The following is a 461,373-nucleotide window of genomic DNA, read 5'->3' as shown; positions in this document are numbered from 1 at the left end:
AATAGGAAATTTATAATGGAAACATTAGTTATGCCAATGAATTATGTAGAGTTGTAAGAAGATGAAATGATGTATTTAGATGGTGGAGTATATGTTTCATAAGGCACTGTACAAGGTATTTTAGTGGTGTCTATGGCTGAATTACTAGAATTGTATTAAGGTTTGTTGGAACACAAGTGTATCAATTAGCAAAAGGACTAGCGTATACAGCGTTATATGGAAGTAGGGATATATATGGGAGTTGGGATCCATGGAGATTCGAAATTCAATGGTAAAAAAATAATATTAAGTAATTTTATAGAAACAGTGTTAATTTTCTTTGTATCATGTATATATAATAGTAGAATTAATATTCATGGAATTCAATCGGTTAGTGTAATAATAGTCATATATGGTATATATTTCTGGTTATTATTATATGAAATGAAACAGTATTCTATATATTTAAAAGGAATGCATATTATTAATGCGTTTAATGCTTTTTCTATTTTAAGTGGACTTTGTTACTTATTGGGTGGAATATCATTGTTATCTCAAGGTAAATTATTTTGGGTAGGGACTATATGTATTTTAGTTATTAATTCACTGCGTTTATTTTCTATTTTATTTTTTCAACAAGTGTCAGAACAATAGCGTTTTAATAAAAATAATAGTAAGATAGTTATTCTTAATAAGATGATGGTGCCTGTATTATTTTTAGAATTTATTCTAATGATAATGACTACAGGAAATTTATTAATTATTGGAATGTTGGGTGTTTTTGGAATAGTTTCAGTTTTAAAAGTAGATGTGAATAAAAAAAGTATGTACTTACACATAGTGATTATTGTATTACTATGTATTTTGAGTATATATGAAGTTAGTGGTGTATTAAAACTTCTTATATTTTCTCCTAGTACGATAAATACTTGTAAATATTCTAGAAAAAAATAAATATAGGTAAGGATATGGATAGATATACAGTTTCTTTAATTATACATGGAATAGCAAGTGTACCATTGGTAGCAATATTTTTTCTAATCTTTTTATTGATAGTTCCTTTAGTATCAATAAGTGTAGGAATATTGAATGTATCATTGTTTTTATTAATAATACTTATATTATATACATTTGTAGTTAGTATATTTATTATTTTAAGGTTCTTGCGATTAAAAAATATGTTAGTGCCGTTAGAAGATTAGATTAGTAATATATAAACGATTCTATTAGTGTGCTTTTTACAGAACCAAAATCAGCATATGTTAACCCTCGGGGAGTGTTGCTATATTAGGTTGTTGTGCCGTAGTAGTCGTTTCGGTTTATGGAGTAGGAAAGGCAAATGTTTTTTGGTAAAAATTGAATGACAGTATTTTTTTTAGTAACATTAATTATTCTTATATTTAGAGCGGTGTATATTTTAAATAGGGTTCAAAAATTAAAAATAGAATCTAAAAAAATAAATTTTAGTGTACAGGAAATATTGAATAAGTTTGTAGAGAATAGTAAATTAACTAGTCTATATCCTAAAATCAGAAATGCTAAACGGAATGGGTATAATGCTTTTACAAATACAATATATATCGAGATAGAAGAAAATGTTACAGAAACGACTGCTTTTATCTTTTTGCATGAATTAGGACATTTTCAAGATAGAATACGATGTAAAAAATATCAACGCCGAGTTGTAAAATAAAGTGCAAAAGCAAAATAGTGTTATAAAAACAAAAAAAGACAGATAATTAACTGACTAAAATCCACTACAAAATTAGAAAGGTAATTATCATGTCTAAAACAAATTATAACACAAAAAAACAATATAAACAGCTATCTTTGATTGAACGCACAAAAATTGAAACGTTATTAAACGAAAAGAAACCAATACGATATATTGCTGAACAACTCGGACGAAATATATCTACAATTTATAGAGAAATTAAACGTGGAAGTGTTAATCAAATCGTTAATCGAAATGGTATCCAACGTGACGAATTAAAATATTACGCTGAAACAAGCCATTACATCTATAAAGCTAAGCAACAAAATAAATATCATAATAATTTAACTGAAAAATTTAGTCAGCAATTTTTCAAAGACTTACAACAGGTAGTTACTGAAAAATATAGAACCCATAGTATTGATACCTTTGTACATTGGTATCGGCAAAATCACCCTAATGAGAAGGTCCCTTGTACGAAAACGGTTTATACGTTTGTCCATCAAGGTATTATCCCTATCAAACCAATTGATTTACCCAAAATGGTAAGCATTAGAAAACGACCAAAAAAAGATAACACCAAAACATACAAGAAAAATATGGGAACATCTATCGAAAATCGACCAGACGTAGCGAATAATCGTACAGAATTTGGACATTGGGAAATTGATTTAGTCTTATTTAAGAAGACGAAAAATGAAGCACTATTATTAACGTTAGTAGAACGACAAACACGTTATACAATTATACGTAAAATAAATGATAAAACAGCACTATGTGTCTTACGGACATTAAAGAATATTTTTAAACAATATAGGAAATCAACCTTCAAGAGTATTACATCTGATAATGGTTCAGAATTCGCCTCGTTATCTGAATTAGAATCGAAATATTTAAACATTTACTATGCACACCCTTATTCATCTTATGAGCGTGGTACTAACGAAAACCATAACGGACAGATACGGGAGTTTTTACCTAAGGGTAAATCTATCAACACCGTTAAAAAGTCAACTATTCGTAAAATAGAATCCTGCTTAAATCAGAAAATACGACGTAAATTAGGTTATCGTACACCTGCGGAGTTATTTTTATTGCGGGTAGATTAATAGTTTAATAAAAACTGGTTTCCCGTCAAGGCACACTTCGTTTTTCGCCTTGACTAGAAAACCTTTGTTTTTATTGTTTGGTTATCAACCCCGCAAAAGAGAAAGTCATTATCTGTTTTTTTTGCACTTTACTTTACAATTGCCAAAAAAATATCAACCGTATATCTTTTTATCTTATCTTATTTCAACAATAATGGTTATATTTTTTGTTTATGATGTAATCCATTATGGAGGAATGAACAACCCTAAATGGATGATGTGTATTGTGTTAGGGATTCAAATTGTGGCGATGTTTCTATCTTTAAGTCTTGAAAAATATGCCAATTATATAGCTTTAAAGCATTCTCGATTATTTAAATTAAGCACGAGTACATTATTTAGTAAATATCAAATACAATATTATCAATTAACATTATTGATACCTATAAATAGCACATTGCTTATCATTTTTTTGTAAAAAAGTATACAAAAGCGTCGCAAATTACAGTAGTAAGTTAGCCACTTCCGGCAAATCATAAGGACGCGTATAATTAAATAATTTACGTGGATAACGATTTATCCATTGTTCAACAACCGTTACTAAAAAGTGAGTGTTATAGAACAGAGGCCTATCTGAGCAGAAATGCTCGGATAGGTCTTTTTTGGGGGTTCTATATCAAATAGGGATTGGAATGGCAACACTTTTTCGTACAAAAATTATAAGGGGGAGCTACCGCGCTGCGCCTGGTTGATGCAGAGAAACCAAAAGATTGCTAAAAATCTTTTGGTTCAGACTGTTAACAATATCGATAAAAAATCCAACATATTTTTTAAAAAATGAAAAATATGTTGGATTTTGAATTTCAAAATACTAAATGAAGAATAATATCTCAAAAAATGGTATCTCCAGTGAGTAGAATTGCCATTTTTTTCATATTTTGGGCAGCACAAGATAACCAAGTATACTGTTGCATCTTGGTTACTCCTCTATATTGCGCAAATCGATACCCATGATTTTGCTTAGAGTCTGCAAAACTACGCTCAATCATTTCTTTCCGTCGTTTATATAATGCTTTCCCAAACGTAGATAATCGACGCTCACGACATCTATCGTATACATCAGCATCTATCGATCGACGTAGTATCCGTTTATTACTATTATCGCTTATACGATACTGTTTATATCCTTGTCTATCAATATTTCTGTAGGTATAAATTTCTCCCGTACGTGTATCCGTAAAACAATCTATAGATGAATGATATCGAAAAAATTTATGGTCAGGATTGCGATGAAAACGTCGATACCCAATCACAGAAAATATCTTTTTCTCTTCTAAAAATTTTAAAATGTCTTTTTTTATAATATACGCTATCTAACGCGACACAATTCACATTAAAATGAAATGTTTCGATTATATGTGTTAATCGCGACACATACGGTACACTATCATGCACGTTCCCTGGTGTAATAAAACAGTCCACAATAAAATTATGTTTACCATCTACACTACGATGGTCTAAGTACATAACCCCTTTTCTTTATCCACCACTTATTAGATATAGTGTATCACACCACTTAATTTTTTTGTTCTAATTAAGTGTAACCTATCCAAAATATATCTTTTAGCTTTTGAGCAATTTTAATAATAAGAACCCATTAATAAAATAACTTATTGTTGCTTTTTAAAAATATTTCTATATATTTCTTTTTTTCCTGCGATAAATTGACATTGGTAATTAAATATAAATTTCTCTCTGGTGCATCATCAATAACGTAGTATTCAAGATTGGGGTTTGTATTACAAAACTCTGAGGAAACACTTTCCGGGACAATAGCCCAATTGTCATCATTTACTAAAAAGTACTCAAGCATGGCTGAAGTACCTATAACGATTTTTTTTTGAGAAAAAGAAAAAAAGTTATTATGCCACTGTTGAAAATCATTTGACCATTTGATGAATATTTCTTTATCGTGGTTTAAATTTTCAAAGCACTTTTCTTCTTTAAAAATACTATTTTTAAAATATAATATAGTCATTTTTTCTGAAAAAATTTTCTGAGCCTTGATACTTGGGTAATTATAGAGGTTAAAAACAAATCCTATATCAAATCTCATCTGATTTATTAATTCATGAATTGCAGTTGAGTGATAAGTTTGGATATTTATTGAAATATTTGGATAGGATTGAATGAAAGATGTAAAATTATTTTTGAGAATAAAATGATTAATTATATCTAATGATGCTATATTTAATTGAATATTTCTAGTTTGATTTTTAAGTTGGAATGCGGCTTCACTAACTTCCATATATTGGTGAGCAATCTCTAAAAATTCTTTACCTGACTCTGTTAAAGATAAAGTTTTTAATCCAGGATGGCGATCAAATAATTTGATTCCTAAGGATTCCTCTAATCTTTTAATCCGACTACTTGCAGTACCCTGACCTATATAAAGCTTTTTTGCACCGCTCACAATACTTCCATGTTCTACCACACTTAAAAAAGTTTCTACTTCTTCATAATTCATAATACGCTCCTAAATATTCGTTTTGTAAATATTATATACTATTTTTTTGAGATTTACAAAATATTTGAATTCGCTTACTATTTAATTGAGCTCAATTAATTTAAGGAGAAAAAGTATGAATTCCAATACTATAGCAAAAGAAATTATTAATTTAGTTGGTGGTGAAGCAAATGTTGAATCATTAACGCATTGTATGACACGGCTTCGATTTGTATTAAAAGATGAAAGAGTTGTTGATAAAGAAAAATTAGAAGCTATTCCAGAAGTTTTAGGTGTGGCAAAAGGTGCTGGTCAAATTCAAATTATAATGGGGAAAAATCTACTACCAGTATACAATACAATTATTGAACATTATCATTTTGAAAATAATTTTGATGTAGAGGTACAAAAAAAAAGCAAAAAACCAAAAAGTATTGTAGATGTTTTACAAGATATCGTTAATTATATGGGCGGTGCTGTAAGTTCCATGATTGTTGGATTAATTGCAGGAGGGATGCTTAAAATCCTATTATTATTAATTTCTCTAACATTACCTTCCGTTGTAGTGACAAATACTTTTAAATTAATAACATTTCTATCTGATGTACCATTTTACTTTATGCCTGTTTTAGTAGCTTACGGTGCTGCGAAAAAATTGGGAGCAAACCAAATTTACTCAATGATGGTTGCGCTGACATTACTTTATCCAGGTTTTACAGATATGGTAGCTAAAGGAGGAACAACTACACTATTTGGTATGCCAGTGTTACTTATAAAGTATTCTGGTTCATTCTTACCTGTTTTGCTATCTACAGTTGCAGTATATCACTTGGAAAAATTCTTTGAAAAGATTATACCTGGAATACTGAAGCCGATTTTAATTGGTATGTGTACAATTTTAGTAGCGTCTACATTAACATGGGTTGTGTTTGGGCCTTTAGCAATTTATATTGGTAATTACTTTATCTCTTTTTTGGTCTGGATGCAATCTGTAATCGGTCCTCTTGCTTTAGCAGTCTTATCAAGTATTATACCATTTTTGGTTATGACAGGAATGCATACTTTGTTCGCACCTTTTATGGCTCAAAGTTTAAGCCAAGTTGGATTTGATGGCTTCTTCCGTCCAGCTCTTATGATTCATAACATGTCGGAAGGTGCAGCATGTTTAGGAATAGCTTTCAAAACAAAAAATAAAGAACTTCGTGCAGAGGCTTTAAGTTTAAGTTTCGGTTGTATTGTTGCAGGTGTGTCAGAACCAGCTTTGTATGGATTAATGCTCCGATTCAAAAAGCCTTTATATGGTGTAATGGCAGGTGGAGCTGCCGGAGGGTTAGTCGCTGGGCTTCTAGGTGCAAAAGCATTTATTATGGGTCGTTCGACTATATTAGCTATTCCTATTTTTCAAGAGACAATTATTTCTATGCTGATTGGTATAGCAGTAGCAATGCTCACTTCTTTTGTTGTAACATATTTGGTAGGATTTGAAGATGAGGCATCAACAGATGCTAGCAATAAAAGAACTGAGGTAGGAGATGAAGTTGAGAGTGCATTGCAAGCTATTGCTGAGGGGACTAGCTTCCCTTTAGAACAAGTCAAAGATGATGTATTCTCTAAAAAAATTATGGGAGATGGTATCGCATTTAACATAATTGGCTCATCAATCACAGCGCCTTGTTCAGGTAAAGTTACCGCAATTTTTCCAGGAGGTCATGCAGTTGGACTGACAAGAAATGACGGAGTTGAAATGTTAATTCATATTGGTTTGGATACTGTCAGTCTAAATGGATACGGCTTTAAACCTTTAGTTGAAGTGAATGAAGTGGTTAAAGCTGGTCAAAAATTAGTAAATGTGGATATTGATGGAATAAAGCAAAAGGGCGTTGATTTATCGACTATGCTCATTATTACAGATACTAAGGGAAAAGAAATTAAATTTTTTGATTATGGTCAAGTTAGCAATGGTCAGCTAATTACCCAAATTTATGAATAAAAGAAGGATTGAACTAATATGATGGACAAGTATCTTAGTGAATTTCCACAAGATTTTTTGTGGGGTGGTGCAATTGCTGCAAATCAAGCTGAAGGAGCTTGGGATGAGGGCGACAAAGGAGTTGATCTCGCAAGTTGTTTTCCGAATGGAATTCACCATGGATTTGTAAAAAAGCCTGAGCGAGGAGAGTATCATCCTTCTAGAGAAGCCATTGACTTTTTCCACAACTATAAAGATGATATTGCATTATTTAAAGAAATGGGTTTTAAAATTTTTCGGACATCTATTAACTGGACAAGAATTTACCCAAATGGCTATGAATCGTCTCCAAATGAAGCGGGTTTAAGATATTATGATGATTTATTTGATGCTTTACTTGAAGCTGGCATTGAGCCACTAGTTACGATTTCACACTATGAAACACCCATGGGTCTAGTAGAAAAATATGGAAGTTGGAGAAACAGAAAAATGATTGACTTTTTCCTCAACTATTGTGAAACCATTTTTAATAGATATAAAAACAAAGTGAAATATTGGCTCACTTTTAATGAAATTAATAATATGCGTAGAAATCCTGATTATGTTGGTGGAATACTGTTTTTAGATGATGAAACTAACAGGATGCAAACGGTATTTCAAGCCAACCATCATATGTTTGTTGCTAATGCATTGGCAGTTAAATTATGCCATGAAATAAGTCCAGAGGCTAAAATTGGTGCAATGCTCTCATTGAGTAATGTTTATCCACATGATTGTGATCCAGTAACTGTTCTAGAAACACAAGATTTAAGAAGACGTTCATTGTTTTATTCAGATGTTATGATTCGTGGAGAATATCCATCGTATGTTTTTCGTTTGTGGAAAGAAAATAATGTCTCAATTAATTATGAAAATGATGATTTGGAATTAATTAGAGAGTATACAAACGATTTTTTAGCTTTTAGCTATTATCGAACAACTACTCATGCTAAAGGTCAACCTTTCTTTGGTGATACTGGAGGTGATGTTGGAACTCCAAATCCATTCATTGAAACAAGTCAATTTGGATGGCAAATTGATCCTGTGGGGCTAAGATTCACATTAAATGAGTTATGGGATAGATATAGAGTTCCTCTTTTTCCTGTTGAAAATGGCTTGGGAGCAAAAGATGAGGTTGTTGATGGAGAAATCCATGATGATTACCGAATTAAATATTTAAGAGAACACCTTATAGCTGTAAAAGAATCTATAAGAGATGGGGTCAGCGTAATGGGGTATACATACTGGGGACCTATTGATATTGTTTCGGCAGGATCTGCTGATATGGAAAAAAGATATGGCTTCATTTATGTTGACAAGGACAACTATGGAAATGGGACTTTAAAAAGAATTAAAAAAGATTCATTTTATTATTACAAAGAAATTATTGAATCTAATGGAAAAAAATTAAATTTTTAGCTTTAATATTTTACACATTTGGTTTTAGAAAATTCTATTTATAATTCAGAGAATAATAAACGTTATTCTTTATGCTATTTCGAGCCAGGAATACCTATGTCCTGGCTCTTTTTTTGCGTTTTTGTGGTAAAATTAGAGTGTACTACTTAGATAAAAAGGTATATGATATAACACAAATTACATTAGTGAGTTAGTCACTTCAAGCAAGTCAGAAGGACATTTATCACAAATTTAATAGCAAAGTCAATTTGTGCATTTTATTTTGTTGCAACAGTAATATATTTGATTGATGAGTGGGGTGTATTCTAATGAAAATAATACTTCTATATTCGTTAATATGGGGGAGTTTAGAAGTCATTCTGCTATTTTTGAAACAAAAAATTAACCATTCAGTACATTTGTTAAATATGCAGGTTCTTTTAGATGAAATTAAAATAGGTTTAAAAAACGTTGTTTCTAAACAAGGCAGGTATTTTAGTTATAATTATGCAACGGATACGGTTTATTTAAAATCAATAAAGTCAACAACTGATTGTTTACAAGCCGCACATGAGTATGCTCATGCATTACATAATAAACAAACAACATATAAATGGGTACGTTTTTATGGTGTTTTGATGACAATACTAATTTTGTTAATGTTATTATTGAGTTTAACAATTTCATTTAGTCAATTCATTTCCAATGTTTTGCTAATTGCTTTAATTTGTATGTATTGTGTATTACTGATTTTTATTGTTTATATTGAAATTTCTGCTAATAAAATTCTTCTAAATATAGAGTCTTTACCAAATTATAAAATAATTTATATATATGTTATTTTTAATATGATAAATGAACTAATGTTTAGATTGTTTATTTTATTTGTATTTATAGAGTTCTATAAATTGATATTAATTTAAAAATATAGGTGATTCTTATGATATTTTTGCTTTCTGTTTTATCAGCTGGGTTATATATAGTTATAGACAAAATAATATTTCAAAAATCAAAATACAATAAAATGATTTATATTCCATTAATTTTTATTGGTTGTTTTTTAAATGTTGCGTATTTATCGAATAGTAAAGTACACGCTATAACAATACCTTTTATGGTACTTGCAACAATAAGTGCATTAAAAAAAGATAGAAATAGTGATTAAAAATAAAAATTCAGAAAAGGGGCATTCATCATGGAAACGTTAGGTGTGTCAATGGATACGGCAAATACATATGACTTAATTTTAAAACAATCTAAAGATGTCAATGCACGTCTATATAGTGTGTATGAAAACGATAAATTACTTTTAAAATCCGTTCATTTAGAAGATGTTAATCAGCTAAAAATCAATAAAGAATCGAAATTAAAAGTCGTTGTTGAACCCGAAATAACAGGTATAAAATTGGTTTTTCTATTATTTTTACAGTATGTCAGTGCTACAGGTGATATACACTCTTTTGATTCATTCTTTTATGACAGTATTGAGATTAAAAATTATCCATTTAGTCAACTGAATTTAACGTATGACTATTCTTTCCATGAAAGTTTTAGCCTTGATGAAGACTTTGTTAATGTACAACAAAAAATAATATCATTTAAAAATTTTTATATTTTACTGTTGTTTTTGATACCAGTAATACTAATATTGCTATATTGCATCAGTGTGGCTTTGTTAGGAGTAGGGTATTTTATTGTCCGAATAGTAATTGCGCTAGTTTTATGTGCGCTACTCATTTATTTAAGTTATCAATTATATAGATTATACAAATTTAAACAATAGTGCTAAAAATGAATCGTTTAAGGTTAAATCAAATCAAATGATGTATTAAACGAATGGTGTAATAGCTGTTGAAATTAATCGTGTCGTTATTTTGACCGATATAATAGCGCATGTGATTTTACAATTCTAAAAAAGTAATTGGAATTGATTGTTTTAGGTGACTCTCTAATAGAAAAAACTTTAACAACTGGTGTTGTTTGCATAATTTAGAATCAAGGTACACAGTCGTATCTTGATTTTTTTGTTTTGCACAATTTAATGGTTCTATAATACTGGGTATTGTTGACTTCTGAAAAAACGATCAACATCTTTTAAATATAATGCATGACAATCCAAAGTTGTCATCAAACAGGGGGGATTTTTATGTATGTTGGTTGTCAATCCCTTTAACATAGCGTCTTAAATGGTGCTTTTCGGTGGGAGTTAATCTTGTATCATCAATAGTCTACAAAAAACACTAAAAGTATAAAAAACAGACGAATTTTTACAGTTTTTTCGCGACAAAACCTTGACAATACGCTAATCATAGGGCGTATAATATGATTAAGGAAAATGCAAAGCTTATTAAAAAAGGGAAATTAAAGGGGTATCAACCATATGAATACAAAGAGATTAAGATGGTCAGCTATATTTGTGATTTTTATCACTTGTTTGTTTTGTATGAAGGTGCCGTCGGTCTACGCTGCCACGGTCACTGTTAGTACACAAGATGAGCTGATTCAAGCTTTAGAATTAAACAGTGATGATATTTTAATTCGTTCTTCTTTCAGTATATCTCAATCAATTGATTTATCGGGTAAGACAGTTAAAATATCGGCATCTGATGGTGTTGAGTTAACAACAAACGGTTTGATAGAGAATATGTTTACGGTTTCTGGTGGACAAGTAACTTTTGAAAATATTCATCTTAACGGGAATAATCAATCGCGTTTGTTTCTTGTTACGAATGGGGCAACGTTAACTTTAAAAAATACGGTTGTCCAAAAAGGGACGACACAATTATTTGATAAAAAAATAATTGATACTGTAAATACACAACGGTATAGCGGTGGTGCTATTTTTGCAGAACATGCAACGTTAAATTTAGAAAATACCGAATTTATAGAAAATACAACTAAAAAAGACACACCTGTCGTTGAAAAAGCGGGAGATCCGATTTTATCGCCTCACGGTGGAGCCATGTATTCTGGAACAAGTACAATTAATATTGTAGGTGGACGCTTTAGTCATAACCGTTCAGGTTCTTCACCAAGAGGCTCAAACGGGGAAGGTGGCGCAATCAAGTTAGAAGGTGGCTCTAAACTTTACATTAATAAAGATGCCGCTTCAACGGATAAAACTACTACAGTTTTTGAAGAAAATAGCAACGATGACTGGCAAACAAAAGGTGGGTATCAAGGTGGATCTATTGAAGCAACAGATAGTGAAGTTGTCATTTATGGCACAACATTCAAGGTTGCTGGTCCGTTTAATACGGGTGGAGCCATTAAATTTGAAAATGTACCGCATGCTGAAATTCACCATTCTAATTTTGTTTTGTTAGGAAACAAAGGAGACATTGGTGTTGCAGGTGGTGCAATCACTTCTGAACAATCACATTTAACCATTTCAAATACAACAATGTCTGTAGAAGATGGGACACGCGTTAGAGAAGCCGGAGGTTTGATTCAAGTTGTCGGAAGTGGAACCTTTAACTTGTTAGATTCTAGTTTACAAGGTCGTGGAGCTTTTTGGAACGCAGGTAAATATACTGCCAAATACGGTGGAGCCATTTCGTTTTATACGGGTAGTACGGTTACTGCTAAAATAGAAAATACGACAATTCGTAATTTTATGGCCGATGTATCGGGGGCAGCAATCGCGGTTTCAAATCAACGAGATGAAGCGTCTGGTGTTGATTTAACTTTGAAAAATACACGATTAATGAATAACGCGGCATATACATATGGGAATTTGTCGTATGGTGGTGGAATGTTCATTGGACCGGGTAATGCAGTGCTCATGGAATCAGGCTCTATAACTGGTGGTACGGCTTCTAATAATGCGGGTGCTATTTATAATCAAGGTAGTCTAACATTAACAGGCGGTGTCAATATATCGAATAATACAGGCTACCAAATGGTTGGTGGTATTTATAATGCTGGGTATTTAAAAGTAGACAATGCGACTATACAAAACAATACAAAAGGGGATTGGTCTGTCGGCAATTCACATCAATTAAAACAAGGAGAGCTAAGTGGTGAAAATATCTACGCTGCAAAAGATGTGATTATCACACCAAATGCTACCATTCAAGGTGGAGATGTTCGTGTGTTAGAGGGACAATCTTCCATTATTTTAACGGGTGCATTAACGAAACCAATTAATGTTTCTATTAGTGAAGGGCCTAAATTAGCAAGTGCTGGTATCAATACGGGATATGTTGAATATGCCAATCGTCATGTTGGGTACGTTGTTGCTAGAGGGGCAAATGATAATGAATTTACAAATGAAAAATTAAGCACTACTGCTTATGTAGCGACTAGTGAAGATGCTAAGTTATTGCATTATGTAAGTAAAGATACTACGCAACCAATTGCACCACTTTCAGATCATACCAGTGTTGGAATGTGGGATTTTGTATTAAACCCAACGACCAAGCAAGTTGTATTAGGACAGCGTGCTAAGATGATTTACCATGCAAATGGCGGAACGTTTGATTCGGGAACAGAAAAAGAATTTTTATATACCATATATAGTTCGACTGATCCATGGACAGATATTCCACAGTTAAAATTATTAGAAGATGATTCTCAACCAACACGTTCAACGTATACACTAGCTGGTTGGTATAATCATAATGCAGATGGAACACAAGATAATCAACCAATAACAGATGCAGAAGTAGCCCGAAATAGAGAAGCCAATCCGTTTAATTTTTCATTACGATTTGCATCTGGAACAACACCGATTACCAATATTGTTACGCCAAATGTATTGCATGCGTATGCGGGTTGGGAACTGGATACGGTAAATGTTCACGTTACGAAACAATGGGCTAGTCGTGTAAAAGAAGAAAGTGTTACCGTTCAATTGTATAAAAACGGTAATCCAGAGGGCAATTCTGTTCAATTAACAGAAAATGGCAATTGGACATACACGTTTATGAAATTGCCAAAATATGCATCGGAAAATGTAGAAAATGTGTATACCGTGAAAGAAGTGGGAGAAGCCGACAATCAATTAAAGGTAGGCAATCATACGTATATTGTAACGGTTGCCGGGACACAAGAAAGCGGATATACAATTACCAATACGTACGTACCAGCGAAAACAGAATACACGGTCAATAAAGTGTGGGTTGGTGGACCAACAGAAAAACCAACGATTTCTGTACAGTTATATCAAAATGGTGTAGCGTATGGATCTGCAGTAGAACTTGTTTCAGGGACAACAAGCTACACATGGCGAGAATTGCCAGCAACAGATAATAATGGCGTAGCTTACACGTATACAGTTGATGAAGTGAATGTGCCAGTAGGATATGAAAAAGCAGTTGCGAATAATACAATTACCAATACGTACGTACCAGCGAAAACAGAATACACGATCAATAAAGTGTGGGTTGGTGGACCAACAGAAAAACCAACGATTTCTGTACAACTATATCAAAATGGTGTAGCGTATGGATCTGCAGTAGAACTTGTTTCAGGGACAACAAGCTATACATGGCGAGAATTGCCAGCAACAGATAATAATGGCGTAGCTTACACGTATACGGTTGATGAAGTGAATGTGCCTGCAAGATATGAAAAAGCCGTTGCAAATCATACGATTACCAATACCTATGTACCAGCAAAAACAGAATACACGGTCAATAAAGTGTGGGTTGGTGGACCAGCAGAAAAACCAACGATTTCTGTGCAACTATATCAAAATGGTGTAGCGTATGGATCTGCGGTAGAACTTGTTTCAGGGACAACAAGCTATACATGGCGCGAATTGCCAGCAACAGATAATAATGGCGTAACTTACACGTATACGGTTGATGAAGTGAATGTGCCTGCAAGATATGAAAAAGCCGTTGCAAATCATACGATTACCAATACGTACGTACCTGAGACAACAAGCGTGAACGTGACAAAAGTCTGGGTTGGAACAGTTAGTGAAAATAGTGTTCAAGTACAGTTATACAAAAATGGACAAGCGTTAGGTAATCCTGTGACATTGAACGCAACGAATCAATGGAAACATGAGTTTACTGATTTACTGGTTGTAGATACGGTAGATCAAACAACGCCAAACGTATACACTGTTAAAGAAGTTGGCGAAGCGAATAATCGCGTAACGGCAGGCGATAACACATATACGGTAACGGTAGAAGGAACACAAGCAACGGGATACACCGTAACAAATACGTATGTAGAACCGATAGTACCAACACCATTACAACCGTCCACAACAAGCGTGAACGTGACAAAAGTATGGGTTGGAACAGTTAGTGAAAATAGTGTTCAAGTACAGCTATACAAAAATGGACAAGCATTAGGTAATCCTGTGACATTGAACGCATCTAATCAATGGCAACATGAGTTTACTGATTTATTAGTTGTAGATACGGTAGATCAAACAACGCCAAACGTATACACTGTCAAAGAAGTTGGTGAAGCGAATAATCGCGTAACGGTAGGCGATAACACATATACGGTAACGGTAGAAGGAACGCAAGCAACAGGATACACCGTAACGAATACGTATGTAGAACCGATAGTACCAACGCCATTGCAACCGTCCACAACAAGTGTGAACGTGACAAAAGTATGGGTTGGAACAGTTAGTGAAAATAGTGTTCAAGTACAGCTATACAAAAATGGACAAGCATTAGGTAATCCTGTGACATTGAACGCATCTAATCAATGGAAACATGAGTTTACTGATTTATTAGTTGTAGATACGGTAGATCAAACAACGCCAAACGTATACACCGTCAAAGAAGTTGGCGAAGCGAATAATCGAGTAACGGTAGGCGATAACACATACACGGTAACGGTAGATGGAACGCAAGCAACTGGATATACCGTAACGAATACGTATGTAGAACCGATAGTACCAACACCATTGCAACCGTCCACAACAAGTGTGAACGTGACAAAAGTATGGGTTGGAACAGTTAGTGAAAATAGTGTTCAAGTACAGTTGTATAAAAATGGACAAGCATTAGGTGATCCTGTGACATTGAACGCAACGAATCAATGGCAACATGAGTTTACCGATTTACTAGTTGTAGATACGGTAGATCAAGTGACACCAAATGTATATACTGTCAAAGAAGTTGGCGAAGCGAATAATCGAGTAACGGTAGGCGATAACGTTTATACGGTAACGGTGGAAGGAACACAAGAAACAGGGTACACCGTAACGAATATGTATGTAGAACCAATAGTACCAACTGAACCTTCTGATTCAACAACAGTACCGAGCGCGCCTTCTGATTCAACAACAGTACCGAGTGAGCCTTCTGATTCAATGACAGTACCGAGTGAGCCTTCTGATTCAATGACAGTACCGAGTGAGCCTTCTGATTCAATGACAGTGCCAAGCGAACCTTCTGGTTCAACGACAATGCCGACAAAAGAACAACCTAATTCTAATTTACCAAACACTGGAAATACAGATTATTCTGTTTACGCATTTGTGTTATTTATCATGGCTGGAGTAGTGTATTCGTTTAGATACAAAAAAGAACGAATTGCATAAGCTGTTGACATGGTTCATAACAGGTAAAAATATATCAATTTTTAGACAATTTAATATACAATAATTAAATTAACTGATTTATCGGCGTAGCCTTTTGGCTGCGCCGATTTTTTGTTAAATATAGTGATAAATCACGAATAGAATGCGTCTTTTACGGTTTGATGATACGGTTAGAAATTAAAAAATGTACGATGATTTTTCTGTTTGCAGAAAAATTTTCAATTTTTGAAAATCGATTGAAAGCGCAATTATTTTTGGATATTGTATGGTTAAACCTAGGGAAATAAAAGTAGGAGGTGCTCAATATGAGCAGCAATAAAGAAACAGCTAAACAAATCATTCAAATTATTGGAGAAGACAATATTACTTTTATGACGCACTGTGCTACGCGATTGCGATTGAACGTTGCTGATGAAAATAAAATTGATTTAAATGCACTTGATCAAGTACCCGGTGTCATTAAGGCACAAATTAAAAGTGGGCAACTTCAAGTTATCATTGGTGCAAAAGTAGCACAAGTATTTGAAGAGGCAACAAAATTAGTTTCACTATCTGATAATCAAGTGCAAAGTACAGAAATTAAGAAGAATATTATTGCACGAGTTGTAGAAGCGATTTCGGGGTGTTTTGGCCCGGTTATTCCAGTTTTGATTGGATGCGGTATGGTGAAGTCTGTTTTAGCAATTTTGACAACACTTAAATTGGTCAGTTCAACTAGTGGAACGTATCAAATGATCAGTTTAATTGGTGATTTATTATTCTATTTCTTCCCATTCTTTTTAGCCGTCAGTGCAGCGAAAAAATTTAAAACACATGAATTTCTTGCCATTGCATTAGCTGGTGCACTGATGTATCCAACGATTCAAAATGGTGCTCTACAAGCCGCTAAAACAGGGGTAAGTAGTTTATCATTTCTTGGATTGCCAGTATTATTTGTAAATTATAAATCTACGATTATTCCAATTATTTTAAGTGTCTGGATAATGTCTTATGTTTATAAATGGGTCAATAAAGTGATTCCAGATACTTTTAAAGTGTTATTTGTACCAATGTTGGTGTTGTTTATTATGGTGCCATTGGAACTTATTGTCATTGGGCCATTCGGTACATATGTCGGTCAAGGTGTTGCTAAAGTAGTGACTTTCCTTTATACAACGAATGGTGTTATTGGGGCATTTTTATTCGGTACCTTTAGACCGTTGTTGATTATTTTTGGTATGCATTATGCCATTACCCCTATTAACGCGCAGTTAATTGCAGAGTACGGACATTCTGTTATTTCACCAGCCAATTTGACAGGAAACTTAGCTCAGGCGGGTGCGACGCTTGCTGTTTTTCTTCTTTTGAAGAAAAAAGCTGAAAAAGCGGAGGCACTTTCAGCTGGTGTTACAGCTTTATTTGGTGTAACAGAGCCCGCAATGTTTGGTTTCAATTTGAAATATAAAAAACCTATGATTTGTGCCATGATTGCAGGTGGTATTGGTGCTGCTTACATCAATTTCTTTGGCGGTGGTGCTACAGCCGTAATTCTTCCGGGAATTCTTGCTTTACCGACTTATATTGCCGATAGTTATATTCACATTATTATTGGTGTTTCTATCAGTATTATTTTAGCAATAGCAGGGACGTTGTTGCTTGGAATTCATAAAAAAGAAAGTCAATTAACTGATGAAACAAATGCTATTTCAGCAACAAAATTAGAAGTTAAACCTTTTGCTAAAGGGGAAATTGTTGAACTCAACAAAGTAAATGATGCGGTTTTTTCAACTGGTATCATGGGACAAGGTTTTGCCATTATCGCAACTGAAGGAAAAGTTTTTGCACCATTTTCAAGTAAAGTGTCGATGGTTTTTGAAACAAAACACGCAATTGGTTTGCGTAGTGATAATGGTGTTGAGGTGCTGATTCATATCGGTTTAGATACGGTAAATTTAAAAGGTGAACATTTTAAAGTGCATATTAAAGAAGGTGACATTGTTGAAACCGGGCAACTACTCGTTGAATTTGATCTCAAAAAATTAAGAGAACTTGGATACGACACGATTATTCCGTTTATTGTAACGAACGGCGTTGAATTTGAACGAGTAACACCAACGATTACTTCAGATAAAATTGAAATTTCATTAGTTTAGTATTTAGCAATGGATACAATAAAAGCGTTAAAGCAGGTAGTAAAAAAATGACGATTTTATAACAAATCGTTATCTATAAGTTGTAGATGTAGATTGCTTGTTAAAAAAATCAGCCAGATAAGACTATATTATTTATTGCAATTTTAAATGATACTGATTAACGATTTAGATTGGTTAACGAAAAATAAATCATGATGCTTAAAAATATAATACGGCTTTTTATTAAATGAAGATGTATTTCTAATGATAAAAAATAGTAGATGATAGTTCACAAGGCACAATAATTTTTCCAGATTTTGAAAAAATGTGTTGTCTTTATAACACAAATGATACACTAAAGAAAAAGTAAAGTAGGGTAGGTAAATTATGGTGAAAGTAGCAGTATTTGTAGCCCCGGGATTTGAAGAAGGGGAAACATTAACAATCGCAGACATTATTCGTCGTGCCAATATTGAATGTAAATTAGTTGGAACAGATGAAATCGTCACTGGCGCACACGACATAACCGTAAAATGTGATGCCGTTTTACATTCAGATATTTCAAAAGAGTATGATATGGTCGTTTTACCAGGGGGACGTCCGGGAGCGGATAACCTTCGAGATAACGATTTGGTCATCAAAGCCATCAAAGAAATGGATGCATCTGGTAAATGGGTGGCTGCCATGTGTGCGGCACCGATTGCATTGGAACGTGCAGGTATTCTTGAAAATAGAGAGTTTACGGCTTATGTTGGATACCAAGATGTGATAAAAGCGGGTCAGTTCAAAGAAGATATTGTCGTTGTAGATAAAAATTTAGTTACTAGTCGTGGTCCGGCTACGGCGTATGCCTTTGCATATGCATTGGTTGATGTGTTAGGTGGCGATTCTATCGCTGTAAAAAAACGTATGGTTTATACAAATGCGTTTGATGTCGAGGAGGGAAAAATTTATGGCTAAAGTTGCAGTATTAATGGCAGAAGGGTACGAAGAAGGCGAAACGCTAACCATTGTCGATATCCTTCGACGTACTGAAATCGAAACAACAACATTTTATTTTGGCGATGATGCATTTGTTAAAGGGATGCATAATATGTATATTAAAGCGGATAAAAAATTTGGTCTTGAAGTCTATGATTATGACGTTGTTGTTTTACCAGGAGGGCGTCCAGGTGGTGCCAATCTTTTAGCCAATCCAGAAGTCATTAAACTTGTTCAAGATTTCAATGTTACTCAAGGAAAATTTATCGCAGCAATGTGTTCAGGAACGGTTGTTTTATCCGAAGCGCACGTTATTGACGGTAAAAATGTTACAGGGTATACTGGCTATGCAGAAAAATTAATTGGCGGAAACTTCAAAGAAGATGTTGTCGTTTTTGACCAAAATATAATTACAAGTCAAGGGCCAGCAACGCCTTATCCGTTTGCGTATAAAATCGCAGAAATATTGGGAAAAGATACTTCTTTATTGAGAGAAAGAATGTTGTATAACTTTGCTGGTGGACGCTAGAAAAGAGTCAATATGATTTATGGAAAATTACCAGTTGTTTTTTTGGGACTGTTAGCAAGCGAAAAAAGTGGATCGACCAATAGCATTATTGCGAAATTTATTTTAGAAAATCTTGAAGATATGAAAGATATTGGTATTCAACAATTTGCCACTGAGTGTAATGTGTCTACTTCCTCCATTTCTCGATTTTGTCGGGAGATAGGTCTTGAAGGCTTTTCAGAATTGAAAATGATTTTGAATCAAGCCAATCTACAAAAAGGGCCTGAAGCGAGTCAAGGTTGTTTTCAAGAACGAAAGAAGGCATATACTCAACAGACGGTTGGTGGTATACAGCGAGTATCCGATTCATTAAATGAATCGGATTTAATGGAATTAGTTCAGGACATTAAAAAGTATGACAATGTTGCGGCGTTTGGTTTAATGAAAGCAGAGACTGCAGCGTTAATTTTACAGAGCGATTTATTAATGTATGGCAAACAAATTTTTACAAATTTATCTTTTAAAGAACAAACGGACTACATTTTAGATGCAGATGATAATCAGTTGATTATTCTGTTTTCCTTTACCAGTTCATATTTTGATTACGCACCGCTCAAACCGTTTTTACGAAAGAAAAGACAGCCTAAAATTTGGATGGTGACGGGAGGAAATACGAATACCCCTTCATTTGTGCATAAGTGCTTAAAATTTAAATCCAGTCAAAATCATTTTGAACATCCAAGTCAACTAGATTTTGTGGCAACAATATTGGCACAAGAATACAATTATTTTAATCAAAAACTGACAGAAAAATAAAGGTTTTAAAAAACGAATTAGATGAAACGTGTAGATAGGAAAGGGCTATCTACATGTTTTTTTGGTTTGACATAAGAAAATCATTTGTTTTTCAGATATTTTATAAAAAAATGTAAAAAGTTTCTGATAAAGCTTTGAGTTAATGCGAGCAATTACGATTTGTTGTGCTATAATGAAAACAAAAACGAATATCAATTTTGGGGGGATGTCAAATGTACGGAAAAAGGAATATGATGGGGGAAAAAGTACGTAAGTATGCTATAAAAAAATATTCTATTGGTGTGGTTTCAGCATGTGTTGCTTTTGGTATGTTATTTGTTGGTAATAATGAAACCGTTTACGCTGTTGAGTCAAATCGAGTGGACACTATTGAAAATAGTACCGCTATAGATAAATCAAATGTAGAAGAAACCACTGATGCGCTCAGTTTGGAAAATGAAACGGTAAAAGAAGAAACGGTAACTAACAAACAGCCACTAAAAGAAACCGTGACCAATGAGCAATCGTTAAAAGAACAAGGCAATAAAGAAAAATCATCTAAAGAAAAAACCGATAAACAAGTGCCTAATCAAAATGATAAAGTCGCTATACCAACTAATGATACACCTGCTAAAGTTGATAAACAAAAAGTCAGCGTGATAGAAAACGTTGTAACTAACCGTAGTGCTTTTAGAATGGCTAATCCTGATGTGAGTGATGTAAAAGCCATTGTTCCACTAAATGATGATGGGAATATTAAAGACACTGTCAGTCATGGTGCAGCGAATACGGTTTTAGTCGTTAAAAATGATGGCACAATTTCAAAAGAGCAAGCAAATGGTGCTTATGCATATGCACCAAAGCAAGTTGTCAATGATGATCAAATACGCCCAGCGATTAATGCGCTTAAATCTGTTGAGTATGACGATTTATTTGACATTTTACAACCAAGAGTTCGTTTTTTAGAAAAATTACAAATTCAAAATGATTTAAAAAAAGAAATTGGTCGCGAACCAAGTGAAGCCGAAATTAATGCGCGCGTGAAGAAAGTGTACATGGATAAATTGGATATGCGCAATCAATTTAAACAGGTCAAAGATACAGTTGAAGATACAATTAAAGGGCTTCTTGAACGGTCTACTTATACCGATACGAATAAAATCATTGCGAATAAATCTCAAATTTTATTAGGTTTATCCTATTTAGAAAGACAATATCCTTTTGCGTTTGACGGTATTAAAGCAAAAGATTTAATTTTGTATCACCCCGAAATATATGGTACAAAAACAGATCCGCTGGATAGACTCATTAATATTGGGCGCTTAACCTATGCGGATGTTGAATTATCGAATACCGATAAAACATACGAGAAAAAAATAAAGCCCATCACCCAACAAAATACGATTTATGACTTTATTGTCAATCATGTCAAAATGTTTGAACCAAGCGTAAATCCTAGTGACTGGTTTAAACAACATACCAACGTCATCATTGTAGAAACGGATAGTCCCTATGCTGACTCCAATTTATTTATGAAAATGTCGCATGATACACGTTTGCGTTCACATTTAATTCCACTATTGACGGTCAACGAGAATAGTTTATATGCAATTAGTACGATGAGTACCGTTACGTATGGTTTGTTAGATTCGTATTTAAAAGATAAAACGGATATGGCAGCTATCGAAACCTTTAAAGAACAAATACGAGAAGCTTCGGTAAAACAAGAAGCGTTTGTCGATTTTTGGTATCGCATTAGTGAAAAAAGGGATAGATTATTTGAAGGAAATGATATTTTAGTCATCGATACGATGAGAAAATATAGTGATGATCCAACTGAATCAGGAAGAGAATCGTGGTTGGCGGCGTATGGTGAAAATAGTGTGAACGGAATCCGTCAGTTTATGGCGCCGTTTAGATACCATTTAGACTTTTTACATGCAGATGGACAAGCGACTGGTGACATTGTAAACCACTTTTTAGCGAAGACATTGACGGATAGAGGTCAATCGGTGTACACGCATGAAATTACGCATATGCTCGATCAAAAAGTTTGGTTTAATGGCTATGCTAGACGGGCAGGGCAAGGTGTTGAAGTCTATGCTCGTGGTTTGTTCGAATCGCTCAACAATACAAATGGCGCTTCGGGTTATGAATCTATTTTTAATTTAAACACAACGTATGAGTTGCGTGGAGCGGGTCGGACACAAAATGAATCCCCTAATCGTTTCCAAAAAGAATCCGATTTAAAAGAATATATGCAAGGGATAATGGATGTTTTATATACACTAGACTATGCAGAATCAGAATCTATTCTTAAACAGTCCAATGATAATCGGTCTGTTTTATTAAATAAAGTGTCACTAATACCCGATCCAAAACGAGCAAATGAAGTAAAAGATAGTTTTTCAAATATTGATGAAACTACGGCAGCGAGTTTAACGTCTATCAACGACTTTATTGATAAAGGTATCGTATCTGGTCGACTAGCCTTTAAAGGTCGTCAAACAGTTGGAGAAGCAACGCCGAATGGGTATCATGTTGTTCCACTTTTTGAACCGATATATGCAGGGGTGCAAAATGACGTTGGTTCAGTAGGTGATGTGACGTTTAGACGTTATGCCTATGAATTGTTAGCTGAATATGGTTATAAAAATGGGATGGTTTCGTACTTATCTAATCAATACGCTAACGATCAAGAAGCGCTAACTGCCATTTTAGATGATGCGTATCAAGGGAATTTAGCAACGTTTAAAAAAGATATGTTCAAACGTCGTATTGATAAAGTCGATAAATTAAAAGAAACACCATATTTTAAAACGTATAGTGAATTACAGACGCTAATGGATGAAGCAATTGCTAAAGATTTAGCGCAGATGAAGCGAAATAAACAATATGGTCAAAATATTTTAACAGCGGTTACGGCTGTTCATGACTTAAAACGAAAAATATTTGAGTTTTATTTAAATGATACGAGTGATTTTAGAAGTTCTATTTACAATGACGTTGTTTCCGGTAAAGATGTTGAAGAAACACGTGAAGCGATTCCAATTACGACGACGTATCGTGAAGATGAAACCCTTTGGGCTGATGAAACACGAACAGAGAATGGTGAAGCGGGTGTAACTTTAATTACAAAAATTTGGACGACTGAAAATGGTGTGCGCATAGGGGAGCCAGTTGTTGTTTCTAAAGTTGAAAAAGCAATGACCCCAACGGTTGTGTATCGTGGGACAAAACCAATTGATAGTGAGAGCGTAACAGAAACGGATGTGGAAATTCCTGTAACAACGCAAGATTCCACAGACGATACCTTGTACACTGATGAAACACGCACACAAGAAGGTCAAGCGGGCTTGAAACGTGTTCGAACAGTACAACAGTATAAAAAAGGTGTAGCCTTTGGTGAACCCGTTGTTACAGAAGAAATTGTTACGGCAATGGCCCCAACGGTTGTATACCGTGGAACAAAACCAATCGATACGGAGACCGTAACAGAAACGGATGTTGAAATCCCTGTAACAACACAAGAAACCATAGATGATACATTGTATACTGACGAAACACGTACCGAACAAGGACAAGCGGGCTTGAAACGTGTACGCACAGTACAACGGTATAAAAAAGGTGTGCCATTTGGTAATCCTGTTGTTACAGAAGAGATTGTAACGGCAATGACCCCAACGGTTGTGTACCGTGGAACAAAACCAATCGATAGTGAGACTGTGACGGAAACAAATGTTGAAATTCCTGTAACAACGCAAGACTCCACAGACGATACATTGTATACTGACGAAACACGTACACAAGAAGGAGAAGCAGGATTGAAACGTGTACGCACAGTACAACAGTATAAAAAAGGAGTACCATTTGGTAACCCTGTTGTCACAGAAGAAATCATCACACCAATGACGCCAACGATTGTGTATCGTGGGACAAAACCAATCGAGAGTGAGATCGTAACGGAAACAAACGTTGAAATTCCACTAACAACGCAAGAAACCACAGATGATACCTTGTATACTGACGAAACGCGTACACAAGAAGGTCAAGCGGGCTTGAAACGCGTACGAACAGTACAACAGTATAAAAAAGGTGTAGCCTTTGGTGATCCAGTTGTCACAGAAGAAATCATCACGCCAATGACGCCAACGATTGTGTATCGTGGAACAAAACCAATCGATAGTGAGACTGTAACAGAAACAAATGTGGAAATTCAAGTAACAACGCAAGAATCTACAAATGACACGTTATATACCGATGAAACGCGTACACAAGAAGGACAAGCAGGCTTGAAACGCGTACGCACAGTACAACAGTATAAAAAAGGGGTGCCATTTGGTGAACCTGTTGTTACAGAAGAAATCATCACGCCAATGACGCCAACGGTTGTGTATCGTGGAACAAAACCAATTGATAGTGAAACCGTAACAGAAACAAATGTTGAAATCCCAGTAACAACACAAGAATCAACTGATGACACATTGTATACTGACGAAACACGCACCGAACAAGGACAAGCAGGATTGAAACGTGTTCGAACAGTACAACAGTATAAAAAAGGAGTGCCATTTGGTGAACCTGTTGTTACAGAAGAAATCATCACGCCAATGACGCCAACGGTTGTGTATCGTGGAACAAAACCAATTGATAGTGAAACCGTAACAGAAACAAATGTTGAAATTCCAGTAACAACACAAGAAGCCACAGATGATACATTGTATACTGACGAAACACGTACACAAGAAGGCCAAGCGGGATTGAAACGCGTTCGAACAGTACAACAGTATAAAAAAGGAGTAGCGTTTGGTGACCCTGTTGTTACAGAAGAAATCATCACGCCAATGACGCCAACGGTTGTGTATCGTGGAACAAAACCAATTGATAGTGAAACCGTAACAGAAACAGACGTTGTAATTCCAGTAACAATTCAAGAATCAACAGATGACACATTGTATACCGATGAAACGCGTACACAAGAAGGCCAAGCGGGATTGAAACGCGTACGCACAGTACAGCAGTATAAAAAAGGTGTAGCGTTTGGTGAACCAGTTGTCACAGAAGAAATCATCACGGCAATGACCCCAACTATCGTGTACACAGGAACAAAACTGAAAGACCAAGTAGAAAAAATGGAAGATATACCATTTATGGTAGAAATTATTGAAGACGATACGTTAGCTTCTGGAACAAAAATTGTCGAACAAGTGGGCAAAGTTGGTCAAAAACGGATTTATGCTGTAAATGGTGTGGAAAAAGAGGAGATTATCAATCAACCAATCATTGAAAAAGTAAGAATTGGTAAAAAACAAACCACTCTTACACAAAGTGATGATCCGACGATTATTCCGGATAATAAACGCAGTTCTTTAGAGAAAAAAACAATTCCAAATGGTTATCAAAAAGTACCTAAAGACAAAACGTTGCCACAAACAAACACAAAAAATAACCCAACAGAAATCGGCTGGTTAGCTTTATTTGCAAGTTGGCTATTGTTCACATTCCGATTAAAAAAAGAAAATGAGTTAAATGATTAATAAAATAGTACCAAATGGGTAACCATTTGGTACTACAGACTGTTGACAAATAAACTGTCAACAGTCTTTTTTCGTACCAGACGTTAAGTTGTACGGCTTACCGCGATGTACACGATACATCGCGCGTTCCCTACTACGTGCGAGAACGAAGCCATTCGTACAACAACGTCTGATACGATAATAACACTTAAAAGTGGTATAATAGAGATAAGAAAAAGGAGGGAACAATTTATGTTTTATAAAGAAAATCATCCAAATGACGAAATCATATTAAACACATTATCCGAATTAGTACCAAAAGATCATTTACTACGTAAAATTGATAAATCAATTGATTTCAATTTTATTTATGATATTACTTCTCCTTACTATAGTCATACCAACGGTCGTAATAGTTTAGATCCAGTTGTTTTATTTAAATTAGTCTTTTTAAAAGATATTTACGGTATTAAATCAATGCGAGAAACCATTAAACGTGTCGAAACTGATGTGGCGTTTAGATGGTTTTTAAACCTTCCTTTCTCTAAACCAACTCCTCATTATTCCACTTTTTCTCAAAATTATATTCGCCGTTTTCAAGGTACTTCTGTGTTTGAAGATATATTTAACACTATTGTACACCAAGCTATCTCACATCATTTAATTAGTGGGACAGCATTATTTACAGATTCCACACATATTAAAGCAAATGCCAATAAAAATAAATTTAAAAACGCTATTATTGAAACCGTTCAAGAACGTAAACGAGATTTAGAAAACGAAATTAACGCTGAACGAGAAGCTATTGGAAAAAAGCCTTTTAATTACACTGATAAAATCATCTCTAAATCCATTAAAGAAAGTACGACTGATCCAGAAAGTGGATATTACCATAGAGATAATAAAGAAAAGGGATTTATGTACTTAGACCATCGTAGTGTAGATGGTAAACATAATTTTATTGTGGATTGCTTTATTACACCAGGCAACGTGCATGATAGTGTACCGTATGTGTCGCGATTAACACATATAATCGAAACATTTAATTTTAATGTGAATTGTGTCGCGTTAGATAGCGGATATTATAAAAAAGACATTTTAAAATTTTTAGAAGAGAAAAAGATATTTTCTGTGATTGGGTATCGACGTTTTCATCGCAATCCTGACCATAAATTTTTTCGATATAATTCATCTATAGATTGTTTTACGGATACACGTACGGGAGAAATTTATACCTACAGAAATATTGATAGACAAGGATATAAACAGTATCGTATAAGCGATAATAGTAATAAACGGATACTACGTCGAGCGATAGATGCTGATGTATACGATAGATGTCGTGAACGTCGATTATCTACGTTTGGGAAAGCATTATATAAACGACGGAAAGAAACGATTGAGCGTAGTTTTGCAGACTCTAAGCAAAATCATGGGTATCGATTTGCGCAATATAGAGGAGTAACCAAGATGCAACAGTATACTTGGTTATCTTGTGCTGCCCAAAACATGAAAAAAATGGCAATTCTACTCACTGGAGATAGCCATTTTTTGAGATATTATTCTTCATTTCGTATTTTAAAATTCAAAATCCAACATATTTTTCATTTTTTAAAAAATATGTTGGATTTTTTATTGGTATTGTCAACAGTCTGTAGTACCAAATGGGTAACCATTTGGTACTAGCTTTAAGCGGTTTGTTCAGTATAATACGAAAATGAAGGCACGTGATTAGTGTCGTCTACCTGATATGCTGCACAAAGTACAATATTGTGAAGGAGAAAAAGCAATGTTCATTAAAAAAGCTATTATTCGAGGCGGGATTCCTTTTGTCATCATGACCGGTATATCGCTCATCATGATTGCTCAAAACATGGATGCATATGATATAAAAAGTACATTTATATCTGGTCTAGCAGCGACAGCAATAGGTGCTTTTTCGGTTATTTATGAAATTGAAAAATGGTCCTTATTCAAGCAATCTGCAATTCATTTTATAGCGATGTTATGTACAGTCTATCCATGCTTGCTGACGAGCAGTTGGTTTGTGATAAACAGCCCAATGGATTATTTGGTCGTATTTGGCATATTTTTGGCTGTCGGCGTAGTGATGTGGACAATAAGTTACTTTATTTTTGGGAAGTTGTTGAACAGCGATAGTACAAAAAAGCCATCGTCCAAAAAGTAACAACGCATTGAATTTGTAGCGTTTACGTTTACATGATTAGAATCAAAAAATGTAATGTGTAGTTTGGAGTATAGATAATGTTAAAAGGAATAGGCTATGTATTGTTTGGAATAGGGTTATTATTTATGAGTCCAAAATTTTTAAAACAATATAAAAGAGAAAAAAATATAGAAAATATACTACAACTATGTGGAATCTTATTGATAGGTATATCCAGTTTACTTTTAGGTGTTTTAGAATTTATAATATACAATAGTTGTTCGTGACAAGGTATCTATCTCTACATTGATTGAAGAATTAGAGCATGCTGAGCAGTATCTGCGTGGAGAAAATGACGGTAGCGAACTATCAGTTATATTAAATGAAATAGCAGCTAAAGAAAAATCTATTACTGAATACGAGTGGTACAAATTACCTAAAATTGAGGTTGAATCTGTAAAAAAAGAAATTAAAAGATATCAAAAAAATTGAGGAGGTTACAAAATGATAATAAAAAAAGTTTTTAAATTAGGAAATAGAGCTATTTTGAGTTTAGACGCTTCTTTACCTGTAAATTTTAAAAATCATATTGACGTTTTGATTGAGGGTGTTGTTTATCATGATGCAATTCTTCCGATGACAAACGGCGATGCTAAAAGAGCAGATGTTTCTATTATGTTTAATGGGAATGATGACATAGTTGGTAAAGAGTTGAAATTTTTATTTTAATTATAAAAAGAACGTAAGTTATATTAATACTTTTTCAAGAAAAGAATACCAATTTAAACCACCTAGAATACTCTAGGTGGTTTTTAGGAGAATGAATATGGCTAGAGATGATTATCCAGTTATTGTATATCAGATTTTGTCTTATCTGTATAAAAAATTAAAAACTGATAGACCAATTGATATTAACAAATTAAAACATGATGGAAATTTATTCCAAATCAATAAAAACTATTATATTTTATAGTAATCTTAAATAAAAAGTAAACCTTTGAAAACATTTAGTTATCAACGTTTTCAAAGGTCTTTTTTGTTTGGGGACTTAATTTGGACTAAAAAAATACATTTATTTATAAAAATTTGTGTAATATATATCATTAAAAATCACTATACACATATGATATAATGTTTTATATGTATATAAATGAATAGTGATATATGTATAATTTGAACAACCATGTAAACATGATAAAACATAAGATAATTTGTGTGTCAAATTAAGAAAGGGGACAAATATGTTTTACGATAAACAACCAGTTGAGCATCAAGAGAATTATAAAAATATGTTGAAAATATTGGGTAGTTTATCAAGACTGTTTTCAGAAGCTGATGAACCATATTTATATTACAGAGCACATGAAAATGTGTTTGCTAAATATTTCAAAGTTGATAATAACGCACGACATGATGATTCAGCAGATGCTTACGATAGTCGTTCAGGAATTGGAATAGGATTGAAGACATGGGTTGGTGGAGATAATCAAAAAGTAGCTGAATTTGGGCGGTTAAGACCTAAATATGAGCATTTAAATGGTATGGAACTTATCCAAGCAATAGCTGGGTATAGAAATGCAAGAATTCGAACTACTATGAATGCTCATGACTTGAATGAAATGTTGTATCATATTGTTAAGCGTATTCCGGGAGCAATGCGTATCTATGAGTCTACTTTTGATGAAATTGATATAAAAAATATTATTTTAGATGAAAAAAGAGGTAATGCAAACAGTACGTATTTTACAGATGGAAATCATACCTATAAGTTCAGTCGTTCAAAAAATACGTTGTACATGATTTTTGATGATATGGAACTTTTAGATGAATTTGAAGTTGAAATTTATGAAGACCCATATGATGTGTTGTCGGAATTGGTTGCACAAGGAGTGGTTTCGTCTATTCATGAATCAAAATTTAGCAAAAATCAATTGTGTTTACGTTTATATTCTACAAAACCTGACGGTACAAAATTTGTGGCATCAAAAAGTGGTTTGAATCAGTGGAATGGCTTTAGAACGTCATATCGAATTAATGAAAATGGTGAAAGAGAAATTACTAGAGTTACACCTAGAGATTCTAATGAGGTCTATATTCCTTATCCAGCAGAGGATAGACGTAGAAAAGAGTTTTTTCCACCAAAAGATGAAGCCTTTAGCATTAAGTTGCCTAATGGAAAATGGATAAGTGCTAAAGTTTGTCAACAGGGTGGCAAAGCAATTATGAGTAATCCAAATAATTTGCTTGGGCAGTGGCTTTTGAGAGATGTATTTGAATTGGAAGAAGGTACTCAAGTGACTTATGATATGCTACGAATATTCAATGTAGATAGTATAATGTTTACTAAAATTGAAGACCATAAATACACAGTTGATTTTTGTGAGTTAGGCACGTATGAACGCTTTTATGGACTTGAAGATAGTGAATCAGAAAATGAAGAAAACGACCTTACTTAATTACAAGGTCGTTTTTCTTGTCTAATCAATTGCTTTTACAATATTTTCAGCTATTCTATGAATGACTTCAACGCATACAGAATTTCCAGCTTGTTTATAAAGCCTAGATTCAGCTTGGTCTGGGAGTTTAAAATCTTGAGGGAATCCTTGTGCATTAAAACATTCATGAGGCGTCAATTTACGAATACCATGTTTTGTTAATACAAGAGGGACGTTGTGTCCACCGCCACCCATATTTGCTGTGAGGGTAGGGACTACATTTTTTTTGTTTTCACGTACATATTGTCTACGCCATTGATATGTTGTTGTAGAATCTGTCATTGCTTTTACAAGTTCGTTATAAATATTACCTTTATATTTGCCTTCTGTGTAATAATATTTATCATCAACTTTATTTTCAAAATCAATGATGTCAGATAAACGTCTTGTTAGAGGGATAGGGTCTGGAAAAGCAAATTTTTTATAATCTTCTTCATTTTTGAAGCCTACAATATAGATACGTTCACGGTTTTGCGGTGTGTTTCCTGAAGACATGGCATTCATGACTTGATAGCGATAATGGTATCCTTCTTGCTTAAGTGCGTCAAGTATTACTCGGAATGTGTTTCCGTCATCATGCCCTACAAGATTTTTTACATTTTCAAAAAATACCACTCTAGGTTTTTTATCAGCGATGATTCGCATCAGCTCAAAAAATAACATACCTCTTCCTTTTGGGTCTTTAAATCCTTTACGGTAACCTGCAATAGAGAATGCTTGACAAGGGAATCCACCTACACAAATATCGATATTTGGAACTTCCTCTGGTTTAACTGTTTGAATATCTCTGCAATCAACTTTGATAGGAAAATTTAATTCAAAAGTGCGAGCCGGATAATTGTCAATCTCATTAGCGTAGACTGTCTTTACACGACCAGTTTCTTCAAATCCGAGGTCTATACCTCCAACACCAGCAAAAAAGGAAGCCATTTTGTATTGTTTCTTCATAGATTAAAGTTCCTTTCATGTATGAATACGGATATTATAATATAATTTGCAACGCGCCGCAAATTATATGAACAGTCTAGATGATGTCTACCATCATACACCACACATTTCTTTTTTATGAAAACAGTTGTCCGTTGTGTGTAGTTATTGATATAATGGTAAAATAATGCGATATACTATCGTTTAAAAATTTTTTAAAATACGGGGTGGTGTTATCAAGTGCCCTCAATGAAAAGAAAGAGGTTAAATAGTTTTAATGTTACAAAAATATTTTTACTTATTTTTAGTGTCAATGGTACCAATTGTTGAATTGCGTGGTGCAATGATTATGTCGGCAGGTTGGCAAATGCCGTTATGGACATCATTGTTCATTAGTGTTATTGGAAATATGTTGCCAGTGCCTGTCATTTACTTTTTCGCAAGAAGAGTATTGGAGTGGGGAAGTGATAAACGCTATATTGGAAAAACGTTTACCTTTTTCTTGGAAAAAGGACATGCAGCAGGAAAGAAATTAGAAGATAAATCGGCATCGGGTGTATTTTTAGCGTTGATGCTATTCGTAGCCATTCCTGCACCTGGAACGGGAGCTTGGACGGGTACTTTAGCAGCTAGTGTGTTGGATTTTGATTTTAAACGAAGCGTTTTAGCTGTTTTACTAGGTGTTATTATTGCGGGTATCATTATTGGTGTATTAAGCAATTTAGGACTAGCGTTTATTTTTGGACTGTAAAAAGTCAATAAATCAGGTATAATAAAGAAAAAGTAGGGGGTATTTTTATGAAAGAACATCATATTCATGATAATCATGATCACGTACATGGCGAAAAGTGTGGCCATACGGCAATACAACATGGCGATCATATTGACTACATTCATGACGGTCATTTACATCATCCACACGATAACCATGTGGACGAATGTGTGATTGAAGTGAGTGAAACGAATCCAGATACGTGTGCACCTGTTGAGACAGATCACGTACATGGTGATAACTGTGGACATGAAAAAGTGCCACATGGCGATCATGTCGATTATTTAGTGGATGGTCGTTTACAGCATGTACACGGCAACCATGTTGATGACCATGGACCAATTGAAGTCATTTCAAAATAATATCATTTAGCTATTGACGAATAGGTCGATAGCTTTTTATGTTGGAAAGGCACACGATAAATGTTTTTTTAGGTTTTTAAGAGCTTAAAACAACAAAAAATAGAACAATTATCTCAAAATCAATAAATGGCACAGTTATATTTTATTTGACGATTATTTCTAAATTTAATATAGTATAAAAAAGCACTTACAAATTAAGGGGGTAAAATATGACAGTAGAAAAAATTGCCATACAGCAAACGTATGGAGATAGATTTCAACATTGTTGGGGATGTGGTCCTAAAAATGATGCAGGTATGCACTTACATTCTTATCCAAGTGAAGATGGAGAAACGTGTGTATGCCAAGTGATACCAGACAAGCAATATACAGGGGGCGTACCATTCAATCTATTTGGTGGGATGATTGCCGTTATATTTGATTGCCATGGAACAGCATCTGCTGCATGGTTTGCACATAAAGAAAAAGGGTTGACATTACAAGAAGATACCGTCATTGGACGATTTATTACGGCACGTTTAGAAGTGGATTATATAAAACCAACACCAATGAATGAACCCATTACTGTCATCTCTCGTCTTGAAGAGTTAACGCCTAAAAAAGCCATTATCACTATGGAAATGGTAGTGGCTGATGAAGTTCGCGCTATGGCACGAATGGTAGCGGTAGCAGTAAAAGATACAATGTAGTGTTTTGTGAATAGTGTTAGAAAGAAAAAAGGAGAAAAAGATGAAAGAAAAAGCTTTAGCCGGTATCGGTTTGACATTGATGGTGTCAGGTATCGTATTACACCGTACGTTATCAGAATTTCCAATTTGGGCAATGGCTGCAATGCATGCCACTGGCGTAACATGTATTGGAACGGCTACCTATCGTCATTTGAAAAATAAAAAGAAATAGCACAAAAACACCAGACACGCCTGTTGTGTCTGGTGTTTTTAGGGGTTAAAGTTGAAAGCATTCGCATCAATCTTATTTCAGTCTGTTATATCAAAACGTCATATTTGTAGAATGCATGCAATTAAAGTTTTTATTCAACCGTTACAGATTTCGCCAAGTTACGTGGTTTATCCACATCTAAATCTTTACCAAGTGCGGTGTAGTAGGCGATTAGTTGTGTTACAACGACCATGGCAAGTGGCGTTAATGAAGCATGAACGGCAGGGATAATATAATCGTCATTTTCACGATGACAACCTTCCATAGCAAGACGCATAACACGCGCGCCTCTTGCTTTGACTTCTTCGATATTACCGCGCGTATGACTGGCTAAATGAGAATCGCTTAATAGTGCAATAACGGGTGTATCTTCTTCGATTAGGGCAATTGTTCCGTGTTTTAATTCCCCTGCAGCAAAGCTTTCGGTTTGTACGTATGAAATTTCTTTAAGTTTTAAAGCGGCTTCCATTGCAACGTAGTAATCCAAGTGTCGACCAATATAAAATGCATTTCGTGTGCTTAATAAGTGATCGTGCACTAAGTTTTGAATGGTTGCTTTATCGGCTAAAATACCTTCAATAACACTTGCCACACGACTTAATTCAAAGGACATGTTCATTGTTTCGTTAAGACCTAGTGACTCGCGTAAAGTTTCAGCCAAAATCGCTAAAACGGCAATTTGTGCGGTATAGGCTTTGGTCGAAGCAACGGCAATCTCTGGACCGGCATGTAATAACAACGTGTAATTTGCTTCACGTGACAGTGTGGAGCCTTTAACGTTTGTAATGGTTAAAGAGGGGTGGTTTAAAGCATTCACACGAACGAGTGCTTGGCGAGAATCTGCGGTTTCACCACTTTGTGTAATAAAAATAAAAAATGGTTTTTTAGAAAGCAATGGCTGATTGTATGCAAATTCACTGGCGATGAGCACTTCAACAGGAATATTTGCCATTGATTCAATTAGCGATTTACCAATCCATCCAGCGTGATAACTGGTTCCACATGCAATGATGTAAATGCGATCACTGTCTTTTAAGTGATTTAATAAGGCGTCATCAACGTGTAATTTACCGTTTTCAGCGGTGTATTCTTGCAATAATCGACGTAAAACGGCAGGTTGTTCGTCCATTTCTTTTAACATGTAATGTGGGTAAGTCCCTTTTTCGATATCACTTGAATCAATTTCAGCTTTAAAAGCTTCACGTTCGATACGTTCACCATTAAAATTAAAAATGTCAACAGTGTTTTCACGTAACACGACGATTTCTTTATCTTGAATGGCGATGTAAGTATCCGTTTCTTGAATTGTCGCCATCGCATCAGAACAGATGACGTTGAACTGTTTACCTAATCCAATTAGCAATGGACTTTTATTTTTAGCGGCATACAATACTTCTGGATCGTTGACGTCTAACAGTCCAAATGCGTACGAACCTTGAATGTGTTTTAACGCTTCTAATAAAGCGTCTTGTGTTGATAAGCCTTTTTCTTCTGCAAAATAGGCAATTAAATTAACGGCTACTTCCGTATCTGTTTGAGAATAAAATGTAACGTGAGATAAAAAAGTTTCTTTTAATTCGGCATAATTTTCAATGACACCGTTATGAACTAATGTAAAGCGACCGCTTTGTGATTGATGGGGGTGCGCATTTTCTTGTGTTGCAGGGCCGTGTGTTGCCCAACGTGTATGTCCGATACCGGAAAAAGCGTCTTGTTTTTCATCAACAGCAGCGCGTAACGTTGCGATACGTCCTACTTTTTTCGTTAAATGATTTGCATTTTGCAATGATTGTGTAAAGACTCCAGCAGAGTCGTATCCACGATATTCTAATTTTTCTAGGCCATTTAAAATGACCGTTTGAATGTGATTTTGGCCGATACAGCCGACGATTCCACACATATAGTTACTCCTTTAAAAACGGTACACAAAATTTTGTGTCCATTATGTTTTGTATATGATAGGTTTCTGGTGCGTACATATGGTTTTGTCAAAAGTTTTGTCATATGCTTTAGAGTGCACACCCTTGAGCCATCCGCCGAATCTTTCGATAAGCTCAATCCTCGTCACCTGTCTTCAGGCCTGGCGCTATCCGATTTACTGTCCTCATCAGTCTATTTTTTCAGAAACCATGAAAATTTTAAAATATTTTTCATGAAAAGTCAAAAGATAAAATTTTGTCTAATGTGTTATAATAGACCTATCAAACTAAGGAGAGAAATATGACGAATCAGTTTCCAGAACGTTTATCACGCTTGCGTTTATTATTAAAAGATGAAGGACTAATCAATTTAAACAACGCCACCGTCATGGTACTCGGATTGGGCGGAGTGGGATCGAGTTGTGTGACCGCTTTAGCTCGTGGGGGTGTTGGAAATTTAATTATATTAGATAGAGATACCGTAGAAGAGAGCAACATCAATCGTCAAATGGTCGCATTTTACTCTACCATTGGTCGTGTAAAAGTCGATGTAATGACCGAGTTAATTAAAGACATTAATCCAAATTGTAATGTGATTGGTAGACAAGAATTTTTAACGAAAGAAACGATTGGACAGGCGTTATCACAATATCCAAGACCGGATTATATTATCGACTGTATTGATACGGTGTCACAAAAATTAGCGCTTGCGCAATGGTGTATGGAAGAAAATATTCCGTTACTATCATCAATGGGAGCGGCAAATAAATTAGATCCAACACATTTCAAATTTGACTATATTGAAAAAACAAAATATTGCCCACTATCAAAAGTCATTCGTACAGAATGTCGTCGTCGTGGCATTAAAAATTTAGAAGTGCTCTATTCTGATGAAATGCCACCACAACTGCAAACACAAAGTGGCGGAAGTAAAGCACAAACACTTGGCTCAATGAGTTATATGCCACCAATTGCTGGGCAAATGTTAGCTGGTAAAATTATTTTACGTTTATCCGGATTAGAAAAATTTAAAGTAACGCCAGTTGCAACAAAGCCTAAATTAAAACAACACAAGTAAGATAGTAAACGAGTGATAGTATAGGAGAATCTATGCGTATTATTGACAGCCATTATCATTTAGATTTTATAAAAAGTGATGCTCTAAAAAAAGCGTTACTACAACAATTATCAGCAAACAATATTGATATTGTTGCACAAACCGTTACACCTGATGGTTTTGAACAGTTGCATCAACGATTCGACTACCCCGATAACACCATCAAACGTGTGTCGCTAGGTATTCATCCGTGGTATATCGATAATGCCCAAACGCAATTGAAGCAATTTGCGCAGTATGTTAAAAAGACGTCGTATATTGGTGAAATTGGGTTAGATTTTACACCGAAGCGTTTAGAAAGTGTTTCGAAAGAAATACAAGAATTTGTGTTTAGAGAAGTGCTAAAGTGTGTGGTTGAACAAGATGCGCATTACATTCTATCGATTCATGCCGTAAAATCAGAAATGAATGTTATTGATATTTTAGAAGAAGAGATTGATGACTTTGAAAAGGTTGTGCCAATTATTCATCGTTTTAACGGGACGCATGAAGCGTTACATCGTTTTTTAAAATTGGGTGGGTATATTTCGGTACATCCCAGTCTGTTGAACACTAAAAAAGGTAGAGCGTATATTCGCTATATTCCAAATCATCGCTTACTTTTCGAAACGGATTTACCCGGTGAACACGCCGCATCCCCCGTAGATGAAGTCATGACTGCGTTGCATCATCTATCAACGAATTTAGTAGACATCAAGGGTGAACAGATTTTATCTGACATTGAAAAGACACAACTGAAATTGTATGTTTAAAATGTGTTTTATGAAAAGTGGATATAAAAGTGAATATAACATCGTGGAAAGCATCTGTTAGCAGGTGCTTTTTTGTGTACAACAGTTGTGTTTATCAGTGTATTAGATGAACTTATAATCCCATTAATTTTTCTTAAGTAGAAAATAAAACGTTTTCATTATATGATGACAGTGTCAACAAAGTAATAGTTTTACTTCACTGTATGGCTATTAACAAATTAAATCAATTATTGATAAAGGAGATACAATAATATGGCAACAAGAGAAGAAATTTTAAAAGAGTTATATCCAGAGGATTTATTTGGCTATGCAAATGAGTTAACAGATGGTGAAATTAACGTCTTGAAAAAATTACGTCATGAATTAGAAACACGTGTTCGTCCAGTTTTAATCGATTCTTATGAAAATGCTTTATTACCACGTGAAGAAATTTTAGGAGCATTTGCTGCAGCGCGTATTATGGATGACCCAGCATTGTTTGAAGGTCGTGAAGAAAAATGGAAAGTAAGAGAAATTTATAACGTGTTCTTATACTTAGAATTGACACGTTTCGATCCTTCTGTTGCAACGTTCTACACTGTTCACGGTGGTTTAGGATACAACACTGTTTTAATCGGTGGTAGCCCAGAACAAATTGAAAAATATGCAACACAAATTCGTACAATGACAGCACAAACATGTTTTGCGTTAACTGAACCAACTCACGGTTCTGATATTGCTGGTGGTTTAGCAACAACAGCTGAACGTCGTGGCGATAAATGGATTTTAAATGGTGAAAAACGTTGGATTGGTGGCGCTAAAACAGCTGACTTCATTCCAGTATTTGCACGTGACGTAGCAGATAAAAAAATTAAATGCTTCATGGTTAAAGGTGGTTCAGAAGGTTTATCCGTTGAAAATGTACCACACAAAATTTCATTACGTATTGTAAACAATGGACACATTACATTAAAAGATGTGGAAGTAGCTGAAGAAGACCGTTTAGTAAATATCAATGGATATGGCGATGTTGCGAAAATCTTTGTGCGTACACGTACAGATGTGGCACATATTGCCATGGGTACAGCAGCTGGTGCGTTTAACGCAGCGCTACGTTTAACAACAACACGTGAACAATTCGGACGCAAACTTGCTGGATTCCAATTAGTTCAAGAAAAATTATCTCGTATGCAAGCCAATGTAGTTGCTGCATTAGCATACTCTGTTCGTGTAGCTCAATTACAAGAAGAAGGCAAAGAAATTATGTTGAATTCTTCATTATCTAAATTGCACAATGCATTACGCATGCGTGAAACAGTTTCGTTAGCGCGTGAAGTATGTGGTGGTAACGGTATTACATTAGAAACAGAAGTGGCTCGCTTCTTTACTGATGCTGAAGCGATTTACACTTACGAAGGAACACACGAAATTAACGCATTAATAGTTGGTCGTGAAATTACTGGTATCGGTGCATTTTTATAATGCGTAGTAAAGAACGATTGGCACTTTAGTCAATCGTTCTTGTTCTTTAAAATTGAGGAGATGAATAAAATGGAAATTAAAAATGTAATGATTATTGGTTCTGGTCAAATGGGTAGCGGTATTGCGCAAGTGTTTGCACAATCAGGGTATACCGTTTATTTAAATGATATTAAAGCAGAATTTGTTGAACGTGGTATCAACGGCATCAAAAAACAATTGGAACGTGCTGTTGACAAAGGACGCTTAACAACTGAAGTGTTAGAAGAAACGCTAAATCGTTTAATCCCATCTACGACATATGAAGATGCCAAAAATGTACAATTAGTCATTGAAGCAGCAACTGAAAATCGTGACATTAAATTAAGTATTTTCAAACAATTAGATGAAATCACTGCACCTACAACAATTTTAGCATCAAATACGTCATCGTTATCAATTACAGATATCGCTGCCGCAACAACACATCAAGAACGTGTTATTGGTATGCATTTCTTCAATCCAGCGCCAGTAATGAAATTGGTTGAAGTCATTAGTGCGTTACAAACATCTAGTGATGTGGTCGAAAAAGTGCGTGAAATTTCTGAAAAAATTGGTAAAACACCGGTTGGTGTAAAAGATGCGTACGGTTTCGTTGTGAATCGTGTATTAATTCCAATGATTAATGAAGCCATTTTCATTTTAAGTGAAGGTGTTGCCAGTGCGTCTGAAATTGATGCGGCAATGAAACTAGGGGCAAACCATCCAATTGGACCTTTAGCTTTAGCGGATTTAATTGGATTAGACGTTTGCTTAGCCATTATGAACGTATTAAATACAGGGTTTGGTGATACAAAATATCGCCCAGCACCATTGTTGAAAAAAATGGTAGAAGCTGGTAAATTAGGACGTAAAACAAACGAAGGTTTTTTCAAATATTAAAAACCAAATCGTAAAAAGAAATGAGGATGTTTAGAATGAAAGAAGTAGTTATAGTATCTGCAGTACGTACACCGATTGGATCTTATGGTGGTTCATTAAAAGATGTCAGTGCTGTGGAATTAGGAACATTAGTCATCAAGTCAGCGTTAGAACGTGCTAATTTAAAACCAGAACAAGTAGATGAAGTCATTATGGGAAATGTTTTATCTGCTGGTTTAGGACAAAACGTGGCAAGACAAATGAGTATTCATGCAGGGCTTCCACAAACAGTACCTGCTTTTACAATTAATAAAGTGTGTGGTTCAGGGTTAAAAACAGTTCAATTAGCAGCACAAGCCGTTATGTGTGGCGATGCAGATATTGTCGTTGCAGGTGGTGCAGAAAACATGTCACAAGCAGCGTATGTGTTGAATAATCAACGTTGGGGTGCACGTATGGGCAACACAACTGTCGTTGATACAATGATTAACGATGGTTTATCAGATGCATTTAACAACATTCATATGGGAATTACAGCGGAAAATGTATCAGAGCAATATGGCATTACACGTGAAATGCAAGATGCTTTTGCGGTATCTTCTCAAAATAAAGCAGAAGCTGCTATTAAAGCAAATCGCTTTAAAGAAGAAATCGTCCCTGTTGTGATTCCACAACGTAAAGGGGATCCAATCGTCTTTGATACAGATGAATATGTTCGCTTTGGTGCTACAGTTGAAGGCTTGGGCAAATTACGTCCAGCGTTCAAAAAAGATGGAACCGTAACAGCAGGAAATTCATCTGGTATTAACGATGGTGCAGCAGCAGTAGTTGTGATGAGTGCAGACAAAGCAAAAGAATTAGGTTTACCAATTATCGCTAAAATTACGTCTTACGCTAGTGCTGGATTAGATCCAAAAATTATGGGGTGTGGTCCAATTTATGCCACACAAAAAGCGTTGGCAAAAGGTGGTTTAACCGTTGCTGATTTAGATTTAATCGAATCTAATGAAGCGTTTGCGTCACAATCTTGTGCCGTAGCCAAAGAATTACAATTAGATGCAGACAAAATCAATGTGAATGGTGGCGCAATTGCTTTAGGCCATCCAATTGGTGCGTCAGGTTGCCGTATTTTAGTAACTTTATTACATGAAATGGAAAAACGTGATGCTAAACGTGGTTTAGCAACATTGTGTATCGGTGGGGGTATGGGTACAGCGTTAATCGTTGAGCGTCCATAAAATTCACCACATACTGAAAGGAGTATATGATGAAAAAAACACCAAATCGCTGGCTGATTTTAGTTGCAGCCATTGTAACGAACTTAACTTTAGGTATTGGATATGCTTGGTCTGTATTCCAAGCGGCATTATTGAAAGCAAATGAAGCGCAAGGATGGAAATTATCACAAACTTCATTAGCATTTAGTATCTCATTTGCAATGGTTCCGGTTGGAATGATTATCTTTGGTCCAAAAGTAGATAAACAAGGTCCGAAAAAATTCGTTTTATTGGGCGGAATTTTATTTGGATTAGGTATGATTTTAACAGGATTTGCAGCAACCTCTATCCCTGTATTATATGCAACCTATGGGGTTCTATTAGGTTTAGGTATTGGTTCTGCATATGGAGCAGCAACATCAGTTGCTGTAAAATGGTTCCCAGATAAAAAAGGTTTAGCTGGTGGTTTAACCGCAGCAGGTTTTGGTTCTGGACCAATCATTTTCTCTCCAATCATTCAAGGAATGATTGGTAGCGTTGGCGTCTACGATACATTTAAAATTTTAGGTGTGGTCTGTTTAGTGATTTTAGCAGGTGCATCAACCGTTATGGTAAAAGCTCCAGATACAACATCAGCTAATGCTAGTGCACCAGCTCCAACTGGAAAAACGTATAAAGAAATGGTACGTGAGAAAAACTTCTGGTTATTGTGGGCTGTGTACACAATCGGTGCTACTGGTGGTATGATGATTATCGGTACAGCGAGTGATATTGCAAAAACATATAATTTAATTGATCCAGTTCAAATGGTCATGGTTGTTGGTTTAGCGAACACATTTGGACGTATTTTCTGGGGAAGTATCTCTGATAAAATCGGTCGTTATTTAACGGTTGTTGCAATGTTTATTACCGTTGGAGTGGGTATGTTCTTGCTAGCAAGCAATCAAACGTTAGGTGCCATTTTCGGTGTAGTTGGTACACTTTGTGTGGCATTAAGTTTCGGTGGATTTTTAGGGGCGTTCCCTGGTATCACTGCAGAAAACTGGGGTGTTAAAAATGCAGGTTCAAACTACGGTTGGATGTTCACCGCTTACGGTGTTGCGGCAATCTTTGGTCCTTCATTAGGAACATCTATTAAAACGGCTAATAATGGTGATTATACGGTTGCGTTCTACATTGTTATGGCAATGGCTGTAATCGGTATGGCATTGCAATTGCTATACATTAAACAAAAAAATAAAGCAAATTAATGATTGTTTAAAAACCTTGCCTTCGGGCAAGGTTTTTAAGGCTGTTGAATTTGTCAACAGCCTTTTTTCGTACAGACGTTAAGTTGTACGGCTTATCGCGATGTATCAGCGTATGACTAGTTATCATGTTAAGATAATCGGTGTTTAAATGTATACAGTTGTTATCTATAAAATCGGCTTAAATAAAGTGAAAAAGAATAATCTATTCGTAAAAATTATTCGATTTTTAAACTATAAGTTGAACTTATAATCCTATTAATGTTTATTAATTAGACAAACTTATAGGTCAGCGTTAAACTATTCATGTAAGCACTTACAGTGTTAAAGATGCTAAACTTTGTTGACGCTTATGTTTATGACATCAATTTTATAGGAGGGCTAATATGAGCCAAACAGTATTGTTAGAAATTAAAGAAGGCATTGGTTACATTACAATTAATCGTCCAGAAGCATTAAATGCTTTAAGCTCACAAGTGTTAGATGATTTAAATGGCGTATTGGAAACAATTGAAAAGAGTGATGATGTACGCGTTGTTGTTTTAACAGGTGCAGGTGAAAAAGCTTTTGTCGCTGGAGCAGATATTAAAGAAATGGATCAAATGACACCTATTCAAGCGTTTGAATATATGACCTATGCCAATGATACGTTCACGCGTTTATCCGATTTAAAACAACCGACAATCGCTGTATTAAATGGATATGCATTGGGTGGCGGATTAGAATTGGCACTATCAACAGATATTCGTATTGGTCATGAAAGAACAGTTGTTGGCTTCCCTGAAGTTGGATTGGGAATTATTCCTGGTTTTGCAGGTACACAAAGAATGTCTCGCTTAATTGGAACAAGTCGTACAAAAGAGTTGATTTTTACGGCACGTACCATTAAAGGACAAGAAGCCTATGACTTAGGCATACTTAACCATTTAGTTTCAACAGAAGCGTTATTAACAACTGCGCAAGAATTAGCAACGCAAATTATGAAAAATGCACCTTTGGCAGTTGAAAAAGCAAAACATGTCATTCAAGTTGGTGCAGAGTTACCATTGAAAAATGCCATTCGTTTAGAAACCGAAGCAGAAGCGTTATTATTTGCAACAGAAGATAAAGTGGAAGGCATGCGTGCCTTTGTTGAAAAACGTAAAGCAACATTTAATCGTAAATAAACATATAGGAGATTGAATTATGAAAATTGTATCTTTACAAGAAGCTATTTCTCTAATGAAGCCAAAACAAACCGTAGGTATTTCGGGATTTCTAGGTGTGGGTGAGCCATTTGAATTAATTGAAGAAGTGATTCGTCAAAATCACAACGATTTAACAATCGTTTCCGTAGTTACAGCACATCCGGGTAAAGAAATTGGTGTGGGTCGCTTGTGTGAAGCACAGCTTGTTAAAAAATATGTAGCCGCTCACGTTGGGACATCACCTGCTGCTCAAAAAGAATTTTTTAGCGGTAACATGGAAGTAGAATTTACGCCAATGGGAACAGTTGTTGAACGTTTACACGCTGCAGGTGCTGGTTTAGGCGCGGTATTAACACCAACAGGTGTAGGAACAATTTTAGAAGAAAAACAAGAAAAAGTTGTCCGCAATGGAAAAGAATATTTAATTTACGATCCATTGAAATTGGATGTTGCTTTAATTAAAGCGACAAAAGCGGATAAATATGGAAACTTATACTGTGACGGTACAACAAAAAATATTTCGTTACAACTGGCATTAGCTGCAGATACAGTTATTGTAGAAGTAAATGATATTGTTGAGGTTGGTGAAATTGACCCTAATGACGTTTACATTCCAGGTATTTTAGTCGATTACGTTGTTCAAGGATTAACACCACAAGAACACCATAAAATGATGGGTGATTTGTGGACTGAAACTAAAAAATTAGCAGGGGTATAAAAATATGAAACCAAAAGAAATTATTGCACGTCGAGTGGCTTTAGAATTTAAAGATGGAGATGTTGTCAACTTAGGATTTGGTATTCCAAATGCCTCTGCAGACTACATTCCTGATGGCGTTAATGTTGTATTACAAGCAGAAAATGGCGCTTTACGTTTTGGAGCAACGCCGGATAAAGATCATTATCATCCTAATTTAGCTAACTCTGGTGGCGCACCAATTACATTATTACCAGGTGCATCGCTATTTGATATTCAAACGTCGTTTGCGATTATTCGTGGTGGACACGTTGATGCAACAGTTTTAGGTGCATTAGAAGTGTCACAAGATGGTAGCATTGCAAACTGGTATATTCCGGGTAAATTTGCACCGGGTATGGGTGGTGCGATGGACCTTTTAGTAGGTGCAAAACGTGTTATTGCTGCTATTCAACACGCTACAAGTGATGGTGAGTCTAAAGTATTAAAACAATGTTCTTTACCGCTATCAGCAAAAGGTGTTGTTGATTTAGTCATTACAGACTTAGCCGTTTTAGGATTCCAAGACGGTAAATATTTATTGAAAGAATTAGCACCTGGTGTCACTTTAGAAGAAGTTTTAGCTAAAACAGAGGGTGAAGTGATTGTATCAGATGATTTGAAAACGATGCCAATTTAATGGTGTTAAATAAATTGAAATCAATACCAATTTAATGGTATGACACTGAAAGCTATGGCAAACATTCCTTAGAATAATGGACTTGCCATAGCTTTTGATTAGTATCTTTTACAGGGTTTAGGTATAATAGTAGTAGGAGAATGTGTTATGGATATTATGCAGTTAAATTATTTTATCAATATTGTAGAATGTGGCTGCAATTTATCTATTGCAGCAAAAAAAATTCATATTAGTCAGTCTGCGTTAAGTCAATTTATTACGCATTTTGAGTCTGCGGAAGGTGTGCAATTATTCAATCGGAAAAATGGCCGTTTGGAAAGTTTGACTGAAGCGGGTTCAAAAATTTATCGTTTTGCAAAGGAAATTGTCAACAAGCATGAAGAAATGCAGACGATGATTCAAATTGAATCGCAAAAGCAAAAAGGAACCATTCATCTCGGTGTGCCTTCGTTAATATTGCGCGTATACTTTTCAAATATTTTGCCGAGATTTCTTAAAAATAACCCGCACATCAATATTCAAGTAACTGAAGGTGGGGGAAAAGAACTCCGTCAAAAATTTTTAACGGGTGATATGAACTTTGCACTTTTAGTTGAACCGACTAGTTTAGACTTGAAAAAGTACGAACAACACATCATTCAAGCCGATGAGTATGTCGCCTATATGGATAAAAATCATCCGTTGGCAAATAAAGAGTTGTTAGAATGGGAAGATGTTGTGAAGTATGATTTAGCAACGTTTAACAAGACGTTTACAACGTTTGATATTATTACGGAAAAATTTAACGCTAAAAAGTTAAAAGCAAATTTTGTTTATTTGTCATCTACGTGGGATTTCTTAATCGAGTCTACCTACGATAATGAGATGATTGCGATTTTACCGAGACCGGTTGAATATTACATTGATAAGAATCGCTTTAAAGTTGTTAAATTTAGAGATTTTGTACCGTTTAATATATGGTTCTGTCGGCCGTACAAAAATAAATATAGTGAAGTTGAAGCTTTTGTGTATGAAGAGTTATTAAAAACCTACTACGAACCAATGATGAACGGATAAGGAGAAAAATATGCGTATTCATAGTGAGCAGTACTACCAATTAGAACAGTACGTGAAGTCAACGTTACGACAAGTCGCACAGCAGTATGACGAAAATGGGCAATTTCCGTTTGCTTTATGGCAGCATTTGTGTCATGAACATCATATTTTTGATTCGATTGTCGAGTTGACTGGAGCAACTTTTGATACCGTATTTTTAGAAATGATTCGCTTAATCGCAACAGAGTATCCAGCGCTTGCAGCAATCGCCTTGACGCAAGGGTATTATGGTGTGGCGTCCATCCATTATTTTGGTTCTAGTCAACAAAAAGAAAAATATTTATCCCGCTTAATTTCGGGCGATTTAATATCCGCACTAGGTTATTCTGAGTATGGTAAAAAAGATATTTATCGTATGGAGACCGTCGCCACCCAAACGAAAAACGGGTGGATCATTAGCGGAGAAAAACCCCGTGTATCCAATGCCAAAGAAGCTGGTGTGTTTTTAGTCTTAGCAAAAGCAAAATTGTTAAATGGACAAGAAGATTTTGGCTTGTTCATTGTTGATCGTGAATTAGACGGTGTAACGGTTGGAAAATCATTTGATAAAGATGGATTGCAGAGCATGTCCGTTGCGTCTGTTCTATTGGATAACGTGGTGTTGTCAACAGATGATTTATTAGGCGGTGTACTTAATGGAAAAATACAGTGGGAATTTTTAATAAATCACATGCATTTAGGGTTAAGTTCTATTTCCATTGGTATTGCTGTAGGTGCGTTTAAAAAAGGCTTGCGTTTTGTAAGCGTGAAACGTGGCTTTGGTAAACGTTTGATTGATGTGGATTATCATAAATATTTGTTTGCGAATATGTACAATAAAGTCTGTTCAGCTGAAACGTATTTCGATTCCTTAAATTGTACCGAATCATTTGGACACTTATTAATTTCATGCATTAAATTATATACGACAGAAGTTGCGATTGAAGTCAGTGAAGAAGTGCAACGTTTAATCGGGCCGATTGATAAAGAAGAGGCAATTCGTATGATACGTTTAATCAATGATGCCCAGTTAATCGAACATTATGGAGAAACTGGCAATTCTATCCGGAAAAATATAGTACAATCGTGGCTCAAGGAGGAGTAATGGAGGAATTAAATTTACAATCCATGCAATTTGGCGATATGACAATTACTTGGTTGCGTGGTGTCGATAAATTTACAGATGCGGGCACGTTATTTGGCCCTGTACCCAAAGTGGTTTGGTCTAAAGTTATGCCAACGAATGAAAATAATATGCTGGTGGATTATACCGATCCGCTATTAATTCAATACCATGGCGAAAATTATTTAGTCGAAGCAAGTTTTGATACGCATAAATTAGATGAAAAGCAACGTCGAAATTTAGGGATTATTAGTGAAAGTCGTATCGAAGAAAGTTTAGCGTTATTAGGGTTAACTACAGATGATATTACATATGTGTTGATGACACATATGCACCACGATCATTCTGGTGGTTTGACAAAACAATTAGATGATGGGCAAATCGTTTCTAAATTTAAAAATGCGACGATATACGTTCAAAAAACAGAGTGGGAAGAAATGCAGTCGCCGAACAAGCGCACACGTGGCACGTATTTACAAGAAAATTGGCAACCGATTGTTGATCAAGTGCAAACGTTTGACAAGGAATTTGAAGTTGTACCGGGTATACGTTTAGTGCATACAGGTGGGCATAGTAATGGTCATTGCATTATGCTCTTACAACAAAAAGACGAAACGCTTATTTATATGTCGGATTTACTCGTTTCACATGCGCACTTTAATCCACTTTGGGTGCCCGGACTAGACGATTATCCAATGCAGTCTATTGCTGCAAAAGAAAAATGGATAAACGAAGCGTATGAAAAAGGGTATAAATTTATTTTTTATCATGATCAATATTATGCAATGCTCCAATTTGATCAAACAGGTAAAAATGTAATTGATTATTTAGAGCGTAATCGAAAACCGATTATACCATTCACAACCGAGCAAACAAGACGATTAAATGTGAATGATTGATGTAAAAATTTGGTTCTATAATATGTGGTGTTGGTGGCTTGTAACCCTTGCTATCAACACCTTTTCAATTTAAGTTTGCAAGGGGATATGTCTTAAAAAACGTTAATTTAAGGGAAATGGCATTTTTTTGCATTTCGGTGTAGAATAGAAATTGTTTTAAAATGATGTTTTGATAAGATTTCAAAATAAGTAAGGATGTTTTATGGGAACGATTTTAGATATTTTAGCGTATATTGGCGTCTACTATTTTGTCTGTTTACCACGCTGGAGAAAACGTGGAGAAAGTGTGCTCATTGTACGTACGTTATTTTCTTTTTATTTATTAGTCGTATTGATGCTGACGGTATCTCCAGTTGTAACGTCTTTACCGTTTATCTTTAATGCTCAATTTCCACGAATGGTAAATATGATGCCGTTTGTTGATATTTTGGATCATCGAGATTTCGCCATTTCGCAAGTTGTGTTAAATATTTTATTGACGATTCCATTTGGCTTTTTTCTGCCGGGTGTTTACAAAATGAAAAAGCAAGCATTGATGAAAACTGTTTTTGCGACTTTTTTATTTAGTCTGACGATTGAATTGACTCAATTCATTTTAGCCAACGGGCGAATTACGGATATTACAGATATTTTGACGAATACGTTTGGTGGTGTTGTTGGATTTGCATTATATAGAGCCATTAAACTGTTCGTTCATCGACATTATAATCCAAGGTAATGCTGTATTGACTAAATGCAGTGTAGACGTGATGTTCAATAACTGTATTTTGCAATGAGTAAAATGAATCGACACGAGCAATGTATCGTGTAACTTAACTTAAAACACAGTATAAAAAGGTTTTGCGTTAAATGAGATTGATGCCTAATAGCATAAACAACAAAATCAATCTTAAAAACGGTATACAAAAAAGATTAAAAATTTTCAATAATCAGCAATTTAGGACGAATCGTTAGATTGGTCTTTTTGTTTGTGTTGATAGGGTTATCACGATATAATATAAGGTATAAACATTAAGGAGGATTCTATGGAAGTTTATCAATTAGTTAATGGTGTATCTATTCCAAAAATTGGATTTGGTACATGGCAAATCCCTGATGGGCAACAAGCGTATGAAAGTGTATTGTTTGCGCTAAAAAACGGGTATACACATGTTGATACTGCACAGATTTATGGCAATGAACGTAGTGTCGGTAAAGCGATAAAAGATAGTCAATTAAAACGTGAAGACATCTTTTTAACGACAAAAGTTTGGAATGATAAACACGATTACGAATTGGCAAAAGCATCTATTGAAGAATCCATGGAAAAATTAGGTGTTGAGTATTTAGATTTATTGTTAATCCATTGGCCAAACCCAAAAGCGTTGCGTGAAAATGATGCGTGGATTCAAGGAAACGCTAGTGCGTGGAAAGCGATGGAAGAATATTATTTAGCAGGTAAAATTCGTGCAATTGGCGTATCTAACTTTATGCAACATCACTTAGAAGAATTATTTAAAACAGCGACCATTAAGCCAATGGTCAATCAAGTGATGTTAGCACCGGGTACAACACAAGACGAGTTAGTTGATTTTTGTAAACACCATCATATTGTATTAGAGGCGTATTCTCCATTAGGTACTGGATCAATCTTTGAGAGTGAAAGTGCAAAAGAAGTAGCCGAAAAAAATGGTAAATCCGTTGCGCAAGTAGCGTTACGTTGGTCGTTACAAAATGGATTTTTACCGTTACCAAAATCGGTGACGCCAAAAAATATTTTAGCCAATTTAGATGTATTTGATTTTACGTTATCAGCAGAAGATATGGAAAAATTAAATCGTGTAGAAGGCGTTAAATCTCAATCCAATCCTGATGAAGTCAACTTTTAAGAAGGTGATAAACTATGAAAATTAAAACTATTCTACCCGGAGTCTGTTTAGCATTAATTTTAGCTGCAGTAGCAAAAATGATTGCCGCTGTTTTGCCCATTCATTTAATTGGTGCGCCCGTCATTGCGTTGTTTTTAGGAATGGCAATCAATCATTTTTATAAACCAAGCGCGTCCGTACAAACAGGATTAACGTTTATGTCAAAACGCGTTTTAAAATTTGCCATTATTTTATTAGGTGCCTCGCTTCATTTAGGACACGTCTTTCGTGTTGGAGCGATGTCGCTAGTCGTTATGATTTTTACATTAATCACTTGTTTTTTAGGCGGGTATTATATCGGTAAAGCGTTAGGATTGAATTGGAAATTATCTAATTTAATTTCTGCAGGTACAGGGATATGTGGTGGTTCAGCTATTGCCGCTATTGCGCCTGTCATTGAAGCAGATGACAGTGATATTGCTTATGCCATGTCTGCAACATTTTTATTTGATATTGCGATGATTATGCTTTTTCCAATATTGGGGCATATGCTTGGATTAAGTGATATTGCCTATGGTCTTTGGACAGGAACAGCGGTAAATGATACATCTAGTGTAGTGGCAGCAGGTTATGCCTATTCTCAACATGCCGGTGATTTTGCCGTTATGGTGAAATTAACACGGACGCTATCGATTATCCCAACAGTCATTATTTTTTCATTGATTCAATCCAATTTAAAACGTAAAGAAAATGCGGGATTACAGACAAAAAAAGTAAACCTATTACAATTATTTCCATGGTTTATTTTAGGTTTTCTTGCCTTAACGGGAATTAATAGTTTAGGATTGATATCCGATGCAACGGGTCACTTTTTAAAAGATACAAGTAAATTTTTAATGATTTCAGCACTTGCTGCCATTGGTTTAAAAACAGATTTTTCTAAAATGAGAAAATCAGGGTTACAACCGATGGTACACGGATTTATTATTTCTGCATTAGTCGTTATTGTAGCGATTATTGTAGAGTATGGTATGGGTATTATTTAGTTTTGATAAACTGGGAATTGGCTTGTCAATTTCCAGTTTTTTTGTGGCTCCATGTCAAATAGGGTTGATGGCTCATAAAGATAGTGATTTAACAAATGTGACGTCACTATCTTTAATAGTTTGTGTTGGTATCTTTACACAGGAAACTGCCGACACTTTTTAAATGTATTTGATAGAGCAAACGGTGATGAAAATGTAGTTGCAAATTCAATTGAATAGGCGTATACTTTGAAAAGTAATGAAAAAATTCAGAAAAACTTGAAAACAAGTTTTTTTTAAAAAGTTTATCATGTGATTTTTTTAACATTTAAGAATAAAGGAGTTTTGTTATGTCACAATCAAAAGAAATATCGACAAAAACAGGTATTTTAATGTTTTTTATATTATTCATGTCGTATATTTTATTTGCAGCAAATTGGGTAGGGGGGTCAACGTTAGGCCCAGAAATTATTAAAACGTATTTTCCAGGTGAAACGGTTTCTCCCGTTATTTCACAAGTGGTCAATTATACCATCACCACTGCACGTGTATTCGCCAATTTTCTAGCAGCCTTTTTCTTAATGAAATTAGGTATTCGTAAAGCGGGTATTTTAGCGTTTGTCTTTTTAAGTTTTGCGCTAGTAGCCATCTGGATGCCAAATTATTGGCTATATATCGGTGCACGTATGATTATGGCTCTTGGAGGGTCAATGTTAATGGTGTTTATGAACCCCATGGTCGTTCGTTTCGTTGCGCAAAAACACAAAATGATTTATTCCGCATTGATTACCGCGTCATATAATATCGGTGCGTTCATTATTGCGTTAGCCTTTATCGTTGCAGGCAATACATTACGTATGGATTGGCGCATCACGATGAGCGTTATTGCATCATGTGTTTTAATTTTATTTGCTACTTGGTTGTGGAAATCAGAACACTTTGAAACAACACCGTCGACAAATGACAATTATTCTTATGCCGTTGCTATAAAAGATGCGTTTATTTGGAAATATTCTTTAAGCTTTAGTGCGTTCATTTTCTTATATGTGATGATGCTAACGAGTTTACCGGCAACCATGGCAAAATACGTTCAAGAGTTGAATTCTGGAATGATGATTTTGATGGTTTCTGGAGGTGGTATCGTCGGAACGCTAATGATGATGCGCTTAAAAATTGAAAGTAAACGTAAACCGTTTTTACTAAAAGTCGGTAGTTTAACCATTGCCTTATTGGTTGCATCGCTATATGTTGCACCGCATTTCATTATTGGCGCATACGTATTAATGTTTTTAGGCGGGTTTGTTTTATTCATTCAATATCCTGTCTACTTAAATATTCCACATGAATTGCCTAATATGAACCCACAACGCTCTACATTAATGTTTGGTGTGATATGGGCATTAACGTATGGTTTATATACACTATTTAATTTCTTCTGGAGTTTAATTTTAGACAATTTTGGTTTACAAGCTGCACATATTTTCTTTGTCGGTATTGTATCTGTTCATCTACTAATGATTTTTACATTACCTGAAACGTACGTGAAAAAAGAAAAATAACAATGTAGCGAAACATCGGTCTGTAGGCCGATGTTTTTTGATATTACCTGTTTATAATAAATGTATATAACGGTTTGTGAGGTGAATACAATGGAAGAAGTCATTATTTTTTTATTGCAAGAAATGCTCTCAAGTAAAAAGAAAATGATACGCTACATTGCATTTGTACTGGCGGTAATTGTGTTTGGTTCGCTTGTTTGGTTCAATGTTGTACTCATTATGGAACAAAATGATAGGATTGCTAAAGTAGTGTTGTGTGTCATTTTGTGTTTAACACTAACTGGAATAGGTGCCTTTATCCATACGGTAAAACAGTTAATCAAAACGGGTAAATTCGATACAGTGAGTGAATCATAAAAAGTATTGACTTTTACGTTGTAACTGATATAATTACAACGTAACATAAATAAAAAGGAGTTTTATTATGAAAAAAGTATTATTTGTTGTTGGTTCTTTACGTCAAGGGTCATTTAACCATCAATTTGCACAAATTGCAGAAGAAAAATTAAACGGAAAAGCAGAAGTTGCTTATTTAGATTATTCAAAAGTACCTGTGTTTTCACAAGATTTAGAAACACCTGTATTGCCTGAAGTTCAAGCCATTCGCGATGCTGTTGCAAAAGCAGACGTGATTTGGTTCGTTTCACCAGCGTATAATTACGGTATTCCAGGTCCTGTTAAAAATTTAGTAGACTGGTTAAGTCGTGCATTAGATTTAAGTGATCCAAAAGGACCTTCTATTTTACAAGATAAAAAAACAACGGTTTCAATTGTTGCTAATGGAGGACACGATCGTGTTGCGGATGATTACCGCTTCCTATTACCATTTGTTCGTACAAGTGTTGTTGAACCGTTCACAACATCAACGATTAACGGTTCAGCATGGGCTGACGGTAAATTAGTTTTAGAAGAAAGTGTATTAGCTGACTTAGACAAACAAGTAGAAGCTGTGTTAAACGCATAATCAAACTTTTTTATTGGCGTCGAAATTGTAGGGGGAACAATGATTGAAACATATTTAAAAACATCAAAAACTATTGCGGTAGTTGGATTATCCAATCGAAGTGAAGCAACATCATATCGGGTCTCTGAATATATGCAGCAAAATGGATATACCATTATTCCAGTTAATCCAACGTGTGCAGGAGAAACGATTCTTGGTGAAAAAGTATACGCAAGTTTGTTGGATATTCCATTTCCCGTTGACATCGTCAATGTCTTTAGACGGAGTGAATTTTTAAATGACGTGGCTAAAGAGTTTGTTCAAATAGATGCTAAAATTTTTTGGGCGCAATTAGGATTGTTTAGTCAAGAAGCGTACGATACGCTAACTAAAAATGGCGTACAACATATTGTTATGGACAAGTGCGTTAAAATTGAGCATCGTCAAATGCTTGCCAATGAAAATCAGTAATTTCATCATATTGGGCGTTGATAGCTTTCAAAAGGAAGTTATCAACGCCTTTAATCATATAAAAAACGTGTAGGCGGTTTGCTTACACGTTTTTTGATTAATGGTTCTATAATATTTGGTGTTGGTGGCTTCCGCAAGGAAGCTATCAACACCTTTTAAATTATGTATACAAAAAGGTCAGATATTCCCTTATAATTAAAGCGCTAAATCTAATAAAAGGAGAATTATCATGACCTATGCATCTAGTATACACCAATTATTATCAATTGAGGATAAAAATATAACATTTAACGATACATTAGTATTACCCACTGTCACTATAAAAGATAAAACCTATCGACAGTTATCTGGAACTTTATCGTATACACCGTCTTGTTGCGAAAAATGTGGCGTTCAAAACAACCATCACACCGTTATAAAATACGGTTTTAAAACCATTCGTTTATTACTAGGAGATATTAACTTTTCTCCGCTGTTATTGCAGTTGAAAAAGCAACGTTTTCTATGCAAAGCCTGTGGAGAAACCTTTATCGCTACAACAACATTAGCGGATAAAAATAGCCATATCTCTCATATTGTCAAACGTAAAATAATCGACTTATTAACAGAAGAAATGGCGATGTCCACTATTGCCAAACATACTTTTGTATCACCTCATACGGTCATTAGAGTCTTACGTCGTACCACAAACACATTTATGACGCATTGCCATTTACCTGAAACCATTTGTATAGATGAATTTAAATCGGTTCAAAATTGTGTTGGGAAAATGAGTTTTATTTTCTGTGACGCACAGACACACGATATTATAGACGTTCTGGAAAGTCGTAAACAGCAGGATTTAATCGATTATTTTTTAAGGTTTGATGCATCAGAAAGATTACGTGTTAAATTTGTGGTAATGGATATGTATAAACCGTATATAAAAGTGATACAGACGTGTTTCCCTAACGCTAACATCATCATTGATAAATTCCATGTTGTACAACATTTAAATCGCGCATTAAATCGTTTAAGAGTAGAAATTATGAATACCTACCGTTATAGTAGACCGACAGATTATCGTAAATTGAAACAATTATGGCAATTAGTGTTAAAAAATAGAGAAAATTTAGATGTTGAACGCTTTGAAACGCATCGTTTGTTCGATGGACTGATGACAGAAAAAATGATTGTTGATTATTTAGTGGATTTGTCCCCGCAATTATCCAGAGTGCACCATATCATCAATAATTTAAAATTTGATATTGCCTCGAATGATTCTCAACAGTTTATAGATGATTTAAACGCATCTAAGTCATATCAACTACGTCAATATGTACGAACAAGTTTAAACTCACTGATGTATTATATAGATGAAATTCGCTTATCTCTAGAGTATCGCTATACAAACGGACCGATTGAAGGGCTTAATAATCGCATTAAGAATATTAAGCGTTCTGGATATGGGTATCGTAACTTTTACAATTTAAGAGCTCGAATACTTATTGTCAATCGATTGTTTAAAAATAAGAAAACCGATAACGAAGAACATTCCTCGTTATCGGCTAATAAAGTCGCTTAATTTTTGGTCACCAACACCATTTGACATAGAACCTGATTAATCTACAGATTTCAAAGCTTCGAGCATATCCACTCGTTTTAATTGTTTATTCACCATAACACCTAGTAGTACAACAATTGTGATAATCACGATTGTTGGTACAATGTATACCCACCATTCAACTTGCGGGTTAAACATCATAAACGGTGTGGCTACCGTTTGAATAATGGCATAGTGCAGTATGCGACCAAATACCAATCCAAGTACAATCCCAATGAGTGATAATAAAATGGTTTCTCGGTAAATATAGAGTGTGACTTCTCTATTGAAAAAGCCTAACACTTTAATGGTTGATAGTTCACGAATCCGTTCAGCAACATTGATGGTTGTTAAATTATATAAAATCACTATCGCCAATAAAATAGATGCAATCGTTAAAATCACCATAATTTGAGTAAGTGAACGAACAAGTGTATTCACGTTTTGTTGAATCGATAAATTTTGAACGACCGCTTTCACACCGTCAATTGCCATAAATTCAGCCGTAATACTTTCAACATAGCTGGCTTCACTTGAGTTGAGTTTCATCAAATGTGTGTTTTCATGCCAACTTGTATGGAAAAATCGTTCATATGCTTTGTCGTTCATAAAAATAAAGTGACCAGCATACATTTCTGCAATTCCTGAAATGTGTAGCGGGAACGTGTTGCCGTGTGCATCGGTTAAAGCTAATGTGTCGCCAACTGATACATTTAATTGTGCCGCTATTTTTTCAGTAAGAATAACACCCGAATCACTTAGCGTAAGCGGTTTTTTTGTTTGTGCATCATATAAATTGATATAACCATCAAAAGATTGGTTTGTCGCCAATAAGGTAATGGTTTGTGGGTTAATCACCCCTTCAATTTTTTGAACATAGTTTTTTGAATAGAGTGATAAGTGATGATCCACGTTTAATTGTGACAATTTTTCTTGAATGGTGTGTGCTTTTTTTTCATCAACGTTATCGTGTTGTATGACCAATGCGTCATATTGAATAATGTGATGATATTGACGCGATACAACACCGTTTAATGAGGATAAAATGCCTAACCCAGAAAAGAGTAGCGCCAATGATCCAGCAACACCAAATATGGTCATGAACATGCGTTGTTTGTATCTGAAAATATTGCGTGCAGTGACTTTTTGCGTGAAGTTTAAACGGCGCCATACCCATGGAATCCGTTCTAATAAAATAGACGACGCTTTTGCTGGCGGTTTAGGCAGTAATAGTGATGCTGCACTATCTTTTAATTCACGTTTTGCAATGAGCAATGCTGGAACAACACTACAAAAAATACTAATTAAAATAGAGACGATAGCAATTGGCCAATGGAACGTTAGCGGTAAATCAGGCAGAATGGTTGTCGACAGTAACGTTTTACCAATCATTAATGGTAGCAAGTACATGCCTGCGAAAATACCAATCATCGTTCCCGTTAGACCAGCAATTAGTCCATAATGAGTGAATTTTTTATAGACATCTGCGTTAGTGTAACCTAGCGCTTTAAGAACACCGGCATTGGTGCGTTCTTCGTTGACAAAACGCGTCATTGTCGTCAACGTAACCAGAGCCGCAACGGCATATAAAACAACAGGAAACATATTGCCCACAGATGAAATACCATCACTTGTTGCCTTAATCGTTGTATAGCCTTCGCCACCCAACATACTAGAGCGTGTGTAAACGCGGTATTCGGGTTCAACCAATTCTTGCAGTTGCGCCTTTGCATCAGCAATATCGGCTTGTGCTTTTTCAATGTCCACTTTAGCACGTGCTTCTTCTTCGTTAAAAGTTTCTTTTTTCTCGTCTAACACGTTTTGAGCCGTCACCAATTCCGTTTTCCCGCTTAACAAGCGTTCTTTTGTCGCTTGAATTTGTTTGAAACCAGATTGATACTCAGCAAACCCACGTTCGTATTTTTCCATTCCCTGATGATACTGTTCTAAACCAGTTGAGTAGGCGAGTTGTTTGTTTTGAAGGGTGGTGTAACCGTCTTGATAAGCAAGTAACCCTTCTTCATAGTCAGCACGTTTTGCTTGGAATTGTGCATTTTGTTCATCAAACAAAGCTTTTGAACTGTCGTATTGTTCAACGCCGGCAGTATATTGTGAACGTGCCATTGTATATTCATTTTCTTTTGTTGCTAAAAGAGTGGATTGAGTCGTGTACTGATGGTTAAGTGTCTCAATAACTTCTGATGTAATGCCTTTTTCGTTTGCTTGCGTAGGGTTGCTTTGCAAAAGTGCTTCATAGTCGTCAATTTGTTTGCGTAATGCACTTAATTGTTCTTTGCCGAATACAATTTCTGAATTGGCACGATCTAATTGTGCTTTTGTGTGGTCTAGTAATTGTTTGGATTGTTGTAGTTGCAATTGTGCATCGTCAATTTGTTTTTGCCCTTGTACGATGGCTTCTTTTGCGTTGTCGAGTTTAATTTTCGTTTCTTGTAATTGTGAAAATCCGTCATCTAATTGCTTTTTACCACTATCTAAATCTTCTTTTGTTTGAGTGAGTACTTTTTTAGCGTTATCAAGTTCAACTTTAGATTGTTGCAATTTCTTTTCGTTTTGCGCTAATGTGTTTAATCCACTTTCAACACTGTGTTGATTCGTGTTGATGTCTTGTTGTGCATCGTCAATTTGTTGGCGTGCATCGGCTAATTTTTTCAATGCCTCATCAATTTTTCTTTCTCCATCTGCAATTGATGTGCTGGCATCTGATTGAATAGCATTGATTCTTTGTGAACCGTTATTCAATAAAAGAGATTCAATATTTTTTTGCAGTTCATTGATTTTATCTTCATACGATTTAGAATACGTATTGAGAGTTGCTAACTCTGGGAACGCGATTCGTGCAATTGTAAAGACGCTACTATCAAACGTATCTGGTGTAACTACGGCAAATCCACGCAATGTTCCGCTACCTGAAGTGGAGGCTCCAAGTGTTTTGGTTGAAATAAATTCATTGGAGTGAACAAATCCAACCACTTTAAAAGTGTGTGTTTTGAGCAGTTTTTTACTTTTGGTTTCATTCAGTTCGATGGAATCGCCAATTGTATAACGATCTTGTAAAGTCGCCGTCAATGCAACTTCATTTTGATTTTCGGGTAGTCTACCGGATTGTACGGCATAGGTAGAAATGTTTTGTGTATTTGAAAAAACACGAATTGATTGAGCAGAGTGATCAATAATGGTATCCGAAAAGTAACCAAATTCAATTTGGCTATTCGGAATCATCGATAATTCTTCTTGATCGAATGAGCTTAGTCCATAATCTGCTAAAACGGTAAAATCGGCAGCGTGATGATGTTGCATCATTTCTTGAACCGTTGTATTGATATTTGGTCCTGTCACTTTTAACCCAACCAGTCCAAATGCACCGAGCGCCATTAAAGACATAATCGAAATAAAGCGTCCTAAAGATTGTGTGATTGCTTTTTTTATCGTTAAATGTAATGTTCTTTTTTTCATAAATACTCCTAGTATTCTAATGTTTGAATATCTTGAGGATTTTCATTGAACGTAATCGATTTTACTTTGGCATCGTGCATATGAATGACACGATTGGCTATTGGTGCTAAAGCACTGTTATGTGTGACGATGACAACGGTAGTGCCTAATTCCTGACTCATTTTTTGTAAAATATGCAGCACTTGTTTGCCTGTTTGATAATCCAGAGCGCCTGTTGGTTCGTCACACAGTAATAATTTTGGATTTTTGGCAATGGCACGTGCAATGGATACACGTTGTTGCTCACCACCTGAAAGTTGTGCCGGAAAGTTATTCATACGATGACCAAGTCCAACAGATTCTAGTGCATCAATAGGATTTTGAGCATCTTTAACAATTTCGCATGCCAATTCCACATTTTCTTTAGCCGTTAAATTAGGCACTAAATTGTAAAATTGAAAAACAAAGCCAACGTCGTTACGGCGATATTGTGTCAATTGCATATCGTTAAACTGCGCAATGTCTTCACCGTCAATAAACACATGACCTTCATCGTTCGTATCCATACCACCTAAAATGTTTAAAATGGTCGATTTACCAGCGCCCGATGCACCTAAAATAATGACCAACTCACCTTTTTCGATAGTAAATGACACGTTGTTATTTGCCATAATGACATTGTCACCAATTTTATATTTTTTATAACTATTTTTCATTTCAATGTAAGACATAACGTCCCCCTTATATAGACAACTTGTTGATTTAATTGTATCCTATTTTTATAGGCGAAAGCAATAAACAGACTATCGTGAATTGTTGATTTAAGTAAAGGAGATAAAAAAGATGCAACGTCAAACACAAACAAAAGAAGCCATAAAAAGCGCTTTTATACAGTTGTTACAGGAAAAAGGGTTTGATGCTGTAACCGTTAGTGATTTATCACGATATGCAAAAGTGAATCGTGGGACATTTTATTTACATTACGTGGATAAATTTGATTTGGTCGATCAGTTGGTTCAAGAAGTTTTTGAAGCGATTTGGGTGCATCTAGAATTAATTGATACCAACTTTCCAATGGAAACAATGATTTTGATTTTTGATAATTTAAAGGATAATTTTCAATTCATTCAAGTGCTGAGTCAGCGACGATTTGATTATGTGAATGCCTTGTTGCGACAATTTTTAACAGCGCTAATTGAAAAGTTAGCGCCCATTCAACACCGTTTAGACCATCATCCGACTTTACCACCGGATTACGCCAAAGAAGTATTTTTATCGAGTAATGCGGGCATTATTTTCCATTGGCTTTCAAAAGGTGGTGTTGAAAGTTCAAAAGAGATTGCCCAAATTTTTATGGCGAATAACATGTAAATGAGTTGCACCGTTTGAGTAGTACGGTATAATGAAAATATTAAAAAAGAATGAGAAGGTAAAAAGTATGATAGATAGAAGTCAAGTCGAAATCGATCAAACATGGGACTTAACACTGTTATTTAAAGATGAAGCTGAATATGAGCAAGCGTTGGAAACGCTGGTTCATGAGGCTGCTCAGTTGAAAAATCAATTTGAAGGCAAAATACAAACACCACAAGACGTTTCTGGTGTGTTGTCAGCGTATCGTCAATTGTCTCAACTCATGTCAAAAATTGGCAATTATGTCATGTTACATGTTAGTGCCAATATGCTCGATACAACAGCACAAGAACGTAACAGTAAGGCACAAAATTTATTGGCTAGCACACGTTCACAATTGAGTTTTGTTGTGAGTGAATTGTCACAATTGAATGAGTCGGTATTAAAACAAGCCGCTGAAAATAAGGAAGATGCACTCTTTATTGAAAAATTGTTGCGTGATCAATCCCAACTGCTTTCTAAAGAGACAGAATCGGTATTGGCAGCACTGTCTAACACATTATCATTCCCGTATCAAAATTATAACGATATTAAGTTTCGTGACGTTCGTTTCCCTAAATTTGAAGTGGATGGGAAAGTGCATGAAATGACGTATAATTCATTTGAAGGGAGTATGGAGTCAGAAGTCGACACGCCACTTCGTCGTAAAGCGTTTGACGTTTTCTCGAATACACTAAGCCAGTATCAACATAGTACGGCTTCGGCATATAATGCGCATGTTCAAATGGAAAAAACGATGGCGACATTGCGTGGTTTTGATTCAGTATTTGATTATTTACTCGATACACAACAAGTATCAAGTGAATTGTATCATCGTCAAATTGACATGATTATGGAGCATTTAGCACCACACATGCGTCGCTATGCTAAATTACTTGGAAAATTATACCATTTAGATAAAGTACGTTATGAAGATTTGAAATTAAATGTTGACCCAGATTTTTCACCCGAAGTGACATATGAACAAGCGAAAGCGTACGTCTTAAAAGGTGTCGCACCACTTGGTAAAGACTACTTGGAAATTATGGAACAAGCGTTTGATGAACGATGGATTGACTACGCGCAAACGACAGGAAAACGTACAGGAGCGTTTTGTTCATCACCGTATGGTGAGCGTTCATTTATCTTAATGTTCTTTAGTGAAAGCATGGACGATGTGATGACATTAGCGCATGAGTTAGGTCATGCCGGGCATTTCCAAATGGCACATCGTTATCAAAATATATTTGACGCACGTGCCTCATTGTATTTTATTGAAGCACCATCTACAACGAACGAATTACTCGTTGAGCAATATTTACTCGATGAAGCGAATGGTGATCATCGTATGACACGATGGATTAAAGCAACCATGATTGGAAAAACGTATTATCACAACTTCGTGACACACTTTATGGAAGCGTACTTCCAACGTGAAGTATACCGTTTAGTTGATAAAGGATTCAGTGTAGATGCGCCTACATTAAATCGTCTATTTAAAGAAACGTTAGAAAAATTCTGGGGCGATGCAGTGGAATTGACACCAGGTGCAGAATTAACGTGGATGCGCCAACCACATTATTACATGGGACTATATCCATACACTTATTCAGCTGGTTTAACAATCGGTACACAAGTGGCTAAAAACATTCGTGAACGTGGTGAAAGCTATGCGCAACAATGGGTAAACGTTTTACAAATGGGTGGTTCTCAAAAAGCAGAAGATTTGGCAAAAGCAGCAGATGTTGATTTGACAACTTCACAACCACTCGAAAACACAATTGCTTTCATCGGAGAATTGATTGACGATGTGATTGCCTTGAGTGATAAAATCTAAAAATATGGCTACCGGTTATATATCGGTAGTTTTTATTTTAATGGTATAAAGAATCATCAGGCAAAAAGATTAAAATAAAAATAAAAGTATGCTATAATCATTAGTTACGATAGAGCTTACAAGAGAGGTTTAAAAATGGATAAAAAATTAACTGGTTTGACGAATCGTGACGTGCAAGAACGCATTAAAAATGGACAAACCAATGATTTTAAAGCAAAAGTAAATACAAGTAATTGGCAAATCTTTAAAAGAAATGTTTTTACGCCATTTAACGCTTTAAATTTCGCCATTTTTTTAGCATTATTAGCGGTTGAAGCGTGGACACACATGTTCTTTTTCAGCGTTATTGTGATCAATGCGATGTCAGGTGTCATTATTGAAATACGCGCTAGACGCATGCTCGAAAATTTAAATTTAATCAATAAAGAAAAAGTGCAAGTCATTCGAGAGGGTGAAGTGCACTCCATGACCCCCGAAGAAATTGTAATGGACGATTTGATTGTGTTATCAGCTGGTGATCAAGTACCCAGTGATGCAAAAGTAGTCGATGGATTTGCCGAAGTGAATGAATCTCTGTTGACAGGGGAAAGTGACTTAATCGTAAAAAAAGAAGATTCGCCATTACTTTCAGGTAGTTTTTTAGTGAGTGGAAAAGTGTATGCAAAAGTAGTGCATGTCGGTAAAGATAATTATGCAAATAAATTAGCGCTTGAAGCTAAAACGCATAAACGAATTGTCTCACGCATTTTATACAACATGGATAAAATTGCCAAATTTACAGGAAAAATTATCATTCCATTTGGTGTTGCCCTATTCTTAGAAGCCTATCTCATTAAAATGTTACCTATCAAGGACTCTGTTGTGACAACATCAACGGCGTTATTAGGTATGTTGCCTAAAGGTATTGCCTTATTAACAATTACTGCCTTATTAACAGCCGTTATTAAATTAGGGATGCAAAAAGTATTGGTTCAAGAAATGTATTCTGTTGAAACTTTGGCACGTGTGGACGTGTTGTGTTTAGATAAAACTGGAACCATTACACAAGGTAAAATGACGGTTGAGCGTTTTGATACGTTAACCGATGCGTATTCACAAGAACGCATTGAACAAATTTTATCTGCCTATATGCAAAAAAGTTCAGACACTAATGCAACCGCTTTAGCGATTCGTTCAAAATTTGGGAACGTCTCACATGATTTACAAGCAGGAGAAGTTATTCCGTTTTCAAGTGATCGAAAATGGGGAGCTATGGCATTTCATGGTTTAGGCAATGTTTATTTAGGTGCACCGGAAATGTTGTTAAAAAATAATCCAGACACCGTAACAACGGCGCAACAAAATGGATCACGTGTGCTAGTGTTGGCAGTGAGTCAACAACCATTAAATCAAACAGAACGTACGTTGCCAGATGATTTACAAGCGATTGCCATTTTAGAAATTGCTGATCCAATTCGACAAGATGCCGCAAAAACATTGGCATATTTACGTTCTCAAAAAGTCATCTTAAAAATTATTTCTGGGGATAATCCGGTAACCGTATCACACATTGCCCACCAAGCTGGCTTTGAAGATTACGCTAATTACATCGATTGCTCTAAAGTCAGTGACGATGAATTAGTTGATTTGGCGGAGGAAACGGCTATTTTCGGTCGTGTATCGCCACAACAAAAAAAATTACTGATACAAACATTGAAAGCCAACGGTCATACAACTGCAATGACGGGAGATGGTGTCAATGACATTTTGGCGTTACGTGAAGCGGATTGCTCTATTGTAATGGCAGAAGGAGATGCAGCGACACGACAAATTGCTAATTTAGTGTTAATGGAATCAGAATTTAAAGATATTCCTGAAATTTTATTTGAAGGTAGACGTGTTGTGAACAACATCTCACATGTAGCGCCTATTTTCCTCATTCAAACGATTTATTCTTTTTTATTACCAATCGTGTGTATGGCAAGTATGTTATGGGGTAAAGCAGAATTTTTATTTGTTTACCCATTTATGCAAATTCAAATGACATTAGTTGGTCAGTTCATTGAAGGATTGCCACCATTTGTCCTATCGTTCGAACGTAATATTCGACCGGTAGAAAAACATTTTTTAAGACGATCATTGCAATTGGCTTTACCAAACGCATTGATTGTTGTATTAAGTGCCCTAGTATTTCATGTATTGCAAGTCAATGGCGTATTAACCCATCAAGACGTTATGACATTGTCTTACTATATGTTAGGGTCAGCAGGTGTTCTTGCCGTTATTCGTGCTTGTTTGCCGTTAACAAAATTACGGATAGCCTTAATAGCCTATTCCGTATTTGGATTTTTCATTACGGCATACCTTTTACGTGAGTTGATTGAAATTGATACACTCAACGCACAAACATTACCTATTTATATCATCTGTTTAATTATTGTGATTCCGTTATTCTTTTGGATTAGCCATCGACAAAAGGCGTTCGAATAATTTCGCATCATAAGATTAATAACAGAATATTATGTATAAACAGGTAAAGAAGGTTTTGATAGTCGATAAAACGTCTCGAAAACGTAGCAATACCTGAATAAATAATATTTAAAATTAATTTTATGATGATGAAAGGAAAGCGATGGTACAAAGTATAGTTTATAGTGTTGTGGTGTTATGTGCTACAATTGTTGGAGCAGCTACAGGAGTTGGTGGAGGAGCCATTATCAAACCTGTTTTTGATTTACTTGGAATGGATAATGCGGTCATAATTGGTGTTTATGCCACCGTTGCGGTATTTTCGATGTGTTTAACATCCGTTTATCGACAAATGAAAAAAGGTGTAAAATTTAATAAAAGAGTGGCGATAAGTTTATCGATTGGTTCAGTTATTGGTGGGTATGTTGGTGAATTTGTTTTTAAAACATTAACTAATAAACTACCCGATAACACGATTAAGTTTTATCAGTCATTTTTACTCGGGATTATATTAGTCTTGGTAATGATATATACATTAAATAGTGCCCGTATTCGTCAACATCACTTACAAAATAAACTTGTGATTATGTTACTATCGTTTTTTGTTGGTGTTATATCTACATTTCTAGGTATTGGTGGCGGACAATTAAATTTAGCGTTGCTAATGTTTTGTTTTGGTCTATCAACTAAACATGCTGCAATTTATTCATTAACCATGATTTTCTTTTCGCAATTATCAAAAGTGATTTTATTACTTACTGATATTCATGACTATAACATTGACTGGGTCATTTGCGGTGCAATCATTGTCTTTTCATTTTTAGGTGGTGTCATTGGGACAAAAATCAATCACCAATTTAAACCAAAAACAATTGAAAAAATATATTTAGGTTTAATGGTTGTGTTATTATGTGTTTGTGTCATGAACATGATGTCAAATATTGGATAACCAATAACATAAAAAGGATGACTTGATATGATTAAAGTAGCATTGAGAGTATACGGTCGTGTGCAAGGTGTCGGATTTCGATGGGGAACGCAACGTGTTGCCCATGAAATTGGTGGACTGACAGGTCGTGTATGGAATAATGACGACGGGAGTGTTGGCATTCACGTGCAAGGCAAAGACGCCATGGCAATCAAGCAGTTTATTTCAGAAATCAAACGAGGACCCATGCCAATGGCAATTGTTGAACAAGTGGATATTGCAGTAGGTACTTTTCCAGACTATAAAAGATTTACTGCAGAGCAAGGTTAATGGCATCATAACCGTTGTCTAAAGCGTAAGAGATATGATTGAAAATTTAATTGACCTTTGATTGAAAGAGCGTATTTGGACGCTCTTTTTTGTTGTTATGATGTATAAGTGTTTATTCAGTTGTCCATTAATTAAATTTAGATTAAAAAATAGCGGGGGGGGGGACACTTTTTGCATATATTCTTTATAAATACTGTGTTTAGTAGTATCATAAATATAATTAAATAAAATGGGAGGTATTTTCTATTGAAATATATAGTCAATAAACTAAGTAGAATAATATTAGTTTTTGTTTTGCTATTGTCGAATATTGTCAATCTTGTGGGAATACCACAAGTGTTTGCAGAAGAGGATAACACATCTGCTGTGTCGACATCTGTTACGTATGCTGATCCGGCTGTAACGCATACGAAATCAGGAGAATATACGACGTACTATTTAAACGTATCCGTATCTGGAGCGAATACGAATTATCAAGAACCGTATGTAGACGTTGAATTGAGTAAATTTGATTTTGAAAAACCGAATAATCCGTCTACTGCAGCCAGCTTGAAAAACTATGAATTAATTGAAATGAAAGATAAATATATTATGCGTTTTACGTATACACGTTTAGCTGGTGGAACTAATGTTTCGATTCCTTTTCAATTAAATTTAAGACATTATCGATATAGCGATAAAGAAGCTTATCCAATTAAACATACGTTTTATACCGATTCAGGGACACAAATTTATACGAATACAAATAGATTTAATGTCACAACATCTGAACCAAGTTTTGCGAATACTTTAAATCACACGTATACGGTTGTTAGATCTGAGCCTACTTTACCAACAGTACCAAATGATTATACGTTTAATGTTCCACTTAATACAACATCAAGACCTTATGTGTATTATCCTGAATTTGGTAGAGATAGTAGACCACTCGTATTAAGTGTTGCTACACCAGATAACTTTGTATTTGATCAAGCATTGAATCGTGATTGGACGTATGACGATTCAACGAAAACATTAAAACGTGAAATTGTTCCAGATCCAAGCGTACCTACTCGAAGCTATTTGTTTAATTTCGTTGGAAAATTAAAAGACCAGCCATTCGATACACAGGTGCTATTCACTTACTCAATCGCTTATAAAAATAGTGATGGAACAACACAACCAATCGAACGTAAACAAGTACAAAATGTTACATTTAAATATTTTCCATTACAAGTAGGATTAGGTGGAATTTCTAAAACCGTTACACCGGGTACACGATTTTATTCTGAAACCAATTTTAATTCAGAATTATTATGGACATTACGTGTTTCTTTAGGTGAAGATACACAATATATTCCAGTTGGGGAAAAAATAGGATTCGATAAAATTATTGATAGACCACATACTGATTCCGGATTGGAATATCGTGCGATTGCCCTTTATACACCGGCTAATCTTAAAGATGGTGTTTATGATGCAGAAAATTTAGCTAAATTATCTCATAACCGTGTAGTTGGGACTTTACCAGATAATTCGACAGAAGAAATTGCAAAAAATGTGCCGTTATCAACAGTTGATAATAAACAATTTGTCAATTTAAACGGTAAAGTATATAAAAAGGTTGAGTTGATTTTTGATGATGCCATTTTAGCGACTAAAATTGATAGTCAGAAACATGATATTATTGCATTGGACTATCGTACGACGATAGATGCAGCAACTATTGCTAAAATTGATACATGGGCAAAAGATTTAAATAACGCTAGAAACTACTATTATGTATATAATTTTGCATCTATTGCCTACAAAACAGAAGTTTCAGAAGAATATCGTCAATCAGTATTCATACGCCCATCACTAGCGTATGTTTATGATTCATACACTGAATTAAAAACACCAAACTCTGGAACGTTAGTATACCCTGATCAAAAAATTGATTATAAAGGCCGTATTAATATTGAACAACGTTCTGAAGATATTAAAGAATTAAAAGACGGAAAAGTGGTTATTTTAGCACCACCGGGATTAATTTTTAATGGATTAGATTTGGTCGGCGATACGAACGCATCACGCGGAACATTTAAATTAAGTGACACTTATCAAACAGTTTATAATTATAAAAATACTGGTAAAACAGCGTATATTTATGATGTTGTAGATAGTAAAGTTTATGCGATTAAAGAAGAAGGCGCATTATTAGATGATTATAAAACTCTATTGGGATCATTTACGGCAACGCGTGATTTAACTGAAAATGAAAATTTAACGGTGGAAACGTTCTTCTCATATAGTAACAATAAAGTGTTTAATTCGGATTTAATCATCGGTAAAAATGAAGATGTATTAGATATTGATGAAGATGGCGACACTTCAGAAAAAATTGCTAAATCGTTTGCATCATTTATTTACACACCACCAAAAGAGTTGATTGTAAGTAAAAAATCAAAAAATGAAGGTGAACCCGACGAAAAATACTTCAGTAGTACGGCAACAGATGGGTTAGATATTTTAAACTATCGTATTGATGTGTTTAATAACACTGATTTACCAGTAAAAAACGTTACTGTTATTGATGTATTGCCTCATTTAAATGATTCTGTTATCGTGCCAAATAAAGAAGGTGTTTATGCCGCTCGTGGTACAGAATACAGTTCTACTTTAGTAGGGCCAGTTAAAGCACCAGAAAAATACACGGTATACTATACAACAGATGCTCCAAAACAAACGTTGGAAGAAAATGTAGCATTGAATTGGGTATTAGCCAATGCCGTTACAGATTTTTCAAAAGTAACAGCTATCAAAATTACATTGAATGCAAATGCTGTAATTGATGCGAAAACGACTGATCGCATGTATTTCAATGTTAAAAATCCTTCAACAACAACTGTTGACGGTAATCGTGTTTCAAATAATACGGTAGCATCCTATTACGGAGATAACATTGAAGGTGCGGTAGAATCCTTTAAAAATACAGCCATTTTAACTGACTATGTTGTTAAGGGTAAAGCATACTATGACCGCAACGATGACAGTACATTTAATGATGGTGATGTTGTAATTGCTAATCGTGAAGTGGTATTGTACAAAGTTGAAAATGGTGTTGAGCGCGAAGTGTCTAAAACGACAACCAATGCAGATGGAGATTATGCATTTGCTAACATCATTGAAAAACGCGGTGATTATCGCGTTAAAATTACAAAAAATCCAAATGATTTATTAACAACTCCTTTAGCATCTACAGCTACAGATATTAATAATGACTTAACGGCTGATGGCTATGCTGCGGTAACGTTAGATGCACAAAAACAACAGGGGATTTTAAACTTAGCGTTAAAAAATATTTTCGGTACAGTAAATACTTACCATCAAAGTGAAACGGGAGAAACGTTATCACCAAGTACAACACAAGTAGGAATTGTAAACACTACTTATAATACACAACAAGCAACTATCGAAAACTACACATTTAAAGAAGTATCAACAACTTTAGGTTCAGCAGCTACTGGGAACTTTATTGATGGTACGGTTAATGTGTACTATATTTACCAACGTAGCAATGCTGGTAAAGTTACTGTAACGCATAAAGACGAAAAAGGTGCAACAGTATCTCCACAAGTTGAATTACTGGGTACGAATAAATTAGGATTACCTTATACAACAAATCCAGCGACTATCGCAAATTATACGTTGCTTGAAACACCAGACAACGCGACAGGTACGTTTACAACAGGCGAACAAACGGTTAACTATGTATACCGTCGCAATAATGCCGGTAAAGTTGTTGTGACACATAAAGATGAAACAGGTGCCGTATTGGCACAACAAGTTGAATTAGATGGTACACAAAAATTAGGGTTACCATATATGACAAGTGCAGTAACTATTGAAAACTATGAATTAGTGACAACACCAACAAACGCGACAGGTACGTTTGCAACAGGCGAACAAACGGTTGAATACGTATACCGTCGTAAAAATGCAGGTAACGTCGTTGTGACACATAAAGATGAAGCAGGTGCAGTATTAGCACCACAAATCGATTTAGATGGTACACAAAAACTAGGTTTACCATATACAACGAATTTCGTTACCGTTGAAAATTATACGTTGATTGCAACACCAGACAATGCGACAGGCACATTTACAACAAGCGAACAAACAGTTGAATATGTATACCGTCGTAATGATGCTGGTAAAGTTGTTGTAACTTATAAAAATGAAAATGGCGAAGTGTTAGCTGAACAAGTTGAGTTAGATGGTACACAAAAACTAGGTTTACCATATGAAACCACATCAGTAACTGTTGAAAATCATACGTTGATTGCAACACCAGACAATGCGACAGGCACATTTACAACCGAAGAACAAACAGTTGAATATGTATACCGTCGAAATGATGCTGGCAAAATTGTCGTAACATATAAAGACGAAAACGGTGAAGTGTTAGCTGAACAAGTTGAATTAGATGGAACGCAAAAATTAGATTTACCATACGAAACAGTATCAGCAACAGTTGAAAACTATGAATTAGTTGCAACACCAGAAAACGCAACGGGAACATTTACAAACGAAGAACAAACGGTTGAATATATCTATCGTCGTAAAGACGCTGGTAAAGTTACTGTAACTTATACAGACGAAAAAGGTAATGTATTGGCTCCATCAGTTGAATTGGATGGCACAAACCAATTAGGTTTACCATATGAAACAATGGGAGTAACTGTTGAAAACTATGAATTAGTTGCATTACCAACAAACGCGACAGGAACATTTACAAACGAAGAACAAACCGTTGAATATGTCTACCGTCGTAAAAATGCTGAAAAAGTTGTCGTAACATTTAAAGACGAAAACGGTAATGTATTAGCACCATCAGTTGAATTAGATGGTACAAACCAATTAGGTTTACCATACGAAACCACATCAGCAATTGTTGAAAACTATGAATTAGTTGCATTACCAACAAACGCAACGGGAACATTTACAACAGAAAAACAAACCGTTGAATATGTATACCGTCGTAAAGATGCTGGTAAAGTTATCGTGACTTACACAGACGAAAACGGTAAAGTGCTAGCGCCACAAGTTGAATTAGACGGTAAAAATAAACAAGGCTTACCATATGACACTGAAAATAAAGTCATTGAAGGTTATGTATTGATTGCCGTACCAGCGAATAAATCAGGTATCTTCGGTACAGACGTTCAAGAAGTACGCTATGTTTATCGTGCTATACCAAAACCACAATTACCAAAAACAGGACAACAATCTGACTTTGTTGGATTAGGTGGTATGTTATTGGCAGTCGCTTACATGTTAAAACGTCAAAGAAAACAAAAGTAAGTTTTAAAAATTAACGGCTCTATGTCAAATAGGGTGGATGACTCATAAAGGTAGTGATTTAACAGATGTTAAGTCACTATCTTTTTTGTGTTGGTGGTTTTTGAAAAGACGGTGCCAACACTTTTTACGAAATCTCGTCTTTGCCATATGCGTGTGTGGACGTATTATTTGTGGCGTAAAAATAATGATCATTAATGTCATTTGCACCTTACACAATTTTCTATAAAGTGTATGTTATTTTTCAAAGGTTTAAATCCGACGAAATGAGAAAAATATGATACAATTAAACACAACTAGTAACAAGGAGGGAGTATGGGAGAACATTATTATTCAAATACACCATTGACACAATCGCATGAGCAATTGCATGACGTACATGTGGCGAATATGACGTTAAAATTATGGACAGATCATGGTGTGTTTTCTAAAACGGGATTAGATTTTGGTTCACGTACATTAATTGAAACGGTGATTGATGAAATTACCGTTAGTGGCGATATTTTAGATGTCGGTTGTGGTTATGGACCAATGGGAATTAGTTTAGCAAAAGCATTTAAACAACGTGTGACAATGGTTGATATTAATGAACGTGCTGTGGATTTAGCGAATAAAAATGCACAAGTCAACTTAGCAAACGCACATGCACTGGTATCGAATCAGTATGACAATGTCAGCCAATCTGATTTTGCACTTGTTGTTTCAAATCCACCGATTCGTGCTGGAAAAGATGTGGTGCATGGTATTATTTCAAATAGCATCAATCATTTAGAAGAAAACGGGCAACTCGTTATCGTCATTCAAAAGAAGCAAGGTGCTCCAAGTGCACAAAAGAAAATGGAAGAAATTTTTGGAAATGTAACGTTACTCAATCGTGAAAAAGGTTACTGGATTCTTTCAAGTACAAAAATGGTGAGCGATGGCAAAATTTAGATTTAGTGTGTCGATGATGATTTTCGGCACAATTGGGTTATTTGTTCGCTACATTCCGTTACCAAGCGGGGTTATTGCACTTGTTCGTGGACTCATTGGTGCGATATTTCTGTTGGCATTTTCGCGTGGGAAACTCGATAACGGGGCGATTCGTCAACATTTACGTGTGCTCGTTATTTCTGGTGTTAGTATTGGAGTGGAGTGGGTGTTGTTGTTCGAAGCGCTACGACAGACCAGTGTATCCGTAGCGACGCTTTGCTATTATATGGCGCCTGTTTTTTTTATTGTATTGTCTAGGCTATTATTTAAAGTGCAACTTACAAAAAAGCAGTTAATATTGTTGGCTGTAGAATTAGTAGGCATGTTTTTAGTAACGGGTGTACTCGATAGTCAAGTCAGCACGTCACATTTGTTCGGCATGCTATTGGCTTTATTGGCTGCGGTGTTTTATGCCATCATTGTACTGTGCAATCAGGCATTAGTGTCTATTGCTCCCGTAGAAAAAACGGCTGTTCAATTAAGTGTGGCAACAGTTGTTTTATTGCCATATGTCTGGTTACAGGAATTACACCACATTCAAGACGTATCACTACAAGCACTCGTGTTATTGCTTGTTGTCGGTGTGGTGCATACGGGATTTGCTTATAAAGAATATTTCGGAAGTATTGCGCAATTGCCAAGTGGAGTGGTAGCGGTATTAAGTTATATTGACCCGATTGTTGCGGTGATTTTATCGGCAGTGGTATTACAGGAAGAAATGACGCCGTTGATGTGGGTTGGTACAGTCCTCATTTTATCCGTAACGTTAGGGGATGAGATGATGCAATTGATAAGGAGAAGAAAATATGAAAAAAATTGAAGATCGTTCATTGTTTGAATTGAAAAGTGTGGCACAAGCGGTTGTGTCACATGATGATGTGTTTTTTGTTGAAACACAAATGCGTGAAAAAGAAAATGATTATGTGACAGCCATTAAAAGTGTGAATCGTCATAGTAAAGTGGTTAAAAACTGGGGAGACAACGGGACGGTGAATACGGCTTTACAAATGTCGCCACAAAAAGCGTACATTAGTTTTTTAACGAATGACAATGCGGATAAAAAAATGCAATTGGCAATAATGGCGCTAGATGGTGGATCAGCCGTTCAATTAACGAGCGAAAAAGATGGTGTTGGTCAATACGTGTGGAGTATTGATGGCAAATACATTTATTTTGTTGTGAGTCAATCTCCTGAAAAGGATGAAAAAGAAAATGATTTTCCAAAAGAAGTGGTCATTGAAAAAATCACTTATCAGTTGGACGGTAGAGGTGTTATTCCAACAGAAAACACTTATGCATTGAAAAAAGTGAATATTGAAACAAAAGAAGTGAGTGATATTCACACATTTGATTACCCATTCGGTTTATCTTATGTATCAAAAGAGCATGATTTTATTGTGTTCAATCAAAGTGATAGTGTGGAAGATGAATTTGCTTTTTCAAAAAGTACACCGTATGTATTTGATGTAGAAACAAAACAGGTCAAAAAGTTAATCGATAAAAAAGAGGGGACGTATGCTTTTGTTGCAAGTAGTCCTGATGAAAAAACATTTGTTTTAGCCGGACATGATTTTTCTTATGGTTTTGTGACGCAAACAAATTTCTACGCATTAGATGTTGCGACATCAACATTGACTAACTTAACAAAAGGTATTGATTTAGAACCGGGTGATTTATTAGTTGCCGATACACAACAAAATGTAACGGGTGTTGACGTATCTTTTGTTAGTGACGACACATTTGTATTTAGCGCAACAGAACACGGAAAAGTTCAATTGTATACAATGCGTTTAGATGGTACGTTAACAAACGTTATTGATGAACGATTACACATCACTAGTGCGGTATACAATGCTTTTGATACAGATGTCGCATTGACCTATTCAACATTAACGCAGCCAAGTGTTGTGGGTTTGTGGCAAACAGAAACGAATACGCTAGACGTATTGTATAATCCAAACGAAGCATTTGAAAACGAAACGACAATTGTCACACCAGAAATGTATTACTTTAAAGGATATGACAATTGGGATATTCAAGCATGGTATTTAAAACCGACAGATGTGAGCGAAAACTACCCATTAGTGTTGTATGTTCACGGTGGACCACAAGTGGCTTATGGTGAATCGTTCTTCCATGAAATGCAAAGTTTAGCGGCAAAAGGCTATGCGGTGTTAATGGTTAATCCGCGTGGTGGTAATGGTTACGGTCAAAAATTTGTCGCAAGCATTTTAGGCGATTACGGTAATCATGATTACGATGATTTAATGTTGGCGGTTGATGACATTTTAGAAAAAGACAAAAATATTGATACGAAAAATGTGTTTGTAACGGGTGGTAGTTACGGTGGTTTTATGACCAATTGGATTGTAACGCAAACGAATCGTTTTACCGCTGCGGTAACACAGCGTAGTATTTCTAACTGGATTAGTTTCTATGGTGTGAGTGATATTGGTTTTGCTTTCGTTGAAAATCAATTACAAAATGATTTATCCAATGTTAAACGTTTATGGGAGATGTCACCGTTAGCGCATGCGCATCAGGTTGAAACACCACTATTAGTGTTGCACGGACAAAGTGATTTGCGTTGCCCATTAGAACAAGGTCAACAAATGTATAACGCTTTAAAACGCAATGGTGTCGCTACAAAATTGATAACGTTCCCACAATCTTCTCACGGCTTATCTCGTGAAGGGTTACCTAACTTGCGTTTAGCCAGATTAGCCGCTATTACAGACTGGTTTACACAACACAAGATATAGAAAAACATAATCGACTGTGTTGTATATATTGTGGTGTGTGGTTGATTTTTTCGTGAAAATGTAGTAATGTAGTAGACGATGATTTTATAAAATAAGGTGAAAAAAATGAGTGAAAAGAAATATTTTAATCAGATTTTAAGTGCAAAAAATTACCCACATGTCGTTGAGTATTATAAAGCGATTGACTGGAACCAAGTTGAAGATATGATTGATAAATTAACTTGGGAAAAATTGACCGAGCAATTTTGGTTAGATACCCGTATTCCTGTGTCAAATGATTTGGACGACTGGCGTACACTTTCTGAACAAGAAAGAGATGTTGTTGGAAAAGTTTTTGGTGGGTTAACGTTATTGGACACGTTACAATCTGAAGAAGGTGCGACGTTGATGAAAGACTACGTGCGTACACAACACGAAGAAGCGGTATGGAACAACATTCAATTTATGGAATCTGTACACGCCAAAAGTTATTCGACAATTTTTACGACATTGAACACCAAAGCAGAAATTGAAGATATTTTTGAATGGACAAACACAAACGAGTATTTACAATACAAAGCAAGACGTATCAATGAAATTTATCAAAGTAAAGATGAATTAAAAATGAAAGTTGCTTCCGTAATGTTAGAAACGTTCCTGTTTTATAGTGGATTCTTTACACCGTTGTATTACTTAGGGAACAATAAATTAGCTAACGTTGCAGAAATCATTAAATTGATTATTCGTGACGAGTCAGTCCATGGAACGTATACAGGCTATAAATTCCAATTAGGTTATGAAGAATTAAGCGAAAAAGAGCAAGAAGAATTAAAAATGTGGGTATTCAACTTATGTTTGGAGTTATACCAAAACGAAGTGAAATATACACAATCGATTTACGATCAAATTGGCTGGACGGAAAAAGTAAAAGTTTTTATTCGTTACAATGCAAATAAAGCTTTACAAAACCTAGGTTTTGATCCACTGTTCCCAGATACAGCAGAAGATGTTGACCCAATTGTAATGAACGGTATTTCAACGGGAACATCAAACCACGATTTCTTCTCACAAGTCGGAAACGGTTATTTATTAGGTGCCGTTGAAGCGATGGAAGATGACGATTATTCAAAATGGTAAAATGAACATGTGCCGATAATGCAGTTAGTGGTACATTTAGACTGTTGACAACAAGAAAGTGTCAACAGTCTTTTTTCGTTAATTTGATGTTGGGCGATGAATACCTTTTGACTGTATTTGTTTATGTTTTAAAAAGATTTGACGAAGCGCTAATTACATTGTCTAATCAAATGCTGAAATTAGGTAAAAATGAAAGACAGTTAGGCGAATCATAAATTATAGATAACGTGTTAAATCCGATTTTGACAGTAAGTTAAAATAATGTGCGATACAATGGTTAAATGATTGGAGATATCATCTATTCAGCGTACATTTCCCTTGATTTTCCTTATATTTTTGGTATGATAAAGGCAGTTAAATAAGTAAGCAGTGAAAGTGCTTCTTTGTCCTTTGTTATGAGGGGGCGAAGTATGCACTTTTTTGCTACAGCCGTAGCATTTTTAATGCGTACGGATGTAGTATGGGACGCAGAACGTGAAACGTTTGAGTACCAGTCCTTGCAACGAACGTAAGTGAGTTGTTCTATCGTTCGACGAGAAGCGAGTTACGGATGTAGTATGGGACGCAGAACGTGGAACGTTCGAGTACCAGCCCTTACAGCGAACGCAAGTGAGATGAGACTGACACAGGGTGTCAAAAAGCCGTAGCATTTTTAATGCGTACGGATGTAGTATGGGACGCAGAACGTGAAGCGTTCGAGTACCAGTCCTTGCAACGAACGCAAGTGAGTTGTTCTATCGTTCGACGCAAAGCGAGTTACGGGTGGTGAGTTGCTCTATCGTTCGATTCAAAGCAAGTTATGCTGATAGTGTTGTTTTAACAACTTAAAGAAGCAGTAGGAAAAGTTAGTTAACCGAAATTAGAAATGAAGGCTCAATGATAAATCACAAAATTTTAAAGGAGTAAATAGATGTTTGAGTTTGATACAATTGCAGCCATTTCAACCGCACTTGGTGAAGGTGCCATTGGGATTGTTCGTTTAAGTGGGACAAAAGCCGTTGAAATCGCTAATACTTTGTTTAAAAATAAAGATTTGACACGTGTTGAGACACATACCATTCATTACGGGCATATTATTAACCCAAAAAATAATGGGAAAGTAATTGATGAGGTGATGGTTTCAGTTTTGAGAGCACCGAAAACATTTACGCGCGAAGACGTGGTAGAAATCAATTGTCACGGCGGTATGGTGGTCGTCAACCAAGTGTTGCAAACCGTTTTACAACACGGTGCCAGATTAGCGCAACCCGGAGAATTCACAAAGCGTGCTTTTTTAAATGGGCGAATTGACTTATCGCAAGCTGAAGCGGTGATGGATTTGATTCGTGCTAAAACAGACACGTCAATGACGTTAGCACTAAAACAAGTCGATGGACAGTTGTCAAAAATGATTAAATCCGTTCGTCAAGATATTTTAAACACATTGGCACAAGTAGAAGTGAACATTGACTATCCGGAATATGATGCGGTTGAAGAAATGACGTTGTCGTTAATGAAGGAACGTGCTGTGGTAGTTAAGCGTGACTTAGAAAAATTGCTACAAAATGCACAGCAAGGAAAAATATTGCGTGACGGGTTACAAACGGCAATAGTTGGTCGTCCAAACGTTGGGAAATCTAGTTTGTTAAATCGCCTGTTAAAAGAAGATAAAGCAATTGTTACCGATATTGCGGGAACGACCCGTGACACCATTGAAGAGTATGTGAACGTGCGTGGCGTGCCGTTAAAATTAGTGGATACGGCGGGGATTCGTCAAACGGATGACGTTGTTGAACAAATCGGTGTAGAACGTAGTAAATTAGCGGTAGAGCAAGCTGACTTTGTAATGGTTGTGTTAAATCAATCTGAACCATTATCCCAAGAAGATATTGCACTATTAGAAATGACCGCACATAAAAAACGACTCGTTTTATTGAACAAAATGGACTTAGTTGGACAATTAAATCGTGACGAGTTACTAAAATATGTTGATGCATCAACGGTTATCGAATTGTCTGTATTAAATCATTTTGGTATCGATACATTAGAAGAAAAGATTGCAGAATGGTTTTTTGCAGGAAATGTGAATGACAAAGATGCTTCGTTCGTGTCGAACGTGCGTCATATCGCCTTGATTCAAGAAGCGATTGAACGACTGGATGACGTTTTAGAAGCGGTTGAGATGGACGTACCAGTTGACTTAATTCAAATTGATATGACACGAGCATGGGAATTGTTAGGTGAAATTACGGGTGAGACGGTACAAGATGAATTATTAACAGAGTTATTTAGTCAATTCTGTCTTGGAAAATAGAGAATGTCTTTTGTGAAAGTGTAGTGTTGTACACAGTCTGTTCATAAAAGAAGCCAAAGAGAAGGAGTAAAAGATGAATACATATGAAGCAGGACACTATGGTGTCATTGTCGTTGGAGCGGGACATGCTGGTAGTGAAGCCGCATTGGCTAGTGCGCGAATGGGTGTATCGACGTTATTGTTAACCATCAATTTAGATATGGTAGCATTTATGCCATGTAATCCGTCTATTGGTGGGCCAGCAAAAGGTGTTGTTGTTCGTGAAATTGATGCCCTTGGTGGACAAATGGGTAGAAATATTGATAAGACCTACATTCAAATGCGTATGTTAAATACGGGTAAAGGTCCAGCGGTTCAAGCGTTACGTGCTCAAGCGGATAAACACTTGTATGCTCAAGAAATGAAACATACCATTGAACAACAAGAAAATTTAGTGCTAAAACAAGCCGTCGTTGAACGGTTAATCGTAGAAGATGGTAAAGTGTGTGGCGTAGTGACGCATACGGGTGCCATTTACCGTAGTGAAGCGGTCGTCTTAACGGCTGGAACAAGTTCTCGCGGTAAAATCATTATTGGTGAAGTGATGTATTCATCTGGACCAAACAATTCACAACCAAGTATTAAATTATCTGAAAACTTATTAGAACTTGGATTTGAATTGGCACGGTTTAAAACGGGGACACCTTCTCGTGTGTTAGCCTCATCGATTGATTACAGTAAAACAGAAATTCAACCCGGAGATGACAAACCAAATCACTTTAGTTTTAGTAGTGATGATGAAACGTATCGATACGATCAAATTCCGTGTTGGTTAACGTATACGAGTGAAGCAACACATACGCTCATACGTGAAAATTTACACCGTGCACCAATGTTTACGGGAATTGTTGAAGGTGTAGGTGCTCGATATTGTCCATCAATTGAAGATAAAATTGTGCGTTTTGCAGATAAACCACGTCATCAATTGTTTTTAGAGCCAGAAGGTGAAAATACACAAGAGGTATACGTTCAAGGTTTATCGTCTTCATTACCCGAAGAAGTACAACAACAGATGTTACGCACAATTGATGGTTTGGAAAATGCGGTCATGATGCGTTCGGGATATGCCATTGAATATGATGTGGTAATGCCGCATCAACTACGTCCATCACTAGAAACCAAGCGCATTAAAGGGTTATTTACAGCCGGTCAAATGAACGGAACATCTGGGTATGAAGAAGCTGCCGGACAAGGTTTAATTGCCGGTATCAATGCTGCTCGTTTAGTACAAGGTGAGCAACCGCTTGTTTTAAAACGTAGTGACGCTTATATTGGTGTCATGATTGATGATTTAGTGACAAAAGGGACAATTGAACCGTACCGTTTATTAACATCACGTGCCGAATATCGCTTATTATTGCGTCACGACAATGCCGATTTACGTTTAACAGAAATTGGTCGTCACATCGGTTTAGTCAAAGATGAACAATATGAACGTTTTATGGCACAAAAAGAGGCTGTTGAAACTGAAGTAACCCGTTTACAAACAACACGCTTGAAACCAACAGAACAGCTTCAACAATTTTTAAAAGAAAAACAATCGGCACCGTTAAAAGATGGTGTTTTAGCAAGTGATTTATTAAAACGTCCAGAAGTGACCTATGAAGATGTTTTACAATTTGCACCGCTTGATACCACACTCCCACGTCTAGTGAGTGAACAAGTACAAATTCAAATTAAGTATGAAGGGTATATCGCTAAGGCGGTGGATAAAGTGGAGCGTTTGAAAAAAATGGAAGAAAAACGTATTCCAGCATTCGTCAATTACGATGAGATTAATGGATTAGCCACAGAAGCACGTCAGCGCTTAAAATTAATTCAGCCAGAAACACTTGGGCAAGCGAGCCGTATTAGTGGCGTAAATCCGGCGGATATTTCAATTTTACAAATTTATATGACACAAGGTAGAGGGGAATAAAATGAAAGTAATTAAATTTGGTGGAAGTTCCTTAGCAAATGCAACACAGTTAGAAAAAGTGTTGAACATTGTTAAATCGGACGCAGATCGTCGTGTGGTCGTTGTGTCTGCTCCCGGAAAAAGACATAAAGAAGATGATAAAGTGACCGATCTTTTAATTGAGTTGGCGCAGTTATCATTGGATGGCCAAAACTACGACCACGTCTACAACAAAATTGTGGCGCGTTTTAGTGATATGGTAGATGAACTGTCATTAAATAAAAGCGTATTAGACATTATCGTAAAAAATATTGATGAATTGTTGCAAGGCGATAAATCACAACCAAGTTATTATATGGATGCCTTAAAAGCGAGTGGTGAAGATAACAATGCGAAATTAGTTGCAGCGTATTTTAACCAATCGGGACTACCTTCTGTGTATGTCAGCCCAAAAGAAGCAGGTTTATTTGTTAGTGATGTGCCGGGGAATGCGGATGTGTTGCCTGAATCATATGACAACTTAAAGTCGTTGACGAATCGTGATGAAATAGTTGTCTTTCCGGGATTTTTCGGTTACACGCTAGACGGAAAAGTGGTAACTTTTTCGCGCGGTGGATCAGACATTACAGGTGCAATTGTTGCTAAAGGGGTGTTGGCCCATTTATATGAAAACTTTACAGATGTGGACGGTATTTGTGTGGCAAATCCGGCTATTGTTGAAGACCCAATTCGTTTAGAAGAATTGACATATCGTGAAATGCGTGAGTTGTCGTATGCTGGATTTAGTGTGTTTCATGATGAAGCGTTACGCCCTGCTTTTGAAGAAGGGATTCCTGTTCGTGTGAAAAATACGAATAATCCATCAGCACCGGGAACATTGATTTCAACGAGTGTACCGCACAATAAATATTTAGTGACGGGAATTGCGAGCATGACTGGTTTTACAAGCATTCATGTTGAAAAATATTTGATGAACCGTGAAGTTGGTTTTGGTCGCAAATTATTATCGATTTTAGAAGACTTAAATGTAAGTTATGAGCATATGCCATCAGGAATTGATGATATTACGATTTTATTACGCGATAATCAATTGACTCCCGAAAAAAATCAAATTTTGTTACAACGCATTAAATATGAATTGAATGTTGATGATGTGTACTTTAACGACCCATTATGTTTAGTGATGATTGTTGGTGAAGGAATGGTTGAAGAAGTCGGAACACTATCACGTGCAGCACGTGCGTTTGCGAAAGCTGGCGTAAATATTCAAATGGTCAACCAAGGTTCAAGTGAAATTAGTGTCGTGTTTGGTATTGCCTTACATGATGAGAAAACAGCCGTTCAAGCACTTTATGAAGAATTCTTTTTAGATGTGGAATAGATAACGAAAGGAGATAAACTGTGGTATTTTTTGTTACCTTATTGATTATTCTATTTTTTACAGCACTTAGTTATATCACCATTCATTTGGCGCATACGTTCTATAAGCGTTTGAATCAACGATTAGCCACTCAGCAAAAAGGCGTAGATCGTAAACTGATTTTATACGGTGTTGCCTTATTGCTTTTTGGATTTCTATTTTTTCAAAATTTATTTGTTGCGATGGAATGGTTTACAAAAAATGATGGCTTGAGTAGTTTTGGCACACAACACTATACGTTAATTGGGTATTTATGTGGTGGTGTTGCCTACTTTGCAATGAAAAAGCTTAAAAAATAAGAAAATCTTTTCATTATCATGTACTTTTCTATTCAAAATAAACAGATTACGATATAATAAAATCACAATTTTTTGTAATGTGATGTCAAATGATGCACATTACAACACAACAAGGAGTTAAATATGTCAAAACAACAAATTGGCGTGGTCGGCATGGCCGTCATGGGAAAAAATTTAGCATTAAATATTGAAAGTAGAGGGTATTCGGTGTCCATTTTTAACCGTACTGGTTCAAAAACGGATGCGGTCATTGCAGAACATCCTGATAAAAAACTAGTGCCAACGTACACGATTGAAGAGTTTGTGGCGTCGTTAGAAACACCACGTCGTATTTTATTAATGGTACAAGCGGGAAAACCAACAGACGCAACCATTCAAGCGCTATTACCACATTTAGATAAAGGCGATATTTTAATTGATGGTGGAAACACATTCTTTAAAGACACCATTCGTCGTAATGCGGAGTTAGCCGATTCAGGCATTAACTTTATTGGTACAGGTGTTTCTGGTGGTGAAGAAGGTGCGTTAAAAGGCCCTGCAATCATGCCGGGTGGACAAAAAGAAGCGTATGAATTAGTGGCGCCAATTTTAGAAGAAATTGCTGCAAAAGCAAACGATGGACAACCATGTGTTACTTATATTGGTGAAAATGGTGCGGGACATTACGTGAAGATGGTACATAACGGTATTGAGTATGGCGACATGCAGTTGATTGCTGAATCATATGATTTGTTACGTAACGCATTAGGTTTACCAATGGAAGAAGTTGCTCGTATTTTCAAAGAGTGGAATGCTGGTGAATTAGACAGTTACTTAATGGAAATTACAGCAGATATTTTAACAAAATATGACAAAGATACTGCTAAACCAATGGTTGATGTGATTTTAGATAGTGCTGGAAATAAAGGGACTGGAAAATGGACATCACAAAACGCCTTAGACTTAGGTGTGCCGTTATCCTTAATTACAGAATCTGTATTTGCGCGATTCATTTCAACGTTTAAACAAGAACGCGTTAAAGCATCAACGATTTTACCAAGTGTTGCAGTAGCGTCAGTAGAAGATAAAGCGGCATTTATTGAAAATGTTCGTAAAGCGTTATACTTTAGTAAAATTATGAGTTACGCACAAGGATTTGCCCAAATGCGCGTAGCAAGTGCAGAGTATAACTGGGGATTAAATTACGGAGAAATTGCTAAAATTTTCCGTGCAGGTTGCATCATTCGTGCGCAATTTTTACAAAAAATTACAGATGCCTACACTAAAAATCCTGAGTTGGAAAACTTATTGTTGGATGACTATTTCTTAAACATTACAAAAGAATATCATCAAGCAGTGCGTGATATTGTTGCCTTTGCCGTTCAAAACGGTATCCCTGTACCAACATTCAGTGCAGCCATTACTTATTTTGACGCTTACCGTAGCGCAACATTACCAGCCAACTTAATTCAAGCACAACGTGATTACTTCGGTGCACATACTTATAAACGCGTGGATAAAGAAGGTACATTCCATTACGAATGGTTAAAAGGATTTGAAACAGAAGTTTAATCGGAATTGAAAAGATAGCTAAGCAATGCTTGGCTATCTTTTGTTTTACCTGTGATATAACAAGTCAGTTCGACACAAAAAACGTCTCCAAGACGATATGTTCGTTATCAAATAGACTTTTTGTGGAGGATATCTTGTGGTATACTGCATCTGTAGAAAGGTGAAGACGGTGGCTACTCAGACCGAAAGAGAGGTGATGCTTATGCGAGTATCATTCAAATCTGACGGAAAGGAGGAGCTGGCATTTTGACAGCTTTTGAAGTTGTGGAAGTTCTATTGATGTTTGGTAGTTTTATTATCAGCTTGATAGGCTTGTGCTATAAAATCTTCAAAGAGAAGGATAAAAAATAACCCGTCCCACTTTTGACCAAGTTGTTAGACGAGTTATAGTTTAATAATATTGGGTCACCGTCTTTTTAACGGTTCTACGGGGAGTTAATGTATCGGTTAGCTCCCTTTTCTATTACGAGTATAACATATTGCATGAATAATTCAAGTAAAATCCTTTAAACATTGGGTGATTACTGTAATGTGATAATAGATATGAGAAATACTTTCTTGTTGAATTGTTATGATTTAACGATGTCAGTATTTCTCTTTTTGTCTAATTTAAATTGTGTTGATTAATTAATCGACCTACGCAATTCATGATAGTGTCTTCGTTACTGGTTAATGTTTTATTAAAAACGTCATTCACTACATAGGGTGTAACCTTTTTATGCTATAATAAATAAGAAAAGGAGAGTATGATGACACAATCTTTTTATGGACCATATGAAATATATTTGCAAAATATTTTAGACAATTTACAACACACATTAGAAACGTTTAAACAAAGACATTACGATGCAACGGGACAAAAATTATTTGAGCATGTTTACACGCGTTTAAAAACACCAAAAAGTATGATAGAAAAATTAACGCGTAAACAATTGCCACTGACACTTGAAGCGGCACTAACCGATATTAAAGATGCTATTGGTGTTCGCATTATTTGTAGCTTTATCGATGATATTTTCACACTTGTGGAACTGTTTCGACAATCGAATGACATCACTATTGTAGAAGAAAAGGACTTTATTACAAAAGCTAAGCCAAATGGGTATCGTTCCTACCATCTCATTGTGAAGATTTCGACACCACATCCCGATATTTACGGGAATATACCCGGAGATTATTTTGCCGAAGTGCAGTTGCGGACAATTGCGATGGATACGTGGGCGAGTTTGGAGCATCAGTTAAAATACAAACGGGATATTCAAAATACGCAACGTATTGAAAAGGAATTGAAGCGTTGTGCAGATGAATTGGCTTCGTGTGATTTGAGTTTACAAACGATTCGTCAGTTGATTTTGGAAGGTGGACAGTAGCATGGGATTAAATATTTTAATTGCAGAAGATGAAGTGCAATTATCCAAAGTGTACACTATGGCGTTACGTCGTGAAGGGCATACCGTTGACCAAGCGTTTAATGGTGAAAAAGCGGTACAAATGGTGCGTGATAAAGCGTATGACGTTTTATTGTGCGATGTGATGATGCCTAAAAAAAATGGATTAGAAGCTGTGCGTGAAATTCGTGAATCGGGTGAAAAAATTCATATTGTGATGTTGACCGCCTTGTCAGAAGTGGACGATAAAATTATTGGATTAGAAAATGGTGCGGACGATTATTTAACTAAACCCATTTCGCTAAAAGAATTGATTGCACGTCTATCGTCTATTGAACGCCGTGTCAGCCAATTAGACCGACTCACGTTATCGCTTGGCAATACGACATTAAAACATGAAGAATTAGAACTTAGTGCCTCAAATGCCATTCGTTTATCGAGCAAAGAAAGTCAAATGTTGTTTTATTTCATGTCAAATCCAAACAAATCATTTACCACACAGCAATTGTTTGCATATGTTTGGGGAGAAGATAACGACGATGAAGTCGATGAGGGCTATGTGTATATTTACGTTTCTTATTTAAGACGAAAATTACACTCCATCGGCTCGACGCTAGTGATTGACGCAACGGATAATACGTATCAACTAACCGTTCAATAGGAGGACAATATGTTTAGACGATTACGCGTACAATTTATTACGATTGCCATGATTGCCGTCGTGTTTGTTGTGGTGTCGTTTGCTACCCTCATTAATGCGGTAAGTTTCATTCAAACGAATAGCCAAATGGAAACGGTATTGAATGCCTTATCTCAAAATGATGGTGTGCTTCCAGAATATCGCAATTTACCACAAATTCCGCAAGTAGATATGGATGACATGATTTACTTTAGTCGTGTCATTTCCTCAACTGGTGAATTGATGAAACACAACACGCAACAAGTCGCGCTAACGGTATCTGAGCAAGAAATATTAGTTAAAAAGATTGATGTGAATACGGCTAAAATTGGGTATTTATTCCACGAAAATAAAACGTATGGGTATCAAGTAAGCGACCGTCAACCACATAAATTATTAGTAGTTGTTGACGTGACGCGTTACATTCAACAGAGAGAAACGTTAATGAATGTGACGTTACAAATTACTTTTGTGAGCATTATGGTATTTTTTGTAATGGTGTATGTCTTTTCTAAAAAGGCAATTCAGCCGTTTGTTGAAAACTACGACAAACAAAAACGGTTTATTGCCAATGTCGGACATGAATTGAAAACACCGTTATCTATTATTTTAGCTAATACCGAAATGCAAGAAATGTTAAGTGGTGAAAGTGAATGGTTACAAAGTACGAAAGATCAATCGCAACGCTTAACCACTTTAATTAACAATATGGTATCGTTAGCCAGTCTTGAAGAACAACCGGATATTGTTTTATCCGATGTTGATTTATCGGCCGTTGTACAAGATGCTGCTGAAGATTTTAAAGGACCGATTATTCGTCAAGGAAAAACGTTTGAATTATCAATTGTGCCTAATTTAATTGTTAAAGCCGAAGAAAAATCGTTGTTTGAATTGGTGACGATTTTAGTGGACAATGCCAATAAATATTGCGATGAACAAGGACACGTTCGAGTGAGCGTTCGTCCGTTAAAAAACTTGCGTCATAAAGTGCGATTAGATGTGACCAATACGTATGCCGAAGGGGAAACGGTGGATTACACACGATTTTTTGATCGCTTTTACCGCGAAGATGAATCACGCAATAGTAAAGGATTTGGTATTGGATTATCCATGGCACAAAGTTTTGTGAAAATTTTTAAAGGTAAAATTTTTGTGACGTATAAGGAGGGCGCAATTACGTTTACAGTATTGTTGTAAAATAATGTGGTGTGTAACACAATATGTCATTTAGCATTCAACATATTTTTAGAATTTGAAAATATGTTGAATGTTTTTTGATGTTCAATAGGGGAATTGCTTTATAGTAGCCCCCCTTGAAAATCGATGGGATGAGCAGTGTAAAACGAGACAAAATGTCGTTTTTTGTGAGGTAATCAATCGAAAATATTCCATTTGACGATTAAGGTGTAATCTCTTATAATAAAACGGATTGATTACGAAAAGGAGAAAATATGAAAAAAATTACTCGTTTATTAGCAAGTCTATTTGCTGTTATTGTATTAGCATCTTGTGGGAGTGGTGCTAATCAAGTTAGCGATAAAACGAAATTAACGTTTGCCAGCACGAAAGATATTCGTGACATCAATCCACATTTATATGCTGGAGAAATGGCAGCACAAAATATGATTTTTGAAGGATTAGTCATTAACACAAAAGATGGCGTTAAACCGCATTTAGCAACGAAATGGGATATTTCAGAAGATGGATTAACGTATACGTTTGATTTGCGTGAAGACGTTTCATTTAGTGATGGTGAAAAATTTAATGCACATGCTGCAAAAGCAAACTTTGATGCACTATTAAATAACCGTAAACGTCACGCGTGGATTGAAACCGCAAATAATATTGATACGGTTACCGTCAAAGATGACTACACATTGGTGTTGACCATTAAAACACCGTACTATCCAACGTTAGAAGAGTTAGGTATGACACGCCCGTTCCGTTTTATTTCTCCAAAAAGTATGAAAGACGGCAACACAAAAGATGGTGTATCTAGTTTTGTTGGGACAGGTCCATATGTGTTAAGCGAGCATGTTGCCAACCAATATAGCACGTTTACCGCTAATGAAAACTATTGGGGAGATAAACCAAAGTTAAAAACAATTACGTGGAAAGTTTTACCAGACGAACAAGCCATGTTATTGGCGCTTCAAAATGGTGAAGTTGATTTATTATTCGGTGCTGATGGCGACGCTATCGACATTAACGCGTATAAACAACTAGAAGCAAAAGGGGAGTATATGACGACCATTAGTGACCCTATTGCCTCTCGCGCGTTAATTTTAAATACACAAAATGAGCATTTAAGTAACGCTACAATTCGTTTAGCGCTACAACACGCCGTGGATAAAAAATCCATTGCAGACGGTGTGCTAAACGGTACAGAAAATCCGGCTAACGCCTTATTTGCCAATACCATTCCGTATGCAAACGTATCTTTAGAAGGGCATGTGTTTGATTTGAGTAAAGCACAAAGCTTAATTGAATCACAAGGTTATAGCAAAAATGCTGAAGGCTACATGCAAAAAGATGGAAAAGTGTTACAGTTGACGTTATCTTACAATAACCAAAACGCACAAGAAAAAACAATTGGTGAGTACATTCAAGCCGATTTCAAAAAAATTGGTGTGAAATTAAACTTATTGGGTGAAGAAAAACAAGCCTTTTTTGACCGCCAAAAAACAGGTGAATTTGACATGCAATATTTATTGTCATGGGGTGTTCCTTATGATCCGCAAACCTCTATTTCATCATGGCGCGTACCCGCTCATGCGGATTATCAAGCGCAATTAGGTTTGGATAAAAAAGCATGGTTAGATGAGACGATTTCTCGCGTAATGGCTGAGCAAGATGATGCCAAACGACAAGCGTTGTATAAAGATATTTTAACGTATATCCACGAACAAAATGTGTATGTTCCAATGACGTATTCACGTACCAAAGCTGTTTATAAACCCATTTTAAAAGGTGTTGGATTTAACTTATCACAATACGAAATACCATTTGAAAAAATGTATTTTGAGTAATACAATAGCATTATGAAGCGCGATAAATGCGATGCATCGCATTTATCGCCATTTTTTATCAGGAGCTCATTGATGAAACGTTATCTTTTAAAAAAATTATTATGGTTAATTCCACAAATGATACTCGTATCATTTATTTGTTTTGTCATCATTAAATTAATGCCAACCGACCCAGCAGAAGCGTCTTTACGTGTGAATAATGTGCCATTAATCACACCCGAACTACTTGCGCAACGCCGTATGGAATTAGGATTGGATCAGCCGTTCTTTACGCAATACATCAATTGGTTAATGGGCGTATTTCGTTTAGACTTTGGCAGAAGTTATATTTTAAATCAATCGGTTATTGAGATGATTACACCTGCCATTTTACCAACAGTAGCATTGGCAAGTGTCTCATTAGTTATCATTGTCGTATTGAGTTTAACGCTTGGTGTTTCTACCGCGCTGTATCACGGTACCTACTTTGATAAAATTGTACGCTGGGTATTGTTTTTACTCACATCAGCACCAAGTTTTTGGATTGGTTTAACGCTCGTTTGGGTGTTTGGTGTCATTTTAAAATGGCTACCAACTAGTAGCATGACGCATCCTTTAGCAATTGTTTTACCATCGTTGACGTTAGCATTAACGTACTTATCGACGTATATTCGCTTAATTCGCGGTAAAATGATTGAGCAAGAAACTGAAAATTACGTACTATATGCTAAAGTTAGAGGGTTATCCTCTAAAACCATTTTACGTTACGTGATTAAAAATTCTTTACAGTCATCGATTGCGTCAATGAGCATGTCTATTCCTAAGTTGTTAGCTGGAACAGTTGTTATTGAAAATATTTTTGCTTGGCCGGGATTAGGGCGCATTATTATTGAAGCCATTTTTAACAAAGATTATCCTGTCATGCAAGCGTATATTTTTATGATGGCAATTTTATTCATTCTATTTGGAACCGTTATGGACATTGTGATGTACCGTATGGATCCGCGCTTAAGAACGGAGGTGGGCGCATGATGAAACGATTGTTATCCGATCGAATGGCGTTTTTAGCCGTTTGCTTTTTAGTTTTACTCATCGTATTCGGCATTTTTGCCCCCGTTATCGCACCATTTGATCCCGATGCGGTTAACATTACCAATAAACTTGCTTTTCCGTCGAGTGTTCACTGGTTTGGAACGGACTATCTCGGTCGCGACGTGCTCTCCCGCCTCATTTATGGCGTTCGCACAACACTTGGATTAGCGTTATTAACCATGCTTTTAACGGTGATTATTGGGACGTTTCTTGGTGTGGTGGCAGGGTATTTTCAAGGAAAAGTGGATCAAATCATTATGTTCATTATCCAAAGTATGCAAGCTTTTCCGAATGAATTGATGATTATCATTGTTATCGGGTTACTTGGTCCAAGCATGACCAATTTAATTATTGGGAGTGTTTTAGTGCATTGGGCGTGGTATACCCGCATGATTCGTACCATTGTCATGCAATTTAGATTTCAACCGTATATTCAGTTTGCGCGTATTAGTGGACAAAGTTTTTGGCAAATTTTTAAACGCCATATTTGGCCCAACATGTTGCCCGAATTATTGGTGCTAACGACATTGGATACCGGATGGAGCATTTTAAATATTTCAACAATGTCATTTTTAGGGTTAGGTGTACAAGCGCCACAATCCGAATGGGGTGTCATGTTAGCGCAAGCAAAAAATGTGATGACAACTCAACCGTCACAAATGTTTGCGCCAGGACTTGCCATTTTATTAACCGTTGCCAGTCTAAATTATTTAGGTGACTTTTTTAGAGATAGTTTACACCCTAAATATGTGGACAAACTAGATAAGTCATAGGAGGATATATGTTAGTAGTTGAAAATTTAACCATTTTTCATCGTTCGCAAGACAAACCACTTGTTTCTAATGTCTCCTTTACACTAAATAAAAACGAAAGTTTGGGCATTATTGGTGAAAGTGGATCGGGTAAATCTTTAATTTGCAAAGCCATTTTAGGTGTGTTGCCAAAAGATTTTACAATACAAGGAACGATACGGTATAACGAACATGATTTATTAACGTTATCCAATGCCCAATGGCAAAACATTCGTGGAACCGGCATGACAATGATTATGCAAGATGCCATTAACGCGTTTAACCCGCTATTGTCAATGGGAAAACAGTTTGAGCATACCTTTACTGAAAACCTTGGTTTAACACCACAACAAAGTCAAGAAAAAGCAAAAGAAGTCTTGTCGTTAGTTAAAATTAAATCCCCTGAAGATGTGTTGCGTCAATTTCCGCATCAATTATCCGGTGGAATGTTACAGCGATGCATGATTGCATTATCCATTGCGTTGAAGCCAGAGTTGATTTTTGCCGATGAGCCGACAACCGCACTAGATGCGATTAGTCAACAACGCGTTATTGAACAGTTGCAACAGTTAAGAGATTTAGTCCATACGTCATTAATTTTCGTGTCGCATGATTTAACGACGGTGCAACAGTTGACCGATAAAGTAGTCGTCTTGCAAAAAGGAATTTGGGTGGAACAAGGCGATTTACATCAAATTTTCAATCACCCACAACACGCGTATACAAAATATTTAGTGGCGACGAATTTAGAAGTATCGCAACAATGGAAATTATTACAACAGGAGGCAAATAGCAATGATTGAGTTGAAAAACATTACAAAGACGTATAAAAAACATCAAGCTTTTTGTCAACATGATCATCCTGTTTTAAAAGATGTGTCATTAACGTTATCTTTTGGTGAGTGTGTAGGGTTAATTGGAGAAAGCGGTTCTGGAAAAAGTACATTAAGCCGTATTTTACTCGGTGTTGAGCCGTATCAGTCTGGCGAAATCACTATTGAAGGCATGCCGTTGAAAAAATGGCAAAAACAACATCCGGGTAAAATGTCCGTTGTATTTCAAGATTATAATGCGTCGATGAATCCAAAATTAACGATTGAGCAAATTATTCAAGAAGGATTAGCGGTAAGTGGGTCATCACAAAGTGTTAGTGAATTGTTAGCGCAAGTTGAATTGGACGATAGCTTTTTGAACCGATATCCACATCAATTGTCTGGTGGGCAGTTACAACGTGTTGCCATTGCAAGAGTGTTGGCGTTACAACCGAAAATAATTGTACTAGATGAAGCGGTTAGCTCATTAGATGTATCGGTACAAGTGACGATTTTACGTTTGTTAAAACGGCTGCAAAATGAGTTGCAACTGACGTATTTATTCATCTCACATGATTTACAAGCCGTTGCGTATTTATGTGATAGAATCGCCTTTTTACACCATGGTACAATTGTTGAACAGGTAAAAATGAGTGAATTGTTACACTCCAAACAGCCGTACGTTCGCGAATTTTTAAGTGCTGTAAAAGTATTGGAAGTGGAAGATTGCACAATCCCAATGCATAACGAATACTATCAAACAAATTAAAGGAAAGCACCTAACGTGTTGCCGTAGATGATAGAACCATCTGTTTTGGTAAACGAAGGTGCTTTATTTAGTGAGGAAGTGATGCAACAAATTTTCGTGACGATTCATAATCCATTTAAAATACTGTAACGCACGATATCATTTGTGGTAAAATAAGACTACATTAATTGAAAGGATACATCATGAATCACGAACACTTATCAAAACGATTACAGACGGTTGCGCAATTTGTTCCACAAAACGCGCGATTAGCCGATATTGGTTCTGACCATGCCTACTTGCCGTGTCATTTAGCTTTGCAAGGCCGTATTTCATATGCTTTAGCAGGTGAAGTGGTTAAAGGGCCGTTTGAGTTGGCACAAAAACACGTCGCACAATTAAATTTAGGTCATCTCATTACTGCACGAATGGCTGATGGTTTAATGGCAGTGGAAAAAGAAGATGCCATTGATACGGTAACGATTTGTGGTATGGGTGGCGATTTAATTGCTTCCATTTTAGAAAAAGGTAAACAAAACGGAAAGCTAGATGGTGTAACAACGCTCATTACACAGCCGAACGTTGATGAACAGCACGTGCGTCTATGGTTAATGGAAAATCATTATCGTATTACCGATGAAATCATATTAGAAGAAAACGGTAAAATTTATGAAATTATTGTCGCTGTATTCACAACAGAAAAAATGGTGTATACACAAGACGAATTAACGTTTGGTGTGTTTTTACCTGCTCAAAAATCAGACGTATTTGTTCAAAAGTGGACTAGAGAAATTGAAAAGTACGATAAAATTATATTGAGTTTACAAAAGGCCAATAGCGACACACGCGATAAAATAGACGCGTTTAAGGCTGAACAACAACGGATTAAGGAGATTATCAAATGAAAGTAAAAGAAGTTGTTGCGCATTTAGAAACGTTAGCCCCTCGTCATCTTGCAGAAAGTTGGGATAATGTTGGTTTACTTGTTGGAGATGAAAATGCAACTGTAACGGGTGTATTATTTACGTTAGATGTGACAAATGAAGTGTTAGATGAAGCCATCGAAAAAGGTACGAATTTAATTATTTCACATCACCCACCACTATTTCGTGGCATTCAAACCATTATTGCAACACACCCGCAACAAGCGTTGTTTATGAAAGCCATTCAAAACGGTATTCACCTATACGCAGCACATACGAATATCGATGTTGCTGATGGTGGAATGAACGACTGGTTAGCCGATGCGTTAGCGTTACAAGATGTTACGATTTTACACGTAGATGGTACACTAGATAATGGGCAATCGTATGGCATTGGGCGTGTTGGACGCTTACCAGAAGCCATGACATTAAAAGAATTGGTGACATTGCTTCCAGAACGATTTTACACACATGGTGTTCGATATGTGGGACAGGACGATAAACGCATTGAAACAGTTGCGATTTTAGGCGGTGCAGGGCAAAGTTATTACACGGATGCCGTCAAAAAAGGTGCCGATGTTTTTATTACGGGTGATACATCGTATCACGTGGCACAAGAAATGGCAGATGCTCATTTGTCATTAATTGACCCTGGACATTTTATTGAGTTCATTTTTATTGAAAAAATGAGGGCATTTTATTCAGCATTTGCTGAAACTAACGGATTACGATTGCACGCATCAACACACAATAGTGATCCGTATCAATTTAGAAAGTAGGAAAAAACATGGAAAATAATAAATTAGTTGAACGTTTTGTAAAATTTATTCAATTTGATACACAATCAGATTTTGCTTCAAAAACAGTACCCTCAACCGCTTCACAAGTGGAGTTTGCTAAAACAATCATTATGCCAGAATTAGAAGCAATTGGTTTGGAACAAGTTAAATATAATGAAAGCAATGGATTTGTGACGGCGCTTTTACCGGGGAATTCCAAACAAGATTTGGCAACAATTGGATTTATTGCCCATATGGACACGGCAGATTTTAATGGAAAAGACATTAAACCACAGTTCCACCCAAATTACGACGGTAAGAATGTGATGTTAAATGCTGAACAAAATATCGTGTTGTCTGTAGCAGATTTCCCTAATTTAAAAGATTATGTTAATCAGACGTTAATTACAACAGACGGAACAACATTACTTGGTGCGGACGATAAAGCAGGGGTTGCTGAAATTATTACGGCAATGGATTATTTAATCCAACATCCAGAAATCGAACATGGGCCAATTAAAGTGGCTTTCGGACCAGATGAAGAAATTGGTCGTGGTGCAGATTTATTTGATGTTAAAGATTTCGGCGCCAAATTTGCGTATACAATGGATGGTTCGCGTGTTGGTGAATTAGAGTGGGAAAGTTTCAATGCGGCACGTGCCGTTGTGACGATTCAAGGTAAAAATGTACATCCGGGAACGGCAAAAGACGTTATGGTGAACTCAATGACGATTGCAGCCGAATACATGCGTCAATTACCAAGTGAACAAGTACCTGAAAAAACGAGTGGACGCGAAGGGTTTATCCATTTAGTGTACATTAAAGGGGACGTTGATTGTACAGAATTAACTTATATTATTCGTGATCACGATAAAGTATTGTTTGAAGCAAAAAAAGCGTTGATGGAAGAAGTGGCACAACAATTAAATGGGACTTTGGATGAGGCGCGTATTTCAGTGTCATTACACGATGAATATTACAACATGGGTGACGTTTTAAAAGATGATATGACACCTGTTGACATCGCTAAAAAAGCAATGGAAAACTTAGAAATTCCAGTTGTCATGAATGCGATTCGTGGTGGAACAGACGGTTCTAAATTATCATTTATGGGATTACCAACACCAAATATTTTTGCAGGTGGCGAAAACTTCCATGGACGCTACGAATTTGTGACAGTGGAAGCAATGCAAAAAGCGGTTGATGTTATTGTTGAAATTGCACGTTTAGTACCACAATGGGAAAAATAAGTGGTGACAGATATGGACGCTAAACAACGTGTGGAACAAATGGAGTTGTCTATGGATAATGTTTCCGATTACGTTACACAATTAGAAACATTATTGAAACAATTTGATACGATGCATCAAACGTATTTAACATTTCGTCATTATTATGGCTCAAGTGAATGGTATGAGGATAGAGAATTGCCATTAAATATTAAAAGTGGTGTACTATCAGAAGATTTACCGTATGAAGTCATTGGTCAATATCGAGATGTTGCTTTAAATATGCTTGAAACAGCGACAAAGATTTTGAAAGACTATTAATCAAACATCATCATAAAAAGATAAAAGGGGAAATAAAATGATTATTACTGTGACATTAAATCCAGCCATTGATATGGCGTACGAGCTAGATACATTACAACTTGATTCAACTAACCGTATTAAAAAAGTTGAAAAAACAGCAGGGGGAAAAGGGTTAAACGTTTCGCGCGTTTTGCACCAAATTGGTGATGACATGATGGCGTTAGGTTTTGCTGGCGGGCATACGGGAAAAGCTATCGTAGAACAACTGACTGATTTAGGTATTCAAAATGATTTTACAACGATTGATGGTGAGACACGAAATTGCATATCCGTTATGCATGATGGACAGCAAACCGAGTTGTTAGAAAAAGGGCCAACCATTTCGCAATCGGAACAAAATGAGTTTATCAATACGTTTATAAAACATGCTCAACATGCAGATGTGATTGTATTATCGGGTAGTTTAAGCGATGGATTACCAACGAATTTTTATGCGCAATTGCTTGAACGGGTGTCACAACATAAAGTTGTTGTCGATACGTCTAATCAAGCTTTGTTAGAGTGTTTAAAAGGAGCAGTTAAACCGTTTGCGATTAAACCTAATTTAGACGAATTGTCACACTTATTTAATCGTAAAGTAGAAATAACAGAATTACCAACACTTTTAGTGGAAAATGAATGGTTAAAAGAAATACCGTTAGTTTGTGTTTCGCTTGGTGGTGATGGCGCAATGGTCAAATATAATCATAACGTTTATCGTGTGCGCATTCCAAAAATTACGGTTGTGTCACCAACTGGATCAGGCGATAGTGTTGTCGCTGGTTTAGCAAGTGGTCTGCAACGCGGTTACGCCATTGAAGAATGGTTACAACACGCTATGGTACTGGGAATGTTGAATGCACAACAATCTAAAACTGGTTATGTCAATTTAGACAATTACAACGATTTAAAAGAAAAAATTACGGTTGAAAAAATAGGCTAGTCAAAAAGTGAATCGTACGAAAAGACGGTTCACTTTTTTGTGCTATCAGCTATTATGGCGGGTAATTAAATCGTTGATATGACTAGTTATCAAATGTGATGGGATACGAAAAAAGATTTGAGAGTTGCAGAGTAAACGTGAGTACGACTGTTTAACTGGCTAATGTATAAAATTATAGCATCATCTAAATATCCACGTATTTTGTAACCGATTTAACTGACATGTTAAGGAAGATAAGTCTTGCATTTCATTTTTAAGCAGACTAAAATAAGACTATATTTTTGAATGGAGTGAAAAAATGACAATTAAAATTGGAATTATAGGATATGGTAATTTAGGGCGTGGGACAGAATATGCCATTGCGCAACAAAATGATATGGAATTGGTCGCTATTTTTACACGTCGTGGACCAAATAGTGTGACACCTGTTCATTCAAGTGTACCCGTTTATCACGTAGACGATGTAGAAAAATTTGTTGGAAAGATTGATGTAATGATTTTATGTGGCGGATCAGCAACAGATTTGCCAGAACAAACACCACATTTTACAAAATTATTTAACACGATCGACAGTTTTGATACGCACGCTAAAATACCTGAACATTTTGAAGCGGTTGATAAAGTAGCTCAAGCAAATGATAAAGTGAGTATTATTTCAGTTGGTTGGGACCCCGGTTTATTTTCAATTAACCGCGTGTTAGCAGAAGCGATTTTACCACAAGGTGAAACGTATACGTTCTGGGGCAAAGGGGTTTCACAAGGCCATTCAGATGCGATTCGTCGTATTGAAGGTGTTGTTGATGCTAAACAATACACAATACCAGTTGACCAAGCGATTGAAGCGGTTAGAAATGGAGAGCAACCCGTCTTAACGACGCGTCAAAAACATTTACGTGAATGTTTTGTTGTGGTGAGTGACAATGCAGACAAAGCACGCATTGAAAATGAAATTGTGACAATGCCAAATTATTTTGATGAGTACGATACAACTGTACATTTTATTACACAAGATGAATTAAATGCACATCATTCAGCGTTACCACACGGTGGATTTGTGATTCGCAGTGGTAAAACAGGTGAAAACAGTACAGAAATTATGGAATTTAGTTTGAAATTAGATTCTAACCCTGAATTTACAGCGAGTGTTTTAGTCGCTTATGCACGCGCAGCAGTGAAATTAGCGCAAACAAAACAGTTCGGTGCAAAAACCGTATTCGATATTCCGTTAGGTTATTTATTACCACAATCGATGCAAGAATTGCGTAAACATTATTTATAATCAAAAGTCGTCTTAATGACGGCTTTTTTAATGACGATCAAAAAGTTTTGATGAATTGCAAATGGTATACCATTCATATATTATAAGTAGTGTTAAGGTGATAAGGTGTAATGTGCTGAAAGGGAGGTAAATGTATGCCGATTAAAGATGTCATACAACCGAATATTATTCAAATTGATGATGGATTACGATTGAGAAAATTGGATGAGAATATTGATATTGCGCTTGAATGGTATCAAGACGCAGAAACGGTGTGGTATGTAGATGGTGATAAAGCGTTATACTCTAAAGAGTTGCTTGAAAAAATGTATATGTACTGGGATAGTGTTAGCGAAGTTTATTTTATTGAAGTGTATACGAATGGAACGTATCAGCCGATTGGTGATGTATCTTTTTATCAAGAAGACATGCCTATTGTGATAGGCGATAAATCTTATCGTGGAAAAGGTATTGGAAAGAAAGTTATTCAAACGCTTATTGAACGAGGAAAGAGTTTAGGCTATGACAGATTGTATATCGAAGAAATCTACGATTTTAATGTCATTTCTCAAAAACTTTATATGAGTTTAGGCTTTAAAAAGAAATCGTTCGTAAAAAAAGGGTGGAGTTACGAACTTGTTTTATCATCGTAAAAAGAAAAGCATATGAGTGATTTAATAAAATGTAGCATTATCGTTAGAGCACTTTAATCGAACTTGCTTATAAAAGTATTCAAAATATGTTGTATTTTCTCATTTAAATCATTTTCCACTTCACTGATGTGGTTTGATTCAGCGCCTGATAGATTTACTTTTAGGTCAATAAAGTAAAAAGTTATTATAAATCAGTGTTATCACTACTTTTATTGTGAAAACTGTGATATACTGAATTGGTATTATCAGTGAGAGTTTTACACGAAATGCTAGGCTCGGTATGTCCGGGCTATTTTTATGTTTAATTTTTGTACAAAGAAAGAGGAAAAACAAAACGAATGAAATTTTCAGAATTAGGATTGAGTGAGTCATTACTAAAATCAATCAAAACAATGGGCTTTGAAGAAACAACACCCATTCAAGCACAGACAATTCCTTTAGCACTTGAAGGAAAAGATGTGATTGGTCAAGCCCAAACCGGTACCGGAAAAACGGCTGCATTTGGATTACCCATGCTTGAAAAAATCGATACGCAAAATCGCGTGATTCAAGGGTTAGTCATTGCCCCAACACGTGAGTTAGCCATTCAAACACAAGAAGAACTATTTAAATTAAGTCGTGACAAACGCGTACGTGTTAGTGTGGTGTATGGTGGAAGCAATATTTCACGTCAAATCAAACAACTAAAAGACATGCCGAATATTTTAGTAGGAACACCCGGTCGATTGTTAGACCTATTAAAACGTAAAGCGTATACATTGGACAATATCGAAACATTGGTGTTAGACGAAGCAGACGAAATGTTGAACATGGGCTTTTTAGAAGACATTGAAACGATAATTGCGCAAACTCCGACAACACGACAAACATTACTGTTTTCAGCGACAATGCCACCAGCCATCAAAAAAATTGGTATGACATTTATGAAAGAGCCTGAACACGTTAAAATTAAAACGAAAGAAATGACGGCTAATTTGATCGATCAGTTTTTTGTGAAATGTCAAGAAAGCGAAAAATTTGATATGATGACACGTTTATTCGATGTGCAATCACCCGAATTAACGATTATTTTTGGTCGTACAAAACGCCGTGTCGATGAATTATCTGCCGGCTTGGAAGCGCGTGGATATAAAGCTGAAGGGATTCATGGCGATTTAACACAACAAAAACGTTTGAGTGTGCTAAATGCGTTTAAAAAAGGAAAAATTGATATTTTAGTGGCAACCGATGTTGCAGCACGTGGTTTAGATATTTCAGGTGTCACACACGTTTATAACTTTGATGTACCACAAGACCCAGAAAGTTACGTACACCGTATCGGTCGTACGGGACGCGCGGGTAAAGAAGGCATGTCGATTACGTTTGTTACACCACAAGAAATGGATTACTTACGTACCATTGAAGAATTGACGAAAAAGCGTATGACACCATTAAAACCACCAACAAAACAACAAGCGCTTGATTCACAATTGGATAACGCTGTTGAAAAAGTATCGCAAATGGTTGAAACGTTAGATAAAACTTTATTTACGTTTGCCGTTAAAGAATTAGTGGAACAATACGATGCTGAAACGTTAGCGAGTGTGCTATTAAAAACGTTAGCTGGCGATAAAGAAGAAGTAGAAGTGAACATCACACCAGAAAAACCGTTACCACGCCGTAAACAACGTAATCATCGTTACGATGATCGTGGTGGCAATAATCGTCGTTTCCGTGACGGTAAAGGACGTGGCGAACGTTCATCTCGTTCAAGTGATAAAACAGATAACCGCCGCAAACGTGATAACAAACGTTACGATGTTGGTTTTGACGGAAACAAAAAAGAAAATCGCCGTGATAAAAAAGGCGGATACAAAAAATCAAACGATAATTTTTCGAAAGATAAAGGCTTTGTCATTCGTAAAAAAGATAGATAATTGAGCATAATGAACAAAAGGGTTGATTCAGCCCTTTTTCATTTGTAATAAGTATCCATATGGCATTTTATTCATTTTCTAATAGGGCCATATGAAATTGTTTGACAGACTACTTTGTCTAAGCTATACTGAAAGCAATAATCGATGAAAGAACCAAGTAATTGCGATATAGAGAGGTTTTGGGTGGTGAAAAAAACCAATGCAATGAAGACAGTCTGGAGATGAATCACTAAAAAGATTCCGGTTGCACCGTTATCGCAATTTTGAGGTATGGTTTTTCATACGAATAAAGGTGGTACCACGTTCATAACGTCCTTATGCACACTAAGTTTGTGCATAGGGATTTTTTTGTATAGAATGTGTCAAACATTTTATGGTACGTGTTAGGAGGGGGATAATGATTGAACAGCATATCATTAAGGGGATTAACCGAGATGATGGTATTCGTATTATAAAAATAGAGCACGTGAGTGTATCAATTTAATTGTATAAACAACATATAAAGGCATCTAGAATATATATTTTCAGCAAGGTGCCATTGTGTAGAGCGTTAGCGTATCACAATATAAAATAAACAGAAAAAGGAAGGATAAAATGATGATTCAAAAACCAAAAGGAACAGCAGATTTACTACCACAAAATAATCCGGTATGGCACTATTTAGAAGAAACGGCACGTATTTTAATGGCAGATTACCAATTTAGTGAAATTCGTACACCAATTTTTGAAAATTACGAAGTTTTTTCACGTAGTTCGGGTGAAACAAGCGATATTGTGTCAAAAGAAATGTATACATTTACCGACAAAGGTAATCGTTTAATGGCACTCCGTCCAGAAGGAACAGCAGGTGTTGTACGTGCGTATGTCGAAAACAAATTATTCGGTAATGAACATGCTAAACCATTAAAAGTATTTTACATGGCGCCAATGTTCCGTTATGAACGACCACAAGGCGGACGTATGCGCCAATTCCACCAACTTGGTGTAGAAGTATTCGGTAGCCTTAATCCAGCAGTAGACGTTGAAACAATCGCATTAGCGTGGGATTTGTTCCAAGAATTAGGCTTATCAAATATTAAATTGGTCATTAATAGTCTTGGTAAAACGGCTGATAGACAAGCGTACCGTCAACGTTTATTAGATTATTTAACGCCGTTTAAAGAGCAATTGAGTGCCGATTCAAAAGTTCGTTTAGAAAAAAATCCATTACGTATTTTAGATAGTAAAGATGAAAAAGATAAAGCGATTGTTGCCAATGCACCAAGCATTTTAGATTGTTTGTCACAAGAGTCACAAAATCATTTTGAAATGGTACAAAAGATGTTGAATACATTAAATATTCCGTTTGAAATTGATAGCAACATGGTGCGCGGTTTAGATTACTACCAAGATACCATTTTTGAAATTATGGTAGACTCACCAGTATTTGGTACACAGACAACAATTTGTGGTGGTGGTCGATACGACGGGTTAGTTGAATTACTTGGCGGACCACAAACATCAAGTTTTGGATTTGGTATTGGTATGGAACGTTTAGTGCTATTAATGGAACACCAACAAGTCGACATTCCAAGCTTACGTGAATTAGATGTTTATGTCGTAGCTTCTGGAGAAGGTACCAATATTGAGTGCTTGAAATTAACACAAACGATTCGTCAAGCGGGCTATTCATGCGATCGTGATTATTTAGACCGCTCATTTAAAGCACAGTTTAAATCAGCTGATAAACTAGGTGCTAAAGTGGTGATTACACTTGGAGAAAATGAATTAAAAGACGGTGTTGTCAAAGTGAAATCGTTTAAAACGGGTAAAGAAGGCGATGTATCACTTGAAACGATTTATGACAACTTTGAGAGTGTATTTCGTGAGTATACAGCCGACATGACGGCATTCAATGAATTTTTTGCATAGGAGGAAAACGAATGAGAACAGATTATTGTGGATTGATTACCGAAAGGTACGTCAATCAAACGGTTATGTTAAATGGATGGGTATCAAAACGTCGTGACTTTGGATCATTAATTTTTGTGACATTGAGAGACCGTGAAGGGATTGTTCAAGTCGTGTTCGATGAACAAAAAAATAAAGCGTTATTCGATACAGCGCAAAAGTTACGTAGCGAGTATGTGGTAGAAATTACGGGTCAAGTTGTATTACGCGACGCTTCACAAATCAATGATAAAATGAAAACAGGTCGCGTGGAAGTCATTGCAGAGACATTGACCATTTTAGCAACGGCTAAAACACCAGCGATTCCCGTAGAAGATGGCGAGCAAGTGGCGAATGACGAATTGCGCATGCAATACCGTTATTTAGATTTACGTCGTCAAAGCATGATGAATAATTTGCGTTTACGTCATCAAGTGACACGTTCATTGCGTCAGTCGTTAGATGAACAAGGGTTTATCGATGTAGAAACGCCGTATTTAACAAAATCAACACCAGAAGGAGCGCGTGACTATTTAGTGCCATCACGTGTGAACGAAGGTCGATTTTTTGCCCTACCACAATCACCACAATTGTTTAAACAGTTGTTAATGGGAGCGGGGTTAGATAAATATTATCAAATTGCAAGATGTTTCCGTGACGAAGACTTACGTGGTGATCGACAACCTGAATTTACACAGGTGGATATTGAAACAAGTTTCTTGAGTGCCGTAGACATTCAAACGTTAGTGGAAAATGCGTTACAAAAAGTAATGAAAGACACATTGAATATTGATGTTGTTACACCGTTTCCACGTTTATCCTACCAAGAAGCAATGAACCGTTATGGAAATGATAAACCAGATACACGTTTTGAAATGGAATTAGTCGATGTAGCTGATGTTGTAAAAGATTTAGAGTTCGCCGTATTCAAAAATACTTTGGCTGCTAATGGACAAGTTAAAGCCATTGTTTTAAAAGGTGAAGCGGCTAACTATTCACGTAAAGATGTCGACAAATTAACAGAATTTGTTGCTAAATTTGGTGCTAAAGGTTTGGCATGGACGAAAGTAGAAGAAACAGGTTATAACGGTGGTATCGCTAAATTTATTTCTGAAATTGCTGAACCATTGAACGCTCGTTTACAAGCAACTGCAGGCGATATTGTGTTCTTCGTAGCCGATAAACCAAGTGTAGTTGCTCAAAGTTTGAGTGAGCTTCGCTTAAAATTGGCACGTCAACACAACCTCATTGATAACGAAAAATTCAACTTCCTATGGGTTGTGGATTGGCCGTTATTTGAAGAAGATGAAGAAACAGGGCGACTAATGGCGATGCATCATCCGTTTACTCGTCCGGTGAATTTGGATCTTGATCAATTAGTAAGTGCACCAAAAGAGGCGATGGCTCAGGCATATGACATTGTATTGAATGGGTATGAAATTGGTGGTGGTTCATTGCGTATTTATACACGTGAAATGCAAGAAAAAATGTTTGATGTGCTTGGATTTACGCAAGAAGAAGCACAAAGTCAATTTGGGTTCTTATTAGACGCTTTAGAATCAGGATTCCCTCCACATGGTGGGTTAGCGCTTGGATTAGACAGATTAGTTATGTTATTAGCTAAAGAAAATAATATTCGTGAAGTCATTGCGTTTCCGAAAAATTCAAAAGCATTTGACCCAATGACACAAGCACCAAGTGTCGTGGACAACGCACAATTAGAAGAATTAAATATTCAATTACTTGTTAAGCAAAATAATACAAATGCTTAAAACGCTGTGATAAACTTAACGTATCAAGCGAAAGGAGAAGGGGTATGGTTTTACAATTAACCGATTCACAATTTAAAGAAGCAACAGCACAAGGTGTTGTTTTAGTCGATTTCTGGGCACCATGGTGTGGACCATGTCGCATGCAATCGCCAATTATTGACGAATTACATGAAGAAATGGGAGACAAAGTGACTTTTGCTAAAGTCAATGTTGATGAATCAACAGAAACAGCACGCGAGTTTCGTGTCATGAGTATTCCAACAATGATTGTTTTTAAAGACGGTCAACCTGTTGAAACATTAGTTGGTTTACGTCAAAAAGAACAATTAGAAGACGTATTAGCAAAATACATGTAATTGTTCGAAGCGGTCGCCATTATTGTGGGGCCGTTTTTTGTTGGATTTTAGGGGGATACCTAATAAAATTAGGGTTGACGGTTTATTTTATCAATTCTAAAAATGGATAAAATACATTTGATAAAATAACTGATTTTGCATCGCATAAAGGGGAATGTTTTAAAGGAGAAAATATAAAATGAACGCTACCATTAACTTACTGAAAAATCATGTCACCGTTAGACAATTTGATACAAATACGACATTAACCCAACAAGAAATTGATGCCATTATTGCATCTAGTAAGCAAGCGGCATCTTGGATGAACGGGCAAGCGTACAGTATCATTGTGTTTAAAGACGAAGATAAACAACAGTTGGTTGATTTATTATCTAAAACGGAACGCAACCAAACTAACGCTAAAATTATTGAATCGGCATCACTATTTTTATTGTATTGTTTAGATTTTAATCATTACTTTATGGATAATGCTGATGTATTTAGTGATATTGAACCTGTGATGATTGCCACTACCGATGCGTCATTGGCGCTTCAAAATGCAGTAGTTGCTGCAGAAAGTTTAGGGCTACATACGTGTATCATTGGTGGTATTCGCAATGATATGGACAAGTTAATTGCTGCCCTTAATTTGCCACAACATGTTTTTCCTTTTGTTGGTGTAGCGATTGGAAAAGCGTTACAAGTATCTCCACCTAAACCACGTTTAAGTCATGATGTGAATGTTCATTACGGCTTTAATTACAATACACCACACCGACAAGATGTAGATATGTATACTGAACAGTTAAGTGAGTACAGCAAACAGCAAAATTATACGTCAGACGATTGGGTAGAGCGTTTTCAAAAGTTCTATGAAAACAAACGCTATCCAAGTCAAACAGAAAGCTTGTTAAAACAACAAGATTTATTATAAATAATGTGTTGATAACATTTAAAAGAAAGCTATCAATTTATGATGGCTATGTCGCTAACTTTAAAAATAATACAACTAAAATAAAAAGCAGGACACTTGCAACGATTGCAAGTGTCCTGCTTTGATGTGTTGAATTTAATCGACATATTTTTCGCTATCTTTATTTAAAAATGTATAGCCAACACCGATTATGCTACCACCGATACAGTTACCAGTGAAGGCGAGTAGCCATTGAATAGCAATGGCGCCAATTTGAAATGCAGCAATTTGTTGTGCAATTGAATGGAATGCAACAAGACCAAATGAAGCGAAGTTGGCGATAACGTGTTCTTGACCAAGATAGACAAAAATAAATACGGCGGATAGTGCGATAATGATTTTTGCTGTTTCATCTTTAACAAGTAGGTAAGATACAATCGCAACGTTAACGAATATGTTGGCTAAAATTCCTTCAATAACAATTAAATGTGTCGGTTTTGTAATTTTTGATATCACTGTTTGTGCAAGGTAACCGTGAGCATCAATCGCTTGAAATGTGCTCGATGCACTAAATAAACTAGCGATTAGAAATGCACCAATTAAATTAAATAGGGTACAAAAGAGTAATATTTTTATAGCTTTACTAAAGTTTATTTTTTTATGAAATACACCAGCAGATAAATACATCATATTTGATGTTGCCAATTCACCGTTTAAAAATAAAATATAAACTAATCCAAAAGCAAAAATAAACGCAAAGAAAAATTTACTTAAATCAGGGTGAACATGTCCGATTTTATCGGCTGCAATTGCTCCACCAGCAGTGCTCATTGTTAAAAATGCACCTGCAAATAGACAGCGTATAGCGTATTTTAATGGATGTGTGTCAAAAAGATATTGTTTCTTTTGACAAGCTTTTTCAATTTTTTCTAAAAATTGTGAATTCATCGTGCCTCCTAAAGAAAACGGTGATTAAACCGATTAAGTCTAATCACCGTTTGACTATGTACAATTCATTAGTTAAATAATGATGTTACTGCAGATTTTACTAAATCTTCATCTGCTAAGTAAGGAATAGTGATATGATCTGTACCTTCATTATTTTTGTTATATTCAATAGATGTTTCGATCGCGTGTTCGTTACGTGCCCAGTTACGACGAGCAACACCACCCATTGTATCCCAAGAGATAGCAGATTTGATGATTTCATCACATAATTCGCTACCGTCTAATACTAAACCGAAACCACCGTTAATTGATTTACCGATACCAACACCACCACCGTTGTGTAGGGCGATTAAACTCATACCACGTGCAGCATTTCCGGCATAACATTGTGTTGCCATATCTGCTGTAACGTTACTACCATCTTTGATGTTTGATGTTTCACGGAATGGTGAGTCTGTACCAGATACGTCATGGTGGTCACGACCTAACATAACTGGACCAATTTTTCCTTCACGAATTAATTGGTTGAATTTCAACGCAATATTAACACGACCCATAGCATCTTGATATAAGATACGAGCTTGTGTACCAACAACTAATTGGTTTTTCTCAGCGTCACGAATCCAGTTGTAGTTGTCACGGTCTTGGTAACGTCTGTTTGGATCGATAGCTTCCATAGCCGCTTTATCTGTTGCGATTAAGTCTTCGTGTTTACCACTTAAACATACCCAACGGAATGGTCCATAACCGTAGTCGAATAACATAGGTCCCATGATGTCTTCAACATATGATGGCCAAATGAATCCGTCTTTGTCGTCAACACCATTTTTTGAAATTTCTTTAATGCCTGAATCGTAAACAGATTTCATAAACGCATTACCGTAGTCGAAGAAGTAAGTACCTTTATTTGTTAATGATTTGATAACGTTGTAGTGACGTGCTAATGATTCATTAACTAGTTTTTCAAATGTTGCACTATCTTCAGCTAGTAAGCGTGTACGTTCTTCGAACGTAATACCCACTGGACAGTAACCACCAGTATAAACGTTGTGACATGATGTTTGGTCAGATAATAAGTCAACATGAATATTGTTTTTGTCGATATATTCTAATAAGTCAACAATGTTACCGTGGTAAGCAATAGAAGTAGATGTTTTAGCTTCTAAATGTTTTTGCGCCAATGCCATTGTTTCTTCTGGAGTTTCGCAAACATTGCTAATCCAACCTTGTGAGTGACGTGTTTCAATACGAGATTCGTCAACTTCAGCAACGATAGCAACAGCTTTAGCGATTTCACCAGCTTTACCTTGAGCACCACTCATACCACCTAAACCTGATGAAATGAATAGTTTACCAGTTAAGTCACCGTCATCTGGAATATTTAATTTTAAGCGACCAGCATTTAATAATGTGTTAAATGTTCCGTGAACAATACCTTGTGGTCCGATATACATCCAACCACCAGCTGTCATTTGACCGTAGTTTGTAACACCCATTTGTTCAGCGATTTCCCAGTCTTTCATGTTATCGTATTCACCAACTAAAAGACCGTTTGTGATGATAACACGTGGTGCATCTTTTTTAGATTTGAATAAACCTAATGGATGTCCAGATTCAACAACTAATGTTTGTTCATCTGTCATTTCTTCTAAGTAGCGTTTAATTAAATGATATTGCATCCAGTTTGAACATACTTGACCAGTTTCACCGTAAGTAACTAATTCATATGGATATAAAGCTACATCGAAGTCTAAGTTGTTATCAATCATAACTTGCATTGCTTTAGCAGCAGTACATTTTCCTTTATATTCATCGATTGGTTTACCATGAATTCTTTCTTTTGGATACCAACGGTAACCGTAAATACGTCCACGTGTTTTTAATTCTTCTAAAAACTCTGGAATAATTTCTTCGTGGTATTTCGATGGAATATAACGTAGAGCATTTTTCAATGCCACTTCAGTTTGTGCAGGTGTTAGTCGGAACCCTCTGTCAGGTGCACGACGAATACCTGGTTCAAAAACCGTTTTTTCTGGCAAGACATCGTCAAGTTTAATTGTCATTGCCGCTTGAATATCTTTGTAGTCAATCATAATGATCCCTCCATTAATTTAAATGTTCTTTTGACACTGCTAATTTACCGCATCATCATATTTTTTTTGTCTATTTGAATAAAAAAATCAAAAAAAATCAAAAAAAAATCAAAAAAATTAAATTTGACTTATTTTTGACGTTTTGTTTTTACAATAGCTTCAATAAAATACACGAGGTGAATAATATGAAAGCAGATAAAATTTTTATGAATATCGGCCAACTGTTTTGTCCGAATGATTTGTCACGCGCTTTAAAAGGAAGCGAAATGAATGAAGCCGTGATATTAAAAGATGCCTTTTTAGCGGTGAAAGATGGTTTAATTTTAGCTAAAGGCGAAGGCGATTATAGTGAGTATGTGTCAGAATCAACAGAATTGATTGATTGTGAACAAAAATTAGTGACACCGGGTTTAATTGATTCACATACGCATTTAGTTTATGGTGGTAGTCGCGAACATGAATTTTCACAAAAATTAAATGGTGTTAGTTATTTAGATATTTTAAAAGCGGGTGGCGGTATTTTAAGTTCAGTACGTGCCACAAGAGAATCTAGTTTTGAAACATTATATGACAAATCAGAACGTTTATTAGATTACATGCTTTCTCACGGTGTAACAGCAGTTGAAGCGAAAAGTGGATATGGTTTAAATTGGGAAACTGAGAAAAAACAATTAGAAGTGGTTAAAGCGTTAAACGAAAATCATCCTATTGAATTAGTGTCTACTTTTATGGCGGCACACGCTGTCCCTCAAGAGTATAAAGAAAATCCAAAAGTCTTTTTAGATCAAATTATTAATGACATGTTGCCATTAGTAAAACAAGATAATTTGGCAGAATTTTGTGATATTTTCTGTGAACAAAACGTCTTTACAGCTGAAGAGTCTGAATATTTATTAAGTCATGCTAAAGACATGGGATTCAAGTTACGTATTCATGCTGATGAAATTAAAACAATCGGTGGGGTAGATGTTGCTGCAAAATTACAGACAACAAGTGCAGAACATTTAATGAAAATTACAGATGACGGTATTGCACAATTGGCTAAATCAGGTGTTATTGGTAACTTATTACCAGCAACAACATTTAGTTTAATGGAAGATACTTACGCACCAGCACGTAAAATGTTGAATCATGATATGGCGATTACGTTATCAACAGACAGTAACCCGGGAAGTTGTCCAACAGCCAATATTCAATTTATTATGCAATTAGGTTGCTTCCAAATGAAATTAACACCAATTGAAGTGTTTAATGCGGTAACCATTAACGCTGCTTACGCGATTGACCGTGCAGATAAAATTGGTAGTTTTGATGTTGGTAAACAAGCGGATGTTGTTGTGTTTGATGCACCAAATATTGATTATCCAATTTATTTCTTTGCAACAAACTTAGTACAAACTGTTTACAAAAACGGGGAAAAAGTGTTTCAAAAATAAATAAAAGTAAGCCTATTTTAAAAATTTATTGTCAAAAAATAATGAGCTGCAGTATTCAATGTTGAGTATTGTAGCTTATTTTATAATGATAAAAATTATAAATGCTATTTTTTGTAACGGTTTCCATGTATAATGAAAATACATCATAACACGTTAGGAGTGAATCTATGTCAAGTTTACCACGATTGGTTTGTTATCTATTCGGTCATCCAGTAATAAAATTAAATGACGAAGTGGTAACATTTTCATTTTCGAAGGTTAACGCCTTGCTGTACTATTTGTTAGTGAATAGAGTATCTACACGTGATGAAGTGGCAGGTTTGTTGTGGCCGGATAAGTCAGAAATGAGTGCCAAGAAAAATTTACGTAACACGATTTATCAAGCCAATAAAGTATTAGGTGATGATTTCATTTTTTCAACCAATCATAAAACAATAGAAATTAATCCGAATTATCCTGTTTTTTGTGACGTTGATGCGTTTCAAAGTGATGACAAAGATGCGTTGTCTTATTATCAAGATGTGTTTTTAAAAGGTTTTTTTGTTAAAGATTCAGAAGATTACGATCTTTGGATTGTCAAAATGCGTACGCACTTTGAACAAATGTTTATTAAGCGTAGTTACGATAAAATAGTAGACGATATTCAAAATCATCGGTATGACGGAGTGGAATTAGACATTCATCGCCTAATTGCCATTGATGAGTTTGACGAAAGACATTATCAATTGTTGATGAATTTTTATTTTGATACAAATCGTCACTCAAAAGTTATTGAAACGTACTATCAATTAGTGGATTTATTAGATCGTGAATTGAACGTTTTACCGAACAGGGATACGCGACTCATCTATGAAAAAACGTTGCAAGTTCAAAATAAATTGAATCAAACAACCAAGCCACTTAACCGTCACGTGTTCTATGGCCGTTATGACGAGTTGCAACAGCTAGAAGAAAATAGTATGCGGTTGTTTAATAATACACATCAACACATTGTTTTAGAAGGTGTGTCGGGTGTTGGAAAGTCAGCTTTAGTGAATACCGTTTTACAACGGTTGACGCAACCATGCTATCAAAAAGTAGTGATTTGTCATCGCAGTGAACAGCAAAGTCCATTGAGGGTTATTAAACGATTGATGGACGAATTACAAGAAATCTGTGTTTCATTAAATATGACGACAACATCAGGTTGGAATAGTTTGATTAAACCGTTGTTCCCTAAAAATACTTTAGAGCGTCAAGCGATTGATGATATTGAATTGATGCTTTACGATGTGTTGCATCGCATTCAATTGGAACAGCCATTGATTTTAATTTTAGATGATATCCATTTTTTAGATTATGAAAGCGCAATGGTATTGAATCGTTTAATGTTAAATTTAAAACATCAAAAAGTGTTGTTTATTTTAACCGTACAGCCAACAAAAAATACGACTGTTGAAAATGTTTTAAACAATTTGTTTATGAATGAACAACTCATTAGTATTCCAATGAGTACCTTTACAAAAGAAGAGGTGAGCGAATACGTTAAAAAACGTGTCGATGAAAGTTATTTAAGTGAAGGTGTTATTGATACCGTTTATCAAGAAAGTGAAGGGTTACCATTTTTTGTCAACGAGTACATTACACTATTGAAGAAAAATATATCCATTGATCGTGTAACGTTGAAAATGCAAGAATTTATTAAAGAGCAATTTAACTATTTTAATGACTTGCAATTAGATGTATTAACGGTTCTATCGTATTTCAATCATTTTGGGACAATCGAAATGATTAAAGAAGTTTTAGACTACGAGCTAGAGTTGGTAGAAGAAACGATTGACTTGGCATTGCATTCTGGTGTGCTTGTTGAACAAGATAAAGGACATTCGTTGGCGTTTACGCATAAAAAATTTAAAGAGTATTTTTATAGTAAACAAACGTATACGAAAAAACGAATGATTCATAAAAAAATCGCAGTGATTTTAGAAAAACAAATTCATGCTGTGTACAGTGCGGATTTATTATCCGAAGTCGTTAGACATTATCAAGAGGCGAACTTGCCAATGGAATCGATGCGTTATTGGTTGAAAAAAATTGATTTATCACTTGCAACGCAACACGATGTATTTCCTATTTATAAAATGTATCAACGCCATTTTGAAGGGTTGAATGCAGAAGAATTAAAAACGGAATTAGCATTGATTGATGCCGAGATGGATAAATTAAAAAAACAATATGCGCAAAATATGGATTATCAACAATTATCGATTCAGCGTTTATTGTTAAAAGGAAAATATTATATTCGATTTGCTCAATATGAATTGGGATTAGAATTAATTGAGCAAGTGATTATACAAGCAAAAGCGCATCAGCAAATTCCAGAGTTATTTGAAGCTTACCGTCAAATGATTTATTACTACTTACAGGTGGATAATCCAGAACAGTTAATTATTTTCGTTAGAAAAGCAATGCAACTAGCTGTAGATGCGAATAACTATGAACAAATGGGAATGTTGCTTCGTATTGAAGGTGTCTACTACATGATGACGGGAGAATTTGAAAAAGCGGAAAAACAATTGCATGAGTCTATTCATATTTATAGTATTACAAGTGCGTTGTTTGAAAAGTATAAGTCTAATATTGCTGCGGCTTATGATTATTTAGCTGAAACAGCACGTATTCAAAATGACTTACATCGTGCAGTTACATTACATACGAGTTCGCTAGATTTAATGGAGTCTGAGCAATTTAAAGCAAGTACCATTGTATTTTTATTAAATCGTGGTATCACTTACTTACAGCAAGGACGTTATGACAAAGCACTTAATGATTTAATGCAGGCAAAAACACAAAATAAAACGGTACATTCTTTATGGAAAGCCATCCAGTTAGATGGCTATTACGCACTATGCCAATACCATTTAGGACAAGTAGAGGATTTAAAAAACTTTATTACGCGTTATAATGAAAATGATGCATATTCTAATCCGAGAGATAAAGGATTAGTTCTCTATTTAAAAGCAATTGCACAACAAAATGGCATAATGGATACAAATGTGTCAAATAGTGAAACAAACTATTTGGAACAAGCGAAAAAATATTTAAGTGTTTATCGAGACGCGCATTTGTGTGCGACAATCTTATAAATTTTATTGATTTATAAAAATTAAAAAATCGTGAGAAAATAAAAAAATTTTTTTACGATTTTTTTGTTGGAAAAATACTATAAAACGTCAAAAAGCAATTTATTTTAATCAAAAAGGGTATTTGTCCTTCAAAAAAAGTTTGTAAATAAAATCACAAGCGACCGATAGAAATAAGGTTTAATAAGGGCTATCGTCAAAAAAAAGTCAAAAAAATAAATGTTTATAAAGCGCCTGAAAAAGCCAGAAATTAGGAGTGAAAAAACATTGAAATTAATGGCTATATTTGTGAAAAAACCTTAATTTTAAAGGGTTGACAGCGCTTTATTTAGTTGATAAAGTTAGGCTAACAATAATGATTGAAAGGAGAATGTATATGGCAAAAATCGTTGAATGCATTCCAAATTTTAGTGAAGGGAGAAACCAAGAGGTTATTGATGGCTTAGTCCAAGTAGCAAAAAGTGTACCAGGTGTTACGTTATTAGACTATTCATCTGATGCAAGTCATAACCGTAGTGTATTTACGTTGGTTGGGGATGAAAACAACATCCAAGAAGCGGCATTCCAATTAGTTAAATACGCTAGCGAAAATATTGATATGACAAAACATTCTGGAGAACATCCACGTATGGGGGCGACTGATGTTTTACCGTTTGTACCAATTAAAGACATCACTGCAAAAGAATGTGTTGAAATTTCTAAAGTAGTTGCAAAACGTATTAATGATGAATTATCTATTCCTGTATTTTTATATGAAGATTCAGCTACTTCTCCAGACCGTGTAAACCTTGCAAAAATCCGCAAAGGTCAATTTGAAGGTATGCCAGAAAAATTATTACAAGAAGAATGGGCGCCAGATTTTGGTGAACGTCGCATTCACCCAACAGCAGGGGTTATGGCAGTTGGTGCACGTATGCCTTTAGTAGCTTTCAACGTGAACTTAGACACTAGCAATATTGAAATTGCAAATAAAATTGCTAAAATCGTTCGTGGTTCAAGTGGTGGTTTCAAATATTGTAAAGGTATCGGTGTTATGTTAGAAGATCGTAACATTGCTCAAGTTTCTATGAATATGGTTAACTATGAAGGAACACCGCTATATCGTGCATTAGAAACAATTCGCTTCGAAGCACAACGTTATGGTGTGAATGTTATCGGTACTGAATTGATTGGTTTAGCACCTGCAAAAGCGTTAATCGACTGCGCAGAGTACTACTTACAAATCGAAGACTTCGATTACAGCAAACAAGTTTTAGAAAATCACTTATTAAATTAGGAGGCGCGTATGTCATTAGTTGAATTAACAATTACACAGTTTATGAAAACGTTAGGATCAGACGCACCTGCTCCAGGTGGTGGATCTGCTAGTGCTTTATCAGGTGTAACTGGTGTTTCACTATTAAAAATGGTATGTGAATTGACTGTTGGTAGAAAAAAATATGCAGAGTATGAAGAAGAAATACAAGCAGTCAAAGAAAAAGCAGCAGTATTACAAGATAAATTATTATTAGCAATTGATGAAGATACAGAATCATTTAATGAAGTTTCTGCAGTATTCTCAATGCCAAAAGAAACAGACGAAGATAAAAAAGCACGTGCGCAAGCAATGCAAGCAGCGTTAAAAAGTGCTACAAAAACACCTTATAAAGTTATGGAATTATTACTTGATGTATTGACACTAACAAATAGTGCAGTTGGAAAATCAAATACAAACGCAAGTAGTGACTTAGGTGTTGCAGCTTTACAAGCAAAAGCAGCTTTACAAGGTGCTTGGTTAAATGTTTTAACTAACTTAAGTGGTATTAAAGATGAAACTTTTGTAAATGAATATAAAACAAAAGGATTAGATTTATACAATAAAGGTTGTCTTTTAGCCGACGATATTTTTGAAACAATTCAAAAAACGTTTTAGGGAGGATAAGAATGAGTTATTTATCAGATATTGAAATTGCCAATCAGGTTGTTATGGATCCAATTGAAAAGGTAGCAGAATCTATAGGTATTGATTCAGAGCACTTATCATTATATGGAAAATATAAAGCAAAATTAGATGCTAACCAATTGGAAGCATTAGCAGATAAACCAGATGGTAAATTAATTCTTGTTACAGCGATAACACCAACACCTGCTGGGGAAGGAAAAACAACAACTTCTGTTGGTTTGGCAGACGGATTATCACACATTGGTAAAAAAGCAATGATCGCTTTACGCGAACCATCTCTTGGACCTGTATTTGGTGTTAAAGGTGGTGCTGCTGGTGGTGGATACGCCCAAGTTGTTCCAATGGAAGACATTAACTTACACTTTACTGGAGACTTCCATGCGATTGGTGCAGCAAACAATTTATTAGCAGCGTTAATTGATAACCATATTCACCATGGTAATGAATTAGGTATTGATACACGTCGTATTACTTGGAAACGTGTTGTTGACATGAATGACCGTCAATTAAGACATATCGTTAATGGATTGCAAGGTAAAGTGAATGGTGTTCCACGTGAAGATGGATACGACATTACTGTTGCATCAGAAATTATGGCGGTATTATGTTTATCTAATAGTATTGTAGATTTAAAAAATAAATTACGTAAAATTATTGTTGGTTATTCATATGACGGAACACCAGTTACAGCTGGAGATTTAAAAGCAGAAGGTGCTTTAACAGCCCTATTAAAAGATGCTATTCATCCAAATATTGTACAAACATTAGAACACACACCAGCATTAATTCATGGTGGACCATTTGCCAATATTGCACATGGATGTAACAGTGTTCTAGCAACAAAATTAGCGTTGAAATATGCAGACTATGTTGTTACAGAAGGTGGTTTCGGTGCTGACTTAGGTGCTGAAAAATTCATCGACATTAAATGCCGTTTAGGTAATTTAAAACCAAGTGCAGTAGTTCTTGTTGCGACTGTACGTGCATTAAAAATGCATGGTGGTGTAGCGAAAAAAGATTTAGGTGCTGAAAATGTTGAAGCCGTTATTAAAGGTTTACCTAACTTAGAACGTCACTTATCAAATATTCAAGATGTTTATGGTTTACCAGTTGTTGTTGCTATCAACAAATTCCCAACAGACACACAAGCAGAATTAGATGCAGTATATGCAAGTTGTAAAGAACGTAACGTTGAAGTTGTTCTATCAGATGTTTGGGGTGCAGGTGGAAAAGGTGGTGCTGATTTAGCAAGAAAAGTTGTAGAGTTAGCAGAAAAAGACAACAATTTCCAATTTGTTTACGATGAATCTGATAGCATTGTAGAAAAAATTACAAAAGTTGTTCAAAAAGTTTATCGCGGTGAAGGTGTTGTTTTATCACCAAAAGCGAAACGTGAAATTGAACAATTAGAAAAACTAGGATTCGGTACATATCCAATTTGTATGGCAAAAACACAATATTCATTCTCAGATGATGCTACAAAAATTGGAGCGCCAACTGGCTTTAAAATTACAATTAAAGATGTAAAAGTTTCTGCTGGTGCTGGATTTATTGTTGTATTAACAGGTGATATTATGACAATGCCAGGTTTACCAAAATCACCTGCGTCAGAAAGAATTGACGTTGATGAACATGGTAACATTTCAGGATTGTTCTAATGACAATTCATGTTTTAAATAAAGATGAGTTCATTACATCTACATGGTCAGGTGGAAAGACAACGCAAATGTTTCTTTCCCCTGCAAATGTAGGGTATGAAATTGGAAAATTTGACATTCGTATTTCATCAGCAACGATTGAAATAGAAGAATCCAATTTTTCTAAACTACCAGGATATGATCGAATTATTTGTACATTAAATAATGATATATTGATTCAACATAACGATGAAAAGAAAACTTTGTTAAAGCCGTTACAACTACATGCTTTTTCAGGGGACGACATCACAAAAAGTTTTGGACAATGTACTGATTTTAATGTGATTTATAAACGCAATTTTTCAGTGAATTGTAACGTTATCACTACCCAACAAACATTGGATGCACATAAAACCTATTTTTTATATGTGTCTGATGACTGTAAAGTCACTATAAATGATAGCGATTACAACTTTGCGAAAGGCACATGTGTATACATTACACATGAAACAACAAACGGCTATATTAATTTATGGCAACCACATCCGATAATAGTGGTTGAATTTTAAAAGAAAGAAGGGTATTTTTATGAGTCATGAAGTGGATCATGATAAAAACAAGTTCGGCTTTGGTGCCGCGGTCTTGTACGGTATTAATGCGGTTATTGGTTCAGGTATCTTTTTATTACCACAAAAGATTTACGCTGGATTAGGACCATCATCACTTGCTGTTATGTTTGGTACGGCAGTTTTAACAATTATGTTGGCTCTATGTTTTGCCGAAATGGCTGGTTATGTCAACAAAAACGGTGGGGCATATCAATATACTAAACGTGCTTTCGGTGATTTTTATGGATTTAATGTTGGATTTTTAGGATGGCTTGTAACTGTAATTGCATGGTCAGCAATGGCAGCAGGTTTTGCAAAAATCTTCATTGTAACGTTCCCACAATTCCAAGGATGGAATGTACCACTTAGCATTGGTTTAATTGTATTATTATCTTTAATGAACGTTGCAGGTATCAAAACATCAAAAACATTAACAATTACAGCGACTATTGCGAAATTAATTCCAATTATTGGTTTCTCAGTATGTACAGTATTCTTTGTAGGTCAAGGTCTACAAAACTTCACACCATTTGTTCAATTAACACCTGGTAAAGATTTCATGGGTGCTGTGGCAAGTACAGCAATCTACATTTTCTACGGATTTATCGGTTTTGAAACATTACCAATCGTTGCTGGGGAAATGAAAAACGCTGAGAAAAACGTTCCTAGAGCGATCTTAGCATCAATTTCAGTTGTATCTATCTTATACATGTTAATTATTGCCGGAACAATTGCTATGCTTGGTTCTGACATCATGTCATCAAACGGACCTGTTCAAGATGCGTTTGTAAAAATGATTGGACCTGCTGGTGCATGGATTGTATCAATCGGGGCTTTAATTTCAATCACTGGTTTAAGTATGGGTGAATCAATCATGGTACCTCGTTTTGCAGCTGCAATCGCTGAAGATGAGTTGTTACCAAAACAAATGGCAAAACAAAACGATAAAGGTGCGCCAGTAGTTGCCATTGCAATTTCAGGTATTATTGCCGTTGCATTATTATTAACTGGATCTTTTGAATCATTAGCAACATTAAGTGTTGTGTTCCGTTTCTTCCAATACATTCCAACAGCATTGGCTGTATTGAAATTAAGAAAATCTGAACCAGAAACAAAAGTAGCGTTCCGCGTTCCATTTGGTCCAATCATTCCAGTATTAGCAATCATCATCAGTTTATACATGTTAGTTGCTGATAACACAATGAACGTTGTATACGGTATCGTAGGGGCTGCAGTGGCTACAACAGTTTACTTCTTATTACACGGTCGAAAAAAATAAAAAGATTTAGATAATCAATAGAATATAGAGGAGAGTTATTATGAGTACAGTTATTTTAGATGGTAAATCCTTAACTTTAGAGGATGTTGTGCGTGTATCACGTGAATATGCACATTGTGAAATTAGTCCAGATGCAATTGCGGATGTTGAAGCATCTCGTAAAATTGTAGATGACATCGTACGTGACAAGCGCGTTGTATATGGTGTTAACACAGGATTTGGTTCACTATGTAACGTAAGTATTTCTCAAGAAGATACAGTACAATTACAAGAAAACTTAATTCGTACACACTCTACAGGATATGGTGATCCATTCCCTGAAGATGTTGTTCGTGCAATTATGTTAATTCGTATTAACTCCTTACTAAAAGGATATTCAGGAATTCGTTTATTAACTATTCAAACTTTATTAGATATGTTAAATAACCGTGTGACACCACACATTCCTGAAAAAGGATCTCTTGGAGCATCTGGTGACTTAGCACCATTAGCACACATGGTATTACCAATGTTAGGTTTAGGTAAAGCTTACTACAATGGTGAATTATTACCTGGTAAAGAAGCAATGGAAAAAGCTGGTGTACCAGTTATCCAATTAGATGCAAAAGAAGGTTTAGCTTTAATTAACGGTACAACTGTATTAACAGGTGTGGGTGCTTTAGCAACACATGATGCAATTGAGTTATTAAAATTATCTGATATTGCAGGTGCGTTATCATTAGAAGTACATCGTGGAATTTCATCTCCATTTGAAGAAGAATTACACACAATTCGTCCACAAAGTGGTCAATTAGCAACAGCACGTAACATTCGTCGTTTAATTGAAGACAGTCAATTAACTACTGTTGCAACTGCACAACGTGTTCAAGATCCATATACTTTACGTTGTATTCCACAAATTCATGGTGCAAGTAAAGATAGTATCGCATATGTAAAAGAAAAAGTTGAAATTGAAATCAACTCTGTAACAGATAACCCAATCGTAACACCACAAGGACATGTTATTTCTGGTGGTAACTTCCACGGTGAACCAATGGCACAACCATTCGACTTCTTAGGTATTGCTACTTCTGAAATCGGTAATGTGTCTGAACGCCGTGTAGAAAGATTAGTAAACAAACAATTAAGTGGTTTACCATCATTCTTAGTAAAACATCCTGGTTTAAACTCTGGATTTATGATTACACAATATGCATGTGCATCACTTGCATCTGAAAACAAAATTTTATCACATCCTGCAAGTGTGGATTCAATTCCTTCATGTGAAAACCAAGAAGACTTTGTCAGCATGGGTACTACTGCAGCACGTAAAGCTGGAGAAATTGTGAAAAATTCACGTCGTATTGTAGCGACTGAAATTTTAGCAGCATGCCAAGCATTAGACTTGAAAGGTGAAACAACAGGTTTAGGTAAAGGAACACAAGCTGCTTATGATTTAGTAAGAAAATCAATTCAATTTATTGAATTAGATGCAGATGTTGAAATGTATGACGTTTTAAATGACGCAACTAAATTATTAGAAGATGGTTCTTTATTAAAAGCTGTTGAAGCAGTGGTAGATTTAGATATTCAATTTTAATACCAAACTGTCATAGGACAAGTGAATACAATACTTACCAACTTGTTGTATTCTGCAAGAAAAGATAGTGATTTTTCACTATCTTTTTTTGATTGTTCTAAACGTAGATGCTATCACTTTTTGTACAAAAAGGGTGCGACAGAGTAGTTGTAAAAAAAGTAATCATTAATTGAGTTTTGGTCATGCAAATAGGTTTTATTAAGGCATGTTTTCATAGCGAATTTTGTTTAAAAATGGGGTAATATCAATTTGACGAAGTGCTTTGTTTTGTGGTATATTTTAGTGAATAGTAAATAAAGTGAGTGGAGTTTATCAAATGACTAAAAGAGGATTGTTAATCGTCCTATCTGGCCCGTCTGGTGTTGGAAAAGGTACTGTACGGAGTGCGATTTTTCAACAAGAAGATGTTGATTTTGTCTATTCGATTTCTGCAACAACACGCGGTAAACGTCAAGGTGAGCGTGAAGGAATTGATTATTTTTTTAAAACACGTGAGCAATTTGAAGAAATGATTGAAAGTGGTCGTTTATTAGAGTATGCTGAGTATGTAAATAATTATTATGGGACACCGTTAGATTATGTAGAAGATATGTTATCACGCGGGAAAGATGTCTTTTTAGAAATTGAAGTAAAAGGTGCTATTCAAGTACGTGAAAAAATGCCTGAAGGTGTATTTATCTTTTTAACTCCACCTGATTTACAAGAATTAGAAAGTCGATTAGTTGGTCGTGGAACGGATGCGTTAGATGTTATTCAAAAACGTATTGCAACCGCTAAAGAAGAATTAACATTAATGGACTATTATGATTATGCCGTTGTTAATGACAACGTTGAAAGTGCCGTTCAAAAAATTAAAGCTATTATTCAAACAGAACATTTACGTATAAATCGTCAAAGAACTAAGGAGAACAAATTATGATGTTATACCCCTCAATCGATACGTTGTTACAAAAAATCGATTCAAAATATTCACTAGTGATATTATCAAGTAAGCGTGCACATGATTTGCACCATCAAGCAGAGCCAGCCATTGAAACGTTTGAATCGTTCAAAAACGTTGGTAAAGCTTTGGAAGAAATTGCAGCTGGTGAAGTCGTTTTAGACCCATTAACAAGCCCAGAAGAAGTTTAATATGAGTAATGGAGATAACACGCATATATTTTAATAATGCTGTTGTCTTTTTTTGTGGAAAGGAGAAGTATGTCTACGTTTTTAGATATTGCCAAGGTGAAATTAATTGCCGGCAAAGGTGGCGATGGAATGGTTGCATTTCGTCGAGAAAAATATGTGCCAGATGGTGGTCCAGCTGGTGGAGATGGTGGAAACGGCGGAAGTATTATTTTCAAAGTTGATCCAGGTTTACGAACATTGATGGATTTTCGCTATAAAAAGATTTTTAAAGGAAATAACGGTGAAAATGGCATGAGTAAAAGTATGTATGGTAAAGGGGCTAAAGATACGTATGTATCGGTTCCACCAGGAACGATTGTTCGTAATGCCGTAACGAATGAATTGATTGTTGATATGACAGAGTTCCATCAAGAAGCGGTCATCGCAAAAGGTGGTCGTGGTGGTCGTGGTAATAAAAAATTTGCTACACATAAAAACCCTGCACCAGAAGTCGCTGAAAATGGAGAGCCGGGAGAAGAAATAGACGTACAGTTAGAATTGAAAGTGCTTGCGGATGTCGGATTAGTTGGGTTTCCATCTGTAGGGAAATCAACATTATTGTCTGTCGTAAGTAGTGCAAAACCTAAAATTGCAGCGTATCACTTTACAACAATTGTCCCTAATTTAGGGATGGTACAAATACCTCATCAAAGTGAACAATTTGTCATGGCTGATTTACCGGGGATTATTGAAGGGGCATCGAGTGGTGTTGGTCTAGGTCTGCAATTTTTAAAACATATCGAACGTACACGTGTTATTTTACACGTTGTTGATATGGCGGCTACGGATGGACGTGATCCGTTTGATGATTATGAAAAAATCAATCATGAACTTGGTGAGTATGAACTACGCTTATTGGAACGTCCTATGATTATTGTTGCCAATAAAATGGACATGCCTGAAAGTGTAGATAATTTAAAAACGTTTAAAGAAAAGCTATATGCTAAATACGGTGAACAAGCACCACAAATTTTTGAAATTTCTGCTTATCAAAACAATGGTTTAGAAGCATTATTGATTCAAACCGCAGAATTACTTGAAAATACACCAGCGTTCCCATTATTTATTGATGAAACACCACGTGAAACAAATGTAACGTATCGATTAGAAACGACACAAGAATTTGAAATTTCACGTGATGACGATTCAACGTGGGTACTATCAGGTGAAAAATTAGAAAAATTATTTAGTATGACAAACTTTGCACACGATGAAAGTATTATGCGATTTGCCCGTCAATTGCGCTCAATGGGTGTCGATGAAGCGCTTCGTAAGCGGGGAGCTCAAAATGGAGATTTAGTACGTATTCAATCATTTGAATTTGAATTTGTTGATTAGTGGGGGATTTCAATGAAAAAAAGGAGATATATTTTAGGTTTAGATGGCTTACGGGCATTAGCGATATTAGGTGTTGTGTTTTATCATCTTACACCGTCTAATGTGCCGGGTGGTTTTTTAGGTGTTAATTTATTTTTTCTGATTTCCGGATTTTTACTCACGCAAAAAATGAGTGAATTAATGGATACCCCTATTCAATTTCCGCGTTTTTTTGTAAAAACAGTTGTTAAAAGAATTGTGACACTATTCAAACCGTTGTTATATACAATGGTCATTACGCTGTGCGTTGTCTTTTTTGTGCAACCTAAATTATTGCAAAATATCGCGGTGATGTTTAGTGCAACGTTAGCTTTTGTTAACAATATTGTTCAAATCGGATTAGGACTATCTTATTTTGAAAGACATTTTGGGCAGTCGATTTTTACGCATTTTTGGTATGTATCGGCGTTAGTGCAGATGGTCATTATTTGGTCGATTGTTTACTTTATTTTGCGTAAAGTATTTCGTTCAAATATTGTCGTACTTATTGGCTTAACAGTCGGGATAGCGGCGTCGTTTGCACTGTCAGTTTTGCTGTTTAGTATGGATAACATTACGCGTGTGTATTATGGAATGGATACACGTATTTTTGACTTTTTAATCGGGGGATGGGTCGCACTTCTTTATGACGATTTGAAACAATTAATCGCAAAATCGAAAAAGGCTAATTTTCAAAGAGTATTTGGTGGGTTAGTTGCGTTAATTATAATGTTACTACTAGCGTTTTTTGCTAAAGATGACCACCCAATGACGTACTATTTCTTTTTCGTTTTATTTGATGTTGTTGCTGGATATTTATTGGTTGTTGGATTGAATGCACCATCAGTTATTTTACCTGTACTAGAAAGCGCGCCGTTTCGATATGTTGGCAAACGGTCATTTGAGTGGTATTTATGGTATTTTCCTGTTTTGACCATCATGCAATCTTTTTTAGATTTATCGAATGGGTTAAATGTTGCGCTAATTTTTATGACTTTAATTGTGGTGTCAGAGCTGTTTTATCAGTTGTTCCAAAAACGCGAAATTTATAAAGCTGGCAAAATTATCCCGTTTTATCGTTCCGTAATGGCGTCTATTCAGCAAAAGAAAGTGCTGTTTTCAATTGTTGCGTTAATCAAATATGGTCTGTTTCCATTGTTTACGCTCTTCGTTTTAGCGACTGCACCTGTAGGACAAAATGCATCTGTTACAAAACTACAAGAACAATTAGAAGCGAACGAAAAATTACAGGCACAACAAGGTAATCAGACCAATCAGGCACCAACTCAAAGCACTCAATCAAATGGGGCAGGATCTTCTGAAAAGCCAACGACAACACCGACAAAATTTGATGAAAACGCAAAAGTAACACGTCAAATCACGTTTATCGGAGATTCGGTGACATTGTCAACTTATCCAGTGTTAAAAGAGCATTTTCCAAATTCTCAAATTGACGGAAAAGTATCTCGTCAATTTTATCACGGACTAGATGTTGCAAAATCGTTAGAAAACAGTGGCTTGTTATACGATGAAGTGGTTATCTTTTTAGGTGCCAATTCGCCGTTTACCAAATCTAGTGCGATAGCGTTTCTAGATCATTTAAAAAATAAAAAAGCCGTTTATTTCGTAACGATTCACGGTAACAAATCGTGGCAAAATGAAATGAACGAAATGATGAGTGAACTTACAAAAACATATAGTAATTTAAAAATTATTGATTGGGCAAAACATTCCAACGCCCATTCAGAATGGTTTTTAGAAGATGATGTGCATCCGAATACAGAAGGTATGGATGCGCTGGTAGAATTTTTCTATCAACAATTAAAATAATATGGAGGCGAGAGATGTTTTTACAATTTTTAGGTACGGGGGCTGGTATACCATCGAAAAACCGAAACGTAGCGTCAATCGCCTTAAAGTTATTGGATGAACGTAACGAAGTTTGGTTGTTTGATTGTGGCGAAGCGACACAGCACCAAATTTTAGAAACGACCATTCGACCACGCAAAATTACGAAAATTTTTATTACGCATATGCACGGTGATCATATTTTTGGATTGCCCGGTTTATTGAGTTCGCGTGCATTTCAAAATGGAGAAGAAGAACTCACGATATACGGACCTAAAGGTATTAAAGAATATGTCATGAGTGCGTTACGTCTGTCGCATAGTCATGTGAAATATCCGCTCTCATTTATAGAGTTGAATGATAGTGGTGTGGCGTTTGAAGATAAGACGTTTAAAGTGATTTATCGCACGTTAAAGCATGGAGTGCCATCGTATGCCTATCGTGTCATTGAAAAAGATTTACCGGGAGAATTGCAAGTTGACCGGTTAAAAGAATACGGGATACCTAGTGGACCAATTTATGGGCAAATCAAACGTGGAGAAACGGTCACGTTATCCGACGGTCGTGTTCTTGATGGCAAAGCATTTATTGGACCAAATAAAAAAGGACGTCAAATTACAATTTTTGGAGATACGCGCTATCGTGAGGAACATGTCGAATTTGCAAAAGATAGTGATGTTATTGTTCATGAGGCAACTTATGGAAAAGGCGAAGAGAAAATGGCGAATAGTTATTTTCATGCAACGTGTACACAGGCCGCGCAATTAGCACACTTAGCCAATGCTAAACAATTGTATTTAACGCACATTAGTTCGCGTTACATGACAGATGCTATAAAGCAACTTCAAAAAGATGCTAAAAGCGTATTTCGACAAACGAAAGTCGTTTATGATTTATTTGAAGTGGAGGTACCATACGATGAGTAGAGTATTAATCACAGGAGCTAGTGGTGGATTAGGTGAAGCGCTAGTTAAAACGTTTGCCACAAAAGAAAATGAGTTATTATTAGTCGCTCGAAATGAACAAAAGTTAGAAAAATTAGTGAAAATGTATCAGCATACATGTCAAAAAATAGCGTACTGTGTGGCTGATTTATCCGATGAAGCAAGCTATGAAAAAGTAGTCGCATTTGTCGAAAATGATGTTGACATTATGATTCACAATGCCGGATATGGTAACTTTAAGTACGCTGAAGAATTTAGTGCAGAAGATATTGAACACATTTTTAAAGTGAATGTGAATGCGCCGTTACAATTGACGACAAAGTTATTACCGCAGTTTTATAAACGTAAAAGTGGGCATATTATTTTTGTTGCTTCTCAAGCAAGTAAATTAGTGACGCCTAAATCGAGTTTGTATTCGTCGACAAAATTTGCTTTAAGAGGCTATGCAAACGGATTACGAATTGAAGCTAAAAAACAGGGGGTACACGTGATGTGTGTCAATCCCGGACCAATCGATACAGGCTTTTTTGATATTGCTGATCAAACAGGTGAGTATGGTGAAAGCGTAGCGAAAATGATGTTGACTGCTGACGATGTTGCACATGCTATTTTAAAAGGTGTGCAAAGAAAAAAACGTGAAATAAATTTACCGACTTGGATGGAAATTGGAGCACGATTTGCAGCGTTATGCCCGACGTTAGCTGACGTTATGATTGCTAAGTTTGGCGATAAAAAATAAGTGGTACAAGTGTAGGGGTGATGGCATAAGTTATCACCTCTAATTTTAGTTTGTTACACATTAAAAGGTATGCGAAAAAAGACACCATCATCATAAATGTGGTGTCTTTTTGACGATATAGCGTTGTTATTTTTGTTTTTTAGGTTGCGGTACCCAAGTGAAATTTGGATCGATTTCTTTGTCTAATTGATCAAATGCTTTTTTTATAGTTTCAGCAAATAACGCTTGATCCTCTTTAGATGTAATATAGATTGGATCGCCAAAGCGAACAATTGTTTTTTGACGTTTCAATAAATTTTTAAATGAAAAAGGACCGTGATAAACGGCTGGAACGATAGGTACTTTTGCCATTCGAGCAATCATTGCCGCACCGTTTTTAGATTCGTCACTATGACGTGAACCACTTGGGAACATGATTAAACTTAAATCATCATTTTTTAAATGGTTGACAGGAATTTTGATCACACTTGGACCCGGGTTTTCTCTATCGACTGGAAAGGCGTTCATCTTTGTAATGAGCCAGCGCAAAAGTGGATTTTTAAATAGTTCTTTTTTCGCCATAAAGCAAAACTTTTTAGGAAATGCACCAAGTGCTAAAAAAACAGGGTCTAACCATGTACGGTGTGGAGAGATTAGTATATAGTTTTGATTTGTTGGTAATTTTTCTTTTTGCTGTATATCGGTTTTACCATTTAAAAGCAATAGTAAACCTTTTACGAGATAACACATAAAATTGTAAAACATAGTAACTCCTTTTACGTTTAATATGTAAAGCACTACAAAGTATGACAAATTTATAGTAATAAATCAAGTGATTTTTATAGTAGCGTTAAAATTTGCTGTTTTCATATAAATGAGTCAATTTTTTTGAAAAAGTTTGGCAATTGTAAAGTAAAGTGCAAAAAAAACAGATAATGACTTTCTCTTTTGCGGGGTTGATAACCAAACAATAAAAACAAAGGTTTTCTAGTCAAGGCGAAAAACGAAGTGTGCCTTGACGGGAAACCAGTTTTTATTAAACTATTAATCTACCCGCAATAAAAATAACTCCGCAGGTGTACGATAACCTAATTTACGTCGTATTTTCTGATTTAAGCAGGATTCTATTTTACGAATAGTTGACTTTTTAACGGTGTTGATAGATTTACCCTTAGGTAAAAACTCCCGTATCTGTCCGTTATGGTTTTCGTTAGTACCACGCTCATAAGATGAATAAGGGTGTGCATAGTAAATGTTTAAATATTTCGATTCTAATTCAGATAACGAGGCGAATTCTGAACCATTATCAGATGTAATACTCTTGAAGGTTGATTTCCTATATTGTTTAAAAATATTCTTTAATGTCCGTAAGACACATAGTGCTGTTTTATCATTTATTTTACGTATAATTGTATAACGTGTTTGTCGTTCTACTAACGTTAATAATAGTGCTTCATTTTTCGTCTTCTTAAATAAGACTAAATCAATTTCCCAATGTCCAAATTCTGTACGATTATTCGCTACGTCTGGTCGATTTTCGATAGATGTTCCCATATTTTTCTTGTATGTTTTGGTGTTATCTTTTTTTGGTCGTTTTCTAATGCTTACCATTTTGGGTAAATCAATTGGTTTGATAGGGATAATACCTTGATGGACAAACGTATAAACCGTTTTCGTACAAGGGACCTTCTCATTAGGGTGATTTTGCCGATACCAATGTACAAAGGTATCAATACTATGGGTTCTATATTTTTCAGTAACTACCTGTTGTAAGTCTTTGAAAAATTGCTGACTAAATTTTTCAGTTAAATTATTATGATATTTATTTTGTTGCTTAGCTTTATAGATGTAATGGCTTGTTTCAGCGTAATATTTTAATTCGTCACGTTGGATACCATTTCGATTAACGATTTGATTAACACTTCCACGTTTAATTTCTCTATAAATTGTAGATATATTTCGTCCGAGTTGTTCAGCAATATATCGTATTGGTTTCTTTTCGTTTAATAAAGTTTCAATTTTTGTGCGTTCAATCAAAGATAGCTGTTTATATTGTTTTTTTGTGTTATAATTTGTTTTAGACATGATAATTACCTTTCTAATTTTGTAGTGGATTTTAGTCAGTTAATTATCTGTCTTTTTTTGTTTTTATAACACTATTTTGCTTTTGCACTTTATTTTACAACTCGGCTTTTGAAAAAGTTAAGTAAAAAACAGATAAAAGACTTGATATATAAATGTTTTTTTAGTATTATTATCAAGTACGTTTATGTACAAAGCGTGGGAGGGGAAATCTCAACTCCATTAAACCACATCACGAAGAAATAAGGAGGAATATCTCGTGGCTAAAAAAATCGTAAAAGTAATTAAATTACAAATTCCTGCCGGTAAAGCAACACCAGCTCCACCAGTAGGTTCAACTTTAGGTCAAGCGCAAGTTAACATCATGGGATTCTGTAAAGAGTTCAACGCGCGTACAGCAGACCAAGCAGGTTTAATTATTCCTGTTGTAATTAGTGTTTATGAAGACCGTTCATTCGACTTCGTTACAAAAACACCACCAGCTGCAGTATTATTGAAAAAAGCAGCTAAAGTTGAAAAAGGTTCAGGAGAACCTAACAAGAAAAAAGTTGCAACAGTAACTCGTCAACAAGTACAAGAAATTGCTGAATTAAAAGCACCAGATTTAAATGCAGCTAGCGTAGAAGCTGCGATGCGTATGGTTGAAGGTACTGCTCGTTCAATGGGCTTTAACATCCAAGACTAATACAATGACACAGCTTCTCATTTTGGATTAACAACGTTAATCTGTGGGAGGTAAAACCGCTAAAACCACATAGGAGGAATTTAAAATGGCAAAGAAAAGTAAAAAATTCTTAGCAGCTGCAGCGAAAATTGACAAAACAAAAGCTTATTCAGCTTCTGAAGCAGTTGCATTAGTAAAAGAAACAGACTTCGCGAAATTTGACGCGACAGTTGAAGTAGCATATAACTTAGGTATCGACACAAGAAAAGCAGACCAACAATTACGTGGAGCAATTGTATTGCCACACGGAACTGGTAAAGTATCACGTGTTTTAGTTTTCGCGCGTGGCGAGAAAGCTAAAGAAGCAGAAGCAGCAGGTGCTGATTTTGTTGGTGATGTTGATTTAATCGACAAAGTTGCTGGCGGTTGGTTTGATTTTGACGTTATCGTTGCAACACCAGATATGATGGGTCAAGTTGGACGTTTAGGTCGTGTATTAGGACCTAAAGGTTTAATGCCAAACCCTAAAACAGGTACAGTTACAATGGATGTGACTAAAGCTGTTGAAGAAATCAAAGCTGGTAAAGTAACTTACCGTGCTGACAAAGCAGGTAACTTACACGTTACAGTAGGTAAAGTATCATTCGATGCTGATAAATTATTAGAAAACTTAAAAGCAATTCACGAAACAGTTGTTCGTATCAAACCAGCAACTGCAAAAGGTACTTACATTAAAAACGTATCTTTAACATCAACATTAGCACCAGGTGTTCGTGTTGATAGCAACTCTTTATAAGATGCTTAAACTTATAATATGTTTAAAACTCTAGATGAATGTCTAGAGTTTTTTATCTTTATGAAACTGTTCAAGTCTATCTCAAATGTTGTTGATGTGGCGTATGTGTTATGAAAAGTTTCCTTTATGCATTGGTATTTAATCAGACTGATTTTAAAAGGGTGTTTCTCTTTTTGTATTTTTTATCACATCTATTGTGATGCTACATTTTGTTGGCAATTGTAAAGTAAAGTGCAAAAAAAACAGATAATGACTTTCTCTTTTGCGGGGTTGATAACCAAACAATAAAAACAAAGGTTTTCTAGTCAAGGCGAAAAACGAAGTGTGCCTTGACGGGAAACCAGTTTTTATTAAACTATTAATCTACCCGCAATAAAAATAACTCCGCAGGTGTACGATAACCTAATTTACGTCGTATTTTCTGATTTAAGCAGGATTCTATTTTACGAATAGTTGACTTTTTAACGGTGTTGATAGATTTACCCTTAGGTAAAAACTCCCGTATCTGTCCGTTATGGTTTTCGTTAGTACCACGCTCATAAGATGAATAAGGGTGTGCATAGTAAATGTTTAAATATTTCGATTCTAATTCAGATAACGAGGCGAATTCTGAACCATTATCAGATGTAATACTCTTGAAGGTTGATTTCCTATATTGTTTAAAAATATTCTTTAATGTCCGTAAGACACATAGTGCTGTTTTATCATTTATTTTACGTATAATTGTATAACGTGTTTGTCGTTCTACTAACGTTAATAATAGTGCTTCATTTTTCGTCTTCTTAAATAAGACTAAATCAATTTCCCAATGTCCAAATTCTGTACGATTATTCGCTACGTCTGGTCGATTTTCGATAGATGTTCCCATATTTTTCTTGTATGTTTTGGTGTTATCTTTTTTTGGTCGTTTTCTAATGCTTACCATTTTGGGTAAATCAATTGGTTTGATAGGGATAATACCTTGATGGACAAACGTATAAACCGTTTTCGTACAAGGGACCTTCTCATTAGGGTGATTTTGCCGATACCAATGTACAAAGGTATCAATACTATGGGTTCTATATTTTTCAGTAACTACCTGTTGTAAGTCTTTGAAAAATTGCTGACTAAATTTTTCAGTTAAATTATTATGATATTTATTTTGTTGCTTAGCTTTATAGATGTAATGGCTTGTTTCAGCGTAATATTTTAATTCGTCACGTTGGATACCATTTCGATTAACGATTTGATTAACACTTCCACGTTTAATTTCTCTATAAATTGTAGATATATTTCGTCCGAGTTGTTCAGCAATATATCGTATTGGTTTCTTTTCGTTTAATAAAGTTTCAATTTTTGTGCGTTCAATCAAAGATAGCTGTTTATATTGTTTTTTTGTGTTATAATTTGTTTTAGACATGATAATTACCTTTCTAATTTTGTAGTGGATTTTAGTCAGTTAATTATCTGTCTTTTTTTGTTTTTATAACACTATTTTGCTTTTGCACTTTATTTTACAACTCGGCTGCTACATTTTGTAGAGTAGATTTGTGTAGTTTTAATTGACTTTTATCGCTAACATGGTATGATAAATGAGATGTTAGGGAAAGGTATGATTGCAAAATGGCACAACGTAAAACAGGTCTTGCTTGCACAACATGTGGGCAACGTAACTATACGGTTACTCCGACTGAAAAAGGAAGAACAGAGCGATTAGAAATTAAAAAGTTTTGCCGTTATTGTGCAAAACATACAGTACATAAAGAAACAAAATAGTGAGGGGTAATTCGATGAAATTTATCAAAAATGTGATTGCAGAAATGAAAGCAGTGACGTGGCCTAAATTTTCTGGGTTAGTACGTACGACAGGACTAGTTGTGTTAAGTATTGCATTACTTGCCATTTTCTTTGGAACAATCGATACGGGTATAGGTGCACTGATTCGTTCGCTTTTATCACTATAATATAGGCAATTTAGTCCAGTAATGTCATACATTGCTGGATTTTTTAACATTTATGTGAAGGAGAGTTTATGTTACAGGTAAAAGAATTAACGGGTGGGTATACACGTATACCTGCTATTTCGAATATTTCATTTTCAATGTTACCCGGTCAATTTTATGCCGTTGTCGGTTTAAATGGAGCGGGAAAAAGTACGTTACTGCATCATTTGACAGCTACCATGTCAGCATTTAGCGGTGAGGTGGAACTTGATGGTGTGACGCCAACAACACCACAGGCATATAAACAAAAAATAGCGTATGTGCCGGAAACGCCAATTTTATATGATGAATTAACGTTAAAAGAACATGTTGAATTGGTAGCTCGTGTGTATCAAGTGCCTTTTGATGAAACGTTGGAAAAAGCAATGCACTACGCGCGATTATTTCGATTGGATAATCGATTAGAATGGTTTCCAAGTGCCTTTTCTAAAGGTATGAAACAGAAAGTCATGCTGATTTTAGCGTTAATGCTTGACGTTCCTTTATACATTATTGATGAACCGTTTATGGGGTTAGATCCAATAGCGATTAAAGATTTGTTGAACATTTTTCAAGACAAATTAAACGATAATGCAATGATTATCGTGTCCACACACATTTTGTCGCAAATTCACCGTGATATTGATAAAGTTTTATTTATGCATAAAGGTCAGCTTATCGAAGAAAAGACGGTATCAACGTTGTTGGAGGACTATCAATGTACGACGGTTGATGATCTATTCATTGCCATGGTTTCTAAACAGCAAGGAGCAGAAAATGGATAAATTATATAAACAACGCCTACAAGCTGCCTTACTGCAAAAATACCGTTATTTACGCTATATTCTTAATGATCACGTCCTTGTTATCGTCTTTTTTTTATTTGTTACATTGGCGTACGCCTATCACGATTTTTTACAGCAATCGTTTATGTTGCCACAGTGGGTTTTAACTGTGTTCGTGAGCGGGTTCATCACGTTACTCATTTATCCAATACGTGTAGCAACACTATTAAAAAAACAAGATTTACATTATTTGAATCATTCCGCATTGTTGACGAAACGTTATTTTTATTCAGCGCAATTATATAGTGTGCTATTTGTGTTATTTGCATTTGTATCGGGTACCATCATTTTGCTACCGTTGTTGCATAAAGTGAAGATGGCCGTAACACTTGAGTGGTGGTTGAATGGAGTGCTATATAGTTTTATTCATGTCATGTCTCAATTGACACCACTAAAAAAACAACTGTCCGTTGTACTGTTTATCGTTATGGTGTCTTATTTTTATATCGGTGTTTTTAGTTGTGTCATACTGTGTAGTTTATTTGTTTTTGTCTATACAAAACAATCTCCACTACAATCTATTGCGCAGTTAATCGAAGCTGAAAGTTATCGTCTCATGCGTCAAAACATGTGGTTGCATTTCTTTGGAGATGCACCAATACACCACAACACGAAAAAACAGTCGTATTTTGATAACGTGGTATCACGTGTCAATGTGTCGGTATTGCTAAAATACGCGCTCAGACAAAAGGAAATTCGAGAAAATGTTGTTGGGCAAATGATTGTGGCATCACTCGTTATTTTTGCCTCTAAAAATGTATGGGTCATTAGTGTTGTTGTCGGTTTATTGTTATTTTTAAGCGGTGTACAGTTGTATCACACGTTAATTTATCAGTGTTCACGTTTTTATAAATGGATGCCACACAATGTGAGTGATTGGAAAAAGGAAATGAAACAAGTTGTTTTTTTCATCTTTTTACTGCAAAGTGGTATGATTGTCGTGTTAAGTAGTATTAGTATTGGCGTAATATCGGTAATGCGTGTTGTATTGAGTATTTTTATCGTACGATTTCTGGTGTTACCGTTGTATATTTTTAGTAAAATTGATAAAATGATGTAGATTATAAATGTTAGGAATAGAACAATGAGTTATTCGTTTGATTTAGAATGGGAAATGGCACCACTTGGTGGTGGAACAGGACAGTCATATAAAGGCGTTAAAGGTGAGCAAACTATATTTTTAAAACGGAATACGACACCATTTTTGGCGGCGGTTTCCGTAGAAGGTATTGCGCCAAAATTGTTGTGGACAAGACGTACCGCTAACGGCGAAGGGATTACAGCGCAAGAATGGATTGAAGGCGATACGTTGCAACCCGTTCAGATGGTGGAACATGACGTACTTGCGATGGTGAAAGCGATACACGAGTCAGCAACGTTAAAAGGTATGCTTGAGAAAATTCAAGGGAGTTCGGCGACACCAACACAATTATTGGCTGAATATCAAGAGTCATTACAAGTTGATCTAAGACAAAATTCATTTTTGAATCGTGTTGTAGATTATTTATACCATACAGCAAATCAGCTTGAAAAAGTGGACAGCGTGGTTTGTCATGGCGATTTAAGTCATGCTAACTTTTTACTTGAAAAAACAGGTCGTTTATATTTGGTGGACTGGGAAAATGTAAAATTGTGTGATCCATTGTTAGATGTTGCGAGTATTTTATGCCGTTATATCAATTATTCGGATTGGGAAAAATGGCTTGAAGTTTATGGCGTTACGCTAACACCGTCAGTTCAATTACGCTTGCAGTGGTTTTGTATATTGACGTATTTAATGGATATTAAAAAAAGCCATTTTTATGGTAGAAATCATCAAGTCAATTATGCCATTATGATGATCAAAAAAATAATGCAATAATCAAAACTCATTGATTGATAAGTGATCAATGAGTTTCATTTTTAGGAGAGTATATGAGATTAAGAAATAAACCGTGGGCAAATGATAAAATAAAGGCGTACCCGCAATATATCGTACAAAACGCACAAGAATGGCGTGGAAAGTGGCACCAACGATTTGGTAATGATCATCCCATTCATGTCGAAATCGGTACGGGTAAAGGTCAATTCGTTACTGAAATGGCAAAAGCAAACCCAAACATCAATTATATTGGTGTTGAAATTCAAACAAGCGTTGTCGTGGTAGCGTTAGATAAATTGATTGAGAACGATTTACCAAATTTACAATTATTACATGTTGATGGTGGGGATATCGCCGATTTATTTGAAAAAGGTGAAGTTGATCGTGTGTATTTGAATTTTTCAGATCCGTGGCCAAAGAAAAAACACGAAAAACGTCGTTTAACATACGCATCATTTTTAAAAAGTTATGAAACCATTTTAGTGCCGAATGGTGAAATTCATTTTAAAACAGATAACCAAGGATTGTTTGAATATTCGTTATGTAGTTTTTCACAATATGGCATGATTTTAAAACAAGTATGGTTGGATTTGCATCATAGTACATTCGAGGGGAATATTATGACAGAATATGAAGCAAAATTTTCATCAAGGGGGCAACGGATTTATCGCGTGGAGGTACAATTTGTTGCTAAAGAAAATTAATGTATTTCATTTATTTATCGCAATGGTATCGTTTGTTGGTGTGAGTATGCAGTTGTATCAGTATGGGGTGAACATGTTGCTATACTTTACAACGTTATCCAATATTGCGGTTAGTGTGTACTACCTATTTCAAGTGATGAATGTCAAAAAGGTGCAATTGTATTATGGCAATGTCGTCATGGCAATTTTATTAACGGGTGTTGTGTATCATTTTATGCTTTCGCCGTTAATATCTGCTGAACGTTTCCATCGTGTTGAAAATTATATCGTGCATTATATTGTGCCGATTAGCGTAGCGTTAGACTTTTTTATGAATCATCAACAAATAAATCATTGGAAAAAACCGTTTGAATGGACTGTTTTTCCGCTAATTTATTTTGTTTTTGCGATAGTTAATGGGTTAATTTTAAAATGGGAAATCCCGAATAACCCGGATAGTCCGTTTCCTTATTTCTTTTTAAATGTGACAAAATTAGGCGTTCATGGTGTCGTGCAGTATGCATTGATTATCTTGATTGTGTATATTTTGTTTGGTTACTTATTGATGGGGGTTAAAAAATTAGTCAGTCAATAATTAATCTGCTATAATAGGTTTATAAAAAATAAGAGGTGATAGTATGAGTCAAAATACAATTTATTCAGCAGAACAACAAAACTTAAATCGATTCATTTCTAAAACATTTATGTGGATGATTGCTGGGCTATTGATTAGTGCAGTATCAGCGTTTTTCGTCATCAATAATCCAGTCATTTTACGATTCGTGTATGGTAGTCGATTTGGTGTATTTGCTTTAATGATTGTTCAAATGATTTTAGCGTATACGTTACGTCCAAATCCAGAAAAAATGGAAAATAGTAGTGCTTATATCGCTAAATTTACAGCATATTCATTTTTAACTGGAATTACATTTGCTGTAATTGCATTGGTTTATACAACAACATCAATCGTTCAAGCGTTTGTAACAACGGCGGCATTGTTTGCAATATTGGCAATTTATGGCTATACAACAAAACGTGATTTAACAAAATTAGGCAATATTTTACTGCCTGCCTTACTTGGTTTAATTGTTTTATCCGTTATTAACATGTTCATTGGTTCAACTGGTATGTCATTTGTTTTAACCGTTGTAACCGTAGTAATTTTTGTTGGCTTAACGATGTACGATATGCAAAAAATTAAAGTTTATTATTTATACTTTGAACATGCAACACATTTACACGCTAGTTTAGCCATTTCATGTGCATTAGAATTATATTTAGATTTCATTAACTTATTCTTGTCAGTTTTACGTTTGTTTGGTACACGTCGCGACTAAGAGGTGACCTATGAAAAAAACGACAAAAGTAATCTTATCGTTGAGTGCAATAGCTCTTGCTACAATGGGTTATGCCAAACGTGTGCATGATCATAAACACGAAATGATTGAAAAAGCATTACGCAATGCAAAATTACAATTAGATGCTGATGAGGCAATAACAGGGTCATTTATTGATACAACGCATCAAATTGATTCATTGACGAATGAAAAAGTGTTTGTTGGCGCAATTATGACAGCAAAAAAACAATTCGATTTTATTGCCAGCGCAACAACTGGAGAAATTTTATACTTTGAAGAAGCAAAAGCAGATGTTTAATAGCGTCTGCTTTTGCTATTTGTGTTGTGATATACAAAGGCATTAGGTTATATGGTATAATAGCAAGGAAAAAAGAAGATGGGGGTTATATCATGACAAAAGAAGAATTAATGTCATATGCGATAAAAGCGTTAGACCATTCTTATGCACCGTATTCACAATTTCCCGTAGGGGCAGCGATTTTATTGACAAATGGAGAAGTTATCACTGGTGTTAATGTGGAAAATGTATCGTTTGGTGTTACAAACTGTGCGGAACGTACAGCGATTTTTACAGCCATTACAAATGGGTATAAAAAAGGTGATATTCAGGCAATTGCGGTTGCGGGTAAAACAGAAGATTTTTTACCGCCATGTAACGTTTGCCGTCAAGTGCTTGTTGAATTTTGTTCACCAGAAATGCCGGTTTATTTATTAAATGGTGCAGGCGATATTTTGAGTTTAACGTTAGCCGATTTAGTGCCGTATTCATTTACAAGTTTATCAATGTAAGAGGAAAGTATGGAAGTTATTAAAATTGAAACGGGTATGCATCCTGAAAATGCTTATTTAGTCATTAAAGAAAATAAGGAAACGCTAGTTGTTGACCCAGGTGCAGACTTTAATAAAATCGAAAAAGTCATTGTTGAAAATGAATTAAAACCGGTTGCTGTTGTTTTAACACATGCGCATTATGATCATATTGGAGCAGTGGACAAAGTGCGTCATACGTATCATATCCCTGTTTTTATGCATCAGCTAGAAGCGGATTTTTTAACCGATGCGTCTAAAAATTTATCGATTTATCATATGCCATTTACAGTTGAAAAGGCGGATGTTTTATTGTCAAAAATGGGCAAAATAACGATTGAAGGCTTTAATTGTCGTATTGAACATGTACCTGGTCATTCACCCGGTAGTATCGTCTATCTTTTTGAAGACGAGGGTTTTGCCGTTATCGGTGATACCTTGTTTAAAGGTGGTTGTGGTCGAACAGATTTGCCGTATAGTTCCAATCATACTGAATTGATGAATGGTATTAATGCACATTTAATGACGTTACCTGATGATACAGTGCTTTATTCAGGACATGGAGATACAACGACTGTTCGTTACGAGCGTCAATATAATCCTTACTTAAATGGAGTGACAAGATGAGTATTTTAAAATTTCCAAGTGAAGCATTTTCACAAAATCGATTAAAGCAGCTATTTAAAAATGGACACCCTAATCATGAGATGTTGCATCAATTGCAACAAGTTGTTTTTCAAACAAAAGAAATCAGCGCGCTCATTACATACGCTCAATTAGCCACTGAACTGGGTGAATATGATGATGTCATTGATACAGTAGAACAGATTTTTCCCGATATTGAAACAACGTTTTACGATGTAGAATTGGATGTAGTTTATATTAATGCCATTATTTATACGTGGCAAATACTGCGTGCAAGGTTAATATTGGAGGAAAGATTTCTACTGTACGCTGAAAAATCGATGGATAGTTATCCGCTATATTTGTTGGAAAATACGCTTTTGGAACAATTGGATGCTGTTGATAAGGAATGCGAAAATGAACTTAAAGAGTTGCGTGAAGATATTAAAAATGTCGCAAAAATGACGTATGTTCAACAACAACAGCTTGTTCCAAAATTGCACTTATTCAACGATTATGAATTTAGTAAGGCTGCGCGTACGCTATTTAAAGAGCCGGCATTTCATCCATTACTTAAAGCGTACGTATTGGATAGATTATTAGACATTGAATTCGAGGGAAGAGTCACTTATTCTTATTACGGTAAAAATCGGTATGTGTTTTTACAACATATTGTACCAATTGATGATATGCACTATATGTTTAAACTTGAAAAAGTTGTTGAGAAGATGGTCGAAAATGTAGACGATCGATTGGTTGTTTTAAGCAATGCACGATTATACTTGTCGTTATTGTATCCGTTTGAATATGAGGTTTTTACGTCTGTTGAGGAGTTGGTTGAGTGTGTGTTAAATAAACATCACCATAAACCACTTAAAAACGAATGGATTGAACGTATCGAACAAGCAATTAGTGAAATGGTGTTTTAGAAAGGTATTGATATGGTACTAATATACAGTAGTATTATTTTATTATTGATTTTAGATCAAGGTGTTAAAATGTGGACGGCAATGACGATTCCTTTGAATACGGGACAAGCGTTTATTCCAAATGTGTTGTCTTTATTTCACCTTAGAAATACAGGAGCGGCATGGGGCATATTGTCTGACAATTTAGTATTCTTTTTCATTGTGACGATTTTGATTTGTGCAGGCATGATTTGTTGGGCACATAAACAAAAACGACGCAACATTGAATACGTTGCCTATGTTCTCATTTTTGCAGGTGCAGTGGGTAATTTTATTGACCGTGTACGGTTAGGGTATGTGATTGATATGTTTCGATTTGAATTTATTGATTTCCCGATTTTTAATGTGGCAGATATTTGCTTGACACTCGGTGTAACCGTCATGATTGTCGACGCACTTCTAACAGAATGGAAAGAAAGAGGAAAATAGATGGTGAAACAACTCGACTTTATTGCTCAAGACGCACTGGGTCGTATTGATAAGGCACTTGTTGATTTGACGTCATTTAGTCGTTCACAAATTCAACAGTTACTAAAAAAAGACGCTGTTGTGGTGAATGGTAGTCTAGTAAAAGCAAACTATAAAATTCAAAAAGGCGACACCATTGTCATCTCTATTCCAGAAGCTGAAACAATAGATGTTGTCGCTGAAAACATACCAATTGATATTGTTTATGAAGATGACGACATTGTTATTGTCAATAAAGCAAGTGGCATGGTTGTTCATCCATCTGTTGGGCATGACAGGGGAACGCTAGTCAATGGCTTACTCTATCATGTTAAACAGTTAGCCACCTCAACGGGTGAAATTAGACCGGGTATCGTACATCGTATTGATAAAGATACATCGGGGTTATTAGTGGTGGCGAAACATTCTAAAGCACACGAACAACTCTCACAGCAGTTTCAAACACACGACATCACTCGTGAATACGTGGCGTTGGTACATGGAGAAGTCGAACACGAGACAGGAACGATTGATGCCCCGTTGGCTCGGGATAAATACGACCGGTTAAAATGGCGTGTACAAGAAGGCGGAAAACGTGCAGTAACGCATTTTACGGTGTTAGAAAGATATGAAGGTTATACGTTAATTCAATTGCGTTTGGAAACTGGGCGAACGCATCAAATTCGTGCGCATATGCATTTTATCGGGTTTGATTTAGTGGGCGATCCTGTTTATAGTAAATACCATGACGATAAGTCATACGGGCAATTTTTACACGCTAAAACGCTAGGGTTTAAACACCCTACAACAAATGAGTTTGTCTTATTTAATAGTGAGTTGCCTAAAACATTTTTAAATCAATTAGAAACATTAGTGAAAAAGGAGCAAGCATAATGGATGGAAAATGGTCATTGACAGATTTGTATACGTCGTACGAATCAACGGCGTATCAAAATGATTTTAAAGCGTTGTTAAGTACGTTAGAACAATTAGAAAAAGTAGAATTGAAAGATGATTTGGAAACGATAAAAGCTGTGATTGCATTATTAGAAGAGCGTACAGTTTTGGCGTCAAAATTATTTTCATTTTGTACGTTACAAATGGCTGTCGATACAACAGATACACGTAGTTTGGCAGAATACGGCAAATTAAATAAAGTGATGAGTGCCAATGCTAAAACAGATGCAAAAATTAATCGTTTTATTGGAAATGTAAAAACAGATATTTCTGGCGATGACGTATTAAGAGAATACGCCTTTTACTTTAAAGAGCAAAAAGATGTCGTGGCACATTTATTATCCGATGAAGTAGAAGAAGTGATTGCCACAATGAACATGAGTGCAGGAAGCGCTTGGGAACAACAACAAGAGTATTTAACGTCAACAGTTGTTGGTGAATTTGACGGTAAAGAAGTTACATTGAGTGATATTCGTAATTTAGCGTATCATCCAGATGCTGATGTTCGTAAACGTGCGTATGAAAAAGAATTAGAAATGTATACGCACATTAAAGAACCCGTTGCTTTTTCATTGAATCACATTAAATCACAAGTTAATGATGTAACGCGTTTACGTGGGTATGACAGTGCCTTGGCACAAACATTACACCGTTCTCGCATGAGTCAAGAAACATTAGATGCTTTATTAAGTGCGATTGTAGATGCTTTACCAAGTTTCCAACGTTACTTAAAACATAAAGGAACATTATTAGGTCATCAAAACGGTTTGCCGTTTTACGATTTATTTGCGCCAATTGGACAAGGTGCTTCACGTACGTTTTCAGTTGAAGAAAGCAAAGTTTACTTAATGGAACAGTTTGGTAAATTTTCAAAAGATTTAGCTGACATGACAGAAGAGTTTTACGACAAAAACTACATCGATATTTTCCCTCGTAAAGGCAAACGAGGGGGTGCGTTCTGTTACAATTTACCAGTAATCAATCAGTCACGTGTGATGACGAATTTTGACGGCAGTTTAAGTAGTGTGGTCACAATGGCTCACGAATTAGGGCATGCTTATCACGGTGTACAAATTGAAAATCACCGTCCATTAAACTGGGATTATACAATGCCTGTTGCCGAAACGGCATCAACGTTTAACGAAAACATTGTCATGCAAAATGTCATTTCACAAGCAAGTGATGCAGAAAAAATTGGTTTAATTGAATCGCAATTACAAGATTTAACACAAATTATTGTGGATATTTATTCACGCTATTTATTTGAAAAATCTGTCTTTGAAGAACGCGCAGAAAAATTCTTGTTTGCTGCGGATTTAGAAAAATTAATGATGGATGCACAACAAAAAGCGTATGGCGATGGGTTAGACGCTAATGCATTACATCCATACATGTGGGTATGTAAACCGCACTATTATTCAGAATCACTAAGTTATTACAATTTCCCGTATGCCTTTGGTGGATTATTTGCAAAAGGGCTATATGCATTGTATTTAGAACAAAGTGACGGTTTTGTAGAGAAGTATAAAGCCATGCTAACGGCGACAACTGTAAGTACCGTTGAAGAAACGGCACAATTTATGGGTGTGGATATCACGAAAAAAGAATTTTGGGCAAAAGCGCTACACTTAATAGAACAACAAATTGAAGATTTTGTGTCTTTAACGCAATAGGAGGAAGTATGTTAAAAAAGAAAATGAGACAACTGATGACAGGAGTGTTGTTGTTATTCGGTATGATGTCAAATTTTTTTGCAATACCACATACAACCGTTCATGCACAATCAAATGGTAAAATTGATACTGTTCTTAGTCAATCATCTTTTACCCCGGAACAGAAAAAATTTATTCAATATGTTTATGCCGGCGCGCTAGAAAATTATGAAAAAGCGGGTGTTTTACCGAGTATAACCATTGCACAAGCCGTTATTGAAAGTAATTGGGGAAAAAGTCAATTAGGGGCAGCACCAAACTACAATTTATTTGGTGTAAAAGCGACTGACGAGTGGACTGGAAAAACGGTAGAAATGAACACGAATGAAGTCATTGACGGAAAAACAGTACGTGTGAAGGCTCGCTTTAGAGCGTATGAATCATGGCAAGATAGTATAAAGGAAAGAGCCACATTCTTTACGTCTACACCTTATCGCAAGCAAATTTATAAAGCATTTTTAGAGTCTAAAACATATGTTGATGCAGCAAACGCATTGCAAAATGCAGGATACGCAACAGATCCGCGATATGCAGAAACATTAATACGTTTTATTGAAAGAAATGGATTGGATACATTAGATCCAAATGTATCAGGTAATGTCGGTTTTAGAAAAAACAACGATGCCTTACCGTATTCAATTGACAATGCACCGAATACTTATACAGGGCTAGCAGACTCCAAAACAGGAGAATTATATTATGTTGAAAATGGAAGAGTTACCGGTACGTTTACCGATGTTATTAAACATAATGGGTCATTATATTATGTTAAAAATAGTCAAGTAGATTTTGATGCTACGGGATTAATTCAAGCAAAAAATGGTGTTTGGTATTATATTCAAAACGGTCAAGTCGCACAGCAATTATCAACTTTAGTCCTTTATAATGGCACACGGTTTTATGTAAACAATGGCCAAATTGATTGGGCAATTAGTGATGTTGTTGAATATAAGGGTTCGCTATTTTATGTGAAAAATGCAACGGTCGCTTTTGATTATACGGGATTAGTTCAAGCAAAAGATGGGAATTGGTACTATATTCAAGACGGTAAAGTTGCACAACAACTGACGGCTTTAGTGCTTTATAATGGTACATGGTTTTATGTAAAAAATGGTCAAATTGATTGGACGTATACGGACTTGTTCTTCTTTAATGGAGCATGGAACTACGTTGAAAATGGAAGAGTTACAGGATCAACAGAAGATGTTGTTGAATACAAAGGCACAAAATTTTATGTCCAAAACAGTCGAATCAATTGGCAAAAAAGCGGATTGGTACAAGCCAAAAATGGCACGTGGTACTATATTGAAGGCGGTAAAGTTGCGCAACAATTGACGGCTTTAGTGTTGCATTACGGCACATGGTTTTATGTAAACAATGGTCAAATTGATTGGAAATATACGGACTTGTTCTTCTTTAATGGAGCATGGAACTACGTTGAAAATGGAAGAGTTACCGGTTCAACAGAAGATGTTGTTGAATACAAAGGCACAAAATTTTATGTCCAAAACAGTCGAATCAATTGGCAAAAAAATGGATTGGTACAAGCCAAAAATAGCACGTGGTACTATATTGAAGGCGGTAAAGTTGCGCAACAATTGATGGCTTTAGTGCTTCATTACGGTACATGGTTTTATGTGAACAATGGTCAAATTGATTGGAAATATACGGATTTATTCTTCTTTAATGGGGCATGGAACTATGTTGAAAATGGAAAAGTTACCGGTTCAACAGAAGATGTTGTTGAATACAAAGGCTCAAAATTTTATGTCCAAAACAGTCGAGTGAATTGGCAAAAAAATGGATTGGTACAAGCTAAAAATGGTACGTGGTACTATATCAAAAACGGCGTTGTTGCCAAAGATTTTTCAGACTTAATTTTTTATAATCATAACTGGTTTTATGTAAAAAATGGTCAAATCGATTGGTCATTTAACGGCATGGTTTCCTACAATGGTACATTATTTTATGTTGAAAATGCACAAATTACTTGGCGCTATAACGGAGTAGGTAAATATTTAAATCGATTATATGCCCTTAAAAACTCAGTTGTTGATATGACGGTGTCTGGGTTATTACAAGGGCCTGATAAACAATGGTATCACTTTAAATCAGGTCAATTGATGAGTGAAGATTCGTTAGCAATGTACCAAGGTCGTGTGTACTACACGAAAAAAGGGATTTTAGATTGGTCATTTACAGGTTTGGTTCGTATTACGGGTAATTTATATTACATTGAAGGTGGGCACTTTGTATCCTCAAAAACAGGATTAGTGCGCTACAGTAAAGATGGTAGAGAGTATTACGTGACAAACGGAAAAGTAGATGAAAATTATACAGGTCTGATGTTGATTAACGGCGTGTGGCACTATTTAAAAAATGGGATGTTTGACACAAATTATACGGGTGTGACAACGTATCAAAATCGTTATTATTATGTGGAAAAAGGTATCATTACATGGAAATTTAATGGTAAAGTGAAACAAGATAATAAAGAATTCGTTTTTGTGAATAGTGAAACGACGACTGCGAATGCTACACAAGTGAGCAAAGTGATTTTTATTGATCCAGGACATGGTGGTCGTGATAGTGGTGCGCATTACTATGGCGTTAAAGAAAGTGATTTAGTATTAGACGTTTCAAAACGATTACGTGCATTATTACAAAATTCAGGGTATTCGGTTATTATGAGTCGTGAAGATGATACGTATGTTGATTTTGTAACGGAACGCTCTAGACTGGTGAATGCAACCAATTCCGATATTTTCATTAGTGTACACTTTAATGCAACAGGAGCGGGTGAAGGTAGTCAAACTACGGGTATTGAAACGTATTGGTATGAATACGACAAAGACTACCAACCTAAAATCAATCAAAAACTACATAACGATCCAATTCGCTTAAAAAATAGTAAAATTTTAGCAGATGCTTTGCAAAGTGCGGTAATTGCTGAAACGGGAGCGTTTAATCGTGGCGTCAAAAGAGAAACTTTAGCCGTCTTACGAGAAACTGCAAAACCTGCTGTATTGATTGAGTTAGGATTTATTGATAATCCAAAAGAATTGGAGAAAATTAAACAAAAACCTTACTTGCAAAAATTGGCGCAAGGGTTATTTAACGGTATCAAGGCATATTATCAAACGATTCATCCATAATCTGTCATAAGATGCAATAAAATCATGGAAAGCTGTTTATACCATAACGTATAAATGGCTTTTTATGGTATACTAAAGGTGCATTAGGAGGGAATTATGATTTTATTAGGTTCACACGTTTCGATGAATGGATCGAAAATGTTATTAGGTTCTGCAGAGGAAGCACATGGCTATGGTGCAAATACGATGATGATTTATACGGGGGCACCACAAAATACACGACGCAAACCCATTGAAGAGTTAAATATTGATAAAGGGTTACAGGCAATGGAGCAATTTGGTATCTCGAATATCGTTGTACATGCCCCTTATATTATCAATTTAGCCAATACCATTAAAAGTGATCATTTTGAGTTTGCCATTTCGTTTTTACAAGAAGAAATTAGACGTGCCAGTGCATTAGGTGCTACACAAATTACAATGCATCCGGGCGCACATGTGGGTGCTGGAAGTGATGTAGCTATTCAAAAGTTAATTGAAGGATTAAATGAAGTTTTAACAAAAGATCAAGTACCACAAATTGCGTTAGAAACAATGGCGGGTAAAGGTACTGAAATTGGACGGTCATTTGAAGAGTTGGCTAAAATTATTGATGGTGTAACGTTAAATGAAAAATTATCCGTTACATTGGATACATGCCATACACATGATGCGGGTTATCCTATTAAAGAGGATTTTGACGGCGTTTTAAATGAGTTTGATAAAATTATTGGTTTAGACAAACTTAAAGTGTTGCACATCAACGATTCAAAAAATGAGCGAGGCGCTAAAAAAGACCGCCATGCCAATATCGGATTTGGGCATATTGGTTTTGACGCTTTACACCACGTCGTGTATCATCCACAGTTGAAAGGTTTACCAAAAATTTTAGAAACACCGTATGTACAAGTCGGTGAAGATAAAAAAAATACGCGTGCACCGTATGCGCACGAAATTGCGATGATTAAATCGGGTAAATTTGACCCGGAATTATTGCATAAAATTACGCAATAAAGGAGAGTTTATGGATATTGTTCAAGAAGCCATTGCGAAGATGAAAGAGCAAGGTTATAAACAAACGCCAAAACGTCAAGCGATGTTAGAAGTGATTGCCAATAGCGAAAAATTTGTATCCGCTAAGCAAGTGCAGGAAGCTTTAAAATCACGTTTTAAAGGATTGAGCTATGATACGGTTTATCGTAATTTATATACATTTGTTGAGCAGGGGATTTTAGAGATGAGTGAGCGTAATGGTGAGAAAATTTTCATCATGCATCATTCGCATCACCATCACCATCATCATTTTATTTGTAATGTGTGTGATCGTATTACGGAATTAGAGCATTGTCCAATGGATGTGTTTGCCCAGCAATTGCCAGATTATGTGATTTTAGGGCATCGGTTTGAAATTACGGGTATTTGTAAAGAGTGCTTGGAAAATCAAGAATTTTTAGCGGAGCAATATGAATCACATGATGAGCATTGCCATTGTGGTGCGCATCATTCATAAAAAACTATAGCAAAAAGAACGAACAGCAACGTGTTCGTTCTTTTTTTAAAGAAATGTGGTGTAATCTGGATTGTATGAGCTATGCGTTAAGGATTCTAGTCCATTTTTTGTAACGATAAAGCAGTCTTCAATACGAATCCCAATATCGTTTGGTAAATAAATACCGGGTTCAATCGAAAAGCACATGCCTTCAATTAACGCAACATCACTCGCGCTTGAAATGGATGGGAACTCATGAACAGATGGACCAATACCATGCCCTAAACGGTGTGTGAAATACTCGCCGTATCCTGCGTTGGTAATAATATCACGAGCAATTTTATCTAATTCGCTGGCTTTCATCCCAATGCGGAATTGATCGCGTGCGGTGTGGTGAGCTAATAACACGAGATCGTACAATTCTTTTTGACGGCTTGACATGGTATCACCAAAAAATAATGTGCGCGTCATATCGCTGGCATAGCCGTTATGTATCGTTCCTAAATCGAGTAACACAAATTCATTCCATTGCAATGTATCTGTACCGGGCGTACCGTGTGGATTGGCTGCATTTGGTTGTCGCAATACCATTGTGTCAAAACTCATTTGAGAAACGCCAACTTTTTTAAGCGAATACTCAATTTCCGCAACGATTTCCATTTCTGATTTTTTGGTGTCAAACGCACGCGCAGCAAATTGAATGGCTAAATCGGCAGTTTTTCCGGCTTCACGCATTAATGCGAGTTCATCTTCCGTTTTAATGTATTTAATCTGTTCAATGATGGGCGAACAGTCAATGGAAAACGTAACGTTTGGTAGCGCTTGTTGCAGTTTTTCAAAAACGCTCACCGACATATAATCTTTGTCTAGCGCTGCAGTTGTCTGTGGGTGGTGTAAAGCATTGGCTAAAAGTTCCCATGCATTATCACTATCTAAATGCGGTAATAACGTAATGTTTTTTGTGCATTGTTTCGCCTGTTCTAAATCAAGAGCGGGTAAAATGAGTAATGGCTGTTCATTGTCTTGTAAAACAAGCATGAGCAATCTTTCGTGTGGATTAGAATAAAATCCCGTTAAATAGCCAATTGTTTGTGGATTATGAACAAAAGTTAATGGAATATGGTTATCCTTTAAACTGTTTTGAAAATCGAATAATTTTGACATAGGCACCTCCTAAAGTGACTATAGTATATCACAAAATCATGCAAAAAATAGCAATACCTACATAATACACATTGGACTTTACGCTAAAAAATAAAGTCGAAGAAAGGCACTTTAAAAAGTGTGGTGTTTCTACTCTTTTTTTTGTATACTAGACAAAAGGAGGTTATGTGTTTTCATGAAAACTATTCAAATTGGATTACTTGGTTTTGGAACGGTAGGATCAGGAGTTGTTAAAATTTTAAATGAACACCGCACAAAAATTCAAAAAGTATTAGGAAAAACGGTAAATGTTTCAAAAATTTTAGTACGTGATTTAAATAAATATCAACATATGACGGAGTATGCCTTTACAACGTCATTTGATGACATTGTAGAAGATGACACGATTGATATTATTGTGGAAGTCATTGGAAATGTAGAACTATCTAAAGGCTATATTGAACGTGCTTTAAAAAATGGGAAACACGTGGTTACGGCAAATAAAGATTTGATTGCCTTATACGGAAATGAATTATTACAATTAGCAAAAGAAAACCACTGCGACATCTTTTTTGAAGCGAGTGTTGGTGGCGGTATTCCTATTTTACGAACCATTGCCAATAGTTTATCTAGTGACGATATTCAACAAGTAACGGGTATTGTGAATGGAACAACTAATTTCATGTTGACACAAATGGCCGATAAAAATTTATCGTATGCTGAATCATTGCAACTTGCACAACAGTTTGGCTTTGCAGAAAGTGACCCGACAAATGACGTTGAGGGGATTGATGCCGCTTATAAAATGGTGATTCTATCTCGATTGGCATTCGGCATGTCCGTAGATATCAATGATTTGAAAATTGAAGGCATTTCAAAAGTGTCTTTAGCCGATATTCAATATGCACAACAATTAGGGTATTGCATTAAATTAATTGGGTATGCGCAACAAAAAAATCGCCAATATTTTGGGTTGGTCGGGTGTATGCTTGTGCCATTAACACATCCATTAGCGAATGTGCATAACGAAAATAATGCTATTGTCATACGTGGAGCGGCAATGGGACAATCCATGTATTATGGATTGGGAGCTGGACAAATGCCAACAGCCAACTCGGTTGTGAGCGATGTTATCAATATTGCGCAAAATATGGCTCTAGAAACAAATGGTGAACTATTTTCATCGTTTTATCAAGATAAGCATTTATTAAATCACGATGACGTTTATTTTCAAACGTACTTTAGATTGGAATTGCGTGATAAACCGGGAATGTTTTTGAAACTCACCACAGAGTTTAGCCGATTAGGCATTAGTTTTTCATCGATATTGCAAAACCCAATTTCACCAGAAATGGCGCATGTGATTATTGTAACGCATCCCATTAGTCAACAAACGTATGACACGATTTGTCAAAATTTACAAGCAATGGATGATGTGACGCTGAAAGTGAGCATGCATTTATTGAGTGAGGAATAATATATGTTAGTAGTTAAAGTGCCAGCCACCTCTGCGAATATGGGTCCGGGATTTGATTCGTTAGGGGTAGCGCTAAATTTATATTTAACCGTTGAAGTGATTGAACCATCTGATACGTGGTATATTGAGCATGAATATGAACATATGCCACATGATCACCGCAATTTTTTAGTGCACATGATTAAAAAAGTTTCGGAAAAAATTCCACCGCATCACTTGAGAATGACTAGTGATATACCACTGACACGTGGATTAGGCAGTTCATCTTCGGCGATTGTAGCGGCTATTGAAATTGCCGATCAGTTAGGTAATTTACAATTATCACGCGACACGAAAATTCAATTGGCGACAAAATTTGAAGGGCACCCGGATAATGTCGTACCCGCTATTTTAGGTAATATGGTATCAAGCACCGTCATTAATCGTCGTGTGTATTGGAGTAAAATTTATTTAAAACAAATGGCATTTGTTGCCTTAATTCCAAATAAACCGCTATCCACACGTAAAAGTCGAAATGTATTGCCACATGAAATACCGTTGTCAAAAGCAGCAGAAGTTAGCGCAACTAGTAATGTATTGGTCGCTCATTTATCAAGAGGCTATTACAAGCGTATTAAAAAACTGATTGAAAATGACCAATTTCATGAACCGTATCGTGCGGAACTTGTCCCAGAATTATTACGTGTACGAGAATTATTGAAACATGAAAAAACGTATGGCACGTATTTAAGTGGTGCAGGGCCTACGGTGATGACCATTACGCATAAACATGATGCCAACGCTATATATAATTTAATCAAAGACGCCTTTTTTGATTATCGTGTGTGTATTTTAGACGTCGATACACAGGGTGTTGTCGTTGAAAAAACTTCAGTCAATTGATTGAAGTTTTTTTGTTGTTTTTTGCGGCTACTGGTGTATGTTAATTATGGGGTGTTGTTGTGTTAATGGCAAAAAATAAAAGTGGTGAAATTGTGCATATTGATCATGCCAATAAAAATGAGCAATATTTTTGTCCAGATTGTTTAAGTGCGTTAATGATTAAACGGGGAAAGAAATATCGCGCTCACTTTGCCCATTGTAAACAGTGTGCGCAGCAAAGTTTTTCTGAAGGGGAAACAGTAGAACATGTTAATGGCAAACAGTTTTTATACGATGCGTTAAAAGCAGTTGGTTGTGATGTGGCGTTAGAAAGTTATATTCCGCATTTAAAACAAAGACCGGATTTATTAGTGACGTATCTTCAGCGAAAAATCGCCATTGAATTTCAGTGTAGTAAAATTTCTGTGCAAGACATTACGTTGCGTACCGAAGGGTATAAACGGTTTGGGATTGATGTGATTTGGATTTGCGGTCGAAAAAATAGTCACTTGACGCATAATCCATATCGTTATGCCTTTCCAACGTTATTATTTTATAAACTTGAAAATCATCAACTGTATTTATGTAATGAAAAGCACACTATACGCATCAGTCCGTTAGATTTATTGAAGCGATTGCATTATGAAACGAAAGTCAGTGTATCATCTCATGCCATTCCACCACGTTTAGATCAAAAATTTTTAAGAAACTTTTATAGCCAAAAGGGAGAAATTTCTAAAGTGCCAACGCGCATTTTGGAGCAACAAGGTGCTGTTGCAGGAATGATGTGTAAACAATACGTCTTATTGTCGTATTTATGGCACAAAGCCACGTCAATCAAAGCCTGTCAGGCGTATGTAAAATGGTTGGTAAAAGAGCAAAAATTAGTGGTAGACGATTTACCCTGTGTCGATGTCGATTGTTTTTTAGATGAGGTGTGTTGGTACGGTATTCGACAACTCGAAACTTTAGGTTGTATACGGATAAAAAAGGATGGATTACTTGAAAAAATGTGAAATTTTATATAAGATAGACGTATCATATTTTTGGAGGCAATTATGTCAAAATTATTAGTTTTTGGGCATCAAAATCCTGATACGGATACTATCGCATCGGCAATTGCTTATGCACATTTATTAAACGAAACAAACCAAGAAGCAGAGGCGGTTGCATTGGGGAATGTCAACGAAGAAACAGCGTTTGCTTTAAATTATTTCAATGTACCGACGCCACGTGTCGTTGAAACAGTGGCTAACGAAGTGTCTCAAGTTGCTTTAGTAGACCACAACGAATCACAACAAAGTGTGAGTGACGTTGCGGATGTAGAAGTGGTTGCGGTAGTCGATCACCACCGTATTGCTAACTTTGAAACGGCTAATCCGTTGTATTATCGTGCTGAACCGTTAGGGTGTACGGCAACGATTTTATATAAAATGTTCCGCGAAAAAGACGTTGAAATTCCAAGTGAAATTGCGGGATTGATGTTATCAGCGATTATTTCGGATACCTTATTATTTAAATCACCAACTTGTACAGTTGAAGATGAATTGGTTGCACTTGAGTTAGCAGCAATTGCTCAAGTAGATACACAGTCATACGGTTTAGAGTTGTTAAAAGCTGGTACAAATTTATCATCTAAATCCATTGATGAATTATTAAACTTAGATGCCAAATCATTTGGTATGGGTGACAAAACAGTTCGTATTGCACAAATCAACACGGTTGATGAAAATGAATTGTTAGCTAAACAAGCAGAACTTGAAGCAGCAATGATCAATGAAAATACGACAAATCAATATGATTTATTTGTTTTTGTCATTACGAATATTTTATCAAGTGATTCAGTTGCTATTGTTGCCGGTGAGCCAAAAGAAGCGTTAGAAAAAGCGTTTAATGGTGCTGTGACAAATAACGTTATTGCTTTACCGGGTGTTGTATCACGTAAAAAACAAGTGGTTCCACAATTAACCGAAGTGTTGAGTTAATGTGTTTAAACTTTATATAGTCTAAGTGGAGGGGTATTATGACAATCGATTGGAAATTAGAAGTTGAAAAACGTAAAGAAGATTTATTAAATGACTTGAATACGTTGTTAAGTATTGATAGTGTGCGTCGTGATGAATTAGCAACAGATGATGCACCGGTAGGTCCAGGGCCAAAAGAAGCACTATTAAAATTTTTAGAAATTGGTGAACGTGACGGATTCGTTACAAAAAATGTAGATAATTTAGCCGGACACATTGAAATCGGTGAAGGCGACGAAATTATGGGTGTATTTGGTCACGTTGACGTGGTGCCTGTTGGTACAGGTTGGGATACAGATCCTTTCACGCCAACAATTAAAGATAACCGCCTATACGCTCGTGGTTCAAGTGATGATAAAGGGCCAACAATGGCGGCGTATTATGCCATTAAAATAATTCGTGATTTGGGATTACCAATTCATAAAAAATTACGTTTAATTATTGGTACAGATGAAGAGAGCGGTTGGAAATGTATAGATCGCTATTTAGCCGTAGAGAAAAAACCTGATTTTGGTTTTTCGCCAGATGCTGATTTTCCAATCATTAACGGTGAAAAAGGAATTTTAACATTGAAAGTACGTTTCAATGCACCCGTTACACAAACACCAACTCAATTAGTATCATTTGAAGCCGGTTTGCGTGAAAACATGGTACCGCAAGATGCTGTTGCAACCATTACAACAACAGAATCATTCGATAAAGTAGCTTCTGATTTGAAAGTGTTTGTAGAGCAAAATAACTTACGTGGTACGGCAAAACAAGCAGATGGCCACATTGTAATTGAGATGGTTGGTAAAGCTTCTCACGGTATGGCGCCAATGAACGGTGTAAATGCTGCGACATTTTTAGCAGAATTTTTAGGTGGGTATGATTTTGTTGGACAAGACCGTGAATTTTTATCATTGATTCAAAATTACTTACATTTAGAATTTTATGCTGAAAAACTTGGTTTAGCGCATGAAGATGACGTGATGGGCGTTTTAACAATGAATCCGGGTGTCTTTAAATATGCACAAGGTGTTGGAGAAGTATGGTTAAATTACCGTTACCCTAAAGGTGTGACTGCACAAGGATTAGAAGACGGTTTAAATAAAGCGTTATCTGAATACGATGTAACAATTGAAGCCGGAAAATCACAAACGCCACATTACGTACCAGCAGATGATCCACTTGTGAAAACCTTATTAGATGTGTACGAAAAACATACAGGACATAAAGGTAGTGAACGGACTATTGGTGGTGGAACATACGGTCGTTTATTGGAACGTGGTGTTGCCTACGGTGCAATGTTCCCACATAGCATTGATACAATGCATCAAGCAAATGAATTTATCGATTTAGATGATTTATTCAATGCAACGGCAATTTATGCAGATGCCATTAGTCAATTAGTTCAATAATATTTTGCCTACGTTAAACGTAGGCTTACCATCCTTAGTGTAATGGATATCACGCAAGATTCCGGTTCTTGAAATAGGGGTTCGATTCCCTTAGGATGGGTATAAACCCTTGATTTACCAACGTTTTCAAGGGTTTTGTGTTATATTTGTATGATTATTTCTCAAATTCCGTCAAAATACCTTGATATATTTTGTTATCTTCTTTTTGTTTTAGTTCTTCTAAAACATGTAAATAAACGTTTTGTGTCATCGATATATTAGCGTGTCCTAAACGTTTTGATATATACGCCATACTAAAAAATTTATTTTGGATTATCGACGATGAAGAAATTGACGGAAAGCACAAATTTATTTTCCGATGATACGCCTAAAGAAATTTTAGATTTATACGAAAGTATTAAATCAAAAATATCATTTACCTATTCAAGCACTTAGAATATTCAGGTGCTTTTTATTATAGGATAAACAAGGTGTGAAATCGTACATTTAGTTTTTATCATCAATTGATAAATTACATGAAACCGCTTATAATTTAAATGGTATAAATACATTTATCAAAGAGATGAAAAATCAAATATTTGTGTGGAGGTGTTTAGATGATTACGTATGAGTCATTATGTGAAAAAGTGGGCGTTGATATTTTGGTTGGAGTAGATAAACAACACTGGGTTGATGAGGACGTTTATGAAGATGCACCGGTAGAATGCACTCCAGAAGAAGAAAAGCTTATTGCCGCAGCACAAAAATTATCTGAAGAAGAGTTGGATTTGCTTTTTAAAATTAGAATTACCAAAGATAAAACATTAACAGCGTAAGCACTTGGATAATTTTGAGTAGCGTTGTTCTAGCGTGTTTTATGCTATTTGATCTAATGAGTCAATTGCAGACAAAAATTGTCTTGACGATTCAACAGTCTTTTTATGCAGAATGACACTGTTTTTTATAAAGTGATAGTATTATTTAATTTAGTTTGATAAAAATCCCGCATCACATGCGGGATTTTGTGTATGGTAAAACTAACGATTGGCTATCCAATTTTCATCTACGTTTAAAATGTCGAGTCGTTCTAAAATGAAATTACCCATAAATCCAACGGCAAATCCGGCTAAAATGCCCGTCATCGCTAAAATTGGCAAGTAGTTTAAAATGGTCCATGTCTTTGCAAAAACAGCAAAAACGAGCAATTGACCTAAATTGTGCAAAATGCCACCGATAGTGGAAATGCCGATTAAACTGACGCGTTTTGGGCCTAGTTGTTTGACGGCTAACATACCGATAAAACTCAAGAGGACTCCAGCTAAACTATACATTAATGTGGATAAGGTTCCAGCAAAAAATGTTGTAATGGATAATCGTAAAATGAGCACTTTAATCGTATCTTTTTTTGACAGTGTGAATAGGGCAATCAATGTAATTAAGTTACCTAATCCCAATTTTGCTCCAGGTGCGAAAGCAAAAGGAGAAGGGATACCACGTTCGATGAGTGAAATGACGACTGCCTGTGCTGAAAGCATGGCAATAAACATCATGCGTTGAATGCGTGTTAGTTTCATATAAAATCTCCTTGTATTGTCATTACAGTATATCAAAAGAACGCGTGTTTTTCATCTGTTTCACAAAAAAATAAAACGTTTTCTAAAAACATAATAAATGACGCTTTTTTGTTGTGAATAAGGTAACAATATGGTATGATATTCTGTGTATTTTAAAGGAGGGAATAATAGTGAGCAAAAATATTGTCATTATTGGTGCTGGTTATGCAGGGATTGCAGCCGCAAGACGTTTAGCAAAACAGTACAAAAAAAATGAAGAAATATCGATTACACTAATTGATAAAAATTCATTCCATACGTACATGACAGAGCTACATGAAGTAGCTGGTGGTCGTGTAGAAGCGGAAGCCATTCAATACGATTTACAACGGATTTTCAAAAAATATCCAAAAGTACAATTGGTTACAGATAAAGTGGTATCGATTGATTATGAAAATCAAAATGTTGTTGCTGAACACCAAACGCTATCATTTGATTATTTATTAATTGCAATGGGTGGTGAAGCAAACGATTTTGGTACACCGGGTGTAAAAGAAAATGGATTTACATTATGGTCAATTGAAGCTGCTGAACGTTTACGTGAGCATATTGTTGATTGTTGCTACCGCGCAATGCGTGAACACGATGAAGAAAAACGTCGTGAATTGTTGACGTTTACCGTTATTGGTGCTGGGTTTACCGGTATTGAAATGATTGGTGAGTTAATTGATTGGGTACCATCATTGGCACATCAATTTAAACTAGATGAAAAAGAATTTTCTTTAAAAGTTGTTGAAGCCATGCCAAAAATTTTAAACATGGTTACAGAAAAAGAACAAGTTAAGGCAACAAAATACTTAACGAAAAAAGGTGTAGAACTTGTTCTTGGCGATGGTGTCACATCGATTGAAAAAGACGCTTTACACTTGAAAAGTGGTCGTGTCATTCCAACACAAACATCTATTTGGACAGCTGGTGTACAAGCTAATTCAGACGCTAATGATTTCGGTATTGAAAAAGCAAGAGCCAATCGATTAGTCGTTAATGAATTTATGGAAGCTAAAGGTAAAACAAATGTATTTGTTGCTGGAGACTTAGTGTGGTTTGAAGATTCAAACGCAAATGGTGCGCCCGTTCCACAAATTGTGCAAGCGGCTGAACAAACAGGGCACTGTGCCGCAGAAAACATCATTGCATCAATCGAAGGTACACAAAAACACGCTTATAAAGGTAAATACGATGGATTCATGGTATCTATCGGTTCACGTTACGGTGTTGCCTACATTATGGATAAATACCATATGAGTGGATTCTTTGCCATGTTATTAAAACATATTACCAACTTAATTTATTTCTTTGGTATTCGTAGTTTTTATAATATTGGTGCGTATGTAAAACACGAGTTCTTTGATATTAAAGATAAACGTAATATTTTTGGTGGTCATTTATCAAGCAAAGGGAACCGTTTATGGTTAGTGCCATTACGTATTTTTTATGGTAGCATGTGGCTTTCTGAAGGTTTGAAAAAGGCATTTGGATGGTTTGGTACAACATCATGGTTTGGCGATGACGTTGTTTTCCCATTTGAGTGGTTAAAAGCAGCCGATGCTGTTTCTGGTGCGTCACAAGCAACAGATGCAACAACTGAAGTGGCTAATCAAGTGTTTAGTTTAAGCTATGCGTATGGCGAAGCACCAATGCAAGTGTTTGGCGATATGCCAGACTGGTTTGCATCTATCATGAAAATCTTTATTCCAAATCGTGAGATGGCATTGTTTATGCAAAAATTCATGGTATGTGTTGAAATTGCAATCGGTTTAGCATTGATTGCCGGTCTATTTGTTTGGTTAGTGAGTGCAGTTACCATTACTTTTGTGGCAATGTTCTCCTTATCAGCAATGTTCTATTGGGTAAACATCTGGTTTGTACCTGTAGCGTTAGCGTTAATGTCTGGTGCAGGTAGAACGTTTGGATTAGATTACTACGTACAACCAATGATTGGACGTTGGGTAGATAAGCTGATTTATGGCAAGCCGAAACATATTTATAAATAAAGGCAAAAAAGGCTAGGCATCAGTCTTAGCCTTTTTTGAATGAAAGGGTGAAATGCATGGTTCATCACATTTGGGATAGTCATCCAACGATAAAAGAACAATTGAATAAAGTACAATCCATTATGTTAAATGAGTTGACACCCACACATCCAGATGTGCTCGCAACGGTGAAATCGTACATTTTATCTTCGGGCAAATTTATACGTGCTGCGCTATGTATTTTGTTTGCTGAGCAGAGCGGTCACTTAAATGAAAAAACGCTGTATCGTGCGGCAAGCATTGAAATTTTACATTTAGCGACACTCATTCACGATGATGTGATTGATCGATCGGATACACGACGTAATTTACCGTCCTTTCATCAGCAATTTGATAATCGTATTGCCATTTATGCAGGCGATTATTTATTGGCTTATAGCGCCCGTTTAGCCAAAAAAGGCTATGTAGACGGTATTGAATCGTTTGGCAATGATCGTATTTTAGAATTGGTTTTATCGGGTGAGTTAAGACAATTGATGCATCAATACGATAAAACCATTACACTTACACAATATTTAAAACAAATTCGTGGGAAAACGGCGCAATTATTTGGTCTAGCGACACAAGCTGGTGTGTTATATGAAGGTGTAACACCATCCACTTTGAGAAATGCCTATCAAGCCGGTATTGCATTGGGAATGGCATTTCAGTTACATGACGATTTAATTGATTATTCATGGGATAAAAATGTATCGGGTAAACCAAGATTTCAAGATATTCAAAATGGTATTTATACAGCACCTGTATTATATAGTGGTTCGTATGAAGAGTGGAGTCGATACGTTCCTGAAAATAATGAATGGTCGATAGAGAATTTGACAATATTGTTACATCATCTTGAAAGTAGTGGGGCACTTTTAAAAACACGTGCGCTAATGGAAAAGTATTTAGCACGATTCAACAAACGCGTGCATCAATTATTTGATGACAGGGCAACTGATAGTGTGCAACGGTTATTAAAACAATTATTTTAAAGTCTAAAAAAATGTCGGTAGAGTATCTACCGGCATTTTTTAGGGTTGATGGTATCAGTCATCACCCCTATTTAACATAGAGTTATTTTTTGGCGGTTTTAATGGATGGTTTAAAAGAAAAATCGAAAAAATGATGTCTATGTAAACAGAGTTGACGGTTCACTTTAAAAATGAAATCACAGAAAAATATTACGATTATAGGGCGTATTTTTTATAAAAAGTATGTGTATTTAATTAATATTTTAATATATTATTTTTAGTTAAAACCTTCACAAAAAAGTAGACAAACGCTTTCATTTATGCTATTATTTATTATACAAAATAACCCATAAGGGAAAAGGAGATAAAATAAATGAAAAAATCTTTACTTTTATTAGCTTCAGTAGCAGTATTAGGAGCATGTGGTTCAACAGCTGCACCTGCAACAACTACTAAAGCAGCAGACAAAATGGAGTCTAAGATGGAATCAAAAATGGAGTCTAAAATGGAATCTAAGATGGATTCTAAAATGGATTCAAAAATGATGACATTAAAAGACGGTACTTACAAAGCAGAATCAGGATTTGACGAACGTGGCTGGAAAGTGGTTCATTCAATTACTGTAAAAGATGGCAAAATTACAGAATCTAAATTTGATTATGAAAACAAAGAAGGCAAAATGAAATCTGCTGACGAATCATACAACAAAAACATGAAAGATAAATCAGGTGTTTCAGCTAAAGAAGCAATCGACAAATTAAATATGCAATTGGTAAGCACTCAAGATGCATCTAAAGTTGAAACTGTTACAGGGGCAACAAGCACTTCTAAAGGATTCAAAGAAGCAACTGACTTATTATTAAAAGCAGCAGCAGAAGGTAAAACTGATTTAATTAAATTTGAATTAGCTCACTAATTTTGAATATTAAATAATACACAAACACGGCTTATTCGCGTATAATTAAGCCGTGTTTTTATTTTAAAAGTGAAAGGATAGAATATATGAAAAAGCTATTTTTTCTTTTAGTGGCGACTCTACTAGTTGGGTGCAGTACAACACCACAACCAACAGCATTACCCATTGAAAAAACGCCAATTACACGTAGTGAGTCGTTGTTGCATACCGTTGTTCAATTAAGTGTTTATCATAAAAATCAAGAAGCAGCGATTCAAGAAGCGCTGGATTACATGAGTGAAATGGAAAAATTATTTTCCACTAACTTAGAAGGTTCTGACGTTTATCGCATCAATCAAGCCGCGGGAAAAGAAGCCGTCAAGGTCAATGACGCTACTTTTGAATTGATCAAAAAAGCATTGAATATGGCAAATGAAAGCCACGGTAAATTTGATGTTTCCATTGGTGCCGTTACAAACTTGTGGCGTATTGGAGACGCTGAGTATGCTAATAAACCGGAACATGAAAATATTGTAAAAAATTTAGCGTTAATTAACTATAAAGATATTACGCTTGATGAAGCGAATAAAACGGTGAAATTAGAAAAATCCGGCATGGTTATTGAACTAGGTGGTATTTCTAAAGGGTATATTGCTGATGGCGTGAAGGCGATTTTTGAAAAGCATGGCATTACAACAGCAATTATCAACCTTGGTGGAAATGTTGTCACGATGGGAACTTCGCCAAACAATGAAAAAGGTTGGGTTGTCGGTGTTCAAGATCCGGACGAAGTGCGTGGGACGGTTGTCGGTAGTGTACCTGTACAACAAAAAGCGGTAGTGACTAGTGGGATTTACGAACGCTATGTTGAAGTAGACGGTGTGAAATACCATCATATTCTTGATCCTAAAACAGGGTACCCCGTTGAAAATAACATTTCGGGTGTAACGGTCATTACAGATAATTCAGCGACGGCAGATGGCTACAGTACCGTGCTATTTTTATTAGGTATTGAAGAAGGTTTAAAATATGTTGATGCACACGATAATCTTGAAGCAGTATTTATCGATAAAGATGGCGGTATTCACTTGAGTAAAGGATTAAAATCAACGTTCGAACTGTTGGATAAAGCCTATCATATTGTTGAATAGAGGTGTTTTTGTGAAAAAAATAACGTTACCCATTTTTTTAGAATTTGTGGAATTACGCACTAAAGTAGCGAGCGTTTTTCCGATGTTAATCGGTATTTTGTGGACCATCAATCATTATCACACATTTAATTGGCTCAATACGATTGTGTTTGTGTTGGCGGCGCTTTGTTTTGATATGTGCACGACCGCCATTAACAACACCATGGATTATAAAAAGGCTGTTGATGAAGAATATAAACAAAAGGATAATGTTATTGGTCAGTTCAATTTAAACTATCGGCAAATGGTAACCATCATTTTTGTGTTGCTCAGCATTGCCGTTGTATTGTCCATTGTATTGGTATTTTTAACCGACATTATATTATTACCTATCGGAGCAGTGTGTTTTTTAATTGGTATTTTTTATACATTTGGTCCGATACCACTGTCACGATTACCGTTAGGTGAAATTTTTTCGGGTGTGACAATGGGATTTGGTATTTTCTTTATTAGCATTTTTGTCCAAAATCCAAGTTTACTCATGACATCTGCATGGACAGAAACGGTTGTTCATTTGAATTTACACTGGAAAAGCATTGTATTGACGTTTGTCATGAGTGTGCCGTTAATTTGTTTAATCGCCAATATTATGTTAGCGAATAATCTCTGTGATTATGAACAAGATTTGCGCAATCATCGCTATACACTCGTGCATTACCTCACACCACGTCGCAGTTTAATGTTATATGTTATTTTAAGTATAGTGCCATGGATCATGTGGGCAATTTATATTCTGTTTGGCTATTTACCAATACGTTCAGCCATTGCGTTTGTTCCAATGTTTTTTTTACATTTTCCAAGTATTAAACGTTTTTGTAAAAAGCAAATAAAAAAAGAAACTTTTGTTGAAAGTATCAAAAGTTTCGTCTTGTTTAGTGCTATTTATGTCATTATTTTAGGTTTAGATAGTTTAATTTAGTGGTAAGATCATCTCATTAGCATCAGGGGTGGCTTCACCCGTAATTTCAATCATTAACTGATGTGGCAAACAGACCGCCACTTGACCGTATTGGCTAATCCAACCAGTACGTACACCAATTTGATCGGGAGAATTATCTTCTTTAATGCGAATGCGATGACGATCAATTTCTACAATGTTGTATTGATTATCATTGGGTGTATAGTAAAATTCTTGATTGGGTGTGCTATCGGATAAGACAAATCGATCAACAACATCACCATTAATTTTAACAAGTGCAATCAATTGATTTTTAGATTGTTGTGATAAAAAAAACGTTGTGATGATTGTCGGTGTAAACGACAAAAGAACGGCTGTTATGATTAAAATATAGTCGAATCGTTTTAAATATTTTAAAATCTGTTTCATGAGCATCTCCTAATTTAGTATATTGTATTGAATTGTTTTAAATACGTCAACTATTTAGGGTTACTCAATACGGATAGAAGATAAGAGAGGAACATATGTCAGTCATATTGCAATTAGAAAATATTGGATACACGACTAGTAATCAGTCATTTTCGTTACAAAATATAACGTTTGATGTGCATGAAGGTGAGTGGTTAAGTGTTATCGGACCCAATGGTTCTGGAAAATCGACACTTAGCAAAATCATGATGGGCTTAATTGACTACCAAAGCGGTCAATTATTTTTTCAAAATCAAGTAGTAACGTCACAAAATTTTCATGACTATCGTGATCAAATTGGGTATGTCTTTCAAAATCCAGATAATCAATTTGTTGGTATTACGGTAGAAGAAGATATTGCTTTTGGATTGGAAAATCGACAAGTGCCTTCCGAACAGATGGCTGATAAAATTAAAGACATTTTAAATTTGGTTGATATGACAGCATATGCTCAAACGGCAATTGATGAATTGTCCGGTGGACAAAAACAACGTGTGGCTTTGGCAAGTGCTATGGTGCTAAATCCCAAAGTTTTAATTTTAGATGAAGCAACAACAATGATTGACCCACAATCTAGACAGGAATTGTTTCAAGTCTTGAAAAAAATTCAAGTGGAAAAAGGTGTTGCGATTGTATCGGTGACGCACGATAGACAAGAGTTGTCATTTTCTGATCGTATCGTTTCATTAAACAATGGACAAGTCATTGACATCATTGATGCCAAGCAATACCAATATACAGCACATGCGGGATTAACAAAATCAGTCGTTGATGCAGTTGTTGAACGATTTTCATTATTTCAACAACAAGAAACGATCAATTTATCAATAGAAAGTGTAGTAAATGAATTATGGACATCGTATATCAAGACGTAAATTTTTCTTATTATGGCATCAATCAAACAGCCAAAAGTGTCTTAAAACAATTAAATATGGCGATTCCTTATCATCAAATGACGGCAATTATTGGAAAAACGGGTAGTGGTAAAACGACGTTAACGAAATTGTTAAATGGATTGGAAAAACCGCATTCGGGAAAAGTAGTATTTAAAGATAGTGTACTCACGCCAGAAAGTTCGCAAGATGAACAATTTTTACTAAAAAAACATGTCGGCATGGTCTTTCAATTTCCCGAGACGCAGTTATTTGAAAAAACGGTGCTAGATGATGTGATGTTCGGTCCTTTAAATTTTGGGTATGCTCAAGAAGAGGCTAAAAAAATGGCGATACATGCCTTATCACAAGTTGGTATTGACGATCAATTTTATGGTCAAAATCCATTACGGCTATCGGGTGGACAAATGCGAAAAGTGGCAATTGCCGGTGTCTTGGCGTGTGATGTAGATGTTTTAGTGTTAGACGAACCAACGGCAGGTTTAGATTCAACGGCTAAAAAAGACTTGATGAACTTGTTTAAAACGTTAAATGAAACTGAACAAAAAACGATTGTTTTTATTTCTCACGACATGAATGAAGTGAGTGAATACGCCGATTATGTCGCTGTCATTCAAGACGGAGCATGTGTCAAATTAGATACGACCGCCAATGTTTTTTATGATGATGCTTATAGTGATATTGATGGCGTTGTTTTACCAGAAACGGTTCATTTTTTCAAAAAATTGTTAGAACGTGTACCTAATTCTAAAAAATTTGAGGCATTAAAACCCGTTACTGTAAAAGCACTCATGTCGAGTATTGAAATGATGAAACAAGAGGAGACGCAATCAAATGAATAAATTTTTTCTTGGACGTTACATTCATTTTAATTCGCTCATTCATCACTTAGATGCACGATTAAAATTAGTCGTTACATTATTTTTACTAGTCATGACAATGATTGTGTCATCACAACTTGGCATGAGTTTATTAGCCTTTCTTTTTGTTGCACTCATTTATTTATCCAAAGTACCATTAAAGGCGCTATATTATGGATTAAAACCAATTTTAAATATCATCTTGTTTACAACGTTCTTACAAATCTGCGTTGTCCAAGGTGGAAAAATTTATTTTTCTTTAGGTGTCGTGCATATCACTAGTTCAGGTTTAAATAATGCTGTATCAACATTATTTCGCTTAACGAGTATTGTTGTTGTTTCAACGCTATTAACGCTAACCACAAAACCTATTGAATTAGCCGATGCCATTGAATTTTTTATGTGGCCATTACGTAAAATCATCAATGTGCCGTTATGGTCGTTAATGTTTTCTGTATCCATTCGTTTTATTCCAACACTCATGCTAGAGTTAGAAAAAATCATGATGGCACAACGTTCACGAGGTGTTCGTTTTGAAAGTGGTGGAATGATACAGCGTGGAAAAGCGTTCGTCCCGATTTTATTACCGCTCATGGTGTCAACGTATAAACGTGCCATTGATTTAGGTACGGCAATGACGGCACGAGGCTTTAATGAAAATGTCCGTCGGACAAAATTCCGACAATTGACATGGCAAAAACAAGATACAATTGGTGCGCTTATTTCATGTTTAGTCATAATTGGCATTTTTTTCGTTCAATAAAGGAATAGTACCCGTTTAAAACGATAGTTCATAACGTTTTAAACGGTTTTTTAGCTATAATTATCATAAAAAGAGTAGTCATTAATTAAAAATTGTTTTGAAATCATTAGTTTAATCGTTTGGAAAATGAGTTGATCAATTAATTTTTTTTAGTGATTGACGGGAATATATGGGAAACATATAATTAAATTGATGAAAGCGTTTAATTTATAATTGATATACCAAGATTTGTAAAAGTGTATCAATAAAAAAAGTGATTGTTTTACGATTATGTATAGTAACAGAAGATATTCATTTGAAGAAAGGAGTTATTTTGTATCAAACGACTATTTGATACAATTATTGTGGAATAAATATGATTAAATTTTATAAAACAGGGAATTTTAGTATTATTTCTTTTGCGTTGTGTTTATTGCTACATCAATATATTTTAAAACAAGAGAATTTTAGTTATATATTTGTAATCGTTTTAGCACTGATGTGTTTATTAATTATAGAGGGGATGTATAGCGTTAAATATAAATATTTTAATAGATTTGTTTATACGCTTATAGGGATATTCATTTCTATCATTATAGCGAGTCTAAAAATAGATTATTATGTAGGTCTTATTTTGATTTTTGGACTAGGTTTGAGAGATGCGTATGATTTACGTCGATAATGATAAAGGTTGATAGAGTATGATTTTTTTACTAGCTGTTTTATCCACTTTTTTATTTATATATTTAAATAATAGGGTATTTCAAAGAACACAATATACTAAAGTGATTGATATTGTAGTTATTTTTGTAGGAATTTTTCTTAATATGATAGATTTATCGAATCATTACATTCATGCTTTAACGATACCTTGTATGGTATTAGCAACAATAGACGCATTAAAAAAATGAAATTAATGGTAATGAATTAAAAACCCCGTTTTAAAACGATATGAACAAATCGTTTTAAAACGGGGGTTAACTTATGAATGTTTTGATGAAATAGCATTATTAAGATTTTTTTGTAGTGTTGCATTAAGAGCAGTATAAAAAGTTTTGTCGTCTTGTAAAAGGTGACTTTGTTTTAAAAATTTATCGGCAGTTGCTAGTGATTTTTTAGTTGCAGTATAGTCACCTAGACATTCCAATTCGTAATAAGCTTTAATGGTTTGTAATGAGTATTGTTGCTGCTTTAAATAGGTTTGTAATGTTTTAGATTTTCCAAGTTTTATTGCTTTTTCTTTTTCATTTTGTAGTAGATAAATTAATAATAGCAAAGATTCTGTAGCAGCTTTAATAAATTTATTTTCTGTAAATTGAATCAGTTGCTCTGCTTTTTGTTGTGCTAATTCAAGGTTGCCATTGAGTATTTGTACTTCAATAACGTTTGCAAGTACGGTTTGGCAAATAATACCTGGTTCTAATAAACTGTCATCAAGCGAATAAAAATCAGATAAGTTTGATTCTTTTGAATCTAAAAAAAGTTGTGCCGCATGCTCTAGTGATTGATAAAATAGTTTACTATGATGCGGGTATTCTTTCAGTTCAAGCACTTTAGCACCATCGGTTATTCCGTTAGGGTTTATATTTAGAAAAACAAAACCTAAATTTATCAAAATTTGTGGTAAAGCAATTAGCCAATGATTCAATATCAGTCCAATCATTAAAAAAATAAAGATTAAAGAGATATGTATAATAATACCACCGAAAAGCATTAGAATGCTTCTTGTGTCATTGTGGTCTTTTTTTATACCGACATACTGTGCGCCAGCACCTTGTACCAATAACTTTTTAGTGAACTTCCAATGCCCTTGTTGATTGACAAAGCTGTATTTACCGAGTGAGATGGCAACAGTTTTAAAACCAGTGAGTTCACCGAAAAAAGCGTGCCCTAATTCATGAAGTAATAATGTGATATAAAGTAGAGTATATAAGATTACGAAATATAGTATTGCGCTAAAGCCATTCTTATCATTGAGTCGAGCTATTAAGAACCCAAATGTTAAAAACGATGATAGAATCAGTAAATTCCCAACGGTAAGACAAATGATGTTTAAAAATTTAAGATAACGCTTATTTTTTATCATAAGATACACCCTTTCAAAAATAAATATTTATTACTATATCGTACTTTAATAACCGATTCAAGCAAAAACTTAATACAAAATAAATCCCTTTTTATGTTGTGCATTTCTTTTTTTGTTACGGACAGTTTGAAATTGTTTATATTATAATGAGGTGATTTTATGGAAAGTGGGCGTGACTATATCGTTCCGGATTGTTCTCTATTTTCAGAGTTTAAACCTTGTATTACTGACGGGAAATGTACACGATGTGGCTCTAGTCAGCTCGTGCTTGCGCCATGTGAAGTGTGTCAAAAATTTTGCCTTTATTGTGTGTCGTGTATAGCACTCGGCAAAATGAGAGCGTGTTGCCATGTTGCAACAGTTGAAAATAAAAAGATGCCGTTGCGAACGGTCAAATGTCTATGGGATGGTCAATTGTCAATGCAACAACAAGAAGGCTCACATGCTATTAGCCATGCGATAGACAGCCGTCAAAATTTATTGGTAAGCGCTGTAACAGGTGCAGGAAAAACGGAAATGCTTTTTGAAAGTGTTGAAAAAGCATTATCCAGCGGGTTACGCATTTGTTTAGCAACACCACGTATTGATGTGTTATTGGAACTTGTTCCGCGATTTCAAAAAGCGTTTCCCAATGAAGACATTATGGTATTGTATGGCAATCAAAAAGAAACGTATCATTTTACGCAATTTGTCATGGCAACCACACACCAACTACTAAAATTTACGCATGCTTTTCAAGTGCTCATAGTTGATGAAGTGGACTCCTATCCATTTGAACATAACGCGATGCTCCAACGGCGTGTGCCGATGGCACTCACTGATGACGGGGTTGTGATTTATTTAACGGCTACACCAACACCACATCACGAAAAATTAATGCGTCAAAACATGTTGAATTATTTTGAATTGCCTGCGCGTTATCATCAACACGCACTTAGTGTGCCAAAGTGTCGATATATTGGCAATTATGTGAAACATATCGAAAAAAGACGAATGACTGGGTGGATGAAACTGATGTTAAATTGGGTTAAAGAAGGAAAGCGCTTTTTAGTATTTTGTCCAAAAATTGACGTGATGCATCAGTTAGAAGCGTGGTTAAATGAGTTGAGCGTCACTCATTTTGAAAGTGTGTACGCCGAAGATGCGTTGCGTGAAGAAAAAATTGTACAAATGAGAGAAGGAAAAGTGCAGTTTTTGTTGACCACGACGATTTTAGAACGCGGCGTCACTTTTAAAAATATTGATGTCATTGTTCTCGGAGCAGATCATCGCGTCTTTTCTAAAGCAGCATTAGTACAAATTGCAGGTAGGGTAGGACGGTCGATAGAACACCCGACAGGGCAAGTGTTATTTTGGCATAACGGCATGACAAAAGAAATGAAACAGGCTGTTAAATGGATTAACGAAAAAAACGAGCAGGCAAAAAGAAGAGGATTGATTCATGCGTGAGTGTATGATGTGTCAAAAAGTCATTCGACAATCGACAAAATGGGCGTCATTATTTTTAAACGATACAGACAATACGGTCTGTGAGGCGTGTTTAAAGGACGCTGAATTGTATCAACAAGCATTAAAAGATTATTTAGAACGAAATGAGTATCATTTACGTTTCTATTTATCGTGTGTTCTCAAAAAACATGTCCCTTTAAAACATGTTCAAGTGCTGACGAAAGGCTATAAAAGAGAAAAAATCAACTTATATGATGAAGCATATGCGATTTGTTGTTTGCTTATATCGTGTGCATCGCTGACACCAACGATACTCAACTATGAAATGCGTCCAGCTAAACATGCCAAAAAGACGCTTGTCATTGGTTTTGATGATACGTGTGATGTCAATTTGTTTCGGTTAGTTAACCCAGATTAAAGCAACCGGGGTTAACCTTCAAAATAAGAAAGACAATGGAACACAATGTGTGATGGAAGATTATGAAAACGGTTTTTAAATATGCTATAATAAAATCAGAAATTTAAATAGACGCGAAGGGTTAACCCTTCCTTTATGATATTCATCATAAAGGAATCCTATCAATCCTTCAATAATCTTCAGCTGAAAGGGAGAACGAAAAATGAAGAAAGAACTGGAACGACTTCTAGCACAAAATGACACCTTTATGGTGGAAGGTGTCCTCAATAAAAATAAACTATCGGAGTTGGCAAGGCAGTATAACCCTGAACTCCTCAATCTCTTAATGAGTGACAAAAAAATTTCCCAGCATTTCTTTGCAACGCTTGAAACAGGTGTTCTCGTCTTTAAAAAAGACATCTTTTTGCAGTTTTTGAACAACAAAGAATTTCTCCCTGACAGCTTTACGGCTTACAAGACTAAAATTGGTCTAGCGACAGGAGACAAGTATCTTTCCGAAAATCAAGAAGTTGTTCTGAACTTCCCCTATAAAGACTGTGTGCTGGAGGGTGGACAAACCAAGGACGATGCCAAACGTCAGGAAATTTTCTTTAATGAAACGCTTGCTCCAACAGAAATCAATCGCCTGCTGGATGACAAAGTTTTAACGAATTTCAAACGCTATGATGAAACTGGCGAGCATGAAGTAGAAGAATTAAAGGATACGGATAATCTCATCATCAAAGGAAATAACCTAATTGCTTTGCATAGTTTGAAAAAACGCTTTGCCGGAAAAGTGAAGTTGATTTATATTGACCCACCTTATAATACGGGGAATGATAGCTTTAATTACAATGATAGTTTTAATCATTCGACTTGGCTAACTTTTATGAAAAATCGGTTGGAAGTGGCAAAAGAATTGTTGAGTGATGAGGGTAGTATTTGGATAAATTTGGATGATAATGAAGCTCACTATTGTAAGATTCTATGCGATGAAGTTTTTGGACGTGAAAATTTTATTCATAATATTGTTTGGCAACACCGAAAAAGTGTACAAAGCGATATTGTTGTTAGCCTGTCGCACAATCATCTTTTAGTTTATGCAAAAAGTGCTAATAATTTAAAATTAAATCGCTCAAAAGATGTTAATGAAAATGCTTTCTCAAATCCTGATAATGACCCACGAGGTGCATGGAAAGTTACACCATTTGACGCACCAAATATTCGCCCAAATTTAACCTATCCAATTACCAACCCAAATACAGGTGAAACTTATTTACCGCCAGAAGGTAGATGTTGGCGAACAACACAAGATGAATACAACCGATTATTACAAGAAAATAGAATTGTTTTTGGCAAAACAGGAAATTCAAAGCCACAAGCAAAATTATTTTTAAGTGAAGTTCAAGCAAAAGGCGTTAGTATCAAAACTTGGTGGGACGATTGTGGAACAGCAACGGAAGCAACCAAAGAATTACAAAAACTATTTGAAGCCAAAAATATATTTTCAACGCCAAAACCCGAAAAATTATTACAACGAATAATTGAATTATCCACCAATTCCAACGACATCGTCCTTGACTATCACCTTGGTTCAGGAACAACCACCGCCGTCGCCCACAAGATGAACCGCCAATATATCGGTATTGAGCAGATGGATTACATCGAAACAGTTTCAGTGGAACGCTTGAAAAAGGTTATTGCAGGTGAACAAGGCGGTATCTCTAAAGACGTCAACTGGTCTGGTGGCGGTAGCTTTGTGTACGCTGAACTGAAAAACGATGCTCAAGATTTTAAAAATCAAATTTTAGAAGCGACAACAACGGAAGAATTATTGGAGCTATTTGAACTTGCGAAAAAATCGTCATTCTTATCTTATCGGATTGACCCTAAAAAGCTAAAGAAAGCTGAATTTGAGAAGCTTTCCTTGGCGGAACAAAAGCAAATTTTGTCTGAAATCATCGACAAAAACAATCTCTACGTGAATTACGCTGATATGGATGACAGCGATTATGGGATTTCTGCTCAGGACAAGAAGCTCAATCATGCTTTCTACGGAAAGGAAAAATAAGTTATGCCTTTTATTTACGAAACCTATGACACGGTCAGTCGGTCTGGCTTTAAGAATTTTCGAGCAGATTTACCTGACTACATCACAAAAAATTTAAAATATGCTTTACGACCTTACCAAGAGGAAGCACTTGGACGGTATTTATACTATAAAACCGATAAAAATCGTGCTATTCCAGAGCAAGTCCTCTACAACATGGCGACTGGTTCAGGGAAAACACTGTTAATGGCGTCAGTCATTTTGGAAAAGTATCATCAAGGCGAGCGAAACTTTATTTTCTTTGTCAACAACGATAATATTCTGACGAAAACCAAGGATAATTTTTTGGAGAGTACTTCTGGAAAATATCTTTTTGCAGAAAAGATTGTCATGGACGGACAAATCGTGACAGTGCGTGAAGTGACGGATTTTTCAGATAGTCGAGATGACAGTATCAATATTGTTTTTACTACCATTCAGAAACTGCATCAAGACCTCAATACGCCACGAGAAAATCGCTTGTCTTACGAACAATTTAAGGATATTTCTGTCGTCATGTTGGCGGATGAAGCCCACCACTTGAATGCAGGTTTGAGCAAGTCAGAAAAAGATGATAACACGAGCTGGACAAGTACGATTGAAGCGATTCAAAAGACCTCCAAAAAATCGAGTATCTTTGAATTTACGGCAACCATTGACTTGACCAATCCAACGTTGGCACAAAAGTACGAAAAATCTCTCCTCTTCAAGTACGACTTGAAAGAATTTCGACTGGACAAGTATTCGAAAGACGTTCTCTTTCACTTGGTGGATGGCGAAGTGAACAATCGCATGCTTCAAGCTATCCTTATCAGCCAGTACCGTAAGAAAATTGCTCTGAAAAACGGTATCAACCTAAAACCTTTGGTCATGTTCAAGTCACAGCAAATTGCCGAGAGTCAAGAAAATCTGGATGCATTTTTAGGTTTGCTGGATAACCTTACGCCTGAAGATATTCAAGCACAGCGTAATCTTGTTTCAGAAATAGACGAAAAATCCAGTATTTTAAAAAAGGCATTCTCTTATTTTGAAAAAGCGGATATTTCAGATAGTGATTTAGTGGCAGAACTTCAAGAGGATTTTCGGAAAGAACGCCTACTTTTAGTTGACGGAAAGAATAAGCATAAAGATAGTCTTCATCTCCTCAACACCTTGGAACAGCCTGCAAATGAAATCCGTGCGATTTTCGCTGTGGATATGCTCAATGAAGGTTGGGACGTTCTCAATTTGTTTGATATTGTCCGTCTTTATGACATTCGTGATGGTAAAACGACAAAAAACGGCTTTGTTGCCGGAAAAACCACCAACACCGAGAAACAGTTGATTGGACGTGGTGCTCGCTATTATCCTTTTGTGATTGGTGATAATTTGGAGGAAAAATATATTCGTAAGTTTGACGATAATGAGAATAACGAACTCCGTGTTATCGAGCAATTACATTATCATTCTGCGAATAATCCTCGTTATATTTCAGAGCTCAAGCAAGTTTTGCGTGAGTCTGGTATTTTCGATGACCAAAATTTAGTAGAACACACGTTGAAACTCAAAGAATCTTTCAAAAAGACGCGAACTTACACCGATGGCGTCGTCTGGATGAACAAACGTCTCTCATATGAACAATTTCTTGAACAACGTCAAGGCAGTTTGTTTGATACGAATTTCATTCCGAAATCTTTTGAAGTGAAACTCTTAACTCATGGCGTACGAGATATTGAGGCTTTTGATGAGGCAACTTACGTTTCGGAAAGTTTAGAAGTTCTTACCTTCAAATTTGGCGAAATCATCGGCAATCATATTGTTAGAACTGCCATCAATCGCAACAAAAAGTTTTCTTTTGATCATCTTCAAAAGACTTTTGTAGGATTATCGAGTGTCTCTGGATTTATCGATATGCTTTCAGATATTGATATGCGAGTGGAGTCTCAATATCACTTAGTCAATGATTTGACACCAGATGACAAACTTTACATCACGGAAAAACTACTTCATCATATTGAAAAAGATTTGATTGCGACGGAAGAGCATTTCTTTGGTTCAGAAACATTCGAACAGTATAAAATTAAAGACTTGTTTGAAGATAATATTTTGCGGAAATACACTGTTCATCACAACAGTCAGGCAGAGTTTGGTGTGTCGCAAAAAAATTCAGCTGAAACCCAATATTTCGAAAACTTGGATAATCTGGACTGGTACGCTTATGATGATAACTTTGGTACAAGTGAAGAAAAACTTCTCGTTCGTTTGGTGAAGGATTTAATGACGGAACTTGAAGAAAAATGGACGGATATTTACTTGCTTCGAAATGAAAAAGCTGTGCGGATTTACAGTTTTGATAAAGGGCAAGCTTTTGAGCCGGACTTCCTCTTGTTTGCCAATGATAAGAAGACTGGCAATGTTTCTTGGCAAATTTTCATTGAGCCGAAAGGTAGTCAATTCTTGGATGCGAATAACACTTTCAAGAATGGCAAGGAGGGTTGGAAACAGGAATTTTTGCGTCAAATTTCTGAGCGAGACGAGGCAAGAACGCTGGTGGATGATGACCGTTATCGCATTGTCGGCTTGCCGTTTTTCAATGAGATGGTAAGTAAGGATGAGATTAAGGTAGCATTACGGGCACTTTAATAGACAATGTGAGCAGAAAATAAAAAATGTATATTAAAATTAAATGATTGTGTAACAATGTTTATGGTTGGTGGCATAAGCCACCAACCATAATTTCATGTATACAAAAAAGCAATTTTTCTATATGGTACCATCTCTTCACTAGGTGCTTAATATTTTAAGTCAAAAGTGACGTACGAATAGCTCCTTCCCCGCACAACGTAGGGGAAGAGAAATGTATCGCATACATTTCGGTGAGCTGTACATCACTTTGTGACTTAAAATGAAAAGATAGTGACTTAACATCTGTTAAATCACTACCTTTATGAGCTATCAACTCTATTTGATATAGAGACAAAAAACGACCGTTTATTTAGCGGTCGCTTTTTGTTCGTTTAAATTATCGTCTTTGTTTGCCTTCGTTACGGCGTTGTCCGTTTGTGATTGGAGCAGGTACCGTTTCAGATGTTTTGTTTGGTGTGATGTCTTTACGTTTTGGTAATGTGATTGGATTTTGTGCCATGTATTCTGCAACTTGTTCTTTAATACGTGGTTTTTGTACTAAATTCGTGTATAACGTTGTAAAGCAACTCACAATACCACCGATTACCCAATATAAAGCCGCTCCGGCTGGAACGCTTGATGCAAACACAAGTTGCATGATTGGTGTAATCAAAATCATTGTACGGTTCATTTGTTTTTGTTCAGGTGTCATACCAATTTGTGTGAGTAGACCTTGAATCAAATACGCACCTGCCGATAGAATCGTTAATAGCATACTTGGTACGTCTAATGAAATGCCCATGAAGACATCTGAACGAATGGCGTTTGATGAAATCGTCGCAAAATATAATGCAGAGAAAATTGGAATTTGTACAAAGATTGGTAAACAACCACCTGCTGAAATTAATTTAATGCCGGCTGCACGTTGCAATGCCATCATTTCCATTTGAACGGCATTACGTTCTTCAAGAGATTGTGCATTTTTTAAACGGTCATTTATTTCGTCCATTGCGGGTTTAATATACGTTGTTTTTTCACTGTTTTCAGTTGTAGCACGTGTCATTTGTAAGTTTAATGGTGTAATGATTATACGTACGATAATGGTTACCATGATGATACCCAATCCGTAGCTACCGGCTTGCCCACCGAAAAGTTGTGCAAACCAAATGATGATAGATTCCATTGGTTTTCCTAATAAATCCCACACCCAACCGGTTGGTTCTCCGTTTGCTGTTCGTGACACACATCCCGAAAGTAGTAATAACAGCGTTGTAAATAGCGTTAATTTTTGAATCGATTTATTTTTCATATAGCTTCCTTTTAAACAAAATTTTAAATCATTATATCATATTCTATACAGATAGGAAATGTTATTAAATTGAATGTTTTTTGAAAAAACGTATAATAGGTGATGGAGGTTGCTTATGGATGTAAAGACGGCTTTTTTAAATCAACTAGCGCATGAAAAGTTTTATTCACAGGCGACTATTGACGCGTACGCTCGTGATATCGATAAGTTGTTCAGTTATTTATCGTCACAAGGTGTAACCGATGTTACGCAATTGACTTTTCATCAGGCGCGGTTTTATTTAGGGTATTTGAATGAATGTGGGTATAGTAAAAACACCATTTCACGACTATTGTCCAGTGCACGTGTTTTTTTTCAATATTTAGTGACAAATGATTATTGTCAAGACAATCCATTTAGAAGCATTTCATATAAAAAAAGGGAAAAAAGATTGCCTAAATTTTATTACCCCTCTGAAATGAACATGATTATACAATCGGCGATTGGGACAACACCACTCGATAAACGCAATGTGGCACTAATTGAACTTTTGTATAGTTGCGGATTACGTGTGAGTGAGTGTATCGGCGTGAGTGTGAATGATATCGATCATCATGCGCAACTCATACGCGTTGTGGGTAAAGGTGGCAAAGTGCGGTATGTGCCTTTTGGTGATGTCGCGCAACACTATTTATCGGTGTATTTGGACGAAGCGCGTGGAGCGTTAATGCAATCAAAAGAACACGATATACTGTTTGTGAATCATTTAGGCGATCCGCTAACAAGTGTTGGTGTCGCGTACATCTTAAATCAAATCATTAAAAAAAGTAGTTTAACGTTTGATATTCATCCGCATAAATTGCGCCATAGTTTTGCAACGCATTTATTAAATAATGGTGCAGATATTCGGGTTATTCAAGAATTATTAGGGCATGACAGTTTAAAAGCAACTGAAGTGTATACACACGTCACAAAAGATAATTTATATCGTGAATATATGATGCATCATCCACGATCACGAAAGAAAAAGGAGTAAATTATGACAACAATATGTGCAGTAAAAAAAGGGAATCAATTTGCCATGGCAGGTGATGGACAAGTCACTATGGGACAAAGTGTGATTATGAAAGGGAGCGCTAAAAAAATTAGACGTCTCTACAATGATGAGGTCATTGTTGGTTTTGCCGGTTCAGTAGCCGATGCTATTACATTAGAAGAATTATTTGAAGATAAGCTCAATCAGTATAAAGGTAATTTGCAACGTGCCGCCATTGAATTGGCAAAATCTTGGCGTTCAGATCGCATGTTACAAAAGTTAGAAGCGTTACTCATTGTCATGAATAAAGAACAAATGCTACTCGTATCTGGAACGGGAGAAATTATTGAACCAGATGACGGTGTTTTAACCATTGGTTCGGGTGGTAATTTTGCCTTAGCAGCGGCACGTGGTTTAATGCGCGTGGATAATGCATTGAGTGCGCAACAAATTGCCTACGAAAGTTTAAAAATTGCATCTGAAATAGATGTCTTTACAAATGATAATATTATTGTAGAAGCGATTGGAGAATAATATGACACTACTTGAAAAAACACCAAAACAAATTGTCTTGGAATTAGATCAATACATTGTAGGGCAACAACAAGCTAAAAAATCGGTTGCCGTTGCGTTACGTAATCGTTACCGTCGCATGAAATTAGATGAAAGCATGCAACGTGATGTGACGCCTAAAAATTTACTCATGATTGGCTCAACGGGTGTTGGTAAAACGGAAATTGCGCGTCGTTTAGCGACGTTAGTAGATGCTCCTTTTGTCAAAGTTGAAGCAACAAAATTTACAGAAGTTGGTTATGTCGGACGTGACGTAGAGTCAATGGTGCGAGATTTAGTCGATAATGCGGTACAGTTAGTGACGAAAAAACAAAAATCTTTTGTCTATGCACAAGCTGAAAAACAAGCCATTTCCCGTCTTGCTGCAGCGTTAAAACCGGGGATTTTTAGAAAAAAAGCGAATGCACAATTAGATGCCTTATCACAAATGTTTAAAGGTATGGGTGTTGAAGCGCCGCAACAGGAAGAAGAGGAAGAAGTTTCAGCAGAGTTAGCCGCAGATAGACGTATTTTAGAAAAACAAATTGCTCAAGGTTTACTTGACGATAAAGAAGTGACGATAAAAGTAAATGAACGTGAAAAAGCAGTATATGGTGGTGGACCTGCAATGGAACAATTGTCCGCCATGCAAGATATGCTTGGTTCAATGCGTCCACGTAAACAAATTAAACGGACATTAAGCGTGAAAGAAGCTAAAGAATTATTGATTGATGATATTTCAGAAACATTAATTAATAAAGACGATATACATTCACAAGCAATTGAGTTAGCGCAAAATACAGGGATTATTTTTATTGATGAAATTGATAAAATTACCTCTAAAAACAATCAAGCAGGGCAAGTGTCTCGTGAAGGTGTACAACGTGATATTTTACCGATTGTTGAAGGTTCGCAAGTATCCACAAAATATGGACCAATCAAAACGGATCATATTTTATTCATTGGGTCAGGGGCATTTCATTTATCTAAACCATCCGATTTAATTCCGGAATTACAAGGACGTTTTCCAATTCGTGTCGAATTAGAAGATTTAACAAAAGAAGATTTTGAGCGTATTTTAAAAGAGCCAAACAATTCTTTAATTAAGCAATATACGGCTTTATTGGCGGTAGAAGGTGTGGAAGTCATTTTTACACAAGAAGCGATTGAAACAATTGCGCGTCATGCGTTTGAATTAAACGAAGAAACGGATAATATTGGTGCTAGACGTTTACATACTATTCTTGAAAAATTATTGGAAGATTTATTATTTGAATCAGCCGATATGTTTGGCGCACAAGTGACAATTACACAAGCCTATGTTGAAGAAAAAGTTGGTAAAGTGGTCAAAGATGACAAGTTAAAACACTATATTTTGTAATGAATGAGTGAATCGGAGGAGCAAAATGAACCATATTTTAGAAAACAACATCATGCGCGTTGTGGTGAGTGAGCATGGAGCAGAATTGCAAAGTTTTTATAATAAACCGTTAGCGCTTGAATACGTGTGGCAAGGTAATCCAGAGTATTGGGCAAGACGTTCGCCCGTTCTTTTTCCAAATGTTGGTCGATTGAAAGAAGACACTTACACATTTGATGGCAATGCGTATCATCTTACGCAACATGGTTTTGCACGAGATAAAGCGTTCGAACTGACGGAACGTACCGAAACGACACTGACTTTTAAATTGGTGAGTGATGACGAAACGAAAAAGATGTACCCATTTGATTTTGAATTGGTTTGCACGTATGTTTTAACCGATTCTACGCTACGTGTGATGTACGATGTGTTGAACACCGGTGACAAAAAAATGTATTATTCAATCGGTGCGCATCCGGCATTTAACACAACGTTAAATGATGAACAGTTTGAAGATTTTACCGTTGCTCTATATGGGTTAGGCGAATTTAAACGGTATTTATTGGAAGGGCCGTTTGTCATTGATCGAGCAGTCGAAACGGTCATTAACCCTCACATTGATTTGGAAAGAGACTGGTTTGCAATGGACGCTGTTATTTTTGAAACGGACAGACAACAAGTGAGTGTTGATGTCTACAACAAACAAAATCACGGTGTGCGTGTGACGTTTAATGAAACAGCCTACGTTGGCATTTGGTCGCCGTATCCGAAGCAAGCGCCGTTTGTTTGTGTTGAGCCGTGGCAAGGTATCGCGGATACAACAACGCACGACGGGCAATGGGTGAATAAAAAAGGAATAAATCAACTAGAGATTGGTCAACACGGTTGCTTTACGTACGATATTACAGGTTTTTAGTTTACTAATCGTATAGAATGGTGTAAACTGTTTAGGTATGAATTATTTATTGGAGGAATTTAGCGAATGAGCGCAAAATTTGAAAAAACAACAGGCAATGAAGGCCTATTAACATTTGAAATCTCTCAAGAAGAAATTAAAAAAGGATTGGATGCAGCGTTTGCACGTGTTCAAAAAAACTTAAATGTACCAGGTTTCCGTAAAGGTAAAGTGCCTCGTGCGATTTTCAACAAACAATTTGGTGAAGCAGCGTTATATGAAGATGCATTAAACATCGTTTTACCAGATGCTTACGACAATGCCATTGAAGAATTAGGTTTATTCCCAGTAGCGCAACCAAAAATTGATGTCAAATCAATGGAAAAAGGTCAAGCATGGGTAATTGAAGCAACTGTAACGTTAAAACCAGAAATTACATTAGGTGAGTATAAAGGTTTAACAGTGCCAAAACAAGACCGTACAGTTTCTACAGAAGATGTTGAAGCACGCTTAAAAGCAAAACAAGAACAATTAGCAGAAATGGTCGTTAAAGAGGGTAAAGCTGAAAATGGCGATACTGTTGTTATTGATTTTGAAGGCTTTAAAGACGGCGTAGCGTTTGCTGGTGGAAAAGGCGAAAACCACTCATTAGAATTAGGTTCAGGCTCATTTATTCCAGGATTTGAAGATCAATTAGTAGGTACTCAAGCTGGTGATGATGTTGAAGTGAATGTAACTTTCCCAGAAGAATACCATTCAGAAGAATTAAAAGGTGCACAAGCAACATTTAAAGTGTCTGTTAAAGAAGTGAAAACAAAAGAAGTTCCAGCTTTAGATGACGAATTTGCAAAAGATGCAGATGACAGTGTTGAAACTTTAGCGGAATTAAAAGACAAATATACTCAAGAATTACAAGAACAAAAAGATGCAGCAGCACAATCTGCCATTGAAGATGCAGCATTGCGTTTAGCTGTTGAAAATGCTGAAATTGGTGAATTACCATATGAAATGGTACATTCTGAAGTACATCGTCAAATGGACTTCTTCTTAAACGACATGCAACGTCAAGGTATTTCAGAAGAGTTATACTACCAATTAACAGGTACAACACGTGCAGACTTACATAAACAAATGGAAGTTGACGCAGATGTACGCGTTAAAACTAACTTAGTGTTAGAAGCAATCGTTAAAGCTGAAAACTTATCTGTTACACCAGAAGAAATTGAAGCAGAAATCAACGAATTAGCACAAACATACAACATGCCAGTTGAACAAGTAAAATCTATTTTAAATAACGATATGTTAGAAAATGATATTAAAACGAAAAAAGCTGTTGCTTTAGTTGTTGAATCTGCTGTTGAAGCGTAATCATTTTAGTAACCCTACCTGATTATCGGGTAGGGTTACGTTATAAATGTATATTTTGATATTCAAAGTTTTTTTGGAGGGCAAATGAAAAATATTGTTTTAATACATGGTACATGGTGCAATGGTCAAGTATGGGGAGAATTTGCGACAAAGTTAGCATCCATGGGCTTAAATGTCCACACACCAAGTTTACGTTATCATGACTTATCGTATGATGACTGTTTTGACAAAGTAGGGGACGTTAGTTTAACGGATTATGTAGATGATACAGTGGCGTATATTGAACAGTTGGAGGGTGAAACCATTATATTAGGGCATTCACTAGGGTGTTTAATTGCGCAATTGGTAGCTGAACGCATTTTTGTTTCAGGCATGATTTTAATGGGACCTGCGCCAACGGGCGATATTTTTGCCTTTTATCCAACAATGGTGCGTTGTTTTATCAAACATTTTTTACGTTGGGGATTTTGGAAAAAACCAATGCCACCCTATAAAAAAGAGTTTTTTAAATATTGTATGAATGAGCAAACAATCGAAGATAAAGAAGCCGTCTTTAAAACGTTAATTCCGGAATCAGGATTAGTCTATGCCCAAATGGCATTCCCATTTTTAGATAAAAAGAAAAGTGCCTATGTCGATTTTTCAAAAATTCATTGTCCGGTTTTAACCATCACAGGATCCAACGATAAAATGACCGTTTCAGCAATTGCTCGTAAAACGGCAAAACATTATAAAGATTCTATTTTAGTATCCATTACGGGCGCAGATCACATGTATGAATCTGGAAAATACCAAAATCATACACTCAGTGTCATTCGTGTCTGGCTATTAGAAAAAGAACTGATTCAATAAAATAGCGTCTTATAATCAGGCATTCATACGCCTGTCATGATGCAGACCACATTAAATGATATAACTGAAATCAAATGAAAAACTGTAGGAAATAAGGATGCGTATTATTTTCTGCAGTTTTTATTAAAAAGAGCAAGTATTTTTTTTTGTTGTATTGACATTATTTTCTAATTTTATTAAAATGTTTTTAAATTTAAGTTTTGAAGAAGGAGAGTGGATTAAGTCGGTTATGACAGAGCAACTGTTAAAATAATTTATTTTTTTGGAGGAATTAGAATATGGCTAAATTTCGAAGGTTATATCAAAGCACTAATTTATTTGTGTTAAGTGTCATTATCATTGCGATTAGTTCAATTATCAATACGTTTATACCGTTATATGTCAAACAAATATTGGAAAGTCCAAACCTATTAACAGAGTTGCTAAAATTATTTAGTATGATTTTACTTCAAACGGTATTAATATCTTTTGGAAATTATATCATGTCTAAAAATAGTGAAAATGCCATATATCATTTAATGAAAAAACATATTGCGCATTTAATCGACACACCCGTTTCGTTTTTGGAAGGCGAGAAAAGTGGCGGTATCACGCATAAAATCATAGAAAATTTTTCGGAAATTCGTCATTTTTCATCAACCGTCATTCCGAATTTTATATCTAGTATTATCATTGTTGTCGGTTCAGTTATTATTTTATTTTTATTAGATTGGAAATTATCCGTATTTTTAATTGTCTCTTTAGTAGCATTAATTTTATTATTGTCGTTGTTATCCAATTATAGCAGTAAGTTTTCAGATATCGTAAAAGTGAATAATGCGAATTTGAGTGGTAAACTAGCTGAATATATCCAGCAAATTCGTTTAATTAAATTTTCTAACGCTCAAAAAGAAATCAATGATCGATTGGATGTAGAAATCAATGCAAATTACAAAGCGTCATTAAAAGTATCGGTTATTGAAGCGATTATACAACCATCTGTCATGTTATTCTTTTTTGCAATCATTATTGGTATATTTACGTATGGTGCCATTCGAATACAAAATAATGACTTAACTTTACCCGTTTTGATTTCGTTTTTAATCTATTTAATTCAATTATTGACACCTTTTAGTCAAATTGGTTTATTTTTCAATGCGTATTCAAAAGTAAAAGTATCATTTCATTTATTAGATGAAATACAAAATCAAAAATCTGAAAGTGAATTAGAAACAGAAAATCAATTAAACGTTGATGCGTTACAACCAGAAATTTTAGAAATTAAAAATCTTTCATTTGCTTATGATGATTCGCGTAACATTTTGAATAATATCTCTATTAAGTGTAATAAAGGTGAAAAAATAGCTATTGTTGGACCAAGTGGTTCTGGAAAAAGTACCATTTTTAAATTGTTAGAAAAACTCTATTTTGATTATGACGGTCAAATCACCTTAAATGATGTTGATATTCATCAATATTCAACAAAAAATTGGAGAAAATTACTATCCGTTGTCGCTCAAGATACCGCCTTATTATCGTTAAGCATTAAAGATAATTTACTATTAGGTGTTGAAAATAAAGCATCTGTAGATGTCTATGGCGCTTTAGAGCAGGCACATTTGTTAGATGATGTCAAAAAATTACCTTTAGAAGTCGATACAGAAATCGGCGAACGCGGAATCAAGCTTTCAGGCGGTCAGCAACAAAGGTTGCAAATTGCAAGAGCCATTATTAGACAATCAAGTATATTGTTAATGGACGAAGCAACGTCAAATCTGGATAGCGAAACGGAAAAATTAATTACCGTTTCAATGAATGAATTAATGAAAGATAAAATTGCCATCATTATTGCGCATCGCTTATCAACGATTATGGATGCGGATAGAATTTATTTCGTTGAAGACGGAAAGATAACAGGCGAAGGAACGCACGAGCAATTAATGGGGGATCATGTTAGATATAAAAAATTTGTCACCGAACAAATTATTCGTTAATCCTCTAGTTCTGTATAGATGATAAAAGCCCTGCAAATAGAAAACATCTATTTGCAGGGCGTTGTTTTATTGTTGTTTTGGTAATGCTGTTTCTGGTGATAAGATTGAAGATAAAGATTTAGATAAAAATTCATCTGAAATTTTAACGTCAGCATCTTTTAGTAAGTTTGTCATGACTTTTTGTTGTTCAGCAGAATTGCTTGCTTTTGCATTTAATAATGATTCTTTAATGTTTGCTTTCTCGTCTTCTAAACTACCTTTTGGATTGTTTTTCTCCATTTTAATGACATGGTAACCAAATGTTGTTTTGACTGGTGTTGTTGAAATTTCACCATTTTTCATGGCTTTTGCCGCTTCAGCGAATTCTTTAACCATTGTTGATGGGTCAAATTCACCTAAAGAACCACCTTTATCTTTATTTGAAGCATCAGTAGAATGTTTAGCTGCTAAAGCGTTCCAATCACCGCCGTTTTGTAACTCTTTAATAATGTTTAAGGCTGTTTCGTTATCAGGCACTAAAATGTGTGATGCTTGTATTTTTGGTGTATACGTTTCGTATGCTGCAGTGATTTCTTCATCTGTAATCGCAATGTTTTCTTTAATCACTTGTAGCGTTACACGACTATTGTAAATCGCTTTTTTAAAATCTTCTACAGAACTGAATCCTGATTCTTTAACCAATTTTTCAAAAGCTTCTTTTCCACCAGCAGATTGTTCACGTGTTGCGATAAATTCTGTAACGAATTGATCGATACCAGATTTGTCTTTAACTTTTGCGGCAGCCGTTTTTTCAACAAGCAATGAATATAACGCTTGAGCACCGTGTGTACGTTGCATTAAAGTGTACATTTCATCTTTTGTGACGTTACCATATTTTGAGGTTGCAACGTTACTATTTGTATTTGAACATCCAGCCAATAAAACCATTGCACCTGTAGCTACTAATGTTGCTAATTTTTTTGTTTTCATACAAACTCCTTTTTCTTGTGTTATTCACATTAAATGTTCTATTAGTATATCATATTCAGTTAATCAATGCCATTTTTTAGCGAGAAATGATCGGTAATGATATGCGCAATGCGTTGATTAATACCAATTGATTGTAGTTCATCCATCGACGCTTTTTCAATGTCCGATAAATTTTTAAAATGTATCAATAACTTTTTACGTGTTTGCGGACCAACACCACGAATTGCATCCAATTGAGAAGAAAGTGATTGTTTAGAACGCAATTGTCTATGGAAGGTAATGGCAAAGCGATGGACTTCTTCTTGTATGCGCTGAACCAATCGAAACGCGTTTGAGTTCGTGTCTAACGCAATCATTTCTAATGGATTTCCATAAATTAAATGATGTGTTTGGTGCTTTTCGTTTTTCACCATTCCCGCTACGGCAATGTTTAAGCCGAGTTCATCTTCGAGCACTTCACGTGCCGCGTTGACTTGAATTTCTCCGCCGTCCATTAAAATTAAGTCGGGTAGGGGTGTTTTTTCTTTAAGTGCGCGAATATAACGACGTCGGATGACTTCTTGTGTTGTGGCAAATTCATTGCTTCCTGTTACCGTTTTAATTTTATATTTTCGATAACGTTTTCTTTCGGGTTTTCCGTCGACATAGACGACCATTGCTGAAATGGGGTGCGTTCCTTGTGTGTTGGAGTGGTCGAATGATTCAATAACGTTGGCTTTCTCGATACCTAAATAATTGGCTAATTCTTGTGCAGCACCTAAATGCTTTTGTGTGTTCATTTCATCTAAAGCCAGTTTTTGATCCAATGCAATTTTTGCGTTTTTGTTGGCTAGGTCCAATAAACTTTTTTTCTTACCACGTTGAGCACTTTTTACCGATGTTCCCATTAAATCGTTCAGTAGTCCGATATCCAATGTGTCAGGAACGATAATTTCACTTGGTAGGAGGTGGTGTTGACTGCTATAAAATTGATAAATAAACGAAATCAATTCGTCATGGACATCACCATAGAAATCAAAAATGTTAGCCTCACGCTTAATAATGGTGCTTTGTCTCAAGAAAAAGACTTGAATGGATAGTGTGCCGTTTTGTTCGTAAAAACCAAACAAGTCGTGATTGGTGTAGGCGTCGGACAATATCGTCTGTTTTTCAACGGTTTGTTCAACATATTTAATTTGATCGCGATAATCCATGGCACGTTCAAACTCCAAGTTTTCCGAAGCTTGCTGCATTTTTTGTTGAAGGGCGTGTTTAATGTCTTTCGTATCACCGTTTAAAAATTGAGTGATGTGTTGTATTTGCTGTTGATAAACTTCAACGGGAACATCGTGATCGCAACACCCAATACATTGATCCAAATGATAGTAGAAGCAACCCCGTTTTTCATTTTTACCACATCGGCGTAGTGGATACGTTTTGTGGAGTAGTTGTTGTGTTTGTGTAGCGGCTGTAATATCGGGATAAGGCCCAAAATAAGTTGCGCCGTCTTTTTCAATGGTGTGTGCAATAATTAATTGCGGATGACGCTCGTTTGTAATTTTTAAATAAGGATAACTTTTAGAATCTTTTAGTTTGATGTTGTATTTTGGTAAATACTTTTTAATTAGATTGACTTCTAATAATAAAGACTCTTTATTGGTATTTGTAATAATGGTTTCAAAATCGGCAATTTGAGAAACTAATTTTTGTGTTTTTCCATTATGTGCTTGTTTGAAATAACTACGGACGCGATTTTTTAAATTTTTAGCTTTACCGACATATAAAATTTCGCCGTTACTATCTTTCATTAAATAGCATCCGGGTAAATCGGGTAGTAGTTTTAGTTTTTGTTCAATTAATTCGCGTTGTAACATGACTATCTCCAAAAATATGATAAGATAAGTATAACAAATTATGAATCAGAAAGGTATTAAATGAAAACATTAGTTTTATCAGCTCATCCGACACCTTTACAATCCCATTCACAATCTTTTTTTAAAGAAACGGTACAATCCTTAAAAGAGGTTACGTATATTGAGTTAGTCAACGAACAACCAAGTGTGGAACAATTAATACAGTATGACCGTATTATTTTCCAATTTCCAGTTTATTGGTATAGCGCGCCGTCTCTATTAAAAAATTGGATGGACGAAACGATTTTAGGTGACGATAAACGACTAAACGGTATCGAATTTGGAATCGTTGCCGTTTTTGGTGTATCCAAATCGCATTATCAAGCAGGTGGAAAAGCGTTATACACACCTAGTGAGATGTTGAGACCGTTTGAAATGTTTGCCAATCACTTGGGAATGGTGTATTTACCACCGTTTTGTGTCTTTCAATTTGATTACATGTGTCCAAAAGATAAACAACTGTTATTGGTCGATTACTGGCAATATGTGTGCGGTGTTAAAAATCCAACGTTTAAACAACGTGGTGAATTTTTAATTTCTGCGCTACGTCTTTTTGAAACATCACCGCATTTAATTGAAGCGATTGAAGATAAACAACAAGAGATTGATGAATTACAGATGATTGTAGGTGATTTGACGTAATGGATTGGATCGTAGAATTAATTGAAAAACAAAAAGAAATGAGTAAAGACTATCGTGAAATTGCACTTTTAGAAGCAGTTGCGCAATATATTCAAGAACAAGATCAACGTATTGACAGCTTAAATGGTCAGTTAGAAGGGAAAATGTGGAGTCCAAGTAATTGGTGATGGGACAAAAAAGACCCGAATAGACCGTTTGTGCATTTTAAAAAAGCGTTGCAATCTTAATTTTGCGATGTTATAATAAAAACATAAATCATTTTAATGAAATATCGGGTCAAAAAAGTCCCGGAGTAGAGGTGCTTTTATGGTGACAGACAATCTAATGATAAAACTGGTTCCCGAAGCACAGCAACAATTTTCAAGACGACTATCCATTTTATTGCTCGTTGAATTGAATGAAGTCATTGGACGCCGTACAATTGCCGATTCTTTAAATTTGAGTGAACGAATTGTGCGCAATGAAATCGAACAACTAAAGCAGTTAGGATTTGTAACGCAATCAAAAAATGGTTTATCGTTAACCGATAATGGTCGAGTGTTCTTGAGCGATATTCATCGTGATAGTAAAAACGAACAAGAGAGATTGGTTTTACAAGAGCAATTAAAAAATAAATATCAGTTGCGCGATTGTATCGTTGTACCTGGGGACGCTACTGTAAATCAAGATACAATCATTCATCTCGGTCAAGCGTTATCGAATATTTTGAATCGTGTTTTACCAACCGGAGAAAATATCTTATCCGTATCAGGTGGAACAACGCTTTCAAAGGTCGTTTCCCACGTTTCAAAAAAGGTGGCAAAAAACAGACAGTTTTATGTCGTCCCAACACGCGGGTCGGGGAGTGGAGATTTGAGCATTCAAGCCAATACCATCTCGCACACTTTAGCCCAAAGGTTAAATGGTGAAACGTTAAATTTATACATTCCCGAGCAAATTAGTTCGTCATCACAAGAATTGCTGTTGGAAGATCCAACCATTTCGAACACTGTGTCATTATTAAAAAAATCAAATTGCTTGATTTATAGCATCGGAGATGCGACAATAATGGCAAGTCGACGTGGTGCGTCGGCAAAAGAAATTGACCGCATCAAAGAAAGTGGTGCAGTCGGCGAAGCAATGGGTGTATTTTTCAATGCACACGGGCAAATTGTTTACCGCCTGGCAAGAATCGGTCTTTATATTGACGATTTACATAACTTGCCTTGCGAAGTTTTAGTAGTTGGTGGAAGTAGCAAAGCGCTAGCTTTATCAGCTTACTTAAAAATGGTCCCACAACAAACGATATTGATTGTTGATGAGACTTTAGCAAACTTGGTTTTAAAAGAGGATACTCTTTAAAATAAAAAAATAATATATAACTGGAGGAAAATATTAATATGACAGTTAAAGTTGGTATTAATGGTTTCGGACGTATTGGACGTTTAGCGTTCCGTCGTATTCAAGATGTAGAAGGAATCGAAGTAGTTGCAATCAATGACTTAACAAATGCAAATACATTAGCTCACTTGTTAAAATATGATTCAACACAAGGTCGTTTCAACGGTGAAGTTGAAGTTTTAGAAGGTGCTTTCCGCGTAAACGGTAAAGAAGTTAAAGTTTTAGCTAACCGTAACCCAGAAGAATTACCATGGGGCGAATTAGGCGTTGACATCGTTTTAGAATGTACTGGTTTCTTTACATCAAAAGAAAAAGCAGAATTACACTTAAAAGGTGGCGCTAAAAAAGTTGTTATTTCAGCTCCTGGTGGTAACGATGTTCCAACAATCGTTTACAACACTAACCATACAACATTAACAGGTGAAGAAACAGTTATTTCTGGTGCTTCATGTACAACTAACTGTTTAGCTCCAATGGCTAAAGCGTTACAAGACAACTTTGGTGTTGTTGAAGGTTTAATGACAACAATCCACGCTTACACAGGGGATCAAAATACTTTAGATGCACCACACGGTGACTTACGTCGTGCTCGTGCAGCTGCTGTGAACATCGTACCAAACACAACTGGTGCTGCTAAAGCAATCGGTTTAGTTATTCCTGAATTAAACGGAAAATTAGATGGTGCTGCACAACGTGTTCCAGTTCCAACAGGTTCTTTAACAGAATTAGTTACAGTATTAGAAAAAACAGTTACTGCTGAAGAAGTTAATGCTGCAATGAAAGCTGCTTCTAACGAATCATTCGGTTACACTGAAGAGTTATTAGTATCTTCTGATATCGTAGGTATTACTTACGGTTCATTATTTGATGCTACTCAAACAAAAGTAATGACAGTTGGCGACAAACAATTGGTGAAAACTGTTTCTTGGTATGACAACGAAATGTCATACACTGCTCAATTAGTGCGTACTTTAGAATACTTTGCAAAATTAGCAAAATAATTTACGTATAGAGTATTATCATATTCGTGAAAAATCAGTCGCATAACGCGATTTCTAATGGCGGGGGAGTGGTTGACTTCCTCGCCTTACTTTATAATTAATCCTTTAGCAATATTCATGTTGCTACGGGAATTAATAACGGTAGGCATTCTATTGAAACGTCTATTTAACACATAAAAAGGAGTAATGTCATGGCAAAAAAAATTGTGACAGATTTAGATGTAAAAGGTAAAAAAGTATTGGTTCGTGTAGATTTTAACGTACCGATGAAAGATGGACAAATTACAGATGAAAACCGTATTGTTCAAGCGTTACCAACAATCAATTATTTAATTGAAAACGGTGCAAAATTAATTTTATTCTCTCACTTAGGTAAAGTGAAAAGTGAAGAAGATAAAGCAACTAAATCTTTACGTCCAGTAGCGGCACGTTTAGGTGAGTTATTAGGTAAAGACGTAACGTTTGTTCCTGAAACACGTGGAGAAGCTTTAGAATCAGCTATTAACAACTTAACAGAAGGTGATGTTTTAGTATTTGAAAACACACGTTTTGAAGATGTTGACGGTAAAAAAGAATCTAAAAATGACGCTGAATTAGGTAAATACTGGGCAAGTTTAGGTGACTTATTCGTAAACGATGCATTTGGTACAGCACACCGTGCTCACGCATCAAACGTGGGAATTGCTGCACATTTAGAAACAGCAGCTGGTTTCTTAGTGGATAAAGAAATTAAATTTATCGGTGGTGCCGTTGATACACCTGAACGTCCATTTGTGGCAATTTTAGGTGGTGCAAAAGTTTCTGATAAAATTGGTGTAATTGAAAACTTATTAGAAAAAGCTGATAAAGTAATTATCGGTGGTGGTATGGCCTATACGTTCTTCAAAGCACAAGGTCATGAAGTTGGTAAATCATTATTAGAATTAGACCGCGTTCCATTAGCACAAGAATTGTTGAAAAAAGCTGGTGACAAATTAGTGTTACCAATTGATACAAAAGTAGCGCGTGAATTTAGTAACGATGCTGAAATCACAATTGTGAATTCACAAGAAATCCCTGTTGATCAAGAAGGGTTAGATATTGGACCAAAAACAGTTGAATTGTTTGCGTCATTATTACAAGGTGCAAAAACAGTTGTTTGGAACGGACCAATGGGTGTATTTGAATTACCAAACTTTGCAAAAGGTACAATTGGTGTTTGTGAAGCTATTGCTAACTTAGAAGGTGCTACAACAATCATCGGTGGTGGTGATTCAGCAGCTGCAGCGATTCAATTAGGCTATGCTGATAAATTCACACACATTTCAACTGGTGGTGGTGCTTCATTAGAATATTTAGAAGGTAAAGCATTACCAGGCGTTGAAGCTATTTCAGATAAATAATTAAATTTATAAAGGAGAAAAACATGCGTAAACCAATAATTGCAGGGAACTGGAAAATGAATAAAACTCATGATACAGCACGTGAGTTTGTCAGTTCAGTAAAAAATAATATTCCTTCAAACGATGTTGTGGATACAGTAATTTGTGCACCAGCCATCTTTTTAGAAGGAATGAAAAAAGGTGTTATCGGCACTGATTTAAAAGTAGCAGCACAAAACTGCTATTTTGAAGACGAAGGTGCATTTACAGGTGAAATCAGCCCTAAAACATTAAGTGCTTTAGCTGTTGATTACGTTGTTATCGGACATTCAGAACGTCGTGACTACTTCCATGAAACAGATGAAGACATTAACAAAAAAGCACATGCTATTTTTAAAAACGGCATGACACCAATCATTTGTTGTGGTGAATCTTTAGAAACTTATGAAGCAGGCAAAGCCGTTGAATTTGTTAGTCAACAAGTATCAAAAGCTTTAGCTGGATTAAGTGCTGAACAAGTGGCTCAAAGCGTTATCGCTTATGAACCAATTTGGGCAATCGGTACTGGTAAATCAGCAACACAAGATGACGCACAAAAAATGTGTAAAGCCGTTCGTGATGTTGTTGCTGCCAATTTTGGTCAAGAAGTGGCGGACAAAGTTCGTGTACAATACGGTGGTTCAGTTAAACCAGAAAATATCGCTGAATATATGGCTTGTCCAGATGTGGACGGTGCATTAGTCGGTGGTGCTTCGTTAGAGCCAGCATCATTCTTAGCGTTGTTAGAAGGTGTTAAATAATGAGTAAATCACCAGTAGCTTTAATTATTTTAGACGGTTTTGCAAATCGTGAAGAAACATTTGGTAATGCTGTTAAGGCGGCAAATAAACCTAATTTTGACCGCTATTTTGCAAAATATCCACACAATGAGTTGAAAGCAAGTGGAGAAGATGTTGGATTGCCTGATGGACAAATGGGTAACTCTGAAGTTGGTCATTTAAACATCGGAGCAGGTCGTATTGTGTATCAATCATTAACACGTATCAATATTTCAATTCGTGAAAATACATTTTATGAAATTGATGAATTGGTCAATGCGGTTAAAACAGCAAAAGCAAACAATAAAGCGTTACACTTAATGGGATTAGTTTCTGACGGTGGTGTACATTCACACTATGAACACCTATTTGCTTTATTACGTTTAGCAAAACAATACGATTTAGACAAAGTATATGTTCATGCCTTTTTAGACGGTCGTGACGTTGCGCCATCGTCTGCATTAGAATTTATGACAAAAACACAAGCGATGTTTGATGAAATCGGTGTGGGACAATTTGCTAGCGTTTCAGGTCGTTACTATGCAATGGATCGTGACAAACGTTGGGAACGTGTTCAATTAGCGTACGATGCGATGGTGCATGGTCGTGGACCTAAATTTTCAAATGCGCTTGAAGGTATTCAAGCATCTTATGATACAGAAGTGTATGACGAGTTTGTTGTACCATTTGTTGTTACAAATGACAACGACGAACCGGTTGCAACTATTGAATCGTTTGATTCAGTTGTGTTCTTTAACTTCCGTCCAGATAGAGCAATTCAATTAGGGACAGCCTTATCAAACCCAACATTTGATGGATTTGATCGTGGAGACAATTTCCCAACGAATTTAGAATTTGTAACCTTTACGGTATATAGTGATGATGTTGTTGCCAAAATTGCCTTCAAGAAAGAAGACTTGAAAAACACAATTGGTGAAGTGTTATCTAACGCGGGCAAAACGCAATTACGTATCGCCGAAACTGAAAAGTATCCACACGTTACATTCTTTATGAGTGGTGGACGTCATGAAGAATTTGAAGGTGAAAGCCGCATTTTAATTCCATCACCAAAAGTAGCGACATACGATTTAAAACCTGAAATGTCAGCGTATGAAGTAAAAGATGCGCTTGTTGAAGCGATTAACGCGGATACATTGGATGCGATTATTTTAAACTTTGCCAATCCAGATATGGTAGGGCATTCAGGTATGCTTGAACCAACGGTAAAAGCAATTGAAGCCGTTGATGAATGTTTAGGTGAAGTCGTTGATTTAATCCTTTCTAAAGGTGGCTATACGATTATTACAGCAGACCACGGTAACTCTGATGAAGTGATTACAATGGACGGTCAACCAATGACTGCACATACTACAAATCCTGTACCCGTAATCGTAACAAAAGAAGGCGTTTCATTACGTGAAGGTGGTCGATTAGCCGACTTAGCACCAACGATGTTAGATTTATTAAATATTGAAAAACCTGCTGATATGACAGGTGTTTCATTAATAAAAAAATAGTTAATATTAAAGGAAAAAACTTGCTTTAACACTTTTTATTGACTAAAATAATAAAGTAATAAAAATAAATCATTATGATTTTAAATTAAAAGGAGAATACAAATGCCATTTATTACAGATATTTTTGCGCGTGAAGTATTAGATTCACGTGGTAACCCAACAGTTGAAGTTGAAGTATATACAGAAAGCGGAGCTTTCGGTCGCGGTATGGTACCATCTGGTGCATCTACTGGTGAATACGAAGCAATTGAATTACGTGATGGTGATTCAGCACGTTACTTAGGTAAAGGTGTATTAAAAGCTGTTGAAAATGTAAACAATGTCATTGCTGAAGCATTAATCGGTTTCGATGTACGTGACCAATTAGCGATTGACAAAACAATGATTGAATTAGACGGCACAAAAAACAAAGAAAAATTAGGTGCTAACGCAATTTTAGGTGTTTCTATCGCTGTTGCTCGTGCAGCTGCTGATTATTTAGATGTACCATTGTACCAATACTTAGGTGGATTCAACGCTAAAGTATTACCAACTCCAATGATGAACATCATTAACGGTGGTTCTCACTCAGATGCACCTATCGCATTCCAAGAATTTATGATTTTACCAGTTGGTGCACCAACTTTCCGTGAAGGTTTACGTTGGGGTGCTGAAGTATTCCACAACTTAGCAAAAATCTTGAAAAAACGTGGTTTAGCAACAGCTGTTGGTGACGAAGGTGGTTTTGCGCCTAAGTTCGAAGGAACAGAAGATGGTGTTGAAACAATTTTAGAAGCGATTAAAGCTGCTGGTTTAGAACCAGGTAAAGACGTATTCTTAGGTTTTGACTGTGCGTCATCAGAATTCTTTAACAAAGAAGAAAAAGTGTATGACTACACTAAATTTGAAGGCCCTGGTGCTGCAAAACGTACTTCTGAAGAGCAAGTTGCTTACTTAGAAGAATTAGTAAATAAATACCCAATCATCACAATCGAAGACGGTATGGACGAAAACGACTGGGACGGTTGGAAATTATTAACTGAACGTTTAGGTAAAAAAGTTCAATTAGTTGGTGACGACTTATTCGTTACAAACACTGACATTTTATCACGCGGTATTGAGCAAGGTATTGGTAACTCTATCTTAATTAAAGTTAACCAAATCGGTTCATTAACTGAAACATTTAACGCTATCCAAATGGCTCAAAAAGCTGGATACACTGCAGTTATTTCACACCGTTCAGGTGAAACAGAAGATTCAACAATTGCTGACATCGCTGTTGCAACAAACGCAGGACAAATTAAAACAGGTTCTTTATCACGTACTGACCGTATTGCAAAATACAACCAATTATTACGTATTGAAGACCAATTAAGTGATTTAGCAGAATACCAAGGTTTATCTGCATTCTACAACTTAAAAAAATAATGGTTCTATGTCAAATGGTGTTGGTGACCAAAAATTAAGCGACTTTATTAGCCGATAACGAGGAATGTTCTTCGTTATCGGTTTTCTTATTTTTAAACAATCGATTGACAATAAGTATTCGAGCTCTTAAATTGTAAAAGTTACGATACCCATATCCAGAACGCTTAATATTCTTAATGCGATTATTAAGCCCTTCAATCGGTCCGTTTGTATAGCGATACTCTAGAGATAAGCGAATTTCATCTATATAATACATCAGTGAGTTTAAACTTGTTCGTACATATTGACGTAGTTGATATGACTTAGATGCGTTTAAATCATCTATAAACTGTTGAGAATCATTCGAGGCAATATCAAATTTTAAATTATTGATGATATGGTGCACTCTGGATAATTGCGGGGACAAATCCACTAAATAATCAACAATCATTTTTTCTGTCATCAGTCCATCGAACAAACGATGCGTTTCAAAGCGTTCAACATCTAAATTTTCTCTATTTTTTAACACTAATTGCCATAATTGTTTCAATTTACGATAATCTGTCGGTCTACTATAACGGTAGGTATTCATAATTTCTACTCTTAAACGATTTAATGCGCGATTTAAATGTTGTACAACATGGAATTTATCAATGATGATGTTAGCGTTAGGGAAACACGTCTGTATCACTTTTATATACGGTTTATACATATCCATTACCACAAATTTAACACGTAATCTTTCTGATGCATCAAACCTTAAAAAATAATCGATTAAATCCTGCTGTTTACGACTTTCCAGAACGTCTATAATATCGTGTGTCTGTGCGTCACAGAAAATAAAACTCATTTTCCCAACACAATTTTGAACCGATTTAAATTCATCTATACAAATGGTTTCAGGTAAATGGCAATGCGTCATAAATGTTTTTGCGGTACGACGTAAGACTCTGATGACCGTATGAGGTGATACAAAAGTATGTTTGGCAATAGTGGACATCGCCATTTCTTCTGTTAATAAGTCGATTATTTTACGTTTGACAATATGAGAGATATGGCAATTTTTATCCGCTAATGTTGTTGTAGCGATAAAGGTTTCTCCACAGGCTTTGCATAGAAAACGTTGCTTTTTCAACTGCAATAACAGCGGAGAAAAGTTAATATCTCCTAGTAATAAACGAATGGTTTTAAAACCGTATTTTATAACGGTGTGATGGTTGTTTTGAACGCCACATTTTTCGCAACAAGACGGTGTATACGATAAAGTTCCAGATAACTGTCGATAGGTTTTATCTTTTATAGTGACAGTGGGTAATACTAATGTATCGTTAAATGTTATATTTTTATCCTCAATTGATAATAATTGGTGTATACTAGATGCATAGGTCATGATAATTCTCCTTTTATTAGATTTAGCGCTTTAATTATAAGGGAATATCTGACCTTTTTGTATACATAATTTAAAAGGTGTTGATAGCTTCCTTGCGGAAGCCACCAACACCAAATATTATAGAACCAAAATAATCTAATTGATTAGATGTATTCAAAAAGCCCTCTACATTGCTAGAGGGTTTTTGTTGTTTGTCTAGTGTTTATCTACAGGATTAACAGACTTTGTGTGTTATAATGGATATAAAATAAATCTACGACAAACAGGTTAGTGTAAAAAAACAAACATGTTGTCACAGTATAAATATCAATTTAATGTGAGGAGATGAAATATGAGTCAAACATTACATTATTTAGAATCTTTAGTTAAAATACCTTCTCCAACAGGTTATACGTACGGTGTACAAAATTATTTAATGGAAACATTATTGAATATGGGTTACACACCTTTAAAAACAGCTAAAGGAATGGTAATTGTTACCGTTAAAGGAGAAAATGACGATTACCAACGTGTTATCACGGCACACGTTGACACATTGGGTGCTATTGTACGCGCTGTAAAATCAGACGGCAGACTGAAATTGGATAAAATAGGCGGTTTTCCATGGAATATGATCGAAGGTGAAAATTGCACAATTCATATGGCGAATCACAATAAAACCACAACGGGTACGATTTTAATCCATCAAACGAGTACACATGTTTATCGCGATGCGGGGAGTGCGGAACGGACACAAGATAATATGGAAGTTCGTCTAGACGAGCGTGTGACAAGCGAGACTGAAACACGTGAATTGGGTATTGAAGTGGGTGATTTTGTATCGTTTGATCCACGTTATGAACAGACAGAAACAGGCTTTATTAAAAGTCGTTTTTTAGATGATAAAGTGAGTGCAGCGATTTTGCTCAATACATTAGAAAAAATTCAAAATGAACAACTAATCTTACCATTTACAACGCATTTTGCCTTTTCAACAAATGAAGAAATTGGTTATGGGTTTAATTCAACCATTTCTGAAAAAGTTGTGGAATATTTAGCGCTTGATATGGGAGCGATTGGAGACGATCAGCAAACAGATGAATACTCTGTATCAATTTGTGTGAAAGATGCGTCAGGGCCATATCATTTCAATTTTAGACAACATTTAGTGCGACTAGCTAAAGATAATGGGATTGACTACCGTTTAGACATTTATCCATATTATGGAAGCGATGCTTCAGCGGCGATGAGGGCTGGTGCGGAAGTGAAACATGCTTTAATCGGTGCCGGTATTGAATCAAGTCATTCTTACGAACGTACGCACATGACGTCAATAGAAGCAACCGAGCAATTAGTACAAATTTATTTATTAAGTGGTGCCGTTACTGATGAGACATTATAAAATAATTGATTTAACGCATTATCAAATCAATAACGACGCTTTAAAAACGGTTGGTTTTATTGACGGCGTTTGGACGACACCGTATAAAAAGATAATTCATGTGATTTTCTCCATTGACGAAAATACGTTGACCATTGATGTGATGGATTGTGAAATGAACGATATTTATTTTCCTGTGTATCAGCAAACGATTTTTGGAGAGTTTACCGCTGAACTCATTCAGCATATTGATGAGATGATTCAACATCTGTTTTTGACGTGTTTTATACGTAATCGCATGAAACAACGATTGCAAAATTATATTGAGCAGACTTTTGGTGTTACGCCTGTGTCTCCTTTTAAAAATACTGAGCATTTTGCCTATACAAAAAATGGAAAATGGTTTTGTCTTTTCATTGAATTAAGAAAAGAAGGTAGCCATACCGTAGAATTGGTCAATGTCAAAATCGATCCGTCTAAAATAGAAACATTATTGACGTATCCATTTATATTACCGGCGTATCATATGAATAAAAAACATTGGGTATCTATTCGATTAGATGACAATACAGATTTTGAGATGTGTTGTCGTCTTGTTAAAGATAGCTTTAATTTGGTTTAGTAAAGAGGGATTATGAAATTATCAGCATATCAACGGATTGTATTCGGTTTTATCGTTGTGATTTTAGTAGGGACACTATTGTTATCGCTACCGATATCGCAAATTGAAAGTAGTCATGCCACGCTACTTGATCATCTTTTTATAGCGACATCAATGGTTTGTGTGACTGGATTGAGTACCGTTGCAGTTGCATCGACATATAATTTTTTCGGTCAATTCATTGGTGTGTGTTTAATGCAAATTGGTGGGTTGGGGTGGCTAACGATTATTTCTTTGAGTGTACTTTGGGCAAAAGACAAAATGGCTTTAAAAGATCAGTTTTTATTGCAAGAAGCCATCAATCGTCAAACGACATTCAAATTAAAAGATTTTATCAAACGTTTGCTACAACTAACTTTATTTGTAGAAAGTATTGCCGCTATAGTATTAATGTTTGAATTTATACCAAAATACGGTATTCAAGGTATTTGGCATAGTATTTTTATTGCTGTATCTGCCTTTTGTAATGCGGGATTTGATAATTTTGGTGCGAGTAGTTTGCAACTGTTTATTACAAATCCAATCGTCAATTTCGTTGTGGCATTATTAATTATTTTTGGTGGTCTTGGCTTTTCCGTTTGGTATGAAATTATTGATTGGTTAAAATTAATCATCTCACGTAACAAATGGTTATTTCACCGATTTCGTTTTTCGCACCATGTGCGCATGGTGCTTCAAGCAACATTTTGGTTATTGTTTATTGGAACTATAGTTACGGTTATTTGCGAATACCACAATCCAAATACGTTAGGACCGTTATCATTTTTTGATAAACTTGTTGCTTCTTTTTTTCAAAGTGCGACGATGCGTACTGCAGGATTTGCTACAGTAGACTATGCACAAACTTTACCGACAACAAATTTTGTCTATATTTTATTAATGATCGTCGGAGGTGCACCTGGTGGTACGGCTGGTGGGATTAAAGTGACCACGTTAGTTGTATTAGTGCTATTGATGAAATCGATTTTTAAAGGGCATGAACAAGTCGAATACCAATACCGACGATTGTCTATGCATATTATTAAACAAGCTCTCGTCATTTTAGTGTTTTTCATGGTGGTATTACTAGGCGGATATTTCGTATTATTAATAACTAATCCACATTTAAATCCATTGTCGCTATGGTTCGAAAGTGTGTCCGCTCTAGCTACAGTGGGTGTTTCAATGGGCATTACAAGCCAATTGAGTCTGCTAGGCAAATTAGTGATTATGTTGATGATGTTTATCGGCCGTATTGGACCAATTACTGTCCTTTTGAGTATTGGACAACAACACAGCAAAGAAGTGAAACGAGTAAAAACAAAAATTTTGATGGGATAAAGATATGAAAAATATTGCAGTATTAGGATTAGGTATTTTTGGGCGAACAATTGCAAAAGAATTGAGTCAATTTGAGTGTGACGTGTTAGCCATTGATATGAATGAGCAACTGGTCGAAGAAATATCCGAGTATGTTTTAAAAACGGCTGTCGGCGACATGACGCAATTGGATTTTTTAGAAGCGGCTGGAGTAGGCGAGTGTGATGTCGCCATTATTGCAACGGGGACACGATTGGAAAGTTCTGTTTTATCTGTTATGCATTGCAAAACGCTAGGGGTCAAACAAATTATAGCAAAAGCCAAAAATGAATCGTTTGCTTCCGTATTGCAAGCGTTAGGTGTGAATCAAGTCATTACGCCCGAAAAAAAAGCGGGGCAACAATTGGCACATCAACTGCTTAAAAACAAAATAAAAGAAATGATTGCCTTGGATGAGCATATGACGATTGTTGAATTTCAAGCGCCAACGAAATGGATTGGTAAAAGTATTATTGATTTGGATATTCGGCAAAAATACGGTGTCAATTTAATTGGTATCAAAGATAGTTCTGGTAAAATAAACGCTAAACTAGACATACATCATATCATTGAACAAGACACATCATTTGTTGGTATTGCTGAAACACAACTGTTTTTAGAAACGGACTTTTTAGGTGAATTATAATGTTGACGTCAAATGAAAAAAATACGGTCATTCAGTTTGTGCACGACAAATTAGCACAGGATACAACAGGGCATGGTATTGATCATATTGAACGTGTTGTTAGACTAACGCAATCTATTGTTCAACATGAACCATCCGCGAATGAAGACGTTTGTTGGTTAGCGGCTTATCTACATGATGTCATTGATGATAAGTTGGTCAATGATGTTCAAAAAGCCCAGCAAGAAGTGATCATGCTATTAAGTACATTGTCTATAACACAACATCAACAAGATGAAATTATGTTGATTATAAATACCATGTCATTTTCAAAACAGTTGGAAAAATCATTCGACTATACGATAAATGCCAAAATTGTTCAAGATGCCGATCGATTAGACGCTATTGGTGCTGTTGGTATCGCACGTACATTCGTATACGCTGGAGCAAAAGGGAGTGCGTTATATGATGAATCGATTAAACCACGTTTAAAAATGACAAAAGAAGCGTATCGTCATGAAAAATCAACTGCAATTAATCATTTTTATGAAAAATTACTGTTGCTTAAAGATAGAATGCATACGCAAACGGCTAAACAAATGGCCCAAAAACGTCATGAATTGATGCTACTCTATTTAGAAAACTTTTACGCTGAATGGGAAGGGCACATGTAATTGCGTTTTTCTTGTGATGTTAAAGGAAATATGCTACATTATGGTAGCAATTTTATGTTAGGAGTTAATGATGAACGATAAAAATCATTTATATTGTTCTTTCTGTGGCAAATCATCGGAAGAAGTACAAAACATTATTTCAGGACCAGAAGTGAATATTTGTGACGAGTGTGTTGCGCTATGTCAAAATATTCTTAATGAACAAGACAGACACGAAAAATCGTATGTGTTTAAAAATGTTCCTACACCGATGGAAATTTTTAATCATTTAAACCAATACATTATTGGTCAAGAAGACACAAAAAAGAATTTAGCCGTTGCTGTTTATAATCACTATAAACGTGTCAATGAAATGCAAAAAAATAATAGTCAAGTTGAATTGCAAAAGAGCAATATTTGTTTAGTTGGGCCAACTGGTTCGGGTAAAACATTTATTGTGCAAACGTTAGCCAAGTTTTTAAATGTGCCATTTGCCATTTCAGACGCAACAACATTAACAGAAGCAGGGTATGTTGGTGAAGATGTTGAAAACGTATTGGTTAAACTAGTCCAAGCCGCCAATTACGATTTAGAATTAGCGAGTCGTGGTATTATCTACATTGATGAAATTGATAAAATTGCGCGTAAAAGTGAAAATGTATCCATTACAAGAGATGTTAGCGGGGAAGGTGTTCAACAAGCCTTATTAAAGATTTTAGAAGGTACGGTATCTAATATCCCACCACAAGGTGGTAGAAAGCATCCGCATCAAGAATTTTTACAAATTGACACATCCAATATTTTATTTATTGTTGGTGGTGCATTTGATGGCATCGAAATGATTGTTAAAGAACGTCTAGGTGCTAAAGTCATTGGATTTGGTGGTACGGTTACACAATCGCACGATACGACAAAAAGTCTTATGAAACAAATCATTCCAGAAGATTTATTGAAATATGGTTTAATCCCAGAATTTGTCGGACGACTACCGATTATGACGGCGTTAGAAAAATTAGAAGTCATGGATCTTGTACGCATTTTAACAGAGCCTAAAAATGCCTTAGTTAAACAATATCAATATTTATTAGGATTGGATAATGTGCAATTAGAGTTTACACCTGATGCATTAGAAGCCATTGCTCTAAAAGCGATTGAACGCAATACAGGTGCACGTGGATTACGTGCTGTTATTGAGCATATCATGTTAGAAGTAATGTTCCATACACCATCCAATAAAAATATTGCACGTTGTTTAGTTACGGTTGACTGTGTTGAAAAAGGCGAAAATCCAATTTTATTTAATGCTAAAGGTAAAGTAGTTTCTTACGAATAAACAACTGTCTGATTTATGTATAGATGAGTAGTCGGCTCATGGTCATCTGATAGTAATCTTGAACGTAAGGGTCAAGCGGGTGACGGACACCAAAATAAAAACCGAAATAAATCTTGAACGCAAGGGTCAAGCGGGTGGCAGACACCAAAATAAACCGACTAAAAAATCGACTCACATTGTTGAGTCGTTTTTGTTTTGGAGGAAAGATGGTACAAAAAGCGAATTTTAAGGTTGTTAATTATTTTGTATACATCATTTAAAAGGTGTTGATAGCTTCCTTGCGGAAGCCACCCACACCAAATATTATAGAACCAAAAAAGACTGTTGACACTTTAATTTGTCAACAGTCTAGCTATTTAATTCTGGATAGCTTTTATACGTTTTTATCACGTTTAGGTCGAATGCCCCAATATTGATAATAATCTGTTCGGATAGCACCGTTATACAGTTTACGTTTTTTCGTTGCCTTGCTACCGTAATGATCTTCAAAAGTTAAATCACTGGTTAAAATATATTTACTCCACGTTGGTAGAGCAGCGTACGTTTCGCCCATGTCACGATAAAGTGCATGCACTTTTTCTTCATCAAGCAATCGATCCCCATAAGGCGGATTAGCAATCAAAATGCCAAATTCTTTTTTCGTTCTAAAATCTTTCAGTTGCATTTGTTTAAAGGTGATGTGTTGATCCACTCCAGCACGTTTTGCATTTTCTTTAGCGATTTCGATCATTGAAGCATCAATATCGGCACCTAAAATATCTAAAGTGATATCCGTTTTAATTTGTTTTTTAGCGTCTTCTTTAACGTGTTTCAATGTATCGTTTTGAAAAATACGCCATGATTCAAAGGCGAAATTGCGGTTTAAACCAGGAGCAATATTTAAGCCGATTAAAGCAGCTTCAATTGGAATCGTTCCAGATCCACAAGTTGGGTCATATAACGGTCTATCCGGAAACCATGTTGTTAATTGAATCAGTGCTGCTGCCATATTTTCTTTTAAAGGAGCACCACCTTTTTCGCTACGGTAGCCACGTTTAAATAAACTAGATCCAGATGTATCTAACGTTAGGGTAGCAACATCTTTTAAAATTGAAATTTCGATTGGATATACGGCACCAGTTTCAGGTAATTTTGTTTGGCGGTGGTAGTAATTGGATAGTCTTGTTACAATTGCTTTTTTAGTAATGGCTTGCGCGCTAGGGACGTGGTGTAATGTTGATTTCACCGATTTACCAGAAACGGGAAAGTTAGCGTCTAGTGGCAACATATCTTCCCAAGGGAGTGCTTTTGTTTTCTCAAATAGTTCGTCAAACGTTTTTGCTTTGAATGAACCGAAGATAATTTTGATACGATCCGCTGTACGTAGCCAGACATTAGTACGTGCAATATCGTGAATGGTGCCTTCAAAAAGGACTTTACCGTTTTCTACTTGAACGGTATACCCAAGAGCTTTTAATTCGTTACCGACTAGCGCTTCAATACCAGCAGCGCATGTGGCCATTAATTGATATGTTTTCATTGTTTCTCCTTACACAATAAAACCTGCTAAAAGTAGCAGGTATCTTTATCCGATGTCACAAAATTCTATAAGCCATGTTTTGTCCAAACATTTCTCGGAAGGAAAATGTTCTGGATTATTATCTGTCTGTACGTCAGATGGACGTACCTCTTTTTTTGTTGTTATTCCTATTAAGAGTGCCCCTACCAAAGTTTGGGTTGCTCGCTCGAGGGGTTTACCAACGTTCCACTAATCTTGTTTCCAAAATTACTTCGTCACTGTGGCACTTTCAAGAATACTTTAGCATAGTTTACACCTTAGCTATTTTTTCTGCCGTCAGTTTTTCAACTGCCTTAGCTTATTGTTTCGCTAAGCACGAACACTACAAGCATTTCAGCTTGTGCGAGCATGGACTTTCCTCAGCCTTTCGACCGCAATAATCCGAATTTTGTGAGTAATGATGATTAATCAACGTCAATTTTAGATCCGAATACGTGTTTTTCTAAATTAGAAATACGACGTAAAATGTCATAATTTGTTGAACCAGCACTTTCTACGCGTGGAGCAGGTTTGTCAACAATTGTACGATTAGTGTCGCCGACTGTTGATAATGTTTTCAATTGTTCGTTTAAACGTGCAATTTCATTTTCGAATGCTTCGTAATCTTGCATGATCATATCTAAAAATTCGTCTACTTCGACAGGGTCGAATCCGCGCATTTTAGATTTAAATGTTTTGTCATAAATGTTTTTAATGGTTAATTTTGTTTTCATGTTAATCTCCTTGAATGTGTGATATAAACTTTAGTGAATAGACATATTTTACAAAATTTACGCTTTAATTTAAAGTAATTCTATTTTTTTATGATTAAAATGTGTTTTTAATGATAAAAACGTTGCATTAAATGAGAAAATATGTTAATTTAAATTTAATAAATCAAAAGGAGATGTACGATGAAAAAAGCGAAACAATTCAGTTGGCAATTATAGATACAGGTTGTTTCTCGTACATTTGTACATAGATACAACCATCTTTCTGTTGGAAATGTATCTATGTGGACCACATTATATGATAATGAACTCAGCCACTTAGATAATCGCTAAGTGGTTTTTTGACCACTTAATAAAATATAAGTGGTCATTTTTGTTGGGTTCATTAGAATAGGAGAAAAGAAAATGAAATTATTTAAAGTTATCGCAACAACTATGAGTCTGTTATTATTAGGCGCTTGCCAAAACACCACACCCCCTCAAACGACTTCTCAAAACCGTGTTAAATTAGGTGTGCTACAGTTGGTTGAACATCCGGCTTTAGATGACATTTATAAAGGGATAAAAGACGAGTTGCAAAAGCAAGGTATTCAAGCGACGTATGATTTTTATAACGCGCAAGGGGATCAAAGTAATTTAATGACGATGAGTGAAAAAGTGGTGTCAGGAAAACCTGATATTTTAGTGGGAATTACAACGCCTGCAACGTTAGCGTTACGAAATCAAACGACACAAATACCAATTGTAATGGCGGGTATTACGTATCCTGTTGATGCTGGGTTAGTCGATAGCGAAAGTAAACCTAACGGAAATGTAACGGGAGTTAGTGATCGCATTTCCATTAAAAAGCAATTGGAATTGATGAAACAAGTGCTACCGAATTTAAAAGTTGTCGGTGTGCTTTATAGCTTAAATGAAGATAATTCCGTAAAACAAGTCGAAGAAACAAAAATTGCCGCTCAAGAACTTGGTATCGAATTGAAATTAGGTGGTGTCGTCAGTCAAAATGATGTGCAACTCACAACTGAAACAATTGCTGGGCAAGTAGATGCTATTTTTGTTCCGATTGATAATACCATTGCCAGTGCAATGAGTATCGTGACACAAGTAACGGATAGTAAACAAATTGCCGTATTTCCTTCAGCTAGCACAATGGTCAAAGATGGTGGATTAATGGGATATGGTATTGATCAATATGAAATTGGTGTCAAAACAGCAAAAATGATCATTTCTGTTTTGAAAGGTGAAAAGCCTGAAAATACACCTGTACAATTAATGGACGACGCAAAAGTTTATATTAATTTAGAAAAAGCCAAACAATTAAACATTACAATTCCAGACAATATTTTAAAAGATGCCATTACGCAATAAAATCATAAGGATAGCGTGATTTAACGCGCGTGTACTTTTTATCGCTTATCCGATAGAAGATGATTGACAGTTTAAATCAATGAGCGTATGATAATTATCGGGCTCCCATTATACATGGGAAACGATATAAACCCCCATTCACTGAATGGGGGATTTTTATTTTTGTATACTCCCTAAACAATTTTCAGGAGGATAATATGAACATCGGTTTTGATAATCAAAAATATTTACAAGAGCAAAGTCGCTACATTTTAGAGCGCGTGAATCAATTTGATAAATTATATTTGGAATTTGGTGGTAAATTGATTGGTGATTTTCATGCAATGCGTGTTTTACCAGGATTTGATCCAGATGTAAAAGTGAAATTATTGCATCAATTGCGTGAGCAGGCCGAAATTATCATTTGTGTGTATGCTGGCGATATCGAAAACAATAAAGTTCGTGCTGATTTAGGCATTACATACGATCGTGATGTTTTACGACTTATTGATGATTTAGGGTATTGGGATTTATCGATTAATAGTGTGTTGATTACACGTTATACCGGACAAAGTGCAGCAAGAAAATTCAAAGCACAACTTGAACAACGTGGTCTAAAAGTGTATACACATGGCTATACACAAGGTTATCCAATGGATGTTGATACCATTGTTAGTGAAGAAGGTTATGGGAAAAACACTTATATCGAAACGACTAAACCATTAGTTATTGTAACGGCACCGGGTGCTAATTCGGGTAAATTAGCGACGTGTTTAAGTCAGCTTTATCATGAAACAAAATTAGGAAAAAAAGCGGGATATGCTAAATTTGAAACATTCCCTGTTTGGAATTTACCTTTAAAACACCCAGTTAATATTGCATACGAAGCCGCAACGGCAGACTTAGAAGACGCTAATATGATTGACCCGTTCCACTTAGAAGCTTACGGAGAAACAACAGTAAATTATAACCGTGACATTGAAGCATTTCCGTTGTTGCGTAAAATTTTAACCAAAATTGCGGGTGAAAATCCGATACCGTATCAATCGCCAACAGATATGGGTGTTAACCGAGTCGGATTTGCGATTACGGACAATACGGTGGTAGAAGAAGCTTCAAAACAAGAAGTGATTCGACGTTATTTCGCGCTACACAACGATTATAAAAAGGGTATGGGTACTTTACAAGCCGCACAAAGAGGCAAATTGTTGATGGATGAATTGTCATTAAATGTGCATGATCGTCGTGTGGTAGATAGTGCTATTGCAAAAAGTCAGCAAGAAAATGTTCCAGTAGTCGCCATTGAATTGCAAGATGGGACGATGATTACCGGTAAACATAGTCAAGTGATGTCCGCTAGTGCAGCCTGTTTATTGAATGCTTTAAAAGCAATTGTAGGGTTGAGCGATGATTTATGGTTAATGCCACCCGTTATTTTAGATAAAATTAAACAATTGAAAATGGATAAACTAAAAAACAATACGCAAAGTTTAGATAGTAAAGAAGTGCTGATTGCATTAAGTATTTCTGCGGTAACGAATCCTAGTGCAGAAATGGTGCTGCAAGCGTTAGATAAATTGCGTCATTTACAAGCACACAGTACGGTTATTTTGCCTAAAGCGGATGAAGAAATGTTTAGACAATTGGGCATTATTGTGACATGCGAACCAGAGTTTGCGAATGATAATTTATATTACGGAAGTTAAGGTATGATGATTTTAACAAGACCGTCATTACACTATAAAGAGAGTTTACTAGAATATAAAAATACGTTTATTGAAAGAAAAGAGAGTATAGCTGGCGGTAGTTTTTTAAGAGATTTTGATACCGTTGAAGAATGGCTAGATTTTATTCAACAACTAGAACACATTGAAACAACGCCAAAACATTTAGTCAGTGCATTAGCTTTTATACTAGTTGATACGACGAGTGAAAAAGTAATCGGCATGTGTGATTTGCGACTTAGTTTGGCCATACCGTATTTAAAAGAATTTGGTGGTCATGTTGGCTATTCCATTCATCCTGATTATCGAAAAAATGGTTATGGGAAATTACAATTACACTTGCTATTAAAAGAAGCTAAAAAAGTTGGTTTTGAAAAAGTGTTAGTGACGTGTGATGAAGAAAATCGCGCATCTGCAAAAATTATTGAAAGCAATAACGGTGTTTTAGAAAAAGTTGTTTTTGATGAAGAAGGCAACGGTTATAAACGTTATTGGATAAACTTATAAAAAAAATAAAGAAAAAAAGCAAAATGAGTTGCTATTTAAGCTGTTTTTTTATATACTGTTAAAGGTTGTAAAAACCAAAATACAATTCACTTAGTAGCGATGTTGGATACGGTGCCGTAAGGTGTGTCGACAAATGAGCACTAAGGAAGAAAAAACCAAAATGGAGGAAAAAATTATGGCAGTTATCTCAATGAAACAATTGCTAGAAGCTGGGGTACACTTCGGTCACCAAACACGTCGTTGGAACCCTAAAATGGACCGTTACATCTTTACAGAAAGAAACGGTATTCACATTATCGACTTACAAAAAACTGTAAAATTAGTTGATGATGCTTACAACTACATGCACGAAGTTGCTCAAAACGGTGGTATCGCATTATTTGTTGGTACTAAAAAACAAGCACAAGATGCAGTGAAAGAAGAAGCAGAACGTTCAGGACAATTTTACATTAACCACCGTTGGTTAGGTGGAACGTTAACAAACTGGGATACTATTCAAAAACGTATCACTCGTTTAAAACGTATCAAAGAAATGGCTACAGATGGTACATTTGATGTATTACCTAAAAAAGAAGTCGCAGAATTAGTGAAACAACAAGAACGTTTAGAAAAATTCTTAGGTGGTATCGAAGATATGCCAAGAATTCCAGATGTAATGTTCATCGTTGACCCACGCAAAGAAAGAATTGCTGTTCAAGAAGCACGCAAATTAAATATCCCTATCGTTGCGATGGTAGATACAAACTGTGATCCAGATGAAATCGATGTTGTCATTCCATCAAACGATGATGCAATTCGTGCAGTTAAATTAATCGTTGCTAAAATGGCAGATGCGTTTATCGAAGCTAACCAAGGTGAAGATCAAGTTACAGCTGATGATTTCGTTTCAGAAGAAGCAACTTCTTTAGAAGAAATCGTTGAAGTGGTTGAAGGCGACAACGCTTAATCTAATCAATAAAGTGTAGATGACTGTCAAAAAATAGAAAACCACTATTTTTGACAGTCATTTTTTAAAATAATTTTTTGGAGGAATACAATAATGGCTGAAATTACAGCAAAATTAGTTAAAGAATTACGTGACAAAACAGGCGTTGGTATGATGGACGCTAAAAAAGCATTAGTAGCAGTTGAAGGAGACATCGAAAAAGCTGTGGATTACTTACGTGAAAATGGTTTAGCAAAAGCTGCTAAAAAATCTGATCGTATCGCTGCTGAAGGTTTAACTTCAATCTTTGTTTCTGGTAATACTGCAGCAATCGTAGAAGTAAACGCTGAAACAGACTTTGTTGCGAAAAACGAAAAATTCCAAAACTTAGTTGCAATGATTAGTGAATTAGTGGCAACTCAAAAACCTGCTACTTTAGAAGATGCTTTAGCATTAACTGTTGACGGAACACCTTTAAGTGAAGTGATTGCAGAAGCAACTGCTACAATTGGTGAAAAAATTGAGTTACGTCGTTTTGAACTTGTAACAAAAGAAGACAATCAAGCATTCGGTTCATACTTACACATGGGTGGACGTATTGCGGTTGTAACTGTTTTAGACGGTACAACTGACGAAGTTGTTGCAAAAGATGTTGCAATGCACGTTGCTGCAATCAACCCTAAATATGTATCTCGTGACCAAGTTTCTCAAGAAGAATTAGAACACGAGAAAAAAGTATTAACTGAACAAGCATTAAATGAAGGTAAACCAGCTAACATCGTTGAAAAAATGATTCAAGGCCGTATCAATAAATTCTTGGCTGAAATTAGCTTGAACGACCAACCATTTGTTAAAAATCCAGATCAAACAGTTTCTGAATTTGCAGCATCTAAAGGTGCAACTGTAAAATCATTTAACCGTTATGAAGTTGGTGAAGGTATCGAAAAACGTGTTGATAACTTTGCTGAAGAAGTAATGAGTCAAGTTAGAGCTTAATTTTAAAATCCCCCTATTTTGTTGGGGGATTTTTAATAGCAGTGGAGGAATTTATGGTAGAACCAATTTATAAACGTGTTGTTTTAAAATTGAGTGGGGAAGCATTAGCAGGCGATACTGGTTTTGGTATTAACCCACCAACGATTAAAGAAATTGTAAAAGAAGTTAAAGAAATCCATGAGTTAGGCGTTGAAGTGTCTATCGTTGTGGGTGGTGGTAACATTTGGCGTGGTCAAATCGGTGCTGAAATGGGAATGGAACGTGCACAAGCTGACTACATGGGCATGTTAGCTACTGTCATGAATGCGTTGGCATTGCAAGATACACTAGAAAATATCGGCGTACCAACACGTGTACAAACATCAATCGACATGCGACAAATTGCTGAACCGTATATTCGTCGTAAAGCTGTTCGTCACTTGGAGAAAAAACGTGTTGTTATTTTTGCGGGTGGAACAGGAAACCCTTATTTTTCAACGGATACAGCATCTGCACTACGTGCTGCTGAAATTGATGCTGATGTCATTTTAATGGCAAAAAATAACGTTGATGGTGTTTATAATGCCGATCCACGTAAAGATGAAACCGCGATGAAATTTGATGAGTTGACCCATTTAGATGTGATTAGTAAAGGGTTACAAGTTATGGATTCAACAGCAAGTTCATTAAGTATGGACAACGATATTCCATTGATTGTCTTTAACTTAAATGAGCCGGGTAACATTAAGCGTGTTGTTTTAGGCGAAAACATTGGAACAATTGTCAAAAATGCAAAATAGTTTATAATGGATTTGAGATAACAACACAACAAGGAGATTCGTATGATAAATACAATTTTAAATAATACAAAAGAACGTATGTCTAAAGCAGAAGCGGCGTTATCAAGAGAGTTGGGTGCCATTCGTGCGGGTCGTGCCAATGCTAGCTTGTTAGATCGTTTAACGGTTGAATATTACGGTGCTGAAACACCAATTAATCAAATGGCTCAAATTACGGTACCAGAAGCGCGTATGTTGATGATTACACCGTACGACAAATCGATTTTAAAAGAAATGGAACGTGCCATTTTACAAAGTGATATTGGGATTACACCTTCAAACGACGGGAATGTGATTCGTTTAGTTATTCCTGCATTAACAGAGGAACGTCGTAAAGAATTAGCGAAACAAGTGAAAAAAGAAGCTGAAAATGCTAAAGTTGCTGTTCGTAACATTCGTCGTGACGCTATCGATGAATTAAAAAAAGCTGAAAAAGCAAAAGAAATTAGTGAAGATGAATTGCGTACTGCTGAGAAAAAAGTACAAGATTTAACAGATGCTTCAACTAAAAATTTAGATGCTTTAGCAGCAGAAAAAGAAAAAGAATTGTTAGATATTTAGACGATTTGGCACTACCTTACCGGGTAGTGCTTTTTTATGTGATTTATGGTAAAATATACTGTATTGACACAAGTTTTGGAGAATAAAAAGATGGATCAAAAAGTATTTAATCGTATTAAAGCATTAACAGAATTAAAAGGTACGAGTGGATTTGAATATGACATTCGTCGATACATGGAACAAGAAATGACGCCTTTTGTTGATTATGTCCAAGGGGACGGTTTAGGTGGTATTTTTGGTGTGCGTGAAAATAGTGATGATCACGCACCACGTGTAATGTTTGCGTCTCACATGGATGAAGTGGGTTTTATGCTAGCACAAATTACACCAAATGGTTTATTTAAAGTTGTCGCTTTAGGTGGATGGAATCCGTATGTCGTTTCGGCACAACGTTTTGTTTTAACAACACGTGAAGGTGTTGATATTCCAGTCGTATCTTCTTCAGTGCCACCACATTTATTACGTGGTACTAATGGTGCGCAAGATGTTTCTGTAGACAGCATTTTATTTGATGCCGGTTTTACATCGAAAGAAGAAGCAGAAAGTTTTGGTGTACGTCCAGGAGATGCGATTGTACCGGTAACTGAAACTGTTGTCACAGCAAACCAAAAACGGATCATTTCAAAAGCGTGGGATAACCGTTACGGTTGTACGGTCGTTTTAGATACATTAGAAGCGTTAAAAGATGAAAAATTACCAAACACCTTAATTGCTGGAGCTAACGTTCAAGAAGAAGTTGGTTTACGTGGTGCAAAAGGGTCAACAACGTTATTTAATCCAGATGTATTTTTTGCGATTGATTGCTCACCTGCTAACGATTTAGATGGTTCACCTGCCAATTATGGTCATTTAGGAAAAGGTGTATTGATGCGCATTCAAGATCCAGGTTTTATTTTACAACGTGGTATGCGTGAATTTTTATTAGATACTGCTGAAACGCACCATATTCCATATCAATATTTTGTATCTAAAGGTGGAACAGATGCAGGTGCAGCCCATCAAATGAATTACGGCGTACCAAGTGCAGTTATTGGTATGTGCGCACGCTATATCCATACACATCAAACGTTATTTGAAATTAGTGACTATGAAGCCGCTAAAGAAATGGCTAAACAAATTGCTTTAACGTTAGATAAAAGTGTGTTAGCAACGATTAAACATAGAAATTAAGGAGTACACTAAATGTTTTTAGCATTTTATAATAAAGCACATGTTGGCGACACCTTGCTATTATTAAAAAAAGAAACGACAGAAAACGTATCATCTGAATCAAAAGTCGATGTGACACGCGTTTTTAACACTAAAACAAATGAAACGCTTGCTTACAATATTTTCAATGCGTCTTCGTACGTGTCTTTTGAAAAAGACGGACAACAGTTTTTAACGCAAGAGGCTGTTGATACCATCAATCGTTTATTAGATACACAAAATTTTGAGCACATTTCAGTTGATAACACACCGAAATTTGTGGTTGGATTGGTTGAAGAATGTGTTGATCACCCAGATTCAGACCATTTACACGTTACAAAAGTGAATGTTGGTGGTGGAGAAGTATTACAAATTGTTTGTGGAGCTTCAAACGTGGCAACAGGGCAACAAGTTGTTGTGGCTAAAATTGGCGCCGTTATGCCGAGCGGTTTAATTATTGAACCTGGCCAATTACGTGGCGTTGATAGCAATGGTATGCTGTGTTCAGCAAGAGAATTAGGATTAGTACAAGACAATAGTGCTAAAGGCATTTTAGTATTGGATAACCGTACAATTGGAGAACCATTTTTCAATTAATTTAAGAAAGCGTGTAAATTATGAAAGATTTTCCAAATTATTTATTGAAAAATAACATCGAACAAACGAATCTTATCAAAACAGAAAAAGTAGAATTGACAAGACAGGTCGTTTTTCAATCGAAACAAGGTTTTACACCGTCAGTGGTGCCTTCAATTTTAAAAGGAATTGAAAGAACGGTTGCAGTTGATTACGATCACATTAAAAACTATTTAAAACGTGAAAAAAATGAATTGATTTTATTGGATGTCGTTTCAAATCAGACACAAAGTGTTTCGGAGGATATGTATACGCAAACGCCGTTACCCGAATTATCCAAAAAGGTAATGAGACGTTCCGGTTTACATAAAGGATTAGACGTATTGCTCGATGATGCCACACAAAATATTACATATTTGACAAAAAGAGGAGACGCATCTCATGACGAATAAAATCTATCATTTTATGGGGATTAAAGGCTCAGGTATGAGTGCTTTAGCTTTAATCCTACACGGTAAAGGCTTCAACGTACAAGGTAGTGATATTACGGATTATTTCTTCACGCAAAAAGGACTTGAAGACGCAAATATTCCTATTTATGCCTTTAATGAAGCTAAATTGGGACCAGAACATATCGTTATTGCGGGAAATGCATTTAATGATAATCATCCGGAATTAGTTTACGCACGCGAGCAAGGGGCAAAAATCATTCGCTACCATCATTTTTTAGGTGAATTAGTCAATGACTATACGAGTATTGCCGTAACAGGATCGCACGGAAAAACAACAACAACGGGCTTGTTATCTCATGTGCTTACGGCGATTAAGCCAACGAGCTATTTAATTGGAGATGGGACAGGACATGGTCAAGCTGATGCAGAAATGTTTGTATTAGAAGCATGTGAATACCGTCGTCATTTTATGGCGTATCATCCAGATTATGCCATTATTACGAATGTGGATTTTGATCATCCAGATTACTACGAAAATATTGAAGATGTTTTTTCAGCGTTTGAAAGTTTTGCAAAACAAGCGAAAAAAGCCGTTATTGCATGTGGTGAAGATACGTTCTTGACCCGATTGAAAAACTTACCAAACATCTATTATTATGGTTTTTCATCAAGTAACGATGTTGTTGCCACAAATATTTTCCGTGATTCAAAAGGGTCTACATTTGATGTCACAATTAAAGGTGACTATTACGGCAAATTTTATGTGCCAGCTTTTGGCGAGCATAACATTTTAAACTCATTGGCAGTTATTACTGCGTGTTATTTAGAAAATTTAGATGCGCATCAAGTCGGTGTTGCTTTATCAACTTTTGGTGGTGTGAAACGCCGTTTTTCAGAGAAAACAGTTGGTTCGATGATTGTTATTGATGATTACGCCCATCATCCTTCTGAAATTTCAGCAACTTTAGATGCCGTACAACAAAAATACCCGAATAAAGAAGTCATTGCCGTATTCCAGCCACATACGTTTACGCGTACGATTGCTTTATTAGATGCTTTTGCTGAAGTGTTATCAAGTGCTGACAACGTTTACTTGTTTGATATTTTTGCATCTGCACGTGAAGTAAAAGGCGATGTGTCTATTGAAGATTTAGCCGCTAAAATAAACGCGCCTGTACATGTGTTACAAGAAAATAATTTATCTGAACTATTAAATTATGAAAATGCCGTAATGGTATTTATGGGTGCAGGGGATATTGATAAAATCGGGCAAAAATATGTTGAAATTTTAACGCAATTGCAATTGAATACACAATAATAAAAATCGGCTAGCTTATCTAGCCAATTTTTTATATAGGAGATACAATGAAAAAATTATTACTAATTGATGGGAGCAGTTTAGCATTTCGTGCGTTTTATGGCTTAAATGATTTAAACCGTTTTAAAACAAAAACAGGATTTCACACAAACGCTTTATATGCCTTTCATACTATGTTAGAAGCCATTTTACAACGCGAAACCCCTACACATGTATTAGTGGCGTTTGATGCGGGAAAATCAACGTTTCGTACAGAAAAATATGCCGATTATAAAGGTGGACGTGCTAGTATGCCAAGTGAATTGGCAGAACAATGGCCGTACTTTAAAATCTTTTTAGATGCCTATGGTATTGCACATTATGATTTAATCAATTATGAAGCCGATGATATTATTGGAACGCTTGCAACACAAGCCAGTTGCAAAATGCCTGTTGTCATTGTGACCGGTGATAAAGATATGCTTCAATTGGTATCGGATAATATTCGAGTCGACATTATTAAAAAGGGTGCAGAAGTGGATAGCCATACCGTAGATGTGATTCAAGAACGTATGGGCATTACACCGAAACAAATTATTGACGTTAAAGGGTTAATGGGAGATAGTTCGGATAATTATCCGGGTGTTACTAAAGTTGGCGAAAAAACGGCATTAAAACTTATTCAAGAATATGGCTCAATTGAAAATTTATACGAACATGTGGATACTTTAAAGGCAAGCAAATTAAAAGAGAATTTAATTAACGATAAAAATAGTGCGTTTTTAAGTAAAGATTTAGCAACGATTCGTGTTGATTCACCTTTAGCACTAAGCGTAGACGATACCGTCTTAAAAGAAAAAAATAGTGCTGATTTGACGGCGTATTATCAACAAATGGAGTTTAATCAGTTTTTATCTCGTTTAGATGTTCAACCAACAAAGATTGAAAAAGTAAAAAAATTGGCGTATCAAGTTGTCCACGAGGTATTTAGCGAACAATTATCAAATGCTAAAGCGTTTTACATTGAACGACTACATGAAAATTACCATACCGATACACCATTATCATTATCGTGGATAAATCATGATGTCATTTACATCATGCCTTGGCAATACGTGAGTCAATCACAACATTTAAAAGAGTGGATTAGTAGTGATACCCCTAAAACAACATACGATTTAAAAGAAGCGTATGTTTTATTTCATCACATCGGATGGACGTTAAGTGGTGTACAAATGGATGTGTCACTTGCTGCTTACTTAAACGACACTAATGACAGTCGCTTAACATTCACTCAAATTATACCGATTTATACGTCTGGGCAAATTGCATTGGACGAAACGATTTATGGTAAAGGTGCCAAACAACACATTCCAGAAGATGCCGTATGGCAACAACACGTTGCGCAAAAAACGCAAGCGTTAGAGGAAGTGGCGCATCAGTTACAAGACGCGTTGCAAAAAAATCAGTTGATGCATTTGTATGAAGCTATTGAATTGCCGTTAGCAAGCGTTCTAGCCAAAATGGAAGTGTTGGGGATTACGGTAGACACGCAAGTGCTACAATCGCTTGGACACCAATTTACAAATGATTTAATCGCATTAGAATCCGAAATTTACGCATTGGCAGGAGAACAATTTAATATCGCCTCTCCAAAACAACTCGGTGTCATTTTGTTTGAAAAATTAAATTTACCAGCGGGTAAAAAGACAAAAACGGGTTATTCAACTGCCGTAGACGTACTGGAAAAATTATCGGGTTATCCAATTGTCGAGAAAATTTTAACGTATCGTCAACTGTCAAAATTAAATTCAACGTATGTTGAAGGATTACAAAAATATATTGGCGAAGATAACCGTATTCATACACGATTTGTGCAAACACTAACGCAGACGGGACGATTAAGTTCGACCGATCCAAACTTGCAAAATATTCCAATACGCTTAGATCAAGGACGCCAAATTCGTGCCGCCTTTAAGCCAAATTCAAGTGGGAATGTTTTATTATCTGCCGATTATTCACAGATCGAATTGCGTATTTTAGCGCACATTTCAAATGAAACGCACATGATTGAAGCGTTTAAAAATGGTGAAGACATTCATACGAGTACGGCAATGCGTGTTTTTGGTGTTGAAAAGCATGAAGTGGATGATTTAATGCGTCGACAAGCAAAAGCGGTAAACTTTGGTTTAGTTTATGGAATTAGTGATTATGGCTTGTCACAAAACTTAAACATTACAAGAAAACAAGCACAACAATTTATCGATACGTATTTTGAAAAATATCCAAATATTAAAACCTATATGGATCAAATTGTAGAAAGTGCGAAAAAAGACGGGTATGTTAAAACGCTTTTTAACCGTCGCCGTTATTTAAACGATATTAATGCCAGTAACTTTAATTTAAGATCGTTTGCTGAACGTACCGCAATGAATACACCAATTCAAGGAAGCGCTGCAGACGTCATTAAAATTGCAATGATTCAAATGGATAACATCATTCGCGAAAAAGGATTACAATCTAAATTATTGTTACAAGTACACGATGAACTGATTTTTGATGTGCCTGTACACGAATTGGACATTATGGAGCAATTAGTCGTACAAACAATGGAAAATGCCGTTGACTTATCCGTTACGCTAGAAGTGAATTTAGCACACGGAACAAGTTGGTATGATGCGAAATAGAAAGGCACTACATTGCGAAAAGTTTTATTATCGAGTGCGCTACTCATTGTAATCGTTAGCTTTTTTATCGGTAGTCATATTCTTTTTTATATGCCAAATGATAAGATACACAATCAAACGCATGCACGTCTACAAAGACAAATTCATAAAAATCCAGACATGGTGTATAAAGACTATTGGAGGGATTTAAAAAAATGATTTATAAACTTTGGCTAAATGCAGATTATTTGGAAAAAATTCATCATGTTCTTTTGGACAATAGTAATATAAAAGAGATAGAATATCCTGGTTATAAAAAAGGTTGGTTTAATCATGCTTTTAACGAAGGAAAAATGATTGATATGTCACTTATCCCAGAATTAAAATTTTATTATGATTCTACAAAAGGTGATGTTTTTACAGAAATATTACAAAGCGTGTACCATATTATAATTGTTAGTAAAAAGGTAAAAAAAATATTTGATTTTAATGGTGTAGTACATTTACAGTATATTCCAATTGTAATAGAAGATACACATTTAGGTAATATTAACACTGAATATTATGTTGTCAATTTTTTAAAGAAAATAGATGGTATTAATTTAGAACATAGTCGATATGACTATTTTGAAAAATATGATGTTTATACATTTTTGGGGAATTATATTTGTTTTAATAAAGAAAAAATTCAAAATTTAGATATCTTTAAAGACTTAAAGTATGATAGTACAGTATTTGTTTCAGAAAAAATCAAGAAAATATTTAACGAAAATAATTGGCAAGAGATGAATTTTACACCTATGGATGTTATTTAACAAAAAATTGAAAATAATATGTAAAAAAGTTATAGAGATGGAATATGATATTCTTTTTCTATAATCTTTTTTATATATAGAAATAGGGTAAAATATGTTTAGCATTTATCATTTAAATGTGTGTAGTATAACACATAGAACACAACAGTAAAAGTTGTCCCTAATAATTAGAAATTTTATCAATTAATGATGTTGATCGTTTGATGACAGGAGTTGACCCTGTTACTAAAGAAGAAACCAATCGCTGGGAAGCGGCAGAATGGCTAGCATTAGATATTTTTAGTTTTGGTGTTTCAAAAGTTGGCAAATTCAGAAAAGGGGCAAAAGTTTTATCTAAAACAGATGATGTCATTGACACGGATAAAATAAGGTGGATATATGGATTGTTTAAAATTACTTTTAAAACAAAAAGGAATACGCTGGGAATGCGGTTTGAAAGAAATTGAAATAGTAGAATTAGAAAATTTATATAATATAGCATTTTCGGATGATTGGAAAGAAATATATAGCAAGATGCTACCTGTTGGACTAGGGTTTTATAACTGGAGAGATAAGAGTGAGAGTAATGTTGCTTATATAAAAGAAATAATGCAACAACCGTACCTAGATGTTTTGGAAAATTATAATGAAATTCAATGGAATTCAGATTGGGGAGATATGCCAAATTCAGACGATGAAAAATTTTTAAAAATTAAATTATTGTTGAAAAATGCTCCCAAATTAATTCCAATATATGAACATCGATATTTGCCAGCAATAAAAAAAGCACCAGTTATTTCAGTTCATAATATAGATATTATATACTATGGTGAAAATTTAATTGATTATTTTTTTATTGAATTTGGATTAAAGGATTGGAAAAATATAGATTTTAATAATATTCATAATATTAATTTTTGGATGGATGATTTATATTAGAACTAGTAATCAAAGTATAATAAGTTTGGTATAAAAATGTTTATTTATTATTTTACTTCTAAAAATTAAATAAAAATATTGAAAAGTAAATTTAAATTTTATTTGATGATGTGCCCACAGCGTATTATCAAAAAGTTCTGTTAATTCTTTGAAGACGGCTGGGATAAAAGCAAAAGATTGGCTAGATATTAAAGCTACTTTGCATAATCCGAATCAAATTGCAGGAGGTTTTGCAGAATGTGTTACAGGTGTTGGAGATTTTGGCGTTAATTCTTCTATAGGTGCACAATGGAAGACGCGTATAGATGTAGTTGATGAAGTGATTGATGAAATTACTAGAACGACACCTTATGCTAAATTTAGCAATATTTATTTGAATGTAAAGTTGAAAGGAACTTCAAAAAATGAATAAAATTAACAAATTAGAAGATATGCCAAAAAAAACTATAGATAAGTATCGTTTCATATTACCTGAAATGATTATTGATTTTTGGGAAAAATATGGAATTGCTACACTTTTAAATGGATACTTAACATCGATTAATCCAGATGATTTTAAAATGTTTATAAGTGAAACGTTTGTATTAGGAGAAGAAGCTATTCCTGTTTTTGTAACGGCTTTTGGTGATATTATTGTTTTGACACGTTATAATAACGAATACAACATGTTTTACATTGTGAAGTATAAAGATGGATATGGTCAAGCTATGTTAGGAGCTAGTAAATTTTTTTTCCAATTGTTGTCTGATGATTATTTTTTGTCAAAATATTTTGAAATATCTTTATATCAAAAAGCTATTCAGAGATTAGGAAATCTTAATTATATGCAATGTTTTACATTTGTTCCTTTATTGGCATTAGGCGGTTCTAAAAAAGTAATGAATCTTGAAAAAGGAGGCATTATAGAATATTTGATGATTATAACACAATTTGTAGGTAGTATTGATAATATTAAGGAAAATTAGTGATTCAAAAATGTAATTATCAAAGTATATAATAAAAGTTTAGTTGGAATGGGATACCAAAGTAAATCATAATAAATGTGTACGAACAAGCCAAATCTACAGGACAATCGGTTTATGATTGGGGTGTTTCGACAACACGAGAAGCTGGGAATATTGTCCGAAACTGGACAAAAGCACTTGAAGAAACGATACGCCACGTGTGTGAAACGGCTGGACGGATTATCGAGAATGTTGAAAATAGTAAATAGAGCAAAAGGATCAGGAAGGGCAAAAAATAAAATTAAGCCAGATCAGAATGCGAGAGGTTCTTATTCTGTATTAAAAAATAGGAGAAATTACAAATTATAAAACGTATGAACTAAATCCACATAATCCGAGTGGTTTTCAAGAAGTAAAAGGCTATGATAGGATTGTTGAAAAACATCATAATAAAGTTTTAGAGCGTTACATAGATACTCCGCATGTACATGATAAAACAACTCCAGGTGGAGTTCAAGAACCATATTTATGGGAAATACCTAAAAAACCTTAGGAGAAGAATATGTTTAAGAAAATTACGATAGGTACGTTGGATAATCCCGGTTGGTGGGTAGATGTTTATTTTGAAAAGAATGTGAGTAGTAAAAAGATACAACTGTTTAAAATACATCATACAGACTTTGATTGGGTATTCGCATATATTGAAGATAATAAATTTATAGCATCAGGAGATTCTCAAAAATTATCAAAAATTATTCGTTACATAATTGAATATGCTGAAATTAAGTTAGTTGATAAATATAAATTTTTAAATTTATTAAAATGGTTATCGAATTGGTATACCAATGAATGTGATGAATATTGGGAACATTTATATGGAATAAAGGGAGAAATGAACGAAAAAGGTGATGTATTTATTCAAATTGATTTAGATGAAACCATTTGGGAAGATGAATATTTCAACCCCATTTTAAAATGTGAAAAAATTGATACAAAATTTATAATTAAATGTAAATTTTCTGAATTGGTGGATAATTTAATTATTTTTAAAAATTGGATAGAGAGTTTACAAGGTTGATTTTTATATATTGCAAAATAGATATTTTCAATATAGTAAAAACAAGCTGTTAATGTAGTGATGTTGGACGGCATTAAGCCAAGATACATATCAAGGTTCATTATATATAGCATTGAGTCAAAACTTATATGCTTATGTAAAAAATAATCTAGTAAACTACACCGATCCAAGTGGACATTTCTGGCATCATATCGGCAATTTCTTTAATGCCATAGGAGGAGAATATAATGAATAATATGATTATACCAAGGAAAGTGATTGATGAATACAGAGGGAAAATTCCTATAGACATCATTCAGATGTGGGAAATTAAAAAATCAAATAATTTTTTAAATGGATATTTAAAAATAATAAATCCTAAAGAATATTTACCCATTATTGAAAAAACATATTTTAGAGGAAAAAGTGCTGTCCCCTTATTTATAACCGCTTTTGGAGATGTCATTGTATATACTAAAAATGGATTTATTGAGATAATTTTTTATAAAAATAATGATTTTAAAATTATTACAGGTAAATTCAATCATTTTTTAATGTTTTTAGAAGATGAAAGTTTTTTAGACGAGTATTTTGAAATTTCATTATATGAAGAAGCAATTAAACAACATGGTCAATTAAATTTTGACCAATGTTTTGGATTTGTCCCACTTTTAGCATTAGGAGGTAAAAAAAGTGTCTTGAATATGGATAAAGTTAAAATTAAAGAATATTTAGAGATAATGACTTTGCTTACAGGTGGGGTAGGGATAGATGAATAATTTACAGTTGATGTTTATAGTTCGCAAAATGTTAAAATTTAGGTGGAAATCAATTATGGTATTTTGCACCAGATACAATGGTTTGGAAAAATTTAAAAATTACATATCAGAATTTTATCAAATGGATATGTACAGATGAATTTTTACTGTTTTATTCAAATTTTCCAGTTGAATATATGAGTCAGAATCTTGTTCAAATAGAAAAAGAAGCTGTTTTACATATATATCCTTATCTTTGGAGTTAGGTCAACGTTTAAAAGGAAGTGAGTTAGATATTCCATGAAAATAGCAGGAAATATGTTTAAAAATAATCGCAAAATGACATTAAAAGAAATTCTGTGTCATATTCCGTATAATAACAATAATTGGTACATTTTTGAAATTAATGCGATAGGAATTGCTCCTAATAATATGAGTATGCAAGAATTTGAAGAATTAGTATTAAGTTCTGATTTTGGATATCAAATAACTTGGAGTGAACTTTTAACTTTTGCTGATAATATAAATGATATAGATAATTTTATAGTAGTTTGGTCAGATATTCCTATTACTTTTAATTTAATTGAAAATAAATTTAAGATAAAGATAGAAGTTTATGATAGTGACTATTGGGAAATTACGTATTCTGATGATGTAAGAATATAGTTTTGAAAATTTTTATAAATTGACTTCTGGAGTACTATCTGGAAAACCAAATGGTAAAGGAGGGTATCCACAATTAAAAACAAATTCAGTTATTAAGTTTGATAAGGTGGATATTATAGGTGATTAATATGAATTATAGTGATGCTAGATCAAGACTATTTAAAATAATTAATACTTATATTAAAGATGAGGTTATTCGTATGCAACTTTTGGAAGAAGCTACTCTAGAAAAAAGTGTTAGAGATGTACTATATACTTTAGATAAATATAAGAATAGCGATTTATCAGAAAAAGATAAAGAATTTTGTAAAGATTTATTTTTCTACTTTGGATGATTGGATAGGTTACACTTTGGATCAAAATCAAGAGCAGAGATTACACGATAATACGACATTACGCCTTCTGCTTTTGATCGTTGGATTAAACAATATAATTAATCAGGTTCATTTAAAGAAGCGGATAACCGTACAGCAGAAGAAACAGAATTACGCCGTTTAAAAAAAGAAAATCAACAATTAAAAATGGAAAATGATATTTTAAGCAAACGGTGCTGATAATGGGACAAAATAGCGGTTATTCATGCGAATTTATCTATATGAAATTAGGGTTGGTGGCTTATGCCATCAACCTTAAAAATTATACAGCCTAATAAAAACAGATGACTTTTTATTTTTAGTCATCTGTTTTTTCATATGGTTCAACATGCACATCGGTAAATAACACGCCGACGGCATTTAATTCGTTTTCAATGTCTTCGGTTACTTGATGACTGTCGTGTACAGTTAAATCACCGTTCATAATGACCGTCGTATCGACGTAAATGTTTGGTCCGTAATGTCGTGCTTTAAGTTGGCGTATGCTAATGATTTCTGGGTGTTTTAAAATGATGTTTTTATATTGATTTAATGCCTCTTCATCAAATCCATCGGATAGTTGAAAAACGGTTTCTTTAAAAATGGAGAATCCTGTATGTAAAATCATTAGTGCAATCACTACCGCAATCAGCGCATCTATTGTATACCACTGAAAATAATTCACGATAAAAATAGATAGAACACTTAGTAGTGAGGTAATGGCATCGGTTAAATTGTTTTTAGCCGTTGCTTTTAAGCCTATAGAATGGTGTTGTAGAGCGACTTTTTGATTAATGATGTATAACATTAAAAAGACGGCAGAACTCAATAGACCGGTAAAAATAAGTCGTATATCCAATGTTTCAAATTCTTGAGAAAATATCCGTTGAATAGCAGAAATTAAAACTTGTAAGCCAATATAAAACATGATGAAAGAAGCGATTAAACTGGCAATGCTTTCAGCTTTCCAATGGCCGTATTGATGTTGTTCGTCTGCTGGTAAATGGGCAATGTGCAACCCAATAAAAATAGCAACTGAAGCGGTAACGTCCGTAAAGTTATTAAAACCGTCAGCTTGAATGGCTGATGAATTGAATAAAAAGCCAACGCCTAATTTAATGATGGCTACTACGGCATATAATGCAATGGATATAAATGACATCTTTTTTACTTGTGTATGCATGCTAATAAATTCCTTTTTGAAATACCACTATTATACCGCAAATATGATATAATTAAAAATAGTAATGTAAGGAGAGTATCGCGTATGGAAGAAAAAACAATATCACAAAAAACGGTATATCAAGGTAAAATTTTTGATGTTGCCTCACACCACGTGACATTACCAAATGGGAAAACAGCGTACCGTGACGTGATCATTCATCAAGGTGCAGTAGCCGTGATTGCCATCATTGATAATCAATTATTACTTGTTCGTCAATATCGAAAAGCAATTGAGCAAGAAACACTTGAAATTCCAGCTGGTAAATTAGATAAAATTGGCGAAAATCCTATAGATGCTGCCTTACGTGAATTACATGAAGAAACAGGATATACAGCGACATTAACAGAAATTTGCAAAATGCACATGAGTCCGGGCTATTTAACAGAAGCGATTACAATATTTGAAGCTTCAAATATTCAAAAAATTGGGACACAATCATTGGACGAAGATGAGTTTGTTGACGTGTATTTAATGACACGGCAACAAGTACAAGAAGCGATAGAACACCGTTTAATTTGTGATGCGAAAACACTTTATGCTGTACAATATTGGGATTTATTAATGGGTGGTAACATAAATGAATAATTTTTCAAGACTTGAAAAATATCACGGCATTACGCCAGAAGATGAACACGATGAAGCCTTAGACACGACACCGTCACTTGAGAGTGAAGAATCGTTTGAAACCGTGCGTTCAGTCAATAAATTAGAGCGCTATAATCGTTTTTTGAACCGTGCCATTTTTACGTTGGTCGTGTTATTAACAGGTATTTTTGTCACCATATTTTTCTTTTAAGGAGTTGCTATGAAAATCGGAATTATTGGCGCTATGGCGCAGGAAACCAAATTATTATTGGAACAAATGGTTGATGTTACAACTGAAGTAAAACATCATTTAACGTTTTATTCGGGAACATTACAAAATAGAGAGGTCGTTTTAGTCCAATCGGGTATTGGAAAAGTCGCATCTGCCATAGCGACAACCTTATTGGTAACGCATTTTTCTATCGACTATGTGATTAATACAGGTTCTGCGGGTAGTTTAAATCCCAATTTACACATTGGAAATGTCGTTATTTCTAATCAAGTGGCGTATCACGACGTCGAAGCAACGGCATTCGGTTATCAACATGGACAAGTTCCACAAATGCCTTTGTACTATGTAGCTGACGAACGTTTAATCAACGCAGCCACAAAAGCGTTAAATACAATACAGTCAACTCGTTTTGTTGGTGAAATTGTATCATCTGATTCATTCATTGCTGAAAAAAGTAAAATCGAAGACATTAAAGAGCATTTTCCAAATGCGCTTTGCACAGAAATGGAAGGTGCCTCCATTGCACAAGCCTGCCACATTTTAAATGTTCCTTTTATTGTGATACGTGCCATTTCAGATAACGCAAACGAAGAAGCACATATGACATTTGATGAATTTATTATTTTAGCCGGAGAAACATCGGCTAAAATGGTCATGAACATGTTGACGCATTTATAGAAAGAGTAGGATATGAAACTATTATTTATCGGTGATATTGTCGGTCAAATTGGACGAGACACTTTAAAAACGTATTTACCCAAATTAAAAGAACGGTTTAAACCACAATTAACGGTTGCCAATGCTGAAAATGCGGCTAATGGTAAAGGCATTACGGAAAAAATTTATAAAGATCTATTACAAAGTGGCGTTGATATGATGACAATGGGCAATCATGTGTGGGATAATTCGGATATATTTCAGTTTATTGATCACGCAAATAAACTAGTTCGTCCGGCAAACCTATCTACACACGTGCCAGGTGTTGGGTATCGTTTAGTAAAAGTGAATCAAATCACTTTGGCAATTGTCAATTTGCAAGGTCAAGTGTTTATGAATAGCAGTAATAATCCGTTTGAAGTGGCTCAAACACTACTTGAAGAAATTAGAGAGCATACATCGCATATTTTTGTTGATTTTCACGCTGAAGTAACGAGCGAAAAGCAGGCAATGGGATGGTTTTTAGATGGTAAAGTTTCTGCGGTGGTAGGAACGCATACACATGTTCAAACGAATGATGCACGCATTTTACCACAAGGAACAGCTTATTTATCGGATGTTGGGATGACGGGTGCTTATGACGGTATTTTAGGCTTAAAACGTGACGGTATCATTAACCGTTTTCAAACACAATTGCCAACTCGCCATGAAGTTATGGACAATGGACGGTATTTATTAAGTGCCTGCCTCATTGAAATTGATGATGCAACAGGAAAAGCTAAATCAATACAAAATATAATGATTAATGAAGATAAACCCTTTATTTAGAAAGAGATGACTATGGAAGAAGAAAAAGATACGATTGCTATACAGGATATACCCGAAGCAAAAATATTTATTAAAGAAAACAATGTCTACATTAACGAAAAAGAATATGTCATTGTAGAAAACTATAAAAATGCCTTAGAAAGTAAAAGTTTAGAAGACCGCTATACCGCTTTATTGCAAAAATATCACTATATTGTTGGTGACTGGGGACATGAACAATTACGTTTAAAAGGGTTTTACGAAAACGACACAAAAAATGTGGCAGACGATCAAAAAATCGGCACTTTACAAGATTATTTGCGTGAATATTGCGCATTTGGGTGCGCTTATTTTGTGTTGCATTTAAATGGTAATCCAGAGCCGTTTCATGATAAAGGCGAAAAAATACCACGTCGCCGAACAAAACGTCAAAATGATAAACCATCAAGCAAAAAAGAAACGCAGACTGTTGAAAAAAATACCAGTCATAAATCGGTTAAAAAACCTAAAACACCGCCTGTACAAAAGAGTAAACACGAATTTGTTATCCGTAAAGGAAAAGGAGAGTAGTGTTGAAGCAGTATAAAGGCTATTTAATTGATTTAGATGGGACAATTTATAAAGGGAATCATCCTTTTCCAGAAGCGATTGCGTTTATTAAAACGTTACAACAAGAGGCTATTCCATTTATGTTTGTGACAAATAATGCGACGAAAAGCCCAGAAATGGTTGTCAAACATTTAGAACAATTCGGCTTACAAGTGGGTTGTGAATCGGTGTATACAAGCGCTTTGGCGGCAATGGATTATTTATTAGAACACCACAAAGGGCAACAAGGCTTAATTATTGGTGAATCTGCCTTAAAACAATTAGTTTATGAAAACGGTTTTCATAAAAATGAAAGCGTACATGCCGATTTTGTCCTACAAGCATTGGATAAATCGGTAACGTATGAACAATTACAAACGGCTAGTTTAGCCATTCAAAATGGTGCAAAATACATTGTAACGAATCGTGATGAACAATATCCCGTAGAAAATGGGTTTATACCGGGTTCTGGAGCCATTACAGCGTTATTGGTGGCTGCAACACGTACTGAACCTGTTGTTATGGGTAAACCAAGCCATTACATATTAGACGGGGCTTTAAAGCGATTAGGTTTGTCTAAAGCAGATGTCATTATGGTTGGCGACAATTATCATACGGATATATTAGTTGGTGTTCATAACGATGTAGACACATTATTAACCTTAACTGGTGTAACAACACGTGAAGATGTACAAACATTAGATGAAACACTAAAACCTACGTATATGGTAAATCATTTAGGCGAATGGCATATTTGATAAAGCGATATATGAGATTGAAAGGATAACGACAGTTATCCTTTTAAATTTTTGTTACATAACTTTATATAATTTATATTATGTAAACTAAAGATGTTTTTTATAATCACAAATCAGCAATGCAGACACATTCAAAAGGCGATGACAACTTTAACGTTATCATCACCAATATTCTAACTGGAAATTTAATTGTACAATTTGTTAGTCATTAATTTAAATATGGTTCTGCTTGTAAAGTATATAGTTCTTTATAATAAGCATTCGTTTTTATCAATTCTTCATGACTGGAATATGCAACTACTTTACCTTGTTTCATTAACAAAACTTTATCTGCTTTTTTTACACTCGATAATCTATGTGTCACAAAAATTACGGTCTTTTCTTTTGCTAATTCTAAAAACTGCTTATATATTTGATTTTCTAATTTAGCATCAATAGCAGCTGTTGGCTCATCTAAAATCATGATTTCTTTATTTGAGAAAAAAGCACGTGATAAAGCTACTTTTTGCCATTCTCCTCCAGATAAGTCAACCGAATCTGAAAATATTTTTCCCAATTGCTGATTTAATTCAATATTTTCTTTTTCCGGATAAAAACCACTTTTTAACAATGCATTTTTAATATCTTGAACATTTGAATTTCCAAGATTTGAAATCATGACATTTTCTTCCAAAGTAAAATTATATTTAGAATAATCTTGAAAAACAGTTGTCATCATACTTCTATATTTTTTTAAATCAACATCAGTAAGATTGATTCCATCTATTTTTATACTATTAGGACTAGATTCATATAAACCACATAATAGTTTAACTAATGTTGTTTTACCTGAACCATTTTCTCCAACTATAGCAATTTTTTGCCCTTTTTTTATATCAAATGTTACGTCTTCTAAAGCTCGTTTTTTTGTATTTGGATATTGAAAAGATAATGAATCTACGGTTATATTTTCTAAAAATTGCACACCCTGTTTATTTACAGACGTAGATGAAGAAATACTCATAAAATTAAAATATTTTTCCATATATAATAATGTGTCATAAAGAAGACTACTTTCTTCAATAACCCTAGACGTACTTTGCATAGCATATACAATACTACTTGAAAAAATCAAAATAGCACCCGGTAAAAAATGGTGATTTAGTACGCCATTGATGACATATAGAAAACTTCCTAAACTAATCAATCCTGTTAAAAATAAAAATGAAATCGATATACCAAATTGTTTTAATCGATTCTTTTGAACACCTACAATAATTTTATAATAAGTATTTAAATATTTATCTTTAATAAATTGATACATTTCATACATTTTTACTTCTTTAATAGATTGATTCGATAAAGCTAAATTACCATAATAATTCAACTTTCGTGAATCTGGACTATTTGAAACTAAAGTCTCAAAAGCCTGTTGTTGAATTTTATAAAAAATTAAGCCTTGAGGAATTAAGACAATTAATATTAAGAATGCAATAAATAAATGAAAATTGGCTAATAAGCATAACATTGATATCAGTGTTATGGCATTACCGATTACACTAGAACCAAAAACAATCAAGTTAACAGGTCTCCAACTGGATTCTGATTGAATAATGTTTATATCATCATAAAACTCAGAATTTTCAAATAATTCAATCGTTTCTATTTCTTCTGATTTATTTATTAAATTAGTATTTAAATACAATGTCAATTTATCTGTTAATTGCCCTTGTAAAAAAACATTAAGAGGCACTGTAATATTATTTAGCAGAAAAATAACACCCCAAAAAATTAAAAATAAATTAATTGAAGAAAAATTCATTTCAGACAATTGATTAATTAGTAAATTAGATACCCAAACATTCATAGTAGGCATTAAATATTGAATAGGTACAAAAAATAAAATTGTCAATGTAATTTTTTTATTCGCTTTAAATAATAATTTTAAACTTTTTAAATACAAAAATATATATTTTCTTATTTCCATATTAGTTATCGTCCAACTATCTCATTTTTTTGCTGATTATTTTTAAAAGTTGATAATTCTATCCATCCAGTAGGTATTACATATATAACATCTCCTCAAAAATTATATATAAACATACATTTTCTCCCCTTTCAAATTAGTTTATCGGAATATACTCCAACACAACATCACAAAGATTTCCCTTTTCATCATACCCAAAATATACAGGATACTGTCCATCTCCATAACCAGACTGAATCATTGGAATAGATAAATCTGTATTTGGTATTTTAAAGTTTATCCAATCTCCTTCTTCTCTTTGAAATTTTGGATTTTTTATAGCATTTTCTTTAAATTCCTTTGCAAAAAAATCATCATAAATATTTTTTCCCGGATTTTCTTTATACCATTCATCTACAAAGTCACAATATTTTTCTCTTGTCTTTACATCAACAATCGTTGCGAGTCCTGCATCAACCATAAATCCAAAAATACTTTCATTGTCAACTCCTTCTAGGTTTTCATCCCCTTTTAAAGCTTCATAATAAACTACTGGCTTATTTTCATTAAATTTTACTCTTGTTAGTATATAACGATAATGCTCTTCTTCAATTTCTGCTACCAAAGTTTCAATCATATATTTTCCTGTTGACACCTTAGTTAAGTAAGGTTTTTCTTTTCTATGAAGCCAAACTAAAGGATCTCTTACTAAAACTTCTCCAGTAGGAAATGTAATATCTCCCATTTTTAACACAAATAATTTTTTACCATGAATTTCATTTTTTTCAAAAACTTCTGCATAGTTCACAGGGGCAACTAATAAATGTTTTACTGTTTCATATTTTTCTAACCATTCTTTCGTTGTAGACATATATTACTCCTTTCAAAATTTATCGTTTACTCTATTCCTAATCTTTCTCCTCGTATCTTAAACACCGTTTCAAAATCCATATCAAACATCTTGCTTTCAAGCGTTATTTCTTCAAAATAATATCTCACTTTTTCTTTTCCAAATTCATTTTCTAACTTTTCCCATAAAGATTGATTTAATACCACAAATGCCAAAGTATCGTTACCAAGACTTTCAATACAAAAGCGAATTTCATACTTGGGTTGAATAAATGCATCTAGATATTTAATGGTAGTATCTCTATCCATTTTTTCCTTATAAGGAATCATAAGTGATTTATCTTTATGCTTTAAAATAATATCCTCTCCATAAGGTTTGCCATTATCTTGTAATACTATTTCTATCTTATCTTCTATCTTTTCATTGACATAAAAAATAATATCTTCATCATACTCTCTCCAGTCAACCCATATAAGAGAATCTGATTCTACAAGTGGTTCAAATACATTAGTATCTTTTAAAAAAGATTGTAATCTAATGAATGTATTATCCATAAATTTTCTCCTCATTTACTTTTAAAAATTCCCATAAACCTAAAAATTGAATATTATCTTTGCTTCTCAACCAGTTATTAATAACAATAAATGGCTCATCACTTTTATATCTAGCAATATCCGTTAGACTTATATAGGATTAATTCATCTTTAATAGTATAACATATGATTTTCATAACATAAAAGGCTATGTCCGTTACGACACAGCCTTTTTTTATTTTTTTGGTTTACAATTCCCTTTACAACGGTATTTTGTTGTTAAAATGATACACATGATTAAGAGACTAAATAATATACTCGCGATCCATATGATTAAGTCTTGATACGCATCATTTGTTATTAAACGAATAATGAATAAAATACAAATCAAACTAATGAGAATTGTCATAATATTTATTTGCTTTTTCATATTTTTACCACACTTATGCAAATAACTGTTTTAGTGCATCTACTTTATCTAAACGTTCCCAAGGCAAATCTAAATCGTTACGTCCAAAATGTCCGTAAGCGGCTGTTGGTTTGTACATTGGTTTACGTAAATCAAGCATTTTAATGATACCTGCTGGGCGTAAATCGAATAATTGCTCAATGGCGTTCACTAATTGCGCTTCATCAACTTTACCAGTTCCAAATGTATCTACTGAAATGGATACTGGTTTAGCCACACCAATGGCGTACGCTAATTGAATTTCCGCTTTGTCTGCCAATCCCGCAGCAACAATGTTTTTAGCCACATATCGTGCGGCATAGCTTGCTGAACGGTCAACTTTAGTGGCATCTTTACCTGAAAAGGCACCGCCACCATGACGTGCGTATCCACCATATGTATCTACAATAATTTTACGACCTGTTAATCCAGCGTCTCCAACAGGCCCACCGATAACAAAACGTCCTGTAGGGTTAATGAAATATTTAGTATCGCTTGTTAACCATTCAGCTGGCACAACTTCATCAATAACGTACTGTTTAATGTCAGCATGAATGCGTTCTTGCGTTACATTTTCATCGTGTTGCGTTGATACCACAATCGTATCAATAAATGCTGGTTTGCCATTTTCATCATACGCAACCGTAACTTGTGTTTTGCCGTCTGGTCGCAAATAATTCAATGTGCCATTTTTACGAACCGCGGTCAATTGACGTGATAATTTGTGCGCCAAATAAATCGGCATTGGCATCAAATCAGGCGTTTCGTTATTTGCATATCCAAACATTAACCCTTGGTCCCCTGCCCCAATGGCTTCAATCTCTTCATCACTCATGGAACCTTCACGTGCTTCTAACGCTTTATCAACACCTAAAGCAATATCGCTTGATTGTTCGTCAATAGCCGTTAAAACAGCGATAGAATTGCCGTCATAGCCGTATTCTCCTTTGTCATATCCGATACCTTTAACCGTATCACGAACAATTTTTTGAATATCTACATACGCATTTGTTGAAATTTCACCCGCAACTAGTGCTAAACCCGTCGTTACCGTCGTTTCACAAGCCACACGTGCATTGGCATCTTGTTCTAAAATCGCATCTAAAATTGCATCTGAAATTTGGTCAGCAATTTTATCTGGATGCCCTTCAGTTACAGATTCTGATGTAAATAAATGGTATTTTTTTGTCATTTTCGTCTCCTTTTGATGTGGTGTATTGTACAGTTTAAAATAAATCAAAAACGCTAATCGTGGCGCATATCCAGATTAGCGTTCTTTAAATGTCGATTGATTATAGACTCATCGTTCAAAGAATACTTTGCTAAGATTAGCACCTTCCGTTACAACGGGGTTGCCGGGTTTCATTGGGCCTTTACCCTCCACCTACTCTGGATAAGATATATTTTACTCGTGTATCATATCGAATAATGATTACAATGTCAACACGGTAGCACTAAAAATATAAAAAAGGTTGATGATTCGACAATCAACCTTTTTAAAATCATAACTATTCATTTTCTTCTGTCGTTTTATTGTCTAGCAAATATAGAACGGATATATTTTAAAGTATAAACAAATAAGACCTGCATTGCTGCAAGTCTTGTTTTGACTAATCTACCATTACAGGATTGAAATCTTCTTCCCATGGTAAACCAAATTGATTTAATGCGTCCATGAATGGATCTGGATCAAATTCTTCGATGTTGTACACACCCGCTTTATTCCATTTTCCAGTTAAAATCATTGCGGCACCAATCATTGCTGGTACACCCGTTGTATAAGAAATCGCTTGTGATTTAACTTCTTTATAGCATTCTTGATGATCACAAATGTTATATACGTAGTAAGACACTTCTTTACCGTCTTTTACACCTTTGAAAATATTCCCGATATTTGTTTTACCGACAGTACGTGGTCCTAAACTTGCCGGATCTGGTAATAACGCTTTTAAAAATTGCAATGGCACAATTTCTTTGCCTTCATACACGATAGGTTCAATACTTGTCATGCCGACATTTTCTAACACTTTTAAGTGTGTTAAATAGCTTTGTCCAAATGTCATGAAGAAACGAATACGTTTTAAGCCTTTAATGTTTTTAGCTAATGACTCTAATTCTTCATGGTATAGTAAGTACATATCTTTATCGCCAACACCTTTGAAATTGTATTCACGTTTAATTTCCATTGGTTGAGTTTCTACCCACTCACCGTTTTCCCAGTAACGACCATTGGCAGTAACTTCACGAATGTTAATTTCAGGGTTAAAGTTTGTTGCGAATGGATACCCATGATCGCCACCGTTACAGTCTAAAATATCAATAGTGTGAATTTCATCGAAGTAGTGTTTTTGCGCATAAGCTGAAAATACACCGGTTACACCTGGATCGAAACCAGAACCTAATAATGCAGTTAATCCTGCTTTTTCAAATTTTTCTTTATATGCCCATTGCCAGCTATATTCAAATTTTGCTGTGTCTTCTGGTTCGTAGTTTGCAGTATCCACATAGTGAACGCCTGTTTCTAAACACGCATCCATAATGGTTAAATCTTGATATGGTAATGCCACGTTAATGACAATATCTGGTTTATATTCATTGATTAATGCTACTAATTCTTCAACGTTATCTGCATCAACTTGAGCAGTTGTAATTTTAGAACGACCTGCATAAATGCCTGATTCAATCGTTTCTTTAATGGCATCACATTTTGATTTTGTACGTGAGGCAATCATAAATTCCTCAAAAACTTCTGAATTTTGTGCGCATTTGTGGCAAACAACATTTGAAACGCCACCCGCACCAATAATTAATGCTCTACTCATCTTCTATCTCCTTTACTTTACGTTATTTATAAAATAGTAACATCATTTCACGTAATAATTTACATGCTAAAGCAGTGGATTGACCGGATTGATCATAAATTGGACATAATTCATTCATATCTGCTGCAACAATGTTTAACGCGCTGATTTTTTCAATAGCCGCCAATAATTCGGTGAACTTTACACCACCCGCCTCAGGTGTTCCTGTTCCTGGAAATTCGCTTGGATCTAATACATCTAAATCAAGTGTGAAAAAGACAGGTTTCCCTTTTAATTTTTCAACAACTTCATCTAATCCATCAAAGTTGAATTTTTGTAAATGTGTGTGCTCTTTTGCCCATTCAAATTCTTCACGTTGTCCGCTTCGAATACCGAATTGGAAAATGCGTCCATCACCGAGCATATCCCAGCAACGTTTGATGACACTGGCGTGAGATTCTTTAACACCTAAATAATCGTCACGTAAGTCAGTGTGTGCATCGAACTGAATTAAATGTAAATCGGGATATTTTTCTAGCATGGCTTTTACTGGACCTGATGTAATCGAATGTTCTCCACCAATCATTAAAGGGAATTTTCCGTCATTGCTAATTTTACGGTACATGTCTTCTAACATGCTTAACGTTTCAACGGTATTGCCAAACGGTAATTCAACATCACCCGCATCAAAAATAGCGCAATCTTCTAAATCTTTGTCTTGGTAAGGACTATACGTTTCAATTCCAAAACTTTCATTTCGAATCGCTGTACTAGCAAATCGTGTTCCCGGTCTAAATGATGTCGTACTGTCGTACGGTGCACCAAAAATTACCATTTTAGCGTCTTGATAGTCTGCATCGCAACCGATAAATGTATGAACATTTTTATGCATTATTTAATAACTCCTTTACGTAAGTTGGTAGTGCAAACGCACCTTTATGAATGTCAACATTATAATATTTTGTAGGAATATTACATAAATGCCACAAATCTTCTTGAATGTTTAAAACACCATCCATTGTTTTAGCGGCAAACCCAAATAACCAATGTCCTGAAGGATAAGTTGGTAAATGGAATTGATACACTTGAGCAACTTCAAAAGTCGCTTTCAATTGTTTATGAGCATTCACCATTGCTTCAGCGTCCTTTTCATAATACGGACTTTCGTGTTGATTGATTAAAATGCCGTCGTTTGTTAAAGCATTGTAGCAATTGCCATAAAATTCACGTGTAAATAAGTCTTCACCCGGTCCAAATGGGTCGGTAGAATCCACAATAATTAAGTCATATTTATTTTCGTGTCGACGAACAAATTTTAATCCATCTTCATAATAAATCGTTAAGCGTGGATCATCTAACGAACATGCCGTCGTTGGTAAAAATTGTTTAGCCACATCTACAACCGCTTTATCAATTTCTACCATATCAATTTTTTCAATACTTTTATATTTTGTTAATTCACGAATCGTTCCACCATCACCAGCACCGATGACAAGCACCTTTTTAATATGCGGATTAACAGCCATTGGAACGTGCGTAATCATTTCATGATAGATGAATTCATCTTTTTCCGTCATCATCATAAAGCCGTCTAACGTTAAAAAACGACCAAATTCTTTAGATTCAAAAACATCAATTTGTTGAAAATAACTTTTTTGACTAGCCAACTGTTTATCGACTTTTATCGAAAAACGGACATTAGGCGTATGTTCTTCTGTATACCATAATTCCATACACATCCTCCTTACATTTCCACAACATTGATTTGCTCAACAGCCATATCTTGCGTACCCGTTAATAAACAACCTTTTTCTTTTGCGTAACGAATATATTGCACAATTTCGGCTGTAATTTCTTCACCAGGCGCTAAAATTGGAATACCCGGTGGATAAGCCATTACAAAATCACCACTAATTTTACCAATTGCTTTTTCTAAAACATATTGTTTTTTCTGTGCATAAAAAGCTGTTTGAGGCGGTAAAACTACTTTAGGTGGAATATATTCATGGTCAAACATACCACTTGGATCTTTTGCGTATAAGCGCTTAATTTCTTTTAATGCTGAAATTAGACGTTCAATTTCTAAGCCTCTATCCCCTGCTGAAATGATTGCTAAAATGTTGCCTAAATCACCAAATTCAATTTGAATGTTGTAATCGTCACGTAAAATATCGTAAACTTCAATACCGGTTAACCCAATATCACGTGTATAAATGGATAATTTAGTTGCATCAAAATCAAACAACGTATCACCATTGATTAACTCTTTACTGTAAGCGTAATAGCCACCAATTTTATTGATTTCATCTCGAGCGTATTGCGCCAATTCAAGGGTACGCGCATAAATTTCTTTACCATGTAACGCTAAATTTTTACGTGTGGCATCAAGCGATGACATCAATAAATAACTGGCAGATGTCGTTTGTGTTAAGTTGATGACTTGACGCACATAATCTGCGTTGACACGCGGACCACTAACCAATAGGGAACTTTGCGTTAAAGAGCCACCCGTTTTATGCATGCTAATGGCTGCCATATCGGCACCTGCAGCCATGGCAGATTTTGGCATATTTTCACCAAAATAAAAATGACAACCGTGTGCTTCGTCCACTAATACATACATATCATTGTCGTGTGCTAATTTGACAATTTCTTCTAAGTTTGAACAAATCCCATAATATGTTGGGTTATTGACTAAAATCGCTTTAGCATCTGGATGATCTAAAATGGCTTGCTTAACATCGTCTACTGACATGCCTAAAGAAATACCCAACTTTTCATTTGTTCCCGGATTAATATAAACCGGAACAGCACCACACACAATTAAGGCATTAATCGCACTACGGTGAACGTTACGTGGCATAATTAACTTATCCCCCGCTTTACACGTTGACATAATCATCGCTTGAACAGAACCTGTTGTGCCACTCACCATAAAGTAACTTTCTGTTGCGCCGAAGGCTTCAGCAGCCAAATCTTGTGCATCTTTAATGACAGTTGTTGGGTGTGCTAAATTATCTAGCGGTTTCATTGAATTGACATCAAGTGTCATCGCATTTTCGCCAATAAATTCTCGATATTCTTTATCTCCACGTCCACCTTTATGACCTGGAACGTCAAAACGTACAGTACGACGCTTGACGTGCTTTTTCATTGCGTCAACTAACGGCGCATCATGTTGTGTATACATTCAGTTTTTACCTTTCACATTTCATAGAAAAACTTCCAAAAAACTTTGGAAGTTTCGTTGCTAAAATATATTTTTTCCACTAAATATTTCCGTCATTTCATTTTTTAAAGCTAATTGAATGGCTTCTTTTTTCTCTTGTGACAATGATGAAACATCTTGTTTAAATAAATAATTTTTCACATCAATATCTTTTAAAATCATTTTTGTATGGTAAATATTAGAGCCATAAACATTCACGTCAACGGCTTCATATTTTTCCAATGTTTCTTTATCAATAAAATTTTGAATGGAATAGAAACTATGATCGTTAAAATGTTTGATGCCGTCTAAATCTCTTGTAAATCCGCGAACACGATAGTCCATTGTTATAATATCTGAATCGAAACTCGCAATTAAATAATTCAATACTTTTAATGGGATAATTTCCCCGCAAGTTGAAACATCAATATCTACACGGAATGTTGAAATCGCATTATCGGGATGATATTCCGGAAACGTATGCACGTTTACGTGGCTTTTATCCAAATGTGCGTGAATGATTTCTGGTACTTCACTACTTTCAAAAAATTTCCCTTGATTACACGATTCATCAATCTCATGTACCGGAACAGCTTCTTCAGCAATTAAAATATTTACCGAAGCACCCTGTGGCTCATAATCTTGTTTAGAAATGTTGAGTACCGTAGCGCCAATCATTTTCGTAACTTCTAAAAGAATATTCGTTAAACGTGTGGAATTATATTGTTCATCAATATATTCCAAATATTCTTTATGCTCTTTTGCTGTTTCAGCGTAACAAACATCATAGATGTTGAAACTTAAATTTTTAGTTAAATTATTAAAGCCGTATAATTTTAACTTTTCCAACTCTAGTGTACCGCCTTTAAAATTATTTTCTGGAATTATTATAACATACACCATCATAAAATGGGGTCTTATTCGTGAATTCCTAATATTTCTTTGATGTCATTGTTTGTTAATTTTTGATAGTGCTCATTCATCTCCACATGCGTATCAATCATTTCATCAAACAACGCTTTTTTCTTATCTTGTAAGGCAATCATCTTCTCTTCAATAGTCCCTTGAGAAACCATGCGATAGACATGTACCGTATTCTTTTGACCGATACGATGTGCCCTACTTTTCGCCTGTTCTTCAACGGCTGGATTCCACCACAAATCGTATAAAATAATCGTATCCGCACTCGTTAAATTCAATCCCGTACCACCCGCTTTTAACGAAATGAAGAACACATCTTTTTGCCCACTATTGAATAATTCAACCATCTCTTGACGCTTTGAAGGTGGTGTTTGACCATCTAACACAAAACTGCTATACCCAATTTTATCAAGTTCCACTTGTAAAATAGACAACATACGTGCAAACTGCGAAAAAACTAAAATGCGATGTCCATTAGCCAACGCTCGATGAACATGTTCTAAAAATTGTTGTAATTTACCAGAATCGTACACATAATCTTCCATGAACAATTTAGGATGATTACAAATTTGTCTTAAACGTGTAATCGCCGATAAAATTTGCATCCGATTTTGTGTCAATTGTACTTCTGAAAATGCAGACACTTTTTGTTGAATTTGTTGTAAATAGCCAACGTACAACTCTTTTTGCTCATCGCTCAATTCATTGTAAAGTATGTTTTCTACAACATCGGGTAATTCATGTAACACTTGTGATTTAATGCGTCTTAAAATAAACGGCTTAATTAAAGTAACAATTTCTCGATGTTCTAAACGATTATATTCACGTAAACTAGGCAATAAGCCCGGTAAAATAAGTGAAAAAATCGACCATAACTCTTCTTTTCGATTTTCAATGGGTGTACCCGATAACGCAAATCGACGCTGCGTATTGAGATGACGCAAACTATGATGCATTTTTGTGTTAGAATTTTTAACCATTTGTGATTCATCTAAAATGACACAATGCCAGTTTTTGTGGCGATAAATGGATTCATCTTGTCGAAAAGATTGATAAGACGTAATCAATACCCGTGCTGACGATTGTTGAATGGTTTCAACGCGACTTGTTTTCATTCCATGAATCACATCTACACTTAAAGACGGTGCAATGGTTTGAATTTCATGTTGCCAGTTATATAACAAAGAGGTTGGTGCAACAATTAAACACTGCTCTTCATTTAAACGATTTTCTTCGTACTCACTAAGGACATAAGCAATCGCTTGAATCGTTTTACCCAATCCCATATCATCTGCCAAAATACCACCCAACTGATGATGAGAAAGCATTTTAAGCCATTTAAAGCCTAATACTTGATACGGTTTTAATGTGGTTTGAAGCGTTTGAGGTAATTGACAATTAAAGTTTTCTGGATGCTTTAAATCATTAATTAACGCATCAATATCACTTGAGCGTGACATGATTTCATTTTCTCCAGCGACATGAATGGCTTGCTTGGCGTTTAACATAATTTTGCCGTCTTTAATGCGATATTTTCCTCGAATCGAACGCAAAACAGCGTGCATCGGTTGAAAATAATCATCATCTAATTCCACCATTTTACCATTGGATAATTCTGCAACCGCTTCTTGTTTTTGAATCGCTTCTAATATCGTTTGCATATGCAGTGTATCCAAGTGATCAATAGAAAAATTAATTTCAAATAATCCATTTAAATCATCCAACGCAATGGATACGGGTTCATCAAATGTCATCAAAGCAATGTCATCATGGTGTTGTATGGTGGCAAACTGACTAACATACTGTACAAATTGTGCAAATTGATACTTTGTTACACCTTCTTTAGTAAAATTGCCGTTAAAGTGATTCACAAATTGCTCCTGTTCTAAAAAGGACCATAATTGTAAACAAGACGTCGCCTTTACAGGTGACAAAAAGCGATTTTGAATACTTAATGTGATTTCGTTAGTATCATACACCATCTCAACCATTAACGATTCATGCGTTATTTCTTGTTCGTAAGTAACGGTTCCAACTTGTTCTACTACGGGTAAAACATATTGATAGAAAGATGGTTTATCATCAAAAATAATGTGTTGTTTATCATTTTGTTGATGGAACAAATGATGCAATAGTTCAGCTTGTTCTTTCGTCTCTAAAAACAGCAACGTATCATCAATGATAGCGTAACGTGAAGCTAAGTTGACACACCGCAAAGATTGCACTAAACGAATTTTCGGCACATTTTTAGTATAAATCGTCAATTGTAACGTATCTTTTACATTAGTTGAAAAAGATAACGCAATGGTCGTATTGGCGATTGTCGCAAATAACTGACAATTTGTTTTGTGCAAAATCGTTTCTTTTAATTGTGGCATTAATAACGGATGTAGTGCAATCGATTTTTTTGCAATCGCATGTTTTAACGATTTTGGTTCATATTCTAACGCCATTTGTAACCATTCCATAACGAATTTATCCTCAAGTGACAAGCGATCGATATGCCAATTAATGTGTTCTTTCTTACTCAATTTATACGGTATTTTTTTAAAATAACTCGTTATAAATTGTTCAGGGTTACTAATTTTAAACACTTTATTTTTAATCACTTTGAGTTGTATTTCAATGTTTAATTGGTCTAAATAAGATTTTTGTGTATGAAAAATAATGTCTAATTCAATCGAAACATTATGCTTTTGAATTGGCACTAACTGACGTGTAGCGTATTGTTTAAAGGGGTGTGTCACCGTATTTTCACTCGGTACACGATCACTCGTATAACTAATTTGACGCATAATGCCTTTAGTAGACAAATACATCTCTGCGGCCAATACGTGTTCACAAACGTGCTCTGATTTAAACAATTGGCAATTACACGTATCCAAATGCTGATCGGCTTCGTCTAGCAATACTTCGTATAAATGCTTCTGATCAAAAATTTCACAAAACCACACACGAGATGTAGCATATTTTGCGGCATTTAATACTCTACCGTTTTGTACAATTACTTTTGCTTTATCGACTAACTCATTAAATGTTTGCACGTTCCTACCTCCATTAAAAATACTATTACTTTATTGTACCACTAAAACGTTAAAAGAGCAGTTAAAACACTGCTCTTTTGCGTTATTGTTGATTGCGTCTGTTTGCCCCTTTAATATTAAACGGCTGTCCTAAAAATTTAACACGCTCCATGAGGCGCATTGATTTGCGCTCATCTTCCGTTTGTGTTGAATTTGTAAAATGTTCTTGTAAATCATCAAACGATAAATTAGATGTAAAGAAGGTCGGTAAATTTTCACGCATACGGTAATCTAAAATAACCATAAAGACATCATCACGTACCCAGTTGGTCAACGATTCACCACCAATATCATCTAGCATTAAAATAGGCGCTTTTTTAATGGTGTCCAATTTATCGCTCACTTGATTAGATGCAATGGATGCTTTTAATTCAACGACTAAACTTGGCACATGTGCTAAATAGCTTGAATAACCTTGTTTGGATAGTGTACCCGCTAACGCTCCAAGTAAGTGTGTTTTACCCACACCAAAAGCGCCGTATAAATAAGCACCTTTTGGCGACTTGCCTTGCGTTAATTGTTCCAAAAACGTTCTAAAATATAGTACGGCTTCTTTATTTTCAGCGTCCAAATCAATCGTATTAAGTGTTATATTTTTAATGTGAGATGACATACCAAACGTTTGAATACGATTGATGAATTCGCGTTTTTCTTGTTCTTGTAAAAACTCTTTAGTCGGTGCGTACGACACCACAACACTTTCGTTTTCATACATTAAAAGCGGTTCAAACCCCGGGTTTTGACACTCTCCTGTTTTGTCAAAACGCTCTTTTTCGGTCAAATATTCAAAAAATTTTGGGAAACTAACCGTTACAATGTCCTCTGGAATTTGATTGTCGGTAATGAATTGCTGAATGACATCATGCTGCAAAAGACGTACTTTTAGCGCTTCACGGCGTTTAACAACAGTTGGATTTTCAATTTGATCTTTCATCATATCTTTTATAGACTGCATCATATTAAAGTCCTTTCAAAATTTCGTTGCGTTCTTCTTCACTTAACGGTGTATTCGTTCCATTTAACGCTTCTTTTTCAGCATCCGACATCACAACACGTTTGACGTTTCGCGGTGTCGTCGTACGTTCTTTACGCGCTTTTTGCCGTTCTTGTAGTTCTATGGCACGTGTTTTAATGCGCTCAACCGCTTGAATGGCAGTGTTCACATGATGGGTAATCCAATCATTAATTGTATTGATCGCATACAATTCATTTAGTGTTGGCATATTTTCACCAATCAGCATATGATGGATCAATACATTGACTACTGGCATTGGTATTTTTTGGATCATTACAAAACGTTCTAATAATTTTAGTTCGCTTTGCTCAACGACATATTGTTGTTGTGTGCCATTCTTTTGATTTTTACTATTTTTCACCATTTTAATAAATTCAGTCGTTTTTAACTGGTTACATAATGAAATAAATTCATTAAATTCTTGACTGTATTCATTTGATGACGTGTTATTTTCTGGAGTAATGGCTTTAGATGTTGGCATGACTTGTGTGTGTTCACGCACCAATTGGTACAATTTATCAATATTGATCGTATTTTGTTGTATATCATGACTTTTCATTAATAAATCACGCATTTCCATAGCATTAACATGATACAAACTGGAAATCATTTCAATGTGATTGCGTAATTCTTGTGTCAATATACTATCTTTTAAATAAGTTTGTTTCATCAAATCAATAAGAAACGGCCAATCGAATTTGGTTTCCATTTCATAATTGATTGTCCCTTTTGATGTTGGTAATACATTAGAAATATTATGCTGATAAATGCCTAACTGTTTACCATATACTTGATAAAAATTTTGCGTAATGTTTATAAAACCATCCACATCAGGATTCACCACATGAAACTGTGAAACAATGGATTGAAATGTTTTTTCCGAAACCATATCGACGAGTAACCCGCATAAAATAGGATCACTTAAAAAGGTTTGCGCATCTAATGGCGCTTTAAGCTGATAGCAAAAGGATACAACCGCATCTACTTGCTTGCGAAACGTTTGTAATAAGCCGATACCTTCTAAACGTTTACGGGCTAAATAAAAGTCTTTTATCCCCATATTGAGTTGCTGTAACAACACTTGATGTGTCAAATCCAATTGTGCCAAAACATCATATTGATTGGCACAATACAAATATACCGTCGTAGCGTGCGCACCAATAATAGGAGCATACAACGCATAAATCAATCGTTTATCGTAATCACTCAATTGTTGTGTTGGATAAATTTGTATCGGGTTATGCAATTGTATATCTTGCCACTCTTCCATGTTCACAAACTCCTATTTTTGATCTCTTTTTGCTAACTCTTCTAATTCTTTTAAAAATAACGTACGATCTGAAAATTGACGATACACACTAGCAAAACGAATATATGCCACATCATCAATTTTAGCCAATCGCTCCATCACCAATTCACCAATTTCAGTCGTATCAATTTCTGATTCGCCACTATTGTGAATGGCTAATTCAACGTCACTTACAACACGCTCCAACGTTTCCAATGCAATTGGACGCTTTTCGCACGAACGCACTAATCCACGTAACAGTTTTTCACGATTAAAGTCTTCACGATTTCCGTTACGTTTCACCACTAACAACGGTGTTTTTTCAACACGCTCAAATGTTGTAAAACGTGTTTTACATTCTTCACACTCACGACGGCGACGAATTACCGAATTATCTTCAGCTGGTCTAGAGTCAATCACTCTTGAACTGTGATATTTACAACGCGGACACTGCATGATTTTCCCTCCAATTTTATAATGTTATTATATCATATCTAACTGTTTTAAACACTCATCAACTTGCGCGTACGTTTCTTCAATCGTCCCATTATTATTGATAATACTATGTGCCCCTTTTATTTTTTCGGACAATGGCATTTGTGATTGTATACGCTGTTTTGCCTGTTGTGGTGTCAAACCATTTCGCTTGATTAAGCGCTCATACTGAACCACTTCATCAACATAAACAAGCATCACGTGATCAACGCGATGATTGTACTGCGTTTCAAATAAAAGTGGCATATCAATGACGGCTATTTTTGCATTAGACTGTTCTGTTTTAAACGCTTCAACTTTTTCAAAAATCAACGGATGTAAAATAGCATTCAGTTTTTTCAGTGACACATCATTGCCAAAAACTTTGTCAGCTAACAGACTACGATTCAAATACCCATCGGCATTTACAATGTCACCACCAAATGCGTCGATTAATTGTTGCAAACCGATGCTACCGGGTAACACCACCTCACGTGCGATGTCGTCCGTATCGCAAATAGGAATATGCTTCGTTTTTAAATAATTGACTACGGTTGATTTTCCACTTGCAATACCGCCGGTTAATCCAATAATCATACGTCTCTCCTAAATTAAGGTATAAAAAAAACCTAGAAATGTATTCTAGGCTTGCTGTAGACGACAGTTAAAGGTTCACACAATAACTGTCTCGTGCCTGAATCCGTCAGTGTTCATATGAACATGCACGCTACTTGTGATTTGCATATGTAGTAAACTACCATGCTCCTCGACTCATCGCATACGATTAGTATAGTGTAAAAGAGTCCTTATGTCAACGGATAGACTTTTAAAGTCATTGACCGCTACACTTTTTCTCCAAACAGTACACCAACAGAACCTTCCCCTAAATGCGTCCCAATTACAGGGCCAAAACTTGTAATTTGGAATTCAGAATCTGGGAATTTTGCTTTGAGTTGTTGCGTTAAATCTTCAGCAACATTTAACGCATTACCGTGATAGACGAACATACTCATCGGCACGTTATTTAAAGTAGCAGCATGCGCTTCTACCAATTCAACGATACGCGATACGCCTTTTTTAAAAGTACGGATTTTTTCAATGGCTTCAATTTTACCATCAATTGTCAATAACGGCTTAATGCTCAGCATTTTACCAACAAACGCTGACGTCGCAGATAAACGACCGCCCTTTTGCAAGTTTGTTAAATCATCTACTAAAAAGTAAACGTTGTGTGTTTGAATGTGTGCTTGTAATGCAGGAATGATTTCTTCTGGCGTTTTACCTTCTTGAATCAATTTATGCGCTAGGCGTAATAACATGACTTGTGATCCAACCGCACGTCTTGAATCGACAGGATACACCGTAAAGCCATCAAAACTATCTTTTTGTGAAAAAGTCGTTTGGAATGTTCCGCTAATATCACTGGATAAATGAACGGCAATTGCTGCATCATATTCTTTTGATAACGTTTCAAACAATTCCATTGTACGACCAAGGGTTGGTTGAGAAGATTTTGGTAACGTTGCGCCACCACGAATTAAATCAAAAAATGTTTCGCCCGTTAAATCTTCACCTTCAACGTACACATTTCCTTCATATTCAACAGATAACGGTAAAATATAGACATTCATTTTTTCCTGTTCTTCTTTACTTAAATAAGCCACACTATCTGTAATTAACGCAATTTTCATTATAATCTCCTTAAAGTAATCTTTTATGCCTCTATTGCGTTATACCGCAATAGGTGCACTAATTTTAGCATGTTTCTGATAATTCACTAGCTGAATATCTTCTTTTGTTAATTCAAACATAGACGCATCACTTGTAATGTTTAATGTTGGACATTCGTATGGCGTGCGTGATAATTGCTCTTTAACTTGCTCAACATGATTGCTATAAATATGTGCATCACCTATCGTATGAATAAATTCGCCAACACCTAAACCGACTTCACGCGCCATTAAAATGGTCAATAAAGCATAGCTTGAAATGTTAAACGGAATACCTAAAAAAGCATCGCCACTACGTTGGTATAGTTGGCAACTTAATTTCCCATTTTGTACATAAAATTGACACATCGTATGACATGGTGGTAGCGCCATATTTGGCACTTCTTCCGGATTCCACGCCGATAAAATAATGCGTCGTGAGTCAGGATTTTCGCGCAATGTTTTTAAAATATCCGCTATTTGATCAATGGTTTCACCCGTTGACGTTTTCCAACGGCGCCATTGTACACCATAAATATTACCTAAATCGCCATGTTTTTTTGCAAATGCCTCATCATTTAAAATGTTTTGACAATATTTTTGTAACTCTTCTTGATATTGTGCGTTAAACGCTTCGTCTACTAAACAACGACGTCCAAAATCGTGCATATCTGGTCCGGTATAGTCGTCACTTTCCACGTAACGTTTAAATCCCCACTCATCCCAAATATGATTATTATTTTCCAATAAATAACGTAAATTACTATCGCCACGTAAAAACCATAGTAACTCACTTTTCACTAATCCAAAAGGCACTGCCTTTGTTGTAACAATTGGAAATGTTTTTTCTAAATCAAAACGCATTTGGTAACCAAATGTACTAATTGTACCCGTACCCGTTCTATCGTTTTTCATTTCACCATTGTCTAAAATATGTTGTAAAAAATCTAAATACTGCTTCATACTACTCAACTCTTAATGTTTTATCTAATTTTTCTAAATGTTGACGTTTATGATTGAAAAATGCCACAGAAACATTTTGCTCATCAATCGTCACAATTGCATAAGTTCTTTCCGGAACATTCCCACGTGAATGGTTAAAACTTCCGGGATTGATGCAAATCACATCATCAATTTTTTCAACACACAACACATGTGTGTGTCCATAAAATGCCAATTTAGCACCATGTTGTTTAGCAACAGTGGCTAAATGCTCACGACTGAAATTCACGCGACATAAATGCCCATGCGTTGAATACACTTTACCAAATGGCATGTTGCTGATATTTTCAACAGGATAATGTGCATCAAAATCCATATTGCCTTTAACGACACTATCGACTAACGACCACGTGCTATGTGTTGTCGGAAATTCTGAATCACCACAATGCACAATATAATCAACATCTTGACGATAATCCGCTAACAATTGCGCCATTTCATTATCAATACCATGATTATCACTAATGACTAAAATTCGTATTACCATAAAACACCTTCAGACTCGATTTGACGCATTAATGCATCAATCGCTAATTTACGATGGCTAATTTTATTTTTCATTTCTGTACCCAATTCTGCTGCCGTTTTATTGTATTCCGGTAAGAAAAATACAGGATCATAGCCAAAACCACCATCTCCTTTAGGAATTGGTGCAATTCGTCCAAACAATTCACCTGTTGCCACAATGGACTCTCTGTCCGGAAACGCCATCACAACGGTACAATGAAACTTAGCCGTACGTTTTTCTTCTGGAACTTCACCTAAAATCGCCAATAATTTGGCAATATTACGCGCATCACTCTTTGGTTCACCTGCGTAACGAGCAGAATAAATGCCTGGAGCGCCGTCCAAGAAATCAACACATAAGCCCGAATCATCAGAAATGACCATGACGTTTAACAACTTGGCAATGGTTTCTGCTTTTAAACGCGCATTTTCTTCAAACGTTACACCCGTTTCTTCAACGTCTTCAATTTCTGGATAATCCAATAACGTTTTGACGGTGTACCCTTGTTTTCCAAAAATGGCTTGAAATTCTTTTGCTTTACCAGCATTTTTAGTGGCAATTAAAATTGTTTTTTTCATCGGATTCACTCCTTCATTTAACGTTACTGACTCAACTGTTAAATCACGTCTACCTAACCAACTAGCCGCCACTTTTTTAAACTCCGTCGCATCTCCAGTTGTAAAAAAACGATGTTGTTTTGGTTGTGTTGTCGGACTAGCGGACAAGTTAAAGTAATCTAAAAAGGCACTTACATCATTAATGGTTTCTACACCGGAATCAATCAATGTCACATCCTCACCCATTATCGATTCAATTTCACGTTTTAACATAGGAAAATGTGTACACCCTAAAATCAGCGTATCGATATTGGAATCTTTAAACATAGATAACTCCGTTGCAATTTTAGTCATGTCAACGTTTGTTTTGCCTTCCACCATATCCACCAATGACGGACAAGCTTTATTCCAAATGTGTAAAGACGGTTTTTTTGCTTTTAACGCATGATCATAAAATTGTGAAGATATGGTACCTTGTGTCGCAATAACACCAATATTATCATTTTGAGACGCCTTAATGGCTGCTCTTGCTCCGGGTAAAATCACACCCAAAACAGGTATATCCAAATACTCTTTTAATAAAGGTAATGCTGCAGCTGTTGCCGTATTACAAGCAACAACGAGCATTTTAATATCATATTGTTGAAGATAATTCACTAATTCAAAAGTAAATTGTGTTACTTCTTCGCTAGGACGTGGCCCATATGGACAACGTGCTGAATCGCCAATAAAAATAACCGTTTCGTTTGGCAATTGTTTTAATGCTTGTTTGACAACGGTTAATCCGCCAAACCCCGAATCAATAAACCCAATTGGACGATTATCGTACACTACGTTCACTTCCTTTTGCATTTTGATATTCTAAGTACGTTGCGACACGATCCAATATAAAATTGATGATAGGTAGTACTAGCGTCATAAATTTAAAAATATTCCATGCTAATTTTATTTTTTTCATCGCTTCGCTCACTTTCATTTATATTATGCCTATCATACCATATTTAATATAAATAATGCAAAAAGCAGCAAACGTTAAAACGCCCCCTGCTTTATTGTTTATGTCATTTTTAAGAGTGATGTTAAAAGAAATCAACCATATATTTATAATGTGCCTTATTCTAAATTTAACGCATTCAACGTATTATTAAAATTGTCACTATGCACACTTCGATTAGAATCCATATAAAACGCGTATACAATATCGATTGTTACTAAAATTGGAAATTGCGGAGAAATAATATTCCCCTTTTCTAAAGAAACAATTGATGCAACAAGTACCAACTCATCGCAAATCGATCGAACGTCTTCGTTTTGTTTAGATGTGATCAAAATGGTCTTTGCCCCTGCTTGTTTGGCGTAACTTAACCCAGAAATAACACTATTCGTCTTACCTGAAATGGACACACCAATGACTAGACACGATTCATCAATTAAAACACGATTCATTTTAATCATATGATCATCCGTTATTGCTTCACAAACCAGTCCCAATCGCATAAATCGTAATTTAATTTCTTGAGCGGCTACTCCCGAACTTCCCATACCATAAATGTAAACGCGCTTTGTATCATTTAACAACGATACAATCCGTTGACATTGTGCTTCATTAATTAAGGAATACGTATTTTTTAAAATTTCTTCATAATCCAGTAACACACTTTTGGTTAAATTGTGTTCCAGTTGTGTCGATTAAAACTGCTGTTGTTGAAAGTCAAAAATAAATTGACGATATCCTGCAAAGCCACATTTTTTAGCAAATCGGGTCAATGTAGCCAGCGATACAAACAATAATTGTGAAACATATTCGGCTGATAAATCTAATGATTCCACATTTTTTAAAGATTTAAAGTAGTCTGCTACACTCTTTTCAGTTGGTGTCAAATTATCGTATACCGATTCAATAATGGGTATCATATTTTTTTCTAAATAAACCATATTTGCCTCCACTCTACATTCATTGTATCACATTCCATTCTAAAATAATAAAAAACTGCCAATAGCACAAGCTAATGGCAGCGCAATGATATTACTCGTCTAATCCTAAAATATCATTAATGTTGTTTTTGTATAGAATAGCTTTTGCTCCGTAAATGGCTTGTACACCACCTGCAACTTCTAATACATCAACGGCACCGATTTTTTTCAACGTTGCTTTATCGACTTTGGCAACATCTTTAACGGCTACACGCAAACGTGTGATACATGCATCCACGTCTTCGATATTTTCACGACCACCTAAAGCTTCGATAATCACGACTGAGTCTTCTTTTAATGAATCTTTAGTGTCAATTTTTTCGATTTCGCCATCTGCTGTTTCTTCTTCGTTACGTCCTGGTGTTGCCACGTTAAATACAGTGATATACCATTTGAATACAAAGAAGTATAATGCAGACCAAATTAAACCGAACGGAATTTGCAATAACCAGTTGGTTTTGTCATTACCTTGTAAAATACCGAACAATGTAAAGTCGATGACACCACCAGAGAAGGTATTCCCAATTGAGATATTTAAAATATCAGCAATGAAGAAGCTTACACCGTCTAAAAAGGCATGAATAACATATAATGCTGGGCTAACAAACAAGAACATGAATTCGATTGGTTCTGTAATACCAGTTACAAATGACGTTAACGCAACACCGAAGAATAAACCGGCATATTTTTTACGTTTTGCTTTAGGTACGCACATGTACATTGCAAAACATGCTGCTGGTAAACCAAACATCATTGTTGAGAAACGACCAGCAAAGAAACGTGTTCCTTCAGTAAATAAACCAACATGAGATGGATCTGCTAATTGGGCAAAGAAGATTTTTTGTGCACCGACAACACTTTGACCAGCAACTGTGCTAACACCACCTAATTCTGTGAACCAGAACATTGGGTAAATCATGTGGTGTAAACCAACCGCTCCACATAAACGCATTAAAAATCCATAGAAGAATGTTCCGATTGGACCAGCTTGTGAAATGTATGCACCACTAGATAACAATAATTGTTGGAATGGTGGCCATACTAAGAAGAATACAGCACCAACTGCAATAGCGGCAAATGATGTCACGATTGGAACAAAACGTGATCCACCAAAGAAACCTAAAAATTGTGGTAATTGAATGTTGTAATATTTGTTGTGTAATTTGACAGCAATCATACCAATAACAACTGCTCCGACAACACCAGTGTCAATTGAAGCGTCTTTAGCCATGTATAAACCAACTAACGCTTTAATTGTCGCTGTCATCACTAAGAAACCTGTAACACCAGCTAAAGCTGCTGTACCTTTGTCTTTTTTAGCTAAACCAATACACAAACCAACGCAAAGTAAAAGTGCTAAGTTAGCAAATACAACTTCCCCAGCAGAGCTCATAATTGAAAATGCTGCTTGTAATCCTGAGTTATTTAAAATAGGATATGTCGCTACGGTAGTTGGGTTAGATAATGCACCACCAATACCTAGTAGTAAACCGGCAGCGGGTAAAATAGCAATCGGTAACATAAATGCTTTACCAATTTTTTGTAATGTTTTAAACATAAATAATTCCTCCTTTATATTTTATTGAATTGCCTCAACAAAACGTTTTGTAATGAGTTGTGGTCTTGTAATAATCGATCCAACCACAACACTGTATGCCCCTAACTCTAAAACACGTTTTGCTTTTTCAGGGGTATCAATATTCCCTTCTGCAATTAATGGGTGTTTAATGTGTTGAAGTGCTTGACGAATAATTTCAAAATCGTTTGTTTCAATTTTTAAATCTTTTGATTGTTTCGTATAACCAACAAGCGTTGTACCAATATAATCAAAGCCTAGTTGATCAGCATGTATCATTTCCTCTACTGTTGAGCAATCCGCCATTAATAACTGATTCGGGTATTTTTGACGAATTTTGGCATAAAACGTATCTAAACTTTCATTATTGTGTCTTACAGAAAACGTTGCATCTACAGCAATAATATCCGGCTTAGCAGACATTAACTCATCAATTTCAGTCATCGTTGATGTGATAAATGCTTCTGCATCTGAATAATCTCTTTTAATAATACCGATAATTGGGACATCAACAACTTCTTTAATCGCTTGTATATCTTCTGCTGAATTGGCTCGAATGCCTTTTGCGCCACCTTCAAGTGCTGCAACAGCCATACGTGACATAATATACGAGCTATGAAGCGGTTCATGGGGTAATGCTTGACATGAAACAATCAACTGTTTTTCAAAATTCATATAATCCTCCTTTCTTGGTGTGTAACCCCTTACATTTACATTTTACATCACTAGAAATAATTTTCAATAGTTCAGCCGTTTTTTGTAAATACTTTCTTGAATTCGATTCATTTCATCTAAAACCTTTATAAAACAGGAAAATATTTTCAAAACCGTTAGTGATTAGCCACAAAATAAAAACGTCACTTTCATTTAAGTAACGTTTTTTACGATATATCATTTATGATACGCTTGATTGTTATTAATTCTAAAGGCACGATAAATTTGTTCGGATAAAACAAGACGCATTAATTGATGCGGTAGCGTAATACGTCCAAAAGACATCAAACGATCGGCACGCTTTTTAACAAGGGGACTTAACCCTAAAGAACCACCGATAATAAAGACAATGCGACTTTTTCCGTATAATGCGCACTCTTCAATCGTTTCAGCGATTTTTTCACTCGTCACTAACTCGCCTTCAATGGCTAAGGCAATCACATAGTCAGTATCCGTAATTTTAGCCAATATTTTTTGTCCTTCAGTTTCTAAAATACGCTCTTCTTCTTTTTGACTGGCATTATCAGGTGTTTTTTCGTCGTTTACTTCAATAATGTCCGTTTTACAATAAGCACCTAACCGTTTCGTATACTCTTGGATACCTTGTACTAAATATTTTTCTTTTATTTTTCCAACCGCAACAATTTTAATTCCCAACATGCGTAAATGTTACCGATTCCTTTTCTAATTTTTCACTTAACGCCAATTTCACGTGTTCATCGACCATATGTGAAACATCGCCATTGAGACGGAAAAATTCTTTAATGCCAGAAGAACTCACAAACGTTAGATCGTGATTGGTTGAAAAAATGACAGTTTCGATATGCGGAAAGGCAAGTTGTCCATAATAAATTTTTGACTGTTCATAATCAAAATCCGATCCGTTTCGAGCGCCTTTAATCATGACACAACAACCTAATTTATCGGCTAATGCAACAGATAACCCTTTTTGATGTATCACGACGGATACATTTTTTAAATGCGCAATGGACTGTTTGATTAAATCACACCGCTCTTGTGGTGTAAATAGCGATTGCTTATGTTCGTTGTATGATACGGCAATAACAACTTCATCAAATAGGCGCAATGCTCTTTCTACAATATCAAGATGCCCTTTAGTGAATGGATCAAAACTACCTGTAAATAATGCTTTTTTATTCATTGTCATTAAACTCATAAAACCATACTGCAGACATGCCATATTGGTTTTTCTTCCATAATTTAAATTTAGAAATGATATTTGGTAATTCAACCGATTTATCTGTTTCGCATACGATTAGCGTATCACGACCCACTAATTGAGATGATACAAGTTGTTCAATATCTTGAACAATCATTTGTTTGGCATATGGTGGATCTAAAAAAACTAAATCGACTTTTTCTTGTACTTTGTAAAGTAGACGCTGGCTATCTCCTTTTATCAAGAGAAATTGATCCGTTGCCTTTGTCATTTGAATATTTTGCTCAATAATGATTTGTGCTTTTCGATCTTTTTCAAATAATATCGCTTTGTCCATGCCACGAGAAATGGCTTCAATCGATAATCCACCACTACCGGCATATAAGTCTAAACAAACGCCACCATCAAAATATGGACCAATAATGTTAAAAATGGATTCTTTCACTTTATCACTAGTTGGACGTGTCGTGTTCCCCGGTAAACTTTTTAAAGGACGACCACCAAATTCTCCGGAAATCACTCTCATGATACGCCCTCTTCAATCGATTTTTGAAGTGGTACTAACGCGTCTTTAAAAGACATATCAATTTCATCTAAGTGAGAAACATCCACTGCTCGCACAAAGTGTAATTTATTAATTTTTTGAATAACGTCATCTAATTTAACATCGTCCACATATAAAACAACATAATTCATTTTTCTGGATTGATAGTGAATCACTCCAAATTTTTTCAATACATTTGCCTGTTTTAATGAATAGACATATACAATTAAACCTTTTCTTTTTGTTTGTATCATAGGTACTCCTGTTATTATCAATTTTCAATACTACATGGTCACATCATTTCTTGATCACCATATTTTGTAACTGCTATATAAAACATCACAATAACTTACATTAATTATTCGGCGGATACATTTGTCGATCGACAATTGAAAATTTAATGACCAATCCAATCAAAATAAAACTCGACAGCATACTCGATCCACCATAACTAATAAACGGTAACGTTACCCCTGTTAAAGGTAGCAAACTCGTAATCCCTGCCACATTAAAAATGGTCTGGATCATGAACAATAAAGCAATTCCAAGTAACATAAATCGATTAAACGTATCTCTCAACATAAAACTACGTCTAATAATCAAAAATACTAACGTCATCAATAAACCAATAACAAGCATTACGCCAAAAAAACCAAGTTCTTCACCAATAATGGATAAAATAAAGTCGGTACGATTTTCTGGTAAATACCCCGTTTTTTGTACACTATTTCCAATCCCTACACCAAACAACCCACCGTTGGCTAACGCGTAAAACGAGTGACGAATTTGATACGTTTTATCAAGATTTGCCGGAGCAAAAGGATTAATAAACGATAACAGTCGAACAGAACGATAATCATCTACCCCTAAAATCAGTATGGCTAAAACGGCTAAAGTAATTAAGCTACCCACACCAATACCTAGCATTTTAAGAGCTGTTTTTAAATTAAACAAACCACTCGCTAACCACATTAACGTAATGATTAAAAACATAATCATTGCCCCACCCGTATCCGGCTGTAACATAACTAACAACAAAATCATAAAATACGTTAAAAATGGAAACGCTTCTTGGTGATGTTTGGCCCATAAAAATTGAATGGCATTATCTTGTTCGCTTGCTTCTAAATTCGGTAAATAGCGTGTTTTTGAAAAATATAGCGCCGTCACCCAAATCAATACAATTTTTGCAAACTCTGCTGGCTGAATGGCAATAAAGCCTAAATTGATCCACGCTTTTGCCCCTTTTGTTGCAGGTAATGCAAACAGAATGACTAAAAGGACTAACATAAACGTAACCACATACTTAATCAGTTTATAATCAACAAAAAACTTATATTTCAATTTTAACGTTATCACACAGACAACAAGTGACATTATAAAAAATAGTAATTGGCGCAACATATAATTGACTGGAGCAGTTGTATCTGTTACTTGATAACTTCCTGCACTATATACAGAAATAATACCGATAACAGATAATATCACTGCAATAATCATAACAGTTAATTCAAATAAGCGGTCATTTTTAGTTGTTTTCATTTTGTCTCCTTATTGCGAAATAGTATCTCTAAAATTATACCATAAAATAGACAAAAAAAGACACTTCCTACAACGAGGAAGTGTCAAAATTCACATTATTTTGCGCTTAAAGCTGCCATTGTAATGTAGTTATATGGTTTGTTGAAGTGTGGCAAGAATAAAATATCTAATAAAGCTAATTTATCAATTGTCACTTGCTCTTGGATAGCTAATGAGAACATATGCATACCCATAGAAACATCTTCTTTTGATGCCATTTGAGCACCTAAAATAACGCGTGTATCTGCATCGTAAACAATACGAAGTTTCACATCATGGTTGTCGTGTTCAATAAATTCTGGTTTTTGTAAGTCTTCAAAATCAGTTGCAACGGCATTGAATCCAAAGCGTTTTGCTTTTTCTAAAGTTAAACCAGTTGATACCATTTTTAAGTCAAAGATGGCAATACCGTTTGAACCTTGAACACCTGCTGTTTCTAATTCAGTACCACAAGCATTGTGTGCAGCAACGATTGCTGTACGAACAGCGTTTGATGCTAATGCGATGTAGTTAGTGTCTTGTAATGCATTGTCATAAACTGTAGCACAGTCACCAATTGCGTATACATCTTTAAGACTTGTTTCACCTTTTTTGTTAACAACGAATGCACCGTTACGGAACAATTCGATTTTACCGTTACCTAATGCAGTATTTGGACGGAATCCTACAGCTAAAATAACCATATCGACGTCGAATGTTTCTTTATCTGTTACTAGACGTTCAACTTTTCCATCACCTTCAACGGCTTGAACCGTTTGACCAAACGCCAATTTGATGCCGTTGTCTTCTAAGTTTTTATTCATTAAGTCTGTAAATTCTGGATCATAGTATCCACCTAATGATGTTTGTGCAATATCCACTAATGTGACTTCTTTGTTTAAACGTTGGAATGCTTCCGCTAATTCAACACCAATGTAACCTGCACCAACAACCGCAACACGTTTAATGTCTGGGTTAGTATTTAATTTTTCAATAACTTCAGCTGAGTTTTGGTATAACTTAACAAATTGTAAGTTTTCTAAAGTTGCTTTAAATTCGCGAGAACCTTCTTGAATTTCAGCACCTTTAATTGGTGGTAAAATTGGTTGAGAACCTGTTGCTAAAATTAATTTATCATAGCTTTCTACATGTTTTTCACCATTTACAATAGCGTGTACTTCTTTTTTGTCATAGTCAATAAATTCAACTGGTGATTCCATATAAACTTTAGCACCTTTTGATTCTAAAGTTTCTTTATTAGAATAGAATAAACCTTCTGGACCAGAAATTTGTTTACCAATCCATAGTGCCATCCCACATCCTAAAAATGAAATGTTGTTATTTTGGTCAAAAACAACTACTTCATTTTTGTCACCATAATTATTTAAAATTGTGTTAATAGCTGATGTACCTGCGTGGTTTGCACCGACAACTACGATTTTACTCATATGTAAATATCTCCTTAAATTTTGATAGAGCGCTTTCACACTCTTCGTTCATTATATCACAAGTATAGATATAGGTCTATCATTATATATTTGTATAAATGTCTTCTACAGAATGATTTGGGTCAATCACAATGTATAAATGGCCATTAGCACCTACTTTTGAAGATTGAAATTCGTTATCTAATCCGTCTTCATCTTTAGCTGAATATGGGAAATACACTAAATCATTTTGATTGTTATCAAAAATAATATCCATTTTTTCAATATCTTCGTAAGTTTTCACACGGTTAAACATCCCTTGTTCTAAACCACCAGAATTAATATCAGATGTGTTCACTTGGTCAGCAACCGCTTTAACTTCAATACGGAATGAATCACATGGATGAATTTTTTGGAAATCACTTTCACCAATTCGTCCAAAACTTGTTGTGATTTGTTTAATCCATAAATCACCAATTGATTCACGTTGAACAGTCCATGTTTCTCCATTTCTAAAGTAAAACTTTAATGCTGTCATCTCTTTCATAAAGATACCTCCTAAATTGTTCATACCCTTATATTAACATGCCGATATAACAATGTCACTACATTTTCATGACACGACGTGATACATTTTTATCAAGACATGACAGCTTATTTAAAATCATATAGAACACTTATCGCTTCTGTTTTTTCAATTAGTGTTGATATCTCCTTTTGGAAAATACCAACACCCAATATGATAAATTCAATAAAGCTCAACACTTACCACTGGTACGACATTAGTCTTGTGTGTAGTTTGCACCTAACACTTTTCTAGGTTTTGTGCCTTCAGCAGGACCAACAATGCCCTTTTCTTCCAATTCTTCCATCAAGCGTGCTGCTCGGTTAAATCCAATTCTAAATTTACGTTGCAACATAGACACACTAATGAATTCTTGATCGGCTAAAAATTCAACAATTTCATCAAATAATTCATCGCTTGACTCTCCAAGTGATTGAGAAACATCATCACTTGGCATCATTTCTTCAACATAATTGGCTTCTTGTTGTGTTTTTACAAATTCCACAACACGTTCAACTTCTTGATCGGATAAAAACGCACCTTGTACGCGGACAGGTTTATTTTCACCCATTGGCATAAAGAGCATATCCCCTTTACCAAGTAATTTTTCGGCACCGTTGCTATCAATAATGGTACGCGAATCAATACTACTCGATACCGCAAAAGCCATACGACTAGGAACGTTTGCTTTAATTAAACCTGTAATCACATCAACAGATGGTCGTTGTGTGGCTAAAACCATATGAATCCCCGCTGCACGTGCCATTTGTGCTAAACGAATAATTGCCGCTTCAACTTCATTACTTGCTACCATCATTAAATCAGCCAACTCATCGACAATGACAACAATGTAAGGCAATTTTTGCATTGGCTCATCAGCAGTTAAATTATACTCATCAACTTGTTCATTATAACCGGTAATATTACGCATCCCCGTTTGTGCAAACAACTCATAGCGACGTTCCATTTCTACAACCGCCTTTTGCAACGCTTGTGCAGCACGACGTGGATTTGTTACAACAGGTGTTAATAAATGCGGAATCCCGTTATAGACATTTAACTCAACTTTTTTGGGATCAATCATCATCAATTTGACTTCATTTGGTTTTGCTTTCATTAAAATACTCGTAATCATACCGTTAATGGCTACCGATTTCCCACTACCCGTTGCTCCAGCAACTAGTAAATGTGGCATTTTTGACAAATCAGCCATTCGAATATTTCCTGAAATATCACGTCCAAGTGGCACATTTAATTTAGACGTTGACTCAATATTATCTTCAATAATTTCTCTAAAGGATACCATACTCGTTGATTGATTTGGCACTTCAATACCGATATACGATTTTCCTGGAATTGGTGCTTCAATACGAATATCTTTAGCCGCTAGCGCTAATGCAATATCATCTGATAAAGACACAATTTTGCTCACTTTTACACCAACAGCAGGTTGAATTTCAAACTTAGTTACCGAAGGACCTAAATTTGCCGAAATGACACGTGCGTTGACACCAAAACTTTTAAACGTTTCTTCCAACAAACGACTGTTTTTCTTGATGATTTCATATTCACTAGATTGATCTTGCGCTTTAACATCATTTAATAAATGTAACGGTGGCAATTGATAATCTTCATTTTCAACAGGTCCACTAAAAGTTACCGTATCTAACGCATCACTCTCATCTTCAACGCCTTCATTTTCTACCGGCTCTACTTCTTGTTCAACAGTAAACTGTTTCTCAAACTCTTCCATTTGCATGCCATTGATCACAAACGATGAACTCTCTGGCTCAACTTCTAGTATCTCTTCTCTTGATACGACAGGACTTGTTTGCGACAGTTCTGTTTTAATCGGTTTTACAACTTTAGGCTGTTGTGTTTTCTGCTCGGCATGTTTTGTTTTCACCCATCTTGAAAATTGCTTAATCTTTTTGCTGTAAAATGAGATGGGTTTCCCATATAAAATTGCCAATGCAATCAAACTTGTAAACACCACAACAAAATACGCACCCGTTACACTAAATGCAAAGACAAATAACGCAGAAAATAATGCACCAATTAATCCACCACCAACTAAACGCAATTGTTGATTCGCCACCAAATCGGCACTAGCATTTTGCAATGTTTTACCGAGTAGATTGGTTTCATACGGAAAATCATTGAGCGATAGTAAAATTAAAATATTCATTAAAATAATGAAGGAACTAATATAAATTTTAGCATTCGGTAATGGCACGCGGAATAATAACATCGCGCAATACACAATCAGTACCACACTAATTGGAATATACGCACCACCCACAACAAAACGAAAGAGATTTGTCATAAATTGACCAATAAATCCCCATGAAAATATTGCTAGTACCGATACTAATATGACCAATAACGTCGTGTATTCTACTCGCCATTTAACTTGTTGTTTTTTTCTTTTCTTTGCCATACTTTCCTCAATTCAAAAATGCACAAAACAGTATGGCCGTACCATACTGTTTAGCTTTTATAATGCACTCGAGCCATGTACTAATACAGTGGTTAGTTCTTGTGCCGTAATATTTCCAAAATATTTTGTAACATTTACCTTTTCAAAAACAGCTTGAACAGCCTGTGTTTCAAACTTTGTACCAATCAAGGCGTTCTCAACATCGCTAATGTCTCCCAATCCGAAGAAGTCACCATAAATTTTAATATCTTTAATGACACCATTATCAACGTTTAGTTTATATTCGACTAATCCAAACGGAAACTTATGATAATGTTCAATCGTATACTCTGGCGATTGTCCATAATTCCAATTCCAATTACCAAATCGCTCATCACGAATGGCGTATACTTTTTCCCAATCTTCCTCAGTTAAATGCAATTCTTTAACATCTTCACGTTTTTCAACCGCAAAAATTTCAAGTAATAAGCTATCACGAAATTCGCGTGTCGTCATGTGTTTGTACGCATCCGAAACAAATGGTTTAATATTCGTAACACGTGAACGAACCGATTGAATTCCTTTTGATTCAATTTTTTCTTTACGTGGTTTTAACGCTTTTGTTACGGCGTCCAAGTCAGAATCAAATAAAATCGTTCCATGAGCCGTCATGCGCCCATTTTTTTCATACATGGCATTTCCTGAAAACTTTTTATCGCCAATGAGTAAATCGTTTCGACCTTTTAATTCAGCACCTTCAACACCCATTTTGTGCAACGCTTCAATAACAGGTTGTGTAAATTTACCAAAATCTCTAAACGATCCATCTGCATCTTTAATAAAGCAAAAAGAGAAATTACCTAAATCGTGATAAACTGCACCACCACCAGACATACGACGCACGACATGAATTCCATTTTCCTCGACATACGCTTGGTTCACTTCGGCAATTGTGTTTTGATTACGTCCAATAATGATTGACGGTTCATTAATGTAAAATAATAAAATGGGTTCATCGACCAATCGATTTTCAACTAAATAAGTTTCCAACGCAATATTAATGCGTGGGTCTGTAATTTCTTTATTGTCCACAAAATACATACTAAACGGTCTCCTTTAAATTGTGTACTCATCTAAATCTTTTGCTAAATGAAACGATATGGTTTCATTTACTGCTTTTGCTTGTTGCAATAATGTTTCTTGATTAAATGGTGGTAAATGTGTCAACACCACTTCTTTAACATCGGCTAACTCGGCAATTTTAGCCACTTGAGCACTTGTCATATGTGCCGGATGATTTTCATTTCCATCTAATAGCATCCCATCCGCTAACAACATATCAGCATTTTTAGCAAATGTAATGAAGTCGGCAAGATAAGCAGAATCTGCTGTGTAAACTAACACTTTTTTAGACACTTTATCTTCAATGCGCATCGCATAACAAATAACTGGATGAATAGTTTTAAGAAAAGTGATTTTAAATGGTCCGACACGTAATATTTCTTCCGGATTATACGCTATTCCCGTTGATACGTTCGGAATGGTTAAATCTGAAAAACGCTCATTTTGTTGATGTGCATAAATGGTTAACTGTTTTTGTTTTTTCTCTTCTAAAACAGGTTTTAATTGAAATGCATAGGATAAAACACCAACATCTGCAATATGATCATGATGGTAGTGTGACAAAATTAAAGCATCAATATCTGTAGGTTCCATGATTTTAGCTAAATTTTGAAAACTACTGCTACCCATATCCAAAAGTAATTTAAATCCGTCTGATTCGATTAAATAACTACTTGTAGCCATATTATTTGAAGGATATGCCCCCATACAACCAAGAATCGTCAGTTTCATAGAAATCTCCTATATAAAGCAATAAATTAAAATAACGCATGAAAAAATGGTTGCCATAAAGTTTTTTTGTTTAGCAAATTGTGTTTTCTTTTTATTATCTAACATCACTTTAAGCATGATTGCACCGGCAATTCCCCATAATAACAGCATAAAATAATTATTTAATACTAATCGCATCAGTGCAATTGGAGAACTCAATGTACCTAACCAACCTAACAAACTTAATAAATTTAAGCTAGACAGACTTGCGTGTAATGCACGATATTGTTTAACTTCCAATTTTTCAATCTCACTAAAATAAAATAGCAATAAACACAAAATTGGCACCGTTGCAAAAATTAATTCATACGAAATGAAATTGATTTGCATAAAAACCGATAATACCGTTAGCACTAACCCTTTTAAAAATACTTGTATGACAATAAAATATAATGTTCCTCTTAATTTAAAAAAGCCATACACGAGTAAAATGCTGACAAAATACGTCAACGCTAAAATTGAAAAAATCGCATTGGTCAACGGAAACATTAACAGAATCAACAAAACATTTAATGCAATAATTGGATATGCCGATTGCCAGTTAATCGTTCCTTTTTTTGTTTGTTGCAAATAAAAATAATGCTCTAAAAATTGTGACAACACAACAAAAATCAATAAAATAAATGTCCCTAAAACATTCACTTTTCCTAATCTAGACCCATACGTTACACCGAATAGTAACAATGCCATTGGCATAACAAGTAACTTCATCACAATATGAGATGAAAATCGCTTGATGGTCATCATAAACGTTTTTAAATCCATGTACTTCTCCTTCAATAAGTCAATAGTTTTATTATAAGCAAATTTCATTTGAGTCGCAACTTATTCACTACGGAAACCATTGTTTAAATAGCGATTTTAAATGATTTAATTGCTGATCAACGAATGAACCAACATTTTCTTGTATACTTTGGAACCAATTGCGTTTTTTCGCCTCTTCTTGTTCTTTGACAACACTTTCATGAACCGATTCCAAATGAAATGGCGTTTGTGGTGAATGCGCTAGTAAATCGTTTATTGTTTCTTTAAATAACGGTTTAATGCTATCGCCCTCATTCATTTTTAAGTAGTTTTCGTCAGTCGTCTCATCGTATCCAATCCACGTTGTATAGACAAAATCTTTCGTATACCCAACAGCCCACATATCTGACGAATCAACAGTTGACTCGGTAGTCCCTGTTTTTCCAGCAATTTTCAAATTGTTATAAGTTGCCATCGGAGCAGTCCCACCGTCTTGATAAACCCCCATCATCATTTGTGTCATCTGTGAAGCAACTGTTGCATCCATGACGTGATGTTGTGTTGTAAACGTTTTTTGTGTCACCACTTCACCATTAACATCTTCAATTTTCGTAATCAAGTAGCTTTCTAAACGAACCCCGTCATTAGCAAATGCCGTATACGCCTCATTAATTGCCTTAACCGTTGTCCCTTTTGTCATACCACCCAATGCAACACCTAAATAACGATCATCTGGTGTTGTTTCAATGCCGAAAAGAGACAATTTTTCAAGTCCTTTATCGATACCAATTTCATTCAACAACCATACGGCACTCGTATTTTTAGATAACGCAAGCGCTTGATACATCGGCAAGCTACCTACCGTTTGATAATCCCAATTTTGCGGTGTGTATTGATCACTACCGTACGAAACAACTTCGTCTAATAAAACACTTCTTGGTGTATAACCCATTTCTAACGCCGGCGTGTATACAACTAACGGTTTTAAAACCGATCCAGGTTGACGATGCATTTGATACGCGCGATTAAATCCGCGATAAACATGCTTTCCACGCCCACCAACAATCGCTTGTATCCCTCCCGTTTTAGGATTTGTGACCATGGCAGCATTTTGCACTAGTACATTTGGATTATTCGGAAACAACGTTTCATCTTCAGCATGCGTTTCTAACGTTTTTTGATAATTTTGATTTAAAGACGTATAAATTTTATAGCCTTTTGTATACAAATCGTCCTCACTAATCCCATACACGTCAACCGCTTCAGCAATCACCGCATCAAAATAATACGGATAGCGATAATGCGACACTTCATGGTATGTATCATTGAGTTGGATTGTGGTGTTTACTGCTTCATCATATTGTTGCTGTGTAATCTTTTTAGCACCTAACATTACTTCAAGCACCGTATCCCGTCGATTTTTGGCAACTTGTTCATTGTTGTACGGGTTATATAAGTTAGGCCCTTTTAACATTCCAGTCAGCATAGCAGCTTCTTGTATGTTTAGCTCTTTTGCTGATTTACCGAAATATTTATGCGATGCATCTTCAACACCCCAAACACCCTCGCCAAAATACGCATGATTGATGTACATGGTGAGAATATCGTCTTTTGAATAGTATTTTTCAATTTCAATGGCTAAAAATAACTCTTGAAATTTTCTCAAAAAGCTTTGCTTTTGTGTCAAATAAGCATTTTTAGCCAGTTGTTGCGTCAGTGTAGAGCCACCACCGCCATCTTTCGAAAAACCACTCGTCAAAAAACTGACAGATGCTCGAGCAATCCCCATCGCATCGTATCCTTTATGGTCATAGAATCGTTGATCTTCTGTTGCAATGACACCATCAATAAAATACGGCGAAACATCATTTAAACCAATGTACGTTCCTTTTTGATTGAGTAATTGCCCGGCTTCATTGCCACTTTCATCATAAATAATGGTGCGATGCGACAGTGTATTTTGTAAGTTTTTAACATCGGTTATCTTTGCTAAAAAAATCAAATAACTACTCAATAGTAGCATCATCAATAACGAAATGGTAAATAGTAATTTAATGATATGATATTTTTTTAAAAAGGCATTCAAAGAATGCCAAAAGTTTTTCATCATAGTTATCCTTTATAGTGTGAAAAATGTGTCAAAATATAATGTGATAAATCATTTTTTGTATTTTTCAATTCAAGAGACAGAACTTTATGCGTTAATGTTTTGATAATTTCACCAATAAACGCACCAGATTGATGTCGATTTAACAATTGCATAATATCACGCCCGTTTACTGCTAAATCTTTTGTGCTGCGTAAAGGCAATTGACTGAAAAGTAATGCAGTATCTTCATAGACAAACGTATCGTAGGCATCGCTTAAAAATTGTTGTGCATTTTCAACCACATCTTCTTCGTGTAAAAACAAAAAGGTATTCTCAAATTTAGCACATGATAAACGATAAGCAATGACTTCCATTAACGCGATACTTTTGTTAATGATTTCATTGGATAGTTTCCATTTTTTTAAAAATGCTTTTGCTTCATGAATCGTCAATTGCCCAAAGTACATGAGTAATCCCCAATTGACGTAATCGTCCTTAAACACAGGCAATGTCGCTAATTTTAATAACGCTTCACTTAAATGCGCCATTTGTGGACAATAACGATGCAAATTAGCTTCCAGTAAATAATGAATGCCTTTTTGCTTATTCGTTGAAGCAAATAGCTTTTGTAGTTCTACTGCTATACGTTCTACGGCAATTTTCTCTAATAAATGTGCATTTTCAGCAATACCTCGTAATGTTTTAGGTTCAATATCAAACCCTAACTGCGCACTAAATCGTACACCGCGCATCATCCGTAACGCATCTTCATGAAATCTTTCTGTCGGTGATCCTACAGCACGTATAATACCTTCATGTAAATCGTTTTGACCGTTATAATAATCGAATATTTTACCCGATTTATCCATGGCTAGCGCATTAATTGTAAAATCACGTCGCATTAAATCATCTTTCAAATCTCTGACAAACGTCACTTGATCGGGTCTTCTAAAATCTTGATAAGTGCTTTCCGTACGAAAAGTGGTAATTTCATAACCGACTTGATGATACAATACCAGCACCGTTCCATGCTCAATGCCCACATCAAATGTCGTTTGAAAAATAGATTTAATCTCTTGTGGATAGGCACTGGTTGCAATATCCACATCAGCAATGGTTTTATTTAACAAATAATCTCTAACACACCCACCGACAAAATAGGCTTGAAATCCTGCTTTTTCTATTTTATCCAGTACGGGATAGGCTTGTTCAAAATGATTGTTCATTAAAAATCTTCTCCAAATTCATCCACTTGACTACCATCAAGCGTTTTAATACGTGACATCATCGTTTCAAACAAATCACGTTTCCCAATTTCTCGTAAATACAAAGCGTATTCTTGTAAAAATTCAACGTTATCTTCAAAAATGAGATACGCCTGTTCATACCATTTTTGCGCATTCACATCATCTTCTAAAGCGGCATAGGCACTCGCTAAAATCCAGTAAAGCTCACTTTCTTCATCGTCCATTTCAAAATACCGTTCAATCTGTTCAATAACGGTATCGTATTCTTCAAAATGCAATAAATGACGCGACCACTTAATCATCCAAGAAAGGCCATCAATGTTGTTTTGTTGCGCCGATTCACCTAACGCATTGATTTTATCAACGTCATTTTTCTTTTGATACACATCAAACAACGTCACATATAGCGTTTCGTGATACGGATTGTGTTGTAAAGCCATCTCTAAATAGGTAATGCCTTCATCCATAAAACCACAATCAATAGCCGATGTACCGAAGTAATAATACGCCGAATAGAAATCAGGGTCTTTTTGTAATAGCTCTTTAAATTGATGATGCGCTCGAGAATACTCTTTTAATTGATAGTAAGCCAATCCCAATTCAAATAAACTTTCAGAATCGTGTTCTTCGCTAGATAACTGGTCTAAACTGCTCACAACTTCTTCATATTCACCCATTGCCCCTAAAACTCTCGCCATTTTTTTAACGTAGATACTCTCTTCAATCAATTCATTATGTTCAAGTGACACTAACGATTGATACGCTTTTTGGTTTTCACCCATATAAAAATACAGTTCAAACAAAGCTAAATCAATAACAGGCTCATCTTTGGCTAATCGTTTTGCTAGTTTTAGTTTTTCTAACGCCACCTCATACAATTCTAACTGTTGATAAGCGTCTGCCATGACTAATAAAGCAGATACATAATAATCACTATCTTCTTCAATGTGTAACAATTGATCAATTGCTTCATCCAATTCATTTTTATCAATACATAATTCTGCACGTAATAAAACTAACGCGTCATCCGGGTAGACATCGTACAAACGATTGGTCAACGCTAACGCTTCTTCAATAAAACCTAGTTCCTGAATACGCAAAGCCAAATCATACCCCGACTGGACATCTAAAGTATCTTCACAATATTTAGCATACTCTTCTATTAATTTAAACGTTTCTTGTGAATTTTGTGTTAATGATTCAATAATTCGTTGATCTAATGCAACCATATATACTCCTTTTAACGATAAACATCTACTTAGTAAAATCAATTATAAATAACTCATTTTACTAAATATCCCCCTTAAATACACAGATTTAAGGGGGCGATTGTTGTTAATTATTTAACTGCATCTTTCAATGCTTTACCAGCTTTGAAACCTGGTACTTTACTTGCTTTAATTTTAATTTCCTCACCTGTTTGAGGGTTGCGACCTTTACGGGCTGCACGCTCACGAACTTCAAAGTTACCAAAACCAATAATTTGAACTTTTTCGCCTTTAGCTAAAGCTGCTTGAATTGTATCGAATAACGCATCAACTGTTAAAGCAACATCTTTTTTTGTGAAGCCTGTTTCGTTTGCTACGCGTTCTACTAAGTCTGCTCTATTTGCCATTATTTCACCTCCAATATGACATAACAAATTTAATATTGCTATGCGATTATTTTGAATATTAGTTATTCAAAATCACTACCATAATATACCACATTCCCCCTATCAATGCAACCACATTCAACCGATTACAATCTCATAGGTACGGTATTCTTTCAGTACATTTTATGTACGTTCGCGTGTAATCATTTTAATTGGTGTTCCGTCAAATTCAAACGTTGCACGCAATTGATTTTCTAAAAAGCGCTCATAAGAAAAATGCATTAATTCTTTGTCGTTTACAAAAGCAACAAATGTTGGTGGTTTCACCGCAACTTGTGTTAAGTAGTAAATTTTTAATCGTTTGCCTTTATCTGTTGGTGTTGGATTAGTTGCAATAGCATCTAATAAAACATCATTTAATAAAGATGAACTAATTCGTAAATTTTGATTTTCACTTACCGTTTTAATCAATTCAGGCAATAAACTCAAACGTTGTTTTGTCAATGCCGATACAAAAACAATTGGTGCGTAGTCCAAGTATAAGAAATGCCCACGAATATCCTCTTCAAATTTTTTCATCGTATGCGTATCTTTTTCAATGGCGTCCCACTTGTTTACCACAATAATCACACCTTTTCCAGCGTCATGTGCGTAACCAGCCACTTTTTTATCTTGCTCTTGAATGCCTTCTTCGGCATTTAACACCATTAAAACAACATCACTACGATCAATGGCACGTAAGGCACGTAAAACACTGTACTTTTCAGTTGATTCATAAACTTTACCGCGTTTACGAATACCAGCCGTATCAATCATTTGGAAAACGGTACCGTCTTCATCTGTAAATTCTGTATCAATGGCATCACGCGTTGTTCCAGCGACATTAGACACAATCACACGATCTTCACCAAGAATCGCATTAACTAATGACGATTTACCAACGTTTGGTCGACCGATTAATGAAAAACGAATTTTGTCATCATCTATTTCATCTTCAAAAGAATCTGGTAATTGACGGAAAACTTCATCTAATAAGTCCCCTAATCCTAATCCATGACTTCCAGAAATCGGGAACGGATCACCTAATCCCAATGAATAAAATTCATACACTTCATTGCGTTGTTCCGGATTATCCGCTTTATTCACCGCTAAAATAACAGGCTTTTTACTTTTATGTAAAAGGCGTGCAACATATTCATCCGCTTCAGTAACCCCTTCACGAACACTTGTTAAACAAATGATAACATCCGCTTCATCAATGGCAATTTCAGCTTGGTGTTTAATTTGTGACATGAACGGTTCATCACTTAATTCAATACCACCCGTATCAATAACGTTAAATGGTTTTTCTAGCCATGTCCCTTGTGCATAAATGCGATCACGCGTCACACCAGAAATATCTTCAACAATGGAAATACGTTCGCCGACTAAGCGATTAAAAATGGTTGATTTACCAACGTTTGGTCTTCCTACAATGGCTAATGTTGGAATTTTCATCTTTTCACCTCTTTCAAAAAAACAAGGATAATGTCGAATAGGAAGACATTACCCTTATCCAATGAACTTATATTATTCAGTAACTTGTAATTGATCGCCTAAAACATCTCCAAGTGTTACAGTTGTATCATCAGCAACATACTCAAAGTCATCTTCTTGGCTATCAACTTGTTCAACTTCACGTACAGGACGCTCAATCAACGCTTTCATGCTTAATGACATACGTTGTTCAGCTAAACGTAACTCTTGTACAAGTGCTGTAATGGTTTGACCAACCGTCAACACTTCATTTGGTACATTAACACGTTCATGAGAAATTTGTGATACGTGAACTAAACCTTCAACTCCAGGTAACACTTCAACAAACGCGCCAAAGTCTGTTAAACGTTTTACAACACCTTCAACTGTATCGCCTTGAGCAATTTGTTCTGCGGCAACTTCCCAAGGTGCTTTTGTTGTTGCTTTAATTGATAATGATACGCGTCCAGCTTGTTCATCAACTGATAAAACTTTAACGTTTACTTTATCACCAACAGTTAATACAGATGCAGGATTTTTAACGTGCGCATGAGAAATTTCAGATACGTGTACTAAACCGTCGACACCACCTAAATCAATAAATGCACCAAAATTAGTTAGACGTGATACAGTTCCTTCAACCACTGTATCCGCTTCAATATTGCTTAATGCTTTACTTAATTGTTCAGCTTTTTGTGCTGCTACTAATTCTTTACGTGACAATACTAATTTATTTTCAGCAGGGATACATTCAACAATTTGGAATGTTAGAGTTTGACCTTTAAATTGTGATAAGTCACGAACAAAACGGTCTGATACTAAAGAGGCTGGTACAAATCCACGTACACCTAAATCAACAACCAAACCACCTTTGACAACGTCTTTAACGGTTCCTTCAACTAATTCACCATTTTCAAATTTTGCTTCAATATCGCTCCACACTTTACGTGCGTCTACACGACGTTTAGATAACAAGAAGCTACCACCATCGTTTTCTTTTTCACGAATTGTTGACACAACAACTAAATCTAAAACATCTCCTACTGAAACAACATCTTCTAGTGCTTCAACTGGTGTAGCAGATAATTCTTTTGCTGGTATAACACCTTCAACACCAGCACCTACAATACCAACGATAACTTGTTTGTTATCTTGAATTGTAATCACTTCTCCTTGTACTAAATCACCCACATTAACTTCTAACGTACTGTTCAAAGCGTCTAAAAATTCTGACATCTATTATATCCTCCCATACCACAACCTGTGATAAATAAAATTTTCGCATGTTTGTTTTCACAAACATCAATAATATTAGTATATCAAAATACAAAAAAAAGTCTAGTAGCATACTAGACTTTTTGTGCATTAATCATATTAGAAATTTGACACACTACTTCATCAATCGTTAATGACGTCGTGTCAATTTCAATGGCATCTTCTGCTTTTTTCAACGGTGTGACTTCACGCGTTGAATCGAACAAGTCGCGTTCACGAATTTCTTGTTCTAAAACATCTAGCGAACTTGTCACAATGCCTTTAGCAATGTTTTCGTCATAGCGACGTTGGGCACGTACACGAGCACTAGCAATCATAAAAATTTTCAGTGTGGCATTGGGCATCACGACCGTTCCAATATCACGACCGTCCATAATAATGCCACCGTCTTGAATGTAGTTTTGTTGACGAGAAACCATCTCTTTACGAACGGCTTCATAAGACGATACAAGCGATACGTGTGACGTAACGTTTTGATCGCGAATTGCTTTTGTGACATCATTCCCATTCAAAAATACGCGTTGTGTATCACCGTCATTTTGAAAAGTAATGTCTATCTCTTTAGACGCCTTACTCACAAGCGCTTCGTTTGAACAATCAATGTTTTCATTTAAACAAAATAGTGTCACACAACGATACATCGCACCCGTATCTAAATAAATTAATTGGTGTTTTTTTGCAATTAATTTTGCAATTGTACTTTTTCCCGATGAAGCTGGTCCATCTATTGCAACCGTTAACTTCTTCATCATTAGTTCACATTTACCTTCACAACAGTACCAGGCAATAACAATGAATCATCGGTTAAACCATTCAATTGTTTAAACTCTGATGGGGTCATACCATGAGATTCAGCAATACTATAAATAGAATCTCCAGATTGGATAGTATAACTTCCAACACTAGTGTTATTTGTAGCAGGTGTTGTCGTATTTGTACGACTTGATGTTGTGCTTCCTGACGATACTTTTACAGTTTGTCCAGGTAATAACAATGTTGATTCTGAAAAACCATTCAATGCGTAAAATTCTGAAACGGTCATGCCGTGATTTGATGCGATTGAATACGCGCTATCTCCAGAAACAATGGTATATGTCCCTTGCGTACTTGCGTTATTCGTTGCACTTGTTGTTGATTGTGTGCTGCTTGATTGATTAGCTTGTGTACTTGATGTACTTTGTTCATCTGCTTTTGATGAAGGTGCTGTTGTCGTGGTTTGAGATTGTAAAACTAATTTTGGAACTGCAGGTGTTGTTGAACCTTGTTGACTTGTTCCACCGATTAAATTCAAACCGCGCATTAATGCCCAAACAGCAATCACAGCAACAATTAATCCAAATACAGTAAAGATAATTTTACTATATAATCCCGATTCTTTTGTTTTTGTATGACGTGAAGCACGTGTTGTTTGCTCTTCTTCTTCGTTTTCAAATTGATATGACCAAGGCTCATCAATTACCGTATCTTGATCATGTAAATTTTTATCATAATCGTTGTTTTCCATGTTTCCTCCATAAAGAACGATTTATTTTTTATTTTTAGATTATATCATATTTTCATATAAATGCAAAAAAAGCCCTTTCATCTAGGGCTTTTCGTGCTTTTTTTATCATTTATGCATTGTTTTTAAAATATTCTACGGCTAATTGCGCACCGACACGTGCATTGTTTTCAACCAATTTGATATTGGCTTCTAAGCTTTTACCGCCTGTTTTTTCAACAATATTACCCAATAAGAACGGTGTAATATCTTTACCGACAATACCTTGTTCTTCAGCTTCTTTTACAGCTTTTTCAATAATACCATCAATGTAAGCAGGATCCATTGCGTGTTCTACTGGAATTGGGTTAGCTACCACAACACCACCTTCAAGACCTAATTCCCACTTCGTACGAATCATGTTGGCAATGTGTTCTAAAGAATCTGCACTTAACGGCAACTTCAAACCGCTATCGCGCGTAAAGAACGCTGGTAAATTTTTCGTTTGGTAACCAATCACTGGTACACCTTTTGTTTCTAAATATTCCAAAGTTGCTGGTAAATCTAAAATCGATTTCGCTCCAGCACAAATGACAGTTACATTTGTTTGCGCAAATTCATCCATATCCGCAGAAATATCCAACGTTGTTTCCCAACCACGATGAACACCTCCTAAACCACCGGTAACAAAAAATTTAATGCCCGCTAATTCTGCACCAATCATCGTTGTTGCTACAGTTGTTGCTCCTAATTTACCAGACGCTAATACATCCGCCATATCACGACGTGATACTTTGGCGATACCTTTTGAACTACCAAACATTTCTAACTCTTCGTTTGATAACCCAACTCGAATTTTTCCATCAATAATAGCGATTGTCGCTGGTACTGCTCCATTGTCACGAATAATTTGTTCTACTGTGCGTGCCATTTCAACATTTTTGGGATACGGCATACCATGTGAAATAATCGTTGATTCTAACGCAACTACTGGCAATCCTTTAGCCATACCTTCTTGAACTTCTTGTGATAATACAATATATTTATTCATTACGATACTCCTTGATTTCTTCTAATAATTTGTCTTTTGTTAAATTTTGTCTTACCGTTTGATACACTTGAATGGTATGATACGCGTTCGTCATTCCCGCTAACACATGATCGTCCATTGTATGTGATTCATTTAAATAGGAGTCAATAAACGCCGCTGTAAACGAATCACCTGCTCCCGTAACATCTGCAATTTGATTGCCGTCTAGTGCTTTAACATCGTACCAATGAATCGCTTTATTCGCTGCAATAATACGCTTTGCCCCTTGTGTTAAGACCACCGTTTCAACACCTAATGATTGCCATTGTCGCACGATACGTTCATAATCTTCATCGGTTTCTAACGTCGTTTTGAAAAACGCACAGGTTTCACCAACGTTGGTAATTAAACATTTTACGGCGCTTAAATCATCTGGCATTCGTTCCATTTTTGGTTCAGAAACCGTAATTAAAATAAGTGGTATCTCATGTTTTTTCGCAAACGAACAAATGTATTCAATTGATTCTTTCGGACAATTTAAATCCATCACAATGCACTTGGCTTGTTGTAAATATTGTGATTGCTTACTTAATACGTCAGGTGTTAGTGCGTCATAAACAGACATATCTGCAAGACCCAAATACATTTCGCCGTCATTATCTAGTAACGCGGTGTACGTGCCTGTAGACTGCCCTTCAATTGTCACAACTGCTTCAGTATCCATAAACGGACTGGACAATTCTTTAATGTACGCCCATTCTGAATCGTTTCCAGCAACAGAAATTAAAACAACCTCTTGACCTAATCGACCTAAGTTTTCCGCTACATTTCGACAAACACCACCGATTGATGTCATTGATGTTACAGGATTAGACGTGTACGGCTGTAGACGATGTGTCGTTTTAATTTTTTTATCAACATTGGCTGCACCGATACACACAACCGTTTCAGTACGGTTGACAATGTAGGCTTTACCTAAAATAAATCCTTTTTTCACTAACGATGAAATCATATTGGCAATTGCAGGACGTGATAACCCAACAACATCAGCTATTTCTTGTTGTGAAATAAACGGATTATTTTTAATCAACTCAAAAACAAGTTGCTCATTATCGTTCATAGCTTACCCCTTTCTTCAAACATATGTTTCAAAAAGAAACATTTGCTTATATTTTAAAATAAATATTGCGTTCTGTCTATAAAAGTGTTGAAAAATAAAAATGATTTGCAACAGAAAAAACCATCCTTACAGACGGTTTTTTGGATTGATTTTTAAATTTGTAAAATACGTTCGTTCAGCTTCATCTTCTTTGAAGATGTAAGGACTGGTACTCAAATCACTATGGGATTTTCTATCCCTTTGCATCCGTAACTCACTGTATTCGTTCGGCTTCATCTTCTTTGAAGATGTAAGGACTGGTACTCGAAGTACTGCGTACTTCTCCGTCCCATACTGCATCCGTAACTCACTTCGTTCGAACGGCTTCATCTCTTCGAGATGCAAGGATTGGTACTCAAATCACTCCGTGATTCTCCGTCCCATATTACATCCGTAACTCACTTCGTTCGAACGGCTGCAATAATGCAACCAGCGAGACTCGAACTCGCACGGGTCTCCCCACTGCCCCCTCAAGACAGCGTGTCTGCCATTCCACCATGGTTGCGTATGGTGATGTCAAAACGACATCACATTATTCTTCATCTTTATTTTTTCGTGAAAACCATTGTTTAAAGTAAATGCGGTTTAACAACGATTTTGGATTTTCAGTATTGGTTTGTTTTGTAGCATATGAAGCAATCGCTTGTGTATAAAAATCATATACCATTTCACCAAAATGTTTTGCTGAAATATCATACAATAATTCATCACGTTTTTCTTGTGTTGTTGGTGCACTATTATTTAAATACGAAATATACTCACAAATTGTTTTTGGCAAGTCAGCAATGTCATTATACAACTGACCCATTGATTTATCCGTAATAATGCTTGATAAATAATCATTTTTCTTAGCCACCACAGGCAATTGATTCACTAACGCTTCTAAATACGTCAACCCTTGTGTTTCTGTTTGTGAGGCGTTGATATATACATCTGCCATTTGATAATATTTAAACACATCACTATGATTAATTTCGCCCGTAAACGTTACACAATCTTCAAGATTTAAGCGTTTCACTTGTTGTTCAAGAGCTTGTCTTTCTGGACCATCTCCAACAATCACTAAACGAGAATACCCGTGCTTTTTCAACACTTCTGGCATCGCGTCAATCAACACATCAATACTTTTTTCTTTAGCGACACGAGACAATGACAATAAAATAATTTCATCATCTGAAACGTCTAACTGTTTACGCATTTGAGAGCGCAGTTCGCGATTGTATTCTGGAATCGGTACACCTGTCGGGATTGTTTGAATCGGCGTATCAATATGATAGCTTTTTAAAATCTCTGCCATTTGATCGCCCGGCGCAATTACACCAGATGTATGATTACAGAAATAATGTGACAACCATTTCACGTGTGTTGGTTTTACAAGGTGGCCATTGGCAATATAATGCAAATACTTCTCATACATTGTATGATACGTATGTACGCTTGGAATTTTTAATCGATAAGCCACATATTTTCCGATTAAACCCATGCCAAATTCTGTATGCGTATGCACCAAATCAAATTTTTCTTCTTTTGCAATGTGCATCGCTTTATACATCCCACCAATCGCCATACGGCGATCTGTAAAAAATAGAAACGGAATGCTAGCAATACGAACGATACCTTCTTCATGTTCCGGCGCATCAGGATCAGTCGTCGTAAAAATAACGACAGAATGTCCCTGTGATTCTAATTCTTCTTTTAAAATTTTAATGGACGTTGCCACTCCACTCACCTGTGGAAAGTACGTATCTGTAAATAATGCTATTTTCATACTGACCTCTATTAAAATAATAGTTTTATTTTACAACTTTGAGAGTTTACAAGCAAGCAAAAAACTTGATACAATATGAGCACGCTATGAAAAGGAGTTTATATGTCAGTTAATTGGTCTGAAATTGCCACAATTATCCTGTGGCGTTTATTCTTTATTTTAATTACGTTACTAGTATTTTTATTTTTGAACCACGTTGTTCTTAACCTAATCAAAAAATCAACTAAAAAAATGATACGCCCACATGGCATGTCTCAACAACGCTACGACACGTTACGTCATTTGTTTGAAAGTCTAGCACACTACGTTTTATATTTTATTACTGGATATATTATATTATCCATTTTAGGTGTCCCTATGGCAACTCTTGTTGCCGGAGCCGGTATTGCCGGATTGATTATCGGGTTAGGCGCTCAAAGCTTTGTCAACGACCTAGTGAACGGTGTCTTTATTTTAATGGAAAAACAATTCGATATTGACGATTATGTCATCATTTCAAACATCGAAGGACGCGTGACATCCATTGGACTACGTTTAACGACAATTGAAGGGTTAGATGGTGCTACCTACTTTATTCGCAACAAAGAAATTACCATCGTTAAAAATCTAACCCGCCATCACACACGTACTTTAATTAACTTGTTTATTACCGATACTTCTCAAGCTTTTGACATCGAAAAGATTATTAAAAACGTAAACGCTTCAGATGCAGATGTTTTAAGCGGTGGTGTTATCCCAACTTTATTAGGGTTGCAGACGACACCAAGTGGTGCATTGTATTATTCAGTCGGTTTATTTACATCATATGAAGAGTCAGTCGAAAAAAAAGATGCCTTTTACCAAAAATACATTTCCGCATTGCAACAAGCCGGCATTTCCGTCTTTCAAAAATAATAAAATCAGTCGTCTCACATCATAAGACGACTGATTTTTTCGTATAGCCCTATTGTTAAAAGCATGCTCATTATAGCAACAACATGAAAATACCATTTTTTTGTTTTATGATGACACATCATCATGGCAAAGTAACCACCAAAACTACCAAACACTAGTGACAGTAACAATGTTTTTTCAGATGTGCGATAAAGACGCTTTTTTGCTTTTCTTTTATCTACAGCAAACAATAAAAACGCGTTTAAATTGAGTAAAAACATTACCCAAATCATTATTTCACCACAATGTTTACTAATTTATTTGGTACAGTAATCATTTTAACGATTGTTTTACCATCAAGCGCTGCTTTCACATCAGCATTTTCCAACGCCAACGCTTCAAACGCTGCTTTATCTAAGTTTACTGGAACATCGACACGCGCTTTAATTTTACCATTAACTTGTAAAATGACTTCAATCGTATTTTCCACTAAATAGCTTTCATCAAAAGTTGGCCATTTTTCATGTTGAATGGATTGTGTTTCACCCAATTTTTCCCACAATTCTTCTGCTAAATGCGGTGTAACGGGTGCTAACAATTGTAAAAATCCTTTAGCGTAATCAATTGGCAATGTTTCAGCTTTCATGGCTTCATTGACAAAGACCATCATTTGAGAAATTCCCGTATTAAAGTGCATGATTTCAAAATCTTCAGTCACTTTTTTAACAGTTTGGTGATATACCTTATTTAACGCACCGTCATTGGTTTTCACCAATGTATCTTTTAACGTACCATCTTCATTCACCATTAAGCGCCATACTCTATCTAGGAAACGGCGGCTACCTTCTAACCCTTTTTCACTCCATGGTTTTGACGCATCTAAAGGTCCCATAAACATTTCATATAAACGTAGTGTATCTGCACCTAAACGGTTCACCACATCGTCAGGATTGATGACATTGCCACGAGATTTAGACATTTTTTCATTATTTTCGCCCAAAATCATACCTTGGTTAAAGACACGTTGGAATGGTTCTGCAGTTGGTACAACACCAATGTCGTATAAAAACTTATGCCAGAATCGTGCGTAAAGCAAATGTAATACCGCATGCTCTGCACCACCCACATACATATCAACTGGGAACCATTTTTTCAATTTTTCAAAGTCGGCTACCGCATTGTCATTTGTTGGATCAACATAGCGCAAGAAATACCACGAACTCCCCGCCCATTGAGGCATTGTATTCGTTTCACGACGTCCTTTACGGCCATTTTCGTCCACGACATTAACCCATTCCGCAATATTCGCCAACGGCGATTCTCCCGTACCACTTGGACGAATGTTTTCTGTTTTCGGCAATAGTAACGGCAACTCTTCACTTGGTACCACACTCATGCTACCGTCTTCCCAATGAATAACAGGAATTGGCTCACCCCAGTAGCGTTGACGAGAGAAAATCCAATCACGTAAACGATATGACGTTACTTTTTCACCAACACCATTTTCTGTCAACCATTCAATCGCTTTTTGAATACCGTCTTCTTTATTTAGACCGTTTAAAAACGCTGAATTCACATGTACACCATCAGTTGTTAATGGTAATGGAGAGTTGTTTTCATCTTCAATTACACGAATAATTGGCAATTCAAATTTTGTAGCAAATTCAAAATCACGCTCGTCATGTCCCGGAACCGCCATAATCGCCCCCGTTCCATAACTGGATAACACATAATCAGCAATCCAAATTGGAATTGGTTCCTGATTAATTGGATTGATTGCGTAAGCACCCGTAAATACGCCCGTTTTGGTTTTGGCTAAGTCCGTACGTTCCAAGTCCGATTTTGTTGACACCTCTTGAATGTACGCTTCCACCGCTTCTTTTTGTTGTGGTGTTGTAATGGCACTAACCAATTGATGTTCTGGAGACAATACACAGTAAGTTGCACCAAATAACGTATCTGGTCGTGTTGTAAATACGGTAAATTGCTCATTACTGTCGGCAACTTTAAAATGAACGTGCGCGCCATGTGAACGACCAATCCAATTACGTTGCATATCTTTTAAGCTTTCTGGCCAGTCAATTGTTTCCAAGTCGTCTAACAAACGATCCGCGTAAGCCGTAATACGCAATACCCATTGACGCATTGGTTTACGATAGACCGGATGACCGCCACGTTCTGATTTACCATCAATTACTTCTTCATTGGATAAAACTGTTCCTAAAGCCGGACACCAGTTTACCGCAACTTCATCCACATACGCTAAATCTTTTTCAATTAATTTTTCAAAAATGAATTGCGTCCATTTGTAGTAATTTGGATCTGTCGTATCGATTTCACGATCCCAATCGTATGAAAAACCTAATGATTTTAATTGACGTTTAAACGTTTGAATATTTTGATAGGTAAATGTTGCTGGATCATTCCCCGTATCTAATGCATACTGTTCAGCTGGTAAACCAAAGGCATCCCATCCGATTGGATGCAGTACGTTATACCCTTGTGCGCGTTTCATACGTGCTAAAATATCTGTCGCCGTATACCCTTCAGGATGCCCTACGTGTAACCCTTGTCCAGATGGGTAAGGGAACATATCCAATACATAGTAATAAGGTTTTGTATCATCTTCTGTTGTTTTAAACGTTTCGTGTTTATCCCAATACGTTTGCCATTTTTGTTCGATTTCTTGATGTTTGAAATTCATTTTCTTCCTCCTTAAAAATAAAAACCCTATAACTGTATATCATCATACAGTTATAGGGTAAATTGATTAAAATTTACGGTACCACCTATAAATGCTCTTTGAGCCTTATCATACGGATAACGGACGCGACCCGAGTAACCCTACTGCATTCAAGTTACTAACTTATAGGCGAGTTCAAACCGTTTCTTTGTGATTTTACACCAACCAATCACTCTCTAAAAAAGACGACATTCTACTATTCCTAATCATCGTTATATGTGTTTATTTTAATGGATGACACTAATAAAATCAAGTCATTAAATTAAAAGCACCTCATTCTAAAATATAGCCATACAATTATTCGCCAATTTTTTTATAAAAATAAGACTTATTTTATCACTGAACTACATAATAAGAATACACACTGCTTAAATTTTGATGAATGGTCAAATGCTTTTAACTTTAAAATGCACAAAAACCGACATCTTAAAGGATGTCGATTTTTGTGGCTGACGCATTTAATTGATGTTATTTATGCAGTCTTTTTTTGTCATAGATTAAACCAGCTAAACCGATTAATAAAATACTTAACCCAATCACTGTCATATCGTGTTGACTTCCTGTATTTGGTAATGCTTTTGGTTTTGATGGAACCGTCGGCTCGTTAGGCATTTTAGTTGGCTCGTCCGGAGTCGTCGGTACATCTGGTGTTTCATTTGGACTTGGTGGAGTCGGTTTTTCCGGTGTTTCATTCGGACTCGGTGGAGTCGGTTTTTCCGGTGTTTCTTCGTCCGGAGTTGGTGCTGGCATATCCGGAGTTTCAATCAATGTGTTTGTCACATTAAATCCATCAACTACTGACGAATAAGATGCAACCGCATCTTCTTTAATGCTATATTCAATCGCTTTTCCGTTTGCATACACTGGTAAATTAGTAAATGTATGTGTCCAATCCATCTCTTTTGTCATGTCTTGCGTACGGACAATTTGACCGTTCGCCAATAAATGTACGGTAATTTTTTCAGGACGTTTGCCGTCTTTATCATCATTATCTTGCCATACTTTATTCACCGTAACGGATTTTGCTTCTGGAGTATAGCTGTTTGTAATCGTGTAACCATCAATTGTTGTTTCATAATTTGCAACAGCATCTTCTGTTACAGTATATACAATTGCTTCACCGTTTTCATACACTGGTAAATTAGCAAATGTATGTGCCCAATTCTCTGTTTGAGAAATTGAAACCGTTTGTTTTTCTACACCATTTGCCAATAAGCGAACGTGAATCGTTTCTGGGCGTTTACCATCTTGATTATCGTTATCTTGCCATACTTTATTCACCGTAACAGATTTCACTTCTGGTGTATGGCGGTTTGTAATCGTATAACCATCAATTGTTGTTTCATATTCTGAAACAGCATCTTCTGTTACAGTGTATACAATTGCTTCACCGTTTTCATACACTGGTAAATTAGCAAATGTATGTGCCCAATTTTCTGCTTGAGAAAGTAAAGCCGTTTGTTTTTCTACGCCGTTTGCCAATAAGCGAACGTGAATACTTTCTGGGCGTTTACCATCTTGATTATCGTTATCTTGCCATACTTTATTCACCGTAACAGATTTTACTTCTGGTGTATGAGTATTTGTAACAGTATACCCATCAATTGTTGTTTCGTAACCGTCAACTTCTTCTTCCGTTATCGTATACGTAATTTCTTGACCTTCGTCATAAACTGGTAAATATTCAAATGTATGTGTCCAGTTATCTTCACTCGTCAACGTAGCAAGTTCTCTTTCTTCACCGTTCGCAAATAAGCGAATATTAATCGTTTCTGGACGTTTACCATCTTGATTGTCATTATCTTGCCACACTTTATTTACCGTAATGTTTTTGACTTCTGGTACATGTCGATTCGTAATGGTAAAACCATCAATAGTTGTTTCATAATCTGCAACCGCATCTTCTGTTACAGAATACACAATTTTTTGACCGTTTTCGTATGCTGGTAAATCAACAAATGTATGTGTCCAATTCTCTGTTTGAGAAAGTGAAACCGTTTGTTTTTCTACGCCGTTTGCCAATAAGCGAACTTGAATGTTTTCTGGACGTTTACCATCTCGGTTGTCATCGTCGTTCCAAATTTTATGCGTTGTTACTGAAATAAGTGGTACGTTTACAGCTTCTACTGTTGTCGTTTCGTCTTCGACAATCTCAACCGTACGTACAGTCGCATCTAATAAATACCCTCTTGGTGCTGTTTTTTCTACAACCGTATACGTACCTAAAGGTAAAACTTGCTCCACTTCACCATTTCGATTCGTTGTTAATTCATACGTCATTGCTGGATTATCTACGCGTGTCACAGTGAACACGGCATCTGCAAGAAGCGTCACACCGTCCGCTGATTTTTTTACAATTTTTAATGGTGATGATGGAATATACATTTCGTTCCACACTAAATTGGTTGGTGTTGGTTGTTTTGTATTTGTCGCAATTGAGAAGTTATTCCAAGCACGATCACCTAAGGTTGCTATTTCTGGCGCTTTCATTGGTAATTCTGCTTCTAATAATTCGCCTTTATTGAATGTTTCTCCATTATTCAAGCGTACTCTAATTGCGGTTACTTTCGTATAATCTGCTACAGTATCACTAAACGTTAATTGATGAGATGATTGATCCACCTCACCTGTTATAACATCTGTAGAATACTCTACCGTAAATTTACGTGCGTTTGGTGTTGTAATGCGTACAGGTCCTGTTAAAGTATTGCTAAATTTAGATTGGCGCGCTTCTAGTGTACCAGATGTAGCGGAAGCAGCCGTAGAAAAGTCATTAGGATGTGGTAAAACATCTAACAATTCATAAGAGGTTACATTGGTTAATAAATTATTGTAATTCCACAATTTATAACGGAATGGTGCACCTGCTCCTGTTTTTAATCCATCTTTATTCCAGTTATTTACCGTTTCACGAGCAATATATTTACGTGCTAACACTTCGTATCGACCCGTATATTCATAATAAGCAGACGCTGCTGCAAACGATTCATTCACATCTCCATCTTGATCGACATCTCGCTCATCTTTATACGAACCACCAAAAAAACCATACACAGCACCCATATGATGCGTATCTTGACTCGTTACAAGCGTACCGTCTACGCTCACTAAAACGTAGTTTGTGTTATGTCCTGGTACAGAATTAGATGTTACTTTTGTTAAAATTTGAATGGCGTCTGAATTCTTCATGTAACGATTCAATTGACCTACAGTAATGCTGTTCCATTTGATAATAACGGCATTTAATCCAGTATCGTTATAATTTGGTACATAAGTGACTGTTGGTCTAGGCGCTCCCCAACCACCGTTTAAAACAGTTCTCTCATAAGTAACACCTTCTGGTAATAAATCAATGAATTCAACATTCGTTAATGTTGTTCTATCGTCCACACCTTTTACCGTATTATCCCAAGTACCTTGTAAAGTCCAAATCGCATACTCATCATCTGAACGAAGTGCTTCATCTCGACGTGGTGGCAAAAAACCCGTATCTAATTTTTCAGATAAATGTTTTTCAATACCGATATCTACCTTTTGACCAACTAATTTAAATTTAGCCGTATCATTTGCAGAAAACGGGTAAGAACTACCATTTGTACGTGTATAAACGGCGTTGTAACTACCACTATTCACATACTCATTTTCTGATTCTGTTGGGCTAACCGTTGGTGTTTGTCTAAACGCTGATTTAACCGTAAAACTAACAATTTGTTTATGATTCAATGTGTACCCACTTGGAAAATCAAAATACAACTCTTTAATTTCTCTAGCAATTGTACGGTCAAAATTCAATGTCCGTCCGCTTGATACCGTACCTAAAACACGTTGACTGCCATCATTTAGCACACCACGAACAGTGACGTTCGACACGTTGGCATACGTTTCACCGTTGTAGTGATCTAAAACAATATCATCTGTTCTCGGTAAACTCACACCAGTGTAGTATAAACGTGAATCTAAACCATAATCTTTAAACTCTGTGAACGTTATTTTTTCTGATGCCGTATTGGCTACTGTCAAGCGCCAGTTGACACCTTTTGATGTACGTGAAGCCACGTTCGTCACATTATAAAGACTTGTTTGATTATCCAAGCGATCTTCTGGCTCATTTGCAAAAACTTTTTCAAACGGCATACCTTTTGTACTATTCGGTCTAAAACGATAACGCACCGAATTACTTTGTGTCACATCCGATTCATTCGCCCCTTTATTTCTTGGGTGGAATACCATTGTTGATTCTGCCATATACGTTGTATCGACATTCGCTCCCGGAAACGTTAAGACAAGTGAGACATCATTATAACCATCATCATTATAATCTTTTCGATTTAATGTATAAGTTGCCGTATTTGTTCCAACATCATATGTCCAGTTTGGGTTTTTAGACGCATCGAATTTTGCAAATGGTGGCAACGGTTGCGTTAACGTAATCGTATCATACAAACGTTGTCCAGTGACGTTTTTAAAAGGGCCGTTCTCATCTTTAGAATTTCTAGTAGATAATTTTGCTCCTGGAGCTGGAATCTGAATATAATCAAATACAACATCAACAAGTCCATTGGTAGCTAAAGTTTGTTGATTCGTCACCACACCACCAATTTGATCTTGTCCGCCACGAATTTCCATTTGATACGAAGCACCACCTGCTTTAGCTAAAAATAAAACGGGTTCAGCCGTTTTCACAACTGTTCCATCAGCTTTTTTCAACGTTGTCGTAATTGGCAATGCTGTTTTATCTGGCGTGACATATGTTTTAAATTTAGTGAAAATCGGAATTTCCGCTTCCCTTGCATCGTTTGATGCTTTTAAAGGAATACGCCATGTCGTTGCGTTCACATTTGTCGCTCTTCCAAATACTTCTGAATCTAGCGAAATATTTGGCTCAATACTTTCAACAAATGATGCCACATTTGATGGAACGGATAATTCAATATACGCACCCGTATACTCTGCTTCTGGTAAATTCGCTTTAAACGTTAATACCGATTGCATCAATTCTCCCGTTAAAAATTCTCTTGTGTCTGTCCTTGTTGACGGTACTTGCGTTTGCGTCAACGTAATCCCTTCATCAGCAGCACGAACCACTTGCGCTGGCCAAAGACCGATTACAAGTGCCACTGTCATCAAAAGCGATACAAATTTCTGTATTTTCTTCATTTTTCCTCCCTTATCTACTCCACACTACTCACATTACGCGAGCAGTTACGATAGTAAAACAACGTAAAATTTATCATTATTTTATCTCTTCTATTTTACCATAATTCACCACTTTTTTATAGGCTCTTGCCGTATAAAATCATGCTTTTTAACCCTTAAAAGCACAAAAAGACGATATTGCTACCGCCTTTAATACACTATATTTTAATCATTATTTTACAAACATCGCATCGCCAAAACTGAAAAATCTGTACTCTTTTTCAATGGCGTGTGCGTAAGCATTTAAAACATTTTCACGCCCTGCAAACGCCGATACAAGCATGACTAACGTTGATTTAGGTAAATGAAAATTCGTCACAAACGCATCGACACATTGAAATTGGAAACCGGGCGAAATAAAAATATCTGTCCAGCCACTCGATTTTTTCATTTTTCCATTGTTATCGCGTGCAATGGTTTCAAGTGTACGAATAGAGGTTGTCCCGACTGCCACCACACGATTGCCATTTAATTTTGCTTGATTAATAACATCAGCCGTCTCTTGAGACAATTCATAATATTCCGCATGCATGACATGTTCATCTAAATTATCCACCGATACAGGTCTAAACGTCCCTAACCCGACATGTAGCGTTAAGTAGACGATTTTCACACCTTTTTCTTCGATTTGTGTTAAAAGTTGTGGTGTAAAGTGCAAGCCAGCTGTCGGTGCGGCTGCAGAGCCAACTTCTTTGGCATAAACCGTTTGATAACGGTCTTTATCTTCTAAACGCTCCTTAATATACGGTGGTAAAGGCATTTCACCAAGTGAATCCAACACTTCCAAAAACACTCCCGTATAACTAAAGCGAATGACACGACCACCGTGCTCGCCATCTTGTACAACGGTTGCTTTTAATCGTCCATCACCAAATTCAATAACCGTACCAACTTTAGCGCGTCGAGCAGGTTTTACTAAAACTTCCCAATCATCCCCTTCGATGTTGTGCAATAACAACACTTCCATATGACCTAGCGTTTCAGATTTGACACCGTGTAATCGTGCAGGTAAGACTTTGGTATTGTTTAAAACAAGTACATCATCTTTTTGCAACTCATCAAGTAAATGCGTAAAGTGCGTGTCTAAATGATTGCCCGTATGGCGATCCAAAACAAGCAACTTAGATTGACTACGCTCCAATAAAGGTATTTGTGCAATCAGATGCTCGGGTAAATGAAAATCAAAATCGTTTGTCGTTAACATGGTTTCTCCTTATTCAAATGCTCGTACGCTAAAGCGGTCACAACACGACCACGTGGCGTCCGTTGTAAAAAGCCTTTTTGCAATAAATAAGGCTCATACATATCTTCAATCGTTTCTGGCTCTTCGCCAATATTGGCAGCAATTGTATTTAATCCAACTGGGCCTCCGTCGTATAACGTCATCATACTCTCTAATAAATGTCTATCGACAAAATCAAGTCCTTTATCATCAACACGTAGCATCGTCAACGCATCATTGGCTAACGATTTTGAAATGATACCGTCACCATGAATTTGTGTATAATCACGAACACGTTTTAACAATCGATTGGCAATACGCGGTGTACCACGAGAACGTCGTCCAATTTCTAGTGCGCCCTCTTCTTCAATCGCCATATCAAAAATACTAGCCGAACGTTTTACAATTTCTGTTAAAGCTGCATCGTCATAATACTCTAAATGCGAAACGATACCAAAACGGTGACGTAATGGTGCCGATAAAGATCCTGCTTTTGTAGTTGCACCAATGAGTGTAAATGGTGGTAATGGAAAATGAATGGCTTGTGCTGCTTGTCCTTGTCCAGAAACAATATCAACATAAAAATCTTCCATAGCCGAATATAGCATTTCTTCAATGGTACGCGGTAATCGATGTATTTCATCAATAAATAAAACATCACCGGCATTTAAATCATTTAAAATGGCGATTAAATCTCCGGGACGTTCAATAGCTGGTCCACTCGTCGTACGAATGTTGACGCCAAGTTCATTGGCAATGACCATTGCCAATGTCGTTTTTCCCAATCCTGGCGGACCGTATAACAAGACATGATCCAATGTTTCGTTACGTTGCTTTGCTGCTTGAATGTATATCGTTAATTCTTGTTTAATGCGTTCTTGTCCAATGTACTGATTTAGACGTGTTGGACGCAACGATAATTCAATTTGTTTTTCTGAATCGTCAAACAATCCAGTTGTCACCACAGATACATTTTCCATAACATTTATCATTCCTTTTAGTTTATATTTTACGTTAATTAAATAATTTTACCGATTTATCTTCATTAATTTTTAAAAGTGGTAATAACAATAACGAAGCACCACACAACACCCCAAGTAGCGTGTAAAAGACGGTATAACTTGAGACCGATAAAATGGCGCCTGAAACATTTTGTAAAATGACGGCGCTCACACTGTTGAGTGTGGAAACAATGGCTAATGCGGTCATTTGTGAATGTAACGGGATAATCATGTGGATGACTTTTAAATTCGTCATAATAAAAAGCATTCCCATGACGTGTTTGCAAAGTAGCGTGACCATAATTTTTAAAGGTACAAATGGTACATAGGCATATACGGCAAATTGAATGCCAAATGCGCTTAAATATAAAAACATGAGTTGTTTTGAATCCAATTTATCCATAAATGTATGCGAATATAGCATTAACGGAATTTCAGCCAATACGGCAATGGATAAAATGGTTGAAATTTGCGATACATCCAACCCGTCTAGTTTAAACATATTGGGTAAATGCGTTGCGCTCACATTCGCGCTGGCATAAAGCAGTGAACCAATCAATAAATAAACCATAAAATTACATTGTGACAATAACGACATCAATCGATACTCGCTTTTATGAATAGACGGATCGCTCACGTTAGTTGTTTGCATGCCATGAACACCCGGAATAAAGAGTAAACTCATTGCGGTAATGACCATCACGATACTAAATGTCGAATACAAAGCAATCGCTCCAAAATTGCCATAAATGATACCACTCACTTGTGTGCCTAATGAAAAACCGATTGTCCCCCATACACGAATGGTTCCATAACGAAACCGACTCATTGTCGCTACTTTTTCAATGGCGGGATTGACGACATTCATTAAGCAAAATGTTGCCGCATACGCTAAAGCAATCAAAATCAATTGATCCATTAACATATATAAAATCCCGAAACTTGCAGAAATGAGTAAAAGCACAATATTGATGTGTTTTGTACCGTATTTATCGCTTAATCGTCCAACATAAGTGGATAATAACATACTCGCCAGTAATCCACTTGAAACAACAAACGAAACGTCTACCGTACTGTAGCCTTTATCCGTTAAATAAACAGGCGTCAATACAGTAAACAAAGCATACGATGCAAAATACGCCAAATACATAACGACATAACTCATATAGTTTTCTTTTTTATGTTCCATGTGCCACCTTATAACAATTCAAGCGCTTTTTTGATAGGCGCTTGATACGCTGGTTCATCTGTCATTTCGGACACAATTTCCATATAGGCAATATTTAACGATTGATCTATTACAAATACACTGCGTGCCAATAAATTTAATTCACTCATGATTAAGCCGTAAGCTTTTCCAAAAGTCCCGTCAACATCGCTTAAATTTTCTAAATCTAATCCTTCTCCTGCACACCATTGACTAAACTCATCTAACGTATTTCGTGCAATCGTAAAAAAGTTAATCCCTTTTAATTGGCTGGCGCGTTGATTAAATTCACGTGTTTGTATCGCACACACGCGTGTATTAATATTTGGTACCACACTTAAAATGGTTACTTGCCCTTTTAAATCATCCAGCGACACGTTACGCCCCTTTGTAGACGGTAGCGTAAAATCAGGCGCTTTATCATTTAAAGTCGGTTGCGTACCAAATAATTCAAATGTTTTATCGTAATCTTTTCTTGTAATAAACATAGTTATTGACTCTCTTTATTTTAGTATGATTAAAGTTTTAATGCGTTTATCCATCTGAATAACAAACGACTATCTACCCAATCCAATCGCTTTTTCCATACGTTTTAACGTTTCATTGGCAATGGCATTTGCACGTTTAGCACCCGCATCTAAAATGTCATCCAATTCAGTTGATGCCATCAATTGTTTATATTTTGCTTGAATTGGTTCTAAAACGGCAACAATACTTTCTGCTAAATCCGTTTTAAATTTACCATAGCCACCTTCTCGATATTCCAATACTAAGTCATCAATTGAACGATTGCTAAACGCTGAAAAAATGGTTAGTAAATTTGAAATAGCAGGTTTATTTTCTTTATCGAAGTAAACTAGCCCTTGTGAGTCTGTTACCGCACTTTTAATTTTTTTACGAATCACATTGGGTTCATCTAATAATGACACGAATGCTTTTGTGTTTGTATCTGATTTTGACATTTTTTTAGACGGATCTTGTAAACTCATGACACGTGCGCCTTCTTTTTGAATAAGTGCTTCAGGCAACACTAAAATATCCTTACCTTGTCCAAAACGAGAATTGAAACGCGTCACAAAATCACGTGTTAATTCGATATGTTGTTTTTGGTCCTCACCAACTGGGACAACATGTGTGTCATACAACGCAATATCCACTGCCATTAACGGTGGGTAACATAATAATCCTGCGGATACCGTTTCTTGTTTGGCTGATTTATCTTTATATTGCGTCATACGTTCTAACTCACCAATACCAACATTGCATAAAGCAATCCATGCCGCTTGTGCATGTGCTGGCACTTCTGATTGGACAAATAACGTTGATTTACTTGCATCAATGCCTAATGCAATATATAGCGCTGCTAATGAACGCGTTTGTTCTTTCAACACTTTTGGATCTTGCGGAACGGTAATGGCGTGTTGATCAACCACACAATAAATACAGTCATAGTCATCTTGTAATTGGACAAAGTTTTTCATTGCACCAATATAATTACCTATCGTTGGAATACCGCTTGGTTGTACTCCAGAAAAAATACGTTGTTTCATACTGCCTCCATACGTTCATTAATGATAGATATTATACACTAAAAAAGGGATTTTTTTTAGTGAAATCCCTGTAATCATGTAAAATTCAAAACAACTTTTTCAAAAACACGTTCTTCTAACCCACTCACCGATACACCAATTAAACGAATCGTTTGTTCAAGATTGCCATATTCTTCAAAAAGCTCCATTGCCGTTTGAAAAATAAACTGTTCCTCATCAATAAACCGACTCAATTTTTTTTGACGTGTTTGCGTTTCAAAATTGCTATACCGTAATTTTAACGTCACGACGTTTCCTTTTAAATGCACGCGTTGCAACTGGCGTGTAACACTTTTTGACAATTCACGAATGGCAATTTGCACTTGCTGCTCACTGGCTAATTCCGGAAAATAGGTGCGTTCTCGACCTAACGATTTCCGTTGTCGTGTTGGTTTAACAACGGAATGATCAATGCCATGCGCACGTTGTAGTAGCAAAAAGCCTAATTTTCCTAAGTTTTTAACCAATATTGTCGCATCCGTCATTAAAATATCTTCACCTGTAAAAATGCCGTATTCGTGTAACTTTTCAACCGATTTTCGTCCAACACCATAAAATTTTTCAATAGGTAACTGCTTTAAAAACGATTGCGCTTCATCTGGGGTAATCGTCGTTAATCCGGCAGGTTTTTGATAGTCACTGGCTACTTTGGCTAAAAATTTATTATACGACACTCCAGCCGAGCACGTTAAATTTAATTCGCGATAAATATCTCTTTGAATACATTTGGCAACATATATCGCACTTTTTGCACCAATTTTATTGACCGTTACATCTAAATACGCTTCATCCAGTGATAACGGTTCAATCATATCGGTATATCGTTTAAAAATGGAGCGAATTTGCTGGGACACTTGGGCGTAGTAAGTAATGTCGCCCTCTATAAAATGCGCATGCGGACACAATTCATACGCCTTTTGCGCACTCATCGCCGAACGTATGCCATACTCACGCGCTTTATAATTACACGTTGACACAATACCACGTCCATGCGTTAATTTCGGATGTTTAGCAATCACAACGGGCTTGTCTTTTAGTTCAGGGTTATCACGCATTTCCACACTAGCATAAAAAGCGTCCATATCAATGTGGATAATTTTTCGCGTCGTATCATGTTTTTGATGATCAAAATTTAAAATTCCTATTTGCATAACGTTCTCCTTATATAAAATTATACACTAAAGTTGACAAAAAGTAAACGGTTTAAAATAAGAAAACCGAAAAGCCACGATCGACTTTTCGGCTACAAATTACATTTCATCTGGCATTTGAATACCTAACAATCGCATACCTTCTTTTAGCACATCACTCACCGATTGAACAAGCACTAAACGCGCGTACAATTGGTCATCTTCTGCTAAAACCGTACTATTAGCATAGTATTTATTAAACACTTGTGCCAAATGAATGACGTATTTCGCAATCACACTTGGCTCATACAATTCGCTAGCGCGTTTAATAGCCGCTGGGAAATCACGCAACTGTTTAATCACTTCCCACGCGTAATCATCTGTTAACGTCAACTCGCCTTTTGGAACGCTTGCCATATCCACTTTACGTAAAATACTCAATGCTCTGACACGTGAATATTGGACATATGGACCGGTTTCCCCTTCAAATTGAACAACTTCTTCTAACTTAAAGTCAAAATTATTCAATCGATCATTTTTCAAATCGTGGAAGACTACCGCACCATAACCGACTTGTTTAGCAACCGTTTCTTTGTTAGCCAACGTTGGATTTTTTGCTTCAATTTGCGCCAACGCCAACCCTGCAGACTCTTCCAACACTTCATTTAACAAGACGATTTTTCCTTTACGCGTCGATAATTTTTTACCATTTTGCGTAATTAACCCGAACGCGATGTGGTGTAAATCCTCACCCCATTGTAAATCAGATTCTTTTAAAACTGCTTTCAACTGTTTAAAGTGGTTGCTTTGCTCGTTTCCAACAACGTATAGCGCTTTTGCAAAGTTATACGTTTCTTTACGATACATGGCTGCTGCTAAATCACGTGTCATGTACAATGTTGCACCATCGGATTTTTTAATTAAAGCAGGATTTAATTGGTACGCTTCTAAATCAACAATAGTTGCACCGTTATCGACTTTTAACAATCCTTTTTGTTCTAATAGTTCGACAGGTTTATCCATTTTATCGTTGTAGAACGCTTCACCGTTATAAGAGTCAAATGTTACCTCTAATTTATCGTATACGTGTGTAAACTCTTTTAACGACTCTTCTCTAAACCATTCCCATAAATCAAGCGCTTCTTTGTCGCCGTCTTCCATTTTTTTGAACCATTCACGTGCGTCATCTTCTAATTCAGGATGCGTTTCTGCTTCTTCATGGAACTTCACATAAATGCGTAACAATTCAGTAATTGGACTTTCTAAAACCGCTTCTTTTGAACCCCACAATTTATACGCAACAATCAATTTACCAAATTGTGTTCCCCAGTCACCAAGGTGATTCACTTTAACCGTTTGATAACCCACTTTTTGCATAATATTGTTTAACGCATTTCCAATAACCGTAGAACGTAAATGTCCCATTGACATTGGTTTAGCAATGTTTGGTGCCGACAAGTCAATGACAACTGTTTCGTTATTTCCGATGGCTAACTGACCGTATGAAGCACCTTGTTCTAAAATAGCGCTTAACACTTCGTTAGATACTTTATCTTTTGCCAAGAAAAAGTTGACGTACGGACCAACTGCTTCTTGCTTTTCAATGTACGGGCTATTGATTTTAGCAACAACGTCATTGGCAATTTGATTTGGTGCTTGACGCAATGTTTTAGCTAGCGTAAAACATGGAAACGCTAAATCGCCCATCTTTTCATATTTAGGTGTTTCAATTAATTGATATACCTCTTCAACTGTTAAATGCTCTGACAACACGTCAAAAACGGCTTGTGCCACTATTTTTTTATAATCCATTCTCTTCTCCTTTATACAAAAAATCTCTACAAATAGCCTAAAACTACTTGTAGAGACGATAATTTACCGTGGTACCACTCTAATTGATGCTGACGCATCCACTTGTAACGATAACGCTGTTAGCGGGATTTCTCCATTTCCAAAGGGCGATTCATCCATCCTTACGTATTGGTTTCCACTCTCCCAACTCACTGTTCGCAGGTATCGACTACTAGTCTTTGGCATTATTTTTACTCTATTTGACTGAAGACAGTATAACAAAAACACTCTTTAAAGTCTAGCGACTTCTTATGGACACCGTTGAAATCTTGCTGAATCGTTTTTTGTTGTAAAAATAAATCAATCTATCCATCATCATTGCACACCGTTTTTGAAAACGTTATAATATAATCAAACAATTAGGGGGTATTTTATGGAAAAACAATTACGTATCGGTGTGATTGGCTACGGGTTACGTGGTAACTTGGCGCAAGTTTTTCACCAACCAAATGGACAGTCCGTGATTACAGGATTTTGTGAATTATTAAATGAGCGAATGGAAAAATTTAAAAAAGATGTGACAACCGACTGCTTTTTCACAAAAAACTATAAAGAATTGCTCACACGCGACGACATTGACGCGATTTTATTATTAACAGAAGACCATACACATGCAGATATGGCGGTTGAAATATTAGAAGCCGGTAAAGATTTATATTTGGAAAAACCAATGGCAATTTCCATTGAAGATTGTGATCGCATTATCGAAACATGGCGCAAAACCAATCGCAAATTAATGATTGGGTTCAATATGCGCTATATGCCAATGTACGAAACAATGAAATGGTACTTAGACCAAGGCTTTATTGGTGACATTAAAGCCATTTGGGTGCGTCATTTTGTTGGACGTGGTGGTCGCTACTACTATCAAGATTGGCATCGCAATTCAAAATATACAAATTCACTATTATTACAAAAAGCATCACACGACATCGACGTCATTCACATGTTAGCCAATAGTTATACAAAAAAAGTATCTGCACTAGGAAAATTAGATTTTTACAACGATCCTAAAAACTTTGAAGATGACGGCTTAAAAAATCAAACAGATGTTGATATTAACGTTGAAGATAACAACACCATGATTATGGAATTGGAAAATGGTGTTTTGGCAACGTATATGCAATGCCATTTCACACCCGAATACTCTCGCAACTACACCATTATTGGTACAAAAGGTCGCATGGAAAATGATGACATTAATCAAACCATCACCATTAAAACGCGACATACTAAAGCGTTACGCGACCAAAGTGATTTAGTCATTCATATGAAACCGCAATTAGGACATCATGACGGTGGCGATGAACGCATTGTTAAAGCGTTTGTTGATTACATTTTTAACGACGTTGAACCAAATGCTTCTGTTCTTGACGGACGCATGAGTGTTGCCGTTGGTTGCCAAGCTACAAAATCATTGCGTAACGGCGGTGGTATATTAGACATTCCCAAATGTGACGTTTATTAAACTAAACACATAAAGTCCACCAACGCAGATCGTTTTCTGCGTTGATGGACTTTTTTATGTATTCCATTCTAATAACATAACCTTATTTAACGAACGATAACGGCTGTTCCACTGACCGTCACCATTAACATGCCATTTTCAGCACCCAATGTTTCATAATCTACTTTCACACCGACAATAGCATTTGCACCAATGCTTAATGCACGTTGTTGCATTTCTTCAATCGCTTCTGTTCGTGCTTGTAACAATTCGCCTTCATACGATGCCGCACGACCACCAAACATGTTACGAAAACCGGCTGCGATATCTTTAAACATATTTACTCCGGCAATCACTTCTCCAAAAACAATGCCTTTGTATTCAACAATGCTTTTACCTTCTATTTGATTTGTTGTTGTAATAATCATCTTAACTCCCCCTTAATCATAAAAAAAGTGTACACATAGTCATTTCTATGTATACACTCATACTAACCGATTTAGTCAACAACTGCAATAACTTCGATTTCACATAACACGTTTTTTGGCAACGTTTTAACCGCTACACAAGAACGTGCTGGTTTTGATGTAAAATAACTTTCATAAACCGCATTAAATTCTGCAAAATCAGCCATATTCGATAAAAAGCAAGTTGTTTTAAAGACTTTATCAAAATCTGTCCCAGCTTCTTTTAAAATTGCTTTTACATTTTCACAACTTTGTTTCGCTTGTGCTTGAATACCGTCTGGTACGCTTCCGTCAACAGCATTAACTGGAATTTGACCAGATGTATACAATACACCATTAACCAAATAAGCTTGTGAATAGGGTCCAATCGCTGCTGGTGCATGACTTGTTTCAATAACTTTCATTTATTCACCTGTATTTTCTGTTTTTTCTACTTTTGGTAACAACACTTTCATTGATAAATTGATACGTCCTTTATCATCGATTTCAGTAACTTTAACGTTAACTTTTTGACCTAATTGTAAAACGTCTTCAACATTTTTCGTACGTGTATGCGCAATTTCAGAAATATGCACTAAACCGTCTTTACCTTTTGCCACTTCAACGAATGCACCAAATTTTTCAATACGACGAACCGTACCTTCATAAACGTTACCCACTTCAACGACATGTGTCAATTCACGAATAATGTCAATAGCGCGTTGAATCATCGCTGCATCTGGCGAAGCAATACTTACGTTACCCTCTTGGTCAATATCAATTTTAACGCCCGTTTCATCAATGATAGCGTTAATGGTTTCTCCACCTTTACCAATAACCACTTTAATTTGATCCGGATGAATTTGAATCATTTCGATTTTCGGTGCGTATGGACTTAACTCTGGACGTGGTTGTGCAATCGTACTTGTTAACTCGTCTAAAATTTCTAAACGTGCTTTTTTCGCTTGTGTTAAAGCTTCTGTTAAAATCGCTTCCGTAATACCTTGAATTTTAATGTCCATTTGTAACGCCGTAATCCCATCAGCAGTCCCCGCCACTTTAAAGTCCATATCGCCTAAATGGTCTTCCAATCCTTGAATATCGGTTAAAACAGTATAGTTTTCACCTGTCATCACAAGACCCATTGCAATACCTGCTACAGGTGCTTTAATTGGTACACCCGCATCCATTAACGCCAATGTTCCAGCACAAATACTTGCTTGTGAACTTGATCCATTTGATTCCAATACTTCTGATACTAAACGGATGGTGTATGGGAAATCTTCTGGTGATGGAATAATTTGTTTTAACGCACGTTCACCTAACGCTCCATGTCCAATTTCACGACGTCCCGGACTTCCAGCACGACCTGTTGAACCAACAGAAAATTGTGGGAAGTTGTAATGGTGAATGAATCGTTTTGATTCTTCAATACCTAACCCATCAATCACTTGATGCTCACCTAAAGGTGCTAATGTTGCAGCGGTTAAGGCTTGTGTTTGACCACGTGTGAATAACCCAGATCCATGTACGCGTGGTAATAACGCCACTTCAGAAGATAATGGACGAATTTCATCAATTTTACGACCGTCAGGACGCACTTTATCTTCCGTAATTAAACGACGCACTTCGTCTTTTTCTAAGTCATAAGCAATTTGACGAATTTCTTTTGCAATGCGTGCAAATTCTTCGTGTTCTGCATATTTTTCTTCAAAATAGGCAATTGCTTCTTCTTTAACTAATTCAATATTTTCTTCACGTGCTAATTTTTCTTCTGTTTGAATAGCCGTTAACATTTTCGCTTTAAATAATTGGTTCGCTTCCTCTACTAAAGCAGGATCTAATTCCATTAATTGAATTTCCATTTTAGGCTTACCAACAGCAGCCACAACGGTTTCTTGGAAAGCAATCAATTCTTTAATGTTGTTATGACCAAATAATAAAGCACCTAACATATCGTCTTCAGAAACTTCTTTAGCTGAACTTTCTACCATGTTAATCGCTGTTTTTGTACCAGCAACAGATAACTCAATATCGCTTAATTCTTTTTGTTCAACTGTTGGATTGATGACATATTCGCCATTCACACGACCAACATCCACACCAGCAATTGGTCCGTCAAATGGAATATCTGAAATGGCTAATGCTAGAGAGGAACCAAACATCGCTGCCATTTCTGGTGTGCAATCTTGATCCACTGACATTACCGTATTAGTAATTTGCACTTCGTTACGGAAACCTTCCGCAAACATGGGACGAATTGGACGGTCAATTAAACGCGCTGTTAAAGTTGCCGCTTCACTTGGACGGCCTTCACGTTTAATAAAACCACCTGGAATTTTACCCACTGCATACATTTTTTCATTGTAGTTTACGGTCAATGGGAAAAAATCACCATCGATTGGTTTTTTTGAACAGACAACTGCTGTTAATACAACCGTATCACCATAGCGAACCAATACGGCTCCATTGGCTTGTTTGGCTAATTGGCCAACTTCTACTTTTAATGGACGACCCGCCCACATTGTTTCAAAAACTTGTTTTGACATTTTTTTCTCCTTTTTGCCATCTTCTAAACAAAAAACAATAGATACACACTACCTACTCTTTTTTGTATAGAAGTGATGGCGATAATTTTAAAAATAAAGCGATACTCTAGTGAGTACCGCTTTATGAATAACAAACGTATTAACGTCTTAAACCTAGACGTTGGATTAATTCACGGTAACGTTGAATGTCTTTGCTACGTAAGTAAGCTAATAAATGACGACGATGACCGATTTTTTTCATCATCCCACGTGCTGAGTGAAAATCTTTTTTGTGCACACGTGCATGCTCGTTTAAAGCGTTGATTTCAGCCGTTAAAACTGCGATTTGCACTTCTGGTGAACCAGTGTCGCCTTCATGCGTTGCGTATGCTTTGATGATTTCTGTTTTTTGTTCTTTTGAAATTGCCATTTCAATACACCTCTTTTTCTTTATTTTTTCCAGACGCTGAGTAAGTCGTTGGTGTTGTCGACAAACCAAGTGTTGGATGTGTTTTACACAACAATTAGTATACCATACAAATCAAAAAAATCTAGCATTTGACTAGATTTTTTCATAAATTCACTTTATTTTACCGACGCAACACGAAAAGATTGCATTTTGTGCGTTAGGCGTTAATTTTTTTGGTTGACTAATCCATTCAGCCAGTTAATGTATTTCACCAATGGTATATACATCACAAAAAACAGCACTAAATTAAAAAATAATGTTGGCATTACTTTTTGTTGAAGATACGTTAAAAATTCAGTGTGATTTAACCCTAACACTACCGCTTCAATGTACACGATACAATTGTACAGTATGTTACCAATGGATAGCAGTCCGATAATGGTCAAAAAAGTCAGCTTTACTTTTTGACTTAAGTAACGAACGAATAAAAATACAATAATTAATGGAATGGTATAAAACGACAACACTGGGCTGTAGTACATGTCATAAATGATGCCCATAATTAAAATCATTGGAACGAGATGAACGTTTTTAACGTAGCAAGCGATGATAAAAACCGCGGTTGAAAACAGCTGAATCGCCATTTGAAACGTTGGTGAAATGAGTCCACCAATGTAATAAACGGCTAATACGCCTTCTAACATGAGAAAAAACAATAAAACGAACGGTAATGTCACTAACGATAATTTATTTTTCCACATATTATTCACCTGCTATCATCCGTTTAATGACAAAAACATGTTGAATCGTTAAATAATCTTGAGATGGTCGTATTGTCGCTTCTTTAAATAAGCCACTGGCATCAACCGTCACGCTTTCAACCGTTCCAATTAATAAACCTTTAGGGGCGTTACCGCTCAACCCTGATGTTGTGACTTGTTGACCGATTTGCACATCTGCACTCAAATCTAAATTGGACATTTTTAACGTTTTCGTTGTCGCATCATATTTAGAGACGACACCATAAATGGTTGATGTGTTATTTTGAATCATTGCAGATAACGAAATTGCATCAATTGATGTGTTCGATAAAATAATGACTTTGGCACTATTATCGGTTACAGAAACGACCTTACCGGCAACTGAGCCGTTAGACACAATAATCATATTTTCTTGAACGCCGTCGTTTTTCCCAACATTAATTGTTAATTGATCAATCCATGAATCCGGCGAACGTGAAATGACCGTTGCAGGAATGGTTTCATAGTCTGATAAAGTAGCTTTAATATTCAATTGTTGACGCAATTGTTCATTTTCTAATCTTAATTGTTCGTTTTGTGCTTGCAAAGCAAACAATGTATTCATTTGTGGTTTTAACACTTGATTTTCTTCGTAGGCATGTAGCAATCCGTTAAACGATTTCGTAACATTATCCACAATTTTAGCCGGTTCGGATAACACGCGTGTTACCCACCCGATTGAATTATTGCTCAAAGAAGATAACGGATTAGAATTTCCGTTGATGACGGAAATGGTTGTTAAAGTGAGTAAAATAACGGATACCACTGTGACATATAATACTTTTTTTGAATTAAAAAACTTCATTTACTCACCCTTCTCTACATGTAAATTCATCTATTTTGTCGAGTTGACAACATATAAAACTATACCATTTTCTACAAAATATTTCATCAAAAAAATGGAAATTTTAATAAAAAAACTAACCTCTTTTTTAGAGATTAGTTTTTAAAAATAATTATGCTTCAACAGAAATAATTTTTACTGTAAATGCACCGCCTGGGGATTCGATAGATACTTCATCATTAACTTTTTTACCAATTAACGATTGTGCAATTGGTGAATCGTTAGAAATTTTACCTTCTAATGGATTGGCTTCTGCACCACCAACAATTGTATATGTTTCTTCATCGCCATCTGGCAATTCAACAAATGTTACTGTTTTTCCAATCGACACTTCATCTTTATCAACATTATGATTGTCAATAATCACTGAAAAACGCAACATTTTTTCAATCGTGGTAATACGTCCTTCCACAAAGGCTTGTTCATCTTTTGCTGAATCGTATTCAGAGTTCTCTGATAAATCGCCGTAACTTCTTGCGATTTTAATACGCTCAATAATTTCTGGACGTTTCACTAATTTTAATTCTTCTAATTCGTTTTCTAGTTTTGCTTTCCCCTCAACGGTCATTGGATAGGTTTTTTCTTCCATCCTATTCACACCTTTCTTCATTACTAAAACGCAATAGCAACACTTTACCATTAATGATTTTAAAAATCAAGAGCTTTTAAATCGTTTTAATGAGGTGGTCTAAAATATGTAATAGTTAATGATTTGATAAACTTTTGATATAATAGAATTACTAACCTTTAATCAATGGAGACAATCATGAAAACAGATCATTTAGAAGAAAGTAGAAACGTTGAAGATAGACGATTACAAACGAGTTCTACGCAATCCAGACATTATGGTAACCGCATGAATAGTAACGCAAGTAATGCTATATTTTCACTCATCTTTTCACGTTTAGGGTGGAAAGGTAAGTTGATTATGATGCTTGGACTATTACTATTTGGTGGAGGCATTTCTAGTTTAGGGGGACTATTCAATACAAGTGAATTGACACCTTATCAAAGTCGCTATATTGAAAACGCTCCTAGTCAAGTGAGCGACGCAGACGCCAAATTTATGAGTAAAGTTTTAGCGACAACGGAAGATCATTGGACAAAAGAATTTCGAAAAATTGGTAGAACGTACACCCCGCCAAAACTTGTTTTTTATACAGGTTCTATTCACACCGGTTGTGGTGTAGGACACGCTTCGGGCGGCCCATTTTATTGTGGTGTTGACCAAAAGGTGTATATTGATGTTTCTTTTTATAACGAACTGAGTACACGATACAAAGCAAAAGGTGATTTTGCCATGGCGTATGTTATTGCACACGAAGTTGGTCACCACGTCCAAAAGGAACTAGGTATTTTGGACGATTATCACAACCAACGTAACCGCCTATCTGAAAAGCAAGCTAACGCACTTACGGTGAAACTTGAATTGCAAGCCGATTATTTTGCGGGCTCTTGGGCAAAATATGTCAGTGGACAAGGATTGTTAGAATACGGCGACATCGACGAAGCGATGCAGGCTGCTCATGCTGTCGGTGATGACACATTACAAAAAGAAGCATATCAGAAAGTTAATCCCGATAGTTTTACACATGGGACAAGTGAACAACGCAAACGCTGGTTTAGTTTCGGTTATCAATACGGTGATTTTGAACATTCCAATACGTTTAAATACCACAACAACGATTTGTAATCGCGCAATTTTATAGTTTTACAACAACTTAAAGGAGAGTCATCTAAATAGATGCCTCTCCTATTTATATACACTATTCTTTTTTTAACAATTTTTTTGCATGTGCTAACGCATCGCTGTTCACATCATCACCAGCAAACATTTTTGCCACTTCGACAACACGCATTTCATCATCTAAATACGTAATTGACGTAGCGGTACGCTCATTAATCGTTTCTTTTGATACAAATAAATGATGATCTGCAATTGCGGCAACTTGTGGTAAATGCGACACGCTTAATACTTGCGCAAAATGACCAATAGTATGCATTTTTTCTGCAATGGCTTGAGCAACACGTCCACTCACTCCGGTATCAATTTCATCAAAAATCAATGTATTGACACCTTGTTGTTGTGAAAAAATCACTTTTAACGCTAACATCAATCGTGATAACTCACCACCGCTGGCAACTTTTGACAATAATTTCAACGGTTCACCGGCATTTGTCGCAACCATAAACACAACTTGATCCAATCCGCTTGCTGTAATTTTAGGTTTATCGTCGCCTTGAAACACCACTTCGAAAATCACTTTTTCCATATACAAATCACGCAATTGTTCATGAATTGCCTTTGATAATGCGAGCGCTTTTTCGTGACGCAATGCCGATAATTTTTCTCCGGATAATAACACCGCTTCACGCGATTTCAAAAATACGCCTTGTGCTTTGGATAAGTATTCATCCTTGTTTTCCAACGCGTCTAATTCTTCTTTGGCGTGTTCGTAATACTCTAAAACATTCCCATATTTTTCAAATAAACTGTCGTATTGACTCAAACGATGTTGTACCCACTCAAAACGCGACACATCAAATTGAAACTCGTCTAACTTGTCCGAAACAAATTTAGACATGTCTTTCAATTTTTCCGAAACATCGAGTAATTGTTTGGCGTAAACGTCATCCACATTTTCCAACGCGCTAAACGCACCAATGGCATCATTCACTTGCTTTAACGCGCCCATTTCTTCGTTGAACAACGCTCCATCCACTTGCATCAACGCTTTAGCATACTTTTCATGTTGCATTAACGTCTTCAATTCCTCGCGTAACGCCTCTTGCTCTAACGGCTTAGGACTGACCGATTCAATATCTTTGATGTGTTGTTTGAGCAATTGTATTTTTTGATCATCTTGCGTTTGAGACACCATCAGCGATTTTAAAGTCTTACGCGCTTTGACATACGATTGATAATCTGCCGTATAAACTGAAAAGGCATCAGCAATATCTTGGTCACCAAATTGGTCTAATAAATTTAAGTGGTACACATCATCCATCAATTGTTGATGTTCATGTTGCCCATGAATGTCAATTAGCGGACGCGTCAACTGTTTAAGCACTTGAGCAGTTGATAATAGTCCGTTAATGCGAATAACACTTTTGCCTGTTGCATGGATTTCACGATAAATCATCAATTGATTGTCTTCATTTGGTATAGATAATTCCATAAGCATAGCTTGTACAATGGGTGCATTATCCAAATCAAATAACGCTTGTAAAACAGCCTTATCACTACCGTGACGTACAAAACTACTCGACGCACGTGCACCCGACAACAAAGAAACCGCATCAATAATAATTGATTTCCCTGCACCTGTTTCACCGGTTAAAACACTCATGCCCGTTTTAAAATCAACCGTCAACGATTCAATAATCGCAAAATTTTGAATGGTTACAGACACTAACATCTGTTATTCTCCTTTCTTCAAGGTTTGTATCGATTCGTTTACAACCGCTTGAATATCAACCGTAATCGGTTGCTTTTCCATATCTCCCGTAAACGTTAAATAGGCTAAAAACTCAATATTTCCACTACCCCCTGTAATTGGGGAAAAGGTTAGTCCACTAATGGCATAGCCATGTTGGCTGGCAAAATGCAAAATCTCCGTAATCACTTCTTCGTGAACTTTAGGATCTTTCACAATCCCCTTTTTACCAACTTTTTCACGCCCCGCTTCAAACTGTGGTTTAATCAATGCAACAACGGGACTGTTTTTTTGTAAAATCGTTGCTAAATTCGGTAAAATTAGACGTAGCGAAATAAAAGACACGTCAATTGTGGCAAAATCTGGTTGACCAACTGTGAAATCTTCAAGTTGTGCATAACGAAAATTCACACGTTCCATCACAATGACACGTTCATCTTGACGCAATTTCCAATCCAATTGATTGTATCCCACATCTAACGCATAACTTAATTGTGCGCCATTTTGTAAAGACACATCTGTAAAGCCACCCGTCGAAGCGCCGATGTCTAGCACACGTTTATGCGTAATGTCTAAATTAAAAAATTTTAAAGCTTTTTCTAATTTCAATCCACCACGACTCACATATTTTAATGTTTCGCCTTTGATGTGCAATTGAGACGTAACGGGTATTTTCTCACCCACTTTATCAATGCGTTCATTATTTTGGTCGTATATTTGTCCCGCCATAATTAAACGTTTCGCCTTTTCTCTCGATTCACACAATCCTTGCTGGACAACTAACAAGTCCGCTCTTTCTTTTTCCATAATTCTCCTAACGTAAATACGTCAAAAATGACGCCAACAACTGTGTGTCATAACCTTTAATCGCTTCTAACGCATCTAATGCACATTGTTTTTCTTTTTCCAAAGCATCAATGGCACCTTGTTTACCTAAAATCGCAACATACGTACTTTTTTCTAACGCTTCATCTTGCGTAATATCTTTAATGTCATTATGAATTTGAAATGCCAATCCAAAATGATACGCAAATTTATCTAGTTGTTCATAAATGTACTCATCAGCATTTACAGCAATGGCACCAATGCGTACACACGATTGTAATAACGCACCCGTTTTGAGTGCATGAATGTGCTGAACCGCTTCAAGTGTAGACGATTGCCCTTGCGCCATGATGTCATTCATTTGCCCACCAATCATTCCGTTACCACCAGAGCAACGCACCAATTGATCAATCATTTTCACTTTTTGATCTGACGTGTACACACTACCAACAATTAACCCAAATGCATGCGTTAATAAAGCGTCTCCTGCTAAAATGGCGGTAGGCTCATCAAATTGTTTATGACTGGTTAATTGACCACGACGGTAATCATCATTATCCATTGCGGGTAAATCGTCATGAATCAGCGAATACGTATGAATATATTCAATAGCACTTGCAATTGGATAAGCATTTTTCACATCTCCACCAAGCACGTAAACAGTCGCTAATGTGAGTAACGGACGCACACGTTTACCGCCATTGGATAAAGAATAATGCATGGCTTTGGCTAATCGTGAATGTTCAATGATTTGCGTTGTTTCTTGAATATACGATTCAAAATCACGATTTTCTTCAATAAATGTTGATAACATAAATTCTATTTAACCTCTTGAGCATCTGATAGACCGTTTTCACGCATAATCGTCATCACCGTTTCTTCTGCGGTATTTAATGTTTTACGACAAAATGCACTTAACGCCATACCCTCTTCAAAATATTTTAACGCATCTTCCAACGGTGCATCTCCATTTTCTAATTGCTTAACCAATTTGTCCAATTGTTGTAGCGATTCTTCAAAACTTTTCTTTTTCGTTGCCATTATTTTCTCTCCTCTATGTCAGTAACTTGCGCATTTAATCGTCCATCTGTCACATCAATCACAACACTATCCCCTACTTTGACGTCGTGTACCGAAGACACAATTTTATCTTTTCCGTTGACAATACTATACCCACGTTGCATGCTCTTCAACGGACTTAAAGCGTCTAATTTTTGGATAGCTACTTCAAACTGATTGTTTTTTTGAAGCAGGTTGTGTTGAATAGTATAGCGCAATTGTTGTTCTAACCGGTCTAAACGATTTCTTTGCTCTTCAATTAAAAAGCCCGGATTTTTATGAATATATTTTGAGACGATGCTATCCAGTTCATTTTTTAAACGTTCAATCGTTAATTTCATGCCTTTTTGTAATTTTTCAGTGCAGTCTTGAACTTTTTGAATATACGGATCATATAACCGTTCACTTTGTCTGAAGATATACGATTGTACAGTTGCGTTATATTGTTCTTTTTTACGTGAAACGGTTTTCGAAATAGCCGTTAATAACCGCCCGGATAAATCATCTATCGTACCTTTTACAACCGTCAACTCATCACGCGTAGCTATTTCTGCTGCAGCCGTTGGCGTAGCGGCACGAACGTCTGCAACATAATCAATCAATGTTGTATCCGTTTGATGCCCTACTGATGAAATAATTGGAATTGGAAAAGCACTGACGGCACGCACAACTTTTTCATCGTTGAATGACCATAAATCTTCAATACTCCCGCCACCGCGACCAATAATTACCGTATCGTAATCAATGTTTGCATCTAAAACGCGTTGTAAATTATGTAAAATGCTCGCCACACTATTTTTACCTTGCACAACGGTCGGGTATAAATCTAACGCTACAATGGGATACCGTCTACGAACAGTGGTTTCAATATCTTCTCTTACCGCACCCGTTTCACTCGTTAAAATCGCAATCCGTTTTGGAAAACGTGGGATTGCTTTTTTCGGCAAATCAAACAGTCCTTCATCACGCAATTTTTTTTCTAACGCTTTTAACTCTTCAAATAAAGCACCTATACCAGCCAATTCAAAATGCGTCATTTGAATTTGATAATTACTACCTTGATCATACGTACTCACGTGTCCAACAACCAATAATTTTTGACCATCTTCAATTTTAAACGGTGCCTGTTTTCTTGCAAAAACAAAACTGACAACTTTAATAGAGGCTTTATCATCTTTTAAATTAAAATAAATGTAGCCACTCGATTTATAAGAAACATTTGAAGCTTCACCAACGACATAAACCGTTTTAAGATACGGGTCATTTACAAATTTTCGATTAATGTATTGGTACAATGCCCCAACACTTAAATATTGCTTATCATTCATAAGATTTTTCCTGTTTTATCGCTTGCTGCAATGTTTGTTGCATTAGAGATGTAATGGTCATCGGCCCAACACCACCCGGAACCGGCGTCATAAACGACGCTTTTTGCATCACATTCGGATGAACATCGCCAATTAACTGACCGTTGGCATCACGATTCATTCCAACATCAATGACAACAGCGCCTTCTTTAATATAAGTCTCATCAATAAAATGCCCCTGTCCAATCGCCACAACAATAATATCGGCTTGTTTCGTCAACTCTTTTAAGTTTTGTGTTTTAGAGTGCGCCATAATGACAGTGGCGTGTTCTTGTTGTAACAACATCGCCATCGGTTTACCCACAATGTTACTTCTACCAATCACAACTGCTAGCTTGCCAGAAAGCGAAATGTCATAATGCCTCAGCAGATGCATAATGCCTAACGGTGTACACGCAACGGTACTTTCATTTCCCAATATAAAATTACCGACATTGGTTGAATGGAATCCATCAACGTCTTTATGCACATCAATAGCCGTTAAAATAATTTGTTCATCAATATGATTGGGTAACGGCAATTGAACTAATATTCCATGAACGCTACGATTCGTATTGCGCTCTTCAATGACTTTTAATAATTCATCTTGTGTAATGTTTTCCGGCAAAGTTATCGTTTCAGATACAAAGCCAATTTTTTCGGCAACAATTGATTTATTACGCACATAGACTTGACTAGCTGGATTATTACCAACTACGATGACACTTAAATTTGGTGCGCACTGATATCGTTTTTGAAATTCACGAACATCATCCTTTAATTTATCTTGTATTTCTAAGGCCAATGCCTGTCCATTCAATGTTATTGCAACCATATATCCCTCTACTTTCTATTTGCCTTATTTTAACATAAATCATCAAGACAAGAAAAGATTTGTATTTATTGTTGCTTTGCTTTAAAATAATAATATATTCAATATATTAGGAGGCTTTTAATGAGCATTAATGTCATCATCGCAATTTTATTCGGTCTTTCTGCATTACTCATTATTATTTCGCTATTTTTAAAAAATACGACAGCAAGAGAATTAGAAGAATTGAAAGACTATTCATTCGAACAAGCTCAAGAAATTTATAAATTACGTGAACGCGTGAGTTCTTTAGAAACATTTACTGGTTTACCAATGACTCAAGTCATTTCATTTACAAGCGAATACCGTAATTTAACAGAAATGACAAAGCAAAACATTATCGGTCTATATCATGAAGGACGTACCGCCGAAGAAATTTCATTATTCGCCAATATTCCATTGGAAACGGTACAAATTTTAATTGACCGTTATATTGCCGACTCTACAAAATAAGGAGCTCAAACTATGAAAAATGCATTTCGTTATATTGGTATTGGACTGTTTCTTGCCGGTTCAATTTTATTTGCATTAACCCATTTTAATGTATTAGATGGTGCAACTAAAGTATCGCAAGTGTCTACAACACTAACAAGTAGTACGTCGACGACTTCTGCAATGCGCACTACACAAATGACGACTACAACAACACAAACAACTACTGTGCAAACCACTCAAGCACCACAAGAAACAAGCACACCACAACGTTCAGGTGAAGTGACTTCTTTTGTCGTTACAGATGCCGCAACTACCTATTCAGTGGCTGACGATTTAATCGCAGCGGGCATTATCAATGACGCTGATGCTTTCATCAAACATATGGAAGACAACAATTTATCTCGCTTTATCCAAACAGGTACTTTTTCCTTACGCAAAGGGATGTCATTACAAGAACTCGGTGAAGCGTTGACAACTTATCCAGGTAACTAATCTAAAGAAAATGATTGCAATCGTGCTATTTCTTAGGTATAATAACTAACGTTGGTATTTAGGTATACCAAATAGAGAACGAAAGAGGTGAATTAAATGCCAAACATTGAATCAGCAATTAAACGTGTACGTACAGCAAATAAAGCAAACGTTCAAAACAACGCTCAAAAAAGCGCAATGCGTACAGCCGTAAAACGTTTTGAAACTGCAGTAGCTGAAGGTGCTGAAAACGCAGCAGACTTATTGAAAGTTGCTTTAAAAGCAATTGATGAAGCTGCTACAAAAGGTTTAATCCACAAAAACAAAGCTAGCCGTGACAAATCACGTTTATCAAAAAAATTAGCAAAATAATCATGAACAAAGCAAAACTTTTCGAAGTTTTGCTTTTTTTATTTTACTTTAATTATGTTATAATAAACTCATTATTTTTAGGAGGTATACTATGTCAAAAGCATTACCAAAACGTCAAGATGTTCCAAAGCACATGCAATGGGATACATCTCTACTCTATTCAAGTGACGATACGTTTAAAGCCGCTTTAAAACACTTTGAAGAAAACGTGCATCACTTTGTTTCTACATACAAAAATCATTTAACATCATCAACAATACTTGTTGAAGCTATAAAAGCGTACGAAGCCATTATCAGTGATTATTCTAAGTTAATGCATTACGCCTTTTTAAACTTGGACGTGGATAAAATGAATGTTGAATTAGGGACATTAGCCAATTTAGCGTTTTCAAAATTTGACACGCTATTACCCGAAACATCTTTTTTTGAAACACAATTATCGCAAATCTCTGAAGCGATTTTATTAGAAGTGACTGCACAGCACCCTGAATACACAGCTTACATTGATGAAGTGTTACGTCATAAAAAACATCAACTTTCTGATGTTGAAGAAGCCTTATTATCAAAACTGTCACCTGTGTTTAGTCATCCAAATAAAATTTATGAAGGCATTAAATTTGAAGACATGACTTTCCAATCGTTTGAAGCAAATGGCGAAACGTACCCTAACAGTTATGTTCTTTTTGAAAACGACTATGAATTAAGTCATGACACAGCATTACGCCACAACGCAAATGATTCGTTTTACAATACGCTACGCGCTTATAAAAACGCAACGGCGGCGGCATACATTTCACACATTAAAAACGAACGATTACAAGCCAAATTACGCGGATTCGATTCAACGATTGATTATTTATTGTTTAAACAAAACGTCTCACGCGATTTATTCAATCGCCAAATTGATGTCATCATGTCCGATTTAGCACCACATATGCGTCGCTACGTGAAATTAGTCGCTAAAGCGCATGGTTTAGAAAAAATCACACATAAAGATTTAAAAGTTAGCTTACCATCATCTTATAACGTTCGTATTACACCAGAAGAATCTAAACAATTATTAATTGACTGTTTAGCCGTCTTGGGCGATGATTATCGCAAAATCATTGAACGCAGTTACGATGAACGCTGGATTGATTTTGCTCAAAACGAAGGCAAATCAACTGGTGGGTACTGTGCCACTATTCATAATGGACCGTCTTACATTTTATTATCATGGACAGGTTTAATGAATGAAGTGCTTGTTTTAGCACACGAATTAGGACATGCAGGACATTTCCAATTGGCATCAAAACAAAGCATTTTAAACTATGACCCATCACTTTACTTCATTGAAGCACCATCAACAGCTAACGAAGTGTTAACATGTAATACACTGTTAAAACAAAATGATGACCCACAATTCCAAGCGTATTTAATTAGTGAATTAATTAGCCGTACGTATTTTCATAATATGGTCACACATTTATTAGAAGCTGCCTTCCAACGTGAAGTGTATACTCGTTTAGACAACGACGAATTTTTAAACGGCGATATTTTATGCGAAATTAAATTAAATGTGATCAAACAATTTTGGGGAGATGACTTTGAAATCGGTGAAGATGCCGGTTTAATTTGGATGCGTCAACCGCATTATTACATGGGATTATACCCTTACACTTACTCTGCTGGTCTAACAATTGGTACAGCTGTGGCAAAACAATTAGAAGAAAACCCTAGCGCCATTGCGGATAAATGGTTAGAAACACTATCACTTGGAGCAAGTTTATCTGCACAAGATTTAGCAATGCATGCTGGCGTGGATGTTTCAACAGATCAGCCACTTAAAGACACTATTGCCTACGTTGGTTCATTAGTTGATAAATTAGAATCAATTCAAAACTCATAAACACAAAGCAGCGTTGATGTGATGTCAACGCTGCTTTTTACAATTATTTAATTTTTAGCACTTGTCCAGGATGGATCAAATTATTTTGAATATTGTTTAATGTTCTTAAATCATCCATTGAAATACCGTGTGCCATCGAGATACCCCATACGGAATCACCACTTTTCACCGTATATGTATTTTCAGTCGTTACAGTAGATGGTGTTGTAGACGATACCGTTGTCGTTGTACCGTTAGACACTTTTAACACTTGTCCGGGATGGATTAAATTATTTTTGATATTATTCCACACTCTTAAATCATCCATTGAAATGCCGTATTCCATTGAGATACCCCATACAGAATCGCCACTTTGAACGGTATACGTTTTGGCTACTTGATTTGGTGTTACAGAACGCGTAGCAGGCGTTTCTACTACTGGAGTAGGCGTTGTCGCTTGTGCGACTGTAGGTGTTGTACCATTAGACACTTTTAACACTTGTCCGGGATGGATTAAATTATTATGAATGTTATTCCACGCTCTTAAATCGTCCATTGAGATGCCATGTTCCATTGAAATGCCCCATACAGAATCACCACTCTTAACTGTATACGTTTTGGCTACTTGTGCTGGTGTTGCAGAACGGAAAGCCACATCTTCTACTACTGGAGCAGGCGTTACGACTGTTGTCGGTTGTGTAACTACTAGTTGTGGTGTTGTCCCGTTAGACACTTTTAACACTTGTCCCGGATGGATTAAATTATTTTGAATGTTATTCCACGCTCTTAAATCATCCATTGAAATGCCATGTGCCATTGAAATGCCCCATACAGAATCACCACTCTTAACTGTATACGTTTTAGATGCCGTTGATGGTGTACTTATTTGAGTTGTTTGCGTACTATTTGGTGTTGGTGTTGTGACGGTATGCGGTGTATCAAAACGCGTTAAATTGTATTGTGCAATAATATTGTTTAACACGGTATTGTAATTTACAGCAGTTGCATATCGCCCTGTTAAATAGGCAGTAGCGTCTTGATAGCTTGATGTATTACTTTTCCATGCGCCACGGTAAAATTGTGTTCCTTTTAAAACACTAATATAATCTTGCAACGACTCTTTATACGACGGGTATTTTCTAAATGCTGCATCAATATAGTATACCGTTCCGTCTGGCGTATTTTCTGCCGTATTCATCGTTGTTGATTGCCCGTTAAATGCCCCTTTAACACCAAATAAATTATGATTTGGTCTTGCACTTAAAGCACTTTCTCCCCAACCGGATTCTAAAATCGCTTGCGCAATCATCACCGAAGCATACAAATCATTTTCGTGCGCCAATTGTTGCGCAAACGGTGCAATACTATCAATAAACTCATCTTGTTTTGTTTGCGCATGCACAACAGTTGGTGATACCGTTGAAACAATTTGCATCGCTGCAAATGACGCACTCATGACACCCCCTGTTGCCATCATTTTATTTTTCATTTTTCTGTCATATTCTCTTTGTGTTTTTCTTCTTTTAAACATGTCGGCTTCTCCTCTATCTTGTCACATCTATCTTATATGAAAATAGAGTCGTTTAAAATGCATTTCAACAGAATAAAATTATTTTAAAACGGCTGCAAAATTTGTCATCGTTTTGACATATTTGCTATACTATGACTAGGAGGACGTTATGACACATTTATTAAACGCATTACATGCCAATCACCAATTACTCAAACAACATATACAACCCGGAAATACGGTCATCGACGCCACAATGGGCAACGGTCACGACACGCTATTTTTAGCACAACTCGTTGGTCAATCAGGTGTTGTTCACGCATTTGACATTCAAGAGTCGGCTATTATAGCGACACAAAGCAAATTAGAAAGCGCCAACGCTCACTTACAATGCCAACTGCATCACATTGGACACGAATGTATCGATAACATACTTTCACCAAATGAAATGATCCACGCAGCAACATTTAATTTAGGCTATTTACCACGTGCTGACAAAAACATTACAACACTACCACACACCACCCTCAAAGCTTTAGTCAGCGTCTTAAATCGACTTGTGCAACATGGCATTGTGACGCTAGTGGTATACGACGGGCATGATAACGGCAAAGTCGAAAAAGAAACACTGATAAATTTTTTAACGATATTAAATCAACAACAGTTTACCGTTATGACTTATGCAGCGTTAAATCAACAGAATAACCCACCGATGCTCATTATGATTCAAAAAAGAGACGCAAACATGCCACCTATCGCTTACGCAACACACTAAAAACACCCAAAAGTCATCGCTTTCGGGTGTTTTTTAGTTATTTAGATTTAATATAATTTTTACCCGCTGCTGCTGGGCCTTCTGATTTTCCAATAAAGATGACCAATACAATGATTGTCACGACAAACGGTGCAATCGTTAATAAAATTGGTGGGACATCTTTAATGAATGGAATCGTTGTTCCGACAATACTTAAACATTGTGCCAATCCAAAGAATAAGGCAGATAACATTACGTTAATTGGTTTCCATTTTCCAAAAACTAATGCAGCTAAAGCCATGAAACCTTGTCCGGCAATGGTACTAACTGAAAAGTTACGTGTAATGCATTGTGCTACAACAGCACCACCGATACCGGCTAAAAATCCAGATAATAAAACACCTGCGTAACGATAAGCTGACACATGAATACCTAAAGTATCTGCAGCTTGTGGGTGCTCACCAACAGAACGTAAACGTAAACCAAAACGTGTTTTATTTAATACAAAAAACACAATGATTGTTGTTAGCACCGCCAAATAAGGTACTAAATACACATTTGTAAAAAATATTTTTCCAACAAAAGGAATACTACTCAACACTGGAATTTCTGTTAATTTAAACGTTTCTAAAATAACGTCCGTTTGCCCCTTATCTTCATAAAGTATTTTTGTTAATACTAAACACATTGACGGAGCGATTAAGTTTAATACCGTCCCTGAAATAACGTGTTCTGAACGTAACGTAATGGTAGCAATCGCGTGAATTAATGAAAATAGTACACCACAAATTCCACCAACGATTAATGATAGCCATGGTGTGATGGCACCAAACGTTTCAGCCATACTCAAGTTAAAAACGATTGATGAAAACGACCCAACAACCATAATCCCTTCTAGACCAACGTTGACAATACCACTTCGTTCTGAGAATAATCCACCTAATGCGGCAAAAATTAAAGGCGTTGAATACAGTAACGTTGATGAAACGAGTAACGCCAAAATTGCTGTAACATCCATATTTACACCTCTTCCTTTTTGCTAAATTTATCTAAAAAGATACGAATTAAGTAGTTGGCACCAACAAAGAAAATAATAACTGCTGTAATCACATTAATTAATTCAAATGGGACATTCGTCATTAATGACATTTCCGCTCTACCCGATTCAAAAATACCAAACAATAGTGATGAGAAAATAATACCAATTGGATGACCTAGTGCAAGTAAGGAAACAGCAATGCCATCCCAACCAATACTTGGTGCAGAACCTTTCATTAAGAAGATGGATTCAAATTGTCCCAAACCTTCCATAACTCCAGCTAAACCGGCTAACGCTCCACTTAATAACATGGCGTAAACAATGGTACGTTTTGTATTCATACCCGCATATTGTGCAGCATGTTTATTCAAACCAATCGCACGAATTTCAAAACCAAATGTTGTCTTTTTAAACATGAAATAAATACCAAATGCCGCAATTAACGAAATGATAATACCAGCATGAACCGTAGAATTTTCTGTCATTTCAGTTAAAAAGTCTAAACGTAAACTTGCCGCTTTTGGAATACTATCTGTCACATCTCCCGGAGGACTCGTTAAAACATTTCTAACTAAAAAGTCGGTAATATACACAATAATGTAGTTTAACATAATCGTTGTAATGACTTCACTTGAATGAAAATACGCACGTAACACACCAGCAATACCAGACCATACTGCACCGGCTAATGCACCCAATGTAATACATAACGGCAATAAGATGATTTGTGGTAAATCAGGAAACGATTGTGCCACCCAAACCGAAATCAACCACCCTGCTAGCGCTTGACCCGGCAAACCAATGTTAAAGAAACCTGCTTTATTGGCAACGGTAAAACCTAGCGCCGTTAAAATAAGCGGTGCCATTGAACGAATCGTTTGTCCAATACCGAATGGTGAACCTAACGCACCTGAAAATAAATAACTATACGCTTCAATCGGATCTTTTCCGATAAGTGCAATAACCATCGCACCAAAAATTAAGGCTAACGTAACAGATAAAATCGGCACTAATATATTTTTAAATTTCTTTTGATGCATTTTATTCGCCTCCTTTATCTTCATTAAAAATCACTGTTTCATGTTCGTGATGCGATATTTGATTTTCAATCACATCTTCTACAAAACTATCTGCTTCAACCATGTCATTTTGTTGTGTTGTTTCAACAGATTCTGTATTTTCAGAAATTGTGTCAGTATTGTCCTGTTCATCTTGTGCATGCGCAGAATAATCCGCAACAATATTCCCTTCATCATCAATTACACTAACTTGTGCTTCTTGTGGTGATACACCAGCCATCAACAAACCAAGTTGACGTTGTGTGGTTGTTTTAGGGTCAACAACTGCAACAATTCGACCGTCATACATAACCGCAATACGATCTGAAACATTAAAAATTTCATCTAATTCAAAACTCATTAACAACACACCTTTACCATTTGTACGTTGTTGAATTAAACGTTTGTGAATAAACTCAATTGCTCCAACATCTAACCCACGCGTTGGTTGCGCTGCAATGAGCAAATCGGGATTACGGTCAATTTCACGTGCAATAATCGCTTTTTGCTGATTTCCACCAGATAAAGAAGCGGCTGCTACTTTTTCATGCGGTGTACGCACATCAAATTCATTAATTAAATGCATTGCGTATGATGAAATGGTGTTGTGTTTTAAATTACCAAATTTACTAAACGGTTGTTGATAATACGTTTGTAACACGATATTTTCTTCAACACTCATACCAAGCACTAACCCATGTTTATGTCTATCTTCAGGAATGTGACCTAAACCAGCTTGTGTAATGTAACGTGGTGCTTTATTCGTAACATCTTTTCCATTTAATGTTACCGTACCACTTTCTGCTTTAGTCAATCCGGTAATGGCTTGAATAAATTCAGATTGTCCATTACCATCAACACCTGCCACACCAAGCACTTCACCAGCTCGTACCGTTAAATTAAGTCCTTTAACAATAGGTAAACCACGTGATTCATTCACTTGTAAGTTTTCCACTTTTAAAATGACCTCTTTAGGCTGAGCATCAACTTTTTCTGTTTTAAACGACACTGAGCGTCCTACCATCATATCGGCTAATTCCTGTGACGATACATTGTCAACATCAACCGTTTCAATCACTTCACCGCGACGAATAACGGTACAACGATCTGCCATTGCTTTGATTTCATCTAATTTATGCGTAATGATAATAACGGATTTGCCTTCTGCAGCAAGAGATTTCACAATTTTGATAAACTCATCAATTTCTTGTGGCGTTAATACCGCAGTCGGTTCATCAAAAATTAAAATGTCTGCACCACGATATAATGTTTTTAAAATCTCTACCCTTTGCTCCGTTCCAACAGAAATATCACTCACTAAAGCGTCAGGATTTACTTTTAAATGATATTTTTCAGATAGCTCTAAAATTTCTTTGCGCGCCTTTCTGCGATTCACTAAACCGACAACATTAGGCTCGCTACCTAAAATAATATTTTCAGTGACACTAAATTTTTTGACGAGCATAAAATGTTGATGCACCATTCCAATTTTTAATTTAGCCGCCCTATTCGGCGAAGAAATGTGCACAACTTCACCATTAATTAAAATATCCCCGCTTGTTGGCTGCAATAACCCGCACAGCATATTCATTAACGTTGATTTTCCCGCTCCATTTTCACCAAGTAATGCATGAATTTCGCCTTGCTTTACTTGTAAATTAATATTGTTATTAGCTGTAAAATCACCAAATTTTTTCGTGATATTACGCATTTCAATAACATACTTTTCATGTGTCATATGAAAACTTCCTTTCCATAGTTACTAGACTCATTTTAACATACTTTAACAAGAGAATAACCCCTCACATGTAAATGAGGGGTTAAAACATGTTATGTCGTTATTCTAGTTTTTTTCTAAAAATGCTTTTAATTGATCATCAGTAGCTGGTGGTGTAATTTCACCAGAAATGATTTTTGCTTTTGCAGCTTGAACTTCTTTTTTAATGTCTTCGCTTAATTGTCCTGTAGTTAAATCAACACCGCCATCTTTTAGACGATATGTGAAGACACCTGTTTTAAACCCATTTTTTTCTGTTTCTAACGCAAATTGTTTCATTGTTTGACCAACTAATTTTAAAGTTGATGTTAATGTAACAGATTTTGTTTCGCCAGATTTTGTTTTGTAGTTACCGTCTTCGTGTTGGTCCATATCAACACCGATAACCCATAGTTTTTTAGAGTCATCTACTTCCATTTTTTCTTTAGCAGAACTGAATACACCTAACCCTGATGTACCTGCAGCAGCATAAATAACGTCAACACCTTGCGCATACATTGTATCAGCAATTGTTTTTCCTTTTGGTGCATCTTGGAAGCTTTCTACATATTTATTTTCAATCACGATATCTTTATTAACAGATTTTGCACCTGCAATAAATCCTGATTCAAAGTGAATTAATGTTGCGTTACGGATACCACCAATGTAACCGATGTGGTTTGTTTGAGTTGTTCTTGCTGCGGCAATACCAGCTAAATAAGCTGCTTCTTGTTCAGCGAACAATAATGATGCTCCATTTTTAAAGTTTTCATTAATTGTTGCATCTACGGCAACAAATTTTTGATCTGGATTTTTTTCAGCAAATTCATTTACTGATTTATTTAATTGGAAACCTACAGCATAAATTAAATCATATTTTGCTTTAATGGCTTTACTAAAGTTCGTTGCGTAGTCTTTTTCACCAGTTGATTGGATATAGTCGTATCCATTCACACCTTTTTCACGTTTTGTTTCTTTACCCCACGCTTGAAATCCTTCCCAAGCACTTTGGTTAAATGATTTGTCATCTACACCACCAGAGTCAGTAACAAAAACAACTGAGAATTTATCTTTAGCTGCGGAACCTCCTGCTTTTGATGAAGGAGTTGAAGTTGATGAACTTCCTCCACACGCGGCTAATAATAACGTTGAAGCTAAACCTAAAGTTGCAAGACCTAATTTATTTTTTGTCATTGCTAAATTCCCTCCATAAAATTATTTACTGGAGTTAGTATAACATACAAAACTTTAGTTTGACAACAATAAAATTCGTTTTTTTTACTCGAAAATTAAATAAACAATTCATGAAGTCCATTTTTTAGCGTTTTTACTAGGGTTTTAAACCAAAAACACGAACAATAGAATATTTTTGTCTCAAAAAGTAAACTAGACCCGTACAATCGAAAACTTTTGTTTACACAATAATCGTCAAATATAATGCTCTTGCTTGAAACTAATATAATTTCCATCACCAATAATGATATGGTCTAAAACAGTGACGCCAATCATCTCACCACTTTCAATTAACCGTTGCGTAAACGCAATATCTTCATGACTCGGTTGCGGATTGCCACTTGGATGATTATGCGCCACAATAATTTTAGTCGCCCCTAATTTTAAAGCATGCCGAAACACTTCTCTTGGTTCAGCAATACAACGCGTTGCACTCCCAATAAACAATATTTTCTTTTGAATAATGTGATTTTTCGTGTTTAAAAATAAAACGGCAAAATGTTCTTGTTGTAAATGCCCCATTTCATTCGCTAAAAACTGTGCAGCACTCTCACTTGAAACGATGGTACCTAGCTTTATTTGCGTTGCTTGACTAATGCGTTTTCCCAATTCAATCATCGCCTTTAACTCAATTGCTTTAACACGACCGATACCATCAACTTCTTGCAACTCCTCAATTGACATATTTTTCAAATTGTACAAACCGTCACTTTTTTCTAGTAACTTTTTCGACACTTGAAAAACACTTTGCGTTACAGTGCCTGTACGTAATAAAATCGCTATCAACTCTTGGGTTGATAGCGATTGCTCTCCTAATTGCTCTAACCGTTCGCGCGGTTGAGATTGTTCAATCAAACTCGTTTTTTTCATCGTATCACCTCATTATAAGTTACACGATTTAAACTCATTTTCAACAATATTTTTAAATTCCGATACAAAATATAATGAACCAGTGACCACTAAACAATCAAACGATTTTTCTTTTATGCCGTCAAAAACAAACTTTTTGTAATCTTCAACAACCGAAATGCCGTCCGGAAGATGATCATACGATGTGACAGGTTGTGTTTTAACGTAGTCAAATTCTGTAAAGTAAACCGGAAAATGTTCTTGCAACGCCATTAGCATGCCTTCATAGTCCTTATTGGGTAGCGCACCAAATAATATGGTAATGTCACGTTGATGAAATGCGTTAGATTGTAATGTTTCAATTAATCCCATGACACCATGCAAATTATGAGCGCCATCAACAAATACAGTCGGCTCATCAACCAATTTTTCAAATCGTCCCGGCCAATACACTTTAGACAACCCTTCACGCACTGCTTCTGGCGATAAACTGTGTGATAGGACGTATTCACAAACATTTAGTGCTAAATGTAAATTATCTTTTTGATATACCCCTGTAATACTTGGCACATAATCATGCCCGTCATAATGTACAGGTTGACTAGCTACCGGCACAAAATGACAGTCCGCGTTTTTCGATTCGGCAACCTTTAAAATCACGTCTTGTGCCACTTTGCCAACTTGTCCTATAAATACCGTTTGATTTGGTTTAATGATACCCGCTTTTTGATAGGCAATTTCTTCAATGGTATCGCCTAACAATTCGGTATGATCAATACCAATTGTTGTAATGACAGCCGTACTTTGCTGAATAAAATTCGTAACGTCATTTAACCCACCAATACCAACTTCCAAAATAACAAAATCAACATCACGTTGTTGCACAAACAAGAAAAAGACTAATGTCATAATTTCAAATTGTGCAAATTCTGTCTGCAATTGTTGCACTGCCTTTAAATGTTGTATAAATTCTTCATCACTAATTGGTTGACTGTTATAAACAAACCGCTCATTAATTGACATAATATGTGGTGAAGTAAAACACGCACTACTTTTACCATGTGCTTGTAAAATGGCATTCATATAAGCTGTTGTTGACCCTTTACCATTTGTCCCTGCCACATGAATAATGTTCAATTTTTCAACATCAATTGCTAATTGTTGAATGGCAGTATTAATCACATCAAAATTTTGTCGTTTTAATCCACGCGGTTGGCTATATAACCAGTCTATCGCTTCTTGCATTGTTTCCATATTTCTTCCCCTAATTCACATTCAATACATTAGTACATTTTATTAATACCACGCTTAACTGTACTGTCTTTTTGCACCGTCTTGTGTATACGCGGCGTCAATAATTCCCCCGCCTAAACACACATCACCATCGTAAAACACCACAGCTTGACCGGGTGTAATGGCACGAACAGATTTGTCAAAAATCACTTTTGCTTTTGTTTGTGTTTCGTCTAACTGAACCGTCACTCCAATGTCTTCTTGGCGGTATCTAAATTTAGCCGTACATTTAAATTCACTTGATTTTGTATCATTCGTATTAAATTGAATATCACTCGCCAATAAATAATCGCTATATAAATGTTCGTGGTGATAACCTTGACCAACGTATAATGTATTGGTCTTCATATCTTTACCAACCACAAACCATGGTTCATGTACACTATACCCTTTAACGCCACCAATACCTAACCCTTGGCGTTGACCAATCGTGTAGTACATTAACCCGTCATGTTTACCGATAACATCGCCAGCCAGCGTTTTCATTTCACCGGGTTGAGCGGGTAAATAGTTTGATAAAAACTCTTTAAAATTGCGTTCACCAATAAAACACACACCCGTTGAGTCTTTTTTTGTCGCCGTTGCTAAATTGGCCTCTTGCGCAATTTTACGCACGTCTTTTTTGTTCAAATGCCCTAACGGAAACATGGCTTTTTGTAATTGTTCTTGCGTCAATTGACTTAAAAAATACGTTTGATCTTTGTTGTCATCGGCACCACGCAAAAGACGTTTTTGACCAAATTCATCTTCAACCAATTGTGCATAATGACCCATAGCAATATAATCTGCACCTAAATCGTTTGCATACTCTAAAAAGGCTTTAAACTTAATTTCTTTATTACACATCACATCTGGATTAGGTGTGCGATCTTTTTTATACTCATCTAAAAAATAAGTAAAGACTTTATCCCAATATTCTTTTTCAAAGTTGACAGAATAATAAGGAATGCCAATTTGTAAAGCTACTGCTTCAACATCTTTATAGTCTTCTGTCGCTGTACAGAAACCATTTTCATCAGTATCATCCCAGTTTTTCATGAAAATACCAATGACATCATAACCTTGTTGTTTCAATAAAAGTGCCGTAACAGAAGAATCTACTCCGCCACTCATACCGACAACAACACGTGTTTTTGAATTATCTTGTGTCATATTATCACCATCATTTCGTTATCTTTTAGCGATTGAAGGTCGCTCAATGCTACCACAAGTTTTAGCATTAGTGTTATTATACGACAAAACGACAAAAAGGGTAAAACAATACAAACTTTTTAAAAGATTTTTAATCTTAAAAATTGCAAAATAGTGTTGATTGTTTTTCAACCTATTCAAACAAAAGATAGTGACTTAACATTTGTTAAATCACTATCTTTATGAGTCATCAACCCTATTTGACATAGAGCCCCTTTTTTGACATAGAGACTAAATTTATAACCCTATTATATATGCCGTCAACACTTTTTGGTGCGTATTTTTTCTAAAACACAAAAAGCCTATCCAATGGATAAGCTTTTTGTTCATATGCACCTAATCGCACTTTTTAGTCTTCGTCATCTGCCAATAATTCGGCTAATAATGGCTCGTCTAATTCTAGTGGTGCAACGGTTGTATTGTTGGCTGTTTCTTGTGCCATTTCTTCTTCGGTTGCTTCAATTAGCCCTAATTTGATGCGAATTTTGCGTTCTAAATCCGCCATAAATTCCGGATTGTCGACTAAATATTTTTTAGCCGTTTCACGCCCTTGACCGATGCGTTGTTCACCGTACGAGTACCATGAACCCGCTTTTTTAATGATGTCGTATTCAACGGCTAAATCGATAATTTCACCAATTTTTGAAATCCCTTCACCGTACATAATGTCTACGGTTACCGTTTTAAATGGTGGCGCCACTTTATTTTTCACAATTTTAATTTTTGTTTCGTTACCAATCACTTCACTTGAACTAGATGATGGTGTGATGGCAGCACCTTTACGCACTTCCATACGAATGGTTGAATAAAATTTCAACGCACGTCCACCCGGTGTAACTTCGGGATTTCCATAGGTTACCCCTACTTTTTCACGTAATTGGTTAATAAAAATGGCGACTGTTTTTTGTTTATTGATATGACTTGATAATTTACGCAACGCTTGCGACATCAATCGTGCTTGTAATCCGACGTGAGCGTCTCCCATACTCCCGTTAATTTCGGCTTTTGGCACTAATGCGGCAACAGAGTCGATGACGACAACGTCAATGGCACCTGAACGTACTAATGATTCGGCAATTTCAAGCGCCTCTTCACCACTATCGGGTTGAGATAAAAATAAATCATCAATATTAATCCCTAAATTTTTCGCATAGACAGGATCCATTGCGTGTTCCGCATCAATATACGCTGCGACACCACCTTGTTTTTGCACTTCGGCAACGACGTGTAACGCTGTTGTTGTTTTACCCGAAGATTCTGGACCGTAAATTTCTACAATACGCCCACGAGGAAATCCACCGATACCTAATGCGGAGTCGATTAGTAATGACCCTGATGAAATGGCATCAATCTTTGTGTCCGCTTTATCGCCTAGACGCATCAAAGCACCTTTACCAAACGACTTTTCAATTTCTTTAATCGCCTTATCCAGCGCTTTTTGTCTTTCTTCACTAATTGCCATGTTATACCTCCAATAGCATTTTTCTTAATTCTATGAACCCTTTTTGAACAGCCAGCTGACGATTCAATTCGCGATCACGATGTAATTGTAATTCCACTACTTTTTGTTGTGTTGGTGTGGCAATACCAATATAGACACGCCCACTCGGTTTATTCTCAACACTTGTTTTGTCCGCAATACCCGTAAATGATATGCCGATGTCACTTTGACAAAGCTTTTTGACATTTTGTGCCATTTCTAATGCACATTCTGCACTGATGGCACCAAATTGATGAAGGGTACTTTCATTGACACCAAGTATCGTTTGTTTCATCTCATTGGTATAGGTGACAACACCACCACAATAGACTGATGATACACCAGAAATCTGTGTTAATTTAGCACCACATAACCCACCGGTAACACTTTCAGCTGTTGCAATAGACCATTGCTTTTGTTTTAACAACGCTACTACAACATGTTCCAACGTTTCTTCATCACGTCCGTAATAAAACTCACTTAGGCGATTTTGAATTGCCATGATGACAGGTTGCATTAAACGATTGGCTTCTTGACTGGTTTGCCCGCTTGCCGTTACGCGCACGTCTACCAAACCGGGATTAGCGTATATCGCAACGGTCGGATTGGTTTGTTCAGATACGATGTCTTCAATTTTTTCTGCAAGTAATGATTCCCCAATATCTGCAAACCGTAGCAACACTGATGATAGTTGTTCTTGTGTGAACTTGCTTAATACAGGCTTCACTTCTGTTTCTAACATCATTGATAACTCACGTGGTGGACCGGGTAAAACGATGTAGGTAACATCATTTTTTTGAATAAACATCCCTGTAGCAAACCCATTATGATTCATCAACGGTTGACATTTTTTTAAAATGAGCGATTGCTTCAAATTATTTTCAGACATGATGCGACCACTTTTTTCAAAATACAACACGATTTTTTGTTTGGATAGTTCATGTTGTACCAATTCGTCATTTAAAAAAGTTGCGATAACTTCTTTCGTGATATCGTCTTGTGTTGGCCCTAACCCACCACAAATGGCGATAATATCACTTCTTTGACTACTTTGCTTTAGTTGCTCCAATAAACGATTTGGATTATCGCCAACAACCGTTTGGTAATACGTTCCAATATTTTGTGCATTGAGAAACCGAGAAATTGTCGTAGCGTTTGTATTGACCACTTGTCCCATTAACAATTCCGTTCCCACTGCAATGATTTCTGCTTTTAACATATTTATCACCTTCTATATAACATAACCCAAACGCATACAAATGTTAAAATTGATTGAAAATTGAACGATATTTTATAAAATAGTCAATACCTGAATAAATGGTTAAAGCAAGACAAATGTATAAAAACACATTACCTAATGGTACACCAAGACTAAAATCATTAAAAATCAAACACGTAATGGCAATCATTTGTGTGGCAGTTTTTAATTTCCCAGACCAATCCGCTGCCATGACAGTCCCTTGCTCTATTAACAATAATCGCAATCCCGTCACTGCCAATTCACGCATAATAATGACGGATACAATCCATGCTGGAATGCCGTGTGTTTGCACAAGCATAATGAGCGCACTTAACACTAACATCTTATCAGCTAATGGATCGGCAAATTTTCCAAAATTAGTTACTAAATGTAATCGTCTTGCTAAATAACCGTCTAAATAATCCGTTGCACTGGCTACAACAAACAATACGCCAGCTAAAAAATACGACTGACATAGCATTGCGACAATGAAAAACGGAATGGCGATTAATCGAGCAATCGTCAATTTATTCGCTATATTCATATTAACTCCTAGCGGTCAAAGTTAAACGTGTAATCTTGTACACGATTATACGTTGGCACATCAACTTTTTGACCGTTGAATGTAACGGTTAACGCGCTAGATAAACCAACACGAATTTTCATATACCCTGCATTGTTATAGGCGTTTAAGCGATACGGTACACCCGGTGTCATAGTGCCTTCGTGTACTTTTTGACCAAAGATTTCAACACTAATCCATACTGGTTCACTTGCCGTTAAAGTTACGACATACTCACCTGTATAGTGTGCATAACTTGCACCTAATCCATACGTTGTTTGGAATGCATCCGATGACATGATGTACAAATCAGCCGGTTCATTGCTTGGACGTGGCGCTTCTTGTTGTGGCGCTTCAGCGGCTTGCGGTGCTGTTGTTTGTGCGGTCGTTTCAGCAGTTGTTTGTGCCGTTGTTGTTTGCATTGTTGTCGTTGTTGTTTCTGTTTGCGATGTCGTCACTAATGTACTTTGACTCGTTTGTGTCATCGTTTGTTTAGGGGCAACCGCTTGCATCACTTGTGGAATTGCCCAGACTAATGCGGCAATCAACAATGCCAACACCATTAATAAACCAATCATTTTTTTACTTAGTTTGTTTTCTTGTGCTGCACTTTCTACCGCCTCGTAAGCTTCAACCGTTTCTTCATCGACGTCAACACTCTCTTGAGCAAAATTTTCAAATGAAAAGTCTGTTTCATCGAGTCCGTCGCTATCTAATTCAAATGGTACGGTATGGATGTGAGGTGTTGTTTCCTGCTCACCATCTATTTGTTCATCGGCACTATCCATTTCTGTCGTCAAAAATACTGCTTCATCATTTTCTAATGTATCGAACGTTTCATTATTTACCGTTTCTTCAACATTTTCTACGGTTTCATGATTTTGTCCGTCATCCTCATTAACGACTGCTTCGTTACTATCGCTTTCTTGTGGGATGTTTTCTTGAACAACTTCATCTTGTGCCACATCTTGATTTGTTGATTCTGTTTCGTCTATATCATTTTTGCTTGGTTTATCTAAATTGGCATCGTCTTGACGAGCGGGTTTGCGCAATTCTTCTTGCAATAGCACTTCGGGTCTTTTTTGTTCAGACACTTGTTTAATTTGTTCGTACTGTTTAATTAATTTGTTCGCGTCCAACTTTAAAATCGTTGCATATTGTTTAACAAATGAACGCACATAATAATCGCCCGGAATTGTATCAAAATTTTCTTCTTCCAATGCCACAATAAAACGTGATTGAATCGTTGTAATATGACTAATATCTTCTATTGAATAGCCTAATTTTTCACGTTTTTCTCTTAACTGTTCACCAAAAACAGACATATTATCTACTCCTTAAATTTATAAATTCACATCATATAGTATACCACATTTTAAATTATTTTAGAAAAATTAAATTTTCCATATAATTGATGATTTCATTTGTCTTTACGTTCCCGGCTTGTTATACTAGTTTTACTATTTTAATTAAAGGATTTTCCATGAGCATTTTAAAACAAAAAAAGAAGGAACGCTTTATTGGCTTACTCGTCATTATTGCCACTTCCATTTCCATGATCGGTTTATATTTATTTAGCTTTAAGACAGTTGACGTGCCTTATTTAACTTTACGACCAAATGCAGATGTGCAAACTCAAGTGAGTGCGGTCGTTCCACAAAACCATCGTTACGCCACCATTGATCAACGTGACGGGTGGACATATATTTTTGCCGATGGTAAAACGGGTTGGCTACGCACAAATGATTTCACGCAACAAGACCTTGCACATAACGACGCCGTTTACGCCGTCAAACCAATTGACGATACGGTGTCCATTTACGACAACCCGCGTTCGACAGAAAAAGAACTTGGCAAACTAACGCGCAATACCATTTATTACGTTTATTACGAAAGAAACAATTGGTCACAAATTGTTTTTAACGACAGAGCGGTATGGGTTCAAACGGATAAACTCATTAAAAAATAGGTTGATACTTTACGTCAAAAGTATTCAACCTATTTTTGTATACATCATTTAAGAGGTGTTGAACGTTTACAGCCACCAACATCAAATCGGATAAAACCCTATTTTTGTATACCGCATCATTTGATAGGGCATTTTAAAAGGTATTGGCATTTCTGCCAACACCTTTTTTATAAGGCTTTTTATGCCATATTTTTTAATGTTTCGATACGTTGTTCAACGATTTGTAATTGTTGTTTGTAGTCTTCACCTTTTTGGCGTTCCACATCAATGACATGCGCCGGTGCTTTGGCAACAAATCCTTCGTTGGATAATTTACCTTCAACACGTTTCACTTCACTCATTAATTTAGCCGCTTCTTTTTCTAAACGTTTGATTTCATCTGCAATATTGATTAATCCTGCTAATGGCATAAACACTTGAGCGCCACTAATTACCGCACTCATTGCTTCACCTTCTACGGTTGCATCTAGGGCAATCGTTAGCGTTTCTGGATTACAAAAACGTGTAATATAGCTACTGTTTTCTAATAATAAGTCAGCAATGTCTTGTGTGTTGGCTTTAATGGCAATCGGAACAGGTTTTGATAATGGTGTGTTGACTTCATTACGAATGGTACGAACCGTACGAATCACTTCAATCAATCGTTCCATACTTTCCAATGATGACGCGTCACTTAATGATTCATCGACAATTGGATATTCTGCCACAACAACACTTTGCGTATCGCCATGTAACGTTTGGAAAATCTCTTCAGTAACAAACGGCATAAATGGATGTAACAAGCGTAACGTTTGATCGAGTACGTGCAATAGAATGCTACGCGTTGTGAATTTAGCCACTTCATTTTCGCCGGTCAACGTTTCTTTTGACATTTCAATATACCAGTCACAGAAATCGTCCCAAACAAAGTTATACAATTGTCGTCCTGCTTCACCAAATTCAAATTTATCAAATAAATCGGTAACGCGTGAAATGGTTTCATTTAAGCGTGTTAATATCCAACGATCTGCTAACGTTTTTTCGCCTGTAATGTCTAGTGTTGACATGGTAACATCACCGATATTCATGAAGGCGTAACGGCTGGCGTTCCAAATTTTATTGATGAAATTCCACGCCGCTTCTACTTTTTCTTCCATGTAGCGTACGTCTTGACCTGGTGCTGATCCATTTAACAAGAACCAGCGTAACGCATCGACACCGTGTTGTTCAATGACGTCCATTGGATCAATTCCGTTGCCGAGTGATTTACTCATTTTACGTCCCTCTTTATCACGAATTAAGCCATGGATTAATACGTTTTGGAACGGCTTTTGGTCAGTAAACTCTAAACTTTGGAAAATCATGCGACTTACCCAGAAGAAAATAATGTCGTAACCTGTTACTAACGTTGACGTTGGGAAATAACGTTTGAAATCATCACTGTCTTCATTTGGCCAGCCCATTGTTGAAAACGGCCATAACGCACTTGAAAACCATGTGTCTAACACATCTTCATCTTGTGTCCAGTTTGATACATCTTCGGGCGCTTCCATACCTACATACAATTCGCCTGTTTCGTTATGGTACCACGCCGGAATTTGATGTCCCCACCACAATTGACGTGAAATACACCAGTCGTGTACATTTTCCATCCACGATAAATAAGTTTGTTCAAAACGTGGTGGGTAAAAATCAACACGATTTTGTGTACTTTGTGCATCAATCGCTTGTTTTGCCAAGTCTTCCATTTTGACAAACCATTGTTTTGATAAACGTGGTTCTACGACCGCGCCACTTCTTTCGGAATGTCCGACACTATGATTGTGTTGTTCGATTTTAACAAGCAGTCCTAATTCACGTAAGTCGTCAATGATTTGTTTGCGTGCCACAAAACGATCCATACCGGCATATTTACCAGCTAATGCGTTCATCGTTGCGTCATCGTTCATGACGTTAATTTGTGGTAGGTGATGTTTTTCACCGAGTTCAAAGTCGTTTGGATCGTGTGCAGGTGTTACTTTCATTGCACCTGTACCAAACGCTACGTCAACGTATTCATCTGCAATAATAGGAATATCACGATTCATTAATGGTAGCGTTACGGTTTTTCCAATTAAATGTTGATAGCGTTCATCATTTGGGTTAACAACAACTGCGGCATCACCAAGCATGGTTTCTGGACGTGTTGTCGCAATTTCAATATAGCCACTACCGTCACTTAATGGGTAATTCATGTGGTAAAACGCGCCATCAACATCTTTATGGATTACCTCAATATCGGATAACGCTGTGCGTGCCACCGGATCCCAGTTAATGATTTTTTCACCGCGGTAAATTAATCCTTTTTCAAACAGTTTCACAAATACGGTTTTAACCGCTTGCGATAACCCTTCATCAAGGGTAAAACGTTCTCTGTCATAATCGACAGACACACCCATTTTGCCCCATTGTGAGCGAATGGTTTGTGCGTAGTCTTCTTTCCATTCCCATGTTTTTTCAAGGAATTTTTCACGCCCTAAATCGTAACGTGACACGCCTTCTTGACGTAATTTTTCTTCAACTTTGGCTTGTGTCGCAATACCGGCATGGTCCATACCCGGTAACCATAATGTATCGTATCCTTGCATGCGTTTAAAACGAATGATGGCATCTTGTAACGTCACATCCCACGCATGACCTAGGTGTAATTTTCCGGTTACGTTTGGTGGTGGAATAACAATAGAATACGGCTTTGCATCTGGGTTGGCGTTTGGTTTAAACACACCACTATTTACCCATTTTTCATAGCGTCCACTTTCTACCTCTTGTGGATTGTATTTTGGGGGTAGTTGTATCATGTGAGTTCTCCTTTTTCTGTTTAATTGATATTTATTTTAGTTGTTTTACATTTTTCATAAACGACCTGTTTTATAATGGCATTTGCAAATTAGTATTTGCATATTCTAATTTTTTTACGGTTACTATTGAATAACACGTTTTCTAACTTCATTGGTATACGTGATGGGTTGCGGTAATTTTTTCAAATACGACACTAACACATCCGTATCATAATATTGTTTTTTCAATAAATTGTGCGTGTTTTCAAATCCTACGTAACCATCTTTTCCAGTACCAATAAAAGTATTGGTTGACACTAAATACGTTTTATCCATTTGAAGCGGTTCGTATCCGTTTGGCGTTTTAATCAGTATTTCTTTTAAACGCAATTCATCATCTTGTGCATGATAAACGACTTTTGCTTGGCTGACTTGTGGGTATTCACCGCTATCTAAAGCGCTAAACAAATCTTTTCCTGTCATATGGCAAATGTACAATTCACAAGCAAATGGCAAAATTTGCAATACATCGCCGTACGTTACGACACCTTCTTTTAACGTTTGGCGTATACCGCCACTATTCATAATGGCTAAATCGGGTGAAAAACCTAATGCTTTTGCCTTGTCTAAATACGCATCGGTAATTAAATTCGTTAAATTCGTTGATGTATATTTTGTCACATCTCGCTTACCGTTCAAGTCTTCTTGTAACGTGGCAATCGGTTTTGTAACAACCGCTTCAACGGATTTATCCCACTCTTTCAATTCTTCATATAGCGCTTCATCATAAAATGGGTATTCGCGCAAATCGATGAGTTGGTAATTTAATCGTTTCACACCGTCGTCATCACAACCAATTTCCAATTCACCAATGTAGTTGCCATATGAACCTGCTTGAAAAATTTGTGTTTGCCACCCTTTATCGTTAGTGACGACAATGGGTTGCTCCAACACTTTATGCGTGTGTGATCCAATAATGTAATGAATGCCCGATACTTCTTCGGCTAGTCTAACGTCTTCCACATCTCCAAGATGGCTTAATGCGATAATGACATCGACATTTTCTTTTTGTAGCTGGGCGACTTTTTCACGTGAGACATCGATTGGATCAAAAAATAGCGTTTCTTCACTGGGTGATGAACTATTTTGTGTCGTTGGTGTGAGTAATCCGATGATGCCAATTTTCAAGCCATCTTCAAACGTGTGTACTGTCCATGGTTTATAGTTTGTAATTTGTTTTAAATAGGCGTCTTTCTCCCATTGTACATTGCTTAATATGACTTGGCTGTGGATATGGGATAAAAAGTGATACACATCTTTTGAGCCGTTATCAAAATCGTGATTGCCTAATGTCATATAGTCATAGCCAAGTTTATTTAATAGATAGGGCTCTTTTTCACCTTCAAAGACGGTGTAATATAAACTTCCGCGTAAATTATCCCCTGAATCGACAACTAGGACGTTGTCATATTTTTGACGTGCACTGTCAATGACGTGCTTTCTTTTATGAAAATTATTCAAATAAGAATGTGTATCATTTGTATGTAAAATGGTTACCTTTTTAATTGCTATCACCTCATTACTTTAAATAAAAACGCCCTATTTAGCAGTTGCTAAATAGGACGAGCTAATCGTGGTACCACCTATATTCCGTTTGTATGGACAAACGCTCTGCATTGATAACGCAGGAACTCTGCGAGTCGACTTACTTTCTTTTCAGTCCACTTACTCCTAAGCTACCTTCATTTGCCTTGTTATGTGTTTACACCACCCACACACTCTCTAAAAACAGTCACAAACTACTCCTCTTAATCTTTGTTTCATTATTTTAACACGCCATACAAGAAATTGCCACGACTTTTGTGTATAATACATGAAAAAGGAGAGAAAATTATGTCAATTTATTCCATTTCTGTACAGTTACAAGATCAATCGTTCAGCACGTTGGAAAACTACTCTGGAGATGTGCTTTTAATTGTGAATACGGCAACTGGTTGTGGTTTCACACCACAATACGCCGGATTACAAGACTTGTATACGACGTATCATTCAAAAGGGTTTCACGTGTTAGATTTCCCATGCAATCAATTTAACGAACAAGCACCGGGAAGCGATGATGACATCAACACTTTTTGCGCTTTGCATTACGACACGACTTTTCCAAGATTTCATAAAGTTGATGTCAACGACGAAAATGCTGCCCCATTGTTTACTTTTTTAAAAGATGCTAAAGGCGGTTTATTAAACGATGACATTAAATGGAATTTCACTAAATTTTTAGTGAATAGACAAGGTCAGGTCATTAAGCGTTACGCACCACAAACGGATCCAAAATCCATTGCTAAAGACATTGAAGCATTACTGTAGTTTTTTCCACACACCGTAATGAAATTTGGTATTTTCTCGAACGTGTCGTTGAAAGCCAAATCGTTCAAATACGTCATCACGAAAATGCGCTTTAATCATGACACACTCTTTGCAGACGCGTTTCGCTTCATTGATATCGTCTTGCGTTAGTGCAACATATTTTTGTCGACTTTGAATCCCTTGTATATTTTTCGATTCTTTAATCGTTTCACTAAACATCGGATCAAAATACACAATATCAACACTGTCGCTATTTTGTTGTTTTAAATAATTGGAAAAATTGTCATGCACGCAATCAATTCGGTGCATGGCTTTTTGTACTGTCTCTTCAACGTCTTTAAATTGTTTTAAGCCGTGTTTTACAACGGTATAAATGATTGGGTCATACTCAATAGCCGTTACATGATTATGGTAATACGCCATGACAATACTATCTCCTGCCAATCCCATTGTACAATCTAAAATGGTTTTACCGCTGCCAACTAACTCACTTAAAGGATCATACCCTTGGCGAATGCGTATAACGGCGGTATTCGGATGAAAAAATAATTTGGTGCCATCTTCATGGACGTACTCTAATTTATCCGAATAGACAATCAATACGTTGCCAAACTGTTTGATTAACTGCTGAATTGTTTGTTTTTGCCGTTTAATATACGGCACGTTCCATTCGCAAGATAGTTGCAACGCCAATTGTATCATTGCATCCTTTTCTTTAACGGCTGTTGTGATCATTAAATTTTCCATACACCACCTACAAAAAAGAAGCTGAAAAAATTTCAGCCTCTTACTTATTTAAAGCGAACCACTTCGATTTTATAACCGTCTGGGTCTAAAACAAAGAAATAGGATGGCAGTGTGCCGGGCAGACCTTTTAGTTCAGTGACGTTATACCCTAGTTCTTTATGTTTAGCGTGCAAGCCTTCTAAATCGTCAACGGCGATCGCAATATGTCCATACCCGTCTCCAATTTGATAACCTGGATGGTCGTAATTATACGTCAATTCCAATTCATATGAACTTCCCGGTAACGTTAAATACGCTAGCGTAAATTGATGTTCTGGAAAATCGCGTAAACGACTAATTTCAAAGTTAAACGCGTTTTGATAAAACGCTAGAGATTCTTCTAAGTTTTTCACACGATAGCACGTGTGGACCATTTGTTGTTTCATAGTTCTCCTATTTAAAGTGCGTATTCATTAAATGAATTGCATCGTTTTCAATAATTAATTGTCCGTGTTCTTTTACAATCATTGGCGAAATGACACTTACCGTACCGTGTTCGATGGCGCGATAATGAATCGCTTGTTTATTCGTTTCATGGTTTAATTGGTGAATCCAATAGTAAGCATCGTCAAAATGGTACAAATGATTGATATAAATTTTTTCTGTTTTGACAGATTGCGCAAATGATACCACATCTAAAAACTTTTCAAATACATACACTTGATATTTTTCAGTCGATGTACGCCCTTTAGATGACATTTTTGCTTTTTCTTTTTGTTGTTTTTCTTCTTTTTCAAAAATTTGTATCACTTGATCCAACGGTGTATTTTTCAGTGCATCCGGTGAAGATTGGAACGTATGTTTTAAGTGATCTTTCAATCCTGTATTCATACCTTTAGAAATATATAAATCTAATCCATCATTTTTTGGGACAACTTGAAATGTTACGGCATCGAGTCCTTCAAATTCGTGGCGAACACCCACTTCTTCTAAAATCTCATAGAAAAACGACTCTACTTGATTTTGATTTCCAAGTAAATCGAAAAATGTGATACCTCTATCTTCAAGATCGGAATGGCCAATCATGACTTTTATTGTATTTTCATTGATATGTTCCATTTTCATCGCAATCACCTCTTTTCTTTGGTATAACCACTATTTTATCGAATTTTTTTCATTTGTAAAGTAAAATAGACCGAAGAATACTCCGGTCTATTTTAGACTGTTGACATAATAAAGTGTCAACAGTCTTTTTGCGTATCAGCCGCTAAGTGTACGGCTTACCGCGATGTACACGATACATCGCTCGTTCTCTACTGCGTACGAGAACGAAGCCATTCGTACCACAATGGCTGATACGATAATAACATTAAAATAAAAAATTATGTAGCATAGCCTAAATCATAAAATGCATTTTATCGTAGCCTGCTTTATGGCAAAAAATGTATACGATAGCGTACTTTGTGCATCACAATTAACGTATATCCTGAAATAGTCTACTTTTTATAAATAATAGGTATCATAAAAAATATTTTTAATGATAAATATAGAGATTTTCATTATCATTGCGCCTTTAAATTTTTTGATATGATACTTTATCCTTTTTAAACGTATGGTGATATTTCAACAAAATAGACCGAAGAATGCTCCGGTCTATTTTTTACGTTTCTTTTTAATTTCTTTAATAACTTTTAACGCACGCTCACGTGTTTTAATGTTTGGACTTTTTAAACGGCGATACGCACTCGATAAATCAAATTTTTCCATAAGTTCCTCCAAATCGTAATCGTTACGTTTAGAAGTATAGCATGCCCTTTTAAAAAATGCAAATTATAAATTAGCACTATTTACAAACCAAACATTTTCGATCATCTTTTTAAGCGATTAATGCCAAAATAATGAAGTTAGCAATAAACAATGCGGTAGATAGCCAAACAATTGGATGTATCTCTTTCACTTTTCCACTGACACATTTTACAATAACGTAGAATATAAAACCTGCCGCAATTCCATAAGAAATACTGTATGCAAATCCCATGAACACAGATGCAAAAAATGCGGGTACCGCTTCTTCAAATTTTGTCCAGTTAATATCGGCAAAAGAAGACATCATTAAAACACCAACAATAATTAATGCGGGAGCTGTCGCTGCTGCTGGAACAATGCTCACAAGTGGCGCTGCTAGTGTCGATGCGACAAATAATAACGCGGTCACAACGCTCGTCAATCCGGTACGACCACCTGCACCAATACCGGCTGCAGATTCAACGTACGTTGTTGTATTAGATGTTCCAAACACTGCACCAATAGATGTTCCGATGGCATCGGCAAACAATGCTTTATCCATTTTAGAGCTGAAACCAGAGCCGTTTTCTAAAGCGCGTTCATCTTCTTCGGAGAAAATGCCTGTACGTCGACCTGTTCCAATAAATGTTCCGATTGTGTCAAAGACATCGGATAAACTAAACGCGAAAATAGTTAATAAAACTGTTGGTAATTTTGACGTATCGGAGAACAAGGATAGCAATCCTTCTGAACCAAAAGCGGCACCAAAGGTTGTGCCTAATTCTGAAAAGGCGGTACCGATACCTGTTGCAAAATCAATATGACCAACAGTGACAACACCTGTTAAAATACCGATAACAGTAGTTGTTATAATACTAATTAAAATAGCACCACGCACTTGTTTTACCATTAAAATAATAGTGAAAATAAGACCGAATAAAGCTAGTAATGATGCTGGATTGGTGAATTTTACTAATTCGGGAACAATTCCACCACCAGATACAACAGATTGAACACCGTTGACGGTTGCCGTTGCTTGATAAGGTGCGTTATTAATCGATAAGATTGATCCACTATCGGATAAAAAAGCTAAAAAATTTGCATTTTTAATACCGATATAAGCAACGAATACGCCAATCCCTGCACCAATGGCGTGTTGTAAACTTTCTGGAATTGATTTAATCATGAGTTTACGGATTTTTGTGACGGTAATTAAAATATTAAACATACCGCATAAAAAGACCATGGCTAATGCTTGTTGCCAAGAAAACCCTAGACTAAATACAACGGTAAATGTGAAAAATGCGTTCAATCCCATTCCGGGAGCTAATGCGTAAGGTACATTGGCAAATAGTCCCATAATCAAAGTGCTGATTGACGACGCAATAATAGTGGATAAAAAAACGGCTTGCGACGGCATTCCTGTTAATGACAAAATTGCTGGATTAACAAATAAAATATACGACATTGCGAAAAATGTTGTAAAACCTGCAATAATTTCTGTTGCAACCGTCGTGTTATGTTGCGATAGTTTAAAAAATTTTTCCATAACAGCTCCTTTTTTATTTGAAAACGAACAAACAATTTTAAATCATTTTTGTTTAACGTTCGTTTTTAATCGTTGTTTTTTATGTTACAAATAAATTGTACGACTAAAACACGCTAAAATCAATACAAAAATAGCGAAAACAACAAAAATGTACGGATTTTTGTTTTGAAAGCTTTTGAAATTTATTTAGAAATGATAAATATAGCGATAGTAACACATCATTTACCAAATACTGCAGGAATTATTTATGATACCTTTTAAATCCATAACGAAAATTTCTCGTTATCAACTAATAAAGTCGCTTAATTTTGGATCACCAACACCATTTGACATAGAACAAATTTTAGATCACCAACACCATTTGACATAGCACCCCTTTTATGAACCGACCGTCTATTGCCATAGAGTCCTATTCTGAATCAACTGCCCTATTTGACATAGAGCCCTTTTCTAAATCAACCGCCCTATTTGACATAGAACCCAAACTAAAAGGTGTCGATGGCTTTTTTGTAAGCCATCAACACCAAATCGTATCATTATGCTAATGTTGGTAATTCTTCCCCGATTGCTGCTAAACGTGCAATCACATCTTCTGCTGTTAAGTTGTTTTCTTCAACGTAGCGGTTGCGTGGGTGAACACGACATTCGTGTGAGCAACCACGTAAATATTTATGCTCATTTTCAACAGATGTCAACATTTGACGGTTGCAGTATGGATTTCCACAGTTTACATAGCGTTCACATGGTGTACCGTCAAACCAATCTTTACCAATAATGACTGGGTTAACATGGTTAATATCTACTGAAATGCGTTCGTCAAAGACGTACATTTTACCGTCCCATAATTCGCCTTGTACTTCTGGATCTTTTCCGTATGTTGCAATACCACCGTGTAATTGACCAACATCTTTATAGCCTTCACGTACCATCCAGCCAGAGAATTTTTCACAACGCACACCACCCGTACAGTAAACAACAACACGTTTATCCATAAATTTTTCTTTGTTGTCGCGTACCCATTGTGGTAATTCGCGGAAATTACGAATATCTGGGCGAATAGCACCACGGAAATGACCTAAGTCATATTCATAGTCGTTACGTGTGTCTAAAACAACTGTATTTTCATCTAATAGAGCTTCTTTAAACTCTTGTGGTGATAGGTAAGCACCTGTAGTTTCTAATGGATTAATGTCTTTATCAAAGTCGTTATCTTCTAACCCTAAATGAACAATTTCTTTTTTGTAACGAACAAACATTTTTTTGAATGCTTGCTCATCTTCTTCATCAATTTTAAACCATAAATCACTAAACAACGGATTGGCATGAACGTAATCCATATATTTTTGTGTTGTTTCATAATCACCTGAAACTGTCCCATTGATACCTTCATCGGCAATTAAAATACGACCTTTTAGACCGATTGATTTACAAAATTCTAAATGTTCTTTTGCATATTGTTCAGCATTTTCAATTGCAACATATTTATAGTATAGCAACACTCTAATTTTTTCTGACATTTCTTTTCCTTCTTTCTATTCCTTTTACGGTACTATTGTACACTAGAATCTAATTCAATTTCAATATCATTGAGTTTTTCGCATATGACAATGCCATCGCCTAATGGTAACGTCGTTGTTTTAATGCTTGGATGGTTATTCACCACATCCATAAAACGATTTAACTGACGATGAATTTTACGCACACGTTTTGGTATCGTTGATTCGTCGTCAAATATCGTTGCCCCTTGGAAAACATCGTCTACAATGAGTAGCCCTCCCGTTTTCAAACAGCGTAAACAGAGCGGTAAAAACTCATAATATTTTGCTTTTGCGGAATCCATAAAAATCACATCATATTGTTCGTGTAACGTTGGCAACACATCGGCTGCATCCCCTTCAATGACGGTCATTTTATGCCCATATTCACTTTTTGCAAAATTTTCACGCGCACGTGTAATCATTAAATCGTAACGGTCTATCGTATGAAAAACACCGTCTTCTGGTAAATGCGAAGCTAGCAACAATCCGGAAAACCCAATTGCTGCACCGATTTCTAAAATTTTTGTCGGTTTGACTTGTCCCATTAAAAAATCTAAAAAGACTGCCGTTTCATGAGGGATAATCGGAATACGGCGTTCGTTGGCAAACGCTTGAACCTCACCAAGCAACCCAGTAAATTGACGTTGTTTTTCTCTCAAAAAATGGACAACATTTTCATTTACAATCCATTTGTCCATCATAATATTACGTTGTACTTGTGTTTCTTCCACGCTAACTCCTATTGTTTAAAAATCTGTTTTTGCTTCATCAACATCACACTCACAAACGACTGCAACGTCCCTTTAATCAAATTAAACGGGATAATTGCCGTCATAATGACTGTTTCTAACGAGCCAAGATTCATTTTATAGACGGTGGTGTACATTGGTAGCAATACAAAATAATTAAAAATCGATAGTGCTATCGTTGTAATAACCGTTGATACACTCAATGCAAATAGCCATTTCTTTGTTTTTTGCATGATGAATAAAAATGTACCCGTAAATAAAAATGCGCTCATTAAATTAGCGAACACTCCAATAAATTCAGGATCTTTAATATATAAAAAGACACCTTTTAAGAAAATCGCAATCAGCAACTCTTTAAAACCAAACAATAAACCAATCAACAAAATGAAACTATCACTAAAGTCGATTTTTAAAAATGGTGCTGCTGGTAATATTGGAAATGAAAAGAATGAAGCCACAATGGCTACTGCTAAAATAATAGCGAATGTCGTAATTTTTTTTGTTGACATAATAAATCCTCCGTAAAGGATCTATCTTCAAAACAGATTGTATTCAGTTATAAAACTTAAAACGTTCTGTCTTCTCCCATCCAGACTGTAACTGTCGGTATCAGAATTTCACTGATTCAGCTTGCGCTCGCGGACTTTAACCGCCGGTTAGGAATTTCACCTTACCCCGAAGATAGATCGTATAATATTTTTTAATTTTTTGTTGTTTGACGATGTGTCATTCTAAAAGGTAACAACACTTGTTCTTCAACGTTGTCTTCCTTGTTCATAATTTTTGTTAACAAGCGCATAGCAACGGCACCAATATCATATAAAGGTGGTGTGACACTTGATAATTGCGGACGAACTAAACGCGTTAATTTAGAATTATTACTTGTCATAATTTCTAATTCTTCTGGTATTTTCACACCACGTTCAATTGCAGCATTTAAAATCCCTACAGCAATTTCATCATCGCTGACAAAAACCGCTGTTGAATTGCTCGCTAATAAATGCGATACAATTTTTTCACCTGATTTGTATGTGTATTCTGACTCAACAACTAACGTTTCATCATATGGCAAATTCACTTCTTGCAACGCTTTTTTGTATGCTTTTAAGCGATATGTGCCATTGATTTGTTCTGCCAACGGTCCCGAAACAAAACCGATACGTTTGTTTCCGTTAGCGGCTAACGTTTCAATTGCTGCTTTAATGGTTTCAACCATATCCACATGTACACTTGGCACTTGTTCTTGTGGGTCAACTAAACCCGCTAAAACAACAGGTGTTTTAGAGCGTAACATTTCATTACGCATTTCTTCACTCAAGTCATAACCCATGTAAATGATACCATCAACTTGTTTCGCCAATAGTGCATTTAAAACTTGCAATTCTTTTAATGGACTTTGATCTGAGTTTGCTAAAATAATATTGTATTTATACATTGACGCAATGTCATCAATCCCACGCGCTAATGATGAAAAGTATAGGTTTGTAATATCTGGAATAATCACACCGATGGTTGTTGTACGTTTGCTAGCTAAGCCACGCGCAACTGCATTCGGTCGATAGTCTAGACGATCGATTACATCTAATACTTTACGTCTAGTTGCTGCTTTAACATTCGGATTGCCATTGACTACCCGTGATACAGTAGCCATTGAGACGTCAGCTTCTCTTGCTACGTCATAAATCGTAATGACTTCTTTACTCATAAAGATACCCACTTTCATTCAGTTTACAACATTATAGCAAAAGTTTGTGAAAATGTAAACGTTTTAAACGTTGTATTTTCTGCCCTTTTCTGAAAATCATTTTTCTAAATAAATGAAATGATCCACACCGTTAAATTTATTCAATGTAAACTGTCCATTTTCATACGTTACCTCGGTAACACTCGCATTACTTAATGGCCCTCGAAACGTATGTTCGGGTAAAATTGCCGATAACATAATATTTAGTGCCAACCCATGACTCACCACTAAAATCGTTTTATCCGTATCTCGATATTGCTCAATTAGTTTGTGCAATCCTTGGTAAATACGTAACCAAAACGCCATGTAGTTTTCGGAATCGCCACTGGGATCTAGCGCATGCATGTTATCCAACAATTTTTTCTTGGCATCGTCGTCTTTACCCGACATTTCAATCACTTTTGGCCATATATCCTTAACGGGTAGCCCTTCAAAGTGTCCAAAAAAGACTTCTCTAAATTCGTACATTGGCACAATCGTCAAATCAGATGATACTTTATTTTCTGACAAAATAATATTGGCTGTATCAATGGTGCGCTGTAAATCACTTGTATACACCGCATCAAATTTAACGTGTGCTAGCCCTCTACCACTTGCGTGACAATCCGTAACACCACTTTGTGTGAGTGGTGCATTAGACCATCCTTGCATGCGTTCATATTTATTTAAGTACGTTTGTGCATGTCGCATAAATATCAATTTTACGCCCATTAAACTATCTCACTTTCATCATTCTATCCGTTTCACGTTTTAAGTCTTTTTGTTTAATCGCTTCACGTTTGTCGTAATTCTTTTTCCCTTTGGCTAAACCGATTAAACATTTGGCATACCCATCTTTAATATAGACTTTTAACGGTACAATTGTATACCCTTCCGTTTTGACATCCTTTTCCAAACGGATAAGTTGCTGTTTTCTTAATAATAATTTACGTGTACGCAACGGATCATGATTAAAAATATTACCTTGTTCAAAAGGACTAATATGCACATTATGTAAAAACAGTTCTTGATTTTTCATTTTCGCAAAACCATCTTTTAAATTGATTTTACTTTGACGAATCGACTTGATTTCCGTACCGGTTAGCACCATTCCCGCTTCAAACGTATCGACTATTGTATAGTCGTGGCTTGCTTTCCGATTTGTCGCAAAAACGTTTCCTTCTCCTTTTGGCATTTATCTTCTCCTTTTTTGTCGTGACTTAGCAAATTTTTTCATTGTCTGTTTTTTTGATTTGTGTCGGCTGTTATCTTTTTTCTCTTTTTTATCCGTCACAAATACAAAATCAATATCACGTTGTTCAACGTCAACTTTTGTCACCGTTACTTTCACTTTTTGACCAATTTGGTACGTTTGACCCGTCCGTTGCCCAATGAGTAACATATGATTTTCAACGAACTCGTAATGATCGTCTTTCATTTTAGACACATGCACCAATCCCTCAATCGTATTGGGTAATTCAACAAACACGCCAAATCGAGTGACTGAACTGACTACACCTTCAAACGTTTGGTTGATTTTATCCAGCATGAACTCTGCTTTTTTCAACGCATCAACATCACGCTCTGCTTCTACCGCTTTACGTTCCATCACCGAACTTTGATGCGCAATAGCCTCCAACTCTCCCACAAAACTGTCTTTTTGTTCTTTGGTTGGTCGTTTTGTAGCATATGCTTTAATAAAGCGATGGACGATTAAGTCGGGGTAACGACGAATTGGTGATGTAAAATGGGTGTAAGTGTCGGTTGCCAACCCAAAATGCCCTAGTGGTAAATTGTCGTAGCGTGCTTGCTTCATGCTACGCAATAACATTGTAGACACCACCGCTTCATACGGCTGATTTTCCACTTTTGTCAATACTTGCTGTAATTGCTTGGATTGTACCGTTGCACTTTGCCCTTTCATCATCACACCAAAATTGGTGACAAATTCCATAAACCGTTGCATTTTTTCTTCTGCTGGTTGTTCATGCACACGATAAATAAATGGCAATTTAGCATCAATATAATGTTTAGCCACAGTTTCATTAGCGCATAGCATAAACGATTCAATCATACGTTCCGCTAATCCACGTTCACGTAACACAATATCAAGTGGCTTGCCATCTTCGTCCACAATAATTTTTGATTCTTTCGCATCAAAATCAATGGCACCACGTTTAAAGCGTTTGTTGTATAACGCATAGTGTAATGTTCGCATGTTTTCCAGCATGTCTAAAAACGGTGCATACTCTTCACGTGCATTTTTATTATGCTCTACAATCGCCATATTGACACGTTCATACGTCATGCGTTGTTTTGATTGAATCACACTTTCAAAAATGTCATGCGATACAACTTGTCCACTACTATCAATGACCATCATACACGTCAACGTTAAACGGTCAACGTGTGGATGTAGCGAACAAATTCCATTGGATAGGCGTTGCGGTAACATCGGCACAACACGATCTGTTAAATACACACTGGTTGCACGTTCATAAGCTTCTGCATCTAACGGCGAATTTTTCGTCACATAGTGCGATACATCTGCAATATGCACCCCTAATTCAAAATGACCATTTTCTAAAACACGTAAAGAAATCGCATCATCTAAATCTTTGGCATCGGCACCATCAATCGTAATAATGTCTAAATGGCGTAAATCACGACGCTTTTTAATGTCTGCTTCCTGAATTTCTTGAGGAATAGCATTTGCCTGTTCTAGCGTATCTTGTTTAAACGTTGTTGAAATACCAAATTTATACAAGATTGATAAAATATCCACACCTGGCTCATCTTTATGCCCAATTTCTTTAACAATGACACCCGTTAATTGACTGGATTGTTCGCTATTTGGATACGTTAAAATATCGACTAATACCATCATGCCCATGACAGACGTCATACCATTTGTCGTCACAAAACACGTTAAATGATTTAATTTTTTATCACTTAGTATCACATAACCAACATACCCTGTTTTGTCAATCAGTGATTGCGTATACGGTACAAATTCTCCCACAACAGTGGTGTAGGCACGTGTTTGAACATCTGTAATCATGCCTTCAGCGGATTTATCTTGATTGGCAGATTTCGTTATTTTTAATGTTACCGTATCGCCTGACATCGCTGTTCCGGTCTGCCCTTTAGGAATGAACACATCATTATCTAAACCGTCAACCGTTACAAATCCAAACCCTTTATCATTTGCGCGGTAGAGACCAGTATACGTTTGCTTTTTTTGTGGTAAACTAACCTTTCCATTTGTCAAAAAAACAAGCACTTTTTCTTCTTCTAGCGCGGCAATCGTTTTGACTAATGTTTTATAATCGGCAGATGACACCACAGCCAAACGTTCAGCAAGTTGATGCATCGTAAGCGAACCTTGTTGTAATTCACTTAATATTTGTTCTTTCATGACTAGCTCCAATCTAAAGTTTCAATAAATGCCGTCAGCTTTTGTAACAATTCTTTTCTGTATGGTCCAACTGTAATGGCGTGTTTTCCATTTTCAAACGTATGTAATTCAACGCTTGTAAAATGAATGGATTTTGCTAAACGTTCGCCCGTATCGATTGGAATCAACTCATCTTTAAGTGATTGTGCAATAAATACAGGAACGTCAATGTTGTTTAAATTGCCATGAACGTCATAAGAAAGAGTTGCCATCGCTTCTAAATGATGCGTTGCCCCTTGTCTCATGCGCTCTAAATAGACTTGTTTTTCACCAAACACTTGTTGATACATGCTATTAGCGTACGTCACAAATTGATTGACAATTGGCTGACTATCACTTAACGGAATCGGTGAATTAAACGATCCACCACCGACAATACCCGGAATTTTTTGCGTTAAAATGTCAAGCGCTAATACACCACCTAACGATAACCCAAAAATCGCAATTTCATCATACCCTTTATCATTTAATTGATGAATTTCATCTTTGATGGCATCACGATAGTCGAACATATTATATTTCAAAATATTTTGCATATCGCGTGTTCCATGACCAGGTAGTGTTGGCATACACACTGTATAACCTAACTTATTCAATTCTATTCCAATTAATTGGACATCTACATAAAAACTAGTATAGGCATGTAATAAAATTAACGCACGCCCGTTTGTCCCTTCTAACATAACTGTTTGCATTTCAAAACCTCTTCACTCTATTTTCTCCATTATACTATAATTTTCATGACTTTTCTGATATTTATACTTTGTTACGCGCTCCAATCACGAAAACAAAAAATCGGTCTCAATCGAAACCGATTCTTTTAGTGCGTTGCACCACCGACAATTTTTGCATCTGCTTTATTGGCGTATGCCACAATTGTTTCTATACACGTTGTTAATCCAGCAATCATCATCTCTAATGACATAGACGGTTGTGCTGGTTTATCTAGCACTTGACTTGGTAAATACGGAATATGTATAAATCCCGCTTTTGCATTTAATTGTTTTTTATTGATGTAATACAGCACTTGATACATGACATGGTTACACACAAATGTGCCTGCACTATTTGATACGCTTGCAGGTATGCCTTTTTTCAGCATATTTTCAACCATCGCTTTAATTGGTAACGTTGAAAAGTATGCGGCATCGCCATCGCCTTGAATCGCTTCATCAATGGGTTGCTGATCAACATTGTCACAAATTCGAGCATCATCTACATTGATGGCAACACGTTCAGGCGTAATGGCCGTTCTTCCGCCTGCCTGTCCAACACACACCACCACATCCGGCTGAAACGTGTCTATTTCAGAAAATATGACGTTGGCACTTTCGTGAAAAACAGTCGGAATTTGTATCGTTTTCACAGTTGCATCAGCAATTGTTGTCGGCAAAGCGCGCACCGCTTCCCACGCAGGATTAATGCTTTCTCCACCAAATGCGTCAAATCCGGTCACTAAAATTTTCATAAATCACCTCTATAACTTTCCATTATCCACTAAACGATTGATCACATGCGCGACTCCATGTTCTTCATTAGATAACGTCACATACGTTGCCATCTCTTTAATGTGTTGGCTAGCATTGCCCATTGCTACACTCACTCCGGCAAACGACAACATCTCCAAATCGTTGTTTGCATCGCCAATCGCCATTACTTCTTCTGGTAAAATGTTTAATTTTTTCGCCAAATCAGCTAAAGCGCTCGCCTTATTCACACCAAACGGCATCGTTTCAAAAATATAATCTTGTGAACGAACAACGGAAAAACGCTGTGCCAATTGTGCTTCAAACTGCGCTTGAAAATCGTCCAACACGTCTGAGTTTTCTAAAAACATGCCTTGAAACATGGTATATTTACCGCTAATCGCTTCATCAATCGAAATAACTGTTGGTTTTAAACCGACAATATTGCAATCTTTCCACACGAATGCGTTCGCTTCTTCTTCCACAACAAAATAGTGTTCGTCGTCAAACAACGTTAATTGCGCCTTTGTTTGTTTGGAAATAGCGTATAAAAACAGCATATCGTCTTTCGTTAATTGGTGCCACGACACCATATCCCAATTTTTTGTATAATGCGTCGAACACCCGTTGCTAATAATGGCATACTCATCTGTATCGTTGGATAAATTTAGTTGTGCGACATACGGTTTAACACCTGCTAACGCACGTCCCGTACAAATCACGACTTTATATCCTGCGTTTATCGCACGGCGTATCGCATCAATTTCTTCTTGATGCAACGTCTTATCTTCACTTAGCAATGTCCCATCCATATCAATGGCAATTAGTCGTATCATAGAAATTCTCCTTTTTTCGTGTTAGGGGTTTATAAAGAGTTCTAGGGGTGTGTAACAGAATAACTTGGTCGGATACCCCTTACCATCTCGTTCAAGAACGCTTGTCGCTTTTGGGCGATCAGCCTAAATGTCTTACTATGTTTTTAAGCCAACCTGTCGTCTTGCTCTTAAAAACTGTCGCAACTTGTAACGATTATACCATTTTTTGTACTATCTTTCGTCACAACTATATCGATTTTATTCTCTTACTAACTTTTATCTATCTGCTATATTAGAAAATTCGGGATTTTTGATGTAATTTCCATTGTCATCTTTTAAAAATGGAAGGACAGCGACAACAGCATCATTGTTCATCAAACCATAGACATGTGGATAAAACCGACCATAATTACCATCATCTTCATAACGCACTTCAACGTTTACTAACGTTTCATCAATGCAAAGTAGTACCAATTCCTCTTGAACATTTTTAAAATTCGGAGCGACACGCCAAAAATATTCAATTGGTGAACAATGAATAAAACCGTCTGATGCTATATTTCGTCTACCCCACTGTTTTTTACTTTTTCTTTCTTCCCAATCAGATTTTTTCATGCAATGTAAAATCATTTTATCTCCCAAAAGCACCTAATTTATCTTTATTATATCACTTTTCAGTACCGTTCCATCACAACGTTAATACCGCTTTGACAGACATTTAATTTATTTATTCTTGCTCCTGCAACATAGACAGATATAGATCGAGTCTCTGATTCAAATATCTTGCAAACATGTCTGCCATTGCCGATAAATTATGTTTTACATGATATTCATCAAAGGCTTCATAATATTTTAAACGATCAGTAAACTTTATATCTATTGGCGGATAGCCCGCTTTCATTAGTTCCAAGTTAACGAGTAATCTTCCGGTTCTTCCATTCCATCAATAAAAGGATGTATGCCTTCAAATTCGATATGAAAACGGGCCAACTTGGTCACAATATCTTCTTTACTATTTGTATATTGTTTCAGTAGTTCTTCCATTTTAGGTATAATCAAATAGGGCTGTACAGGTTCATGTGCAGCACCCATAATTCGAACAGGCACTCTTCTGTATATTCCTCTATCCTCTTTTTTATCAGCCAAGACTAAATAGTGAATATCCTTTATTACTTTTTCAGATATTTGAGCATTTTCACTAACAAGCTGTCTTATATAATCAAAGGCCTCTTTATGTCCAATTACCTCCAAATGTTCCTTTAATGATTTCTGTTCAATAGTAAGTCCTCTAAGAACCATGTCTGTTTCTCGTAGAGTTAACGTGTTGCCTTCGATTGCATTTGAGTTATAGGTATATTCTGTTAGGAATTCTTCATTTAACCGCTCCAACTCCCCTTCTGTTAAAGGTCTTCTTTTTCGAAGCATTTCTAATTTATCTTCTATAATTGGAATGAGTGATTTCTTAATTTTATATCTTGCATCAGTCGGCTTTGTTGCATCATACGGTATTTTCCAAGCCCGTCCTTTTTGATATGCACCGGGAATTTTCCCTTCTGAACATAAAATCCTTACTCTCCTATCAGATATTCCCCATTTTTCAGATGCTTGTTTCACTGTAATATACATAAAATACCTCCAGTCTTTCCTATTATACCATTTTATCGGAATAATAGGAAAAAAAGGAATAACATATGCGTTTTAACGGAATAATATAACGTGAAATGGCAACACTTTGACCATAAAATGAAAAGATAGCAACTTAACATCTGTTAAATCACTATCTTTATGAGTCATCAACCCTATTTGACATAGAGCCTGAACCAGCGAACGTTTAATTGTTCAGATACTGATTTAATATTTCATCATCACTTTTGATTAAATGCACTTTATGATTTTCTAGATTTCCATTTGTGATAAGTACCATGAATTCGCCATCTTTTTCTACAAATAAAATAACTTCTTTTTCATTTATATTCGAATAGCAGGCTTTTAAATCATATAAATCAGTAGACGTTCCTAGTTGTTGCGTTCCCCATGCAAATGTTATTTCTTGACCATTTAAAACTGCATGTTCTAGCATCTCATTGGGAACAGCCAATCCATAATAGTTTCCAACTGTAGCTGGACTACATTCAATAAATTGTTTATTATGCTTTTTACTATACATTTCAATAATTTGTTTGGTACGTAGTTCTGTATATTCTATTGATCCATCATTTTTTTCAAGCCATATACGATTAATCCCTGTTTCCGTTATACGAAATGCCGCATTAATCCATCTTGAATCGTCTGGATATTTCTGTTCTAATTCCGTTACTTTTAATACGCCTATTGCAGAAGGCGATTGTACCTGATTTCTTTGATTTTCAGGCAAAGAATTAATATAATCTAACTGTTTTTTTCTTGCTTGCGCAATTTCTTTTCGATAGCGTTCGACTTTAGTGATTTGTTCTTCGGATAATTGAAGTGACCCCGTCGAAATTTGATGTGATGATTTAGTCATTGCTGATTCATTTACAGCAGTAGACGTTTCTTGATTTTGTACACTACTACTTGTGACTTTTGCCTTTGTTTGATTTAATTTTAAAGCTTCTTCTTTTGGAATAGTGGAACATGCACCTAATACAACAACTAAAGTTAAAGTAGATACAATTTTTTTAAACATATGAATCCCCTTTCATTACACCTACAATTTAACTCTATTTTCTTAAATATTCAAATATTAGCTTCTTACACTAGTGCATTATATCATTTTCAACCATCTCAATTTTAATGCATAATGAATGATTTATTACCTAACCATAAACATATATGCAATATATCCCGTGCATTTTCATCAACTGACATCACTTTTCGACTAAAACAAAAAGATAGCAACTTAACATCTGTTAAATCACTATCTTTATGAACCATCAACCCTATTTGACATAGAGCCAACAAATTTTGTCTCACTTATTGGATTCAATACCTTCATTTCAGATTTTGATTACTTTTTAGTTTTTTTATTGTAAATTATAATTCCAATAAAAATAACTAAAAATAGTGCAGATATAAATGTATCCAAGTTATATTTCCACCTTAATTTGCAATCTATTTCTCTGTTCGCTAATTTTCTTTTTTCTTAGCTCCAAATAATGAACCGATTGAAGCCACAATGGCTAACAGTGCAACACTAAAGGATTGATGTTTTGTTTCACCCGTTTCTGGTAATAAACGATCTTCTTTTTGTTCTTTTGGTTGTTTTGGCGACAACTCTTCACTTGGTGTTGGAGTTTCGATTGGCGTTTTTGGTTGCTCTACTTTTTCATCTGGTTTTACGGGTTCGTTAGGTGTTTCATTCGGCGTTGGCGTTTCGGTCTGATCCTCTGTTGGTTTTTCCACCTCTTCATTTGGTTCTTCTGTGGTTTCCGGCTGTTCTTCAAAACGCACAACAGCAATATCTCTTAAATCTTCATCGATTGGGGCAAAATAAGTCACATCAGGATTATCTCTTAAATTAAAGATATTCGCAAAGTTGAATGCACTGTGTGTCACGTCATTACCAATAAACCGCCAATCTCCTGTGTAACGAGTTATACCTGTAGTCGTACCATACAGTCCATTTTTATCAAACTGCTCTTTGTTAATATACTCTGGATAAGAAATAAATTGCGCTGACTTTCTACCACTCGGAAAATCAAACAGACTTTGTGATCCAGTATCATAGCTAGCAATGCCACCTTCAGTGAATGATCGCCAAGCAAGAGCAGCCCATAATGGTAAATTTGGTGTTTTTAAGGCTTGTTCCTTTGGTACTTTAAAAGTTACTCTAAATGCTAAAGGATGACCCGCACCTTCTGCAGAAAGTAGGTAATTTTTGATTAGGTGCGGTCTATCGCCGTATTTTTCAATTTGTTCTTCGACTGTCCATGATTCTAAAATACCATCAAAATCTCTAAGACCTTCAACTTCTGTTTCGTATTCGTTTTTTGAAAGACCTCTAAAGACAACCGCATTTGGCAAAGTTACTAAACCGTTTGCCTTACGTAATTCTATCTCTTCATTCCACGCTAAAGAGGTATTTTGGAAATACTTCTCTTTATGATGTGCGGCTAATAGCGCTCGTCGTTCTTCCTGTGTTTTATCAAATGCTTCCATTGTTGTTGTAATCCCTAATGGAACCTCTACATCTTTAGAAGCCTGCAACCGTCTTTCACGCAATTTATTCACATCGTAATTGTCTATTCCTAGGGCATCTTTATTGTAAGTCCCAATTTGAGTGAAAGTGACATCTTGTCCAAATCCAGGCAGCGCAACATGAAGTGTGCTTGATGTTTGAATATGATCACTACTTTGAACGGCTTGAACAGATACTTGATAAGAATATTCAACAAAGCCATCCCCTAAATCTTTCGCTTCTAGAGGCGTAACATCAACACCGCCACCAAGAGTATGGATATTCTGAGATGGCTGAGATTCTGTTGGACTAATTGGATCTGAGTTTTGTTGAAGTGTTTGTGGTTGAGTATCTACTTTTGTGTCATACCGTACAACAGCGATGTCTCTTAAATCCTCAGATCGTGGAGCAAAATAAGATACTGCTATATTATTTGGCAGACGAAAGGTTGATACATAGTCAAAATTTGCTTTCGTAATATCAGTTCCAATAAGACGCCAATCACCAGTATAGGCCGTTATACCCGTCTGCGTTCCATAAAGTCCATTTTTATCAAATTGATCATCTTTAATGGTTTCAGGTTTAGCGATAAATGTTGCAGCTTTTTCACCACTATCCAAATCATATAAATTTTGAGCATTCGTTTTATACGATGTAATTCCTCCTTCATAAAATGAACGCCACGCTAGCGCAGACCATAATGGTAAATTTGGTGTCTTTAATGCTTGCTCTTCTGTCACTTTGAAACTGACTTTAACTGCCATCGGATGACCGACAGTGTATGTAGAAAAGACATAATTTTTAATGGTATTTGGCAATTTTTCATATTTGGCAATATTTTCTTCAATCGATGTCGCTGGAGTTGGATTATTTTTATCATCAAATGCATCAACTGCTGGATTAAACCCATCTTGAGTGTAGCCAGTAAAGACTACTGCGTTTGGCAAATCAACCATTCCTTTTGATTTACGCAACTCTATTTCCTCATTAAATGCCAGCGAAGAACCTGTGATGTAATCATAATTGTTTGCTTCGCGTTCTGCTTGCCGTTCTTCTTGAGTTTTCTCAAACGCTTCAATCGAATGCGTAATCCCCAATGGAACCTCAACGTTTTTTGATGCAGTCATTCGTGTATGTAATGCATAAAACGGACGAAACTCTGCGTTATCTTTTAATAACTCTCCATCGTAAGTACCAATTTGAGTAAATTTAACATCTTGTCCAAATCCAGGTAAAGCAACATGAACAGTACCTGATGTTTGAATATGATCACTACTCACAATCGGTTGAACAGAAATTTGATACGAATATTCAACAAAGCCATCCCCTAAATTTTTAGCTTCTAAGGGCGTAACATCAACACCACCTCCAAGAGAATGGACATTATCGCTTGGTAGTAAATATGATGTTTCTAAATTTGTAGGAGTGTATTCTTCTGGCCCTGTTATAAAATCAGTAGTAGAAGATGAATTTGTTGTATCATTAGTTAACAATTCCTTACTGCCTGTTTCCTGCGACTCTTCTTCTTTTTCCAAAGAAAGTGCATTGACAGTTTTTTCATCATTTTCACTCGTCGCATTCGTTGTTGCGCTACTTTCTGCCGCTTGAATTGTTGCGTTAGTTTCTTTTGCAAGTACCGTCTGTCCGCTCACGCCTACAAAAGTAAGACCAAGCAGTACGGACGCAACTCCAAATTTAAATTTTTTAATCGTAAAACGTTGTTTCGTCTTTGAAACATTGTGATACCGATTGTTCGTTTGATATAACATATGAATCCCCTTTCTATTTCATTTCATTTTAACATAAAATGAGATACTTTAAAATTATTTAGGCGATTTATCTAATGTTAGGACGTAGTCGTTTAAGCGCTTAACAAAACATTTACCAGCATAGTGCGTAAAAATCTAAACGGTATGCCTTCACTTTAAGCTGATAAAATTTTTGACTTTTATCCAACCTTCTTGATAAGAATCAAAGTTGCTATTATTTATTCCCGTTTTTTAATATGGATACACCCGATTGGATTAGGCATTAAATATTTTCGGAAAATTAAATATATAATCACTCATTTTCAAATCATTTTTATTTTTTGTATTCAAAAACGTTAAAAATTTATCCATTTTTGTATTCTGACGACTGAATATACCGGAATGATTGAGTTCAGACAAATCACTTTTTAATGAATAGACACCTTGTTTGGATGTGGCTATCAATTTCTCGCTTTTTTCAACACCTAAAAAACCGATTGAAAATATCACATAATTGAATAACATAAAATTTTCCACGCCGTGTCGATAAATGGTTTCCGATAACTCATCAACAATTTCTTGAATAAGTTGCTCATCACTTTCCTTGATTGGATTGTTTTTTAAAGCCACACAATAATTCAACATTATTTTTAGCAAAATAGTGGTATTGATTCGTTTATAGTTATTCGCTAAAAATACTCTAAAAACATTAACATCTACATCGCTAATATAATGTTTTGATAACACCAATTCAAAATATTTTTTATAATGAATAACGGCACTATTGCCTATCCATATCGTATGATTTCCAAAATAAGATTGGACAAACAATGCGATGCACATGACACCACATGACCATAGTGGAATCGTAAAAACATAACTATTAATGCTATAAAGTATCAAACAGGTCGCAACATATCTGGACAATTCTCGAGATAAGCGTAGTTTATTTAACTGCTGATATAAAATCGTTTCTGAATTCACTGTTTTTAATTGATAAATTAAATTGACGGGTATCGTATCACGTACCATCTCTGGATAATACAACAATCGGATTGGATGACATTCTAATTTTTTATGAAACGTAAACGGGTATACAACGATATATTTACAGTTTAGCTTTCTTACATTGATGAATAGATGCAAAAGAGTGGATACCACATAGATGACATACAGTATGAGTAACGTATAAAAAAAGCTTGAAATGTAATCGAGAGCATTAACTAGCGGAATATATACAGATAAAAAGATTATCCAAATTGACAGTATCATTTTTGGCATGCGTTTACCTCCCCTTTTTTAATTTTCGACGTTCAAAATCATACGCTACCTTTTCACTAGTGATTATAACATAGAGCGTATTTCATTTAACGATAGACCCTATCAAAAAGTGTTGATAACTTTTTTTAAGTCATCAACACTCATTGTTAACTAGATTATTTTATTTCAACGGCTATATGCGCGTTTAAAAACGTTACGATTGTTTGTAACATTAAATCAGAATTTTTAGTGCGTAGTTCAATCATTGCACCATCTTTTTCTTTTATCGTTAAATCATATTCGTTTTGTAAAAATGGATTCATTTTTGGTGACCACGTTCCAAATGAAAAACTATTTTCCATACGAGTTCCATTTGATTTAGAACTCAAATACACATTTGCAATGTCATTTAATTCAATTTTTGAATTTGCTTTTTTAGCCACTACATAAAATGGTAACATTATAGCAGATGGTACTTGTTGTTTAGAAAATAATATATTGTCATTGGTAATCACCCATTCTTGAAACACGCTATCTAAAGGAATTGGATAGGCGTATACAAAAAGCGTATAAACCATTACCCCTGATAATAAACCATACAACCAACTTAATGGATTTGAATACACCATCACATATATCATTGTCGCAACAATAATTGGAATGCATAAATAGATAAACCCTATTTGCATTTTATTCGTTGCAGATAACGGATTGTTAAAAGAACAGTTAATATCATTTCTGTTTAAAATTTGACCTTTATTTTCAATCATCACTGTTTCTAAATAAGTATTTTTTTGATTTAAATCAGTCGCTTTTGAAATTGTATTCATGTCGTTCTCCCCTTTCTAATAAATATTTCGTCAAAATACGTTTTGGTTCTCCCCCCCCAATGTATTATACACCTATAATGAAAACGCTTCAATATATTTGAAAACTAATGTCGTGCATATTTTTTTAGGGTTGATGGCATGAGCCGTCAACCCTAATTTTTGTACGATACAGTAGCACTATTGTTTTCAAAACACGTATTAAACGAGTTTATTTTCTACATCTGTTACTGTTTTATTCCTATTCTTCCAACGCTTTAGTTGATAATTCTTTGGCTTCTGCTTCCCATTTTTCCATGGTGCCGTCTTTAATCGCCGTTTCAATAATTTCATTGATAATGGCTAACAACTCTGTATTGTCATAGTTTTTCGGCACGCCAATTACATTCGTTGCATATTTATTTTCAGGATCCAAGTCAAACACATCACGTGGTAAAATCGTTAAATTATCAAACGCTTCAATTAATGGTTCTGCGGAAGTCGTTGAAACAACCATCGCTTTAATATCACCAGCATTTAACGCTAATACGGCTGCATCTAATGTTCCGTATTGCTTCAAACTACTTGGTTTTGTGATTTGTAACGCTAACTCATATTGAATCGAACCGCCTTGTGCGCCAATGGTCAAATTAGCCGCTTTTAATTCGTCTAATGTTTTAAATTTATCAGCGGTTGCTTTACTCACTAATAGCCCTTGATACCCATTATCCCCTGTTTCTTGCGCATAACCAGTCGAGAAATCCATAACCGATTCTCTAGCTTTTGTCCATGACAAACCTGAAATACCTAAATCAATCGTTCCTGTTTGTAGATTGGCAATTACACCATTAAAATCGGTCGTCACAAATTCTAATTTTACCCCAAGCTTATCAGCAATCGCTTTAGATAATGCAATATCACTACCAACAATTTCTTTTTCACCTTTGTCATTAATGATATAAAATTCACGTGGTGGAAAATCTGGCGAAGTCCCTACGACCAATTTTCCTCTTTCTTTAATTTTCGTTAAATGATTCTCTGGCGGTTTTGAATTGAGTGAGAAAATCACATAACCGAATAACAATACTAAACATAACGTCATGAATTTTTTCATGGTCTCTTTTCCCTTTCAAAATTCTAATAATTGATTTGATCTAAAAACTGTTTTGTTCTGTTGTGTTGTGGTGCATTAAAAATTTGTTCTGCCGTTCCTTGTTCAACAATTTGGCCATCTGCTAAAAACACTACGCGTGAAGCGACTCGTTTAGCAAAGTTCATCTCGTGTGTCACAATAACAATTGTCATGCCGTCTTGTGCCAGTGATTGAATAACATTTAGCACCTCTTTGACCATTTCCGGATCGAGTGCCGATGTTGGTTCATCAAACAACATCACTTCTGGTTCCATTGCTAATGCTCTGGCAATGGCAACCCTTTGTTTTTGTCCTCCGGACAATTTGGCTGGATAAACATCTTTTTTATCCAATAAGCCTACTTTTTTTAATAAGTTCGCCGCTTTTTCTTTGGCTTGTGTTTTTGATAGTTTGTTTAATTTTACGGGCGCTAAAGTAATGTTTTCTTCCACTGTTAAATGCGGAAACAAATTAAAATGCTGAAATACCATACCAATTGACTGACGCAATTGATTGACTTTGTCCTCACCAATTTTCGTATCGTTCAATAACACATCCTTAAACAAAACTTCCCCACTAGTTGGCGATTCCATTAAATTTAAGCAACGAATTAACGTTGATTTACCAGAACCGGACGGGCCAATTAAAGCCACAACCTCGCCTTGTTCAATTTGTAAATCAATTCCTTTTAAGACGTTTAACTCGCCATAAGATTTTTTTAAATGATTGACTTTAATCATAAACACTTAACCTCTTTTCTGCGTACTTCATTAATTTGGTTAGGGCAAATGTTAACACGAAATAAATGACCCCAATCAATACTAACGGTTCAAAAATAGAATATGTCGCCGCTTTTACAATATTTTGGACATACATCACATCAAATACACCAATTGTTGAAACAATCGACGATTCCTTAATCATCGTAATGAACTCATTTCCTAAACCGGGCAACACAACACGTGTCGCTTGAGGAATGATAATGGAAAATAGCGTTTCGCGTCGGCTTAATCCTAAAGCACGACCGGCTTCCATTTGTCCTTTATCAATGGCTTCCAATCCGCCCCTAAATATTTCACAAATGTACGCACCTGAATTGACGGATAACGCAATAACGGCAGTTAAAAATTCTCTTGAACCGTAGACGCTACCAAATGATTCAATAGTTGGAATTGTCAACCCAAATAGTGGCAAACCATACAACCATAAAAATAGTTGTAATAACATTGGTGTTCCACGAATGATTTGTATGTACGCATTGGCAATCATGCGAATCCATTTCTTTTCCGATTGTTGCATAATTGTTGCAAAAAGTCCTATAATCGTCCCTAATAATACCGTTAAAAAGGATAGTGTAATTGTCACAATTGTTCCTTCTAAAAACGACGGCAACCATGGACCTAATTTTTTAAAGTCCACTGCTATAGCCATTAAATTTACCATTTTATTTCCACCTTTCACTTTTTGTTAATCAACAAAAAAACTCGTCTCTAAATACTTATAAAAGCATTTAGAGACGAGTCATGATTTCATAAACCCGCGGTACCACTCTAGTTAACAAGAAATTACATCATAATTTCTGATTCACTCAATTTGATAACGCTCAGACAGCGAAGCAAGCTACTACAAGGTTCACTCACTTATCTCATAAGGGCGGTTCAACTAATCAGTCACAATAGGCTTACACTCTGCCCTATCTCGCTGGGATACCCAATTAATTTACTCTCTTATTCATCGATTTGTTATTAACTTGTAATCACTATAACACTTAAATTTCAAAAACTCAACAATTTTATAAAAAAATATGAATCAGTGAAATCGTAAAGCGATTCAACAACAAAATTGCTGTATCCTATTTTTTTATAAAATACATTGCCATAAAACGATTTTGACTATTTAAACGTCATCGCATTTAATGGTATTTGCACCCTTTTTCAATAATACTACAATGAGCCGTCAAGTCGTATTCATACCACGATTAAAGGTGTTGGTAGCATCATTTAGAAGCTACCAATACCTTTTTAAATAAAATACGGTTTCTATTTCATTTTTAGTATTTTAACCAATTCATTAAAACATCATTACCTTAATTTTATTGATAAATCGACGTTCTAAAGTCGTTTGTATCTAATAGATACGCTTTGAAAATGGCTTCTTTAAGCGCAAGAAGATTTGGTGTTGCTTTATTGGCTTTTAACGCCATTAAATCTGCTTGAATCGCTTCATTAATCAATTGATTTAAAGTCGCTTCATTTACGGTATAAGTGTTTCGGTTGTAAGTAAATGTAATTGGTTTCAACTGCGCAACATTATCTAAACGACGTTTATACATCGCCTTTTTAAAGTCGTGGAAGTCTGAAAATTGATGATTTGTAATTTTCTTGAGAATGTATGCATCATTAAATACCTCTCCGGCTGCTCTTGCTTCAGCACGATATTGATTTGAAACATACGCAACAAAACCATCATAGCCTGTTTCAGCTAGTAATTCATTACTTAAACGCTTAATACTTAATGTATCGGAAGACCCATTCGGATTCGTTAAACCACTATAGTTTGCAGCGAATAAATGCTCGATATCATAACCATTTTTACTAATTTTTTCTCGACTGTTATGAAGTGAATGCACACCAAGCAGAATATCGTTTTCCACCAAGTTATGAACACTTTCTAAAGTTAGCGGTGCTAACTCTTCTGCACTCATTTGACGAATTCTGGATTCACCAATGTCATTAATGCGTTCAATTTTCTTGTAGAACAACGCTTGATCTGCTTTAGATAGTTTGACTAAAGCGTTCCCTTCCAAAGCTTCAAGTGTATAAATGACGTCCATACGACCTTGAAGATACTCTTTTAAATCAGCTGGTGTTTGGAAGCGTTCAGGCGATAAGTTATGCACTCGATTGTCTACAAATTTTCCACCGTCAGCGATTGAAAAGTCTACATTATTATTGATTGCAAAAATTGGATTTGTGGCAGATGTTGTGGATTGTAACAAACCTTGCGCATACACTTCTGCACCAAAGTTTTCTCTACGTCCATAACCACCTAAATATACCGTACCGTCCAAGTTATGCGTCATTTCATGCGTAAATACGGATTGACCATAAGCACTCAACATATTATCACTTACAAAGTGAACTAAACTACCTGTTGCATACGCTCCAGAACCATTTGGACGATAATATTTTCCAATTGGTGCAAAGAAATCAGTCATACGACTTGATGCGTTTTCTCCAAAGCTTTCCATCCAGTACGCTTGTTTTCCAGCAAATCGCGGAATTGAATACCCATCCCATGACGGAATTGGCATATCACGTCGATTGTATAGACGCTCTTTTACTTCTGGTCTAATCATTCGATACCAGAAATCAAAGTGATCGACTTGCGTTTGCGCAAAGTAATCTACCAACGCATTGACACGTTTTAATTCACTTGCATATTTATCAGGGTCGGTTTCTTTAAGCGACATATCCATATAACGATCATACATACCAAACGATAACGTCGTCATATTACTCATGATGTAAATACCTTCTGACGTCAAGTTCAAGAGTGGTAAAATCATACGTGGATGATCGATTCGATTGAGTTGATCATATACTAAATACGTCTGATTTGGTAACTCTTTCGATGGCACTTCTACAATGTACGCTTTTGTCGCGGATTTAAACCAATCATTTTCACTACGTTGTGTAAAACGTGTACGATAAGCACTTAAATAATCACGAAGATTGGCATACCCAGATAATGGCGCAATCCATTTTGCATACGTTGCTGGGTTGTTTTTTATATCCAATTCATTATTGCCCATTCGACCAAGATTAGCTAGCCATTCAAGACTGTTCACTTGTGTACCAAAGAAGTTTTGATAGAACGTTACTAGCTCTCCAACATTCATCTCATCAAATTGAACATTATATAAACGATTTAGATAAGTAGCCCCTATTAAAATGGCAACTGCATTATCTTTCATATAATCTTTCATTTGTTCTTTTAACGGTGTTGCCGTAAAATCTGCTGCCACACTTTGAGCAAGTGCTGCTTCAAAAATATCTTGAGCACGGTCACTCACTTTTTTAAAGGCATCTTTCAGATAAAGCACTTCTAAAACATCCGTTTGATATTTTTCAAGTGGTGCAAAACTTAGACTATCCGCTACTCTTTCTGGATGACGTTGCGTAACTTTCCAAACATCTTCTGAGAAGTACGTTAATCCTGCAACGCGTTTGATCGCCGTTGCGATAACTTCTGCTGGGCTTGTGATAAATTGCTCTGGCGTATACAGTAGTTCTGTTCCAGTGATTCCATATTCTTGAATGGTATTATCTGCAAATGTTAATCCTGGAATCACATTTAAATACTCTACCTTGCCATCTGCATAGTTTAATAAAAGACGATTGATACTACCTTTATTTTTATAAAAGTTGGCAATCACTTCATTATCTTTCATTGGTACAATTGAAACAATTTTCGTCGCAAACAATTTGCTTGATGCCTCAATCTTATTCCCTTGTTTTACAATGTATTCACGATTATAAAACGGTAATAGTTTTTCAGTGTTATAATAAGCAATTTCACGCGTTGCATCATAATGCGGTAAATGACGATAATCTATCTTTTTAGAACTTTGTCCAACGAGCGTTTCTTTATCCGCTAAAGTCGCAGTAATGCCCATTGCTTTCACTTTTTCAGTGGCATCTGCTTCAGAAATAAGGCTGACTTTTCTAGACGTCACATTAGCCGTTGCTTTTCCTAAAACGCCATAAACTTCTGTGGCATTAATGCCATCCCCCGAACCGTTTAACGACGAACCACTAATTACAGGAAGGGCGGATACAATGCGTTTAAAGACGCCACGCCCGGCATTTCCACTAAGTGCTCCAACACGACCACCGCCTTTATTGTCTAACGATCCTTCTACATAAATATCGGATACCGTCACATTATTGGTAGCAACACCTACAATACCACCAAACTCTTGTTCAGCTTTCACTCTCGTATCAATCATGACATTGGCATGAACTTTTTCCATTACACTATTGCCAATTCGTCCTACAACACCACCCGATTTCATTTCTGTATCGGTAGCAGTAGTCGTCAATTTCATGTTAAGGTCAACATTACGGATACTTGTATTCGCTTGTGCAGAATACACTAAACCTGCCACATTGTAAGGCGCCGTAATACTACCTTCAATCGCTACATTTTCAATTTGTGTTCCAGTGGCTTCATTGACAAGCGCTCCAACATTTGCTTTAGGCGATTGAATCGTCACGTTGGCTAAATTCAAGTTTGTTAATGCTGCACCAGTGGCGGTTGTTTCAAATAGCGGTGCCTTCAAATCATAAATCGTATAATTTTTACCATCATGCAATCCGTTTAAAGTTCCCGTAAATGGTACAGTAACATAACTTGTTGTCGGCGTTTCCATCTCTCCCGCACTCAAGTCAGCACCTAACGTAAACATACCACTTGGATTTGCATTCATTGATGTAATTAAATCTTTAAAAGATGTGTAGACATTATTTTTTGCTGGTGCTAATCGATTAATGGTAAAGACGTAATCCGCTTCATACTCGTCTGTTGCATTGCGTTGAACAAGTTCTGGGTGAGTGGCTACGACTTTAAAACCATTGTCTTGCGGGATAATTTCTTTAATTGGCAATTGAACTTCCTTACCGTTTTCTGATACAAAGCTAGCAAAGTAGTCATTAACCGAGCCCACTTCTGCTAAACCAATAACTTTTGTTTTCACACCATTTCGATACGTATACAACGACAAATCACGTAAATTTTTCAATTCGATTTGTTTACGTTCTAAAACAAAAGGTCGATCATTCGGCAACGATTCACGTGCATTTCCAGATAATGTCGTATACTCAAAACTTGTTTTTAATGTGTAATCAACGTAGTAGTCTAATCCCGAAATGTCAACTCCCGCTAAATCCGTTTTAGAAAGTTGTACCGTTTTAACCAACTTGTCTTTTTCATAAATTTGAACCGTAGCAGAGACAAATGTATCATCAGGATCAGTTAATCGATACGACACTCGAATCGCTTTATCTTTTTCTTTTTTCTCTAATGTTTGCAATTCTAAAGTTGGTTTTGTCAGCGCCACATTTTCTAAAGCCGCTTCGGCTGCTTCAAGCGTTCTAAGTGCTTCTTCTACTTGACGTTTAGCTTGTTCAATAGCGTTGGGACTTGCTGTTGAATCTACAATTTTAGCATTTGCTTGAGCTAAAATTTGTTGTGCATTTCGTTTAGCATTTTCAAACGTCGCAACACTTGCTGGTGTTTTTTGCGTAGTATCAACTTGTTTTTGTAAAGCTTTTTCTAATTTATCTGCTGCAACCATTAACTCGAGTGGCGCAACAGGCTTCGTAACCGTTAATACCTCTCCTTTTAAAACATCCTGTTTTTTCTCTGGTTCTGGCGTTACAGGTTCTGGCGTTTCTGGTGTTTCTTCAGCCGGCACGTCTGGTTTCGGTTTATTTTCCGATTCCGCTGGCGCTTCTACCTTTGGTGCTTCCGGTGCCGTTGGCTTTTCATCAATTTTTGGCGTTTCCGGCTTTTCTTCAGCCGGCACGTCTGGTTTTGGTTTGTCTTCTGATTCCGCTGGCGTTTCTACCTTTGGTGGTTCTGGCGCCGTTGGCTTTTCATCAATTTTTGGCGTTTCTGGCTTTTCTTCAGCCGGCACGTCTGGTTTTGGTTTGTCTTCTGATTCCGCTGGCGCTTCTACTTTTGGTGGTTCCGGCTTTTCTTCAACTGGCACGCTCGGTTTTGGAGTTGTGTCCGATTCAATTGGTTTTTCTACCTTTGGTGCTTCGCTTTGTGTTGGTCTGGTAATCACATCAGTTACTGGCTTTTCAGTTACTTCCGGCATAACTTTAGTTGGTACATCTGGTTTCGTTGGTGTAACAACTTTAGTTGGTGCGTCTACATTAGGTGTTGCAGGCAATACTGGAACTTCAGGTGTATTATCTGTTTCTTTAGTTTCAGCAGTAGTCGCTTTTTCTTCTACTTGATGATCTACTTTATCATTTTTTTGAATAATATAACCGACAAAATGATACCCTTCAATTTCACGTACGGTTTCAGGTAAAACAGTTCCACTTGTTAAAGTGTATTGTTGCGTAAGATTTGCAAATAACTGATTAGTTATTGCAGATACGTTTGGCATTAAAACACTTTGCCCTAAACTAGTCACTAAAAATGCCGTAACAATCCATGTTTTTTTCTTTCTTGAAAAAGTGAGTGCACACACTAAAAAGGCTACGCCCACCCCTGCTGTGAGCGCCGAAAAATCTTCCCCTGTATTTGGTAAAGTGTTCACCGCATTTGGACGATACACCATGTAATACGTTGTATCTCCAGAGACTTGATTAGACGGTAACGCGCTAACAATCAACGCTTTTTCGTCTTCACTCAATTCTGCCTCGCTGACATAGCGATACGTAATTTTTGACTGTGTGGATTCCTCCGCATGTACCATTTCAGGTGATGTATGCGCAACAAAACCCATTCCTAATAAAACAGAAGCTACACCGACCGAGAGTTTTCGTATAGAAAAACGGCTGACCTGCCTATAAAATTGTTTCATGATTTTTTATTCCTTTCAATCGACTTCAAGACACAACCCGGATAAAAACGTTGTCCTTTTACTTTTGGATAATATCGTGAGACATATATGTTTGATTTGACTCACATGTATAAAAGCATTATAACAAAATTTATACAGATTGGTACTTAAACATGAAACATTTTACATATAACTTATCTTTATTTTATTTTCACAGTATTTTTGTTGTTTTATACAGTATTGTCATTAAAGAGCATAGCAAAAAGTCGCACCAAATTGATGCGACTATTTCACGATATCATTAGAAACTAAAATTTATTGTGATGCGTTTTAAGTTGTACAATGCTCTCTTTTTAGTCACATGCCTAACACGTGAAAAACGGTAATCATTTCTAAACAACACTGTTGAAATGCCACGCTAAAACAGGCAAAATCAAAAATCGCTTAAACGATTTCAAATGCTAGCTTTTATTCTGCTAAAAATGCGATTAACGCTTTGGCAAATTCATCGGCAAATTGAAAAATAGAACCGTGCCCCGCTTTAGCATAAATGATCAATTGACTGTCTTTTATTTTTTCATGCATATCATATGAATTTTCTGTCGGCACTTGCATATCGTTATCACCATTAACGATTAACGTTGGCTGTGTAATGTAGTGTAAGTCATCTTGAGCGTCTTTTCCCCAACGTTTAATCGCTTTTAATTGCGTTAAGAAACCTGAAATACGCATCGGTTTATCGGCGTTATCAGCCGTTCTCATGCCCATTCGTCCCAACACTTTATCCGCTTCAAATTTACCGTCTTCGTCATGATTATAAAAAATATAGCGTTTCGGATCGATTCGCTCAATTCCAGCTTTGAGCATATAACGGAACGTTTTACTCGTCACTTTATCGATTTCTTTACCACCACGAGAACCCGTACCCGCTAAAATTAAGCGATTGACCAAACTTGAATTAAGACGCACGATTTCTTGTGCAATCATACCACCCATGGATAAACCAAGCAAATTGATACGCTCATATCCCAAGGTTGTAATAATGTCAACGGCTTGTTTTGCCATTCCCGGAATAGTCGACGCGACTTTCCCTTCACTACCACCGACACCGTTTAAGTCGACAACAATAACATGGTGTTTTTCTGCAATTAAATCCAATAATTTTGGATCCCAATTATCCAAAGTCGCCGCTAAATGAACCAGCATGACTAAAGGAAGTGATGACTTTCCTTTGCCCAATTCACGATAAGCAATACGATGTCCCGCAACAGTAATATATTGATTTTTAGTTGTTATATATGCCATATTTTTCTCCTACATTTCTTTAAAACTTAAAACGGTTTTTCCACGAGAACGGCCGTTGGCTACCTTATCCAATGCAGCATTAACGTCTTCAAACGCATAAACCGTATCAATTGACGGTTTAATTTGACGTTCACTGAAAATATCAGCAACTTCTTGTAGTTGTTTACCATTACTTGTTACAAAAATAAAATGATAATGCACATCATATTTTGCTGCCATTTTATCAAATTTATGACCTGCCGCTCCAAATAAAATTTGTTTATGCTTTGGCAAATTCATTCGTTTAGCAAATTCTCCATTTGGCATGGCACGTAAAGAAACTAAATGGCCACCTTTTTTCATGATTGTCATTTGTTTTTCTGTTTCATCACCACCAAGTGTATCTAAAACATAATCAACGTCGCTGAGTATTTGTGTATAATCTTCTGTTTTATAATCGATAAATTGATCGGCACCTAGCGCTAAAACACGCTCCGCGTTTAGACCATCTCCATTTGTAATGACAGTAAGTCCCTTTGCTTTAGCAATTGGAATTGCCATTCCGCCGACACCACCTGTACCACCAGAAATAAAAATTGTTTTTCCTTCTTGTGCTTGCATTAAATCAAGTGCCTGCATAATCGTTAATGCCGTCAGTGGAATTGCTGCCGCTTCAACATCGCTTAAATAGTCTGGTACCTTTGCCAAAGCATTGGCATCAACGGCTACATATTCAGCAAACGCCCCGATACTATCTAGCGGTAAACGACCAAAAACACGTTCACCAATTTCAAAATTGGTCACATTTGCTCCAACTTCCTCTACTAACCCAACTAACTCATTTCCAGCGGTTTGTGGTAATTTATAAGGAACAATTAACTTAACGTCTCCGCGAGAAATCATATTATCTAATGGATTAACACCTGCTGCCGTCACTTTTACAAGAACTTGGTTAGCTGTAATATGAGGTTTTTCAATTTCTGTTATATTTAATGCAATATTATTTTTATCATATGTTGTGTGTTGTGCTGCTTTCATTTTTTCTTCCTTTTCATTTGTATTTGTATCAACAACAAGTCTATGTTGTTTGTAAGAAAATCTGACCGTAAAGTCAGATACATTTTTTATTAGCGATTTGATAAAGATTATCAATCACTTTTTTCAAAGTTTGATCACCTAATTCATTTTCTAAATGCTGTTCAACATTCATAAAAATAGGCACCATGGCTTCTTCAATATGTTTCCCAACAGGACATTCTCTGTTAGTATTTTGATGAATTTGAAATAAATTGATATGTTCAACTTCTTGTGTGGCAAAGTAAATCTCAAGTAATGAAATGTCATCAGGTGATTTACTCAACTGATACCCAGTTCGTCCTTGTTGAGACGAAATGATACCGGCGTTTTTTAACAACGCAATCACTTTTCGTATATAACTCGCATTGGTGCCGACACTTTCAGCCAATGCTTGAGAACTCAATACGTCTTTACTTTCACTAATCATCGCTAAAATATGTAGTGCTACTGAAAATTTTGTATCCATACGTTCTCCTTTCTGTTGTTGTATCAGTTACAAGAACAAGTTTAACACGTTCAATAATTGATAACAAGTGTTTTATTATATTTTTTGAAATCTTCAATCTTTATATTCAGATAATTATAAAGAAATTCTTTGACCATTTTCAACAAAAGTTAATGTTTTATCAATGTGATACGCATGAACTGCTGAAGCATAGCCAACAATGTCTGTATTCAATGTTGGTGCAATATTTTGGTAAAAATGCTTTCTTGCTTCTTCATTCGCAAAACCAACAATGATAGATGCATGAAGATGATCTTTTTTAGGGTTATCATGAGCAACATTCGGTGTATTCCAAGTCGCTTTATGCCAAGGCATGTAGACTTGCGTTCGTACTTCTGTCACATCAGACAAATCAGCAAGATGACTTGCTAAATGATCATGAATCATTTTTTTAAAGGCTCTGCTGCTGATGCCATCTTTTCGACGTACATACAAAACATCTCGTAACTGCGTTACGTTAGTGTCAAATGTTTTAAACCATCTTGAAGAAAATGGAAATCCCATATGCATCAGCGTTCTTCGAAAAACATTTATTTCATCTTGAAAAGCTAAAGCTGTTTGTTTGCGTCCAGCAATTGGTGATAACATATTTCCAAAAGTAACTTCTGCTATTCCATCTATTCGACGATCATCAGAAACTTGTGTATCCAACCCTTCTGCACTTGGCCAAAAATTATATTGCGTTTCACTCAAGTGTTGTTGTCGATATTCTAAAAGTCCCGGTGAAGCAGCAATAATTTGCGAATGGGGACCAGACCAGTAGTCCATACCCTCTTGACGTAATTTATCTTGTCGCATCCAAAGTAAAATGGATACTGAAAATCTTTTATCGTATTTTTTTGTCATGATAATCTCCTTTGTTTATCTTGTATTTGTATCTGATACAAGTATAAATGATAAAATTAAAATTGGCAAGTCCTTTTTTTAAAAAAATACAATTTTATTATTTGTATAAAATACATGTATAAATATAAAAAACTTACACCAATCGTATACATGATACCTATTGGTGTAAGTTTATTTTTTAAGCCATTTTTTTATTTTTCATAACATCATAAAGCAAACTCATCATTGCTAAAAGTGGTAGACTACCTTGCTTGAAGAAAATGCTAATGTCACTTGTAAAGCCACCATAAAGTGCAACGACTAAAATATAGACTAGTGTTACCATTAATAATTCAACTTTATTTTTACTAAAAGCAAGCGTATAGATAATTAATAATGCAATCATTAAATTATAGACACCTTGATTTTGGAACAATAGTGTCACCGTATCCGTATTTAATATCTCCACAGGAATTTTAAAGACTTGTGACGTTTTATCAGAAGCCGTAATCATTGTCTCCAAATAAAAAATATATAAAAACTCTAACGCTACTAATCCACTGAATAATTTTGTTATTTTTCCTACGTTCATTGTTGATAAACTCCTTTTACTCATCCTGTCACTTTTAAATTTTGTTATTTTTTGTGTGTACCATGTGCATTACCCTTATACATGAAACACATCTTTTTTATATTTCATAAATTTAATCTCGCGCGATTATTTTAAGTGAGTTACAATATTTTGTCAACAAAAAAATTTTATGCTATTCTAAAATCAATCGCAAACGATTGGAGAATTCACATGAACGATTTACTATCACATCAACTCTGCTATTCTTTCTATACAGTAGAGAGACTATTTCGTCAATTCTATCAAAAACATTTAAAAAAATATGACTTAACCTACACACAGTATCTTGTACTCGTGGTGCTGTGGGAAGAAAAAAGATTATCATTAAAAGAAATCGGTCAACGACTTGAGTTATCTAGCAATACACTAACACCCCTATTCAAACGTTTAGAAGAAAAAAACTACCTCATTCGATTAAAGACAGACAACGACAAACGTCAACTATATGTACAACTCACCAAAGACGGAGAAGCACTTCAAGGAGAAATCAAATCGCATTTAACCGAATGTTTTTGGCAAATTGACGGTTTAACACGTGAAGGTGCTGATCAATTCATTCAAGAAAACAATCAACTCATTCAAATGATTAAAGAAAGTCTGTAATATCAGTTATTCACGATTGCGTTACAGACTAAATCCCCTATTTTTATGCAAAACTGTATACCGTTTAAGGTTGATGGCATAAGCCATCAACCTTATTTAACATGAAACACAAAAAATCGAATCGCCACACGTTAAACGGTTGTTAAACGGTTGATGATTCGATTCAAAAAATTTTTTTAAAAAGTATGCAATACACTTTGATACACTTAACGCGTCATGTCTTCCATCAAATAGACCATAATATTAAAGTAAATGGTTACTGAAACGGTTAATATGGCTCCCCAAAGTATTTTGACCATACTCATTGTGTGTAAGCCATCAAAAAGGAGTACGCCTAAACCACCACCATTAATACTAGCGGCAATGGTTGTAATCCCTACAAGTGCAGTTATGGTTAAACGTAGACCGGCAAAAAAAGACGGTAAACTTAACGGCACTTCAACTTTCCAAAATACTTGCCATTTTGTCATGCCCATACCAATGGCACTTTGTGTAATACTACTATCCACTTGTGATAATCCTGCTAAAAAGGTCCGGATTAATGTATATTGGGCATAAACAACTAATACAACAATCGCCGTTGTTTGACCTAACCCTGTCACAGGAATGAGTAGCGCAAAAAAGGCAAAACTTGGAATAACATATAATAAACTGAAGGTTGTTAAAGAAATATCTTGCCATTTTTTATGAAAATGCAAAACAACCGTCATGGTGCTCGCAATTACTAACGCAATCAGCAAACTTGTTATGACAATTTGGATATGTTCCACAGTTAAATGAATCAATTGCTGAGAAAATTGGCGATAATATTCAATCATGATACACACTCCACAAACTTTCTTGTTGACGCGCAGTATCAATTAATTTTTCAACAAATGCATTCGCCGGATGATTGATAATATTTTGTGGCGTGTCGTACTGACAAACAACACCATTATCCATAATAATCACTTTTGTCCCTAATTTAAACGCTTCATAAATATCATGCGTAATGAGCACAAATGTTTTTTGACGAACGGTTTGATGAATTTGACGCAACTCGTCTTGTAAGTCTTGTCGCGTAATGGCATCAATCGCCCCGAACGGTTCATCAAACAAAACAATACACGGATCTGCCGCTAAAGATCGCGCCACACCGACACGTTGCTGTTGCCCACCCGACAATTGCTTTGGATAACGCATCGCATACTCATCAAAAGGTAATTGCACCATATCCAGCAATTCTCTCACGCGCTCTTCTATTTTCTCTTTATCCCAGCCAAGCAATTTCGGTACCGTTGCAATATTTTCCGAAACACTCATATGTGGAAACAAACCAATTTGTTGCACGACATACCCTATTTTACGACGTAAACGTACCGCATCCAGTGTTGAAATATCTTCTCCATCAACGAACACAGTCCCCTGAGTTGGCTCGATGAGTCGATTAATCATTTTTAACAGTGTCGTTTTCCCCGACCCCGACGTTCCTAAAATCGTAACAAATTCACCTTTGTCAATCGTCAAATTCACATCGTTGACAACCGTTTTATCATTATATTGTTTACTTACGTTTTTAAATTCTATCATTTTACAACCCGTTTTTAATACTTTCAAAATACTCTTTCGCCACTTTGGCGTAATCTTGTCCCTCAACGTCAACTTTTGCATTCAACGTCGTCATTGTTTGCGTGTCCAAATGTGCAGACACTTTATTTAAAATATCCGCAATTTCTGGGGTGTTTTGTAATGTGCTATGACGAACAACTGGCGCTAAATTGTAAGGTGGCCAAAATTGTTTGTCGTCTTCAAGAACGGTGAATGTTTGCGTATTGACCAATTGTCCTTCAGTCGTATAAGCAGGCGTGACATCCGCTTGATCATTTTCTAAAATTTTATATTTTAAACTATTGTCATACACTTGATTGGCTTTCCACTGGAACGGCCCATAAACTTTCGTCAGACCGACAATCCCGTCTTCTCGCTGATCAAACTCCCCTTGTGACGCAAAACGCAATTGATTCGCGTGTTGCTGTAAATCAGAAATCGTTTTAATGTTTAATTCACGCGCAACTTGTGTACGGATGACTAACCCTTGCCCATCATTTGCCGAAGCATAATTTAACCACATGAGTTGAAATTTTTGTTCATACTGCGATTTAACCGTTTCGTACACTTTAAGCGGGTCTGTTTGCATCTGTTCTTTTAAAATCGATAGCAATCCCGTTCCGGTATATTCTGGATAAAGATCAATTTCGTCATTTACAATGGCATTATGAATTACCGAACTGGCAATATTTTGAACACGTGTCACCGAATACCCATGATATTCTAACGCTTGTGCGTAAATTTCAGACACAATGACATTTTCCGTAAAATCTTTTGACCCGATACGTATTTGATTTTTTTGTGTTATTTGTGGTGTTGTACTATTTTTATCAAATACAACAAGTCCAATAAGAGCGGTTGTCATTACACACAGTAAGATTGTGGAAAATAGTTTTCTAATGTTCATGATACGTACCTCTTTTAATGATGATTTGGAACACAATCATGCTAAGACAAGACAATAGCATCACCGAAACACCACCTATTACTAATAAATCCACACGATACAAACCAAGTCCTGTAAAAATAATTTTTCCAAGACCTCCCGCGCCAATGTATGTGGCTAATGTGGCACTTGCCAAAATTTCAATTAACGATAATTTCATACCATTGAGAATATACGGTAACGCTAACGGCAATTGTACTTTTTTCAATAAATCTTTTTGCGTCATGCCAAGCGCTATCCCAGATTCAACAACGACTTCATCTACTTGTTTAAAGCCAAGAATTGTGTTTAATAAAATGGGTGGTAACCCTAATACGACTAGCGCAATTAACGCCGGATAAAATCCGACACCCGTATACGGAATTAAAATAAATAAGACGGCTAAACTTGGAATCACTCGCAACGCATAAACGACACCTTGACTCACCACATTTAACCATTTCATACGATGCGCTAAATACCCAACTGGCAATCCTAGTAAAATACAAATCAAAAAAGCTGAAAAACTCAAATAAAGATGTTCCCAAACGGCTTGCCCATAAGCTAAACCATTTTGATTGAAATACGTGATAATATCATTAATCACTTATTATCCCCCTATCTTATTGATACGTTAAACACATATTAATAGTAAAGTTAATATACTAACAGTATCTAACCATCACAAAACAAAGTCAAATAATTTGTTTCAGTTGATAAAAATACTCGCTATGCCAAACATAACGAGTATTCCACTACTTTTTACCTAACAATAATTTAAATGCGGCACTTAACGCACTTTGTGTTGAATCATGTTGTTGTTCTTTTAAAGTCGGCATAATAAGGCGAATTTCTTTATTTGAATAGCCTAATCCTAGTAACGCCTGTGTCACATCATCTAATACTGGCGATTCACTGATAATTTCTTCTTCAACCGTTTCACTTACCCCTACCGCACCTAATTTTCCTTTCAAGTCCAACACGAGTTGTCCTGCAGTTTTTTTCCCAACGCCAGGGAATTTCGTTAAATACGTCACATCGTTATTTTCAATTGCTTGCATCAAGCCTTGTGCATCTTGACTCGCCAAAATAGATAATGCACTTTTTGGTCCAATCCCCGATACACTAATCAATTTTAAAAATAACTGTTTTTCGTCATACGTTGGAAATCCGTATAACGTTATCGCATCTTCGCGTACGGCTTGATACGTGTAAATCATAATAGATTGCTCAAGCAGACTTGAAAATGAATACGGATTAGATACCGATACGGCGTACCCAATACCACCTGCCTCCACAGTAATGGCAGTTGGATGAATGGCGGTTAGAACACCTTTTATATAATCGTACATGAAAACTCCTTTCGATGAAAAAAGGCAGAAAATCTGCCTTACTTCACAATTTTAGTTGGATCAGCGTAATATAAAATCAATTGCGCTGCATCTGAAATTAAACATAAACGATTGTTGCGAATCGTTTCATCATCTACAAACACCATATTATCTTCAAAAAAGGCGGTAATATACGGTGTTAATTGCACATACGTTTCATACGTTACATCTTCAATCGCTTCAACGGCTTCATGTAATGCCACTTCACTTTTTGTTTGTGCCAATGACACGTCAAATGGTTTTAATTCAAATTCGATTTCAAATGATTTATCAAATAAATTTACAACACGCGTCATGGCTTCAATCGTTTCTTTAAACGTTTCATCATTTGTATGATTTTGTAATTCATGTGCATTTTCAATAATAAACGGTACAGAGAAAACATCAATTTCTAATGCCGATTGAATAATATCATGACGGACATGATCAACTTGTAAGCGTTGTTGAACACGTGCAACCATAAACAAGTGTAATTGTTCCAATAGACTTTGTTGATTGTCGTAATCAACGCCGTAAACATCATTTAACAACAATGAGAATAATTCGTCCAAATCAATTGCCCAATCATTTGTTTCCAATAAACGCACGATACCGATTGCACTACGACGTAACGCGTATGGATCGTTTGATCCAGTCGGCACCATACCAATTTTAAAGAAACTAATGAGTGAATCAATTTTATCGGCTAAACTCAATACACTCCCCGCCAAACTCTCTGGTAAAGCACCTTCGGCAGACAATGGTAAATAATGTTCACGAATGGCTTGGGCAACTCCGGCTGGATACCCTTGTGCTAAAGCGTATTTCTCACCCATAATCCCTTGTAATTCAGGGAATTCGCCAACCATATTCGTCACTAAGTCAAATTTGTAAATTTTTGCAGCTTCTTGGGCAGCCGTTACGTCAACTTCTAGCGCTTCACCTAAAATGGACACGATTTGACCAACATTTGCCATTTTTTGTGCAATTGACCCGATTTTAACGTGGAAATTCACATTATCCAATTTTTTAACAGCTGTTTCGACTTTAATTTTAGCATCTTCATTCGTAAAGAATAACGCATCTTCTAAACGTGCCACCAATACTTTTTCGTTTCCTTTGGCAACGTTTTGTAAATGTTGTTCATTACCATTGCGCACTGAAATAAAGAACGGTAACAATTGTCCCTGTGCTGATTTTACATAAAAATAGCGTTGGTGCTCTTTCATTGTCGTAATCAACACTTCATCCGGTACAGCCAAATATTTTTCATCAAAGGTGCCATAAAAAGCGGTTGGATACTCGACAATGTTTGTCACTTCTTCCAATAAGTCTTCATCAATGTCAACAACCCAATGATTTTGAGCAGCTAATTGTTGAATTTGCTCTCTAATCATCGCCTTACGTGCGTTTAAATTCACAATGACAAACTCTTTAGCTAGTGCGCTTTCATACTCATCCGCTGACAACACAACCGTATCATGTCCTAAAAAACGATGACCACGTGTTGTTGTCCCAGTGTGTACGCCTAAAATGTCAAACGGAATTGTCGTGTTACCGAATTGCGCAATCAACCAGTGAATTGGTCGAATGTAACGGAATGTATGTTTACCCCATGTCATCGCGATTGGGAATGTCATACTCATGATGACATCTTTTAGACCCGGTAATAATTGTTCTGTCGCTTCACCTGAAATGTGTTGTTTCACATGAACGTACTCTACACCTTTAATGTCTTCAAAATAAATGTCATCGACACTTAACCCTTTTCCCGAAACAAAGCCAACTGCTGCTTTTGTCCAATTGCCCGCTTCATCACACGCAATTTTTTTAGCAGGTCCTTTATGCACAATAACGCTATCTGCTTGCTGCTCTTGTAATCCTTTTACAATAACTGCAAAACGACGTGGTGTTCCCATACCTTCAATGGATACATATTCTAATTTTAAATCATCTAAAAATGTTTGAACACGTTGTGTCAACTGCTCAATAGAGGCGCTAACGTATTTTGCAGGGACTTCTTCTAATCCCACTTCTAGTAGTAAATCTTTTGCCATTAGTTTTGTGCCTCCTGTGCCAATAATGTTTCTGCTTCTTCACGGCTTAATAATGGATACCCTAAATCACGACGCGCTTGAACAAACGTTTTTGCAACCGTGCGTGCCATATTACGAATACGTGCTAAATAACCGGCACGATCTGTTACGGAAATAATACCGCGCGCATCCATTAAGTTAAATGTGTGTGAGCATTTTAAAACGTAGTCATACGCTGGATGGACAAGTTGTTTTTCCATTTGTGCTAACGCTTCTTTTTCGTATTTATCAAATAGTTCTAATAATAATTCTGCGTTACTATTTTCAAATGCATATGTTGAATGTTCAAATTCAGGTTGTGTAAAAATGTCACCATATTTTACAGCATCCGTCCATTGTAAATCATACACGCTTTCCACTTCTTGAATATAAGAGGCTAAACGTTCCAATCCGTAAGTGATTTCTGCCGTTACTGGCGAACATTCTAAACCACCAACTTGTTGGAAATAAGTAAATTGTGTAATTTCCATACCATCTAACCAAACTTCCCAACCTAATCCAGCACAACCCAATGATGGATTTTCCCAGTTGTCTTCTACGAAACGAATGTCGTGTTCCAGCGGGTCGATACCTAGTGCTTTTAAACTATCTAAATATAATTCTTGAATATTATCTGGTGATGGCTTCATCACTACTTGGAATTGATGATGTTGAAACAAGCGGTTTGGATTTTCGCCATAACGACCATCTGCTGGTCGACGACTTGGTTCTACATATGCCGCATTCCACGGTTCTGGACCAATGGCACGTAAAAAAGTGTACGGACTCATTGTTCCCGCCCCTTTTTCCGTATCATAAGCTTGTAATAGCAAACACCCTTGGTTTGACCAATAGTTTTGCAACGTTAAAATCATATTTTGTACAGTCATTCCTTTTGACATAAAACGTCTCACTTTCTTGCTTAAAAAGCGTTTAATCACGTGATATTTTACCACATTTTTAGTGAATTGACAAAAAGAGTTCAACGTTGTGGCTATACTAAATTAAAAATGTTATAATCTATTTAGAAAAAAATTAAAAAGGATACATTATGCTAATCAATGCACTTTTAATTCCAAAAGTTAAACTGACCTTTGCGACAACTGAATTTAATTTAGGGACAGCTTTACAACTAATGGAAGACAATAGCGTCCGTAGTTTACCGATATTAGATACGAGTGAAACGCTATATCGCGGAAACTTATACCGCTATCATATTTATCAACATTTAGTCAATGGTGGCAGTTTAAACGACTCTGTGATGTTACTCATTAAAAACGCAACAAAATATGTGTATCAAACAGATTCTTTCTACACTCTATTTTTTACATTAAAAGATTTACCTTATATTAGTGTTTTAGATGACAAACATCACTTTTTAGGCATCGTTCGTCACACAGATGTGATGAACATGTTATCGGAATCGTGGCGTGTCACACAAGCGAGTTTTGCTTTAGCCATTGAAATCCCCGAAGACGACACGTCATTTTTAGAAGTGGTCAAAATTGTCAAAAAATTTACCGAAATTACCGGTTTACAAACATTTGATAAAGACCACTATACTCAATCACGTCGTTTAGTCATTACACTACCTGACAAAATTGAACCAGACGTTTTTGATAAACTAAACGCAAAATTAAATAAACGCCATTTTAATATTATTGAAGTAGAAGATTTACATGATGGTATTTAATAAAAACGAACTGAAGATAGGTTTAGACTGTTGACCAATAAAGTGTCAACAGTCTTTTTAAATGATTGTGATCGTCTGATTTTTAGGGTTGATGGCATAAGCTACCAACCCTATTTAACATAGAGCCAACATAACCACTTTTATGATATACTATTGAAGATATTTTAAGGAGACATGCTAATGAAGAAACAGACAGATTTAACACATGCACCGATTATGCGTGCCTTAATTCTTTTTGCTATACCGATTTTTATTTCAACCATTTTTCAACAACTTTACAATGCCGCAGATACAACTATTGTTGGTAATTTTTTAGGCGAAAACGCCCTAGCCGCAGTTGGATCTACCGCAGCCGTTTTTGAATTAATTGTCGGCTTTGCTTTAGGTATCGGTAACGGAATGAGCATTGTAACTGCTCGTTTTTTTGGAGCGAATGATTTAAACCGCGTTCGACAATCCGCTGCACACGCCATTATGGTCGGTGTCGGCATTTCTTTGATGGTTATGATCATCGGTCACTTCGGTTTACACCCGTTATTACAAACTTTACACACTCCCGCAGAAATTATCGACCAAGCGTTTTCCTACATTTACATTATTTTAATGTTTGTGAGTGTCACGTTTGCTTATAACTTAGGGGCTGGGTTGTTGAGAGCAATTGGTAATAGTGTCGTACCACTCATTATTTTAGTCATTGCTAGTATTATCAACATTGTGTTGGACATTGTATTCATCACCCAATTGCATACCGGTATTCAAGGAGCGGCATACGCCACTGTTATTGCACAACTCTTTTCTGCCGTCAGTTGCTTTACGTATATTTACTTTAAAGCGCCAACCTTATTACCACATCAAAACGATTTTAAAATTGATGAAGCGCTATTAAAAGAACTACTAGCACAGGGGTTGTCAATGGGGTTTATGTCATCCATTGTGTCGATTGGATCCGTCATTTTACAAACATCGGTCAACCAATTCGGTCCGCTCATTATTGCTGCACAAACAACGGCACGTCGTGTTCAATTTTTCTTCCTGATGCCAATTACAAGTTTTGGAACGGCACTAACAACGTTTGTTTCTCAAAACTTTGGTGCAAAACAATATGCACGTATTCGAAAAGCGATAAATTATGCGTTTAAATGTTCAATGATTTGGGGAGTGTTTGTTGCCTTATTGATGTATGTTGTCGCAGAACCGCTCATCATTTTCATTTCAGGAAGCACGCATCCCGTACTAGTTGAAACGGCAAAAACATATATTTTTATCGCCACTCCGCTATTTTGTGTATTGGGCATTCTACTTTGCTTGCGTAATGCGCTACAAGGATTGGGTCAAAAAATACAACCGCTTATCTCAAGTATCATTGAATTAGTTGGTAAAATATTATTCGTGCTATTGATCGTTCCACATATGGGGTATCTTGGCATTATGCTATGCGAACCAATCATTTGGGTCGTTATGACAACACAACTAGCGTATTCCTTTTATAGAAACCCTTTCATTCGCTCAACTGCATCTAAAAAAATATAGTGCCTTTTTGCTTCATCACACCGTTTTATGACGGACAAATTGGAAAAGATGATTTATACATCATTTAATATTTAGAACATAAAAAACTGATACAATCGTCAAGAGCGTATCAGTTTTTTGTTGTGTTATTTTATTTCGTTTTGATTATACTTTAATGCCCATTCAATCGCATCAGCAACTGCTCCATCATCATTTGATGAGACCACTTTAAACGCTTTTTTCTTAATCTCTTCAATGGCATTGCTTGGTGCAAAAGCATATGGAAAGCATTCAAACAATGTCGTATCATTTAACGCATCTCCAATGACCACCACTTCTTCTTTTGTTGCATTTAACAACGGTAAAATACGTTCTAACACTAACCCCTTTTGAGCCATATGATCTGTAATTTCAATATTATCAGGAAATGACGATAAGCAAGAAATATTTGGAATTTGAGAAATTTGACTTTTTGTTTTGATAATATGCGAAACATCCACTGCAAACGATTCGACTTTAATCATATCGTGACGCTCGGCAAACGTACTTAAATCATCAATGGGTTGTAGCGTCATACACGCCATATGGCTTAGTCGACCGCCCGGCTGATAATCACTTGCCGTTGCACCATGTTTAATGCGTGAGCGCTCAATAAAACAGTCTCTCACCCATTCTGGATTCACCGCAAAAACGCCCTCTTTTGTATAGACCATATACGGTAAATTTTGTTGCGTCAAAATTGCTGTAGCCTTTAAAAAAGCATCCGTTTGCAAGTAACATTCTGCCAAAAATCGCCCATTTTTATCAACGGCTTGTGCGCCATTACCAACAACGCCTAAATCCAATCGAATGCCGTATTTTTCAGATACAAACATCATACCCTTTATATCTCGTCCTGTCGCAATACCAAATTGAATACCGCTTTTCTGTGCTTTTTGAATGGCATTGAAATTGCGTTGTGGTAATTGTTTATCATTGCCTAGTAACGTCCCATCAACATCTGAAATAATATATTTAATCATTTATTGCCTCACTTTTTATATTCATCATCTTCTTTAATCCATCAAAATTCAAAAAGACATTTTTAAAATTAAAGAGATGCCTACTTTTCATTATCTCATAAATCATCGTCATATCAAAACAAAAAACGTGTTGGCACTAATCAGATTAGTACCGACACGTTAATTTTATTTTTTAAAATGTGTTATTTCACATGTTGTTTTCTTTGACGTTTTAACATGTAAGCAACTGCCAATAAAATACCACCTAATCCAACAAAGTCAGATTGTTGTCCTGTTTTTGGCAATTGAGGTTTTGGTAAAGCACGATAAACATAGCGTACTTCTTGAGCGTCTGTACCGAAGATACCTGCTTTATTGGCTGGTACGGCAATCAATACATAACCTTCAATGACTTTATTTTCAGTGTCATATGGTAAGCCTAGTTTATTTTTACCGTCTAACTCAACTTGTTGCGCTAGCACTTTACCGTTTTCATCAGTATACGTTACAACCACTTTACCAGCGTCTTTACGACGGTATACATATTCAACCGTTTGTTTATCTGTTGTAAATGTGCCCGTTGCGTTTGTTGGTAATGCAACTAGTTCATAGTTTTCAACTGTCGCTGATGTTGTTTCGTATGGTAAACCTAATTGGTTTGTACCATCTAATTCAACTGATGGTGCTAATACATTACCGTTTTCGTCTTTGAATGTTACGACAACTTTTTCAGCATTTTTACGACGGTATACATATTCAACCGTTTGTTCTTCGGTTGTAAATGTGCCTGTCGCGTTTGCTGGTAATGCAACTAATTCATAGTTTTCAACTGTTGCTGATGTTGTTTCGTACGGTAAGCCTAATTTTTGTGTACCGTCTAATTCAACTGATGGTGCTAATACATTACCTTTTTCGTCTTTAAATGTTACCACAACTTTTTCAGCGTTTTTACGACGGTAGACATATTCAACTGTTTGTTCTTCGGTTGTAAATGTTCCTGTCGCATTTTCTGGTGTTACCACTAATTCATAGTTTTCAACTGTCGCTGATGTTGTTTCGTATGGTAAACCTAATTTTTGTGTGCCATCCAATTCAACTGGTGGTAATAATGCATTACCATTTTCGTCTTTGAATGTTACCACAACTTTTTCAGCATTTTTACGACGGTATACATATTCAACGGTTTGTTCTTCTGTTGTAAATGTGCCTGTCGCATTTTCTGGTGTTACCACTAATTCATAGTTTTCAACTGTCGCTGATGTTGTTTCGTATGGTAAACCTAGTTTTTGTGTACCATCTAATTCAACTTGTTCAGCTAACACTTCGCCGTTTTCGTCTTTGAATGTTACCACAACTTTTTCAGCGTTTTTACGACGATAAACATATTCAACCGTTTGTTCTTCTGTTGTAAATGTGCCTGTCGCATTTTCTGGTGTTACCACTAATTCATAGTTTTCAACTGTCGCTGATGTTGTTTCGTATGGTAAACCTAATTTTTGTGTGCCATCTAATTCAACTTGTTCAGCTAACACTTCGCCGTTTTCATCTTTGAATGTTACTACAACTTTACCAGCATCATTACGACGGTAGACATACTCAACAGTTTGTTCGCCTGTTGTAAATGCTCCTGTTGCGTTTGTTGGTGTTGCAATCAACGTATGATTTTCAACTGTTGCTGCATTTGTTGTGTATGGTAAACCTAGTTTTTGTGTGCCATCTAACTCAACTTGTTGTGCTAATACGGCACCTGTTTCATCTTTATGTGTCACAACAACTTTACCAGCATCATTACGACGGTAGACATACTCAACAGTTTGTTCGCCTGTTGTAAATGTTCCTGTTGCGTTTGTTGGTGTTGCAATCAACGTGTGATTTTCAACTGTTACTGCATTTGTTGTATATGGTAAACCTAGTTTTTGTGTGCCATCTAACTCAACTTGTTGCGCTAATACAGCACCTGTTTCATCTTTATGTGTCACAACAACTTTACCAGCATTTTTACGACGGTATACATACTCAACAGTTTGTTCGCCTGTTGCAAACGTTCCTGTCGCGTTTGTTGGTGTTGTCACTAATTCATAGTTGTCAATCGTTGCTGCATTTGTTGTATATGGTAAACCTAATTTTTGTGTACCGTTTAATTCAACTGGTTGCGCTAATACGGCACCTGTTTCATCTTTGTGCGTTACAGTAACTTTACCAGCATCATTACGACGGTAGACATAGTTAACTGTTTGTTCGCCTGTTGTAAACGTTCCTGTTGCATTTGTTGGAGTTGTAATCAATGTGTGATTTTCAACTGTTACTGCATTTGTTGTATATGGTAAACCTAATTTTTGTGTACCATTCAATTCAACTGGTTGCGCTAATACGGCACCCGTTTCATCTTTATGCGTTACAGTAACTTTACCAGCATCATTACGACGGTAGACATAGTTAACTGTTTGTTCGCCTGTTGTAAACGTTCCTGTTGCATTTGTTGGAGTTGTAATCAATGTGTGATTTTCAACTGTTACTGCATTTGTTGTATATGGTAAACCTAGTTTTTGTGTACCGTTTAATTCAACTGGTTGCGCTAATACGGCACCTGTTTCATCTTTATGCGTTACAGTAACTTTACCAGCATCATTACGACGGTATACATAGTTAACCGTTTGATCAACTGTTGTAAATGTTCCTGTCGCATTTTCTGGTGTCGTAATCAATGTAAAGTTTTCCACAGTTACGAAATTCGTTGTGTATGGTAAACCAAGTTTATTCGTTCCATTCAATTCAACTTGTGGAGATACTGTTGCACCTGTTTCATCTTTATGCGTTACAGTAACTTTACCAGCATTACTACGTTGGTAAATATAGTACACATTAACCGTGCCATCAATAAAGTTACCAGTAGCTGCTGAACCTAAAGTTGTCGATACTTCTTTAAATGTGTAGTTTTCAATTGTTGCTGGTTGCGTATTGTAAGTAGTGTTTACCACGCCTACTTGTGTTGTACTTGGTGATAACGTTTCTCCCGTTTCACTTTGATGGTAAGTATTTACTGTACCGAAAATATTTTTTAACGCTAAGTTTAATACGCCACGTTGTTTTTGGGCATCTAACGTTACCGCAGCATAATCATCAGCCGTTAAGTCATTATTAACATCTGTAGCTGTAGATGCTAAAGGAGTTGTTAATAAATCATTTGGATTTTTTGTAATTTTAACACGATAGTCACCGCGTTTTTCAATGATGTTAGTAAATGTGTAATCTCCCGCATCATTTGTTGTTGTTCGAGATACTTCAGTTTCAACATCATTTTCAACTTTGTACAATACGACTTCACGATTGGCAATTACAACATCACCCTCATTAAATGTACTGTCATCATTACGGTCATAATACGCTTTACCTTTAACAACATACTCTGTTAAAACAGCTGTATTTTTGAAAGATTCTACCGCACCATCAACGTTATTGCCGAAGTAGTACGCTACCGTATTATTTGAAACGCGATTACCATCAACAGTTGTTGTTGAAGGATTTTTGACACTAAAGTACACATGGTCTGTCATTTTTGGAGCAATTTCTTTACCTGGGTTCATTACAAATTTTAAAGCTGTCACTTTTGAAAAATCTGTAACGGCATTGGCTAATACCCAATTCAACGCTACATTTCCTGCCAATGTGCCTTTTGGAGCATCGCTTGTGTAATACACTGTATACCCTTCTGGTGCTGTAACTGGTCCTACTAAAGTAGAACGGTACTCTGTACCACGTTCAGCATAGACACCTTCTTTATTTGGTACGATGACCAAATCATTTAAATGTGGCAACACATCAATTACAGTAGCATTTCCAATTGGATTATCTGTATTATTAAAAATATCAACACGATAATTTAAGACATCTAAACCGTCTGTTGTTGTACTACTGAAGTATTTCCCGTCTTCTTCACCGTCATTTTTTGATTTTTTACTTACAATCAACTCTTTTGGTGGTGTGAAAATAAATGGTGCAGATGAATCAGTAAGATTTTCCGCAGTATCGCCATCTTCATCAACATCTAATCGGTCTGGTTTGTTACCGACAATTAAATCATTATTAAAGACTTTATTATTACTAAATGAATATAGTGTTTCAATAGTTAACGTTGTATTTTCAGGTAACTCACGTGTTGTTGTAAATGACCCAATTATTTCTTTATAATCATCTAAAAGAGAATCATCTGTTTTATTTCCGTAAATTGTACTTTCTACAATATCGTAAATATACGCTGTTTTACCAGTGTCTTTATAGTTATAAACGGTTTCATATGTATCACTTAATTTAAAGGTTCCTTCTGAAGGATCCTCATCTCTTACTCTAGTTACACCGTTCCAAATTAATCCTGGAGGTGCTAAAATAATCACTTTACCATCTTTAAACTCTTTATCCGCCCGTGAACGTTGTTCAATGTTAAGACGGTTACGGTATTGAATGACTTGATCTGGATAAACTAAAGTACCACCATTAGGTGTTGTTAAATAAGTGTATGATCCAAAAACAAACGCCAATGATGGACGTACAGTTGTTGAAGAAAGAGCTTCCGGTGAAGTATGTGTCTTGTACGAAACACTAGCTCTGTTTGGAATGCTATATGTTTGTCTATAGTTTTTTAAATCTTTTGCCCATGTATCGATTTTAGCAATTGTTGGTTGATCCAATGTTGTACGATACTCAACCACAATAACTCTATGGATTTTGTCATCTAGTTTAGTGACTAAAACAGGCTCATCAAAAATAAATTCTACTTTTTTAAATACTTTACCATTTAAATTAACAAATTGTTTATTAGCAGATGTTGACAGTGGAACATTTCTCGCGATTTCTTCTGTCGAATCATCTGGTAAAGTCCCAACGACACGGTTACGTGATAATTTCGCTAAATTATCTGCATCGTAAATGCCGTTCGGTAAAGCAGCAGGTGTATAAATGGCAACTTCATTAAATTTAAGTCCCACATTATTAGATGGTGTATCCGTGATTTTATCAAATCCAACTTTATCTCCGATTTGAACATATTTCGTAGCATCGCCAAAATCAATACCTAAGGTCCAAGCATATTCCGAATTAAAATCTGTTTCAGAATAAAAACGTTGATAAGGTGTACCTGTTTTTACAATTCCCATTGTTCCTTCTTGGTAAGGATAATAGTTAAACGTTACATTTTGTACACGATTGCTTTCAATCGGTTCTGTTGTACCGTCATTATTTTTATAAGCTATTGAGTACGTAAACGGTACCGGAACATCAAACGGTTGATTTTGTAGTTTAAAAGCAAAATTAAAATCATACGTACCACTAGTTTTTGTCTCGTTAGGAATAATGACACGTTTTAATGTTTTCGTTGTAGCATCATAGGTCCAGTCGGCATTTAACGCTTGATCGAACATAAAATTATCAGGGGTAACAATACTCACTTCAACTGGTCGACTATCTCTACCATATCCTGCATATTGAACTTGTGGTGGTAGAAGACCTGGACCCGGAATTGTAACGATATGATCATTTGCTACTGTTGCTGGAACTGGTTCAGGACCTGGAATGGTATGAACATAATTTGCAATTCTACCAATCGTTGGTTTATTCGTTTCAACAACAAATTGATTGGTATTGTTGTAAACTTCTACATCATCATTCGTGAAAAACGTTTGTTTGATATCAAATTTTTCGTTATTCATCAATTGATGCGGTTTTAATTTCAACTGAAAAGGAATTGAGACGTTTGTACCACCTGCTAAACTTTTATACGTAAAACGCATAATATATTTATCAGCCGTTTCTACCAATTCATATTTTTCCAAACTCGCTGCGGTTGACGGGTTATTTGGTTTTTCAAAAAGAGACTTACTAAATTCAACATCAACATATGGTTGTTGATAATTTGTGTTTGATCCGGATACAGCAACGTTTAAATAAAACGATGTATTTTCTCCAGATTTTGTGCCAGTCACACTCTTATCAACATATGTTACAGATGTTGTAACAACCGAAGTTGTATTATCTTCTGCAAAGGCTTGGGTGTACCCCCCGCCAAAACTGAGAAGCTGTGATGCTAGCAAAATGAATACCGCTATCATTTTGCCTAGCTTATTGATTACATATTTCAAAATACATAATACCTCCATTCTATTTTATGTTGTAATTATAGCATTATCTTTTTCATGTGGAAAGCAAATTTTGAAAAATAATTCAATATTTAAATAGGTACTTTTTTCTCATTTTTTAAAACACTCAACACCATTTCCATTACTTTTAATTTTAATGACATAAACTCGATTTAAAAGGTGATGGCAACGCCCTATCGGAAGTTGCCATCACCAAATGTACGCTATTTTTTTACACCTAAAATGCTCAATATTTCTTGTTTATATTTTGTCCGTTGGATAGCTTCATCTTCATTTGGATTGATGTTAATAACCAACTCTGCGGTAATTTTACCGGGGCGACCTTGCATAATGTAAATACGATCACTCAAGTCAACGGCTTCTTGCACATCGTGCGTAATGAGCACACTCGTTAATTGAAACTGTTTATGAATGGCTTTATACCATTGATGCACTTCTAACTTTGTCAACGCGTCCAAAGCCCCGAATGCTTCATCTAATAAAAAGAGTGAATGCCCAAACATGTAGGTTCGTAATAAGGCGATACGTTGTTTCATGCCACCACTTAATTCATGCGGATATTTTGTAGCGTACGCATCTAATTGAAATTGTTCTAATAAAGCAAGCGCTTCTTGATGCGCTTCACGTTTATTGATCCCTTGAATGATTTTAGGCAACATCACATTATCAATGACGCTCTTATGTGGTAATAGCACATCTTTTTGTAACATGTAGCTCACTTGATGTTTTAATAATGGAACATTATCCACTTCGATTTGCCCTTCTTGTCCATCAATCAATCCTGCAATTAAATGGAATAGTGTTGTTTTTCCGACACCACTTGTTCCTAATATGGTCACAAATTCTCCATTGTTTACATGTAAACTAATATTGTCTAATATTTTTGTCTGTTCATATGAAAAACTAACGTTTTTTACATTTAAATTTGTCATTATTTTAAGTACTCATTCGTAAAACCAGCATTTTCTGGTAATTTATTGTCTAATATTTTAGCGTCTGCTAAAAATTGATAAAAGTCATTCCAACGTTTTGCATCAATCTCTCCCCAACGTTTTGGGTCACTTGCATATTGTTTTGAAATGTATTGTTGTGATTTCACGATAAAATCACGTCTTTCTTTTAATTCAGGCGCATACTTTATTAAAATATCCGCACTTTCTTCGGGGTGTTCAATGGCGTATTGGTAACCTTTTTTTATCGCGCGCAACACTTTTTTAGCTTGCTCGGGATTATTTTTTAAATACTCATTGTTTGCGATAATAACTGGTGTGTAATAATCCAATTGTGGTGCATAATCTTTTAAATAGAAGAAATTGGTATCCAATTTTAATTCTTCTTTAGCCATGATACCGTCCCAAGCGTGAAAGACCCATGCACTATCAAACAAGCCGTTTACAATGGGAACCATTGAATTGGAATCAACATTTGGAACGAGTTTTACGTCATCGTAACGACCGCCTTGTTGCGTCACGATATGCGACAACATTGCCAATTCAATAGGATCATTCCACGTCCCATATGTTTTGCCTTCAAGTTGTTTTGGTGATGTAATTCCCGTTTCTTTTTTAGAAATAATTCCCGATGTATTGTGTTCAACAATTGCAGCAACCGCTGAAATAGGCGCTCCTTTTGCTAATTTTTTCGCCATAGAATCTTGGAAATAAACGGCAAACGGCGCTTTATTATTGACCACTAAATCACTCGAACTATCTTCGGGTGGCAATTTAATGTCTAAATCAATGCCTTCAGCTGCTAAAAAACCTTTTTCTTTTGCCACATACAATCCCGTATGGTTTGTATTAGGTGTCCAATCTAAAATAAAATCAACTTTTTCTAATGTTTTTGGTGAAGTTTGTTTGGCTGTTTCTGGATTAGAGCACCCAAATAAACCTAACAAAGCAACGCTTAATAATGTTACTACCTTTTTCATTTTTATCCCCTTCTATCTTCGCCATGTAATGACGCGTTTTTCTAGTTGTTCTACTGCTTTCATGCTCAATAAACTAATGATTGAGACAATGATAATAATCGCAAACATCGTATCGTATTGAAAAATTTTTTTGGCACGAATCATATACACCCCTAAACCTTCAAATCCACCTAACCATTCTGACACGACCGCCGAAATAAAGGCGTAAGATACACTCACTCGTAGTCCTGCAAAAAAATAAGGTAATGTTGCAGGGATTTTAAAATGTACTAACGTTTGTTGTTTTGTTGCGCGCATCAATTGAAATAGCATTAACGTATCTTTATCTGCTTGGCGAAAACCGTCCAAAATACTAATCACAATGGGGAAAGTTGTCGTCATGACAATGAGTACAATTTTAGGCAACATACCATATCCAAGCCACAACACTAAAATGGGTGCCAATGCAATGGTTGGAATCGTTTGTGTCATGACTAAAAATGGATAAATGGCTTTTTGAAATAGCGGCACACTATCCATAATTAGCGACAAGACAACCGCAATCATGACACCAAGCAACAATCCTAGCAATGCCACAAACAATGTGAATTGTCCATGATACAACAAATACGCGTAATCTCGGAAAATCGATTGCATAATTTCTAACGGTGTAGGCAATATATATTGTGGCAATACGTTTAAAAAACCACAGGCTTGCCAAATTAAAATAAGGATAGACACACTCATAACGCTCATGTGTTTATTCAGAAAATTTTTCAAGTTTTTCGTCGATGCTCAATATATTGCCGTAATTGATTTTAACGTTGGCAAATATATTGTCGCACTCCTTTCCTGCCAAAGAAATGGCATCTTTTAACATTGTCATCAAGGTATCAAAATCACCTTCCAATACCGTTTCAAACGGTGTGACTTGCACACGAACATTTTCTTGTGATTGTAAAAATGCAATCACGTCATCAATGACAACTATACGGTTTGGGTGAGTCAGTGGTAAAATTTGTAATGCAATACTACAATTCATAAAATCACCTCCTAAATTTTGACACAACAGCTAACAAAAAGCGCACTTACCTATACGATAAGCGCGCAAAAATACTGTCATTTTCATTTCCCTACGCTAGCATTACCTAGATCAGGTATGGTCGAAGCTTACACTTCCTCTCAGACTGTACACAGACTCCCGTATATAACTGTATTATACATGAAATGAAACCGATTTAAAAGGAAAAAGTGCCGACCCAAGATACGGTGGCACCCGTTTTCATCAACAATGTACAACTCGTTAGCATTTCACATAAAACGAAAAACACCAACTGCAGTAGCTGGTGTTTTCTGTTATTTATCTTTCACTTTCATCATACGCACAATGTTACTTCGCTCATTTTCTTCCAATTTCATTTGAATATAATGAATCGTTTCTTTCAATTGCGGAATGATTAAATGTTCTAACGCATTCACACGACGACGTGTTTTCTCGATTTCGTCAGCAAGCAATTGACACGTCTTTTCGATTTGCGCCAAAGCTAATAAATCGTCCGTTACACTTTGAATTGACTCAATGGCATCGTCCATTTCGACCGTTGAATTTAACATGCCGTAAGGAATTTTTGATTGTTGTGTTGGTGTCTGCAAAGTCAATTGTGGTACGTTAACACTCATAATGTTTTGTTCATCAATTTGAAGTGCTACTTTTTCCATGGGAATTGTCAAACCTTCTTCAATAAACACTTCATTTAATTGTGTTTTCGCCAATACAAATGATTGCATACCTAACGTTAAACGTTCTTCTACACGACGGCGCAGCGTATTGTTTTCACGAATTAAGTCGATAAAACGACGCATTAATTCATCTTGCTTATCTTTAAGTAGTTTATGTCCACGCGTTGATGTTTTTAACCGCTTTTTTAAAACGGTCATTTCCATACGCGTTGGTTTTACATTTAATCGTGCCATAGACTACTCTCCCGCTGGTAAATAAGTATCTAGCATGTCATCTTTAATTCGCTTCAATTCTGTTCGTGGTAAAATGGATAACAAGTCCCAACCTAAATCAAGCGATTGTTGAATGGTACGGTTTGTGTAGAATCCTTGATTAATGTATTCTTCTTCAAAACGTTTGGTAAATTCAACATATAATTTATCTGTTGCAGATAATGCCGCTTCACCTAACACAACCGCTAATTCTTTAACTTGTTTACCATGCGCATACGCAGCAAATAATTGGTTCATTGTCGGCGCGTGGTCTACACGTGTTTTACCTTCACCTGTTCCTTTATCTTTCAAACGAGACAATGATGGTAAGACGTTAATTGGTGGTTTGATACCGGATTTATTCAATTCTTGAGATAAAATAATTTGTCCTTCGGTAATATAACCGGTTAAGTCGGGAATCGGATGCGTAATATCATCTTCCGGCATCGTTAAAATTGGAATTTGTGTAACGGATCCTTTTTTACCGACTAGACGACCAGCGCGTTCATATAGCGTTGATAGATTGGTATACAAGTAACCGGGATACCCACGACGACCTGGTACTTCACGACGTGCAGCAGATACTTCACGCAACGCTTCACAATAGTTTGTCATATCTGTCATAATGACTAAAACGTGCATATCTTTTTCAAATGCTAAATATTCCGCAGCAGTCAATGCCATTTTCGGTGTTGCAATACGTTCAATTGACGGGTCATTTGCCAAGTTAATGAACATGACAGAACGTTCAATGGCACCTGTTTTTCTAAAGTCTTCCATGAAATATTCCGCTTCTTCAAACGTAATTCCCATTGCTGCAAAAACAACGGCAAATTTTTCGTTAGAATTTAAAACGGTTGCTTGACGGGCAATTTGTGCAGCTAATTCTTTATGCGGTAATCCTGCACCTGAAAAAACGGGCAATTTTTGTCCACGTACTAACGTGTTTAAATGGTCAATCGCCGATACCCCTGTTTGAATAAATTCATCGGGATAATCACGACTAATTGGATTAATCGCTTGACCGTTAATATCCAAATATTTTTCAGGAATTAAATTTGGTCCACCATCAATCACATTTCCCATACCGTCAAACACGCGTCCAATCATATCTGATGAAACGGCTAATTCAACGGGTTTACCTTTAAAGCGAACTTTTGTATCACGAATGTTAATACCACTACCGCTCTCAAATAACTGAACTAACGCTTTGTCGTAATGCACTTCAAGAACTTGTCCTTGGCGTACTGTGCCATCGGCCAATTGGATGTCTACCAATTCATCAAATTTAACACCTTCAACTTGTTCAACCGCCATTAAAGGTCCGACCACTTCCGTGACTGTTTGATATTCTTTAATCATGTCGTGTCATACCTCCTTGTGCCACAACGGCTTTTAGCGTTGTTTTAATTGTATCTTTCAATGACACTAAACGTGCCAAATCTTTTTCGGCAACATATTTTGCACGTGCAATACGATCACGCACTTCTGTTGTACCTTGCATAATTTCGTCATAGTACGCCCCTAGTTTTAAGGCTTTACGACTTTCTGTTTCAAACAATAAAATTAACTCTAACATTAACGCTTGTTTTTCGTAAGATGTAAATGTGTCAACATCATCAAATGCGTTTTGTTGTAAGTAGTCTTCACGAATCATACGCGCTAAAATCATGGTGATTTTATCTTTATCGGATAACGCATCTAAACCGACTAAGCGAACGATTTCTTCTAATTGTGCTTCTTCTTGTAATAAACTCATCGCATGTGTCACACGTTTTGACCAATCGATACCTAGTTTTTCATCTAAATATTCACCGACTTCATCAACGTATAATGAATAAGATGACAACCAGTTCATTGATGGGAAATGACGTTTTTGTGCTAATAATGCATCAAGTCCCCAGAATACTTTGACAATACGCAATGTGTTTTGTGTAACGGGTTCTGAAATATCTCCACCTGGTGGGGATACGGCTCCAATGGCAGTAACACTACCTAGACGACCTTCTTTACCAAGTGTCACCACTTTTCCGGCACGTTCGTAATATTCAGCGATACGGCTACCTAAATACGCAGGATACCCTTCATCTCCAGGCATTTCTTCTAAACGACCAGACATCTCGCGTAACGCTTCTGCCCAACGGGACGTCGAATCTGCCATAATCGCTACGTTATATCCCATATCTCTAAAATATTCCGCAATGGTAATACCTGTATAAATAGACGCTTCACGAGCGGCAACGGGCATATTGGACGTATTGGCAATTAAAATGGTACGGTTCATCAATGATTTACCGGTATTTGGGTCAATCAATTCTGGGAACTCATTTAATACGTCGGTCATTTCATTACCACGTTCACCACACCCAACGTAAACAACAATATCAACATCCGACCATTTGGCGATTTGATGTTGTACAACTGTTTTCCCAGCACCAAACGGTCCCGGAACAGCTGCTCCACCACCTTTAACAACAGGGAAAAACGTATCAATGACACGTTGTCCTGTTTGGACAGGTTCTTTTGGATTTAATTTTTGGGCAAAGGGACGACCACGACGAACAGGCCATTTTTGCATCATGGTAAACGATTCAACACCTTTGTCTGTGCGTAATGTATAAACAGTATCTTCAATCGTGAATTCACCATTTTCAACACTTGTAATAACACCTTGTTTACCGTTTGGCACCATAATTTTATGTGTAATAATATCTGTTTCTTGAACGGTTCCAATAATATCACCGCTACTCACACTATCTCCAACAGATACGACTGGCGTAAATTGCCATTTTGTTTGACGATTTAATGGTGCAATATGCACACCACGCACTAAAAAGTCACTACCTGTTTGATCACGGTACGTGTCTAAAGGACGTTGAATCCCGTCAAACATTTGCGATAAAATTCCGGGTGCTAATTCGACAGATAATGGTTGTCCTGTCGTTACAACCGGCTCACCAACACCTAATCCAGAAGTTTCTTCATACACCTGAATAGAAGCGATATCGCGTCTCATTTCAATAATTTCACCAATTAATCCTAAATGTCCCACTTCGCAAATATCTTGGATATTGGCATCTTCCATGCCACTAGCTAAAACTAATGGACCAGAAATTTTTATAATTTCTCCAGCTTTCACGCAATCTTTCCTTTCTGTCTACAAAATATTTGTACCGATCGCTTTTTCAACATTTTCTTGAATGTTGGATAGACCGATATTTAGTGTTCCTTTATAATTTGGAATTAAAATTAAGGCAGGAACACTTTTTGTTCTGTAATACGCTACGGTATCGGGAATATCAGCAGCTAATTGCTCTGTTAAATAAATAACACCATAGGCATTTTGTTCTAATTCACGAATGGCTTGTCGTGCATCTTGTCCGTTACGACAAGCAACCGTATCAAAACCAATAATTTGGAAAGGCATTATTGAATCTTTGTCGCCAACTACTGCTATTTTATACGACATAAGTAGGTTTCATCCTTTCTCTTAATAATGTAGTATCCATTTGATTATCTTTACCCGTTAAAATTAAACGCAAGTTTTTAATTTCCATTTCTTTATAAAAGACATACGCCAATACGGGTAAAAATCCAAACGCTTCATATTTCGCATCTTGTAAATAGTCGTGTGTCACACTATCTTTCAAGCGCTCTACAACACTCGCCGTAACATCACCTTGTTGCAACGTTTTTGAAGATTTTGAAAAATCAACAACGCGTGACAACATCAAGACAATATCGTCAATTTGTCCGTTCATCGCGAATCGAATCAATTCGTACGGGTCTAAATGCCCACCTGCATTCATGATAAACGTCAACTGACTACGCGATAGACGCCCTTTGCTTAAACGTAAAATTGTCGTTACATTGAAAATATCGATCCATAGTCGAACCAAGTGAATCAGTTTCTCGTCTTGTAACTGGTCTACTGCATGTAAAACATGTGAAAAATACGCTTCGTCCATCATCACATCAATGGATTGGACATTTTCGTAATGGGCGTAATTATCTAAAACCGACTTTACTTGAGAAACCATCACTTCGGGTAACGCTGTTGATTCTTGCGTTTGTACAAGGTGACGTAATTGTTCTATTGAATACGCGCCAATCGGCACTGATAAATGCGATAACGACGTGTTCATCACCGATTCTTTAATCAACACTTTTAAGTTATGATACACGTAAATCAGCGAAAACACATTTTCCACTTGTTCATCATCAATCAATTCTGAAAGGTTGCGATACGTTTCAATTTGCGACTCCTGCAACCCTTTTTCAAAATCGACAGTCAAATGACTGTACACCGTATTTTTCAACGTATTTAGCGCTTGTTCTAAATCATTTGTACGCAAGAGTTGTTCCCATTGATCACTCGTTAAAAACTCACGTTCTTTAATGCGAATAATGGTGTTGGTACTTGCATAATTTTTATCAAACATACACCCTCCTTACTGTTGCAACGACTGCAACAACTCGCTCAAGTAGGTTTGCTTTAAATCATCCACTAACGTTTGGAATAAGAAGTTGTAAGAAATACCATCGGCAGAAAAGACAAAGCCACTTTGTTGTGGTAGTGTTTCATCACTCAATGTCACGTGCTCTGGCAATTCCCAGTGCAACGGCGTTTTTTCTCCACACGTTAGTACGTATTGTTTGTCCTGTGGCAATTGTTTCACAATACTATTGAAAAACTGCGCCATTTGTTCTGTTGGCAACTGCGACAAATGATTGACTGCTTCATCAAAGATTTGTAGCATCACCTGCTGTTTTTCGACAAGCACTTGATTACGTGCGTGATTGCGAATTTTTTGTGATTCAATTTGTTGTGTTTGTGCAATCGTATCATCAATCTGTTTTTGCTCTTTCACAAATTTGTCATTTAACGCAGCAATGCTCTCTTCTTTTTTTACGTTAGCGTCTTTTTCCATAGCAGCAAATTTTCTTGTCAATTCACCGATATGTTTTTCTTTTAACTGTTGTGTAAATGTTGCTAAATCATTCATAACAATCATCCTATCCTAATAAAATAAACGCAATAACGAATCCTAAAATGGCATACATTTCAACCATCCCAGCAAAAATCGCACCTTTCATGAAGTGTTCTTCATTTTTAGCTAAAATTTGAATACCTGCAGTTGCTACACGACCTTGTGCGATTGCTGATGTTAAACCAACAAAACCAACAACAAAACCAGCCATCAACATTTTTAAACCACTTTCGTAAGTTAAACTTGAATTTAAGTTACCGAAAATCATCATTGAAATAACGAAACCGTAGAAACCTTGTGTACCCGGTAACAATTGTAAAATCATCGCTTTACCAAATTTCTCTGGTTGTTCTTTTGCCAGTGCTGCTGCTGCTTCACCCGCCATACCAACACCACGAGCTGAACCTGTACCCGATAAACTCATTGCTAATAAAATACCCATAACACCTAATCCATAGCTACCTACTGACGATGTTAAAAACTCCAATAATTCTTTCATTATTTTTCCTCCATTTTACGTTCTTTAATATCAACATATTTTTCATAAGATTTCAGTGGCTTAAATTTACGACCGCCACCTTCATAAAATTTCCCAAAAAATTCGACAAACTGCAAACGAATGCCGTGCACATAAGCACCCAGTAACGCTAATCCAATGTTTAAACCATGTAAAATGATAAACAATAAAATACCAACGCTAAATCGTGCCAATAATGGTAACATGCCAATAATTTGATTAAAGGCTGATCCAATGCTTGCACCCGCAACACACAACGCCATTAAACGTGTATAACTGGCTAAATCACCAATATACGATGTCGCACCATACAATTTGTATAATCCCGATCCAAAACCTGCGATTTTTCGAGTGGCTCCTGCTGCTGTGAACAATACGACACTGACTAAACTCACACCTATCATCACTAATCCGATAGATTCTAAATTCGGCATATTCACTACTGGACCTAAAACCATGACAACAAGACCTACTAACATACCAACCCATGACAAACCGTCAGAAATGGCATTGGCTACATGACGTTGTTTCAACTGTTCACGTGTGTTGATGAGTAAGCCACAAATCAATTGGAAAATCCCAAACGCAACAGATAAGTATAAAATTTGGACACCATCTTGACTCGTTGAAAATAGTCCGAATCCAATGTCATAACTGAAAAACGATCCAAATAAAATGCCCCATGCAATAATCGGGTAAGAAAGTATATGGAACAGTTTCATGTTTTTACGTGCACCCTTTGTAAGATTGTTTTTATATAGCATATAGCCTGTAAACAATAACATGAGTAACCCGTATCCAATATCGGCTACCATCATTCCGAAAAATACCGCATAAAACGGTGCTAAATATGGTGTTGGATCCACTTCTGTATATTTCGGCAAACTATACATTTCCGTTAATAATTCAAAAGGTTCAACCCATTCGTGATTTTTCAACTGAACGGGTGGCTCTTGTCCGTCTTCTTGTTGATTATCTGATAAAATAACATAACTGTTTTCAGGTAACGTCACTTGTAACAAGTGCGTTAAACGTTGCAATTCATCTTCTTCTACCCAACCGGATAATCCTGAAACGACTTGATGGGACACAATAAACTGTTCGGCTAATTGTCGTTGTTTATCATTTTCCAATAGCTCTTCTAAATACATTAAATCGTGACTGTTTTGCGCTAACTGTTTTAACGACGTCTTAACCGTTTCTTGCTGCATCAATCCTTTTTCTAATTGTTGGTTGAATTGCTCGATTTCTTGAGTAGGTAACTTGTCATATTCATAGTCATACGGTGTAAATTGATGTTTATCCAATACATCACGTATTGTTTGACGATTATCCGCATCACAGTAAATCGCTAGACCTTTTACTTGCTCGTTTTGGAATAACACATCAACGTAACAGTTGTCCAATTCTTTTAATTCACGTAAACCTTTTTCATCTGCTGTTTGAGGAATCGTCCCTAACAATAGCGACACCACATGAAAATGACGTGGTAACGCGTGCAAATGACGCCATTGATTTAACTCATCAATATGATGACGCATCCGTTGTTCTTCTTTTTTCAAATCATCCCATTCTTTTTGTAAAGTTAACGTTTGATTTAAAATATCACGCGATTCAATTTCTGTTTGTTTACTTAACAATTCATCAAAAGTCAGTTGCTCACGTTGAAAGGCTTGTCCTTTTGGTTGAAACGGCATCAGTATTTGTTGGGCACGTTTTGTTTTTGCTATTTGCTCATCAATCTGACTCATCACTTTAGCCTGACTTGACGGTTTACCATCGAGTGCAACCACTTCAAATTTTTGAAATTCTTGCAATGACAACAAAACATCAGATAAACTTTGGCGATCGGTCACAATGAGACATTTACGCATTTTCGATACCGCCATAGCGTGCAAGAACCTCCTTAGTAATTTTTGAAATCAATTCGTCTTTTTGATTGGCAATGCTCACGTTTAACTGTTCAATAGCACTTTCTTGTTTGGCTAATTCTTCAGCACGCAAGTGTTCAATTGCTTTAGTCATTTCTTCTTGTTTTTCTTTGCGATAGACACTTAACGCTTCAGCGCATTTTTGCTGATGTTGTGTTATCGCGTCTTCAATCGATTGTTCCATTTTTCCAATATTACGCTCATGTTCTTCATATAATTGCGCAATGTCTTTTTCGACTTGTAAAATGGTTTCCGTTGAAAGAGTCATATTAACACCTCCATTACTTTGAATTATAACATTTTTAAAATGTTCTTTCTATTATCATCAAAAATAACATGCGACTTTTACAACTATTATAAATAGGAAGAAAACATCAAAAAAAGATTAAAATTTTCTAATTTTCGTACGGTACAACCGTTATAGCGACATGCTCATAGTCTCCGATAATTTTGGAAACCGGACAACGTTTGTGCGCTGACTCAACAATGCGTGTAGCGTCTTCAATCGATAAACTTGCAATACTTGCCGTTGTATCTAATCTAAAATATAAACCCGCTTCACCTTTGTGTAACGACACACGCACATCAACACGAGAGGCAAGATCACCATGCCCTCTTGCTGATAACAGCGCTTTAATCGTCGCATTTAAACAAGTTGCCCAAGCTGCACCCATTAATTCCTCTGGGTTTGTTCCCGGATGATCATTTGTTGGATGGCTTGTCAAAAAACGCTCTTTTGATGTAGACGTTACAACGCCTTCAATCCCTTTATCATTCGTAACTGTAACTTCGTATAACATAAATCCTCCTATGAAAAAAGGCACTTCATCCGAAATGCCTACAATTTTATAATAACCCTTCTAAACTGTCTGGTCTAAAGCCGTTAAATGGTTCTTCACCTTCAATAACGACTACCGGTAAAGATGAAAATCCTAACGCTTTCACTTCTTCCAATGCGACTGCATCTTCTTCAACGTCTTTAACGATAAAATCAATATCGTTATCCAATAAAAATTGTTTTGTAAAATTGCATTGCATACAATTTGGTTTTGAATAAACCGTTACTGGTTTTGACATAACTGTATCTCCTTTTTTTCACTTCACTGCCTAATTATACGCTTATTTTTCAAAAAGGCAACTAGATATGGTTATCTTTTTGATTTTCCAACACATGATATTGTGTTTTTAACATCAGTTTTTACACATCGTATTCTGCTTGGATTTCCAATATAATATCGCGTAATACGGCCGCTTGTTCAAAATCAAGCGCTTTTGCAGCTTGCTTCATCTCTTTTTCTAACTGGGCGACATAAGCAACACGTTGCTTTTTCGTCATCTCTTTTAAAGAAATATTTTTGTCTTCTTTTGTTTCCTTTTCATTCACTTGCGTAATCGCAATTAAATCACGCACTTCTTTAATAATCGTTTTCGGTACAATGCCGTTTGCTTCATTATACGCCATTTGAATACCGCGACGACGTGTCGTTTCGTCCATAGCACGTTTCATTGAATCGGTAATGACATCCGCGTACATGATTACCTTTCCTTCCGCATTACGTGCCGCACGACCAATTGTTTGGACTAGTGAACGTTCACTGCGTAAAAAGCCCTCTTTATCCGCATCTAAAATCGCAACAAGTGTTACTTCGGGAACATCTAACCCTTCACGTAATAAGTTAATACCCACCAACACATCAAACTTACCTAAACGTAAATCACGAATAATTTCTGTCCGTTCTAACGTATGAATATCACTATGTAAATATTTTACTTTAATACCAATATCATCTAAATAATCGCTTAAATCTTCCGCCATTTTTTTAGTCAACGTCGTAATAAAGACACGCCCGTTTTTCTCGATTTGCGCACGAATCTCACCAATTAAATCATCAATTTGATTTTTAATTGGACGCACTTCTACAAGCGGGTCTAATAACCCTGTCGGTCGAATAATTTGTTGTGTAACGGTTGGTGTTTGTGCCAATTCGTACGGACCTGGTGTAGCCGAAATATAAATAATTTGGTTGACACGCTCTTCAAATTCTTCTAACCGTAACGGACGATTATCAACGGCACTCGGTAAACGAAAACCGTATTCCACTAACCGTTCTTTACGCGCTCTATCGCCGTTATACATTCCTTTAACTTGCGACATGGTAATATGTGATTCATCAACCACAATTAAAAAATCATCTGGGAAAAAGTCAATTAGCGTATAGGGTGCTTGACCGGGGAAACGTCCATCCATGTGTCGTGAATAGTTTTCAATTCCGCTACAGTAGCCCATTTCTAAAAGCATTTCAATGTCGTACGTCGTACGTTGTTCAAGACGTTGCGCTTCAATTAGTTTGTTTTCATCGCGTAACACCTCTAAACGTTCTTCTAACTCTTGTTTAATGCTTTCTACGGCACGCAACGTTTGTTCTTGATCGGACACAAAGTGCGCCGCTGGGAAAATAGCAACATGCGAACGACTCGCTTTAATTTCTCCCGTCAACACGTCCACTTCTTGAATGCGATCAATTTCATCACCAAAAAATTCAACACGAATTGCCTGTGAATCACGACTCGCCATAAAAATTTCTACGCTATCCCCACGCACACGAAATGTCCCCGGTCTAAAGTCAAAGTCATTTCGTGTAAACTGCATGTCAATTAATCGATGCAACACATCATCACGTTCAATGACTTGTCCCTGTCTTAAAGACAACACAAATTTTTTATAATCTTCCGGATTAACCAATCCGTAAATACACGATACGGACGCCACAATAATAACATCTCGTCGCTCAATCAGTGCACTCGTTGCTGAATGTCGTAATTTATTAATTTCATCATTCACACTCGACTCTTTTTCAATATACGTGTCACTAGCAGGCACATACGCTTCTGGTTGAAAATAGTCGTAGTACGACACGAAATATTCGACCGCATTATTCGGAAAGAACTCTTTTAACTCACTATACAACTGTCCAGCCAGCGTTTTATTATGCGCTAAAACAAGAGTTGGCTTATTAACTTCTTGAATAACATTTGCGATAGTAAACGTTTTACCTGTTCCGGTTGCTCCGAGTAATGTTTGCGCTCGTTTATTGGCGTTTAACCCAGCAACTAATTCTTTTATGGCAGCTGGTTGATCACCACTTGGTTGATAAGGTGATACTACTTGAAATTTATCCATCATCTACTCCCCATTACGTCACTTTACAATTCATTTTAACATAAAACAGACTATTATTTACGCTCAACGCATTCGACAAGGTTATTTTCTATCCTTTTCGTTTTATGGTATACTATCCCTATATTAAAAGAAAGAGTGAAACACATGTTATTAATGAAAGATATTATTCGTGAAGGACACCCTACTTTACGTTTAAAAGCAGAAGAACTAACCTTTCCACTAGATGCGGAAACAAAAAAAATTGCAGAAGATATGCTACAATTTTTACACAATTCACAAAATGAAGAAATCGCTGAAAAATATGAACTACGTGCTGGTGTGGGTATTGCTGCACCGCAAATTAACCTGTCTAAACGCTTAATCGCTTTATTATTACCCGGAGAATATGAGGACGATCCTTACATTTTAAATATGGTTATGGTAAACCCAAAAATTGTTAAACATTCTGTGCAACAAACGTGTTTAAAAGATGGCGAAGGTTGTTTATCGGTTGATCGTGCTGTTCATGGATATGTTCCACGCCATCAAAAAATTACCGTAGATTACTACACACTAGACGGCGAACAAAAAACAATCACTTTACGTGGATTAGCTGCTATCGTTGTACAACATGAAATTGATCATTTAGACGGCGTCATGTTTTACGATCGTATTGACCAAGATAACCCATTAGCATTGCCAGACGGCATTAAAGTATTATCATTTTAACACAAACAACGCTCCCGCGATTTGCTGGAGCGTTGTTTCATACCGTTAACAGCATACGTTGTCAACACGATATCATACAAGTATCTATACTAAATTTAAAAAATAAGTTGCCATTGTAAAATAAATGATTAAACTTGCAGCATCTACTAATGTCGTAATGACTGGAGCCGCCATACTGGCAGGGTCTAGTTTTAACGATTTAGCCATCAATGGTAACAACCCACCAATCACATTAGCAATAATAATCGATAGTACCAACGTTAAACTAACAACAAACGCAACCGTAATATCACGACCAATCGTTGGCAAAATCATTAAACGAATCATATTCACAACAAATACAATACCACCACATAACAAGCTCACTAAAAATTCTTTTTTCATGACCGTTATGACGTGTTGTTTAAACGTCAAATCATCAATAGCAATACTACGAATAATGGTTGCACTCGATTGACTCCCTGCATTTCCCGCCGTTGACATAATCATTGGAATACTAACGGCTAACGCTGCAACGGCACTCAGTTTATCTTCAAATTGTTGTAAAATTTGACCGGTAAACGACGCAGAAATCATTAAAAACAGTAACCAATAAATGCGGGATTGAATAATTTCTTTTACAGACGTTTCAATATAAGACCCTTTTGTTGAGCCTACCCCACTCATTTTATGAATGTCTTCGCTACCTTCTTCAATCAAAATATCCAATACGTCATCAGCCGTAACAATCCCGATCAATCTCTCTTGATCATTTAAAACAGGAACCGCTGTAATATCGTATTTTTGAATGGTTTGCGCAACCGTTTCTTGATCAGTATGCGTGTAAACAAAAATATCCGATTCTTCAACTAATTCACCAATTAACGTATCGTTATGCGCCACAATAATATCACGCAAGTGAACTACCCCGATATACTCACGAACCGTATTCACAACGTAACAAACGTTAATGGTTTCAACTAAATCCGCTTGTTGCTTGATGCGTTCAATTGCACTTTCTACCGTTTCCATCGATTGCAGTTCCATAAAGTCAATCGACATCATACTACCAGCAGAATCTTCAGCGTAACTGAGCAAATGATTAATTTCAATCCGATGCTGTGGTGATACCGAACTTAAAATTTTACGAATAACATTTGCAGGCATCTCTTCTAAAAAATCCACAATATCGTCACTAAACATGTTATCAATAATGTCGTAAACGTCTTGTGAACTCAATACCTCTACTAAACGTTGTTGGTGTGGTATATCCAAGTACGTAAACAATTCTGCAGCGCTATCTTTTGGGAGCACACGAAATACAAAGACGGCTTGTTGAATGGACAGCTGACCGAAAATATCAGCCAAATCGACAATGTTATATTCCTCAAACATTTCGCGAAGTGCGGGAATGTCTTTATGATTGACATGTTGCAACAATAGTTGCTCTAATGTGTCATTTGTATATTGCATTATATAACACCTCCCAAATAAATCGTCGCTAACGCAAAGTAAATGGTTAGAGAAATGGCGTCACAAACGGTCGTTAAAACGGGACCGCTCATCGTCGCGGGGTCAACACGTATCGTTGTCGCTAAGACGGGTAATAAACCGCCAATCAAGTTGGCAATAAACACAATTAAAAGAACGGTCGTTGAAACTAAAATCGCAACAGAAAACGCTATTTCGGGCATAAATAGGACAATGCGTAACGTATTAACTAAAAATAACACACCACCTAAAACTGCGGACGCTAACATTTCTTTTTTGACGATTGGCCACGCTTGTCTAAACGTTAATTGATCAACAATAATCCCACGAATCACCATCGCACTGGATTGACTACCAGCGTTTCCTGCCGTATCCATTAACATCGGCATGAACACTAAAAGACTTGGTAATTTTAACGTTATCGCAGCATTTTGATTAATAATTGTTCCTGAAATCGTTGCGGACACCATCAAAATCAGCAACCAAAACAAACGACTTTTCGCAATTTGAACAATTGACATATCCAAATAACGCGTAACGGTTGGCGTCATCCCACCCATCTTTTGAATATCTTCCGTAATCTCTTCGGAAATAATATCTAAAACATCATCAATCGTCACAATTCCTAACATTTGATGATACGCATTTACAACGGGCAAGGCAACAAAGTCGTATTTTGACAATACGTTGGCAACATCTTCTTGGTCGTCATCCATTAACACACTAATCACATTAACCGTCATAATATCTTTAATTGTGACATCGTTTGGTGCCAGCAAAATATCTCTCATGGATACAATACCTAGTAAAGTATGTTGCTCATTGGTGACATAACAATATGAAATCGTTTCAGCAATTTTTTCTTGAGATTTGATTTTATTCATTGCAACGACAACGGTATCATCTGGCGATAATTCAACAAAGTCCATCGACATTAACGAACCCGCAGAATACATTTTAAATTGTAACTGCAACGTTAATTGACGTTTTTTCAATGGAGAAACATTATCTAAAATGCGTTGTTTTAATGCTTCATCACTATCTTCAATTAATTCTTTAATATCATCTGTAAAACTGTATTCGACCAACTGATAAATAAAACTGCGTGGTACATTTAGTAGCACCTCTTTTTTAACAGACGCTGGAAAGTATGCAAAAAGCTCTGACGCTTTTTGTGCACCTAATTCCGCTAAAGTTTCACACAATTCATCAATCGGTAAATTTTCAATATGTTCAGCTAATAACACATCACTTTGTGTCGTAACTTCTTCTAGCACGTTAGCTAATTGTGTATCGTTCGCCATGCGCACCTCCTATTTTCATCAACACTTCATTTCGTGTTTGAATGTTCAGTTCACTCACTATTTTATACTGTATTAAACTCTGTCGCAACTCATAGCCTTAATCCAAGACATAAAAGTGTTGGTTGAAATGCATTTATGTAAAAATACAAAAACGTGTACGTTAAATTGAGATGACGGTTAAAAATGAAGCGCTATAATTGTCTTATAAAAAAGGGTTTTGTCATGATTTTCGTTTATCACGTTGCATTAAGTGGACAAACAAAGACAAAAGGTGTTGGTAGCATCATTTGGACGCTACCAACACCACATATTATAGAACCCTTTATGCGTCACAAACACCATTTAACATAGAAACTCAAAAAAGCAAACGGCCTACTACAGCCATTTGCTTTTTGTTTGATTTACAGTTTTATATGACGATTACGCGTGAATTGGTAAACCTAATGCCATTTCTGCTGTATCCATAACGACTTCACCTAATGATGGGTGGCCATGAATGGTTAGAGCAATATCTTCTGCGTTCATGCCACATTCAATCGCTAAACCGATTTCTGCAATAACGTCAGATGCGTTAATTCCAACAACTTGCCCACCAACAATAACGTGGTCTTCTTTTGTTGTTACTAAACGTACAAATCCTTCAGTAGCGTTTAATGATAACGCACGAGCGTTACCTGCTAATGGGAATTTAACTGCTTTAACGTCTAACCCTTGTTCTTTCGCTTCTTTTTCAGTTAAACCTACTGATGCTACTTCTGGGTCAGTGAACGCTACCGCTGGCATTACTTTGTAATCAATTGCTACAGGTTTGCCAGAAATGGCTTCAGCAGCAATTTTTCCTTCGTAACTTGCTTTATGTGCTAAGGCAGCACCCGGTGTGATGTCACCAATTGCGTAAATGTTTGGTTGTGATGTACGACCTTGTTCATCAACAAGAACTAAACCACGCTCATTTGTTTCAACACCTGCAGCTTGTAAGTTTAATTCATCATCTGTGTTTGGACGGCGTCCAACAGATACTAATACGTAGTCAGCTGTAATTTCTTCTGATTTACCGTCAACTTCGTATTTTACTGTTACGCTATCGCCATTGTCGATAGCTTCTTTAGCCATAGCACTCGTTACAATTTTAACACCTTTATCCGCAAATGATTTTTCAACTAATCTCACCATGTCTTTTTCAAACATTGGTAAAATTGAAGGAGAACCTTCTAAAATTGTTACGTCTGCACCTAAGTTTGCATAAGCAGAACCTAATTCAGAACCAACAACACCACCACCGATAACAACGAATTTTTTAGGCACTTCTGGTAAGTTTAACGCACCTGTTGAATCTAAAACGCGTTTACCAAATTTGAAACCTTTAATTTCGATTGGACGGCTACCTGTTGCTAAAATACAGTTGTTGAACGTGTAAGTTTGTGCTGAGTCTTCTGTAACGACACGTAATGTGTTTGAGTCAACCATGAAAACTTCACCGTAAACAACATCAACTTTGTTTTTCTTTAATAACATGCCGACACCAGAAGTTAACGTTTTAACAACTTTGTTGTCTTTCCATTCTTGTGTTTTTGCAAAATCTAATTTAACACCTTCAGCAGATACACCAAAAATTTCTGAATGCATTGCTTCTTGGTAACGGTGTCCTGCAGAAATCAATGCTTTTGATGGAATACATCCAACGTTTAAGCAGACACCACCTAATTTATCTTTTTCAATAATTGTCACTTTTTGACCCATTTGTGCAGCGCGAATTGCGGCAACATATCCACCAGGACCCGCACCAACAACAACTGTGTCTAATTCAATAGCGAAATCTCCTACTACCATTTGACTGTTCTCTCCTTTGTTTTCATAAACAGCCTTACCCAATGCAAGACACATCGGGTAAGTACAATGAAATGCATTTATTTACCATTAATATTAATTTTAAAGTTGTCCCTTTAAGATTAACCTTCCATTAACATTAATTCTGGATCTGCTAATAAACGTTTGATTTCATTCAATGCTTTTTGAGCAGTTGCACCATCAATGATACGGTGGTCAAAACTCAATGATAATTTCATCATACGTCCAACAGCAATTTCACCATCTTTTGTAACAATTGGTTCAGTTGCAATTGTACCTAAACCTAAAATAGCTACTTCAGGGTAGTTGATAATTGGTGTAAACCAAGCTCCACCAACAGAACCAACGTTAGAAATTGTAATTGTTCCTTGTGACATATCAGCAGGTTTTAATTCACCAGCGTGAGCTAATGCTGCTTTACCATTAATTTCATTTGCGATTGCAAAAATAGATTTTGCGTCTGCATTTTTAATGTTTGGTACGTATAAACCACGTTCAGTATCTGTTGCAATACCGATGTTGTAGTAGTTTTTAATGACAACTTCTTGTGTTGCGTCATCAATTGATGCATTCAATAGAGGGAATTTACGTACTGTAGCCACTAACGCTTTAACCACGTATGGCAAGAATGTTAATTTCACACCTTGTTCAGCAGCAACATCTTTAAATTTCTTACGGTGATCCCATAATTTTGATACTTCTACTTGATCAAAGAATGTTACATGCGGTGCAGTATGTTTACTGTTTACCATTGCTTTAGAAATCGCTTTACGCATTGGCGTTAATTTTTCACGAACTTCTAATTCAGGCGTTTGTGATGTGTAAGCAACTGGTGCTGCAGCTGGTGTAGCAGGTGCTGCAACTGTTTCTTGTTGTGGTGTTGCAGTAGCTTCAACAGTTGGTTGTGCTACTGATACTCCGCCACCATTAGCAAATGCATTAACGTCTTCTTTTGTCACACGACCACCTTTACCAGATGGTGTTACTAATGTAATGTCAACACCTAATTCACGGGCAAATTGACGTACTGAAGGCATTGCTAATACACGGGCACTTGGTGCACCTGTTGGTGCGCTTGGTGCTGCAACGGTTGCTTTTTGTGATGCTGGTGCGCTTGGTGCTACTGTAGTTGCTGCAGGCGCTACTGCTGGTCCATGTCCTTCTGCTTCAAATTCAACTAAAACTTGACCTACTGTTGCAACTGTACCTTCTGATACAAGAATGCTTAACACTTTACCAGTAACTGGTGCAGGAATAGACTCAACTGATTTGTCATTTTGTACTTCTAAGAATGGATCGTCTTCTTTAACTGTATCGCCAACGGCAATATGCCATTTTACGATTTCACCTTCATGAATACCTTCACCGATGTCTGGTAATTTGAATTGGAAGTTAGCGCCACCACTTGCTGCAGCTGGTGCTACTTCTTGTGCTGGTGCTGCTGCAGGTGCAGCTGGTGCACTTGCGCTACCGTCTTCAATTTCAATTAATACTTGACCTACTGTTGCAACTGTACCTTCTTGAACTAAGATGTTTGAAACCACACCCGTTACTGGAGAAGGAATAGATTCAACTGATTTATCATTTTGAACTTCTAATAAAACGTCATCTTCTTTAACTGTTTCACCAACAGCTACATGCCATTTTACGATTTCACCTTCATGGATACCTTCACCGATATCTGGTAATTTAAATTGGAATGCCATTTTAAATATTCCTTTCATTTATCAATTTATTGTTTTTCTCGCCGTATCAAACAACGAGAAAAACATCTTATGTCACTCAATTAGAAGTTGTAAACTTCACGTACTTTGTTTTCAATGTCTTTAGCATTTGGTGTCCAGTCATGTTCTGCCATACCGAATGGGAACACTGTATCTGGAGCGGCAACACGACCGATTGGTGCTTCTAAATGTAAAATAGCACGTTCTGCTAATTCTGACATCACTAATGAACCAATACCTGCTTGACGTTGTGCTTCTTGCGCTACAACAACGCGACCAGTTTTCTTAACTGATGCTAAAATTGTATCTAAATCTAATGGTACGATTGTACGTAAGTCAACGACTTCAACAGAGATACCTTCTTTTTCTAATACTTCAGCTGCTTTTAATGCTTCATGAACCATTAAACCGTAAGAAATAACTGTTACATCGTTACCTTCTTTTGCAACCGCAGCAACACCTAAAGGAACAGTGTATGCTTCTTCAGGAACTTCTGCACGGAATGAACGGTATAATTTCATGTGCTCTAAGTACAATACTGGGTCGTTATCACGAATTGATGAAATCAATAAACCTTTTGCATCGTATGGGTTACTTGCCATAACCACTTTTATACCTGGTGTTTGTGCAAATAAACCTTCTAAGTTATCTGAGTGTAATTCTGGTGTATGTACTCCACCACCGTATGGTGCACGGAAAGTAATTGGCATTGCCCATGTACCACCTGTACGGTAACGGTAACGTGCTGCTTGAGATACTACAGAGTCAAATGCTTCAAAAATGAAAGCAAAGAATTGGATTTCTGGTACTGGACGGAAGCCTTCTAAAGCTAAACCAACCGCTAAACCACCGATACCTGATTCTGCTAAAGGTGTATTGAATACACGTTCTTCACCGAATTCAGCTTGTAAGTCTTGAGTTGCACGGAAAACCCCACCGTTTAAACCAACGTCCTCACCAAAGATTAATACATCTGGGTCACGACGTAATTCACATGCTAAAGCGTCTGTAATCGCTTGAATAACTGTTTTTTGTGCCATGATTATTTATTCTCCTTTGCTTCAAAGATAGCAATTTGCTCTTGCATTTCACGTGTTGGTGTTTCAAACATGTTACGTAAGAAATCAGAAACTTTTTGTTTTGGTTCTTTATCTGCCAATTGTAAAGCTTCTTTAATTTCTTCTTTAGCACGTTCGATCACTTCTTCTTCTTTTTCTAAAGACCATAAGCCTTTTCCTTCTAAGAATTTACGGAAACGAATTAATGGATCTTTTGCTTGCCACTCATCTTGAACACCTTCTGGTTGGTAACGTGTTGGGTCATCACCAGATAATGTATGTGGTCCAAAACGGTAACATAATGTTTCAATTAAAACTGGACCATTTCCAGCAACTGCATATTCACGTGCTTTTTTCGTTACAGCGTAAACGGCTAAAATATCCATACCATCAACAACGATACCTGGAATACCTGCTGCTACAGCTTTTTGTGCTAATGTTTCAGCTTTTGATTGTAATTCACGGGGTGTTGAGATTGCCCAACCGTTGTTTTGGATGAAGAATAACGCAGGTGCGTTGAATGCACCAGCAAAGTTAATCCCTTCATAGAAGTCACCTTGTGATGAACCACCGTCACCAGTATATGTAATAGCAACTGCTTTACGTCCGCGTTTTTTAATACCTAACGCAACACCTGCTGCTTGTACATATTGCGCACCGATGATGATTTGTGGTGGAACAGCTTTTAAGCCGTTTTCGTACACGTTACCTGCAACGTGACCACGTGACCATAAGAATGCTTTATGTAAAGGTAAACCGTGTTTAATTAATTGTGGTACGTCACGGTATCCTGGTAATAAGAAGTCTTCTTTTTCTGTTGCTGCAATAGAACCTAATTGAGATGCTTCTTGACCAGCTGTTGGTGCGTAGAAACCTAAACGTCCTTGTCTATTTAATGCCGTTGAGCGTTCATGTAAAATACGAGACCATACCATATCTTCCATTAAACCAACTAATTGTTCGTCAGTTAAGTCTGGCATTAAATCAGGTCTAACAACCTTCCCTTTCTCGTCGATAATTTGAACCATGGAGAAATTAGTGTTTTTTGGGTTTAATAACTCATCAATAGTTACACCAGCTTTTTTTGCTACCATGTTTTCATTCCTCTCTTTATGTTTGATTTTTTAGAGTAAAACACATTTTTAAACTGTAATAGTGTTTTTCATCTCCCCAATAATTTATCATGTATTTTAAATAATAGCAAGTTTTATTGCTATCACTTTGAATGAATTGACATTATAACGTTTTCTATCTATCTCTTGTTTGTAAGTTTGTAACTTCATTTTCTGAAAAAACTGTTATAAAACAAAAATAAACTGTACTATTTTCACGCGAAAACTGTACTACTGTTTTAGTCAGATAAAAACCCTGTCCATTTACCAAATTCAAATACCACACTACCTTGTTGATCTGTGCGATAAATCGTACACTCACTTAATCGTTCAAGCACTTCTTTGTTTGGATGCCCGTATCGATTATTTTTTCCCGCAGAAATTAAGGCAATTTTTGGTTTTAAGCGTTCAAGAAAAGCTTGTCCTGTTGATGTTTTTGAACCATGGTGCCCTACTTTTAATACATCTACCGTTAAATTAGGATATAGTTGCAACAATTCTTCTTCATTTTTAACGATCGCGTCTCCGGTAAATAAGAGTGACTGGTGATCAATGACGGTATAAATAATGAGTGAATCTTCGTTTTTTCCTTTACCCGCTTTCAATGGGTACAATACATTTAATATAATATCTCCAATTTTTAATGTTTGTCCGCCGGTAATTGCCATATCACCATCAATCGATGCGCCTTTTCCAAAAATAATGTGTTCAACAAAAAAATTTTTCTTAACCGCATCTAAATTACCGCAATGATCGATATCGGCATGGGAAAGAATGACGGCATCAATTTTTTGTATGCCAAACCCTTTTAACATAGGTGCTACTTTTCGATCAAATTGACTTACTTGCTTCATTTCTCGCCACTTTTCTTTTTGAAAATACAGTTGCCCGCCGGTATCTATTAACACCGTTTTATACCCTTTTTGAATTAAAAAACTATCTCCTTGCCCAACATCAATCATCACAATTCGTGTGACTGGTTTAGGAACGACTAAAAAGAATGCCAAAATCATTAAACCCACTCGCACGTACCGTTTTAAACCACTCCATTTTACAGCCATAATGATACCCATCGTAAACAGGAGAATATAGACGACATCATGGTATCGTCCGGTGTTTAACGTGAATGCGTGTCCATTTGACATCATCACAAATACGTTTTCTAGGGATTGCAACAGACTGTTTAGTCCATTTAATAATGGAAAATGCCACGATAACACCCCACAAAAAATACCAAACAAAAGACTTGGTAAAATCATGTAATTTAAAGCGAACATCACTACGGGAATGAAGACGTAACTGGCGTAAAAAAATTGATAATAATGTCCGGAGAGCACGAGCGCGATGTAAAGCGGAATAATGACGTTAGCTTTTTCGAATCGGCGGAGTAAACTTGTGCCAAAACTGAGTTGAAAGGCTAATGTGTAAATGATGTACGGATTGAGAACAATATAAAGGCACACAATCCAATCGAACCATTTTTGAAATCCCGTTTGCCAAAACACTTTCCATACAGCCAATTTATGCGGGGCAAACGTGATAAACAAAGCGCTCAGCGCAATACTTAATTTTTGTGTCGTGCTTTTCGTGATACCAATTCGATGACACAAACGGCGAAAAACTTGTAACACATACTGAATATGAAATCCTGACAAACTCAATAACCACAATACGCCTAATTGCTCTAACCCACTTTGCATGTCGACATCCCATTGACCGCCAAAAAACAACACATTTATCCAACGATACAACGTGCTAGGCACATTTTTCAAAATATGCGACTGCAATACCGCGATAAAATTAGACTGCGTATCCACGATGTTAATGGTTTGTATGTGCAATTGATAAAATTGGCGTTTTTGCTGATAGGCATACCGTTTATAATCAAATAAATACGGGCTTCTAGCAGGTTCAATTTCTTGGAGTTGCCCTGTCACGTTCACTTTTAAGTCAGATACATTTTGTTGATAAAACTGTTGTTCACGTTCACTAGATAGTCGGTAATTGCCTGTTACCACTTCACCATCAATCATTAAAGATAGTCGTAAAGCATCTCCATTTACGGAAATATCACGCGCATTCACAGTCGCTTGAAATTGATGCTGTTGTTTATCCAGACGACTCTGTTTTGGCATCACGACAAAAGATAAACTAATGAATACACACACGATGATGTGTTGATACTTACCTTTTGGTAGTTTCAGCAATCGAACACACCATAATAACGCCAACAGTAGACAATACCACTGACAATACGACCACGTCCAAACCGTCAAAATAGCCGTTACAATTAACAATACCGTATTCATCGTACAATCACTTCGTTTTTAAGCGCATTAAGCAGTTTTTCTGATATGCCTTTAATCTCTTTTAATTCATCAATGGACGTAAACTTTCTTTTACTGTTCCGAAGCTGGATGATGGCATTCGCCTTACTCTCTCCAATCCCTTTTAATGCCATCAACTCCTCTTTCGTCGCCGTATTGAGATTCACTTTGCTATTTTCTAAATTGTTATTTTCAGCAACTTCATTTTTATGTGGCACATAGATTACCATTTCATCACTAACGACTTTCGCCAAATTCACCCGTTGTTCATCTGCACTCTCTAAAAATCCGCCCGCTAACGCCACAACATCTTTCACTCTCGCGTTTGATGACACTTCATATACACCACCACGAACAACCGCCCCTTTAATATCCACCATTATCTTTTGTGTGTTGTGTTGGTCTGATACCTGCATAGTAGACGACACGTCCTGTTGTAAAGACTCGGTTTGTATTGATTGTGTACCTTGATTTTTGAATACAAAGATAGTCACTACAATAAGGCACAACGCAATGTAATGTGCGTACTTTTTAACAAATGTCAAAATCATCTCTTTTATTATCATTCAATTCACCCCTTTATATAATTTAGACGAAAATCTACTCTTTTTCACAAAAAGCATTCGCTTTCATACAAATGATATGCGTTAACACATTTAAGCATTGAATAAATTAGTAAGGTTTATATCATTTTTAAGATAGCTCATCTATTTATTTTTGAAGAACTGTTTAACAAAGCGTCAACGCTTGAATAATTTTTTCAAAAGTTATCAATTTTCATTTGATAGCTACGCAAAAAGGACGCTAGCTTTTCAACTAACGTCCTTAAACTTTTTATGTTCGTTTTTTTAATATAGCTTTACCGCTTAATAATCTGTGTATTTCACATTTTACAGTGAATGCATACATTATTTTTTGCCACTAAACATACCTAAAATACCACGTGTAATGACACGTCCAACTTCACGACCAACACTACCCATAATGTTTTTAGTTAATTTATCGACTGGCGTTTCTGTTCGACGAGTTGCCGCTTGACGAACTTCACGTTCCGCTTGTTTTTGTGCCTGTGCTTGTTGTTTTTCAAGTTCTTTTTGTTGTTTTTCAAATTCTTTTTGTTCTTGTAACGCTCTTTCTTCTTGCTCACGTTGCGCTTCCATTTGTGCATTAAGTGCATTCAACTGTTCATGAGCTGATTCACGATCAATGGCATCAGCATATTTATCGTAAAATTCAGATTGATTTATAATTTGTTGTTTTTCCAATGCATCAAGTGGTGAAAAACTACTTTCTGGCGGATAAATTTTGACCACATCTGCCACTGTGGGTGTTCCAGAATCATCTAAAAATGATACGATAGCTTCCCCTACTTCTAATTGCGTCAATCGCTGCGTTAAATTTTGTTCAGGTGTTTGACGGAACGTTTCAGCTACGGCATTTACTGTTTTTTGTTCTTTTGGCGTAAACGCACGTAACCCGTGTTGAATACGATTTCCCAATTGACTACCAATTTTATCTGGAATATCCGTTGGATTTTGCGTTACAAAGAAAATGCTAATACCTTTTGAACGAATTAAACGTATAATCAACTCTATTTTTTCTAACACTTCGGATGAAGTATGATTAAACAAGACATGCGCTTCATCAAAGAAAAATACCATCTTCGGTGCAGGTAAGTCGCCAACTTCAGGCATTTTTTCATATAGTTCTGACAAGAACCATAGTAAAAACGCCGCATATAATTTAGGGTTTAAAAACAATTTTTCGCTGGCTAGTACATTAATGACACCATATCCATTAGCGTCTTGTTTGAAAAGATCATCAATTTCAAATGATGGCTCTCCAAAAAATTGATTACCACCTTGTTGTTCAAGCACTAATAAACTTCTTAAAATTGCACCTACTGATTGTACCGTAATATTGCCGTACAATTCACGTAACTCATCTGCACGTGCAGCAACATAATTTAACATTGCGCGTAAATCTTTTAAATCGATAAGCAATAATTGTTCATCATCAGCCAATTTAAATGCAATATTTAAAATGCCTTCTTGTGTTTCGTTCAATCCAAGCAATTGTGATAAAATAATTGGACCCATTTCAGATACTGTGATACGTACAGGAATACCGTCCGTACCATAAACATCCCACAACGCAATCGGAAATGCACGCGTTTCATAATCTTCTAGTCCTAGCGCATTCACACGTTGTGCAATCTTTTCATTCACTTCACCTTTTTTAGCCGCACTCGATAAATCCCCTTTAATATCGGATAAAAACACCGGAATACCGCTTTTACTTAATTGCTCTGCAATCACTTTCAACGTTACCGTTTTTCCTGTTCCTGTTGCACCAGCAATAATACCGTGGCGATTCATTTTACTCGCTTTTAAAGTTGCCAGATTATCCCCTTTACCAATAACAAATTCCATTTTACATTTCTCCATTCCCTAGGATTTTATACGCTAATCATACAATAAAAAAAGAACGTTTTCAATCAATCAAAAAAACCAGAATAAAGCATTCCGGTCTTTTTAACATTATCCATTTAATAAATCGTAAACTTCAATCGTTACTAAATCAATATCATCAAATTGGTATTTTTGACGTGTTTGTGTTTCTTCTAATTCAAAATTGCCACTTTCTTGATCGTATCGGACAACACATTTTTCTACACCGTCTTTTTCAAAACGACGCACTTCCATTTCACCAGAATCTTCTTTCATTGCTTCTAAACGACGTACAATTGCTACTAATTGTGATGGCTTCATAATATATCTCCTTACTTTTTCATTCCATTTAAAAATGTCCTAAAAAATATTTTAACAGAAAATTAACACCCTGCCTACTCTTTCGTATACACTTTAATTAACGATTGCGTCCCATTATCACCAAAACCAGCGGCTAAAAGCGCATGATATAGGCGTTCTGCTTGTTGTGTAGCCGGTAATTCAATCCCTAATTTTTTTGATTCTTCTAATGCTATTCTTAAATCTTTCACAAAATGTTTAACATAAAACCCTGCCGCAAAGTCATCATTTAATATTCTTGGTCCATAATTTGATAGCGACCAATTTCCTGCACTGCCTGCTCCAACAGTTTCCAATACGTCTTTAGCATTTAATCCAGCGGCTTTAGCATATACAAGTAGCTCTGTCATACCAGTCATTGTCCCGGCAATCATAATTTGATTTGCCATTTTAGTGTGCTGACCTGCTCCCGCATTGCCTTGTCGCTTCACTTTACTTGAAAACACATTTAAAATTGGTAACACCGCTTCAAACGCGCTTTGGCTAGACCCTACCATTGTCGTTAACATACCGTTTTTTGCACCAGTATCACCACCAGAAACGGGTGCATCCATTGCAAACGCTCCTCTACTTTGCGCATAATCAGCAATACGTTGCGCTAATGTCGGTGTACTTGTTGTTAAATCAATTAAATATTTTCCAGTAACATCTTGAGAAAAAATACCATTTGTTTCATCAAAATAAACATTTTCAACATCACTCGGATAACCGACCATTGTCAAAATGACATCTGCTTTTTGTGTCACGTCTGCAGGTGAAGCGCACCATTGCGCCCCTTTTTCAATACATTCTATTGCTTTTACTTTTGTACGTGTGTAAACAAAAACAGTGTAGTGTTCATTTAATAAATGTTTAACAATCGAGTTGCCCATCACACCTAATCCAATAAAGCCAATTTTTTTCATAGTTCCTCCTAAAAAACAAACCATAAAGCAATGCTCTATGGTTTGATAATATAATCTTCTTCAAAAACAACGTTTAAACTGCGAATACGTCCGTTATCAACATGTTTTGGTTGTAAGAAAAATCCGTGTTCTTCGACGCGAATATTTTGTTCATCGTCTTCAGGCAAGTACCCTAATTTTTCTAAAATGTATCCGGCAATCGTATCACTTTCTTCTGATTCAAGATTTGTTTTGAAAATATCGTTGAATTTTTCAATCGTCATAATGCCTTCAACATTATAGGCACGATTAGACAATTTCTGATAAATTTTAGATTCTTCATCAGACTCATCTTCAATATCACCAACAATTTCCTCGATTAAATCTTCCATTGTGACGATTCCTTCAACACCACCGTACTCATCTTTTAAAATGGCCATGTGTTGATGTTCTTTTTTAAAGGTAACCAGCAAGTCGTCAATGTATAACGTTGACGGAACAAATAGCGCTTCATTCATCAACTCACGAAAATCAACATTTTCAAATCCATACTTTTTGGCATGCTGTAAAACACTTTTAACATGTAGCACACCAATGATATTATCTTTATCTTCTTCGTATATTGGAATTCGTGAAAATGAACTGTCTAAAAGTTCGTCCCAAATTTCTGCAGATGTATCTTCAATGTCTATCATAAACGTATCCACACGTGGCACCATGACTTCACGTGCTAATTTTGTATCGAGAGATAGTACCCCTTGCAACATCGTAAACTCATCTAAATCAATGGCACCATCATTACGTGAATTATCCAATAGTGCCTTCATCTCATTACGCGTTAATTTTTGTTCTTCATTTGTAAATTCAATTGGCGTTATTTTTTTCAATAATCCAGTTGAAAATGACAATAGGCGCACAAATGGTTTAAATAGCGTTTGTGTAATAATGACAAAATTCGCCGTCGCTAACGCTATTTTTTCAGGCATTTGTAATGCAACTTGTTTAGGATATAACTCACCGACAACTAATGTAAAATAAGATAATACTAATGTCACTACCGCAACAGATAACGTTACGCCAACACCACCTAACCAACGAACTAAAAACGGCTCAATCATACTTGTAAATGTTAAAGCTGCCGATCCACTGGATAAAAAGCCGGCAAAAGTAATGATAACTTGAATTGTCGCCAAGAAATCATCAGAATTATCGAGCAACAACAATACTTTTTTAGCTTTTACGTTGCCATCTGCTTCCATTTGTTTAATTTTCATTACATTTAAAGATACATACGCTAACTCCGTAGCAGAAAATAATGCATTAATTGCCGTTAAGACAAGGATTAGCAGTATCTGGGCGGGTAAACCGTCATTCATTATTGACTTTCCTTCTTTCCTTATATAGATACAAAAATTACTACTCCTATTTTATCAAAAATATAACCAGAAAAGCAAGATACATATCTTTTAATTGCAATACATCCTATTTTCAGTAAAATAAAAGTATTATTTCATGGGAGGATTAGATATGACACGTACATTTAATCGTGCCGTTACGGCAATTGGTATTTCTGCAATCCGTGAGTTTGATGCAAGAGTGAGTAACATACCCGGAATCATTAAATTGACACTTGGTGAACCAAACTTCAATACACCTGAACACATTAAACAAGTTGCTATTAAGGCAATTGAAAATAATCACTCTCATTACGAACACATGGCTGGAATTTTTCCACTACGTCAAGCCGCAGCAAAATATTATAACGAGAAATTTAATTTGACTTATTCCCCACAGCAAGTTATCACAACAGTTGGTGCAACTGAAGGGATTTTAGCATCTTTAATGACCGTTTTAAATCCGGGTGAAAAAGTGATTATTCCAACGCCGATTTTTCCACCCTATATCACAGACACAACACTTGTAGGTGGAGAGCCAATTTTAATAGATACAAGTCAGTCAAACTATTTATTAGATCCATCTGTTTTAGAAGATATTTTATCCAAAGATGTGGATCACTTGATTAAGGCGGTTATTCTTGTTTTTCCAAGTAATCCAACTGGAGCGACATATACTAGAGAACATTTAATCAAATTGGCTGAAGTGATTAAAAAATATGATATTTGGGCAATTTGCGATGAGATATACGCTGAATTGATGTACGATAGAGAGCATACGTCAATGGGAGAAATTTTACCAGAGCATACGATTTTATTAACAGGATTATCAAAATCACACGCCATGACAGGTTGGCGAATCGGTTTTATTATGGGACCACTACACTTTATTGATGAAGTGATTAAACCACATCAATTCATGGTCACTACTCCAACTGTAATCAGTCAGCATGCTGCCCTTCAAGCATTAACATACGGTCAAGACGACTGTTCACAAATGATGGTAGACTATCGTAAACGTCGCGACTTTATGAAGGAAGCACTACAAACTGCTGGATTTACGATTGTTCAACCCGATGGTGCGTTTTATCTTTTTGCCAAAATTCCAGAACAGTGCATTCAAAATTCATGGGACTTTGCTTATGATTTAGCTAAAATGGCTAAAGTCGCCGTTATTCCTGGAGATGCGTTCGGACCAGGAGGGTCTAGTCACATTCGCATTAGTTACGCAGCATCGATGGACGACTTACAAGAAGCGGCTAACCGCATTCAAGAGTATGTTAATGCACTAAAATAAAATATATTGCTTTTGGGGTTGATGGCACAAGTCATCAACCTTATTTGACATAGAGCCCAAAGTTTTATGACGTTAGCATGTTTTGGGCAAATAAAAAAGCACCTAGATTACTCTAAGCGCTTGGTTTCCGAGACTTAAAAAAGTCTTTCCAATATGGATTTTCTTCATCAAAAATTCTAACTTCTTCCTCGGTCAAATTATGAGGATAGTCGGCAAACAGATTATAAATTTTCTTTTTGTTAAAACTAAACAAGTGCTCTCCAACAACACCTAACTTATCTATCCACCAAACCTTAGATTTTTCGTTTTCTTTGTAAAAATCACTAAAGCCATCAAGACTAGATGGCGAAAAAATCCTTGTCGTTTCTTCTATCCCCACTTGTTCTAGATCCTTCAACATTACTTTTCTCCCCTTTCATGATAAGTATGAACTAGATGGGCTCCTGTTTTTCCATAGTGAATCGTAAAACCATTTATACCATTTCCTGTATAGTAATCCCTACCGATATCTAAATCAACAGGTAAGTCAATTAACTTAAAATTTAACTCATTCTTACCTTTATTACGCCTGAATTTTGAAGTCTGCTTATATTGACTGTACAATTTGTCAAAACCAACGGCATCACAAAAGTAACTCTCGTTTTCCCTGCCGTCGACGGAATATGAAGAGTTTGTTTTTCAGGATTAATTTTATCCAGCCAAGTACCATCCACTTCACTAGTTGCTGAATCTTTTAAGGTCAAAGTGATGTACGAATAGCGCCTTCCCCGTACAACGTAGGGGATACCGCATACATTTCAGTGAGCCGTACATCACTTTGTGACTTAACATCTGCTAAATCACTATCTTTATGCGTCATTAACCCTATTTGATATAGAACAAAAAAAGCACCTAGATTGACAAAGTGCTTATACTAATTCAATTGATTTAATTTCAGATTCATTGAATCCAACATACAGATGCTGTGCTGTTTTTATAGTGATTTCATCGTACAACTCTTTCTCTGTATCCAACTTTCCTGTATACGTATTACAATAACCTTCAAGGATTGTATCATCAATAAAAGTTACCTTAATATTTTTCCCAAGAAAATCATGTAAACTATTCCAATTCATGACTATCTCCTTTCTTTAGGTACAATATATACTCTTTTTGATGAGTGGTGAATTTTTAATATATTAGTTTCAGTTGCACCAAATTGACTCGCAGCTACACCAATCGGGAAATCTAATTCTATAATCTCTTTATTAGTTCTTCTACCTTTCCAGTCCACTTCAATTCTTCCTGTTGCAACCTACTTATTAAATAATGATTGTACATCACTTTGTGACTTAACATCTGCTAAATCACTATCTTTATGGACCATCCCCCCCTATTTGATATATAGCAAAAAAGCAACCGATCGGTTGCTTTTCATCATTATACTTCTTCTTTTTTTAACAAATTAGATAATACACCGTTAATGAATTTCGGAGATTTATCATCACTATATCGTTTTGCGATTTCAATAGCTTCGTTAATGGCAACTTTTTTTGGAACACTTTCATCGGATACATAAAACATTTCATATATTGCAAGTCTTAAAATAGCTAAATCTATTTTTGTAATACGTGTAAAATTCCAATTTTCCAATTGTCGCTGAATGCGTTCATCAATTTCAATTTTCAATTCATTTAATGACTCAATCGTTTCAATTAACGTTTCCACGTCTGCAACTTGAAAATCATGGTCGTTATCTGAACTATCGTTATAATTAACTGCCGTTAATACTGCTTGTTCCACACTTTGAGCGTCATCCATACTTAACGAAAATAGTGACTGAATTATTTTTTCTCGTCGTGTACGACGGTTAAATGTTACTTTAGCCAATGTATTCACCTTTTTCTGATACTAAATGATCGATATATACATTAACTTCTTTAATTTCAATATTACACATAAATAATATTTGTTCTTTAATGCGGTCTTGGATTAATTTAGCAACTTTAGGAATTTCAACGCCGTAATATACCGCTACGTGTATATCAACAATAAATTCGCCTAACTCATTTAAATCTAACTCAACACCTTTAGACACTAATGATTTTAAACTATTTGATTTTTTATATCCTTGAATACTATGAACTTGTTTTACTTTTGATGCTGCAATACCAGCAATCAATTCTATCGCTTGGGGTGAAATTTCAATATTACCGAACACTTCTTGATTATGTGTTTTTTCCATATTTACATCTCCTAACTAAAATATTCTCATCTATACTATACCATTTTATACACTGTTTTAACAGTTTTTTAGAAAAATTCATTAAAACATTTTTCAGCTTCTATAAAAGCATTGGCTATATCATTTTTAAAGTTACGCGTATCATCTTGAATCTTTATTTTTACGAGTCACCAACTTTATTGAACAGAAAACATCAAATAAAACAGTTGTGACTTACCATCTCTAAATCACTATTGTTTTATAAGTTGCCAACCCTATTTGATATTACGCCCGTTTTATAAGGCGTTAACCCTATTTGTCATAGAATCGTTAAATCACCACTATCTTTATACATTATCAACCCTATTTGACATAGAGCCTAAAAACATAAAACAAGCCGATAAATTATTATCGACTTGTCCGAGAAGGCTATAAAATAATTAATTCTTTAGTGGCTTTTGTAATCACTTTTGGTCCATCTTCAGTCATAAAAATGTCATCTTCAATACGTACGCCACCAATTCCCGGTATATAAATACCCGGCTCATTTGTAATAGCGTGCCCAACACTTAATACAGTTTCGCTTAAACGGTTTAATCCAGGTGCTTCATGTATTTCTAAACCAATACCATGACCTGTGGAATGTGTGAAATATTGACCATAACCACGTTTTGCAATATAATCACGTGCAATTTGATCAACTTCTTTACCTGTCATGCCTAAACGTATTTTGTCGTTCACTTCATTTTGTGCACCTAACACAACGGCATGAATATCGATTAATTCTTTGTGACGTGGTTGTCCTAAAGAAATCGTACGTGTCATATCAGAAACATAACCATTATAGTAACAACCGTAATCCAACGTAATAAAATCACCTGTTTCGATAACTTTTGATGAGGCTACACCATGTGGCATAGCTGAACGATGTCCACTGGCAACAATTGTATCAAAAGACACCCCTGATGCACCTAAACTGCGCATATAAAAATCCATTTTATTAGCGACTTCTAATTCAGTTATTCCAGGTTTAATTTCACCTAAAATATACTCAAAAGCTTTATCCGCAATGTTACATGCCTTTTCAATAATGGCAAATTCTTCTGCATCTTTAAATTCACGTAACGCTTCAATTATGCCACCCGCTTCAACTAATTCGCAATCTACAACAGATTTGACACGATTAAATTGTTGAACTGTTAAATTCGCATCTTCATATCCCAACACTTTAATTTGATTACTTGACACAATATGTGTTAATTCATTGTAAATAGGTCCCGTATTTTCAACTAATTCAAAACCAACACATTGTACTTTTGCTTGTTCGGTATAACGTGCATCCGTAATAAAGTAAGCTTTAGTTTGTGTAACAACAGCCATACCTGTTGTACCCGTAAAATTAGCAATATATCTTAAATTATATAAATTTGTAATTAATAAACCATCTAACTTTTCAACTTTTAGTTGATGTTGTAATTTTTCTAAACGTGTCATTTGTAACCTCCAAAACTTAATATATCTATTATAGCAAAAATAAATACAGATGACACATTTTAACATTAAATAAATTCAGGTGTATGACTAGACCCATTTTCCTTTTTCATATGCGTTAATTGAGATTGTTGCATTGTCATTAATAAAAATAATGTTCCTACTCCAATCGCTGCCATTAATACAATAATCATGTCTACTACAGATAATACTTCCATAACCTTCCACCTCGTTTACAATTTGTAAACACATTTTATAATTAAGTTTACAAAAAGTCAACATAAAAAGTTTACAATTTGGTTACAATTATGTATAATTAAGTCATTAATACGTTAGGAGTATTTTTTATGATTCAACTACCTGAAATGATTAACTATTTTAGAAAACAACACGACATGACTTTAGAGCAATTAGGTGAACATTTTGGAAAATCAAAATCAGCGATGTCCCGCTGGATTAAAGGAGATCGTAGTCCAATGGTCGACGATTTAATTCGCCTAGCCGATATTTTTCATACCGATGTTACAACGCTTCTATTTGGTTTAGACTATAAAACGGTAAAAACAACTGGGCAAATTGATTCACAAACAAAAGAATTGATTCAAACGATTAAACAATTACAACCTAATGAAAAAAAAGAAACGATTGTATTTGCAAAATCACTCATTGAAAAACGATCAGTTGCAAAACGCCATTTGTTCCCTATTCAAGTTGTCGAAGCGGTGGCTGCTGGTGTTGGATACAGTTACGACAATAATCAAACCACTACTTTTTATACAGATCGTGACAACTTAAAAACTTATGATGTGGCGACATTGGTATCTGGAGATAGTATGGAACCAGAAATCAAAAATGGCGATGTGATTTTACTGCAAAAAAATGTACATCATATTAGCGGACAAATTTATACGGTTGACTACAATGAAAAATCGTATGTAAAAAAAGTGTATTTTGAAAAAGATAATTTACGGTTAGTTTCTTTAAACGATAAATATGAGGACATTATCATTCCTTTAAATACACCGCACTATTTAAATATTGTTGGACAGGTAGTTGACCATTTTACACCGATAAATAATTAAACGATTAAAGCAGCTTCTTGTGTTTACAAAAGAGCTGTTTTTCTTTATAATAAACGTAGATTTTAGGATAGAGGCGCGAAAATCATGAGTAGTTTTAAGTAATGAAAGCAATCAGCTTAAAAGGAAAGGGATAATCGCCGAAATGTTTTATATGTTGCTTCATATAAAATGTTGGAATAGTCGTGAATAACGCCTATTTTGTCATTATCACTGATAATGGAGTGCTAGCCAATCGTAGATGTCTTTTTTTACACATTGACAAGACGATACACGGCTGTTTGTATCGTCTATTATTTTTTTAGGAGGAAAAATTATGGCAAACTTTGCTATTGTCGGCGCAACAGGTGTTGTTGGCCAAAAAATGATTAAACGTTTAGAAGAAAGCGCATTACCAGTAGAAAATTTATATTTATTGGCATCACATCGTTCAGCAGGGAAAACAATGCTATTTCGTGGAAAAGAATATGTTGTTGAAGAATTAACTGAACAATCATTCAATCGTCCAATTGACTATGCTCTATTTTCGGCAGGTGGCAAAACATCTTTACACTATGCACCAATCGCTGAACAAAACGGCGTTATCGTTATCGATAATTCAAGTGCTTGGCGTATGGATGACAGTATTGACTTAATCGTACCAGAATGTAATGTACCTTCATTACAACGTAAAATTATTGCCAATCCAAACTGCTCTACTATTCAATCTGTTGTTCCGCTAAAACCGTTACACGATGCTTTCGGCTTAAAACGTGTCGCTTACACAACTTACCAAGCCGTTTCAGGTTCTGGTCAAGCAGGAATTAACGATTTAATCAATGGCGCTAAAGGCGAAGCACCGACAAACTATCCACACCCAATTTATAATAATGTCCTACCGCATATTGATGTTTTCAATGACGAAGGCTATACAAAAGAAGAACTAAAAATGATTTTAGAAACAAAGAAAATCTTATCATTATCTGATGATGTTAAGATTACGGCTACTTGCGTGCGTGTGCCTATTTTAAATTCGCATAGTGTAGCCATCAACGTCACTTTTAATAAACCAACCACTGTTGACGAAATTCGTGCCATTTTAAAAAATGCACCAGGTGTTATTTTGGTGGATAACCCACAAAACAACGAATACCCTATGCCAATTCACGCAAACGATAGAGATGAAGTATTGGTCGGACGCATTCGTGTAGATCACTCTTTAGAAAACACGTTCCATATTTGGTGTGTTGGTGACAACATCCGTAAAGGTGCCGCAAGTAACACCGTTCAAATCGCAGAATTACTAGAACAACTTAAACAGTAATGGTATTGTTTTTTTAAAGGAGAATCTCATGACTCAACTATTTAGTGGCGTCGGTACGGCTGTTGCAACACCTATGTTTACTGACGGATCAATTGACTATCATAATTTTGACCGTTTAATTCAATCACAATTAGACAACGGTATACAGGGACTTGTCATTGCCGGAACGACTGGAGAAGGCGCTACACTGTCTCTTGAAGAAAAAATCAACTTATTAAAACGTGCCATTCAATTGCGCGGCAATCAAGCGTGTTCTCTTATTTTAGGGACTGGATCAAATAATACTGCCGTTGCCATTGAACATACTCGCGCTGCAAAAGAAGCTGGTGCCGATGCTGCACTTATCGTGACACCTTATTACAACAAAACAAGTCAACACGGTTTAGTTGCCCACTATTACGCAATTGCTGATGCCGTTGATTTACCAATTATCGTCTATAACGTACCGGGAAGAACAGGGATGACCGTTTTACCCGAAACACTTGGTAAGTTAGCAAAACATCCGAATATTGTTGGATTCAAAGATGCAACAGGTGATATGGAATACATGTCGAAAATTAAAAATGTTTTACTCGACAAACCTGAGTTTCGCTTATATTCTGGTGATGACGAGTCGTTTTTAGGTTATTTAGTTTTTGGTGGGCACGGTATTATTAGCGTGACATCAAACGTTTTACCAAAATCAGTTGCACATATTTATACACTTTATAAACAAGGCAAACTTGATGAAGCACGCGAATTTCAATTGCGACTATGTCCATTTATGAACACCTTTTTTGAAGACGTGAGCCCAGCACCAATGAAGGCACTATTGTATCATCTAGGTTATTCACAAGATGTTCTTCGTTTGCCGTTAGTGCCAACTACCGATTTTTATCGTCAACTCATTATTCAACAATACGAAGAACGCGTCGCAATGGAGGAAAGTTTATAATGAACATTATTTTAAGTGGTTACGGCGCGATGGGTAAAGTCGTCGACGAATTGGCTCGTGAAAACGGTCATACCGTGGTAGGTATTTTTTCAACCATTCCCATTGACAACTGCCCCTACCCCGTTGTTGATAAGGTCAATGATTTACCAAAAGCTGATGTCATCATTGATTTTTCACATCCCATTAATGTCACACCGCTATTGGAACAAGCACACGTCCATTTAACACCGATTGTCGTGGCAACAACAGGTGCACGAGAACATTTACAGCAATTAATGGCCGACGCTAGTCAACATATCTCTGTATTTTTCAGCGCCAATATGAGTTACGGTGTACACGTCTTTACACAATTATTAAAATATGCCGCACCGTTATTACAAGGCTACGACATTGAAATAATTGAACGACACCACAATCAAAAAGTGGACGCTCCAAGTGGTACAGCCATTAAATTATTAGAAGCGTTACAATCTGTAAATCCAGCCTTAACCCCTGTATATGATCGTTCACAGTTACACACTAAACGGTCTAACAATGAGGTCGGTATGAGCGTCGTTCGTGGTGGTACAATTGTCGGTGAACATGAAGTATTATTTGCTGGAGTCGATGAGGTTTTCGAATTAACGCATCGCGCACAATCAAAACGTATTTTTGCAGATGGTGCTCTACGTGCAGCATCAAAATTAATCGAAAAAAACTCTGGATTTTATGATTTCACCACCCTTTAATAAGACACATAAACAATCATGGTGGAGAATGCGCTAAAAAGCCATTCTCCATTATGCTTTATCCATTCCAACACCAATACAGTACATTTAATCATCATTAAGGAGAAAAACGTTGAAAAATCCTCAATTAACTATCAATTTAGCAGCACTAACTTATAACACTAAAATGGCAATGAACAAAACAAATGGTCATTTTTTTGCAAACGTTAGCCATAATGCTTTAAATCTCGGATTAAAACAAGTTGTGCGCACACTTTATCATTGTGGTGTTCGCTATTTTACAACTTATTCATTAAATGAAGCACGACAAATTCGAGAAATGTATGATGATGTTACCATTTTATATACGGGTATAACAACCGATTTCGATACATTACGCAACTACCGTATTGACGCTTACATTACCAGTTACGATTTTATTAAGGCGTACTATAAATATATGCACGACATTTCTTGGCATATACAATATGCAGGTACTACCCTTGTTGGTTGTCAAAACAATAAAGAACTGCTAGAAGTGTTAAAAAAGGCTTTAGAAAGCGAATTAACAATTGTTGGATTAGCAACACAATTACCGGCACCGACAGATAAAGAAATGTATGCAACAGCTAAAAATGAATGGTTGCAAATCATCGAATTACTATCGCAATTCCATTCATTTCAGTTCGTTCACGCACAAACGTGTGATACGCTAATTTATGAAAATGGGTTAATTGAAGGCAATACACATGCCCGTTTAACACAATTCATTTATGGCTTATTTAACAAAGAAAACGTTGCTTCTGTGATTACTTTAAAAGCAACCGTTTCACACATTACAACTGTACCCGCAGGTCAAAAAATCAATGATTTTATCGCAAATTCGCCTACACGTGTCGCAATTGTGAATATCGGATATGCAAATGGGTTAATTCCTTCTCGCCTACTCAATCATGACGTTATCATTAATGAAAAACGCTTTACATGCATCAGCATTTCTCCATATGAACTGATGATTATCGTTGATGAATCGGTTGATTTTGGGCATTCCGTTACCATTTACGACCAAACATTGCCTTTATATGAGCAAACGCACAAACAAAATTACACCGCTTTACAACAACTGACTAGTTTACAACACGACACATTACTCGTGAATTACATTATTTAAGAGGTATTTATGCAATTACATGGAACAGCAACAATTAATGAACTTGGACACTTAACCGTCGGTGGAGTCGATACGACTGAATTAGCCAAAGCATACGGGACACCGTTAATGATTTACGATGAAGCCTTAATTCGTGAGCAATGCCGGCGTTTTCATCGTGTATTAGAAAAATCCGGATTACACTATCACGTTTCCTATGCTAGTAAAGCATTTATGTGTAAAGCCATTGTTCGCATCATGCAAGAAGAAAATATGGGATTAGACGTTGTGTCAATTGGCGAATTATTTAACGCCCTTTCTGCCGATTTTAACCCTAAAAACATTCATCTTCACGGAAACAACAAAACAATCGAAGAATTACACTTTGCATTAGATAAGGGCATTGGATGTATCGTAATTGATAGTTTTGATGAAATTTCACGGTTAAATCAATTGGCAATGGATATGGGAAAAACACCTAATTGCTTACTGCGTGTGACGCCAGGCGTTGAAGCACATACCCACGAATTTATTTCAACAGGGTCAACGGATTCTAAATTTGGATTAAACATTGATAACGGTCAAGCCTTTGAAGGTGTAAAAGCGATATTAGATGCTTCGCACTTAAATTTAATCGGCTTACATTTCCATATCGGTTCACAAATTTTTGGAACAGACGGTACTCGCGTTGCCATCAATAAAGTATTTCAATTTTTCGATGTTTTAAAAAATAAATTGGATTTTACCGCGCAAGTTTTAAATATCGGCGGAGGCTTTGGTATCCGTTATACAAAAGATGATTTATCCTATCCAATCGAAACGGCTTTAGAAGAAATTGTGGAATCGTTAAAAAACGCAGCACAGCACTATCACTTACCAATTCCACAATTATGGCTAGAACCGGGACGCTCCATTGTTGGAGAAGCTGGCTATACTCTGTATTCAATTGGAACGATTAAACGTATCCCCAATGTACGAACCTACGTCTCTATTGATGGTGGGATGAGTGATCATATCCGCACCGCTTTGTACGGTGCTAAATACGAAGTGGCACTAGCCAATCGTATGAACGATAAACTTGAGGAAGTGGTGACATTTGCAGGTAAATGTTGTGAATCGGGCGATATGATAGCGTACGACATTGAAGTGCCGACACCTCAAATCAATGATTTGGCAGTTGTCAGTTGTACAGGTGCTTACCATTACGCAATGGCATCTAATTATAACCAAATGCTTCGCCCTGCCGTTGTATTGGTTAAAGACGGTCATCACAAACTCGCCATTAAACGCGAAACTTTAGAAGATATTATTAAAAATCAACTATAACCAGATAGAACACCGACATTTTCACTATCGAAAGGAAGATGCCGGCGTTTTTTGCTTGTATCATTTTTAGCGTTGGTGGAACGTCATATATAAAAAGGCAACGAATTGATTTAATTCGTTGCCTTTACTACTTGATTTATCATTTATTTATTCAAATTATTTCACAAATTCTGCTGCTTTTGTTCCGGCTTGTCGTCCGAAGATAATAATATCTGCAACTGCATTCCCACCGATACGGTTTGATCCGTGAATACCACCTGTTACTTCTCCGGCTGCATATAGACCTTTAATAACAGAACCGTCAGCTTTTAATACTTCTGTATTGGTATTAATTTTTAAACCACCCATTGTATGATGAACACCAGGTGCTACTTTGATTGCATAGAATGGCGCTTTACTTAAATCATGCTCCATAGCTGTTTTACGGCTAAATTCGGCATCATTTTTATTAGCCACCGCTTTATTCCAAGTGTCTAAGCTTGCTTTTACATTGTCAACTGGCATATCTAATTTTTTCGCTAATTCTTCAATGGTATCAGCTTTAACGACAAATCCTTTTGCTTCATATTGGGTAATTGCTTTTACACGACCTTTCAACGCTTCGTCAAATACAACGAATGCATGGTTTGGTGTTAAACTGTTAATGGCAGCTGAAACTTTATCACGTGTTTCCATTTCGTTAAAGAAACGTTTACCATCAGCATTTAATAAAATGGCACCTTCACCACGAACAGCTTCTGTAATTAAGTAAGATGTTTTTTGTTCAACAGATGGGTGAATTTGAATTTGATCCATATCAACAGTCATTGCACCTAATGTTTCTGCTAATTTAATACCATCCCCTGTTGTTCCTTTAGAGTTTGTTGTGACATAGCCTTTTAATTGTGGTTGGAATTTTGTAACCATTTCTGCATTGGCACCAAAACCACCTGTTGCTAAAATAACCGCTTTAGCTGAAATGCGTTTTTCTTCGCCGTTAATTTTAACAACAACACCTGAAACTGCACCGTTTGTTTGTGTAATATCAATAACATCGGCGTTTACAAAAGTTGGGATTTTACGACTTGTCACATTACCGTATAATCCATCTACTAAGTAACCACCAACTGCTGAACCATCTGCAGGACGGTGTGTACGTTTAACGCTCATACCACCTGTTGTTGTTAAATTGCTTAAATGAATGTTTAATGTATCTAACCAATCAATTGCTGCAGCTGAATGTTCTGTTAAAAAGCGTAACAAATCTTTATCATTTGTATTTTTTCCACCTTTTAAACTTTCTTCAAAGAATTTTTGATTTTCATCAACAATGCCTTGTTCTTTTTGATATTTGGTTTCTGAAGCGTTCATACCGGCAGAAGATTTTGCCGTATTTCCACCAATAACGGGGAGCTTTTCAAAAATAGCAACATTTGCTCCTGCATCTTTTGCAGAAATTGCTGCTGCCATACCTGCACCACCAGAACCAACAATAACAACATCATACTGATCTTTTAACTCTTTTGGGTCAGTATATGTTTTTTCAGAAGCGCCTGTTACGGCTTCTGCTTTTTTAGCAGCCGTTGTTGTCGTTGTGGCTTCTTGTTTTGCGGTATTACCACATGCCGCTAACGCAACCCCTGTCACTAATATCACCATAATGGCAAATAATCGTTTCAAAATTTTCATAATAGCCTCCTAATATTTTTGTTTGTGAAATTTTGAACTTATACGTATATTGTATAATATTTCACAAAAAATGCAAGTGCTTTCACTCGCTTTATGATCGTTACAATAACCCATTATCTGCAACATAAAAATAAACGGTAACGACATAACTAACGTTACATCACTACCGTTTACGAGCCATCAATTTTATTAACATCGTAATCTTTTTTTGTCATTAAAACGCTCTAAACCGTTCTTGTCGATGCTGTCTAATCGCTTCTTTACTATACGTACTAAAGTGTAATAAATCATCGAGTAATTGTTGTTTTACACGTTGCACCACTTCATCTTGTGGGAGAAAACGTCGGTGGCTACGTCCTTTTGTTTCATCAAAAATACCATCAATGACGTTCAATTCTTTTAAATAGGCAGGTGTCAATTTCATCACTTCAGCAGCCTGCCCCGCTTTTGAAGCGTCTTTCCATAAAATTGCTGCAAATCCTTCGGGTGATAAAACAGAATACATGCTATGTTCCATCATGTACACTTTGTTTCCTACTGCTAACCCAAGTGCTCCACCACTACCCCCTTCACCAATAATAATGGAAATAACAGGGACAGTTAATTGACTCATCAACATGAGATTGGTCGCAATCGCTTCACCAATGCCGCGACTTTCTGACTCACTACTACAATATGCTCCAGCTGTATTGACAAACGTAATAATTGGGCGATTGAATTTTTCAGCTTGTTTCATTAAGCGTGCTGCTTTTCGATAGCCTTCGGGTAAAGGAGACCCAAAATTACAAGCAATATTTTCAGACAAGTCTCTACCTTTTTGTGTGCCAATAACGGTAACGGGTTGATGGTCTAAAAAAGCAATACCACCAACAATTGCCTTGTCATCAGCATAGTGACGATCACCGTGCATTTCAATAAAATCGGTGAAGAGTAAATCAATCCACTCACGTGTTGTTAAGCGCTTTTGGTCGCGTGCTAGAGAGACAATTTGACTAGCTGTTTTCATGAGTTCCTCCTTTACAATGCAGCGATAGGACATCACTTAAAAATGTAGGCAATAATTGGCGTTTCACGATACAATCCACAAATCCATTTTGCTGTACAACTTCTGCTGATTGAAAATTATCCGGCAATTTTTCTTTGATCGTTTGCTCTATAACACGACGCCCTGCGAACCCTATTGTCGTATATGGTTCTGCTACAATAATATCTGCTTCCATTGCAAAACTTGCCGTTACGCCGCCTGTGGTTGGATCGGTCAATACGGCAACATACAAAAGCCCCGCGTTTGAATGATTGGCAACAGCCGTACTAATTTTTGCCATTTGCATGAGTGAAATAATCCCTTCTTGCATACGCGCTCCACCGGAAGCACAAAACAACACAACGGGTAAAGACAACTCGGTTGCTCGTTCAAACAGTGTCGTAATTTTTTCACCAACGACACTACCCATGCTTCCCATCATAAACTGCGTATCCATTACACCAATGGCGCACGGATACCCTGAAAGTGTCGCTTGCCCAATCACTACGCCTTCGTTTAAACCTGTTTTTTCTTGTAACGCTTCAATTTTTTGAATATAGTCGGGAAAATCAAGCGGGTTCGCAATTGGCATATCAATTAGCCATTCGATAAATGACGACTCATCAACCGTTTCAGACAAACGCTCTTCTGCATGCATTCGATAACCGTATCCACACGCTCCACAAATTTTTAACGTATCCATATCTGGTAAATAATGGATGGTTTGGCAATGCGGACACTTCCCCCATAATCCATCGGGGATTGCGGATTGTCTTTGGCGTAAATCTTGTTGTGTTGGTAAAGTAATATATTTTCGTTTTTTAAAAGGATTCATTTCTTCTCCTTAATTTTAAACTATTCGGATGCTTTCATAAACTTGGGCAAAAATTGTGTTTGTAAATAATCCGTATCAAATTCGCCGTTTATAAAAGCCTCATCTTCTAAAATGGCTTCTTGGAAAGATACGTTTGTCGTAATCCCTTCGATAGCCAATTCGTCTAACGCACGTTTCATTTTTGCAATAGCTTGTTGTCGATTTTGACCGTTTACAATAACTTTAGCAATCATCGAGTCATAAAACGGCGGAATGGTGTACCCTTGATACATCGCACTTTCCACACGTAACCCGTTCCCGCCAGTTGGCAAGTATAAAAAGTCTAACTTACCCGAACTTGCCATAAAGTTTTGTTTCGGATTTTCTGCATTAATACGACATTCGATCGTATGCCCCGTTAAAACAACGTCTTTTTGTTCAATCGTTAACTTTTCGCCACTAGCAATGCGTAATTGCCATTCGACTAAATCAATTCCTGTTGCCATTTCAGTGACAGGATGCTCGACTTGAATACGCGTATTCATTTCCATAAAATAAAAATTTTTATTTTGATCGACTAAAAACTCAATCGTTCCTGCATTTTCATAGTTCACTTGCTTTGCTGCCAAAACGGCTGCTTTGCCCATCTGTTGCCGTAATTCTTCCGTTAAGTACGTTGACGGTGTTTCTTCTAATACTTTTTGGTGGTTTCGTTGCAATGAACAATCACGTTCACCAACATGAATGACCTGATGGTAACGGTCTGCTAAAATTTGAAATTCAATGTGACGTGCCTGTTCAATGATTTTTTCCATATACATTCGGCCATCACCAAATGCTGCCTTGGCTTCACCTTGCGCTGTTTGAAAGGCAGAGATTAAATCTTCTTGTTGGTAGACTTTGCGCATGCCCTTTCCACCACCACCAGCAACTGCCTTTAAAATCACTGGATAGCCAAGCTCGTTTGCCCATTTAACTGCGTCATCTTCATTTTCTAAAAAAGTGTCGCTACCCGGAATAACGGGGACACCAGCTGCCATCATCGTTTCACGTGCATTGGCTTTATCACCCATTAAATTGATCACATCAGCACTAGGACCAATAAATTTAATATGCAACGCTTCACACATTTTCGCAAATTCCGCATTTTCGGATAAAAACCCAAAACCTGGATGAATCGCATCAGCACCCGTAACAACTGCTGCACTTAAAATCGCCGTTTTATTCAAGTAAGATTCACTTGAACGATGCGGTCCAACACAAATGGCTTCATCTGCCAATAATACATGTAATGCCGTTTTATCCGCTTGCGAATAAATGGCAACGGTTTGAATGCCTAACTCTTTACACGCTTTAATCACGCGTACAGCAATTTCACCACGATTAGCAATTAAAACTTTTTTTAACATATGTTTATCTTCCAATAATAAAGGTCAATTCTGCTTCTGCGACTTTTTTATCGCCAACAAACGCTTGACCGTAACCAATACCTGCATACGTTTTTAATTTGACAATGTCCACTTGTAAACGTAGCACATCACCTGGAACCACTTTTTGACGGAATTTCACTTTATTGACGCCGCCTAGGTAAGCCGTTTGCCCTTTAAATGACTCCATTTTTAACAACGGAATTGAGCCTGCTTGCGCCAACGCTTCAATAATAAATACCCCCGGTAATACTGGTTCACCCGGAAAATGACCTTGGAAAACTTGTTCATTGATCGTCACATTTTTTGTACAAACGACGTGTTTCCCTTCTTCTAATTCATCGACACGATCGATAAATAAAATTGGAAAACGATTTGGAATAATGTCCATTACTTCTTGAGCACTTAATACTGCCATAATTCTTTTCTCCTTTAGCTAATACGAAATAGGGGTTGCCCAAACTCTACAATTTCTTGATTTTCAACGAGTACGGCACTAATCGTACCGGCTACATCACTTTTAATTTCATTCATGATTTTCATTGCTTCAACGATACATAACACATCGCCAACAGCCACCACATCACCTACTTTTTTAAATGTTGGTGCATCGGGTGAAGGTGCTAAATACGCCACACCCACTAACGGACTATTGACCGTCTGACCCGTTTCAATCGGCGACACATCGCTAGTTTCTTTTGATGTTTCAACAAATTTCATTGGTGTTTCTTCTGTTTTAACTATTTCTGCAACCGGTACTTGACGAACGACATCCGCTTGATCCCGTTTTGACAACGTCAATGAAAAATCATTTTGCTGAATATCCAAATACATTAAATCAGACGCATTTAACGTCTCAATCAATGTTTTAATTTCTTCAAATTTCATATTTTACCTCTTTATGTTGTGTTGGTATCTGCTCGTTATTGTATAAACTTTTTAAAACACAATACGGCATTATGACCACCAAAACCTAATGAATTACTAATGGCATACGTTGCTTGGCATTGTCGAGCAACATTTGGAATATAGTCTAAATCGCATAATTCATCTTTCACTTGATAATTGGCTGTTGGTGGCAACACACCTTCTTGTAACGCTTTAACGCATGCAATTGCTTCAATAGCACCTGCACCACCAAGCAAATGCCCCGTCATACTTTTCGTACTTGAAATGGCTACTTTTGTGGCATGCTCTTTAAAGGCATATTTAATAGCGGTTGTTTCAGATGAATCGTTGGTCGGTGTACTTGTCCCATGTGCATTAATATAATCGACTTGTTGCGGTGTAATACCCGCTTCATCAAGCGCTAATTGAATTGCTTTTCCTGCACCCGATCCATCAGGCGTTGGAGCAGTCATATGATAAGCGTCCGAATTACTACCGTAACCAACAACTTCAGCATAAATTTTTGCACCACGCTTTTGCGCATGCTCCAAACTTTCTAAAATTAAGGTGGCACCACCTTCACCCATTACAAAACCGTTACGCTCTTGATCAAAGGGCATTGACGCACGATCTGGATTAGTTGATGTAGACAACGCCGTTAATGCAGCAAAACCCGCAATACCGATTTCACAAATGGTACCTTCTGAACCACCTGCAATAATGACATCACTATAACCATGCTTAATATGACGAAACGCTTCGCCAATCGCATTCGTTGAAGACGCACATGCTGTCACAATATCTAACGATATCCCTTTAGCACCGACTTTCATGGACACATTACCTGCTGCCATATTCCCAATCGTCAACGGAACAAACAACGGTGGCACACGCTTTGGTCCTTTATCGTGCATTTTCACAATACCACTTTGCATGTCGTTTAAACCACCAATTCCCGAACTCATCATGACACCGACACGTTCAACATTTGTTTGTGTGGCTAAATCGGCTAAACCTGCATCATTTAATGCTTCAACCGCACTGGCTACGGCATACTGTGAAAAAAGATCCATACGTTTGTATTCTTTTCGATCCATGGTTAATGTAGGGTCAAAATCTTTAACTTCAGCAGCCAACGCAATACCGGTTTGGCTAGCATCAAACTTTGTAATGGGTGCAATCCCATGTTTACCGGCTTTTAAATTTTCCCAATACGTCTTTACATCGTTCCCAATAGGTGTAATGGCACCTAAACCTGTAATCACTACTCTATTCATTATTCGCTCCTTACATGTACATACCGCCATTTACGGCTAACACTTGTCCTGTTACATATTTTGCTTGTGCTAAATAAAGGGTTGCTTGGGCAATTTCATCTGCATACCCAATACGTTTTAACGGTATGCTTTCAACCATTGCTTTTTTCACATCTTCACTCAATACATCCGTCATATCGGATTCAATATACCCCGGAGCAATGGCGTTAACTGTAACACCACGCGAGGCTAATTCACGAGCTGCTGATTTGGTCATACCGATTAATCCCGCTTTACTGGCTGAATAGTTGACTTGCCCAATATTTCCCGCTTGCCCGACAACACTCGACACATTAATGATGGCACCTGAACGTTGTTTTAACATTACTGGTGCGACATGTCGTAAAATATTAAACGCACCTTTTAAATTAATGTCTTGCACCACATCAAAATCATCTTCACTCATGCGTAGCAACAATTGATCACGTGTAATACCAGCATTATTGACAACGACATCAATCGTACCAAACGTATCTTTAATCGTTTTTACACTTTCTTTTGCCCAATTAAAATCACTCACATCACCTAATAACACGAGCGTTTGCACACCGTAACTTTCGATTTCAGCAACTAGCTCTTGAGATACATTTGTGCGAGCGTTTAACACAATATTCGCTCCCTCTTTAGCAAACGCTACAGCAATCGCTTTTCCAATACCACGTGAACTCCCCGTCACAAACACTGTTTTATTTTTTAAACTCATGTTTTACCTCTATTGCAACAACGCTAATACCGTTTCAAATGTTTCTACATTTTCGACATGCAACGTCGTTACCTCTTTATTTATTTTTTGTACAAATTTACTCAACACTTTTTTCGGACCGATTTCAATAAACGTATCCACACCTTCATTTAACATGTATGCAATACTTTCTTCAAAACGTACTGGACTAACAATTTGCTCAGCCAGTACATCACTTAAATCATCTCTTGTACTAATATCAGTCGCCGTTAAATTGCCAACGACCTTTTTAATCCCTTTGTCAAATACGTGTTGGTTTAAATACGGCATTAATTTTTCTTTGGCACTCATCATTAACGGTGTATGAAACGCTCCACTAACGACAAGTGGCAAACATTTTTTATAGCCAAGTTCGATAAACTTTTCTTTAGCTTTATCAACCGCTTTTTGATGACCTGAAATGACGATTTGTCCCGGCATATTATAGTTAGCGGGAAACACTTGATACATGTCATCACTCATCTCTTGACAAACCGACAACACCACGTCTTTAGGCGTATTCATGACGGCTAACATCCCTGAAACGTGTTCGTAAGAGGCAATTTCCATAAATTTTCCTCGTTTTTCCAACAAATGCAACCCATCTTCAAACGACAGCACCTTTGCATCCACTAACGCCGAATATTCGCCTAAACTTAAGCCAGCATTCACGTCACTTGTGATGTGGTGTTGTTGCAATAACTTTGCTATAGCAGTGCTCAATGTAAATACCGCCACCTGTGTAAAGCGCGTTTGGTTTAATTGTTCTTGCGACAACGCTAATACATCGTACCCTAAAATAGATTGCGCTCTATCATACACATTTTTCACGATTTCATATTTTTGCGCTAAATCAACACCCATATTTTCATATTGAGCACCTTGCCCACTAAATAAAAATCCAATGCCCATATTAATGACTCCACAATGCTGCTTTTTCTAAAATGACTTGTCGACATTCATTTACCATTTCTTCTAAAATTTCAGCACACGTTTGTTCTTTATGAATTAAGCCAGCAATTTGTCCTGCCATCATTGAGCCATTATCTTTATCCCCATCGATGACTGCACGGCGTAATGCCCCTTTGCCTAAAGCTTCTAATCGTGCAAAATCTGGAGATGCTTTACTCGTTTCTTCTTTTTCAGCTTGTAAATACGTGCGTGTTAATTTATTTCGTAAGACACGAACGGGATGCCCCGTAATTTGTCCAGTAATCACCGTATCAATATCTTTTGCTTTAATGACGGCTTGTTTAAAATTGTCATGTGCGTGACATTCTTTCGCTACGATAAAGCGTGTCCCAATTTGTATAGCGCTTGCTCCCATCATCAGTGCAGCAGCCATTCCACGACCATCACCAATACCACCGGCTGCAATAACGGGAATCGATACAGCGTCCACTACTTGAGGCAATAGTGCCATGGTTGTCGTTTTACCGATATGCCCACCCGCTTCCATTCCTTCAACAATAATGGCATGCGCTCCATCTTTTTCCATACGCTTGGCTAATGCAACAGACGCCACCACTGGAATAACGGTAATGCCAAACGCTTTGAATTTTTCCATATATTTCCCCGGACTACCCGCTCCAGTTGTCACTACCTTTACACCACTTTCACAAATCACATCAATCACGTCTTCAACATGTGGATTGAGTAGCATAATATTCACACCAAACACGTTGTTCGTTTTGGCTTTCGTCTCTTCGATTTTTTGACGGACAACATCCGCAGGATCATGACCCGTTCCAATAATACCTAATCCACCGGCGTTGGATACAGCACTGGCTAAATTTGCGTCTGCTACCCATGCCATTGCACCTTGAAAAATCGGGTATTGGATACCTAATAAATTACAAATTGTGTTTTGCATAACTTCTCCTAAAAACTTTGAATATCAAAATATATACTTTTATGAAATCCCGTAACTAAAGTGCTACGGGATTTTCAGTATTATTTATTATTGTCTACGAATGTTACTAAATCACTAACTGTTTCAAAGCCAGCTTCAACATCAATTTCTACACCAAATTCATCTTCAATATCGTTAATGACTTGGAATAAATCTAAGCTATCCGCTTCTAAATCTGTTTTAATATTTGTTGTTAACGTCACTTCTTCAGGTTCTTTACCTAATTGATCTACGATAATTGCTTGAATTTTTTCAAAAGTTGCTGACATTTGTTTGTCCTCCGAATTGTTTTATAGTGTTATAATTAAAGCGCCCCACGTTAAGCCCCCACCGAAACCGATGAGCATCACTTTTTGCGCTTGATTTAAAGTGATTGCCCCGTTACAAATCCATTCATCTAATAAAATGGGTAACGTTGCAGCTGAAGTATTGCCGTATTTATCAATATTCATTGGAAATCGTTCGATTGGTAGATGAACTTTTTTCGCAATAATATCAATCATACGAGCATTTGCTTGATGACATAAATAATAGTCAATTTCCTGTGCATTTAAATTGGCCAATTGCAATGTCTCTTGAATTAATTTTGGTACTTTTCGCGTAGCAAAATTAAAAATTTCACGACCATCCATACTCAATTTATCAACAAGGACATCTTCTCGTTGCGCGATTGGATTGATAAGTGGTAAATGATGTGCCGTTAAACACTCATGTTTTGTGCCATCACTTCCCATATTGGCTACGTCAATTAGTGGTGTATCACTTTTTTGCAGTAACACTGCTCCAGCACCATCTCCAAACAAGACGGTACTATTGCGGTTTGTCCAGTCTAATAGCTTTGACATAACTTCAGCACCAATCACTAATCCATATTCATATTGTCCGCTATTCATTAAACCATCTGCTGTTGATAACGCATAAATAAATCCACTACACGCTCCATTGACATCAAAGGCAAATGCATTTGTTGCACCAATTGTATTTTGTACCATACAGGCAACACTTGGACTAATATAATCTGGGCTCATTGTTGCAACGATAATAAAACCAACTTTTTCAGGTGATACCCCTGCTCGTTTCAGTGCAACTTGTGCTGCTTTTGAAGCAAGAGCAGATGTATTTTCATTCTCACTTAGGTAACGTGACACAATACCCGTACGTTGATAAATCCAATCGTGATTTGTATCAAAATAGGCTTTTAAATCATCGTTGAGTACCTTTTTTGGTGGAATGTATGTTCCTGTTGCAATGATGTTACTTCCCATTATTTACGTTTAGACATTTTTTGTTCACGCTGTTTTGCCATTAAATAATGATGTAAATTTTCTAACCCTTTTGTTAAGGCTGCAACTTGTGCATCATCCATATCTTGTAATGTTTCCACTACCATTTCTTTATGGAATTTTGCGTGCAATCGAAAAAGTAATTTACCTCTTTTGGTTAATTTCAAGCGTACAAAGCGACGGTCATTATCACGCTTCACGCGTTCAACATAGCCTTTTTTCACTAAATTATTCACCGCAACAGTCAATGTGCCCACAGTAATATTTAACCGATTGGCTACTTGTGTTGAAGTTAATTCTTCATGCAACCCAATGGCTTCAATTGTGTGCATTTCTTTAATGGATAAATCCGAAAATTGACTGACACGTAGTGCCGTTTCTTCAATGTCCAAAATTTCATTAAATACTTTTACCAAATATTGATTAATTACGTCTAATGAATTCGCCAATGTCCATACTCCTTTTTTATCGCCATCAAACTATTTTGATATTCAAATAGTTTGATAATCGAATTATACATCGTTTTTTTTATTTGTCAACTCATTATCAAAAATGACTACCTATATTTTAACATAATAGGTAGCCATTTTGACTGTATGATTAATTTGTCACTTCATCTTTTTTGTGAATCACACTACTGATGCCATGACTTAAAATGGCACTTCCGTTGGAATATCGGTCTAATAAAGGTACTTTCATCCCCTCTATAGTTACCGTTTCACCGTTTTCACTAATTAATTCAAATGTGTCTCCTGATTGAATCACATTGGACACATAAACAAATGCATACGGATTAGATTTCAATTCTTTCAATAAAACTAATCCACGTTTAGCACGACCTAACACATTAACATCTAATACATTCAATCGTTTTGCTGTACCACGTTGTGTTGCCAATAACACTTGTACTTTTGTTTGCGTTGTTGGGTTAAACACTACCCCACCCACAACATTATCGTGAGTTTTTAAGTTCATCGATTTCACACCAGATGCTTTTAATCCAACCACTGGTACTTCATCTAACGCGTAACGCAACCCAAATCCTTGTTGCGATACTAAGAACACTTCGTCTGTTTGGCTCGGCTCAAACTGAACGTGTGCAAAAACAACTTGTGCATCATCTTTGACTTTCATGGCTGTAGCTGTTTTTGATTTGTAACTTCTAAAGGTCACAAAATCACTTAATAGTGTTCGTTTAATCATACCATCACTTGTTGCTAGCGTTACCGTTGCATTTGGTAATTCCTGACCTGTAATCACAAATGCCGCTACAATGCTTTCTTGAGCGTCTAATGCAATTTGTTGTGAGAGATGATCGCCTAAATCTTTCCATTTTGCTTCCGGCAATTCGTATACCGGTAAATGAATATAATTTCCTTTGGACGTCAATGCAACCAATGTATCAAGCGTTGTCACCACATCATTAAAGATTACTTCATCACGTTCACGCACACCCGTACCTTCGCCATTTGATGCCGCAACCGAACGCAAACTAATGCGTTTGTAGTATCCACCACGTGTCACAACAACTTGTACATCTTCTTGCGGAATTAACACCGTCGTTTCGATTGTAATGTCTTCAACTTCATGCTGAATATGCGTCAATCGTGGCGTATTAAATTGCTTTTTCAACGCCAGCAATTCTTGTTTCAACACTTTTGCCAATACTTTGTTGTTGTTTAAAATCATTTCCAAAGAAATCACTTCTTCGTTCAAGTCTAGCTTTTCATTTTGTAAAGCAGTGATGTCCGTATTCGTTAAACGATACAATTGTAAAGACACAATCGCTTCGGCTTGGCGCTCACTAAATTGGAACGTCTCCATTAAATTATGTTTAGCGTCTTTTTTATCACTTGAATTACGAATAATTGCAATGACTTCATCTAAAACAGATAGTGCTTGAATTAAACCGTCCACAATGTGTAGACGTGCTTTTGCTTTTTCTAAATTAAACGTTGAACGACGTAAAATCACATCTTTTTGATGATCAATATACGCTTGTAAAATTGTTTTTAAGCCAACTTGTTCTGGTCGGCGATTGTGAATTGCCACCATATTAAAGTTATACGACATTTGCAAATCAGTATGTTTAAAGAAATAATTTAAAATCCCTTGTGCATTCGCATCTTTTTTCAATTCCACAACAATTTGCATACCGTTACGGTCAGACTCGTCACGCACTTCAGCAATGCCTTCAATTTTTTTATTGATACGAATTTCATCCATGCGTTTAACCAACACCGATTTATTCACATCAAAAGGAATTTCGTGAATGACAATTTGTTGTTTACCGCCACGAATATCTTCAATGCTCGTTTTGGCACGCACAACAACACGACCACGGCCCGTTTCATACGCTTCTTTCAACCCTTCATAGCCCTGAACAATTGCACCAGTTGGAAAATCTGGTCCCTGAACAAATTGCATCAATTCTTCTACACTCGCAGACGGATTTTCTAATGCGTAAACAGTCGCATCAATCACTTCACCTAGGTTGTGTGTTGGAATTTCAGTGGCATACCCTGCCGAAATCCCCGTTGAACCGTTTACTAACAAATTAGGAAATCTGGAAGGTAATACGGTAGGTTCTTGTGTCGTATCGTCAAAATTTAAAATAAAATCAACGGTTTCTTTATCAATATCACGTAACAATTCATCGGATAGTTTGGACAGACGCGCTTCAGTATAACGCATTGCTGCGGCTGAATCCCCGTCCATACTCCCGTTATTTCCATGCATTTCAATTAATGTTTCCCGTAATTTCCAATCTTGACTTAAACGCACCATCGCATCATACACACTCGTATCCCCGTGTGGATGGTAGTTGGCAATCACATTACCAACTGTTTTAGCCGATTTTCTAAAATTTTTATCAGATGTGTTACCGTCCATATGCATAGCATATAAAATACGACGTTGTACCGGCTTTAAGCCGTCACGAATATCTGGTAACGCACGGTCTTGAATAATGTATTTTGAATAGCGACCAAATCGATCACCCATGACTTCTTCAAGCGTAATTTCTTTAATTGCTGTATCCACCATTAAAAGTCACCTCCAAATAAGTCTAATTGTCCGTATTCGCCCTCATCTTTTGTAGCGTTAGATGTTGTTTGTGATGATTTTGTGCTTGAAGCAGTTGATACTAGCGATTGTTCTTGTTCCCCGTTTTCCAACTCTTCTTGCGCAACTGATAATAACGTATCGCCTTCTTCCAAGTTAAATTCAACATGGCTTTCAATCCATTTACGACGTGGCTCTACTTTATTTCCCATCAACGTTGTAATGCGACGTTCCGCTTTAGACACATCATCTACTGTTACACGAATCAGTGTACGTGTTTCAGGGTTCATGGTTGTATCCCATAATTGATCGGCGTTCATTTCACCCAAACCTTTGTACCGTTGAATCATATAGCCTTTACCCATTTTTTTAGTGGCTTTAGCCAATTCATCATCAGTCCAACAATACTCAATTTGTTCTGTTTTCCCTTTTCCTTTAGACACTTTATACAACGGTGGCATCGCTAAATAAACTTTCCCCGCTTCAACGAGCGGTTTCATATAACGATAGAAAAACGTTAAAAGCAATACTTGAATATGCGCACCATCGGTATCCGCATCCGTCATAATAATGACTTTATCGTAGTTGCAATCGTCAATCGTAAAATCACTACCAACGCCTGCACCAATGGTATAAATAATCGTATTGATTTCTTCATTTTTCAAAATATCCGACATCGTTGCTTTTTCAGTATTAATGACTTTACCACGCAACGGCAAAATCGCTTGAAATTTACGATCACGCCCTTGTTTTGCAGAACCTCCGGCAGAATCTCCCTCAACTAAATACAATTCATTTTTTTTCGCATTTTTACTTTGTGCAGGAGTTAATTTACCAGATAATAATGTTTCACGTGCATTTTTCTTTTTACCATTACGGCTTTCTTCACGAGCTTTACGCGCCGCATCGCGTGCATCTCTAGCGCGCAACGCTTTTCGAATCAATTGTTGTGCTAATTCACCATTTTCGGTTAAATAAAAACCAAGTTGTGAACTCACTAAATTATCAACAATACCACGCGCAGCGGGCGTTCCTAATTTATCTTTTGTTTGTCCTTCAAACTGTAAAATTTCTTCAGGAACACGAATTGATAAAACGGCTGATAACCCTTCACGAACGTCACTACCTTCAAGATTTTTATCTTTTTCTTTTAATAGACCTGATTTGCGTGCGTATTCATTAAACGCTTTTGTCAGTGCTGTTTTCATACCAACTTCGTGAGATCCACCATCTTTCGTACGCACATTGTTTACGAACGATAAAATGGTTTCAGAATACCCATCGTTATATTGAAAGGCACACTCTACCTCGACACCGTCAATTTCACCTTCAAAGTAGGCAACATCACCTAAAATATCTTTTTCTTCATTTAGGTAACCGACAAACGCTTTAATCCCCGCGTCAAATAAAAACGTTTCGGAAATATCACTACGTTCATCGGTAATGCTCATCGACAAACCTTTTAATAAAAACGCTGATTCTCTTAAACGTTCACTCAACGTTTCATAAACAAATGTATGTTTCCCAAAAATTGTCGCATCTGGTTTAAAATGAACCGTTGTTCCAGTCGTTACACGGGGCGTTACTGTTTCTTGTAATTTCCCAACCGGTACGCCCCCGTTAGCAAATGATTGCTTATACGTTTTACCGTCACGCGTCACAATAACATCTAATGCACTTGACAACGCATTCACAACAGAAGCCCCTACACCGTGCAACCCACCTGATGTTTTATAACTACCTTGCCCAAATTTACCACCCGCATGCAAAACGGTAAAAATAACTTGAATCGTTGGAATCCCTGATTTGTGCATACCTGTCGGCAACCCACGACCATTATCTTTAACGGTAATACTATTATCTTTATGTATCGTCACATCAATCTTTGTGGCAAAACCTGCTAACGCTTCATCGACTGCATTGTCCACAATTTCATACACTAGGTGGTGTAACCCGCGCCCATCCGTTGAACCAATATACATACCCGGACGCTTACGAACGGCATCTAAGCCTTCCAATACTTGAATGGAATCATCATTATATTGTGCTGTTATTTTTTTCGCCATGTCAATAGAATCTCTTTCTTATAGTCATTACACTTTGACACATTCAAAGTCCTTTTCATCATACTTGTTTTTTTTTAAAGAATCAATCAAAAACGTTTATCGCATAAATGTTCTATGCTTTCCAACACTACCTTATAGATTAACCATTCAGCATATGTATATCACACTTTTTATAATTTAAGCGCTAGAGCATCAGTATCTATTTTAAAACAAAAACGATAACGAAGAACATTTCTCGTTATCGGCTAATAAAGTCGCTTAATTTTTGGTCACCAATACCATTTGACATAGAATCGAAAATTCAAATTGCTTGATTAGACGATGGTTCCCAAAAGGCACAACAACCGTTACTCCTAACGAAGTAACGGCTGTTGAACAATGGATAAATCGTTATCCACGTAAATTATTTAATGATGTATGTCCTTATGACTTGCCTGAAGTGGCTAACTTACTATTGTATTTTGCATTTTTCAAAATATAAAAATCAATCTTGTAAACTCTTTATCCAATTTTTAAAAATAATTAAATTATCCACCAATTCAGAAAATTTACATTTAATTATAAATTTTGTATCAATTTTTTCACATTTTAAAACGGGTTTGAAATATTCATCTCCCCAAATGGTTTCATCTAAATCAATTTGAATAAATACATCACCTTTTTCGTTCATTTCTCCCTTTATTCCATATAAATGTTCCCAATATTCATCACATTCATTGGTATACCACTTTTGAAACCACACAATAAGTGATATTAATTCTTCATCTAATATGTTTAAAGGAATTTTAAAAAAATCTAAGATATAGATAAATAGTTCTAAAAGATTTGTAGAACTACCTTTTGTTTCTAAACGGTTACCATCAATGACTTGTATCAAAAAATCACTATCTGAAATAGAATTTCTTCTTACAATTATTCTCTCTATACTCAATAAATATTTTAAAAAAATAATTATTCCCCATCCAGGATTGTCATAGGTTATAAACTCAACATGGTCTATTTGTTGAATATCAATTTTTTTTATCATAAGTTCTCCTAATTACCCGGTATTTCCCACGATTCAGGAATACGAATATCACCTGGGGTACCTTTATCATGAACATGTGGAGTGTCTATTTTTTTATTAATAAGAGAATTAGTATGTCCCGCACCAATCCCATCATAGCCTTTTACTTCTTGAAAACCACTCGGATTATTGAAAACCTGTCGCATTATCGGTGTTCCATCAATATGAATCCAACCATAGACATTTGAATTTTCATGAATTTGCCTTTGTAGACATGCATGCGTTTGATTGTGTATCTTATCATTTGGCATATAAAAAAGAATATGACTACCGATAAAAAAGCTAACGATTACAATGAGTAGCGCACTCGATAATAAAACTTTTTGCACTATATCACATCCTTTTTCATAAATTAAAAAATCGCTAAATTTCAAACCTTTTTATATATTCATCAATAAAAGCACTGTCACAGCATTGAAACTTTTTCTTTTATTTCTATAAATCATTTTTTCCTAAACTTTTCTTAAATGATTAACATTTTTTAGGCTACTATCTATTCATTATAATTAATTCAATCATTCAAAATTTTTTAAAATTAAAAATGTGTCAAATTGACAGTATTTGTATATGTTTATTGTCTTGGCATAACTTAATTATAAAAATAGCAACCATAAAGTTAAATGTATCTATATAACTTTATGGTGCTATTCACTATCACTTAAATACTATTTTTTCTTTTTCTTTTTATTCATTTTGCGCATCATTTGTTTCATGGCGAGTTTACCCAGCTTACCTTTAACACCGTTGCCCATCAATCCTTCTAGCGCACCCATATTGCCTTTTGTCATGTCACTCATCATTTTACGTGATTCGTTGAATTGTTTAATCATTCGATTCACTTCCATAAGCGTTCGTCCACTCCCCTTAGCAATCCGTTTGCGTCGTGATTGCGTTAATGAGTCAGGATTGGCACGTTCACTTGGTGTCATGGATAATACAATGGCTTTCATATGCGCCATATCTTTTGGATCAATTTTAACTTTATCAATGCCCGGCATATTACTCATACCCGGAATCATTTTTAACAAATCTTCTAATGGACCCATATTTGCCATTTGATCCATTTGAACGATGAAGTCATTGAAATCGTACGTGTTTTCACGCATTTTTTCCGCAACACGTGCCGCTTCTTTTTCATCAAAATCAACTTTAGCTTTTTCGATAAGGGTCATTAAATCCCCCATACCTAAAATACGGCTCGCCATACGATCTGGATGGAAAATTTCTAAATTATCTAATTTTTCGCCTTGACCGGTAAATTTGATTGGTTTACCAATCATTTGACGAATCGATAGCGCCGCACCACCACGTGTATCACCATCTAATTTTGTAATGACAACCCCTGTAATATCCAATCGCTCATTAAAGGATTGCGCAACGTTAACGACATCTTGACCCGTCATTGCATCAACGACTAGAAGAATTTCTGTTGGTTGAGTCGCTTGTTTAATTTGTTCTAACTCTACCATCAATTCTTCATTGACGTGTAAACGACCCGCCGTATCAATAATAACGACATCACGACCTTCAATTGTCGCACGTTCTACGGCTTGTTTGGCAATTTCAACCGGACTAACGGTATCGCCCAAACTAAACACAGGCATATCCAATTGTGTACCAATTGTTTTTAACTGTTCAATCGCCGCTGGACGATAAATGTCACCCGCCACTAATAACGGACGTTTGTGATGTGATTTTTTTAAGAAATTCGCAATTTTACCCGCAGTCGTTGTTTTACCTGCCCCTTGCAAACCAACCATCATCACAACAGTTGGTGGTTTAGGACTAAATTGTAACGGCGATTGTTCACCACCCATCACAACGGTTAACTCTTCATTAACAATATCTAAAACTTGTTGCGCTGGTGATAACGCTTCTAAAATGTTTGACCCGAGCGCACGCTCGTTTACTTTTTTAACAAATTCTTTAACGACCTTGAAGTTAACGTCGGCTTCGAGTAATGCCAGACGCACTTCACGCATCATTTCTTTTAAATCGGATTCCGTAATTTTCCCTTTTTTACCTAGTTGTTTGACCGCGCCTTGCAAGCGTTGTGATAAACCTTCAAATGCCATTAGTTGTCTCCTTGCTGTAGTTCATTGATGAGGTGTTGTAACGTGCTATCATTTGGATAATGCGCTTGTTGATAATCCAATAACTTTTCAATAGCATGTTGTTGATATCGGAATTGTTTGAGCATTTCCAATTGTTCTTCGTAATGCAATAACAACTGCTCCGTACGTTTAATATTATCGTTGACAGCTTGCCTACTAACACCGAGCTCTTCGGCAATTTCACCTAACGATAAATCTTGTTCGTAATACAACTCCCAATAATCTTTTTGCTTTGGTGTCAATATGTCTCCATAAAAATCATATAATAAAACCATTTGCGCTGACTTTTCGATTTCCATCATGACACCTCCATTTCATATACCGCCATTATACCATATTCTATTCAACAACAAAACGGAGAAATGATTACCATTTCTCCGCCTTCATTTTATTGCATATGTGTATGCATCGTTAGCCATTGTTCCATTTTAATTTTCAACCAAAATCCGTAAATACCGAATGTAATAATCGTCAATAAAAACCATTTAATCCACTGACCAAATAATTGTATCGCCGTTCCATCAAAATATAAACGTTGTCCATCAATAACGGTATGCTTTATTTTCCAACGGTGCATGTGTACAATTGCCCACGGTGTACAAATTCCTAAAGTAAATACCGTAATCGCCACAGCAACTAAACTATGAACGATATAACTGAATAGTCCACCATCAAAATAACTTTTCTGCATTCAATCTCCTAACCTAATAATTGTTCTAATTCGTTTAAGCGACTTTCAAATACTGCTAGCGCTTCTTCAATATACGTGCGTTGTGTCATATCAACACCAGCTTTTTTCATCACTTCGATTGGGTAATCACTAATACCTGCTGATAAGAAACCAAAATATTTATCTACCGCTTCTTGTCCTTGTGTTAAAATACGATGCGCCAATGCAGAAGCTGCGGAAAATCCGGTAGCGTATTGGAAAACATAATAGTCATAGTAGAAATGCGGAATACGTGCCCATTCACGTGAAATAAATTCATCCGCAGCAACACCGTAATATTTCTCGTTTAATTTACCATAAGATTCCGTTAAAAAGTCATTTGTTAATGGTTGACCATTAGCATCTTGAACATGCATAAAATGTTCAAATTCAGCAAATTGTGTTTGACGGAATACCGTACCTTTTACACCATCTAAGTAGTGGTTAATAATATAAGCACGTACTTGTGGGTCTGTTTGTGTTTTTAATAAATATTCAGTCAATAGATTTTCATTAGTTGTTGAAGCAATTTCCGCTAAGAAAATTGGATAATGCCCGTATTGATAAGGTTGTGATTCGTGTGTTAAATAACTGTGTAAACTATGTCCTAGTTCATGAACTAATGTATATAACTGATCAACAGAATCGCGCCAGTTCATTAAAATGTATGGGTTAGTGTCATAGTTTCCTGATGAATAAGCACCAGAACGTTTACCTTCATTTTCTTCCCAATCAATCCAACGCTCATCAAAAGCACGTTGTAATAATGCAACGTATTTTTCACCTAACGGTGCTAACGCTTTTAATGTTGTTTCTTTTGCTTCTTCAATTGTAAATGAAATTGGTGCTTCACCAACGATTGGTGTATACATGTCATACATTTTCAATTCATCTAATTGCAATGCTTTTTGACGTAACGCTAAATAACGGTGAAAGACTGGTAATTTTTCGTTCACCACATCTACTAATGTGTCATAAACACTTTCTGGTACGAAGTTTTCGGATAGTGATGCTTCACGAGCGGACTTGTACCCACGAACTTTTGCGATGTAGTTATGTTGTTTTACTGTCGTTTTCAATGTTGAAGCTAGTGTATTTTTCACTGTCCCGTATGATGTATACAATGTTTCATACGCTTCTTGTCTTAATTGACGGTTTGTCCCTTCAATAATTTGTGCGTACAATCCGTTTGTTAAACGTTGTTTATCCCCTTCTAAAGTGGTTACTTCTGGGTGTTTTAAATCGGCATTATTTAATTGTGCGAATGTTTCTGCAGAAGCATTTAACACTTCAGCAGCACCTGCTAACAATTCTTCTTCACGTTCAGATAAAACGTGTGCACGTTTACTTGTCATGCGTTCAAAATAATGTTTATACGCTGACAATTCAGCATGTGATGCAATAAATTCATCTAATTTTTCTTGTGGCATTGCTAAAACTTCTGGTTCCACAAATGAAATGGCTGTTACCAATTGCACGTATGCACCATATGTTTTTGCCATAATTTCTTGATACACACCGTTTGCTGTGTCTTGGTCTTCTCTTAAATGCGCATAAATATAGGCTTTACTAATACCGCGCATCACCTCTTCAATTAATTTTAATCCATTGTAAAGATGATCTGCACTTTCAGATAATGTGCCTTTTAAAGCCACTAATTCTGGAATGCGTGATACCGCCTGTTTAACGGCTTCTTGTTGTTTTTCATCACTTTCAAAAATTGAACTCAAGTCCCATGTTAATTCAACAGGTACTTCGTCACGTTTTAATTGTTTTGCCATAGTAAACTCCTTAACATTTAATGATTAGATTATAGTATACTTTCTTTATTCGGTCAAAAATTTCACCTTACCTTTTAAAACGACGCATCATTTATGCCTATGCCGTTTCACGCATCGATTAAAACGTGTTAAATTAAAATTGACGTTGTATCATTTTTAAAGTTGGTGGCATAAGATACTGCATAGAACAATTTAAAACCGCTATAATGAGCCAAATCATACGCCAAAAGAGCAAAGCCAACGCCTTGCTCTTTTCGTTTATATACTTTTATTGTCCCGTTGAAACAGTAATCGTCACTATTTGACCTTTTTGTAGAACCTCACCAGCACGTACAGATTGATCAATAACTGTACCAACTGGATACGTTGTCGATGTTTTTGTGACGTAACTTACTTTTACACCTAAATTTTGTAAATGGGATTGTGCAAAAGTACGTGTCGATCCAACTAAATTTGGCATTGTTAATTGTGGTCCTGTACTCACTGTTAATTTTAAGGTAACGGCATTGCCATTACGGACAATTTCTTGCTTCATTACTACATTTTTTTCATGTGTTTGACTAGCTTCTTCTTTAATTTCAACCGGTATATTGACACCCGCCAATTGAGATTGCACCGCACTTAATGGTTGATTTACAAAATCAATTTGTTTGGCTACAACTAATTCAATGGTTGTTGTTTTTGGATCTACTTTTGATCCGGGTGCTACACTTTGTGAAATGATTTCTCCAGCACTCACACTATAATTGATCGATTCTGTCACAACAATTGAAAATCCAATTTCTTTTAATTGGCTCACCACTTTTTCATATGGTTGACCACGATAATCCGAAACCGATGTTGCCCCGGTACTTACCGTCAATCGTACAACCGTATTTTCTGTCGTAATTTTTGTACCACTTGGAATGCTTTGTGAAACAACCGACCCTTGTGGAATCGTTAAACTCATTTCTTCGACACGTTCCACAATGAACCCATCCGCAATCAATTCGTCATACGCTTGTGTATACGTTTTTGAAACGTAATTTTTCATCGTTTTTGCAGTTTTCCCCGAGCTAACGACCAATTTAACGGCTGTTCCTTGCGCTACTTTTTGTGCAGCAGATGGACTAGTCGAAATAACACTATCCTTTTTAATCGTATCGTGTTCTTGATACTCCACTTGTGAAATGTTCAACCCTAATTCACTCAACGTCTTAGTCGCTTGCGCTTGTGGTTGGTTGGATAAATCGGGAATACTCACCTCATCTTTATGCAATAAAATGAAAAACGCTGCAACAATTGAGCCAACTAGCAATAGTCCTAAAGCGCCTAACCAAATCCTTAACCATTTCTTTTTCTTTCTTGTTTCTGTTGGTGGTGTCGGTGTAGCCGCCGTTGAATTGGCTTGTTGAATTGGTCGAACCATTTCTTTTGTCATATCCAACGGTGTTGGTTCATTATATTTTGGCTCGTTCATTACTTTAGCATCCATACACCGTTCTAGTGCAACAAACATCTCTTGAGCAGACGAATAGCGGTTATCCGGTTGCTTCGCACACGCTTTTAAAATAATATTTTCAACACTTTGCGGAATATCTTGTTTCGCATATTTTTTCACACTCGGAAGAGCTTCTTGGAAATGTTTCATTGCAATCGATACTGCCGAATCTCCCGTAAACGGTACATTTCCCATAATTAGCTCATAAAAAATAATACCCAATGCATAAATATCCGATTGATTGGTTGCACTGTGTCCTCGTGTTTGCTCGGGTGATAAATAATGAATTGACCCAACCAACGTATTCGTTTGCGTCATACTCGCTTCATTTAATCCCGTTGCAATACCAAAATCGGTAATTTTTAAATCACCTGAACGATCAATTAAAATATTTTGTGGTTTTAAATCACGATGAATCAAGCCACGACGATGGGCATAACTTACCGCCTGTACAATTTGTTTCATCATTTCAATCACTTGCAACAAGGATAGTGGATAGTTTAAACGTAAATATTTTTTCAAGTCCATACCATCGACATATTCCATGACAATATAATGATATGGGCCTTCACTATCTACATCAAACAATTGCACAATATGTTCATGATTCACTTCACTAATCGCACGCGCTTCTCGATGGAACCGTTTTAAAGCACGTTCGTCATCAGCAAAATCATAGCGCAACACTTTAACAGAGACGTCTCGCTTCAAAAATAGATCTTCCGCCAAATAAACATGCGCTGTCCCGCCACTGCCAATTAAACTTTTCAATTTATAGCGACCATTTAATATATATCCTATTGTCAGCATCTACTCGCCTCCTTTTTGCTCAACATACGCTAAAATCACACTAATATTATCTCGACCACCGTTTACATTAGCACACTTAATTAAATTATTGATTTGTTCATACGGTGTCATGCCCTGATTTAAAATTTTAATGATATCTTCTTCAGAAACCATATCACTTAGACCGTCCGAACACAACAAAATAATGTCATGCACTTTAAGTGTCACTTGTGTAAAATCAATATCAACATACGATTCATTCCCAACGGAACGTGTAATCACATGACGCATTGGGTGTACCAGTGCTTCTTGTGGTGTAATTTCACCTTTATCCACTAAGAAATTAACAAGTGAATGGTCTTTTGTAATTTGTTGCAAATAAGGATAACGATAAATATACAATCGACTATCACCAACATGCGAAACAACAAGTTGATTATCGTCAATACTTGCACAAACTAAAGTTGTTGACATCCCTTTTAAATCTGAAAATGATTGCCCTTTTCGATGAATATCCGAATTAATGTAATTCACATGATACTCGAACCACTGTTTCAATTCTTGTGCTGTCATGCGTTCTGTTTGTTGCCATTGTGTTGTTAAATAATTAACACACATCCCCGAAGCAACTTCTCCGAATTGCTGACCGCCTACCCCATCACATAAAATAAACAAAGGCTGATCATGCTGATTAAACGCGGTTTGAATCGCATCTTCATTATTGACACGACGTTTACCAATGTCTGTTTTCATTATTATTTTCATGAACACCCTCCTTATTTTATTGTTTTTCTAATACGGCAATGAAAAATCCATCCGTATGAAATGCGTGTGGGAAAATTTCAATATACCCTTCTTGAGTATAACATTTTTCTGGCAAATCTAACACGTTTAATGGTACAACTTTATAATTTTGATGCTCCTGTAAAAAACGTCTTATCATATCTTGATTTTCCGTCTTAGTTAAGGTACACGTACTATAAATTAAACGCCCCCCCGTTTTTAACGTTGGTTCAACACTATTTAAAATGTCCCACTGTATTTTAGAAAGGTCGTGTACACCATCTAATAATTTAGTGTATTTAATATCCGGTTTACGACGCATTAACCCTAATCCAGAACATGGTGCATCAACAAATATTTTATCAAATGATTCACGTTTAAAGTTTTCATGAACAGATCGTGCATCCAATAATATCGGTGTGATTTTATCTTGCACGTTTAAACGTGTGGCATTTTCACGAATTAAATCAAGTTTGTGTTCATGTACATCTAAAGCGGTAACTTGTCCCGTTGTTAAAAATTGCGCCATGTGCGTTGTTTTGCCACCGGGTGCAGCACACGCATCCAAAACATTATCATCACCGTTCACATTTCCCGCTAGAGCGACTAGCATTGACGTTTCATCTTGAATCGTCACATCACCGTTAGAAAATAATGGCGATTGAGCAACTTGTCCAGAAACAACACGTATCCCAAAAGAAGACACTAGTGGACTTTCTTGTGTTTTAAACGTATCACGCAGTTGTTGTAAAATTTCTGGTTTGCCATTTGTGCGTACCGCAATATACGGTTTCCACAATAAACTTTCAAAAAGCGCAATCGCTTCACTTTTTCCACGATGTTTAATAAAATACTGAATCAACCAACTTGGTGCACTATATTTTATGGCTAAATGATCTAGTGTATCGTCCAACATCATGATATTGTCATAGTCGGTTTGACCATTGCGTACTAATTCATGAATAACACCGCGTGCAAAATTCACTAATTGTGCACCTGCTTTCATTCTGACAATTTCACTTGCTTGTGACAATACTGCGTAATCTGGAATACGATCTAAAAATATAATTTGAAACGCTGAAATGCGCAATACATTTCTTAACCACAATGGGATACGCGTTTTAACATATGGATCAATAATGGCATCTAGTGTCAAACGTCGTTGTGTCACACCGTACACAATTTCAGTTAATAAGGCACTATCTTCACTGCTAAGGGAAACATCATTAAGCACTTGTGATAATTTTAAATTCACATATGCACCATCTTGTTCGACCGCATTTAAAATTTGCATGGCTAAATAACGAACGCTTTTCTTTTTTTGTGCTTTACTACTGTATTTACTTTTATTCAAATTGATCACCTGTTTGTAGTGATGCACCAACACCACGTCTAAAGTCTGCAATAGACATTTTCCCTTTTCCCGCTGGTTGAACAACGCACAACTCTAAACTTGTATCATTCCCACAGCACACACTCATTGATTCTTTAGAAACAACGAGTTCTCCAATATTTCCTTTTCTATTTGGAGCAATACGACTTTCCCAAATTTTAAAGCGCTCTCCTTTTAATATCGTGTACGCTCCAGGCCACTCATTCATAGCACGAATATGGTTATGCACAGTGCGTGCATCTTTTGAAAAATCTAGCTTTTCTTGTTCACGACTTAATGCCGGTGAAAACGTGACGAGCTCTTCATTTTGTGGCACGGCGCGAATATTACCACTAAATAAATTTGGCAACACATCAATTAATGCATCACGTCCGACTAAACTTAATTTATCAAATAGCGTTGACACGTTATCACTTTCTTCAATTGGAATAGCAACTTGAGATAATACATCGCCCGCATCCATTTTTTTCTCCATATACATAATCGATACACCTGTTTCATGGTCGCCATTCATTAAGGCAAATTGAATGGGTGCGCCACCGCGATATTTTGGTAATAACGAGGCATGTACATTAATGGAGCGATATTTTGGATGATGTAATAAACTATCTGGTAAAAATTGCCCATACGCTGCAGTCACAATAAGATCTAACGGCATATTTAACAATGTGTCCAACTCCTCTGACGCCACTAATTTTTCCGGCTGGTATACTGGAATATTATAATTTACAGCCAACTGCTTAACTGGAGATGGTGTTAACACTTTTTTCCGACCAACTGGTCGATCGGGTTGTGTGACCACACCAACGACTTCATATGCGCTATCAATGAGTGCTTGTAAAATTGGTACGGAAAATTGAGGTGTTCCCATAAATAAAATTTTCTTTGTCATCTGCTCTCCTTTAAATAAACGATAACGGCTCAACATCAATTGATACGTATATTTTTTGCTTGCTTTTTTCTTGTGTAAATGCCAAAACGGCTTCTTGTAAAGGTTCTACACCCGCTTTATTTTTGTATTTCAGTAAGATTTGGAAATAATAATGATTATTAATACGTGCAATGGCGTGTGTTGATGGCCCTACAACAATTAAATCATCACTACGATACTGCTCAATAATCTTTTTCAATTCAAGTGCCGTTTTTAAGGCGGTTGCTTCACTATGATGTGAAATACTTAATCGTGTGGAAAAGAAAAATGGCGCATACTTTCCAAGGTGTCGCATTTTCATTTCTTGACGATAAAACATTTCGTAATTGTGTTGTTGTGACAATGTAATGGCGTAATGCTCTGGATTGTACGTTTGGATAATCACTTCTCCTGCCTTTTCACCACGTCCAGAACGACCAGCAACTTGTGTCAGCAATTGAAATGTTTTCTCACTGGAGCGAAAATCCGGCAAATTGAGTGAGGTATCTGCATTGATAACACCCACCAACGTAATATTTGGAAAATCCAATCCTTTAGCAATCATCTGCGTCCCTAATAAAATATCCGCCTTCCCACTACCAAAAGTGTCTAACAACTTTTCGTGTTGCCCTTTTTTACGTGTCGTGTCAACGTCCATGCGCACAACACGTGCATCGGGGAATAATTGATTCAATTCTTCTTCAACTTTTTGTGTCCCTAACCCGTAATAGCGAATATTTTTACTTTGGCAACTTGGGCAAATGTGTGGAATTTTTTCTTGATGATCGCAATAATGACATTTCATTGTTTTTGTGTCCATATGTAACGTCATCGAAATATCACAATTCGGACAAGGCAGTACATACCCACAATCTCGACACATTACAAACGATGAATACCCACGTCTATTCAACAAAAGCACCACTTGCTCTTTTTGATCTAATCGTGTTTGAATCGCCTCTTTTAACGACTGTGAAAACACATCAAAATTACCACTCTTTTTTTCTTTAGTCATATCGACAACTTGAACTGTTGGCAATGCTTTTTGATTTGCCCGTTGATTTAATAAAATATGTGTATACACACCTTTTTGTGCTCTTGCACGACTTTCCAACGACGGTGTCGCACTACCTAAAACAACAGGACAATGATGATACTGACCACGCATAATGGCAACATCTCTAGCGTGATAACGCACCGTATCCATTTGCTTGTAAGTGGTTTCGTGTTCTTCGTCAATAATAATAATCCCTAAATTATCTATTGGCGCATAAATTGATGAACGTGCGCCAACAACAATTGACGCTTCTTTTTTTCGAATTTTTGTCCATTCATCAAACTTTTCACCTTTCGACAATCCCGAATGCAAGACGGCAACGCGATTGCCAAATCGTCCTTTAAATTGATTGACCATTTGCGGCGTCAAAGCAATTTCCGGCACTAACATGAGCGCACTTTTCCCTTTTTGAATAACCTCTTGAATCAAGTGCATATACACTTCCGTTTTACCACTTCCCGTCACACCTTGTAATAAATACGTGTGGTGTTGGTGTTGTAATATAGATTGTTTAATCGTTAAAAAGGCATTTTGCTGCTCCTGATTTAGCACTTTTGCCACATTTAATGCAAACTGCTTTTCATTGAATGGATTACGATAATCGACAACAGATTCAATTGTTGCCCACCCTTGTTTCACTGCTGATTTAACCGTTGCTAAACTAACACCATTTTCATTTAATTCTTTCATATCAAGTGGTGTTTGTTTTAATAACAATTCATGTAATAAACTTAATTTTGGTGATCCTTTACGAATAACAACATCTTGCGTGTGGACTAAATGCACTAATTTACGCATTTTATGATTCGCTTTATCTTTAACAACGTAATCAACACGTATTTGTTGTGATTGAATGGCTTTTAAAACAAAGCGAATGCGTTCAACATCGACAATTTCATCCCAAGATAAACTCTCTTTAACAAACCAATCTGGTTTATCCGCTTCATTTCCAATCCACGTCAACGTTTTATCATAATCTACTTTTAATAAGGCGGGTAACATGACATGATAACAATTAATGGCAAAGGCAAACGTTTGTTTTGCCAACTGTTGACCTAGCGACACTAACTCACTGGTAAGCACTGGATAATCGTCCAATAATGAATGAATTGGTTTTAAATCATATTCACTGGATTGTTCTAAAATGACATCAACCACGTATCCTTGTACAATACGTGATCCAAAAGGTACACGTACACGAAAACCAATGCCAACATCTTCACGTAACGCATCCGGAATCAAATAATCATACGTTTGATTCGTTTGATGACTCGGTACATCAACAATAACTTTAGCAATCGTTAACATGGTTTCCTCCTTTTCGATTTCTTTTTAAACAGAAACTTTTTCCTTATATTATACCATAAAACCTTTAAAACATGGGATTGGTTACGCAAACGAAATATAGCCGTTACAAACATTAAACGATTGTTTTTTTGAAAACGAATGCAACAAAAATCAATTTAACATTATTTTTTTATTTAGTCATAGATGCTAATGATTTTGAAAAGTCACATTTTCCATTTATCACAATAGGTCATACCATTTAACACGCAAATAGCAAGTGCCATCAATTATAAACCGATACCACAAAAAAAGACTGTTGACCCTTTTACTGTCAACAGTCTACAAGATACAATACGTCCGACTATTCTTCACCGAGGTTTAAAACCGCCATGAATGCTTCTTGTGGAATTTCTACTGTTCCAACTTGTTTCATGCGTTTTTTTCCTTCTTTTTGTTTTTCTAATAATTTTTTACGACGTGATACGTCCCCACCATATAACTTAGCCGTTACATCTTTACGATACGCTTTAATATTTGTACGTGCCAATACTTTATTACCAACAACGGCTTGCACCGGCACTTCAAACATTTGGCGTGGAATCAATGTCCGTAATTTTTCAACCAATGCACGTCCACGTTGTTGTGCAAAATCTTTATGAACAATTGTACTAAAAGCATCAATGGCATCGCCGTGCAATAAAATATCCATTTTCACTAAATTACTTTGACGGTATCCAATCATATCGTAATCTAATGAAGCGTACCCTTTTGTACTTGATTTTAAGCTATCAAAAAAGTCATACACAATTTCAGCTAACGGCAATTCATAAATAACATTCACACGATTGGCATCTAAGTAATCCATTGTTAAAAACGTTCCACGTTTTCGTTGGCAAATTTCCATAACGGCACCAACAAAATCGTTTGGCACCATAATGCTAGCTTTAACATACGGTTCTTCAATTGTCGCGACGGTTGTTTGGTCAGGCATTTGTGCCGGGTTGTCAATAATCACTTGTGTACCGTCTGTTTTATTAACGTGATAAATAACCGACGGTGCCGTTGTAATCAAGTCCAAATTAAATTCTCGCTCTAATCGTTCTTGGATAACATCCATATGCAACAGACCTAAAAATCCTGTTCGATACCCAAATCCTAACGCTTGTGACGTTTCAGCTTCAAACTCTAAAGCAGCGTCATTTAATTGTAATTTTTCTAGTGCGTCACGTAAATCGTTATATTTAGACGAATCGGTTGGATATAACCCGCAATACACCATTGGATTCATTTTACGATACCCTTGTAATGCCTCTTTGGCTGGATTTGACGCCAACGTTACCGTATCACCAACACGTGTATCTTGAATGGTCTTAATACTTGCTGTTATGTAACCAACATCACCTACCATTAAGAAATCACGTTTAATGGGTTTAGGCGAGAAAATTCCAACTTCTACAACTTCAAATGTTTTACCGTTACTCATTAGTTGAATGGTGTCGCCCGGGCGAATAATGCCATTTTCCACACGTACATTCAGCACCACGCCTCGATAACTGTCATAGGCAGAATCAAAAATTAGCGCTTGGACAGGTGCCTGCAAATCACCTTGTGGTGCTGGTACTTTATGAACGATTTGCTCTAATAATTCATCAATTCCAATACCGACTTTAGCACTCGCTAACACAGCCTCACTAGCATCAATACCAATCACATCTTCCACTTCGTGACGGACACGTTCAGGATCAGCTGCCGGTAAATCGATTTTATTGATAACCGGTAAAATTTCTAAGTCGTTATCCAACGCTAAATACACGTTTGCCAACGTTTGCGCTTCAATACCTTGTGCCGCATCTACAACTAAAATGGCGCCTTCACACGCTGCTAAACTGCGTGACACTTCATAAGTGAAATCGACGTGCCCCGGTGTATCAATTAAATGGAAAATATAATCTTGTCCATCTTTTGCGGTATAGTTTAATTCAACGGCATTTAATTTAATGGTAATACCGCGTTCACGTTCTAAATCCATTGAATCCAGCAATTGATCTTCCATTTCACGTTCACTTACCGTTCCCGTTCCTTGCAAAATTCGATCTGCTAATGTGGATTTCCCATGATCAATATGGGCAATAATCGAAAAGTTTCGAATTTTCGATTGTCTTTCTTTCATCTGTTCTAAATTCATCTACACTATCCTTTTTTCAATAATCAACTCATTATATCAAGAAACATTCAAGTTGACAAAACAAAAAAAGATTACTTGTCTAGCAAGCAATCTTTTCTCACTTTACTGAATACCATGTTGGAAAAACATACGATTATCCAATCCGTATATTTTGTCTCCAAACGTACCAACTTCCACTTTTTCAAGTGATGTTGTCAACATATTCATAGTTGCATCAATCATATCGATATGGTGAATCAATTCTGCTTCCATCACTAATGGTCGAACAGGTGAGCCATATTCTAATTTACCATGATGTGCCAATACAACGTGCTTCAACAACACAACACTTTCGTGCGTATCGTCAATGTCTAACTCAATGCACGCTTTCGTAATTTCATCTGACATAATGACAATATGACCTAATAAATTACCCGGTAGTGTGTATTCTGTCGAAATGGCACCACTTAATTCAATGACTTTACCAATATCGTGCAACATAATGCCCGCCGTTAACAACGAACGGCTAAGTTGTGGGTATAACGTCAACAAGTGATTTGCAATACGCAACATGGATAACGTGTGAAAGCTTAGTCCGCCTACCATTGCGTGATGGTGGCGTTTAGCAGCTGGGTATTCATAAAATTGTTGTTTATATTTTTTATAAATATGACGTGTAATGCGTGCGATTGATGCGTCCGTAATCCCAAATAGACTGGCATTGATTTCTTCTTCAATCGCTTTAGCGTCCATTCCAACACGTTGCACAAATTCATCGATATTCGCATGTTCTAAAAGGGTTAACTTGGCAATACGAATTTGCGGTGTATTGTTATAGACTTCACGCTTCCCGGCTAATTGCACCACAACTCCCGAAATAAATTGTTCAATTTGTTGTGGTGTAGCTCCCCACAGTTTAGCATCCATTTGCCCACTTTTATCTTGAAACGTAAATGCAATATACGCTTTTTGATCTTTAGTCATGCGGACATCGGCACTTTTTATTAACAGTGGTAAAAGCATATCTTCTCCAACCTGATAGTCATGTAATTGTTTTTCCATAACGTCCTCCTATAGTGTTTTTAACGGAATAACTTTTGCGTTCGTTGCCGTAACATCACTTTGATACGTCAAATAAATGATTTGATGTGTTTTTGAAAACTCTTCAAGAATGGCAAGCATCGTTTGTCTGCGTTCTTCATCAAAATTCACAAAACAATCATCAATGATTAGCGGTAACGTCAGACGTTGCGACACACTTTTTATAAACGCTAATCGTAAAGCAATGTATAACTGGTCTAATGTTCCCATCGATAGTTCATATAACTCAAACCATGTATCGTCCTGTCTTTTGACGCGGAACCTATCGTCTTTAAATTGCAATGTAACATAGCGATTAGCTGTAATGCGTGTAAATAACTGTCCGGCATATTCTATAATCGTATCAATATTTTCGCTCTTACCGTTATGGAGTAATTTATCCAATAAACGTACGGCATATTGATAGGTAGCGACGGTTTGTATGCCTTCTAATACCGTATCTGACATTAATGCTAATTTTTGTTTTTCTTCGGCGTATTCTCCATCTGTTTCTAACACACGAATCGCTTCGTTTACTTTCGCTTGTTGTGCGAAATAGTCATTTTTTTGTTGTTGGATGTGTTCCAGTTGTTCTTGTAACTGCTGTGCATTTTCATTTTGAGTACGATCACTTAATCGTTCCATATAGGCACTAAGTTGTTTTTGTAACAAATCTTTTTCTTGTCTTAATTCTTTTTCATTTTGATAGCGTGACATCAATTGTTCAAAAGCACTTGGGCTATCCACATGAACGTGCTCAAATAAACGCATTTCATCATCATTTAATTGCAATAACTGATTTTTTACATGACGCTTATCTTTTTCATGAAATTGTTGTTGTTTATTTTTTTCATCCAACTTAACGGCTTCAACTTGCCATTTATCAACAAAGGTTTTAAATTGCGTCACCACATCTCGACGATACGCCAAAGAATTTTCTCGCATTTTTGACATACGCTCACCAAAAAATGAAAACACATCATCAAATTGCGCTAATTTTTGAACAGCTTGCATTTTTTGCGTTGACAATTGTCCGTAATTTTGGCGTAACTCAATCACATGTTGTAACGTACCATCAACAATCCTTTCTAACGACATTTTGTTAGAAATACCATGCGATACTTTATACGCATCAATCTGCTGTTGCACGTGTAATGCATTTTGTTGATTTTCGTTCAATGAATGGGTTAGTTGTGCCAGTTCTTCTTGTAAACGACTCTCTTCACGGTGGTAATGTTCAAATTGTTCTTGAATTTCTGATAGACGCTGTTGCTCTTGTAATCGATTGCTTTCTCTTTGACGACGTACTTTGTTTGAATGAAGAAACGCCATCATCGCGCCACATACACCTATCAGTACACCGACGACTAGCAGTATCCAGTTTGATAGACCACTTGCAACAACACTTAAAACAACACCTAGCATCAGTACAATAAGATATCCATACACGTTATTTTTTGGAGTAGCTGACATTTTACGAGATTGTCTTTTAGACGATGCTATTTCATTTTCCAACGCATCTTTACGTGTACGATGACTTTGTAAACGCTCGTTTATCTGATTTTGTTGTCGTGATAGCACTTGGGCATCTTGTTCCAGCGTACTAACTTGTTGCAATAGATTTCGTCCATGCTCATCGACCGTTACGTTCTCTTTTGGCAAATCATCTATTGTTAAAGACAACCGTGCCACTTCTTTTTCCAGTATGTCCTTTTGAATGTCTAATTGATAATCTGTAGTTGCAATATGTTTTAAAGTCTGTTCTACTTTTGGAAGTGTCATCACCGCCAGTTTAATGTCTGTTTCATGCTCAATAAACCATTGCAATTCATCGGAAATTACCGCCTCTTCTTTTCGTTCATCCATCACCAACAACTGTTTATTCAACGCTTCTTTTTTAATTTGAATGGATTCATATTGACGAAATACATTTTCGTCAAGTTGTGTTGTCGTGTACGTCATACGAGATAACTCTTGAAAACGTTCAAACGGTTTTTGATATTGTTCGATTACTTTTTCAAATTGCAGACGCTCTTCCAATTGTTGTTGCGTTTTATTCAATGTATCCAGCTGTTTTTGTAAAGTTGTTCGTCTACTTACAAAATCTGCGTACTCACGTTGTTGTTGTGCTAATCGCTCAACTTTTAGTGTTTGTTGATGATACGCTTCTAATTGCTGATTAACTACTGGGATAGACCCCTTTGGACGATAAAGATTATCACTTTGTTTTGTCCATTCATCTTTCCATTTAAAAAATTGTTCACTACCCGATAACCCAATCGTTAAAAAATAGCGATTTAAATTTTCTTTTTTAATCGCATCTAAAGATTGTAATTGGTTTAGCGTTAATGAAAAAAAATCTTGATATAGCGATAACGTTACTCCCGCAAGCATGTCATCTAACTGTTGTTGCGATAATTCAACACCATCATGCGTTTGAATCGAATTAACAACTTGCTTACCTTTATGTAATCTTTCAATGCTGATGTGTCCATACGGTGTATCATCCAAAATCAATTTTCCGCCATATGCCGAATATTCTTTTGGTATATACGAATTAAAAGTTTTTTTCGTTGTTTTTGATGTTTTCGTTGTTTTCGGCAAACCAAATAACATACTTTGAATAAACGATTGTAAAGTTGATTTTCCCATTTCATTGCGCCCTAAAAAAGCGATAAAATTATCATTCACATCAATCGTTTTATTATGCCATTTCCCGTAACCGTAAATGACAATTTGTCTAATCTTCATTTGCTTCACCACCTAACATCTCATTCACTAACTGTACGCTTGATTGATGTACCGCATTAAAAAAATCAGGGTTTTTTATTTGCTCTTTAAAATATTGTTGAATCCATTTATTACTTAACAACTCTTTCATACTTTCAGACATCTCTTCAAATAAAGCAGATTTTTGCACTGTTTCCCAAAGTTTAGACATGTCATCATTGAGTAAAACACTTGCTTTTTTTACTTGTGGAATCAACTTAATATTGACTAACTGATACAGTCCCTTACTACCCACTTCTAAAATAGCGTCATCTCGAAGTTGTTCTATTAAGTTTTTTGAAACATTTTCGTCATAATAAATATCCAATTTCACCAAAAATAACGACGTCTCTTTTTGAGCATTACCGTCTTGATGTGTTTTGTAAAGTGCTTCAATTTGCTCTAAAACGTTCATAAATGTACGATCACTAGATAATTCAATACGCTCTTTTATCCATACAATTGGAGCCGTATCAACTTTTTCTAAATGGACTTGAGCATGTGGATTTAAATGCACTAAATAACCACCTTTATCGCCAACTTCATTACTATGCAATCCTTGAATATTCCCGGAATACGCCACTAATGGTCTTTCGGAAATAATGCCTCTTTGGTGAATATGTCCAAGCGCCCAATAATCATAGCCGAACTCGGCTAACTGTTGTATTGTAAATGGTGCATAACCACCTTCCCCCATTTGCCCATGGAGCATACCAATATGGTACGTGTGTGGTTTTTTGTGTGGGAATGCTTGCCATTCTACTTGTTCAATATGATTGCGATAATAACTAAAACCGCTCACCACTAGCGTTTCATTGGATTGTGTTGTCAATTCAACACTCGACACCTTTTCATTTAAAACATGTACACCTTTTGGTACGTCAATTAATAAAGGACCTGTATAATAATCATGATTTCCAAAACTCAAAACAACCGAAATATTCGCTTCAATTAAACGAGACAGCTGTTGATGTAAAAACATCTGCTCTCGTACATCCGGTTGTACACTATTAAACGCATCTCCCACAATGAGTACCGCATCCACTTTTTCCGTAATCGCTCTATCAATTAGGCGTTCCAGTGACGTACGTGTCGCATTTTGAATTTGTTGGAATATCGTTTCTGATAGTCGTTTAAGTGATTTAAAAGGGGTATCCAAATGTAAATCGGCGATATGTAAGACTTTGACACTCATAATTTCTCCTGTAAAAAAAGGAGAATCACCTACGTATTCTCCAAATCGTTAATTTAACCTATTTTAGACATTATACAATTCTGATAAAGGTTTCGTAATAATGTTATTTAACTCTCCAATCAACGCACTAACCGCTTGTTCTGATTTGACTAATTCTAAAATCAATGCGTTTTCTTGTGCACGTTTTGAAATTTCTTCTGCTTCAATTAAATCTTGCTCAGTTGGTTGTTCACCTGTTTCTTGAAAATGTTGGAATTTTTTAGTTAATCCTTTAAAGGCTTCAAATTCTTTTTTAGCTACCGCATCATTTTCAATTGCAGCAAAGGCGTTTTGCAATGCCACAAACGCTTCACTTTGTCTAAACTCTCTTTCTAATTGGTTGGCTGTATCATAAATATTTACGCTCATCATTTATCTCCTTTTATATGTGTTACAGTTATTATATCATTTTTTGACCATTTTGTAACGCCTTACATTTACATTATTTTGTCATGTGATCACTATGATTTATCGATGCCTTGCCTAAAGCAACTAACCGACTATTAGCATTACGAACAATTTAATAAGCATCATCCAACGCCTCTTGTAAATCCGTTGCACACAAATAAATTCGTGCACCTTCTTGAATCAACGAATTGCCACCATTACCAAAATCTTCAAATAAATTGTGCGGTGGCACAACAACCTCTTTATTTTGCTCAAGTGCTACGTACGCATTTAATAAATGGCTACTCTTTTTTGAACATTCCAACACACAAACCACCGAAGACAACCCAACTAATAATTGGCGATGTCTCAACAAACTCGTTTTACGAAACGGAACATTTAAAGGATATTCACAAATGACTAGTCCTGTTTTATAAGCGTGATTTTCTAAAAATAAGTGTTTTAATGGATATTGTTTATCAAAACTACTACCCAACACTAAAATACTACGTATTCCATTTTTATTGGCGTAATCATAAAGATACCGCGTACTATCAAACAAAATTGACGCTACAATCGTTTTACCTTTTAACGTCGACACCATATCATCAATCACTTGTTCGGCATAAAAACTCAACTCATTTTCTGCTACAAATGTTATTCGCTTATGCGACAACAAGCCAATATTACCTTTATACGATAAAACTAGTGGCGGAAAATGCATCGCTTTTAAACTTTCTGGATAGTGATCATCGAAAAAAGTCAGCAAACGAATAGACTGTGTATCGTATATTTTTTTAATATCTCGATATTCCTGACGATAGGCACACAATTGATCATGCTGTTTCATTGAAAAATTAAAATAATGGCAAACTTCTTCTATTGAAAAATTCTTCATTAACAACTCAATAAAAAGGTGCATGTCTTTGTCATTTCCCATTTGATAATGCCAAAACACAATAACTAATTCACGCATAGATACAACCCTCCATACGATAACATTACCGAAAAAATACAAATATACACAAAAAAAGAGAGAAAATTTCATTCTCTCTACTTATCTAAAATTTCTTTATGTGTTGTTGGGGTTGCTGCTAACAATGTTGTTTTTTGCAATAATTGAATCGGCTCACCATTAA

The 461,373-nt window shown here is 36.0% G+C and carries 412 protein-coding genes, 2 tRNA genes, 1 other RNA gene, 2 pseudogenes, 3 riboswitches and 4 other annotated features (1 of these 424 running past the window's edge); of the genes and pseudogenes, 203 read left to right on the top strand and 214 right to left on the bottom strand.

Annotated features, from left to right (window positions below):
* Window positions 1-234 precede the first annotated feature (234 nt).
* Together J7S27_04330 and J7S27_04325 are read left to right on the top strand one after the other, a co-directional pair.
* Window positions 235-633 (top strand): hypothetical protein, encoded by a 399-nt coding sequence (locus J7S27_04330; GenBank protein QTU82547.1) that lies wholly within the window; start codon window positions 235-237, stop codon window positions 631-633.
* A gap of 1,128 nt (window positions 634-1,761) precedes the next feature.
* Window positions 1,762-2,802 carry an IS30 family transposase gene (locus J7S27_04325; GenBank protein ID QTU82546.1) on the top strand — a complete coding sequence of 347 codons (1,041 nt, stop codon included), beginning with the start codon at window positions 1,762-1,764 and terminating at the stop codon, window positions 2,800-2,802.
* Between the two features lie 869 nt (window positions 2,803-3,671).
* Here J7S27_04325 and J7S27_04320 read toward each other — a convergent pair.
* From J7S27_04320 to J7S27_04310, 3 genes are all read right to left on the bottom strand, one after another.
* Window positions 3,672-4,094: a transposase gene (locus J7S27_04320; protein QTU82545.1), complete on the bottom strand. Its 423-nt coding sequence runs from the start codon at window positions 4,092-4,094 to the stop codon at window positions 3,672-3,674.
* Window positions 4,060-4,308 carry a hypothetical protein gene (locus J7S27_04315; GenBank protein ID QTU82544.1) on the bottom strand — a complete coding sequence of 83 codons (249 nt, stop codon included), beginning with the start codon at window positions 4,306-4,308 and terminating at the stop codon, window positions 4,060-4,062. Before J7S27_04315 ends, J7S27_04320 begins: the two co-directional genes overlap by 35 nt.
* A gap of 130 nt (window positions 4,309-4,438) precedes the next feature.
* A complete protein-coding gene (locus J7S27_04310) occupies window positions 4,439-5,308 on the bottom strand; it encodes a LysR family transcriptional regulator (protein ID QTU82543.1) in 870 nt (289 codons plus the stop codon).
* A 115-nt stretch (window positions 5,309-5,423) separates the two neighbouring features.
* On the opposite strand from J7S27_04310, the gene J7S27_04305 reads away from it, so the two are divergent.
* From J7S27_04305 to J7S27_04230, 16 genes are all read left to right on the top strand, one after another.
* Window positions 5,424-7,277, top strand: a complete 1,854-nt coding sequence (locus J7S27_04305) for a PTS glucose transporter subunit IIA (GenBank protein QTU82542.1) — start codon at window positions 5,424-5,426, stop codon at window positions 7,275-7,277.
* 18 nt (window positions 7,278-7,295) lie between these two features.
* On the top strand, window positions 7,296-8,714 hold the full coding sequence (locus tag J7S27_04300) for a glycoside hydrolase family 1 protein (GenBank protein QTU82541.1): 1,419 nt from the start codon (window positions 7,296-7,298) through the stop codon (window positions 8,712-8,714).
* Between the two features lie 308 nt (window positions 8,715-9,022).
* A complete protein-coding gene (locus tag J7S27_04295) occupies window positions 9,023-9,616 on the top strand; it encodes a hypothetical protein (GenBank protein ID QTU82540.1) in 594 nt (197 codons plus the stop codon).
* 272 nt (window positions 9,617-9,888) lie between these two features.
* Window positions 9,889-10,476: a hypothetical protein gene (locus J7S27_04290; protein QTU82539.1), complete on the top strand. Its 588-nt coding sequence runs from the start codon at window positions 9,889-9,891 to the stop codon at window positions 10,474-10,476.
* 597 nt (window positions 10,477-11,073) lie between these two features.
* Window positions 11,074-16,212: a Cna B-type domain-containing protein gene (locus J7S27_04285; GenBank protein ID QTU82538.1), complete on the top strand. Its 5,139-nt coding sequence runs from the start codon at window positions 11,074-11,076 to the stop codon at window positions 16,210-16,212.
* 305 nt (window positions 16,213-16,517) lie between these two features.
* A complete protein-coding gene (locus J7S27_04280) occupies window positions 16,518-18,344 on the top strand; it encodes a PTS glucose transporter subunit IIA (protein QTU82537.1) in 1,827 nt (608 codons plus the stop codon).
* Between the two features lie 366 nt (window positions 18,345-18,710).
* A complete protein-coding gene (locus J7S27_04275; GenBank protein QTU82536.1) occupies window positions 18,711-19,283 on the top strand; it encodes a DJ-1/PfpI family protein in 573 nt (190 codons plus the stop codon).
* Window positions 19,276-19,833, top strand: coding sequence for a DJ-1/PfpI family protein (locus tag J7S27_04270; GenBank protein QTU82535.1), 558 nt, complete (start codon window positions 19,276-19,278; stop codon window positions 19,831-19,833). Before J7S27_04275 ends, J7S27_04270 begins: the two co-directional genes overlap by 8 nt.
* A 12-nt stretch (window positions 19,834-19,845) precedes the next feature.
* Window positions 19,846-20,628, top strand: coding sequence for a MurR/RpiR family transcriptional regulator (locus J7S27_04265; GenBank protein ID QTU82534.1), 783 nt, complete (start codon window positions 19,846-19,848; stop codon window positions 20,626-20,628).
* Window positions 20,629-20,840: 212 nt separating this feature from the next.
* Window positions 20,841-26,144 carry a G5 domain-containing protein gene (locus tag J7S27_04260; GenBank protein ID QTU82533.1) on the top strand — a complete coding sequence of 1,768 codons (5,304 nt, stop codon included), beginning with the start codon at window positions 20,841-20,843 and terminating at the stop codon, window positions 26,142-26,144.
* Window positions 26,145-26,375: 231 nt separating this feature from the next.
* Window positions 26,376-27,809 (top strand): IS1182 family transposase, encoded by a 1,434-nt coding sequence (locus tag J7S27_04255; GenBank protein QTU82532.1) that lies wholly within the window; start codon window positions 26,376-26,378, stop codon window positions 27,807-27,809.
* 103 nt (window positions 27,810-27,912) lie between these two features.
* Entirely contained in the window at window positions 27,913-28,311 is a 399-nt protein-coding gene (locus tag J7S27_04250) for a DUF3021 domain-containing protein (protein ID QTU82531.1), read from the top strand.
* Window positions 28,312-28,596: 285 nt separating this feature from the next.
* Window positions 28,597-28,782 carry a hypothetical protein gene (locus J7S27_04245; GenBank protein QTU82530.1) on the top strand — a complete coding sequence of 62 codons (186 nt, stop codon included), beginning with the start codon at window positions 28,597-28,599 and terminating at the stop codon, window positions 28,780-28,782.
* Window positions 28,783-28,794: 12 nt separating this feature from the next.
* A complete protein-coding gene (locus tag J7S27_04240; GenBank protein ID QTU82529.1) occupies window positions 28,795-29,019 on the top strand; it encodes a hypothetical protein in 225 nt (74 codons plus the stop codon).
* Between the two features lie 97 nt (window positions 29,020-29,116).
* Window positions 29,117-29,263: a hypothetical protein gene (locus J7S27_04235; GenBank protein ID QTU82528.1), complete on the top strand. Its 147-nt coding sequence runs from the start codon at window positions 29,117-29,119 to the stop codon at window positions 29,261-29,263.
* Window positions 29,264-29,531: 268 nt separating this feature from the next.
* A complete protein-coding gene (locus J7S27_04230; GenBank protein ID QTU82527.1) occupies window positions 29,532-30,746 on the top strand; it encodes a hypothetical protein in 1,215 nt (404 codons plus the stop codon).
* Window positions 30,747-30,767: 21 nt separating this feature from the next.
* On the opposite strand, the gene J7S27_04225 is transcribed toward J7S27_04230, so the two are convergent.
* Window positions 30,768-31,733: a DNA cytosine methyltransferase gene (locus tag J7S27_04225; GenBank protein ID QTU82526.1), complete on the bottom strand. Its 966-nt coding sequence runs from the start codon at window positions 31,731-31,733 to the stop codon at window positions 30,768-30,770.
* Between the two features lie 292 nt (window positions 31,734-32,025).
* Between J7S27_04225 and J7S27_04220 the strand changes: the two genes are divergently transcribed.
* The 4 genes from J7S27_04220 (at window position 32,026) to J7S27_04205 (ending at window position 33,746) form a co-directional block, all read left to right on the top strand.
* Window positions 32,026-32,463, top strand: coding sequence for a small multi-drug export protein (locus tag J7S27_04220; protein ID QTU83614.1), 438 nt, complete (start codon window positions 32,026-32,028; stop codon window positions 32,461-32,463).
* 47 nt (window positions 32,464-32,510) lie between these two features.
* On the top strand, window positions 32,511-32,846 hold the full coding sequence (locus tag J7S27_04215; GenBank protein ID QTU82525.1) for a hypothetical protein: 336 nt from the start codon (window positions 32,511-32,513) through the stop codon (window positions 32,844-32,846).
* 209 nt (window positions 32,847-33,055) lie between these two features.
* Entirely contained in the window at window positions 33,056-33,535 is a 480-nt protein-coding gene (locus tag J7S27_04210) for a thioesterase (protein QTU82524.1), read from the top strand.
* Between the two features lie 40 nt (window positions 33,536-33,575).
* Complete coding sequence (locus J7S27_04205; GenBank protein ID QTU82523.1) at window positions 33,576-33,746, top strand: hypothetical protein; 171 nt, start codon at window positions 33,576-33,578, stop codon at window positions 33,744-33,746.
* A gap of 130 nt (window positions 33,747-33,876) precedes the next feature.
* Here the strand turns inward: J7S27_04205 and glmS are convergent, their stop codons facing one another.
* Window positions 33,877-35,685: a glutamine--fructose-6-phosphate transaminase (isomerizing) gene (gene glmS, locus J7S27_04200; protein QTU82522.1), complete on the bottom strand. Its 1,809-nt coding sequence runs from the start codon at window positions 35,683-35,685 to the stop codon at window positions 33,877-33,879.
* A 320-nt stretch (window positions 35,686-36,005) separates the two neighbouring features.
* Between glmS and J7S27_04195 the strand changes: the two genes are divergently transcribed.
* The 20 genes from J7S27_04195 to J7S27_04100 all read left to right on the top strand — a co-directional run bounded on the left by J7S27_04195 (window position 36,006) and on the right by J7S27_04100 (window position 55,463).
* Entirely contained in the window at window positions 36,006-36,782 is a 777-nt protein-coding gene (locus tag J7S27_04195; protein ID QTU82521.1) for a tRNA threonylcarbamoyladenosine dehydratase, read from the top strand.
* A 32-nt stretch (window positions 36,783-36,814) separates the two neighbouring features.
* Window positions 36,815-37,573, top strand: coding sequence for a TatD family hydrolase (locus J7S27_04190; GenBank protein ID QTU82520.1), 759 nt, complete (start codon window positions 36,815-36,817; stop codon window positions 37,571-37,573).
* 252 nt (window positions 37,574-37,825) lie between these two features.
* Complete coding sequence (locus tag J7S27_04185; GenBank protein QTU82519.1) at window positions 37,826-39,034, top strand: acyl-CoA dehydrogenase family protein; 1,209 nt, start codon at window positions 37,826-37,828, stop codon at window positions 39,032-39,034.
* Window positions 39,035-39,103: 69 nt separating this feature from the next.
* On the top strand, window positions 39,104-39,952 hold the full coding sequence (locus J7S27_04180; GenBank protein ID QTU82518.1) for a 3-hydroxybutyryl-CoA dehydrogenase: 849 nt from the start codon (window positions 39,104-39,106) through the stop codon (window positions 39,950-39,952).
* 35 nt (window positions 39,953-39,987) lie between these two features.
* The gene (locus tag J7S27_04175) at window positions 39,988-41,169 is read left to right on the top strand and encodes an acetyl-CoA C-acetyltransferase (GenBank protein QTU82517.1); all 1,182 of its coding nucleotides are present in this window, start codon (window positions 39,988-39,990) and stop codon (window positions 41,167-41,169) included.
* 29 nt (window positions 41,170-41,198) lie between these two features.
* Entirely contained in the window at window positions 41,199-42,398 is a 1,200-nt protein-coding gene (locus J7S27_04170) for an OFA family MFS transporter (GenBank protein ID QTU82516.1), read from the top strand.
* 383 nt (window positions 42,399-42,781) lie between these two features.
* A complete protein-coding gene (locus J7S27_04165; GenBank protein ID QTU82515.1) occupies window positions 42,782-43,561 on the top strand; it encodes an enoyl-CoA hydratase/isomerase family protein in 780 nt (259 codons plus the stop codon).
* A gap of 19 nt (window positions 43,562-43,580) precedes the next feature.
* Complete coding sequence (locus J7S27_04160; GenBank protein QTU82514.1) at window positions 43,581-44,300, top strand: CoA transferase subunit A; 720 nt, start codon at window positions 43,581-43,583, stop codon at window positions 44,298-44,300.
* A gap of 4 nt (window positions 44,301-44,304) precedes the next feature.
* Entirely contained in the window at window positions 44,305-44,958 is a 654-nt protein-coding gene (locus J7S27_04155; GenBank protein QTU82513.1) for a 3-oxoacid CoA-transferase subunit B, read from the top strand.
* A gap of 147 nt (window positions 44,959-45,105) precedes the next feature.
* The gene (locus tag J7S27_04150; protein QTU82512.1) at window positions 45,106-46,014 is read left to right on the top strand and encodes a LysR family transcriptional regulator; all 909 of its coding nucleotides are present in this window, start codon (window positions 45,106-45,108) and stop codon (window positions 46,012-46,014) included.
* Window positions 46,015-46,024: 10 nt separating this feature from the next.
* Window positions 46,025-47,137 carry an acyl-CoA dehydrogenase family protein gene (locus tag J7S27_04145; protein QTU82511.1) on the top strand — a complete coding sequence of 371 codons (1,113 nt, stop codon included), beginning with the start codon at window positions 46,025-46,027 and terminating at the stop codon, window positions 47,135-47,137.
* Window positions 47,137-48,054 (top strand): MBL fold metallo-hydrolase, encoded by a 918-nt coding sequence (locus J7S27_04140; protein ID QTU82510.1) that lies wholly within the window; start codon window positions 47,137-47,139, stop codon window positions 48,052-48,054. Before J7S27_04145 ends, J7S27_04140 begins: the two co-directional genes overlap by 1 nt.
* 202 nt (window positions 48,055-48,256) lie before the next feature.
* Complete coding sequence (locus J7S27_04135) at window positions 48,257-48,772, top strand: VanZ family protein (GenBank protein QTU82509.1); 516 nt, start codon at window positions 48,257-48,259, stop codon at window positions 48,770-48,772.
* 307 nt (window positions 48,773-49,079) lie between these two features.
* The gene (locus J7S27_04130) at window positions 49,080-49,922 is read left to right on the top strand and encodes an aldo/keto reductase (GenBank protein ID QTU82508.1); all 843 of its coding nucleotides are present in this window, start codon (window positions 49,080-49,082) and stop codon (window positions 49,920-49,922) included.
* 14 nt (window positions 49,923-49,936) lie between these two features.
* Window positions 49,937-50,947: a YeiH family putative sulfate export transporter gene (locus J7S27_04125; protein ID QTU82507.1), complete on the top strand. Its 1,011-nt coding sequence runs from the start codon at window positions 49,937-49,939 to the stop codon at window positions 50,945-50,947.
* Between the two features lie 329 nt (window positions 50,948-51,276).
* Window positions 51,277-52,485, top strand: coding sequence for an MFS transporter (locus tag J7S27_04120; GenBank protein ID QTU82506.1), 1,209 nt, complete (start codon window positions 51,277-51,279; stop codon window positions 52,483-52,485).
* Window positions 52,486-52,575: 90 nt separating this feature from the next.
* Complete coding sequence (locus J7S27_04115) at window positions 52,576-52,842, top strand: hypothetical protein (GenBank protein QTU82505.1); 267 nt, start codon at window positions 52,576-52,578, stop codon at window positions 52,840-52,842.
* A 67-nt stretch (window positions 52,843-52,909) separates the two neighbouring features.
* Window positions 52,910-53,449 (top strand): NAD(P)H-dependent oxidoreductase, encoded by a 540-nt coding sequence (locus J7S27_04110; protein QTU82504.1) that lies wholly within the window; start codon window positions 52,910-52,912, stop codon window positions 53,447-53,449.
* 39 nt (window positions 53,450-53,488) lie between these two features.
* Window positions 53,489-53,899 (top strand): CoA-binding protein, encoded by a 411-nt coding sequence (locus J7S27_04105; protein ID QTU82503.1) that lies wholly within the window; start codon window positions 53,489-53,491, stop codon window positions 53,897-53,899.
* Between the two features lie 229 nt (window positions 53,900-54,128).
* Window positions 54,129-55,463: an ISL3 family transposase gene (locus tag J7S27_04100; protein QTU82502.1), complete on the top strand. Its 1,335-nt coding sequence runs from the start codon at window positions 54,129-54,131 to the stop codon at window positions 55,461-55,463.
* A 36-nt stretch (window positions 55,464-55,499) separates the two neighbouring features.
* On the opposite strand, the gene J7S27_04095 is transcribed toward J7S27_04100, so the two are convergent.
* A complete protein-coding gene (locus J7S27_04095; protein QTU82501.1) occupies window positions 55,500-58,955 on the bottom strand; it encodes an FtsX-like permease family protein in 3,456 nt (1,151 codons plus the stop codon).
* An 8-nt stretch (window positions 58,956-58,963) separates the two neighbouring features.
* Entirely contained in the window at window positions 58,964-59,665 is a 702-nt protein-coding gene (locus tag J7S27_04090; protein QTU82500.1) for an ABC transporter ATP-binding protein, read from the bottom strand.
* Window positions 59,666-59,768: 103 nt separating this feature from the next.
* Between J7S27_04090 and J7S27_04085 the strand changes: the two genes are divergently transcribed.
* The 36 genes from J7S27_04085 (at window position 59,769) to J7S27_03910 (ending at window position 105,071) form a co-directional block, all read left to right on the top strand.
* Complete coding sequence (locus J7S27_04085) at window positions 59,769-60,305, top strand: TetR/AcrR family transcriptional regulator (protein QTU83613.1); 537 nt, start codon at window positions 59,769-59,771, stop codon at window positions 60,303-60,305.
* Window positions 60,306-60,372: 67 nt separating this feature from the next.
* On the top strand, window positions 60,373-62,163 hold the full coding sequence (gene pepF, locus J7S27_04080) for an oligoendopeptidase F (protein ID QTU82499.1): 1,791 nt from the start codon (window positions 60,373-60,375) through the stop codon (window positions 62,161-62,163).
* A 135-nt stretch (window positions 62,164-62,298) separates the two neighbouring features.
* Window positions 62,299-64,632 carry a cation-translocating P-type ATPase gene (locus J7S27_04075; protein ID QTU82498.1) on the top strand — a complete coding sequence of 778 codons (2,334 nt, stop codon included), beginning with the start codon at window positions 62,299-62,301 and terminating at the stop codon, window positions 64,630-64,632.
* A gap of 142 nt (window positions 64,633-64,774) precedes the next feature.
* Window positions 64,775-65,560 carry a sulfite exporter TauE/SafE family protein gene (locus J7S27_04070; protein ID QTU82497.1) on the top strand — a complete coding sequence of 262 codons (786 nt, stop codon included), beginning with the start codon at window positions 64,775-64,777 and terminating at the stop codon, window positions 65,558-65,560.
* A 27-nt stretch (window positions 65,561-65,587) separates the two neighbouring features.
* The gene (locus tag J7S27_04065) at window positions 65,588-65,869 is read left to right on the top strand and encodes an acylphosphatase (GenBank protein QTU82496.1); all 282 of its coding nucleotides are present in this window, start codon (window positions 65,588-65,590) and stop codon (window positions 65,867-65,869) included.
* Between the two features lie 246 nt (window positions 65,870-66,115).
* Complete coding sequence (locus J7S27_04060) at window positions 66,116-71,194, top strand: MucBP domain-containing protein (protein ID QTU82495.1); 5,079 nt, start codon at window positions 66,116-66,118, stop codon at window positions 71,192-71,194.
* A 312-nt stretch (window positions 71,195-71,506) separates the two neighbouring features.
* Entirely contained in the window at window positions 71,507-72,124 is a 618-nt protein-coding gene (locus J7S27_04055) for a class I SAM-dependent methyltransferase (protein QTU82494.1), read from the top strand.
* Window positions 72,111-72,983: an EamA family transporter gene (locus J7S27_04050; GenBank protein QTU82493.1), complete on the top strand. Its 873-nt coding sequence runs from the start codon at window positions 72,111-72,113 to the stop codon at window positions 72,981-72,983. Before J7S27_04055 ends, J7S27_04050 begins: the two co-directional genes overlap by 14 nt.
* Window positions 72,970-74,925 (top strand): S9 family peptidase, encoded by a 1,956-nt coding sequence (locus J7S27_04045; protein ID QTU82492.1) that lies wholly within the window; start codon window positions 72,970-72,972, stop codon window positions 74,923-74,925. The genes J7S27_04050 and J7S27_04045 overlap by 14 nt, the downstream gene beginning before the upstream one ends.
* A 105-nt stretch (window positions 74,926-75,030) precedes the next feature.
* Complete coding sequence (nrdF, locus tag J7S27_04040; protein QTU82491.1) at window positions 75,031-76,041, top strand: class 1b ribonucleoside-diphosphate reductase subunit beta; 1,011 nt, start codon at window positions 75,031-75,033, stop codon at window positions 76,039-76,041.
* 910 nt (window positions 76,042-76,951) lie between these two features.
* Complete coding sequence (gene mnmE, locus J7S27_04035; GenBank protein QTU82490.1) at window positions 76,952-78,334, top strand: tRNA uridine-5-carboxymethylaminomethyl(34) synthesis GTPase MnmE; 1,383 nt, start codon at window positions 76,952-76,954, stop codon at window positions 78,332-78,334.
* Between the two features lie 73 nt (window positions 78,335-78,407).
* On the top strand, window positions 78,408-80,291 hold the full coding sequence (mnmG, locus tag J7S27_04030) for a tRNA uridine-5-carboxymethylaminomethyl(34) synthesis enzyme MnmG (protein QTU82489.1): 1,884 nt from the start codon (window positions 78,408-78,410) through the stop codon (window positions 80,289-80,291).
* A 1-nt stretch (window position 80,292) separates the two neighbouring features.
* Entirely contained in the window at window positions 80,293-81,651 is a 1,359-nt protein-coding gene (locus J7S27_04025; protein QTU82488.1) for an aspartate kinase, read from the top strand.
* Between the two features lie 20 nt (window positions 81,652-81,671).
* Window positions 81,672-81,989, top strand: coding sequence for a hypothetical protein (locus J7S27_04020; GenBank protein QTU82487.1), 318 nt, complete (start codon window positions 81,672-81,674; stop codon window positions 81,987-81,989).
* 123 nt (window positions 81,990-82,112) lie between these two features.
* Window positions 82,113-83,540, top strand: a complete 1,428-nt coding sequence (gene gndA / locus J7S27_04015) for an NADP-dependent phosphogluconate dehydrogenase (GenBank protein QTU82486.1) — start codon at window positions 82,113-82,115, stop codon at window positions 83,538-83,540.
* Window positions 83,541-83,786: 246 nt separating this feature from the next.
* On the top strand, window positions 83,787-83,891 hold the full coding sequence (locus J7S27_04010) for a hypothetical protein (GenBank protein ID QTU82485.1): 105 nt from the start codon (window positions 83,787-83,789) through the stop codon (window positions 83,889-83,891).
* 395 nt (window positions 83,892-84,286) lie between these two features.
* On the top strand, window positions 84,287-84,910 hold the full coding sequence (locus J7S27_04005) for a GTP pyrophosphokinase family protein (protein QTU82484.1): 624 nt from the start codon (window positions 84,287-84,289) through the stop codon (window positions 84,908-84,910).
* A 1-nt stretch (window position 84,911) separates the two neighbouring features.
* Window positions 84,912-85,589 carry a response regulator transcription factor gene (locus tag J7S27_04000; GenBank protein QTU82483.1) on the top strand — a complete coding sequence of 226 codons (678 nt, stop codon included), beginning with the start codon at window positions 84,912-84,914 and terminating at the stop codon, window positions 85,587-85,589.
* Between the two features lie 9 nt (window positions 85,590-85,598).
* Window positions 85,599-86,804: a HAMP domain-containing histidine kinase gene (locus tag J7S27_03995; GenBank protein QTU82482.1), complete on the top strand. Its 1,206-nt coding sequence runs from the start codon at window positions 85,599-85,601 to the stop codon at window positions 86,802-86,804.
* Window positions 86,805-87,058: 254 nt separating this feature from the next.
* Entirely contained in the window at window positions 87,059-88,636 is a 1,578-nt protein-coding gene (nikA, locus tag J7S27_03990) for a nickel ABC transporter substrate-binding protein (protein ID QTU82481.1), read from the top strand.
* A 72-nt stretch (window positions 88,637-88,708) separates the two neighbouring features.
* Entirely contained in the window at window positions 88,709-89,647 is a 939-nt protein-coding gene (locus J7S27_03985) for an ABC transporter permease subunit (GenBank protein ID QTU82480.1), read from the top strand.
* Window positions 89,644-90,480, top strand: coding sequence for an ABC transporter permease subunit (locus tag J7S27_03980; protein ID QTU83612.1), 837 nt, complete (start codon window positions 89,644-89,646; stop codon window positions 90,478-90,480). Before J7S27_03985 ends, J7S27_03980 begins: the two co-directional genes overlap by 4 nt.
* Before the next feature lie 8 nt (window positions 90,481-90,488).
* A complete protein-coding gene (locus J7S27_03975; protein ID QTU82479.1) occupies window positions 90,489-91,301 on the top strand; it encodes an ABC transporter ATP-binding protein in 813 nt (270 codons plus the stop codon).
* Window positions 91,294-92,079, top strand: coding sequence for an ABC transporter ATP-binding protein (locus J7S27_03970; GenBank protein QTU82478.1), 786 nt, complete (start codon window positions 91,294-91,296; stop codon window positions 92,077-92,079). The genes J7S27_03975 and J7S27_03970 overlap by 8 nt, the downstream gene beginning before the upstream one ends.
* 182 nt (window positions 92,080-92,261) lie before the next feature.
* A complete protein-coding gene (locus tag J7S27_03965; protein ID QTU82477.1) occupies window positions 92,262-92,963 on the top strand; it encodes a tRNA (adenine(22)-N(1))-methyltransferase TrmK in 702 nt (233 codons plus the stop codon).
* Window positions 92,960-93,760, top strand: coding sequence for a Nif3-like dinuclear metal center hexameric protein (locus tag J7S27_03960; GenBank protein QTU82476.1), 801 nt, complete (start codon window positions 92,960-92,962; stop codon window positions 93,758-93,760). Before J7S27_03965 ends, J7S27_03960 begins: the two co-directional genes overlap by 4 nt.
* A gap of 8 nt (window positions 93,761-93,768) precedes the next feature.
* Window positions 93,769-95,010, top strand: coding sequence for a peptidase T (gene pepT, locus J7S27_03955; protein QTU82475.1), 1,242 nt, complete (start codon window positions 93,769-93,771; stop codon window positions 95,008-95,010).
* Window positions 95,011-95,022: 12 nt separating this feature from the next.
* Window positions 95,023-95,310, top strand: coding sequence for a DUF4298 domain-containing protein (locus J7S27_03950; protein ID QTU82474.1), 288 nt, complete (start codon window positions 95,023-95,025; stop codon window positions 95,308-95,310).
* A 37-nt stretch (window positions 95,311-95,347) separates the two neighbouring features.
* Complete coding sequence (locus J7S27_03945) at window positions 95,348-96,274, top strand: hexose kinase (GenBank protein ID QTU82473.1); 927 nt, start codon at window positions 95,348-95,350, stop codon at window positions 96,272-96,274.
* Window positions 96,275-96,572: 298 nt separating this feature from the next.
* Window positions 96,573-97,553, top strand: coding sequence for a diaminopimelate dehydrogenase (locus tag J7S27_03940; protein ID QTU82472.1), 981 nt, complete (start codon window positions 96,573-96,575; stop codon window positions 97,551-97,553).
* A gap of 134 nt (window positions 97,554-97,687) precedes the next feature.
* The gene (locus J7S27_03935) at window positions 97,688-98,185 is read left to right on the top strand and encodes a GNAT family N-acetyltransferase (protein ID QTU82471.1); all 498 of its coding nucleotides are present in this window, start codon (window positions 97,688-97,690) and stop codon (window positions 98,183-98,185) included.
* Between the two features lie 338 nt (window positions 98,186-98,523).
* A complete protein-coding gene (locus tag J7S27_03930; GenBank protein ID QTU82470.1) occupies window positions 98,524-100,101 on the top strand; it encodes a DEAD/DEAH box helicase in 1,578 nt (525 codons plus the stop codon).
* A 135-nt stretch (window positions 100,102-100,236) separates the two neighbouring features.
* Window positions 100,237-100,421, top strand: a binding site (T-box leader).
* A 274-nt stretch (window positions 100,422-100,695) separates the two neighbouring features.
* Window positions 100,696-102,012 (top strand): histidine--tRNA ligase, encoded by a 1,317-nt coding sequence (locus tag J7S27_03925; protein ID QTU82469.1) that lies wholly within the window; start codon window positions 100,696-100,698, stop codon window positions 102,010-102,012.
* Between the two features lie 11 nt (window positions 102,013-102,023).
* Entirely contained in the window at window positions 102,024-103,802 is a 1,779-nt protein-coding gene (gene aspS / locus J7S27_03920; protein QTU82468.1) for an aspartate--tRNA ligase, read from the top strand.
* Window positions 103,803-103,846: 44 nt separating this feature from the next.
* Window positions 103,847-104,158, top strand: a complete 312-nt coding sequence (gene trxA, locus J7S27_03915; GenBank protein QTU82467.1) for a thioredoxin — start codon at window positions 103,847-103,849, stop codon at window positions 104,156-104,158.
* A gap of 178 nt (window positions 104,159-104,336) precedes the next feature.
* Window positions 104,337-105,071 (top strand): nitroreductase family protein, encoded by a 735-nt coding sequence (locus tag J7S27_03910; protein QTU82466.1) that lies wholly within the window; start codon window positions 104,337-104,339, stop codon window positions 105,069-105,071.
* Between the two features lie 135 nt (window positions 105,072-105,206).
* On the opposite strand, the gene J7S27_03905 is transcribed toward J7S27_03910, so the two are convergent.
* Window positions 105,207-105,998, bottom strand: coding sequence for a formate/nitrite transporter family protein (locus J7S27_03905; GenBank protein ID QTU82465.1), 792 nt, complete (start codon window positions 105,996-105,998; stop codon window positions 105,207-105,209).
* Window positions 105,999-106,066: 68 nt separating this feature from the next.
* Window positions 106,067-108,091, bottom strand: a complete 2,025-nt coding sequence (locus J7S27_03900) for a urocanate hydratase (GenBank protein QTU82464.1) — start codon at window positions 108,089-108,091, stop codon at window positions 106,067-106,069.
* A 185-nt stretch (window positions 108,092-108,276) separates the two neighbouring features.
* Here J7S27_03900 and J7S27_03895 point away from each other — a divergent pair, with 185 nt between their 5' ends.
* From J7S27_03895 to J7S27_03830, 14 genes are all read left to right on the top strand, one after another.
* Complete coding sequence (locus J7S27_03895; protein ID QTU82463.1) at window positions 108,277-109,527, top strand: imidazolonepropionase; 1,251 nt, start codon at window positions 108,277-108,279, stop codon at window positions 109,525-109,527.
* A 167-nt stretch (window positions 109,528-109,694) separates the two neighbouring features.
* Complete coding sequence (locus J7S27_03890) at window positions 109,695-112,652, top strand: AAA family ATPase (protein QTU82462.1); 2,958 nt, start codon at window positions 109,695-109,697, stop codon at window positions 112,650-112,652.
* 373 nt (window positions 112,653-113,025) lie between these two features.
* Window positions 113,026-113,925 (top strand): glutamate formimidoyltransferase, encoded by a 900-nt coding sequence (ftcD, locus tag J7S27_03885; GenBank protein ID QTU82461.1) that lies wholly within the window; start codon window positions 113,026-113,028, stop codon window positions 113,923-113,925.
* A 9-nt stretch (window positions 113,926-113,934) separates the two neighbouring features.
* The gene (locus J7S27_03880) at window positions 113,935-114,561 is read left to right on the top strand and encodes a cyclodeaminase/cyclohydrolase family protein (protein ID QTU82460.1); all 627 of its coding nucleotides are present in this window, start codon (window positions 113,935-113,937) and stop codon (window positions 114,559-114,561) included.
* An 11-nt stretch (window positions 114,562-114,572) separates the two neighbouring features.
* The gene (locus J7S27_03875; protein ID QTU82459.1) at window positions 114,573-116,249 is read left to right on the top strand and encodes a formate--tetrahydrofolate ligase; all 1,677 of its coding nucleotides are present in this window, start codon (window positions 114,573-114,575) and stop codon (window positions 116,247-116,249) included.
* Window positions 116,249-116,797 (top strand): HutD family protein, encoded by a 549-nt coding sequence (locus tag J7S27_03870; protein QTU82458.1) that lies wholly within the window; start codon window positions 116,249-116,251, stop codon window positions 116,795-116,797. The genes J7S27_03875 and J7S27_03870 overlap by 1 nt, the downstream gene beginning before the upstream one ends.
* A 19-nt stretch (window positions 116,798-116,816) precedes the next feature.
* Entirely contained in the window at window positions 116,817-118,115 is a 1,299-nt protein-coding gene (locus J7S27_03865; GenBank protein ID QTU82457.1) for an amino acid permease, read from the top strand.
* 40 nt (window positions 118,116-118,155) lie between these two features.
* The gene (hutH, locus tag J7S27_03860; GenBank protein ID QTU82456.1) at window positions 118,156-119,694 is read left to right on the top strand and encodes a histidine ammonia-lyase; all 1,539 of its coding nucleotides are present in this window, start codon (window positions 118,156-118,158) and stop codon (window positions 119,692-119,694) included.
* A 316-nt stretch (window positions 119,695-120,010) separates the two neighbouring features.
* On the top strand, window positions 120,011-120,613 hold the full coding sequence (gene gmk, locus J7S27_03855; protein ID QTU82455.1) for a guanylate kinase: 603 nt from the start codon (window positions 120,011-120,013) through the stop codon (window positions 120,611-120,613).
* Entirely contained in the window at window positions 120,613-120,825 is a 213-nt protein-coding gene (locus J7S27_03850; GenBank protein ID QTU83611.1) for a DNA-directed RNA polymerase subunit omega, read from the top strand. Before gmk ends, J7S27_03850 begins: the two co-directional genes overlap by 1 nt.
* Before the next feature lie 69 nt (window positions 120,826-120,894).
* Window positions 120,895-122,202 carry a GTPase ObgE gene (obgE, locus tag J7S27_03845; protein ID QTU82454.1) on the top strand — a complete coding sequence of 436 codons (1,308 nt, stop codon included), beginning with the start codon at window positions 120,895-120,897 and terminating at the stop codon, window positions 122,200-122,202.
* Window positions 122,203-122,214: 12 nt separating this feature from the next.
* A complete protein-coding gene (locus J7S27_03840) occupies window positions 122,215-124,050 on the top strand; it encodes an acetyltransferase (GenBank protein ID QTU82453.1) in 1,836 nt (611 codons plus the stop codon).
* A 14-nt stretch (window positions 124,051-124,064) separates the two neighbouring features.
* Complete coding sequence (rnz, locus tag J7S27_03835; GenBank protein QTU82452.1) at window positions 124,065-124,994, top strand: ribonuclease Z; 930 nt, start codon at window positions 124,065-124,067, stop codon at window positions 124,992-124,994.
* Window positions 124,987-125,751 carry an SDR family oxidoreductase gene (locus J7S27_03830; GenBank protein ID QTU82451.1) on the top strand — a complete coding sequence of 255 codons (765 nt, stop codon included), beginning with the start codon at window positions 124,987-124,989 and terminating at the stop codon, window positions 125,749-125,751. Before rnz ends, J7S27_03830 begins: the two co-directional genes overlap by 8 nt.
* A 126-nt stretch (window positions 125,752-125,877) precedes the next feature.
* Here the strand turns inward: J7S27_03830 and J7S27_03825 are convergent, their stop codons facing one another.
* Together J7S27_03825 and J7S27_03820 are read right to left on the bottom strand one after the other, a co-directional pair.
* A complete protein-coding gene (locus tag J7S27_03825; protein ID QTU82450.1) occupies window positions 125,878-126,495 on the bottom strand; it encodes a 1-acyl-sn-glycerol-3-phosphate acyltransferase in 618 nt (205 codons plus the stop codon).
* A gap of 279 nt (window positions 126,496-126,774) precedes the next feature.
* A complete protein-coding gene (locus J7S27_03820; GenBank protein QTU82449.1) occupies window positions 126,775-127,815 on the bottom strand; it encodes an IS30 family transposase in 1,041 nt (346 codons plus the stop codon).
* 256 nt (window positions 127,816-128,071) lie between these two features.
* Between J7S27_03820 and rplK the strand changes: the two genes are divergently transcribed.
* Together rplK and rplA are read left to right on the top strand one after the other, a co-directional pair.
* Entirely contained in the window at window positions 128,072-128,497 is a 426-nt protein-coding gene (gene rplK, locus J7S27_03815) for a 50S ribosomal protein L11 (protein QTU82448.1), read from the top strand.
* 85 nt (window positions 128,498-128,582) lie between these two features.
* The gene (gene rplA, locus J7S27_03810; protein ID QTU82447.1) at window positions 128,583-129,272 is read left to right on the top strand and encodes a 50S ribosomal protein L1; all 690 of its coding nucleotides are present in this window, start codon (window positions 128,583-128,585) and stop codon (window positions 129,270-129,272) included.
* A 358-nt stretch (window positions 129,273-129,630) separates the two neighbouring features.
* Here rplA and J7S27_03805 read toward each other — a convergent pair whose 3' ends face one another.
* On the bottom strand, window positions 129,631-130,671 hold the full coding sequence (locus J7S27_03805; protein ID QTU82446.1) for an IS30 family transposase: 1,041 nt from the start codon (window positions 130,669-130,671) through the stop codon (window positions 129,631-129,633).
* 203 nt (window positions 130,672-130,874) lie between these two features.
* Here J7S27_03805 and rpmG point away from each other — a divergent pair, with 203 nt between their 5' ends.
* The 18 genes from rpmG to J7S27_03715 all read left to right on the top strand — a co-directional run bounded on the left by rpmG (window position 130,875) and on the right by J7S27_03715 (window position 146,139).
* On the top strand, window positions 130,875-131,027 hold the full coding sequence (gene rpmG / locus J7S27_03800) for a 50S ribosomal protein L33 (protein ID QTU82445.1): 153 nt from the start codon (window positions 130,875-130,877) through the stop codon (window positions 131,025-131,027).
* A gap of 14 nt (window positions 131,028-131,041) precedes the next feature.
* Window positions 131,042-131,215 (top strand): preprotein translocase subunit SecE, encoded by a 174-nt coding sequence (gene secE, locus J7S27_03795; protein ID QTU82444.1) that lies wholly within the window; start codon window positions 131,042-131,044, stop codon window positions 131,213-131,215.
* 68 nt (window positions 131,216-131,283) lie between these two features.
* Window positions 131,284-132,018, top strand: coding sequence for an ABC transporter ATP-binding protein (locus tag J7S27_03790; protein ID QTU82443.1), 735 nt, complete (start codon window positions 131,284-131,286; stop codon window positions 132,016-132,018).
* A complete protein-coding gene (locus tag J7S27_03785; GenBank protein ID QTU82442.1) occupies window positions 132,011-133,138 on the top strand; it encodes an ABC transporter permease in 1,128 nt (375 codons plus the stop codon). Before J7S27_03790 ends, J7S27_03785 begins: the two co-directional genes overlap by 8 nt.
* Before the next feature lie 24 nt (window positions 133,139-133,162).
* Complete coding sequence (locus tag J7S27_03780; protein ID QTU82441.1) at window positions 133,163-133,939, top strand: phosphotransferase family protein; 777 nt, start codon at window positions 133,163-133,165, stop codon at window positions 133,937-133,939.
* Window positions 133,940-133,992: 53 nt separating this feature from the next.
* The gene (gene trmB / locus J7S27_03775; protein ID QTU82440.1) at window positions 133,993-134,643 is read left to right on the top strand and encodes a tRNA (guanosine(46)-N7)-methyltransferase TrmB; all 651 of its coding nucleotides are present in this window, start codon (window positions 133,993-133,995) and stop codon (window positions 134,641-134,643) included.
* Complete coding sequence (locus J7S27_03770; GenBank protein ID QTU82439.1) at window positions 134,624-135,217, top strand: Pr6Pr family membrane protein; 594 nt, start codon at window positions 134,624-134,626, stop codon at window positions 135,215-135,217. Before trmB ends, J7S27_03770 begins: the two co-directional genes overlap by 20 nt.
* A gap of 43 nt (window positions 135,218-135,260) precedes the next feature.
* Window positions 135,261-135,959, top strand: a complete 699-nt coding sequence (locus tag J7S27_03765; GenBank protein QTU82438.1) for a Bax inhibitor-1/YccA family protein — start codon at window positions 135,261-135,263, stop codon at window positions 135,957-135,959.
* Between the two features lie 10 nt (window positions 135,960-135,969).
* Complete coding sequence (locus J7S27_03760; GenBank protein QTU82437.1) at window positions 135,970-136,278, top strand: hypothetical protein; 309 nt, start codon at window positions 135,970-135,972, stop codon at window positions 136,276-136,278.
* A gap of 92 nt (window positions 136,279-136,370) precedes the next feature.
* Window positions 136,371-136,769 (top strand): cytidine deaminase, encoded by a 399-nt coding sequence (locus J7S27_03755; GenBank protein ID QTU82436.1) that lies wholly within the window; start codon window positions 136,371-136,373, stop codon window positions 136,767-136,769.
* A 9-nt stretch (window positions 136,770-136,778) separates the two neighbouring features.
* Entirely contained in the window at window positions 136,779-137,414 is a 636-nt protein-coding gene (locus tag J7S27_03750; protein ID QTU82435.1) for an MBL fold metallo-hydrolase, read from the top strand.
* Window positions 137,411-138,340 carry a hypothetical protein gene (locus tag J7S27_03745; GenBank protein ID QTU82434.1) on the top strand — a complete coding sequence of 310 codons (930 nt, stop codon included), beginning with the start codon at window positions 137,411-137,413 and terminating at the stop codon, window positions 138,338-138,340. Before J7S27_03750 ends, J7S27_03745 begins: the two co-directional genes overlap by 4 nt.
* A gap of 12 nt (window positions 138,341-138,352) precedes the next feature.
* Window positions 138,353-138,808, top strand: a complete 456-nt coding sequence (lspA, locus tag J7S27_03740; GenBank protein QTU82433.1) for a signal peptidase II — start codon at window positions 138,353-138,355, stop codon at window positions 138,806-138,808.
* Window positions 138,809-139,720, top strand: coding sequence for an RluA family pseudouridine synthase (locus tag J7S27_03735; GenBank protein QTU82432.1), 912 nt, complete (start codon window positions 138,809-138,811; stop codon window positions 139,718-139,720).
* Complete coding sequence (locus J7S27_03730; protein ID QTU82431.1) at window positions 139,720-141,456, top strand: M3 family oligoendopeptidase; 1,737 nt, start codon at window positions 139,720-139,722, stop codon at window positions 141,454-141,456. The genes J7S27_03735 and J7S27_03730 overlap by 1 nt, the downstream gene beginning before the upstream one ends.
* Before the next feature lie 8 nt (window positions 141,457-141,464).
* Complete coding sequence (locus tag J7S27_03725) at window positions 141,465-144,650, top strand: N-acetylmuramoyl-L-alanine amidase (protein QTU82430.1); 3,186 nt, start codon at window positions 141,465-141,467, stop codon at window positions 144,648-144,650.
* 99 nt (window positions 144,651-144,749) lie between these two features.
* Window positions 144,750-145,643 (top strand): deoxyribonuclease IV, encoded by an 894-nt coding sequence (locus J7S27_03720; protein ID QTU83610.1) that lies wholly within the window; start codon window positions 144,750-144,752, stop codon window positions 145,641-145,643.
* A 10-nt stretch (window positions 145,644-145,653) separates the two neighbouring features.
* Window positions 145,654-146,139 (top strand): transcriptional repressor, encoded by a 486-nt coding sequence (locus J7S27_03715; protein ID QTU82429.1) that lies wholly within the window; start codon window positions 145,654-145,656, stop codon window positions 146,137-146,139.
* Between the two features lie 45 nt (window positions 146,140-146,184).
* Here the strand turns inward: J7S27_03715 and J7S27_03710 are convergent, their stop codons facing one another.
* The gene (locus J7S27_03710; protein QTU82428.1) at window positions 146,185-147,282 is read right to left on the bottom strand and encodes an aminopeptidase P family protein; all 1,098 of its coding nucleotides are present in this window, start codon (window positions 147,280-147,282) and stop codon (window positions 146,185-146,187) included.
* Between the two features lie 175 nt (window positions 147,283-147,457).
* On the opposite strand from J7S27_03710, the gene J7S27_03705 reads away from it, so the two are divergent.
* The 7 genes from J7S27_03705 (at window position 147,458) to J7S27_03675 (ending at window position 153,838) form a co-directional block, all read left to right on the top strand.
* Window positions 147,458-148,738, top strand: a complete 1,281-nt coding sequence (locus J7S27_03705) for a homoserine dehydrogenase (protein ID QTU82427.1) — start codon at window positions 147,458-147,460, stop codon at window positions 148,736-148,738.
* 3 nt (window positions 148,739-148,741) lie between these two features.
* On the top strand, window positions 148,742-149,620 hold the full coding sequence (locus J7S27_03700; GenBank protein ID QTU82426.1) for a homoserine kinase: 879 nt from the start codon (window positions 148,742-148,744) through the stop codon (window positions 149,618-149,620).
* Between the two features lie 65 nt (window positions 149,621-149,685).
* Window positions 149,686-150,615 (top strand): hypothetical protein, encoded by a 930-nt coding sequence (locus J7S27_03695; GenBank protein QTU82425.1) that lies wholly within the window; start codon window positions 149,686-149,688, stop codon window positions 150,613-150,615.
* Between the two features lie 42 nt (window positions 150,616-150,657).
* Window positions 150,658-151,584 carry a manganese-dependent inorganic pyrophosphatase gene (locus J7S27_03690; GenBank protein QTU82424.1) on the top strand — a complete coding sequence of 309 codons (927 nt, stop codon included), beginning with the start codon at window positions 150,658-150,660 and terminating at the stop codon, window positions 151,582-151,584.
* Window positions 151,585-151,622: 38 nt separating this feature from the next.
* Window positions 151,623-153,023 (top strand): dipeptidase PepV, encoded by a 1,401-nt coding sequence (gene pepV / locus J7S27_03685; protein QTU82423.1) that lies wholly within the window; start codon window positions 151,623-151,625, stop codon window positions 153,021-153,023.
* 28 nt (window positions 153,024-153,051) lie between these two features.
* A tRNA-Arg gene (locus tag J7S27_03680) sits at window positions 153,052-153,123 on the top strand.
* Window positions 153,124-153,619: 496 nt separating this feature from the next.
* Window positions 153,620-153,838, top strand: coding sequence for a hypothetical protein (locus J7S27_03675; protein QTU82422.1), 219 nt, complete (start codon window positions 153,620-153,622; stop codon window positions 153,836-153,838).
* Window positions 153,839-154,039: 201 nt separating this feature from the next.
* On the opposite strand, the gene J7S27_03670 is transcribed toward J7S27_03675, so the two are convergent.
* A complete protein-coding gene (locus J7S27_03670; protein QTU83609.1) occupies window positions 154,040-154,549 on the bottom strand; it encodes a Gx transporter family protein in 510 nt (169 codons plus the stop codon).
* 197 nt (window positions 154,550-154,746) lie between these two features.
* Between J7S27_03670 and J7S27_03665 the strand changes: the two genes are divergently transcribed.
* The 5 genes from J7S27_03665 (at window position 154,747) to J7S27_03645 (ending at window position 160,605) form a co-directional block, all read left to right on the top strand.
* Window positions 154,747-156,609, top strand: a complete 1,863-nt coding sequence (locus tag J7S27_03665; GenBank protein ID QTU82421.1) for an NAD(P)/FAD-dependent oxidoreductase — start codon at window positions 154,747-154,749, stop codon at window positions 156,607-156,609.
* 56 nt (window positions 156,610-156,665) lie between these two features.
* A complete protein-coding gene (locus tag J7S27_03660) occupies window positions 156,666-157,622 on the top strand; it encodes a polyprenyl synthetase family protein (protein QTU82420.1) in 957 nt (318 codons plus the stop codon).
* A 352-nt stretch (window positions 157,623-157,974) separates the two neighbouring features.
* Entirely contained in the window at window positions 157,975-158,517 is a 543-nt protein-coding gene (locus J7S27_03655; GenBank protein ID QTU82419.1) for an FMN-binding protein, read from the top strand.
* Window positions 158,518-158,603: 86 nt separating this feature from the next.
* On the top strand, window positions 158,604-159,647 hold the full coding sequence (locus J7S27_03650; protein ID QTU82418.1) for an FAD:protein FMN transferase: 1,044 nt from the start codon (window positions 158,604-158,606) through the stop codon (window positions 159,645-159,647).
* A gap of 10 nt (window positions 159,648-159,657) precedes the next feature.
* Window positions 159,658-160,605, top strand: a complete 948-nt coding sequence (locus J7S27_03645; GenBank protein QTU82417.1) for a 1,4-dihydroxy-2-naphthoate polyprenyltransferase — start codon at window positions 159,658-159,660, stop codon at window positions 160,603-160,605.
* Here J7S27_03645 and J7S27_03640 read toward each other — a convergent pair.
* Window positions 160,597-161,019 (bottom strand): NusG domain II-containing protein, encoded by a 423-nt coding sequence (locus tag J7S27_03640; protein ID QTU82416.1) that lies wholly within the window; start codon window positions 161,017-161,019, stop codon window positions 160,597-160,599. The two genes, J7S27_03645 and J7S27_03640, sit on opposite strands and share 9 nt — an antisense overlap.
* A gap of 89 nt (window positions 161,020-161,108) precedes the next feature.
* On the opposite strand from J7S27_03640, the gene J7S27_03635 reads away from it, so the two are divergent.
* The 3 genes from J7S27_03635 to J7S27_03625 are packed head-to-tail and all read left to right on the top strand — an operon-like array spanning window position 161,109 to window position 163,568.
* Window positions 161,109-161,927 carry an ATP-binding cassette domain-containing protein gene (locus J7S27_03635; protein QTU82415.1) on the top strand — a complete coding sequence of 273 codons (819 nt, stop codon included), beginning with the start codon at window positions 161,109-161,111 and terminating at the stop codon, window positions 161,925-161,927.
* Window positions 161,903-162,787 (top strand): energy-coupling factor transporter ATPase, encoded by an 885-nt coding sequence (locus tag J7S27_03630; protein ID QTU82414.1) that lies wholly within the window; start codon window positions 161,903-161,905, stop codon window positions 162,785-162,787. Before J7S27_03635 ends, J7S27_03630 begins: the two co-directional genes overlap by 25 nt.
* On the top strand, window positions 162,780-163,568 hold the full coding sequence (locus J7S27_03625; GenBank protein QTU82413.1) for an energy-coupling factor transporter transmembrane protein EcfT: 789 nt from the start codon (window positions 162,780-162,782) through the stop codon (window positions 163,566-163,568). Before J7S27_03630 ends, J7S27_03625 begins: the two co-directional genes overlap by 8 nt.
* A 961-nt stretch (window positions 163,569-164,529) precedes the next feature.
* Here the strand turns inward: J7S27_03625 and J7S27_03620 are convergent.
* Window positions 164,530-165,633 carry a hypothetical protein gene (locus J7S27_03620; protein ID QTU82412.1) on the bottom strand — a complete coding sequence of 368 codons (1,104 nt, stop codon included), beginning with the start codon at window positions 165,631-165,633 and terminating at the stop codon, window positions 164,530-164,532.
* Window positions 165,634-165,966: 333 nt separating this feature from the next.
* Between J7S27_03620 and J7S27_03615 the strand changes: the two genes are divergently transcribed.
* The 4 genes from J7S27_03615 (at window position 165,967) to J7S27_03600 (ending at window position 172,190) form a co-directional block, all read left to right on the top strand.
* Entirely contained in the window at window positions 165,967-167,082 is a 1,116-nt protein-coding gene (locus tag J7S27_03615) for a DEAD/DEAH box helicase family protein (protein ID QTU82411.1), read from the top strand.
* Window positions 167,075-167,500, top strand: a complete 426-nt coding sequence (locus J7S27_03610) for a hypothetical protein (protein QTU82410.1) — start codon at window positions 167,075-167,077, stop codon at window positions 167,498-167,500. The genes J7S27_03615 and J7S27_03610 overlap by 8 nt, the downstream gene beginning before the upstream one ends.
* A 202-nt stretch (window positions 167,501-167,702) precedes the next feature.
* A complete protein-coding gene (locus tag J7S27_03605) occupies window positions 167,703-169,550 on the top strand; it encodes a site-specific DNA-methyltransferase (protein ID QTU82409.1) in 1,848 nt (615 codons plus the stop codon).
* A 3-nt stretch (window positions 169,551-169,553) separates the two neighbouring features.
* Window positions 169,554-172,190 (top strand): DEAD/DEAH box helicase family protein, encoded by a 2,637-nt coding sequence (locus tag J7S27_03600; protein QTU82408.1) that lies wholly within the window; start codon window positions 169,554-169,556, stop codon window positions 172,188-172,190.
* A gap of 379 nt (window positions 172,191-172,569) precedes the next feature.
* Here the strand turns inward: J7S27_03600 and yidC are convergent, their stop codons facing one another.
* Entirely contained in the window at window positions 172,570-173,481 is a 912-nt protein-coding gene (yidC, locus tag J7S27_03595; protein ID QTU82407.1) for a membrane protein insertase YidC, read from the bottom strand.
* 115 nt (window positions 173,482-173,596) lie between these two features.
* Here yidC and J7S27_03590 point away from each other — a divergent pair, with 115 nt between their 5' ends.
* The 7 genes from J7S27_03590 to J7S27_03560 all read left to right on the top strand — a co-directional run bounded on the left by J7S27_03590 (window position 173,597) and on the right by J7S27_03560 (window position 181,496).
* The gene (locus tag J7S27_03590) at window positions 173,597-174,496 is read left to right on the top strand and encodes a tyrosine recombinase XerC (GenBank protein ID QTU82406.1); all 900 of its coding nucleotides are present in this window, start codon (window positions 173,597-173,599) and stop codon (window positions 174,494-174,496) included.
* Window positions 174,497-174,499: 3 nt separating this feature from the next.
* Window positions 174,500-175,030, top strand: a complete 531-nt coding sequence (gene hslV / locus J7S27_03585) for an HslU--HslV peptidase proteolytic subunit (protein ID QTU82405.1) — start codon at window positions 174,500-174,502, stop codon at window positions 175,028-175,030.
* Between the two features lies 1 nt (window position 175,031).
* A complete protein-coding gene (gene hslU / locus J7S27_03580; GenBank protein ID QTU82404.1) occupies window positions 175,032-176,429 on the top strand; it encodes an ATP-dependent protease ATPase subunit HslU in 1,398 nt (465 codons plus the stop codon).
* Between the two features lie 25 nt (window positions 176,430-176,454).
* The gene (locus J7S27_03575; protein ID QTU82403.1) at window positions 176,455-177,324 is read left to right on the top strand and encodes an aldose 1-epimerase family protein; all 870 of its coding nucleotides are present in this window, start codon (window positions 176,455-176,457) and stop codon (window positions 177,322-177,324) included.
* Window positions 177,325-177,390: 66 nt separating this feature from the next.
* Window positions 177,391-178,671 (top strand): trigger factor, encoded by a 1,281-nt coding sequence (locus J7S27_03570; protein ID QTU82402.1) that lies wholly within the window; start codon window positions 177,391-177,393, stop codon window positions 178,669-178,671.
* Window positions 178,672-178,755: 84 nt separating this feature from the next.
* Window positions 178,756-179,523 (top strand): alpha/beta hydrolase, encoded by a 768-nt coding sequence (locus J7S27_03565; protein QTU82401.1) that lies wholly within the window; start codon window positions 178,756-178,758, stop codon window positions 179,521-179,523.
* A gap of 278 nt (window positions 179,524-179,801) precedes the next feature.
* On the top strand, window positions 179,802-181,496 hold the full coding sequence (locus J7S27_03560; GenBank protein ID QTU82400.1) for an ABC transporter ATP-binding protein: 1,695 nt from the start codon (window positions 179,802-179,804) through the stop codon (window positions 181,494-181,496).
* Between the two features lie 66 nt (window positions 181,497-181,562).
* On the opposite strand, the gene J7S27_03555 is transcribed toward J7S27_03560, so the two are convergent.
* Both J7S27_03555 and uvrC read right to left on the bottom strand, forming a co-directional pair.
* The gene (locus J7S27_03555; GenBank protein QTU82399.1) at window positions 181,563-182,465 is read right to left on the bottom strand and encodes a peptidylprolyl isomerase; all 903 of its coding nucleotides are present in this window, start codon (window positions 182,463-182,465) and stop codon (window positions 181,563-181,565) included.
* A 59-nt stretch (window positions 182,466-182,524) separates the two neighbouring features.
* Window positions 182,525-184,318: an excinuclease ABC subunit UvrC gene (uvrC, locus tag J7S27_03550; GenBank protein QTU82398.1), complete on the bottom strand. Its 1,794-nt coding sequence runs from the start codon at window positions 184,316-184,318 to the stop codon at window positions 182,525-182,527.
* A gap of 60 nt (window positions 184,319-184,378) precedes the next feature.
* Between uvrC and J7S27_03545 the strand changes: the two genes are divergently transcribed.
* The 8 genes from J7S27_03545 (at window position 184,379) to eno (ending at window position 192,483) form a co-directional block, all read left to right on the top strand.
* Window positions 184,379-184,999 (top strand): NAD(P)H-dependent oxidoreductase, encoded by a 621-nt coding sequence (locus J7S27_03545; GenBank protein ID QTU82397.1) that lies wholly within the window; start codon window positions 184,379-184,381, stop codon window positions 184,997-184,999.
* Entirely contained in the window at window positions 184,999-185,166 is a 168-nt protein-coding gene (locus J7S27_03540; GenBank protein QTU82396.1) for a hypothetical protein, read from the top strand. The genes J7S27_03545 and J7S27_03540 overlap by 1 nt, the downstream gene beginning before the upstream one ends.
* A 157-nt stretch (window positions 185,167-185,323) precedes the next feature.
* Window positions 185,324-186,340, top strand: a complete 1,017-nt coding sequence (locus J7S27_03535; GenBank protein QTU82395.1) for an HTH domain-containing protein — start codon at window positions 185,324-185,326, stop codon at window positions 186,338-186,340.
* 38 nt (window positions 186,341-186,378) lie between these two features.
* Complete coding sequence (gene gap / locus J7S27_03530; protein ID QTU82394.1) at window positions 186,379-187,380, top strand: type I glyceraldehyde-3-phosphate dehydrogenase; 1,002 nt, start codon at window positions 186,379-186,381, stop codon at window positions 187,378-187,380.
* Window positions 187,381-187,571: 191 nt separating this feature from the next.
* Entirely contained in the window at window positions 187,572-188,762 is a 1,191-nt protein-coding gene (locus J7S27_03525) for a phosphoglycerate kinase (GenBank protein ID QTU82393.1), read from the top strand.
* 23 nt (window positions 188,763-188,785) lie between these two features.
* Entirely contained in the window at window positions 188,786-189,541 is a 756-nt protein-coding gene (locus J7S27_03520; GenBank protein QTU82392.1) for a triose-phosphate isomerase, read from the top strand.
* Window positions 189,541-191,076: a 2,3-bisphosphoglycerate-independent phosphoglycerate mutase gene (locus J7S27_03515; protein ID QTU82391.1), complete on the top strand. Its 1,536-nt coding sequence runs from the start codon at window positions 189,541-189,543 to the stop codon at window positions 191,074-191,076. Before J7S27_03520 ends, J7S27_03515 begins: the two co-directional genes overlap by 1 nt.
* Window positions 191,077-191,178: 102 nt before the next feature.
* A complete protein-coding gene (gene eno / locus J7S27_03510) occupies window positions 191,179-192,483 on the top strand; it encodes a phosphopyruvate hydratase (protein ID QTU82390.1) in 1,305 nt (434 codons plus the stop codon).
* A 34-nt stretch (window positions 192,484-192,517) separates the two neighbouring features.
* On the opposite strand, the gene J7S27_03505 is transcribed toward eno, so the two are convergent.
* On the bottom strand, window positions 192,518-193,852 hold the full coding sequence (locus J7S27_03505) for an ISL3 family transposase (protein QTU82389.1): 1,335 nt from the start codon (window positions 193,850-193,852) through the stop codon (window positions 192,518-192,520).
* A gap of 331 nt (window positions 193,853-194,183) precedes the next feature.
* Here J7S27_03505 and J7S27_03500 point away from each other — a divergent pair, with 331 nt between their 5' ends.
* The 6 genes from J7S27_03500 to clpX all read left to right on the top strand — a co-directional run bounded on the left by J7S27_03500 (window position 194,184) and on the right by clpX (window position 199,822).
* Window positions 194,184-195,233: a M42 family metallopeptidase gene (locus J7S27_03500; protein ID QTU82388.1), complete on the top strand. Its 1,050-nt coding sequence runs from the start codon at window positions 194,184-194,186 to the stop codon at window positions 195,231-195,233.
* Window positions 195,220-195,834 (top strand): MmcQ/YjbR family DNA-binding protein, encoded by a 615-nt coding sequence (locus tag J7S27_03495; GenBank protein ID QTU82387.1) that lies wholly within the window; start codon window positions 195,220-195,222, stop codon window positions 195,832-195,834. Before J7S27_03500 ends, J7S27_03495 begins: the two co-directional genes overlap by 14 nt.
* Window positions 195,835-195,846: 12 nt before the next feature.
* Window positions 195,847-197,193 carry a TrkH family potassium uptake protein gene (locus J7S27_03490; GenBank protein ID QTU82386.1) on the top strand — a complete coding sequence of 449 codons (1,347 nt, stop codon included), beginning with the start codon at window positions 195,847-195,849 and terminating at the stop codon, window positions 197,191-197,193.
* A gap of 4 nt (window positions 197,194-197,197) precedes the next feature.
* Entirely contained in the window at window positions 197,198-197,857 is a 660-nt protein-coding gene (locus tag J7S27_03485) for a TrkA family potassium uptake protein (protein QTU82385.1), read from the top strand.
* The gene (locus tag J7S27_03480) at window positions 197,857-198,510 is read left to right on the top strand and encodes an HD domain-containing protein (protein ID QTU82384.1); all 654 of its coding nucleotides are present in this window, start codon (window positions 197,857-197,859) and stop codon (window positions 198,508-198,510) included. Before J7S27_03485 ends, J7S27_03480 begins: the two co-directional genes overlap by 1 nt.
* A 67-nt stretch (window positions 198,511-198,577) precedes the next feature.
* Window positions 198,578-199,822 carry an ATP-dependent Clp protease ATP-binding subunit ClpX gene (clpX, locus tag J7S27_03475; protein ID QTU82383.1) on the top strand — a complete coding sequence of 415 codons (1,245 nt, stop codon included), beginning with the start codon at window positions 198,578-198,580 and terminating at the stop codon, window positions 199,820-199,822.
* Between the two features lie 373 nt (window positions 199,823-200,195).
* On the opposite strand, the gene J7S27_03470 is transcribed toward clpX, so the two are convergent.
* From J7S27_03470 to gpsB, 3 genes are all read right to left on the bottom strand, one after another.
* Window positions 200,196-201,341, bottom strand: coding sequence for a class I SAM-dependent RNA methyltransferase (locus tag J7S27_03470; GenBank protein QTU82382.1), 1,146 nt, complete (start codon window positions 201,339-201,341; stop codon window positions 200,196-200,198).
* Window positions 201,342-201,404: 63 nt separating this feature from the next.
* Window positions 201,405-201,769, bottom strand: an RNA gene (rnpB, locus tag J7S27_03465) — RNase P RNA component class B.
* A 15-nt stretch (window positions 201,770-201,784) separates the two neighbouring features.
* Window positions 201,785-202,093, bottom strand: a complete 309-nt coding sequence (gene gpsB, locus J7S27_03460) for a cell division regulator GpsB (GenBank protein QTU82381.1) — start codon at window positions 202,091-202,093, stop codon at window positions 201,785-201,787.
* 402 nt (window positions 202,094-202,495) lie between these two features.
* Between gpsB and J7S27_03455 the strand changes: the two genes are divergently transcribed.
* The 23 genes from J7S27_03455 to J7S27_03345 all read left to right on the top strand — a co-directional run bounded on the left by J7S27_03455 (window position 202,496) and on the right by J7S27_03345 (window position 220,643).
* On the top strand, window positions 202,496-203,461 hold the full coding sequence (locus J7S27_03455; GenBank protein ID QTU82380.1) for an ABC transporter substrate-binding protein: 966 nt from the start codon (window positions 202,496-202,498) through the stop codon (window positions 203,459-203,461).
* A 197-nt stretch (window positions 203,462-203,658) separates the two neighbouring features.
* Window positions 203,659-205,146 carry a DUF1846 domain-containing protein gene (locus J7S27_03450; GenBank protein QTU82379.1) on the top strand — a complete coding sequence of 496 codons (1,488 nt, stop codon included), beginning with the start codon at window positions 203,659-203,661 and terminating at the stop codon, window positions 205,144-205,146.
* A gap of 3 nt (window positions 205,147-205,149) precedes the next feature.
* Window positions 205,150-205,671, top strand: coding sequence for a GNAT family N-acetyltransferase (locus J7S27_03445; GenBank protein QTU82378.1), 522 nt, complete (start codon window positions 205,150-205,152; stop codon window positions 205,669-205,671).
* A gap of 175 nt (window positions 205,672-205,846) precedes the next feature.
* Window positions 205,847-206,617, top strand: coding sequence for a 30S ribosomal protein S2 (gene rpsB / locus J7S27_03440; protein ID QTU82377.1), 771 nt, complete (start codon window positions 205,847-205,849; stop codon window positions 206,615-206,617).
* A 93-nt stretch (window positions 206,618-206,710) separates the two neighbouring features.
* Window positions 206,711-207,592: an elongation factor Ts gene (locus tag J7S27_03435; GenBank protein ID QTU82376.1), complete on the top strand. Its 882-nt coding sequence runs from the start codon at window positions 206,711-206,713 to the stop codon at window positions 207,590-207,592.
* A 53-nt stretch (window positions 207,593-207,645) separates the two neighbouring features.
* Window positions 207,646-208,371: a UMP kinase gene (locus J7S27_03430; protein QTU82375.1), complete on the top strand. Its 726-nt coding sequence runs from the start codon at window positions 207,646-207,648 to the stop codon at window positions 208,369-208,371.
* A gap of 42 nt (window positions 208,372-208,413) precedes the next feature.
* Window positions 208,414-208,971: a ribosome recycling factor gene (gene frr, locus J7S27_03425; GenBank protein QTU82374.1), complete on the top strand. Its 558-nt coding sequence runs from the start codon at window positions 208,414-208,416 to the stop codon at window positions 208,969-208,971.
* Between the two features lie 90 nt (window positions 208,972-209,061).
* Complete coding sequence (pepA, locus tag J7S27_03420) at window positions 209,062-210,141, top strand: glutamyl aminopeptidase (protein QTU82373.1); 1,080 nt, start codon at window positions 209,062-209,064, stop codon at window positions 210,139-210,141.
* 12 nt (window positions 210,142-210,153) lie between these two features.
* Window positions 210,154-210,756, top strand: coding sequence for a DUF4479 and tRNA-binding domain-containing protein (locus J7S27_03415; protein QTU82372.1), 603 nt, complete (start codon window positions 210,154-210,156; stop codon window positions 210,754-210,756).
* Between the two features lie 20 nt (window positions 210,757-210,776).
* Entirely contained in the window at window positions 210,777-211,187 is a 411-nt protein-coding gene (locus J7S27_03410) for a hypothetical protein (GenBank protein ID QTU82371.1), read from the top strand.
* Complete coding sequence (locus tag J7S27_03405; protein QTU83583.1) at window positions 211,177-212,505, top strand: UDP-N-acetylmuramate--L-alanine ligase; 1,329 nt, start codon at window positions 211,177-211,179, stop codon at window positions 212,503-212,505. Before J7S27_03410 ends, J7S27_03405 begins: the two co-directional genes overlap by 11 nt.
* A gap of 47 nt (window positions 212,506-212,552) precedes the next feature.
* Entirely contained in the window at window positions 212,553-215,171 is a 2,619-nt protein-coding gene (gene polA / locus J7S27_03400) for a DNA polymerase I (GenBank protein ID QTU83582.1), read from the top strand.
* Window positions 215,172-215,365: 194 nt separating this feature from the next.
* On the top strand, window positions 215,366-215,965 hold the full coding sequence (locus J7S27_03395; protein QTU83581.1) for a hypothetical protein: 600 nt from the start codon (window positions 215,366-215,368) through the stop codon (window positions 215,963-215,965).
* 200 nt (window positions 215,966-216,165) lie between these two features.
* Window positions 216,166-216,411 (top strand): hypothetical protein, encoded by a 246-nt coding sequence (locus J7S27_03390; GenBank protein ID QTU83580.1) that lies wholly within the window; start codon window positions 216,166-216,168, stop codon window positions 216,409-216,411.
* Window positions 216,344-216,883, top strand: coding sequence for a hypothetical protein (locus J7S27_03385; protein ID QTU83579.1), 540 nt, complete (start codon window positions 216,344-216,346; stop codon window positions 216,881-216,883). Before J7S27_03390 ends, J7S27_03385 begins: the two co-directional genes overlap by 68 nt.
* 148 nt (window positions 216,884-217,031) lie before the next feature.
* Window positions 217,032-217,295: a hypothetical protein gene (locus tag J7S27_03380; protein QTU83578.1), complete on the top strand. Its 264-nt coding sequence runs from the start codon at window positions 217,032-217,034 to the stop codon at window positions 217,293-217,295.
* On the top strand, window positions 217,288-217,848 hold the full coding sequence (locus tag J7S27_03375) for a DUF1851 domain-containing protein (protein QTU83577.1): 561 nt from the start codon (window positions 217,288-217,290) through the stop codon (window positions 217,846-217,848). Before J7S27_03380 ends, J7S27_03375 begins: the two co-directional genes overlap by 8 nt.
* 77 nt (window positions 217,849-217,925) lie before the next feature.
* Window positions 217,926-218,096 carry a hypothetical protein gene (locus tag J7S27_03370; protein QTU83576.1) on the top strand — a complete coding sequence of 57 codons (171 nt, stop codon included), beginning with the start codon at window positions 217,926-217,928 and terminating at the stop codon, window positions 218,094-218,096.
* Window positions 218,097-218,389: 293 nt separating this feature from the next.
* Window positions 218,390-218,905, top strand: coding sequence for a hypothetical protein (locus J7S27_03365; protein ID QTU83575.1), 516 nt, complete (start codon window positions 218,390-218,392; stop codon window positions 218,903-218,905).
* A gap of 227 nt (window positions 218,906-219,132) precedes the next feature.
* Window positions 219,133-219,663 (top strand): DUF1851 domain-containing protein, encoded by a 531-nt coding sequence (locus tag J7S27_03360; GenBank protein ID QTU83574.1) that lies wholly within the window; start codon window positions 219,133-219,135, stop codon window positions 219,661-219,663.
* Window positions 219,664-219,740: 77 nt separating this feature from the next.
* Window positions 219,741-219,908 (top strand): DUF2625 family protein, encoded by a 168-nt coding sequence (locus J7S27_03355; GenBank protein QTU83573.1) that lies wholly within the window; start codon window positions 219,741-219,743, stop codon window positions 219,906-219,908.
* 52 nt (window positions 219,909-219,960) lie between these two features.
* Complete coding sequence (locus J7S27_03350; GenBank protein QTU83572.1) at window positions 219,961-220,308, top strand: hypothetical protein; 348 nt, start codon at window positions 219,961-219,963, stop codon at window positions 220,306-220,308.
* Between the two features lie 128 nt (window positions 220,309-220,436).
* Window positions 220,437-220,643, top strand: a complete 207-nt coding sequence (locus J7S27_03345; GenBank protein ID QTU83571.1) for a hypothetical protein — start codon at window positions 220,437-220,439, stop codon at window positions 220,641-220,643.
* Window positions 220,644-220,980: 337 nt separating this feature from the next.
* On the opposite strand, the gene J7S27_03340 is transcribed toward J7S27_03345, so the two are convergent.
* A complete protein-coding gene (locus tag J7S27_03340) occupies window positions 220,981-221,844 on the bottom strand; it encodes a cation transporter (GenBank protein QTU83570.1) in 864 nt (287 codons plus the stop codon).
* Between J7S27_03340 and J7S27_03335 the strand changes: the two genes are divergently transcribed.
* Genes J7S27_03335 through J7S27_03310 form a run of 6 tightly spaced genes read left to right on the top strand, consistent with a single transcriptional unit; the run spans window position 221,839 to window position 225,513 of the window.
* Window positions 221,839-222,471: an NUDIX hydrolase gene (locus J7S27_03335; GenBank protein ID QTU83569.1), complete on the top strand. Its 633-nt coding sequence runs from the start codon at window positions 221,839-221,841 to the stop codon at window positions 222,469-222,471. The genes J7S27_03340 and J7S27_03335 overlap by 6 nt on opposite strands.
* Window positions 222,464-222,682 carry a hypothetical protein gene (locus J7S27_03330; protein QTU83568.1) on the top strand — a complete coding sequence of 73 codons (219 nt, stop codon included), beginning with the start codon at window positions 222,464-222,466 and terminating at the stop codon, window positions 222,680-222,682. The genes J7S27_03335 and J7S27_03330 overlap by 8 nt, the downstream gene beginning before the upstream one ends.
* Before the next feature lie 9 nt (window positions 222,683-222,691).
* Complete coding sequence (locus J7S27_03325) at window positions 222,692-223,381, top strand: 5'-methylthioadenosine/adenosylhomocysteine nucleosidase (GenBank protein QTU83567.1); 690 nt, start codon at window positions 222,692-222,694, stop codon at window positions 223,379-223,381.
* A 12-nt stretch (window positions 223,382-223,393) separates the two neighbouring features.
* Window positions 223,394-224,188, top strand: coding sequence for a TIGR00282 family metallophosphoesterase (locus tag J7S27_03320; protein ID QTU83566.1), 795 nt, complete (start codon window positions 223,394-223,396; stop codon window positions 224,186-224,188).
* Window positions 224,189-224,200: 12 nt separating this feature from the next.
* Window positions 224,201-224,737, top strand: coding sequence for a DUF1027 domain-containing protein (locus J7S27_03315; protein QTU83565.1), 537 nt, complete (start codon window positions 224,201-224,203; stop codon window positions 224,735-224,737).
* A 2-nt stretch (window positions 224,738-224,739) separates the two neighbouring features.
* A complete protein-coding gene (locus J7S27_03310; GenBank protein QTU83564.1) occupies window positions 224,740-225,513 on the top strand; it encodes a TIGR01457 family HAD-type hydrolase in 774 nt (257 codons plus the stop codon).
* A 208-nt stretch (window positions 225,514-225,721) separates the two neighbouring features.
* Here the strand turns inward: J7S27_03310 and J7S27_03305 are convergent, their stop codons facing one another.
* The 45 genes and pseudogenes from J7S27_03305 to J7S27_03085 all read right to left on the bottom strand — a co-directional run bounded on the left by J7S27_03305 (window position 225,722) and on the right by J7S27_03085 (window position 273,608).
* Window positions 225,722-227,479, bottom strand: coding sequence for an ABC transporter ATP-binding protein (locus J7S27_03305; protein QTU83563.1), 1,758 nt, complete (start codon window positions 227,477-227,479; stop codon window positions 225,722-225,724).
* A 136-nt stretch (window positions 227,480-227,615) separates the two neighbouring features.
* Window positions 227,616-228,329, bottom strand: a complete 714-nt coding sequence (locus J7S27_03300; GenBank protein QTU83562.1) for a DUF4241 domain-containing protein — start codon at window positions 228,327-228,329, stop codon at window positions 227,616-227,618.
* A 26-nt stretch (window positions 228,330-228,355) separates the two neighbouring features.
* The gene (locus tag J7S27_03295) at window positions 228,356-228,862 is read right to left on the bottom strand and encodes a hypothetical protein (protein QTU83561.1); all 507 of its coding nucleotides are present in this window, start codon (window positions 228,860-228,862) and stop codon (window positions 228,356-228,358) included.
* Between the two features lie 422 nt (window positions 228,863-229,284).
* The gene (gene metK / locus J7S27_03290) at window positions 229,285-230,481 is read right to left on the bottom strand and encodes a methionine adenosyltransferase (GenBank protein ID QTU83560.1); all 1,197 of its coding nucleotides are present in this window, start codon (window positions 230,479-230,481) and stop codon (window positions 229,285-229,287) included.
* 105 nt (window positions 230,482-230,586) lie between these two features.
* Window positions 230,587-230,689, bottom strand: a riboswitch (SAM riboswitch).
* A gap of 210 nt (window positions 230,690-230,899) precedes the next feature.
* Window positions 230,900-232,111 carry a saccharopine dehydrogenase family protein gene (locus tag J7S27_03285; GenBank protein QTU83559.1) on the bottom strand — a complete coding sequence of 404 codons (1,212 nt, stop codon included), beginning with the start codon at window positions 232,109-232,111 and terminating at the stop codon, window positions 230,900-230,902.
* Window positions 232,112-232,133: 22 nt separating this feature from the next.
* Window positions 232,134-232,982: an agmatinase gene (gene speB, locus J7S27_03280; GenBank protein ID QTU83558.1), complete on the bottom strand. Its 849-nt coding sequence runs from the start codon at window positions 232,980-232,982 to the stop codon at window positions 232,134-232,136.
* Window positions 232,975-233,823 carry a polyamine aminopropyltransferase gene (gene speE / locus J7S27_03275; GenBank protein ID QTU83557.1) on the bottom strand — a complete coding sequence of 283 codons (849 nt, stop codon included), beginning with the start codon at window positions 233,821-233,823 and terminating at the stop codon, window positions 232,975-232,977. Before speE ends, speB begins: the two co-directional genes overlap by 8 nt.
* Before the next feature lie 11 nt (window positions 233,824-233,834).
* A complete protein-coding gene (locus J7S27_03270) occupies window positions 233,835-235,280 on the bottom strand; it encodes an aminotransferase class I/II-fold pyridoxal phosphate-dependent enzyme (GenBank protein QTU83556.1) in 1,446 nt (481 codons plus the stop codon).
* Window positions 235,281-235,340: 60 nt separating this feature from the next.
* Complete coding sequence (gene speD / locus J7S27_03265; GenBank protein ID QTU83555.1) at window positions 235,341-236,204, bottom strand: adenosylmethionine decarboxylase; 864 nt, start codon at window positions 236,202-236,204, stop codon at window positions 235,341-235,343.
* An 11-nt stretch (window positions 236,205-236,215) separates the two neighbouring features.
* Window positions 236,216-239,263 (bottom strand): SNF2 helicase associated domain-containing protein, encoded by a 3,048-nt coding sequence (locus J7S27_03260; protein ID QTU83554.1) that lies wholly within the window; start codon window positions 239,261-239,263, stop codon window positions 236,216-236,218.
* Between the two features lie 82 nt (window positions 239,264-239,345).
* Window positions 239,346-240,260, bottom strand: coding sequence for a primosomal protein DnaI (dnaI, locus tag J7S27_03255; GenBank protein ID QTU83553.1), 915 nt, complete (start codon window positions 240,258-240,260; stop codon window positions 239,346-239,348).
* Window position 240,261: 1 nt separating this feature from the next.
* Window positions 240,262-241,587 carry a hypothetical protein gene (locus J7S27_03250; GenBank protein ID QTU83552.1) on the bottom strand — a complete coding sequence of 442 codons (1,326 nt, stop codon included), beginning with the start codon at window positions 241,585-241,587 and terminating at the stop codon, window positions 240,262-240,264.
* Window positions 241,588-241,599: 12 nt separating this feature from the next.
* On the bottom strand, window positions 241,600-242,061 hold the full coding sequence (gene nrdR / locus J7S27_03245; GenBank protein ID QTU83551.1) for a transcriptional repressor NrdR: 462 nt from the start codon (window positions 242,059-242,061) through the stop codon (window positions 241,600-241,602).
* Window positions 242,062-242,088: 27 nt separating this feature from the next.
* A complete protein-coding gene (locus J7S27_03240) occupies window positions 242,089-242,676 on the bottom strand; it encodes a dephospho-CoA kinase (GenBank protein QTU83550.1) in 588 nt (195 codons plus the stop codon).
* Window positions 242,677-242,921: 245 nt separating this feature from the next.
* Window positions 242,922-243,770, bottom strand: a complete 849-nt coding sequence (locus J7S27_03235) for a DegV family protein (GenBank protein QTU83549.1) — start codon at window positions 243,768-243,770, stop codon at window positions 242,922-242,924.
* A 39-nt stretch (window positions 243,771-243,809) separates the two neighbouring features.
* Complete coding sequence (locus J7S27_03230; protein QTU83548.1) at window positions 243,810-244,751, bottom strand: thymidylate synthase; 942 nt, start codon at window positions 244,749-244,751, stop codon at window positions 243,810-243,812.
* Window position 244,752: 1 nt separating this feature from the next.
* On the bottom strand, window positions 244,753-245,277 hold the full coding sequence (locus J7S27_03225; protein QTU83547.1) for a YfcE family phosphodiesterase: 525 nt from the start codon (window positions 245,275-245,277) through the stop codon (window positions 244,753-244,755).
* Window positions 245,271-246,707 (bottom strand): glutamate racemase, encoded by a 1,437-nt coding sequence (racE, locus tag J7S27_03220; GenBank protein QTU83546.1) that lies wholly within the window; start codon window positions 246,705-246,707, stop codon window positions 245,271-245,273. The genes J7S27_03225 and racE overlap by 7 nt, the downstream gene beginning before the upstream one ends.
* Window positions 246,676-246,813 carry a hypothetical protein gene (locus tag J7S27_03215; protein ID QTU83545.1) on the bottom strand — a complete coding sequence of 46 codons (138 nt, stop codon included), beginning with the start codon at window positions 246,811-246,813 and terminating at the stop codon, window positions 246,676-246,678. Before J7S27_03215 ends, racE begins: the two co-directional genes overlap by 32 nt.
* Before the next feature lie 155 nt (window positions 246,814-246,968).
* Window positions 246,969-247,790: pseudogene (locus J7S27_03210) on the bottom strand (MurR/RpiR family transcriptional regulator).
* A gap of 91 nt (window positions 247,791-247,881) precedes the next feature.
* Entirely contained in the window at window positions 247,882-249,387 is a 1,506-nt protein-coding gene (locus J7S27_03205) for a PTS transporter subunit EIIC (protein QTU83544.1), read from the bottom strand.
* Between the two features lie 21 nt (window positions 249,388-249,408).
* Window positions 249,409-250,080: an N-acetylmannosamine-6-phosphate 2-epimerase gene (locus J7S27_03200; GenBank protein QTU83543.1), complete on the bottom strand. Its 672-nt coding sequence runs from the start codon at window positions 250,078-250,080 to the stop codon at window positions 249,409-249,411.
* Window positions 250,081-250,296: 216 nt separating this feature from the next.
* Window positions 250,297-250,776, bottom strand: coding sequence for a 23S rRNA (pseudouridine(1915)-N(3))-methyltransferase RlmH (rlmH, locus tag J7S27_03195; protein ID QTU83608.1), 480 nt, complete (start codon window positions 250,774-250,776; stop codon window positions 250,297-250,299).
* Window positions 250,766-251,281: a pantetheine-phosphate adenylyltransferase gene (gene coaD / locus J7S27_03190; GenBank protein QTU83542.1), complete on the bottom strand. Its 516-nt coding sequence runs from the start codon at window positions 251,279-251,281 to the stop codon at window positions 250,766-250,768. The genes rlmH and coaD overlap by 11 nt, the downstream gene beginning before the upstream one ends.
* Window positions 251,274-251,825 carry a 16S rRNA (guanine(966)-N(2))-methyltransferase RsmD gene (gene rsmD, locus J7S27_03185; GenBank protein ID QTU83541.1) on the bottom strand — a complete coding sequence of 184 codons (552 nt, stop codon included), beginning with the start codon at window positions 251,823-251,825 and terminating at the stop codon, window positions 251,274-251,276. The genes coaD and rsmD overlap by 8 nt, the downstream gene beginning before the upstream one ends.
* Window positions 251,822-252,097 carry a YlbG family protein gene (locus J7S27_03180; GenBank protein QTU83540.1) on the bottom strand — a complete coding sequence of 92 codons (276 nt, stop codon included), beginning with the start codon at window positions 252,095-252,097 and terminating at the stop codon, window positions 251,822-251,824. The genes rsmD and J7S27_03180 overlap by 4 nt, the downstream gene beginning before the upstream one ends.
* 100 nt (window positions 252,098-252,197) lie before the next feature.
* A complete protein-coding gene (locus J7S27_03175; protein QTU83539.1) occupies window positions 252,198-253,385 on the bottom strand; it encodes an FtsW/RodA/SpoVE family cell cycle protein in 1,188 nt (395 codons plus the stop codon).
* Between the two features lie 95 nt (window positions 253,386-253,480).
* Complete coding sequence (locus J7S27_03170; protein QTU83538.1) at window positions 253,481-254,851, bottom strand: FAD-dependent oxidoreductase; 1,371 nt, start codon at window positions 254,849-254,851, stop codon at window positions 253,481-253,483.
* 82 nt (window positions 254,852-254,933) lie between these two features.
* Entirely contained in the window at window positions 254,934-255,377 is a 444-nt protein-coding gene (locus J7S27_03165; GenBank protein ID QTU83537.1) for a hypothetical protein, read from the bottom strand.
* Between the two features lie 235 nt (window positions 255,378-255,612).
* Window positions 255,613-257,835, bottom strand: a complete 2,223-nt coding sequence (locus J7S27_03160) for a DNA translocase FtsK (protein QTU83536.1) — start codon at window positions 257,833-257,835, stop codon at window positions 255,613-255,615.
* A gap of 57 nt (window positions 257,836-257,892) precedes the next feature.
* Window positions 257,893-258,915 carry a lipoate--protein ligase gene (locus J7S27_03155; protein QTU83535.1) on the bottom strand — a complete coding sequence of 341 codons (1,023 nt, stop codon included), beginning with the start codon at window positions 258,913-258,915 and terminating at the stop codon, window positions 257,893-257,895.
* A 15-nt stretch (window positions 258,916-258,930) separates the two neighbouring features.
* Window positions 258,931-259,668, bottom strand: a complete 738-nt coding sequence (locus J7S27_03150; GenBank protein ID QTU83534.1) for an MBL fold metallo-hydrolase — start codon at window positions 259,666-259,668, stop codon at window positions 258,931-258,933.
* Between the two features lie 9 nt (window positions 259,669-259,677).
* On the bottom strand, window positions 259,678-260,472 hold the full coding sequence (locus J7S27_03145; protein QTU83533.1) for a hypothetical protein: 795 nt from the start codon (window positions 260,470-260,472) through the stop codon (window positions 259,678-259,680).
* Between the two features lie 67 nt (window positions 260,473-260,539).
* Window positions 260,540-262,558, bottom strand: coding sequence for a PBP1A family penicillin-binding protein (locus J7S27_03140; GenBank protein QTU83532.1), 2,019 nt, complete (start codon window positions 262,556-262,558; stop codon window positions 260,540-260,542).
* 5 nt (window positions 262,559-262,563) lie between these two features.
* Window positions 262,564-263,766, bottom strand: a complete 1,203-nt coding sequence (locus J7S27_03135) for a CCA tRNA nucleotidyltransferase (GenBank protein QTU83531.1) — start codon at window positions 263,764-263,766, stop codon at window positions 262,564-262,566.
* Window positions 263,766-265,016: a tetratricopeptide repeat protein gene (locus J7S27_03130; protein ID QTU83530.1), complete on the bottom strand. Its 1,251-nt coding sequence runs from the start codon at window positions 265,014-265,016 to the stop codon at window positions 263,766-263,768. Before J7S27_03130 ends, J7S27_03135 begins: the two co-directional genes overlap by 1 nt.
* A gap of 110 nt (window positions 265,017-265,126) precedes the next feature.
* On the bottom strand, window positions 265,127-265,402 hold the full coding sequence (locus J7S27_03125; protein ID QTU83529.1) for an HU family DNA-binding protein: 276 nt from the start codon (window positions 265,400-265,402) through the stop codon (window positions 265,127-265,129).
* Window positions 265,403-265,564: 162 nt separating this feature from the next.
* Window positions 265,565-266,878, bottom strand: a complete 1,314-nt coding sequence (gene der, locus J7S27_03120) for a ribosome biogenesis GTPase Der (protein QTU83528.1) — start codon at window positions 266,876-266,878, stop codon at window positions 265,565-265,567.
* A gap of 72 nt (window positions 266,879-266,950) precedes the next feature.
* Entirely contained in the window at window positions 266,951-268,132 is a 1,182-nt protein-coding gene (gene rpsA / locus J7S27_03115) for a 30S ribosomal protein S1 (GenBank protein ID QTU83527.1), read from the bottom strand.
* Between the two features lie 113 nt (window positions 268,133-268,245).
* On the bottom strand, window positions 268,246-268,923 hold the full coding sequence (locus J7S27_03110) for a (d)CMP kinase (GenBank protein QTU83526.1): 678 nt from the start codon (window positions 268,921-268,923) through the stop codon (window positions 268,246-268,248).
* Entirely contained in the window at window positions 268,923-269,675 is a 753-nt protein-coding gene (locus J7S27_03105) for a LysM peptidoglycan-binding domain-containing protein (GenBank protein ID QTU83525.1), read from the bottom strand. The genes J7S27_03110 and J7S27_03105 overlap by 1 nt, the downstream gene beginning before the upstream one ends.
* A 109-nt stretch (window positions 269,676-269,784) precedes the next feature.
* A complete protein-coding gene (locus J7S27_03100) occupies window positions 269,785-270,702 on the bottom strand; it encodes a pseudouridine-5'-phosphate glycosidase (GenBank protein QTU83524.1) in 918 nt (305 codons plus the stop codon).
* Entirely contained in the window at window positions 270,695-271,801 is a 1,107-nt protein-coding gene (locus J7S27_03095) for a winged helix-turn-helix transcriptional regulator (protein ID QTU83523.1), read from the bottom strand. Before J7S27_03095 ends, J7S27_03100 begins: the two co-directional genes overlap by 8 nt.
* A 463-nt stretch (window positions 271,802-272,264) precedes the next feature.
* Window positions 272,265-272,345, bottom strand: a tRNA-Leu gene (locus J7S27_03090).
* A 27-nt stretch (window positions 272,346-272,372) separates the two neighbouring features.
* Entirely contained in the window at window positions 272,373-273,608 is a 1,236-nt protein-coding gene (locus J7S27_03085) for a glycosyltransferase family 4 protein (protein ID QTU83522.1), read from the bottom strand.
* 102 nt (window positions 273,609-273,710) lie between these two features.
* On the opposite strand from J7S27_03085, the gene J7S27_03080 reads away from it, so the two are divergent.
* Entirely contained in the window at window positions 273,711-274,502 is a 792-nt protein-coding gene (locus tag J7S27_03080) for a mechanosensitive ion channel family protein (protein QTU83521.1), read from the top strand.
* Between the two features lie 14 nt (window positions 274,503-274,516).
* Here J7S27_03080 and J7S27_03075 read toward each other — a convergent pair whose 3' ends face one another.
* The 10 genes from J7S27_03075 to J7S27_03030 all read right to left on the bottom strand — a co-directional run bounded on the left by J7S27_03075 (window position 274,517) and on the right by J7S27_03030 (window position 290,381).
* Entirely contained in the window at window positions 274,517-274,774 is a 258-nt protein-coding gene (locus tag J7S27_03075; protein ID QTU83520.1) for a DUF1294 domain-containing protein, read from the bottom strand.
* Complete coding sequence (locus tag J7S27_03070; GenBank protein ID QTU83519.1) at window positions 274,774-277,185, bottom strand: leucine--tRNA ligase; 2,412 nt, start codon at window positions 277,183-277,185, stop codon at window positions 274,774-274,776. Before J7S27_03070 ends, J7S27_03075 begins: the two co-directional genes overlap by 1 nt.
* A gap of 50 nt (window positions 277,186-277,235) precedes the next feature.
* Window positions 277,236-277,443, bottom strand: a binding site (T-box leader).
* Between the two features lie 249 nt (window positions 277,444-277,692).
* Window positions 277,693-282,381, bottom strand: coding sequence for a Cna B-type domain-containing protein (locus J7S27_03065; protein QTU83518.1), 4,689 nt, complete (start codon window positions 282,379-282,381; stop codon window positions 277,693-277,695).
* A 211-nt stretch (window positions 282,382-282,592) separates the two neighbouring features.
* On the bottom strand, window positions 282,593-283,624 hold the full coding sequence (queA, locus tag J7S27_03060) for a tRNA preQ1(34) S-adenosylmethionine ribosyltransferase-isomerase QueA (protein QTU83517.1): 1,032 nt from the start codon (window positions 283,622-283,624) through the stop codon (window positions 282,593-282,595).
* The gene (gene ruvB / locus J7S27_03055) at window positions 283,618-284,622 is read right to left on the bottom strand and encodes a Holliday junction branch migration DNA helicase RuvB (protein QTU83516.1); all 1,005 of its coding nucleotides are present in this window, start codon (window positions 284,620-284,622) and stop codon (window positions 283,618-283,620) included. Before ruvB ends, queA begins: the two co-directional genes overlap by 7 nt.
* A gap of 34 nt (window positions 284,623-284,656) precedes the next feature.
* A complete protein-coding gene (locus tag J7S27_03050; protein ID QTU83515.1) occupies window positions 284,657-285,832 on the bottom strand; it encodes an MFS transporter in 1,176 nt (391 codons plus the stop codon).
* Between the two features lie 8 nt (window positions 285,833-285,840).
* On the bottom strand, window positions 285,841-286,338 hold the full coding sequence (locus tag J7S27_03045; GenBank protein QTU83514.1) for a peroxiredoxin: 498 nt from the start codon (window positions 286,336-286,338) through the stop codon (window positions 285,841-285,843).
* A 69-nt stretch (window positions 286,339-286,407) separates the two neighbouring features.
* A complete protein-coding gene (gene trpS / locus J7S27_03040) occupies window positions 286,408-287,400 on the bottom strand; it encodes a tryptophan--tRNA ligase (protein ID QTU83513.1) in 993 nt (330 codons plus the stop codon).
* A 74-nt stretch (window positions 287,401-287,474) separates the two neighbouring features.
* On the bottom strand, window positions 287,475-288,590 hold the full coding sequence (dinB, locus tag J7S27_03035) for a DNA polymerase IV (protein ID QTU83512.1): 1,116 nt from the start codon (window positions 288,588-288,590) through the stop codon (window positions 287,475-287,477).
* Between the two features lie 99 nt (window positions 288,591-288,689).
* A complete protein-coding gene (locus J7S27_03030) occupies window positions 288,690-290,381 on the bottom strand; it encodes an arginine--tRNA ligase (GenBank protein QTU83511.1) in 1,692 nt (563 codons plus the stop codon).
* A gap of 412 nt (window positions 290,382-290,793) precedes the next feature.
* On the opposite strand from J7S27_03030, the gene J7S27_03025 reads away from it, so the two are divergent.
* On the top strand, window positions 290,794-291,888 hold the full coding sequence (locus tag J7S27_03025; GenBank protein QTU83510.1) for a Gfo/Idh/MocA family oxidoreductase: 1,095 nt from the start codon (window positions 290,794-290,796) through the stop codon (window positions 291,886-291,888).
* Window positions 291,889-291,974: 86 nt separating this feature from the next.
* Here the strand turns inward: J7S27_03025 and J7S27_03020 are convergent, their stop codons facing one another.
* The 7 genes from J7S27_03020 to greA all read right to left on the bottom strand — a co-directional run bounded on the left by J7S27_03020 (window position 291,975) and on the right by greA (window position 297,483).
* Complete coding sequence (locus J7S27_03020; GenBank protein QTU83509.1) at window positions 291,975-292,295, bottom strand: putative heavy metal-binding protein; 321 nt, start codon at window positions 292,293-292,295, stop codon at window positions 291,975-291,977.
* 71 nt (window positions 292,296-292,366) lie between these two features.
* Window positions 292,367-292,738, bottom strand: coding sequence for a RidA family protein (locus J7S27_03015; GenBank protein QTU83508.1), 372 nt, complete (start codon window positions 292,736-292,738; stop codon window positions 292,367-292,369).
* Window positions 292,739-294,862, bottom strand: a complete 2,124-nt coding sequence (pnp, locus tag J7S27_03010; protein QTU83507.1) for a polyribonucleotide nucleotidyltransferase — start codon at window positions 294,860-294,862, stop codon at window positions 292,739-292,741.
* 139 nt (window positions 294,863-295,001) lie between these two features.
* Window positions 295,002-295,271: a 30S ribosomal protein S15 gene (gene rpsO / locus J7S27_03005; protein QTU83506.1), complete on the bottom strand. Its 270-nt coding sequence runs from the start codon at window positions 295,269-295,271 to the stop codon at window positions 295,002-295,004.
* A 203-nt stretch (window positions 295,272-295,474) separates the two neighbouring features.
* Window positions 295,475-296,011: a hypothetical protein gene (locus J7S27_03000; protein QTU83505.1), complete on the bottom strand. Its 537-nt coding sequence runs from the start codon at window positions 296,009-296,011 to the stop codon at window positions 295,475-295,477.
* 1 nt (window position 296,012) lies between these two features.
* Window positions 296,013-296,855: a rod shape-determining protein MreC gene (gene mreC, locus J7S27_02995; GenBank protein ID QTU83504.1), complete on the bottom strand. Its 843-nt coding sequence runs from the start codon at window positions 296,853-296,855 to the stop codon at window positions 296,013-296,015.
* Between the two features lie 151 nt (window positions 296,856-297,006).
* Window positions 297,007-297,483: a transcription elongation factor GreA gene (greA, locus tag J7S27_02990; protein QTU83503.1), complete on the bottom strand. Its 477-nt coding sequence runs from the start codon at window positions 297,481-297,483 to the stop codon at window positions 297,007-297,009.
* Window positions 297,484-297,660: 177 nt separating this feature from the next.
* Here greA and J7S27_02985 point away from each other — a divergent pair, with 177 nt between their 5' ends.
* Window positions 297,661-298,587, top strand: a complete 927-nt coding sequence (locus J7S27_02985; GenBank protein ID QTU83502.1) for a neutral zinc metallopeptidase — start codon at window positions 297,661-297,663, stop codon at window positions 298,585-298,587.
* A gap of 73 nt (window positions 298,588-298,660) precedes the next feature.
* Here the strand turns inward: J7S27_02985 and recN are convergent, their stop codons facing one another.
* The 6 genes from recN to J7S27_02955 are packed head-to-tail and all read right to left on the bottom strand — an operon-like array spanning window position 298,661 to window position 304,396.
* Window positions 298,661-300,313, bottom strand: coding sequence for a DNA repair protein RecN (gene recN / locus J7S27_02980; protein QTU83501.1), 1,653 nt, complete (start codon window positions 300,311-300,313; stop codon window positions 298,661-298,663).
* Between the two features lie 3 nt (window positions 300,314-300,316).
* Complete coding sequence (locus J7S27_02975; GenBank protein QTU83500.1) at window positions 300,317-301,138, bottom strand: TlyA family RNA methyltransferase; 822 nt, start codon at window positions 301,136-301,138, stop codon at window positions 300,317-300,319.
* Window positions 301,139-301,145: 7 nt separating this feature from the next.
* On the bottom strand, window positions 301,146-301,970 hold the full coding sequence (locus J7S27_02970) for a polyprenyl synthetase family protein (protein ID QTU83499.1): 825 nt from the start codon (window positions 301,968-301,970) through the stop codon (window positions 301,146-301,148).
* 5 nt (window positions 301,971-301,975) lie between these two features.
* Window positions 301,976-302,197 carry an exodeoxyribonuclease VII small subunit gene (locus tag J7S27_02965; GenBank protein ID QTU83498.1) on the bottom strand — a complete coding sequence of 74 codons (222 nt, stop codon included), beginning with the start codon at window positions 302,195-302,197 and terminating at the stop codon, window positions 301,976-301,978.
* Entirely contained in the window at window positions 302,197-303,543 is a 1,347-nt protein-coding gene (locus J7S27_02960) for an exodeoxyribonuclease VII large subunit (GenBank protein ID QTU83497.1), read from the bottom strand. The genes J7S27_02965 and J7S27_02960 overlap by 1 nt, the downstream gene beginning before the upstream one ends.
* Window positions 303,536-304,396, bottom strand: coding sequence for a bifunctional 5,10-methylenetetrahydrofolate dehydrogenase/5,10-methenyltetrahydrofolate cyclohydrolase (locus J7S27_02955; protein ID QTU83496.1), 861 nt, complete (start codon window positions 304,394-304,396; stop codon window positions 303,536-303,538). The genes J7S27_02960 and J7S27_02955 overlap by 8 nt, the downstream gene beginning before the upstream one ends.
* Window positions 304,397-304,516: 120 nt before the next feature.
* On the opposite strand from J7S27_02955, the gene J7S27_02950 reads away from it, so the two are divergent.
* The 4 genes from J7S27_02950 (at window position 304,517) to pepF (J7S27_02935) (ending at window position 307,598) form a co-directional block, all read left to right on the top strand.
* Window positions 304,517-304,885 carry a hypothetical protein gene (locus J7S27_02950; GenBank protein ID QTU83495.1) on the top strand — a complete coding sequence of 123 codons (369 nt, stop codon included), beginning with the start codon at window positions 304,517-304,519 and terminating at the stop codon, window positions 304,883-304,885.
* A 12-nt stretch (window positions 304,886-304,897) separates the two neighbouring features.
* Window positions 304,898-305,359 carry a hypothetical protein gene (locus tag J7S27_02945; protein ID QTU83494.1) on the top strand — a complete coding sequence of 154 codons (462 nt, stop codon included), beginning with the start codon at window positions 304,898-304,900 and terminating at the stop codon, window positions 305,357-305,359.
* A 96-nt stretch (window positions 305,360-305,455) separates the two neighbouring features.
* Window positions 305,456-305,710 (top strand): 30S ribosomal protein S20, encoded by a 255-nt coding sequence (locus J7S27_02940; protein QTU83493.1) that lies wholly within the window; start codon window positions 305,456-305,458, stop codon window positions 305,708-305,710.
* 91 nt (window positions 305,711-305,801) lie between these two features.
* Window positions 305,802-307,598, top strand: coding sequence for an oligoendopeptidase F (gene pepF, locus J7S27_02935; GenBank protein ID QTU83492.1), 1,797 nt, complete (start codon window positions 305,802-305,804; stop codon window positions 307,596-307,598).
* A 43-nt stretch (window positions 307,599-307,641) separates the two neighbouring features.
* Here the strand turns inward: pepF (J7S27_02935) and J7S27_02930 are convergent, their stop codons facing one another.
* Window positions 307,642-309,108: a LysM peptidoglycan-binding domain-containing protein gene (locus J7S27_02930; GenBank protein QTU83491.1), complete on the bottom strand. Its 1,467-nt coding sequence runs from the start codon at window positions 309,106-309,108 to the stop codon at window positions 307,642-307,644.
* Between the two features lie 148 nt (window positions 309,109-309,256).
* Between J7S27_02930 and J7S27_02925 the strand changes: the two genes are divergently transcribed.
* Window positions 309,257-309,862 carry a class I SAM-dependent methyltransferase gene (locus J7S27_02925; GenBank protein QTU83490.1) on the top strand — a complete coding sequence of 202 codons (606 nt, stop codon included), beginning with the start codon at window positions 309,257-309,259 and terminating at the stop codon, window positions 309,860-309,862.
* A gap of 37 nt (window positions 309,863-309,899) precedes the next feature.
* On the opposite strand, the gene J7S27_02920 is transcribed toward J7S27_02925, so the two are convergent.
* The 11 genes from J7S27_02920 to J7S27_02870 form a co-directional block, all read right to left on the bottom strand.
* Window positions 309,900-310,859 carry an ABC transporter permease gene (locus tag J7S27_02920; GenBank protein QTU83489.1) on the bottom strand — a complete coding sequence of 320 codons (960 nt, stop codon included), beginning with the start codon at window positions 310,857-310,859 and terminating at the stop codon, window positions 309,900-309,902.
* A gap of 2 nt (window positions 310,860-310,861) precedes the next feature.
* Window positions 310,862-311,920, bottom strand: coding sequence for an ABC transporter permease (locus J7S27_02915; GenBank protein QTU83488.1), 1,059 nt, complete (start codon window positions 311,918-311,920; stop codon window positions 310,862-310,864).
* Window position 311,921: 1 nt separating this feature from the next.
* Window positions 311,922-313,676, bottom strand: a complete 1,755-nt coding sequence (locus J7S27_02910) for an ABC transporter ATP-binding protein (protein QTU83487.1) — start codon at window positions 313,674-313,676, stop codon at window positions 311,922-311,924.
* A gap of 105 nt (window positions 313,677-313,781) precedes the next feature.
* On the bottom strand, window positions 313,782-314,888 hold the full coding sequence (locus tag J7S27_02905) for a BMP family protein (protein QTU83486.1): 1,107 nt from the start codon (window positions 314,886-314,888) through the stop codon (window positions 313,782-313,784).
* 234 nt (window positions 314,889-315,122) lie between these two features.
* Entirely contained in the window at window positions 315,123-315,797 is a 675-nt protein-coding gene (radC, locus tag J7S27_02900; GenBank protein ID QTU83485.1) for a DNA repair protein RadC, read from the bottom strand.
* Between the two features lie 12 nt (window positions 315,798-315,809).
* Window positions 315,810-317,030: a hypothetical protein gene (locus tag J7S27_02895; protein QTU83484.1), complete on the bottom strand. Its 1,221-nt coding sequence runs from the start codon at window positions 317,028-317,030 to the stop codon at window positions 315,810-315,812.
* Between the two features lie 54 nt (window positions 317,031-317,084).
* Entirely contained in the window at window positions 317,085-318,221 is a 1,137-nt protein-coding gene (mnmA, locus tag J7S27_02890) for a tRNA 2-thiouridine(34) synthase MnmA (GenBank protein QTU83483.1), read from the bottom strand.
* Window positions 318,222-318,609: 388 nt separating this feature from the next.
* Complete coding sequence (gene recA / locus J7S27_02885) at window positions 318,610-319,716, bottom strand: recombinase RecA (protein ID QTU83607.1); 1,107 nt, start codon at window positions 319,714-319,716, stop codon at window positions 318,610-318,612.
* A gap of 7 nt (window positions 319,717-319,723) precedes the next feature.
* A complete protein-coding gene (locus J7S27_02880; GenBank protein QTU83482.1) occupies window positions 319,724-320,959 on the bottom strand; it encodes a competence/damage-inducible protein A in 1,236 nt (411 codons plus the stop codon).
* A gap of 43 nt (window positions 320,960-321,002) precedes the next feature.
* A complete protein-coding gene (pgsA, locus tag J7S27_02875) occupies window positions 321,003-321,524 on the bottom strand; it encodes a CDP-diacylglycerol--glycerol-3-phosphate 3-phosphatidyltransferase (protein QTU83481.1) in 522 nt (173 codons plus the stop codon).
* Window positions 321,525-321,532: 8 nt separating this feature from the next.
* Window positions 321,533-322,867, bottom strand: coding sequence for a DUF4115 domain-containing protein (locus tag J7S27_02870; GenBank protein QTU83480.1), 1,335 nt, complete (start codon window positions 322,865-322,867; stop codon window positions 321,533-321,535).
* A 158-nt stretch (window positions 322,868-323,025) separates the two neighbouring features.
* Here J7S27_02870 and J7S27_02865 point away from each other — a divergent pair, with 158 nt between their 5' ends.
* A complete protein-coding gene (locus J7S27_02865; protein QTU83479.1) occupies window positions 323,026-323,511 on the top strand; it encodes a hypothetical protein in 486 nt (161 codons plus the stop codon).
* Between the two features lie 179 nt (window positions 323,512-323,690).
* Here the strand turns inward: J7S27_02865 and J7S27_02860 are convergent, their stop codons facing one another.
* A complete protein-coding gene (locus tag J7S27_02860; protein QTU83478.1) occupies window positions 323,691-326,327 on the bottom strand; it encodes a valine--tRNA ligase in 2,637 nt (878 codons plus the stop codon).
* A 123-nt stretch (window positions 326,328-326,450) separates the two neighbouring features.
* Entirely contained in the window at window positions 326,451-327,881 is a 1,431-nt protein-coding gene (locus J7S27_02855; GenBank protein QTU83477.1) for a bifunctional metallophosphatase/5'-nucleotidase, read from the bottom strand.
* 40 nt (window positions 327,882-327,921) lie between these two features.
* Window positions 327,922-328,131: a binding site (T-box leader), on the bottom strand.
* A 68-nt stretch (window positions 328,132-328,199) separates the two neighbouring features.
* Here J7S27_02855 and J7S27_02850 point away from each other — a divergent pair.
* A complete protein-coding gene (locus J7S27_02850; GenBank protein QTU83476.1) occupies window positions 328,200-328,673 on the top strand; it encodes a glutathione peroxidase in 474 nt (157 codons plus the stop codon).
* On the opposite strand, the gene J7S27_02845 is transcribed toward J7S27_02850, so the two are convergent.
* The 30 genes and pseudogenes from J7S27_02845 to J7S27_02700 all read right to left on the bottom strand — a co-directional run bounded on the left by J7S27_02845 (window position 328,665) and on the right by J7S27_02700 (window position 363,448).
* The gene (locus J7S27_02845; protein QTU83475.1) at window positions 328,665-329,420 is read right to left on the bottom strand and encodes a class I SAM-dependent methyltransferase; all 756 of its coding nucleotides are present in this window, start codon (window positions 329,418-329,420) and stop codon (window positions 328,665-328,667) included. The genes J7S27_02850 and J7S27_02845 overlap by 9 nt on opposite strands.
* 44 nt (window positions 329,421-329,464) lie before the next feature.
* A complete protein-coding gene (locus J7S27_02840; protein QTU83474.1) occupies window positions 329,465-329,845 on the bottom strand; it encodes a VOC family protein in 381 nt (126 codons plus the stop codon).
* Window positions 329,846-329,852: 7 nt separating this feature from the next.
* Window positions 329,853-330,524: an adaptor protein MecA gene (locus J7S27_02835; protein QTU83473.1), complete on the bottom strand. Its 672-nt coding sequence runs from the start codon at window positions 330,522-330,524 to the stop codon at window positions 329,853-329,855.
* A gap of 528 nt (window positions 330,525-331,052) precedes the next feature.
* Window positions 331,053-331,166, bottom strand: coding sequence for a putative metal homeostasis protein (locus tag J7S27_02830; protein ID QTU83472.1), 114 nt, complete (start codon window positions 331,164-331,166; stop codon window positions 331,053-331,055).
* A 109-nt stretch (window positions 331,167-331,275) separates the two neighbouring features.
* Window positions 331,276-332,733, bottom strand: coding sequence for an NCS2 family permease (locus tag J7S27_02825; GenBank protein QTU83471.1), 1,458 nt, complete (start codon window positions 332,731-332,733; stop codon window positions 331,276-331,278).
* 536 nt (window positions 332,734-333,269) lie between these two features.
* Window positions 333,270-334,250, bottom strand: a complete 981-nt coding sequence (locus J7S27_02820; protein QTU83470.1) for a rhodanese-related sulfurtransferase — start codon at window positions 334,248-334,250, stop codon at window positions 333,270-333,272.
* Window positions 334,251-334,282: 32 nt separating this feature from the next.
* On the bottom strand, window positions 334,283-334,972 hold the full coding sequence (locus tag J7S27_02815; GenBank protein ID QTU83606.1) for an O-methyltransferase: 690 nt from the start codon (window positions 334,970-334,972) through the stop codon (window positions 334,283-334,285).
* 38 nt (window positions 334,973-335,010) lie between these two features.
* A complete protein-coding gene (locus J7S27_02810) occupies window positions 335,011-335,529 on the bottom strand; it encodes an ECF transporter S component (protein ID QTU83469.1) in 519 nt (172 codons plus the stop codon).
* Between the two features lie 64 nt (window positions 335,530-335,593).
* Window positions 335,594-335,707: riboswitch (FMN riboswitch) on the bottom strand.
* Window positions 335,708-335,720: 13 nt separating this feature from the next.
* Window positions 335,721-336,725 carry a catabolite control protein A gene (gene ccpA, locus J7S27_02805; GenBank protein ID QTU83468.1) on the bottom strand — a complete coding sequence of 335 codons (1,005 nt, stop codon included), beginning with the start codon at window positions 336,723-336,725 and terminating at the stop codon, window positions 335,721-335,723.
* Window positions 336,726-336,821: 96 nt separating this feature from the next.
* Window positions 336,822-337,475 (bottom strand): histidine phosphatase family protein, encoded by a 654-nt coding sequence (locus tag J7S27_02800; GenBank protein QTU83467.1) that lies wholly within the window; start codon window positions 337,473-337,475, stop codon window positions 336,822-336,824.
* Between the two features lie 4 nt (window positions 337,476-337,479).
* On the bottom strand, window positions 337,480-337,938 hold the full coding sequence (gene smpB, locus J7S27_02795) for an SsrA-binding protein SmpB (protein ID QTU83466.1): 459 nt from the start codon (window positions 337,936-337,938) through the stop codon (window positions 337,480-337,482).
* Window positions 337,939-340,161, bottom strand: coding sequence for a ribonuclease R (gene rnr / locus J7S27_02790; protein QTU83465.1), 2,223 nt, complete (start codon window positions 340,159-340,161; stop codon window positions 337,939-337,941).
* Between the two features lie 2 nt (window positions 340,162-340,163).
* Window positions 340,164-340,895: an alpha/beta fold hydrolase gene (locus J7S27_02785; GenBank protein QTU83464.1), complete on the bottom strand. Its 732-nt coding sequence runs from the start codon at window positions 340,893-340,895 to the stop codon at window positions 340,164-340,166.
* A gap of 125 nt (window positions 340,896-341,020) precedes the next feature.
* Complete coding sequence (pcp, locus tag J7S27_02780) at window positions 341,021-341,668, bottom strand: pyroglutamyl-peptidase I (GenBank protein QTU83463.1); 648 nt, start codon at window positions 341,666-341,668, stop codon at window positions 341,021-341,023.
* 9 nt (window positions 341,669-341,677) lie between these two features.
* Window positions 341,678-342,502 carry an HAD family phosphatase gene (locus tag J7S27_02775; GenBank protein QTU83462.1) on the bottom strand — a complete coding sequence of 275 codons (825 nt, stop codon included), beginning with the start codon at window positions 342,500-342,502 and terminating at the stop codon, window positions 341,678-341,680.
* Window positions 342,503-342,757: 255 nt separating this feature from the next.
* Entirely contained in the window at window positions 342,758-343,111 is a 354-nt protein-coding gene (locus J7S27_02770; protein ID QTU83461.1) for a DUF952 domain-containing protein, read from the bottom strand.
* 97 nt (window positions 343,112-343,208) lie between these two features.
* A pseudogene (locus tag J7S27_02765) lies at window positions 343,209-344,107 on the bottom strand (Fic family protein).
* Between the two features lie 205 nt (window positions 344,108-344,312).
* Window positions 344,313-345,146 carry a DUF4767 domain-containing protein gene (locus J7S27_02760; protein QTU83460.1) on the bottom strand — a complete coding sequence of 278 codons (834 nt, stop codon included), beginning with the start codon at window positions 345,144-345,146 and terminating at the stop codon, window positions 344,313-344,315.
* 440 nt (window positions 345,147-345,586) lie between these two features.
* The gene (locus J7S27_02755) at window positions 345,587-348,406 is read right to left on the bottom strand and encodes a YSIRK-type signal peptide-containing protein (protein ID QTU83459.1); all 2,820 of its coding nucleotides are present in this window, start codon (window positions 348,404-348,406) and stop codon (window positions 345,587-345,589) included.
* 255 nt (window positions 348,407-348,661) lie between these two features.
* Window positions 348,662-349,666, bottom strand: coding sequence for a hypothetical protein (locus tag J7S27_02750; GenBank protein QTU83458.1), 1,005 nt, complete (start codon window positions 349,664-349,666; stop codon window positions 348,662-348,664).
* Window positions 349,667-349,821: 155 nt separating this feature from the next.
* Window positions 349,822-350,475 (bottom strand): hypothetical protein, encoded by a 654-nt coding sequence (locus tag J7S27_02745; GenBank protein QTU83457.1) that lies wholly within the window; start codon window positions 350,473-350,475, stop codon window positions 349,822-349,824.
* A 238-nt stretch (window positions 350,476-350,713) separates the two neighbouring features.
* Window positions 350,714-351,565: a transporter substrate-binding domain-containing protein gene (locus J7S27_02740; protein QTU83456.1), complete on the bottom strand. Its 852-nt coding sequence runs from the start codon at window positions 351,563-351,565 to the stop codon at window positions 350,714-350,716.
* 23 nt (window positions 351,566-351,588) lie between these two features.
* Entirely contained in the window at window positions 351,589-352,323 is a 735-nt protein-coding gene (locus J7S27_02735; protein ID QTU83455.1) for an amino acid ABC transporter ATP-binding protein, read from the bottom strand.
* Window positions 352,316-353,026 (bottom strand): amino acid ABC transporter permease, encoded by a 711-nt coding sequence (locus J7S27_02730; protein QTU83454.1) that lies wholly within the window; start codon window positions 353,024-353,026, stop codon window positions 352,316-352,318. The genes J7S27_02735 and J7S27_02730 overlap by 8 nt, the downstream gene beginning before the upstream one ends.
* 66 nt (window positions 353,027-353,092) lie before the next feature.
* Window positions 353,093-353,327, bottom strand: a binding site (T-box leader).
* Window positions 353,328-353,675: 348 nt separating this feature from the next.
* Entirely contained in the window at window positions 353,676-359,186 is a 5,511-nt protein-coding gene (locus tag J7S27_02725) for a YSIRK-type signal peptide-containing protein (GenBank protein ID QTU83453.1), read from the bottom strand.
* A gap of 447 nt (window positions 359,187-359,633) precedes the next feature.
* Window positions 359,634-360,470, bottom strand: coding sequence for an alpha/beta hydrolase (locus J7S27_02720; protein ID QTU83452.1), 837 nt, complete (start codon window positions 360,468-360,470; stop codon window positions 359,634-359,636).
* A 9-nt stretch (window positions 360,471-360,479) separates the two neighbouring features.
* Window positions 360,480-361,487, bottom strand: a complete 1,008-nt coding sequence (locus J7S27_02715; GenBank protein QTU83451.1) for an NADP-dependent oxidoreductase — start codon at window positions 361,485-361,487, stop codon at window positions 360,480-360,482.
* Between the two features lie 73 nt (window positions 361,488-361,560).
* The gene (locus tag J7S27_02710; GenBank protein QTU83450.1) at window positions 361,561-361,992 is read right to left on the bottom strand and encodes an Rrf2 family transcriptional regulator; all 432 of its coding nucleotides are present in this window, start codon (window positions 361,990-361,992) and stop codon (window positions 361,561-361,563) included.
* A gap of 114 nt (window positions 361,993-362,106) precedes the next feature.
* On the bottom strand, window positions 362,107-362,877 hold the full coding sequence (locus J7S27_02705; GenBank protein ID QTU83449.1) for a hypothetical protein: 771 nt from the start codon (window positions 362,875-362,877) through the stop codon (window positions 362,107-362,109).
* Window positions 362,878-363,055: 178 nt separating this feature from the next.
* Complete coding sequence (locus tag J7S27_02700) at window positions 363,056-363,448, bottom strand: DUF1304 family protein (protein QTU83448.1); 393 nt, start codon at window positions 363,446-363,448, stop codon at window positions 363,056-363,058.
* 210 nt (window positions 363,449-363,658) lie between these two features.
* Between J7S27_02700 and J7S27_02695 the strand changes: the two genes are divergently transcribed.
* On the top strand, window positions 363,659-364,090 hold the full coding sequence (locus J7S27_02695; protein QTU83447.1) for a MarR family transcriptional regulator: 432 nt from the start codon (window positions 363,659-363,661) through the stop codon (window positions 364,088-364,090).
* A gap of 206 nt (window positions 364,091-364,296) precedes the next feature.
* Here J7S27_02695 and J7S27_02690 read toward each other — a convergent pair whose 3' ends face one another.
* The 7 genes from J7S27_02690 to glyQ form a co-directional block, all read right to left on the bottom strand.
* Complete coding sequence (locus J7S27_02690) at window positions 364,297-364,908, bottom strand: ABC transporter permease (GenBank protein QTU83446.1); 612 nt, start codon at window positions 364,906-364,908, stop codon at window positions 364,297-364,299.
* The gene (locus J7S27_02685) at window positions 364,901-365,659 is read right to left on the bottom strand and encodes an ABC transporter ATP-binding protein (protein QTU83445.1); all 759 of its coding nucleotides are present in this window, start codon (window positions 365,657-365,659) and stop codon (window positions 364,901-364,903) included. Before J7S27_02685 ends, J7S27_02690 begins: the two co-directional genes overlap by 8 nt.
* Window position 365,660: 1 nt before the next feature.
* Window positions 365,661-366,584, bottom strand: a complete 924-nt coding sequence (locus tag J7S27_02680) for a glycine/betaine ABC transporter substrate-binding protein (GenBank protein ID QTU83444.1) — start codon at window positions 366,582-366,584, stop codon at window positions 365,661-365,663.
* On the bottom strand, window positions 366,574-367,209 hold the full coding sequence (locus J7S27_02675) for an ABC transporter permease (protein QTU83443.1): 636 nt from the start codon (window positions 367,207-367,209) through the stop codon (window positions 366,574-366,576). The genes J7S27_02680 and J7S27_02675 overlap by 11 nt, the downstream gene beginning before the upstream one ends.
* 148 nt (window positions 367,210-367,357) lie before the next feature.
* Window positions 367,358-367,954 (bottom strand): Holliday junction branch migration protein RuvA, encoded by a 597-nt coding sequence (gene ruvA / locus J7S27_02670; GenBank protein QTU83442.1) that lies wholly within the window; start codon window positions 367,952-367,954, stop codon window positions 367,358-367,360.
* A 38-nt stretch (window positions 367,955-367,992) separates the two neighbouring features.
* Entirely contained in the window at window positions 367,993-370,029 is a 2,037-nt protein-coding gene (locus J7S27_02665; GenBank protein ID QTU83441.1) for a glycine--tRNA ligase subunit beta, read from the bottom strand.
* The gene (gene glyQ, locus J7S27_02660) at window positions 370,029-370,949 is read right to left on the bottom strand and encodes a glycine--tRNA ligase subunit alpha (GenBank protein QTU83440.1); all 921 of its coding nucleotides are present in this window, start codon (window positions 370,947-370,949) and stop codon (window positions 370,029-370,031) included. Before glyQ ends, J7S27_02665 begins: the two co-directional genes overlap by 1 nt.
* A 149-nt stretch (window positions 370,950-371,098) precedes the next feature.
* Between glyQ and J7S27_02655 the strand changes: the two genes are divergently transcribed.
* Window positions 371,099-371,740, top strand: coding sequence for a CBS domain-containing protein (locus J7S27_02655; GenBank protein ID QTU83439.1), 642 nt, complete (start codon window positions 371,099-371,101; stop codon window positions 371,738-371,740).
* 174 nt (window positions 371,741-371,914) lie between these two features.
* Window positions 371,915-373,270 carry an MATE family efflux transporter gene (locus tag J7S27_02650; GenBank protein QTU83438.1) on the top strand — a complete coding sequence of 452 codons (1,356 nt, stop codon included), beginning with the start codon at window positions 371,915-371,917 and terminating at the stop codon, window positions 373,268-373,270.
* Window positions 373,271-373,395: 125 nt separating this feature from the next.
* Here the strand turns inward: J7S27_02650 and J7S27_02645 are convergent, their stop codons facing one another.
* The 18 genes from J7S27_02645 to uvrB form a co-directional block, all read right to left on the bottom strand.
* Window positions 373,396-374,271 (bottom strand): HAD family hydrolase, encoded by an 876-nt coding sequence (locus J7S27_02645; protein QTU83437.1) that lies wholly within the window; start codon window positions 374,269-374,271, stop codon window positions 373,396-373,398.
* A gap of 182 nt (window positions 374,272-374,453) precedes the next feature.
* Window positions 374,454-380,381 carry a MucBP domain-containing protein gene (locus tag J7S27_02640; GenBank protein QTU83436.1) on the bottom strand — a complete coding sequence of 1,976 codons (5,928 nt, stop codon included), beginning with the start codon at window positions 380,379-380,381 and terminating at the stop codon, window positions 374,454-374,456.
* A 221-nt stretch (window positions 380,382-380,602) separates the two neighbouring features.
* Window positions 380,603-381,331 (bottom strand): ABC transporter ATP-binding protein, encoded by a 729-nt coding sequence (locus tag J7S27_02635; protein ID QTU83435.1) that lies wholly within the window; start codon window positions 381,329-381,331, stop codon window positions 380,603-380,605.
* The gene (locus J7S27_02630; protein QTU83434.1) at window positions 381,331-382,329 is read right to left on the bottom strand and encodes an ABC transporter substrate-binding protein; all 999 of its coding nucleotides are present in this window, start codon (window positions 382,327-382,329) and stop codon (window positions 381,331-381,333) included. The genes J7S27_02635 and J7S27_02630 overlap by 1 nt, the downstream gene beginning before the upstream one ends.
* A gap of 12 nt (window positions 382,330-382,341) precedes the next feature.
* Window positions 382,342-383,064, bottom strand: a complete 723-nt coding sequence (locus J7S27_02625) for an ABC transporter permease (GenBank protein ID QTU83433.1) — start codon at window positions 383,062-383,064, stop codon at window positions 382,342-382,344.
* A gap of 4 nt (window positions 383,065-383,068) precedes the next feature.
* Window positions 383,069-383,350, bottom strand: coding sequence for a thiamine-binding protein (locus J7S27_02620; protein ID QTU83432.1), 282 nt, complete (start codon window positions 383,348-383,350; stop codon window positions 383,069-383,071).
* A gap of 70 nt (window positions 383,351-383,420) precedes the next feature.
* Window positions 383,421-383,523: riboswitch (TPP riboswitch) on the bottom strand.
* Between the two features lie 141 nt (window positions 383,524-383,664).
* Complete coding sequence (locus J7S27_02615) at window positions 383,665-384,282, bottom strand: V-type ATP synthase subunit D (GenBank protein QTU83431.1); 618 nt, start codon at window positions 384,280-384,282, stop codon at window positions 383,665-383,667.
* Window positions 384,283-384,285: 3 nt separating this feature from the next.
* Window positions 384,286-385,662 (bottom strand): V-type ATP synthase subunit B, encoded by a 1,377-nt coding sequence (locus J7S27_02610; protein QTU83430.1) that lies wholly within the window; start codon window positions 385,660-385,662, stop codon window positions 384,286-384,288.
* Entirely contained in the window at window positions 385,655-387,439 is a 1,785-nt protein-coding gene (locus tag J7S27_02605) for a V-type ATP synthase subunit A (GenBank protein QTU83429.1), read from the bottom strand. The genes J7S27_02610 and J7S27_02605 overlap by 8 nt, the downstream gene beginning before the upstream one ends.
* A gap of 18 nt (window positions 387,440-387,457) precedes the next feature.
* Window positions 387,458-387,769: a V-type ATP synthase subunit F gene (locus J7S27_02600; GenBank protein ID QTU83428.1), complete on the bottom strand. Its 312-nt coding sequence runs from the start codon at window positions 387,767-387,769 to the stop codon at window positions 387,458-387,460.
* Window positions 387,759-388,742, bottom strand: a complete 984-nt coding sequence (locus J7S27_02595; GenBank protein QTU83427.1) for a V-type ATPase subunit — start codon at window positions 388,740-388,742, stop codon at window positions 387,759-387,761. Before J7S27_02595 ends, J7S27_02600 begins: the two co-directional genes overlap by 11 nt.
* Window positions 388,743-388,751: 9 nt before the next feature.
* On the bottom strand, window positions 388,752-389,306 hold the full coding sequence (locus tag J7S27_02590; GenBank protein QTU83426.1) for a hypothetical protein: 555 nt from the start codon (window positions 389,304-389,306) through the stop codon (window positions 388,752-388,754).
* A gap of 10 nt (window positions 389,307-389,316) precedes the next feature.
* A complete protein-coding gene (locus tag J7S27_02585) occupies window positions 389,317-389,790 on the bottom strand; it encodes a V-type ATP synthase subunit K (GenBank protein ID QTU83425.1) in 474 nt (157 codons plus the stop codon).
* Complete coding sequence (locus J7S27_02580; GenBank protein QTU83424.1) at window positions 389,790-391,697, bottom strand: V-type ATP synthase subunit I; 1,908 nt, start codon at window positions 391,695-391,697, stop codon at window positions 389,790-389,792. Before J7S27_02580 ends, J7S27_02585 begins: the two co-directional genes overlap by 1 nt.
* On the bottom strand, window positions 391,675-392,007 hold the full coding sequence (locus J7S27_02575; GenBank protein ID QTU83423.1) for a hypothetical protein: 333 nt from the start codon (window positions 392,005-392,007) through the stop codon (window positions 391,675-391,677). The genes J7S27_02580 and J7S27_02575 overlap by 23 nt, the downstream gene beginning before the upstream one ends.
* 127 nt (window positions 392,008-392,134) lie before the next feature.
* Complete coding sequence (locus J7S27_02570) at window positions 392,135-392,539, bottom strand: OsmC family protein (protein ID QTU83422.1); 405 nt, start codon at window positions 392,537-392,539, stop codon at window positions 392,135-392,137.
* 46 nt (window positions 392,540-392,585) lie between these two features.
* Window positions 392,586-392,816 carry a glutaredoxin-like protein NrdH gene (gene nrdH / locus J7S27_02565; protein ID QTU83421.1) on the bottom strand — a complete coding sequence of 77 codons (231 nt, stop codon included), beginning with the start codon at window positions 392,814-392,816 and terminating at the stop codon, window positions 392,586-392,588.
* A gap of 121 nt (window positions 392,817-392,937) precedes the next feature.
* Window positions 392,938-394,923 (bottom strand): excinuclease ABC subunit UvrB, encoded by a 1,986-nt coding sequence (gene uvrB, locus J7S27_02560; GenBank protein ID QTU83420.1) that lies wholly within the window; start codon window positions 394,921-394,923, stop codon window positions 392,938-392,940.
* A gap of 141 nt (window positions 394,924-395,064) precedes the next feature.
* Here uvrB and J7S27_02555 point away from each other — a divergent pair, with 141 nt between their 5' ends.
* Window positions 395,065-395,628, top strand: coding sequence for a peptide deformylase (locus tag J7S27_02555; protein QTU83419.1), 564 nt, complete (start codon window positions 395,065-395,067; stop codon window positions 395,626-395,628).
* Between the two features lie 84 nt (window positions 395,629-395,712).
* Here J7S27_02555 and mgtE (J7S27_02550) read toward each other — a convergent pair whose 3' ends face one another.
* The 12 genes from mgtE (J7S27_02550) to J7S27_02495 form a co-directional block, all read right to left on the bottom strand.
* Window positions 395,713-397,080 (bottom strand): magnesium transporter, encoded by a 1,368-nt coding sequence (mgtE, locus tag J7S27_02550; GenBank protein QTU83418.1) that lies wholly within the window; start codon window positions 397,078-397,080, stop codon window positions 395,713-395,715.
* Window positions 397,080-398,402 carry a magnesium transporter gene (mgtE, locus tag J7S27_02545; protein ID QTU83417.1) on the bottom strand — a complete coding sequence of 441 codons (1,323 nt, stop codon included), beginning with the start codon at window positions 398,400-398,402 and terminating at the stop codon, window positions 397,080-397,082. The genes mgtE (J7S27_02550) and mgtE (J7S27_02545) overlap by 1 nt, the downstream gene beginning before the upstream one ends.
* A 420-nt stretch (window positions 398,403-398,822) precedes the next feature.
* Window positions 398,823-400,232 carry a dihydrolipoyl dehydrogenase gene (lpdA, locus tag J7S27_02540; protein QTU83416.1) on the bottom strand — a complete coding sequence of 470 codons (1,410 nt, stop codon included), beginning with the start codon at window positions 400,230-400,232 and terminating at the stop codon, window positions 398,823-398,825.
* Between the two features lie 119 nt (window positions 400,233-400,351).
* Window positions 400,352-401,956, bottom strand: a complete 1,605-nt coding sequence (locus J7S27_02535; GenBank protein ID QTU83415.1) for a dihydrolipoyllysine-residue acetyltransferase — start codon at window positions 401,954-401,956, stop codon at window positions 400,352-400,354.
* Window positions 401,957-402,036: 80 nt separating this feature from the next.
* Complete coding sequence (locus tag J7S27_02530; GenBank protein QTU83414.1) at window positions 402,037-403,014, bottom strand: alpha-ketoacid dehydrogenase subunit beta; 978 nt, start codon at window positions 403,012-403,014, stop codon at window positions 402,037-402,039.
* A gap of 2 nt (window positions 403,015-403,016) precedes the next feature.
* Window positions 403,017-404,126 carry a pyruvate dehydrogenase (acetyl-transferring) E1 component subunit alpha gene (gene pdhA / locus J7S27_02525; GenBank protein ID QTU83413.1) on the bottom strand — a complete coding sequence of 370 codons (1,110 nt, stop codon included), beginning with the start codon at window positions 404,124-404,126 and terminating at the stop codon, window positions 403,017-403,019.
* A 257-nt stretch (window positions 404,127-404,383) separates the two neighbouring features.
* On the bottom strand, window positions 404,384-406,453 hold the full coding sequence (locus J7S27_02520) for a DNA internalization-related competence protein ComEC/Rec2 (GenBank protein ID QTU83412.1): 2,070 nt from the start codon (window positions 406,451-406,453) through the stop codon (window positions 404,384-404,386).
* Entirely contained in the window at window positions 406,450-407,037 is a 588-nt protein-coding gene (locus J7S27_02515; protein ID QTU83411.1) for a helix-hairpin-helix domain-containing protein, read from the bottom strand. Before J7S27_02515 ends, J7S27_02520 begins: the two co-directional genes overlap by 4 nt.
* Before the next feature lie 342 nt (window positions 407,038-407,379).
* Complete coding sequence (locus tag J7S27_02510; protein QTU83410.1) at window positions 407,380-408,903, bottom strand: DUF853 family protein; 1,524 nt, start codon at window positions 408,901-408,903, stop codon at window positions 407,380-407,382.
* Window positions 408,904-409,011: 108 nt separating this feature from the next.
* Window positions 409,012-409,242: a YkuJ family protein gene (locus J7S27_02505; protein ID QTU83409.1), complete on the bottom strand. Its 231-nt coding sequence runs from the start codon at window positions 409,240-409,242 to the stop codon at window positions 409,012-409,014.
* Between the two features lie 74 nt (window positions 409,243-409,316).
* Complete coding sequence (locus J7S27_02500) at window positions 409,317-410,186, bottom strand: NAD(P)-dependent oxidoreductase (protein ID QTU83408.1); 870 nt, start codon at window positions 410,184-410,186, stop codon at window positions 409,317-409,319.
* Between the two features lie 35 nt (window positions 410,187-410,221).
* Window positions 410,222-411,541 carry an HlyC/CorC family transporter gene (locus J7S27_02495; GenBank protein QTU83407.1) on the bottom strand — a complete coding sequence of 440 codons (1,320 nt, stop codon included), beginning with the start codon at window positions 411,539-411,541 and terminating at the stop codon, window positions 410,222-410,224.
* Between the two features lie 151 nt (window positions 411,542-411,692).
* Here J7S27_02495 and J7S27_02490 point away from each other — a divergent pair, with 151 nt between their 5' ends.
* Window positions 411,693-412,856, top strand: coding sequence for an aminotransferase class I/II-fold pyridoxal phosphate-dependent enzyme (locus tag J7S27_02490; protein ID QTU83406.1), 1,164 nt, complete (start codon window positions 411,693-411,695; stop codon window positions 412,854-412,856).
* Between the two features lie 112 nt (window positions 412,857-412,968).
* Here J7S27_02490 and J7S27_02485 read toward each other — a convergent pair whose 3' ends face one another.
* From J7S27_02485 to J7S27_02450, 8 genes are all read right to left on the bottom strand, one after another.
* Complete coding sequence (locus J7S27_02485; protein ID QTU83405.1) at window positions 412,969-413,256, bottom strand: hypothetical protein; 288 nt, start codon at window positions 413,254-413,256, stop codon at window positions 412,969-412,971.
* Complete coding sequence (locus tag J7S27_02480) at window positions 413,256-413,459, bottom strand: hypothetical protein (protein ID QTU83404.1); 204 nt, start codon at window positions 413,457-413,459, stop codon at window positions 413,256-413,258. Before J7S27_02480 ends, J7S27_02485 begins: the two co-directional genes overlap by 1 nt.
* A gap of 305 nt (window positions 413,460-413,764) precedes the next feature.
* The gene (locus tag J7S27_02475; GenBank protein ID QTU83403.1) at window positions 413,765-413,971 is read right to left on the bottom strand and encodes a hypothetical protein; all 207 of its coding nucleotides are present in this window, start codon (window positions 413,969-413,971) and stop codon (window positions 413,765-413,767) included.
* 2 nt (window positions 413,972-413,973) lie between these two features.
* Window positions 413,974-414,129, bottom strand: coding sequence for a hypothetical protein (locus J7S27_02470; GenBank protein QTU83402.1), 156 nt, complete (start codon window positions 414,127-414,129; stop codon window positions 413,974-413,976).
* A 146-nt stretch (window positions 414,130-414,275) separates the two neighbouring features.
* Window positions 414,276-414,725, bottom strand: a complete 450-nt coding sequence (gene nusB / locus J7S27_02465; protein QTU83401.1) for a transcription antitermination factor NusB — start codon at window positions 414,723-414,725, stop codon at window positions 414,276-414,278.
* Entirely contained in the window at window positions 414,718-415,080 is a 363-nt protein-coding gene (locus tag J7S27_02460; protein ID QTU83400.1) for an Asp23/Gls24 family envelope stress response protein, read from the bottom strand. The genes nusB and J7S27_02460 overlap by 8 nt, the downstream gene beginning before the upstream one ends.
* Window positions 415,081-415,488: 408 nt before the next feature.
* Window positions 415,489-416,553: an aminopeptidase P family protein gene (locus J7S27_02455; protein QTU83399.1), complete on the bottom strand. Its 1,065-nt coding sequence runs from the start codon at window positions 416,551-416,553 to the stop codon at window positions 415,489-415,491.
* 65 nt (window positions 416,554-416,618) lie between these two features.
* Window positions 416,619-416,768: a hypothetical protein gene (locus J7S27_02450; protein QTU83398.1), complete on the bottom strand. Its 150-nt coding sequence runs from the start codon at window positions 416,766-416,768 to the stop codon at window positions 416,619-416,621.
* A 129-nt stretch (window positions 416,769-416,897) separates the two neighbouring features.
* Between J7S27_02450 and J7S27_02445 the strand changes: the two genes are divergently transcribed.
* The 6 genes from J7S27_02445 to lysA all read left to right on the top strand — a co-directional run bounded on the left by J7S27_02445 (window position 416,898) and on the right by lysA (window position 423,049).
* Entirely contained in the window at window positions 416,898-417,632 is a 735-nt protein-coding gene (locus J7S27_02445; GenBank protein ID QTU83397.1) for a helix-turn-helix transcriptional regulator, read from the top strand.
* 313 nt (window positions 417,633-417,945) lie between these two features.
* On the top strand, window positions 417,946-418,932 hold the full coding sequence (locus J7S27_02440) for an aspartate-semialdehyde dehydrogenase (GenBank protein QTU83396.1): 987 nt from the start codon (window positions 417,946-417,948) through the stop codon (window positions 418,930-418,932).
* A gap of 28 nt (window positions 418,933-418,960) precedes the next feature.
* Complete coding sequence (locus tag J7S27_02435) at window positions 418,961-419,866, top strand: 4-hydroxy-tetrahydrodipicolinate synthase (GenBank protein ID QTU83395.1); 906 nt, start codon at window positions 418,961-418,963, stop codon at window positions 419,864-419,866.
* A complete protein-coding gene (locus tag J7S27_02430; protein ID QTU83394.1) occupies window positions 419,866-420,594 on the top strand; it encodes a 4-hydroxy-tetrahydrodipicolinate reductase in 729 nt (242 codons plus the stop codon). Before J7S27_02435 ends, J7S27_02430 begins: the two co-directional genes overlap by 1 nt.
* A gap of 112 nt (window positions 420,595-420,706) precedes the next feature.
* Window positions 420,707-421,744, top strand: a complete 1,038-nt coding sequence (locus tag J7S27_02425) for an alanine racemase (protein QTU83393.1) — start codon at window positions 420,707-420,709, stop codon at window positions 421,742-421,744.
* 9 nt (window positions 421,745-421,753) lie between these two features.
* Window positions 421,754-423,049, top strand: a complete 1,296-nt coding sequence (gene lysA, locus J7S27_02420; protein QTU83392.1) for a diaminopimelate decarboxylase — start codon at window positions 421,754-421,756, stop codon at window positions 423,047-423,049.
* A gap of 156 nt (window positions 423,050-423,205) precedes the next feature.
* Here lysA and J7S27_02415 read toward each other — a convergent pair whose 3' ends face one another.
* From J7S27_02415 to parE, 15 genes are all read right to left on the bottom strand, one after another.
* Window positions 423,206-424,717, bottom strand: a complete 1,512-nt coding sequence (locus J7S27_02415; GenBank protein ID QTU83391.1) for a flavocytochrome c — start codon at window positions 424,715-424,717, stop codon at window positions 423,206-423,208.
* A gap of 214 nt (window positions 424,718-424,931) precedes the next feature.
* Window positions 424,932-425,723, bottom strand: a complete 792-nt coding sequence (gene accA / locus J7S27_02410) for an acetyl-CoA carboxylase carboxyl transferase subunit alpha (GenBank protein QTU83390.1) — start codon at window positions 425,721-425,723, stop codon at window positions 424,932-424,934.
* Complete coding sequence (locus tag J7S27_02405; GenBank protein ID QTU83389.1) at window positions 425,710-426,576, bottom strand: acetyl-CoA carboxylase carboxyltransferase subunit beta; 867 nt, start codon at window positions 426,574-426,576, stop codon at window positions 425,710-425,712. The genes accA and J7S27_02405 overlap by 14 nt, the downstream gene beginning before the upstream one ends.
* Before the next feature lie 20 nt (window positions 426,577-426,596).
* Window positions 426,597-427,964, bottom strand: coding sequence for an acetyl-CoA carboxylase biotin carboxylase subunit (gene accC, locus J7S27_02400; protein QTU83388.1), 1,368 nt, complete (start codon window positions 427,962-427,964; stop codon window positions 426,597-426,599).
* A gap of 4 nt (window positions 427,965-427,968) precedes the next feature.
* Window positions 427,969-428,400 (bottom strand): 3-hydroxyacyl-ACP dehydratase FabZ, encoded by a 432-nt coding sequence (gene fabZ / locus J7S27_02395; GenBank protein ID QTU83387.1) that lies wholly within the window; start codon window positions 428,398-428,400, stop codon window positions 427,969-427,971.
* Window positions 428,401-428,414: 14 nt separating this feature from the next.
* The gene (gene accB / locus J7S27_02390) at window positions 428,415-428,870 is read right to left on the bottom strand and encodes an acetyl-CoA carboxylase biotin carboxyl carrier protein (GenBank protein QTU83386.1); all 456 of its coding nucleotides are present in this window, start codon (window positions 428,868-428,870) and stop codon (window positions 428,415-428,417) included.
* A gap of 35 nt (window positions 428,871-428,905) precedes the next feature.
* A complete protein-coding gene (gene fabF / locus J7S27_02385) occupies window positions 428,906-430,147 on the bottom strand; it encodes a beta-ketoacyl-ACP synthase II (GenBank protein ID QTU83385.1) in 1,242 nt (413 codons plus the stop codon).
* 10 nt (window positions 430,148-430,157) lie between these two features.
* Complete coding sequence (gene fabG / locus J7S27_02380; GenBank protein ID QTU83384.1) at window positions 430,158-430,889, bottom strand: 3-oxoacyl-[acyl-carrier-protein] reductase; 732 nt, start codon at window positions 430,887-430,889, stop codon at window positions 430,158-430,160.
* A 9-nt stretch (window positions 430,890-430,898) separates the two neighbouring features.
* Window positions 430,899-431,819 (bottom strand): ACP S-malonyltransferase, encoded by a 921-nt coding sequence (gene fabD, locus J7S27_02375; GenBank protein ID QTU83383.1) that lies wholly within the window; start codon window positions 431,817-431,819, stop codon window positions 430,899-430,901.
* A gap of 1 nt (window position 431,820) precedes the next feature.
* The gene (gene fabK / locus J7S27_02370) at window positions 431,821-432,780 is read right to left on the bottom strand and encodes an enoyl-[acyl-carrier-protein] reductase FabK (GenBank protein ID QTU83382.1); all 960 of its coding nucleotides are present in this window, start codon (window positions 432,778-432,780) and stop codon (window positions 431,821-431,823) included.
* A gap of 80 nt (window positions 432,781-432,860) precedes the next feature.
* Entirely contained in the window at window positions 432,861-433,088 is a 228-nt protein-coding gene (locus J7S27_02365) for an acyl carrier protein (GenBank protein ID QTU83381.1), read from the bottom strand.
* Window positions 433,089-433,109: 21 nt separating this feature from the next.
* Complete coding sequence (locus tag J7S27_02360) at window positions 433,110-434,084, bottom strand: ketoacyl-ACP synthase III (protein QTU83380.1); 975 nt, start codon at window positions 434,082-434,084, stop codon at window positions 433,110-433,112.
* A complete protein-coding gene (locus tag J7S27_02355) occupies window positions 434,084-434,551 on the bottom strand; it encodes a MarR family transcriptional regulator (protein QTU83379.1) in 468 nt (155 codons plus the stop codon). Before J7S27_02355 ends, J7S27_02360 begins: the two co-directional genes overlap by 1 nt.
* Before the next feature lie 151 nt (window positions 434,552-434,702).
* The gene (parC, locus tag J7S27_02350) at window positions 434,703-437,147 is read right to left on the bottom strand and encodes a DNA topoisomerase IV subunit A (protein QTU83378.1); all 2,445 of its coding nucleotides are present in this window, start codon (window positions 437,145-437,147) and stop codon (window positions 434,703-434,705) included.
* Window positions 437,147-439,231, bottom strand: a complete 2,085-nt coding sequence (gene parE / locus J7S27_02345; protein QTU83377.1) for a DNA topoisomerase IV subunit B — start codon at window positions 439,229-439,231, stop codon at window positions 437,147-437,149. Before parE ends, parC begins: the two co-directional genes overlap by 1 nt.
* Before the next feature lie 310 nt (window positions 439,232-439,541).
* Between parE and J7S27_02340 the strand changes: the two genes are divergently transcribed.
* On the top strand, window positions 439,542-439,712 hold the full coding sequence (locus J7S27_02340) for a hypothetical protein (GenBank protein ID QTU83376.1): 171 nt from the start codon (window positions 439,542-439,544) through the stop codon (window positions 439,710-439,712).
* 3 nt (window positions 439,713-439,715) lie between these two features.
* Here the strand turns inward: J7S27_02340 and J7S27_02335 are convergent, their stop codons facing one another.
* From J7S27_02335 to J7S27_02250, 18 genes are all read right to left on the bottom strand, one after another.
* Window positions 439,716-440,258: a hypothetical protein gene (locus J7S27_02335; protein ID QTU83375.1), complete on the bottom strand. Its 543-nt coding sequence runs from the start codon at window positions 440,256-440,258 to the stop codon at window positions 439,716-439,718.
* Between the two features lie 8 nt (window positions 440,259-440,266).
* Complete coding sequence (locus J7S27_02330) at window positions 440,267-440,626, bottom strand: hypothetical protein (GenBank protein ID QTU83374.1); 360 nt, start codon at window positions 440,624-440,626, stop codon at window positions 440,267-440,269.
* A gap of 336 nt (window positions 440,627-440,962) precedes the next feature.
* Window positions 440,963-442,372: a signal recognition particle protein gene (ffh, locus tag J7S27_02325; protein QTU83373.1), complete on the bottom strand. Its 1,410-nt coding sequence runs from the start codon at window positions 442,370-442,372 to the stop codon at window positions 440,963-440,965.
* A complete protein-coding gene (locus J7S27_02320) occupies window positions 442,372-442,710 on the bottom strand; it encodes a putative DNA-binding protein (GenBank protein ID QTU83605.1) in 339 nt (112 codons plus the stop codon). The genes ffh and J7S27_02320 overlap by 1 nt, the downstream gene beginning before the upstream one ends.
* Window positions 442,711-442,799: 89 nt before the next feature.
* On the bottom strand, window positions 442,800-443,102 hold the full coding sequence (locus J7S27_02315) for a DUF898 family protein (protein ID QTU83372.1): 303 nt from the start codon (window positions 443,100-443,102) through the stop codon (window positions 442,800-442,802).
* Window positions 443,103-443,110: 8 nt separating this feature from the next.
* Entirely contained in the window at window positions 443,111-444,901 is a 1,791-nt protein-coding gene (pepF, locus tag J7S27_02310) for an oligoendopeptidase F (protein ID QTU83371.1), read from the bottom strand.
* A gap of 268 nt (window positions 444,902-445,169) precedes the next feature.
* On the bottom strand, window positions 445,170-447,191 hold the full coding sequence (gene pknB, locus J7S27_02305; GenBank protein ID QTU83370.1) for a Stk1 family PASTA domain-containing Ser/Thr kinase: 2,022 nt from the start codon (window positions 447,189-447,191) through the stop codon (window positions 445,170-445,172).
* Window positions 447,192-447,935: a Stp1/IreP family PP2C-type Ser/Thr phosphatase gene (locus J7S27_02300; GenBank protein QTU83369.1), complete on the bottom strand. Its 744-nt coding sequence runs from the start codon at window positions 447,933-447,935 to the stop codon at window positions 447,192-447,194.
* Window positions 447,936-447,951: 16 nt separating this feature from the next.
* Window positions 447,952-449,307: a 16S rRNA (cytosine(967)-C(5))-methyltransferase RsmB gene (gene rsmB, locus J7S27_02295; protein ID QTU83368.1), complete on the bottom strand. Its 1,356-nt coding sequence runs from the start codon at window positions 449,305-449,307 to the stop codon at window positions 447,952-447,954.
* On the bottom strand, window positions 449,300-450,238 hold the full coding sequence (fmt, locus tag J7S27_02290) for a methionyl-tRNA formyltransferase (protein QTU83367.1): 939 nt from the start codon (window positions 450,236-450,238) through the stop codon (window positions 449,300-449,302). Before fmt ends, rsmB begins: the two co-directional genes overlap by 8 nt.
* A gap of 10 nt (window positions 450,239-450,248) precedes the next feature.
* The gene (gene priA / locus J7S27_02285; GenBank protein ID QTU83366.1) at window positions 450,249-452,621 is read right to left on the bottom strand and encodes a primosomal protein N'; all 2,373 of its coding nucleotides are present in this window, start codon (window positions 452,619-452,621) and stop codon (window positions 450,249-450,251) included.
* Between the two features lie 340 nt (window positions 452,622-452,961).
* Entirely contained in the window at window positions 452,962-454,785 is a 1,824-nt protein-coding gene (gene lepA / locus J7S27_02280) for a translation elongation factor 4 (GenBank protein ID QTU83365.1), read from the bottom strand.
* Between the two features lie 102 nt (window positions 454,786-454,887).
* Window positions 454,888-455,826, bottom strand: coding sequence for an HD domain-containing protein (locus tag J7S27_02275; protein QTU83364.1), 939 nt, complete (start codon window positions 455,824-455,826; stop codon window positions 454,888-454,890).
* 9 nt (window positions 455,827-455,835) lie between these two features.
* Window positions 455,836-458,595, bottom strand: coding sequence for an AAA family ATPase (locus tag J7S27_02270; GenBank protein QTU83363.1), 2,760 nt, complete (start codon window positions 458,593-458,595; stop codon window positions 455,836-455,838).
* Window positions 458,585-459,808 carry a DNA repair exonuclease gene (locus tag J7S27_02265; protein ID QTU83362.1) on the bottom strand — a complete coding sequence of 408 codons (1,224 nt, stop codon included), beginning with the start codon at window positions 459,806-459,808 and terminating at the stop codon, window positions 458,585-458,587. The genes J7S27_02270 and J7S27_02265 overlap by 11 nt, the downstream gene beginning before the upstream one ends.
* 63 nt (window positions 459,809-459,871) lie before the next feature.
* Window positions 459,872-460,216 carry a YlbF family regulator gene (locus J7S27_02260; protein QTU83361.1) on the bottom strand — a complete coding sequence of 115 codons (345 nt, stop codon included), beginning with the start codon at window positions 460,214-460,216 and terminating at the stop codon, window positions 459,872-459,874.
* Between the two features lie 151 nt (window positions 460,217-460,367).
* Window positions 460,368-461,210: a DNA-protecting protein DprA gene (locus J7S27_02255; protein ID QTU83360.1), complete on the bottom strand. Its 843-nt coding sequence runs from the start codon at window positions 461,208-461,210 to the stop codon at window positions 460,368-460,370.
* A 77-nt stretch (window positions 461,211-461,287) separates the two neighbouring features.
* A protein-coding gene (locus tag J7S27_02250) for an inositol monophosphatase family protein (protein QTU83359.1) crosses the window boundary here: on the bottom strand, window positions 461,288-461,373 show its 3' end. It continues 676 nt past the right edge of the window; the window shows 86 of its 762 coding nt (coding positions 677-762); its start codon lies beyond the right edge, outside the window; its stop codon occupies window positions 461,288-461,290.

The sequence above is a fragment of the Carnobacteriaceae bacterium zg-C25 genome, assembly GCA_017945845.1.
Lineage (GTDB): Bacteria > Bacillota > Bacilli > Lactobacillales > Aerococcaceae > WM01.
Note: the sequence above shows the minus strand (reverse complement) of the source record. Positions and strands in the feature narration are given on the sequence as shown.

Excerpts from the sequence above, each read along its gene's own strand:
- J7S27_02530 (QTU83414.1), bottom strand. The coding sequence starts at position 403,014 with ATGGCACAAAAAACAGTTATTCAAGCGATTACAGACGCTTTAGCATGT.
- J7S27_02880 (QTU83482.1), bottom strand. The coding sequence starts at position 320,959 with ATGTTAAAAGCAGAAATCATTGCAGTGGGAACGGAATTGTTAATGGGA.
- J7S27_03995 (QTU82482.1), top strand. The coding sequence starts at position 85,599 with ATGTTTAGACGATTACGCGTACAATTTATTACGATTGCCATGATTGCC.
- J7S27_04155 (QTU82513.1), top strand. The coding sequence starts at position 44,305 with ATGAAACCAAAAGAAATTATTGCACGTCGAGTGGCTTTAGAATTTAAA.
- J7S27_02925 (QTU83490.1), top strand. The coding sequence starts at position 309,257 with ATGACACATTTATTAAACGCATTACATGCCAATCACCAATTACTCAAA.
- J7S27_03485 (QTU82385.1), top strand. The coding sequence starts at position 197,198 with ATGAAAAATATTGCAGTATTAGGATTAGGTATTTTTGGGCGAACAATT.
- hslU (QTU82404.1), top strand. The coding sequence starts at position 175,032 with ATGACACTACTTGAAAAAACACCAAAACAAATTGTCTTGGAATTAGAT.
- J7S27_04140 (QTU82510.1), top strand. The coding sequence starts at position 47,137 with ATGGAGGAATTAAATTTACAATCCATGCAATTTGGCGATATGACAATT.
- J7S27_02895 (QTU83484.1), bottom strand. The coding sequence starts at position 317,030 with ATGGAAACAATGCAAGAAGCGATAGACTGGTTATATAGCCAACCGCGT.
- J7S27_03490 (QTU82386.1), top strand. The coding sequence starts at position 195,847 with ATGAAATTATCAGCATATCAACGGATTGTATTCGGTTTTATCGTTGTG.
- J7S27_02505 (QTU83409.1), bottom strand. The coding sequence starts at position 409,242 with ATGAAGCCATCACAATTAGTAGCAATTGTACGTCGTTTAGAAGCAATG.
- J7S27_03085 (QTU83522.1), bottom strand. The coding sequence starts at position 273,608 with ATGAAAATAGCATTATTTACAGATACGTACTTTCCACAGGTGAGTGGA.
- J7S27_02905 (QTU83486.1), bottom strand. The coding sequence starts at position 314,888 with ATGACAAAAAATAAATTAGGTCTTGCAACTTTAGGTTTAGCTTCAACG.
- J7S27_02930 (QTU83491.1), bottom strand. The coding sequence starts at position 309,108 with ATGTTTAAAAGAAGAAAAACACAAAGAGAATATGACAGAAAAATGAAA.
- pepV (QTU82423.1), top strand. The coding sequence starts at position 151,623 with ATGACAATCGATTGGAAATTAGAAGTTGAAAAACGTAAAGAAGATTTA.
- J7S27_03235 (QTU83549.1), bottom strand. The coding sequence starts at position 243,770 with ATGAAAATTGCGTTAATTACAGATAGTGTGGCTTATTTAAGTAAAGAA.
- J7S27_03525 (QTU82393.1), top strand. The coding sequence starts at position 187,572 with ATGGCAAAAAAAATTGTGACAGATTTAGATGTAAAAGGTAAAAAAGTA.
- J7S27_04045 (QTU82492.1), top strand. The coding sequence starts at position 72,970 with ATGAAAAAAATTGAAGATCGTTCATTGTTTGAATTGAAAAGTGTGGCA.
- rnr (QTU83465.1), bottom strand. The coding sequence starts at position 340,161 with ATGAAAGAACAAATATTAAGTGAATTACAACAAGGTTCGCTTACGATG.
- J7S27_04215 (QTU82525.1), top strand. The coding sequence starts at position 32,511 with ATGAAAGAACATCATATTCATGATAATCATGATCACGTACATGGCGAA.
- J7S27_04205 (QTU82523.1), top strand. The coding sequence starts at position 33,576 with ATGAAAGAAAAAGCTTTAGCCGGTATCGGTTTGACATTGATGGTGTCA.
- pknB (QTU83370.1), bottom strand. The coding sequence starts at position 447,191 with ATGCTGACAATAGGATATATATTAAATGGTCGCTATAAATTGAAAAGT.
- trmB (QTU82440.1), top strand. The coding sequence starts at position 133,993 with ATGAGATTAAGAAATAAACCGTGGGCAAATGATAAAATAAAGGCGTAC.
- J7S27_02835 (QTU83473.1), bottom strand. The coding sequence starts at position 330,524 with ATGAAAATGGAACATATCAATGAAAATACAATAAAAGTCATGATTGGC.
- J7S27_02860 (QTU83478.1), bottom strand. The coding sequence starts at position 326,327 with ATGATACAACTACCCCCAAAATACAATCCACAAGAGGTAGAAAGTGGA.
- J7S27_03630 (QTU82414.1), top strand. The coding sequence starts at position 161,903 with ATGGACATCGTATATCAAGACGTAAATTTTTCTTATTATGGCATCAAT.
- J7S27_04130 (QTU82508.1), top strand. The coding sequence starts at position 49,080 with ATGGAAGTTTATCAATTAGTTAATGGTGTATCTATTCCAAAAATTGGA.
- J7S27_03545 (QTU82397.1), top strand. The coding sequence starts at position 184,379 with ATGAAAACATTAGTTTTATCAGCTCATCCGACACCTTTACAATCCCAT.
- J7S27_02260 (QTU83361.1), bottom strand. The coding sequence starts at position 460,216 with ATGAGCGTAAATATTTATGATACAGCCAACCAATTAGAAAGAGAGTTT.
- J7S27_03405 (QTU83583.1), top strand. The coding sequence starts at position 211,177 with ATGACGAATAAAATCTATCATTTTATGGGGATTAAAGGCTCAGGTATG.
- J7S27_03705 (QTU82427.1), top strand. The coding sequence starts at position 147,458 with ATGAAAACTATTCAAATTGGATTACTTGGTTTTGGAACGGTAGGATCA.
- lspA (QTU82433.1), top strand. The coding sequence starts at position 138,353 with ATGGTACTAATATACAGTAGTATTATTTTATTATTGATTTTAGATCAA.
- J7S27_02700 (QTU83448.1), bottom strand. The coding sequence starts at position 363,448 with ATGAACGTAGGAAAAATAACAAAATTATTCAGTGGATTAGTAGCGTTA.
- J7S27_04180 (QTU82518.1), top strand. The coding sequence starts at position 39,104 with ATGGAAATTAAAAATGTAATGATTATTGGTTCTGGTCAAATGGGTAGC.
- nrdR (QTU83551.1), bottom strand. The coding sequence starts at position 242,061 with ATGCAGTGTCCGCGTTGTAAATATCACAGTTCAAGAGTGATTGACTCT.
- J7S27_03430 (QTU82375.1), top strand. The coding sequence starts at position 207,646 with ATGGTAGAACCAATTTATAAACGTGTTGTTTTAAAATTGAGTGGGGAA.
- J7S27_03015 (QTU83508.1), bottom strand. The coding sequence starts at position 292,738 with ATGAAAGTTATTGAAACAAGTCATGCACCAGCAGCGATTGGACCCTAT.
- J7S27_03175 (QTU83539.1), bottom strand. The coding sequence starts at position 253,385 with ATGAAAACAACTAAAAATGACCGCTTATTTGAATTAACTGTTATGATT.
- J7S27_03635 (QTU82415.1), top strand. The coding sequence starts at position 161,109 with ATGTCAGTCATATTGCAATTAGAAAATATTGGATACACGACTAGTAAT.
- J7S27_02870 (QTU83480.1), bottom strand. The coding sequence starts at position 322,867 with ATGTCTGTTTTTGGTGAACAGTTAAGAGAAAAACGTGAAAAATTAGGC.
- greA (QTU83503.1), bottom strand. The coding sequence starts at position 297,483 with ATGGAAGAAAAAACCTATCCAATGACCGTTGAGGGGAAAGCAAAACTA.
- J7S27_04135 (QTU82509.1), top strand. The coding sequence starts at position 48,257 with ATGGGAACGATTTTAGATATTTTAGCGTATATTGGCGTCTACTATTTT.
- polA (QTU83582.1), top strand. The coding sequence starts at position 212,553 with ATGAAAAAATTATTACTAATTGATGGGAGCAGTTTAGCATTTCGTGCG.
- J7S27_02270 (QTU83363.1), bottom strand. The coding sequence starts at position 458,595 with ATGAAGATTAGACAAATTGTCATTTACGGTTACGGGAAATGGCATAAT.
- J7S27_02630 (QTU83434.1), bottom strand. The coding sequence starts at position 382,329 with ATGAAAAAGGTAGTAACATTATTAAGCGTTGCTTTGTTAGGTTTATTT.
- J7S27_02830 (QTU83472.1), bottom strand. The coding sequence starts at position 331,166 with ATGGAAAAATTTGATTTATCGAGTGCGTATCGCCGTTTAAAAAGTCCA.
- J7S27_03570 (QTU82402.1), top strand. The coding sequence starts at position 177,391 with ATGAGCGCAAAATTTGAAAAAACAACAGGCAATGAAGGCCTATTAACA.
- J7S27_03660 (QTU82420.1), top strand. The coding sequence starts at position 156,666 with ATGGTTCATCACATTTGGGATAGTCATCCAACGATAAAAGAACAATTG.
- J7S27_02335 (QTU83375.1), bottom strand. The coding sequence starts at position 440,258 with ATGATAAAAAAAATTGATATTCAACAAATAGACCATGTTGAGTTTATA.
- J7S27_03080 (QTU83521.1), top strand. The coding sequence starts at position 273,711 with ATGTCAGTTAATTGGTCTGAAATTGCCACAATTATCCTGTGGCGTTTA.
- J7S27_04125 (QTU82507.1), top strand. The coding sequence starts at position 49,937 with ATGAAAATTAAAACTATTCTACCCGGAGTCTGTTTAGCATTAATTTTA.
- J7S27_02840 (QTU83474.1), bottom strand. The coding sequence starts at position 329,845 with ATGAAACAACAAATGGTCCACACGTGCTATCGTGTGAAAAACTTAGAA.
- J7S27_03970 (QTU82478.1), top strand. The coding sequence starts at position 91,294 with ATGATTGAGTTGAAAAACATTACAAAGACGTATAAAAAACATCAAGCT.
- J7S27_03980 (QTU83612.1), top strand. The coding sequence starts at position 89,644 with ATGATGAAACGATTGTTATCCGATCGAATGGCGTTTTTAGCCGTTTGC.
- J7S27_03340 (QTU83570.1), bottom strand. The coding sequence starts at position 221,844 with ATGCATACACAAGTAAAAAAGATGTCATTTATATCCATTGCATTATAT.
- racE (QTU83546.1), bottom strand. The coding sequence starts at position 246,707 with ATGCAAAAGGAAGTGAACGTAGTGTACGATAATCGTCCAATTGGGTTT.
- J7S27_02920 (QTU83489.1), bottom strand. The coding sequence starts at position 310,859 with ATGGATGTTACAGCAATTTTGGCGTTACTCGTTTCATCAACGTTACTG.
- J7S27_04070 (QTU82497.1), top strand. The coding sequence starts at position 64,775 with ATGGTACAAAGTATAGTTTATAGTGTTGTGGTGTTATGTGCTACAATT.
- J7S27_04150 (QTU82512.1), top strand. The coding sequence starts at position 45,106 with ATGGATATTATGCAGTTAAATTATTTTATCAATATTGTAGAATGTGGC.
- J7S27_02300 (QTU83369.1), bottom strand. The coding sequence starts at position 447,935 with ATGAAAATAATAATGAAAACAGACATTGGTAAACGTCGTGTCAATAAT.
- J7S27_04265 (QTU82534.1), top strand. The coding sequence starts at position 19,846 with ATGATTTATGGAAAATTACCAGTTGTTTTTTTGGGACTGTTAGCAAGC.
- gndA (QTU82486.1), top strand. The coding sequence starts at position 82,113 with ATGTCAAAACAACAAATTGGCGTGGTCGGCATGGCCGTCATGGGAAAA.
- J7S27_04095 (QTU82501.1), bottom strand. The coding sequence starts at position 58,955 with ATGAAAAAAAGAACATTACATTTAACGATAAAAAAAGCAATCACACAA.
- J7S27_04325 (QTU82546.1), top strand. The coding sequence starts at position 1,762 with ATGTCTAAAACAAATTATAACACAAAAAAACAATATAAACAGCTATCT.
- J7S27_04225 (QTU82526.1), bottom strand. The coding sequence starts at position 31,733 with ATGAAGAAACAATACAAAATGGCTTCCTTTTTTGCTGGTGTTGGAGGT.
- J7S27_03820 (QTU82449.1), bottom strand. The coding sequence starts at position 127,815 with ATGTCTAAAACAAATTATAACACAAAAAAACAATATAAACAGCTATCT.
- J7S27_03750 (QTU82435.1), top strand. The coding sequence starts at position 136,779 with ATGGAAGTTATTAAAATTGAAACGGGTATGCATCCTGAAAATGCTTAT.
- J7S27_03330 (QTU83568.1), top strand. The coding sequence starts at position 222,464 with ATGAATAATTTTTCAAGACTTGAAAAATATCACGGCATTACGCCAGAA.
- J7S27_02955 (QTU83496.1), bottom strand. The coding sequence starts at position 304,396 with ATGGTTGCAATAACATTGAATGGACAGGCATTGGCCTTAGAAATACAA.
- J7S27_02775 (QTU83462.1), bottom strand. The coding sequence starts at position 342,502 with ATGATACGACTAATTGCCATTGATATGGATGGGACATTGCTAAGTGAA.
- J7S27_03350 (QTU83572.1), top strand. The coding sequence starts at position 219,961 with ATGTTTAAAAATAATCGCAAAATGACATTAAAAGAAATTCTGTGTCAT.
- J7S27_03300 (QTU83562.1), bottom strand. The coding sequence starts at position 228,329 with ATGTCTACAACGAAAGAATGGTTAGAAAAATATGAAACAGTAAAACAT.
- J7S27_03655 (QTU82419.1), top strand. The coding sequence starts at position 157,975 with ATGAAAAAATCTTTACTTTTATTAGCTTCAGTAGCAGTATTAGGAGCA.
- J7S27_03890 (QTU82462.1), top strand. The coding sequence starts at position 109,695 with ATGTCAAGTTTACCACGATTGGTTTGTTATCTATTCGGTCATCCAGTA.
- recN (QTU83501.1), bottom strand. The coding sequence starts at position 300,313 with ATGTTAGTGTCTGTAACCATTCAAAATTTTGCGATTATTGAATCGTTG.
- J7S27_03715 (QTU82429.1), top strand. The coding sequence starts at position 145,654 with ATGGATATTGTTCAAGAAGCCATTGCGAAGATGAAAGAGCAAGGTTAT.
- J7S27_03070 (QTU83519.1), bottom strand. The coding sequence starts at position 277,185 with ATGAATTTCAAACATCAAGAAATCGAACAAAAATGGCAAACGTATTGG.
- J7S27_03025 (QTU83510.1), top strand. The coding sequence starts at position 290,794 with ATGGAAAAACAATTACGTATCGGTGTGATTGGCTACGGGTTACGTGGT.
- J7S27_03925 (QTU82469.1), top strand. The coding sequence starts at position 100,696 with ATGATGATTCAAAAACCAAAAGGAACAGCAGATTTACTACCACAAAAT.
- J7S27_03095 (QTU83523.1), bottom strand. The coding sequence starts at position 271,801 with ATGAACGATAATGAGCAACTTGTTTTTGAGTTGATTAAAAATAATCCG.
- J7S27_03155 (QTU83535.1), bottom strand. The coding sequence starts at position 258,915 with ATGTATTTTGTGGACAATAAAGAAATTACAGACCCACGCATTAATATT.
- J7S27_03940 (QTU82472.1), top strand. The coding sequence starts at position 96,573 with ATGACAATTAAAATTGGAATTATAGGATATGGTAATTTAGGGCGTGGG.
- mgtE (QTU83417.1), bottom strand. The coding sequence starts at position 398,402 with ATGGCGAACGATACACAATTAGCTAACGTGCTAGAAGAAGTTACGACA.
- fabK (QTU83382.1), bottom strand. The coding sequence starts at position 432,780 with ATGCAAAACACAATTTGTAATTTATTAGGTATCCAATACCCGATTTTT.
- J7S27_02610 (QTU83430.1), bottom strand. The coding sequence starts at position 385,662 with ATGATTAAAGAATATCAAACAGTCACGGAAGTGGTCGGACCTTTAATG.
- J7S27_03385 (QTU83579.1), top strand. The coding sequence starts at position 216,344 with ATGGATTGTTTAAAATTACTTTTAAAACAAAAAGGAATACGCTGGGAA.
- J7S27_03270 (QTU83556.1), bottom strand. The coding sequence starts at position 235,280 with ATGTATACACAACATGATGCGCCGTTAGTTGACGCAATGAAAAAGCAC.
- J7S27_03555 (QTU82399.1), bottom strand. The coding sequence starts at position 182,465 with ATGAAAACAAAAAAATTAGCAACATTAGTAGCTACAGGTGCAATGGTT.
- J7S27_03315 (QTU83565.1), top strand. The coding sequence starts at position 224,201 with ATGGAAGAAGAAAAAGATACGATTGCTATACAGGATATACCCGAAGCA.
- gpsB (QTU82381.1), bottom strand. The coding sequence starts at position 202,093 with ATGAAAACAAAATTAACCATTAAAAACATTTATGACAAAACATTTAAA.
- J7S27_02450 (QTU83398.1), bottom strand. The coding sequence starts at position 416,768 with ATGGAAGTATTATCTGTAGTAGACATGATTATTGTATTAATGGCAGCG.
- dinB (QTU83512.1), bottom strand. The coding sequence starts at position 288,590 with ATGCAAATAGGAATTTTAAATTTTGATCATCAAAAACATGATACGACG.
- lysA (QTU83392.1), top strand. The coding sequence starts at position 421,754 with ATGCAATTACATGGAACAGCAACAATTAATGAACTTGGACACTTAACC.
- J7S27_02985 (QTU83502.1), top strand. The coding sequence starts at position 297,661 with ATGAAAACAGATCATTTAGAAGAAAGTAGAAACGTTGAAGATAGACGA.
- rplA (QTU82447.1), top strand. The coding sequence starts at position 128,583 with ATGGCAAAGAAAAGTAAAAAATTCTTAGCAGCTGCAGCGAAAATTGAC.
- J7S27_02645 (QTU83437.1), bottom strand. The coding sequence starts at position 374,271 with ATGATTAAATATATTATTTCAGATGTTGATGGGACGTTACTAGGCAAT.
- J7S27_03690 (QTU82424.1), top strand. The coding sequence starts at position 150,658 with ATGTCAAAATTATTAGTTTTTGGGCATCAAAATCCTGATACGGATACT.
- J7S27_03540 (QTU82396.1), top strand. The coding sequence starts at position 184,999 with ATGGATTGGATCGTAGAATTAATTGAAAAACAAAAAGAAATGAGTAAA.
- J7S27_03975 (QTU82479.1), top strand. The coding sequence starts at position 90,489 with ATGTTAGTAGTTGAAAATTTAACCATTTTTCATCGTTCGCAAGACAAA.
- J7S27_02320 (QTU83605.1), bottom strand. The coding sequence starts at position 442,710 with ATGGAAATCGAAAAGTCAGCGCAAATGGTTTTATTATATGATTTTTAT.
- ruvB (QTU83516.1), bottom strand. The coding sequence starts at position 284,622 with ATGGAAAATGTATCTGTGGTGACAACTGGATTGTTTGACGATTCAGAA.
- J7S27_02735 (QTU83455.1), bottom strand. The coding sequence starts at position 352,323 with ATGATTAAAGTCAATCATTTAAAAAAATCTTATGGCGAGTTAAACGTC.
- J7S27_02975 (QTU83500.1), bottom strand. The coding sequence starts at position 301,138 with ATGGAAAAAGAAAGAGCGGACTTGTTAGTTGTCCAGCAAGGATTGTGT.
- J7S27_02455 (QTU83399.1), bottom strand. The coding sequence starts at position 416,553 with ATGACACGTTTAGAAAAATTACAACATCAACTAAAAGTTGAAAAGTTA.
- J7S27_02490 (QTU83406.1), top strand. The coding sequence starts at position 411,693 with ATGACACGTACATTTAATCGTGCCGTTACGGCAATTGGTATTTCTGCA.
- J7S27_03355 (QTU83573.1), top strand. The coding sequence starts at position 219,741 with ATGGTTTGGAAAAATTTAAAAATTACATATCAGAATTTTATCAAATGG.
- J7S27_04110 (QTU82504.1), top strand. The coding sequence starts at position 52,910 with ATGAAAAAAGTATTATTTGTTGTTGGTTCTTTACGTCAAGGGTCATTT.
- J7S27_03730 (QTU82431.1), top strand. The coding sequence starts at position 139,720 with ATGGATGGAAAATGGTCATTGACAGATTTGTATACGTCGTACGAATCA.
- J7S27_02445 (QTU83397.1), top strand. The coding sequence starts at position 416,898 with ATGATTCAACTACCTGAAATGATTAACTATTTTAGAAAACAACACGAC.
- J7S27_04220 (QTU83614.1), top strand. The coding sequence starts at position 32,026 with ATGGTACCAATTGTTGAATTGCGTGGTGCAATGATTATGTCGGCAGGT.
- J7S27_03170 (QTU83538.1), bottom strand. The coding sequence starts at position 254,851 with ATGAGTAAAATCGTAGTTGTCGGTGCAAACCACGCAGGTACATCAGCT.
- J7S27_03625 (QTU82413.1), top strand. The coding sequence starts at position 162,780 with ATGAATAAATTTTTTCTTGGACGTTACATTCATTTTAATTCGCTCATT.
- pepA (QTU82373.1), top strand. The coding sequence starts at position 209,062 with ATGGATCAAAAAGTATTTAATCGTATTAAAGCATTAACAGAATTAAAA.
- J7S27_02595 (QTU83427.1), bottom strand. The coding sequence starts at position 388,742 with ATGTTTGATAAAAATTATGCAAGTACCAACACCATTATTCGCATTAAA.
- J7S27_03345 (QTU83571.1), top strand. The coding sequence starts at position 220,437 with ATGAATTATAGTGATGCTAGATCAAGACTATTTAAAATAATTAATACT.
- J7S27_02850 (QTU83476.1), top strand. The coding sequence starts at position 328,200 with ATGTCAATTTATTCCATTTCTGTACAGTTACAAGATCAATCGTTCAGC.
- J7S27_02710 (QTU83450.1), bottom strand. The coding sequence starts at position 361,992 with ATGGATACAAAATTTTCAGTAGCACTACATATTTTAGCGATGATTAGT.
- J7S27_03900 (QTU82464.1), bottom strand. The coding sequence starts at position 108,091 with ATGATTGACTACAAAGATATTCAAGCGGCAATGACAATTAAACTTGAC.
- J7S27_03200 (QTU83543.1), bottom strand. The coding sequence starts at position 250,080 with ATGAATTTTGAAAAACAGTTGATTGTTTCATGTCAAGCATTACCCCAT.
- J7S27_03110 (QTU83526.1), bottom strand. The coding sequence starts at position 268,923 with ATGATGAAGAAGTTAACGGTTGCAATAGATGGACCAGCTTCATCGGGA.
- J7S27_02715 (QTU83451.1), bottom strand. The coding sequence starts at position 361,487 with ATGAAAGCAGCACAACACACAACATATGATAAAAATAATATTGCATTA.
- uvrB (QTU83420.1), bottom strand. The coding sequence starts at position 394,923 with ATGATGGATAAATTTCAAGTAGTATCACCTTATCAACCAAGTGGTGAT.
- hslV (QTU82405.1), top strand. The coding sequence starts at position 174,500 with ATGACAACAATATGTGCAGTAAAAAAAGGGAATCAATTTGCCATGGCA.
- J7S27_03905 (QTU82465.1), bottom strand. The coding sequence starts at position 105,998 with ATGAATTCACAATTTTTAGAAAAAATTGAAAAAGCTTGTCAAAAGAAA.
- aspS (QTU82468.1), top strand. The coding sequence starts at position 102,024 with ATGAGAACAGATTATTGTGGATTGATTACCGAAAGGTACGTCAATCAA.
- J7S27_02440 (QTU83396.1), top strand. The coding sequence starts at position 417,946 with ATGGCAAACTTTGCTATTGTCGGCGCAACAGGTGTTGTTGGCCAAAAA.
- J7S27_03500 (QTU82388.1), top strand. The coding sequence starts at position 194,184 with ATGAGTCAAACATTACATTATTTAGAATCTTTAGTTAAAATACCTTCT.
- J7S27_03180 (QTU83540.1), bottom strand. The coding sequence starts at position 252,097 with ATGATACAAACAAAAAGAAAAGGTTTAATTGTATATGTCTATTCATTA.
- J7S27_03515 (QTU82391.1), top strand. The coding sequence starts at position 189,541 with ATGAGTAAATCACCAGTAGCTTTAATTATTTTAGACGGTTTTGCAAAT.
- rsmD (QTU83541.1), bottom strand. The coding sequence starts at position 251,825 with ATGAGAGTGATTTCCGGAGAATTTGGTGGTCGTCCTTTAAAAAGTTTA.
- J7S27_03140 (QTU83532.1), bottom strand. The coding sequence starts at position 262,558 with ATGAAAAACTTTTGGCATTCTTTGAATGCCTTTTTAAAAAAATATCAT.
- J7S27_02570 (QTU83422.1), bottom strand. The coding sequence starts at position 392,539 with ATGTTATACGAAGTTACAGTTACGAATGATAAAGGGATTGAAGGCGTT.
- J7S27_04310 (QTU82543.1), bottom strand. The coding sequence starts at position 5,308 with ATGAATTATGAAGAAGTAGAAACTTTTTTAAGTGTGGTAGAACATGGA.
- J7S27_04065 (QTU82496.1), top strand. The coding sequence starts at position 65,588 with ATGATTAAAGTAGCATTGAGAGTATACGGTCGTGTGCAAGGTGTCGGA.
- mreC (QTU83504.1), bottom strand. The coding sequence starts at position 296,855 with ATGAAGTTTTTTAATTCAAAAAAAGTATTATATGTCACAGTGGTATCC.
- nrdF (QTU82491.1), top strand. The coding sequence starts at position 75,031 with ATGAGTGAAAAGAAATATTTTAATCAGATTTTAAGTGCAAAAAATTAC.
- J7S27_02535 (QTU83415.1), bottom strand. The coding sequence starts at position 401,956 with ATGGCATTCCAATTTAAATTACCAGATATCGGTGAAGGTATCCATGAA.
- J7S27_03410 (QTU82371.1), top strand. The coding sequence starts at position 210,777 with ATGAAAGATTTTCCAAATTATTTATTGAAAAATAACATCGAACAAACG.
- J7S27_04290 (QTU82539.1), top strand. The coding sequence starts at position 9,889 with ATGGAAACGTTAGGTGTGTCAATGGATACGGCAAATACATATGACTTA.
- J7S27_03065 (QTU83518.1), bottom strand. The coding sequence starts at position 282,381 with ATGAAGAAAATACAGAAATTTGTATCGCTTTTGATGACAGTGGCACTT.
- pepF (QTU82499.1), top strand. The coding sequence starts at position 60,373 with ATGATAGATAGAAGTCAAGTCGAAATCGATCAAACATGGGACTTAACA.
- J7S27_03130 (QTU83530.1), bottom strand. The coding sequence starts at position 265,016 with ATGGTTGCATTAGATCAACGAATTATTGAATCATTAACACAAAATTCA.
- J7S27_03600 (QTU82408.1), top strand. The coding sequence starts at position 169,554 with ATGCCTTTTATTTACGAAACCTATGACACGGTCAGTCGGTCTGGCTTT.
- speB (QTU83558.1), bottom strand. The coding sequence starts at position 232,982 with ATGCATAAAAATGTTCATACATTTATCGGTTGCGATGCAGACTATCAA.
- J7S27_04055 (QTU82494.1), top strand. The coding sequence starts at position 71,507 with ATGGGAGAACATTATTATTCAAATACACCATTGACACAATCGCATGAG.
- J7S27_03285 (QTU83559.1), bottom strand. The coding sequence starts at position 232,111 with ATGAGTAGAGCATTAATTATTGGTGCGGGTGGCGTTTCAAATGTTGTT.
- J7S27_02825 (QTU83471.1), bottom strand. The coding sequence starts at position 332,733 with ATGGAAAAATTTTTTAAACTATCGCAACATAACACGACGGTTGCAACA.
- J7S27_04285 (QTU82538.1), top strand. The coding sequence starts at position 11,074 with ATGAATACAAAGAGATTAAGATGGTCAGCTATATTTGTGATTTTTATC.
- rpsO (QTU83506.1), bottom strand. The coding sequence starts at position 295,271 with ATGGCAATTTCAAAAGAACAAAAAACAGAAATCATCAAAGCATACGCA.
- priA (QTU83366.1), bottom strand. The coding sequence starts at position 452,621 with ATGTTAACGATTGCTAAAGTTATTGTTGATGTACCGAGTCATCAAACG.
- der (QTU83528.1), bottom strand. The coding sequence starts at position 266,878 with ATGAAAATTCCAACATTAGCCATTGTAGGAAGACCAAACGTTGGTAAA.
- accA (QTU83390.1), bottom strand. The coding sequence starts at position 425,723 with ATGAAAACAGCTAGTCAAATTGTCTCTCTAGCACGCGACCAAAAGCGC.
- J7S27_02650 (QTU83438.1), top strand. The coding sequence starts at position 371,915 with ATGCTAATGAAGAAACAGACAGATTTAACACATGCACCGATTATGCGT.
- smpB (QTU83466.1), bottom strand. The coding sequence starts at position 337,938 with ATGCCAAAAGGAGAAGGAAACGTTTTTGCGACAAATCGGAAAGCAAGC.
- J7S27_03785 (QTU82442.1), top strand. The coding sequence starts at position 132,011 with ATGGATAAATTATATAAACAACGCCTACAAGCTGCCTTACTGCAAAAA.
- J7S27_02405 (QTU83389.1), bottom strand. The coding sequence starts at position 426,576 with ATGAATCCTTTTAAAAAACGAAAATATATTACTTTACCAACACAACAA.
- J7S27_03650 (QTU82418.1), top strand. The coding sequence starts at position 158,604 with ATGAAAAAGCTATTTTTTCTTTTAGTGGCGACTCTACTAGTTGGGTGC.
- J7S27_03605 (QTU82409.1), top strand. The coding sequence starts at position 167,703 with ATGAAGAAAGAACTGGAACGACTTCTAGCACAAAATGACACCTTTATG.
- J7S27_02690 (QTU83446.1), bottom strand. The coding sequence starts at position 364,908 with ATGATTGAATATTATCGCCAATTTTCTCAGCAATTGATTCATTTAACT.
- J7S27_02960 (QTU83497.1), bottom strand. The coding sequence starts at position 303,543 with ATGAATGATAAGCAATATTTAAGTGTTGGGGCATTGTACCAATACATT.
- J7S27_02460 (QTU83400.1), bottom strand. The coding sequence starts at position 415,080 with ATGGAAAAAACACATAATCAAGAAGTGTTCGGTAATATTGAAATTTCA.
- coaD (QTU83542.1), bottom strand. The coding sequence starts at position 251,281 with ATGAATAAAAAAGCATTATTTACAGGTAGTTTTGATCCATTCACTAAA.
- parE (QTU83377.1), bottom strand. The coding sequence starts at position 439,231 with ATGGCGAAAAAAATAACAGCACAATATAATGATGATTCCATTCAAGTA.
- J7S27_02740 (QTU83456.1), bottom strand. The coding sequence starts at position 351,565 with ATGAAAAAATTCATGACGTTATGTTTAGTATTGTTATTCGGTTATGTG.
- J7S27_03610 (QTU82410.1), top strand. The coding sequence starts at position 167,075 with ATGCGTGAGTGTATGATGTGTCAAAAAGTCATTCGACAATCGACAAAA.
- gmk (QTU82455.1), top strand. The coding sequence starts at position 120,011 with ATGACTAAAAGAGGATTGTTAATCGTCCTATCTGGCCCGTCTGGTGTT.
- J7S27_04000 (QTU82483.1), top strand. The coding sequence starts at position 84,912 with ATGGGATTAAATATTTTAATTGCAGAAGATGAAGTGCAATTATCCAAA.
- clpX (QTU82383.1), top strand. The coding sequence starts at position 198,578 with ATGATGAACGATAAAAATCATTTATATTGTTCTTTCTGTGGCAAATCA.
- J7S27_02665 (QTU83441.1), bottom strand. The coding sequence starts at position 370,029 with ATGGCAAAAGATTTACTACTAGAAGTGGGATTAGAAGAAGTCCCTGCA.
- J7S27_04190 (QTU82520.1), top strand. The coding sequence starts at position 36,815 with ATGCGTATTATTGACAGCCATTATCATTTAGATTTTATAAAAAGTGAT.
- J7S27_04175 (QTU82517.1), top strand. The coding sequence starts at position 39,988 with ATGAAAGAAGTAGTTATAGTATCTGCAGTACGTACACCGATTGGATCT.
- J7S27_04270 (QTU82535.1), top strand. The coding sequence starts at position 19,276 with ATGGCTAAAGTTGCAGTATTAATGGCAGAAGGGTACGAAGAAGGCGAA.
- J7S27_02620 (QTU83432.1), bottom strand. The coding sequence starts at position 383,350 with ATGAATTGTAGTATTGCATTACAAATTTTACCACTGACTCACCCAAAC.
- rnz (QTU82452.1), top strand. The coding sequence starts at position 124,065 with ATGTTTTTACAATTTTTAGGTACGGGGGCTGGTATACCATCGAAAAAC.
- J7S27_02655 (QTU83439.1), top strand. The coding sequence starts at position 371,099 with ATGCTAATCAATGCACTTTTAATTCCAAAAGTTAAACTGACCTTTGCG.
- J7S27_03375 (QTU83577.1), top strand. The coding sequence starts at position 217,288 with ATGAATAAAATTAACAAATTAGAAGATATGCCAAAAAAAACTATAGAT.
- J7S27_03745 (QTU82434.1), top strand. The coding sequence starts at position 137,411 with ATGAGTATTTTAAAATTTCCAAGTGAAGCATTTTCACAAAATCGATTA.
- J7S27_03935 (QTU82471.1), top strand. The coding sequence starts at position 97,688 with ATGCCGATTAAAGATGTCATACAACCGAATATTATTCAAATTGATGAT.
- J7S27_03215 (QTU83545.1), bottom strand. The coding sequence starts at position 246,813 with ATGAAAAAAATAAAATTAGCATGGAATATTTTTAAATTTATGACGCTA.
- J7S27_04295 (QTU82540.1), top strand. The coding sequence starts at position 9,023 with ATGAAAATAATACTTCTATATTCGTTAATATGGGGGAGTTTAGAAGTC.
- J7S27_03780 (QTU82441.1), top strand. The coding sequence starts at position 133,163 with ATGAGTTATTCGTTTGATTTAGAATGGGAAATGGCACCACTTGGTGGT.
- J7S27_03535 (QTU82395.1), top strand. The coding sequence starts at position 185,324 with ATGATAAAACTGGTTCCCGAAGCACAGCAACAATTTTCAAGACGACTA.
- J7S27_02820 (QTU83470.1), bottom strand. The coding sequence starts at position 334,250 with ATGTCAGAAAAAATTAGAGTGTTGCTATACTATAAATATGTTGCAATT.
- J7S27_03765 (QTU82438.1), top strand. The coding sequence starts at position 135,261 with ATGAGTCAAAATACAATTTATTCAGCAGAACAACAAAACTTAAATCGA.
- pgsA (QTU83481.1), bottom strand. The coding sequence starts at position 321,524 with ATGAATATAGCGAATAAATTGACGATTGCTCGATTAATCGCCATTCCG.
- trxA (QTU82467.1), top strand. The coding sequence starts at position 103,847 with ATGGTTTTACAATTAACCGATTCACAATTTAAAGAAGCAACAGCACAA.
- J7S27_02950 (QTU83495.1), top strand. The coding sequence starts at position 304,517 with ATGAGCATTAATGTCATCATCGCAATTTTATTCGGTCTTTCTGCATTA.
- J7S27_04105 (QTU82503.1), top strand. The coding sequence starts at position 53,489 with ATGATTGAAACATATTTAAAAACATCAAAAACTATTGCGGTAGTTGGA.
- J7S27_04050 (QTU82493.1), top strand. The coding sequence starts at position 72,111 with ATGGCAAAATTTAGATTTAGTGTGTCGATGATGATTTTCGGCACAATT.
- J7S27_02725 (QTU83453.1), bottom strand. The coding sequence starts at position 359,186 with ATGAAACAATTTTATAGGCAGGTCAGCCGTTTTTCTATACGAAAACTC.
- J7S27_03470 (QTU82382.1), bottom strand. The coding sequence starts at position 201,341 with ATGAAAACATATCAATTAATGGCCACATGCGCTGCTGGTATTGAAGCG.
- J7S27_03295 (QTU83561.1), bottom strand. The coding sequence starts at position 228,862 with ATGGATAATACATTCATTAGATTACAATCTTTTTTAAAAGATACTAAT.
- J7S27_02475 (QTU83403.1), bottom strand. The coding sequence starts at position 413,971 with ATGAATTGGAATAGTTTACATGATTTTCTTGGGAAAAATATTAAGGTA.
- J7S27_02555 (QTU83419.1), top strand. The coding sequence starts at position 395,065 with ATGTTATTAATGAAAGATATTATTCGTGAAGGACACCCTACTTTACGT.
- J7S27_03325 (QTU83567.1), top strand. The coding sequence starts at position 222,692 with ATGAAAATCGGAATTATTGGCGCTATGGCGCAGGAAACCAAATTATTA.
- J7S27_03050 (QTU83515.1), bottom strand. The coding sequence starts at position 285,832 with ATGGAACATAAAAAAGAAAACTATATGAGTTATGTCGTTATGTATTTG.
- J7S27_03000 (QTU83505.1), bottom strand. The coding sequence starts at position 296,011 with ATGTGGAAAAATAAATTATCGTTAGTGACATTACCGTTCGTTTTATTG.
- J7S27_04165 (QTU82515.1), top strand. The coding sequence starts at position 42,782 with ATGAGCCAAACAGTATTGTTAGAAATTAAAGAAGGCATTGGTTACATT.
- J7S27_03450 (QTU82379.1), top strand. The coding sequence starts at position 203,659 with ATGAACATCGGTTTTGATAATCAAAAATATTTACAAGAGCAAAGTCGC.
- J7S27_03105 (QTU83525.1), bottom strand. The coding sequence starts at position 269,675 with ATGGAAAACAACGATTATGATAAAAATTTACATGATCAAGATACGGTA.
- J7S27_03145 (QTU83533.1), bottom strand. The coding sequence starts at position 260,472 with ATGGATTTAAAAACGTTTATGATGACCATCAAGCGATTTTCATCTCAT.
- J7S27_02365 (QTU83381.1), bottom strand. The coding sequence starts at position 433,088 with ATGTCAGCAACTTTTGAAAAAATTCAAGCAATTATCGTAGATCAATTA.
- pepF (QTU83492.1), top strand. The coding sequence starts at position 305,802 with ATGTCAAAAGCATTACCAAAACGTCAAGATGTTCCAAAGCACATGCAA.
- J7S27_02580 (QTU83424.1), bottom strand. The coding sequence starts at position 391,697 with ATGGCGGTATCGAAAATGCGTAAATGTCTCATTGTGACCGATCGCCAA.
- J7S27_02360 (QTU83380.1), bottom strand. The coding sequence starts at position 434,084 with ATGGGAAGTAACATCATTGCAACAGGAACATACATTCCACCAAAAAAG.
- parC (QTU83378.1), bottom strand. The coding sequence starts at position 437,147 with ATGGTGGATACAGCAATTAAAGAAATTACGCTTGAAGAAGTCATGGGT.
- J7S27_04275 (QTU82536.1), top strand. The coding sequence starts at position 18,711 with ATGGTGAAAGTAGCAGTATTTGTAGCCCCGGGATTTGAAGAAGGGGAA.
- J7S27_03225 (QTU83547.1), bottom strand. The coding sequence starts at position 245,277 with ATGGTAATACGAATTTTAGTCATTAGTGATAATCATGGTATTGATAAT.
- J7S27_04005 (QTU82484.1), top strand. The coding sequence starts at position 84,287 with ATGATGACACAATCTTTTTATGGACCATATGAAATATATTTGCAAAAT.
- J7S27_03415 (QTU82372.1), top strand. The coding sequence starts at position 210,154 with ATGTTTTTAGCATTTTATAATAAAGCACATGTTGGCGACACCTTGCTA.
- J7S27_02745 (QTU83457.1), bottom strand. The coding sequence starts at position 350,475 with ATGAATACAATTTCAAAAGCGACTGATTTAAATCAAAAAAATACTTAT.
- mgtE (QTU83418.1), bottom strand. The coding sequence starts at position 397,080 with ATGCAATATACAAATGACACATTAGAGCAACTATTGTTGCAACATGTC.
- J7S27_04090 (QTU82500.1), bottom strand. The coding sequence starts at position 59,665 with ATGTCTTACATTGAAATGAAAAATAGTTATAAAAAATATAAAATTGGT.
- J7S27_03520 (QTU82392.1), top strand. The coding sequence starts at position 188,786 with ATGCGTAAACCAATAATTGCAGGGAACTGGAAAATGAATAAAACTCAT.
- J7S27_03880 (QTU82460.1), top strand. The coding sequence starts at position 113,935 with ATGTCATTAGTTGAATTAACAATTACACAGTTTATGAAAACGTTAGGA.
- dnaI (QTU83553.1), bottom strand. The coding sequence starts at position 240,260 with ATGATGCAGTCTATAAAAGATATGATGAAAGATCAAATTGAAAATCCA.
- metK (QTU83560.1), bottom strand. The coding sequence starts at position 230,481 with ATGACAAAAAAATACCATTTATTTACATCAGAATCTGTAACTGAAGGG.
- J7S27_03445 (QTU82378.1), top strand. The coding sequence starts at position 205,150 with ATGATGATTTTAACAAGACCGTCATTACACTATAAAGAGAGTTTACTA.
- fabZ (QTU83387.1), bottom strand. The coding sequence starts at position 428,400 with ATGGCAGTATTAAGTGCTCAAGAAGTAATGGACATTATTCCAAATCGT.
- fmt (QTU83367.1), bottom strand. The coding sequence starts at position 450,238 with ATGACAAAGAAAATTTTATTTATGGGAACACCTCAATTTTCCGTACCA.
- J7S27_02720 (QTU83452.1), bottom strand. The coding sequence starts at position 360,470 with ATGGCATATATAACAACTAAAAATCAATATATTACTGTTGCGGGACAT.
- J7S27_03930 (QTU82470.1), top strand. The coding sequence starts at position 98,524 with ATGAAATTTTCAGAATTAGGATTGAGTGAGTCATTACTAAAATCAATC.
- J7S27_04075 (QTU82498.1), top strand. The coding sequence starts at position 62,299 with ATGGATAAAAAATTAACTGGTTTGACGAATCGTGACGTGCAAGAACGC.
- J7S27_03755 (QTU82436.1), top strand. The coding sequence starts at position 136,371 with ATGACAAAAGAAGAATTAATGTCATATGCGATAAAAGCGTTAGACCAT.
- J7S27_04115 (QTU82505.1), top strand. The coding sequence starts at position 52,576 with ATGGAAGAAGTCATTATTTTTTTATTGCAAGAAATGCTCTCAAGTAAA.
- J7S27_04250 (QTU82531.1), top strand. The coding sequence starts at position 27,913 with ATGTTCATTAAAAAAGCTATTATTCGAGGCGGGATTCCTTTTGTCATC.
- pdhA (QTU83413.1), bottom strand. The coding sequence starts at position 404,126 with ATGGTAGCAAAAAAAGCTGGTGTAACTATTGATGAGTTATTAAACCCA.
- J7S27_03725 (QTU82430.1), top strand. The coding sequence starts at position 141,465 with ATGTTAAAAAAGAAAATGAGACAACTGATGACAGGAGTGTTGTTGTTA.
- J7S27_02520 (QTU83412.1), bottom strand. The coding sequence starts at position 406,453 with ATGAATACGGTATTGTTAATTGTAACGGCTATTTTGACGGTTTGGACG.
- J7S27_02635 (QTU83435.1), bottom strand. The coding sequence starts at position 381,331 with ATGACAAATTTAAATGTAAAAAACGTTAGTTTTTCATATGAACAGACA.
- J7S27_02685 (QTU83445.1), bottom strand. The coding sequence starts at position 365,659 with ATGATAGAATTTAAAAACGTAAGTAAACAATATAATGATAAAACGGTT.
- frr (QTU82374.1), top strand. The coding sequence starts at position 208,414 with ATGATAAATACAATTTTAAATAATACAAAAGAACGTATGTCTAAAGCA.
- ffh (QTU83373.1), bottom strand. The coding sequence starts at position 442,372 with ATGGCATTTGAAGGTTTATCACAACGCTTGCAAGGCGCGGTCAAACAA.
- fabD (QTU83383.1), bottom strand. The coding sequence starts at position 431,819 with ATGGGCATTGGATTTTTATTTAGTGGGCAAGGTGCTCAATATGAAAAT.
- J7S27_02255 (QTU83360.1), bottom strand. The coding sequence starts at position 461,210 with ATGCGTGAATTAGTTATTGTGTTTTGGCATTATCAAATGGGAAATGAC.
- pepT (QTU82475.1), top strand. The coding sequence starts at position 93,769 with ATGGAAAATAATAAATTAGTTGAACGTTTTGTAAAATTTATTCAATTT.
- hutH (QTU82456.1), top strand. The coding sequence starts at position 118,156 with ATGAGTACAGTTATTTTAGATGGTAAATCCTTAACTTTAGAGGATGTT.
- rpmG (QTU82445.1), top strand. The coding sequence starts at position 130,875 with ATGGCACAACGTAAAACAGGTCTTGCTTGCACAACATGTGGGCAACGT.
- J7S27_03160 (QTU83536.1), bottom strand. The coding sequence starts at position 257,835 with ATGGCAAAGAAAAGAAAAAAACAACAAGTTAAATGGCGAGTAGAATAC.
- J7S27_04315 (QTU82544.1), bottom strand. The coding sequence starts at position 4,308 with ATGTACTTAGACCATCGTAGTGTAGATGGTAAACATAATTTTATTGTG.
- J7S27_02415 (QTU83391.1), bottom strand. The coding sequence starts at position 424,717 with ATGAAAATTTTGAAACGATTATTTGCCATTATGGTGATATTAGTGACA.
- J7S27_02510 (QTU83410.1), bottom strand. The coding sequence starts at position 408,903 with ATGGAATTTGTTATTGGTAAAGGGGATAATCTGGCAACTTTAAAAGCG.
- J7S27_02315 (QTU83372.1), bottom strand. The coding sequence starts at position 443,102 with ATGCAGAAAAGTTATTTTGATGGTGGACTATTCAGTTATATCGTTCAT.
- J7S27_03365 (QTU83575.1), top strand. The coding sequence starts at position 218,390 with ATGTTTAAGAAAATTACGATAGGTACGTTGGATAATCCCGGTTGGTGG.
- J7S27_03075 (QTU83520.1), bottom strand. The coding sequence starts at position 274,774 with ATGATTTGGGTAATGTTTTTACTCAATTTAAACGCGTTTTTATTGTTT.
- J7S27_03790 (QTU82443.1), top strand. The coding sequence starts at position 131,284 with ATGTTACAGGTAAAAGAATTAACGGGTGGGTATACACGTATACCTGCT.
- J7S27_02970 (QTU83499.1), bottom strand. The coding sequence starts at position 301,970 with ATGTTATCAACATTTATTGAAGAAAATCGTGATTTTGAATCGTATATT.
- J7S27_03960 (QTU82476.1), top strand. The coding sequence starts at position 92,960 with ATGAAAGTAAAAGAAGTTGTTGCGCATTTAGAAACGTTAGCCCCTCGT.
- J7S27_03640 (QTU82416.1), bottom strand. The coding sequence starts at position 161,019 with ATGCTCATGAAACAGATTTTAAAATATTTAAAACGATTCGACTATATT.
- J7S27_03435 (QTU82376.1), top strand. The coding sequence starts at position 206,711 with ATGGCTGAAATTACAGCAAAATTAGTTAAAGAATTACGTGACAAAACA.
- J7S27_03895 (QTU82463.1), top strand. The coding sequence starts at position 108,277 with ATGAAAGCAGATAAAATTTTTATGAATATCGGCCAACTGTTTTGTCCG.
- J7S27_02945 (QTU83494.1), top strand. The coding sequence starts at position 304,898 with ATGAAAAATGCATTTCGTTATATTGGTATTGGACTGTTTCTTGCCGGT.
- J7S27_03760 (QTU82437.1), top strand. The coding sequence starts at position 135,970 with ATGAAAAAAACGACAAAAGTAATCTTATCGTTGAGTGCAATAGCTCTT.
- J7S27_03135 (QTU83531.1), bottom strand. The coding sequence starts at position 263,766 with ATGAACAATCATTTTGAACAAGCCTATCCCGTACTGGATAAAATAGAA.
- J7S27_03840 (QTU82453.1), top strand. The coding sequence starts at position 122,215 with ATGAAAAAAAGGAGATATATTTTAGGTTTAGATGGCTTACGGGCATTA.
- J7S27_03675 (QTU82422.1), top strand. The coding sequence starts at position 153,620 with ATGATTACGTATGAGTCATTATGTGAAAAAGTGGGCGTTGATATTTTG.
- pcp (QTU83463.1), bottom strand. The coding sequence starts at position 341,668 with ATGAAAATTTTAGTGACCGGATTTGACGCATTTGGTGGAGAAAGCATT.
- J7S27_03830 (QTU82451.1), top strand. The coding sequence starts at position 124,987 with ATGAGTAGAGTATTAATCACAGGAGCTAGTGGTGGATTAGGTGAAGCG.
- rpsB (QTU82377.1), top strand. The coding sequence starts at position 205,847 with ATGGCAGTTATCTCAATGAAACAATTGCTAGAAGCTGGGGTACACTTC.
- J7S27_03205 (QTU83544.1), bottom strand. The coding sequence starts at position 249,387 with ATGTTTAAAACATTACAAAAAATTGGTAAAGCATTTATGTTACCGATT.
- fabF (QTU83385.1), bottom strand. The coding sequence starts at position 430,147 with ATGAATAGAGTAGTGATTACAGGTTTAGGTGCCATTACACCTATTGGG.
- gap (QTU82394.1), top strand. The coding sequence starts at position 186,379 with ATGACAGTTAAAGTTGGTATTAATGGTTTCGGACGTATTGGACGTTTA.
- J7S27_03165 (QTU83537.1), bottom strand. The coding sequence starts at position 255,377 with ATGAAAGAGATGACAGCATTAAAGTTTTACTTTAGAAATGGAGAAACA.
- J7S27_02915 (QTU83488.1), bottom strand. The coding sequence starts at position 311,920 with ATGCATCAAAAGAAATTTAAAAATATATTAGTGCCGATTTTATCTGTT.
- J7S27_02275 (QTU83364.1), bottom strand. The coding sequence starts at position 455,826 with ATGGAAAAACAATTACATGACTATCAGGTTGGAGAAGATATGCTTTTA.
- ruvA (QTU83442.1), bottom strand. The coding sequence starts at position 367,954 with ATGTACGATTATATAAAAGGTGTTCTAACCGCCATTCATCCAACTGCC.
- J7S27_02755 (QTU83459.1), bottom strand. The coding sequence starts at position 348,406 with ATGTTATATCAAACGAACAATCGGTATCACAATGTTTCAAAGACGAAA.
- J7S27_03870 (QTU82458.1), top strand. The coding sequence starts at position 116,249 with ATGACAATTCATGTTTTAAATAAAGATGAGTTCATTACATCTACATGG.
- J7S27_04230 (QTU82527.1), top strand. The coding sequence starts at position 29,532 with ATGTTTTACGATAAACAACCAGTTGAGCATCAAGAGAATTATAAAAAT.
- J7S27_04100 (QTU82502.1), top strand. The coding sequence starts at position 54,129 with ATGACCTATGCATCTAGTATACACCAATTATTATCAATTGAGGATAAA.
- J7S27_02590 (QTU83426.1), bottom strand. The coding sequence starts at position 389,306 with ATGAATGATTTAGCAACATTTACACAACAGTTAAAAGAAAAACATATC.
- accB (QTU83386.1), bottom strand. The coding sequence starts at position 428,870 with ATGAAATTTGAAGAAATTAAAACATTGATTGAGACGTTAAATGCGTCT.
- J7S27_02600 (QTU83428.1), bottom strand. The coding sequence starts at position 387,769 with ATGTCGTATAAAATAGCAGTAGTTGGCGACAAAGATTCAATAATGCCT.
- J7S27_02800 (QTU83467.1), bottom strand. The coding sequence starts at position 337,475 with ATGGGCGTAAAATTGATATTTATGCGACATGCACAAACGTACTTAAAT.
- J7S27_02585 (QTU83425.1), bottom strand. The coding sequence starts at position 389,790 with ATGAAAGAATTATTGGAGTTTTTAACATCGTCAGTAGGTAGCTATGGA.
- J7S27_03875 (QTU82459.1), top strand. The coding sequence starts at position 114,573 with ATGAGTTATTTATCAGATATTGAAATTGCCAATCAGGTTGTTATGGAT.
- J7S27_04330 (QTU82547.1), top strand. The coding sequence starts at position 235 with ATGGGAGTTGGGATCCATGGAGATTCGAAATTCAATGGTAAAAAAATA.
- mnmA (QTU83483.1), bottom strand. The coding sequence starts at position 318,221 with ATGACACAAGATAATTCAAAAACACGTGTTGTTGTCGGTATGAGTGGC.
- J7S27_04305 (QTU82542.1), top strand. The coding sequence starts at position 5,424 with ATGAATTCCAATACTATAGCAAAAGAAATTATTAATTTAGTTGGTGGT.
- J7S27_04160 (QTU82514.1), top strand. The coding sequence starts at position 43,581 with ATGAAAATTGTATCTTTACAAGAAGCTATTTCTCTAATGAAGCCAAAA.
- pepF (QTU83371.1), bottom strand. The coding sequence starts at position 444,901 with ATGGCAAAACAATTAAAACGTGACGAAGTACCTGTTGAATTAACATGG.
- speE (QTU83557.1), bottom strand. The coding sequence starts at position 233,823 with ATGGAATTATGGTATACAGAAGAACATACGCCTAATGTCCGTTTTTCG.
- mnmG (QTU82489.1), top strand. The coding sequence starts at position 78,408 with ATGAATACATATGAAGCAGGACACTATGGTGTCATTGTCGTTGGAGCG.
- J7S27_02625 (QTU83433.1), bottom strand. The coding sequence starts at position 383,064 with ATGAGCGTTATGAGTGTGTCTATCCTTATTTTAATTTGGCAAGCCTGT.
- J7S27_03250 (QTU83552.1), bottom strand. The coding sequence starts at position 241,587 with ATGGAAGAGTGGCAAGATATACAATTGCATAACCCGATACAAATTTAT.
- J7S27_03965 (QTU82477.1), top strand. The coding sequence starts at position 92,262 with ATGAATCACGAACACTTATCAAAACGATTACAGACGGTTGCGCAATTT.
- J7S27_03590 (QTU82406.1), top strand. The coding sequence starts at position 173,597 with ATGGATGTAAAGACGGCTTTTTTAAATCAACTAGCGCATGAAAAGTTT.
- J7S27_02485 (QTU83405.1), bottom strand. The coding sequence starts at position 413,256 with ATGTTGAAGGATCTAGAACAAGTGGGGATAGAAGAAACGACAAGGATT.
- glyQ (QTU83440.1), bottom strand. The coding sequence starts at position 370,949 with ATGTCAAAAGGAATGACTGTACAAAATATGATTTTAACGTTGCAAAAC.
- J7S27_03560 (QTU82400.1), top strand. The coding sequence starts at position 179,802 with ATGGCTAAATTTCGAAGGTTATATCAAAGCACTAATTTATTTGTGTTA.
- J7S27_03710 (QTU82428.1), bottom strand. The coding sequence starts at position 147,282 with ATGTCAAAATTATTCGATTTTCAAAACAGTTTAAAGGATAACCATATT.
- J7S27_03480 (QTU82384.1), top strand. The coding sequence starts at position 197,857 with ATGTTGACGTCAAATGAAAAAAATACGGTCATTCAGTTTGTGCACGAC.
- J7S27_04185 (QTU82519.1), top strand. The coding sequence starts at position 37,826 with ATGGCAACAAGAGAAGAAATTTTAAAAGAGTTATATCCAGAGGATTTA.
- J7S27_03100 (QTU83524.1), bottom strand. The coding sequence starts at position 270,702 with ATGAATAAATATATTGTATTATCACAAGAAGTTCAAGAAGGTATGGCT.
- glmS (QTU82522.1), bottom strand. The coding sequence starts at position 35,685 with ATGTGTGGAATCGTCGGCTGTATCGGCCAAAATCACATTCAAACGGTC.
- J7S27_02760 (QTU83460.1), bottom strand. The coding sequence starts at position 345,146 with ATGTTTAAAAAAATTGTATCTACTTTAACTTTAGTTGTTGTATTAGGT.
- rpsA (QTU83527.1), bottom strand. The coding sequence starts at position 268,132 with ATGTCAGAATTTTTAGACGCTTTGAACAGTACGTTAGAAGTTAATGTG.
- J7S27_03505 (QTU82389.1), bottom strand. The coding sequence starts at position 193,852 with ATGACCTATGCATCTAGTATACACCAATTATTATCAATTGAGGATAAA.
- J7S27_04280 (QTU82537.1), top strand. The coding sequence starts at position 16,518 with ATGAGCAGCAATAAAGAAACAGCTAAACAAATCATTCAAATTATTGGA.
- J7S27_03865 (QTU82457.1), top strand. The coding sequence starts at position 116,817 with ATGAGTCATGAAGTGGATCATGATAAAAACAAGTTCGGCTTTGGTGCC.
- J7S27_02770 (QTU83461.1), bottom strand. The coding sequence starts at position 343,111 with ATGATTTTACATTGCATGAAAAAATCTGATTGGGAAGAAAGAAAAAGT.
- J7S27_04195 (QTU82521.1), top strand. The coding sequence starts at position 36,006 with ATGACGAATCAGTTTCCAGAACGTTTATCACGCTTGCGTTTATTATTA.
- J7S27_03230 (QTU83548.1), bottom strand. The coding sequence starts at position 244,751 with ATGAAGCAGTATTTAGATTTTTTACAACATATTTTAGACAATGGTGAA.
- J7S27_03150 (QTU83534.1), bottom strand. The coding sequence starts at position 259,668 with ATGAAACTGACGATTCTTGGTTGTATGGGGGCATATCCTTCAAATAAT.
- J7S27_03565 (QTU82401.1), top strand. The coding sequence starts at position 178,756 with ATGAAAAATATTGTTTTAATACATGGTACATGGTGCAATGGTCAAGTA.
- J7S27_03670 (QTU83609.1), bottom strand. The coding sequence starts at position 154,549 with ATGTTTATTGCCATGCTTTCAGCACAGGCAGTCGTCATTTCACTCATC.
- J7S27_02815 (QTU83606.1), bottom strand. The coding sequence starts at position 334,972 with ATGATGGACAAATGGATTGTAAATGAAAATGTTGTCCATTTTTTGAGA.
- J7S27_03455 (QTU82380.1), top strand. The coding sequence starts at position 202,496 with ATGAAATTATTTAAAGTTATCGCAACAACTATGAGTCTGTTATTATTA.
- J7S27_02940 (QTU83493.1), top strand. The coding sequence starts at position 305,456 with ATGCCAAACATTGAATCAGCAATTAAACGTGTACGTACAGCAAATAAA.
- J7S27_03395 (QTU83581.1), top strand. The coding sequence starts at position 215,366 with ATGATTTATAAACTTTGGCTAAATGCAGATTATTTGGAAAAAATTCAT.
- J7S27_04235 (QTU82528.1), top strand. The coding sequence starts at position 29,117 with ATGGCTAGAGATGATTATCCAGTTATTGTATATCAGATTTTGTCTTAT.
- J7S27_03320 (QTU83566.1), top strand. The coding sequence starts at position 223,394 with ATGAAACTATTATTTATCGGTGATATTGTCGGTCAAATTGGACGAGAC.
- radC (QTU83485.1), bottom strand. The coding sequence starts at position 315,797 with ATGAAAAAAACGAGTTTGATTGAACAATCTCAACCGCGCGAACGGTTA.
- yidC (QTU82407.1), bottom strand. The coding sequence starts at position 173,481 with ATGAAAAATAAATCGATTCAAAAATTAACGCTATTTACAACGCTGTTA.
- accC (QTU83388.1), bottom strand. The coding sequence starts at position 427,964 with ATGTTAAAAAAAGTTTTAATTGCTAATCGTGGTGAAATTGCTGTACGC.
- queA (QTU83517.1), bottom strand. The coding sequence starts at position 283,624 with ATGTTAACGACAAACGATTTTGATTTTCATTTACCCGAGCATCTGATT.
- J7S27_04170 (QTU82516.1), top strand. The coding sequence starts at position 41,199 with ATGAAAAAAACACCAAATCGCTGGCTGATTTTAGTTGCAGCCATTGTA.
- fabG (QTU83384.1), bottom strand. The coding sequence starts at position 430,889 with ATGAGTTTAAAAAATAAAACAGTGTTTGTGACGGGGAGTTCACGTGGT.
- J7S27_03805 (QTU82446.1), bottom strand. The coding sequence starts at position 130,671 with ATGTCTAAAACAAATTATAACACAAAAAAACAATATAAACAGCTATCT.
- J7S27_02785 (QTU83464.1), bottom strand. The coding sequence starts at position 340,895 with ATGCAAACAGTTATGTTAGAAGGGACAAACGGGCGTGCGTTAATTTTA.
- uvrC (QTU82398.1), bottom strand. The coding sequence starts at position 184,318 with ATGTTACAACGCGAATTAATTGAACAAAAACTAAAACTACTACCCGAT.
- J7S27_04210 (QTU82524.1), top strand. The coding sequence starts at position 33,056 with ATGACAGTAGAAAAAATTGCCATACAGCAAACGTATGGAGATAGATTT.
- J7S27_03360 (QTU83574.1), top strand. The coding sequence starts at position 219,133 with ATGAATAATATGATTATACCAAGGAAAGTGATTGATGAATACAGAGGG.
- J7S27_03495 (QTU82387.1), top strand. The coding sequence starts at position 195,220 with ATGAGACATTATAAAATAATTGATTTAACGCATTATCAAATCAATAAC.
- eno (QTU82390.1), top strand. The coding sequence starts at position 191,179 with ATGCCATTTATTACAGATATTTTTGCGCGTGAAGTATTAGATTCACGT.
- speD (QTU83555.1), bottom strand. The coding sequence starts at position 236,204 with ATGATGGTGTATGTTATAATAATTCCAGAAAATAATTTTAAAGGCGGT.
- ftcD (QTU82461.1), top strand. The coding sequence starts at position 113,026 with ATGGCAAAAATCGTTGAATGCATTCCAAATTTTAGTGAAGGGAGAAAC.
- mnmE (QTU82490.1), top strand. The coding sequence starts at position 76,952 with ATGTTTGAGTTTGATACAATTGCAGCCATTTCAACCGCACTTGGTGAA.
- J7S27_02575 (QTU83423.1), bottom strand. The coding sequence starts at position 392,007 with ATGACTCTTTCAACGGAAACCATTTTACAAGTCGAAAAAGACATTGCG.
- J7S27_02500 (QTU83408.1), bottom strand. The coding sequence starts at position 410,186 with ATGAAAAAAATTGGCTTTATTGGATTAGGTGTGATGGGCAACTCGATT.
- secE (QTU82444.1), top strand. The coding sequence starts at position 131,042 with ATGAAATTTATCAAAAATGTGATTGCAGAAATGAAAGCAGTGACGTGG.
- J7S27_03695 (QTU82425.1), top strand. The coding sequence starts at position 149,686 with ATGGCAAAAAATAAAAGTGGTGAAATTGTGCATATTGATCATGCCAAT.
- J7S27_03045 (QTU83514.1), bottom strand. The coding sequence starts at position 286,338 with ATGTTTATTACAAGAAAAGATTACGATAAAACATTTGAATTATTTGGT.
- J7S27_03850 (QTU83611.1), top strand. The coding sequence starts at position 120,613 with ATGTTATACCCCTCAATCGATACGTTGTTACAAAAAATCGATTCAAAA.
- nikA (QTU82481.1), top strand. The coding sequence starts at position 87,059 with ATGAAAAAAATTACTCGTTTATTAGCAAGTCTATTTGCTGTTATTGTA.
- J7S27_03735 (QTU82432.1), top strand. The coding sequence starts at position 138,809 with ATGGTGAAACAACTCGACTTTATTGCTCAAGACGCACTGGGTCGTATT.
- J7S27_02750 (QTU83458.1), bottom strand. The coding sequence starts at position 349,666 with ATGCCAAAAATGATACTGTCAATTTGGATAATCTTTTTATCTGTATAT.
- J7S27_02680 (QTU83444.1), bottom strand. The coding sequence starts at position 366,584 with ATGAACATTAGAAAACTATTTTCCACAATCTTACTGTGTGTAATGACA.
- J7S27_03240 (QTU83550.1), bottom strand. The coding sequence starts at position 242,676 with ATGATTATTGGATTAACCGGCGGTATTGCAAGTGGAAAATCAACCGTA.
- J7S27_04120 (QTU82506.1), top strand. The coding sequence starts at position 51,277 with ATGTCACAATCAAAAGAAATATCGACAAAAACAGGTATTTTAATGTTT.
- J7S27_03700 (QTU82426.1), top strand. The coding sequence starts at position 148,742 with ATGTTAGTAGTTAAAGTGCCAGCCACCTCTGCGAATATGGGTCCGGGA.
- J7S27_02615 (QTU83431.1), bottom strand. The coding sequence starts at position 384,282 with ATGGCACGATTAAATGTAAAACCAACGCGTATGGAAATGACCGTTTTA.
- J7S27_02810 (QTU83469.1), bottom strand. The coding sequence starts at position 335,529 with ATGTCAACAAAAAAAATTACGACATTCGCTATTATTTTAGCAGTAGCC.
- J7S27_04240 (QTU82529.1), top strand. The coding sequence starts at position 28,795 with ATGATAATAAAAAAAGTTTTTAAATTAGGAAATAGAGCTATTTTGAGT.
- J7S27_03305 (QTU83563.1), bottom strand. The coding sequence starts at position 227,479 with ATGGAAATAAGAAAATATATATTTTTGTATTTAAAAAGTTTAAAATTA.
- J7S27_02845 (QTU83475.1), bottom strand. The coding sequence starts at position 329,420 with ATGGAAAATTTAATGATCACAACAGCCGTTAAAGAAAAGGATGCAATG.
- J7S27_04260 (QTU82533.1), top strand. The coding sequence starts at position 20,841 with ATGTACGGAAAAAGGAATATGATGGGGGAAAAAGTACGTAAGTATGCT.
- J7S27_02695 (QTU83447.1), top strand. The coding sequence starts at position 363,659 with ATGAACGATTTACTATCACATCAACTCTGCTATTCTTTCTATACAGTA.
- J7S27_02430 (QTU83394.1), top strand. The coding sequence starts at position 419,866 with ATGAACATTATTTTAAGTGGTTACGGCGCGATGGGTAAAGTCGTCGAC.
- trpS (QTU83513.1), bottom strand. The coding sequence starts at position 287,400 with ATGAAACAACGTATTTTTTCTGGAGTACAACCAAGCGGTATTCCAACG.
- J7S27_02705 (QTU83449.1), bottom strand. The coding sequence starts at position 362,877 with ATGACAAAAAAATACGATAAAAGATTTTCAGTATCCATTTTACTTTGG.
- J7S27_02730 (QTU83454.1), bottom strand. The coding sequence starts at position 353,026 with ATGGTAAATTTAATGGCTATAGCAGTGGACTTTAAAAAATTAGGTCCA.
- J7S27_03945 (QTU82473.1), top strand. The coding sequence starts at position 95,348 with ATGATTATTACTGTGACATTAAATCCAGCCATTGATATGGCGTACGAG.
- J7S27_04255 (QTU82532.1), top strand. The coding sequence starts at position 26,376 with ATGTTTTATAAAGAAAATCATCCAAATGACGAAATCATATTAAACACA.
- J7S27_03910 (QTU82466.1), top strand. The coding sequence starts at position 104,337 with ATGAACGCTACCATTAACTTACTGAAAAATCATGTCACCGTTAGACAA.
- nrdH (QTU83421.1), bottom strand. The coding sequence starts at position 392,816 with ATGTCAAAACCAGTAACGGTTTATTCAAAACCAAATTGTATGCAATGC.
- pnp (QTU83507.1), bottom strand. The coding sequence starts at position 294,862 with ATGTCAAAACAAGTTTTTGAAACAATGTGGGCGGGTCGTCCATTAAAA.
- J7S27_03620 (QTU82412.1), bottom strand. The coding sequence starts at position 165,633 with ATGATAAAAAATAAGCGTTATCTTAAATTTTTAAACATCATTTGTCTT.
- J7S27_03125 (QTU83529.1), bottom strand. The coding sequence starts at position 265,402 with ATGGCAAATAGAGCAGACTTAGTAGAACGCGTAGCAAACGAAACAGGC.
- J7S27_02865 (QTU83479.1), top strand. The coding sequence starts at position 323,026 with ATGAGCATTTTAAAACAAAAAAAGAAGGAACGCTTTATTGGCTTACTC.
- J7S27_03615 (QTU82411.1), top strand. The coding sequence starts at position 165,967 with ATGAGAGCGTGTTGCCATGTTGCAACAGTTGAAAATAAAAAGATGCCG.
- ccpA (QTU83468.1), bottom strand. The coding sequence starts at position 336,725 with ATGAGTAAAGAAGTCATTACGATTTATGACGTAGCAAGAGAAGCTGAC.
- J7S27_04145 (QTU82511.1), top strand. The coding sequence starts at position 46,025 with ATGCGTATTCATAGTGAGCAGTACTACCAATTAGAACAGTACGTGAAG.
- J7S27_04025 (QTU82488.1), top strand. The coding sequence starts at position 80,293 with ATGAAAGTAATTAAATTTGGTGGAAGTTCCTTAGCAAATGCAACACAG.
- J7S27_02435 (QTU83395.1), top strand. The coding sequence starts at position 418,961 with ATGACTCAACTATTTAGTGGCGTCGGTACGGCTGTTGCAACACCTATG.
- J7S27_03985 (QTU82480.1), top strand. The coding sequence starts at position 88,709 with ATGAAACGTTATCTTTTAAAAAAATTATTATGGTTAATTCCACAAATG.
- J7S27_02265 (QTU83362.1), bottom strand. The coding sequence starts at position 459,808 with ATGAGTGTCAAAGTCTTACATATCGCCGATTTACATTTGGATACCCCT.
- J7S27_02495 (QTU83407.1), bottom strand. The coding sequence starts at position 411,541 with ATGAATGACGGTTTACCCGCCCAGATACTGCTAATCCTTGTCTTAACG.
- obgE (QTU82454.1), top strand. The coding sequence starts at position 120,895 with ATGTCTACGTTTTTAGATATTGCCAAGGTGAAATTAATTGCCGGCAAA.
- J7S27_03030 (QTU83511.1), bottom strand. The coding sequence starts at position 290,381 with ATGGATTATAAAAAAATAGTGGCACAAGCCGTTTTTGACGTGTTGTCA.
- lpdA (QTU83416.1), bottom strand. The coding sequence starts at position 400,232 with ATGGTAGTAGGAGATTTCGCTATTGAATTAGACACAGTTGTTGTTGGT.
- J7S27_04300 (QTU82541.1), top strand. The coding sequence starts at position 7,296 with ATGATGGACAAGTATCTTAGTGAATTTCCACAAGATTTTTTGTGGGGT.
- J7S27_03020 (QTU83509.1), bottom strand. The coding sequence starts at position 292,295 with ATGATTATTACAACAACAAATCAAATAGAAGGTAAAAGCATTGTTGAA.
- J7S27_02965 (QTU83498.1), bottom strand. The coding sequence starts at position 302,197 with ATGGCAACGAAAAAGAAAAGTTTTGAAGAATCGCTACAACAATTGGAC.
- J7S27_03825 (QTU82450.1), bottom strand. The coding sequence starts at position 126,495 with ATGTTTTACAATTTTATGTGTTATCTCGTAAAAGGTTTACTATTGCTT.
- J7S27_03575 (QTU82403.1), top strand. The coding sequence starts at position 176,455 with ATGAACCATATTTTAGAAAACAACATCATGCGCGTTGTGGTGAGTGAG.
- J7S27_02515 (QTU83411.1), bottom strand. The coding sequence starts at position 407,037 with ATGATAATAAAAGAGATGATTTTGACATTTGTTAAAAAGTACGCACAT.
- J7S27_03335 (QTU83569.1), top strand. The coding sequence starts at position 221,839 with ATGCATGCTAATAAATTCCTTTTTGAAATACCACTATTATACCGCAAA.
- J7S27_02910 (QTU83487.1), bottom strand. The coding sequence starts at position 313,676 with ATGACACATGAAAAGTATGTTATTGAAATGCGTAATATCACGAAAAAA.
- J7S27_03950 (QTU82474.1), top strand. The coding sequence starts at position 95,023 with ATGGACGCTAAACAACGTGTGGAACAAATGGAGTTGTCTATGGATAAT.
- lepA (QTU83365.1), bottom strand. The coding sequence starts at position 454,785 with ATGAATTTAGAACAGATGAAAGAAAGACAATCGAAAATTCGAAACTTT.